Annotated in this window: 336 protein-coding genes, 3 tRNA genes, 1 other RNA gene and 2 pseudogenes (2 of these 342 running past the window's edge); 175 read left to right on the forward strand and 167 right to left on the reverse strand. The window is 32.2% G+C overall.

The window, feature by feature from the left end:
* From ACQ654_RS19835 to ACQ654_RS19875, 9 genes are all read right to left on the reverse strand, one after another.
* Positions 1–521: the 5' portion of a LytR/AlgR family response regulator transcription factor gene (locus ACQ654_RS19835; protein WP_430412081.1), read on the reverse strand. It extends 232 nt beyond the left edge of the window; 521 of the gene's 753 nt are visible here — the first part of the coding sequence; its start codon is at positions 519–521; its stop codon lies beyond the left edge, outside the window.
* A gap of 127 nt (positions 522–648) precedes the next feature.
* Positions 649–3,684: a ligand-binding sensor domain-containing protein gene (locus tag ACQ654_RS19840; protein WP_430412082.1), complete on the reverse strand. Its 3,036-nt coding sequence runs from the start codon at positions 3,682–3,684 to the stop codon at positions 649–651.
* A 1-nt stretch (position 3,685) separates the two neighbouring features.
* Positions 3,686–4,648, reverse strand: coding sequence for an SH3 domain-containing protein (locus tag ACQ654_RS19845; protein WP_430412083.1), 963 nt, complete (start codon positions 4,646–4,648; stop codon positions 3,686–3,688).
* A gap of 27 nt (positions 4,649–4,675) precedes the next feature.
* On the reverse strand, positions 4,676–5,725 hold the full coding sequence (locus ACQ654_RS19850) for a hypothetical protein (protein WP_430412084.1): 1,050 nt from the start codon (positions 5,723–5,725) through the stop codon (positions 4,676–4,678).
* Between the two features lie 234 nt (positions 5,726–5,959).
* The gene (locus ACQ654_RS19855) at positions 5,960–6,175 is read right to left on the reverse strand and encodes a hypothetical protein (protein ID WP_430412085.1); all 216 of its coding nucleotides are present in this window, start codon (positions 6,173–6,175) and stop codon (positions 5,960–5,962) included.
* Positions 6,176–6,390: 215 nt separating this feature from the next.
* On the reverse strand, positions 6,391–6,762 hold the full coding sequence (locus ACQ654_RS19860) for a cupin domain-containing protein (protein WP_430413039.1): 372 nt from the start codon (positions 6,760–6,762) through the stop codon (positions 6,391–6,393).
* Positions 6,752–7,348 (reverse strand): hypothetical protein, encoded by a 597-nt coding sequence (locus ACQ654_RS19865; protein ID WP_430412086.1) that lies wholly within the window; start codon positions 7,346–7,348, stop codon positions 6,752–6,754. The genes ACQ654_RS19860 and ACQ654_RS19865 overlap by 11 nt, the downstream gene beginning before the upstream one ends.
* Positions 7,349–7,367: 19 nt before the next feature.
* The gene (locus tag ACQ654_RS19870; protein ID WP_430412087.1) at positions 7,368–8,882 is read right to left on the reverse strand and encodes a helicase HerA-like domain-containing protein; all 1,515 of its coding nucleotides are present in this window, start codon (positions 8,880–8,882) and stop codon (positions 7,368–7,370) included.
* Positions 8,883–9,042: 160 nt separating this feature from the next.
* Complete coding sequence (locus tag ACQ654_RS19875) at positions 9,043–11,379, reverse strand: T9SS type A sorting domain-containing protein (RefSeq protein WP_430412088.1); 2,337 nt, start codon at positions 11,377–11,379, stop codon at positions 9,043–9,045.
* Positions 11,380–11,609: 230 nt separating this feature from the next.
* On the opposite strand from ACQ654_RS19875, the gene ACQ654_RS19880 reads away from it, so the two are divergent.
* Positions 11,610–12,143, forward strand: coding sequence for a DUF2059 domain-containing protein (locus ACQ654_RS19880; RefSeq protein ID WP_430412089.1), 534 nt, complete (start codon positions 11,610–11,612; stop codon positions 12,141–12,143).
* A gap of 21 nt (positions 12,144–12,164) precedes the next feature.
* Here the strand turns inward: ACQ654_RS19880 and ACQ654_RS19885 are convergent, their stop codons facing one another.
* Positions 12,165–12,869, reverse strand: coding sequence for a class I SAM-dependent methyltransferase (locus ACQ654_RS19885; protein WP_430412090.1), 705 nt, complete (start codon positions 12,867–12,869; stop codon positions 12,165–12,167).
* Between the two features lie 297 nt (positions 12,870–13,166).
* On the opposite strand from ACQ654_RS19885, the gene ACQ654_RS19890 reads away from it, so the two are divergent.
* From ACQ654_RS19890 to ACQ654_RS19910, 5 genes are all read left to right on the forward strand, one after another.
* On the forward strand, positions 13,167–13,682 hold the full coding sequence (locus ACQ654_RS19890) for a YkgJ family cysteine cluster protein (RefSeq protein ID WP_430412091.1): 516 nt from the start codon (positions 13,167–13,169) through the stop codon (positions 13,680–13,682).
* 56 nt (positions 13,683–13,738) lie between these two features.
* Positions 13,739–14,590, forward strand: a complete 852-nt coding sequence (locus ACQ654_RS19895; protein WP_430412092.1) for a sterol desaturase family protein — start codon at positions 13,739–13,741, stop codon at positions 14,588–14,590.
* Between the two features lie 15 nt (positions 14,591–14,605).
* A complete protein-coding gene (locus ACQ654_RS19900; protein ID WP_430412093.1) occupies positions 14,606–15,844 on the forward strand; it encodes a glycosyltransferase in 1,239 nt (412 codons plus the stop codon).
* A 258-nt stretch (positions 15,845–16,102) separates the two neighbouring features.
* Positions 16,103–17,344, forward strand: a complete 1,242-nt coding sequence (locus ACQ654_RS19905; RefSeq protein ID WP_430412094.1) for an ABC transporter permease — start codon at positions 16,103–16,105, stop codon at positions 17,342–17,344.
* A 101-nt stretch (positions 17,345–17,445) separates the two neighbouring features.
* On the forward strand, positions 17,446–18,807 hold the full coding sequence (locus ACQ654_RS19910; protein WP_430412095.1) for a pyridoxal-phosphate dependent enzyme: 1,362 nt from the start codon (positions 17,446–17,448) through the stop codon (positions 18,805–18,807).
* Positions 18,808–18,878: 71 nt separating this feature from the next.
* Here ACQ654_RS19910 and ACQ654_RS19915 read toward each other — a convergent pair whose 3' ends face one another.
* The 4 genes from ACQ654_RS19915 to ACQ654_RS19930 form a co-directional block, all read right to left on the reverse strand.
* A complete protein-coding gene (locus ACQ654_RS19915) occupies positions 18,879–19,229 on the reverse strand; it encodes a hypothetical protein (RefSeq protein WP_430412096.1) in 351 nt (116 codons plus the stop codon).
* 567 nt (positions 19,230–19,796) lie between these two features.
* On the reverse strand, positions 19,797–19,982 hold the full coding sequence (locus tag ACQ654_RS19920) for a hypothetical protein (RefSeq protein WP_430412097.1): 186 nt from the start codon (positions 19,980–19,982) through the stop codon (positions 19,797–19,799).
* 119 nt (positions 19,983–20,101) lie between these two features.
* Complete coding sequence (locus tag ACQ654_RS19925) at positions 20,102–20,293, reverse strand: hypothetical protein (RefSeq protein WP_430412098.1); 192 nt, start codon at positions 20,291–20,293, stop codon at positions 20,102–20,104.
* Between the two features lie 166 nt (positions 20,294–20,459).
* Positions 20,460–22,601, reverse strand: a complete 2,142-nt coding sequence (locus ACQ654_RS19930) for a thioredoxin domain-containing protein (RefSeq protein WP_430412099.1) — start codon at positions 22,599–22,601, stop codon at positions 20,460–20,462.
* Positions 22,602–22,815: 214 nt separating this feature from the next.
* On the opposite strand from ACQ654_RS19930, the gene ACQ654_RS19935 reads away from it, so the two are divergent.
* The 6 genes from ACQ654_RS19935 (at position 22,816) to ACQ654_RS19960 (ending at position 34,734) form a co-directional block, all read left to right on the forward strand.
* Positions 22,816–24,198 (forward strand): sugar porter family MFS transporter, encoded by a 1,383-nt coding sequence (locus tag ACQ654_RS19935; protein WP_430412100.1) that lies wholly within the window; start codon positions 22,816–22,818, stop codon positions 24,196–24,198.
* Positions 24,199–24,326: 128 nt separating this feature from the next.
* On the forward strand, positions 24,327–26,399 hold the full coding sequence (locus tag ACQ654_RS19940; RefSeq protein ID WP_430412101.1) for a beta-glucosidase: 2,073 nt from the start codon (positions 24,327–24,329) through the stop codon (positions 26,397–26,399).
* A 13-nt stretch (positions 26,400–26,412) separates the two neighbouring features.
* Positions 26,413–28,023 carry an MFS transporter gene (locus tag ACQ654_RS19945; protein ID WP_430412102.1) on the forward strand — a complete coding sequence of 537 codons (1,611 nt, stop codon included), beginning with the start codon at positions 26,413–26,415 and terminating at the stop codon, positions 28,021–28,023.
* A gap of 47 nt (positions 28,024–28,070) precedes the next feature.
* Entirely contained in the window at positions 28,071–28,961 is an 891-nt protein-coding gene (locus ACQ654_RS19950) for a carbohydrate kinase family protein (RefSeq protein WP_430412103.1), read from the forward strand.
* A gap of 38 nt (positions 28,962–28,999) precedes the next feature.
* Positions 29,000–30,484, forward strand: a complete 1,485-nt coding sequence (locus ACQ654_RS19955; RefSeq protein WP_430412104.1) for a mannitol dehydrogenase family protein — start codon at positions 29,000–29,002, stop codon at positions 30,482–30,484.
* Positions 30,485–30,564: 80 nt separating this feature from the next.
* Positions 30,565–34,734, forward strand: a complete 4,170-nt coding sequence (locus tag ACQ654_RS19960) for a two-component regulator propeller domain-containing protein (RefSeq protein ID WP_430412105.1) — start codon at positions 30,565–30,567, stop codon at positions 34,732–34,734.
* Positions 34,735–34,802: 68 nt separating this feature from the next.
* Here ACQ654_RS19960 and ACQ654_RS19965 read toward each other — a convergent pair whose 3' ends face one another.
* Positions 34,803–34,991: a hypothetical protein gene (locus ACQ654_RS19965; protein ID WP_430412106.1), complete on the reverse strand. Its 189-nt coding sequence runs from the start codon at positions 34,989–34,991 to the stop codon at positions 34,803–34,805.
* Positions 34,992–35,605: 614 nt separating this feature from the next.
* Between ACQ654_RS19965 and ACQ654_RS19970 the strand changes: the two genes are divergently transcribed.
* The 4 genes from ACQ654_RS19970 (at position 35,606) to ACQ654_RS19985 (ending at position 44,997) form a co-directional block, all read left to right on the forward strand.
* Positions 35,606–38,641, forward strand: coding sequence for a SusC/RagA family TonB-linked outer membrane protein (locus ACQ654_RS19970; protein WP_430412107.1), 3,036 nt, complete (start codon positions 35,606–35,608; stop codon positions 38,639–38,641).
* Positions 38,642–38,656: 15 nt separating this feature from the next.
* On the forward strand, positions 38,657–40,198 hold the full coding sequence (locus ACQ654_RS19975) for a RagB/SusD family nutrient uptake outer membrane protein (protein WP_430412108.1): 1,542 nt from the start codon (positions 38,657–38,659) through the stop codon (positions 40,196–40,198).
* Positions 40,199–40,479: 281 nt separating this feature from the next.
* Entirely contained in the window at positions 40,480–43,794 is a 3,315-nt protein-coding gene (locus ACQ654_RS19980) for a VCBS repeat-containing protein (protein WP_430412109.1), read from the forward strand.
* A 225-nt stretch (positions 43,795–44,019) separates the two neighbouring features.
* Positions 44,020–44,997, forward strand: coding sequence for a toll/interleukin-1 receptor domain-containing protein (locus ACQ654_RS19985; RefSeq protein ID WP_430412110.1), 978 nt, complete (start codon positions 44,020–44,022; stop codon positions 44,995–44,997).
* A 170-nt stretch (positions 44,998–45,167) separates the two neighbouring features.
* Here ACQ654_RS19985 and ACQ654_RS19990 read toward each other — a convergent pair whose 3' ends face one another.
* The 23 genes and pseudogenes from ACQ654_RS19990 to ACQ654_RS20100 all read right to left on the reverse strand — a co-directional run bounded on the left by ACQ654_RS19990 (position 45,168) and on the right by ACQ654_RS20100 (position 104,342).
* Positions 45,168–47,459, reverse strand: coding sequence for a glycoside hydrolase family 3 N-terminal domain-containing protein (locus ACQ654_RS19990; RefSeq protein ID WP_430412111.1), 2,292 nt, complete (start codon positions 47,457–47,459; stop codon positions 45,168–45,170).
* Positions 47,460–47,499: 40 nt separating this feature from the next.
* Positions 47,500–48,465: an SMP-30/gluconolactonase/LRE family protein gene (locus ACQ654_RS19995; RefSeq protein WP_430412112.1), complete on the reverse strand. Its 966-nt coding sequence runs from the start codon at positions 48,463–48,465 to the stop codon at positions 47,500–47,502.
* Between the two features lie 190 nt (positions 48,466–48,655).
* Positions 48,656–50,851 carry a beta-glucosidase gene (locus tag ACQ654_RS20000; protein ID WP_430412113.1) on the reverse strand — a complete coding sequence of 732 codons (2,196 nt, stop codon included), beginning with the start codon at positions 50,849–50,851 and terminating at the stop codon, positions 48,656–48,658.
* Positions 50,852–51,378: 527 nt separating this feature from the next.
* Positions 51,379–51,516: a hypothetical protein gene (locus ACQ654_RS20005; RefSeq protein ID WP_430412114.1), complete on the reverse strand. Its 138-nt coding sequence runs from the start codon at positions 51,514–51,516 to the stop codon at positions 51,379–51,381.
* A gap of 206 nt (positions 51,517–51,722) precedes the next feature.
* Positions 51,723–52,823 (reverse strand): glycosyltransferase family 2 protein, encoded by a 1,101-nt coding sequence (locus ACQ654_RS20010; RefSeq protein WP_430412115.1) that lies wholly within the window; start codon positions 52,821–52,823, stop codon positions 51,723–51,725.
* Positions 52,824–52,938: 115 nt separating this feature from the next.
* Entirely contained in the window at positions 52,939–53,877 is a 939-nt protein-coding gene (locus ACQ654_RS20015; RefSeq protein WP_430412116.1) for an aminoglycoside 6-adenylyltransferase, read from the reverse strand.
* A gap of 128 nt (positions 53,878–54,005) precedes the next feature.
* Entirely contained in the window at positions 54,006–55,916 is a 1,911-nt protein-coding gene (locus tag ACQ654_RS20020) for a cyclic peptide export ABC transporter (protein ID WP_430412117.1), read from the reverse strand.
* A gap of 38 nt (positions 55,917–55,954) precedes the next feature.
* Entirely contained in the window at positions 55,955–62,932 is a 6,978-nt protein-coding gene (locus ACQ654_RS20025; RefSeq protein WP_430412118.1) for an amino acid adenylation domain-containing protein, read from the reverse strand.
* A 17-nt stretch (positions 62,933–62,949) separates the two neighbouring features.
* Entirely contained in the window at positions 62,950–71,787 is an 8,838-nt protein-coding gene (locus tag ACQ654_RS20030; RefSeq protein ID WP_430412119.1) for an amino acid adenylation domain-containing protein, read from the reverse strand.
* Between the two features lie 34 nt (positions 71,788–71,821).
* The gene (locus ACQ654_RS20035) at positions 71,822–75,727 is read right to left on the reverse strand and encodes an amino acid adenylation domain-containing protein (protein ID WP_430412120.1); all 3,906 of its coding nucleotides are present in this window, start codon (positions 75,725–75,727) and stop codon (positions 71,822–71,824) included.
* Positions 75,728–75,739: 12 nt separating this feature from the next.
* Positions 75,740–83,773: an amino acid adenylation domain-containing protein gene (locus tag ACQ654_RS20040; RefSeq protein ID WP_430412121.1), complete on the reverse strand. Its 8,034-nt coding sequence runs from the start codon at positions 83,771–83,773 to the stop codon at positions 75,740–75,742.
* Positions 83,766–88,283: an SDR family NAD(P)-dependent oxidoreductase gene (locus ACQ654_RS20045; protein ID WP_430412122.1), complete on the reverse strand. Its 4,518-nt coding sequence runs from the start codon at positions 88,281–88,283 to the stop codon at positions 83,766–83,768. The genes ACQ654_RS20040 and ACQ654_RS20045 overlap by 8 nt, the downstream gene beginning before the upstream one ends.
* 38 nt (positions 88,284–88,321) lie before the next feature.
* A complete protein-coding gene (locus ACQ654_RS20050; protein ID WP_430412123.1) occupies positions 88,322–93,517 on the reverse strand; it encodes an amino acid adenylation domain-containing protein in 5,196 nt (1,731 codons plus the stop codon).
* Positions 93,518–93,549: 32 nt separating this feature from the next.
* Positions 93,550–95,430, reverse strand: a complete 1,881-nt coding sequence (locus tag ACQ654_RS20055; RefSeq protein WP_430412124.1) for a lanthionine synthetase LanC family protein — start codon at positions 95,428–95,430, stop codon at positions 93,550–93,552.
* A gap of 31 nt (positions 95,431–95,461) precedes the next feature.
* Positions 95,462–96,343 (reverse strand): DUF6734 family protein, encoded by an 882-nt coding sequence (locus ACQ654_RS20060; RefSeq protein ID WP_430412125.1) that lies wholly within the window; start codon positions 96,341–96,343, stop codon positions 95,462–95,464.
* The gene (locus ACQ654_RS20065) at positions 96,340–97,743 is read right to left on the reverse strand and encodes a nucleotide disphospho-sugar-binding domain-containing protein (RefSeq protein ID WP_430412126.1); all 1,404 of its coding nucleotides are present in this window, start codon (positions 97,741–97,743) and stop codon (positions 96,340–96,342) included. The genes ACQ654_RS20060 and ACQ654_RS20065 overlap by 4 nt, the downstream gene beginning before the upstream one ends.
* Positions 97,744–97,768: 25 nt before the next feature.
* Positions 97,769–98,425, reverse strand: a complete 657-nt coding sequence (locus tag ACQ654_RS20070; protein ID WP_430412127.1) for a hypothetical protein — start codon at positions 98,423–98,425, stop codon at positions 97,769–97,771.
* A 14-nt stretch (positions 98,426–98,439) separates the two neighbouring features.
* Positions 98,440–99,150 carry an aspartyl/asparaginyl beta-hydroxylase domain-containing protein gene (locus tag ACQ654_RS20075; protein WP_430412128.1) on the reverse strand — a complete coding sequence of 237 codons (711 nt, stop codon included), beginning with the start codon at positions 99,148–99,150 and terminating at the stop codon, positions 98,440–98,442.
* Positions 99,151–99,165: 15 nt separating this feature from the next.
* Positions 99,166–99,996: an aspartyl/asparaginyl beta-hydroxylase domain-containing protein gene (locus ACQ654_RS20080; RefSeq protein ID WP_430412129.1), complete on the reverse strand. Its 831-nt coding sequence runs from the start codon at positions 99,994–99,996 to the stop codon at positions 99,166–99,168.
* A gap of 14 nt (positions 99,997–100,010) precedes the next feature.
* Positions 100,011–100,712, reverse strand: coding sequence for a thioesterase II family protein (locus ACQ654_RS20085; RefSeq protein WP_430412130.1), 702 nt, complete (start codon positions 100,710–100,712; stop codon positions 100,011–100,013).
* Between the two features lie 14 nt (positions 100,713–100,726).
* Positions 100,727–102,322 carry an MBL fold metallo-hydrolase gene (locus ACQ654_RS20090; protein WP_430412131.1) on the reverse strand — a complete coding sequence of 532 codons (1,596 nt, stop codon included), beginning with the start codon at positions 102,320–102,322 and terminating at the stop codon, positions 100,727–100,729.
* Positions 102,323–102,381: 59 nt separating this feature from the next.
* On the reverse strand, positions 102,382–103,002 hold the full coding sequence (locus ACQ654_RS20095; protein ID WP_430412132.1) for a 4'-phosphopantetheinyl transferase family protein: 621 nt from the start codon (positions 103,000–103,002) through the stop codon (positions 102,382–102,384).
* Positions 103,003–103,548: 546 nt separating this feature from the next.
* Positions 103,549–104,342 (reverse strand): annotated as a pseudogene (locus ACQ654_RS20100) (transposase).
* Between the two features lie 414 nt (positions 104,343–104,756).
* Between ACQ654_RS20100 and ACQ654_RS20105 the strand changes: the two are divergent.
* The 31 genes from ACQ654_RS20105 to ACQ654_RS20255 all read left to right on the forward strand — a co-directional run bounded on the left by ACQ654_RS20105 (position 104,757) and on the right by ACQ654_RS20255 (position 149,576).
* Entirely contained in the window at positions 104,757–105,293 is a 537-nt protein-coding gene (locus ACQ654_RS20105; RefSeq protein ID WP_430412133.1) for a hypothetical protein, read from the forward strand.
* 10 nt (positions 105,294–105,303) lie between these two features.
* A complete protein-coding gene (locus ACQ654_RS20110; protein ID WP_430412134.1) occupies positions 105,304–107,094 on the forward strand; it encodes a tetratricopeptide repeat-containing sensor histidine kinase in 1,791 nt (596 codons plus the stop codon).
* Positions 107,091–107,723 (forward strand): response regulator, encoded by a 633-nt coding sequence (locus tag ACQ654_RS20115; protein WP_430412135.1) that lies wholly within the window; start codon positions 107,091–107,093, stop codon positions 107,721–107,723. The genes ACQ654_RS20110 and ACQ654_RS20115 overlap by 4 nt, the downstream gene beginning before the upstream one ends.
* A 290-nt stretch (positions 107,724–108,013) precedes the next feature.
* The gene (locus tag ACQ654_RS20120) at positions 108,014–108,895 is read left to right on the forward strand and encodes a trypsin-like serine peptidase (protein ID WP_430412136.1); all 882 of its coding nucleotides are present in this window, start codon (positions 108,014–108,016) and stop codon (positions 108,893–108,895) included.
* An 88-nt stretch (positions 108,896–108,983) separates the two neighbouring features.
* Positions 108,984–111,131 (forward strand): hypothetical protein, encoded by a 2,148-nt coding sequence (locus tag ACQ654_RS20125; protein WP_430412137.1) that lies wholly within the window; start codon positions 108,984–108,986, stop codon positions 111,129–111,131.
* Between the two features lie 6 nt (positions 111,132–111,137).
* Positions 111,138–112,412 carry a hypothetical protein gene (locus ACQ654_RS20130; RefSeq protein ID WP_430412138.1) on the forward strand — a complete coding sequence of 425 codons (1,275 nt, stop codon included), beginning with the start codon at positions 111,138–111,140 and terminating at the stop codon, positions 112,410–112,412.
* 12 nt (positions 112,413–112,424) lie between these two features.
* Positions 112,425–113,246, forward strand: coding sequence for a hypothetical protein (locus ACQ654_RS20135; protein ID WP_430412139.1), 822 nt, complete (start codon positions 112,425–112,427; stop codon positions 113,244–113,246).
* Between the two features lie 21 nt (positions 113,247–113,267).
* A complete protein-coding gene (locus tag ACQ654_RS20140; RefSeq protein WP_430412140.1) occupies positions 113,268–113,939 on the forward strand; it encodes a hypothetical protein in 672 nt (223 codons plus the stop codon).
* A gap of 4 nt (positions 113,940–113,943) precedes the next feature.
* Positions 113,944–116,886, forward strand: coding sequence for a tetratricopeptide repeat protein (locus ACQ654_RS20145; protein WP_430412141.1), 2,943 nt, complete (start codon positions 113,944–113,946; stop codon positions 116,884–116,886).
* A gap of 77 nt (positions 116,887–116,963) precedes the next feature.
* Complete coding sequence (locus ACQ654_RS20150) at positions 116,964–118,457, forward strand: hypothetical protein (protein WP_430412142.1); 1,494 nt, start codon at positions 116,964–116,966, stop codon at positions 118,455–118,457.
* Positions 118,454–121,651, forward strand: coding sequence for a tetratricopeptide repeat protein (locus ACQ654_RS20155; RefSeq protein ID WP_430412143.1), 3,198 nt, complete (start codon positions 118,454–118,456; stop codon positions 121,649–121,651). Before ACQ654_RS20150 ends, ACQ654_RS20155 begins: the two co-directional genes overlap by 4 nt.
* Positions 121,652–121,793: 142 nt before the next feature.
* Positions 121,794–124,985 carry a hypothetical protein gene (locus ACQ654_RS20160; RefSeq protein ID WP_430412144.1) on the forward strand — a complete coding sequence of 1,064 codons (3,192 nt, stop codon included), beginning with the start codon at positions 121,794–121,796 and terminating at the stop codon, positions 124,983–124,985.
* 11 nt (positions 124,986–124,996) lie between these two features.
* A complete protein-coding gene (locus ACQ654_RS20165) occupies positions 124,997–127,162 on the forward strand; it encodes a tetratricopeptide repeat protein (protein ID WP_430412145.1) in 2,166 nt (721 codons plus the stop codon).
* A gap of 277 nt (positions 127,163–127,439) precedes the next feature.
* On the forward strand, positions 127,440–128,765 hold the full coding sequence (locus tag ACQ654_RS20170) for a hypothetical protein (protein ID WP_430412146.1): 1,326 nt from the start codon (positions 127,440–127,442) through the stop codon (positions 128,763–128,765).
* The gene (locus ACQ654_RS20175) at positions 128,738–129,388 is read left to right on the forward strand and encodes a condensin complex protein MksE (RefSeq protein WP_430412147.1); all 651 of its coding nucleotides are present in this window, start codon (positions 128,738–128,740) and stop codon (positions 129,386–129,388) included. The genes ACQ654_RS20170 and ACQ654_RS20175 overlap by 28 nt, the downstream gene beginning before the upstream one ends.
* On the forward strand, positions 129,385–132,597 hold the full coding sequence (locus ACQ654_RS20180) for a hypothetical protein (RefSeq protein WP_430412148.1): 3,213 nt from the start codon (positions 129,385–129,387) through the stop codon (positions 132,595–132,597). The genes ACQ654_RS20175 and ACQ654_RS20180 overlap by 4 nt, the downstream gene beginning before the upstream one ends.
* Positions 132,598–132,600: 3 nt before the next feature.
* Positions 132,601–133,548 (forward strand): hypothetical protein, encoded by a 948-nt coding sequence (locus ACQ654_RS20185; RefSeq protein ID WP_430412149.1) that lies wholly within the window; start codon positions 132,601–132,603, stop codon positions 133,546–133,548.
* 14 nt (positions 133,549–133,562) lie between these two features.
* Entirely contained in the window at positions 133,563–135,875 is a 2,313-nt protein-coding gene (locus ACQ654_RS20190) for an AAA family ATPase (RefSeq protein WP_430412150.1), read from the forward strand.
* The gene (locus tag ACQ654_RS20195) at positions 135,872–136,861 is read left to right on the forward strand and encodes a hypothetical protein (RefSeq protein ID WP_430412151.1); all 990 of its coding nucleotides are present in this window, start codon (positions 135,872–135,874) and stop codon (positions 136,859–136,861) included. The genes ACQ654_RS20190 and ACQ654_RS20195 overlap by 4 nt, the downstream gene beginning before the upstream one ends.
* Positions 136,862–136,986: 125 nt before the next feature.
* Complete coding sequence (locus tag ACQ654_RS20200; RefSeq protein ID WP_430412152.1) at positions 136,987–141,804, forward strand: AAA domain-containing protein; 4,818 nt, start codon at positions 136,987–136,989, stop codon at positions 141,802–141,804.
* A gap of 4 nt (positions 141,805–141,808) precedes the next feature.
* Positions 141,809–142,714: a BRCT domain-containing protein gene (locus ACQ654_RS20205; RefSeq protein WP_430412153.1), complete on the forward strand. Its 906-nt coding sequence runs from the start codon at positions 141,809–141,811 to the stop codon at positions 142,712–142,714.
* Positions 142,715–142,727: 13 nt separating this feature from the next.
* Positions 142,728–144,209 (forward strand): hypothetical protein, encoded by a 1,482-nt coding sequence (locus tag ACQ654_RS20210; RefSeq protein ID WP_430412154.1) that lies wholly within the window; start codon positions 142,728–142,730, stop codon positions 144,207–144,209.
* A gap of 651 nt (positions 144,210–144,860) precedes the next feature.
* Positions 144,861–145,079, forward strand: coding sequence for a hypothetical protein (locus ACQ654_RS20215; RefSeq protein WP_430412155.1), 219 nt, complete (start codon positions 144,861–144,863; stop codon positions 145,077–145,079).
* An 18-nt stretch (positions 145,080–145,097) separates the two neighbouring features.
* Positions 145,098–145,334 (forward strand): hypothetical protein, encoded by a 237-nt coding sequence (locus ACQ654_RS20220; RefSeq protein WP_430412156.1) that lies wholly within the window; start codon positions 145,098–145,100, stop codon positions 145,332–145,334.
* Between the two features lie 96 nt (positions 145,335–145,430).
* Positions 145,431–145,994 carry a hypothetical protein gene (locus tag ACQ654_RS20225; RefSeq protein WP_430412157.1) on the forward strand — a complete coding sequence of 188 codons (564 nt, stop codon included), beginning with the start codon at positions 145,431–145,433 and terminating at the stop codon, positions 145,992–145,994.
* 17 nt (positions 145,995–146,011) lie between these two features.
* Positions 146,012–146,962: a hypothetical protein gene (locus tag ACQ654_RS20230; RefSeq protein WP_430412158.1), complete on the forward strand. Its 951-nt coding sequence runs from the start codon at positions 146,012–146,014 to the stop codon at positions 146,960–146,962.
* Positions 146,952–147,110: a hypothetical protein gene (locus ACQ654_RS20235; RefSeq protein WP_430412159.1), complete on the forward strand. Its 159-nt coding sequence runs from the start codon at positions 146,952–146,954 to the stop codon at positions 147,108–147,110. The genes ACQ654_RS20230 and ACQ654_RS20235 overlap by 11 nt, the downstream gene beginning before the upstream one ends.
* Before the next feature lie 6 nt (positions 147,111–147,116).
* Entirely contained in the window at positions 147,117–148,202 is a 1,086-nt protein-coding gene (gwsS, locus tag ACQ654_RS20240) for a grasp-with-spasm system SPASM domain peptide maturase (RefSeq protein ID WP_430412160.1), read from the forward strand.
* Between the two features lie 217 nt (positions 148,203–148,419).
* Positions 148,420–148,590, forward strand: a complete 171-nt coding sequence (locus tag ACQ654_RS20245; protein WP_430412161.1) for a hypothetical protein — start codon at positions 148,420–148,422, stop codon at positions 148,588–148,590.
* Complete coding sequence (locus ACQ654_RS20250) at positions 148,559–149,353, forward strand: hypothetical protein (RefSeq protein ID WP_430412162.1); 795 nt, start codon at positions 148,559–148,561, stop codon at positions 149,351–149,353. The genes ACQ654_RS20245 and ACQ654_RS20250 overlap by 32 nt, the downstream gene beginning before the upstream one ends.
* 1 nt (position 149,354) lies before the next feature.
* Positions 149,355–149,576, forward strand: coding sequence for a hypothetical protein (locus ACQ654_RS20255; protein ID WP_430412163.1), 222 nt, complete (start codon positions 149,355–149,357; stop codon positions 149,574–149,576).
* Positions 149,577–149,591: 15 nt separating this feature from the next.
* Here ACQ654_RS20255 and ACQ654_RS20260 read toward each other — a convergent pair whose 3' ends face one another.
* Positions 149,592–150,092 carry a hypothetical protein gene (locus ACQ654_RS20260; RefSeq protein WP_430412164.1) on the reverse strand — a complete coding sequence of 167 codons (501 nt, stop codon included), beginning with the start codon at positions 150,090–150,092 and terminating at the stop codon, positions 149,592–149,594.
* Between the two features lie 3,394 nt (positions 150,093–153,486).
* Between ACQ654_RS20260 and ACQ654_RS20265 the strand changes: the two genes are divergently transcribed.
* Positions 153,487–153,669, forward strand: coding sequence for a hypothetical protein (locus tag ACQ654_RS20265; protein ID WP_430412165.1), 183 nt, complete (start codon positions 153,487–153,489; stop codon positions 153,667–153,669).
* A gap of 1 nt (position 153,670) precedes the next feature.
* Positions 153,671–154,459: pseudogene (locus tag ACQ654_RS20270) on the forward strand (recombinase family protein); the annotation flags it as partial.
* A gap of 778 nt (positions 154,460–155,237) precedes the next feature.
* Here ACQ654_RS20270 and ssrA read toward each other — a convergent pair.
* Positions 155,238–155,635: a transfer-messenger RNA gene (gene ssrA, locus ACQ654_RS20275) on the reverse strand.
* A gap of 164 nt (positions 155,636–155,799) precedes the next feature.
* Between ssrA and ACQ654_RS20280 the strand changes: the two genes are divergently transcribed.
* A complete protein-coding gene (locus ACQ654_RS20280; protein WP_430412166.1) occupies positions 155,800–157,005 on the forward strand; it encodes an NAD(P)-dependent oxidoreductase in 1,206 nt (401 codons plus the stop codon).
* A 77-nt stretch (positions 157,006–157,082) separates the two neighbouring features.
* Complete coding sequence (locus ACQ654_RS20285; protein WP_430412167.1) at positions 157,083–159,995, forward strand: Calx-beta domain-containing protein; 2,913 nt, start codon at positions 157,083–157,085, stop codon at positions 159,993–159,995.
* A 33-nt stretch (positions 159,996–160,028) separates the two neighbouring features.
* Here the strand turns inward: ACQ654_RS20285 and ACQ654_RS20290 are convergent, their stop codons facing one another.
* The 7 genes from ACQ654_RS20290 to ACQ654_RS20320 form a co-directional block, all read right to left on the reverse strand.
* Entirely contained in the window at positions 160,029–160,691 is a 663-nt protein-coding gene (locus ACQ654_RS20290; RefSeq protein ID WP_430412168.1) for a DUF1361 domain-containing protein, read from the reverse strand.
* Between the two features lie 4 nt (positions 160,692–160,695).
* A complete protein-coding gene (locus ACQ654_RS20295) occupies positions 160,696–163,365 on the reverse strand; it encodes an MSEP-CTERM sorting domain-containing protein (RefSeq protein WP_430412169.1) in 2,670 nt (889 codons plus the stop codon).
* Positions 163,343–163,852: an exosortase K gene (xrtK, locus tag ACQ654_RS20300; protein ID WP_430412170.1), complete on the reverse strand. Its 510-nt coding sequence runs from the start codon at positions 163,850–163,852 to the stop codon at positions 163,343–163,345. Before xrtK ends, ACQ654_RS20295 begins: the two co-directional genes overlap by 23 nt.
* An 8-nt stretch (positions 163,853–163,860) precedes the next feature.
* On the reverse strand, positions 163,861–164,169 hold the full coding sequence (locus ACQ654_RS20305; RefSeq protein WP_430412171.1) for a hypothetical protein: 309 nt from the start codon (positions 164,167–164,169) through the stop codon (positions 163,861–163,863).
* 142 nt (positions 164,170–164,311) lie between these two features.
* Positions 164,312–165,754 carry a cell envelope integrity protein CreD gene (gene creD / locus ACQ654_RS20310; RefSeq protein WP_430412172.1) on the reverse strand — a complete coding sequence of 481 codons (1,443 nt, stop codon included), beginning with the start codon at positions 165,752–165,754 and terminating at the stop codon, positions 164,312–164,314.
* Between the two features lie 179 nt (positions 165,755–165,933).
* On the reverse strand, positions 165,934–166,230 hold the full coding sequence (locus ACQ654_RS20315) for a winged helix-turn-helix domain-containing protein (RefSeq protein WP_430412173.1): 297 nt from the start codon (positions 166,228–166,230) through the stop codon (positions 165,934–165,936).
* 5 nt (positions 166,231–166,235) lie between these two features.
* Positions 166,236–166,862 carry a hypothetical protein gene (locus tag ACQ654_RS20320; RefSeq protein WP_430412174.1) on the reverse strand — a complete coding sequence of 209 codons (627 nt, stop codon included), beginning with the start codon at positions 166,860–166,862 and terminating at the stop codon, positions 166,236–166,238.
* Positions 166,863–166,989: 127 nt separating this feature from the next.
* On the opposite strand from ACQ654_RS20320, the gene ACQ654_RS20325 reads away from it, so the two are divergent.
* From ACQ654_RS20325 to ACQ654_RS20365, 9 genes are all read left to right on the forward strand, one after another.
* Positions 166,990–168,273 carry a sensor histidine kinase gene (locus tag ACQ654_RS20325; protein ID WP_430412175.1) on the forward strand — a complete coding sequence of 428 codons (1,284 nt, stop codon included), beginning with the start codon at positions 166,990–166,992 and terminating at the stop codon, positions 168,271–168,273.
* A 51-nt stretch (positions 168,274–168,324) separates the two neighbouring features.
* Positions 168,325–169,605, forward strand: coding sequence for a sensor histidine kinase (locus ACQ654_RS20330; RefSeq protein WP_430412176.1), 1,281 nt, complete (start codon positions 168,325–168,327; stop codon positions 169,603–169,605).
* 86 nt (positions 169,606–169,691) lie between these two features.
* Entirely contained in the window at positions 169,692–171,497 is a 1,806-nt protein-coding gene (locus ACQ654_RS20335) for a helix-turn-helix domain-containing protein (RefSeq protein WP_430412177.1), read from the forward strand.
* A gap of 93 nt (positions 171,498–171,590) precedes the next feature.
* Entirely contained in the window at positions 171,591–171,839 is a 249-nt protein-coding gene (locus ACQ654_RS20340; RefSeq protein WP_430412178.1) for a hypothetical protein, read from the forward strand.
* 171 nt (positions 171,840–172,010) lie between these two features.
* A complete protein-coding gene (locus ACQ654_RS20345; RefSeq protein ID WP_430412179.1) occupies positions 172,011–172,229 on the forward strand; it encodes a hypothetical protein in 219 nt (72 codons plus the stop codon).
* A 201-nt stretch (positions 172,230–172,430) separates the two neighbouring features.
* On the forward strand, positions 172,431–172,676 hold the full coding sequence (locus ACQ654_RS20350; protein WP_430412180.1) for a hypothetical protein: 246 nt from the start codon (positions 172,431–172,433) through the stop codon (positions 172,674–172,676).
* Between the two features lie 416 nt (positions 172,677–173,092).
* The gene (locus tag ACQ654_RS20355) at positions 173,093–174,856 is read left to right on the forward strand and encodes a tetratricopeptide repeat protein (RefSeq protein WP_430412181.1); all 1,764 of its coding nucleotides are present in this window, start codon (positions 173,093–173,095) and stop codon (positions 174,854–174,856) included.
* Positions 174,857–174,956: 100 nt separating this feature from the next.
* A complete protein-coding gene (locus tag ACQ654_RS20360) occupies positions 174,957–175,259 on the forward strand; it encodes a hypothetical protein (RefSeq protein ID WP_430412182.1) in 303 nt (100 codons plus the stop codon).
* Between the two features lie 107 nt (positions 175,260–175,366).
* Positions 175,367–175,714, forward strand: coding sequence for a DUF1801 domain-containing protein (locus ACQ654_RS20365; RefSeq protein WP_430412183.1), 348 nt, complete (start codon positions 175,367–175,369; stop codon positions 175,712–175,714).
* 49 nt (positions 175,715–175,763) lie between these two features.
* Here ACQ654_RS20365 and kdsA read toward each other — a convergent pair whose 3' ends face one another.
* The gene (kdsA, locus tag ACQ654_RS20370; RefSeq protein WP_430412184.1) at positions 175,764–176,582 is read right to left on the reverse strand and encodes a 3-deoxy-8-phosphooctulonate synthase; all 819 of its coding nucleotides are present in this window, start codon (positions 176,580–176,582) and stop codon (positions 175,764–175,766) included.
* A 105-nt stretch (positions 176,583–176,687) separates the two neighbouring features.
* Positions 176,688–176,912: a hypothetical protein gene (locus ACQ654_RS20375; protein WP_430412185.1), complete on the reverse strand. Its 225-nt coding sequence runs from the start codon at positions 176,910–176,912 to the stop codon at positions 176,688–176,690.
* 259 nt (positions 176,913–177,171) lie between these two features.
* Here ACQ654_RS20375 and typA point away from each other — a divergent pair, with 259 nt between their 5' ends.
* The 9 genes from typA to ACQ654_RS20420 all read left to right on the forward strand — a co-directional run bounded on the left by typA (position 177,172) and on the right by ACQ654_RS20420 (position 186,908).
* Entirely contained in the window at positions 177,172–178,971 is a 1,800-nt protein-coding gene (gene typA, locus ACQ654_RS20380) for a translational GTPase TypA (RefSeq protein ID WP_430412186.1), read from the forward strand.
* Positions 178,972–179,196: 225 nt separating this feature from the next.
* Positions 179,197–179,436 (forward strand): uroporphyrinogen decarboxylase, encoded by a 240-nt coding sequence (locus ACQ654_RS20385; protein ID WP_430412187.1) that lies wholly within the window; start codon positions 179,197–179,199, stop codon positions 179,434–179,436.
* 274 nt (positions 179,437–179,710) lie between these two features.
* Positions 179,711–179,923 carry a hypothetical protein gene (locus ACQ654_RS20390; RefSeq protein WP_430412188.1) on the forward strand — a complete coding sequence of 71 codons (213 nt, stop codon included), beginning with the start codon at positions 179,711–179,713 and terminating at the stop codon, positions 179,921–179,923.
* Positions 179,913–181,301, forward strand: a complete 1,389-nt coding sequence (locus ACQ654_RS20395; RefSeq protein WP_430412189.1) for a class I SAM-dependent methyltransferase — start codon at positions 179,913–179,915, stop codon at positions 181,299–181,301. Before ACQ654_RS20390 ends, ACQ654_RS20395 begins: the two co-directional genes overlap by 11 nt.
* Positions 181,294–182,769, forward strand: a complete 1,476-nt coding sequence (locus ACQ654_RS20400) for a sulfatase-like hydrolase/transferase (RefSeq protein WP_430412190.1) — start codon at positions 181,294–181,296, stop codon at positions 182,767–182,769. The genes ACQ654_RS20395 and ACQ654_RS20400 overlap by 8 nt, the downstream gene beginning before the upstream one ends.
* 306 nt (positions 182,770–183,075) lie before the next feature.
* Positions 183,076–183,918, forward strand: a complete 843-nt coding sequence (locus tag ACQ654_RS20405; RefSeq protein WP_430412191.1) for a FemAB family protein — start codon at positions 183,076–183,078, stop codon at positions 183,916–183,918.
* Complete coding sequence (locus tag ACQ654_RS20410) at positions 183,915–185,018, forward strand: DegT/DnrJ/EryC1/StrS family aminotransferase (RefSeq protein WP_430412192.1); 1,104 nt, start codon at positions 183,915–183,917, stop codon at positions 185,016–185,018. Before ACQ654_RS20405 ends, ACQ654_RS20410 begins: the two co-directional genes overlap by 4 nt.
* Positions 185,015–186,316 (forward strand): O-antigen translocase, encoded by a 1,302-nt coding sequence (locus tag ACQ654_RS20415; RefSeq protein WP_430412193.1) that lies wholly within the window; start codon positions 185,015–185,017, stop codon positions 186,314–186,316. Before ACQ654_RS20410 ends, ACQ654_RS20415 begins: the two co-directional genes overlap by 4 nt.
* A 28-nt stretch (positions 186,317–186,344) precedes the next feature.
* Entirely contained in the window at positions 186,345–186,908 is a 564-nt protein-coding gene (locus tag ACQ654_RS20420) for an acyltransferase (protein WP_430412194.1), read from the forward strand.
* A 67-nt stretch (positions 186,909–186,975) separates the two neighbouring features.
* On the opposite strand, the gene ACQ654_RS20425 is transcribed toward ACQ654_RS20420, so the two are convergent.
* Both ACQ654_RS20425 and ACQ654_RS20430 read right to left on the reverse strand, forming a co-directional pair.
* On the reverse strand, positions 186,976–187,500 hold the full coding sequence (locus ACQ654_RS20425) for a hypothetical protein (RefSeq protein WP_430412195.1): 525 nt from the start codon (positions 187,498–187,500) through the stop codon (positions 186,976–186,978).
* 125 nt (positions 187,501–187,625) lie between these two features.
* Positions 187,626–188,129, reverse strand: a complete 504-nt coding sequence (locus ACQ654_RS20430; protein WP_430412196.1) for a Dps family protein — start codon at positions 188,127–188,129, stop codon at positions 187,626–187,628.
* 486 nt (positions 188,130–188,615) lie between these two features.
* Here ACQ654_RS20430 and ACQ654_RS20435 point away from each other — a divergent pair, with 486 nt between their 5' ends.
* Together ACQ654_RS20435 and ACQ654_RS20440 are read left to right on the forward strand one after the other, a co-directional pair.
* The gene (locus ACQ654_RS20435) at positions 188,616–189,164 is read left to right on the forward strand and encodes a CIA30 family protein (RefSeq protein WP_430412197.1); all 549 of its coding nucleotides are present in this window, start codon (positions 188,616–188,618) and stop codon (positions 189,162–189,164) included.
* Positions 189,164–189,619: a tRNA (cytidine(34)-2'-O)-methyltransferase gene (locus ACQ654_RS20440; protein WP_430412198.1), complete on the forward strand. Its 456-nt coding sequence runs from the start codon at positions 189,164–189,166 to the stop codon at positions 189,617–189,619. The genes ACQ654_RS20435 and ACQ654_RS20440 overlap by 1 nt, the downstream gene beginning before the upstream one ends.
* 42 nt (positions 189,620–189,661) lie before the next feature.
* On the opposite strand, the gene ACQ654_RS20445 is transcribed toward ACQ654_RS20440, so the two are convergent.
* A complete protein-coding gene (locus ACQ654_RS20445; protein ID WP_430412199.1) occupies positions 189,662–190,816 on the reverse strand; it encodes a glycosyltransferase in 1,155 nt (384 codons plus the stop codon).
* A gap of 40 nt (positions 190,817–190,856) precedes the next feature.
* Between ACQ654_RS20445 and ACQ654_RS20450 the strand changes: the two genes are divergently transcribed.
* Both ACQ654_RS20450 and ACQ654_RS20455 read left to right on the forward strand, forming a co-directional pair.
* Complete coding sequence (locus ACQ654_RS20450; protein ID WP_430412200.1) at positions 190,857–191,942, forward strand: glycosyltransferase; 1,086 nt, start codon at positions 190,857–190,859, stop codon at positions 191,940–191,942.
* A gap of 3 nt (positions 191,943–191,945) precedes the next feature.
* A complete protein-coding gene (locus tag ACQ654_RS20455; protein WP_430412201.1) occupies positions 191,946–192,371 on the forward strand; it encodes a sugar 3,4-ketoisomerase in 426 nt (141 codons plus the stop codon).
* A gap of 24 nt (positions 192,372–192,395) precedes the next feature.
* Here the strand turns inward: ACQ654_RS20455 and ACQ654_RS20460 are convergent, their stop codons facing one another.
* From ACQ654_RS20460 to ACQ654_RS20475, 4 genes are read right to left on the reverse strand one after another with little or no spacing between them, the layout of a single operon-like run.
* The gene (locus tag ACQ654_RS20460) at positions 192,396–193,337 is read right to left on the reverse strand and encodes a glycosyltransferase family 2 protein (RefSeq protein WP_430412202.1); all 942 of its coding nucleotides are present in this window, start codon (positions 193,335–193,337) and stop codon (positions 192,396–192,398) included.
* Positions 193,337–194,233, reverse strand: coding sequence for a glycosyltransferase family 2 protein (locus tag ACQ654_RS20465; RefSeq protein WP_430412203.1), 897 nt, complete (start codon positions 194,231–194,233; stop codon positions 193,337–193,339). The genes ACQ654_RS20460 and ACQ654_RS20465 overlap by 1 nt, the downstream gene beginning before the upstream one ends.
* Positions 194,233–194,970, reverse strand: a complete 738-nt coding sequence (locus ACQ654_RS20470) for a class I SAM-dependent methyltransferase (protein ID WP_430412204.1) — start codon at positions 194,968–194,970, stop codon at positions 194,233–194,235. The genes ACQ654_RS20465 and ACQ654_RS20470 overlap by 1 nt, the downstream gene beginning before the upstream one ends.
* Positions 194,963–195,643, reverse strand: coding sequence for a cell division ATP-binding protein FtsE (locus ACQ654_RS20475; RefSeq protein ID WP_430412205.1), 681 nt, complete (start codon positions 195,641–195,643; stop codon positions 194,963–194,965). The genes ACQ654_RS20470 and ACQ654_RS20475 overlap by 8 nt, the downstream gene beginning before the upstream one ends.
* Positions 195,644–196,054: 411 nt before the next feature.
* On the opposite strand from ACQ654_RS20475, the gene ACQ654_RS20480 reads away from it, so the two are divergent.
* The 3 genes from ACQ654_RS20480 to ACQ654_RS20490 all read left to right on the forward strand — a co-directional run bounded on the left by ACQ654_RS20480 (position 196,055) and on the right by ACQ654_RS20490 (position 202,673).
* Positions 196,055–199,090 (forward strand): tetratricopeptide repeat protein, encoded by a 3,036-nt coding sequence (locus tag ACQ654_RS20480; protein ID WP_430412206.1) that lies wholly within the window; start codon positions 196,055–196,057, stop codon positions 199,088–199,090.
* 52 nt (positions 199,091–199,142) lie between these two features.
* On the forward strand, positions 199,143–200,906 hold the full coding sequence (locus tag ACQ654_RS20485; protein WP_430412207.1) for a TonB-dependent receptor: 1,764 nt from the start codon (positions 199,143–199,145) through the stop codon (positions 200,904–200,906).
* Positions 200,907–201,047: 141 nt separating this feature from the next.
* On the forward strand, positions 201,048–202,673 hold the full coding sequence (locus ACQ654_RS20490) for an amidohydrolase (protein ID WP_430412208.1): 1,626 nt from the start codon (positions 201,048–201,050) through the stop codon (positions 202,671–202,673).
* Positions 202,674–202,946: 273 nt separating this feature from the next.
* Here ACQ654_RS20490 and ACQ654_RS20495 read toward each other — a convergent pair whose 3' ends face one another.
* The gene (locus ACQ654_RS20495; RefSeq protein WP_430412209.1) at positions 202,947–203,486 is read right to left on the reverse strand and encodes a DUF2911 domain-containing protein; all 540 of its coding nucleotides are present in this window, start codon (positions 203,484–203,486) and stop codon (positions 202,947–202,949) included.
* A 200-nt stretch (positions 203,487–203,686) separates the two neighbouring features.
* Between ACQ654_RS20495 and ACQ654_RS20500 the strand changes: the two genes are divergently transcribed.
* The 3 genes from ACQ654_RS20500 to ACQ654_RS20510 all read left to right on the forward strand — a co-directional run bounded on the left by ACQ654_RS20500 (position 203,687) and on the right by ACQ654_RS20510 (position 206,877).
* Positions 203,687–203,851 (forward strand): hypothetical protein, encoded by a 165-nt coding sequence (locus ACQ654_RS20500; protein ID WP_430412210.1) that lies wholly within the window; start codon positions 203,687–203,689, stop codon positions 203,849–203,851.
* Between the two features lie 219 nt (positions 203,852–204,070).
* Positions 204,071–205,735: an asparagine synthase B gene (gene asnB / locus ACQ654_RS20505; protein WP_430412211.1), complete on the forward strand. Its 1,665-nt coding sequence runs from the start codon at positions 204,071–204,073 to the stop codon at positions 205,733–205,735.
* Between the two features lie 122 nt (positions 205,736–205,857).
* On the forward strand, positions 205,858–206,877 hold the full coding sequence (locus ACQ654_RS20510) for a dipeptide epimerase (RefSeq protein ID WP_430412212.1): 1,020 nt from the start codon (positions 205,858–205,860) through the stop codon (positions 206,875–206,877).
* 68 nt (positions 206,878–206,945) lie between these two features.
* Here ACQ654_RS20510 and ACQ654_RS20515 read toward each other — a convergent pair whose 3' ends face one another.
* A complete protein-coding gene (locus ACQ654_RS20515) occupies positions 206,946–207,959 on the reverse strand; it encodes a T9SS type A sorting domain-containing protein (RefSeq protein WP_430412213.1) in 1,014 nt (337 codons plus the stop codon).
* 381 nt (positions 207,960–208,340) lie between these two features.
* Here ACQ654_RS20515 and gyrB point away from each other — a divergent pair, with 381 nt between their 5' ends.
* From gyrB to secDF, 7 genes are all read left to right on the forward strand, one after another.
* Positions 208,341–210,278, forward strand: coding sequence for a DNA topoisomerase (ATP-hydrolyzing) subunit B (gene gyrB, locus ACQ654_RS20520; RefSeq protein ID WP_430412214.1), 1,938 nt, complete (start codon positions 208,341–208,343; stop codon positions 210,276–210,278).
* A 647-nt stretch (positions 210,279–210,925) separates the two neighbouring features.
* A complete protein-coding gene (locus tag ACQ654_RS20525; protein ID WP_430412215.1) occupies positions 210,926–211,939 on the forward strand; it encodes a DUF6588 family protein in 1,014 nt (337 codons plus the stop codon).
* Positions 211,940–212,026: 87 nt separating this feature from the next.
* On the forward strand, positions 212,027–212,953 hold the full coding sequence (gene mdh / locus ACQ654_RS20530; RefSeq protein WP_430412216.1) for a malate dehydrogenase: 927 nt from the start codon (positions 212,027–212,029) through the stop codon (positions 212,951–212,953).
* Between the two features lie 126 nt (positions 212,954–213,079).
* Positions 213,080–213,733 carry a DUF4412 domain-containing protein gene (locus ACQ654_RS20535; RefSeq protein WP_430412217.1) on the forward strand — a complete coding sequence of 218 codons (654 nt, stop codon included), beginning with the start codon at positions 213,080–213,082 and terminating at the stop codon, positions 213,731–213,733.
* Between the two features lie 80 nt (positions 213,734–213,813).
* Positions 213,814–214,767: a SecDF P1 head subdomain-containing protein gene (locus ACQ654_RS20540; RefSeq protein ID WP_430412218.1), complete on the forward strand. Its 954-nt coding sequence runs from the start codon at positions 213,814–213,816 to the stop codon at positions 214,765–214,767.
* Positions 214,768–214,951: 184 nt separating this feature from the next.
* Positions 214,952–215,584 carry a hypothetical protein gene (locus ACQ654_RS20545; protein ID WP_430412219.1) on the forward strand — a complete coding sequence of 211 codons (633 nt, stop codon included), beginning with the start codon at positions 214,952–214,954 and terminating at the stop codon, positions 215,582–215,584.
* A 131-nt stretch (positions 215,585–215,715) separates the two neighbouring features.
* Positions 215,716–218,799, forward strand: a complete 3,084-nt coding sequence (gene secDF, locus ACQ654_RS20550) for a protein translocase subunit SecDF (RefSeq protein WP_430412220.1) — start codon at positions 215,716–215,718, stop codon at positions 218,797–218,799.
* A gap of 82 nt (positions 218,800–218,881) precedes the next feature.
* Here secDF and ACQ654_RS20555 read toward each other — a convergent pair whose 3' ends face one another.
* From ACQ654_RS20555 to folE, 10 genes are all read right to left on the reverse strand, one after another.
* Entirely contained in the window at positions 218,882–219,037 is a 156-nt protein-coding gene (locus ACQ654_RS20555) for a hypothetical protein (RefSeq protein ID WP_430412221.1), read from the reverse strand.
* Between the two features lie 134 nt (positions 219,038–219,171).
* The gene (locus ACQ654_RS20560; RefSeq protein ID WP_430412222.1) at positions 219,172–219,366 is read right to left on the reverse strand and encodes a hypothetical protein; all 195 of its coding nucleotides are present in this window, start codon (positions 219,364–219,366) and stop codon (positions 219,172–219,174) included.
* A gap of 116 nt (positions 219,367–219,482) precedes the next feature.
* Complete coding sequence (locus tag ACQ654_RS20565) at positions 219,483–220,361, reverse strand: glycosyltransferase family 2 protein (RefSeq protein ID WP_430412223.1); 879 nt, start codon at positions 220,359–220,361, stop codon at positions 219,483–219,485.
* Between the two features lie 3 nt (positions 220,362–220,364).
* The gene (locus tag ACQ654_RS20570; RefSeq protein ID WP_430412224.1) at positions 220,365–220,502 is read right to left on the reverse strand and encodes a hypothetical protein; all 138 of its coding nucleotides are present in this window, start codon (positions 220,500–220,502) and stop codon (positions 220,365–220,367) included.
* A 110-nt stretch (positions 220,503–220,612) separates the two neighbouring features.
* On the reverse strand, positions 220,613–221,089 hold the full coding sequence (locus tag ACQ654_RS20575) for a DUF192 domain-containing protein (RefSeq protein ID WP_430412225.1): 477 nt from the start codon (positions 221,087–221,089) through the stop codon (positions 220,613–220,615).
* A complete protein-coding gene (gene lgt, locus ACQ654_RS20580) occupies positions 221,086–221,949 on the reverse strand; it encodes a prolipoprotein diacylglyceryl transferase (RefSeq protein WP_430412226.1) in 864 nt (287 codons plus the stop codon). The genes ACQ654_RS20575 and lgt overlap by 4 nt, the downstream gene beginning before the upstream one ends.
* Positions 221,950–222,021: 72 nt before the next feature.
* Positions 222,022–222,261: a membrane protein insertion efficiency factor YidD gene (gene yidD / locus ACQ654_RS20585; protein ID WP_430413040.1), complete on the reverse strand. Its 240-nt coding sequence runs from the start codon at positions 222,259–222,261 to the stop codon at positions 222,022–222,024.
* 26 nt (positions 222,262–222,287) lie between these two features.
* On the reverse strand, positions 222,288–222,959 hold the full coding sequence (locus ACQ654_RS20590) for a hypothetical protein (RefSeq protein WP_430412227.1): 672 nt from the start codon (positions 222,957–222,959) through the stop codon (positions 222,288–222,290).
* A 38-nt stretch (positions 222,960–222,997) separates the two neighbouring features.
* Positions 222,998–224,482, reverse strand: a complete 1,485-nt coding sequence (gene cysS, locus ACQ654_RS20595) for a cysteine--tRNA ligase (RefSeq protein ID WP_430412228.1) — start codon at positions 224,480–224,482, stop codon at positions 222,998–223,000.
* A gap of 22 nt (positions 224,483–224,504) precedes the next feature.
* Complete coding sequence (folE, locus tag ACQ654_RS20600) at positions 224,505–225,185, reverse strand: GTP cyclohydrolase I FolE (protein WP_430412229.1); 681 nt, start codon at positions 225,183–225,185, stop codon at positions 224,505–224,507.
* A 410-nt stretch (positions 225,186–225,595) separates the two neighbouring features.
* On the opposite strand from folE, the gene ACQ654_RS20605 reads away from it, so the two are divergent.
* The 5 genes from ACQ654_RS20605 to ACQ654_RS20625 all read left to right on the forward strand — a co-directional run bounded on the left by ACQ654_RS20605 (position 225,596) and on the right by ACQ654_RS20625 (position 248,809).
* Entirely contained in the window at positions 225,596–226,042 is a 447-nt protein-coding gene (locus ACQ654_RS20605; protein ID WP_430412230.1) for a hypothetical protein, read from the forward strand.
* 12 nt (positions 226,043–226,054) lie between these two features.
* Positions 226,055–233,674, forward strand: coding sequence for a T9SS type B sorting domain-containing protein (locus ACQ654_RS20610; RefSeq protein WP_430412231.1), 7,620 nt, complete (start codon positions 226,055–226,057; stop codon positions 233,672–233,674).
* Between the two features lie 191 nt (positions 233,675–233,865).
* On the forward strand, positions 233,866–240,477 hold the full coding sequence (locus ACQ654_RS20615) for a choice-of-anchor L domain-containing protein (RefSeq protein WP_430412232.1): 6,612 nt from the start codon (positions 233,866–233,868) through the stop codon (positions 240,475–240,477).
* Positions 240,478–240,682: 205 nt separating this feature from the next.
* Positions 240,683–247,615, forward strand: a complete 6,933-nt coding sequence (locus ACQ654_RS20620; RefSeq protein WP_430412233.1) for a choice-of-anchor L domain-containing protein — start codon at positions 240,683–240,685, stop codon at positions 247,613–247,615.
* Between the two features lie 291 nt (positions 247,616–247,906).
* Complete coding sequence (locus ACQ654_RS20625) at positions 247,907–248,809, forward strand: IS982 family transposase (protein WP_430409500.1); 903 nt, start codon at positions 247,907–247,909, stop codon at positions 248,807–248,809.
* A 302-nt stretch (positions 248,810–249,111) separates the two neighbouring features.
* On the opposite strand, the gene ACQ654_RS20630 is transcribed toward ACQ654_RS20625, so the two are convergent.
* Both ACQ654_RS20630 and ACQ654_RS20635 read right to left on the reverse strand, forming a co-directional pair.
* Positions 249,112–250,632 carry an OmpP1/FadL family transporter gene (locus tag ACQ654_RS20630; RefSeq protein ID WP_430412234.1) on the reverse strand — a complete coding sequence of 507 codons (1,521 nt, stop codon included), beginning with the start codon at positions 250,630–250,632 and terminating at the stop codon, positions 249,112–249,114.
* Positions 250,633–250,686: 54 nt separating this feature from the next.
* Positions 250,687–251,688, reverse strand: coding sequence for a hypothetical protein (locus ACQ654_RS20635; RefSeq protein WP_430412235.1), 1,002 nt, complete (start codon positions 251,686–251,688; stop codon positions 250,687–250,689).
* A gap of 100 nt (positions 251,689–251,788) precedes the next feature.
* Here ACQ654_RS20635 and proS point away from each other — a divergent pair, with 100 nt between their 5' ends.
* The 4 genes from proS (at position 251,789) to rpsT (ending at position 253,851) form a co-directional block, all read left to right on the forward strand.
* Positions 251,789–253,267 (forward strand): proline--tRNA ligase, encoded by a 1,479-nt coding sequence (gene proS / locus ACQ654_RS20640; RefSeq protein ID WP_430412236.1) that lies wholly within the window; start codon positions 251,789–251,791, stop codon positions 253,265–253,267.
* A gap of 77 nt (positions 253,268–253,344) precedes the next feature.
* Positions 253,345–253,416, forward strand: a tRNA-Glu gene (locus tag ACQ654_RS20645).
* Positions 253,417–253,489: 73 nt separating this feature from the next.
* Positions 253,490–253,561, forward strand: a tRNA-Glu gene (locus tag ACQ654_RS20650).
* A gap of 38 nt (positions 253,562–253,599) precedes the next feature.
* Positions 253,600–253,851: a 30S ribosomal protein S20 gene (rpsT, locus tag ACQ654_RS20655; protein ID WP_430412237.1), complete on the forward strand. Its 252-nt coding sequence runs from the start codon at positions 253,600–253,602 to the stop codon at positions 253,849–253,851.
* A 505-nt stretch (positions 253,852–254,356) separates the two neighbouring features.
* Here rpsT and rho read toward each other — a convergent pair.
* Positions 254,357–256,075 (reverse strand): transcription termination factor Rho, encoded by a 1,719-nt coding sequence (gene rho, locus ACQ654_RS20660; RefSeq protein ID WP_430412238.1) that lies wholly within the window; start codon positions 256,073–256,075, stop codon positions 254,357–254,359.
* 180 nt (positions 256,076–256,255) lie between these two features.
* Here rho and ACQ654_RS20665 point away from each other — a divergent pair, with 180 nt between their 5' ends.
* A complete protein-coding gene (locus ACQ654_RS20665; protein ID WP_430412239.1) occupies positions 256,256–256,666 on the forward strand; it encodes a DUF4293 domain-containing protein in 411 nt (136 codons plus the stop codon).
* A 283-nt stretch (positions 256,667–256,949) separates the two neighbouring features.
* Here ACQ654_RS20665 and ACQ654_RS20670 read toward each other — a convergent pair whose 3' ends face one another.
* Positions 256,950–257,447, reverse strand: coding sequence for a metallophosphoesterase family protein (locus ACQ654_RS20670; protein WP_430412240.1), 498 nt, complete (start codon positions 257,445–257,447; stop codon positions 256,950–256,952).
* 103 nt (positions 257,448–257,550) lie between these two features.
* Here ACQ654_RS20670 and truA point away from each other — a divergent pair, with 103 nt between their 5' ends.
* On the forward strand, positions 257,551–258,303 hold the full coding sequence (gene truA, locus ACQ654_RS20675) for a tRNA pseudouridine(38-40) synthase TruA (protein ID WP_430412241.1): 753 nt from the start codon (positions 257,551–257,553) through the stop codon (positions 258,301–258,303).
* Positions 258,296–260,068: an ABC transporter ATP-binding protein gene (locus ACQ654_RS20680; protein WP_430412242.1), complete on the forward strand. Its 1,773-nt coding sequence runs from the start codon at positions 258,296–258,298 to the stop codon at positions 260,066–260,068. Before truA ends, ACQ654_RS20680 begins: the two co-directional genes overlap by 8 nt.
* A 128-nt stretch (positions 260,069–260,196) precedes the next feature.
* On the opposite strand, the gene ACQ654_RS20685 is transcribed toward ACQ654_RS20680, so the two are convergent.
* Together ACQ654_RS20685 and cdaA are read right to left on the reverse strand one after the other, a co-directional pair.
* Positions 260,197–261,021, reverse strand: a complete 825-nt coding sequence (locus ACQ654_RS20685) for a DUF3667 domain-containing protein (protein ID WP_430412243.1) — start codon at positions 261,019–261,021, stop codon at positions 260,197–260,199.
* A gap of 96 nt (positions 261,022–261,117) precedes the next feature.
* Positions 261,118–261,900 (reverse strand): diadenylate cyclase CdaA, encoded by a 783-nt coding sequence (gene cdaA / locus ACQ654_RS20690; protein ID WP_430412244.1) that lies wholly within the window; start codon positions 261,898–261,900, stop codon positions 261,118–261,120.
* A gap of 173 nt (positions 261,901–262,073) precedes the next feature.
* On the opposite strand from cdaA, the gene ACQ654_RS20695 reads away from it, so the two are divergent.
* On the forward strand, positions 262,074–262,235 hold the full coding sequence (locus ACQ654_RS20695) for a hypothetical protein (RefSeq protein ID WP_430412245.1): 162 nt from the start codon (positions 262,074–262,076) through the stop codon (positions 262,233–262,235).
* Positions 262,236–262,357: 122 nt separating this feature from the next.
* On the opposite strand, the gene folP is transcribed toward ACQ654_RS20695, so the two are convergent.
* A complete protein-coding gene (gene folP, locus ACQ654_RS20700) occupies positions 262,358–263,185 on the reverse strand; it encodes a dihydropteroate synthase (RefSeq protein ID WP_430412246.1) in 828 nt (275 codons plus the stop codon).
* A gap of 109 nt (positions 263,186–263,294) precedes the next feature.
* On the opposite strand from folP, the gene ACQ654_RS20705 reads away from it, so the two are divergent.
* From ACQ654_RS20705 to ACQ654_RS20745, 9 genes are all read left to right on the forward strand, one after another.
* Entirely contained in the window at positions 263,295–264,398 is a 1,104-nt protein-coding gene (locus ACQ654_RS20705) for a BT_3928 family protein (RefSeq protein WP_430412247.1), read from the forward strand.
* A 10-nt stretch (positions 264,399–264,408) separates the two neighbouring features.
* Positions 264,409–265,485, forward strand: coding sequence for an ABC transporter permease (locus ACQ654_RS20710; RefSeq protein WP_430412248.1), 1,077 nt, complete (start codon positions 264,409–264,411; stop codon positions 265,483–265,485).
* A 57-nt stretch (positions 265,486–265,542) separates the two neighbouring features.
* On the forward strand, positions 265,543–266,073 hold the full coding sequence (locus ACQ654_RS20715) for a L,D-transpeptidase family protein (RefSeq protein ID WP_430412249.1): 531 nt from the start codon (positions 265,543–265,545) through the stop codon (positions 266,071–266,073).
* Complete coding sequence (locus ACQ654_RS20720; protein WP_430412250.1) at positions 266,073–266,564, forward strand: TlpA family protein disulfide reductase; 492 nt, start codon at positions 266,073–266,075, stop codon at positions 266,562–266,564. The genes ACQ654_RS20715 and ACQ654_RS20720 overlap by 1 nt, the downstream gene beginning before the upstream one ends.
* 12 nt (positions 266,565–266,576) lie before the next feature.
* Positions 266,577–267,326 (forward strand): triose-phosphate isomerase, encoded by a 750-nt coding sequence (tpiA, locus tag ACQ654_RS20725; protein ID WP_430412251.1) that lies wholly within the window; start codon positions 266,577–266,579, stop codon positions 267,324–267,326.
* A 5-nt stretch (positions 267,327–267,331) separates the two neighbouring features.
* On the forward strand, positions 267,332–268,171 hold the full coding sequence (prmA, locus tag ACQ654_RS20730; protein WP_430412252.1) for a 50S ribosomal protein L11 methyltransferase: 840 nt from the start codon (positions 267,332–267,334) through the stop codon (positions 268,169–268,171).
* Between the two features lie 10 nt (positions 268,172–268,181).
* Complete coding sequence (locus ACQ654_RS20735) at positions 268,182–268,457, forward strand: ATP-dependent Clp protease adaptor ClpS (RefSeq protein ID WP_430412253.1); 276 nt, start codon at positions 268,182–268,184, stop codon at positions 268,455–268,457.
* Positions 268,458–268,680: 223 nt separating this feature from the next.
* On the forward strand, positions 268,681–269,520 hold the full coding sequence (locus ACQ654_RS20740; RefSeq protein WP_430412254.1) for a M57 family metalloprotease: 840 nt from the start codon (positions 268,681–268,683) through the stop codon (positions 269,518–269,520).
* A 162-nt stretch (positions 269,521–269,682) separates the two neighbouring features.
* Entirely contained in the window at positions 269,683–269,823 is a 141-nt protein-coding gene (locus ACQ654_RS20745; RefSeq protein WP_430412255.1) for a hypothetical protein, read from the forward strand.
* Positions 269,824–269,869: 46 nt separating this feature from the next.
* Here the strand turns inward: ACQ654_RS20745 and ACQ654_RS20750 are convergent, their stop codons facing one another.
* The 5 genes from ACQ654_RS20750 to ACQ654_RS20770 form a co-directional block, all read right to left on the reverse strand.
* A complete protein-coding gene (locus ACQ654_RS20750; RefSeq protein WP_430412256.1) occupies positions 269,870–270,748 on the reverse strand; it encodes a helix-turn-helix domain-containing protein in 879 nt (292 codons plus the stop codon).
* 53 nt (positions 270,749–270,801) lie between these two features.
* Positions 270,802–271,848 (reverse strand): flavin monoamine oxidase family protein, encoded by a 1,047-nt coding sequence (locus tag ACQ654_RS20755; protein ID WP_430412257.1) that lies wholly within the window; start codon positions 271,846–271,848, stop codon positions 270,802–270,804.
* Positions 271,848–272,117, reverse strand: coding sequence for a carboxymuconolactone decarboxylase family protein (locus tag ACQ654_RS20760; protein WP_430412258.1), 270 nt, complete (start codon positions 272,115–272,117; stop codon positions 271,848–271,850). The genes ACQ654_RS20755 and ACQ654_RS20760 overlap by 1 nt, the downstream gene beginning before the upstream one ends.
* A 106-nt stretch (positions 272,118–272,223) precedes the next feature.
* Positions 272,224–272,973 carry an SDR family NAD(P)-dependent oxidoreductase gene (locus tag ACQ654_RS20765; RefSeq protein WP_430412259.1) on the reverse strand — a complete coding sequence of 250 codons (750 nt, stop codon included), beginning with the start codon at positions 272,971–272,973 and terminating at the stop codon, positions 272,224–272,226.
* Between the two features lie 568 nt (positions 272,974–273,541).
* Positions 273,542–274,951 carry an MBL fold metallo-hydrolase gene (locus ACQ654_RS20770; RefSeq protein ID WP_430412260.1) on the reverse strand — a complete coding sequence of 470 codons (1,410 nt, stop codon included), beginning with the start codon at positions 274,949–274,951 and terminating at the stop codon, positions 273,542–273,544.
* A 239-nt stretch (positions 274,952–275,190) separates the two neighbouring features.
* On the opposite strand from ACQ654_RS20770, the gene ACQ654_RS20775 reads away from it, so the two are divergent.
* Complete coding sequence (locus tag ACQ654_RS20775; protein ID WP_430412261.1) at positions 275,191–275,856, forward strand: zinc-ribbon domain-containing protein; 666 nt, start codon at positions 275,191–275,193, stop codon at positions 275,854–275,856.
* A 1,038-nt stretch (positions 275,857–276,894) separates the two neighbouring features.
* On the opposite strand, the gene ACQ654_RS20780 is transcribed toward ACQ654_RS20775, so the two are convergent.
* From ACQ654_RS20780 to ACQ654_RS20790, 3 genes are all read right to left on the reverse strand, one after another.
* Complete coding sequence (locus tag ACQ654_RS20780) at positions 276,895–278,373, reverse strand: hypothetical protein (RefSeq protein ID WP_430412262.1); 1,479 nt, start codon at positions 278,371–278,373, stop codon at positions 276,895–276,897.
* A 219-nt stretch (positions 278,374–278,592) separates the two neighbouring features.
* Positions 278,593–279,099 (reverse strand): endonuclease V, encoded by a 507-nt coding sequence (locus tag ACQ654_RS20785; protein ID WP_430412263.1) that lies wholly within the window; start codon positions 279,097–279,099, stop codon positions 278,593–278,595.
* 94 nt (positions 279,100–279,193) lie between these two features.
* Positions 279,194–280,522 carry an alkaline phosphatase D family protein gene (locus tag ACQ654_RS20790; protein WP_430412264.1) on the reverse strand — a complete coding sequence of 443 codons (1,329 nt, stop codon included), beginning with the start codon at positions 280,520–280,522 and terminating at the stop codon, positions 279,194–279,196.
* A gap of 159 nt (positions 280,523–280,681) precedes the next feature.
* Here ACQ654_RS20790 and ACQ654_RS20795 point away from each other — a divergent pair, with 159 nt between their 5' ends.
* The 13 genes from ACQ654_RS20795 to ACQ654_RS20855 all read left to right on the forward strand — a co-directional run bounded on the left by ACQ654_RS20795 (position 280,682) and on the right by ACQ654_RS20855 (position 294,044).
* Entirely contained in the window at positions 280,682–281,059 is a 378-nt protein-coding gene (locus ACQ654_RS20795; protein WP_430412265.1) for an STM3941 family protein, read from the forward strand.
* Between the two features lie 204 nt (positions 281,060–281,263).
* Positions 281,264–281,449, forward strand: coding sequence for a hypothetical protein (locus ACQ654_RS20800; protein WP_430412266.1), 186 nt, complete (start codon positions 281,264–281,266; stop codon positions 281,447–281,449).
* Between the two features lie 364 nt (positions 281,450–281,813).
* Complete coding sequence (locus ACQ654_RS20805; protein ID WP_430412267.1) at positions 281,814–282,875, forward strand: hypothetical protein; 1,062 nt, start codon at positions 281,814–281,816, stop codon at positions 282,873–282,875.
* Between the two features lies 1 nt (position 282,876).
* Positions 282,877–283,419 carry a hypothetical protein gene (locus ACQ654_RS20810; RefSeq protein ID WP_430412268.1) on the forward strand — a complete coding sequence of 181 codons (543 nt, stop codon included), beginning with the start codon at positions 282,877–282,879 and terminating at the stop codon, positions 283,417–283,419.
* Between the two features lie 22 nt (positions 283,420–283,441).
* Positions 283,442–285,262 (forward strand): OmpA family protein, encoded by a 1,821-nt coding sequence (locus ACQ654_RS20815; RefSeq protein WP_430412269.1) that lies wholly within the window; start codon positions 283,442–283,444, stop codon positions 285,260–285,262.
* A gap of 6 nt (positions 285,263–285,268) precedes the next feature.
* Positions 285,269–285,811, forward strand: coding sequence for a hypothetical protein (locus ACQ654_RS20820; protein WP_430412270.1), 543 nt, complete (start codon positions 285,269–285,271; stop codon positions 285,809–285,811).
* A 29-nt stretch (positions 285,812–285,840) separates the two neighbouring features.
* The gene (locus ACQ654_RS20825; RefSeq protein WP_430412271.1) at positions 285,841–286,785 is read left to right on the forward strand and encodes a hypothetical protein; all 945 of its coding nucleotides are present in this window, start codon (positions 285,841–285,843) and stop codon (positions 286,783–286,785) included.
* A 5-nt stretch (positions 286,786–286,790) separates the two neighbouring features.
* Entirely contained in the window at positions 286,791–287,264 is a 474-nt protein-coding gene (locus ACQ654_RS20830; RefSeq protein WP_430412272.1) for a hypothetical protein, read from the forward strand.
* A 30-nt stretch (positions 287,265–287,294) separates the two neighbouring features.
* A complete protein-coding gene (locus tag ACQ654_RS20835; protein ID WP_430412273.1) occupies positions 287,295–288,827 on the forward strand; it encodes a hypothetical protein in 1,533 nt (510 codons plus the stop codon).
* 11 nt (positions 288,828–288,838) lie between these two features.
* Entirely contained in the window at positions 288,839–289,543 is a 705-nt protein-coding gene (locus tag ACQ654_RS20840) for a hypothetical protein (protein WP_430412274.1), read from the forward strand.
* Between the two features lie 3 nt (positions 289,544–289,546).
* A complete protein-coding gene (locus tag ACQ654_RS20845; RefSeq protein ID WP_430412275.1) occupies positions 289,547–291,049 on the forward strand; it encodes a PASTA domain-containing protein in 1,503 nt (500 codons plus the stop codon).
* Positions 291,050–291,056: 7 nt separating this feature from the next.
* Positions 291,057–291,728, forward strand: coding sequence for a hypothetical protein (locus ACQ654_RS20850; protein WP_430412276.1), 672 nt, complete (start codon positions 291,057–291,059; stop codon positions 291,726–291,728).
* A 186-nt stretch (positions 291,729–291,914) separates the two neighbouring features.
* A complete protein-coding gene (locus tag ACQ654_RS20855; RefSeq protein ID WP_430412277.1) occupies positions 291,915–294,044 on the forward strand; it encodes a phage tail tip lysozyme in 2,130 nt (709 codons plus the stop codon).
* Positions 294,045–294,096: 52 nt separating this feature from the next.
* On the opposite strand, the gene ACQ654_RS20860 is transcribed toward ACQ654_RS20855, so the two are convergent.
* The 27 genes from ACQ654_RS20860 to ACQ654_RS20990 all read right to left on the reverse strand — a co-directional run bounded on the left by ACQ654_RS20860 (position 294,097) and on the right by ACQ654_RS20990 (position 335,428).
* On the reverse strand, positions 294,097–294,903 hold the full coding sequence (locus ACQ654_RS20860) for a hypothetical protein (protein WP_430412278.1): 807 nt from the start codon (positions 294,901–294,903) through the stop codon (positions 294,097–294,099).
* A 219-nt stretch (positions 294,904–295,122) separates the two neighbouring features.
* Positions 295,123–295,326, reverse strand: coding sequence for a hypothetical protein (locus ACQ654_RS20865; RefSeq protein ID WP_430412279.1), 204 nt, complete (start codon positions 295,324–295,326; stop codon positions 295,123–295,125).
* 61 nt (positions 295,327–295,387) lie between these two features.
* Positions 295,388–295,627: a hypothetical protein gene (locus tag ACQ654_RS20870; protein WP_430412280.1), complete on the reverse strand. Its 240-nt coding sequence runs from the start codon at positions 295,625–295,627 to the stop codon at positions 295,388–295,390.
* Between the two features lie 60 nt (positions 295,628–295,687).
* Positions 295,688–296,254 (reverse strand): hypothetical protein, encoded by a 567-nt coding sequence (locus ACQ654_RS20875; RefSeq protein WP_430412281.1) that lies wholly within the window; start codon positions 296,252–296,254, stop codon positions 295,688–295,690.
* A 163-nt stretch (positions 296,255–296,417) separates the two neighbouring features.
* Positions 296,418–297,155 (reverse strand): LytR/AlgR family response regulator transcription factor, encoded by a 738-nt coding sequence (locus ACQ654_RS20880; RefSeq protein WP_430412282.1) that lies wholly within the window; start codon positions 297,153–297,155, stop codon positions 296,418–296,420.
* Entirely contained in the window at positions 297,152–299,344 is a 2,193-nt protein-coding gene (locus tag ACQ654_RS20885; protein WP_430412283.1) for a tetratricopeptide repeat-containing sensor histidine kinase, read from the reverse strand. The genes ACQ654_RS20880 and ACQ654_RS20885 overlap by 4 nt, the downstream gene beginning before the upstream one ends.
* Before the next feature lie 797 nt (positions 299,345–300,141).
* Entirely contained in the window at positions 300,142–300,447 is a 306-nt protein-coding gene (locus tag ACQ654_RS20890; protein WP_430412284.1) for a cupin domain-containing protein, read from the reverse strand.
* Complete coding sequence (locus tag ACQ654_RS20895) at positions 300,431–301,738, reverse strand: lysine N(6)-hydroxylase/L-ornithine N(5)-oxygenase family protein (protein ID WP_430412285.1); 1,308 nt, start codon at positions 301,736–301,738, stop codon at positions 300,431–300,433. The genes ACQ654_RS20890 and ACQ654_RS20895 overlap by 17 nt, the downstream gene beginning before the upstream one ends.
* A 55-nt stretch (positions 301,739–301,793) precedes the next feature.
* Complete coding sequence (locus tag ACQ654_RS20900) at positions 301,794–302,825, reverse strand: FAD-dependent oxidoreductase (protein ID WP_430412286.1); 1,032 nt, start codon at positions 302,823–302,825, stop codon at positions 301,794–301,796.
* A 12-nt stretch (positions 302,826–302,837) separates the two neighbouring features.
* A complete protein-coding gene (locus tag ACQ654_RS20905) occupies positions 302,838–304,364 on the reverse strand; it encodes a class I tRNA ligase family protein (RefSeq protein WP_430412287.1) in 1,527 nt (508 codons plus the stop codon).
* A gap of 82 nt (positions 304,365–304,446) precedes the next feature.
* A complete protein-coding gene (locus tag ACQ654_RS20910) occupies positions 304,447–305,496 on the reverse strand; it encodes a C45 family autoproteolytic acyltransferase/hydolase (protein WP_430412288.1) in 1,050 nt (349 codons plus the stop codon).
* The gene (locus tag ACQ654_RS20915) at positions 305,484–306,053 is read right to left on the reverse strand and encodes a GNAT family N-acetyltransferase (RefSeq protein WP_430412289.1); all 570 of its coding nucleotides are present in this window, start codon (positions 306,051–306,053) and stop codon (positions 305,484–305,486) included. Before ACQ654_RS20915 ends, ACQ654_RS20910 begins: the two co-directional genes overlap by 13 nt.
* Positions 306,040–306,300 carry an acyl carrier protein gene (locus ACQ654_RS20920; RefSeq protein WP_430412290.1) on the reverse strand — a complete coding sequence of 87 codons (261 nt, stop codon included), beginning with the start codon at positions 306,298–306,300 and terminating at the stop codon, positions 306,040–306,042. The genes ACQ654_RS20915 and ACQ654_RS20920 overlap by 14 nt, the downstream gene beginning before the upstream one ends.
* Before the next feature lie 3 nt (positions 306,301–306,303).
* Positions 306,304–307,833 (reverse strand): AMP-binding protein, encoded by a 1,530-nt coding sequence (locus ACQ654_RS20925; protein WP_430412291.1) that lies wholly within the window; start codon positions 307,831–307,833, stop codon positions 306,304–306,306.
* A 45-nt stretch (positions 307,834–307,878) separates the two neighbouring features.
* On the reverse strand, positions 307,879–308,820 hold the full coding sequence (locus ACQ654_RS20930; RefSeq protein ID WP_430412292.1) for a hypothetical protein: 942 nt from the start codon (positions 308,818–308,820) through the stop codon (positions 307,879–307,881).
* Between the two features lie 99 nt (positions 308,821–308,919).
* Positions 308,920–309,531, reverse strand: coding sequence for a GNAT family N-acetyltransferase (locus ACQ654_RS20935; protein ID WP_430412293.1), 612 nt, complete (start codon positions 309,529–309,531; stop codon positions 308,920–308,922).
* A gap of 2 nt (positions 309,532–309,533) precedes the next feature.
* Positions 309,534–310,136 (reverse strand): GNAT family N-acetyltransferase, encoded by a 603-nt coding sequence (locus tag ACQ654_RS20940; protein ID WP_430412294.1) that lies wholly within the window; start codon positions 310,134–310,136, stop codon positions 309,534–309,536.
* A complete protein-coding gene (locus tag ACQ654_RS20945; protein ID WP_430412295.1) occupies positions 310,108–313,962 on the reverse strand; it encodes a non-ribosomal peptide synthetase in 3,855 nt (1,284 codons plus the stop codon). The genes ACQ654_RS20940 and ACQ654_RS20945 overlap by 29 nt, the downstream gene beginning before the upstream one ends.
* Positions 313,955–314,179 (reverse strand): acyl carrier protein, encoded by a 225-nt coding sequence (locus ACQ654_RS20950; protein ID WP_430412296.1) that lies wholly within the window; start codon positions 314,177–314,179, stop codon positions 313,955–313,957. Before ACQ654_RS20950 ends, ACQ654_RS20945 begins: the two co-directional genes overlap by 8 nt.
* A 14-nt stretch (positions 314,180–314,193) precedes the next feature.
* On the reverse strand, positions 314,194–318,756 hold the full coding sequence (locus tag ACQ654_RS20955; RefSeq protein ID WP_430412297.1) for an amino acid adenylation domain-containing protein: 4,563 nt from the start codon (positions 318,754–318,756) through the stop codon (positions 314,194–314,196).
* Positions 318,757–318,823: 67 nt separating this feature from the next.
* A complete protein-coding gene (locus ACQ654_RS20960; protein ID WP_430412298.1) occupies positions 318,824–321,217 on the reverse strand; it encodes a TonB-dependent receptor domain-containing protein in 2,394 nt (797 codons plus the stop codon).
* Between the two features lie 35 nt (positions 321,218–321,252).
* Positions 321,253–329,979 carry an amino acid adenylation domain-containing protein gene (locus tag ACQ654_RS20965; protein WP_430412299.1) on the reverse strand — a complete coding sequence of 2,909 codons (8,727 nt, stop codon included), beginning with the start codon at positions 329,977–329,979 and terminating at the stop codon, positions 321,253–321,255.
* Positions 329,980–330,902: 923 nt separating this feature from the next.
* Positions 330,903–332,327 (reverse strand): hypothetical protein, encoded by a 1,425-nt coding sequence (locus ACQ654_RS20970; RefSeq protein WP_430412300.1) that lies wholly within the window; start codon positions 332,325–332,327, stop codon positions 330,903–330,905.
* Positions 332,328–332,610: 283 nt separating this feature from the next.
* Complete coding sequence (locus ACQ654_RS20975; protein ID WP_430412301.1) at positions 332,611–333,300, reverse strand: response regulator transcription factor; 690 nt, start codon at positions 333,298–333,300, stop codon at positions 332,611–332,613.
* Positions 333,301–333,303: 3 nt separating this feature from the next.
* A complete protein-coding gene (locus ACQ654_RS20980) occupies positions 333,304–334,056 on the reverse strand; it encodes a sensor histidine kinase (RefSeq protein WP_430412302.1) in 753 nt (250 codons plus the stop codon).
* Positions 334,035–334,667, reverse strand: a complete 633-nt coding sequence (locus tag ACQ654_RS20985) for a hypothetical protein (protein WP_430412303.1) — start codon at positions 334,665–334,667, stop codon at positions 334,035–334,037. Before ACQ654_RS20985 ends, ACQ654_RS20980 begins: the two co-directional genes overlap by 22 nt.
* Positions 334,667–335,428, reverse strand: a complete 762-nt coding sequence (locus ACQ654_RS20990) for a hypothetical protein (RefSeq protein ID WP_430412304.1) — start codon at positions 335,426–335,428, stop codon at positions 334,667–334,669. The genes ACQ654_RS20985 and ACQ654_RS20990 overlap by 1 nt, the downstream gene beginning before the upstream one ends.
* A gap of 308 nt (positions 335,429–335,736) precedes the next feature.
* Here ACQ654_RS20990 and ACQ654_RS20995 point away from each other — a divergent pair, with 308 nt between their 5' ends.
* The 5 genes from ACQ654_RS20995 to ACQ654_RS21015 all read left to right on the forward strand — a co-directional run bounded on the left by ACQ654_RS20995 (position 335,737) and on the right by ACQ654_RS21015 (position 339,685).
* Positions 335,737–336,057, forward strand: a complete 321-nt coding sequence (locus tag ACQ654_RS20995) for a hypothetical protein (RefSeq protein WP_430412305.1) — start codon at positions 335,737–335,739, stop codon at positions 336,055–336,057.
* A gap of 555 nt (positions 336,058–336,612) precedes the next feature.
* A complete protein-coding gene (locus ACQ654_RS21000; protein WP_430412306.1) occupies positions 336,613–336,768 on the forward strand; it encodes a hypothetical protein in 156 nt (51 codons plus the stop codon).
* A gap of 122 nt (positions 336,769–336,890) precedes the next feature.
* Entirely contained in the window at positions 336,891–337,544 is a 654-nt protein-coding gene (locus ACQ654_RS21005; RefSeq protein ID WP_430412307.1) for a TauD/TfdA family dioxygenase, read from the forward strand.
* Positions 337,545–337,547: 3 nt separating this feature from the next.
* Positions 337,548–338,075 carry a glycine-rich domain-containing protein gene (locus ACQ654_RS21010; protein WP_430412308.1) on the forward strand — a complete coding sequence of 176 codons (528 nt, stop codon included), beginning with the start codon at positions 337,548–337,550 and terminating at the stop codon, positions 338,073–338,075.
* 515 nt (positions 338,076–338,590) lie between these two features.
* Positions 338,591–339,685, forward strand: coding sequence for a hypothetical protein (locus tag ACQ654_RS21015; protein ID WP_430412309.1), 1,095 nt, complete (start codon positions 338,591–338,593; stop codon positions 339,683–339,685).
* Between the two features lie 227 nt (positions 339,686–339,912).
* Here ACQ654_RS21015 and ACQ654_RS21020 read toward each other — a convergent pair whose 3' ends face one another.
* The gene (locus ACQ654_RS21020) at positions 339,913–340,176 is read right to left on the reverse strand and encodes a hypothetical protein (RefSeq protein WP_430412310.1); all 264 of its coding nucleotides are present in this window, start codon (positions 340,174–340,176) and stop codon (positions 339,913–339,915) included.
* A 114-nt stretch (positions 340,177–340,290) separates the two neighbouring features.
* On the reverse strand, positions 340,291–341,073 hold the full coding sequence (locus tag ACQ654_RS21025; protein WP_430412311.1) for a hypothetical protein: 783 nt from the start codon (positions 341,071–341,073) through the stop codon (positions 340,291–340,293).
* Between the two features lie 147 nt (positions 341,074–341,220).
* On the opposite strand from ACQ654_RS21025, the gene ACQ654_RS21030 reads away from it, so the two are divergent.
* Positions 341,221–341,379, forward strand: a complete 159-nt coding sequence (locus tag ACQ654_RS21030) for a hypothetical protein (RefSeq protein WP_430412312.1) — start codon at positions 341,221–341,223, stop codon at positions 341,377–341,379.
* A gap of 268 nt (positions 341,380–341,647) precedes the next feature.
* On the opposite strand, the gene ACQ654_RS21035 is transcribed toward ACQ654_RS21030, so the two are convergent.
* The 7 genes from ACQ654_RS21035 to ACQ654_RS21065 are packed head-to-tail and all read right to left on the reverse strand — an operon-like array spanning position 341,648 to position 348,839.
* The gene (locus ACQ654_RS21035; RefSeq protein ID WP_430412313.1) at positions 341,648–342,424 is read right to left on the reverse strand and encodes an alpha/beta hydrolase; all 777 of its coding nucleotides are present in this window, start codon (positions 342,422–342,424) and stop codon (positions 341,648–341,650) included.
* A complete protein-coding gene (locus tag ACQ654_RS21040; protein WP_430412314.1) occupies positions 342,421–345,132 on the reverse strand; it encodes an SUMF1/EgtB/PvdO family nonheme iron enzyme in 2,712 nt (903 codons plus the stop codon). The genes ACQ654_RS21035 and ACQ654_RS21040 overlap by 4 nt, the downstream gene beginning before the upstream one ends.
* Positions 345,125–345,718, reverse strand: coding sequence for a hypothetical protein (locus ACQ654_RS21045; protein ID WP_430412315.1), 594 nt, complete (start codon positions 345,716–345,718; stop codon positions 345,125–345,127). Before ACQ654_RS21045 ends, ACQ654_RS21040 begins: the two co-directional genes overlap by 8 nt.
* Positions 345,718–346,809, reverse strand: coding sequence for a UDP-N-acetylglucosamine 2-epimerase (locus ACQ654_RS21050; protein WP_430412316.1), 1,092 nt, complete (start codon positions 346,807–346,809; stop codon positions 345,718–345,720). Before ACQ654_RS21050 ends, ACQ654_RS21045 begins: the two co-directional genes overlap by 1 nt.
* Positions 346,799–347,524 carry a hypothetical protein gene (locus tag ACQ654_RS21055; protein ID WP_430412317.1) on the reverse strand — a complete coding sequence of 242 codons (726 nt, stop codon included), beginning with the start codon at positions 347,522–347,524 and terminating at the stop codon, positions 346,799–346,801. Before ACQ654_RS21055 ends, ACQ654_RS21050 begins: the two co-directional genes overlap by 11 nt.
* On the reverse strand, positions 347,517–347,867 hold the full coding sequence (locus ACQ654_RS21060) for an FKBP-type peptidyl-prolyl cis-trans isomerase (RefSeq protein WP_430412318.1): 351 nt from the start codon (positions 347,865–347,867) through the stop codon (positions 347,517–347,519). The genes ACQ654_RS21055 and ACQ654_RS21060 overlap by 8 nt, the downstream gene beginning before the upstream one ends.
* A 6-nt stretch (positions 347,868–347,873) precedes the next feature.
* Positions 347,874–348,839, reverse strand: coding sequence for an aldo/keto reductase (locus ACQ654_RS21065; RefSeq protein WP_430412319.1), 966 nt, complete (start codon positions 348,837–348,839; stop codon positions 347,874–347,876).
* Positions 348,840–349,418: 579 nt separating this feature from the next.
* Here ACQ654_RS21065 and ACQ654_RS21070 point away from each other — a divergent pair.
* From ACQ654_RS21070 to ACQ654_RS21120, 11 genes are all read left to right on the forward strand, one after another.
* Complete coding sequence (locus ACQ654_RS21070) at positions 349,419–349,610, forward strand: hypothetical protein (protein ID WP_430412320.1); 192 nt, start codon at positions 349,419–349,421, stop codon at positions 349,608–349,610.
* 249 nt (positions 349,611–349,859) lie between these two features.
* The gene (locus tag ACQ654_RS21075; protein ID WP_430412321.1) at positions 349,860–351,284 is read left to right on the forward strand and encodes a hypothetical protein; all 1,425 of its coding nucleotides are present in this window, start codon (positions 349,860–349,862) and stop codon (positions 351,282–351,284) included.
* A gap of 2 nt (positions 351,285–351,286) precedes the next feature.
* Positions 351,287–351,469 carry a hypothetical protein gene (locus ACQ654_RS21080; protein WP_430412322.1) on the forward strand — a complete coding sequence of 61 codons (183 nt, stop codon included), beginning with the start codon at positions 351,287–351,289 and terminating at the stop codon, positions 351,467–351,469.
* Positions 351,466–352,302: a hypothetical protein gene (locus tag ACQ654_RS21085; protein WP_430412323.1), complete on the forward strand. Its 837-nt coding sequence runs from the start codon at positions 351,466–351,468 to the stop codon at positions 352,300–352,302. Before ACQ654_RS21080 ends, ACQ654_RS21085 begins: the two co-directional genes overlap by 4 nt.
* Before the next feature lie 169 nt (positions 352,303–352,471).
* Positions 352,472–355,348, forward strand: coding sequence for a CHAT domain-containing protein (locus ACQ654_RS21090; RefSeq protein ID WP_430412324.1), 2,877 nt, complete (start codon positions 352,472–352,474; stop codon positions 355,346–355,348).
* A gap of 181 nt (positions 355,349–355,529) precedes the next feature.
* Positions 355,530–356,282: a hypothetical protein gene (locus ACQ654_RS21095; RefSeq protein WP_430412325.1), complete on the forward strand. Its 753-nt coding sequence runs from the start codon at positions 355,530–355,532 to the stop codon at positions 356,280–356,282.
* Entirely contained in the window at positions 356,275–357,429 is a 1,155-nt protein-coding gene (locus ACQ654_RS21100) for a hypothetical protein (RefSeq protein ID WP_430412326.1), read from the forward strand. Before ACQ654_RS21095 ends, ACQ654_RS21100 begins: the two co-directional genes overlap by 8 nt.
* Positions 357,430–357,627: 198 nt before the next feature.
* Positions 357,628–359,733, forward strand: coding sequence for a caspase family protein (locus ACQ654_RS21105; RefSeq protein ID WP_430412327.1), 2,106 nt, complete (start codon positions 357,628–357,630; stop codon positions 359,731–359,733).
* Between the two features lie 13 nt (positions 359,734–359,746).
* Complete coding sequence (locus tag ACQ654_RS21110; RefSeq protein WP_430412328.1) at positions 359,747–363,541, forward strand: beta-propeller domain-containing protein; 3,795 nt, start codon at positions 359,747–359,749, stop codon at positions 363,539–363,541.
* A gap of 44 nt (positions 363,542–363,585) precedes the next feature.
* Positions 363,586–367,098 (forward strand): CHAT domain-containing protein, encoded by a 3,513-nt coding sequence (locus tag ACQ654_RS21115; protein WP_430412329.1) that lies wholly within the window; start codon positions 363,586–363,588, stop codon positions 367,096–367,098.
* Between the two features lie 153 nt (positions 367,099–367,251).
* Complete coding sequence (locus ACQ654_RS21120) at positions 367,252–368,019, forward strand: tetratricopeptide repeat protein (RefSeq protein WP_430412330.1); 768 nt, start codon at positions 367,252–367,254, stop codon at positions 368,017–368,019.
* Positions 368,020–368,160: 141 nt separating this feature from the next.
* Here the strand turns inward: ACQ654_RS21120 and ACQ654_RS21125 are convergent, their stop codons facing one another.
* Genes ACQ654_RS21125 through ACQ654_RS21170 form a run of 10 tightly spaced genes read right to left on the reverse strand, consistent with a single transcriptional unit; the run spans position 368,161 to position 380,947 of the window.
* A complete protein-coding gene (locus ACQ654_RS21125; RefSeq protein ID WP_430412331.1) occupies positions 368,161–368,328 on the reverse strand; it encodes a hypothetical protein in 168 nt (55 codons plus the stop codon).
* A 41-nt stretch (positions 368,329–368,369) separates the two neighbouring features.
* Positions 368,370–368,873, reverse strand: a complete 504-nt coding sequence (locus tag ACQ654_RS21130; RefSeq protein WP_430412332.1) for a condensin complex protein MksE — start codon at positions 368,871–368,873, stop codon at positions 368,370–368,372.
* Positions 368,854–370,077, reverse strand: coding sequence for a hypothetical protein (locus ACQ654_RS21135; RefSeq protein WP_430412333.1), 1,224 nt, complete (start codon positions 370,075–370,077; stop codon positions 368,854–368,856). The genes ACQ654_RS21130 and ACQ654_RS21135 overlap by 20 nt, the downstream gene beginning before the upstream one ends.
* Positions 370,074–370,859 carry a hypothetical protein gene (locus tag ACQ654_RS21140; RefSeq protein WP_430412334.1) on the reverse strand — a complete coding sequence of 262 codons (786 nt, stop codon included), beginning with the start codon at positions 370,857–370,859 and terminating at the stop codon, positions 370,074–370,076. The genes ACQ654_RS21135 and ACQ654_RS21140 overlap by 4 nt, the downstream gene beginning before the upstream one ends.
* A gap of 25 nt (positions 370,860–370,884) precedes the next feature.
* Positions 370,885–373,608: a hypothetical protein gene (locus tag ACQ654_RS21145; protein WP_430412335.1), complete on the reverse strand. Its 2,724-nt coding sequence runs from the start codon at positions 373,606–373,608 to the stop codon at positions 370,885–370,887.
* Positions 373,609–373,633: 25 nt separating this feature from the next.
* Complete coding sequence (locus ACQ654_RS21150) at positions 373,634–374,959, reverse strand: patatin-like phospholipase family protein (RefSeq protein WP_430412336.1); 1,326 nt, start codon at positions 374,957–374,959, stop codon at positions 373,634–373,636.
* Positions 374,960–374,970: 11 nt separating this feature from the next.
* Positions 374,971–378,111 (reverse strand): hypothetical protein, encoded by a 3,141-nt coding sequence (locus ACQ654_RS21155; protein ID WP_430412337.1) that lies wholly within the window; start codon positions 378,109–378,111, stop codon positions 374,971–374,973.
* Positions 378,101–378,634, reverse strand: a complete 534-nt coding sequence (locus tag ACQ654_RS21160) for an ABC-three component system middle component 1 (protein ID WP_430412338.1) — start codon at positions 378,632–378,634, stop codon at positions 378,101–378,103. The genes ACQ654_RS21155 and ACQ654_RS21160 overlap by 11 nt, the downstream gene beginning before the upstream one ends.
* Positions 378,618–379,886 carry an ABC-three component system protein gene (locus ACQ654_RS21165; protein WP_430412339.1) on the reverse strand — a complete coding sequence of 423 codons (1,269 nt, stop codon included), beginning with the start codon at positions 379,884–379,886 and terminating at the stop codon, positions 378,618–378,620. Before ACQ654_RS21165 ends, ACQ654_RS21160 begins: the two co-directional genes overlap by 17 nt.
* Entirely contained in the window at positions 379,886–380,947 is a 1,062-nt protein-coding gene (locus ACQ654_RS21170) for an MBL fold metallo-hydrolase (protein WP_430412340.1), read from the reverse strand. Before ACQ654_RS21170 ends, ACQ654_RS21165 begins: the two co-directional genes overlap by 1 nt.
* 377 nt (positions 380,948–381,324) lie before the next feature.
* Between ACQ654_RS21170 and ACQ654_RS21175 the strand changes: the two genes are divergently transcribed.
* Both ACQ654_RS21175 and ACQ654_RS21180 read left to right on the forward strand, forming a co-directional pair.
* A complete protein-coding gene (locus ACQ654_RS21175; RefSeq protein ID WP_430412341.1) occupies positions 381,325–381,543 on the forward strand; it encodes a hypothetical protein in 219 nt (72 codons plus the stop codon).
* A 304-nt stretch (positions 381,544–381,847) separates the two neighbouring features.
* Entirely contained in the window at positions 381,848–382,750 is a 903-nt protein-coding gene (locus ACQ654_RS21180; protein ID WP_430412342.1) for an IS982 family transposase, read from the forward strand.
* A 1,590-nt stretch (positions 382,751–384,340) separates the two neighbouring features.
* Here ACQ654_RS21180 and tnpC read toward each other — a convergent pair.
* From tnpC to tnpA, 3 genes are read right to left on the reverse strand one after another with little or no spacing between them, the layout of a single operon-like run.
* Positions 384,341–385,834: an IS66 family transposase gene (tnpC, locus tag ACQ654_RS21185; protein ID WP_430409272.1), complete on the reverse strand. Its 1,494-nt coding sequence runs from the start codon at positions 385,832–385,834 to the stop codon at positions 384,341–384,343.
* 49 nt (positions 385,835–385,883) lie between these two features.
* A complete protein-coding gene (tnpB, locus tag ACQ654_RS21190; protein WP_430409271.1) occupies positions 385,884–386,237 on the reverse strand; it encodes an IS66 family insertion sequence element accessory protein TnpB in 354 nt (117 codons plus the stop codon).
* The gene (gene tnpA, locus ACQ654_RS21195; RefSeq protein WP_430409270.1) at positions 386,225–386,575 is read right to left on the reverse strand and encodes an IS66 family insertion sequence element accessory protein TnpA; all 351 of its coding nucleotides are present in this window, start codon (positions 386,573–386,575) and stop codon (positions 386,225–386,227) included. Before tnpA ends, tnpB begins: the two co-directional genes overlap by 13 nt.
* 447 nt (positions 386,576–387,022) lie before the next feature.
* Here tnpA and ACQ654_RS21200 point away from each other — a divergent pair, with 447 nt between their 5' ends.
* Positions 387,023–388,612 carry a recombinase family protein gene (locus ACQ654_RS21200; RefSeq protein ID WP_430412343.1) on the forward strand — a complete coding sequence of 530 codons (1,590 nt, stop codon included), beginning with the start codon at positions 387,023–387,025 and terminating at the stop codon, positions 388,610–388,612.
* Here the strand turns inward: ACQ654_RS21200 and ACQ654_RS21205 are convergent.
* The 4 genes from ACQ654_RS21205 to ACQ654_RS21220 all read right to left on the reverse strand — a co-directional run bounded on the left by ACQ654_RS21205 (position 388,578) and on the right by ACQ654_RS21220 (position 391,117).
* Positions 388,578–388,651: transfer RNA gene (locus ACQ654_RS21205), tRNA-Arg, on the reverse strand. The genes ACQ654_RS21200 and ACQ654_RS21205 overlap by 35 nt on opposite strands.
* Before the next feature lie 104 nt (positions 388,652–388,755).
* The gene (locus tag ACQ654_RS21210) at positions 388,756–388,914 is read right to left on the reverse strand and encodes an SsrA-binding protein (protein WP_430412344.1); all 159 of its coding nucleotides are present in this window, start codon (positions 388,912–388,914) and stop codon (positions 388,756–388,758) included.
* Positions 388,915–389,030: 116 nt separating this feature from the next.
* On the reverse strand, positions 389,031–390,758 hold the full coding sequence (locus ACQ654_RS21215) for a M56 family metallopeptidase (RefSeq protein WP_430412345.1): 1,728 nt from the start codon (positions 390,756–390,758) through the stop codon (positions 389,031–389,033).
* Entirely contained in the window at positions 390,758–391,117 is a 360-nt protein-coding gene (locus tag ACQ654_RS21220) for a BlaI/MecI/CopY family transcriptional regulator (protein WP_430412346.1), read from the reverse strand. The genes ACQ654_RS21215 and ACQ654_RS21220 overlap by 1 nt, the downstream gene beginning before the upstream one ends.
* A 197-nt stretch (positions 391,118–391,314) precedes the next feature.
* Here ACQ654_RS21220 and ACQ654_RS21225 point away from each other — a divergent pair, with 197 nt between their 5' ends.
* A complete protein-coding gene (locus tag ACQ654_RS21225; protein ID WP_430412347.1) occupies positions 391,315–392,262 on the forward strand; it encodes a calcium/sodium antiporter in 948 nt (315 codons plus the stop codon).
* Positions 392,263–392,328: 66 nt separating this feature from the next.
* Here the strand turns inward: ACQ654_RS21225 and ACQ654_RS21230 are convergent, their stop codons facing one another.
* Positions 392,329–393,834 carry a hypothetical protein gene (locus tag ACQ654_RS21230; protein ID WP_430412348.1) on the reverse strand — a complete coding sequence of 502 codons (1,506 nt, stop codon included), beginning with the start codon at positions 393,832–393,834 and terminating at the stop codon, positions 392,329–392,331.
* 309 nt (positions 393,835–394,143) lie between these two features.
* Between ACQ654_RS21230 and ACQ654_RS21235 the strand changes: the two genes are divergently transcribed.
* Entirely contained in the window at positions 394,144–394,869 is a 726-nt protein-coding gene (locus tag ACQ654_RS21235; protein ID WP_430412349.1) for a glycosyltransferase family 2 protein, read from the forward strand.
* Between the two features lie 99 nt (positions 394,870–394,968).
* On the opposite strand, the gene ACQ654_RS21240 is transcribed toward ACQ654_RS21235, so the two are convergent.
* Positions 394,969–395,988 carry a glutamine synthetase beta-grasp domain-containing protein gene (locus tag ACQ654_RS21240; RefSeq protein ID WP_430412350.1) on the reverse strand — a complete coding sequence of 340 codons (1,020 nt, stop codon included), beginning with the start codon at positions 395,986–395,988 and terminating at the stop codon, positions 394,969–394,971.
* A gap of 187 nt (positions 395,989–396,175) precedes the next feature.
* Here ACQ654_RS21240 and ACQ654_RS21245 point away from each other — a divergent pair, with 187 nt between their 5' ends.
* Both ACQ654_RS21245 and ACQ654_RS21250 read left to right on the forward strand, forming a co-directional pair.
* Positions 396,176–398,359, forward strand: coding sequence for a glutamine synthetase III (locus tag ACQ654_RS21245; RefSeq protein ID WP_430413041.1), 2,184 nt, complete (start codon positions 396,176–396,178; stop codon positions 398,357–398,359).
* Positions 398,360–398,611: 252 nt separating this feature from the next.
* Entirely contained in the window at positions 398,612–399,073 is a 462-nt protein-coding gene (locus ACQ654_RS21250; protein ID WP_430412351.1) for a GNAT family N-acetyltransferase, read from the forward strand.
* A gap of 94 nt (positions 399,074–399,167) precedes the next feature.
* Here the strand turns inward: ACQ654_RS21250 and ACQ654_RS21255 are convergent, their stop codons facing one another.
* On the reverse strand, positions 399,168–401,687 hold the full coding sequence (locus tag ACQ654_RS21255) for a hypothetical protein (protein WP_430412352.1): 2,520 nt from the start codon (positions 401,685–401,687) through the stop codon (positions 399,168–399,170).
* Between the two features lie 138 nt (positions 401,688–401,825).
* Between ACQ654_RS21255 and ACQ654_RS21260 the strand changes: the two genes are divergently transcribed.
* Positions 401,826–403,007 carry an AIR synthase related protein gene (locus ACQ654_RS21260; RefSeq protein WP_430412353.1) on the forward strand — a complete coding sequence of 394 codons (1,182 nt, stop codon included), beginning with the start codon at positions 401,826–401,828 and terminating at the stop codon, positions 403,005–403,007.
* 179 nt (positions 403,008–403,186) lie between these two features.
* Here ACQ654_RS21260 and ACQ654_RS21265 read toward each other — a convergent pair whose 3' ends face one another.
* On the reverse strand, positions 403,187–403,726 hold the full coding sequence (locus ACQ654_RS21265; protein ID WP_430412354.1) for a peptide-methionine (S)-S-oxide reductase: 540 nt from the start codon (positions 403,724–403,726) through the stop codon (positions 403,187–403,189).
* A gap of 390 nt (positions 403,727–404,116) precedes the next feature.
* Here ACQ654_RS21265 and ACQ654_RS21270 point away from each other — a divergent pair, with 390 nt between their 5' ends.
* The 4 genes from ACQ654_RS21270 to ACQ654_RS21285 all read left to right on the forward strand — a co-directional run bounded on the left by ACQ654_RS21270 (position 404,117) and on the right by ACQ654_RS21285 (position 406,375).
* Complete coding sequence (locus ACQ654_RS21270; RefSeq protein WP_430412355.1) at positions 404,117–404,494, forward strand: c-type cytochrome; 378 nt, start codon at positions 404,117–404,119, stop codon at positions 404,492–404,494.
* 25 nt (positions 404,495–404,519) lie between these two features.
* Positions 404,520–405,065, forward strand: coding sequence for a YceI family protein (locus tag ACQ654_RS21275; RefSeq protein ID WP_430412356.1), 546 nt, complete (start codon positions 404,520–404,522; stop codon positions 405,063–405,065).
* The gene (locus tag ACQ654_RS21280) at positions 405,043–405,438 is read left to right on the forward strand and encodes a hypothetical protein (protein ID WP_430412357.1); all 396 of its coding nucleotides are present in this window, start codon (positions 405,043–405,045) and stop codon (positions 405,436–405,438) included. The genes ACQ654_RS21275 and ACQ654_RS21280 overlap by 23 nt, the downstream gene beginning before the upstream one ends.
* A gap of 82 nt (positions 405,439–405,520) precedes the next feature.
* Positions 405,521–406,375 carry a DUF5777 family beta-barrel protein gene (locus ACQ654_RS21285; RefSeq protein WP_430412358.1) on the forward strand — a complete coding sequence of 285 codons (855 nt, stop codon included), beginning with the start codon at positions 405,521–405,523 and terminating at the stop codon, positions 406,373–406,375.
* Between the two features lie 79 nt (positions 406,376–406,454).
* On the opposite strand, the gene ACQ654_RS21290 is transcribed toward ACQ654_RS21285, so the two are convergent.
* From ACQ654_RS21290 to ACQ654_RS21310, 5 genes are all read right to left on the reverse strand, one after another.
* The gene (locus tag ACQ654_RS21290; RefSeq protein WP_430412359.1) at positions 406,455–406,724 is read right to left on the reverse strand and encodes a hypothetical protein; all 270 of its coding nucleotides are present in this window, start codon (positions 406,722–406,724) and stop codon (positions 406,455–406,457) included.
* Between the two features lie 166 nt (positions 406,725–406,890).
* Positions 406,891–407,205 carry a hypothetical protein gene (locus ACQ654_RS21295; protein WP_430412360.1) on the reverse strand — a complete coding sequence of 105 codons (315 nt, stop codon included), beginning with the start codon at positions 407,203–407,205 and terminating at the stop codon, positions 406,891–406,893.
* 335 nt (positions 407,206–407,540) lie between these two features.
* Positions 407,541–407,828, reverse strand: coding sequence for a hypothetical protein (locus ACQ654_RS21300; RefSeq protein ID WP_430412361.1), 288 nt, complete (start codon positions 407,826–407,828; stop codon positions 407,541–407,543).
* Between the two features lie 134 nt (positions 407,829–407,962).
* A complete protein-coding gene (locus ACQ654_RS21305) occupies positions 407,963–408,253 on the reverse strand; it encodes a hypothetical protein (RefSeq protein ID WP_430412362.1) in 291 nt (96 codons plus the stop codon).
* A 157-nt stretch (positions 408,254–408,410) separates the two neighbouring features.
* Positions 408,411–408,581, reverse strand: a complete 171-nt coding sequence (locus tag ACQ654_RS21310) for a hypothetical protein (protein ID WP_430412363.1) — start codon at positions 408,579–408,581, stop codon at positions 408,411–408,413.
* Between the two features lie 178 nt (positions 408,582–408,759).
* Here ACQ654_RS21310 and prfA point away from each other — a divergent pair, with 178 nt between their 5' ends.
* The 4 genes from prfA to ACQ654_RS21330 all read left to right on the forward strand — a co-directional run bounded on the left by prfA (position 408,760) and on the right by ACQ654_RS21330 (position 412,444).
* Positions 408,760–409,836: a peptide chain release factor 1 gene (gene prfA / locus ACQ654_RS21315; RefSeq protein WP_430412364.1), complete on the forward strand. Its 1,077-nt coding sequence runs from the start codon at positions 408,760–408,762 to the stop codon at positions 409,834–409,836.
* 172 nt (positions 409,837–410,008) lie between these two features.
* Positions 410,009–410,824, forward strand: coding sequence for an orotidine-5'-phosphate decarboxylase (gene pyrF / locus ACQ654_RS21320; protein WP_430412365.1), 816 nt, complete (start codon positions 410,009–410,011; stop codon positions 410,822–410,824).
* 36 nt (positions 410,825–410,860) lie between these two features.
* On the forward strand, positions 410,861–411,652 hold the full coding sequence (locus ACQ654_RS21325) for an ABC transporter substrate-binding protein (RefSeq protein WP_430412366.1): 792 nt from the start codon (positions 410,861–410,863) through the stop codon (positions 411,650–411,652).
* A 285-nt stretch (positions 411,653–411,937) separates the two neighbouring features.
* On the forward strand, positions 411,938–412,444 hold the full coding sequence (locus ACQ654_RS21330; protein WP_430412367.1) for a hypothetical protein: 507 nt from the start codon (positions 411,938–411,940) through the stop codon (positions 412,442–412,444).
* Here ACQ654_RS21330 and ACQ654_RS21335 read toward each other — a convergent pair whose 3' ends face one another.
* The 3 genes from ACQ654_RS21335 to ACQ654_RS21345 all read right to left on the reverse strand — a co-directional run bounded on the left by ACQ654_RS21335 (position 412,445) and on the right by ACQ654_RS21345 (position 415,917).
* Positions 412,445–413,524 (reverse strand): M15 family metallopeptidase, encoded by a 1,080-nt coding sequence (locus ACQ654_RS21335; protein ID WP_430412368.1) that lies wholly within the window; start codon positions 413,522–413,524, stop codon positions 412,445–412,447.
* Between the two features lie 172 nt (positions 413,525–413,696).
* Positions 413,697–413,921 (reverse strand): hypothetical protein, encoded by a 225-nt coding sequence (locus tag ACQ654_RS21340; protein ID WP_430412369.1) that lies wholly within the window; start codon positions 413,919–413,921, stop codon positions 413,697–413,699.
* 295 nt (positions 413,922–414,216) lie between these two features.
* Positions 414,217–415,917 (reverse strand): helix-turn-helix domain-containing protein, encoded by a 1,701-nt coding sequence (locus tag ACQ654_RS21345; RefSeq protein ID WP_430412370.1) that lies wholly within the window; start codon positions 415,915–415,917, stop codon positions 414,217–414,219.
* Between the two features lie 194 nt (positions 415,918–416,111).
* Between ACQ654_RS21345 and ACQ654_RS21350 the strand changes: the two genes are divergently transcribed.
* Positions 416,112–416,384: a hypothetical protein gene (locus tag ACQ654_RS21350; protein WP_430412371.1), complete on the forward strand. Its 273-nt coding sequence runs from the start codon at positions 416,112–416,114 to the stop codon at positions 416,382–416,384.
* Positions 416,385–416,494: 110 nt separating this feature from the next.
* Here ACQ654_RS21350 and ACQ654_RS21355 read toward each other — a convergent pair whose 3' ends face one another.
* The 4 genes from ACQ654_RS21355 to ACQ654_RS21370 all read right to left on the reverse strand — a co-directional run bounded on the left by ACQ654_RS21355 (position 416,495) and on the right by ACQ654_RS21370 (position 419,753).
* Complete coding sequence (locus tag ACQ654_RS21355) at positions 416,495–416,698, reverse strand: putative signal transducing protein (protein ID WP_430412372.1); 204 nt, start codon at positions 416,696–416,698, stop codon at positions 416,495–416,497.
* Positions 416,699–416,820: 122 nt separating this feature from the next.
* Positions 416,821–417,303: a DUF5763 domain-containing protein gene (locus tag ACQ654_RS21360; RefSeq protein WP_430412373.1), complete on the reverse strand. Its 483-nt coding sequence runs from the start codon at positions 417,301–417,303 to the stop codon at positions 416,821–416,823.
* Between the two features lie 149 nt (positions 417,304–417,452).
* Positions 417,453–418,811 carry a dihydrolipoyl dehydrogenase family protein gene (locus ACQ654_RS21365; protein ID WP_430412374.1) on the reverse strand — a complete coding sequence of 453 codons (1,359 nt, stop codon included), beginning with the start codon at positions 418,809–418,811 and terminating at the stop codon, positions 417,453–417,455.
* Positions 418,812–419,045: 234 nt separating this feature from the next.
* Positions 419,046–419,753, reverse strand: coding sequence for a DUF4197 domain-containing protein (locus tag ACQ654_RS21370; protein ID WP_430412375.1), 708 nt, complete (start codon positions 419,751–419,753; stop codon positions 419,046–419,048).
* Between the two features lie 178 nt (positions 419,754–419,931).
* On the opposite strand from ACQ654_RS21370, the gene ACQ654_RS21375 reads away from it, so the two are divergent.
* The 3 genes from ACQ654_RS21375 (at position 419,932) to ACQ654_RS21385 (ending at position 424,880) form a co-directional block, all read left to right on the forward strand.
* On the forward strand, positions 419,932–420,384 hold the full coding sequence (locus ACQ654_RS21375) for a hypothetical protein (RefSeq protein ID WP_430412376.1): 453 nt from the start codon (positions 419,932–419,934) through the stop codon (positions 420,382–420,384).
* A gap of 12 nt (positions 420,385–420,396) precedes the next feature.
* Positions 420,397–421,338 carry an MBL fold metallo-hydrolase gene (locus ACQ654_RS21380; protein ID WP_430412377.1) on the forward strand — a complete coding sequence of 314 codons (942 nt, stop codon included), beginning with the start codon at positions 420,397–420,399 and terminating at the stop codon, positions 421,336–421,338.
* Between the two features lie 101 nt (positions 421,339–421,439).
* Complete coding sequence (locus tag ACQ654_RS21385) at positions 421,440–424,880, forward strand: methylmalonyl-CoA mutase family protein (RefSeq protein WP_430412378.1); 3,441 nt, start codon at positions 421,440–421,442, stop codon at positions 424,878–424,880.
* A gap of 367 nt (positions 424,881–425,247) precedes the next feature.
* Here the strand turns inward: ACQ654_RS21385 and ACQ654_RS21390 are convergent, their stop codons facing one another.
* A complete protein-coding gene (locus ACQ654_RS21390; RefSeq protein ID WP_430412379.1) occupies positions 425,248–426,588 on the reverse strand; it encodes a fibronectin type III domain-containing protein in 1,341 nt (446 codons plus the stop codon).
* 133 nt (positions 426,589–426,721) lie between these two features.
* On the opposite strand from ACQ654_RS21390, the gene ACQ654_RS21395 reads away from it, so the two are divergent.
* Positions 426,722–428,365, forward strand: a complete 1,644-nt coding sequence (locus tag ACQ654_RS21395; protein WP_430412380.1) for an amidase family protein — start codon at positions 426,722–426,724, stop codon at positions 428,363–428,365.
* Positions 428,366–428,559: 194 nt separating this feature from the next.
* On the opposite strand, the gene ACQ654_RS21400 is transcribed toward ACQ654_RS21395, so the two are convergent.
* The 8 genes from ACQ654_RS21400 to ACQ654_RS21435 form a co-directional block, all read right to left on the reverse strand.
* Positions 428,560–428,778, reverse strand: coding sequence for a hypothetical protein (locus ACQ654_RS21400; RefSeq protein WP_430412381.1), 219 nt, complete (start codon positions 428,776–428,778; stop codon positions 428,560–428,562).
* Between the two features lie 50 nt (positions 428,779–428,828).
* Positions 428,829–429,020: a hypothetical protein gene (locus ACQ654_RS21405; protein WP_430412382.1), complete on the reverse strand. Its 192-nt coding sequence runs from the start codon at positions 429,018–429,020 to the stop codon at positions 428,829–428,831.
* Between the two features lie 97 nt (positions 429,021–429,117).
* Complete coding sequence (locus ACQ654_RS21410) at positions 429,118–429,423, reverse strand: hypothetical protein (protein WP_430412383.1); 306 nt, start codon at positions 429,421–429,423, stop codon at positions 429,118–429,120.
* 79 nt (positions 429,424–429,502) lie between these two features.
* The gene (locus ACQ654_RS21415; protein ID WP_430412384.1) at positions 429,503–431,194 is read right to left on the reverse strand and encodes a helix-turn-helix domain-containing protein; all 1,692 of its coding nucleotides are present in this window, start codon (positions 431,192–431,194) and stop codon (positions 429,503–429,505) included.
* Positions 431,195–431,387: 193 nt separating this feature from the next.
* Positions 431,388–432,020 (reverse strand): hypothetical protein, encoded by a 633-nt coding sequence (locus ACQ654_RS21420; RefSeq protein WP_430412385.1) that lies wholly within the window; start codon positions 432,018–432,020, stop codon positions 431,388–431,390.
* A gap of 6 nt (positions 432,021–432,026) precedes the next feature.
* Entirely contained in the window at positions 432,027–434,726 is a 2,700-nt protein-coding gene (locus ACQ654_RS21425; RefSeq protein WP_430412386.1) for a hypothetical protein, read from the reverse strand.
* Between the two features lie 5 nt (positions 434,727–434,731).
* Entirely contained in the window at positions 434,732–436,459 is a 1,728-nt protein-coding gene (locus tag ACQ654_RS21430; protein ID WP_430412387.1) for a hypothetical protein, read from the reverse strand.
* Between the two features lie 158 nt (positions 436,460–436,617).
* Positions 436,618–437,715: a serine hydrolase domain-containing protein gene (locus ACQ654_RS21435; RefSeq protein ID WP_430412388.1), complete on the reverse strand. Its 1,098-nt coding sequence runs from the start codon at positions 437,713–437,715 to the stop codon at positions 436,618–436,620.
* Positions 437,716–437,796: 81 nt separating this feature from the next.
* On the opposite strand from ACQ654_RS21435, the gene rimO reads away from it, so the two are divergent.
* Positions 437,797–439,101: a 30S ribosomal protein S12 methylthiotransferase RimO gene (gene rimO, locus ACQ654_RS21440; protein WP_430412389.1), complete on the forward strand. Its 1,305-nt coding sequence runs from the start codon at positions 437,797–437,799 to the stop codon at positions 439,099–439,101.
* 156 nt (positions 439,102–439,257) lie between these two features.
* Here the strand turns inward: rimO and ACQ654_RS21445 are convergent, their stop codons facing one another.
* Positions 439,258–441,738, reverse strand: coding sequence for a M14 metallopeptidase family protein (locus tag ACQ654_RS21445; RefSeq protein ID WP_430412390.1), 2,481 nt, complete (start codon positions 441,736–441,738; stop codon positions 439,258–439,260).
* Between the two features lie 134 nt (positions 441,739–441,872).
* Between ACQ654_RS21445 and bshC the strand changes: the two genes are divergently transcribed.
* The gene (gene bshC / locus ACQ654_RS21450; RefSeq protein WP_430412391.1) at positions 441,873–443,480 is read left to right on the forward strand and encodes a bacillithiol biosynthesis cysteine-adding enzyme BshC; all 1,608 of its coding nucleotides are present in this window, start codon (positions 441,873–441,875) and stop codon (positions 443,478–443,480) included.
* Between the two features lie 205 nt (positions 443,481–443,685).
* Here bshC and ACQ654_RS21455 read toward each other — a convergent pair whose 3' ends face one another.
* The 3 genes from ACQ654_RS21455 to ACQ654_RS21465 all read right to left on the reverse strand — a co-directional run bounded on the left by ACQ654_RS21455 (position 443,686) and on the right by ACQ654_RS21465 (position 445,578).
* Complete coding sequence (locus ACQ654_RS21455) at positions 443,686–443,898, reverse strand: hypothetical protein (protein ID WP_430412392.1); 213 nt, start codon at positions 443,896–443,898, stop codon at positions 443,686–443,688.
* 120 nt (positions 443,899–444,018) lie between these two features.
* Positions 444,019–444,408 carry a hypothetical protein gene (locus ACQ654_RS21460; protein ID WP_430412393.1) on the reverse strand — a complete coding sequence of 130 codons (390 nt, stop codon included), beginning with the start codon at positions 444,406–444,408 and terminating at the stop codon, positions 444,019–444,021.
* A 213-nt stretch (positions 444,409–444,621) separates the two neighbouring features.
* Positions 444,622–445,578 carry a hypothetical protein gene (locus ACQ654_RS21465; RefSeq protein WP_430412394.1) on the reverse strand — a complete coding sequence of 319 codons (957 nt, stop codon included), beginning with the start codon at positions 445,576–445,578 and terminating at the stop codon, positions 444,622–444,624.
* A 195-nt stretch (positions 445,579–445,773) separates the two neighbouring features.
* On the opposite strand from ACQ654_RS21465, the gene guaA reads away from it, so the two are divergent.
* The 11 genes from guaA (at position 445,774) to yidC (ending at position 457,046) form a co-directional block, all read left to right on the forward strand.
* Positions 445,774–447,309: a glutamine-hydrolyzing GMP synthase gene (gene guaA, locus ACQ654_RS21470; RefSeq protein ID WP_430412395.1), complete on the forward strand. Its 1,536-nt coding sequence runs from the start codon at positions 445,774–445,776 to the stop codon at positions 447,307–447,309.
* A gap of 23 nt (positions 447,310–447,332) precedes the next feature.
* On the forward strand, positions 447,333–449,255 hold the full coding sequence (locus ACQ654_RS21475) for a LysM peptidoglycan-binding domain-containing protein (RefSeq protein WP_430412396.1): 1,923 nt from the start codon (positions 447,333–447,335) through the stop codon (positions 449,253–449,255).
* A gap of 18 nt (positions 449,256–449,273) precedes the next feature.
* Positions 449,274–449,675 (forward strand): OsmC family protein, encoded by a 402-nt coding sequence (locus ACQ654_RS21480; protein WP_430412397.1) that lies wholly within the window; start codon positions 449,274–449,276, stop codon positions 449,673–449,675.
* Positions 449,676–450,221, forward strand: coding sequence for a DUF922 domain-containing protein (locus tag ACQ654_RS21485; RefSeq protein ID WP_430412398.1), 546 nt, complete (start codon positions 449,676–449,678; stop codon positions 450,219–450,221). It begins immediately after the preceding gene.
* Between the two features lies 1 nt (position 450,222).
* On the forward strand, positions 450,223–450,462 hold the full coding sequence (locus ACQ654_RS21490) for a DUF3820 family protein (RefSeq protein ID WP_430412399.1): 240 nt from the start codon (positions 450,223–450,225) through the stop codon (positions 450,460–450,462).
* A 290-nt stretch (positions 450,463–450,752) separates the two neighbouring features.
* On the forward strand, positions 450,753–450,977 hold the full coding sequence (locus tag ACQ654_RS21495; RefSeq protein ID WP_430412400.1) for a class I lanthipeptide: 225 nt from the start codon (positions 450,753–450,755) through the stop codon (positions 450,975–450,977).
* Between the two features lie 585 nt (positions 450,978–451,562).
* On the forward strand, positions 451,563–452,159 hold the full coding sequence (locus tag ACQ654_RS21500) for an N-acetylmuramoyl-L-alanine amidase (protein WP_430412401.1): 597 nt from the start codon (positions 451,563–451,565) through the stop codon (positions 452,157–452,159).
* A 156-nt stretch (positions 452,160–452,315) separates the two neighbouring features.
* Positions 452,316–452,780, forward strand: a complete 465-nt coding sequence (locus ACQ654_RS21505) for a hypothetical protein (RefSeq protein ID WP_430412402.1) — start codon at positions 452,316–452,318, stop codon at positions 452,778–452,780.
* 17 nt (positions 452,781–452,797) lie between these two features.
* A complete protein-coding gene (locus tag ACQ654_RS21510) occupies positions 452,798–453,142 on the forward strand; it encodes a hypothetical protein (protein ID WP_430412403.1) in 345 nt (114 codons plus the stop codon).
* Positions 453,143–453,390: 248 nt separating this feature from the next.
* A complete protein-coding gene (locus ACQ654_RS21515; RefSeq protein ID WP_430412404.1) occupies positions 453,391–455,025 on the forward strand; it encodes a CTP synthase in 1,635 nt (544 codons plus the stop codon).
* A 101-nt stretch (positions 455,026–455,126) separates the two neighbouring features.
* On the forward strand, positions 455,127–457,046 hold the full coding sequence (gene yidC, locus ACQ654_RS21520) for a membrane protein insertase YidC (protein WP_430412405.1): 1,920 nt from the start codon (positions 455,127–455,129) through the stop codon (positions 457,044–457,046).
* 557 nt (positions 457,047–457,603) lie between these two features.
* Here yidC and ACQ654_RS21525 read toward each other — a convergent pair.
* Both ACQ654_RS21525 and ACQ654_RS21530 read right to left on the reverse strand, forming a co-directional pair.
* Positions 457,604–458,701 (reverse strand): glycoside hydrolase family 3 N-terminal domain-containing protein, encoded by a 1,098-nt coding sequence (locus ACQ654_RS21525; RefSeq protein WP_430412406.1) that lies wholly within the window; start codon positions 458,699–458,701, stop codon positions 457,604–457,606.
* A gap of 262 nt (positions 458,702–458,963) precedes the next feature.
* Complete coding sequence (locus ACQ654_RS21530; RefSeq protein ID WP_430412407.1) at positions 458,964–459,170, reverse strand: hypothetical protein; 207 nt, start codon at positions 459,168–459,170, stop codon at positions 458,964–458,966.
* A 287-nt stretch (positions 459,171–459,457) separates the two neighbouring features.
* On the opposite strand from ACQ654_RS21530, the gene ACQ654_RS21535 reads away from it, so the two are divergent.
* On the forward strand, positions 459,458–460,159 hold the full coding sequence (locus tag ACQ654_RS21535; RefSeq protein WP_430412408.1) for a hypothetical protein: 702 nt from the start codon (positions 459,458–459,460) through the stop codon (positions 460,157–460,159).
* Positions 460,160–460,770: 611 nt separating this feature from the next.
* Positions 460,771–461,373 carry the 5' portion of a tRNA 2-thiouridine(34) synthase MnmA gene (gene mnmA / locus ACQ654_RS21540; protein WP_430412409.1) on the forward strand. Its footprint extends 585 nt past the window's final position, so only the first 603 of its 1,188 coding nucleotides appear in the window; the start codon lies at positions 460,771–460,773; the stop codon falls past the right edge of the window.

Here is a 461,373-nt window from a genome sequence, read left to right on the forward strand (position 1 = left end):
TGTAAATAGAAGATGGTATTATTACTATCCGATTCGCAACGAATAATTTCATCTAAACTTACAATAATGATTTTGTCTAAGGTGTGAAGTGATATTTTTGTTGGCTTCTCATTTGGAGCGGCTAATGTATCTTTTAAAATGTCCAAACGTTCTTTGTTGGGATGAATTTGACTTTTTGCTTTGTTGATGGCTAACGAAAGTTCTTCCGCTGCATATGGTTTTAACACATAATCAATAGCTGCAAATTTGAATGCGCGAATGGCAAATTCGTCACTTGCTGTTACAAAGATAATTTTAGACGTTAAGTTTGGGAAAATTTCCAATACATCAAATCCAGAACCATCACCTAACATAATGTCTAAAAACAAAATATCTGGCTGCTGTTTGCGCAATAGTTTTGCCGTTTCTACCACACTTGAAGCAGTTCCAATAATATTCAATTCAGGATGTAGACGTTCAATATCGCTTTTTAGCATATTTAACGCTGCAGGAATATCGTCAACAATTACAGTAGTGAGCATGTTCTTTTAGTTATGAGGTTTTAGTATTGAGTATTGAAACGTATTTCATATGAAAATTGATGTTTAACAAATCTAACAGCGAAGCGATCTCACTTCTAACAGCGTCAGCGGCCTAACATCTATTTTATTAGTAATCCGTTTCCAGCGGAATTTTAAATGAAATTTTCGTTCCTGCTAAGGTAGTATCTTTTTCGGAGACTTCTTCAATTTTCAATGTGTTGCGTCCGGCTAAAGATTCTATACGTTCCTTCGTTACTTGTAATGCCATCGATTGGTGATCTGTGCTTTTTTTGTTTTTTTGCGATTGCTGAATTCCAATTCCGTTATCAGTAACAGTTGCATATAAAAAGTTGTTGTCCGTTGTAAAATGAACTTTCAATTCGCCAGGTCGTTGCAACGGCATTATTCCATGTCTGATAGCATTTTCAACAAATGGTTGAATTAGCATTGGTGGAATTAATACTTCTTCAGGATCTAAATCTGAATTTAATTCAATTTCATATGAAAAATCTTTGCTTGCCATCAAACGTTCTACTTCTACATAGTTTTTTAAGGTTTTCATTTCTTGCGCAAGCGTAATGCTATCTTTTCGAGAATTCGTCAAGGTTTCACGTAATAAAACGGCAAACGTGTTGATGGTTTTATCCATTTTTGTGATATCATTTCTACTCATTCCTTTGATTCCATTTAATACATTGAAAATAAAATGTGGATTCATTTGCAAACGCAATGCTTTTTGTTCCAACGATAATAAATGATTTTCCAATTGTAAACGTTCACGAATGGCACGGTTTTTTGCTTTGACACGTTTTATATAGGTGTAAATGATAAAAATGATAATTAAACCAAGAATTGTCCAACCAGTATTTTTAAACCATGTTTTTTTGTATAATGGCTGAATAACGTGAAATTTGAAACCAATTGAATCACTTGCTAGCCAATCTTTATTGCGTGACTGTGCCATAAAATTATGATCTCCGTAAGCTAAACTTCCAAAGGTAATTTTACTTTCTTTCGTCCACTTACTCCAATGATCATCATCAAATTTATAACGATATACAATTGCTTCGGGATTGTCTAAATCAACTGAACGAAACTGAAATTTTATATTGTTTTGATCTTCAGAAAGCTGTAACCTTTTGTCAGTATTTGTCCAATCGCGTACGTTAATTGAATCTAAACTTTTACCTGCAACTTCTATATCTTCAAAATGTATTTGTGGCTTTGAAAGTTGTTGTTCCGAAGTTGAAGGTTGATATTTTGTTAATCCATCAATAGTTCCAAACCATAGATTTCCTTCTGCATCTTTTGTAGTTGCGTTATGACAGGTTTCGATGCCTAAAAAGCCATCATTTTGACCATAATGAATAACATCGGTAATTTCATTTTTCTTGTTGAGCGTAATTTGATCTATGCCACCTTCGCTTCCTGCCCAAAGTGTTCCATTAGCATCAAAAATTAGTTGGTAGATATTGCCTGAATATAGTTTTTTTTCGCCTTGTAATCGCTTAAATTTTAAATCGGAAGACAACTCAGAATACCAAATTCCTTTTCCAAACGTTCCAATGTACATGTCATAATTATGAAAGCGAATAGTACCAATAGCAACTTCGTTTCCAGTCACATTTTTTGACTCTATATGTGTGACTTTATCGTTTTTGATATAACCCAAATGACCTTTATTGGTAGCGTACCAAATACGACCAGTTTCATCACGTGCTAAATCACGAATTGATAAATCTTTGATGCCTTCTTGTGCGCCAAATGTTTGCAAGTTATATAGTTTTTTCGTGTCGTAATCGTACTGAAAACGTGCAATTCCATCAGCATAAGTGGCAATCCAAATTTGCGAACCATATATTTTTATATTACTTACCCAATTAGACGGCAAGCCATCTTCAACAGTAATACTTGCGGTAAAAATGTCTTCAATTTTTTGAGTTTCATATGTGATTTCATCTACAAACGTACTGTCGTACACAATGGAATCGCGAATTTTCTTTTGATAGATATAAATTCCTTTTCCTTCAGTTCCTGCCCAAATTCGTCCTTCTTTGTCGTTGGTTATCGTTTTAACTTTTTTATCTAAATATTCACTAGTTACAGTTTCTCTATGAATTCCTGTAGAATCAATCGTCATTAAACCTGATTCTGACGTAGAAAACCATAAGGTTTTGTTGAAATTGTGAACGGCATAAATACGATTGGCAGTTAAACCATTATCTTTTGTGTAATGTCTGAAATTATTTTTTTCATACTTAAATAAGCCACCGCCAGAAGAACCAATCCAAATATTATTTTGTCTGTCTTTGAATACTTCGCGAATGTTATATACAGATAAACCGTTTCGTTTTGTAATTGATTTTTCGGGTAAGTTATCAAGTAGATTGATCCGTTTGATGCCTGCATTTGTTGTGTTAATCCACAATTCGGCATCATTTAGTATAGAAATACTGTTGATTCTTCTCGTGTCAGAAACAATTTGAAACCCTTTTTGATTTGGTGTAAATGCAAAGATTCCGTCCGTAAAACTTGCCGCAATTACTTTTTGTTTGTAGTTCGCTAGTGATTTGAAGTCGCCATCTAAAATTTTTGTAAACGTTGCGGAATTTTCCAAACGATCTGTTTTCCACAAACCTTTTTGAGAAGCAATCCAAAATGAAGTTCCGTCAAATAAAACATCATTTATTTGTGTAGCGTTTAAGATGGCATTGCAGTTTAGCGGTTTTGTGCCTTCATCAGCTTTGTAATAATACAATCCTTTTTTTGTCGCCAAATAAGTCTTTCCATTTGCGATTTCAATTTGATAAATTGTTGGTGTTGTATACGCTTTAAAATTATTTTTTACAAGAACAGAAAGTCCTTGATTTGTTCCAATAAGTAAGGTGTCTTTTGAAAAACGCAAAGCATAAATGTAGTTAGAATGCAAGCCATTTTTTTCATTCAAAAGTGTAAACGAAAGCCCGTCAAAACGTGCAATTCCGCCACCTTGTGTTCCAATCCATAAATACCCCAAATCGTCTTGAACTATAGCATTTACTTGTGATTGTGGCAAACCATCTTTTGATGTGTATGCGCGTAGTTGATTGTCTTGGGCTGTGACAGTCCAATTACTAAACACTAAAAAAGCGAGTAGGAGATATGTTTGAAAAATTAATTTCATGCTAATTTGATGTGTCTCTTTTTTTGAATTCTTTTGAAAATTCTGGAACCAACTTTTTACCATTCCATTCGTACTTACGTGTCATTTTTTTCGATTCGAACCAGTCTTTTTCGCCATCAACAAGTTCGCCTTCTTCTTTAATGAACTGAATAATTGGTTGTCCATTATCTTCATCTGTTGTATATAAAAATTTTTCAGATAAATAATAAATGCCGCCATCACCAATTAATGATAAATCAGCTACTTTGACCAATGTATAATCATCCTTCAAAAATAATACCGAATAACCACTTTCCGCTCCGCAAGAATCACCAAAGTAATTTACTTCTACAATTTGAATCACATTTTTTAAATCATGTGGCTTTTCAAAACTGATACCAATACTTTCATCCATTAGCTGTACTGTGGTTTCTGTATATGCTTTTGTAGATGTATTGAAGAGCGTTCTAATGTGTAATACGCCTTGTTCTTCATTTATAAATTTTCGAAAGTAGAAATGTTGATTTCCGTTTTGTTTGTGTGCATTTGCGATAAATTGCCCAGCAATAAATCCTTTTTTACCATTATAATTTACTTCATACCAAGCAGTTTTGGCAGTTGAAGTTTCAAGTAGTTGATCTGTTTTTTTTAGAATGGTTACTTCATCACCAATTCGTAGGATGGTAACAACTTCGGAAGTTGTATTGGGTTCAGATCTTAATTTCACAGTATCACCGTACAAAGCGAATGTTTTGTTGAGTGTGAAATTATGGTTGATATATAACGATTCTTTTTCTCTTTGTGCATAACTAAACGTGAAACACAGAAGAAAAAGTAATAATAGGAGGGTTTTGGGTTTTGACATGTACATAAAACAAATATAGGTTAAAATTGGTTGATACATAATGATGTCATTGCGAACAAAGTGAAGCAATCTGTACGTTTTATAGTTACAGATTGCTTCAAAATTTATAATTTTCTGCAATGACGTTTTTTAGGTAAACTGTTCATTTTACAACTGTGTGTAATAGCGTTGATTGTCAAATTCTGTACGGACATATGATAATGGATTGTTGCGTTGCATCATTGGTTGCATTACGCAAACGGCTGTCGTTTTTCCTTTAAAGATTACTTTTTGACCAACTTTGACAGCTTTCCATCTGAATTTTTCTAAAGGAATTCCTGTGTCTTTTACAAGTTTTGTGTATGTTTCGTTATCATCAATCCAGTCCATAATTTCGTTTGCATCTGTTAATGATGGAAGATCTTCGTCATCTGAAAATACTACTTCCCAACGAATTGGAATATTAAATTTGTACGCAAATGGTTTTCCCGGTTCTTCTTCTTCTTTCGTTCTGATTGCATCTAACCAATGAATGTCTTCATAAGGATATTTGTTGATGAATTGTTTTGATAAATCTACATTTCCAGGCGATTGCGCGGTAGGATAGTATCCGTAAAATGCTTTTGCTAAGAAATGTTTTTGAAACTGCCCGTTGAAAATTGTTGCGTGTGGCGTTGCAAATACTTTTGGCTGATGGTTTGCCGTAAATGTTTGCTTTAGTATTTGTAAAAGCGTTTTGTTTTTTCCTAATTCGGACGTGTGAAAAACGAGTTTGCTATCTTCTGTCAATACATTTTTTAGTTTTGGAAGTTTGCCTTCTTTTAAGCAGTTTAGTAATGATACTTGCGATAAACGTTCACCGTGAATGGTAGTTTCTAATGAAAGTCCTTTTTTAGAATTTCCTTTATTTACGATATGAATTTCGTTATAATCTTGATTGTTGTGATTTTTGTTTAACCAAGTAATAATTTCTTGAAGCGAAAACGCATCATCAATAATGGTATAGTTTTGTGCTTCAAAATGTTTTTTTGCGTCTTTGTAATAGGTTTGCGCACCTTTGTCATATCCTGCGATAAATACAACTGCTTGTTGTTTTGCTACTACTTCGCTAGTTTCTAATGATGCCATATCATTTGAATCTTCTTTTGGGGAGCATGCAAATACGAGTGCTAGTACAAGTCCCATGAATGTTGCCATTTTTATTGCTTTTGTTTTCATAGTGTTGTGATTTTTAAATTATATGTTGTGTTTATTTTGTGTGATTATATGTTTTGTTGGTTTAGTGTTAGTGTAAAAACCAGCTCAGATAATATCAATCTGCTTTCGGATTGAAACTACTATCAGTATTGCATTTTGAAAACCCACTCTTCAGTACGCTTGATAGTAACTTTTGACAGCCATCAAAAGCTATCCGAGCTGATTTTACCCAACTAACCAACCTTGATCCATTTATTATCTTTTAAGTGTAATACAAGCTTTTTGTTTCAGCGGAAATGCAATGTGTTGTAGTCGCATTCGTTTTGCTAGTGTTGGACTCGAAATCCATTTGCCTTCTTGAAATAGAGCGACTGTGTTTACTTTTCCTTCACCGTCAAATTGCATTTTGATTTGCGAATAGATATTCAAATATTTTTGAATCATTTTTGTTGCTGTTATATCGTACCACATTTGCTATTTCTTTGTATTGTTTGTAATTTTTTAGTGTGATTAAGATGACTTTGTTTCTTAATTACATTTCAAATGTAGTGGCAACTTCGCGGTTTTTTGGAGTGCTTTTAGAATTCGTTGGCGGTAAACTAGAATTCGTTTTAAAACATAAAAAAAGCAGTAATGATTTGTATCTCATTACTGCTTTTAACTAATTTTTAAATGTATGTTTTCTGCTATTCTTCTTCTCTGTTAACCAAATCCATAGAAAATGCAGGTAAGCAAATTGCCAAGTATTCGCAATCGTCATCAAACGGATTGGAATATTGAACGCGTGTATTTTTTTCAATTTTGATTGATTGTCCTGCTTCTAAAACAATGGTTTCATCTTCAATAATGAATTGTTTTTTTCCTTTGATGATGTATGTAAATTCATCAAAAGCTGGCGTTTGAAACGGTTCTTTCCACTTTGGAGGTGCAATCATATGTGCAATGCTTACATTTGGATTTCCGTCAGTAGCATTTCCGAAATGTTCTTCAATCAGTTTTCCGTCTGTTGTAGGAACCACAAAAGGTGCTTTTTGGATGTAATATTTTTTAGTGCTCATCGTTCTTTTCTTCATCAGTTTCGGTTGCTTCAGAATGCTCCCAATTGACCATAAAATATTTTATTTTGGCAGTATCAGGAATTTGAACAGCATCAATAGTTAAACTTGCATCGTATCGTAAATCTTCAGGAAGTTCTTTTTTATCAATTGTAAAATATTCATTACTATCTACAATTACCACAATTGTATTCATAGTGTTGTAAATATTTTTGATAGTATAATTTTCATGAATATCTTTAAAGGTACTTTTGGTCGTAATTCCTTTTGCCGTTTTAAAACGCTCATCATGAATTTGAATCGCTTTTATCTTTTCATTTTTATCGTGTTGTTGTCTCGGCGTTAGTGTTAGTAATTGTTTTCCGCCTTTTTCAAAAATTAAATATTTGTCGTCACCAGCTTGTACATAATCACCTTCGCCAATACGTTTTACCAACGAATCATTAGCGTAAATTGAATCTAATTGTTGTACCGTAATTTCTTTGTGTAATTTTCCAATTTGATCTTTTTGAATCAAAAATGGGTCTTCTTTTTTTGCACAACTTGCCAAACATGCAATGATAATTCCGAGGAATAAAGATTTTTTCATCTACTATTTTTAATTTTTATTATTTAATAACTTTTTTGAGAACTCCCAAAACGCTTCTAAGAAATGTAACACTTGTTAATAGTTTTACAATTGGGTTTTGTCGTGTGCTTTGTCTGCTAGAACTTCTAGAAGATTTTGTTTTTTCCTTTGCTGCTTTTTCTTTTTCATGAATTGCTTCTGCTTTTTTAATCTTTTCATGCAGCATTTCATACGCACTTTCACGATCAACTTCATCATTGTATTTTTTAACCAATTTAGAAGTATCAATCACTTCCTTTAACTCAGCAGGCGTTAAGACATCCATACGACTCATTGGCGCACGTAACATAGTTGCGGCTAATGGAGTTGGTCTTCCTTTTTCATTTAAAGCAGACACCAACGCTTCTCCAATTCCTAACGAAGTTAATACTTCGGCAGTATCATAATAATCAGAATCGGGATAGTTTTCAGCTGTTAACTTTATTGCTTTTCTATCTTTTGCCGTAAATGCGCGCAATGCGTGTTGTATTTTTAATCCTAATTGTCCTAACACAGCATCAGGAACATCTGTTGGGTTTTGAGTTACAAAGTACAATCCGATTCCTTTGGAACGAATTAATTTTACAATACTTTCAATTTGGTTTATTAATGCTTTGGATGCTTCTTTGAAGATTAAATGTGCTTCATCAATAAACAATACCAATTCTGGTCTGCCGCTATCACCTTGTTCTGGAAACGTTTCGTAAATTTCAGCTAGCAAACTTAACATAAACGTTGAAAATAGTTTTGGTTTATCTTGAATATCCGTTAAACGAATAATGTTGATGTAACCTCTTCCGTCTTTATCAACGCGCGTTAAATCTTCGACATCAAATGACGTTTCGCCAAAAAATAAATCGGCTCCTTGTTGTTCCAATTCTACAATTTTACGCAAAATGGCACCTGTGGAAGCACCAGAAATACGTCCGTATGCTTCTTTAAATTCTTCTTTTCCTTCGTCTGTAGCGTATTGCAATACCTTTTTAAAATCTTTTAAATCGAGTAAAGGCATTTTGTTGTCATCACAATATTTAAATATGACAGCGACTATTCCGGATTGTGTTTCGGATAAATCTAAAATTCGAGAGAGTAGGACAGGTCCAAATTCGGAAACAGTTGCACGCAAACGCACTCCATCTTGATCTGATAATGAAAGTATTTCTACAGGAAAATTATTTGCTTCAAATGGAAAACCAATTTTTGTATGACGTTCGTCAATTTTCGCATGTCCAGGACTTGGTTTTGCGATTCCACTTAAATCACCTTTCAAATCCATTAATAATACAGGAATTCCTTTGTCAGATAAGTTTTCAGCAAGTATTTGTAATGTTTTTGTTTTTCCAGTTCCAGTTGCTCCAGCAATTAAACCATGACGATTCAATGTTTTTAATGGAATTTTCACATATGCTTCCGTGATGGTTTCTCCTTCATGCATTGCGGCGCCCATTGTAATGTAGTCGCCTTTGGTTGTATATCCCTTATCAATGTGTTCTTTAAAATTTTCCATACTAGTCATTGCTTCCAAAATTTCGTTAAAAATAAGCGATTTTAATGAAGTCTAAAAAGATTGTTGCCAGATTTACAAGAAACTTCTTGGATTAAAAATTGGTATAAAAAAGAACATCCGTCTTTCTTGAGAAAAACGGATGTTTAAAATAGTAGTTTTAATACTTCTTTTAGTATTTAATAATCTTTTTAGTAATGCTTATGTTTGTTTCAATATCTAAGATTTTAATGAAATATAAACCTGCGGCTTCACGTTGCATTGATAACGTGTTTAAACCATTTGTAAAGGTTCCTGCATGTATTTTTTGTCCAGTAACACTACTGATTTCATATGCTAAGTTTGAAAAATTGCTTACAGAAACAGTAAAGTCAGTAGCAGACGGATTAGGATAAATATGTAAGTTACTCGCTAATGCTTCTTCGCTAATGCTTAATGGTGCAATTACTTTAAATACGTTACTAGTACTAGCTCCAAAACTTCCATTACCATTGATTAATACATTATCATCTTGATCTTCTAATCTGTATGTTCCAGCTCCATATAAACAGCAAATTCCATCACTGTATGAATCGAGTAATGTAAAAGTATAACATTCGTTAAAGTTAGTAATTACAATGTCTGAAATTTCATCTGGCTGTGTTCCGGTGACAGTTGTTGTTGTATATGGTCCACCGCTACCCACAAGAGTTCCGTTAGAATCTTCTAATGTCCAAGTGGTTTCTGCACCATAACGATCAGGTGTTATAATAACTGTAATAGTTGTTGCTTCAAATTCTTGTGAAGACGAAAAGTCTCTCACATCTGTATTATTAGTTGTAAACTGATCAGCATTTCCATTTGGATTTGAAACCATAGCAGTGAAAGAGTGTGCTCCAGCACCAGTTACAGGTATTTCTGGTAATGTAACGAACTCAAATTGATTATTGGCTAAACTTCCTGTCCAGTTGATTACTGTTTGTGTATTTGTATCTAATTGGTATGTAATAGTTGCACTTGTTAATTGTGTAGTTCCTTCATTAGTAATACGTATTCTAGGTGTAATACCATTTCCACATAAAGTAAGAGGAACATCAAAAATATCAACTGCAGCATCAAAATTTGTCGGTGCTGGGAATTGACCTAAGGTTAAAGGATTTGTTCCAGCTGGATCTAACCAGAATTTTAATTGTTGAGAATTTACAGAACTAAAATCCCAAGAAACTCCAAAACGTCCATACCAATCTTCTAGATTGTTATCATTAGTTCCTGAACATGCGGCAAAACCTCCTGATAATTTTCCAATAAGTAATCCGTCTTGATTAAATAATGGAGAACCTGAAGAGCCTGGCTCAGTAACACCTAAATCCCAATCGTCAATATGCCAAATTTCAGTAGATGGATTTCCATTAAAATTTATGGAATTACGGTAAGCTCCATCTAAATCGACACATACTTTTTGAATATCTCCATCTGGATGATGAATACCTATAGCTAACGTTGGTACGTCAGTAGTAGAACGATTCCATCCTGCCCAAACTACATCTGGATTGGCAGCAAAAAAAGCAGCATCTGTAATTTCTATCAAAGCCATATCGGATTCAGAGTTAGAAGCTCTTAAAATTCCTCCACTAGCTGTTTGAATAAAAGAATTATCTACACTCGGAGCAGTTGTAGCACAGTCAGCGTCAGCTTCGTCACTTGCCCAGTTAAAACGGAAAGCCCATCCTGCAACCGAACCACCTAAACAGTGATTTGCAGTTAAGAAATACGGAGTTCCATCATTGTTTGTATTATTTACTAAAGCTCCTGTACAGTTACCACTTCCACCAACAACGATCATTCCAACAGATTTTCTAACATCATTTTTTACTTCGTTTGCAGTAGCTGAAGTCCCTGTAATATCACAATTTACATCTACGTTACAAGCACCAGAAGTATTTAACGCTTCAGGATTTGTTGCATCTGTATCAGGTAATGTTAAGGTTCTGTATCCGTGAATTACATTTCCGATATTTAAACGTCCTTGACCAGTTACTTTCTTTGGTTCAAAATATTCAATCCAAATACTTTCACCATCAACCATCCAAGTTCCTAAAATTTCTTCAGGATTATTGTGTTGATGTGTAAATACATTTAGAATTTGAGATTTGTCACCGCTGTAGATATATACTTTTCCACCGAAAGGAATATTGTAGCGATCAAAAATTAAGTTCATTGTTAAAGCACCTGGCGAAACAAATTTGATTCTCCAAATACGATCTCCATTTGGTAGTGTATGCCATTTTCCAGCATTTGTTACACCATAATCCACAAAATGATCGTATCCAAATCGCCAAGGAATAGATTTATTTAAATCATTTACAGCATCTTCTGCTTGTAATGGCGCTAAATTAGGTCTAGGAAGCTCAATAGGAGCTACTTTTGCAATATCTGAAAGATTCCAACTTTCAGGTTGCGGTCGTTGAGAATTTTGTGCTGTTGCTTGAAAAATAAGGGCTAACAGTACAACAAGAGTAATTTTTTTCATAGTAAATAGTTGGTTATAGATTTGGTTTAATAAGTTTTTTGATGGGAAATTAACAAAAAAATAACATATTAAGCACTTTTTTATTAATTTACAGTAAAATTTGTTTGATTATTCTTAATAATTCTCGGAATTTAATAAGTTGATCAATAAAAAAATATATTTGTACTGTTTTTGGAATACTATTTGAAAAGTACCAGATATAAAACACCTACCCGTTTTATTTTATAACTATGAAAAAACTGTTTATTGCCGTTTTATTTTTATGCGGTTTGCAAAATTCTTTTGGACAAACTGACCTGTATGTAGAAAATGTAAAGCATTATTTAACCATAAATGGAACACAACAACAATACGAAGGTGCTATTGATGGAATGTTTACAATGTTACGAAAACAATTTAAAGATTATAAAATTCCAGAAGCTGTTTGGAAAGAATTGGAAGGTGTAAAAGGGAAACAGGTTGAAGATGTAAAAGCTATTTTGGTTTCTGCGTACAAAGCTTATTTTACGTTGAACGATATTAAAATAATGACTACGTTTTACGAATCTGCAGCGGCAAAACAAATGATAACCGATACATCAAAGCTAACAGACATACAACGACAACAAATAGGAAATTTTTACGATTCAGAAACTGGGCAAAAAATGATTGCAAGTAAAGACGGATTGGCAAAAATAGAAGGCGAAATATCGATGCAATGGAGTGGCGAATTGTACAAAAACGTGATTAATAAGTTAGCAGATAAAGGATATAGTCTCAATTAACGTTCACTTCACTTAGCAATCTTAAATATACAACTTGGCTAAATAATCGTAATGTTCTCCTTCAAGTAAGAGTTCACATTGCAAACCACACGCATGTGCGGCATTTTGTAATGTGTTGTAATCAATGTATAGCCAATGAAAAGGTGCTTCATGTTCGCCTTTGTAACTTACATAATAGAGCAATTCACCATAATAGTCATTTTCAGAAGGAATCCATTTTCCACCATCTTCATCTTCGTCAAACATATAAATGATATCTGAAGAATCAACTAAAATTTGTCCATCTTTATTCAATAACGTTTTAAGATGATTTAAAAAGTTAGCAATATTTTTAAGTTTTCCACACATGCCCGCGCCATTCATTAATAATAGAATGGTGTCAAAATTTCCAGAAAAATCTAAGACATTAGTTTCAATTGCGTTTGTAATTCCTCTGAGTTTACAGGCTTCAATAGCCGCTTTTGAAACATCAATGGCAGTTACATCTAGATTTTGTTCATTTTGCAAATACAAACTGTGACTTCCAGCACCACAACCAACATCTAACACTTTACCTTTGGAAAGTTGAAGCGCTGTTTGTTCTATTTCAGGCATTTCAGGATACGATCGAAATAAATAGGGAAGTGGCAACGAATCTTCTTCAGAAATAGAAGTTGCCGTTACTAAATCTTCCGTATAATTTCCTTGTTGATAATCTAAAATGGCTTTTCCAAATAAGTCTTTCATACAAATAATGCTAGCAGACAAAAGTACATCAAGTAATTGAAATTTGACTAAAAGACACAAAAAAAGCAACGATTTATACAAAGTATTCCTCGTTGCTTGTTGTTAACTATAACCTAAATAATTAACCTGTAACCCCTTAATTCTATTAAATTGTTTTCGCAAATCACACACTGATAAACTTACATCTTAAATGATTTGTTACTTTTGATATTCATCTTCAAGTTCCACAGGAAACTATTTGTTACCCAACAAAAACAAAAAATATCGTTTACCTTTGTTTTCAAATAGGAAAAGCACATGCAAGATTTTATAAATGAACTTCCCAAACTCGCAAAAGATGTTGAAGTGGAGAACAAAAAATTCTTTATCAAGCTAAAAAAGAAAGTTCCCAAAAACTTAGACTACATTATGCAGGAATTGCACGAAGAAGAATTTGAAAAAACAGATTGTTTGGAATGTGCCAATTGCTGCAAAACGACAAGCCCTATTTTTACAAATGCTGATATTGCTCGTATTTCAAAGCATTTTAAAATGAAAGAACATCAATTTATAAGTCAGTTTTTATTTTTTGATGAAGACAATCATTTTGTATTACAAAGCGCGCCGTGTCATTTTTTAGGAGCCGATAATGAATGTATGATTTATGATGTTCGTCCAAAAGCATGTCGAGAATATCCACATACCAATCGAAAAAAGTTTCACAAGATTTCTGAAATTACGATGCATAATATTCCTATTTGTCCAGCAACCTACAATATTGTCGAAAAACTAAAGACTGTTTTGGAAAGTAAAGGCAAAAGGAAATCTCGATAAATTTCAAGAAAAACTGTATCTTTATAATCGTTCAACACCTATAAAATCTTATCATTTTGGATACTATTTTAACTTATTTTGATTCCATTCCATCTTCACACAGAAGTGCAATTTTAATCGGCGGAATCGCTTTTTTTTGGCTTATAGAATACCTAATTCCGTTGATTCGATTTAATTATAAAAAAATCAATCATGCCGGAATCAATATCTTTTTTACACTCACCACAATTGTAATCAACTTTCTATTAGCTTTTTTGCTATTTGAAGCTTCAGAATGGGCAGTTGCCAATAAATTTGGCATTTTACAATGGATTGATCTTCAGTTTCCAACCTTATCTGCTTGGTGGTATGTATTAATTGGTGTTGCTTTATTAGACTTTTTTGGTGCTTGGTTGGCACATTATGTAGAACATAGAGTTCCTGTATTGTGGCGTTTTCATTTGGTTCATCATACGGACACACATGTAGACACGACGACGGCAAATCGTCATCATCCAGGTGAAAGTGTCATTCGTTTTATATTTACTTTATTGGGCGTTGTAATTGTCGGTACGCCAGTTGCAATAATTATGTTATACCAATCAATGTCGGTGGTTTTATCACAATTTAATCATGCAAATATTGCCATTCCAAAAGTGGTTGACAAATGGATTAGTTACGTAATTGTTTCGCCAAATATGCACAAAGTTCATCACCATCATACATTGCCATATACAGATACCAATTACGGAAATATCTTTTCAATTTGGGATCGAATATTTCAAACATTCGCTACAAAAGATCCAGAAACATTGGTGTACGGAGTTGATACCTATCCGGATGCGTCCGAAAATGCAAGCTTAAAAAGTTTATTAAAAATTCCATTCAACAAATATCGTCCGCCAACTACGTTAAATTCGGATGAGTAATCTCATGTACAGAATATGAATCATCACGTTTTAGTCATTGGATACGTGTGGCCAGAGCCAAATTCTTCTGCCGCAGGAACTCGGATGTTGCAATTATTACAACTGTTTAGAGCTGAAAATTGGGAAGTTACATTTGCTTGTCCAGCGGCAAAAAGTGAAATTTCTTTTGACTTACGTCAGATTGGAATTGCTGCAAAAACGATTCAAGTTAACGATTCGGGCTTTGATAGTTTTATACAAAATTTGAATCCGTCAATCGTTCTGTTTGACCGTTTTATGATGGAAGAACAATTTGGTTGGCGCGTTGCAGAACAATGTCCAAATGCGTTGCGAATGCTAGATACAGAAGATTTGCACAGTTTGCGAAAAGCGCGACATCAAGCATTGAAAGATGACAAAAAATTTCATATTGATCAACTAAAAAGTTACAACCTTGCACAACGCGAAATTGCAAGTATATTACGTTGTGATATTTCGTTGCTAATTTCAGAAGTAGAACGCGATATGTTGATCAATGAATTTAAAATTGACACTTCGTTGTTGTTATACATTCCATTTATGTTGGAGACAATTACGAACGAAAAAATTGAAACATTGCCAAGTTTTGAAGCACGAGAACATTTCGTTACAATAGGAAACTTTTTACATGCGCCAAATCGTGATATGGTGTTGTATTTAAAAAAAGAAGTTTGGCCAATTTTACGAAAAAAACTACCCAAAACGGAAATGCATGTGTACGGTTCGTATGCAAAACAAGACAGTTTGCAACTCAATCAACCGAAAGAAAAATTCTTCGTGCACGGTCGTGCAGAAAGTGCTTCGGAAGTCATTTTAAAAGCTAGAATTTTACTCGCACCATTGCGTTTTGGCGCAGGTTTAAAAGGGAAATTTATTGACGGAATGCAAAACGGAACACCTTGTGTAACCACAACAATTGGCGCAGAAGGAATGCATGGAAATGTACCTTGGAACGGAATTGTTTCCGATGAGATTGAAACCTTAATCAACGAAACTGTGGAATTATACACAGATAAAAATCGTTGGGTAAAAGCGCAACAAAATGGTTTTAAAATTCTTTCAACGCGCTATCGAAAAGAAGTGTTTCAACAACAATTACTTGAAAAAATTCATTCAACAATTAAAAACTTAGAAACACATCGTATGCAAAACTTTTTTGGAAGTATGTTACAATTACACACGACAAAAAGTACAAAATACATGTCACTTTGGATTGAAGAGAAGAATAAAATTTAAAACGCTAAATGTTGAATGTAAATGTAAAAGCTGTGAATGCAGTTCTCGATACTATTTTCTATCAAAAATCACTCAAACTGACATTTTGATATTGTAAGTATAACAAGTTACTTTTTTCGTTTCTGAAATTAAACTTATGACAGTTGCTTCAGCTTTCTTTATGTTTTGTGTTGTTTTGGCGTCATATCTTGTGAAAAATCCGATTGATAACAACAATAAAAATGTATTTTTGAAAAATCTATTAAACCATTCTTGAATTTGAATTACGAGTTTTTTATTGCCAAACGTATTATTAAGGCAAAACAATATAAAAGTAGTGTATCGGCTACCATCATAAAAATTGCTATTGCGGCTATTGCAATTGGTATTGTGATGATGATGGTTGCAATTGCAACAGGAATGGGATTGCAAAAAACGATTCAAGAAAAAGTTTCAGCATTTAATGGACACATTCAAATTTCTACTTTTGACAATAATGATTCGGAAGTTTCCTTATTTCCTGTAGATTCAAAACAAGAGTTTTATCCAAATTTCACGCAAGTTGAAGGTATAAAACACATTCAGGCAGTTGCTACAAAAGCTGGAATTATTCGCACCGAAAAAACATTTGAAGGCGTATTAGCTAAAGGTGTTGGAAAAGATTATAATTGGAAACCTTTTGAAGATTTTTTAAAAGAAGGACGTTTGCCAAATGTTTCCGAAAAGCGCGAAAATAGAGAAATATTAATTTCAAGATATTTGGCACGACGTTTAGAATTTAAACTTGGTGATACTTTCAAAACGTTATTCTTAAAAGAAAATACAAGCGAAATACCAAACGAACGTACATTTGAAATTGTTGGAATCTACGAATCTGGATTTCAAAAGTTTGATGAAAATGTAATGTTGGTTGATATTCGCCATATTCAACGAATGAATAAATGGGAGAAAGATCAAATTGGAAATTTTGAAGTTTTTCTGGATGATTTTGAAACTATTCAACAAAAAGATGATGAAATTTATAGTGTTGTTCCATCAAATTTAAATACACAAAGCGTTATAAGTAAGTTTCCGTTTATTTTTGAATGGATTTCATTATTTGATGTCAATATATTTTTAATCATCGGAATTATAATTATCGTTGGAGGAATTAATATGATTACAGCGTTATTAGTGTTGATTTTAGATAGAACACCAATGATTGGGATTTTAAAATCATTAGGGAGCAACGATTGGAGTATTCGAAAAATATTTTTGTACAATGCAACGTATTTAATTGCAATCGGATTACTATTCGGAAACGTTATTGGTATCGGACTTATTTGGGCGCAACGTGCTTTTGGGTTTTTAAAATTTCCAAATCCAGAACAGTATCACACAACCATCATTCCTACACATATTGAACTTTGGCATATTGTAGCACTCAACATAGGAACGCTCATTTTATGTGTATTAATGCTAATTATACCTTCGTACATCATCACAAAAATTACACCTGTAAAAGCGATTAAGTTTCAATAAATAATCAATTACTACATTTAAATTACAGTTCTACAAGACTTTTCAATTCGGTAACATAAATTTAAAGAGAGTTTGTATCTTTGCGGCATCAAAATACAAGAATGGAATACGCAGAAAATATATTAGGTACTATTGGAAATACGCCAATGGTGAAAATGAATGCTTTAGTGAAAGATGTTGATGCTTTGGTATTGGCAAAATACGAAACATTTAACCCAGGAAACTCTGTAAAAGATAGAATGGCGTTAAAGATGATTGAAGATGCAGAAGCAGACGGACGTTTGAAGCCAGGCGGAACTATTATTGAAGGAACTTCTGGAAATACCGGAATGGGATTAGCATTAGCGGCTGTTGTAAAAGGATACAAATTAATTTGTGTAATGGCTGATAAGCAATCAAAAGAAAAGATTGATATTTTACGTGCCGTTGGCGCTGAAGTGGTGGTTTGTCCGACAGCTGTTGAGCCAGACGATCCACGTTCATATTATTCAGTTTCAAAGCGTTTAGGAGAAGAAACTCCGAATTCTTGGTATGTAAACCAATATGATAATCCAAGTAACGCCAAAGCGCATTATGAAAGTACTGGTCCAGAAATTTGGAAACAAACAGACGGGAAAATAACACATTTTATTGTTGGAGTTGGAACAGGAGGAACTATTTCTGGTGTTGGAAAATACTTAAAAGAACAAAATCCGGATATAAAAATTTGGGGAGTTGATACGTATGGTTCTGTGTTTAAGAAATATCATGAAACTGGAATTTTTGATGAAAATGAAATCTATTCATACATCACAGAAGGTATTGGGGAAGATATTTTACCAAAAAATGTAAATTTTGATATTATTGATGGATTTACGAAAGTAACCGATAAAGATGCGGCAGTATACACGCAACGTTTGGCGAAAGAAGAAGGAATGTTTTTAGGAAACTCTGCAGGTTCGGCTATTAAAGGATTATTGCAGTTAAAAGAGCATTTTACAAAAGATGATGTTGTGGTTGTGTTATTTCATGATCATGGAAGTAGATATGTTGGAAAAATGTTTAATGATGATTGGATGCGTGAGCGTGGTTTCTTAGAAGAAGAAGTTTCTACGGCGGCGGATTTAATTAAAGATCATCATAGCAAACCATTGGTAACGGTGAAAACAGGAGAATTGGTTTCACATGCAATCGAGCGTATGCGAAAATTCAAAATATCTCAAATTCCTGTAGTTGATACTGAAGGTTTTGTAGGTTCGGTTGATGAAACTGCATTGTTTGCAAAATATATGGAAAACAAAGATATTAGTGATGTATACATTTCAGATATTATGGAAAAACCATTTCCTGTAGTACATAAAAATGCTTCTATTGATGATATTTCTAAACTTATCACAAAAGATAATCAGGCGGTTTTGGTTGATTTAGGAAATGACAAATATCATATCATTACGAAATACGATATTATTAAAGGAATCAATTAATTAATTCCTTAAACATACAATACAAAAAAAGTCGAATAGCAATATTCGACTTTTTTTGTGGATTGTATTTTTTATAAGAGTGGATCTTTATGTTTAAACTCAGAAACTAACTTCTTGTAGCGTTTTTCTAAGTTTCTGTTGTCAATTAATATAATGATTAAAACAGAGAAAAAGATAAATATAGAATAGCTTAAAATTGAATTTATGCTACTTTTTAAAGTCCCTGAACCACCATTTTCTGGATTTATAATAAAAGAACTCGATTGCTCTCCTTGATTAGGAGCTACATTTGAGGTAATATTATCCTGTAGCTGATCATTCGTTTTATTTGAAACATTAGCGTGTAGGTTAAAGGCAAAAATGAAAAATAATAATATGGTAATTTGTATTTTCACAGCATAAAAATATAAAAAAAAACTCACAAAAATAATTTTAACTATTGATTTTTAGGTTTTTATGAATTAAAAGCACAAATAAAACTAACAAGTGTTTGTTATTTTTACAACACATAAATGTGATAGCTGTGTCTTTTTTGTCAATTCATTTCTTTCCTTAAGAAAAATAAAAAATAAAATAGATTTGAAATTCGAATTTCACGAAATCCTTTTATTTACAACAGTTTACCAGGTGGTTTTTAATTTTTTAAAAATTGGTTAAATTCATTTTAAACACTAAAAAAGAGCTATATATACCTAAGAGAATTCACGATGTAGTTTACTTGATTTGGGGGTAATCAGTGTAGAAAAAACATGAATGTCATCGTCAGAATTAGATTCAAAAAATCTTATAATTCTTTCAAAGTGAACACAAAAATAACAACTTTTTTCCTAAAATATTGCATTTTTCCAATAGATTAACTGCAAAGAAAGGAAGATGAACTGCAATTTTGTGATTTTTTTGTACGAATATCTGAAAAGATTACTAAGCGTATAAAAAATCTCTCAATATTTTTTATACAAAGAGATTATAAATTATTTGCAAGTACAAGCTTATTCTGCAGTTTCCATTTTTGTTGGGCAAATTTCAACGGAATGACATGTATAATTACAAGTGCAGACACCTAACGGAAACGTTTCTCGTAGTGAGCTAAGTGCGCCACCTGTGACAACCAAGCTATCTAATTTACTAATTGATTTTTTGTTTAATGTTAAACTTTGTGATGATCTTTTTTTCATGATTTATAGTTTTAATTTTTATTAAGATATAAATAATAATTGTACAATTAGGAAACATTTGAGAATAAAAAAAAGCGAGCCGAAGCTCGCTGCCTAAGTAATCTTCAATTCACATTAATTTATTGCGCACCGCATCTATAAAGACCGGAAGTTCCCCAACAATACGTTTCTATTGTTAGTGGTTCTGGTGCTGGTGCTTGGCAATTGCAGTACGTTTGTGTATTTGGAGCGGCTCCAGTTACAACGGCTGCTTTCAAACTAGAAATTGATTTTTTGTTAAGCGTTAAACTTTTTAAATTCTGTTTTTTCATAATAAAAAATTAAGTTAATAATAGGAAAGTTCACAGCTTTAGAATTTGTTACCCAAATCGTAAATAGAATATATTAAATTTTATCATTTTGATAGTGAGAATAGCATGAATACACGTTTACGCTTGAAATATATTTTTAAGATTTTGCTACAGATGAATTCAAAAATTAATTAACTTTTAGCAGTTCAAAAGCTTTCTCAACTTCTTTTACAGGAAGTTTGCACGTTCCGTCTACACAAACATAAATGTAGGTTTCATCTTCAACAAAACGATTTTCCATGAGTGGAATTGTACTTTTAGATAATGCACCTGCAATCAGAATATTAGGTAGATAATGATTGTTTAATTGCTGTGCTTTTTCCAGTCCGTTTTTGCCTGCAATCGCGACTTCAAAATATGGATTTGCATAGTTTGACATCAATTGCAACCAGTTTGAATACGAAGAAGGCGAATTGCCAATAGTTGGCATCATATTCGTTAGCATTTGAGTTGCTTGTTGCGTATAGTTTTTGTTGCTGTAATAATGACTCAATTTGAATAAATTATTTGCCATAATTGAATTAGAAGCAGGAATTACATTGTCGTTTACTTCGGTCTTTCGGGCAATTAAATCAACATCTTTGTTAGATGTAAAGAAAAACATTTGCGTGGTTTCATCTTTAAAATGTGCAATACTATAATCTGTCAATTCTTTTGCTTTTTGTAACCAAGTTTCGTCAAATGTCACTTGATATAAGGCAATAAAACTTTCAATTACAGCCGCATAATCTTCTAAATAACCATTAATGCTACTTTTTCCATCTTTATAAGTATGATTTAATCCGCCATCAGATCTAAGTTGATTTTGGAGGATAAAATTTGCATTCTTTTTTGCCGCTTCTAAATATTCAGTTTTTCCAAGAACACGATACGCATCTACATATCCTTGTAGCATCAATGCATTCCAAGAAGTTAAAACTTTATCATCCAATCGTGGAGGTGTTCTTTTTTCTCGTTCTTCAAATAGTAATTTTTTCCAACGTTGTATGTTCGCGTTAAGCGTATCAATTTCAAGATTATTTTTTACCGCAAAATCCGCTTTTGCATCTTTTCGAATTAAAATATAAAATCCATCTTCCCATTTTCCATATGAATTGACATTGTAATATTCTTTAAAAAGCTTAAAATCATCACCAATAATTGCTTCCAATTCAGCTTTCGTCCAACGATAAAAAGCACCTTCTTCCAATTCGTTCGTTTCGGTCACGCTGTCTGCATCTAGCGAAGAGTAAAAAGCTCCGTTGGCAGTTGTTAATTCACGTTTTATGAACGTAAGCGTTTCTTCAACTACTTCTTTGTATACTTCATTTTTTGTTGCCAAATACGCCTCAGAATATAAACTCACCAATTGCGCATTGTCATACAGCATTTTTTCAAAATGTGGAACATGCCATTTCTTATCTGTCGAATATCTTGAAAAACCACCACCAATTTGATCGTATATACCACCATACGCCATCATTTTAAGTGTTGTATTTACATATGCTAGAACTTTTTTATCATTATTTTGAATTCCATATCGTAATTGAAATTTCAAGTTGGTAGGCATTGGAAACTTTAGTTGTGTTTTTTGTCCACCTTTATCAAAATCTAAATAGGAATTCCAAGTTTTTACATACGAATCAATCGTTTCAACTGTAAATGGTGTAGCTTCTTTATTAAGTGTAATTAACTCAGATTTTTGAATACCTTCCGTTAGTTTTTCAGCAAACTCCAATACTTTTTCAGGATTTTTCTCATATAAGGATGAAATATCGTTGAGTACTTTCATCCATTGTTTTTTGGTAAAATAAGTGCCGCCAAAAATTGGGCGTCCATCTGGCAAAGTAATACAATTTAATGGCCAGCCACCACTTCCTGTCATCAATTGCACTGCATTCATATATATTTGATCAATATCGGGTCGTTCTTCCTTATCAATTTTAATACTGATAAATTTATCATTCATCAACTTGGCAACTGAATCATTTTTAAAACTTTCATCTTCCATTACATGACACCAATGACAGGCAGAATACCCGACAGAAATAATAATTAATTTATTTTCTTCTTTAGCTTGGGCAAGCGTTTTTGGATTCCACGATTTCCAATTAACAGGATTGTGTGCATGTTGTAATAAATACGGACTTGTTTCATTAATCAATTCATTCGTATATTGATGTTCGCTTGTACGATTCGTATCAGTTTTGGAAACACAAGCAAAAACACACATACCTAAAACGGCAATTAAATAGTATCTAAATTTTATTAAATGTTGAAATGGAGTCATTTTGTAAAGTAGCTATCGTTTGATGAAATATAGTATTAAAATTTGAATTTCTTTTGAAGAAGCTTGAATTAAATATGTTGTAGCCATTATTTTTTCCAATAGAAATGCGGATGCATCATTTGTTTTATAATTTGCTCGATTTATCACATTTCTATTTTATTATCGCGCTACTTTTAGTAAAAATTAATACACTAGCAACCATAAATTAATAACTATGTCTAAAAAAACTTTTTTACTACTCATAACTGCCGTCTCAGCGTTGGGCGGATTGTTATTTGGTTATGATACAGGAGTCATCAACGGAGCACAATTTTACTTAAGTAAATTTTTTGTGTTAGACGATGTCATGAAAGGTTGGGTAGTTGGTAGTGCATTATTAGGTTGTTTTGTTGGAGCCATTGTTGCCGGACCGTTAAGTGTTAAGTTCGGAAGAAAGCAATCGTTGATTATTTCGGCTATTCTTTTTTCATTCTCAGCATATGGTTCAGGATTGCCAGAATTATTCCCGCAAACAGTTTCTGCATTGGTGTTTTTTAGAATTATTGGCGGTTTGGGTATTGGTATCGCTTCTATGAACGCGCCCATGTACATTGCCGAAATTACGCCAAGTGATATTCGTGGAAAAATGGTAACCTATTATCAATTAGCCATAGTAATTGGATTCTTCGTGGTGTTTTTAGCCACCTATTTCATTGGAAACAGTTTGTCAGAAACACAAAACATTGAACTTGGTTGGAGACGCATGTTTTGGTCAGAATTGATTCCGAGTGTCTTATTTTTAACACTTTTGTTTTTTGTACCACAAAGCCCACGTTGGTTGGCATTGAAAGGAAGAGATGAAGAAGCATTAGCGGTGTTACACAAAATTCATGAAGAAGAAGTTGCCACAAAAGAATTAGAAGACATTAAAGAGTCACTCTCAAAAAGTACGGATAAAGTAAAAGTAAATTACTTTTCAAAAGTAATTTTAGGAATCATCATTATCGGAACTGTATTGTCTGTTTTACAACAATTTACAGGAATTAACGCCGTATTGTATTACGGTGCAGATATTTTTGAAAAAGCATTGGGTTTTGGAAAAGAAGATGTATTGGCGCAACAAATATTATTGGCATTTGTCAACTTAATATTCACATTTGTAGCGATGTTTACAGTAGATAAATTTGGTAGAAAACCACTTATTTACATAGGTTCAGCAGGAATGATTCTCGGATTTTTATTACTAGGCGTTAGCTTGCAACAACAATCAGTTGGAATCATATCATTACTAGGAGTTTTAATATTCATAGGCTCGTTTGCCTTATCAATGGGACCTGTAGTTTGGGTAATATTATCAGAAATGTTTCCAAACAAAATTAGAAGTGTAGCTATGTCTGTTGCTGTTGCGGCACAATGGGCGGCAAACTATGTGGTTTCACAATCGTTTCCTGTAGTGATGGGAAGTGATGTAAATAATGGTCCAACGTGGAATGGTTCGTTACCTTATTTCATATTTATAGCGTTCATCCTTGTTATTGTGTTTGTTACGTACAAATACATTCCTGAAACGAAAGGAAAAACACTTGAAGAAATAGAAGGTTTTTGGGAAGAAGACTGATAAGATAACTGCGTTCTAAATAAAAAACACAATTAAACTTTACCCAAAAATCAAAGTTTGCTATACAGCAATTAATAGGTTTTTGTGATGCTCAAAATATAAAACCAACTATTCAAGAATACGAAACTATGTTTAAACCGTTTACACCTCCAATTGCTTACAACGATGCAAAAAAACAAGCCATAGAAATCCTTAATCAAATGACTATTGATGAGAAAATCTCAATAATAGGTGGTTATAACTGGTTTTACACAAAAGGGTTCGAAAAATTTAATATACCTGCGCTGTATTTATCCGATGCTACACAAGGAGTTAACATACGACCTGAGCTTCCCAATCAACTTGAAAAATCGGTAGCTTTTCCTAGCCCTATTGCCTTAACGAGTACGTGGAATACAGAATTGTCAAATATTTATGCAAAATCTATCGGCGAAGAATGTAGAGCTGGAGAAATAGCAATTTTGTTAGGTCCAGGAATGAACATTTACAGAATATCTCAAAACGGTAGAAACTTTGAATACTTTGGCGAAGATCCATATTTAGCGGCACGTATGGTAGAAAATTATGTAGTAGGCATGCAAGAAACAGGTACCATAGCTACGTTAAAGCATTTTATTGCCAATAATACAGACTATAAAAGAAGAACATCCAATTCTATAGTAGATGATAGAGCATTACGTGAAATCTACATGCCAGCTTTTGAAGCAGGTGTCAATGCAGGTGCAATGGCTGTGATGACTTCCTATAACTTAGTAAATGGTGAATATGCAGGTCAAAGCAAAGATGTAATCACAGGACTTTTACGCGAAGATTTAGGTTTTAAATGGTTAGTGATGAGTGATTGGTGGTCTGTATGGGACGCTGAGAAAGTCATAAAATCGGGGCTTGACTTGGACATGCCAGGTGAGCCTAGAGAAGACTATCCTGAGTATACGAAGAAAGATGAATTCTTTTTGCGTTCTAGCGCAAAATCGCTTATCGACGAAGGTAAAGTTGAAGAAGCAGACATTGATAGAATGGTCACTAATATACTAACCACACAAATAGCGATAGGACTTTTGGAACGTCCCGTAAAAGATACGAGCTATTTTGAAAATTTCGATGATCATATTCAGGTTGCACTTCAAACGGCGCGAGAAAGTATGGTACTGCTAAAAAACAACGGTGTGTTACCGATAAATAAATCAGCAGACATTTCAATTTTACTTACGGGCGAATATTCGGATAAAATTCCTTGTGGTGGAGGTGCCGCAGAAGTTAAAGGCTATAATAATGTAACCATGCTTGCAGCACTTAAAGAAGTGTATGGAGACAAAGTGGTTTACATCGAAAGTCCCGATAATCAGTCAATTAAAAATGCTGATTATGTAATTTATAGTGCTGGGACTTTTGATTCTGAAGGATGGGATAAATCGTTTGATTTTCCAGAAACGGTTAATAACGAAATCAAAAACATAGCTTCTCTAAATAAAAATACTATTGTAGCTGTCAGTTCTGGTAGTGGCATGAATATGACCAAATGGAACGATGAAATTGCAGGCTTAATTTACAGCTGGTATCCTGGACAAATTGGGTTTAAAGCTTTCGCTGAAATTGTCGCTGGTATGACTAATCCATCTGGTAAACTGCCGATTACCATTGAAAAAACATTTAAAGATTCACCAGGATATGGTTACATTCCTGAAGGTGCAGCACTGTACACAGGTTGGCAAGAAGATCATAAAATTATAGATCCAATAATTGATGTAAAATATGATGAAGGTGTATTTGTTGGGTACCGTTGGTACGAGCATAAAGCGATTGAACCACTATACAATTTTGGCTTTGGCTTGTCGTATACAACATATGAATACAGTAATTTGAAGCTAGAACAAGCATCAATCAAAGTAGGTGCATCGCTCAATTTTACAATTGATATTAAAAACACTGGAACGATGGCTGGACAGGAAATAGTCCAAATATATGTTCGTGATATAGCATCTTCTGTAGAACGTCCTTTAAAAGAATTGAAAGATTTTCAGAAAATACAATTAAATGCAGGAGCTAAAAAAACCTTACAGTTTACATTAACGGAAAGAGACTTTGCATTTTGGGATGTAAAAACAGAAAATTGGATAGTTGAGCCAGGACAATTTGAGATCCTAGTAGGAGCTGCATCTAATACTATTTTAGCAAAAGGTCTACTTGAAATAGTCCAATAACAATGATACGATTATGAGAAATAAAGTTTCTATTAAGGAGAAAATAGGTTATGGATTAGGAGATGCAGCCGCTAATATTGGTTGGCGAGGTGTAGGAACGTTTTTGTTCATATTCTATACCGACGTGTTTGGATTAGATCCAGTGACAGTAGGCGTGCTATTTTTAACAGCGCGTTTTAGCGATGGTATCAGTGATATTTTAATGGGTGTAATTGGTGATCGTACCAAATCAAAATATGGGAAATTTCGACCTTGGATTCTCTGGACAGCTATTCCTTTAGCGATAAGCTTAGTACTACTTTTTTCTAGCCCAGACTTTGGTGCTTCTGGAAAAATTATTTATGCATACATCACGTATCTCTTTTTTACGCTCATGTACACAGCCAATAACATACCTTATGGTGCGTTGATGGCAGTGATGACTGGTGATGACAAAGAACGAACTAGTATTGGATCATATAGAATGGTAGGTGCCTTTGGAGGAGGAATTCTTGTTCAGGGAGCACTGCTTTTTCTTATTGCCTATTTCGGAAATGTAGATCCTTCGATCGAAGTCTTACAACTGGAGAACAATACATATAAAGTTGACATTGCTGCCACAAGAGATGTAAATAATGTGAATGTTAAAACGGAAGACGGAATCGCCACTTTTAAATGGAATAATAATTCTGATTTGAAAGATGAACCTACCGCTAGTAAGAGTTTCAACATGGAATCTGGAAAAACGTATTCCTTTATAGTAGCAGGAGAATCTAATTTAACTTCTGAAAATCTAAGAATAATTGATCAAAAAAGAGGCTATAGTTATTCTATGCGTATAATGTCTGTTGTGCTGGCGCTTTTAATGATTGTTACCTTCTATACGACAAGAGAACGCGTACTACCACTAAAAAACCAGAAAACTAATTTAAAACAAGATTTTAAGGATTTACTTAGCAATAGACCGTGGTGGGCATTACTTATTACGGCGTTATTTTCAAGTTCTTATAACGCCATTAAACAAGGTATTGTCATTATCTATTTTACCCATTATTTGCACAACCAATTATTGGCAGCATCCTATCTTGTAGGCTTAATGTTGGTCTCTATTGTAGGTGCAATTTTAATGACTCCATTAAGTAATAAATACGGGAAACGTAAAATGTTTATTTATTCGTTGCTTGTTTCTGGAGTTGTGATATCCCTTTTAATTTTCTGCGATTCAACTGCTGTTGTCCTAATATTTGTAATTGGGTTACTTTCAGAACTCATAGGAGCTTTCTTTTCTAGTTTAACCTTTGTAATGTTAGGTGATGTTGCAGATTATTCAGAATGGAAAAATAACCGAAGAGCTACAGGACTTATTTACTCAGCTGGATCAACTGCAACTAAATTTGGAGGAGGTATTGCTGGTGCTATAACTGGAGTGATTTTAGGTTACTTCCACTATAATGGTCAGGACGCTGCTTCAATTGAAGGCGCAATTCCTGGTATAAAAATGCTAATGAGTTGGGTGCCTGGTATTGTTGCGGTAATTGGAGCTGGAATCATGCTGTTTTATCCGTTAACAAAGAAAAAAATGGCTAAGATAACATCTGATTTAGAACAACGACGACTTGATGAAGTAGCTATAACTACTGATTAATACTATACTAAACAGGAAGTTTTGTTTAAAAAGAAGGTTAAATACTAATGAAGAAAAATAAGATCATTTGTTTTGGTGAAGTCCTTTGGGATGTCTTTCCTACGCATAAGATAGCTGGTGGCGCACCTCTAAACGTTTGTTTTCATGCCAATAACCTAGGATTGAACGCACAAATAATAAGCGCAATAGGTAATGACGCTTTAGGAGAAGAACTGAAAGATTTTTTAATTCAAAATAATATAGCTACAGATTTTATTCACACGAGTAACACGTTGCCTACCAGCACAGTTGACATAAAATTATCCGCAAATGGAAATGCAAACTATACTATAGTAGAAAATGTTGCTTGGGATGCGCTGTTTATTGATGAAAAAAGTAAACGTGCTGTTACACAAGCTGACGTATTAATTTTTGGAAGTTTAGCGTGTAGAAGTGAGCACAATTTTGAAATCTTATTACAACTCATTGAAAAAGCAAAAAAAACAGTTTTTGATGTGAATTTACGTGCTCCATTTTATCAACCAGCTATCATAGAAAAACTGCTGCATAAAGCAACTATTGTAAAAATGAATGATGATGAATTAGACGAAATTACGGGTTGGTATAATCTAAAAGAAGATGTAAAAGACAAGATGTCTTTCATTATTAATAAATTTAACATTGAAACTCTAATCATAACCGCAGGGAAAAATGGTGCGTATTGTATGCACGATGGTTTACTGTTGCATCAAAAAGGATTTCAAGTAGAAGTTAAAGATACCGTGGGAAGTGGTGATTCCTTTTTAGCCGCTTTAGTGTATAAAATGTTGAATGATGTATCTTGGGAAGAATCCTTACAATTTGCATGTGCCACAGGCTCACTATTAGCTACTAAAAATGGCGGAACTCATAAAGTAGATGAAAATAGGATTCAAGAATTCATACAAAAAAATAACTAAGAGCATACTTAGTAAAATAGACGAAAAGAAAAGCACTAATGAAAAACACCTTAGCACTTAATCAAAAGAATTTAGTTGAAATTGAAGATCGAATTTCGGTACCGACATTTGATCGAAGTGTTTTAAAAGCAGGAATCATACACATAGGTGTTGGTGGTTTTCACAGAGCGCATCAAGCAGTATACACACACAAACTTTTAGAACAATCTAATTCCCAGAAATGGGGAATATGTGGTGTTGGCTTAAGAGAAGGAGATACTAAAATGGCTGAAGTTTTCAAACAACAGGACAATCTCTATACGCTTATGGTGAAACATCCCAATGGAAAAACAGCGTCTCAAATTATAGGTTCAATAATCGATTTTAAACTCGGTTTCAATAATCCTGAAGCTGTTATAGAACTTATGGCGCATTCTGACACAAAGATTGTTTCACTCACAATTACGGAAGGTGGATACAATTTTAATCCTGTTACGGGCAATTTTGATTTCGAGAATCCAGACATTCAACATGAACTAAAATTCCCTGATGAACCAAAAACAATATATGGGTTTTTAACAGCTGCCTTAAAAAAACGTCGCGATGCAAAATTGCCGCCATTTACAATTATGTCTTGTGATAATATTGAGCACAATGGTGATATGGCTCGCAACATGTTACTCTCATTTGTTAAAAAACAAGATGCACACCTTGCCAGTTGGATTGAAAGCGAAGTATGTTTTCCCAATAGTATGGTTGATCGGATAACACCAGTTACTACAAAAGCAGCTATAACGTATTTAGAAAAAACACACGAAATTAAAGATGAATGGCCAGTAACTTGCGAACCTTTCATGCAATGGATTGTAGAAGATAAATTTTCGAATGGACGACCAGAATTTGAAAAAGTAGGCGTACAATTTGTATCGGACGTAAAACCGTATGAGAAAATGAAACTTCGTCTACTAAACGCAGGGCATTCTGTGTTGGGTATCTTGGGTGCTGTTCAAGGTTTTCAGACGATTAATGAATGTATGGAAGATGATATATTTGTTACATGTTTAAGACGTTTTATGGACAAAGAAGCAACGCCTATTTTGGACGAAGTAAAAGGTATTGATCTAAAAAGTTACAAAGACAGTTTGGAGGAACGCTTTGCAAATCCAACTATTAAAGATAGTCTAAGTCGTATCTGTTCGGAAAGTGCCGCAAAATTGCCAAAATTTTTAATTCCGACCATTCATGAAAATTTAGCGATCCATGGAAATATAGAATTTGCAACCTTGGTGATTGCCGCATGGTGTTATTACAGTGACAAAGGCATTGACAAAAATGGTCAGTCAATTGAAATAGTTGATGCTATGCGTAGTGAGCTTCATCAAGCAGCAAAAAAAACCAAAACCGATCCTTTGGCATTTATAAAACAAGAATCTCTTTTTGGTAATCTTGTTAAAAATGAAAGATTTACAACGTTGTATACTGCTATGCTACGTCAAATTTATGAAGATCAAAACATTAAAAAGCACATGGTAAATCTGCTTTAATAAAAATAATTAAGCGTATGTATCCTTGTTCCAAAAAAAATAATTAATTAAATTAGATAACTGATTAAAGTGAATTTTATATGAAGAACATATTTTATTTTTTTTGCTTATATCTATTCACTTTTAACTCCTGGTCTCAAGAACCTATTCAAAAATACGATTTTGTAAGTATAAAAGAAGGCATCTCTAAAGTCGGAATCTACACAATAATTCAAGATGATTTAGGATTTATTTGGTTGGGAACTAATGGTGCAGGATTGTATCGTTATGATGGAATTAGTTATGAATCATACAAATATATCATCAATGATTCTACTTCTTTAAGTAGTAGTTTGGTACAAAGTTCATACCTCGATAGTAACAATAGATTGTGGTTCGGAACTGAAAATGGGCTCAATTTATACGATCGTGAAAATGATCGTTTCAAGCGAATTCCAAATGAAATTTTCAAGATTGAGGAAGATGAAAATATCACAATCAGTAGCCTAAAAGAAGATGCTCATGGAAATCTATTTGTCGGAACACTCGATTTCGGATTGTTTAAAATGAATTTAGACGATTTTACAATAGAACGCGTATTAAGCAATGAGTCGTTATCATCAATTTCGTTAAATGCAAGCGCTATTGAAATTGTTGCACCCGGAAAAGTGTATGTTGCAACTGACAGAGGAATTAAACTATATGACTACAAAACAAATACGTTACGGCCTGCAGTCTTTGAAAATGAAGAAAACACGCTTTCTATAAATAATTCGACAGAATCATTACTTGTCGATTCAGAAAATAATCTTTGGTTAGGAACTGAAACAGATGGATTGATAAAAGTGAGTTCTGTTACATCTTCCAACTCCGAAACAGTACACAACATTGATACGTTTTCATTCTCAAAAAATCAATATTTATCTCTAATTGAGCTTAAAAACGGAACTTTACTATGTGGGACTGAAAATGATGGCTTATATCATATAACCAAAAACGGAACTATTCTAAATCATTATGAAGTAAGTAAAAACAATACGAGTAGTATTTTGTCCAATTCTATATGGTCATTGTATATAGATAAAGATGAACGAATCTGGATTGGATATTACAATAAAGGTGTTTCAGTATACGATAAATTATATGATAAGTTTAATGAAATTAGGAGTTTACCTCAAAATCCGAATTCATTGCAACATGCTTCAGTTGCAGGCATAGCACAAGATGAAAATGATAAACTTTGGATTGCTATGGATGGTGGTGGGATTGATATTTTTGATAAGAAAAATCAAAACATAACGCATATCAATACCAAAAATGATCAAACATATAAGGGACTAACAAGCGATTATGTTGAAGCGTTACTCATAGATAGAAATCAAGATTTATGGGCTGGAAGTTGGGGAGGTGGATTGTTCTATTTGAAAAAGGGAACTAAAAAGTTTGTCAATTTCACACGAGAAAACACAAATGAAACTTTAAAATCGAACAGAATTCTATCGCTTGCAGAGGACGCTGAAGGACTCATTTGGATGGGATCATACAACAGAGGATTACACTCGTACAATCCAAAAACAAAGAAGTTTACACACTATAATTTTGGGGATTTTCTAACATATAGATTGGCAAATATTGAAATAAGAAAAGTAATTGTTGATCGGAATGATCACATTTGGTTGGGAACTGGAATAGGACTTTTTAAAGCGGAAAAACAAGGAGATGGTAAATTTTTAATTACTCCGATGCGAGATAAAATGCCAGAAAGGTTCAACAATAATAGTAGCTCAGACAATATCTTATCCATTTTTGAAAGTGCCGATCATTCTATTTGGGTAGGGACAAGAGGTAACGGTTTGTTTAAATACGATCAGAAATCAGAAGCTTTTATTTGGTATAACAACCTCAATGGTTTAGTTGAAGAAAATGTAAATGGAATTACGCAAAGTGAAGATGGAAACATTTGGTTAGCAGGAAACTCAGGAATAACAAAATTAAATGTAAAAGATAATTCTTTCACCAATTATACGAGTAATGATGGCTTATTATCCAACGATTACAACATCAATTCGGCATTTAGGGACACGGAAGGAATAATATATTTTGGAAACTTTCAAGGTATTGATTATTTCAATCCATTAGATATAAAAATCAATCAAAATGTACCTTCATTATACCTAACAGAATTTAAACTATTCAATGAAAGTGTAATTCCAAATGAAGAAAAATCACCTCTAGAAAAAGTAATATCCAACACAGATAGCTTAACGCTCAATAGCAAACAATCGGTTTTCACCATTGAATATTCAAGCATTAACTACACACGACCAGAAAAAAACGAATATGCATACTACTTGGAAGGGTATGAAACTTCTTGGAATTACGTGGGGAAAAAACGAAGTGCAACCTACACAAATTTAGATCCAGGCGATTACACATTCAAACTAAAAGCGGCGAATAATGATGGTGTTTGGAACGAAACTCCATTGCTACTAAGCATAAAAATATTACCACCTTGGTGGAAAACAATTTGGGCAATACTATCATATGTATTCCTATTTTTAGCAGGCGTATATCTGTTGAATAAAATAACGCGGACGAGAATTAGAGACAAGCAGTTGGTCGCTAACGAACGTAACAATCGCCTGTTAGAAAAAGAACTGAATGAAAAAAAGTTGCAATTTTTCACCAACATATCACACGAATTTAGAACGCCACTTTCGTTGATTATTGGTCCGTTGGAAGATATTATCAAAAACGATAGTACGGTTCTTCCTGAAAGAATAAAAGAAAAACACAGCACAATTCATAAAAATACCAACAGATTATATCGTTTAATCAATGAATTACTTGACTTTAGAAAACTTGAATTGGATAAGGTGCAAATCAAAGTACGTGAACTCAATCTAGTTTCTTTTACTAAAAATGTAACGAGTCATTTTAAAGAAGAAGCGTTTATCAAAAACATTCATCTTAGTATTGATACTGATATTCAGGATATTGCAATTTTTGCAGATGAAAGAATGTTGGAAAAAATAATCTTCAACATTCTATCAAATGCGTTTAAAGTGACACAAGAAGGTGGCGCTATCACTGTTGATTTGTCTGCAAAAGAAGATTTAGTCGATTTGCCATTAGCCAATGATAAAGAAAAAATAAAAGCGATTGAAATTTCAATATCTGACACAGGACCAGGGTTAAAACAAGATCAAATAGATAAAATATTCAAACGTTTCTATCAAGTTGATAACCTTAACAAAACCTATTATGGAGGCACAGGAATTGGCTTAGAAGTAGTTCAAAACTTTGTAAAACTTCACAAAGGAAAAATAAAAGTAACAAGCGAAGTAGGAACGGGAACTACTTTTACAATCGTATTGCCAGCAAGTGGTGAATACTTTAGCGAAGACGAACGATTAACAGAACGTGTTGAAGATCAGGTGAAAAAAGAAGAAAACTTTGTAATTCCTGCTGTACATGCTGAAAACATGGTAGAAGAAGATGAAAGAAAAGTAAATGTAACGGCGCACACGTTATTAATTGTTGAAGACAATACGGAACTGCGCAATTACTTAAAAAATGAACTAAAAACACACTACAAAATACTACTTGCAAAAAACGGAAAAGAAGGTTTGCAACTAGCAAAAGAATTCTTGCCAGACATTATCATGACAGACGTAATTATGCCAGAAATGGACGGTTTCATGTTCTGTAAACACATAAAAAGCGACATCAAAACGAGTCATATTCCATTGTTAATGCTAACTGCCAAAACACGTATAGAAAACCGAATGGAAGGTATTGAAAACGGCGCAGATGCATACATGGTAAAACCTTTTGATGTTGGTTTACTAAAACTGCGATTGTCACAATTAATTACGAGTAGACAACTAATCTTCAATAAATATTTTAGTGTGATAAGTGATGCAGACAATAAAACCACGACTTCTATTGACAAAGAATTTATTGAAAAAGTATTGGGGTATATCAACGAAAGTATTGGAGATCCAAACTTAAATGTAGAATCGTTAGCGTCACAACTAAATCTAAGTAGAAGTCAATTCTATCGAAAAATAAAAGCCTTAACAAATCAAACGGCAAATGAATTCATTCGTAACATTCGGTTATTACGCGCCAAGCAAATCATAGAAATGGGCAACAATAACATTAGTGAAGTGTGTTACAAAGTTGGTTTCTCATCACCATCCTATTTTACCAAATGCTTTAAAAGTCACTTTGGTGTATTACCAAAAGAAATTGAAAATACGAACTAAAAAATATAGTATTTATAAGATAATAAAAAAGGATTCTACGAGTAGAATCCTTTTTTGCACTATAAATTTTATGCTGGATGTGATCCCATGTCACAATGCCAATTCTGTGTACAGTTTGGTCCAGTACAATACTCTTGTAGCGTTCCCCAACAATAATCTGGCGCATAACTTGTACCACCACCTTTAACACTATCTGTATTCAAATTTGAAACAGATTTCTTGTTAATTTTCAACGACTTAAGATTTTTTTTCTTCATGGTTTAAAGTTTTAAAAATTAATTTTCTTAAAGTTAAATAATATGATTAAGAACTACTTACGGTAAAACCTTACTTAACTTTAGCTTGAATAGCAACTAATTTTTTGATTGAAAAATGTCATAAAAAAGAAGTACCAAATGCTATATTTTAACATTTTCTTCGTAAATCATCAAGCACTGAAAATCTAAATTTCAGTTGCAACGTCAAAAAAGAGCCTGCAACAAATGTTGCAGGCTCTTTTTTGATAAAAAAAGGTCTCATTTTTTGTGAAATATGAATTGTAACTACTTGATAATTAATAATTATTGAAGTAAAGGTGTGTATAATTCCGAACTATTAAATATGAAGCATAATTCCTAAGACATATGCAACTACAACGTTGTATTATATGTAAAACGCATCAAAAGTTGCATCATATGCTTTATAATTCATATTAATTAATTAATATTTTTTTAACATTTGTGAAATGCGAATTAAAAAATTTAAATGGAGTGTGCTAAATGAGTTCATTCTTATTGTTGCAATTATTGGACTAATAATTTTTCTCATAGTTTTTATTTTTTAAAAAACAATCAATAAACCAAACTAACTAACTAACCATTAAACCAATTTTATGAAGATTATACCGCTAAAAAAGTTTTTCTTTTTCATAATCTTTCTCTACGGGAGCTTTTTACAAGCACAAACAGTCAAGGGAAAAGTAACAACTGCTGACGGGCCATTACCTGGAGCAACAGTTTTAGTCAAAGGAACCGATAATGGAACCTCATCAGATTTTGATGGTAATTACACACTAAACAATGTAGCTTCTAACGCAACATTAGTTGTAAGTTACGTAGGATACCTTACGCAAGAAGTTGCCATTAATGGTCTATCTACAGTAAATATTACTTTGGTTGAAGATGCAGCAGCATTAGACGAAGTTGTTGTTGTTGGGTATGGAGCTAAAAAGAAAAGTTTAGTTACTGGAGCTATATCTAGTGTAAACAGTGACGACATTAAAAGTGTATCTAACCAAAGAGTTGAGCAAGCCTTACAAGGTCGAACTTCAGGTGTTACGGTTTCGTCTTCATCAGGTTCACCAGGTTCAGGCGCTCGAATTAGAATTAGAGGAACAGGATCAAGTGGAACTTCAGAACCATTATTTATTGTGGATGGAATGAAAGTATCTACAATTGACAACATTCCACCATCAGATATTGAAAACCTAGAAGTACTAAAAGATGCAGCTTCTGCAGCTATTTATGGTACTGAAGGTGCAAATGGTGTTATCATCATCACCACAAAAAGTGGAAAAGGAAAAGAAATCAAAGTAAACTTTAATTCACAAATTGGTGCACAATTTTTACAAAGTGATATACAATTAATGAACGCGTCCCAGTTTGTAACGTATATGAACGAAGCAGGAATTACTTCCGTAGTAGACAATGGAACTGATACCAATTGGATTGATGCATTATTTGGCACAGCTTTTATGCAACGTTATGACTTAAGTTTATCTGGAGAAGCTGCTAATATTGGATATTACTTCTCAGTAGCGCATACCGACCAAGATGGTATTGTGGCAAGAGAAAACTCTTCTTTCAAGCGAACATCATTTCGTTTAAACTTAAAAACTGAATTAACAGATTGGGTAGAAGTTGGTGCAAGTGCCACAGCTTCATTCATCAATAAACGAGGTGTTCAAGAAAATAATGACACACGTGGTGTAATTCAAAATGCATTAGTATTAGATCCATTAACACCCGTAAAATATGCGCAAGGACAAGTACCACAAGAAGTACTTACCAGAGCGGCAAGTAACGGTTTTCCAGATGTACCATTACTAACGAGTAGTTATGGAGCTATATACGGATATCCAGTATATTCTACAGGAGAAACTATAAACCCAGTAGCATTAGCAGATGTAAACAAAACATTAAATGAAAACAATCAATTCTTATCTACAGTATATGCGAAGTTTAACATCTTAGAAGGACTAAACTTTACAACAAGACTTGGATATGAATACAGAGATTTTTACAATCAAAATACAATCACACCATACTTTGTATCTTCAGAATCGCAAAATACTGCCTTTACCATGTCTGAGTCAAGAATACGTTCAACACGATGGTTATGGGAAAACTTTGCATCCTATACAAAATCATTTGACAATCATAACTTCTCAGTATTAGCAGGATATTCTGCAGAGGAAACTGAAATACCAACAATTATATCAAGAAGTGGTTCGATAGCGATTCCTGACTTTACAGGATTTGACTTAGACTTACCAGGATATACAATTGATGACAAAACAGCAAACATCAATACATTCAGAGACAACTTAGTGTCTATGTATGGTAGATTATCATATGACTATGCAGGAAAGTATTTATTTGAAGCTTCTATACGACGTGATCGTTCGGACAAATTTCCAACGGCTAACAAAGCAGGAACATTCTCTGCATTCTCTGGAGGTTGGTTGCTATCTAAAGAAGATTTCTGGAATAAAGACTCGTTTGTAAACTACTTCAAAATAAGAGGAAGTTGGGGACAAAATGGTAACAAATCTAACTTATCAGGAAACTCGGATCTTATCAGTATCACAAGAAACATCAACGGACAACCAATTGACTACTTAGGTGTTGGTGGAGCACAAATTACAGGATTTGCAAACACAAACTTAGTTTGGGAAACATCTTCGCAAACAAACTTTGGTATTGACGTAAGAGCACTAAAAAACAAATTACGTTTCTCAGTCGATTACTTTAAGAAAACAACAGAAGACTTAATTGTATCTGATGGTAGTTTAATAACACCAGGTTCAGCAGGATTTACTTCTAATGAATTCAATGCAGGTACAATTGAAAACACAGGGCTGGAATTTGAAATAGGATATGCAAACAATGACAATGAATTCAAATATCAAATCAACGCAAACTTATCTACCATAAAAAACGAAGTAACAGAAATACTATTCTTACCAGAAGGAACTTCGATCAGAGGAGCAGGAGCACCGCAAAATGATGATGGAATCACAAGATTTACACAAGGTTTACCAGCATGGTACTTCTTCGGATATCAAACAAGTGGTGTAGATCCAGCAACTGGAGAACTGCAAAGAGTTGATACAGATGGAGATGGTAACATTACAAATGCAGACAAAACATTTATCGGTTCGCCGCATCCAGATGTATTATTTGGAGGAAACATAGCGTTCCAATACAAAGCGTTTGACTTTAACTTACAATACCAAGGAAGTCTTGGAAACGAAATCTTTACTTCGTACAATCAGCCTTCCAGACCTATCACCAACAAGCCAGTACATTACTTTGATGAAAGATGGCAAAATCCAGGTGACAATGCAACTTTCCCATCAGCAGCAACGATTACAGATTCGTACGATACTGACCTAATGGTAGAAGATGGTTCATACATGAGAATAAAACAAATTCAATTTGGATACACAGTACCACAAAAAGTAGCTGAAAAGTTACATGTAAATAATTTAAGATTATACGTATCTTTAGATGACTACTTTACGTTCACTAAATACAGAGGTTTAGATCCTGAAATAGGAAACTTCGGATTTAATGATATCGGAGTCGATAGAGGATATTATCCAACTGCCGCAAGAATGATATTTGGACTTGCTTTAGACTTTTAACCAAAAAAAATGAAAATGAAAAAAAACATTCTATTAATTGCCGTAATTTTATTTTTGGGGATTGCAGCTTGTAGTGACGATTTCACTACAAACGAACCTGAAAATGTAGAAGACCTAGAAACATTCTTCCAAGAAGAAGAAAATGTCGAAGCCGCCGTAATTGGTATTTATGACCTATTTCACTTAAACTATAGTAGAGATTGGAGCAGTGCCTTTCTTGTAAAATTACTTCCTGGAGATGATGCTAACGCAGCCGGAGGAAATTCAAGTGATCAACCACAATTGCAAGACATTGACGATTATGCAAATATTTCAACAGCTAATGGATCAATTGAAAGTGTATGGAACAACTTTTACAGTACCATAGCACTTTCTAACTTAGTAATTGAAAGCTTAAAAGAAAGCACGCTAAGCAACAAAGATAGAGCAACAGCAGAAGCTAAATTTATTAGAGCTTGGTGCTACTTTGAACTAACAACCATGTTTGGTGATGTTCCTTTACGTTTAACCTTACCACAAGGAGCAGCAGACTTTGGATTGGCAAAATCAACAAGAGCGCAAATCTATGTACAGGTTGAAGCAGACTTAACAGATGCTATCGCAAGCTTACCTGCAAAATCAGCATTAGCAGACGAATTCAGATTCTCTAAAGGAGCTGCAGAAGCTGTAATGGCAAAAGTATTAGTATTTCAAGAAAGATATTCAGAGGCAATTCCATTCTTTCAATCAGTAATAGGAAATCCTTCTCACGACTTAGAAGCTACACCTGCTGCTGTATGGACAGCGGCAAGTGAATTTGGACAAGAATCTTTAGTAGAACTAGGTTTTGTATCAACATCTGGAAGAGACTGGGGAAACATTGCTTGGGGAGGACGTAACGAAAGTAACTTACACATTCAACTAATGGGACCTAGAGGAGATGGAATCTTCGATGTATCTTCAGCTGGTTTATTAAACGGATGGGGATTCAACTTACCAACTGCAAAACTAGCAAATGCATTTGATGCCGCGGGTGATACCAACAGAAAAGCAGCTACACTGCTTACAGAAGCTGAATTAATAGCCATGGGAGGAAGTGTTGATCCAACAAGTGCAACTGGTGGAGTTATCTGGGATTATGAAGGTTCAATTAGAGTGAAATATGCTTCAAGAGCAGAAGAAACAACTGCTGACGGAGTTCGTGAACTAAACTACAGTACAAACTTTAGAATATTCCGTTATGCAGAAGTATTACTACTAGCGGCAGAAGCGTATAACAAAGCTGGACAAGATGGTAATGCACGTACAGAATTAAATAAAGTTAGAAACAGAGCTGGATTAGCAGATGTGAGCCCGTCACTTGGTGGAAATGACTTATTTGATGCAATTGTAAATGAAAAATTCTTAGAACTAGCTCATGAAGGACAACGTTTCTGGGATTTAGTTCGTTGGGGAAGAGCCGCAACAGAATTAGCTGGAACAGGATATGCTTCTAGAAATGATTTATTTCCAATACCAATTACAGAAATTGACAAAAACTCGGAACTTACAGTAGCAGATCAAAACCCTGGATACTAAGAAGTACGTCAATGATCTAATCAAAATAAAATATTTGAATTGCTGTAACAAAGCAGTGTGTGATACCATACTGCTTTGTTATTTTTAGTAAAACTCCATTTTGAGAAGTTTACACAATCAAAAATATAAGTTGAACTAATACTGATGAAATTCAGTACCTTTAAATATCTATAAAGTAAAAGAGAATTACGTCAAATCGAGTGAAATTCTTGCACAAAGAATTTTATATTGAGATTAAGGAATTCTTTGCTGTCAAACTCTTAAAAAAATCCAATTCACCAATGAAAAGACTAAGCAACATTCTTATTGTTTTTCTTCTCATCTACAGTTGTTCTCCAAAAAACGACGAAGTTGTCGTAAAAGAAAAGCTTTTCACAAAATTAACCACTCAAAAAACAAATGTCACTTTCAACAATAAACTCGTTGAAACGGATTCACTAAACTATTTTGAATATACTTCAATCTATATGGGTGGCGGCATTTCAGTTGGTGACATCAACAATGACGGTTTGCCCGATTTATTCTTCACAGGAAACCAAGTTCAAAACAAACTATATCTAAACAAAGGAAACTTAGAATTTCAAGACATTACAGAAACTAGCAATATTTCTGGTGATAATCGCTGGTACACAGGAACAACAATGGTAGACATCAATAACGATGGCTATTTAGATATCTATTGCTCAGTTGCAGGAAAAAGCGGCAACAAAAAAAATCAACTATTCCTAAACAGTAAAGACAATACATTTACGGAAGTCGCTGAAAAATACGGAATTGCAGACGAAGGAAACTCCATTCAAGCAACATTTTTTGACTATGACAATGATGGCGATTTAGACATGTATTTGGCAAACTATCCAATAGGACATCCTTCTACGCCAAACATGATTTACAAAAATCGAATGGACAATCCCAAAACGATTGAATCTGATAAGCTCTACAGAAATGACGGTGAAGCGTTTACCGATGTATCGGAAGAAGCAGGCGTAAAAAATTACAGTTTCTCCATCGGAATTGCCGCCGCTGATATAAACAATGATGGTTGGTTGGACATGTACGTTTCAAACGATTACAGCATTCCAGATTTTATGTACATCAACAATCAAGATGGAACATTCAAAGAAGTCATCAAAGAAGCAACGAATCAAACGGCGTTTTACGGAATGGGCGTTGACATTGCAGACATTAACAATGATGGTTTTCTAGATATTTTCCAAGCTGACATGGACGCAGACAACAATCGACGCCAAAAAGCAAACATGGCAAGCATGAATCCGCGCTTGTTCTACGAAACAGTACTCTACGGATTTCACTATCAATACATGCACAATTGTATGCAACTCAATACTGGGTTCATGGAAAATGGTGTGCCAAAATTCTCGAACATTTCTCGTTTAACAGGAACATCATCAACCGATTGGAGTTGGGCGCCACTATTTGCCGATTTCGATAACGATTCGCACAAAGACTTATTTGTAAGTAACGGAACTCGTAAAGAAATCAATAACAAAGACTTTTTCAAAAACATAGGAAAAGAGGAATATGAAAAACGATCACTGCTAGAAAAAAGTAAACTGATTCCAAGTGAAAAAATAGACAATTTCATATTTAAAAATCTTGGCGGATTGGAATTCAAAAAAGTCAATCAAGATTGGGGAATTGAACACAAAGGATTCTCAAATGGCGCAGTCTACGCCGATTTAGACAATGATGGCGATTTAGAAATCATTATCAACAATATAGATGAAGAAGCCGTTATCTTTCAAAACAATGCTTCCAACACGAACAACTATCTAAAAATAAAACTCGAAGGAAATTCGAAAAACAAATACGGTTTAGGTTCACGAGTTATCATGTATGTAGATGGAAAACAACAAGTACAAGAATTAACCTTAACTAGGGGATTTCAATCTTCGGTAGCTCCAGAATTACATTTCGGATTGAAAAAAACAACACAAATAGACAGTTTAAAAGTGATTTGGAACGATGGAAAAATCTTTACGCAAAAAACGACAATTGTAAATCAAACATTGGTATTAAACTATGAAGATGCTGTTTCCAAGACCCAAAACCCAATAGCTGACACATCGAGCGGAATCGAGATGCAAAAACGATTCATAACAAACACAGAACTTTCAAAAATCATCAAACATATAGAAAACGATCATGACGATTTTGCAACGCAAGTATTATTGCCACACAAAATGTCAACTTTAGGTCCAGCGGTTGCGACTGCTGATGTCAATAACGATGGAATGGAAGACATCTTTTTAGGTGGATCATTTGGAAAATCGGCTAATTTGTATCTACAAACCAAAAACGGTTTTAAACCGCAAAAAACAACTGCTTTTGATGCGGATAAAATCTCGGAAGATGTTGGTGCATTATTTTTTGATCCTGATGAAGATGGCGATCAAGATTTATATGTTGTAAGTGGCGGATATGAATTTGCGCAAAATTCAAACTTTCTAAAAGATCGATTCTATATAAATGATGGAAAAGGTCAATTTCAAAAAAGTGAAACTGCAATTCCTGCCAACACAATTAGTGGTTCACGTGTTTATGAACTTGACTATAACAAAGATGGAAAACAAGATGTATTAGTATTAGGAAGACAAACGCCTGGGAAATATCCGTTTCCAACTTCAAGTTATATATTAGAAAACATATCTATGAATGGTGTGGTGAAATTTGAAGACAATACCGAAAACTTTGCGCCTTTTCTTCAGAACTTAGGAATGGCAACAAGCGCTGTTATCACAGATTTTAACAACGATTCATGGGAAGATATTATCATTGTTGGCGAATGGATGCCAATCACAATATTGCAAAACAATAAAGGCGTTTTTGAAAATGTCACAGAGAAATTCGGACTCAACGAAACAGTAGGTTGGTGGTGGAGCATTAATGAAGGTGATTTTGACAACGATGGCGATATCGATTATGTATTGGGAAATAACGGACTCAACTACAAATACAAAGCTACAGAAGACGAAACTTTTGACATCTATGTAGAGGATTTTGATAAAAATTCAAAAGAAGACATTGTACTCAGTTACTATGAAAATGGCGAACAATATCCGTTGCGTGGTCGTCAATGTTCTTCGCAACAAGTACCTGGCATACAGCAGAAATTCAAAAACTACGACGAATTTTCAACGGCAACACTTATTGATGTCTATGGAGAAAAAAACTTAGAAAACGCATTGCATTATCAGGTGAAATCGTTTGCAAGTATCTATCTAGAAAACACAAAAGATGGTTTCAAAATTCATCAATTACCGATGGAAGTACAACTTTCAAGCATCAATCAAATACTAGTAGATGATTATGACAACGATGGAAATTTAGATTTACTACTCGCAGGAAATTTATACAACTCCGAAATAGAAACGCCAAGAAATGATGCAAGTTATGGCGCATTCTTACAAGGAAATGGAAAAGGAGAATTCAAGGCAATTCCTGTCACACAAAGCGGATTTTACACTTCTGGAGACGTCAAAGATTTACAAACCATCACCGTTGGAAAAACGCGATACATTCTTTCCATAAAAAATAATGACTTTGTGCAATTCATTAAATATAATACACGCTAAACTGTCATACCTTTTCTTTATAAGTGATTTAATTCTTACAAATAAAATTTAAAACCGCTCAAATTATTTTGTTATCTGAGATGATTCTTCTAGTTTTAGGGATAACTAAAGTTTGACGATCAAACAAGGTTTAGATATACTACTAGAAATAGTAGGAGTTTTTGTTATGCATACGTTATGGGCAATTAGAAGAACCATAAAATCAAAATTTATTATTCGAAATATATGAAGAGTTTAACAGAATATTTGAAAGAAGAACTTGAAAAAGGAAATATGCGGTCATTGAGTGATAGTATTAAACAAAGCTTAATTGATAAGGAAAAAATTAATTGGGTAAGAGAATATAATAAACTTTTGGTGACTATTAATAAAAAGGAATCTTATTTTTCAGGAGGAACTTTTATTAGTATTATAAGGGAGTTTGATCCATATTTTCATGACTATTTGCAATACATTAATTTTAGAAAGAATGAAGGTTTGAGTACTAGTCGGAAAGATTATTTTTATGATATTTTAATGAGTTTTAAAGAAGATGTTCGTTTGGATATTATAAATAGAATGTCTGAACACGCAAATGAATTAGAAGAAAATTATAAAGAACCAACTCTTCCTGATTTCGGTTTTGAAACGCCTACTATAGTAGAACCTATATTGGCAGAAAAGAAAGAAAAAATTTTAGTTACAGAAGAAAGTGAAGAAACAATAAATACTGAGACAATTGAGAATCCTACAGTTTTTATTTCATATTCTTGGGATAATGAAGAACATCAAAATTGGATTTTAAACCTTTCTAAAAGACTGTTTGATAGTGGAGTACAGGTAATTTTAGATAGATATGAATTGAAACCTGGTGATAATATGATGACTTTTATGGAACAGTCTATTCCAAAAGCGGATAAGGTGCTAATTATTTTTACTCCTAATTACAAAACAAAAGCAGAAGGACGAAAAGGCGGAGTTGGATTTGAATATTCAATTCTTAACACAGAACTATATGGTCAAATCTCTGAAAATAGTAAATATATTCCTGTTTTAAAAAGCGGAACATTTCAAGAAAGCATTCCAAATTTTATTCAGCAATTCATTGCTGTAGACATGACGAATGATTCATTATTTGAATCAAAACTTAATGACTTATTGTTAACGATTTATAACAAGCCACTCGTTGAGAAGCCTAAGTTAGGTAAATCTCCATTTAAATAAAAAGCCCATAACAAAGAACTAAGGTAAAAAACAAGTAAAAGCCAATACTTGAATAAAAATAAACGAAAACAAACCACGATAAAACCAGCAAGATCGTCATCATGGTTCGGTTTCTAAAAATTTCTTCTTTGGTCTCAATACATACTTACCAACCAAAAACCACCCAACATTTATTCTTTCAAATAAAACGAACTTTCCAATCCTTGCGCGGCATTTGGACCAACCCAAACATTGAATTTTCCTTCTTCTGCGGCATCAATCAATTTGTGATTGACAAATTTTAAATCCTCTGACGAAATCTTGAATGTTACTTCTTTCGTTTCGCCACTTTTCAAGTGTATATGTTCAAACCTTTTCAGTTCTCTGATTGGTCTCGTAATGCTTCCAACAACATCTTGCACATACAATTGCACCAATTCTGTTCCGTCTCTTTTTCCAGTATTTGTAATGGAAGCCGTAATTGTTAGCTCTTTATTAAAATTGATAGTATCATTTGAAACAGCTACATTTTCGTACTTAAATTCCGTGTACGACAAGCCATATCCGAACGGAAAATGTGGCGTATAACCAATATCTAAATAATGCGAATCGTTTCCAAGTGAACTTTGCCAAACACCAATAGGAATGCTATCCATTTGCGTAAATTGATCTGCTTCTGCAGGTCTTCCTGTATTTTTATGATTGTAGAAATACGGCAACTGTCCCGCAGTTTTTGGCCAAGAAACTGGCAATCTTCCTTGAGGTTCACTAATTCCAAAAATAATTTCTCGCAACGCTTCTCCGCCCATAGTTCCTGGATGCCAAGCCATTAAAACAGCATCTACATCATCAATAATATTTGTAATCGTAATTGGGCGTCCTGCCATAATCACAAGGACAATTGGTTTTCCTGTTTTTGCCAATTCTTTAAGTAATTCAACTTGCGCGCCTGGCAAATCAATATTGGCTCTACTATGCGCTTCTCCTGATAAAATAGCTTCTTCACCACCAAAAAATAAAATCACATCTGCGTTTTTTGCGGCACGAATTGCTTCCCCAAATCCTTTCGTTGTTTTGTCTCTACTATAGGTTAATCCTTCTACAAATTGAAAGTTTACATTTGCTTTTTCAAACGCAATTGTTGGTGTATTGGTATGTGTTCTTTCGCCATCAAATGACCATGTTCCCAATTGTTCATGTGGTTTGTTCGCCATTGGACCAATGACGGCAACTTTTGTGGTTTCTTTTAACGGAAGAATGGACTCGTTTTTTAATAAAACCGTGCTTTTTATAGCTGCTTTTTTGGCTTCCGCCAGATGTGCCTCTGCATATAAATTTCCTGTATGATCTTTTGGAATATATGGATTTTCAAATAAATTCAATCTGAGTTTAATACGTACTATATTTTTTGCAAATTCATCCAATTGTGCTTCGGTAACTTTTCCTTCTTCGATTAATTTTTTAAGATGATTTTCATAGGCTTCACTTGACATTTCCATGTCCAAACCTGCAATAGCAGATAATTCACCGGCATGTTTTTCGTCTCTTGCAAATCCGTGTGCAATCATTTCTACCGTAGAATCCCAATCACTCACAACAAATCCGTCAAAATTTAATTCACCTCTCAATACATCTTTCAGTAGAAATTCATTTCCCGTTACCGGAATTCCATTTACTTCATTAAAAGAACTCATCACCGTAGCCGCGCCAGCATCAATTGCTGATTTAAAAGGTGGCAAGTATATATTTCGTAATAATGGCTCTGAAAGATTTACCGTATTATAATCTCTTCCGCCAATAGCGGCGCCATATCCAATAAAATGTTTTGCGCATGCCGCCATACTTGTTGGACTACTTAAATCATTACTTTGAAAACCTTCTACATATGCTTTTCCTAAAATAGAAGCCAAGTACGGATCTTCTCCTGGTGATTCTGCGATTCTTCCCCAACGACTGTCTCTAGCAATGTCTAACATCGGTGCAAATGTCCATCTGATTCCTGCCGAACTCGCTTCAAATGCTGCAATTTCTGAAGAAACTCTCGCCGTTTCTGCATCCCAAGAAGCTGCCAAACCTAACGGAATTGGGAAAAGGGTTTTGAATCCGTGAATGACATCACGTGCGAAAATTAAAGGAATTCCATTTGGACTTTCTTCAACGGCAATTTTTTGTAATTCTTTTACATAGTCAAGATTCATTACATTTAAAAAAGCGCCAATTTCACCGTTTCTAACAGCCGTTTTTAATTCTTCAGGCAATTGCCCTTCAACTCTGCTTGATGTTCCTCTCAAATTGGTTTGTCCAATTTTTTCTTCGAGCGTCATTTTAGCAAGTATTTCGTTGATTCTTGCTTCTATTTTATCATCTACAGCATTTGTTTTTGGAGTGGTTTTTTCTTCATTTGCACAGTTGATAAGTAGCAAACTTAGTAGAATAAAAAAGATTGATTTCGTGATGTGTTTGGTTCGTTGTTGGAGTTTCATATTGATTCGTAATACTATGGTTGGTTGTTATGTTTGGATTTTATTTAAAGAAGTTACTTTCAACTCCTTTTATGCCAGTATTTACTTTGAATACTGAACCTGCGAGTGGATATTTTTTCAGTTCTTCATCAGTCATATCAAGTTTGGCAGATGTGATAAATAGTGTTTCTAAATTGTCGCCACCAAACGCACATGATGTTATGTTGTGTGCGGGAACTTCTATTTTTTGAAGCATTTTTCCAGTTGTTGGATTGAATCGAATTACGGCATTTCCATTCCACATTCCAACCCAAAGCATGTCTTCTTCATCAATGGTCATTCCGTCAGGAAAACCTAAATCTGAAGCTACTTCTACAGCCACACGTTCGTTAGAAATGTTTCCAGTTGCATTGTCATAATCGTATGCTTTTATTTGCGAAGTTGGCGTGTCAATGTAATACATTGTTTTTTTATCTTTTGTCCAAACAATTCCATTTGAGATTGTTACACTATCAATTTTAGTTGTAACTGAACCATCATTTTGAACTGAAAATAGTGTTGCTTTTCCTTTTTCTTGTTGCCAATTCATGGAGCCAACCCAGAATCTTCCAGCAGGATCACATTTTCCGTCGTTGAGTCTACAACCTGTCAATGCTTCCTTCATATCTGCAAATACCTTTGTTTGTCCTGTGTTGAGATTCATGGTGTAGATACCATCAACAAGTGCAATTAGCGCTTCATCTTTGTTTTTAGGAACTACCGTGCCAATTTGTGAAGCCGTTGAGAACGAACGATTTTGTTTCGTTTTCGGATCTAACATGTTTAGTGATTTTCCTTCAATGTCGATCCAGTATAATTCATTCGTTTCATGATTCCAAATAGCGCCTTCACCTAATGCGGCGGCAGTTTGATAGGCTACAGTTACTTCATTTATTTTGATTGATTCCACAGATTTCTCACGTTGTTTTTCATTAGAATTACAGCTTATGAGTATAATAGTGATTAGGATGAGAATGTACTTTTTCATGTTAATGATTCGGTTTCTAGCTATTTTATTTTGGTTTGGGAAATAGCCAAGGAATTAATTTTTCTTCTTTGAATGCTTTTTTTAAATGTTTCTCCATGAGATACTCAGCGTGAAATGTATTGTATGTTTTCAATTTAAGCTGAATCAGCAAGGATTACAAAATAGTATGTACCATTTATTCTAAATCTACTTATTTTACAGTTATTTTCATCTTCTTTGAGATATTGTTAGAAGCATTTCCAACATATATTTCATAGTCGCCTTCTTCAATATTCCAATCTGAAATGGATTCATCATAAAAAGCTAGTTCGTCAACATTAATTGTGATAGAAACTGTTTGTATTTCACCACTTTTTAGAAATACTTTTGAAAAACCTTTGAGTTCTTTCACAGCTCTTTTTACGTTAGATTTTGATTTCCCAACATATACTTGAACAACTTCCGCACCATCAATAGTACCAGTGTTTGTTACATCACAAGAAACTGTAATTGTACCATTTTTAGCATATTTTTTATTATCAATAGCTACATTTTTGATGTTGAAGTCAGTATATGACATTCCATAACCAAATGCATATACAGGTTTAATTTTTTTTGTATCATGCCAACGATATCCAACTAGAATGTCTTCTTTGTATTCTTGTGTTAAATTTATACCAGGATACGAACTAGCGCCAAACGAATGCGCTCCATTGTCTTCTAATTTTTTAGGAAATGAAAATGGCAATTTCCCTGAAGGATTTACATCGCCACTTATTATATCTGCAATTGCATGTCCTGCCATAGAACCTAAGTACCACGTTTGTATAACGCCATCTACCTTGCTTAGCCAAGGCATATCGACGGCGTTTCCTGTAATTAACACAAATCCTATATTTTTGTTTGCTTTTTTGATTTCATCAATGAGTTCTTCTTGTCCAAAAGGTAAGCCATACTGTTTTCTATCATCACCTTCACAATCTTGTAAATGACTTTTACTTAACCCACCAACAAATAGTACAATGTCTGCTTTTTTTGCTACTTTGATAGCTTCTATTTTTAACGAATCGGCATCATATGGAGACGGCATTACTTGGTCATAAATTGATGCTCCAGAAGCATATCCAATTGAATGAATAATCGTTGCATTTTTATAGCGCTCTTTCAATCCTTGTAACGGAGAAATTTCAAATTTTGGTTTTAGTTCTGATGATCCACCACCAGTAGTCATTGATCTGGTTGCGTTTTCACCGATTACAGCAATCGTAATGTTTTTGTCGTCTTTAATTGGAAAAAAGTTATTGTCATTTTTTAAAAGTACTATTCCTTCTGTTGCTACTTTTCTGGCAACATCATGATGTTCTTTGTTGTTTGCTCTTCCAAGCGGACGATTGCTACTCATGTTTGTACGATACATTAATCGTAGTATTCTTCTAACTTTATCGTTTACGACAGATTCTGAAATTTCACCATTTTTTAATGCTTTTAAAAATGGAGACGCTAAGTAATATTGGTTGTAATGATTTGCCGTTGTCATTCCTAAACCGTCGGTTCCTGTTCCCATTTCAATATCTAAACCATTTAAAGCAGCTTTTTTTGTATCGTGCGCAGAACTCCAATCACTTATAACAACTCCATCAAATTTCCAATCTCCTTTTAATATTTTTTTGGTTAAGAGTTCATGATGTGTCGTGTATTCTCCACGAAATTTGTTGTATGCGCCCATAATGGACCACACATTTGCTTTTTGCACTGCGGCTTTGAATGCTGGTAAATAAATTTCATGCAATGCTCTGTCGCTTACTTCTACGTTTATGAGATCGCGTTTGTGTTCTTGATTGTTTAATGCATAGTGTTTTACACATGCCGCCACGCCATTTTTTTGAACACCTTTGATATACGGAACAACCATTGTAGACGCTAAAAAAGGATCTTCTCCCATGTATTCAAAGTTACGTCCATTCATAGGTGTTCTGTATATGTTTACACCTGGACCAAGTAGTACATCTTTTTTTCTGTAACGTGCTTCTTCTCCAAGACTGAATCCGAATTCACCTGCAAGTTTTGGATTGAATGTTGAAGCCAAACATGTTAATGCTGGAAATGCTGTGATGGAATCATTTGTCCAACCAGCATATGCCCAATCGTCCCAACTTATTTCTGCACGAACTCCGTGTGGTCCGTCAGACATCCAAATTTCTGGAATTCCTAAACGTTCGACACCTTTTGTGCTAAATTTTGATTGTGCATGGCACATGGCTACTTTTTCTTCTAAGGTTAGTATGGATAGTATGGAGTCAATTTTTGCTTCCAAGGGATGTTGTTTTGCTTCTTGTGCTTGAATAGTTGTAAAGATCGTTAAAGAAAAACAAATAATTACAGGATAGTATTTTGAAACGAAATTCATAAAAGAGGATTAGTGATTTTAGATTTTGAATAGAAGAAATACACATGCGTATTTCCCGTTAAGTATTAGTTGTAAAACTACCGTAATTCGCAAAAGGATACTACAACGAATGTGGCGAACATTGAAACATTTGTTGCATCAATCTTTTTAAAAACCTTTGTTTTAAAGGAGACGTTATATGATGCTTCATTTTTTATTTTGAGGTATTATTATTTTTTAACATAATAATACTCGATACTATTTGACGAAATAATCAATATATAGTGATCAATTTTTGATCTTTGGAAGGTGTTTTTAGCGTACTTAAACTAGGAATTTCGTTTTGATTAATGTTGAGTTGCGTAGAAAGAAGCACAATAGAATGTTCTGTTTTTTGTAGACAGTTTCCAACGTGGAATTTTTTGTATGAAGATTTGAAGACTAAAAAAATGTATGTAATGAATAGTAATTTACATCATTTCAATACATGAAAAATTTATAAAATATATAGCAAAAGATAAGCGAACCGAAGTTCGCTTGTAGTTCTTTTATAGTTCTCGTTGTGCACAACATTCTGATAAATCTGTCCAATCACTTTCGCGTAATCCTCCTCTGAGTACTTCAGGATTCATGTCAGATACATTCAACTTGTTGATTTTTAAACTTTTGATTTTCTGTTTTTTCATAATGTGTATATATATTAATTAATAATGAACAGAAAAATAGATAAACAATTCTTGAACTAATTACGGTAATACCATACTTAACATTTAATTTGCAATGTGTGTAAGCAAAAAATCCCAACATCGTGTCGGGATTTTTTATTGAAGGAGTTTTAATGTTTTATGGGAGGATTTAGAATTGAAAATTCTTATTACAAAATTAGGACTGATTACGACTGCTTAATGATTTTGTTATATTTAGTGAAAAACCTATAATAACTTTGCCATTTGAGCGTGTTAAATAGACGAAGTTTAAAATAAATTGGATGTTTTTTTATCAATGATAATGTATCAAACATATTTTGATAGGTAGTTTTAATGATAATTTCATCAGCCTGCATTGAATCAATTTTACTTTTTACTAATGCTAAATTTTCATTCGTTAAAAACTCAGTTTTCACATTTTTCATAAATGATCTTACTTCAGCATCTAGCAAACGACCAGGCATGTGCAGATAATCTAAAAAGCTCCAATGCACACACTCAATAATGAAGCGTAGCATATAATCTTTTTCATAGGTTTTATAAATTTTTTCTTTCTTCAAAAATTCTGATAACAAATGATTGGCGTGATAAAGATTTTTGATTTTCTTTTTTGAGAATGAAGAAGTAATAGAGCTCGGACGACGCAAATAATTATACAAAGCTTGGTCTTTATAAACATCTATTCTTTGAGCCTTAATAACAGCTTTGCTTACAAACTCAATGTCTTCAAAGAAGATATCTTCCGTAAATTTTACATTATTATTTATGATATGATCTCTTGAATAAATGTAACTCCATGCAGCAGAAGAAAATCCTTTTCTGTTACTTAAATAGTAAGGGATAAAATCTGTTGAGCCGTCTTCAAGTGTTGGAAGAACAGGGTAGGCGTTTAAATTTTCCCCTTTTTTATTAGATTTTACCTCAAAATACCCAAACATTAATACTTGACTTTGTTTTTTGAGCGCTGTATTATAAAGTATTTCCACAGCATCTGGTTGTAACCAATCATCAGAATCTAAAAACATTATGTAAGGAGCAGCAGCTTTTTGGATAGCACTGTTTCTACCAAAACCATTTCCTCTATTTTTTTCCAAAGCAATCACCGTAATACGATTGTCTTTTTCTTGAAATTTTTTAATAATTTTAAGCGACTTGTCTGTCGATTTATCGTCTACAATTACAATGTCTAATTCTTTTAATGTTTGATTGATGGCAGAAGTTAAACTCTTTTCCAAATACTTTTCAGTATTGTATACAGGAATAATAATGGAAACTTTGGGAATCATATTGCTAGTTTTAAGTTGATCTAATTTGTTTTTTTTGGGTATGCATATATGTTTATTTGGTAGTTTAAGTTTTGTAAATAAGGATAAAAAATAGAGTGTTTACTGTTATAGAACGCTATGGATTAAGCTCACTATAATTGAACTGTGATTTCTCTTTTATTGTTTCTAATATTTTTGTTTCTAACTCTAAATGTAAATTGTACCCTTGAACTGTGGCAACATTTTTACTTGCCTTTTGGAATAAATTTATATGAGTAATTAGTGTTTTAATATTTTCTTGTTCATTGAAGGAAAAAATAGTTTTCTTCAATTCTTCACGTGTTGATTCATTTGACCACTGGTTTATTTTTTTACCTAAATAAAACAAATCCTCTTTGCTCTTATAGAAGTATCTTGTTTCCCATTCTATCATTTGTACGAGCCTTCTTTTAAATATATTATCAAGTAATACTAAAGCATAATACATATCATTTCTCTTTATCTTTCCCAAAATTTTATAAGCCGAATGCCAAAAATCATGATAACATTCATTAAATAATTTCTCTGTTACCGAACTGTCATCATAACCTGAAAATTGTTTTTCAATTTTGCTTATAATTTTTTTCATGTTTTTCTTATCATAAAGAATAGCATAACCTCTTATTAAATATGAGTAAAAAGCTTTTAATTCAGTATGGACAATACTGTGATTAGGCACTATTTTCTCCATTCCTCTATTCTTTAAAAATAAATACTTCTTAACTAAACTAAATTTAGAATACTTCACAGGTATATAATCAATACTAAAAAGATTATCAAACATAATTCGAGTAATTCTTGTGTTTTGAAAAGGGTTTTCTATGATTAAAACAGACATTGGTTTTCCAAAGCACGACAACCATCCAATATCATTTATTGATAAAATTTTATTGGGTGCTGTTGTAAAGACGAACAAATCTAAGTCTGAAAATTCATCACTGTAGTTTTTTTCAGGATCTTTAGAATGAAATGAACCAAAAGAGATAATCCCTTTTACACTTTTCGGAATGATGTTTTTGTCAATTTTTTCGACCATAAGGCATGCGTTTTTTTAAAACAGATTGTTTTATTGTTCATATTTTTTTAGGGTTTTAAACAGCTTCTATTGAAAATATAAAATGCCTGTCCAATGCAAGTCAGTATTAAAATATTCTTTAATAATTATTAAGAGATTACAGTTCCATAATCGAGTTTTATAATTTTGTCGGCCACATCATAGTAATTGTCATCATGAGTAATTGCGATGATTATTTTTCCTTCAGCCTTCATTTTTTGAAGTAAAGTTCTGTAGAAGAATTTTCTAAATTCAGGATCTTGTTCGGCTGCCCATTCATCAAATAAATAGATAGGTGAATCTTCTATAAAACACTTCAACAAGGCTAGTCTTTTTTTCTGACCGCTAGACAGTTTTATGGTATCAAACTCCGAATTCTTCAAGCGGACTTTTTTGTCTAGCTTCAGTAAGCTTAAATACGAATCAATACGTTCTTTTTCCTTTTCAACATCAATACCATATAATTCTTTAAACAGGTAAGAATCATTAAAAACAATTGAAAAAAGTTCTCCCAAACTGGCGTTGTTTATTTCTTTACCGTTAATCTTAAGTATTCCTTTATCAGCTTTGTATAAACCAGTAATTACTTTTGCAAGTGTAGATTTACCACTACCGTTACCACCAATAATAAATAGAATTTCTCCTTTGTTTAAGTTTAGATTAACAGGGCCAATCTTAAATTTTTTCTCAGAACTTTTATTTTTATAATTGAACTCGATGTTTTCTAGCGAAAAAGAATCTACGGAAGCAATTTCTTGAACCGATTGCTGTTGTGTTTTTTCGAGTTGTAATTCTTTTATAAAATTATTGATACGATCCCAAGAAATTTTAATTTCATTCAGCGTGGGTACAATTGTAATTACATCCGATATTGGAGCAAATAGATATAAAATAACCATTAGAAAACTCAGTAATACTTTACTTTCTAATGATGGAAAATAAATAGGCACAATAAAACAGATCACACCTAAAACCATAATAATAGAAGTGTCACTAAGTATTCGAGCATTTAGATATTGTACTTGCGCTGTAGAGTTTGTATCACACAAATCCTTATTCAACGCAAATATTTCTTTTTCATAGATTCGTTTTTTTACATTATTAATGCTCAATTCAGGATACCCTTCTACTAAACCTTCTAAAACGCTGTAATATTTATCGTTGATACTTCTGGCTTTTTCAATGTAAATAGTTGCTTTTTTGGCAACAAAGTAATAAAGCAATACCAAGAAAAATACCACTACAATCATTGACATAGTAGCCCATTTTGCAATAACCCATAAGTAAATAAATGCTACAATAATGGTTATAGAACTTGTAATGAGTTTGAGCACAATAGCCACAGACGAAGATATTTTTACAGTATCACCGCTTAGTGTTGCAAAAATCCGTCCTTTTTCTAATTGTTCAAATCGTTCATACGTAGTTTCCAAAATATTTTTAATAAGATTTGTTCTAATTTCCTGAATCAGTTTATTCGCAGTTCTAATTAAATACGATTCTGTTATCTTTTTTGATACGACAAATACAAAAAGTGTGACTAAAAAGTAATAACCATATACATTATTTACGTCTGCATCTAATGCTCTAATCAATATAAAAATACAACCAGCATTGGCAATTCCTGTAAGTATAGTAAGCAAAGCGATGATGAGTAAATATCTATATTTTCGTTCTTCCGCAGTATATAATGTAGATAGAAAAAATAAAATACTAGTAACAGTTATAAATACTATAAGTAGCACTTTTGAAACTTGTATGTAAAGTGAATCACTAAATATAATTTCTTTTAATACGGTTTCGCCTTCTAATAATTGTGGTAAGGAAAAAATACCATATGTGAGTAACGCTATGAAAGTAATAAATACAGCATAATTTGTATATACCTTCTTGCTTGGCGAAACATATGATCGTTGTTTTTTTACTATTTGGACGATCGTTTTTCCTGTAAAGAAAATGACAGCTAACAATAAAATAGAAACAGATGTTAATAAAAGTAATTCTATGTTTGAATTGTTCATAAGGTAACACTTAGGTCTATAAATAGATTGGTATTCGTTTAATTATTAAAAATAGTGAGCAAAAGATTTTTCAACACGGCACTGTTATTTGCGAGTGCGGTTGTATTTGGTGAAAATAATTCTTGATGGCCTCCATGCAAATGATGTGTTTGTATCTCTTGCGAAGTAGCACTGTTCCATTCTTGAATGGCTTCTTCTTTTGTTTTTTCAGCCTTTAAAAATTGAAGCTTACTTTTTAGAGTTCCAGAATTTATATTTTCTAAAGAATACCTAAAATACACGTCACTTTTGCTAATAATTGTATCTTTAATAGCTGTCAGTTCAGGATATTTCTCTATATACCTTGGTATTTCTTTATGAAACTCATCTTTTTGTAAGATATCATCAATTCCATCAATTTTGGTAAGCATTCGCAACGCATCTATGATTAATATATTAGCAACACAAACGCCTTTCGCTTCGATAGCTTTGGCAACTTCAAAAGCTAAATTTCCTCCTAAAGACCAGCCTGCTAATACGATAGATTCTCCAGAAGTAACGGCTAGAATTTTTTCCACATATTGATCAATTCGGTTTTCGGCTTCAATAAAGTCAAATGCATATATAGCTACAGTATCAATGTGCGCCGCAAGCGGTTTGTATGCAAAACCATATCCAATTCTTGGTGGAAAGAAAAACACTTTGTTTTTTTGTTCGGTATTCAATAAATGAAGCACATTCGCTTCTGAGCTTTCTTTAAAGTAAGTAAGCAGATTTGAAATTGTCGGATCTTCAAAAAATGCCATCAACTCAATATTAATTCCATGATTTTCTTTCAGTTTAGCAATCATACTCAAAGCGGTCATTGAATTTCCTCCAATTTCAAAGAAATTATCATCTTCCTCAATTTCTTTGAGGTCAGTCATCAATAATTCAGACCACAACTTTTTGAGCAAATCATTAGAACTTAGTACCGTATTTTCATCATCTGAATCTGTTTTTCCGAAATTTTCTAACAACACTTTACGGTCTACTTTTCCGTTGGTATTCAATGGAATTTCATCCAAAGTTATCAGGTATGTCGGCACCATATACTCTGGAAGCTTCTTAGCAATATCCTTTCTGAGTTGTTTTTCAGTTCTCTCATCGTTTTGCACAACAAAAGCGACCAAATGATTAATTCCTTGTTCGTCAATTCGTTCTAAAACAGCAACTTCTGTAATATATGGCAAGGAAAGAAATTTGCTTTCCACTTCGCCAATTTCAACTCTGAAACCTCTAATTTTTACTTGAAAATCCTTTCGTCCGACAATCTCCAACATTCCATTCGGATGCCATTTTGCAATATCACCAGTATTATACATCGTTTGTCCTTTCTGAAAAGGATCGGGCATATATTTGGTGTCAGTTTGTGTTTTATCGTTTATATAACCACGTCCTACGCAAGCTCCAGAAATATACCAATCGCCCTCAACACCAATTGGCAATAATTCTTTTTTATCATTCAAAACATATAAATCGGTATCAGCAATTGGAAATCCTATCGGTGGAATATCTGGTACATGACCAATTGGCGACATATGATTATATGCTGCCGAATGTGTTTCAGACGGACCACAATGATTGTGCAACCAAACATTATTTTCGCGCATGTAGTTTCTAAAGTTATCTGTAACAATTACATGTTCTCCTGCTGTTAAAATATGATGAATACATTTTGGTAATCGTTCTAAATAAATTTTTGTATTCAATACGAATTTTAAGAAAGATGCAGGAAAAAAGATGCTTTCAATTTCTTCCTTTTCTATGATTTCAAAGAGTTCAAAAATGTTTTTGGTATGTTGTTCTTCAATTAAAATTAAACTTCCACCTTCCAGCAAAGCAGAGAAAATTTCTTGCGCAGAAACATCAAAACTAATTGCGTGAAATTGCAATACATTTTTAAACGTTAAATCAGTATGATAGGTTTGATGTAACAATAAGTTGAGCAAGTTTCGTTGTTCTAACATTACTCCTTTTGGAATGCCTGTAGAGCCAGAAGTATGAATGATATACAGTAAATCTTTTACTGAGTTTACAATTGGAAGATTTGAAGAGTTTTCATGTTGTAAATCTCCGTTTCGTAAATCTTCAATATCGTAATCACTTAAAGTTTCTAAACCGTGGTCTAAGTTGGTCAAAATTAATTTTGCCTTAGCATTGTCGAGCATTTGACGTTTACGCTCATTTGGCAAACTGATGTCAATTGGCATGTACACACCACCGGCTTTTAGGATGGCAATAACAGCAATGATAAGTTCAAAAGAACGATCGCATAAAAGTGCTACAGGAATATCAGAAGCAACACCTTTTCTGCGTAATACATGTGCTAATTGATTAGCTTTAGCGTTCAATTCGGCATACGTCATTTTTTCATTACCGAAAATCAATGCTGGATGATGAGGTGTTTTTTCCGTTTGCTTTTCAAACAATTCATTAATAGTGATGTTGTTTTCAAAATTAGCTTCAGGACCTCTAGAAATTGCCAATACTTTTTGCTTTTCTTGTGCATCAAGAATAGAAATATCCTTAATTTTTATTGTTGGTGATTGTGTAACTTCTCTAACAATTTGTTGGATGAAAGTAGCAAAACGCTTGATTGTATCTTTGGTAAATAATGCACTGCAATAATCAAAGTGAAAACTAATTTCTTTGTGTAATTTGATGACAGCTACATTCAAATCAAACTTTGCATGCGTTTCTGTTGACAAGTCAATACTTGATTGCATGTCTTCCTTTCCTAAATCTACGGAAATAGGATTAAATAACACATCAAAAATAGGAGATCTACTCAATTCTCTTTTAATATTTAGCGCATTCACCAATTCATCAAAAGGATAATCTTGATGATCAAAAGATGCTAAAATGGTATCTGAAGATTCTTGTAAAAATGTTTCGAAACTCTTTTCTGGAGTTGGAAAACTTCGGATAGCAAGTGTGTTTAGAAATAGACCAATTATTTTTTCGAGATCGGTATCTTTTCGTCCGTTAATAGGAAAACCAATAATGATGTCTTCCGCTTTTGTAATTTTATGTAAAAAGATGTTGAATATTGTCGTCAAAGTTGTGTTCAATGAAACCTTATAACGATTAGATAAAGCAACCAATGCATTGGAATCATCTTCATTAATATTGAACACATAACTGTCACCTTCAAAACTTTTAATAGCTGGTCGTGTATGATCTATTGGCAAATCTAATATAGGTAATTCGCCTTCAAGTTGTTTTAACCAATATGTTTTTTGTGCTTCTTTGCGTTTCTTTTCATCTTCACTTTCTGACCAAACTACATAATCTTTGTATTGTACGCGTAATGGTGTTAATGCAGTGCCTTGATAAATTGCCATGAAATCTTTTCGAAGAATTTCGGTGGATGAAGCATCAGAAATAATATGATGAATATCAACTAGTAATATTGATTTTGTTGGTGTTTCAAGGCATCCAATACGGAATAAAGGACCTTCGTTAAGGTTGAAAGGCTTTTTAAAATCGACTACTTTTTTGTTTACATCAGCACTATCAAATGTGTCTAGTTTGTGATATTCTACAGTAAAATCGATTGTGTCTACTACTTTTTGAAAGATGTTTCCATTTTTCATAAAGAAAACCGTTCGCAAACTTTCATGACGTTGTATCAATTTTGAAACCACCGTTTCAAGTTTGCCTTTTTCTAAGGTTTCCATCTCAATAACTTGCGTCATATTGTACGCAACATTGTTTTTTTCTAGTGCATAGAGTAGGTACATTCGCTTTTGTGCAGGCGATAATGGATATTCAGACTTTTTATCAATAACAGGAATTTGCTTTGCTTTTTCTATGGATAGATTTGTTATGTGCTTTGCAATTCCTCGAATACTTTGAAGTTTGAAAATTTCTGAAACTGCTATTTTGACATTTAATTGTTTTTGAATTCTAGAAGCTAACATCATTGCTTTTACTGAATGTCCGCCTAATTCAAAGAATGAATCGATTACATTAATATTTTCTGTAGGAATTTTTAATAACTGATTCCATATTTTAACCAAAACTTTTTCCGTTTCGTTGGAAGGTTTGTGAATAGCTTTTACCGTAACAGTTTCTATTGGATTCGGAAATTTCGAAGCATCAATTTTTCCGTTTACCGTCATTGGAAATTCTTCCATTTTTATAAAGAAAGAAGGAATCATGTACGATGGTAAAAATGTTGTCAATTCCGCTTTTAATTGTTGTAAATCAATATTTTCCTTTTCAGGAATGATATACGCACATAATTGATAGTTATCTGCTTGTTTCCACGGAAGCACATATGCTGATTGAATGCCAGCTATTTTTGCTATTTGTGTAGTTACTTCTTGAACTTCAACTCGGAAACCACGTATTTTGATTTGATCGTCATTTCGTCCAATAAATTGAATATTTCCATCGGGTAACCAACGTCCAAAATCACCTGAACAATAAAGTTGTTGATCAGTATTAAAAGGATGTTGTATAAATTGTTTGGAAACCGCAAGTTCTGTGTTAATATATCCTTTAGAAACTCCTTTTCCTGCAATACAAATTTCGCCTTGCGCGCCAATTGGAACCTGTTTTTTGTTTTCATCCAGAATATACACTTCTGCATGTTTCATAGGTGTTCCGATAGGAGCAAAGCTTAGTTTTTGAATGTTTTCTGTGTTAATTTCAAATGCAATACTATCAACAGTACATTCTGCCGGACCGTATAAATTGATCGTTCTTGGAGCATTTTCCCCATAACGTTCATATATTTTTTTCAACGCAGGGAAATCCATTTGTTCGCCACCAATAAGTAAGTGTTTCAAAGGTGGCATTTTTGGCAACGTATCCAATACTTCTGCCATGATTCTTAGGTGAGAAGGCGTTCCGTCTGTAATATCAATTTCATGGTTTGTGAAATATTCCATGAGTTCATAACCGTCTTTACGCGTTTCATCAGCAACGAGATATAATGAATGTCCTAAAACGAAACAGCCAAATAGTTGTTGCACAGACGGATCAAAAGAAAAAGAAGCCAATAAAGCAATTTTTAAAGCTTCGTTAGTTGGATAGTACGCATAAACACTTTCCACTAAATTATCTACTAAATACAATACATTTTCATGCGAAACTTCAATACCTTTTGGCCTTCCTGTCGAACCAGAAGTGTAGATTACATATGCCGAATTGTTTGGTTTAATTTTAGGAAACGTAATTTCTTCAAGCTGATTTGTAAATGCATCTTCATAGCAAATAAGCTCATTGTTGCTTAATTTTTCTTTTAACGGATTAGTCTTTGCAATTAGCGTAAATTTTGGTTTGCTATCATCCAACATGTATTGAATTCGTCCAATAGGATACGAACTATCTAAAATTACATACGTGCCGCCAGCTTTTAAAATTCCCCAAATGGAAACAATAGAAATGTCCGTTCTATCATCAATAATTCCAACGATATCACCTTGTTGAATTCCTTTGTGAAGTAAATAATTTGCAATAGTATTAGAAGCTTCGTCTAATTGCTGATATGTCATTGTGTTGCCTTCAAAATACAGCGCAATACGATTTGGTGTGTTTTGAACATTTTTAGCAAATGCAGTAACTAATGATTGTTTTGGGAGTGTTTGTTGTTGCTTTTTGTGCGATTGAAATGGTGCAAGTTGTTGTACTTCCGTTTCTGAAAGTTGAAACAATGTATCAACCGTTTGTTCTATGTTTTTGATTGATTGTAAGATGAGTCGTTTAAAATCGTTTGCGATCAATTCAATAAATTTGGAGTCGTGCACATTTCCATTAAAAAGAAAATCAATAATTAACTTTTTTGTAGGTTGAATGAGTAAGCTTAGATTGTAATTTGTTTGTTCGAAAACGTCAATATTTTCAATCGTACAATCGAGTTTTTCTTCTGCGTTATCGGCATTTGAAAATGCTTCTAGTTGATCTGCTATTGGGAAATTTTCAAGTACTAAAATATGATCAAACAGATTATTTTTTAAAGGAGTTGCCGCCTGAATGTCTGCTAACGGATCATATTGATGCATTTCTTGCTGTAAAGCATTGTGTTGCACTTCTTTTAAAAGTGTAGCAATTGTTTTTTCTTTATCAACTTTGATACGAACAGGAATCGTGTTGATAAAAAGCCCAACCATAGCTTCAATGTTTTTAATTTCTGGCGGTCTTCCGGAAGTCACCATTCCAAAAATAGCTTCTTCTTGTTTGGTATATTTTGATAGAATAATTCCCCAAATTGTCTGAACAAAATTATTCAGTGTAAGTTGTTGCTCTTTTACAAAATAGTTTAACTGATTAGTTTCTTCTTCCGAAAATTCTAAAATATTCCGTTCATTTTTATATGCTAAATCAGTAGCATATAGTTTTGTTGGCGGAATGTGTGATGGTGTTGTAACATTTGCTAAATAGCTTTTCCAAAAACTGTTAGAAACTTTAGCATCTTTATTCGTTAGCCATGATATATAGCGTTTGTATGGTTGCGGATCTTCCAAGCGAATTGGGCGTTTGTTGTGCAATCCATTGTAAATTTCGAAGAATTCTTCAATCAAAATTCCCATGCTCCAACCATCAATAATGATGTGATGATAACTCCAAATAAATTCAAACGTAGTGTCATCAATTTGAAGAATAGACAAGCGCATTAAACTTCCTCTTTTAAGATCGAATCCTTTATTTCTGTCTGCAATTTTAAATGCTGCAATTTCTGTATCAATAGCTTCTTTTTCTAAAGAAATAGCTAGTTTTTGATGGAAGAAATCGGGCATTCTATTTTTTAAAACAACTTGTACAGGTTTTTCTAAATGATCTAAAAAAGATGTCCGTAAAACATCATGTCTTTTAAATAATGTGGTTACAGCTTCTTTGACAGTAGCAATGCTTAAAGCTGCTTTTATTCGATACGAAATTTGCTCAAAGTAAGCATTAGCTTCCGTATCGTGTAAAGCGTGAAACAACATACCTTCTTGTAAAGGAGATAATGTGTACACATCTTCTATATTTCCGTTTTTTTTCATTACTATTTTAGTTGTTTTTATTCATCAAAAAATGATTCTAATGCATCTAATTCTTCTAATGATATATCTGTAAATGTAAGATCGCTAGGTGTTATTTCTGTTTCTTCACAGCCTAAGCAGAACTCAATTATGGTTTCTAAATTTTGTTGTAATTTTTCCAAGAAAGCATTCATAGTAGCTTCTTCAAATTTGTTGGAACTGTACGAAATACGAACAGCTAATTGTCCTTTTATAACCACACTTGTTACTTCCATGTCGTATGCACGCGTTCGTTGCGGATGTTCCATGTTTTCAAGTGAAATATCTGTAGTTTCAAGCTCACTGATATTGCTAATATCCGCATCAAAATGCCCTAAATAGTTAAAGAGTATTTGCGGATTGATATGATTTAGTTTTGTGTTTTGTCTTTCAGATAAATAACGTCCGACAGCATATCCTAACTTGTGTTCAGAAGCTTGATGCACTTTTTCTTTTACATATTTTATATGTTGCTTCAAATCGTAATCTGTTGGTGCGCCAACAACGACAGGATATAATGTTGTAAACCAGCCAATAGTTCGACTGACATCAACTGTAGCATTAAAAGGTTCTCTTCCGTGACTTTCTAATAGAATTGGAATTTCGTTTGTCACAGAAAATTCTTCACGAATACTTCGCGTTAAAGCTGCAATTAGAAGATCATCTACTTTAGTGTTGAAAACTGTATTTGCATCTTGAATGGCATTCGTAGTTTGTGTTTTAGTTAAAGAAAATTCTGCGAAAGCGACTTCTTTTACAAGTGTATTTTTATTGGTAAGAATAGGAATTTCCGAAAATTCTTGATTTTGGTATGATTGCCAAAAGCTCAACTCTTTTTCAAATTTTGAACTTTCAAGATATTGCGTATGCATTTCTGCCGACCATTCTTTTAAGGATGAAACTTTGAGTGGCAATTGAAATGCTTGCTGTTCTTTTGCTTGAAGTAGAAGCGTGTTTAAATCTTCAATTAGAATTCGCCAAGACATTCCATCAATGAGTAAATGATGACTTAGTATGTATAAGTAATCACCTTTTGCGCTATTAAATACAGCAAATTTGATTAATGGTCCAACTTCGATTGAAAAACTTGAAGACATTTCAAACATGATTGCTTTCATCGTTGTTTCAACATCTGAATCTGTACTTAAATCATGTGTTGTTAGTTCAATTGGATGATCAATATCTTGTATTTTTTGAATGAATTGTTCAGAAGAATTTTTATGAAAAACAGAGCGAAGTCCATCATGATGTTTGATGAGTTCTTTGATCGAATTTTCTAAAACAATCATGTCAAATTTTTCTTTTTTGAAAAGTAAAACTGCTTGATGAAAATGATCGGCATATTCCACATCACTTTCAAAGAATGCTTTTTTGATTGGTGTTAATGCAATTTCTCCAGTAATAACAGATTGATCACGAATGATTTCATTTTTCGTTAATACTTTGGCTAATTTTTCAATGGTAGGATTTTCAAAGACATCTTTCATCTTTATGGTATATCCTTTTGTATTCAACCTTGAAACAATTTGAATTGACTTGATGGAATCTCCACCAATATAGAAAAAGTCATCTGTCGTACTTATCTTATCGCGTCCAATTACTTTCTGCCAAACTTCTAAAACTAAGCTTTCTAAATCGTTAGTTGGTTCTGTATATGCAGTGTTGTTTACGGTTTCTTGCTGTAATGGATCTGGTAAAAGTTTTCTATTGATTTTACCATTGGCATGTGTTGGAATTTCATCCAAAATTACAATTGCACTTTGCGCAGGAATCATATAATCGGGCACTATATTTCCTAGCTTTGCAACGATATCTTTGATGAGTTCATGATCAGATTTCCAGTGTAATTGTATAGAAGTTGGCGTGTTTGAATCCATAGCAACATTCGTTCGAGTAGCATATAAGTTATAAATATGCGTATCTGTAAAGTTGGCATCTTGTTCAGTAATGATTGTAAATCCGTGCGATTCTATTTTTTCCTGAATCTCTTTCAATCGATTGTTTACATCGTGAACTTCAATGACAATTTGTTGAATAATTTTCCAATCTTTCTCTTGAATACCACTTAATACTTCCCACTCACTTTTTTCAACATCAATTTTTAATAAATCGATATTTTGAATGTTTTCTTCTTGAATAATTTGAGAGATTGATTTTAGTGTACAATCATATTCTTCCACATCTTTGAAACGTTCATGAAGTATAGAAGCACGTGCTTCTTCATTCATTGCCTCACCAGACAATTGGTTTTTCATGTACGTATCTACCAAACTTGCATCATCTTTTACATCACCATATTGTCCAGACATGATAGACGCGTTTGGATAGTATTTAAATGTAGCTTCACTTTCTGTATCCGAGATTCCTACGGCATGCGCTTTTATATTTTGGTTTCCGTATAGTTGCCCATTTAACTGCAGTTTTTCAAACAACGGCGTTATCGGTTCAAATGCATGAATGGTAACATTGTTCAATACTTGCGAAAGAAATACAGAAAACATACCAATATTGGCACCAACATCAAGTACACATGCGCCTTCTTCTAAATGAACTCCATTTCTTAAGTATGAGTTTTCTTCAAAAATTTCGCCATACATAAAATCTGCTTCCCGTTTATTTACATGAAATAACGGCATTCCATTGACTAGTTTGTGTAAATATTTGTTTTGCAATTGTGCTTTTTGCAACAATTTTGAAGCATTGTCGTAATATTTTATTCTTTGTGCACTTGTAATATATGCGGCTAAATAGGAGTCTTTTTTAGTTGTAGAAGTATCATTTTCAATTATAGAATTCTCTCTTGCCATTACAATTGCCATTCCGACATCTGGAATGTTTAGTAGTTGATTTTCAATTTCTTGCAATTCAATTCTGTAACCACGAATTTTTACTTGATGATCTATTCTGCCTAAGAATTCAATTTCGCCATTTGGCAACCATTTTCCAGAATCACCTGTAAGATATACTGTTTGATTGTCTAAAAATGGAGCAGAAACAAATTTCTCTTTTGTAAGTTCTTCTCTATTGATATAACCTCTAGCAACACCAACACCACCAATACATATTTGACCTTCCAAACCAATTGGTACTAATTTTAAATGTTCATCTACAATAAATAGTTGAATGTTGTCAATTGGCGCACCAATAGGAACTACTGTTTGGTCTTCTTCATCTTTACATTCATGATATGAAACATCGACAGTAGCTTCTGTAGGACCATATAAATTGATCAGTTTTGTATGTGTATGATCTTTAAAAAGTTTGTAAAATCTACTGATTTGATCGCGACCTAATGCTTCACCACTACAGAAAATATACTTTAATGTAGTTAGTTTTTCGATACAATGATTCCATTCAACATAATCAAGAAAAGCGGTAAACATCGATGGTACAAAATGCATTACCGTAACGTTATTTTCTTGAATATTGGCTATAATTTGATGCGGATCTTTTTCGGCATCTATTGGCAATAAGGAAACGGACGCACCAGTAAACGCACCCCAAAATAGTTCCCAAATGGAAACATCAAATGTGAGTGTTGTTTTTTGTAGAATAACATCTTCAGCGCTTAACGGATATTTTCGTTGCATCCAATGAATTCTGTTCAATAAAGACGCATGCTCAATCATTACACCTTTTGGAATTCCTGTGGAACCAGATGTGTAGATGATATATGCTAGATTGTTTGGTAACGTAGTATTTGCAACTATTTCTGTAGCATATTTTTCTAAAATTGTACGATCAAATTGTTGTTTTTTCTTTTGAGTTATTTGCTGTGTAGTATTGCTTTTGTCAATTTCAATGAGCAAATCATATCTATATCGTGTTAACTCGTTTTCAATGGTGCTAATTTTATCTGAAAATTGCAATGTTTTCATTGCAGTTAATTCAGAGCTTACATCCTTAAACCAATCTTTTGCCACAAATAATTCTTGTGACCAATCTACTTTTGTTCTGTAATTTGGATTTTCATTTTTAAATTGATCAAAATCATCAATCATACTATCTTTACGATCATGATCCATAATATCACCTACAAAAATGTATCCTTTGTCATGTATTTTATCAATAGCTTTTTGCAATACATCTTGAAAATAATTGTGTCCGTGAAATAAGTGAATTACACTGTTGATTATGATAACATCAAAGTTTTCTTCAACTATTGTATCAATTTGATCCGCAGGAAGCGACTTCAATTGTATATTTTCAATTCCTGCTGCGTTAACTTTTGCCTTATTTTTTTCAATAATTACTTCCGATAAATCTGTTCCATAATACATGGCAACTTTTGGCGCCAATGAATACATGGTAATTCCAGAAGCACAACCAATTTCTAAAACGCTACTGTTTTCATGTAAAACAGGAAGTACTTTTTTAGTCACGTTTTCAGCATATTCTTGCATTTCTTCTTTCGAAAAAGCAAGTCCTGTATAACTGCTTTGCCATCCACCACCTTCAATTTCGTTTTCACTTGTTTCTCCAACATGATCCCAAATTTGTTTGTCCATCAAGAGATTTTCTTGTGTTTCTTTTTCGTTGAAGATATCATCACTGTCTAAACAAACATAACTATGAAATTTTGGGCATTCCCATTGTAATCTATTGAGTGTCCTTAATTCACTTTTAAGACTGAGAATTGTTGCAATTTCCGCATCTTCAATGGTTTGTCTGAGCCTTTTTTCGGGCAATCCGACACCTAACGGAACATACACGCCGCCAGCTTTCAAAATTCCATAAATTACAGGGAAAAGGTCTATGCATCTTGGCATTAAAACTCCAACAGCTTGTTCTTGTGTTGTGTTTTCTTCGTGAATTAAATAGTTTGCAATTGCTTCTGAACGTATGTCTAATTCTTTGAATGTGAGTGTTTCGTCTTCAAAAGTTAGTGCAATGGTATTTGGAGTTTCTGCTACTTGTTTTTTAAATACGTCCATCACATTTTCATAGTGTGGATATTCAAAAGTTGTGGCATTAAATTCTTCTAATATCTGTGTTTTTTCAGTGTTTGATATTAGATTTATTTCTTGAATTTTTTGTTGTGGATTTGTGATGAACGTTTTTGTGATTTCCTCAAAGTAACCAGCAAATTTTTCAATTGTTCCAGCTTTAAATAATCCTGTTTTGTATTCAAAACTACATATAATTCCTTCAGGCGTTTCTACTATAAAGAGTGTTAAGTCAAACTTAGACGTATCTCCATGAAAATCGCGTTGGCGTAGTGTTAGGTTTGGAAATTCTATTTCAGGAATGTCCATATTTTGCATTACTAAACACACATCAAATAGTGGATTTCGACTCATGTCTCTATCTACAGAAAGTTTATCCACCAAATTTTCAAACGGATAATCTTGTGCAGCCAAGGCTTCTAAAACTTCTGCTTTTACAGCTTGCATAAACTCTTGCAACGTCAACGAATTATCTGACGCAATTCGAATGGCAAGTGTGTTGACAAACATTCCGATTAAGTCTTGCAAACCTGCGTGTGTTCTTCCAAATACAGGTGTTCCAATAATCATGTCGTGTTGTCCTGTAATTTTAGAAATAAAGACGCTAAATACACCAAATAACGTAGTAAAAAGCGTTGTTTTTTCGTCTTTGCAAAGTTGTTTTAAATCGTTTGTAGTATTTAAATCTAATAAGAATTCAAATTTACTTCCATCATATTCTTCTACATTTTTTCGAGGATAATCTAACGGAAGTTTTAAGACAGGAAGTTCATTGGATAATTTTTCCAACCAAAACTCTTCTTGTGGCTTTAAAAATTCAGTATATGTTTCACTTTGTTGCCAAGTTGCATAGTCTTTGTATTGCAACTCTAGGTTTATGAGCTCTTTTTCGTTGTATAATTTTAAAAGATCTTTGATGATAATTCCAAGCGAAGTTCCGTCGGAAATCATATGATGTGTATCAAATATTAAAATTCCTTTTTCTTGTGATTGTTTGATGAAAAACACACGAAGCAATGGAAGAGTAGCCAGTTGAAAAGGTGTAATCAATGCTCTAATTTGATCGTTTAGAGCTTTATTGTTTCTTTCGGTTACGTTAATTGTACAGTTTAGTTCCGAATGAATAATTTGTACAGGCACTTCATTTTTTAATTCAAAAGAAGTTCTTAGAATTTCATGTCTCGCAATTAATTTGTTAAGCGCTATTTCCATGCGATCTATGTCAACAATTCCTTCTGTTTCTACAATTAATGGAGTGTTGTATGTAATTCCAATTCCACCAAAGTGATTGACAAAGAATAATCTTTTTTGCGTAGATGATAATGGATAATATTCTTGGTTTTCCGCTAACGGAATTTTGGTTGCGACAACAGTTTCAGAATCTAACAATTCAATATGTTCCGCTTGTTGTGCGATTGTATTGTTTTTGAAAATGTAATTTAGTGTAAACGCGGTATGAAATTTTTCATTAATTTGGGTGATTAAAACGGTTGCTTTTAAGGAATGTCCACCAATTTCAAAAAAGTTGTCTTCTGCGCTAATGTTTTCAGCATCTAAATTTAAAGTTTCTGCCCAAAGCGTTGTTAATGCAATTTCCGTGTCACTTTTTGGAGCAACATAATTTTCATTTTTCGCTTTTTTTACTTGTTGGTTTTGTAATGCTTTTTTATCTATTTTTCCATTAACGGTTAGTGGTAATGCTTGTAAATGAATGATTTCAGTAGGAATCATATAATCAGGTAATTCCTTTGCGAGTTCTTGTTTAAGTAAACTTATCACACTCGGATCTGAAACAACACAAAAAGCAGTCAGATAGGTATGGTTTTCTGCATCTTTTTTAGGAATTACAACAGTTTCCGTAACTTTTGGATGTTTTAGTAAAACATGTTCTATTTCTTTAATTTCAACACGTTGCCCTCTTATTTTGACTTGATCATCGGCACGACCTATAAATTCCAATTCACCTTCATCATGCCATATACCAACATCTCCTGTTTTGTATAGATATTCACCTTCTTCATAAGGATTTTTGATAAATTTTTCAGCAGTAAGTTCTTCATTGTTAAGATATCCTTTAGCAACGCCAATACCGCCAATACATATTTCGCCTTTTGCTCCAATTGGTTGTATTTGATGTGCTTTATTTAATATATATACACTGTGATTTAAAACTGGTTTTCCGATAGAATAGTACGGACGCATGCTTTTAGGAGTCACTTTTTTCCATGTACTCCACACCGTATCTTCCGTAGGTCCGTATAGGTTGAATAATTCGAATGGAACTTCTGGAAGTGAATCTATTTGTAATTTTTCACCTGCCGAAATTAAAGCACGGAGCGTTCCTTTTTGCCAAGGAAGTTCCAATAATTGTTTTGCTAAAACAGTTGGTTGAAAGGAAACTGTTATTTCTTTTTCTTCAAGCCATTTTTTTAATTGTAGTTGATCTAATCGAATAAATTCATCAATTATGTGCAACGAACATCCATTGAGTAAACTTGGCCATATTTCAAATCCCATAGCATCAAAACCTGCACTAGCTACTTGCGTTAAGCGATCATTTTCGGTAATGTTAAATTGTTCTTTGTAAACTTTGACTAGGTTTACCAATGATTTGTGTCTGATTTCCACACCTTTTGGACGACCTGTAGAACCCGAAGTGTACACTACATAAACAGAATCTTCAAGTGATATTTCAATGTTTAGGTTTTCTTTAGATTCTTCTCTACCTTCTAATTGTAAGTCTAATGCAAAAAATACACCTTCATAGAAGTCTAATTCAAATAGAAAATTTGAAGAAGTAAATAAGACTTTACTTTTTGTGTCTTCTAGTATATATTGAATTCGATCTGTCGGATAATTTACATCAATTGGTACATATGCAGCGCCAGCTTTTAAAATTGCCAACATGGCAACAACCATTTTAGGAGAACGTTCGTATAAAACGGCAATGATATCTCCTTTTTTTATTTCGTATTCGGTGATTAAACTACGCGCGACTTGATTGGATAGTTCGTTTAATTCTTTATATGTAAGTGCTTCATTTTCGTCTTCAACTGCAATTTTATCTGGATAATTTTTTGCTTGCGTTTCAAAAATTTCTGGAATTACTGCATCAAGATTGTAGTTTTTATAACTATTAAAGTTGAACAACGTTTGTTTATCATTCTCATCTACAATGTCTAAGCTTCCAATAGTTTGGTCAGGATTTGACAATAGTAATGTTAGAGTTTTTTGATAATTTTTGATGATATTAGTTATACTTGCTTTTTTATAGGTAACAGTATTGTAAGTTATTTCACACTTTAGCGTATTGTTTTCTTCTGTGAATGAAAAGTATAGGAGATGTGTTTCTGTTGGTTGAATGTGCTGCAGGTTTGTTAATCGCAATCCTGTTTGTAGAAATGCATGTTTACTTCCTTCATTTTTAGCTTCTTTTTCTGAAATCCAAAGGTCTAGCGGATAGTTTTGATGTTCTATACTGTCCACAACTTCTTTTCGGACAGCCATTAAAATATTCTTGAAATTATTCTCGTCAGTACATAGTGTTCTTAAAATTAAACGATCATTTAATAAATCGGAGTCTTCTGAGTTGGAAAATATTTGCGTTTCAAGTAGTGTATCTTCGTTTCCAGTATATCTATTCAAAAGTGCTAAAAGTCCACTTGTAAGAATCATGTATAACTTGGAATGTGAACCTTCGCTTAAGGCATATATTTTTTCGTATAGTGAATGTTGTACTTGGAAAGAGATACTTTCTTGCGTACTAGAAACGTTTTCTTCCAATGGAAAATCCAAAGGAAATAAAGATGATTCAGGTACATCTGAAAGCTTTTGTTCCCAATATTTTTTTTCTGTTGTCTTTATGTTTAACGCTAGTTTTCTATCGTTCATCTTTAAGATTGTTAATGCTGATTAGCAGGATTTTTTAAAAATTAAAATCCTCTTTAAAACTGTCTATTTTTGTGGTTTGTACTTCTTTTACCTTCATTGGAAGGTTAATGTCTTTTATACTTGTTTGATCATTTGTTATGATTGTATTCAGTATATATTTATAATATTCAAAGAATTGTGTTATTGAACTTTCTTTGAATAGTTTTGTTTTGTAACCAATGGTAAATGCCAATTGATCGCCATCTAAAATTGCCGTAAATACAAGATCAACTTTAGCGGTATTTTCAGTAAATGCGAGTCGTTCTACTTTTATGATGGATAAACCATTTTCGTCAACGGTTTGTATTTGTTCATCTACAATATTTTGAAGCACAAAAGCAATATCAAAAACTGGATTTCTTGACGCTTCATTTTCAATTTCCAATAGTTCTACAATTTCCTCAAAAGGGAATGTTTGGTTGGCATAGATTTCCGCCATTTTAACTTTTAACCTTTTGATATAATCCGCTACGCTTTCATCATCCTCAACTTGACTGCGAATACAAACTGTATTGACGAAATTTCCAATGGTTTCTAAAAGTTGCATATGTTCGCGACCAGTGACCGCAGTTCCGATGATAATATCTTTCTGCGCCGTAACTTTTGATAGCAAAATTTTAAATGTAGTCAGGAGAAAGACAAATAAGGTAGTTTCGTTTGTCTTCGTGACTTGTTGTACATTTTCAAATTCAGCAACATTAAGTTTAAAATGCAGCGTATTTCCTTCATAAGACGCATGATCTGGTCGTTTGTAATCAGTAATTAAGTTTACTGTTGGTAGGGGTTTTTGAAGTTCTGTTAGCCAGAATTTTTCTTGTACTTTTTTTCGTTTTTGTTGCGCAGTTGCATGTTCCCATTCTGAAAAATCGCGGTATTGTATCTTTGGATTTGAAAGCGTTTCTCCACCATAAAGAGCGATCAATTCATTTAGTAGAATTAGGATAGAAACTCCATCACAAATCATATGATGTATGTCTACAAAAAGGAACGTTTGATTGTCATTGCTATTTACAATTGCTACCTTAAACAGTTTTCCAGTTTCCAGTTGAAAAGGTTGTACACAGTTTTCTAGTGTCGTTTTCAGTGAGGAAACGGTTGTGTAAATTTCATCAATTGAAAAGTCAATACTATCATGAATTATTTGAAAAGGTTCATTTATGTGAAACTCAAAAGAAGTTCGTAAAATTTCATATCGCGCAATTAATTGTTGGAATGCATTTTCCAGTTTTTTCAGATCATAATTTTTGAGTTCAAATACATTTGGAATATTATATATAGTACTCGAAGGATTCAACTGTTGGTGAAAAAAGATTCGTTTTTGTGCAGATGATACCGCATATTTTGTGTTGGAAATTGCTTTTGGAATCCTGTCAATAGTTACCGTATTTGCAGTTTCAATATAAGCCGCTTGACGTTTTATAGTTACGATTTCAAATAATTTCTTTACAGAAAAATCAACTTTAAATACATCTTGAATGTTAGCTTTTAAAAGTGTAATTCCTAACGAATTTCCACCCAATTCGAAGAAGCTATCCGTAGTACTTAGTTTAGCATTATTTATGGTTAAAATACGACTCCATATATGCATCAACTCTTTTTCAATTTTATTGACAGGAGCAATTATTTCTTGAGTTTCTCGTTTTGGAAGTTGTAATTTTTTAACGGCTATTTTGCCATTAGTTGTCAACGGAAGTTTTTCTAGCTGAACTATGTACAAAGGAATCATATATTCAGGCAAATGATTTTTTAAATCTTTTTTGAGTGTATCAATGTCAATTTTTTGAGCTGTTTCAATAAACGCACAAATAGCACTTTCCGTTTCGTTAATTTCTTTCTTGACAATTATACAATGTGTGGCGTTTATAAGATTTAATATGGCACTTTCTATTTCTCGTGGTTCTATGCGAAATCCTCTAATACTAATTTGCGTATCTATTCGTCCTATAAATTCAATATTTCCTTCTGCGTTCCATCGAACTAAATCACCAGTTCTATATACAATTTCTCCTTCATTAATTAAGTCTTTACAAAAACGCTGCTTTGTAAGTTCGTCATTTGACATGTATCCGCTAGCCAAACTTGCACCAGAAATGCACAATTCGCCACACATTCCTAAAGGCAATAATTCTAATGTTTTTGGCTGTATTACATATGCTTTTGTATTTGTGATCGGTTTCCCAATTGGAATGTTATCATAAATGTCTTTGGTAATTTTATAAGCAGTTGCAACAACGGCGTTTTCTGACGGACCGTAAGCATTTGTAATGGTGTAGGAACGTTTTTTGACGCGTGCTAGTTTTTCGCCACCTAGTAATAAATGTTTTAACGAAGAGCAATCATAACGTTGTACATACGCTTCTCCCAGTTTTGTTGGTAAAAAAGAATGTGTAATGCTATTTTCTTCAAGAAAAGTATGAAGTTTATGAATGTCGTATTTTATGGCGTCTGATGTTAAGAAAAGTGTTCCACCTTGAATTAGATAGGGAAATATTTCCCAAACAGACGCATCAAAACCAAAACCTGCAATTTTTGTAGCACGTGATTCTGTTGTTACTTCAAAGTAATCGTTATGCCAATTACAAAGGTTTGCTAATGCGCTATGCGAAACCTTTACACCATTTGGAGTTCCTGTAGATCCGGAAGTATAAATAACATAACAAGTTTCTGAAGAATTACCAATATGTGCTGTAAATGTTGCTTCAGTTTCTATAAGTTTTTCGCTGTCTATTTTAATAAAATCTACTTCAGAAGTTAAGTTTTCAGTTTTAACTTCATTGGTCATTACAAACCGAACTTTACTATCTTTTAAAATTGCACAAATTCTTTCATCAGGATTTGCAGGATCAATCGGAAGGAAACTGCCACCAGCTTTTAACACCGCAACTAATGCAATGATCATTTCTAATGAAGTAGAAGTCATAACAGCAATTACTTCACCTTTTCTAATTCCTTTCTGCTGTAAAACACTTGCTAATGTATTTGCTTTTTGATTGAGTTCTTTATAGCTTAATGCATTATTTTCAAAAACGATTGCATTCTTGTTAGGTGTTGTATCAGCTTGTATTTCAAATAGTTTGTGTATAGTTTGATTTAGAGAAATGGTACTTGTTGTTGCATTCCAACCGTTTGCCAATTGTTGCTCTTCTGCTGATGGTATTAACGAAATTTTTGAAACTGAACTATCTAATTGTTGTATGATTTGTTGCAAAACATATTTGAAATGTACAGTAATCGCAGTTGTTATTTCTTTAGAAAGTCTTCCTTCTTGGTACGAGAGTTTTCCTTTTAATTCTGTTTGATCGTTATTAAAAGTAAACAATAACAACGGATGTAATTCGCCAAGAAAACTTTTGTTATGTATGTTTTCTAATAACAATACTGCATCAAAAAGTACAGGATTTGACACTGTAGCTTCCGGATGTAGTTGTTGTTTTAAAATTTCAAATGGATAATTTTGATGTTCAATTGCAGTTGTTACTACAGTACGCGTATTCAGAAGTGTTTTTTTAATGGAATCTTCTGGAGAAATATGTTGTTTTAACGGCAACACCGTATTGATCATTTTTTCATGATCATTCTCTTGTTTGTAGACAGTTGTACCAACGGTTTGCGTTGTTGTTCCCGTATATTTATATAGTAATACAAGTAGCGCAGTATGTAAAAATAGATGCAACGAATGATCCGATTTTTTACAGATACGCATCAATTGTGCATAAGTTTCATCAGTAATAGAAAAAGAAATTTCTTCTACAGCAGCAGTTGCTTTTGCGGCACGCGCAACCAATACTTCAGAAAGTATGTCTTCTTCTAGCATATCTTCAAATTGAGAAAGCCAAAAAGCCTTTTCCTTTTTCTTTTGTGCTGCAATGATGTGTAATTGATCTTTCATTCTCGTTTCCATTGTCTTCTAATATTAAAAATCAAAGTCCATATTTGGTAATTCAGTACTCACTTCGTTTAGTTGGTTTTGAAGTTTAATATCTTGTATTTTAGTTGCTTTACTCTCCGTAATCGCATCAATAATTTCTTGATAATAAGTTGCTAATCGTATAATAGTTTCTTGTAAAAAGAGTTCTTTTCTGTAGGCAACTTTTAGTTGAATTTCAGCTACTTGATCATCAATCATAAAAATTAATTTAGATTTTACTTCATTAAAAATTGTTTCAATGGGTTGAGTTTCATCGTAAAACCCACTTTGCTGTAATGCATCCGTTAAACCTTCATTTTCTTGATATGAGAATAAAATATCGTATAAAAAGTCGTCATTAGGAATATTCAATGTGCCATCAATAGTTTGTTTTTGATGTTCAAGAATGTTCCATACTTTTGCTTGTATTTCTTTGAAAAAATCAAGAGTAGTTTGCTCGCTTTTAGGAAACATCCTAACAGGGAATGTTTTTATAAAGATTCCGACAATATGTTTTGTTTCTTCATTAAATCTTTCCGAGAAAGGCGTTGCTACTATAATGTCTTCTTGTCCACTAATTTTTGAGAGTAAGATTCCAAAAGCACCTAAAAGTACTGTAGCTTCTGTTAGTTTCGTACTATTGCAGAAAGCTCTTAGTTGTGCTGTTTTTGAAGTGTTTAATACAAAATTTTCTTCGTTGCCAATTAAAGATTCTGGAGCATTTTCAGAATTTGTATCATATGGTAAGTGTACTGGTATTGCATTGGCACAGTGTTGTTTCCAGAAATTAGTAGTTGGTTGCGTTTCAATTTGAGTCGTTTCCCATTCGGCATAATCTTTATAGGTAATAGCCGATTCTGAAATCGTTTTTCCGTGATATAAATCAAGGAGATTATGAATTAATAATTTAGCAGAAACGGCATCAGAGATAATATGATGAATGTCAAAATATAGTATGTTTTTATTTTCAGGTAACTGTACTAATAAAATACGAACCAATTCAGGGTTTTCTAACTGAAAAGGAATTAAAAAAGTAGTATCTATTTGTTGAATTGTATCAAGCGAATCAAAACTTTTCGTCTGAAATGGAATTGTATTTTCTTCATGAATTTTCTGTACAACTTCATTTTCTACGATATGAAAAGAAGTACGTAATGCTTCATGTTTTTGTACTAAAATATTGAATGCTGTCTCTAATTTTTTGGCATCTATATTTTTCAATGGAATTTTTAGCGCAGTATTATACATCGTGCTTTGTTGATGTAATTGTTGTTCTAAAAATATTCTTTTTTGTGCGTTTGAAGTTGTATAAAAATCTTTTGGTGTAGCTTTTAAAATTGGTTGTTTTTCAATGCTGTTTTCTGCACGATCAATATACGTAGCCAATGTGCGTACATTTGGTTGTTTAAAAATTTCGTGTAAACTAATATCTACTTTGAAAACTTCATAAATACGAGCACTAAGTGTTACAGCTTTTAATGATTGCCCGCCAAGATCAAAAAAGTCGCTTGTTACGCCAATTGTTTCAGGGTTTTGATCAAGTATATTTGCAAAAACTTTTGTCAATTCAATTTCAGTCGTAGAAATTGGTTGTTCATAGTTTGCCGCTTTTTGATTGGAAATATTTGGCAATTCGCTCAATTTTACCTTGCCATTTATCGTCATTGGAATTTCCGAAATTTGTATGCAATGATTCGGAATCATATACGATGGAAGTCGTGTTGCTAACTTTTCGCGTAGTTCCTTTTCCTTAATTTCTTCCTCTGAAATATAGTATGCATATAATACAAGATCGCCCGAAGTATCTTCTTTTACAACAACTAAAACATTTTGAAATTGCGGATACAGCGTACCAATCTCTTTCTCTATTTCTCCTGTTTCAATTCTAAAACCACGAATTTTTACTTGTTCGTCATTTCTTCCGTGATATACTAATTCGCCATCGGCAGTAAACTTAGCAACATCACCAGTTTTATACATTTTAGTATTTGGCTGAAAAGGATTTGTCAGGAATCGTTTCTGAGTTTCTTCAGAATTGTTAAGATATCCTAATCCAACACTGTTTCCAGAAACATATACTTCTCCAAAAACACCTAATGGAACTTGTATTAATGCTTCATTCAGAATATAAATCTTCGTGTTTGCAACAGGTTTTCCAATTGGAACAGCATGTCCTGTATGTGATTGAAAATCATATTTTTGTACAGAACAACCAATGGTCGTTTCTGTAGGTCCATATTCGTTGTATAAAGTAACATTACCATTAAATAATGTGTGTATTTTTGAAGCAATAGCTACTGAAAACGCTTCACCACCGACAATAATACTTTTTAAATTGGTATTTGAAATTCCACGTTCTTGAAAATAATTTAGGATGATTTTTAAGTGTGTAGGCGTCAACTTCATAAGATGCACGCGATCATCTTTAATAATATTAGTTATTAATTCCGTTGGTGTTTCTTTATCTGAATATACTTCAATTGTTTGTCCACTAATCAAGGGAACAAAAATGGAAGTCATGGTTAAATCAAAAGAAATTGAGGTGAATAATGGGAAACAACTATGATCGTCTTCAATATATGTTTCCGTTGCCCATAATGCATAATTGCATAGATTTTCATGCGAAATCATAGCGCCTTTGGGTATGCCAGTTGTTCCGGAAGTATGAATAATGTATGCTAATTGATTCGCTTTAATAGGTATTTCTGGAGACGTAATTGGTTGTTCCATACCGTCTAATTGAGCATCTAAAGCAAACAAATGTTCAGCATTTATTGCAATTTCAAAGAAATAGGTTGTTTCAGTAAGTACTGTATTTATAGCTGCGTTTTGAAGTATACGATTTATTCGTTCTTCAGGATATTTTGGATCTATCGGAACAAACGCCGCTCCAGATTTTAAAATTCCTAAAATACCAACCAATAAATTGATGCTTCTATCAGCTAATGTAGCGACTAAATCGCCTGGTTTTATATGCAATTCATCAATTAAATAATGAGCTAATTGATTCGATTTTTCATCTAATTCTTTATAACTCATTTTAGCATTTTCATGCACAATTGCTGTTTCGTTTGGTATGCGAAGTGCTTGCTTTTTGAATTCATCCAATACTGTTTTTCCTAAATATTCAGGTTTTTCGGTTGAATTATAAGTATGTAAAAATGCACTTTCAGCTGTATTGATTTTTAATGCACTTGTAATGCTTAAAGTTGGAGTTGCAAAGAACAGTGAAAGAATTTCATTAAAATAAACGGCATAACGTTCAATTGTTGCATCAAGAAAAAGATCGGTTGCATATTCAAGATTGAATCGAATGCCTTTATCACTTTCAAAACCTGTTAATGAAAGATCAAATTTAGATGTAGTCTGATGATCTTCAAAGTCAGTAATTCGTTCAATAATTAAATCATTAGTAGTACTTTTCAGAATGTTTGATTGTTTTTTAAAATCGAACATTACATCAAATAATGGATTTCGATCTGTAGCCCATGAAAGGGACAAATCTGCTACTAATTCTTCAAATGGAAGTTCTTGATTTTCAAAACAAGTTTCAGTTTCTTTCTTTACATTTTTGATGAAATCAATATATTTTGTTGTTGGATGTATAGTTGCTTTTAATGGAATTGTGTTTGCAAACAAACCAACCAATTTTTCCATATCAGGATGCGATCTTCCAACAACAGAAGTTCCAATAATGATTTCTTTTTGATTGGATAATTTAGAAAGCAATACATAAAAAGCACTTAGTAATACGTTGAAATTGGTGAACTCGTATTTTTTTGTGAATTCTTGTAATTGTAGTTCATTTTCTTTAGAAAGTTTAAACTGGAAAATTTTTCCATTCGTAGTTTTCTTTTTCCGTGCTTTATCAATTGGTAATTCTAACGCAGGAATAGTTTCTAATTCTTTTTCTTTCCAGAAATTTCGTTGTGTATCTAAACTTTCTAGATATGCTTTTTGCAATTGCCAAGCCGTAACATCTTTGTATTGTACGGGTAATGGTTGAAGCGTTTCATCTTCATAAAAAGCCATTAAATCACGAATCAAAATATTTAAAGAAACACCGTCCGAAATAATGTGATGCATGTCTACCAATAGGATGGTTTCTTGCTCGTTTTGAAGCATTCCAACACGAATTAATGACGGCGTGTTTAAATTAAATGGACGTACAAATTCTTGTATTGTTGTTGCTAAATTTTCAGGATCAAATTTATGATGTTCAATGTTAAGCGTTAAGGAATCTTGTATTTTCATTACAGGCGTTCCTTGGTCTAAGACAAAGTAGGAGCGAAGAATTTCATGTCGTTCTAGTAATTTCTGAAAAGCATTTTGCAAACGATCAATTTTCATATTGCTACAACGCAATACCTGCAACATGTTATACGAAACGTTTGTTCTATCTAATTCTTGAAGCACATAAATTCTTTTTTGAGCCGAAGAAACGGTGTATTGTGTACTTTTTCCGATAGAAGAAATTTCACTTGATCTAAACGAATTTTGAGATGTCATAATTCGTGTAATGATCGCTTCTACAGTTGAGTTTGCCATGAATACTTCTAACGAAAGCTCTGTTTTATATTGCTTCTGAATTATTGAAAGCAATCGAAGTGCATTTAGTGAATCGCCACCTAACTCAAAGAAATTTTCTTGAAGTTTTGGACGTTCGCCTAGTATTTTTTCAAAAATATCAGTAACTCCTTTTTCAACTTGTGTTGTATTTAAAACGGATGTTATTTCGTCATCGTTTGTGTCTCCTAAAAATGATTGTAAGCGTTCAGATTCATTACTGATTCGCGTTTCTAAATCTGTTACAGATACCGCAATAGTTGGAATGTTGAGCGAAAGAATTTCTTTAAAAGCGGCAACACCTTCAGTAGCTGTTAAACCGATTAAATCATTTTCAGATTCATCATCGTATAGTGCATTTGTTTTCTTTGCCATTCCAGTGTCCAACCAACGATCCCAATTTACAGAAACAACTCTCGTTGTTCCAGAATTGTATTTAGATTGCGCATAATGATCCATAAAAGCATTTGCAGCAACATACGCGGCTTGCCCAATTTCGCCTAATAAAGAGCTTAGAGAAGAACATAGAATTACAAAATCTAAGTTTTCATTTTCTATCAAATTATTAATGATGATTGTTCCATCAACTTTGGCTTCCAATACATTTCGTATTTGATCCGTTTCTTTGAATCGTAGCAGACTTCCGTCAGCAATTCCTGCGGCATGAATGACACCATTAATTTTTGAAAATTCAGATTTTACAGCGGCAAAAAGAGTGCTCATGCCAATTTCGTCAGCAACATTTACTTTGGCGATTAGAATTTCGGATCCAGTTGCTTCAATTGCTTTCAGCTTGATAATTGTTTCTTTTTGTGATGAAGAAATGGTCTCATCGTGTAGATTTTTTTCCCAATCACTTTTTTCTGGAAACAAACGACGTGTCGTCAATATAAGTCTACAGTTACTTTTCTCAGCCAAGTATGCCGCCAATGTTAATCCGACGCCACCTAATCCTCCAGTAATAATATAAGCTCCTTTTTCTTTTATTTGAATTGAAGTTTCTTTTATCTTTTCAAGATGTAGTTTGCTTATTTTTTGAATCCAACGGTGATTTCCACGATACGCAACGAGCGCATCTGTAGCTGTACTTTTGATTTCTGAGATTATTTTTTCTGCGTATACGTTATGATCATTTAATGTTTGAATATTTTCGAACAATGCAATGTCAATATGTTTGGCTTGGATAGTAGCAAACTCGTTGTTTATTACTTTTGCAAGTCCGCAATACGTACTTTTTATAGGTGCTATTTCAGTTTCTAATCCAATAACATCAAAAGCGTTAGTAGAAAGTGTGGTTACAACTGCGTTTTTAGCAAAAATATCATTGTTTATAATAGTTTTGATTAGTGCTATGTAATTTACAAAAGTGCTGGTTTCACTGTCAGCATCATTCCACAAGTATAAAACCGTATTAATTTTATGTTTGTTAGTTAGCAAGTCAGCAACTAAACGATCATTTTCAGGTTTTGTATTGGAAATTGTATAGTTATACGCATCAGATTTTGTGTATGCTATTCCTTTTTGAACAAGAATTACAGAAGCATTTTTTTCTTTTATTTTTTGAATTAAAACATCATTGAATATACTTTTCTCATAAAATAGCAACCATTTTTCTGCACTTTTTTCTACACTGTTTGTTTTTAAAGGAACAATGTCACGTGCCCATTCTGTTGTATAAAACCAGTCATGAGTTTCTTTAGATTTTGCGCTTTTTTCAGTTGTCTTTTCAATTTCAGAAGACGTTTCTAGTTTTAATGGAAATCTAGTTTTAGCAAACGAATACGACGGTAAATCACATAAGTGATAACTTTGATCAAGATCAATGGTTTTTCGATCTAAATCATTTCCTTGACACCATGATTGTGCATGTGCTGTTAGAATAGCATTTTTTTCATGCGAATCACTAGAAGTTATATGTTCTGTATCGTTATCAATCCAATTTTTGGCTTCCATTTGCGCAATAGCATCAGAAATACTGTTTGCTATGATGGCAGTTCTGTATTTAAATTGTGATCTTTTTGATAGTGTATATGCAACATTTCCAAGCTGTAATGTTGGATGTTTTTTAAAAAATTCTGTATATGTATGTAGTTGTGTTTGTAACGCTTCTTTTGTTTTTGCTGAAAAAGTAAGTAGTTGAGTTTTATCAGGTACACTGTTTTTTGCTTCTTGCGGACTTTCTTCCAGAATAATATGAACATTTGTTCCACCAATACCAAAACTACTAACACCAGCTCTTAATGGAAATTCTTCATTTTTCCAGTCCATCAAACGATCATTGATGAAAAACGGACTGTTTTTGAAGTTTATTTCAGGATTTAAATTTTTAAAATTTGGATGTGGCGGAATCGATTTGTGTTTAAGACATAATATCGTTTTAATCATTCCAGCAATTCCAGCGACAGCATCTAAATGTCCAATATTTGCTTTTACAAAACCTAATGCACACGATTTTTCTTTTTGATCTTTAAAGACGGTTGTTAGTGCTTTTGCTTCAATTGGATCGCCTAAAAATGTTCCAGTACCATGAGTTTCAATGAAACTAATCGTTTTTGGAGCAACTCTCGACATGTGAAGCGCTGATTTTATAACTTCTTTTTGACCTTGGTAACTAGGCGCAGTGTATCCTACTTTTTGATGTCCGTCGTTATTAGTGGCAGAACCTTTTATAACTGCATGAATTGTATCGTTAGCAGCAATTGCATCATTTAAACGTTTTAAAACTACAACACCGACACCATCACTAAACACCGTTCCGCTTGCAGTTTTATCAAATGGTCTGCATTGTCCATCTGGCGAAAGAATCATTCCTTCTTCATGAATGTATCCGCCTTCGTTTAATAAATTTACAGAAACACCACCAGCCAAAGCTGATTTACATTCGCCCATTAATAACGATCTACATGCAAGGTGAATGGCAACTAATGCTGTAGAACAAGCTGTTTGAACAGCAATTGCAGGACCTTTTAAGTTGAGTTTGTGTGCAACTCTTGAAATCATTAAATCTTTATCGCTAAGCAATGAGTTTGCATATTCGTCAAAGGCAGTAGTGCTTGCTTTTGCCAATTCTTTTCTCCATTCATAACTGGAAGAACTTCCACCAAATAATCCAACTTTTTCTTTTAAATTTTCAGGATCCATTCCTGCATTTTCCAAAGCAGACCAACAAGATTGATGAAACAATCGCGTTTGCGGATGCATCACTTTTGCTTCTGCGGCGGCATATCCAAAAAAACGTGCATCAAAGCAATCAACATCTTCCAATTCTCCTTTTGCTTTTACATGGTTTTCTAATGTAGTTATGCCTTTGTGAAACGTTTTTTGGTTGGCTTCTTCATCAGAAAAGAAGGTAATACTTTCTTTCCCTTCGGATAGATTTTTCCAAAAATCTCCTATGTTTTTTGCGCCAGGAAATCTGCCGTGCATGCCTATGACAGCGATTTCCATTCCTGTTCGTTCTGTTTTCTTATTCATTTTCTTGCTCATTATTCAGGTTAAAAAAAGATAATGATCGATTTAAGATGTCTAAACTGTCTTCTTGTTCAACTATTTCTTCTTCTGGAATAACTCCTTCTATATATGTTACCAATTCACGAATGGTTGGATGGTTGAAGAAATCAGTAATTGTAACCGTTTCTTTCGTGATTTCTTTTAATTTCCCATTCAATTCTGTGATGTCTAATGAAGTCAATCCTAATTCAAAAAAGTTGTCTTGTACACCAATTTCTGAAGTTCCAACTTGCGCTTCAACTAATTTTGCTAGTTGTAATTCAAGTTCTCCTTCAGGAGCGATATAAGTACCATCTAAACCTAATTCTGCTCTAGATAGTTTTACTGTTTTTACAGTGTTTTCACTTTTTTGAAGTCTATTTTGAAAGAAGTTTTCACTTTCTTCTTGTAGTTGTTTCAGTGTTCTATCGAGTACAATCATTTGTGATTCTTGTAATGATAGAATGGTTTGCAACGCTTTTACACCTTGTTCTTTTGTAATGCTGATTTCATCAATTGATGCATTCGTTCTTTTGGTAGGAGCGGCCATTCCCATGTGTTTCCACGTTGTCCAATTGACACTGGTAACCAACTTGCATTTTTGTAAATAGTTGGTGTTTTTCGCAAATGTATCTAAGAAATTATTTGCGGCAACGTATGCCGCTTGTCCATACGCTCCAAATACTGAAGCTAAAGAAGAAAATAGTACAAAAAAGTCTAATTCTTCATTTTTTAACGCTGTTGCTAAATGTAAAGTTCCTTCTATTTTAGGCGAAAGAACCTGTTGTATTGACGCTTCCGATCTGTGAATTAAAAAGCCTCCATAATCTGCAATTCCTGCCGCATGTAGTACACCATTGATCGTTTTATATTTTTCTTTAATGTTTGTTATTGCTTTTTGAACATCTTCTTTTTCGGTAATATCTGCAATTACTAATTCTGTATTTGAACCAAGTGTTTCTATTGCAATTAACTTTTGAAGCAACTGTTTTGTTTGTTCAGATGTAGCATTTTCAAGTTGTTGTTTCCAGCTTTTAGTTGGATCAATTTTTTTAGCACTTCTATTGATGAATATAATGTTGGAATTTGCCTGATTGGCAATGCTTAACGCAACTTCTAACCCAATAGCGCCTAATCCGCCAGTAATAATATATGTGTTGCCGTTTTTTACAGTAGCTATTTTAGTGCTTGTAACATCATATTCTTCATAACTTTGAATCCAACGATGCCCATTTCTATATGCACTAGCTATTTCTTTATGAGTTGATTTAAATTCTTTAATGAGTTCGTTAGTTGTAACTTCATCAATACTATTGTTTGTGAGTTGAATATCGATTGTGCTTGTTGTAATATGTTCAAATTCTTTATTGATAGCAATCAACATTGCTTGTAGTATTGCTTGTAAAGAGTTTTTACTTTCATCACCAAATATGTTGTGAAGCGAATCTGTTACGACATCTATATGAAGTTGTAAAGATGAGTTTACAGCATTGTATGCTTTTACCAATCGATGTAAATTGTAAAACGACGTATATATTTGATCATTTTTAGGAATATTGTTGTTTGTTTCAAGATTCCATAAATAGATGATTTCTATGTTTTTAGAAGTAAGTTGTTCAAAAACGAGTTGATAATGTGATGCTTCAGCAGGATTAATACATATTTCAGTATCACTAAGCTGTTTATAGGTTTCAGATCGACTAACAAATATTACTTCTTGATTTGCTAAAAATTCATTTTGTATGAGTATTTCGCTACATAAAGTTTTATCAGTAAAAAGTAGCCAAGTTTTCTTAGCATCATTCTCCGTAATATTGTTTACAGGTAATTTTCTGCGAATCCAATTTGGAGTATAATAATTAAGCTCTTTACTTGTTTTACCATACGATTGTTTTTTCTTTTCAAACTTCGTTTTAGTAAAAGGATACGCAGGTAATGATATAACTGATCTTGTTTCGTTTTTTGCTTGCCATGCAATTGTTGAAATGAAATCTTTTTCCCAAAGCATTCCAATTCGTTGGATGAGCAGTTCATTAGCATTGATCGTGTCATTTGCTTTTTTGCCTGTATTCCAAGCAATATTTTTGTAATCTTTTCCTAAGTGCGATTTTACAATACTAGTAAGTGTATTTCCAGGGCCAATTTCAAGAAATAGTGTCGTTCCTTCATCTTTTAAGGTATCAACTCCCTTGGCAAAGTTTACCGTGTTTCTCAAATGATTTATCCAATATGCATCATCGTTTACCATTTCTTGCGTAATGAATTCGCCTGTTAGATTAGAAATGTATGGAATTTGAATAGTTCCTTTTGTAATCGTTTTTAGTTTTAGTAAATATGCTTCCAACATTCCTTCCATCATGTGTGAATGGAAAGCGTGTGATGTTTTTAATGGAATGGAAATGACTCCTTTTTCTTTGAAAACAGTTTGTAATTTTTGAATTGCTTCATGAGTTCCAGAAAGCACACAGTTTTTATGTGTATTGATTACAGCTACTGAAACCAAATCGTTTGTATATTGTGCAGCTTCAGAGGCAGAAAGCATTACACTAATCATTGTACCAGCTTCCATTGACTGCATTAGTTTTGCTCTGTCAACGATGAGTTTTAATGTATCTTCAAGTTCAAAAACTCCTGAAATACAAGCGGCTACATATTCACCTAAACTATGTCCAATCATATAATCAGGTTGTAAACCTAACTGCATTAGATATTTTGTTAAGGCATATTCAAAAGCGAATAAAAGTGGTTGTGTATATACAGTTTCGTTTATTTGAGAAGCTACACTTTCAGAGTTTTTCGGATATATAATTTCCTTGTAATCAATTCCAGTATAGTTGTGCAATGTTTGCAAACAAGTATCCAATTCTTGTTTAAAAAAGACGTTTTGCTCATAAAGGGCTTTCCCCATATTTACAAATTGTGCGCCTTGTCCTGAGAACATAAACACCAATTTCTTTTTTTGTGGAGGTATGGTTACAGGAACTTCTTTTTGTAAGTTGTTCTGTAATTCTTCAATATTTTTACAACGATAGCTTTCTCGAATTGGAAGTGAAGCACGTTTATTTAGTGTAAAAGCAATATCTCCAAGTGAAATTTCAGGATTTGCCACTAAGTAATCTGATAATTCTTGCTTAATGGTTTGTAAAGATTGTGATGATTTCGCTGAAAGCTGAATTGTATAGGTTTCTTGTTTTTCTGTTGAAACTACTTTTTCAGGAGCTTCTTCTAGTATAATGTGTGCATTGGTTCCACCTATTCCAAAAGCACTAATTCCGGCACGTAATGGCGTTTGTTGTGTATTCCAATCTATTGCTTTTGTATTGATTTGAAACGGTGTTTTTTCGAATTGAATCTTTTTGTTTGGCGTTTGTAAGTGTAAAGTAGGAGGAATGCTTTTGTGATGTAACGCCATAACCGTTTTGATAAATCCTGCCATTCCTGCGGCAACATCCAAATGGCCTAAGTTGGTTTTTGAAGCGCCTAAATAACATTCCGTACGTTCGGGCATTCCGTACACTGTTTTTAAAGCTTCAATTTCTATGGGATCGCCAATATTTGTTCCTGTACCATGCGTTTCAATAAATGAAACACTTTCTGGTTCAATTTCCGAAACTTGAATTGCAGATTGAATTACTTGTATTTGTCCTTCAATACTTGGCGCAGTATATCCAACTTTTCTGTTTCCATCATTGTTAACAGCGCCACCTTTTATAACTGCATAAATACGATCACCGTCTTCTACAGCTTCTTCATAACGTTTTAATAATACCGTTCCTGCGCCATCACCTGGAACAGTTCCTGTAGCATTTTCATCAAAAGCTTTGCAATGTCCATCAACAGACATGATCATACCTTCTTGATATTCGTATCCTGGAGTGATTGATTTGTGAACAGAAACAGCTCCGGCAACAGCCAAATCACATTCACCAATTAATAAACTTTTACAAGCTTCCTGAATCGTAACTAACGAAGTTGAACAAGCAGTATTGATTAGCGAAACAGGTCCTTTTAGGTTCATTTTATACGCCAAACGTGATGCCATAAATTGTGGCGAATGAATATACGTTTGGTATTTTTCAGTATCACTTGTTGCATTTTGAAAAGCATCTAAATTCCACTCTAAACTCTGTGAACTTCCAGCGTACATGCCAATTAATCCTTTATAAGTAAACGGATCATAGCCAGCGTCTTCAAGTACGTGCCAAACACATTCGTGAAATATTCGCGTACTTGGATGCATTCTGAGTGCTTCTTTTGGTGTGTAATCGAAAAAATTAGCATCAAAACAATCTACATCACTTAATACACCTGAAGCTTTTACGAATTTTGAATCTTTTATGCGTGATTCATCAATTTCAAGATTGCGTAATTCTTCATCAGAGAAAAATGAAATGAGTTCATTTCCTTCCATGAGGTTTTTCCAATAGGCGTGAAGGTTTATAGATTTTGGAAATCTACAACTTACTCCAATTACTGCTATTTCTAATCCATTCATAAGTTATACTGCCGTTTTATTATTTTGTTTGATTGGATTTATGTTTTATACTTTTTTGCTTTTTTAAATCGTTGTTTTAATCTTTCTTTTCCTTTGGCAACAATTTTATCATCACGTTTTAAATTTTCGGAAGTTTGTTTTCCTTTTGTTAAATGTGATGCCAACATTTTTATGGTTGGATATTTAAATGCATCTACTACGGAAACTTCTCCAAGATTGGCTTCTGCAATTTGACTGACGACGTTGACAATTTTGATAGAACTTCCACCTAATTCAAAGAAGTTTTTATCTGTACTGATGTATTGTTTTTCAAGACCAAGTACTTTTGACCATATGTCTTCTAAAGTAGCTTCGACTTCATTTGTCGGTTTTACCGTTGTTGTTTCTTTCAGAAAGCTCTCAGGTCTTTCAAAACGGTTTTTATCAATTTTACCATTGCTTGTTAATGGCATTGAATCGAGTTTGTTGAAAAATGCAGGAATCATGTAGTTTGGCACTACCGTAGCCGCCCAACTTCTAAAATCATGTTCGTCAACTGTAGTTTCTGAAGTGTAGTAAGCACTTAATACGTGCTCATTACCAAGTTTATAAGCTATAACAGTTACATTGTTTACAGTAGCGTACTTGCGTAAGCATTCTTCAATTTCTTGTAGCTCTACACGATGACCACGAATTTGTACTTGTTCGTCCAATCGACCAAAGTATTCCAGTTCGTTATTAGAGTTTATGCGTGCCAAATCGCCTGTACGATATAGTTTTTGATTTTCATTAGATGGATCATTGATAAACTTTTCATTGGTAAGTTCAATATTGTTGAGATATCCTTTACTCAATCCTTTTCCACCGATGAAGAGTTCGCCTTTTACGCCTTTTGGTACTATATTTAAATTGGCATCTAAAATCACAGCTTTTAAAGTTGGAATCGGTTTTCCTATGCTTTTAGAATTGCTTTCAATTTCCGTTTCCCCAATTTCTTTATAAGTTACATGCACAGTTGTTTCAGTAATTCCATACATATTTATCAACCTTGTTTCAGGGTATTTCTGATGCCACGTTGCTAATTGCTTTGGCATAAGTTCTTCACCGCCAAAAATGACATATCGTACAGCAAGATTAGCAACAGTCTTTGTATTTGCTACTGTAGAAAGGTTATAGAATGCAGAAGGCGTTTGGTTAAGTACCGTCACTTTTTGCTCTGCCAGTAGCTCATAAAATTTGAATGCATCTTTTCGAATATCTTTTGGAACAATTACTAAGCTTCCACCAAAAAGTAATGCCCCAAATAGTTCCCAAACAGCGAAATCAAAGTTGTATGAATGGAATAATGACCAAACATCTGTATCGTTAAAATCAAATTTATTTTCAGCATTAAAGAATAATCGAACTATATTTTCATGAGAAATAGAAACTCCTTTTGGTGTTCCCGTAGTTCCTGAAGTGTATATGATATATGCTTCGTCGCTTGGATGTATTGAAGCTTTTTTGAAACCTGAAACCTCTTCTTTTTCAATAGATTCTATCGAAATTGTTTTTATAGAACTATCAATGTTTGTAAATGTCTCACTTGTTAGCAATGCTGATGATTTGCTATCTTTTAAGATGAATTTTTTTCTTTTTTCAGGAAGTGAAGGATCAATGGGCACATATGAACAACCGTATTTTAATATACCAATAATAGCAACAATCATTTTTATAGATGGTTCAAATTGTAATGCAATTGGTTGATTTTGAGGAATGTTTTCTTTTGTTAAATATGCTGCTACTTGATCGGATTTTTGGTGTAATTCTTTATACGATAGAGTTGTGTTTTTGTACACAATAGCAGTATTACCTGATTTATTTGTTGCTACAGTTTCAAAAATATCACAGATGGTTTTATTAGGATACGCTACGTTTGTATGATCTAAAAGTGTTATTAACGCTGTTTTTTCTTCTTTTTGAAGACATTCAACGTTTGACAGTGTTTGAGCTGGTTGTTGTACTATATTCTTTAATAATGTATTGAAATGCACTGTAAATTGTGTAATGTTTTCTTTTGAAAATAGATCAGTTGCATATTCAAAACTTCCTTGTAATGTTTCTTGTAGGTCAACAATTTCTAGCCAAAGATCAAACTTACTGTATCCTGTATGTAAAGGTTGTAAAGACGCATTCCAATTGAGCACATCGAAGTTTGGAAGTTTCATGTCTTGAAACGTAAATACAACATCAAAAACGGGTTGACGATTTATGATTCGTTGTTTTACAACAGAATCTACCAAATCTTCAAAAAGATATTCTTTGTTTTTGTAGGCACCAGCAATTTGCTCGCTAACTTCGTTTAAAAAGTCAGTGAATTTTTTGCCTGATTCTGGTTGTGCTCTCAGTGCTAAAATATTGATCATCATTCCAAAACCATTTAGAGATGATTGCGTATTTCGTATTGAAGCAGGTACGCCAACAACTATATCTTCTTGTTGGCTATATTTTGAAAGCAATATATAATAGACGCTCAATACTAAAGTGTGCACAGTTACATTGTGTTCTTTAGCTACCGTTCGTATTTGTTGCGTTAGTGTAGCATCAAGTTCAAATGGAATTCGATCGCCTTTTTCACTTTTTTCTGTTGGACGATTGTGATCTAAAGGTAAGTCTAGTATAGGAATGGAATCATTAAATTTTTCCTTCCAATACGTAGCTTGTGCTTCATATGCTTTCGTATTTCTAAATTGTTCTTCTTTTGCAATATATTCTTGAATGTTAAAATCAATAGTTGCTATTTCGCCGTTATTGTAACATTGGACAAATTCTCTATATAAAACACTCATGGACAATCCGTCAGCAATAATGTGGGGAAGATCAATAATCCAAGTATATTTTTTTGCTTCATGTTTAAATACTGCTGATCTGATTAATGGAGCAGTTTGCAAATCAAATGGTTGTACAAATGCTTTTGTTTTCTCAGCTACATCTTTTTCGTCTACTTCTTCATAAGAAAGTGAAAACGGTATATTTTCATGAATTTTTTGTGTTGAAATCATGCCATTTTCAACAAATGTTGTACGAAGCGAAGCATGTCTTTGAATGATAGTTTTCAGTGTATTCTCAATTTTCACTTTATCTAATTCTCCAGAAATGGAAAGTGCAATTGGTATATTATACGCTAACGAAGTAGGATTGCTTTTATATAAATAATACAATCGTTTTTGCGCAGAAGATAATGGGAAAAACTCTTCATGAGTTATGATTTCTTTTGAAGTGTTTTCAACTGGGTTTTCATTAATAAGTCGATTAATCTCTTCTGTTAATTCTGAAATTAAAGAATATTCAAATACTATTTCTACAGGCAACTGAATGTCAAATTCATCCGAAAGTTTTATGGCGAGTTCCGACGCTTTTAAAGAAGAACCACCAGATTCAAAGAAAGTTTTTGATGTATCAATTTCTTTTAAACCAATAATTTGTTTCCAGGCATTTTTTACTGTTGGAAGGAGCCGCCGACTTGGGTTTTCTGGATCATCACTTGTTTCTGTAACATTCGTTTTTGGCGTAACACCATCAAGTTGAATGATTTGATCTGTAAATTCATTGTTTAGAAATTGTTTTTCCAGTACAAAGCGTTGCACTTTTCCACTTGTTGTTTTTGGAATTTTCTTTACAGGAATTATTTTTGAAATATTGATTCCGAATATGGAAGAGACTGTTTCATTGGCAATGGTTGCTAATGCTACTAATGCATCTCCTTTTTTACGTGTTTGTATAAAAGCACCTAGTTTTTGTGTTTTTTCTATTTCATCATAAAATCCGAAAGCAATTACTTTTCCCAATTCTAGTTCATCATTTTTTCCAGCGAGTTTAAACTCAATATCATGACCGTAAAAGTTCATTCCGTTGATAAATATGACATCTTTAACTCTTCCTGTTAAGACAAGTTCTCCGTTGTCAATATATCCTAAATCACCTGTGTCAACCCAACCTTCGTCATTAATCAATTTAGCAGAAATTTCAGGATCGTTGTAATAGGATTTGGTGACATTTTTTCCTTTTATTTCAATTTTACCAACAGTTCTGTTTGGGACTATTTTTCCATCAATTCCAACAGCTCTCATTTCACAATCATTAACAACGGTTCCGAGTTTTACAAGTTTTATAGCATTTTCTTTATCTGTACTACTCGCTACTTTTTCTCCAATAATAAGTGAACTTCTGTCTATATATTCACATTCCATCGGCGTTGACAAGTTAGATATGGAAACACATAAACTCGCTTCGGCTAAACCGTATACTGGCGTAATTACGTTTGCTCTGAATCCGAAAGGCATGAAAACTTCAGTAAATTTTTTGCTTAAATCAAATGATATTGGTTCTGCTCCATTGAAAATGTAGCGCAAACAAGAAAGATCTAAATTGTTGGCATCTTCGGGCTTAAAATATTTTAACACATAACTGTATCCGAAATTTGGTGAAACGGCAGTTGATATGTTATTTTCTGATATTTTATCGAGCCATATATTTGGTCTTCTGGTAAATACTTCCGTTTGCATTAGGTATTGATTCCAACCTGCAATAAAGGGACCGAAGTGAAAACCAATAATTCCCATGTCATGTGTAAGCGGCAACCAACTTAAAAAACGTTCGCCTTCTGGTCTTGGTTCAATTCCATCTCGCATGGCATATACGTTCACTACTAAATTTTGGTGCGATAATACAACACCTTTTGCTTTCCCTGTAGAACCTGATGAGAATTGTATAAATGCAATATCTTGTTCGTCCGGATGGTGAATTTCTCCTTCTCCAGTAAGTTCGTATATCGAAGCTTCGTCAATAAATTGAGTAACTACTTCTCCGTATTTTTTATGTTCTTTTTCGCTGTGTAAATGGTCTAGCAGTTTATCTTTTATCTTTTCAGAAGATATGAGGTAGGGTTTGTTTAGTTTTTCCCAAACATTGATAAATTTTTGTTTCAGGTTTTCATTATTTGCATTTGCTAAAGGAACAGGAATAATTCCTCCAAGAATACATCCCCAAAAAACAGGGACAAACGTTTCGTTAGACGTTATTTGAAATAAGAGTTCGTCACCTTTTTTTATTCCTTGCGATTGCAAATTGAATAATACATTTTTTGCCTGCTTGAATAATTCAGGATAGGAAACATACGTTTCTTTTCCTCCAGCACCGATATAGGTAATTCCTAAGTTTACTTCAAGATTACTTCCTCTATCTATCAGTGCATCTACCAAATTTGTATATTTCATTGTTCCCCTTTTTACTTATTTATCATTGTTTATTATGCCCAAAGTTTTCCATCAACCGGCTTCAAAATTCCATTGTAAGCCATATCAATTGTGATTCGGGTTAACGCTTTTTTGAGTCCGACTTCAAAATTTATATGATCATCAATAAATAACGCTTTCCGTACTCCGTATATAACTTGAATACCTTGTCCGGCTAAAAATTGAGTTAACTGTGTAATGACATTTTGAATTGTATTTCCTGTGATGAAATTGACGTAGATAAGTTTTATCATCTGTAACGATGTTTGATGAATTGTTCCTTTGTCTGTCATTTGCAACATAAACGTGTCAATACCATAATTGATAAAACCTTCAAGTGAATGTTCATTAGGGTTTGTGAGATCAATTTCTTTCATGTTAGACACTTTAACCATCTTCATGTCTTCAGTAGTAAGTACTAAATTTTTGTTTAGCACAATTTCTTCTGCGTCTGCGTAAGCTTCAGAGAAACGTTGTTGCATCACTATTTTTTGAATCCATAGCAATACATTGTTCCTGTTTGGTGTAAACATTTCAAATTGTGCTTTTTCCAATAAGATTTCCATTTGTGAGGAAACATCTTCTAGCGTAGCGACTTTGTTATACACACTGTATAGAAGCGTTGTAAAGCTTGCACTGCTTTTTCCCTCATTAAGAAAGGTTTCAAGTTCTGTCGGAGCAACATTGGCTAAGTATGCTAAACTTTTTGGAAATGTTCGTTGAAGTAGCAAACTTTTTACATGCTGAGAATCTAAATTTAATACCGCTTTTTCCGAATTACTTTTTTCTAATATTGGGCAATACACGGACGATTTTATTTCATCACTACTCAATTCAAAACACAGCAGCGCTAAAGCAATTTGATCTTGACAATTTTTCATTTGATCGAGCAGAAGTGAGCGTGCTTTTTCTTTAAAATCGTTGTTCTTTAGCTTGTTTCCTGCATAAAATAAAGTTTGAATTTCCCCAAAAAATTGTGCATCAGTGGTATAGATTAAATCTTCACTTGCTAGTTTTTCAGCAATTGTAAAGATGTTATTCAATTGTTGTGAGTTGCTCGATTTTTGCGCACTAACTACGATGCCACTACTTCCCTGTTTCCAAGAATGGTTGGAGTAGTTTGAAGAAAAGGCTTGATGTTCATCATTTTTATATGTATTTATATAGTAAAGAAATTCTTCTTTTGATGTTATTTTCTTCTTATAATCTCCCCAATTTTGATGTACCGTATTCCATTGTGCATTTTCATATTCCGTTGCCCAATGTGCTACAATATTGAATGCCTCATTGTTGAAATATGAAGCCAATTCTCTAAAAACAAACGAAATTCCTGCAGTTCCTTCTGCAAAGTCACACAAACCTTTTACATGTTGCGCACTATGATCCCAATAAGCTCCATTGTCGGTAATAATGGCTTCTTGCATTATTTTTTCGGCATATGTTTTAATGTATGGTAAAATCCACTCTTGGGTAGAAGCTTCGTGTAAATGGAGTAGCGCCAACAATGTTCCTGCTCTTCCTTTAAAAAGTCCGTTTGTAATTTCTGGAGCATGTAGAAATTCAGTATTGCAATCTTTTGCTATTTTCAAAGCATTGTCAAGATACGCAGTTTCGTTCGTTACTTTTGAAACTTGTATGAGTGCAAATACCGTTTGCATACGACCTTGATACAAACTGTAATCTTTGGAAGTACTGGAATTATTTTGCTCCAATAGATTACCTGCCAGCGCGTGTAACATTGGAAGGTATTCTTTTTTATCAGCGAGTTCAATTGCTTTTATGACTAATTGAATGCGATTAACTGTTTCGGCAGTTTCAAATTGGACAGTTGTGATTTGCGTTTCTATTATGGAAACGGCTTTGTTGTGTAATGCTATTTGTTTGTTGTTATTCATTACGAATAAGTGCTTTTATTTTTAAAGTAAATTATACAGTTAAGTTTTTCAGTAATTCGTCAATGCGGAAATACGCCTCGGGATGTTCTGTTAAAAGTTTATGAGCAACGTTTTCATTAACTTCTAACGATTTTTTGAAAACACCTATGGGATGAATGTATTTTGTTTTACTTGGGATGCCGCTAAACTGGGTTAGATCAAAATTATTGGGTTCGTCAAAGTAAGATGAGATGTGTATTCCTTTTTGTTTCGCCATATAGAAATACAACAATTGTTCATAAATCATGTTGAAAGGACCTTTGGTAATTTTGTCCATATGATTCATGTTATCATTTACAAATTTGAATGCTGTTTTTGTGTATTCTTGAATAAAATCTAAATCATGTCCACCAAATAACCCTGCATTAATTGCTGTTAAAACATCTTCATTAGGTGTTAAATTTTTTAATACTTCAGGAATGTATTCAAACGCGTTTAATACTTCAGAAAGATGCGAATGGTATACTGGCATGTTTACTTCAAAGCTTTGCACGTATAATGCAGCGTCTTTGACTTTGTTTGTTATATCTTCCCAAATGAATACATCACCATCTGCATGTATAAAAGGTTCTTTTTGAATGCTGTATGCGTATATTTTTCCCAATGCCCAAAGATCTTGCGGATAAGGATTTAATTCGTCCAGTGCAACGGTTACCTTTGTGTATGGAAGTTTTAGGGTATCTATTAATATTTTTTTTCCATATGCATCAGTAACTAATTCTACATTGTCAAAATACTTTCTGAATTGCAAACAACTCAATGCCCAACTCATATATAAATATTTTTTGTCTAACCAACCGCCACTAAATCTTTCTTCAATACCGGAAGATTGTGTTTGCATAGGTTTGGACCAAAAACTTTGAACTATTTTCATATTGTCTTAATTAGTGTGTGTGTGTGTTCTAAAAATTGTTCAACGATGTGTGCATGTTTTGCGGCATCTTGCGCGTTTTTATACTTTTCTTGCATTTTTAGAATATTTTCTTTGAATGATGATTGATTTAGAATGTGTTTTATTTTTTTCGTTACTTCTGTGGTCGCTTCTTTTCTAATGTTTGCACGAAGTCCCATGCCGTGATATGCAACTCTTGCTGCATTTCCATTTTGATCATAAGGCAATCCTAACGTGTCTACAAGCATTGGAACACCATTAAAAATACATTCGTTTACAGAGTTGAGTCCACCATGCGTTACCATGAGGTTCGTTTTTTTGAGTATTTCCAATTGTGGCACTCTTTCATAGATGTATACATGTGATGGAATAGTTCCTAACGAGGTTTGATCAAAGTTTTTTCCAACAGAAAGCACCAACATACAGTTGTCTAAGTTTCTAACAGCATCGATTAATTTTTTGAAAAATGTGGTTCTATCATGAAACCATAACGAAGCAGAACTTCCGAGTGAACCATAGATTATATGTTGTGTATTCTCTAGTGAATTTAATACTTCTACTGTGTTTATTACTTCAATAGTCTTGTTTTTGGAAACCGTTGTAAAAGCACCTGTTCGTTGCTGGTCTATAATTGGGCAAAGATGGTATTGATCTGGAATGTTTCTTCCAGGGAAATCAAATGCTTTTTCACATAAAACCAATTCTTTTACACCTTTAATTCCGACATAAAATGCTCTAGACCGATCAATTTTATTTTTTGGAAAACCAGTTTGTTTAATTAATAGATTGATAAACGAACTCGGATCGTATCCTCTGAATAGTATTTTATACCATGTGTTAACCATCCATCTTTTTAAATAGTAGCGCTTCCAACTGAGTGAAATTTTAAGGTTTCCAAGCGTAGAGTCTTCTGGCATTAGTGTAGAAAAAACGCCTGGATATTTTGGAGTTCGGACACTACTTACCGTAGTTTCTAACATTACAATTGGAATGTCAAATTTTTGCAGACTGAAATAGTATTGAACGTATGAATAATCAATAATAAATAGATCAGGTTTTTCACGATCAATGAGTTGTTGTATTTCTATTCCTTCTAAAAAAATGTTTTTTAGTTGTTTGGTTTGAGCAATAACTTCTTTTAAAATTTTAAACGGTCTTGTATAATCATTTTCATCTGCAACTGTTTGTCCTTCATGTTTGTAGTAACAATCTTTGAAAACTCGTTTTAGTGGAAAACCTTGTTTTTCTACATAAGCTTTTTGCGATTCATTATGACTTAAATACGTAATGGAATGCCCTTTTTTTTCTAGTGCGCGTGCAATAGCAAAGGTCGCATTGTAGTGACTTGGTTGATTGAATATGATGAAACAGATGTTAGCCATATATGGAGTAGCAGTAGGTTATATTTTATTTTCTGAATAGTCTCTTTAAACGCAGGTTTACTATTTTGAGTCCTTTTTTGGATAGTTGCAGTAGTGATTTTGGTTTTCCGAGTTGTTTTCTTCCGTCATATTTGGCTTCTTCGGCAAAAGGTCCGTCTGCATCTGTATAAAACATGAATACCTGTATTTGAAATTCTCCCGTAAAAGGTTCACGCCAATGTGTCATTTCGTTTCCTCTGAACACTAAAAAATCTCCTTGTCCCATAACAGCTTCTTTGGTTACGCCCTTATCGTCAAGTAAAATATTCCATCCAGTTTTAGGATTGCATCCTAAAGTTAATGTGGCACTAATAGTAGAACTTTCAGAATCTTTATGTCTTCCTAATTCTGCACCTTCTCTATAGACGCAAGACAATGAAAACATAGGATGTAAGTTGTATCCTGTGATTTTTTCTACAATAGGTTTTAAGGATAGTAAAATACTGTCTCCTAGTTCGTTACCATATTTTATTTTTCGAGCATTCAAGTTGTAAAAACGACTGTCCAACGTTTGTCGGTTTTCACTCATTAGGAAATACTCAGAAAATGCTTTTATGGCTTCTTCGTCAAAAACTTTTTCAACGACAGCGTATCCATTTTCTCTAAAAAAGGCTGCTTTTTCTTTGTGATTTGTATCTAGCATATTGTTCAAGTTGACTATTTAAGTTCTTTTTCTTCCCAAGCTTCATATAGTTTTTTAGGAATTTTTACTTGACTAGATTCTCTAATTTCTTTGACAACAGCTTTGTTTAATTGGTCAATTTCTTCAGGAAGCGGTCTTAGAAATTCAACCAACAATACAACTCTTGTTTCATCAGTATTGTTATGTACTTCATGAATATAACTGTCATCAAATATTAGGGCTTCGTCCATTTTCCATTGGTGTTTATCGCCATCCACTTTTAACCAATAATCATCACCATTTTGAGGAAGAATGATTGGTAAGTGACATTTAATAACACCACCATATGGACCTCTATGTGGTTTAATGTGTTTTCCTGGTGAAAGGATAGAGAAGAAGCAGGTAATTACATCTGGAATTTTAGAAATAATCTCAAATGTTTTCGGCATTCTATCTATGGTTTTTTTGTTGGTTTCGCCATATGCCATTAACCCAATAATTCTCCAGTCGTCATGTCCTTCTGTTTTATCTTCCGATAAATCTCTTAGTGTAGGTAATTTTTCTACCGCTAATTCTTTAATGAAGTTTTTATATTCTTCGGTAATGACTGCGGTATTGTTTTCCAATTCTTTTGCCCATGCAAAGGCATCAGTATTAAATACAGGATGATCGCCTACTAAAGAGTTTGCTTTCACTATTTTTTCCGCCTTTAGGAGTTTATTGTATTCACTCTGAACGTTTTCCATAATTTCTAGTTGGTTTTAATTATTTATTGGTCCTTTTCTTATTAATAAATCGGTAACTTCTTGTGCTTTTTGTTGAATTTTGTAGTTATTGGAAGAGGTTGCTATTTCATCTAACCAGCCAAAGACAAGTTCACTTGAAACATTTCTGTAAAAATGTATTTTGGAGAGTATGGATAAAATATCGTCAAAGTTCATTTCATTAATGATTTTTGAGAGTCCTTTGATGTAGCCTAGCTCTTCGTCCTTTAACTGTTCTCGTTGGTTAATTTTTGGTGTTAAATTTGGTTGGTAATTTTCCGAATTCAGAAATAATTCTTCAAATGGAATATCTGGTGCAAAGTCAATAACTAAATTGATGCGCTTTGCTTTTGAAAAGTTTGCTGCACTGTGAATTTTTCTTCCTTCTATAAACCAAATTTCCCCTTTTTGCATATTGTACACGATGTCTTCTTCAGAAGTAAGTGCGTGTTCATTAATTTTTAATGGAATGTGAATTCGTGTGAATCCTTTTTTAAATTCTAAATAGTCTTTATGTGGAATAATCAATCCATTGATACACATAAAAAGGCGAACCGTTTTTATGTATTGTTTTTTAAATGTGCTTTCTAGAAGTTCATTGATATATGATAATTGCTTTCCGTATTGCGTAGGCTTTACATGTGCATTATGCTCTATTGACAGGTGATCATCTTTTAATCCTGAACGATTCCAAAGCATACACGTTTTCCAAATTCCGGATGCATATTCACTGTAAGAATCATTAAACTCAAAAGTATCTATCAATTTGAGCTCTTTGTCCAATAAGTGTTCTTCAAAATTTACTTTGCCTATTATTTTTGATTCCATTTTTTAAACCTGTGTTAAATTGTATGGGTTTCTAATGTTTGACTGATATAATTGAGTACTTCTTCTTTCTTTTCGTTGATGAAAAAATGACCGCCATCAAACTGTTTAATGACAAACTTTTTATTAGTTATAATTTCCCACTTTTGTAAATCATCATTAGTGAAAGCGTCATTAATACCATTTAGAATACTAACTTCTGTAGGGATACTTTGCGACATATTTTCCTTAGGAATGTAGCGTTCCACCAATTTATAATCGCTTCTGATGATAGGTAAAAAAAGTTTAGATAATTCTTCATTTTGAAAGATTTCTTTTGGAGTTCCTTCTAAATTCAGTAATGTATTTTTAAATTCTTCTTCTGGGAGTTCATGTACAAAATTATCTTCTTTAATTTTCGGGAAACCTCTTCCTGATAAAAAAAGATGCTCAGGAACGCGTTCATTTTCTTTGATTAATTTTGCGGCCAATTCGTATGCAATTAAGGCGCCCATACTGTGTCCGAAAAATGCAAAACGCTCTCCTAAATCACCTTTAATCTTATGGTAGAGATCGTCAATAATTTCATCAATTGATGGATACAATGGTTCTCCAATTCGCGTACCTCTTCCAGCGAGTTCCGTTAATTTTAGATTGATATTTTCGTTTAAGTGTTTTTTCCATGAAGCAAATACATAAGATGAGCCACCAGCGTAAGGAAAACAAAACAAGTTGATCATAATTAGGTCTTTTCTTAGTATAAAAGTTCTTTTTCACCAAAGAGTCTTTCAGCAATTATGCCTCTTTGTTTACAGGTTTCAAGTAGTTTATCAGATTCTACAATTGGAATCGATTCTTTTGTGTATTTAATACTACTTATAAATTCTAACCAAGGTTCTAATCCCATAGCATATACATAGACTTCCTTAGGATTAAAAATGTTTACTAATCCCATTCCTCTATTAAAATTAGATCCAGAAAGTCTTCTGGAATTGTCATGCGATCTTTCTATAGGAGTATCTAATAAAGGACCGTATAACCAGCTTAGTGGAGCACCTTGACATTCCATTCCCAAGAATAGTACATCAATATCTCCAACAACATCAGTAACTCGTTTATATACATTGGGTTCTATATTGCAAGAATCAGCCATGAATAAAACTGAGAATTCACCTAAGTTTACATGAAAGCATAACTTGGATTGAATGTCTAAATCGCAATGTTCTCCTAAAAAAGGCAATCCTGTAATATTGCATGCGTCAAATGGCAATGTTTCCATTTCACCCAATTCTATAACGTTATCAAATCCTATAGCATTTAGCATTAATTTCAGATTTGGATCTTGCATTTTTCCAATATTACTTTTGGGAACAATGATGTTTTTTACTTTGTGTCGAAGTGGCAATAATGTTTCGAAAAGAATATGATCTTGATGGTTATGTGTAATTAAAATATAATCGATTTCATCTGGAAGGTCAATGTCTGAAAATCTTGAAACATCACTTTCATAACCGTAATAACTAATTATAGGATCTACTAGAATATTGATGTCTTTTGTTTCTATATAAATACAGGCATGTCCAAAATAGCGCATTCGTATTTTGTCGCCTTCATATTTTTCATACTTTACAGGTACTTCTGCTGTGAAAAGATTCATAAAAAGAGCTTCTTCCTCTTCTGAAAGTTCTAATAGCTCTAAGATTTTTTGAGGATCATTTGGTGTGCGTTTCATTTTAGCCAATTGATCTATGAGAGGGCTTTTAAAAGGAATTTGTAGTTCTAAAACATCTTTCTGTTTTAATCTTGGTGTGCTTAATACAAAAGGACGTTCGTCATTTTCTGTTAACCAAATTGCAATGCTTTGCGAGTTTTCTTTGTAGTACTTGCTTTTATACAATAACGGCTCAAAAAAGCGATACGAAATGTTATGATTTAAATCGTATAAAAGCTCAACATACCCTTTTAATGCTTCGGGAATTTGTTCATAAACATCTTCTAAAGAATGCCCATTATTATGATTTTTTAATAAATCGCCTAACTCATTAATTGCTTGCTTAAAATTGAGTAAATCTTCCTGATTACGGCATGTAGTTTCCTTTAAAGTTTTAACATCAGTAACTCTATTTTCAGGGAAATCCATAAAAGGACCACCGAGCATTTTAGGGTTTTTCACGGCAGCAGCATGAATTTGAGGAGATTTTATATACGAATCCATGATTTTCAAATGTCTATTGGTGACATTCATAGCTGCAGTTGCAGGAGAAATTAAATGTGGCCAAGCATACCATTTTTCGAATAGAGGCTCAATGACAACATTTGGTTTTAGGTAGTATGTTTTTTCTAACGACATTAATTTCTTTATTAGTTTAAATTTGGGGTTAATTTTTGAATGCTTTTCGATAAAGCTGTTTATGTTTTAACTGAACTTTTTTTTAGCGTTTCATTATTGTAAAAATTGACTTCAAGTAGTTTTATGGAGCTTTCCTTATCAGGAGCAACACATAAGCTTGCATTTTCAAAAAGATGCAATAGTTTTAATTGCCATGTGTTATCATCAATACGTGCTTTATTTTCTAAGATTTCATTTGCATATATTCTTCTGTCATCAGCTTCACTAATACTTTCTTTTATAGTCCAGAAATCAAAGAATGTTTGTATTGGTTGCTCAGAATCGTGAATTATTTTCCAGTGGTCTGCATTCATGATTTTCTTAAAATCGTTAAAATCTATCGGAGTATAATTTTCTACATCAATTCCTACTTTAATATTTTTCGCTATTGCGGAAACAATGTGATTTTTTGAGTACGAAATATTAAAATCTAGTTCGCCATCTAACATTGGTCTTTTGTAATTATTGTATTGTATCGCGTTTAGGATATCATTATTACTGTCAAAAAGCCAATGCCCATCTTCCCAAAACTTATAGGTTTCGTTTTTTTTACATAGCTCAGGAGAAAGTAATTTCAAATATTCTTCCTCTGGTAATGGAGGTAATTTTTCTTGTAGTTTTGTGAAAAAGATGACTATCAATGGTTGTGTTTTAAGATTTGGCTATAAGGGTTTTGAGTCATGAAATCATAAATAATTCGTCAGTTAGCGTACATGTTTGTAAATATTTTTTGAAGGAAAATATCTTTAGTAACTAAAAGGTTAATTTTATTTATAAATTTCTTTCCAAATATTATAAAAGAGCAAGTATACTCTTTAGTTAATTTTAGTACAGAAAAGGAGATGTTTGTAGAAGATTCTAAAAATAAATTGAAGATATTTTTCTTCTTATCGAGATAAAGTATACAAAACATATCAGTAGCCTAAATTTTAATCAATGATTAAATTAAATTTTAAAACACAGCTTTGCCAACACCTTTAATTACGGGTTGTCTTCCTATGTGTTAAATAAAAACGGGGGATATATTTTTGAAAATTTCAGAATGCAAAAAGTCATTCTTTGACACAAAGATAAGTTTTTTTTTTAATATGAAAAAGATTACGGTACCCATTGTGCATTTTAAATAATGCTAATTTTAATGTTGTTAATGTTCCTTTTGAAAATAAATCTGTTGACCCGTTATGCAATTAGATAATAGTTGTTTTTAGGTTATTTATATTTCTACAGAATTCAAATTTGTTGATGTATTGAATGATTGTCATAGCTGTGATTTTAGATAAAATCCGATTTTTAAATCCATCAAAAGATTTGGCGTAATTTCTTTGAATCATTAGTTGAGAAAACAGTATTTCAATACGCTTTATGGATTTTCTAAAAACATAAGAGTACTCTTTGTAAGTACATTTCTATGCATAAGTGTTTAAAGTCTAATATTTTGATTTTCAATAAGTTTTATTAGTGCTGTACATCTTTTAAGTAATTGATGTCGTAAACACAAGCTGAACTAATATCTAGACTTTCTATAACTCCTTGAAAAGAGCAAGCTACATGAAGCTTATATCCATAATAATGACTTGATTGATTCGCACAATAGTCTTTTTCGGGTAAACTATACTGTTGTTCTCTGCGTATTTTACTCCTTGAACTTCTAGGTAATTTACAAATTTCTAGCGGCATGCTACCAATAATGAAGCCATTTTGAGAAGTATTTGGTCTAAAAACTAGCTTCTTACGGAGCGATTCTCTGAGGGGAAATAATTTTCGTCGTTTTCGTATTATAAAAATTTCGTTCTATTTTGTTAGATAAGGCTTTGGATACTATTCTAAAAAGCTGACATTCACTATTGATACTCATATATTCAGAAGTCAAATCAATAGCGACAAGTTCTAAATCATGGAGTTTGGGTTTACGTATTTGTCGTAAATAGTCCATTTTGGTATGTAAACTTTTTAAAATTTCTAGTGCTTTATCGTAATTTATTTGAAAGTGTGCATCTTAAATTGTTGTTTGGTAACTACAATTTACTGCCTTTTAGTAGTTGCAAAACTTTTTCTTAAATGTATAACGGGTGGTTCGTATTATTATAAAAATAGAAGATACTAAAAATGCAAAAATCAATTCAATTTTCGCTGCAATCGTAAGTATATCAAGGGATTTGAATGGAAACAAAAAAGAGAATTACCATAATTTATATGATAATTCTCTTGAAGTGGAGTCGGAGAGAAGAACTTCGAACTTTTTGGAGGAGGATTTGGAGTTGATTAATTCGGTTTTAGAAGATATTCAATTAAAAAAATGATATCTTAAAATTAGTAGATTTACCTTCTCAAAGGTATTTTTTCATGTATTTAAATACGATAGTTTTGATTTATAAACTTCAACTAAATCAAAATTATGGAAACAGAATTACCAAGAAACCCTGAACACGTACAAACTTTTCTATGTGCAGGTCATTATTCAATCGAAAAAAATGAAATAGAGTTATCTACTGAAATTCCAAGTATTGCATTATTAGATAATGAGGAAAATTCGTATATTTTAAAGCATGAAGAATGCTTTGATATTTCAACAGAAAGGATACCATGTATGCTCAGTGTATATGCTCATGGTCATCCTACGCATAGAAGAAAACTTAGGTTTGAAAATATGCGTTGGGATAAAAGTAAATTGGAATTTAATAAAACTTTTATTGACTTTCAGTTTTCAGCCCGTAAAATACTAGTCATTACAGTACATGATGAAGATTTCGAAGATTGGCATGCTAGTATTTATAAGTTTTTCGTTCAAAATTATGTTACTTATGATGACAAACAAGATAAGTATAACCTAGATATCAATATCCTTCAAGAGTTTATAAATGGTCCTTATGTAGATATAAAACCCAACGAAGAGCCAAGAACTGTTGGAGGAGGAGTTATTGACCCCATTTAATATGATTAAAATGAATAAGAAAATAAAGTATTTGCTAGTCTTTTTTTGTTTAATAATTTTTAAATCTTCAAAAGCACAAGAGAAAGAATTTGATCATTTATTAAAAAATAGAAATTATAAGTTATTCAGTAATTCTATTGAATCACTGATAAGTTCAGATTCTAGTAAATACTTTTTTTATAAAAGTAAGTTTTTTCTAAAAGAGCGAAATATTAAAGAAGCTTTGAAAGCATTAGAAAAAGTAGATACTTTGAAATTATCCGAAAATTATAAAGCTTGGTATTTATATGTTCTGGGAGATTGTTATCGATACAATAATCAAGAGGAGAAATCATTTTCTTGTAAGTTAAAAGCGCAAAAACTATTTAGAAATATAGGTAATGTAGTTATGGAAAATAAAATCAATCATGATTTACATTATACTTTAGTTTCCCAAGACTTTCTTGAATATGATGGAAACTCATATTTAAAGACTTTTTACGAAAATGCTAGAGAAAATAATTTAACTGAGCAACTATTAACAGCTCACTTAGGATTAAGTTTACTGAATTATTCTGAATTAAAAAATGAGCAAGCAAGTTTTCATCTAGATGAAGCAAAAAAGTTTGCTAAAAAAATTAATACAAATGAAGCATATTATCGACTATATAATTATAGTGCAGTAATTAATCAGAGCTATACAACTGATTATGAAAATGCAATTAAATTTTCTGATAGTATGATTCATTATGCAAAGCTTTTGAATTCTTCAAATAAAATAGAGTCATCATTGAAGACATTAGCTTATACTTATACATTACAGGGAGATTATGAGAAAGCTATTTTACAATTATTGAGAGCTGATTCATTATCTATAACAGAGAATGTTTTCAATAGGAAAAGAAAACTATATGAATATCTAGCGCTTAATTATGAAAGTGTTGGTCGGATTGATTCCGCTTACAGCTATCACAAAAAGATGGTAAAGTATAAAGATAGTATTAATATAGAATCTCAAAATAAAATCTTAGCATTTTTAGGGACATCTGAATTAGAACAACAAAATTTGATATTAGATAAGGAAAGATTACACAATCAAAATCTGGCGTATCTAGGTCTAATTGGCTTTCTTTCTCTACTGATCGTAGTTGCGATTGTATTAATGTACTATCGAAAGAAAAAATTAATTGCTGAAATTAATGCGCGTAACGAAGAAAAGGATAAACAGCGACAACGAATTGCTGGAGAATTACATGATAATCTCGGAAGTCTCATAGTAGCTATAAAGCAATGCTTTGAAAACCTTAAAATGAGTAAAGATCGTTTTCTTCAGGAAGAAAATAATTTAATGTCAAAGGCTCGTGAATTACTAGAAGAGGCATATCAAAAAATCAGAAACATGGCTCGAATAGAAAATGCAGCTTCAGATCCTTCTGAGTATTGGATTGATGCCGTACGAAATTTTGCTTTCAATGTAACTGAAAGTAATGATTTAAACATCGAAATAAATACTTATGGACTTGAAGATTTTATCAATACTACCCTAGAAGATGACCTAAGAAGGATGGTTATTGAGTTAATAACAAACATAATCAAGCATGCGAATGCTAAAGAAGTATCCATAGAAATTATGCATAGAAATAACTTATTAAATATTATCGTTGAGGATGACGGAGAAGGGTTTGAAATAACTATAACTAAAGAGAAAAAAGGAATGGGACTCTATGGTATAGAGAAAAAAGTAAATGAACTTAACGGAAAACTTACCATTGACTCAAAAATTAATAAAGGAACCACAATTATAATCGATATTCCAGTATGATAAATTTAGTAATAGCAGAAGACCACAACTGTATCATTGATGGTATTGAAATGTTTTTTGAATTTGAGGAAGATATTTCAATTATAGCTAAAGTTAATGATGGCATTGAACTTCTACAGGTTTTAGAAAAGAAACATGTGAATATGGTTATTACTGATATTCGAATGCCTAAAATGGATGGAATTGAAGCGACTAAGATAATTCAACAAAAATATCCACATATAAAAGTAATAGCTTTTACCATGGTAGGTCAAAAACATACTGTAAAAAAAGTTTTGGAAGCAGGTGCTAAAGGATATTTGTTAAAAAATGCAAAACTCAAAACTTTATTAGAAGCAGTTAGAAAAATACATAGTGGATTAGTGTATTACGATCCAAATATAAATCTAGAGAAAATAGATTCTTCATTAGATAAAGCAAAAACAGAAAAAGGAATTCTAACCAAGCGTCAATATGAAATTTTAGAACTCATAGGTCAAGAATACAGTAATAAAGACATTGCAGAAAAGTTGTCTATTGGTGTTTACACTGTAGGTTCTCATAGAAAAAACATGATTGAAAAGCTAGGATTAAAAGGTAGGAATGCATTGTTAACGTATGCATTAAACAGAAAATATGAATCAGAATGAAATATACCTTCTGTAAGGTATTGTAGTTGCCGAAAATCATAACGTAATTGTGTTGAAATAAATATAAATGATACGTTATGAATACTCTAGAAGAACTTTTGGAAAGTGAAAATTTAAGATATACCCCTTTTGAGGTTTTTTTAAGTTTACGAGACAATATCGATGATCTTGAAATATTACGCGAAATTTGCACTCATATTGACTTCAATAACAAGGAAGCATTTTTTGAAAGTGTTAAAAAATTTCTTATTGATTACGGTAGAAGAATTAGCTTAGGTGATGGTACTGAAATGGCAGAACAAATAGATAATACTGAAGCATCTAGTATAGATAAATATAAAAAAGCTGAAGAAAGCATCATCATGACAATCAATAGACCTGCTTTTTTGATTAGAAATGACCGAGTTGATGACTCAATTACTACTAAATGGAAGCAACGAATTGATGATAACAGTGATAAAATATCTAGTACTATACCTGGTGTTGGTCGTTTAGAAATAAAGGGACATCCTAATTATCCTTGGGCTGGAACAGGATGGTTAGTTGCAGGAACTGACATCATTGTAACCAATAAACACGTAGCAGATATTTTCACTTCTGAAGTAAGAGGGAAACTTAAAATCAATGATGACTATCGTGGGAATCCACTAAGAGTTAATATTGATTTCAAAGAAGAGTATGGGATTCATGAAGAGCATGAATTTAACATCAAAGAAGTTATCTACATAGCAAAAAATAATGAGCCAGATATTGCTTTGCTTCGTGTTCAAAGAGAAAATAGTAAAGGGAAATCTTTACCAAGAGGGCTTAAAATATCTTTTGAAAAAATGTCTCCTGATGATAATGTGTACGTTGTTGGATATCCTGCTTACAATTTGGGTGGAGAGATTAAATTATACGACTTCATTTTTAAAGGTATTTCAAATGTAAAGCGACTAGCTCCTGGTGACATCTATCCTTCAAGCGCGGCATCTTATCTCTACATGCACGATTGCAGTACTTGGTATGGCAATTCGGGTTCTCCTGTCATTGACTTATATTCAGGTAAAGTAGTAGGAATTCATTATGCTGGATCGGCTCATGAATACAAAGGTGTTCGTGCAAATTGGGCAGTTACTTCTACGTATCTTATTGAACTTCTAGAACAATTAAACATTCCGATTAGCTTCTAAATTACCTCGTAGAAGGTATGTTTTCAAATTAGTAAAAATGTCATATTTGAAATGAATATTTAGTATTCAAATCTAACACTAACCAATTATGGATGATAACAATAAGTCTTCACGATTCTCTCTACCTAATTTTAGAAATAATAAATCTAAAAAGAATAAGAATACAAAAGATACAGAATTACCAGAAGAGCATTTAAAACAATCAGGCTTTTTCTCAGTTTTTAATAATCCAGAAAAACCGAAAGAAGCATTCAAAGAATTATTTGAATCTCATAATACTAAACGTAAAGAACTATGGAAGTCAATTGAAGATATTTATGATGAAAAAATTACACGACTAGAAAATAGAATTGAGGAATTAGAAGCTATTTTAAATGAAGAAAAAACGAATCTAAAGAATCATGAAGCTATTAATACCGAAGCAAAAAAGAAACAACTTGAAGATTTAGTTGCGGAAATAAATGAATTGACTTTAGAAGTAAAAAAGTTACTTGAGGAATTGGCTTCGAAGAAAGAAAACGGAGTTAATGAGCGAATTCGTCAAATTCGTGAAGAACTAAAGGGTTTAACTGAAACGTTAGAAGAAATAACTTTACAACGTGATAAGATTAATGATGAAGCGTTTAATAAAGACAAAGACCTCTTAAAGACAAATGCAGATTTTTGGGATACTATTTCTAAAAAATATGAAAATACACTAGAAGCACTAAATGGTAAATCGTTGATTTTATTTAAAAATGGAATCACTCCTAAAATAGCTAATTTCTTTATATTGACAGGTGTCTCAGCTACGTTTGTGGCAGGTTGGCTATTTGCTGTTTTCTCTTCGTCAAAAGTAAAGAAAATTGATGATGAAGACTGGCTTTTCTACATTTTGGAATCTTTGTATTCATTCGGTAATAACATTCAAATAAGTAATAACTTAAAAGACTGGCAATGGATGCTATATTTTTTAACTTCTCTGTTAGTACTATTTACGTTTGTCACATTTTTAGGTTGGGTTTGTAAGAGACTTTTTGTGAAATGGTTTATTAGATCAAAAAAGAAAAGTATAAATGCACAAAGCACAGACTACAATCCTTTCACAGAACAAATAGAAACAGTTCCTCCCCGATTTTTGATAGTCTGGTTAAAATGGTTTCCGTATATATTTATTGGAGGTGTTATTTATTTAGTAATTCAATTAGGTACCGATTTGGAAAGTTTAAAGAAACTTGATGTCTATTTGTCAGGACAAGCTCTTGGAAGTGCATTAGCTTTGGTAATAGGTGGGTTGGCTTTTATTTATATAAACAATATAATAATGCCAAGATTTAAAGATGATGAAAAACCTGAAAGCCAACAAAAACCTCTTAGAAAAGGGTTAGTTTTTCTTGGAAAAAGTTTTGAATTACTACTACTATTGTTAGTATTCCTAATAACCTTTTTGGTTATGTATTTTAAGGAGGAAAATGGCGCAGGAGCTTTGATTGGGTTTGTAACAGCAAGCTTAATCGCGGGGTATCTTCTTGGGAATGGACTACGCTTTAAAGGTTTGTTAGACACGAAACGATATTTAGAAAATAGATTCATCACTCTCAAATTAAGATCCTATCAAATTTTAAGACCACTTCGCTCTCGATTGGATGAGTTGGAAAACAATTTATTTACTAAAGGTTTTCTAGCACTAGAAAGAGAACTATTAGAATTGCTGATACAAAAAACTTCGGAGTTAAATCCAGATAAGCAAATATCAAGTTCTCATGAATATAGTGTGTTATTAGAAAATATACCTAGTCAAAAAAAATCATCAAAAAAAGAAAAAGGCTCATTTTTTAAACCAATTAAGAAATTCTTCAATCGCTTTAAAAAAACGAAAGAAGAAGATGCTTTACATAAAATGGCTCATGTTACCAAACATGAAAAAGTTATGTTTCCTGTAGAAACTCAAAAAATAGGATTTTTAGAAAAGAAACTTAAAAAGAAAATCAAAGAATCAGAAGATATTAAAGAGTATTTGGAAAGTCTAAGCGAGCAAAATGATTCCTATCAAAAAGATGTAAAAAGAAAAGTATCTGAAGCGCTAGAGTTCATAGATGAATATCAATATCAAATTATCGAAGAAACTGAAAAACGTTCAGAGGCGTTGAAATTACATCAAAAGGAGAATTTACAGTATGAAATAGCTTTACAAGACGGATACGACTTAGGGCACTGGTATTTAAAATATGGAACTGACGAAGGATTTAAAAAATAAAGCGACATGAAAAAATATCTACAAAATATTGCTGAGAGACTTACGGATTGGTATAAAAAAATACGTGACAAATTATCTAGTAGTAAAACAGGAAAGAATACTACGAATCCATATAAAAATGTTCCTGATCCAAAATTGATTTTCAAGGATACGCTAGGAATGAAGGATATTCGTAGCGACAATGAAATTCCTGAAAATTTAAAAAATATTCTTGCTGAAATTGAAAATATGGGAGATCGTCTTTGGAATTTAGGAGAAAGTGATGGACCGTATCAAATTAGATATCAAACTGTGAAGGAAAAAGTAAAAAGCACTGCTTCCAGAGTCAGTAAGTATATTGAAACCATTTTTAAGGGAAGAATTGGAAATGTAACTAATCAAATCAAGGTAGTTAAACAGAAAGAACAACAAATCCAGAATGATATTGAGGCAACGGATACTTACCTAAAGGAATTAATCAAAGCAAAATATTGGGATCCCAAAAACTATCTACTTTGGGAGGCTATTATATTTTTAATTTTTGGATTGGGACTTTTAGCAGGAGATGTTGCTCTTTCATTAAACGGAACCCAAGAAGCATTTGATTTAAAAAATTGGGAAACGTGGCTTATGTCTATTGGTATAACGGCATGTACTATTTTTATAAAAATCTATTATGATAAATACTTACTTCCGAATATAGAGAGAAGCGTAACCATGTTTAAGCACGAAAATTTAAATGGTTTAAGCGATGATAAACATGAACGAAAGTTAAAAACAGTATGGAGTTCGAGATTCATTTTGAACTCTTTACTAATATTCTTTTTGTTATATACACTTTATTTATTAGGACAGATGCGATTTGAAATCATAAGTATAACTAGAGAAGAAGTTATCAATTTAGAATACGCAAAACCTACATTTGTGTTACTTTCCGTATTATTTCCTGTAATAAGTGGTATATGTATAGCTATAGCTTTTAAGAAATTAAGGGCTTTTACAGTTCTTTGGAAGACAAAAAGGCAACAAAGAAAACTAAGAAAAAGATTGTATAAAACTCAAGAGAAATTGAGTCAATTAGAGCAAGATTCCGAAAACTGTAAAACATATATTGACTGGACAACTTCTGATGAATTTATCAAAGAACTAACAAACTTTCTTTTTGCTTGTTATTTACATGGGCATGAGTACTCGTCTCGTAAGCACAGTACAAAACTTGGTATTATGGAAAGAGCAGAAGAAATACGCCGTTTATTCTCAGGAGATCTAGCGCAACTAAATAATGAACACCCATTTAATTAAAAAATAATCAATATGAAAACAATTATTAGATACTTATTAGTTTTTTTACTTCTTGTTATTTACTCCTGTGATGAAGATATTGAAACAACTCCAAAGAAAAATCTTCTCATATTTTGTGATTTAAGTTCAAGCTTAAGCTCAGAAAGCGTTGAAGCTGAGTCAAAAAAAATTCAAGCAATTATTAAAAACATTCCTTTCAATACGAAAATCTCAGTATATCCTATGGGACTAAGTATTTATCAGAATCCACTGTTAACAGATTCAATTAAATCAGAAACTAACTCAAAACTTAAAAATAAGGTTATTGATAAAAAAAGAAAAGAGATTGCTAGAGTTTTGGATTCAATTATTATAAATAACTACAAAACTAAAAACACAGAGCAAGAAACACAATTCAAAAGTTGTATTATAAATAGCTTTGAAATGGCTTTTAATTATTTGCCAGATAATGATGATAAACTTCTAAAAAACAGTCGTATTATATTTTTAACAGATATGATAGAACAGTGCCCTGAGAGTAGTGCAGGAAGCATTTATATGTGCAGTAAAACTAGACAACCCAACTTCGAAGAAATCAAAAAACAGATCCAAGAAGAATATAATCCTACAAGTAAACTAAGTGATAAAATAAAAACTAATCAATTGTTTATCGTAATGACTAGTAATTATGGAAATCAACAAAAATGCTTAACAGAAATTCAGCAAAATGAAATTTGGGATATCGTGCTTCAAAAGCAAGGTTTTGTGGAAGATTACGCAAAAATTATTCGTAAAAGCACAGAAGTTCCTAGTACTGAAATATTATGGAAGCAAGAAGAAAATTTCAATGACTGACTCCTGAAAAATATGACAAAAATGCTTAATAAGCTCAAATGGAAGTATGTAGTTGGCTTAGGTGTCATCATTAGTATTCTTGGTGGCATTGCTGAGTTTTCAGGTTATAGTTTGAGTGATTTATGGTTGAGTGATGAAAAGAAAGTAGATTATTTCAATGTAACAGTGTTTGTACACGGAAAAGAAGGGAAACACAGTCATATTTTAGAGAATAGAGGAAAAGTTGTCATGCAATCGCCTACAGATAGAAGAGATGAAAAGATTGGTGATAAAGGAGAAGTGAACTTTAAAGAATTACCCGCCAGTTTCAAGAATCAGAAAGTTACTTTTTATATTACTGATACTGATAATGAACCGTATCAAGTAATCAATCCTGATTCATTATACATTCTCACTCCAAATAAAGCGATCCATCTTCAAGTGATGCTTGCCAATATAGATCAAATAAAAGGAACGTTAAGAGATAAGCGGGATACTTCAAAACGTATCGCAGATGTGAAAGTATGTATTGAAAATATATGCGTAAATACAGATAAAGATGGTCGTTTTCTACTCAAACTTCCAGAAGAATATCAAAAGAAGTTTCAAACGATTTCTTTTCGTAAAGAGTGTTGTTATAAAGAATATGTAAAACACAATGTACCAATGCAACTTGAGGGTGACTTTGATGTAGTGTTGGAACCAAAAAGCTAGTATTATGAAAACAAAATTTCTTCTATTAACTCATTTACTCACTTCTTTAATAGCTACTTCTCAACAAATCTCCTTACCTGGAGTCGTAAGCATTCAAAATAGTGAATATAACACGGGAACTCGACAGTATGTTTCTGGAGCGAGTATTTCAGCAGATTTTACCGCTGATAAATTGACCGATAGTAATGGAACTTTTATACTTGAATTTGTCAGTGAAGGTAATGGAAAATCCACAAAATTAAAAGTCTTCAAAGCAGGATTCGAAATAGTAAATCAAAAAGCATTGGGAGACGTAATCATTGGTCGCACTTCTGCATTGAATATCTATATGTGTAAAGAAGGAGAATTAGCTGAAAATCAAATTAAGTATCATAATATCAGTTTAAAAAACCTATATGCAGAAAGAGATCGTAGAATTGCCATTCTTGAAAAAGGCGGAGAAGTGATGCAAGCAGAAATAGAACGTTTGCAAGAAGAATTGAATACTAAAATTTATACTAAAAATGATGCAATTATTCAACTCAATCAGCAAATTGAAGAATTGCAAAAAAAGTTACCTGAGTTTGCAAAGGAATTAGCTAGTGTAAACTTAGATGATGCTAGTGAATTGTATAAAAGAGCATTTGAATTATATATTAATGGAAATGTGAAAGAAGCGATTTCTATATTGGATATTGATAAGCTACTAGCCCAAGGAAAAGAAGCTACATATAGTCTTAAAAGTTTGCGAAAACAAAGAAAAATAATTGATGAAACTATTGCATTGTTAGAGCAACAAATTGAACAAACAGTAAAAAGCCTTGAATTAGGAGCTGAGCTTTTAGAACAAGAGTTTAAATACAATGAAGCCAGTGAGTATTATGAGGCGATAATTACGATTTTGAAAAGTGATCCTGATGGAAGAGAAAAAGATATGGCTAAGTTTTATAATAAATTAGGATTGTCATCAAGAGAGCAGGGAAATTATTCAAAAGCCCTAAATTATTTATTAAAAGCATTAAAAATATATAAAAGTATTCATATCAATAATCATTATATTTTTGCATCAATAAGTAATAATCTTGCTATGATATATAAACATTTAGGGAAATTAAATGAGGCATTAATATATCAGAAAAAATCTTTAAAGATAGACGAACAGGTTTATGATGAAATCCATCCTTCTATTGCTAGGAATTATAATAATTTGGCAATGATATATGAAGATTTAGGAAAATCAAATGAGGCTTTGATATATCAGAAAAAATCTTTAGAGATCGATAAACAGTTTTATAATGAAATTCATCCTATTATTGCTACACGTTATAATAATTTAGCAATGATATATAAAGGTTTAGGAAAATTAGATTTAGCGTTTGAATTTCAAAAAAAAGCCTTATTAATCGATAAAGAACTCTATGGTGAAATTCATCCCTCTATTGCTAAAAATTATAATAATTTGGCAATGATGTATATAGATGTTGGAGAATTTTATAAAGCATTGATAGTCATGAGGAAGGCTATATACATATATGAGACAGTTTATGATGAAATTCATCCGTATATTGCTAACTCTTACGGTAATTTAGGAGCAACATATTCAGAATTAGGAAAACTTAATAAGGCTCTAAAAGCCCAAGAAAAGTCTTTGGAGATAGATAAACAGATTTATGGTGAAATCCATCCATCTATTGCTAATGGTTATAATAATCTTTCAATTATATATAAAAATTTAGGGCAATCTCATAAAGGAATAACAATTGCTTGGAAAGCTATATATATATATGAGACAGTTTATGATGAAATCCATCCGTATATTGCTAACTCTTACAGTAATTTAGGAATAATGTATTCAGAATTGGGAAGATTTAATAGAGCTTTGAAAGCTCAAAAAAAAGCTCTTGAAATCTATGAACAGCTTTATAATGAAAATCACCCCACTTTTATCAATGTATATAATAATTTAGCATGTGTTTATAAAGATTTTGGAAAATTCCAAGATGCTATGATTATACAACAGAAAGCCTTATTGTTGAGTAAAAAAATATATAATGAACCCCATCCTTCTATCGCTTTAAATTATGGTAATTTAGCTGTTATTTATCAAGATTTAGGTAGATTAGAAGAGGCTTTGAAAGCTCAAAAGAAAGCCCTATCTATAAATGAAGAGATATATAAAAAAAAACATCCTTCAATAGCTACTAATTATAGTAATTTATCTTTGGTTTATCAAGATTTAGGAAGATTAGAAGAAGCCCTTTTAACTCAAAAAAAAGCTCTAACTATTGATGAACAGTTTTATGAAACAGTCCACCCTATTATTGCTACTCGGTATAATAATTTAGCTTTGATACTGAAAGATTTGGGTAGATTAGAAGAATCATTAATGGCTCAGAAAAAAGCATTAATGATAAATAAAAAAGTTTTACCAAAAACACACCCTAATCTTATCACGTCATTTAAAAATTTATCTAATATTCAATATGCTATGGGTGTTCGGGATTTTGATCTCAAAAAGTACAAAGAGGCACTAGTTTTCTTTAATAATATTTCAGTTGATTATTTTGATAATAGCGAACTTTATATTTTTACAGCACTCTGTTATTACCATTTAGGATATCATACGCTAGCTATTGATACTTATAAAGTGTTGGCTCAATTAAATCCAAAGGTTAAGAAAGACTTTTATTATAATAATATCGGAACTGCCTATGTCAAAAACAAACAATTCCCAGAGGCACTAAACGCCTTCCAAGAATATGAAGAATTAGGCATAGATAAAGGTAGATCTTATAGAAACTACGCAATGTATCATGCACTACAAAATCAACCCAAAAAAGCAATAGAAATGCTTCAAAAAGCCATTGAATTAGGCTATGATGATATTGACTGGTTAAAAACGGATGACAGTATGGATAGTTTACGATCACTACCTGAATTTCAAGAAATCTTAAAAAAGCTGGAATAATTTTACTGTAATTTACCTTGTAGAAGGTATGGTTTATAGCTTCTAAAATCATCATATTACGACAGTCTTTTGTTGTAATGAGAAATTTTAAAAAAATAGGAAATCAAATTGGGTCATTTGCCTTTATGGCAGGCGCAACATGTTTGACATTTTTAAAAGGAGGAGAACTTGTTCAAAATATTATCGGGGAAATTCTAGCAGGCTTATTATCCTCTAAGTTAGAGAAAGTAAAAATTCAAAAAATTCGTGAATTACTAAAAAATCCTAGTCCCTCAAAAATCAACCATGATTTAGAAAAAATAACTCTCAAAGCACTTCGTTGGACAATACAAAACATTTCTCATTCGTATGAAAGCTATACAACTACTAAAGAACAACGAAATGTACTCAAAACAGTTGCCAAACAACTCATTGATGAAATAGAAAACTTAGAAATTAATACCATAATTGATAGCAACAAGCTCATTCAACAAATAGATGAAGTTGATAAAAACGAATTAGTAATTGAAGACTTTTTTAATGAATTAAATACATTACCAACTATTAATGAAGATCTTCAGTTCGTTAATTTCTTTAGACAAAAATTTGTAGAAAACTTTCAATTATGTTTTGCTGAACTCTTAAAAAAGGAAGAAAACAAAGATGCGCTGATTTCTTATAATCGCAATGTTTTAAATCATATTCAAGAATCTATTCAGGAGAATCAGAAAATATTTATTCAGGAATTAAATACCACCAAAAAAGAACTGGATACTATTTTGAATTTGGTTTCTCATCGTAAGCTTACACTACATAAAACTAGAAATGTTGAAAAAAAGATATATCTACAACTAGAGCAATTCACTTTAGAACTAAACCAGAAAATAGAAATTCTCGTAGATGGGCAAGGAAATATTATTACAAAACTCAATGAGGTTGATGCTAAAGTTGATCACATTTCACAGATTTTAAACTATATCAAGCGAAAAGATTTCCTAACTAAAGTTGTGTATATAATTGCTACTTTGGTTACTATTACGTTAGGATATCTTACCTACTATTATTTTATATCAAAAACACCATATAACTTTACTGTTCAGCTAGAGAATATATCTACAAATTCATTATTGCCTTACCATAAATCTAAAGTACAACTTTTCTATGGCAATAAGATAGATACGGAAACAGCCAAGTATGAAGCTACATTCAAAAACCTTCCGCATACTGTTAAAGAAGATTCTTTAAGAATCAAAGTCACTAACGATAGCTTTAAAACTATTGATACTGTAATACAACCTTCAAAAAGTAATATTCTTTTAGAGTTACGTCGAAATGACAAGTATAAAGTGATGGAGGGAATTGTAAAAGATGATGATACAAATGAACCTATAAAACAAGCACTAGTTAAAATTGCAAGTAAGATCCATTACACAAATGTACATGGAGAATTTATCATAACTATTCCTGAAAGTTTACAAAAAACAGAACACCGCGTGTATGTATCAAAAGAAAATTATGAAGTTTGGGATTATACACAACCAGTAATAAAAGATACAGATATAATAGTACGATTAAAAAAGAGAAAATTATGAAAACACGATTATGTATATATCTATTCATCATTTCAAATTTTATAAATGCCCAAACCATCCAAAAAGGAGAAGTAAAAGAAATAAACTCTGGAGGAAAAGGAATTGCAGGAGTTCAAATTGTATATGAAAATGCACTCGCTACAGATTCTGACGGTAATGGTGTTTTTACCTTATCCTTTAGGGATAACTTAAAGTCAGGAGATGAAATTTTCATGCAAAAAATCACAAAAAAAGGATATGAATTAGTCAACAGAACTCAACTTCAAATTTTAAAACTCTCAAGTACAGATTCATTCCCTGAAAAAATAATCTTAGCTAAACATGGAATGATTGATAGTATACGTGCTGTTTGGAGTGGCGCATCCATAAACGCCTTGACGAAAAGTTACAGGCGAAAAAATAAAAGTCTTAAAAGAGATTTGGAGAATGCTGAAATTTCAAAAAAAGAATTAGATAAAGCTTTAGTAAAACTATCCGAAGAATACGAACAACAGCAAAAACAAATTGAGACGATGGCAGATCGTTTTGCACGAACCAACTTTGATGATGTTGATCCTATTTATAAAAAAGCACTACAAAAATTTAAAGAAGGAAAAATTGACAGTACTATTATTTTATTGGAAAGTATCAATATTATTGACCGTATAAGTGTTGGAGTATCAGAAAAGAAAAAAGCAGAAAAATATATTAAAGATAACCTTAGAATCGCTAGAGATTTGGGAGATGTATATAGTGTTAATTTCAATAAAAGCAAAGCAATAAAATTGTATGGAGATATTTATAAAATTGACTCAATGAACCTTAGTATTCTTGAGGCAGTAGCTATTTTTTATGAGAAGCAGAATTTATATGAAAGAGCAATATTTCAACGAAAAAATATAATAAATCATTTTAACGTACCTTTTCTTTTAATGGCAGAATCAAAGTGGAGTTTAGCTTTGTTGTATAGGAAAGTTGGTAAACTAGAATATGCTCACAAAACGTTAGACGAAGCGAAAATTCTTTTTGAAAATCTCATGAAAAAATTTTCAAACCTTAGAATGATTAAAAATATTATAGGATTAATTTATCAGTCTAAAGGAACTGTTTATGAAGAGCAAGGAGATTTAAATAAAGCATTTTCTCAATTTAAAATATATAGTGATTTTGTTTTATCTGAATGTGACAACTTTTTTGAGGAAGAAACGTGTCAAGATCAATTAGCAGCTTCATCTGAATTTTTGGGAAGGATTGAATATAAAAGAGGTAATTGGGAGAAGTCAAAATTATATTTTTCTCAGTTCCGAGATATAGAAAAACGACTTTACGAAAAATATCCCAAGAAAATATTATATAAAGGAGCTTATGTATCCTCATTGATTTTTTTAGGAGACTTAGCATACAGAGAGGGGGAATTTTTAGAAGCAAGAGAGTTGTTTTTAACTGCTCAAAGACTAACAGAAGAATTGATAAGAGATTTTCCTGAAAAAGTTTTCTTCAAAGATACCCTCGGAAATATTTTTATAAAATTGGGAAATATTGAACTTAAACTAGGGAATTTAAAAAAAGCAACAGATTTTTATTTAAAAGATAATGTAATCATAAAGAAACTCAGTATAGACTTCTCTAATAATAATAATTATAAACGAAATTTAGGAATTTCTTATTTTCACTTGGGTAAAGTCGAATATGAAAGAGGTCATTTCAGTCAGGCAAAAGAAAACTTTTTAAAATATAGAAATGTAGTTTTTGACTTAAAAAAAAGGTTCCCTGATATTGTAAAGCATAAAGAAGAATTTGCAAATTCTAATAAATACTTAGGAGATGTAGCAATAGAAGAGGGAAATCTTAGTGAAGCACATGAATTCTACAATACTTACAATATATTATCAAGCGAGCTTAATCAAAAATATCCTAATACACCTAGTTATAAAGATCATTTGGCTATCTCTTATCAACTTTTAGGAATTATCTACAATAAAAAAAATAATCTAGAAAAGGCTTTTAAAAATTATTTAAAATTTAACCAATTAGAAAGTGAATTACATGCTGATTTTCCTGAAAATCCTGATTTTAAATATAGTCTAGCTTGTTCATATCAGCTTCTTGGAGAAGTCAAAAAAAATGAAAATAAAATTAACGAAGCCAGTAATTACTTTAGATTCTCAAACACTTTATTAACAGAATTAAACTTAGAATTTTTTGGTCATGTAGATTTTAAATATGGCTTAGCCGTTTCATATCAATCTTTAGGGTTTTGTGCTCAAAAAGTTGGAGATCTAAATCAAGCATTTAATTATTTCTTGAAATTTAATACTTTATTAAAAGTACTACATGAAAATTTCTCCAAAAATCCAAAATATGAAAATGGCTTAGCAATTTCATATCAGTTTTTAGGAAAAATAGAAGTTTTAAAAACAGAATATAAACTTGCTTTGAATTATTATAATAAGTATAACTCTATTATGAAAGGTCTATGTGAAAATTTCCCTTTAAGCCTAGAGTACAAGAAAAATTTGGCTAGTTCATATTTGAAGTTAGGTATGACAGAAGTTTTAAATGATAATATGGAAAATGCAAATAAATGTTTTGAAGACTTAATTAAAGTTAATTTAGAAATTCTAAAAAATCATGAAAGTAATGATGAAGTTAGGAATTCGATTGCAAATGATTGTTCGACAATTATAAAACTACAAGTATTATTACAGAAAAAAGATGAAGCACTAAATTACTACTATAAATGTAAAGATATAATTGATATTTCATCATCTTCTATGATGCAACGAAATTTTTTGAAATCTTTTAAAAGTAGTAGAGATTTATACTTGCTATATAAAATTATAGCTGAAGTTATGCATAATGAAAATGCCTCTCCGAATGAGGTAGTTAAGATTCAAACTAAAGTAGCTTGGCATGGAATTTTATCTGGAAAATTTAAAGAAGCAGAACTTATATTAAAAGAATCTTTAAACATAGTAAATGATGGAAAATATGTATACTCAATACTTCCTTTAGCAATATTACTTCAAAATAATGACTTCGGAGAAGCAAAACAGTTATACCTCAAACTTAAAGATAAGCCATTTGGAGAATTAGGTCATAAAACATACAAAGATGCTTTTTTAAGTGATATCGAAATGTTTGAAAAAGCAGGAATCATACCTGATGAAGTAAAGCAAGATGTAGAAAAAATTAAAGAATTTTTAAAGGAATAATTTTGAAATGAAAAGGCCAACATTCATATTATTCTTCATAAGCTTTCATTTGGTTGCTCAGACTATTCAAAAAGGAGAAGTCAAAGAAATAAACTCAGGCGGAAAAGGCATTGCAGGAGTTCAAATAGTATATGAAAATGCATTGGCAACAGATTCTGATGGAAATGGCACTTTTATCTTGTCTTTTAAAGATGAATTAAAGGCAGGAGATGAAATTTTCATGCAAAAAATCACAAAAAAAGGATATGAATTAGTCAACAGAACTCAACTTCAAATTTTAAAACTCTCAAGTACAGATTCATTCCCTGAAAAAATAATCTTAGCTAAACATGGAATGATTGATAGTATACGTGCTGTTTGGAGTGGCGCATCCATAAATGCATTGACAAAAAGTTACAGGAGAGAAAATCAAAAACTTAAAGATGATTTAAAGAATTCGAAAATTTCAAAAAAAGAGTTAGATGACGCTTTAGTGCAACTATCAGAGCAATATGAACAAGAACAGAAGAAGGTTGAAACGATGGCTGATCGCTTTGCACGTACAAATTTTGATGATGTAGATCCTATTTATAAAAAAGCATTACAAAAATTTAAAGAAGGAAAAATTGATAGTACGATCATTTTGTTAGAAAGTATCAACGTTATTGATCGAATACGTGTTGGTATTTCAGAAAAGAAGAAAGCAGAAAAATATATTGAAGACAATCTTAAAATAGCGAGAACACAGGGAGATATGTATAGTGCTAATTTTGAAAGAGAGAAAGCTATAAAATTGTATGATGATTTATACAAGGTTGATTCAACTAACTTAGATATACTATCAGGAGCAAGTAATTTTTTTATTGATCAAAAATTACATTTAAGAGCGATTAAATTTCTGAAATATATACTATCCACAAATAACTTATCACAAACTTCTAGAGCAGTTATTTTAAGTTTACTAGGAGAGCAATATTATGAAATAGGTTTATTGAGTTTGGCAAAAGAAAAATTCAATGCATCACTATCCAATTTTATTTTTTTGAGCAAGCAATATAAAAACTCAGATATTTTTATCAAAACCATAGCTTCGATAAATCGTTTCTTGGGAAACATAGAATTAGATCAAGGGAATTTGAAGATATCTGAAGAGTTTTTTTTAAAGTCAATAGACATTGAAAATTATCGAATGATCTTTTTTCCTAATAACCATAATATAAAGAATGGTCTTGCACTTTCATATGAATCTATTGGAGATATATCTTCAATAAAAGGTGAAATTGGAAAAGCTGAAAAATATTATAGAATAGGAAATGAACTCATCTTAGAATTAAATAAACTCGTTCCTAACAACTTAGTGTACATGAATAATTCAGCAAACTTCTATGCTAAACTTGGTATTTTAGAATTCAAAACAGGAAACTTGAAAACAGCTAAAATGTATTTTATGTATCATCGTAAGTTGATGTCTGATTTACATGACTTGTATCCCAATAGTTTTTTATTCGAAAAAAATTTATCCTTATCCTATCAATACTTAGCTAAAGTAAATTTTCAGAAAGGTGAGATGGACATAGCTTTGGAAAATGCTTCCAATTACCTTGAAATAAAAAAAAAGTTAATAAAAAAATCCCCTGATAATACAGAGAGCAAACATAATTTAGCTCTTGCTAGTGTTTTGTTGGGAGATATTTATGAAAGTATGGGGATGATTAGTCCCGCTAAAAAACATTATTTATTATATAATAAGCTAGAAGGTGAATTACATAACAACTTCTCCGAAATAATTAACTATAAATATAATTTTGCAGATTCATATAGAAAGTTGGCTTTATTTGAAAATGAAGATATTAAAAAAAAAAGAAATTATCAAGAAAAGTATTTTCGCATGATAAAAGAATTATATGAAAATCATTCTGATGTAGTGGAATATGTTGATGGTTTTGCTAGAGCTAATGGAATTTTGGGAGATATGAAATTTCAACAGGATAATCTTGAAGAAGCTTATATATATACTAAGCAGTACAATGATTTATCAAAAGAATTAGTTGGAAAATTTCCATTAAACCCTGAGTACAAAAGAGCATGGGCTTTGTCAAATTATATCATGGGTAGTATAGAATTGGAACAAGAACATATCTTGAGTTCTTTTGAATATTACAAGCAATCTAATGAAATAATTAAAATACTTTCTCAAAATTTCCCTCAAAATAAAGACTACAAAGATTTATTGTCACTAACATATCATGGTTTGGGAGATATTGAATTTCAAAAAAAGAATTCAAGCAGGGCAGTATATTATTACGAGAAAGCAAAAAACATTAATGAAGAATTATTTTCTTTAAACTCAAACATTGTTTCATATACTAAATCGCTTTCTAATTCATACAGTAAGATGGCGAGAGCTTATCTAGATATAAATAAAATAGATAAAGCTCTCGAGTCAATACGAATAAGTCAAGGTTTAAAGGAAAGACTTTACACTGATTATCCAAATAACTATAATTATAAACTGAGTCTGGCTAAAGTTTATAATGTTCGAGGAAATTTAGAAGTTGAGAAAGGAAATTTAAATGAAGCACAATTTTTCTTTGAACAATATAATCTATTGACAAAAGAATTATATGAAGTTCATCCTCAAAAAGCATTAATCAGAAAAGATTTAATAACATCGTTTGAAAACTTAGGTTTTATTAAAGAATCAAAAGGTAACAAATTAGAGGCATTAAATTTCTACAAGAAAGGATATGAATATAGTAGAGAAGATGTTAAAGAGGTAATTAGTCAAAAGATAACTATAAAATACTATTACATAGCTATACAGTTGACAATTTCAAATAAAGATAGAGAAACACTGAATAAGCTTATTTCTGATTTAGAAAAAGAGTATTTCAATTACATAAAATCACCAATGTCTCTTTACATTGAAATTTCTAAGAAACTGAAATCTAATGAAGAATTATATCTGTTATTTTCTGTCATTTACAAAACGAAAGGTAAAAAGAACTATTCCTTACAAAATATAGAGAATATAAGATATAATACAATAGTATATGCCATATTATCAAGTCAATTCAAAGAAGCTGAACAAATTTTAAAGGAAGCGTTAGCCTTGAATATAAACTATCAATATCTACATAGAAATCTACCAGTTACTATTCTAATGCAAGGAAACCGTTTTGAAGAAGCAAAACAGTTATATCTCAAATGGAAGAATAAACCATATCAAGATGCTTTTTTCAAAACATACAAAGGTGCTTTTTTAAGTGATTTTGTCACTTTTGAAAAAACGGGAATCATACCTGATGCAGTTAAGCAAGATGTAGAAAAAATAAAAGCATTGTTAAACGAATAACTTTTCAAAATATGAAAGCAGTAGCAACATTACTTGTATTTTTAGTATGTAATCATACAATTGCCCAAACCATCCAAAAAGGGGAAGTAAAAGAAATAAATTCAGGTGGAAAAGGAATTTCAGGAGTCCAAATAGTATATGAAAACGCATTGGCAACGGACTCTGATGGAAATGGCACTTTTACACTGTCTTTTAAAGATGAATTAAAAGCAGGTGATGATATTTACTTACAAAGTATCTCAAAAAAGGGATATGAATTGGTTAATAGAACTCAACTTCAAATTTTAAAACTTTCAAGCACAGATTCTTTTCCTGAAAAAATACTCATGGCAAAACATGGAGTTATTGATAGTTTACGTGCAGTTTGGAGCGGTGCATCTATAAATGTTCTGACTCAAAGTTACAGGCGAAAAAATAGAAGACTTGAAGATGCATTGAAGAACGAGAAAATTTCTAAAAAAGAATTAGAACAAGCGAAAGCAAAAATGTTTGAAGAGTATCTACAACAACAAAAACAAATTAAAATAATGGCAGATCGTTTTGCCAGAATAAATTTTGATGATGTTAATCTTATTTATAAAAAAGCATTACTGTTATTTAAAAATGGGCAGATTGATGAATGTTTAAAATTGTTGGAAAAGATAGATGTTCTAGGTAAAATACGTTTTGGGTTTTCTGAATTGGAAAGGGTAGAAGAAAGTATTGATGATCTTTTTGATATGAAGCGATTTCATGCAGATTTATACCTCTTGGAATCTAAAAAAGAAAAAGCTTTTAAAGTAATTGACAGTGTCTATCAAATTGATTCAACAAATATAAAAATTCAAAGCTTTGTAGCAAATTTCTATTACGAACAACACTGTTATAATGATGTCATAAAACTTTACTTTAAGATTATTAAAAATGATTATGCTACTAAAATTCAACAAGTAGAAGGATATAAGCAATTAGGGGAAATATATACCAATTTAGGAAACCCAAGTAAAGCATTAGAGTATTTTAATGAATCTCATAATATGATAATTAACTCATATGAAGATAATAATAATCCTTTTAAAAAAGACTTATTGGCTACCTCCTATGAAAGTCTAGGAAGAATCTATGCTTCACTTGGAGATAGTAAAAAGGCTTTATCTTTTTATCAAAAATATAACACTATTGCAAAAGAACTTTATGAAGTTTATCCAAGAAATAAAGAATTTAAATATCATGTAGCTCATTCTTCTATGAGACTAGGGAGTACGTACTATTTACTTGGTAATTTTGATATAGCAACGAAGAACTATGAAAGCTACCAAATGCTTATGTTGGAACTTTCTAATGAATATCCTAATGATCATTTTTTAAGATACGTTCTTGCAATATCTTATTATGAGCAAGCTAATATTTATATTTCTTTGAATGACTATAATAAAGTCTTAGCATTGTACAAGAAATTTTATAATATAAATAAAAGCATTTCAGATAGTAACCCGAAAAATATATTGTACGAATGGGGAGTATCTACTTCCTTATCTTGTCTAGGTAGAAGTTACAGATACGTTAAAAATTATAATGAGTCTTTAAAATACTTAAAATTATCACTAGAAATATCAAAAAGGCTCTATGAATCCTATCCTAATTATAAGAAATCTAAAAGTGATTTAATATCCTCATATGTGGAATTAAGTCAAACGTATACATCACTTAAGGACTATTCAAAATCATTAGAATTAGCTAAAAAATCACATCTTTTAAGTAAAGAACTTTATTATAAAGATACAAATGGTGTGATTGAAAAATATAACTATGCTTTTTCATGTAGAAATATAGGAGAAGTGTATTCTTTTTTAAAAGTATATAATAAGTCTTTAGATTATTATCTAGAATATAATGAATTGACAAAAGAACTCTATGAAAATAACCCGAAAGATATTAGATTTAGATTTGTCTTTTCAACTTCTTATGGTAAATTAGGAGATATTTATATGCTATTGAAAGATTATAAATCAGCTTTAAAAAATTATAAGACATATAATAGATTAGCACTAGAACTTCACGAATCTCATCTTCATAATGCTCAGTTTAAATACAATGTTACTGTATCTTATCTTGAGCTATCACAAATCTATAAGTATATTGGAAACTTAAAAGAACACTTTAAGTATTATCAACTATTTTTGAAATCAAAAAAATGAAGCATAAATATTTAAAACAAATTTCATAACATACCTACTTGTAATATTAAATACGGATTCCCGTAAAACATATCCTTCTTTATTAGTTACTTTCCCAAATTATAAAATTAATAAAAATTCACGTTTTGTTTTAAACGTAAATTTCTGTATTTTGAAGTTTAATTTCTTACAATAATTCTTCTCCTTAATAGCTTGAGAGATTAAATTTTAAATGTATGTAAATCAATAATTCAGTTGTTGATTTTTGATACTATGATAAAAAAATAATTCATAATTTTTGGAAAATAAGCATTCACATATATTCAATTTTATAGATGAAATTTCAAAACCTGAAACCTATAAACAACTATATCCTGATGAAAGAGAAGGAATTGTAATTGCACATTTGTATCAACGTGTAAAATTAGGAAAGTATGAAAATGATGCTTTTGGCGCTGATGAGATTCATAATATTTTTGAATCTACCATGACAGAAGCAGATAAAAGACTTGTGTATGTAAAAGAACGAATAAATAAACTTCAAAAGTATTTTTTAAAATATGATGAAGAAATACAATTATACTCTTTCCAAGAATACGGACTTGAATTTTGTAGAATCGCAGAAGAAACGTTACGAGGATCTGTAAAACCTACAAAAATAAAAGTAATATGTTTCGAACTTAAAGAAAGACTTAGGGAATGTCAAGATGATGATGGAAAATTAGAAGAATGGTTTACGATACATTTTGAAAGTTTTCATCCCGAATTAAAACAACAAATAGACTTTTTAGACAGACAAATTGATGAAGCTGTTGAAAAATTACGTAATGATACACTTGCAAAAAAACAATCACCATTAAAGTTACTACAAATAATAAGTAATGATCTTGAGGATATACAGGAAAAGAATGACCAATTACGCGCAGCATTCTCAGAAACATACTCAATAAGTATATTATTGACAGAAATAGATACCGAAAAAGTTACGTTATTAAATCACATCAAAAATACTTCTAGATTTTTTGATACTATACAAAGTAGACTAAGAAATACAAACAGAAGACTTGACAGAATACAACCCAAAATAAAACAACTATTCTTTACGCTAAGTCAGCCTGAGTACAGTGCCAAAATAGATAGATTTATACGATTTCTATTAAAATATTCGGAATTAGAAGGAAAAGGGAATGACAAAGAAATTACATTTCCCAAAGAAATCGAAACGATATTTTCAGCGTATAAGCGCACTAAATATATAGTCATTGATAGAGATAAAGACGTATTTCCAACACAAGCCAAACCTAGAAAAAAATATCATAGAAATCCTAAAATTGAAGCTCAAAACAAAGCTGTATTAGAAAAAGCTTTTAAAAACACAGAAATAATTGACGATTGGATACAACAACTTTTCGCAGAATTACAGCGTAAAAAAGAACTAAATATTTCAGAAGGGTTTTTTAGGGTGCTTGAAGATACGAACAACTTTACTATTGCTACGAAAGTTACTTTTGGAGTTATAGAAAACGCCCATAAAAATAAAAAATACGAAGTTAAAATTGACAATACCAACTTTGTAAAAAATGAAAACATAGCATTATGGAAAACGATCATATACCAGAACTAAAATATCTTGACTTCTTAAAAAGTGAAGATGCTGTCACATACTTTGGGCAGTTAGATTACTTATTAAAAGATGGTGTCCATTTTCAAGATTATGGAAATCAAATACCGTATTATCGTTTTTTGAAGAAATATAAAGATTCTCTAAACTCATATTACGAACGTTTTTTTGGAATCAGTTTAAAAGAAGAAAATGAGCAATCAGATTCCTATTTCTTTCTAGATTTCAATACTTCAAGTAGAGGAAATATACCGCAAGCATTTAGAGAGAATCTCAAAAACGAATATATCATTATTGGATTGATAATGTATAAAATACTCTTTTTGGAAGGCAATGTGGAACTTGTTTCAATTCAAAAATTAAAAGAAACAATCAGAAATGATTACCAAGAATTTAAGCCAGGTTTACGGAAACTCATCGCACAATCTACTGTTGAAAAAGATAATTTTGATGATGATGAAGCTATCGACAATAGTGTTAACAGAGCTTTAAAACAATTCAGGAAGTTAGCTTGGTTAGATTACAAAGGAGACATATTTGAGCCTAGAGCTTCTTTTCATAGAATTATATCTATATACGAAGATGTTATACCGAGAATTGATAAAATAATTGAAAGCTATACATGAAGGAATATCCACGCATACAAAGTTTAGGAGCTATAAATATCATACATCATCAAGAATTTGATTATGAATTTCACCCATTTAGAACCGATTTTACAGGAGAAAGTGGTGTTGGTAAAAGTATTATAACAGATTTAATTCAATTAATTCTAATTGGTTCTACATACTACCAATCGTCAACGAAAGGAAGTGGTGATAGACCTTATAATACACTCATTATAGAAACTCCCGATAAAGGCGATTACGGATATGCGTATTTGAATGTTGAGGTAGCAAAAGAAAAATTTCTTCTTGTGGGAAGCTACATAGAACGAAGATCAAAAAAGACACAATCTTTTATAGTACAAAGAAATCTTGATTTTGAACAAGAAAACTTTTTACCATTTGATAAGCCACTAAAAGTAGAAGATTTTGAAAAGGATAACAAATGGATGACGTTGCAAGAGTTTGACAGACATACCAATACATCAAACAATTTGGGTTGTAAAATATATAATGTATTCAAAGACTTTCACGAAGCATTACATAAAAACAAAATACTTCCGATAGATGTTTTTACAAATAAAAGTGATTTAGTGGACTATGCTAAAATCTTACAGGCATTTGCTCGTAGAGATATCAATGTAAAAAGTGACGTAAATTTACAAGAGTTTCTTCATGGAAAAACAGCAGGAGCTATGTTTTACGATGAGTTTCAAGAAGCTGTAAAAAAAATGGAAGATTCAATTGTAGAGCATCGGAAAAATCATCAAGAAGTTTTAGATATAAAAAAGAAAAATAAGTTATTAAAAGAATTACGAAAGCTAAAAGTTACTAAGGACAATACATTCGTAAAATATAATAATTTAAAATATCATTTTGAGTATCATAAACTAAAACAAATCAATGACGATATAAAAAAACTCATACATAATTACTATGCAGCGGTAGCAACAATAAAAGCACTTTGTACTTTAAAAAGTAAGACATTACAAGAATGTGACACAAAACTCATAAAGCTTATTTTAGAAGAAGAGGAATTAAAAGAAGAGAAAGATACACTACAAACAACAGTAAATTTCTTCCGTCTTGTAGATTCTGTATTCGAAAAAGGCTTTTACAACAAAGTTGAAGAATTAAAAGTATTCTATAAACGATACAAAGAAAATGAAGTTCAAATAAATAGATATGCGCAACTCAAAAAGCAATTACAACAGCAAAATTTAGAAGATGATTTCAATGCTTTGGATTGTAATAAAACATTTAAGGAAATAGTTGATTTCTTAGATGAAAAAATTGTTGAGAACGAAGATGCTGTAACAAAATATAAAGAGCTGATAAGTTTTAATGATTATGAAAACCCAAAATCAATGGCATATTGGGTAATCAATCAAAAAAGAGATTTCAACCCACAAGAAGAAAGTACTCTTAGATATTTTTTTGATATTGAAACTGTAAAGCCTGAAAAAATCAGAAAAGACATTAAGTATTTGCCAAATCCTGATGAGCTTCTAAAAGTATTGAAAAAAGAATCTTATAACTTGGAAGAAAACGGTTTTTGGATTGAACTTTCAGGACTTCATATTTTTATAGAAAATATTGAAACACCTATTTTCAAAACATCAAACATAGAAGAGCTTAAAAATATATTTGAATCCAATAATAAAGATTTAAGCATAAAACTCAAAGAAAAAGAAGCTTCATTAAGAACTCATAAAAAGCTACGAGAATTTATTTTAGAAAAACTAACCGAACCTGAAACAGATTTAAAAATATGGTCAAACCGAAATAAATTACAAAAATATACGGAAGCAGAAAAAGAAATATTTCTAAGTTTTGAAAAATTTGATTTTGATAAGGAAGTTGAAAAATACACTCAAAAAGGTCAAATAGTAACAACTTATAAAAAAGCCAAAGAAAAGTATGATAATATAATTCTTGAATTAGGAAAAACGAGAACACTTCAAGAGGAGTTAAATAAATTTGAAATAGTTGAAACTCCTCAAAATGATTCAAAAATTTTAAAAGAAGCAGAAATACAGAATATAGAAGAAAATCAAAGTCCAATTGTATTGGTGAAAAAAGTCTCATCAATACAAGATTTTATAAATCCACATAATATTATAGTTGAAAACTTAAATGTAGAAGAAAATCTCGACGAGTTAGTGAAAAATAGAGATACAAGAACTATTGAATTGGAAACCTTAAAATTAAAATATTCGTATGTCTTACATATTGATCTAGAAAAACGGCAAAGCGAAGAAGAATATCGAACAGCTAAAGAAAATTTTAACACAGCCAATGATGCTTATTGGACTGAACTCAAAGCAATATTAATTTCATACAATTTAAGTGATAAAGAAGCGCAAACTAAAGGAGAACACTCTTTTATACAATTGGCAAAACTTTTATTTCCTTCGGAAGTTTTCAAGAATGTTTTATTCGAAGATGATCAAATCTTGAACGGAATTGAAAAATATTTAGAAAAAATAATAAATATTAATGCGACATTAAATAAAAACAAATTGCTTGCGATAAAAGATATTTTAGATAAGTTAAAAACAGAAGTAAGGAATCAACTTGAAACGAATAAAGCGATTAAGCGTTTTTTTAAAGAAGATTACGCCAAAATTACTGGAGATAGCAATGCATCTTTAGTCATAAAGCAAAGCAGTACAGTTTCGTTAAATTGGATAGCTGAATATCTGAAAAAGCTTGCCAAAGTTGATATAGGGCTATTTGATTATCAAGACAGTTTGAACGCTAAAAATAAAGAATTACCATCTTTAAAAGACAAACTTTTGTTTGCGTATCAAGAATTTAGCAAAACCCCAGAGCCAAATATTACGGTAAGAAGATTATTAAGTCCATTTTCATATTACGATTTGGAATATAGTATTGAAACCAAAAGTGGAAAGCGAAATTCGGGTAGCACTGGTCAAACATATACTTCTATAGCGTTATTATGTATAGCAAAACTTTCACTAAAAAATAATAATTACAATACTACCAAACAGATCCCTGGATTACGCTTTATGGCAATAGATGAAGCGGAAGGAATTGGTTCCAATTTTGATATGTTGAGCAAAATAGCGAAACGTTTTGATTATCAAATCATTTCACTTTCCATAAATCCAAACAAACTAAAAAAGGAAAATCAATATATCTACAGACTTACCAAAATTGAAGAAGAAGAAAGAGCAAATCATCACCCATCCGTAATATTTAGTTAAGCTATGAGAGAAGAACTAACGTGGCGAGAATTAGAAGGTTTACATCGCTTGTACAAAGGAAAAAGCATACGCTTGAAGCTGATGAATAATGTATATATAAAGAGAGTTTTATATGAAATAGAAAGAATCATTGATTTCAAAAACGGCAATGTTAATATCATAGAAAAACAAGAAGGTTTTGATAAATTCTTTGAAGAAAAATTACTATGTCACTATCAATATTATGCAGATTTTTTTGAAGCGGTTGGTATTGAAATCTCTGCCAAGCGAAAATATTCTGAATATGTATTGAAATCTCTAATGCTTATTCATAAAAACAAAGAAGAATTAAAAAATACGTTGTCAACACCGCACATGTTTTCAAGTAATTTCTTTGAAGAAAAAGATTCTAAATTTTTGGATGATAATAAACAGCTACGAAAAGATATCTTAACAATTCTAGGTGTTGAAGAATTTCCGATGCAATCTCCAAAAACACAACAATGGCGTTTGGTAGTAGATTGTAAAGATCCAAAATATATTTTACTCTGTGAAAACATTGACTTCTTAAAAGATCCATGGCTTTTCAGAGAAAATAATATTGAATTATGGTATTTAGGAGGGAACAATACTAAAAAGCTAGAAGAACTTCCATCAGAAAAAATAAAATATCCAATCTATTACGTATGCGATTGGGATTATCACGGATTAGAAATTTACACACGAATTAAAAAGATAGTAGCTGAAAAAGAAAAACAAATAAAATTGTTACTTCCGAGCAATCCAATGTTGAAACCAATAAACTCGGGTAAACATCACAGCAAATGGAGAAAAGAAGATTTTTCAAATTTAAACAATACATGTTTTTCTAAAGAAGCACAAGATTTAATAAAAATACTAATTGACAAAAATAAATGGATAGAAGAGCAGACTATCAAACCAATTGAGTTGATATTAAATCAAATTGATTAAAACAAAACAAAATTATGAGTGGATTTAGATTATTAGCAATCATACCATTAAAAGGTTGTAGCACTGACTATCGAAAGAATTTGGAAATAGGGGAAAAGTATAAATTTTATGATGCCTATGATATAGAATTAAATGAAGATAAATCTTCTATTATGAAAGTCATCCCAAATATAAACTATGATTTACCTAAAAATTTCATTCATCTCAACAATGGTATAGAAGTAAATATTTCTGCAATAGTTGGTAAAAATGGAAGTGGCAAAAGCACTTTTTTTGAATTGTTATATCTTTTTATTTACTTAATAAGCATTAACAAAAAAGTAAATAAAGAAGTTGTAATAGATAAAAGATCTAAGGATTTAATTTTCGAAAGATATAATATAGTTAAAGATATTTTTAAGTCACAAAATAAGTTTAGTGATCCTAATTCAAATAAAAAGAAGCGCTTTGAAATATTATCCTTAATTAATAAATATAACCTTAATATTAATTATTATTCAATAAAAAATCTTGAAGACTTAATTGGTACAATAAAAAAAGAATTAACTGATTTATTTTCTCAGCGAGCATACATAATTAATAAAGAAAAAAGCAAAGAAAATGAAATAAAAGAAAATTTAGCGTTGTCGATAATTTTTGAGGCTGATAATCAAGTTTTTGAAATATGTTATGTTAATCAAGAATTTGGATATGCTTGTTTTAAGAACGGTTCTAGAAATACATTAGAATTTGAAAAAGACTTCTCCTTAGAAAAATTCTTTTACAACATAAGTTTAAATTATTCGCATCACAGTCTAAATTCAAAAATATCAGGTACTTGGATAACCAAGCTCTTTCATAAAAACGATGGGTATATAACTCCTGTGGTTATCAATCCAATGCGAAAAGATGGCAACTTCGATATCAATCGTGAAATTGATTTGAATAAAGAACGCCTAATGATTAATGTTGTGTATTCAATGATTCGGAATAATGAGACTAAACTTTTAAACAAATACACGATTACTGGTTTTATTTTTACACCTAAAGGTAACAATGACATTTCTTCTATTGAAAAGTATACTGAAAACATTAGTATAGAATCAAAAAGCCTATTAAGAAAAAAACTCCAAACTGATAAAATTGAAAATTTCAATAATTATAGGGATTATGCATTGACTTATATTAATAATAAAATTCCTAAAATCAAACGTAATTACAAATCAATAATTTTCAAAGATGAACCTGAATCGGACGAAGTATTTCAAAAATTTCTTGGAGATGATACTTCTCATATCACAAAAAAACTTAGACAAACGCTTAAGTTTCTAGAAATGACTAATACTGATGAAGGTCGAAAGTACTGGGAAGTTCCTAATAAAACCGTTGAAAAAGACATATTAAAAGAAAACTTTATAGCTTGGCTAAAATTATATGAAAATGATATTGAAGGTTTAACACCTTTAAAATTAATCGAAATTGCGCACCCTGGTTTTTTTAATATAGATTTTCAATTAGAAACGGAATTAGGAGAAAAAGTTACGTTCGGAAAATTAAGCTCTGGAGAACAACAAATGATCTACAATGAAAATACGATTCTGTACCACTTATTTAATTTACAATCTGTCTTTAATGCAAAAGAAAGTAGAGTAAAATATCAAAATATAAACATAATTTTGGATGAAGTAGAGCTATACTATCATCCGGAAATGCAACAAAAACTTTTGAACAACTTAATCAATTCATTTGAAACTGTGAAGAGAAAGAATGAAGAAGGAATTAAAGCTGTTAATATTGTTTTATGTACCCATTCTCCTTTTATTCTATCAGACATTCCTGCAGACAATATTTTAAGGCTTCAAGAAGGAAAAATTTACATAGGAAAAGATAAAGTCAAATCATTTGGTGCAAATATTCATGATATTTTAAATAATGACTTTTTCCTCTCCAATGGCTCTATGGGAAATTTTGCCAAAGAAAAAATTGACGAAGTTATTGGTTGGTTATATTACAAAAGACTTGAAAATGAGATCAATGTTTTAAATGATGAAATAGAATTTTTGAAAGAGCAAGAGAAAGAAGTCAATAAATTGAAATATAAAATATTAGAAGATAAGGAGAAAGAATTAGAAAAGTTAAAAAATATTGTAGAACTAAAACAGAATTATTGCAAATCACTAATTCAAATAATTGACGAACCATTACTGAAGAATACATTAAATGAAATGTTTCATACAGTCTATACTGAAACTAAAGATGAAAAATTAGAAGAAGTGAAAGCTTTTGCTAGAAGAATAGGTAGAGGTGATATTGCTGATCAGTTAAATAATTTTGACGAAAAACCATGATATATTTAGGAGAACAAAAAGACGCTTTGGAGGCATACAGTAAAGAAGCAATCTGTTGGCTAGGAATAAAAATAAAAGGTCGAAAAACAAGATCTAAACCATCAGGATATAGATGTGAAGATTCGAAATGTGTTCTATGTAATAGTAAAGCAGTAATAAGAAGAAGTGTTAATCAAGATTACAGAGATTTATTTGATACTAATTTAATTAGAGAACTAATAGTATCAAAGCCAGAATGGCTGAATGAAATTAATAATCAATTAAAGCAACGATACAATGACTTAGGATATACAGAAGAAGAGTTTAATATCGAGGGTGAAAAAATATTTGTTGATTCAGGTTATACAGATTGGCTTTTACCTAATAAATTCAATTATAAATTAGCTAAACTATTAAACAAGCATACCTGCACATATTGTAATAGAGAATATATTTTTGTTTACAAAAAAGATAAAGGAAAAGGATTAGTTCCACAATTTGATCATTGGTTTCCCAAAACGCACTATCCATTGTTAGCATTATCTTTTTACAATTTAATTCCTTCTTGTGCTACATGTAATGCTATAAAATCTAGTGTTGAGTTTAATACGGATGATCATTTGCATCCGTATGTAGATAAGGATATTTCAAATTCCTATAAGTTTGATTATATCTTTAGAGAAGCTCATGTACCTGAAATATTTTTAAGAAATAACACCTTATCAGGAAATAAAGGGAAAGCTACTTTTGATGCATTAAATCTTCCATTTATCTACCAAGGACATTCAAGCAAAGAATTAAAAGATTTATACGATTTGCGATTCAAATATTCTGATAATTATTTGAAAAGCTTACTTGAAAATACATTTGATAATCATTTATCATTAAGCGATAATGAAAAATATCGATTGATTTTTGGAATTGAATTAGATGCCAAAGACTATCACAAACGCATCATGAGTAAATTTAAAAGTGATATCATAGAAAAATTATTAAGCATTGATTAAAGCGAATCCAATTCTAAATTATCAAAGATTAACTACATTATATAATTCATATAGAGAATTGAGGAAAACCGTAATTTATTCAAGTGCGAATCATGTATTTTAATCCATTAATTTGGTTTTAGCACATGGAGATAACAGAAAAATTACTGATTGAATTACAAAATAGACTCAAAGTAGGAAGCCGAAGAGGTGTTCATTTGAATGCCATTCCAGCAAGATCACGTTATAAGTTTGATATTACTAGACTTTCTCATATTGATGAAAATCTTCCTATAAACTTCATCAATGCTCTTCTTGAAGATCAACCTTTGAAATTCAAAATTAGTTGGAAAGATAATGTTCCCGATCTAAATTTACTTTTTGAAGAAGATCAGACACAACTTGTTAAAATCACAAAATCTTTCGAGAATCTAATCAATCAAACTGCTGCAATCGAGTCTGAAAAAGGAATCAATACATTTGGTTTCGGATATCCTATTTTAGCAAGACGCGATCAAGCAGATAACAAATTAACAGTTGCTCCGATACTTATTTGGTCTTTACGAATCAAACCTACAAAGGAGTTTAATACGTGGGAAATTGTAAGATCAGAAGATGATCCCATATACATCAATGAAGTACTCATAAATCACATTCAAAATGATTCTAAAATTGAAATAGATCAACTCTCATCCGATTTTTTAGATGATGGATTGATAGACAAAGAAGAACTATTAGACATCTGTACAAAACTAATCAAAACCTTGAATAGTACTACAGATGACAATCTTCGAGAAATATTTCAAAAGAAAATGGAAGTCGTAAAACCCATTCCTGATAAAAAACATTACGAAAAACTACCATTAACTTCCAACAATGCATTTATAGATTTTGGTGGTTTATTCTCAATCTTTGAAGTACAAAAACAAAACATCATTCAAGACTATGGTAATCTTCTTCAACTAGAAGGAATGACAATTAATCTTGATGAAATGGAATCACATAGCTTTCAACCGATTTCTTCCGTAGAAACTGATCCTTCTCAGCAAGGAATTTTGCACGCTTTGGAGAACACTAGAAATATTCTTATTCAAGGTCCACCAGGAACAGGGAAAAGTCAGTCACTTACGGCTATTTTAGTGAACGCGTTAGAAAACAAGAAGAAAACAATTGTAGTCTGCGAGAAAAAAACAGCATTAGAAGTATTACACAAACAACTATGTGAAAAAGGACTCACATATCAATGCACGTTGATTAAAGACATTGTGAGAGATCGTAAAGTTGTTGTAAACTCGGTTCGAGATCGTGTTGATAACTCAATGTATCGAAGTTATCGTTATAATCATTCAAAAGAAACTCTAGATACGATCATAAACAAATCAAAATCTTTAATTGAAAGTGTAAATAAAAAACATAGAAAACTAGATCAAAAGCTCGTAGGGAAAAGGAATTGGACAACTATAGTTGGAGAATTATTAACTGAATTAAGAGATAATAAGGAAGACCATTCAGTTGAACTTGAAAAAGGACTCTTTACGTATGACGCAGATGAATTATCAAATCTATTAGAGATAATTAGAAACGCTCAGAATCTTTATACAAATTATAAACCAAATAAGAATTTATCTTTTTTGAATCCTGAAAAACTCACAGGAGACAATCCATATAAAATTGAACAAGATATCAAAGATGCTTTTATAAAATATAAAGGCAGTTTTGACGCTATCAAACAGGATATAATTAAATATCAAGATGAATATGTAGAAATACGAAAAAAAGAAGTTTCCGATCAATTAGAATATATAAAAAATGAAATACAAACTTTTGAAAAGAAGTACGAAGAACTCCAGAAATACCTCAGTTATTTAAAATTAGAATATGTAAAAGCGAGAAAAGCTGATTTAGATAAAGAGCTTCTCGGCGTAGAAGATCATATAAAAATTGTCGAAACACTGTATCAACAATATTCAACAAATGTTTCTTTTTTAGATGGAAAGAACTTAAACTCCTTCTCTTTTAAGTTTTCTTCCATCTTTTCAAAAGAAAAAAAGCAACTAAAAAAGGATATTGGAATTGTAGAATCGAGATTATCTCAAGTAGAATCTTTTCTGTATCAGTGTGACACTATTTTTAATGTTGATTTTGGAACGTCTCTAGAAGAAAAGAAAAAGAGATTTTATACGTTTTTGAAAGATATTGAACAACTCAAACTAAATTGTAAAGAAAAAGTTGAAAAAGAATTTGACGAATTTAAAAACGATACTTTTTTAGTACAGGAAATAGGAAAACAGAACTTTTTAATTACCATAAAAGCACTTCAATCTAGTAGATCGGAACATCTAAAATCCTTCGGAGAACGATCAAGTGATGTATTGAATGAATTTAATAAGTCTCTCCGGAATAAAATTAACGAGATTTCAGCATTCCTAAAAAACGCTGACGATTTACAAGGAATAGCTTTTTCTGGAACATTGGGGGAATTAAATAATCAAATAAAGAACCTATCCAAATCGATAGAAGAACAAGAAAATAATCTTCAAGTAAAAATAGCAGACGAACTAGAGAAATTAGATGTATTCTCTACTGTAGAAACTATATACAAAACGAATAACTTTAAAAAGCTACTAGAAGATTTTGAAAAATTAAACGCAAGTATTGTTAATGAAAAATGGCTGAAAAGTAAATTTCAATATAAAACGCAGCACCAATACATCAATGCTTACGAAGAAATTTTAGAAAAATACAACACGTATTTTGAGAACAATACAGACTTGTTTTCTGCTGAATTCAAATGGTTTCAATACTTCAATTCATTATCAGAAAAAGAAAAAATAATACTGCAAAAATTAAAAGTTAAGCAAGATTGGCGGAAGACTTTTTTAATCTTTTATTTAAATGCGATTCTCTCCGATTCAGCTTCAATTGATCTACCTACGGACGATAATGATTTAATAGAATTAAACAACTCATTATCAGAATTAGAAAGTGAACAAATTAAATTCATTAACGAATATTGGTATTCAAAACAAATTGATGCTACTAGAGGTTTTAATAACACACATATTAATCTTGCTGTTGAAAATCTCTATAACAAACGTTCAGGAAAACGACACAAACGACTTTCGCTACGACAAATTGTAAAATCTGATTTAGATTTATTTACTACGTTTTTTCCTGTAATACTGACAACTCCAGATGTATGTAGTAATTTATTCAAAGGTAAAAATCAATATTTTGACATTGTAATGTTTGATGAAGCGAGTCAATTAAAATTGGAAGATAATTTACCTGCGATGTTAAAAGGAAAGCAAATCATAATAGCTGGTGATGAACACCAAATGCCACCATCGAACTATTTTAGCAAAACATTTGATAGTGAAATAGATGATGAAGATTTTGAAGATGAAAATGAAATAAGGGTTGATCGTGACAATATGTTACTTTCTTGCGAATCATTGCTCGATTTTGCTTCTGAGCTTAACTTTGATAAAAAACATCTTGACTTTCATTATCGTTCTCGACATCCATACTTAATAGATTTCTCAAATCACGCTTTTTACAATCAACGATTAAAACCATTACCAAACGAATTCGAGTATGTTCCGATTAGTTACGTTCCAGTAAATGGAACATATTTCGAGAGCGCAAATATTGCAGAAGTAGATACAATTCTATCTATTCTAGATAAAAATATTTCAAGATATCCTAATGGAGAATATCCATCTGTGGGAATCGCAACTTTCAATATTCATCAACGGAATCTAATCATAAGTAAGATCAACGAACGACGAAAACTAGATCATTTTTATGAGTTCAATCAGAAAATACTAGAATTAGAGGAAAATGGACTTTTTGTAAAAAACCTTGAAAATATTCAAGGAGACGAGCGCGATGTCATCATTCTTTCTACAACGTATGGTTTTACAGAAGAAGGTAAGTTTGCACACCGATTCGGAGCTATCAATCACCAAAAAGGATACAAACTTCTCAATGTAATCATTACGAGAGCTAAATATAAAATATATGTATGTTCTTCCATTCCTGAAAAAGATTTCTTGGGTTACAAGGAATATCTAACAGCAGAAGGTGCAAATAATAGAAGAGCCGTTTTCTTTGCATATTTAGCATATGCAAAAGCTGTAAGCGATCAAAATGATGAAGCTCGACTCGCTATTCTAAATGCACTTTCTGAGAATTCTAATAAAGGATCAAATTCGGCATATACAATACATGAAGGTTTAGAATCTCCATTTGAAGAAGAAGTATATAATGCCTTATTGGATCATTTTGATGAAAAAAACATCATTCCACAACTTCAATTTGCAGGATTTAGAATAGATATGGTGTACGATACAGGAAGTCCAGGGTTGCCAAAAATAGCAATAGAATGTGATGGCGCTTCATACCATTCGAGTCAAGAAGCATATTTACATGATAGGCATCGACAAAAGATACTAGAAAATCATGGTTTTGTGTTTCATAGAATTTGGAGTACAAATTGGTGGCGTAATTCTAAGAAAGAAACAGAACTACTTGTTCAGTTTATCAAAAATATTGAAAATAGTGATCCGACATTATTTGAAGATAAATCGGAGACAAAATATGCCTTTACAAATGATGTTGAAGTGATTGGTGCTGTAATTCAAAATGACTTATTGGAATCAGAAGCTGAAATATCAGATGTTATAGATGCAGTAAGTGAACCAAAAGAAAAACAAGTCAAACTATTTCAAGAAGTTATTAAAATAAACAGTAAAGTGAAGATTAAATATCTCAACAATGATAAAGATATTAAAGTACATATAGTCGATGAAGAAATAACAGCACCACAAAAATCAAAAAGAATTCAAAAAATAAATTGTAAATCAACACTGGGTGTTGCTTTAATTGGAGAGACTATCGGAAAACGAGTTAAAGTTGGTAAAATGGATAATTACGTTGAGGTATTGGAAATAAAAAATTAGTAAAATGAAAAATAAAAGTCAAAAAGAACTCGATGTTATAACATCAAAAGCGAGAGCAGATAAAGCTATAAATACGTTAAAAGGCATATTAATTGGTATAAACTCAGATGGCGAAGTGAATGAAAACGAAATCAATGAACTTCAAAATTGGGCAACTACGCATAAGGACTTAATTGACAGAAACCCTTTTAAAGAGTTTATGACAATAATCCAAGAAACTGTAACAAATAATATACCTGCTACAGAAACTATTGATGACTTATACTGGCTATGTCAAAAATATGAGAATGATAATTTTTATTACAATACAGTAACTTCAGATTTACAAATACTTCAAGGAATTTGTCACGGAATTCTGACTGATGGTATCATAAAAGAAAAGGAAGTTTATGAGTTAGAATCTTGGTTAGAAGAAAATACACATCTTAGTACCTACTATCCTTATGATGAAATTAGAAGCTTACTATTATCAATTCTATCTGATGGTATAATAGAAGAAGAAGAATTACTAATTTTGAAAGCGTATCTAAATCAATTTGTCAATATAGAAAATAAGAAGATTGAAAGAAAAATTGATAGTGAAACTCAAGATGTACATATAAATAGTTATTGTACGAGTGATCCTAACATTCAGATGGATGGAAAAACTTTTTGTATCACGGGAATATTAAAAAGTGGAAGCCGATCAACCTTAGAAAATGAAATTAGTGATTTAGGAGGTATTCCAACAAAAACACTCACGAAAAAAACTGACTATTTAATTGTTGGAGACAATGGGAATTCTGCTTGGGCATTTGCTTGTTATGGTAGAAAAGTAGAAAAAGCTTTAGACTTGCGCAAAAGCGGTCATACAATTTCACTAATACACGAATTTGATTTTATTGATGTGCTTGAAGAACTAAAATCGTAAACTATTAGACTTAATGAAAGTAGATGCTACTCAATTTCAAATACCTCAACTAGAATGGGAATGTATTGATTTTCCCTTAACTCTTACTAAGTTAGAATTTGAAAAAAGTAATTGGGGTTTTACTAAAGATGCGACTATCTCTATTTGGCGAGATGATAGATTAAAATTAAGGGCTAGAATTAGTGGAATTATAACAACTGTAAAAGAAATAGATCAAGATAATTTTATAGGGCAAGGAAATATTATTGAAGGACAAAAAATTACAGGACGTGACGCTAACAATAATTTAGTGACAATGAATGAATCTTTTATCGGACATACATTATTCGAAGATTTTTTTCAAGATGGAAAAATTGTGTCTAAAGTTAAAGCAGAAATTACATTAGATTTTATTAAAATAGTTTATGATGATAAAATAAATGAATCTGCTAATACAATTAAGCTTGAGTGGTTTGTATGTAAAAGTATTTTAGCAAGATTTTATAATAGTACAACACGATATTCAAAAAAGAGTAAGAAAAGAATTCGTGCAGGAGTTGATCCTGAAGACAATGACTATAATCATTTAAAAGGAAGTAATACTTCTAGAGATTTTTGTAAGGTGCAATTAGAAAAATTAGAATTTTTAGTAGCTAAAGTGCCTGAGAATTTTATTCCAAGTGATATATCTGGATTATGTTTTGAGTTTCGTGAAATTCCAAAAGAAGAAAATTATGAGGATATTAGTGGAGCTTTGAGTTTTATCAGTTTTTTATTAGGAAACAAAATAAAAAAGATAGGATATAGTATCGTTAATGATACCAAATTGGTTGAGAGTTTTGCATATTCTATAGATGAATATCCAGAAGATAATACAATGCCGTCGATAAAATTTAATTATCAATACGATTGGGGAAATTTTGCATATTTATTAAATACTTACTTACCAAAGTTCTTAGATATAAATAACGAACTCTTTTTAGATAAAGCAATTGCGAAATCCTTCATTGCTAACAATCTTCCAATTGGAACAAATTTACCAATTTTAGCAAGTGCTCTAGAAACTATAATATCTAAATACTTTCAATCAAAAAATATCAAAACCTTTGAGTATATATCAGAGAAAGAATATTTAGCCATTATAGCTAGTGATTTAGAATCAATTGCAGGTAAGCTTAAACACGTCAAAGGGCATGAAATAATGCTGCGAAAAATTAGTGGAGTTTTTAGAAAAAGTGCAAATGAAAAAACAACACAGTTCTTTAAATTAATTGATCTTAATGTAGGTGAGCAAGAACTAAAAGCAATTAATTTAAGGAATAAAATGGCACATGGTAGTTCGGATTATTCCAAAAAGTCAAAAGTTTATAAAGATTTAATAGCTTCAAGAGTCTATGAAGTATTGTTCAATCGAGTAGTTTTAAAACTCTTAAATTATCAAGGGTATTATATAGATTATAGTTTGAAAGGAACTCCATTAAAGCATCTTGATTTGCCTTCTGGTACTAACACTTAAAATAGTTCCACAAAATTTCTAATATTTTTTAATGAAAACTTTATCACTTTTATCAAACTATTATAAAAAAAATATAAAAGTTTACTTCAATATTTTGTGCTATTACAACATAAATTTTTGGGAAACTTGATGAGAATTTCATTCTTATTGAATAAGAATAATTTTTTTATTTTGATCGGGTAATGATCATAAAATATTCTTTATCGAGTTTATGCTTTAAACTAATTTAACAAATATTATGCTACTTTTAAAGTAAACAAAAATCTATAAACTTTATTTCTATGGATAATAAATATACGTTTTTAACGTAATAATATTATGGTTATATTGTAAATCTTACCTTTTTATAAAACATATTAATTGTTTTTAATAAACTTATTTTATATTCGTGTCAGAAAATATGTAAATGGTGTAGTTGAGTAGTATTTCCAACATTTAGTGAATTTTCAATATTTAAACTAATTAATATGAATGCTTATAATGTGGTATCAATCTATATCAAATTGAAAATTAGAGAAATAACATATTGTATCTCGATAATTACAAATACTAGTCAGTAATTAAAGTGATATAATTATTGATTGCAATCAATGAAGCGGAAACCGAAAAGCTATTAATAGAGTAGGTACAACAAAAATAATTTTTTAAATTATGAAAAGAATACGTGAATTTGAAAAGGAAAATCATCAACTAGATAATAATACGCTATCTAAAATTCTAGGTGGAGATACAAAATATTCAAGTCGTGATTACAAAGGTACTGACGGCTGTATGCATCATTATACCGATGAATTTCAAGACTGTAATGGTGATGGCGTTTGGAATCAAGGTACAGAACCAGGTAAAGATTGTGAAGAAATAGAATGTTAATTATCAAAAGAAATATTTATGAAAAGTATCAATAATTTTTTAAAAGAAAACAAAGAGATGAACCAAGGAAATTTAGCCAAAGTACTTGGAGGAGGCATTGAGCATTCCTATTGGACAGAAAATGAAACTGTTACATGTATCACACATGTTTATGACACATTTGACGATAAAAATGGGGATAAACATAGAAATCCAGGGGAAAATGGTACAATATGTAAAGATGTTGAATGTTTTGAGTCTTGTCCCGATGTATAAAGCCTCTTGACAAAAAATCATTTTGCACTAAAATTTAGTGCAAAATGATTTGAATTTATAGTAGTATTTAAAAATTAATATCAAATCAATTATTAAATGAATATCAAGCAACTTACTATATTATTTCTGATTGTCATTCTTACATTTTCATGCAAAAATAAGTACGATTTAAGTGTATCTGAAATTGAATTTCTGATAAAAGAGACTGACGAAATGCATGAAATTGATCAAGGAATACGTCACAAACTAATAGATTTGGACGTGTATTATGGTGTAGATCGAAAATCATATGGTTCTTTTTTATCTTTTAAAGACAAAAAAGAAATTCTAGGTAAAGAATATGCAGAATACAGGCGTAAAGGTGATAGTTTAAGAGAGGTCATGCATTCGATTGATGAAGTAAATACACAGAAACTGCTAGCGTTAACTAAACAATATGGCTTTCCTGGTAAAGAACGTTTAGGGACTTATCATGCAAGTGCTTATTTTATTTTTGTACACTCAGCAAGAAAATACTTTGACGAGATCCGTACATTAATAAATCAAGAATATGAAGCCAAACGAATTTCAGAATATGAAAGAGCGTATATTTTTTGGCATTTAGATGGAAGAAACGGTATGATGCCTTCCGTAAATGAAGATGGTTCGGTAAATTATTAATTCTTTATTTTACTTATATGGCAATCATCATTACGGAAAATAAGGACACTACCACAAATAAAGTGATGGATTGGTGTTTAGCAAATAAAACTGATGTTCAAAGAATAAATAGTAACATGCTTACGAAAGTATCTTTTGAACTCAGCAACGAAACTAATTCACTACAATTAGATCAAGATGATATTTCTGCCGACGAAAAGATCTGGAACAGACGTGGAAAAATAAATACATTACCAAAAAAAGAATTGTTAGAAACTCCATTTTATCAATATTTAAAGAAAGAAGAAGACAGTTTTGTTAAATCGCTAGAACTCCATTTAAAAAGTCACAATTCATATACAGGCTCATATCTTCAAGAAGTTGAAAATTATAAAATCACGCATCTTTTACATGCAAAAAAGGTTGGATTAAAAATTCCGAAAACGTTTATCACTAACAGTAAAAAGCAACTTATAGAGTTTTATCAAAAGTACAAGCCAATTATTTCTAAAGATTTACGCTATTCTGTAAATGTAAGCGATGGAAATTCACACTACAGTTCTATTGGAACTTTTGAAGTAACAAAAGTTATGTTAGATAATTTGGGAGATTATTTTGCACCGTGTTTTGCTCAAGAACGAATAGATAAAAAAGTTGAAATTAGAGTATTTATCTTTAAAAAGAAGTTATTCCCAATGGCTATCTTTTCTCAAAAAAATGCCAAAACTAGCGTAGATTATAGAAATTATGATAACGAAAAACCAAATAGAGTTTCACCTTTTCAATTACCTAAAAAAATAGAAAAACAGTTGCTTTATTTTATGAATTTATCAAACTTAGATACAGGCTCTATCGATCTAATTTTAAATCATAGGAATGAATTTGTCTTTTTAGAAGTGAATCCACAAGGGCAGATTGATTGGCTTTCTAAAAATTGCAACTACTACATCGAAAAATATATTGCTAAAGAATTAGCTGATGAAAAATGATACTAAAAAAGTACTTCCACTTACGATTCAAAATGCTTCTATAAGTGAAAAAGTAAACAAAAAAAGTACAGTGCTGATTTCAATTAAAAAATATCAAAGTACACAAAACACAAATGATATATTTTATAGACCAATTTCCAAATTATAAACTTTTATGAACACACTTCCTGTTTTAAAAATGCATAGTAATTGTGTTGTGGTAAAAGGTGCTAACAGAAGTACTATTTATGATTTACAACGTAATGAGGTGAAACTTATTCCTAGTGATTTACAAAATCTCATAGAACAGCATGAAGGAAAAACAATTGAAGAAATAAAGACGCAATACAACGAATCAGATCATGAGGTTGTGGAAGAATATCTTAATTTCTTATTGGAACATGAATATGCTTTTTTTACAGACACACCAGAATTTTATCCCAAACTAAATACTGCGTGGTTTGAATCTTATATAATAACCAACGCAATTATTGACATTAATTCAGATTCAGATTACGACTTTATAAAAGTACTTTCTCAATTAGATGATTTGAATTGTAAACATGTAGAAATTCGTTTTTTTGATACAATAAAACTCAATAAAGTTACTGAGCTATTAGAATTTTTAAACGAAACCGAATCTATAGTATCTTCCATAAATTTTGTAGTTTCTTTTACGGAAGAATTTAGAGTTGAGCAACTAACAGAATTATTCCAAAGACAACCAAGAATTTGCTCTTTCTTAATTTACAATCATGCAAAAGAAAATTTTATTAAGCCGCTACAAGGAAATTATATAAAATATATAAAGTATGTCACAAAAAATATCACATCAGCTTCACATTGTGGTGTGATTTCAACCGAATATTTCTCTCCTAATAGTAAAGCATATACTGAAAGCTTACAGCACAATTCTTGCTTAAACAGAAAAATATCAGTTGATGTAAGCGGCAATATAAAAAACTGCCCTTCAATGTCCGACCATTTTGGCAATATTCAAGAAACAACACTTTCAGAAGCATTGAATAAAAAGGAATTCAAAAAATATTGGAATGTTACCAAAGATCAAATTGATACTTGCAAAGACTGCGAGTTCAGACATATATGTACAGATTGTCGTGCATTCACAGAAAATCCCGAAGACAACTATTCAAAACCTTTGAAATGTGGATACAATCCATATACGAATGAATGGACGGAATGGTCTACGAATCCATTGAAGCAAAAAGCGATCAAATATTATCATCTAAATATGAGTTAGTATTTTCGCACAATACTATTTTCAATAAGAATCTTCAAACCGTAAAAATTGAAAGGTAAAACCATAAATTAATCAAATTGCTTTTTAAGTTAATTATATAGCACTAACTTTTTATTATATTGTAAAACATTTACTGCCGTAGCAGGAATGAACTTTCTGACAGTACCTTTTTTAAATACATTTGATTTATAAGTATGAATCTTTAAATCAAATAAACATGAAAAAAGTAGTATTAGTAGTTTTATTCTTGGTAGGGTTTAATTTAATGAGTTGTGAACCACAGAGTTTAGCAGACCAAGAGTATGAAGAAATCGAATCAACGGATAAAAACAACAACGGAACAGTCGGAAATAGTGGTGGACACGATCCAGACGAAGATTACAATTAGAAAATATTTCTTAATCATTGCCGTAGCTATCGGTGTTGTTGCGGCAATGTCACAACTATTTTTTGATGTAAATAGTGAGGCTGTAATCGAAGTACGAAAAGAACAACGATCTGCACGTAAAGACCGAGATGCCAAAAGAGTTATGGGAATGGATATGTTGAATGATATCTATACAATGAATGTTTTGCCCGATTCTCTTAATAAAAAAGTGGCTGAGTTATTTTCGGAACATCAGATAGCGGAGAAGAAATCAGAAATTTTGTACTCGGAACTCCTAAATTTAAAAAATGCGCAAAAAATTAGAAATTTTCCTAATTATAATTCTTTTGCAGATGCTATTGGAAATCCAATATTAATATTAATCACAGGAATACTGTTTATTCTACTCTATATTCTCAGAAATAGTATTGATTGGAAAAAGATTTCAAAAGCCTTTATTCATTTAGGTTTAATGTATTTATTTGTTGCTTCAGTATATCTAATTTGGGCGTTTTCAAATTCCTTAGAAATTCATAGAGTATACTACATCGTAGGCTTGATTTTTGCAAGTATCTTCGCAACTTTTGGATTAAACAAGCTTACACGATATCTCTTTAATGTAGATTTTCTTGAAAAAGAGAAATATAAAAAAATAATCCGATTATTATTTAGACAATTATTATTCACAATTCCCAAAAAAGGCTACGTGAAAGAAGATAAAATGATTGAATTTACAGATTCTAATAATGAAGTTATCAATAAAGTGGCAAAAGAAATAGATTGATATGAGTAATGAAATACATAAAAATTTAGATAAACTTCTTAATGACGAATTGATTGATAAAGACGTTAAAAAAGTGCATCAAGATATTTCTGCTAAAGTAGAAAAGCAAAAAAGAAAATTATCTAACGAAATCAATAAAAGGAAGAGTTCTAACAATGATGACTTCAATGAGTTACCAAAAGGATTAATTATACAGTTAGGAAATTTTGAAATACAAACATAGTTCAGTTCATATTAACTACTTTTTATTCGCCTTTACAATTATTCCCAATTCTTTTAATTCCTGTAAACGTTTCTCGATTTTCTTCTCGGCAAGGTCTTCCACAAATAATCTGAAATACTCGGAATTACTCAAATAAAAATCTTTATTTCTTACGATACTATCAATAATCATCAAACGAATCGTATCCGACTTTTCTAAATATACTTCTTGGTTTTCAACAAAATGAGTAATCAACTCATTCAATTCAAATCTCACACCTTGTTTTTCAATATAATAATCAGCTTCTTCTTTTAAATAAATATCGCCTGTTCCATCATGCAACCATTCTCTTGAAACATTATAATCAGCACAAAGAAAATCAACTAGAATATCCAGTGTAGCTCGTCTTGGCTTGGTAGTTTCTCCAATCAATATTTTTCTTGCGGCTACACTCGAAATATGATTATTAGTCCCTTTTTCAATTTTGTAAGACGTAATCTTTTGTTCATTTATTATTTGAAGGATACGATCAATCATATTTTATAGAACTTATTATATATTTATAATTAACTATTTAGTTATTTTAGTAAACTTTTGCTATATTAGCTAAGCCTTTAAACCAAATATATTAAAAGCTACGTAAACCCTGTTATTCATTGGTTTGGTAACTGAGATTATTTATCAGAATTCAATACAAATTGATACATATAGCCATTAATTTTATTTGAATTTTAAAGCAACATAATGAATGAACTTTTAATACTTATAACTGTATTAATCAATATTATTTTAACAGTAATAGTTTTGATTTTCACATACAAATTTTTCAAGGCTTTTAAAAAACTAAGCGTATTGATAGATGATGAATTTAATTTCAACAAAGAAAAAAAATGACTTTTTCATGGTAATTTTTTGGTTAAGTTTTGTTAGTCAAACACTAACAAATCATAAGAATAACACGTCAAGAAAGTATCATTTTTTCAATTAAGTTACTACTAGAAGCACTTTCCCTTTTTTAAGTACTTCAATTCAAGACGTGTTATTTGTGAAGTTTTTCATTGAACTTCGCTGTTTAGGGCAAGGCGATTGACATATTCTATGCATGAAAGTTATCGTCTTGCTACTTAAACAAAAGTATGATAAATAATGATGAGTAAACAAAATTTAGAACGCTTAAAATGGTTTATAGTTGGTTTTATATCAGCTATGATTGTTGAGATTCTCTTTTTTATCACTATATATTATTTCTATTTAAAATAAACAGAATAATTACCTAGAAACCCTAAATTATCGTAAAACTAGAATTATTCGCAACCCGAAAGCTTCAATTGTATTGGTTGGAGCTTTCTCTATTATATTATGCCAAGCCTATCTAAAAAATGAGCAAGCTAATCTTTAAAATATTACTTTAAATAAATCGAAAATTGGGACTCGTTTTTTTGCGATCAAAACCCAAAGAAAAATCAGTAAATCATAACAATATTTTTTTTCGTGGAACGAAAAATTAAATTCATTTGTTGTCACGAAGTTTTAAATTGCTTTTGAAATCAATTAAATAACTGATAATCAGAGTTGTAATATTTTAGAAGTCAAAGTGGTTTTACTTTTTGGCGAAAAAGTCAATTCGATTTTACTTTTATCGTCACGAAGTTTTAAATTGCTTTTAAAACCAATTAAATTGCTGATATTCAGAATTATAATATTTCAAAAATAAAACCACTTTTATTTTTATCACGAAAAATTAAGTTTACAGTGAATTTATTATCTTTTTTCCTTGAAAAATAAATTTAATTCATTTTTTCTTTCCGCTAATTGTTAAATGATAAGTTCGATTATCCTAGTAATCTCTAAGTGATGAGCAGATTTCCAATTGTAGATTTACCATATTCTCATGGAGCAATCAATTCGTTTTTCCTTTTTATTTCAACTTATCGCTAAACAATTAGTTCGATTATCCTAGTAATCTCTAAGTGATGAGCAGATTTCCAATTGTAGATTTCTTATATTCTCATGAAGCAATCAATTCGTTTTTCCTTTTTATTTCAACTTATCGCTAAACAATTAGTTCGATTATCCTAGTAATCTCTAAATGATGAGCAGATTTTCAATTGTAGATTTATCATATTTTCATGGAGTAATCAATTTGATTTTATTTCAGCTTATCAAAACCTTTAGATTAGTACTTATAAATAATACTTGATAAGAAAACAACCTTAAAACTACCTTAGAACTACATTAAAAGTGAATTAGAAGTACCTTGCAACTACCCTAGAATTATCTTAAAAGTGACTCAGAAGTACCTTGCAACTACCCTAGAATTATCTTAAAAGTGACTCAGAAGTACCTTGAAACTATCCTAGAAATACCATGAAAGTGACTCAGAAGTACCTTGAAACTATCCTAGAAATACCTTGAAAGTGATTCAGAAGTACCTTGAAACTATCCTAGAAATACCATGAAAGTGACTCAGAAGTGCCTTGAAACTATCCTAGAAATGCCTTGAAAGTGATTCAGAAGTACCTTAAAAAAACACTTAAAAAATTATATTACTGATTGTTAGCGTTTTACAAACCCATTAGTGCCTGTTCTTTTAAAATAGATTCTTTTTTAATTACTTGTAATATATACAACAAGCCAATACTAAAACCCGCTAAAGTTTGATCACTATTGTCATTATTTTTTTCTAGCTATTTTTTTAGAAAGCAAAATTTTTAAAACAGAGAATACTTCGATTCCAATCTTTAGAGCTAAAAAAAGATCAAAAGATTGCTTCATTTTCAAGCTGACTCCATAGATTTTACAGGCTTTTAAAAGCAATTGTGTAGTACACAAAATTTTACAAATGATATTCCAGTTTAGTTTTAAATCTTTGTATTAATAAATCTGAAATGCGATTTCTGCAAATTTGAAACGCTTTGATTAGTATTCATTAAAAAACAAAACAGGACTTATAAAACGAATGTCAAACCTTTAAAAATAAAAAAAACAGAAGCGATTCTACCTATAATTGAACCGTTTTATTAGTAATAGCCTGATTTTGCAGAGTATTTGTATGATACAAAACACGTACAAATGATATTTCAGTTATGTTTTAAATCTTTGTACTCATAAAAACATAAGTCTACATTTTAGAAGTCATCGTAGAGTCTTAACAATGATAAAATGATAAGTGGACGTATTGAAAACGAATGTTGAACCTTAAAAAAGAAGAAAAAAAATAAAATTCATACTGATTCAAAAAAATGATTGGTATCTAATTGAAAATCAGATGGTAGTTAATTAACAAAATAGCTGCGTGTAATTAATTAGTAAAAAAAAGGTAATTAAAATGTAAAATAAGAGTAAATAAAGAGTAATTAATAAGGCATTTTTAAGGCAACATTGGTGTTTTCACGATATTTTTAAACACTCGCACATATACTCTTACAGGCTTTAGGTTCAAGTTACAAAAGTGAACAAATGATACCTCGATACTTTTTTAAACCTTTGAATTATCAAAAAAATCAAATTCTATGTAAATAAAATCACAACTCACAATTACAGGATAGTACACATGCTTTTTTATAAGTGTTTTGACGAAACTTTTATAAGAAAGATCAGTAAGAAGTAAAACATCAGTGTAACCCTTAAAAATAGAAACAAACATTCCTTAGCAAATGATTGTAGGATTTTAACTATTAATTTACAGTTGAAGCCTTTGAATTCATTTCGATTCTTTGTACTATTGAACCATGATTTCTAACTGTAATAAAATAGCTTTAAAGGAGAGCTATTAAAAGAACAAGAGCGCAAGACTCTCAAAATAGTACTACTTAATAGTAGTCATCTTGTCGTGGCACGAAAAAGAGAATAAGGACAGTAAATATTACAAGCCCTTGTATTATATCATCTACGTGATAGCCTTTAAAGGAATCACGGCAATCGTGTCTATATGTCAAAGTTAAAAGTAAGTACTGTAAAAAAAGTACTTGATAGAAATCAAAAAATGACTGCTGAACGTTTACGGAATTTCAAAGGGTTTGAAAAATTCAGTAATCAAGAAGCTAAAGAAGTTATCAAAAAACTAGAACATCTAGCAACAATAGTTTGCAAGCATGTTCAAAATTCAAAATAGTATGAATGATTTATCCATTTTCAAGAGTTTTCAGAAAGTAAAAAATACGAATCTTTTACGATTGAATGGAAAGGCAGTTATATACACAAGAGTTTCTACAAAAGAGCAAGCTGAAAATAATGCTAGTTTGGAAACACAACTAAAGTATTGTAAGCTATTAGCAGAAAAGAAAGGTGTTGAAGTATTGGAATGTTTTGGAGGAACGTATGAATCTGCTAAAAGCGATGAGCGTAAAGAATTTAAAAAAATGCTCAGCTATGTTAATCGTAGAAAAGATGTTGGTTATATTATTGTCTACTCTTATGACCGATTTTCTCGTACAGGAGCTAATGGAGCATATATTAGTGATCAACTTAAAAAACGAGGAATTGTAACAATTTCTGCAACACAAGAAGTTGACACGACAACAAGTGCTGGATCGTTTCAGCAGAATTTATATTACATGTTTTCTCAGTTTGATAATGAATTGAGAAGAGATAAATGTGTCTCTGGAATGCGAGAGAAAATTAGAAAAGGATATTATATCGGACCGTTACCATTTGGTTATACAAATCTAAATCCAGGAAACGGAAAAACTCCTGAATATGTTATAAATGATCAAGGAAAACTTTTACGCAAAGCATTTCTGTTGAAAGCAGAAAAAAATATGGCGAATGTTGAAATAGCCGAAACACTTAGAAAAAAAGGGCTGAAAATAACAGAAAAGTATTTGAGTAAATATCTTCGTAATCCATTCTATTGTGGAATTATTGTTAGTCCATTACTTCCCGATGAGATTATAGAAGGAAAACAAGAACCACTTGTTTCTAGGGAAATATTCTTGAAAATCAATAACCTCTTACAATCTAGAAAAGATATAAGGAAATATAATTCTGAGGATGAAAATCTACCCTTAAAAACGTTTGTACGTTCTTTAGAATGCGATACTCCATATACAGGATACATTGTAAGATCAAAAGGTTTGTATTATTATAAAAACAGAAGAAAAGGAAGCAAAGAAAATAGAAGTGCAAAAAAGATGCATCAGGTATTTTTAGAGCTTTTAAAGAACTTTCAATTATCAGATAGTAAATATGTTGAACCACTAAAAGAAATCATAGAAAACAAGTTTATAGAGCTTAATGCAGAAAAAATAGAAGATACTAAAAATGCAAAAAATCAATTAAGTGCTTTGCAACGAAAAATAGATCGTATAGAGGAACGTTTTGTATTTGAAGAAATAAACAAAACTCAATATGATAAGTTTAATGAAAAATTACTTGTAGAAAAAAGAGAACTGGAGAAGCTTTCTTTAAAAAGTAAATTTAATAGTTCGAACCTTAAAAAAGCCATTGATAAAGGAGTAGAGTTTGCGCTCAATCTAGCGTCGTTATGGAGTTCAGGGAATGTAGAAGTAAAACGAGCAATTCAATATATGTTGTTTCCTGAAGGAATTGGGTATGATTTCAAAAACCATCGATTTCGAACTTTTCGAATCAATTCAATTTTCGATGCAATCGTAAGTATATCAAGTGATTTGAGTAGAAACAAAAAAGAGAATTACCATAATTTCTATGATAATTCTCTTCAAGTGGAGTCGGAGAGAATCGAACTCTCGTCCAAACAAGCAATTAAAATGCTTTCTACACGCTTAGTTCTTGTTTGTTTTTCGACTACTAGCTGACCAAAAACCGCCCACTAATAGCTTATCTTCTTAGTTGTAAAAACTACGGCGAAGTTACGCAGTTTCGATGTTGTCTTTTATGGTGTCCCAATTATGATCGCCGGCAACAAGGGCTATCACGAGACATTCAGCTTTTCCGTCTAACGGAAACTGAGGCCAATCTTACTATAATTCAGATTATGCAGCTAAAGCGTAGTTATTTTCGCCATTTAAAAAGTGTGAAATATGAGATTTACGAGCTATTTCTCAGCGCTCGACGTGCTTACACTCCAATTCGACTCGCTGTCAAAACCAGTCGACCCCAATATGTTTAAGAACTTTTTCCTTTAATTGAAAAAGGATAGCAAAAATAACACAATTTTTAATAATTTTGCATCTTTTGCCAAATACTATTAATTTAATGGCAAAAAATATACCAAACTTAACCACGTCAGTTCATATTATTCCTGACAATCTAAAATATGCCTATGAAATTCGCCATCATAAAAGAACGTAAAAACCCGCCAGACAGACGCGTAGTATTCTCTCCAGAAAAATTAGCAGAAGCCAATACACAATTTCCAGCAGCAATTTTTAAAGTAGAAGCTTCTGATATTCGTGTGTTTTCAGACAACACGTACGCTGAAAAAGGATTTGAAGTGACAGACGATGTTTCAGATTGTGATGTTATGATAGGTGTAAAAGAAGTGCCAATTGAGCATCTAATTCCAAATAAAAAATACTTTTTCTTCTCACATACAATCAAAAAACAACCTTACAATAGAGAATTGTTACAAGCAATGTTGTCCAAAAATATTGAAATGTACGATCATGAAGTAATTACCAAAGATAATGGCGGACGCCTAATTGGTTTCGGACGTTACGCAGGCTTAGTAGGCGCATACAATGGATTTCGTGCTTTAGGATTGCGAGACGGATTATTTACATTGCCAAAAGTAGAAACACTTGCCGATTTAGATGCAGTTAAAAAAGAATTGGACAAAATTCAACTCCCAAACATAAAAATAGTACTCTCAGGAACAGGAAAAGTTGCTTACGGAGCAAAAGAAATTTTAGATCACTTAGGAATCAAAGAAGTAACAGATACGGTATACCTAACTTCTAACTTTACAGAACCTGTTTATTGTATGATTGATGTGATGGAATATAATAAACGTACCGATGGAAAAGCTGGAGATAAATTTGAATTTTACAAAGATCCAAGTGGTTACGAAAGTAATTTTATGCCCTATGCAAAAACAACAGACTTCTTTATTGCAGGACATTTTTATGGAGATGGCGCACCGTATTTATTTACGCGTGAAGATGCCAAACATCCAGAATTCAAAATAAATTTAATAGCAGATATTTCATGTGATATTGACGGGCCAGTTGCGAGTACTATTCGTCCCTCAACAATTGCAGATCCTTTCTATGGATATGATCCAAAAACTGAAAAAGAAGTTAATTTTGATGCCAAAGGTGCTATTACGGTAATGGCGGTTGACAATCTTCCGTGCGAACTTCCAAAAGATGCTAGTGAAGGATTTGGAGAAATGTTTTTACAACATGTAATTCCTGCTTTTTACAATGGCGATAAAAATGGAGTATTAGCTAGAGCTAGAATGACAACTGCTGACGGAAAACTTACCGAACGTTACGCGTATTTACAAGACTATGTCGATGGAGAATAAAAGCTAAACAGAAATATTTTGTCGGAATTTTAATAGCTTGGTTGTTCTAATTACAAAGACAATCAAACCGATAACTTATGAAAAAATTAGTTTCAATACTATGTTGTGTACTTCTATTTAGTTTTTTCTCCTGTGAGAATGACGACAATTCTACAGTACCAGCAAATGAAGAACCACAAGTAAATATCAACTTCGAAGAAAACTTCGGAACAACAATTACCGCACGCTTTTTAGGTCGTGTTGTAAACGAACAAAATGAGCCAATACAAGGAGCAACTGTTCGTGTTGGAAACACTACCACTACTACCGATCTTTTCGGAATATTCTCTGTAGATGGTGCTTCGGCATATGAAAAATTTGCCTACATCACAGCAGAAAAAAATGGATACATTTTAGGTTCTAGAGCCTTAGCACCTTCAGCATCTGAAGTAAATCGTGTAGAAATTATGTTATTAAAAGAAGACGTAATAGCTACTATAAACACTGGTGAAGAAGCTACAGTAAACCTATCTAACGGAACAGAAGTTACCTTTGACGGAAGCTATACAAAAGCTGATGGCTCAGCGTATAACGGAGAAGTAAAAGTAATCTTAAAACATCTAAGTCCAGATGATGAAAACATGGAAGCAATGATGCCAGGAATGTTGTTTGCACAAGATGCTAATGGAGGTGCAGTTGCTTTAGAAACGTACGGAATGTTAGCTGTTGAACTTAAAAGTGGTTCAGGAGAAGAATTACAACTAGCCGAAGGAAGCATATCACAAATATCTATGCCATTAGCGGCAAATGCAACCAATCCGCCAGCAACAATTCCATTATGGCACTTTGATGAAGTAGCAGGATATTGGGTTGAAGAAGGAGAAGCTACACTACAAGGAAACAAATATGTAGGTGATGTAAGCCACTTTTCATTCTGGAATTACGATTATCCATATCCATCTGTATATCTATGTATTGAATTACTAGATGAAAACGGAAATCCTATGTCGTATGCACCTCTAGATTTATATTCTTCATTACTAAACTCAACTGGAACATACGGATATACAAATGCTAACGGATTGGAATGCGGATTGGTTCCTTCGGGAGAAGAACTTACTGTAATAGTTCCGGGAGTTTCTTGTACAGGAGAACCATTTACAACAACTATTGGACCTTTTACAAATGATACAACTACAACAATAACGGTAACCGCAACAGATCAAAATACAACAACTTTAACAGGAACCTTTGTTACCTGTGATGGAGATAATGTAACAGATGGTTACATGCAACTTTCCATAGGAGGAACAACAGCAATAATTCCTGTAACTGATGGTACATTTGAATATACTGTAACATATTGTGGTGCATTGGACTATTCAATCAAGGGAGTTGACGTTGCAAATAATCAAATTACTGATATTACTACAGGAACGTTAGATACAAATAACACAACAGACTTAGGGATATTAAGTTCTTGCACAGGATTTGTAGATACTGACGGTGATGGTATTTTTGATACGTTTGAAGATATAAACGGTGATAATGACCTTACAAATGATGATACTGATCAAGATGGAACACCAAATTATTTAGACGCAGATGATGACGGTGACGGAATCAACACAGCTGATGAAGACTATGATGGTGATAACGATCCGACAAATGATGATAGTGATGGAGATCAAATTCCTGACTATTTAGATCCGATAGATGTACAAGTATTTGTTGCAGAAGTATTAGGCATAGGCTGTGATCCAGTTGAATTTGATTTAACAGCAGCAGCTACCGAATTTGGAAACGATTTACACACATACGAATTCTATCTAACAAATGCAGACGCTACAGCTCAAACAAGTCCGCTAAGTTCTCCTTTTGGAGTTTCAATTGTAGATTTAGTAGGTGACATACAAATTATATATGTAGTAGCAACAAACAATGCTACTGGACAAACTGCTATTGGTGAAACATACTTATATTGGAATTATGAAGATAGTGATGGAGATGGCTTAACAGATTGTGAAGAAACAACAGGAGTTGATAACCCAAGTACTAATCAAGTGCCAAACGGAACAAGTGATCCAAATGATCCGAATGATCCAAATGTACAACCTGATACAGCTGTGAGTGTAAGCAGTATCACTGTAAATGAAGATGCTGGAACAGCGGAAGTATCTATAAATTTAGAAGTAGCCAGTAATTCAGATATTGTTATGGATTTAGAGATACTTGATGAATCGGCAACAAGTCCTGATGATTATACGCCAGTTAACCAGGTAGTTACAATTTCTGCAGGAAGTACAACTGCTTCAGTATCAATTCCAATAGTTGATGATGCCATAGTAGAATCAACAGAATATTTCCTAGTATTAGTTACCGTAACATCAGGAAATTCTTCGAATACAGTTGCGGAAGGATTGGTCACAATTGTAGATAATGACGGAACTTACCCAACAACTGGAGATTTGGCAATATGTGCAGACGAAAATGGAGTAGGTGTATTCGATCTTAATGCAATGGATTCGTATTTTAGTCAAGGTGGAGTAGCAGGCACAACAACTATAAGCTACCATGAAACACAAGCAGATGCAACTGCAGGAATGAATGCTTTAGCATCACCATATACTTCAGTAGACATATTTAATTTTACACTATTTGTTCGAATTATTTCGCCAACAGGCGATATTCAAATATCAACATTATCATGTGAAGTATATCCGACGCCATCAACTGTTTCTGGACTTAGTTTAACAGTTTGTGATGGAAATGGAGATGGAATTGGAGAATTTGATTTATCGCAGTTAGACGCACAAATTGTACAAAACCAAGGAGATTTTACAGTAACTTACTATCAATCACTACAAGATGCAAATAACGAAGTGAATGCGCTTCCAAGTAACTATACAAATGTTGTAGATCCACAAACTATATTTTACAGAGTAGAAGTCATCAACACTGAATGTTTTGCGACAGGAAGTGTAGATTTAATAGTTGATCCAAGTTGTTAGTTAAATATCAATTTGAATCTTTAAAAAAGCATCTCAACTACGAGATGCTTTTTTTATGCTGAAAAATGACATTGTTGTCAAAAATAAAATCCACAAGAAAATACCAAAACCAAACGTGATTCCTAACGTACGAGTTCTGTATATTGGATTGGAAATACTATCAAAACAATCTTTCAATAAAATAATAGGATCACTAAACAATTCCCACGAATTCCAACGTTGAAATCTACCCAAGTAAATTCCGAAACCACATAAAAATACAACAACAAATAACAAACGTTTGGCGACAGTACGATTCCATTTTTGTGCTAAAATTTGAAATACTTGATGCATCGATAACAATCCTAAAATCAAGCCATTCCAAGCAAAAGCAAACAACATAAAAGGATCTAACCATGACAATGACGATTTTGCATGTCGTAAATGCATCAAATCGGTGATGAGGTATGGCGCATTTGGTAAAAATAACAGCCAAATTCCCAAAATAACAAGCAATACAAGTGTTTGCTTTTTTAACCAAATGGTTTTAGCCAATGCTGAAGAAATAAAATATGGAATTGCCGCTAAGAATAAATTCCAAATTAAAAAACCATAAAATAAACTTCCGGTTACGTATACCCGAAATAGCAACATTAAAATGCAAAATAAGCCGTTCAACATTAAAAACTGATTCAATTTATAACTCTGTACATTCATAGTATTATTTTGTTTGATATTGTAAAAATTGTTGTCTTCCGATGTAGATAAAAAACAGTAGTAGTAATATCCAAAAATACGGTTCGCTCATGCGCTGTCTTTCTGTACCTGCTTTTTCTATATACGAAGCATTCATAATATCTTCTTGCTTTTCTAATAAACGGGCTTCTTGTGTTTTATTTTCAAGTGAAATATAAGTGGTACTATGTGTTAAAATATTTTGAGAAAAACTCTGACGTAAGCCATCTAACCAACGCGTTCGTTTTCGTTTCGGATTCAAATCATTTATCGTATGAAACAAACGTAATTGCAACGCATTCAAATATGAATTTGATGTTGGTTGAATCATAAAATCTTCTGTTTTGTCAAGAGAAACTAACGAAGACGAGTTGTCATTTGGAACATAACACGACTTTCCATTTCGAGAAAACTCTACAAATTCCAATGCTGGAAATACTTGTTGATTCCATGTAGAATATTCAACATAATTGTCATGCGGAAACATGTTTTTTAATTCCCAAGATGTGTACTTTCCGTAAAAACGATTTTTATCTGCAGCATATACAACCACAAACGGAATGCTCTTTTTATTTTGATGATCATATTGAATTTGTGAAACAGCTTTCAATAAATTAAATCCGGCTTTCTTTGGTGTTGTTTGTGTTTCCCAATTCACATCTGCATCAACATACAATACTTGTGCATTTTCCTTAATCGTATTGTCTAAATTTTTATAATCTTCTTCAAACTGTGCACGTTGCTTTTCACCATTAATCGTATTATCAACCAAAAAATAATACCGAATTGGCGCTTCCACTTTTGGCAAAGAAGCTTTCACTGTAGCTGGAATATAAAAAGCATTTTGAGCAATTTCGGTAACATGTTGTGACAACGGTTTTACATCAATATCAATTGGCGTTTCGTTTATAGAAAAATGAACAGGATTTCTGTGATGTAGCGTAAAACCTGTAGTGCGTTTTTCATGCTTCAAAAAAGGATATATCTTTAAAGAAAGGACATCATCATATATATATTGTAAAATTCCAGGATCGCGACGCTGATTTGTAATTTGCTTGTAAATCCAGTTGGCGGCTTGCTTTTCGGCTAAAATTCCATATACTCTTTCCTTGCCAATATCTAAATAATAATCGCTAATAAACACATCTTCAGGCAAAGTAAATTCTGAACGAAATTCGCGCATGCCAGCGTTATCCAAATTCGTAATTGCAAAATCGACTTGTGTTTTATAAAAATCTCCTTCAGCAATATATTCAGTTGTATACGTATATTTTACAGAAGCTGTTAAGGTTTCTGGCGGACGATAACTAGAAAACCGACCTGTTTTGTTTCCTAAAAATAACCGACCAATTTCACTACTTTTTTGGCGTGATAACTGCAAATTATCAAACACATACCAATCGTAATAAATAGATAATAAGGGCAATCGTTTTTCAGGCGTATCAAACGAAAGACGGCTACGATTTTTTTGCATTTGCTGAAAAATATAATCCAACTTTGCTACATCAAAATCTTTATATTCATGACTGCTGCTGTCAAATTGATTCGTTTCTGCAATAACAGTATCTAATAATACTTTATGGTTATGACAAAAAAGCACAAACGAAATAGGCAAAATCAGGAAACACAAAACACCTAACGAAAACACCTTTTCTTTTCCGTAAGCTTTCACAATTTGCTTGTAATTTTTAGACATTACTTGAAATTGTACAAGTAATAAAACGGTTGGTGTCAACATTAAAATTCCAGCGCCAAGTACAATCAGTGCAATAAACGAAAGTGGAATATAGGGTAAGAAAATTATAAAGAAATACAGCACATATGGCAAACCAAAACAAGCAAGGAGAAAACCAATGAATTTTGTGCGATTTGAGTCATCTAATAGCAAAAATAAACCAATGGCATTTCCTATTACAGCAACGTAAATTAGGATAAAATTGAAATCGCCAAAAAGTGTAAATTCTATATTTAAAAGCAATCCAATTATTGGACATAAAAGCCCAAATAACAATATCATGAATGTATGATTTCCTTTTAAATTTCTACCGACAATATTTCCTAAAATAATACGTAAAAAGAAAAATAGAAATGACGCAATGGAAATACAAATTGAAATTTGCACTAAAAAAGAATTCAGTCTAAAATTGATATAATGATCACCTCTAAAAAGTGGAATAATTATTACAATAAAAAGATAGCTGCCAATCGGAACTGAAATAGCAAACAAAAAATTACGAAGGTTTGATGAAAGCTTTCCATCTGGTTTGAAATATGTTAAAATAACATCTAACATGGCATGAAAAATCCCGGGAATTGTAAAGTATAGCGGAATCAATTCATAATTAACGCTAGTCGATTTTACACGCGGAATGTTTGAAAACAGATTAGAATTCAACAAGAAAATAATCAAAAGTAAATAGCCAACAATAATGGTAGATGGCAATATCCAATGCTTTATATTTTTGGTAAGAACTGCATACACAAGTCCAACAATAACAAATAGTAACACAAGCCAATACGTTGCAGTTGCAGACCATTCAAAGGAATTTCCTGTTGGCGAATCGAAAGCGCTATACAACAAAAAACCTAAGACAATTTGTGATAAAATTACGGTAACTAAATATCCTAACGATTTATGAAATTTGAACTTTGGCATATTTTAAAGTAATAAGATGATTGATAAAAAGAAGTATAAGTACATACAGAATACTGCCAAGTGCTAAATGCGCAGTTTTTGGGTCAATAAAGCTTGCAGTTTGTTCCCATTGGACAAGTTTTATAGCGCTTACAATGCGTGCTGTATTTGCTAAAATCATGATGAGGTAACTGCAAATTCCCAAGAATACAATTCGAAATGAAAACTGTAAAAAAGTTCGAAACTTCCACAATTTGAAACTCAAAAAAGCAAAGCAAATGATAAAGAAGTTTCCGCCAGCGCACGATTTTTCTATACAAATATTCAGCGAAGAACTATAACCAACTTCAGGAATCCAGTTGAAAGCTGTTTGTGAAAACAATTCAATAACAGGAATCATTGGATACATAAAATAACGCAAGTGTTCCAACGTAATTGCACTGTAAATTGCTTTTAATGAAAGTGTTAGTAGTAGTATGAAGCCGAATTTTATAATAGATGTATTCATGAGTAAATTTATATCGGATATGATGAAACTGCCAATATATAACAACAGCCAATCGGAATGTTGACAATCATCATCAACAATGATTTTAGAATTTTTTCACGTTTAATTTCACTATGCACGAACGTGATGAAAAGTGTGAAAAATAAAATACTATTTAGCATTAGTGCGAACAAGGCATAATAAATACCTAAACTCAAAATTGTTTTTGATCCTGAAAAATAGAAATACAGAAGTAGTAAAAATGTACCTCCTAAAAAGCTTAAAATTGCTGTGATTTTTGCCGTTTGTAATAATTTATATAAAAATTGAATATTCATGTTTTTGAAATTAAAATTGAATGTAAAAATGAACTTTTAAGAAAGCGAAACCCAAACTTCCCAATTCTCAACCAACTGAGAAGCTAGGAATCGCATTCACCAAACTAACTGACTAACTAAATTTGTTTATAAGTTGAATAGTTTATGAGTTTACGGGCGTATCTGTATCTAATTGTGACTGATTTTCGTTAAAGCCTTTAGGCTGATCTGCGTCGAAGCCCCAATCTATCTTTCTTGAAACAAACATCACCAATCCTAGAATCACGAATAAACCAACACTTCCTACCAATAAAGCATAGCTTTCTAGTTGAATAATTACAAAAATGAATCCGTATAAAGCTGTCAACGAAACACCAATAAAGAGTGGAAATTTCCAGTATCTTAAAATAGATTTTGAATAGAGAGTAATCATTACAATAACGGCGACTCCTGCAATAAAATAGGCTTTTAAGAAACTACTATGTTCCGAAATTGAAATCAATAAGGTGTAAAACATCACCAACGCAATTCCGATCATTAAATATTGAAAAGGATGAATATTTATGTTGCTTAATGTTTGAATGAGGAAGAAGACTAAAAAGGTTAATCCAATGACTAAAAAGCCATATTTTGCTGCGCGTTCACTCTTTTGATATTCGTCTAGTGGAATAATAAATTTCGTTCCAAAAGCAAACTCATTCAAATTTGGTAAGGTGTTAAATGATTGTTGCGAAAACGGACGATTTGTATTTAAAATTCGCCAATTTGCTTCAAATCCGCCATCTTCAGTAGCATTTTCATTTTGTGTAATAAAGTTTCCTATATGACTTGGATCGTTCCAATCAGAAACCATTTTTACATCCGTAACTTTCCCAATTGGAATAAACTTAATGCTTTCGCTACCATTGTATTGCAATGAAAAATTAAAAGCTTGTTCACTAGTTGTCGGTACATCTTTCAATGCTATAAACGAACTTTCCAATTCATCTAAACTGTTTTTATACGAATTGGTTACGCTAAAATTAGTTTCAAATCCGTACGTATTTCCGTTTATATTGAGTGCAACTTCACTTTTTAAACCTTTTAAGTTGGTCGTTTTGATCAACAATGTTGCTTTTTCCCAAACAATATTTTCTGGCGCGATCGATTTTGAAGAAAAATCAGGAATATCAAAACTTCCAGAAGTTGCAATAGTTGTTGTAAAAACAGCCGATTCAAAGTTGTTTCGTTTCTTGGGAGACGCTTTTACATTCGTATCAAAATTTAAACTCTTTGGAAAGAAAAACGCATACTTCACAATCGTACGTTTCTCCTTAAAAGTATTATTTGTTTCCGCATCGTACTTTACGGTTTCTTCATAGGTTTTATACGGAACTTTTAAAATTGGACCATATACTAAAATTGAATTTCCCCATCCGTCATTAATATCTTCTATAACACCTTGTTGTCTGTATTCACGTTCTTTAATCAGTTTTTGAATCAACGTAAGCGGAATCATTAATAATAAAATTAATAAACCCATCATTGCCATGCGTGCCGTAATTGAATTTTTGAGCCAGGTACTAAATTTGTTGTTGTCGTTTTTGTTTATTGTTTGGTGTTCCATGTTTTAGTTTTTAAAGTACTTTGAAATTCAAAGTATAAGTGTAAAAAAATAGTGAATTGTGTTTGCTAGGAGTGAAACCTAACTTTCTTGTTTGTACAAAGTACCGTGTTTTCTGTGTGATATAGTGTGTTCATTTAGTAAGCGTTTGTATTGAGTTAGTATGTGTTATGTATAAATAATTATTCGCTTTTTTTAATTAAATTTTCTAGCGCTTCAATATGTTTTTTAAATTCCATGCGACCTAACGGAGTTGCGCTGTAACGTGTGTTAGGTTTTCGTCCAATAAATTGTTTTTCAACTTTAATGTAGGCAACCTTTTCCAGCGCTTTTGCATGACTTGCCAAGTTTCCATCTGTAATAGATAGTAACTCTTTCAGCATCTTAAAATCGGCAAATTCGTTCACCATCAAAATGGACATAATGCCCAAACGGATTCGGTGATCAAAAGCTTTGTTTATGTTTGTAATTATGCTCACGTTTTCTATTTAGCGGTTCTTTCAACAAGTACATACATCAATCCTCCATAAATGATGTGAAACACTCCAAAACCAATTGCCCAAAAATACAATCCATATCCTAAATACTGGGTGGAAACTAAGCCTAATATGATATTTGCAAACCCTAAATACTTTACATGGCCAAGTGTAAATTTACTTGCATTTACACAAGCCAAGCCGTAAAATATAAGTGTTATTGGCGCAATGAGTCCGACCAATCCTTTTTGTAAAATGATCAATGCGAAAATTCCACCAGTGGCTAAAGGAATTAAAAAGTTGATTACTAATTTGATGGCAGATTTGTCAAAGATTTTTTCACCATTCTTTCGGGCTTTTCGCTGTGTCAAAATAATTCCAGTAACAATAGCCAAAATAATAACAATAGCAGCAATTGCTAATAATTTAATTGTAATTTGATTAGAACTTATATAACGTGTTCCCTGTACTGAATCATATACTTTTATAATTTCTTGACGTGCAAACCAGGCACCAATTAAAGCATACACACCTGCCATAATACCCGAAAGTCCACTAAGTGAAATAAAACGAGAAGACTTGTTCATGAGATTTTTAATCTCTTTAATATCGTTTAAGTAGTCTGATGAAGTCATATTTAAAGTACTTTGAAATGCAAAGTAAAATAAAAAAACTTAGATGTGCAAACAAAAATCATTTTTAATAAAACTTGGTTATTACAATCATTTCCATAACTTTAAAACTTAATTAAAAAAGTATTGCTTGAATAAAATTTTCAAATATCTCTTTGATATTGGAAGATTAGAACCTTTCGAAATAAAAAACAGCAGTTTTACATTCTGTTTAGCATCACCAAGTACGTATGTATATGTGATGATAATGCTGTATTACAACCCTGGTTTAATCATTCCGTATTATGGACAAGAAGTGTTTACACTATTGTTTATGCTTGTTGGATTGGTGCCGTATGTTAAAAGTAAATTTTTAAATGAAGTTTATGGTTGGATTGTGTTTTGGACATTAATCATATTTCAATTTTACCTTACGTATACAACCGCATTAAATAACTTTTCGCTCGACTATTTATTGGTTACCTACGTATTCATATTCGGATCAGTATTGTTATTAAGTAACCGATTGTTGGTCATATTATTTAGTGCTTCACAATTGATACATCTTGCGTATCGTGTTCATTATTCTGAATTAGACAACATTTCCGAAAGTGCCATTTTGGTGTCTATGAGTACGATATTTATATTTTCATTTTTGGTGATGAATGGTTTAATTCGATATAGAAAAAACCTTGAATCTGTCAATTCACAACTAGAAGATCGTATCAAACAACGTACTGCAGATCTTGAAAATAGAGCCAAAGAGTTATTGCGAAAAAACAAAGATTTAGAAGAATTTGCGTATGTAGTTTCACACGATTTAAAACGTCCGTTACGCAATATCTATACATTAACCGATTGGCTTACGGAAGATACTGCGCAGGAGTTTAATGATACCGCAAATAAAAGTTTACGCTTGATTAAAGAACAAGTGACACAAATGGATTTGTTAGTGGAAGGAATTTTGAACTATTCGCTTCAAATGGACACCGATCAAGTTAAAAAAACGGTTGATGCACAGGCACTTGTAGAACGAATTATTACAGTGAATTCTGGTGAACATGTTCGCATTATACTTGAAAAAAAGTTGCCAAAAGTATCGTTTAATGAATCGCAACTATTGCAAGTATTTCAAAATTTAATTCAAAATGCCATTAAGCATAACGACAAAAACAACGTTGAAATTCACATTGATTACACTGTGGTAAATGAAAAATATCAATTTTCAATTCGTGATAATGGACCCGGAATTGAAGAAAAATACTTTGACAAAATTTTTGAATTATTTCAAAAACTTCAAATGGAAACCGAAGTAGATTCAGTCGGAATTGGTTTGGCTTTGGTGAAAAAAATAATAGAACGCAATGGCGGAGAAATATTTGTTGAAAGTGAATTAAAAAAAGGAACTACTTTCTTTTTTACCATTCAACAATAACATTCATACGTAAATTCATTCAAACTCGAATAGCGCATTACTTTATTTAATATGATGAGACAATTCCTTAAAAAAATAGGAAAATTGGAGCCTTTTGAAATCAAGAATAGTAGCATAACGCTTATTCTTGGTGCGCCAAGTACATTTATCTATTTGGAAGTAATGAAATATTACAATCCAGATTTGATAATGCCTTTTTACGGAAATATCATCTTTGCGTGTTTCTTTTTATTAGTAGGAATTTTACCCTATTTGAATCATAAATCATTAGTTAATTACTATGGTTGGTTTGTGTTTATATCCACCATGTCATTTCAACATTACTTAACCTACGCAACAAGTTTAAATAACTTTTCACTAGATTTTTTATTGGTTACGTATGTATTTATTTTTGGATCAGTATTACTGCTGAGCAATCGAATTTTAGTCTTACTATACAGTGCTTCTGAGTTGTTGCATCTTTTGTATCATGTATACAATTCAAATCTTGATAGCATGTCCGAAAGCGCTATAGTACTATCATTGGCAACTATTTTTGTATTTTCTTTTTTGGTGATGAATGGTTTTTTAAGATATCGAAAAAAGCTTGAATTTATCAATGCAAATTTAGAAGATACAGTAAAACAGCGAACGCTCGATATTGAAAACAGAGCCAGAGAATTATTGCGAAAAAACAAGGACTTAGAAGAATTTGCCTATGTAGTTTCACACGATTTAAAACGCCCGTTGCGAAACATGTACACATTATCAGATTGGCTTACGGAAGATAAAGACAACGATTTTGATGAAGAAACTACCAAAAGTTTAGAATTGATAAAAGAGCAAATTATCCAAATGGATTTGTTGGTAGAAGGAATTCTGAATTATTCGTTGCAAATGGACACGGAGCAAGTTACAAAAACTGTTGATGTACAGCATTTAGTAGAACGTATCATTTCAGTAAACTCACATAAAAACGTTCAAATATACATTCAAAAACCATTACCGAAACTAGAATTTAACGAGTCGCAACTATTGCAACTATTTCAAAATCTCATACAAAACGCTATAAAGCATACTGATAAAAAAAACGTAGAAATTCATATTGATTACAACCAAACTGCTACGCATCATCAATTTTCGATACGAGATAATGGACCAGGAATTGAAGTGCAATATCATGAAAAAATATTTCAACTATTTCAAAAACTTGAAGCTGAAACCAAAGGAAATTCTATAGGAATTGGCTTGGCTTTAGTAAAGAAAATCTTAGAACGCACTGATGGAGAAATATTCGTGAAAAGCACCAAAGGTAGTGGGACAACATTCGTATTTACAATTCCTAAAAAATAGTAGATATAGCTTTGTAATATTTCAATATGTCATAAAATTAGTTATTTTTGGGTATTCCCAGGAAAAAAGAACCACAACAAAAATATATGTCTGTATCCCTCATTAAAAAGTATCATACACTTTTTCTGTGTATCATTATGACTTACGTTTCTAGCACTGTATGTTCACAAAATACTGCTACTACACCTACAAAAATAGATACGGTTGCGTTTAAAAAATCATTAGAAGGAAAATCACTTTATCCTCTAGTACTACAAATGTATGAGTTACAAGAATTAGATTCTTTAAGGACGGTTATTATAGCTAAGCACATTGAAAATGCATACGTAAAATTTGGAAACCTAAAAGAAATTGCTGGTGCATGTATATCATTAGCAGTTTGGGAAGAAACCTTAGGTAATTTTGATAGATCATTAGCCTTACTAGAAAGAGGAATTAAAATTTCCAGAGATATAAAAAATGACAGTATATTATACCTAGGCTTGCAGCGTAAAGGTGTTGCCGCTTATTACCAAGCTGATCACGAGTCAGCATTAGAATCTTATTATGAAGCATTGACAATTGCTAAAAACGAAAAAAATAAAAAAAGAGAAATCTTTGTTGAAAGTAATATTGCTTTGGTAAAAATGCAAGCAAAAGATAGAGCTGGTGCTATTGAATTACTGCTTAGAATTATTGAAGAAATAAAAAAGGAACCGAGTTTAGTAAATCCATATGAAAAATTAGATATATACATAAATCTTTGTGGAGCATATATATATCTTGAAGATTTTGATGCGGCAATTAGCTATTGTGAACAGGGCGCAGCAATAAAAGTTGATCCATACGATTCGCTTGATAAAGCACATTTTTTATCAGCTTTTGCTGAAATTGCTAGGGATAAAAAAGAATATGAAAAATGCCATCAACTTTTAGATGAAGCAGAAGAAATAATGGAAAATCGTGTGGGGCACGAAAACTTGGAGTTATTCTTAAAATTTTATAGAGCAAAGGCTTATTTTGATGAAGGAAAGTATCAATTAGTTATAGATGAACTTCTTAAAATTGAAGAAATCAAAAATGAATACGATATTGAAATTTTGAGTTTACAACAAATGTATTATCTCTTGGCAAAATCATATAAAGAGCTTGGAAATACAGATGAAGCTATAATCTATTATGATAAAGGAGAACAAATAAGTAATGAAAATGATAAGAAACGTGATGAAATAAACACAAATCTTATCGAAAAATATGACCTTCCAGAACTGAAAGAAGAAATAGAGGAATTAAAACAAAAATCACAACGCACAAAACTCTTTTATATTTCAGGTATAATTTTATTAATTATTGTCATTATTGGTTTACTAATATTCAATAAAAAACAACAACAAAAAAACAAACAACGTTTTGAAACGCTAATGAGTCAGTTAGAAGAAAAACGTCAAAAAGGGAACCTTCGTACTGAAGTAAAGCAGCCCGATAAAAAAGTAGAAGCAGTCACAGAAACTAAAGAAACTTCAAAAATAAAATCTACTGACATTGATCCGAAGATGGCAGAAATCTTAATAAAATTAGATGAATTTGAAGAAAAAGAATTATATCTAAGCAACGAAAGTACCTTAGTAGAAGTTGCTAAAAAAATTCAAACGAATACAACCTATCTTTCCAAAGTTATCAATACACACAAAGAAAAATCATTTACGTCGTACATTACAGATTTACGCGTAGATTATGCCATTGAACGTTTGTCACACGATCGTAAATTTAGATCATTTACGATAGGTGCTATTGCACAAGAAATTGGCTTCAAGCGTTCCGAATCTTTCTCAAAATCGTTCAAGGTGAAAACAGGATTGTATCCTTCATATTTCATAAAAGAACTTGAAAAAAAACTAAACAATAAAACCTAATAATCGTTATTTATAAATTACGACAAACACACACAATCATCAATTTTATTTTCTATTATATTTGATTCACATTAATTATTAAAATTGAATGATATGAAAAAAGAAAGAAAACAGAAACTGATTATAAGCAAAGTAAAAATATCACAACTAAATACACTTTATGGTGGTTCAGGTGAAAATATTCCTGTAGCATCAATTGTACTTTGCACTGTAGATGATCAAACAGGAGATTTAGTTTGTCAAGCAACAAATTATCTAACCTGTGACGATCCAAATTCAGGAACAGGAGCTACAAAAACGAATAGAAGTTTGGTAAATTGTATTGTTTCCGCTCAGTGTTAATTATATAAATTGTTACAACTATTCTAGAAAAATTTCTCTAATTACTTTTCATCTTAAACTAAAAATAAACCTTGGTTAGTCGTGATTTATAAATTACGACTAGCTACGTAAAATGTCAGTTTTATTTTCTATTATATTTGAAATAGCATTAACTATTTAAAAGATACGATTATGAAAAAAGAGAGAAAATTGAAACTGGAAGTTAAAAAAGTGAGTATATCTAAATTGAATAATATCTTTGGTGGTAATGATCCTATAAGTTCTGTTGATTTGCCGTGTGTTATTACTACTGTAGTAAAAACAATTGTTGGAGTCGATTGTAAGACTGGAGATACCAAAACAAATAGAAGCTTAGTAAATTGTATTGGTGTTGATTCAAGAGAATGTTAATTATCTAATATCTAAGTTTGACCAATCAGAAAATTGTTTAAGAAAAATTTACAGCTCATTTACTGCAATAAAGTGTATAATTTGGTGTAAAAAAATAAAAGTTTTTTGTTGATTGAAAAGAAAGCTCATAAAACTGCCAAATCCAAACTTTATATTCTGATTGTCTAAAAAACAATATTAACTATTTTTAAAAATTATAGCATGACAAAAGAAAGAAGATTGAAATTGATTGTGAACAAGGTTAAAATATCAAATTTAAATGGCGTTTTTGGTGGAACTGATAGCCGTACAGAAACCAATACGTGTGCATATACAGATGAATCTTGTGATACAGGATGTAATTACACGAAAACAGATTCAATAATAGAAACAAAATATTGTTGGACAGGAGATACTAAAACTAACAGAAGTCTGGTAAGTTGCCTAAATAATTCTGTAGAATGTTAATAACATAATAAATAAAAATCACGAAAACTCTCTAAATCATACTTAGGGAGTTTTTTTATCAAACTTTTGAACATAGAGGCGTTTCTAAGAAAAAATCCTCAAAATAATATACACAATAATCTGCATTCTTTCTTAATTTTAAAATTCAACTTTTAGGCAAAATCACCTATTTTGTACCATACAAAACTAAGTGTATGTTATAAAATAAAGAAAAATATAGATGATTACTTTTAAAAAGCCTGTCTCAATTTATAAAATACGAGTTTAGTTACGAAACGTTATTTGCTTGATTACTAACAAAATAATGACGTTTTCCTAAAAATGAAAGCGAAACTCTAGTAAAAATACGTGAAAACCGTTATTTTTGATAGACCACCTATGTAACAACACATCAAAACCCAAGAAAACAACTGTACATGCGCCTCCAAAAACACATGGTATTCCTACTGTTAATTATTTTTTTTAGCTACAATCAACAATCATATGCAATTAATACCTGGCAAAATACAATTCAAAGCTTTGATCAGTCAGCGTTTAAAGCCTCGTTAAAAGAATTGCCGCCAAAAGAATTTGCACGTTTATTTACACAACAATATAGAGAAGATTCTATAAAAGCGAATCTTAGCATTGAATACATAGAAAATGACATGCTTAACTCGGAAAATCTATATGCGCAATTTTGGGGACATTTTGCATTAGCATATTGGTATAATCAAGCATTAAATCAAGAAAAATCCATTGCAAATCTTGACAAAGCATTATCAATAGGTGCATCTTTAAAAGATGATAATTTAATTCTAAATTCCTTGCAATACAAAGGGAAATACTATTTTGATTTTGGTCGATATGAAGAAGCAATGGAACATTATCTTGAAGCTTTAAAAGTTGCCAAAAAGATTGAAGATAAAGTGAGGCAACAAGTAATTTCTCATGATATTGGTTTGATAAAAATGCAAACAAATGATTATGAAGGAGGAATTGAATTAATAAAAGGAATACTTGATGAAATTCAAAACGAAAAACCATATTCACTACATATAAATATATACATTTCATTAACAAAAGGCTATATCGGACTTGGAGAATATAAGCAAGCAAAACTATTTTGTGAAAAAGGTCTTGAGCTAAGTGAAGAATTAAATAGTGATGAATCAAAATTTTACTTCTATTCGTTTTTGGCAGAAATTGCCATGCACGATACCAATTTTGAAAAAGCACATGAACTTATTGAAAAGTCATTGCGTATAAGTGAAAATACAAATACTCTTGAATATGAAATTCCAATGTTATACATCGAAAAAGGAGAAGTATATTACAAAGAAAAAAAGTTTGATAATGCTATCCTATACTTATTAAAAGCGGAAAAACTATTAGTAAAATACAAACTCGATTTTATCAAGCAAGAAGAAATGTATGCGCTCTTAGCAAAATCTTACAAAGAAAAAAATGATATTGAAAACAGTCTAAAATATTACGAAAAAGCAAATGAAGTCTATAAAGAAAATGACAAAAGGCAAGGGAATATAAGTGCGGATATTATTAAAAAATATGATTTAAAGTCATTGAAAGATGAATTGTTAGCCGCAGAACAATCATCAAAAAGAACAAAAAACGTATTAATCGTAAGTATTTTTATAGCGCTTACAACCGTATTAAGTATCATCTTTTTCTATAAAAAGCGAGAAAAAAACAACCAGCGTAAATTTGAAGCACTACTCAAAAGTATAGAAAATGAAAAAGAAGAAGTTGAAATTGAAGTTGAAAAAACGGAGACAAAGAAAATTGTACAAGCAGAAGTAAAGGAAGTTGAAATCATAGATGAAACGAAAGCAAAACTCTTAAAAAAACTTGATAATTTCGAAGTAAAACAACTATACTTAAGTAAGCACTGTAGTCTAAATGAAGTTGCCAAAAAACTAAAAACAAATACGTCTTATCTATCAAAATTAGTAAATGCACATAAAGGAAAATCGTTTACAGCTTACATAACAGATTTACGTGTCAACTATGCAGTCAAAAGATTAAAGAACGATAAAAAATTTCGATCTTACACAATTGATTCTATTGCACAAGAAATAGGGTTTAACCGTTCAGAATCCTTTTCAAGAGCTTTTAAAAATAAAACAGGTTTATATCCATCGTATTTCATAAAAAACCTTGATAATCAGAATATTGGATAAGTTTTTTTGCACTCGTAATTTATGAATTTCTAGATATAAATTACTGTAAAATCATACTCAGGATATATATTTGAGAGTAACTTAGTAAAACCATATAAAAATGAAAAAAAAAGAATTCCTCTCAAAATTAAAATTCCAAAAAACAACAGTTGTATCTTTCAGTATAATTAGAACTTTAAAAGGTGGAACCTTACAAAATACTGATACGCAGATTGTGTCAGTAGATGGGTTTATGTGTTTGACAACGGTATGTATACCAAATCCAACATTAGATAACGCATGTTTATCTCAAGATCCTACTGAATGTTCGCGCCCTACAAATTCTAAAACTACAGGAACTGCTTTTTGTTACGGAGACCTACCAACGAAAGTTGATTGTGGCTTAACAATAAAGTTATGTTAGCTTAGAGAAAAATAAAAACTAAAAAAAGAGCTTTTTACATAAAAGCTCTTTTTTTATACATACTGATTTCAGAATAAAAAGTATCTTCGGATTTTATATATTGAAAAATGAATCCTGCAGAAAACTACATCCTACAACAACCAGAACCGTACAAAACAATCTTATTACAACTGCAAGTACTCATAGAATATACGTTTCCAGACATAGAACTAAAATACAAATACCGAATTCCTTTTTATTATTTAAAAGGGAAGCCATTTTGCTTCTTTAACGCAAGTCACAAAAAAAAATATGTTGATATCGGTATCATGAAAGGACAAGAAATTCAAATACATACAGAATATCTAATCACAGAAAGTCGAAAAAAAATTGCTTCACTTCGCTATGAAACAATTGAAGATATCAATGACAATGTATTGAAGGAAGTACTAAAAAAAGCCGCTAGTTTCTACTAACAGCTTTTGTATATATTTAATAATCTAATCAGTTAGAAACCTAAGTCGTCTAAAGAGAATTAATCGTTTTACGAATCTTTACCAAATTACTCAGCAAACCTTTCAAATGATCTAAATGTAACATATTAGCGCCATCACTCTTTGCATTTGCAGGATCAAAATGTGTTTCAATAAACAATCCGTCAACATTATTCACGACACCAGCACGCGCAATAGTTTCAATCATATCAGGTCTTCCGCCTGTAACACCACTAGATTGGTTTGGTTGTTGTAACGAATGTGTTACGTCTAAAACGGTTGGTGCAAACTGTTTCATAGTTGGAATTCCGCGAAAATCAACAATCATATCTTGATATCCAAACATAGTTCCACGATCGGTAATCCAAGCATTTTCGTTTCCAGAGTCATGTACCTTTCGAACGGCATGTTGCATACTTTCAGGACTCATAAATTGTCCTTTTTTCAAATTCACTACTTTACCTGTTTCCGCTGCCGCAACAACTAAATCAGTTTGGCGTACTAAAAAAGCAGGAATCTGTAACACATCTACATATGCTGCAGCTTTTGCTGCGTCCGAAACTTCATGAATGTCTGTTACCGTTGGAACATCAAATGTCTCAGAAACCTTTCTAAGTATCTTTAAAGCATTTTCATCTCCAATTCCAGTAAAACTATCAATTCTACTACGATTCGCCTTCTTAAAGCTTCCTTTAAATACATACGGAATCGCTAAATCATCTGTAATTTTAACAACTTTTTCAGCAATGCGTAAAGCCATATCTTCACTTTCAATAGCACATGGGCCAGCAAGTAAAAAAAAGTTATTTGAATCAGTATGTTTTATTTTTGGAATAGAACTCAGTTGCATAAATTATAAATTTTGCACAAAGATACTGTAAATTTCAAAAGCAAAAAGGAAATCTACTTCTTGTAGCATAAGTAATTGAAAAGCATGCAAAAGTTCGTTTGTTTTCTATAGTGGATCAAACTCTTCACAGCTTACATGTACCAAAGCACATGCTTGATATTCAATAGGTAAAGAATTATAATGAGCGCAACTTCCACAACCTTGGACTGGACCAAAGCAAACTGGACCATTATAGCCAGAACAATTCCCTATAAAACCTCCTAAAGTGTTTTGTTGTTGAGTCTTACTCAATTCTTTTATTCCGTTAATTTTTAAGATACTATTTAACATGGATGGTAGGTGTTTTTTATGATTAAAATAGAATACTTAAAAGTAAAAAATCTGAAAACTAACGCCTTACGGGAATACAATAGATATAGTATGATGAAAACATAGATACATGAAATATGGCGTAAATCTGCTAAAAAAAGAATAGTAAATAAATTTTATAAAAGATTAATTAACAGAAAGATAACTTAAAAAAACGAGGAAAGTTACATTCTCTAACAAATAAACAGTACATTTGCACGCTTAAAAATAAGAGGTAACAATGGCTTCAATAAAAAATATTGCAATTATTGCACACGTAGATCACGGGAAAACAACGTTAGTAGATAAGATAATGTATCACTGTCAACTATTTCGTGAAAATGAAAATACAGGAGATTTAATTCTTGATAACAACGATTTAGAACGTGAGCGTGGAATTACGATTACCTCTAAAAACGTTTCTGTAAATTACAAAGGAACAAAAATTAATATCATTGATACACCTGGTCACGCCGATTTCGGAGGAGAAGTAGAACGTGTATTAAATATGGCTGACGGAGTTTTACTTTTAGTTGATGCCTTTGAAGGACCAATGCCGCAAACGCGTTTTGTACTTCAAAAAGCAATTGATTTAGGATTAAAACCTTGTGTAGTTGTAAACAAAGTAGACAAAGAAAACTGTACGCCAGACGAAGTACACGAAAAAGTATTCGACTTAATGTTCGAATTAGGTGCTGAAGAATGGCAATTAGATTTCCCAACAGTATACGGTTCAGCTAAGAACAACTGGATGTCTGACGATTGGAAAAATGAAACAGAAAATATTGAGCCTTTACTTGACATGGTTATGGAGCACATTCCATCACCAGAATTTGAAGAAGGAACAACACAAATGTTAATCACATCTTTAGATTTTTCTTCATTTACAGGACGTATTGCTATCGGTCGCTTACAAAGAGGAACACTCGCAGAAGGAATGCAAGTTGCATTGGTAAAACGTGATAAAACAATCATCAAAACAAAAATCAAAGAATTATTCACATTTGAAGGACTTGGACGTAAGAAAACGACAGAAGTTCAAGTGGGAGATATTTGTGCAATAGTTGGTTTAGAAGGATTTGAAATTGGAGATACAATTGCAGATTTAGAAAATCCGGAAGGATTAAAAACAATTGCTATTGATGAGCCAACGATGAGTATGTTATTTACAATTAATGATTCGCCTTTCTTCGGAAAAGACGGAAAATTTGTAACATCACGTCATATCAAAGATCGTTTAATGAAAGAGCTAGAGAAAAACTTAGCTTTACGTGTAAACGAAACAGACAGCGCAGACAAATTCATCGTATTTGGTAGAGGTGTATTACACTTATCCGTACTAATTGAAACAATGCGTAGAGAAGGATACGAATTGCAAATTGGGCAACCACAGGTAATTATCAAAGAAATTGATGGTGTAAAATGTGAGCCAATAGAAGAATTAACAATCGATTTGCCAGAACACGTTTCTGGAAAAGCAATTGAAATGGTATCACTTCGTAAAGGTGAGATGCTAAGCATGGAAGCAAAAGGAGATCGTATGGTATGCGAATTCTTAATTCCATCAAGAGGAATCATCGGATTGCGTAACCAATTGTTAACAGCAACTGCTGGAGAAGCAATCATGGCACACAGATACAAAGAATACCAACCATTACGTGGTGGAATTCCAGAACGTCAAAATGGTTCATTAGTATCTATGGAAAAAGGAACTGCAATTCCGTATTCTATTGATAAATTACAAGACAGAGGAAAGTTCTTTGTTGATCCAGGAGAAGATATATACGAAGGACAAGTAATTGGAGAAAACTCTCGTAGAGACGACATGACAGTAAACGTTACCAAAACGAAAAAACTATCAAACGTACGTTCTTCAGGAGCAGATGACAAAGCAAAAATTGTTCCTGCAATCAAGTTCTCATTAGAAGAAGCATTAGAATACATTCAAAAAGATGAATATGTAGAAGTAACACCAAACTTCTTACGTTTACGAAAAGTACACTTAACAGAAGTAGAAAGAAAGCGTAACAAAATCATCTAAAATATAAAATTACACTATAAAAAAGGTTTCATTACGCAAGTAGTGAAGCCTTTTTTTATGTACGATTAAACACGATTTACGATTGTTGATTTTTTCTCTAGAACTAAGGTTAAAGAAATATAAAACTTAAAATACTAAGGAACAATTTTAAGAGCCAAGAGCCAAGAGCCAAGAGCCAAGAGCCAAGAGCCAAGAGCCAACACCAAATAATAAACACCAAAAAAAATGGAATTACTAGGAATTACAGGAACAGAATGGATAGGATACTTAGCATCATTCGCAGTATTAATTTCATTCACAATGAAAGATTTAAAAAACTTACGAATGATCAATTCAATAGGCTGTTTACTATTTGTTGTGTATGGTTTTCTAATGCCTACATTACGTGTTGGTTTGCCAATTATCATTACCAACTTTGCCATCTTAGGAATTAATATCTATCACCTGACAGCGCGTAAAAAATAATATGTTCCTATTAGTTTTTAAGTATGATCTTAAGAAATAATGAGCAAAAAGTGCAAGTGCTAAGCAAAACTTTAAGCATGAAGCGCATGAGTAAATGTTGCAAAGCAATTTCCTATAGATCATCTTGACTTTTTTTGATAGCCTGTGCTGAACTTGATTCAGAATTTTTGTGTCAAGACAAAAATGAACGTTACTAAATAGATACTAACAAAACTCTTTTTAGAACTTCAAATTATTAAACTTCAATTTTCTATCTTTACCGAAATATCAAATTATGCACTTTCTTTATTTTGATGCTGGATTAGGAGCTATGTTGATTCAGGCAATAGTTGCAGTCGTAGCTGGAGTTGTCTTGTTTTCTAAAAATGCCATGTATAAAATAAAAGCCATCTTCGGTTTGCATAAAAATACGTCTGATGAAGATGTATTTGATGATATTGATATAGATGATTCTCAGATAGAAAAACCATCGAAAGATGACAAATAATTCACGACATGCTTCTTCATATCGTGATCCTAGCGGACATGTGTTTGTTGAAAATAATGTAATCAAACGCGTTATATTTCCGAGTTATTTTCCACAATACAACAAGCTAAAAGAAGCTGGTTTTTTCAAAAAAGCATTTCAGCACAAGCTATTAATTCCGCATGAAGAAATAGAAAAATCTGAAACGAAAATCTGTATTCAACCTGAACAAATTCCGTTTATAACGTATCCGTACGAATGGAGTTTTCAGCAATACAAAGAAGCGGCTTTACTGACATTAAAACTTCAGAAATACGCGTTACAAAATGGTTTTTCACTCAAAGATGCTACAGCATATAACATTGCTTTTCACAACGGAAATGCCATCTTTATAGATACGCTTTCGCTAGATTTTTATCAAGAAAATACGCCTTGGCGAGCGTACAAGCAATTCATAACACACTTTTTAGGACCTTTATTGCTGGCAAAATATCATGGCGCAACATTCTTAAAAACGATGTCAAACTTCATTGATGGAATGCCGCTAAAAATGATTGCTTCTTTATTGCCAACAACAACAAAACTCAATCCGTTTTTATATACCAACATTCACTTATTGGCAAACTATGAAAACAAGCATCAAGAAGAAGATGTAAGGGCAAGCAAGCAAGCTTCATTGTCCAAAAAAGGACTATTTAACATTATAGACAGTTTATACAATTACATCAAAAAACTGCAACTCAAAGAACAATCGGAATGGGGAAATTACTACCAAAAAACAAACTATTCTGACAATGCATTTACGCAAAAATCAAGTATCATAAACGATTGGATTCAAAATCTAAATGCTAAAAAAGTAATTGATGTTGGTGGAAACGACGGAACATTTGTACGTCAAATTACTTCCGAAATAGAACTTGCTTTAGTAGGTGATATAGACAACAATGCTGTGGATCAAAATCACTATGCTGTCAAGAAAAATAAGGAATCCAACATGTTGCCATTTGTAATTGATTTGCTCAATCCGTCAGCCGCAATTGGATTTCAAAACACAGAACGTTTCTCGTTTATACAACGCGTACAAGAATTCAAACCCGATGCAGTTTTAGCATTAGCGTTAATTCATCATTTATCATTAACAGGAAATGTGCCTTTTGAAAATTCGGCAGCGTTTTTTGCATCTTTCTCACAACATTTAATCATTGAATTTCCAAAACGAAACGATTCGTATGCAACACGTTTACTAAACGCAAAAGCAGAATTCAAAGATCAATTTGGACATTACAATCTGGAAAACTTTGAAAAAACCTATGCAGCACATTTTGAGTTGATTGACAAAAAAATAATCTCAGATTCAGAACGTGTACTATACCTATTCAAGAAAAAAAAGAGTGTCTAAACTTCGAAAACACATAGAAGAATTTGTTGCGAACAACAAAGAATATCCAATCGTTTTTGCGATTGCCGCAGGATTATATTCGTTTATTTATGTATATCATTCCAACTTCATGTTGGTTAATTCAGCATTTCAATTTGTCGTTATTTTCTGTGCATACATTTTATTGCCAATAGTAGTTTTTACGATTTCTTGGCAAATTGCAAAACGATTAAAATTTCTAACGAAACTTCAACAATACGTTTTACCAATCTTAAATGCGGCATTTTTTGGTTTATACTTCATTGGAAGAATCTATGGTTTTCATCAACGAAAAATCATTTTAGCCTATATAATTGGTTTTTCGCTTCTCGCGATTCTACTCAGAAAACAATACAAAAAAATCATCATCATTCAGTTCATTATGGCATTTATAGCGCTTATATGCTTATTGCCAACCATCTATAGAGCAACTTTTGATTCGGACAAATGGCTCACACAACCTGATGCAATTGTAGAAACAAAATTCAATCAATTTCCAAACATATATGTCATTCAACCAGACGGTTATGTGAATTTTTCAGAATTGGCAAAAAATCCGTATAACTTCGAAAATGGCGAATTTGAATCGTATTTAGAAAATAAAAACTTCAAACTATATAAAAACTTTCGAAGCAATTACACATCTACGGTATTATCAAATAGTTCCATGTTTGGGATGAAACATCATTACAAAGGCGAACAATTATTTGGCGCTAGAAAAGTGATTGCTGGTGAAAATCCAGTCATAAAAACCTTGAAAAATAACGGATATCAAACGTTCTTATTGATGGAGAATCCGTACTTGTTATTAAACCGACCAGCAATAAAATATGATTCGTGTAATTTTTCTATGGATGAAGTTCCATGGTTTGGATTTGGCGCATTCTCACAAAACAAAAAACTAATTGATCCTTTAGAAAAAACCATTCAACGCGAAAAAGGAAAACGTAACTTTTACTTCATTGAAAAAATTGCACCAGGACACATTACAACCTTTAAAAATCAAGCGTTAGGAAAAGAGACTGAACGAGAAAACTATCTTGAAAAGCTAAAATCAGCGAACGAATGGTTAAAAGAAATCACAGCTATTATCATCAAAAATGATCCAAATTGCCTTATTGTTATTGCGGCAGATCATGGAGGTTATGTTGGGTTCAATTACACCAAAGAACTCTTTGAAAAGCAAACAAATAAGAAACTCATTTACTCAGGATTTTCAGCGGCATTAGCGATTAAATGGCCAAACAATGCAATTCCAGATTACGATGTAAAACTCAAAACTCCTGTCAATCTGTTCAGAACACTATTCACCTACTTAGGCGATAACAAAGCGTTGCTGGAAAACTTTCAAGATGATACAAGTCATGCAATCATCAAAAAGAACGCACCAAGCGGCGTATATGAATACATTGACAATGATGGAAATGTGGTTTTTAGGAAGATTGATTAATAAGTACTTTATTTATAAAAATGCTCAATTGTAGTTGTTCTTTTATGCAGTGTAGTAATATAAACACCTCACAAAAGTGCCTTATCTTTTGGTTCATTTTCTTTGAGCAGACAAAGAAAAGAACAAGAAGCAAAAAACATTTTTAAAATACATATTCCAAACTCACATTAAAATTAGTAAATTCACTCTTTCTAAACAAAACCTAAAATTTACACACTAACCAAATATACGAGTGAACAACAATTGCTTTGGGATAATTTTGTCACGGAAGCAAAAAACAGTTCGTTTCTCTTCTATCGAAACTTTATGGAATATCATAAAGACCGATTTGAAGACCATTCGCTTATACTTTTTAAGAAAGGCAAACCAATTGCTTTGTTTCCTGCAAATCAGCGTGAAAACGTATTGTATTCGCATCAAGGATTGACATTTGGTAGTTTAATCGTGTCAAAAAATAGTGGCGCGCATGAAGTGTATCAATTGTTAGAAGTACTCATTGATTACGCGAAAAATGAAGGGTTTAAGGAAATCATTGTAAAAGCAATTCCACCAATATATTTCACGAAACAAACGGGCGAATTGCTGTATTTTTTAACCATCAAAGGCGAATTGCAATCGCGAAATTTAGTCTTAGCAATTGATTACACAAAACCGTTACGCATTCATAAAACGAAACGTAAACATTACGAAAAGAATAAAAGTATTGGTTTTGAAATAGAAGAAACTTCAAACTTTACCACATTTTGGAATGACGTTTTACAACCAAAATTAGATTCAAAATATAACGCAAAACCTGTGCATTCGTTAGCCGAAATCACCAAATTGCAAAATGAATTCCCATCAAACATCATACAATACAATGTAAAATTAGAGGGAGAAATTTTGGCAGGAATCACGATATTCAAACATAAAAAAGTAGTCAAATCACAATATGGCGCCACAACTGTAAAAGGAGAATCGTTGCGCGCGCTAGAATATTTATTCATGTATTTGATTGAAAAATTCAAAGACGAAGAAATGCACTATTTTAGCATGGGCACGGTTGATGCAGACAATGAACTTGGGTACAATCCTGGCTTATTAAAGCAAAAAGAAGAACTCGGTTGTGTATGTTTTACACAAGACATTTATAAAATTCCGATTGCATGATAAAATTTCTCGATTTACAGACACTCAATGCACGATTTGAAACTGAATTTCAACAAGAATTCAAGAAGTTCTTAGATTCTGGTTATTACGTATTGGGAAACAATGTAAAAGCGTTTGAAAAATCATATGCAACTTATTGTGGAACAAAGCATTGCGTTGGTGTAAGTAATGGTTTAGATGCGTTAATTTTAATTTTAGAAGCTTATAAAATCTTAGGAAAACTGCAAGAAGGTGACGAAGTTATCGTTCCTGCAAATACATACATTGCCAGTATTTTAGGAATCACAAAAGCTGGTTTGAAACCAGTTCTAGTTGAACCCGATTTAGAAACTTTCAATATTGATCCAACAAAAATAGAAACCGCAATTACACCAAAAACCAAAGCAATATTGGTAGTTCACTTATATGGACAGTTGGTAGAGATGTCCGAAATTCACAAAACGGCAAAACAACACAATTTGTTGGTCATGGAAGACGCCGCGCAAGCACATGGTGCAAAAAATATAAACGGACAAAAAGCTGGAAATTTAAGTGATGCGGCAGGATTTAGTTTTTATCCAACAAAAAATTTAGGTGCATTGGGTGAAGCTGGAGCAGTTACTACGAACGATACTGAATTGGCTGAAGTAATAACGAAATTGCGCAATTATGGAAGTTCGTCAAAATATATAAATCAGTACAAAGGTGTAAACAATCGATTGGATGAAATTCAAGCAGCATTTTTACGTGTAAAATTACCACATTTGGATGCTGATAACGAAATTAGAAGACAGATTGCAAAGCGTTATGTAAGCGAAATTACAAATTCACTAATTACGTTGCCAAACTATCAAAATGATGAATCGCATGTGTTTCATCAATTTGTGATTCGGACAAAAAACAGAGCAAAATTACAAGCATATCTCACTGAAAACGAGATTGGAACGTTAATTCATTACGAAACGCCGCCACACAAGCAAGAAGCGTATCAAGAGTGGAATGAGTTGCGTTTTCCGATTACGGAGAAAATTCATTATGAATGTTTAAGTTTACCCATTAATCCAATCTTAAAAACTTCAGAAATTGACCGAATTATTGCTGTATTAAACCAATTCTCTTGAACAAGATAAAAAAGCATATTGCAAACAATTTACTATTGAAAGTTACGTCCTTCAATAGTATTGCAATACTACTAAATGTGCTTGTTGGTGTGCTGACTTCGAAAGCGTTGGCAGAGTTTGTAGGCACAAAGGGAATGGCTTCTGTTGGAAATTTACGCGATTTTCTAAAAACAATTTATGCACTTGCCACGTTTGGAATTAGTGCCGGAATTATAAAATATACTGCCGAACACAAAAAAGATGTATCCGAACTTCAAAAAGTATTATCAACGGCTTTGTGTATCATTTTTGCAGGAACTCTGGTGGTTTCAACACTCTTATTTTTTGGAGCAAACTATTGGAACGAGCTGATTTTTAAAGGAAAAGAATTCAGTTATATCTTTAAAATTCTAGCGTTAGTGTTGCCTTTATATGCGCTAAATGTTTTGTGTTTGGGAATCATTAACGGATTTGAAAAGTATAAAAAATTCATCATATTAAATATTATTGGTTACCTAATCAATTTGGTTTTTACCGTGTATTTAGTCTGGAAATATGCATTAGATGGTGCGTTGATTTCGTTAAGTATTGTGCCCTCAATCTTGTTAATTTTCAGCTTGATATTATTACACAGAGAACGAATTTTATTGCCAACAACATTTACGGTTAAAGCATTTTCAAAATCGTATGCAAAAAAGTATTTGTCATATACATTCATGGCGGCAGTTTCGGCATTTATCTTTCCAATGATCTATGTATTTGTTCGAAATCATATTATAGAAACCATTGGTGAAGATGAAGCTGGTTATTGGGAAGCAATGCAACGAATCTCGAATCAATATCTCATCTTTGTAACGTCTTTATTAACGTTGTATGTGTTGCCTAAATTATCTGAAAACAAAACAGTTACAGGTTTTCGAACCATCGTTTTTGATTTTTATAAAACAATTCTGCCAATATTCACAATTGGATTAATTATCATTTATGTTGCACGAATTTGGGTCATTCAATTCATATACAATGAAGACTTTTTACCAACCGAAAGTTTATTCTTTTGGCAACTATTAGGTGATTTTTTCAAGGTAATATCATTGGTAATTGCGTATCAATTATTTGCAAAAAAAATGTTGGGTTATTATCTTTTTGTTGAAATTACGTCGTTGGTATTATTCTATTCGTTAAGTATTTATTTTACCAATGAAGTTGGAATAGAAGGTGTTGTAATGGCACATTGCGTGCGAAGTTTTGTTGCATTAGTACTATTGACTTTCATCTTTAGAAAGTCATTATTTGGTAAAAATGATGCAGAAAAAGTATAGCTAAACGAAAAAGTGTATTTTTGAAACAATGAAGCAATTTCTGAAACATATTATTTTACGGTTGAAAACTTGGAAATATAAATTTTTGAGCACTATTGCGAATAAAAAAGGAAACCCAATTTGTGTACAACCATTATTACTAGAAGGTGATGGAACCATTCATTTTGGACAGAATACTAGTTTCGGAATTTACAAATCACCTTATTTGTTTAGTGGTTACGGTTATGTGGAAGCACGTGGAAAACATGCAGAAATTCGCTTTGGTGAACATGTTGCCATCAACAATTCATGTGTAATTACTTCAGAGAAAAAAATCACGATTTCTAAAAATACAGTAATTGGTTACAATTGTCATATTAGTGATAGTTCGTTTCACAATTTAGCAATTGAGAAGCGCCATGAAACAGATCCAGATCCACAAGAAGTTTTCATTGATGAAAATGTATTTATCGGAAACAATGTTACTATTTTGAAAGGTGTAAAACTCGGCAAAAATGTAGTTGTTGGTAGTGCGGCTGTTGTAACAAAAAGTTTTCCCGACAATGTTGTTATTGCTGGTGTTCCTGCCAAAATTATTAGTACAATTACATAAAAAAACCATTCCGATAGTATCGAAATGGTTTTGGGCGTAGCATAAATGTAATTCAGGCTGCGATATATTATTTCATGTCTTTAACTTCAATTTCGTATGTTTCGCCATTATTTAAAATAATGTTATACATTCCTTTTGTAGTTAACATGTTTACTTTCTTCTTCTTGTTGTTTTTATCGATCATATGGATCTCTTTTACCATCATTCCATCATCATCTAACCAAACTTTTAATCCTTCTTCGGTTAACATAAAATCATAGTTAAAGTTTTCTGGTCTTACGTAATTGATAGTGATCTCTCGTTCATAATCATAATCTCTATCGACATCTAATTTAAAAGTAGTTTCTAAACTTGGATCTACTAAAATTCGATCTTGGTTCACTTTATTTTCGTCACTTTCATCAAATACTACAGGATAAATTGCTTTTGTTTCCTGCATAATTCGTACATCGTCTTCTAACTCTAATTCTACGATTTGATATTTGGCTACATTCTCTCTTACAACTTCATCATCGATATTATTGCTTTGTGCAAAAGCGATTGGAGTTGATAGTAGCATAACGGGGACTAATAATTTGATATAATTTTTCATTTGTTTGTGTATTTAAAAATTAGCACTATACTTTGATATACTGCGATAGTGTTTTAAGCAGTTATTTGAAACTAATTCACATTAAAATTTAATGCTTCAAAGTTGAATTTTTTATAATTTAATAATTAGGCATTGACCATTGATTTGTTCAATTGTGCTGTCGTTTTCTTTGACCAAGCATTCAACATCCAACTCGATTTCTCAAGCTCTCGTACATAGGCTCCTAATAAGTCAATTGTTCCTTCATCTCCAGCTTGATTTGCATGTGAAATCACAACTTTCATCTGTGATAATAATAATGTATGATCACTTATGATGATATTTACCATTTCCTCATCAGTTAATAATGGACTTGATTCTTTAATTTTAGAAATTTCTAAATAATCAGTCATTTTACTAATAGGATGATATTTTAAAGTCAAAATACGCTCAGCAATTTCATCAATTTTTTTCTGTGCATTTCCGTATAATTCTTCAAATTTGTTGTGCAAATCAAAGAAATTTTTACCTAAAATATTCCAATGGAAACTTCTTAGTTTCTGGTAATAAACATGATAGTCTGCTAACAACGTATTTAACTCAACCACCACCGGTACTAATTTCTCATCACTCATGTTTAAATAGTTCATGTTTTATTCTCTGTATTTTAAATTAATATTTGTTTTTTTTTGAACACTCTTTTTAATTTAGCAAGGTTTGAATCTTCAAAAAATAAATTGTCGTGTTTCAATTGTAATTTGTTTTAATCACACTTCCAATATAGCGGCAGGATAAAAAATGTCAAGTGATTTAACAGTACTTAACATCAGAAAATAAAAATTAACATAAAAAGTGTTAATTTTTGCTATAGTATGTTAAAATTTTAACATGTGTAATTCTGTTGAAAAATCAGTTTTGTTGAAAAAAATTCAAAAAAAGGGTCTTTTTGGCGATTTTAGATGTGGAAATTGTATAAATATTAGAGAAAATCGTGTAAAACATCAAAAAATATTAAAATTTGAGAATTGATGTTTTTACACTTATTTGGACTTTTTTTAACATTTATACTGAAAAATGTCTCCAAGTAATAAACTTTCGATATTTTTCAAATCTTTGTATCTTTAACTAAAAAAGAAATGAAAAGATTTTTATTGATCTTCTTACTAATCTTTACACAAATTGCTTTTGCCCAAAAAAGAAAAGTTGATTTTGGAGAAAACAAAGATGGTGGACGTTGGGAAATTATTAATGATGGTGTTATGGGCGGACTTTCTAAAGGAAAAGCATTTATGTTAGATGATTGCGTGTCTTTTAACGGAACGGTTTCTTTGCGAAATAATGGAGGTTTTTCATCCTATAAAAGTCCTTTTTACGAAATGGATTTGTCTAGCTACACAAAAATCATTGTAAAATACCGTTCAAAAGATTACACAATGGCAATGACGTTAGAAATGGACAAACGTTGGTTTTTACCATATTACAAACGTAATTTGCCAGCTACCGATTGGAAATGGGTAAAAGCAGAAATTTTATTCTCAGAATTTGTAAAATATAGTGTGGGAAGAAAAAAATCGGGAACGCCAACAAAAAAGGAGCTTGAAAAAATACTTCGTTTAGGATTTGTAACAAACGAGAAAAAAGCAGGCGATTTTAAAATAGAAATTGATTATATAGCATTTAAATAATGGCATACAATATTGTACTTATAGAACCTGAAATTCCAACAAATACAGGTAATATAGGTAGACTCAGTTTGGCTTCAGGTGCCAACTTACATTTAGTAAAACCTTTCGGATTTGAAATTACAGATGCACGACTCAAACGTGCAGGTTTGGATTATTGGCAACACTTGTCTGTTTATATCTATGAAAATATAGAAGAATTTTACGAGAAAAATTTAGCAAAAAAAATGGTGTATTTATCCAGTCATGGAACAAAAACCTATGATAAAATTCCGTATGAAGACGATTTATTTTTAGTTTTCGGAAAAGAATCGGTTGGTTTGCCAAAAGAAATTACTATAAAATATCCAGATCAATTGTACACAATTCCAATGTTTAGCGAGCACATAAGAAGTCTCAACTTAGCAAATGCCGTAAGTATTGTTGTATTTGAAGGAATTAGACAGTTGAAATCTTAAATCTTAAATTTTAAAATGTAAAACTTGAAAATTAGTAGAAATCTAAGTATGCTCAGCGGAGTTGAAGCACCAACGTTCCAGATATTGTTTTGCAACACTTTCATACTCATGAAACCTTTCTACAAATGCACGTGCATTTTTTCCAATTTGAATCATTTCAGTAGGATTTTCAATCAAGAAACTTAGTTTTTCAACCAAATCGTCCACATTTGGAGTTGCATTTAATACAACAGTTGTATCAAGTTTGTAAAATTCTTGAAATGCAGTTTCAGCTCCAGAAAAGACTACTTTTCCCTTTGCCATCGCTTCCAAAGCATTATAACCTTGATCGTATCCATATACTTGATCCATAATAATATGCGCTTCATCATACGTTTGTATATATTCATCATATGGCAAACTATACGCAGTTTTTACAACGGCTTTTTCAGGATATTTTTCGGCAATAATTGTCAATGCTTTTTCAATAATATCGTTTCCTTTCTTTAAATAATTCACCTTATTTACACCATGAAAAATTATTACCTTTCCTTTGTGTGTAAGTTCTTTAAATGGCAAAATATCAACATTTATAGGAAAAGGAACAAACGGCAATGCTTTTGAATGTTTGCAATAAGCCATATCATAATCAAAATTTGCAGGAATTATACCTTTGCTATTTTTAATTACAAAATGATGTAATTTTTCATGTGGTTTTGACAAATATTGCAATGAATATTTAAAACTCTTTTTTGCTTTATTATCATTCACATATGGCGTTAAAATATGATATGGAAGATCGGCTTTTAAGATGTAATTCAAATAATGAAAATCATCACCACAAGAAGATAAAAAAACGTTTTTATTATGTTTAAAAATGTATTTCAACAACTTTCGTTCTATAAATGGAGTTGTAGCAAATGGAAACTCATTAATCAATTGTACAGCATCGTAATTTTGAAATGCTTTACGATGTTTATAAAAACGATACGCAACTTCTAAAAAAGCAATATCTATTTTGCATATGCGATACACAAATTGACGAAAAATATTGGGAAGTTTTTTATTGAAAAAAGTAACATCAAGTGAAATATCAATTGGGTAATTTTTAAAACTGTCAGCACGACCAACTAACGTAACGTCATGATGCAATTTTTGTAGACCTTCTTTAAGTGAGTTGTGAAATCTACTGTATTCTCCAACCAATAATATTCGCATAATAACAGTATATTTGCGGGAAAGATAGTAGGAAAACTTTATGCAGCAAAATTCTAAAAAGAAAATATGTATAATTGTCGATAGTTTAAGTATAGGTGGTTCGGAAAAGCAAGCAGCTGGTTTCTCCAATTCACTCTATAAAGCAGGATTCGACGTTGCTATTATTTGTTTAAAAGATGAAATTACCTATTCGTACAAAGGCAAATTGTACAATTTGGGACTTCGTGAATCTCCTATAAAAATCATCAAACAAGTTCGTAAGTTTTTCGCATTTAAAAAAGCATATACTGCGTGTAATGCAACTGTTTATATTGACTTTCGAATTCGTAGTAGAACGTTTATGGAACGTTTGTTACATCGTTTTGTATTTCAATCTGAAAAAATGATTATGATGATTCATAGTTTTGAAACTTCATGGCACATTCCAAAAGGTGATTTTTTTAAAAAAACCTATAACAATACAAAAGCAATTGTTGCCGTTTCGAAAGGAATTGAAGAAAAACTAATTGAAGAATACGGATTTACAAATACAGTTCACATTCCAAATTACAGTGTTGCAACTGAAAAAACGCAGGCAACAACTACAACATTTCCAGAAAATTACATTGTCGCGGTTGGACGATTGGAAAACGATATTAAACAGTTTGATCGTTTAATAGAAACCTACAAAGCTTCCAACTTGGCAGAAAAAAACATACAATTATTAATTTTGGGTGATGGAAATGATAAAGAATTGTTGCAACATTTAATTGAAAAATTGGCACTAACGAGCCATGTAAAACTCATGGGATTTGTTGAAAATGTGTCCGAATATGTTAAAAATGCAAAATATTTAGTGTTATCAAGTAGGGTAGAAGGGTTTCCAATGGTTTTAATAGAAGCATTGAAACAACAAACGCCTGTAATTTCATTTGATTGTAAATCTGGACCGAGTGAAATAATTGAAGATAAGATCAATGGTTTGCTTGTTGAAGATCAAAACTTTGTGAAGTTAAAAGATGCAATGATACTGTTGGTCGAAAATTTGGAATTGTATACAAAATGTAAACAAAATACAGTATCTTCCATGAAAAAATTCACTGAAAAACCAATAATCCAGCAATGGATTCACCTCATAAATACCTAAAATATGTCAACATCTGTAGCTGATATACAATTACTAGCGATTCCCAAAATAGAAGATTTCAGAGGAAATATCTCTGTAATTGAAGGAGGAACTATTCCTTTTAAATGCAAACGTGTTTACTATTTGTATGACATTCCAAGTGGTGCAAAAAGAGGCGGGCATGCGCATGTAGAACAACATGAAGTACTAATTGCATTGAGCGGAAGTTTTGAAGTTATTTTTAAAGACGGAACAAAAAAAAGACGCATGTTATTAAACAAACCCAATCAAGGCTGCTTGATTCCACATGGAATTTGGCGCGAATTGGAAAACTTTTCTTCTGGAGCTGTTTGTTTGGTATTGGCTTCTGATGAATTTGACGAATCTGATTACATTCGTGATTATCAAGATTTTGTGATCACAAAAGAAAACATCAAACTTTCTAAATAGGATTAAATAACTTAACAATCCAACTTAAAACGAAGTCACTTTAATATTAAACTTCATCAATATTCCTTTTATCTTCTTAATCAAAAGCAACACAAAACGTGGACTTTTCAATAACAAACGTTGTTTCCAGGTCAAATTGCTATAAATTACATACTTCAACATTTTATTTTTCTGCGGAATAGCATTTTCTAAATAATATAAAGACGCATATATATAACGATATAAATCTAAGAATTTTTTTAACGAAGAATTTTCAGTTGCCAACGTTTCATAACCATCTAAATTTGGGAGCGTTTTTTTGCTGATGTTACTTCTGCTCATTTGGTCAGGAACATCAAAACGCATTGCTACCAAAGCTTCATAATGATACGCTACTTTGTATTGTGAACCGTATTTTATGTAAAAATCTACATCTTCAGAAAATGTAATTGCAGGATCGAAAACGGGCGCACCATCACAAATAGATTTCTTAAAAGCCAAGCAACTCGGATTAAAAATAGGTTGATACATGTTTGCTTCAAAAAAATTGTCAACCATAAAGGAAGTTCCTTTTAATGAAGTTGAAATGTTTTTTTTAGATGCTATCGCTTTGTGTGTTGTGTAAATTTCGGCATAATCTGTTCCATAAATAGAAGCTTCCGGGAAGGAATCGTGCAAGTTTTTAATAGTTTCTAAAAAATTTGGAAGCCACATGTCATCTGCATCTAGCAATGCAATAATGCTTCCTTTTGCGTTGGAAATCCCAACATTTCGTGTAGCCGATAATCCAAGGTTTTTTTCATTTTCAATAAGTGAAATTCTTGCATCAGAAATAGTGGAGACAATGCGTGCGCTTTCGTCCGTACTAGCATCATTTACTACAATAATTTCATAATCTGTAAAGCGCTGTTGCAATACACTTTCAATGGTTTCTTGAATGTATATTGCTTTATTGTAAAGCGGAATGATAACAGAAAATAAAGGCATTATTGTCGTTTGTCTAAGTAACAAAGATACGTTAATCGATATAAGTCAAAAATAAACATTGAAGGATTGTTAGACAACAAGTTCTTTTCAAAAAACTTTCCAAACCAAGTATACATTAGTGACAACAGATGATTGAGTCCAAACTTTTTAACACGCGCAAATACTTTGGTTATCAAAATATCATTTGGCTCTATCAAGCCATTTTTCATAAACAAAATTAATACTTCTACTGATTCCATTGATTTGTGAATGAAACCTTTACTTGTGTCCAAACCTAAGTGATATACAGGATTGTGAATATGTGTTAGATGCACTTCCATATGTTTCAAATCGTTTGCAAACAACGTATCTTCATGTCGTGCATTTGGAATGTCTTCATTAAAATTCACTTTATCAAAAACATCTTTTCTTATCAAAAAACTCAACGTTAAAAAACGCAAATACGAAGCTTCCTGTCGTTGTGAAACGGTCAAAGCTTCGCGTTCTTTTCCGTAAATCCAACGCAATACATTCTCCTTTTTTGGTTTTTCTTGTTGGTATAAAATTCCTCCGTAAATTACTTCCTTTTCATCAGAAATTGTTTCTACATATTTAGTGATAAAATCATCTGCAACTGGCAACACATCCGCATCTAAAAATAACAACCATTTGTGTGTTGCTTTTTGTGCTAGTAAATTTCGAATTCGGCTGCGACCGATATTTTCAGGTAAAATAGTATATGTTGCATTTTCTAATGAATTGATAGCTTCATTTTGTGCTATTGTGTCTTGCTTTTCAGAATGATCATCTAAGCATAAAATTTCAAATACATAGGCTGTTTTGCTTAGCTGTGCATGTATCTTTTTTACCAAAGGATAAATGTTGTAATTATAGGTAGGGATTAGTATTGACAGCATTATTTGACAGCAATTAAAATGATTTCGGGGGAAATAAATCCGTTACGGATATCATGTTGTGTTGGTTCAAATGTAAGTGTTTTTACTTTAAAACCAATACTAGTCAATCGTTCTTTAAGTCCATTAGGAGAATAAACACGAACGTGATCTTCTTGTCCAAAATGTTTCAAACGATCTTCAGCGCTCGTTATGGCATCATTTTCATAAATTGCACCTTCTTTAAAAGGTGTCTGAATAAAAACAATTCCGTTGGGTTTGGTAACTCGATACAATTCTTGCATCGCTTTGGTATCTTCTGAAATATGTTCCAATACATGGAAACAGATAATACGATCAAAAGAAGCTTCTTTTTGGTCAATATTAGTTATATCAAATTGAAAATCAGCAATGAACTCATCTTCATAGTCAGAAGTAATATAGGAAATAGTTGTTCGTTTCTTTAGCTTTCGATATATGTTTCGCGAAGGAGAAAAATGCAATACGTTTCCTTGTAAGTTATAGTTTGAATGTAGCAAACTCCAAAGACGACGATTTCTGGCTAAACTTCCACAAAATGGACATAGCAAATCATTATTTTTTAGTTTGATAAATGATTTTAGTTTTTTCTCACAAACGGCACATTGATGTGAGTTTCCTAAGTAAAAAATACCATGAAAAAACCTAAAAAAAGGCTCGTTATTGAAGATAAAACGATTTGGTAGTATCTTTTTTAGTGTTTTTTTTAGAGAATTATACATTCTTTTGGACAACTTCGAAGACTTTGCCTCCGTCGCATTTGAGGGTTTTAGATGGATATTTTAAAATCATTGCATAATCGTGAGTCGCCATTAAAATAGTACGTCCATTTTTGTTAATTTCTTGTAATACTTGCATAACTTCCATACTGGTTTGCGGATCTAAATTTCCAGTAGGTTCATCTGCAATAATCAATTCAGGATCGTTTAAAAGTGCGCGGGCAATAGCAATACGTTGTTGTTCTCCACCTGAAAGTTGATGTGGATATTTGAAGTTTTTCGTTTTCATGCCAACTTTTCCCAACACTTCGTCAATTTTGGCTTCCATTTTATCTTTGTCTTTCCAGCCAGTAGCTTTTAATACAAACAACAAATTTGCTGAAACAGTTCTATCATTCAGTAATTGAAAATCTTGAAAAACAATCCCTAATTTTCTACGCAAAAAAGGAATTTCTTTTTCTTTCAAAGATTTCAAATCAAAATCAACAATACTTCCTTCACCTTCTGTCAAAGGCAGATCGCCATACAATGTTTTAATAAAACTACTTTTTCCCGAACCTGTTTTTCCAATCAAGTATACAAAATCACCTTTATTAATGGTAAGATCGATATCTGATAGAATTAGATTTTCTCTTTGAAAAATAGAAACGTTTCTAAGATTGAGAATTTGCTCCATGTATTGTGAATGATTTTAAATAGAATACACAAAGTAAACAAATAAAATTCATTTTCTTGTATATGTATTCAAAGATTCACACATTGGTTGGCTAGGTTGCCAAAATTCAAAATCTATTCTATGATCTCTTTTTAAATGTTTTAGTGTTTGTATGTGTATTTGTTTTGTTTAATTACAAAACGCACCATTTCAGTATTCAAAACTCTAACAATCTAGCCATCCATTAATCTAATAATCCACACCAAACATACTTATCCTAAAAAACACACGTTATCTCCATAAGACAATTGTGTTTTTCTTAACAAAAAGCAATTACGGAAAGTTGGCGTAACAGATATATTTACGTTAAGTTTGTAGGGAATAGAAAATACAATCGCATTTCATTGCAAAACTCATAAAACAACAAGATTCATGAGCAAAAAACATCTTCAATTTATGCTATGCTTCGTGTTCGTATGTTTTCAACTATCATACGCACAAAAAACCAAAGTGTACACACACGATTTAAAGGATTATAACCAAGCATTACATTTGTACAATAGTAAACAATACCAAGCTTCACAAGCACTTTTCGATCGTGTCAAAGGTGAAACAGATGATTATGAAACAGAAGCAAATTGTGCGTATTATATTGCCAATTGTGCCGTTCGTTTGAACCAATTGGGCGCAGATAATATGATGGAAGATTTTGTAAAAAAATATCCAACAAGTACCAAGCGAAATTCGGCATATATTGACGTGGCAGATTACTATTTTGAAAATGGAAAATATGCGCGCGCGTTGAAATGGTATGATAAATCTGGCGAAAAAGGACTTACAAATTCGCAACGTGAAGAGTATAACTTTAAAAAAGGATATGCGTATTTCACGTCTAAAAAATACGATCAGGCAAAAACGTATTTTCAGAAATTATTAGACTCTCAAAAATACGGTTCGCAAGCAAAATATTATACAGGATATATTGCTTACCAAGAAGATAGATACGAAGAAGCAAACGAATATTTTGAAGGCGTTTCGGAAGAAGATGAATTCAATGAAAAGCTATCCTATTTTAAAGCAGATATGAACTTTAAGCTTGGAAACTTTCAAAAAGCCATTGATTTATCTACGAAAGAATTGCCAAATGCAGACCGAAAAGAAATTTCTGAACTCAACAAAATTATTGGAGAAAGTTATTTTAATCTAAAAAAATATGAGGAAGCAATTCCATACTTAAAAGCATATAAAGGTAGAAGAGGAAGATGGAATAACACAGATTTCTATCAATTGGGATATGCATATTACAAGCAAAAAGATTATGAAAATGCTATAAAACAATTCAATAAAATTGTAAGCGGGAACAATTCTATAGCGCAAAATGCATACTATCACTTAGGTGAATGTTACTTAAATACAGACAAAAAACAACAAGCGTTAAACGCGTTTCGGAATGCGTCACAAATGGATTTTGATGTAAAAATTCAGGAAGATGCAGGATTAAATTATGCACGATTGAGTTATGAAATAGGAAATCCGTACGAAAGTGTTCCTTCTGTATTAACATCGTACTTAAAAAAATATCCAGAAACTGAACACCAAGCAGAATTGGAAGAACTATTGGTAAGTTCATATATCACTTCAAAAGATTACGAAGCCGCTTTAAATTTACTAGAAGCTAGTAAAAAGTATAGCGACAAAGCAACGTACCAAAAAGTAGCTTTTTACAGAGCAATTGAACTATTTAATGATGGAAAATACCAAGATGCATTAACGTATTTTGAAAAATCATTAAAAGAAAACGAATCTCCAGAATACACAGCAAGAGCAACTTTTTGGAATGCTGAAACAAACTATTTATTAGATAATTATGATGTGGCGTTAGCAGGTTTTAAATCATTTTCGAATGCAAATATCACCGATACGGAAGAAGCACAAACCATTGATTATAACTTAGCATATACGTATTTTAAACAAAAAGATTATGCAAATGCGATCGCAAACTTTGAAAAATTCATTGCAAATAATGCAGCTGATAAAGGTCGTGTAAATGACAGTTACTTGCGTTTAGGTGACAGTCATTTTGTAACGAGTAAGTATGCGGCGGCAATTAAAGCATATGACAAAGCAATTGCCATGAAAGGTGTTGATGAAGATTATGCATACTTTCAAAAAGCAATAAGTTATGGCTTTACAGGAAAAACAAAAACGAAAATTAGCGAATTAGATACGTTTACTAAAAAATATAAAAAATCGTCATTGCGTGATGATGCTTTATTCGAATTAGGAAATACATACATCAGTGAAGAAAACATTGAAGACGGACTAAATACGTATGAGCAAATGGTAAAAGACTATCCAAAAAGTTCATACGTGCCGAAAGCAATTCTAAAACAAGGATTGATCAATTACAACTCTGGGAAAAATCAAGTTGCATTAACGAAGTTTAGAGCGGTTGTTGCTAAATTTCCAAACACGGAAGAAGCGATTCAAGCTGTTGCAACAGCAAAATTAATTTATATTGAATTAGGCCAAGTGGAAGTATATGCAAATTGGGTAAAAAACCTAGACTTTGTTGATGTTACAGATGCTGAGTTGGACAATGCAACGTATGAAGCGGCTGAGAAACAATTTATCCAAAACAATACAGACAAAGCCATTAAAGGATTTGAAAAATACACACAACAATTTCCAAACGGATTACACGCTACCAAAGCAAATTTCTATTTAGCACAATCGTATTTTAGCAAAGGAGAAACACAAAAAACAATTCCGTATTACGAATTTGTATTACAAACAGAGCGTAACGAATATACAGAACAAGCATTGGCACGTTTGGCGCAAGTATTCTTAGAAACGGATAGTTATACAAAAGCAATTCCAATATTAAAACGATTGGAAGAAAGTGCAGATTTTCCGCAAAATATCACCTTTGCACAGTCAAACTTAATGAAGGCTAATTACGAACTCAACAGTTACGCACAAGCAGTAAGTTATGCTGAAAAAGTATTGGCAAACGAAAAAGTAGACGATCGTATTAAAAGTGATGCACATGTAATCATTGCGCGTTCTGCTATTGCAACCAATGATGAAGACAAAGCAAAATTAGCCTATATAGAAGTGCAAAAAATTGCAAAAGGAAAACTAGCGGCTGAAGCATTATACTATGAAGCTTATTTCAAAAACAAAGAAGGTGACAATGAAGGTTCTAATGTAGCTGTGCAAAAGCTCGTAAAAGACTATTCAAGTTACAAACAATTTGGCGCAAAAGGATTAATTCTAATGGCAAAAAACTTTTATGCTTTAGAAGATGCATTTCAAGCAACCTACATTTTAGAAAGTGTTATCAAAAACTTTACAGATTACACGGAAGAAGTTGCGGAAGCTGAAGCGGAATTAGCTAAAATCAAAACGGCGGAAGCAAAACGGAATTCATCGGTAACGCCAGCGGAAGAAAAAGATGGAAACTAATACCAACGACGACATTTTGAAATCAAACACAAACATACAAAGCAAGCACTCTATGCGAAACCAAATATTAAAATCCAGTTTTATTCTAGCGATATTCTTTATGGCTAATTTGGCGAATGCTCAGAAAAAAGAAGACGATAAAGAGAAGGATAAGGAAGAAACCATCGGAACAGAAGTTGTAAACGTAGTTCGATCGTATACACCAACAATTTCGGATGCTTTCAAAATAAAACAAACGCCTTCGCTCAACGATAAAGAAACGAACAAAAAGAAAGAAATAAAATATTCAATCTTCTCGTTTCCAGTAGCATCAACGTTTACGCCAGCAAAAGGAAAAGCAGAAGGATTAAAGAAAGCTAAAAGAGAAAAACTATACAATACGTATCTATCTTTAGGTTTAGGAAACTACAACACAGCCGCACTTGATTTTTACACAAGTAGAGCTATTAGTAGAGATGAAACGTTTGATGTTTCTTTAAATCATCATTCTTCGCAAGGCGGAATTGACAATGTGCAATTGGATGACAAATTTTTTGATACAAAGCTAGACTTAGCCTACATCAATCGTGGACGCGATTTATCTTGGAAAGGAAAACTAGGATATCAACATCAAATTTATAATTGGTATGGAGTGCCAGAATTCATCTTGCCTACTGATCAAATAGTAACAATTAGCGAACAACAAACCTATCATAATATATATGTTGGTGCTGATGTAAATATGGAAGATTCGTTTTTTAACGGCGGAAAAATATTATACAGAAGAATGTTTGATGCGTTTAGTTCAGGTGAAAACAGAGTAATCATTCAACCAGAATTTGAAGTAGAAATTGCTGGCGAATTAATCAAAACTACAGTAGATTTAGACTATGTCGGCGGAACGTTTGAAAACAACTTTCAAGAAACAGGAAGCATTGATTACAGTACGCTAAAAGCAGGAATCTCACCAAGTTTAGTGATTTTAAGAGATGATCTTACGGTAAACTTTGGTGCAGGAATCTATGTTGGTTTAGATATTGAAAATAGTGAAAACGACATTTTTATCTATCCAAGAATAACTGCGCAATACAAACTAAGCGGAGACAATGTAATTGCATATGCAGGAATTGAAGGCGATTTAAAACAAAACTCATATTACGATTTTGTACAAGAAAACAACTTTGTATCGCCAACGTTGGCAATTGCACCAACCGATCAACAATACAATGGGTATTTAGGAATCAAAGGAAAGCTGAATGCTAACGTAAGTTACAATGCACGTGCTTCGTATATTGGAGAAAACAACAAAGCGTTATTTCAAGCCAATCCATTCAATCCTTCTCCAACAGCTGACAACGGATACACGTATGGAAACTCGTTCAATGTAGTGTATGACGATGTAACAACAATTGCAGTATTTGGAGAAATAAATGTAGACATTACAAGCAATTTCAAATTTGGAGTAAAAGCTGAATATTTCAATTATAGCACAGATCAACAAGCGGAAGCATGGAACTTACCAGAATTAGAAGCTTCAATTTTTGCAGATTACCAAATCACAGAAAACTGGTTTGCAGGTGCAAATATCTTCTACATTGGTGAACGTAAAGACTTAGTAAACCTCGGTGGAGGAGCTTTATCTCCAACCACACCAACGGAAGTAACCTTAGATAGTTTTATAGATATAAATGCACACCTTGGCTATCGTTTCAACGACAGATTAACAGCGTTTGTAAAAGCAAACAACATTGCAAATCAAGACTATCAACGTTGGGTAAATTTCCCAGTACAACAATTTCAAATCATGGGTGGAGCAACGTATAAGTTTGACTTCTAGAAAATAACAAAGTATAAACATCGAAAGCGTTCAATTCACATTGAGCGCTTTTTTTGTGAATTATCTTTTCAAAAACAAAAAGCTGCACAACAAAACATCAAAAAGTTGTATTTTTAAACCTTCAAACCAAAAAATCACCAAATGCAAAAACTAACCGCATTACTATTACTAGCATTCCTATGCTTTTCATGTTCCCAAAGAGAAGAAGTAGATACAATTATTTTCAATGCAATTATTTATACAGTTGATACTGAATTTTCAAAGGCAGAAGCGTTTGCTGTAAAAGATGGAAAATTTGTAGCCGTTGGAAACACCAATGAAATTCTAGAAAAATACGAAGCAACAAAAACGATAGATGTAGCTGGAAAAGCCGTTTTTCCAGGACTTATTGATGCACATTGTCATTTCTATGGTTTAGGAATGAATATGCAAAGTGTCGATTTAGTCGGAACAAAAAGTTATGAAGATGTGCTAGCAAAAGTTGAAGCGTTTCAAAAAGAAAAAAATGCACCTTTCATTGTTGGAAGAGGTTGGGATCAAAATGATTGGGAAGTACAAGAGTTTCCAACAAAAGAACGTTTAGACGAACTATTTCCAAATACACCAGTAGCGTTAATGCGTGTTGACGGGCATGCGTATTTGGCAAATCAGAAAGCATTGGATATGGCAGGAATAACTGCTGAAACAAAAATTGCTGGTGGCGAAATTCAACTAAAAGATGGAAAACTCACAGGAATTTTAGTGGACAATCCAATGGATTTAATTGATAAAGTTATTCCAAAACCATCCAAAAAACAACAAATTCAAGCGTTGCAAGATGCGGAAAAAGCATGTTTTGCATTCGGTTTAACCACAATTAACGATGCCGGATTGGATAAAAACGTCATCAATCTCATTGATAGTTTGCAAAAAGCAGACGCGTTGAGCATGCGTATTTATGCAATGATTAGCAATACGCCAGCAAATGTGGAACATTACATCAACAAAAAACCATACAAAACAGATTACTTAAATGTGCGTTCATTTAAAGTTTACGGTGATGGTGCTTTGGGTTCGCGTGGTGCTGTATTAAAAGAATCGTACAGTGATAAAGAAAATCATTTTGGTGCAATGGTAATTAATCCAGAAGATTTATCAAAATTGGCGGCGCGAATTGCAAAAACGGAATACCAAATGAACACACATGCTATTGGCGATTCGGCAAACTATCAAGTCTTAAAAACCTATGCCAGTGTGCTAGAAGGGCAAACAGATCGCCGTTGGAAAATAGAACACGCACAAGTAATTGATGAAGCAGATTTTGAACAATTCAAAAACAAAAACATCATTCCGTCTGTACAACCTACGCATGCAACAAGTGACATGTATTGGGCAGGTGAACGTTTGGGCGATAAACGTTTAAAAGACGCATATGCGTATAAAAAATTATTAGAAATTTCAGGTCAAGTAGCTTTAGGGACCGACTTTCCGGTAGAAGATGTAAGTACGTTTAAAACATTTTATGCGGCTGTTGCCAGAAAAGACTCAGAACAATATCCAAAAGATGGTTTTCAAATGGAAAATGCGTTATCTCGTGAGGAAACACTCAAAGGAATGACCATTTGGGCGGCGTATAGTAACTTTGAAGAAGCAGAAAAAGGAAGTATTGAAGTTGGAAAATTTGCAGACTTTATCGTTTTAGACAAAAATATTATGGAAATTCCTGAAAAAGAAATCTTAAATACAAACGTTACAGAAACTTATTTGGCTGGAAAGAAAGTAAATTAGATCGTTGGACTTCTTGGATTATTAGATTTTTAGAAATCACTAATACATATATTTTTGAAGTCAATAGCTGTTGCATTACGCATAATTGAAATCAAAATGAAAATACTTAAAAGTTGTCAAGATGCAATAAACAGTTAGTATTCTGTCTCTATTCAATAATCCAAAGCGTGAGCGTAATAAAAAATCTAACAATTCTATAAAAGAAAAAAACTCAGAAATCTTACGACTTCTGAGTTCTTCAAATAACCAATAATAACAATAAATAAAGAATAATTAAAAACTAAACGGTACAGCAACGCTGATATTGTCCCATGCTAATATCATGTTGGTACCATCAGTTTCTTTTTTGAACGCAATTGAAAAATATTCAACGGTATCAATATTGTTTACAGGAACGTCTAATCGGGCAACATCTTTGTCCTTATCATAATAATAAGAGCCCCAAACGTCCGTGTCTGAATTTAAAATAATTGTCCAAGATCTTTTTCCAGGAATCGTAAATAAAGTATACGTTCCAGCCTTGATTTCTTTATCGCCAAATTTTACATCTTGGAAAAACGTAACTTCAGTAGCTTCGTTTGCGCCTGTTCTCCATATTTTATCATAAGGAACTAAGTTTCCGAAAATAGATCTTCCTTTCTTTTGTGGTCTTCCATATACAACCTTAATAACAGGAGGCGCATTTCTTTTTGACTTAAAATAACTAATATCATGAGGACTTTTGTCGATATCGCTAAATTTTTGCGCGGAAACATCAACACTACAAAATAATAGTGCGATTAAAAAAACGGTAGCTAAAAAGCTTTTTTTCATGATGAATTATTTATGACATAAAACTACTAAAACTTATTCTTAGAATAATGTTAAACTTTTGCTGCAGATGTTAAAATTCTACAGACTTGTATAAAGTACGCTTTCATCATGAGTAAATTATCAATAAGTAAGGTGAAGCCATACAAATTTCTCAAAAAAATACAATAATTTTAAATACTTAATAATCTAAAACCAATATCATGAAGAAAAAAAAACAAGTTCAGTTTTTACAATTTAAAACAAGTACCATCGTAAATTTTTCGAACATACAAAGTGTCAAAGGAGGATTTAGAAACTTTACAGGAGATTCCTGTTTTGAAGTTTGCAATACAGATTTGAAAAACTGTACATGGGGAGAAGAGTAATGCATTAACTATAGCATATAATAAAAGAAGGAATACAATACTGTGTTCCTTTTTTTAGAATCTGAAAGTTTGAGATACATTTTTAAGATATTTTTTTTCAAATGTTATTAAAATGATCTTTTTTAGTTTTAAATTGTAACTATAATTGAGTGATGTGTTTTTAAATTGAAAGTTTAAAATCATATTTGTACTGTAATTATAACAATAAAAGAAAAGATTATGTGTGGAATTGTATGTGCCTTTGATCTAAAAGAAAAAGCAGAAGTATTACGTCCTCAACTTTTAGAAATGTCGAAAAAAATTCGTCATCGTGGACCAGACTGGAGTGGAATATATAGTAACGATAAAGCAATCTTAGCGCATGAGCGTTTAGCAATTGTAGATCCAGCTTCAGGAAAACAACCCTTATTTAGTGAAGATAAACAATTAGTATTAGCCGCAAATGGCGAAATATACAATCATAGAGAATTACGCAAACAGTTTGAGGGCAAATATACATTTCAAACACAATCGGATTGTGAAGTTATTTTAGCATTATTCAAAGAAAAAGGAAGCACTTTTTTAGACGAACTAAACGGAATTTTTGGATTTGCAGTATATGATGTTCAAGAAGATCGGTATTTAGTTGCCAGAGATCATATGGGAATTATTCCATTATACATTGGTTGGGATAAAAACGGTACATTCTATGTTGGATCAGAATTAAAAGCATTAGAAGGTGTTTGCAGCAAAATTGAAGTATTTCCTCCAGGAAATTATTTAGATAGTAAAGAAGGTGAATTAAAAAGATGGTACCAACGTGATTGGATGGAATACGAAGCCGTAAAAGAAAATCAAACAAGTATTGACGAATTGCGCGAAGCGTTAGAAGCATCAATTCACAGACAGTTAATGTCCGATGTGCCGTATGGAGTATTACTTTCTGGCGGATTAGATTCTTCAATTACATCTGCTGTCGCGAAAAAATATGCGCAAAAACGAATTGAAACTGACGATCAAAGTGAAGCTTGGTGGCCACAATTACATTCCTTTTCTATAGGATTAGAAGGTTCTCCAGATTTAGCCGCTGCTCAAAAAGTTGCGGACCACATTGGAACCATTCATCACGAAGTAAAATTTACCATTCAAGAAGGTTTAGATGCTATAAAAGATGTAATCTATCACTTGGAAACCTATGATATTACTACAATTCGCGCTTCAACGCCTATGTATCTATTGGCAAGAGTTATCAAATCAATGGGAATTAAAATGGTACTATCTGGCGAAGGAGCAGACGAAATTTTTGGAGGCTATTTATACTTCCACAAAGCACCAAGCGCAGAAGAATTGCACAAAGAAACCGTTCGTAAACTAGACAAACTCTATCAATACGATTGTTTACGTGCCAACAAATCATTAGCCGCTTGGGGAATTGAAGGTCGTGTGCCTTTCCTAGACAAAGAATTTATGGATGTTGCCATGCGCATCAATCCAGAAGATAAAATGATCAACGGCGAACGTATGGAAAAGTGGGTATTGCGTAAAGCATTTGAATCGTACTTACCAGAAAGCGTAGCGTGGCGCCAAAAAGAACAATTTAGTGATGGTGTTGGATACAGCTGGATTGATACCTTAAAAGAATTGGTAGAAAGTGAAGTGTCTGACGAGCAGTTAGAAAATGCTAAATTCCGTTTTCCAATTCAAACACCTAGAGCAAAAGAAGAATATTACTATCGTAGTATTTTTGAAGAACATTTCCCATCGGAAACTGCTTCATTAACAGTTCCGTCGGTTCCGTCTGTAGCATGTAGCTCAGTAACGGCGTTGGAATGGGATGAATCATTCAAAAACATGAACGATCCTTCTGGAAGAGCAGTAGCAAATGTTCACGAAGAAGCGTATTAGCATACAGCAAAATTAATTTTTGTTGTGTATTTTGTAAAAACAGAAAAGCGTCATATGGTACATGGCGCTTTTTTATTTTTTAGGACGAGTTTGCATACAAACGAAATCTGTATCTTTAAAAAATGAAGCTACAATTGGCAATACACAACTTTGAATTACCATTACAAAACCCGTTTACAATTTCTCGATACACGGTTACAGTTCAAAAAACGGTAGTGATTTCACTTTCGGACGGAAACTATACAGGATATGGTGAAGCAACGGTAAACCCGTATTACAACAGTACGGTTGAAAGTTTAAAGGCTTCCGCCAGAAGTGTCTCAGCTATACTTGAAGCTGTAGAAGAAAACATGCATCCTACCGAACTCTGGAAAGTTTTAGAGCCGAAATTACAAGACAATTACTTTGCGTTGTGCGCAATAGATTGCGCGTATTGGGATTTGTATGCAAAACAACAGCAAAAACCATTGCGACGTTTTTGGAGTGAGCACGATTTGAATCTTCCAAAAACAAACTTCACTATTGGAATTGATTCAATTGACGTGATGAAATCTAAAATTCAAGAAACGCCTTGGCCGATTTATAAAATAAAATTGGGAACAAAAAACGATATCAAAATCATACAAGTACTTCGTACAATTACAAATGCAGCTTTTAGAGTAGATGCAAATTGTGCTTGGACAGTAGCAGAAACGTTGAAAAATGCTGAAGCGTTCAAAAAACTTAATGTAGAATTTATAGAACAACCATTAAAAGCAGAAAATTGGGAAGGCATGAAAATTCTCAAAGAAAAAAGTGTATTACCAATCATAGCCGATGAAAGTTGTCAAAAATTGGCAGATGTTGAAAGCTGTGCAGAGGTATTTCACGGAATCAATATCAAATTGATGAAATGTGGCGGCATTACTCCAGCGTTGCAAATGATTCAAATCGCGAAAGCAAAACAGCTCAAAATTATGGCAGGTTGTATGACAGAATCATCCATTGGTATCTCAAACCTTACACAATTAGCGTCATTACTAGATTATATTGATGCAGACGGCGCTATGTTATTACAAAACGATATTGCAACAGGAGTTGACTTCAATAATGGCGAAATTGTATATACTTCTGAAAATGGTTCGGGAAGTCAATTAAATTAACTTTTCAAAAAATATAAAACGCTCAAAGCTTACTAAACTTTGAGCGTTTTATATATTAAGTAACTATATTACTGTTTGATAAACTTCTTCGTGGTTACTGCACCAGTTGAGGTTTCAAGCGTTATAAAGTATATTCCTTGTTGTAAAGTTGTAACCGAAATTCTTGCTGTTTCAACAGTTGAAGTAAACACGTTTCTTCCTTGTACATCAACAATTGAAACACTTTTAATAACTTGATTATCTTTAGAATCAATTGTTATAAAATCTTTAGCAGGATTAGGGTACAACTGAAAACTAGAAGCATCGATTGTATTTCTTGAAAGTGTTACAGCCGAATTACGCTCATGTGTTTCAGTATTTTCGTTAATTCCTAAAAAACTAGAAAAAATAGTTGCATCAGTATATCTAAAAGCAATATTGTCAGCAGTATTATCATAGTAGTAATACGTAGTTTGTGTCAATGTTCCAATATTATTAAAAATAGGAGGAATACTAAAACTTAAGTTTTGGTCAACACGTAAACGCGTTACAGGTGCTGCATAATCTGGAAAAGTAGCATCAGGAATATTTAAAGTTCCGTAGGCATCCACCGTTGCAGTAAATGTCCCTGTAAATGTTCCGTTAGTGCCTTGATACGAAAATGTTCCAGATACTGCGCCAGAATTAGTATCATTAAAATTTAAAGGAAACAATCCTACAAAAGCATTTGTATTACTATAATTTAAAACAATATCTCCTTGAGAAACACCTGTAATATACGTTCCACTTCCGTCTTCTCTTTGAAAAAAATCACTTACAGTTGGCGTACCACCTTGTGTTGTAATTGATAAAACCTCTGTAGTTCCAGGGTATGTTGATAATTGACCAGCTGTTGGTGCGGCATACGTGTCAATATTTGTTCCAGAAGCAGTTAAATTGTTAAATGTCCAAACTGTATTCATCCCAGTTGGTGATTGATCAAGTGCCGCGGCAGGTGTTACAATCGTAAAGTCCGTATTTGGATCACTGTTAAATGATGATATGGTTTGTGAAAAAGCTACAACACTAAAAAGTGATGCAAGAATGAGTAATTTTGTTTTCATAAATTTTGATAATATGTTGTTAGTTTGGTAAAATTAATAAAATCATACAATGAGAGCGTTAAAATAAAGTGTTTTCTTGTATAAATCACTATTTGTAGGTAGTTTACACAAAAAATTAAGCGTTAAAATATCGCTTCTACGCCATACTTTTCATTTCGTTGTCAGTCGCCCATAAAAAAACAACTTCAAAATGCCATAAAAGCTATTTTAAGACACTCTAAGCAGTTTTCGTTAAAAGGGGTAAATGTTAATAACTATTTAAAAAGGTGCTTAAAAGTGTTTAAAAATCAATTCATGATGTCTTATATTTGTTGTTTAACGATAGAAAAAATCAGAACGATTTTAATCGTTCCAAACCTATAAAAATTAAGGAGAATATTTATGAGCGAAGAAGCAAAAAAACAATATTCAGCCGATAGTATTCAGGCATTAGAAGGAATGGAACACGTACGTATGCGTCCTTCCATGTATATTGGAGATGTTGGAGTACGTGGATTACACCACTTAGTATATGAAGTTGTCGATAACTCTATTGATGAAGCACTAGCAGGTCATTGTGATACAATTAGTGTAATTATCAATGAAGACAACTCAATCACAACTGAAGATAACGGTCGTGGTATTCCTGTAGGAATTCATCAAAAAGAAGGCGTTTCTGCATTAGAAGTTGTAATGACAAAAATTGGTGCTGGTGGAAAATTTGACAAAGATTCCTATAAAGTATCTGGTGGATTGCACGGAGTTGGTGTCAGTTGTGTAAATGCATTATCAGATCATTTACGAGCAACCGTCTTTAGAGAAGGAAAAGTTTGGGAGCAAGAATATGAGCGTGGAAAACCTTTATATCCTGTAAAAGCGATAGGCGATTCTGATAAAAATGGAACAGTTGTAACGTTCAGACCAGATGCTTCAATCTTTACACAAACCTTAGAATACAACTACGAAACGTTAGCAAATCGTATGCGCGAATTGTCATACCTAAACAAAGGAATTACAATTACGCTAACGGACAAACGTAACAAAGACGAAAAAGGAGAATATATTGGTGATGTTTTTCATTCTACAGAAGGATTAAAAGAATTTATCAAATACTTAGACGGAAACCGTGAACAAATCATTAGTGATGTTGTAGCCTTTGAAGGAGAGAAAAACGATATTCCAGTTGAGGTTGCTATGACATATAACACGTCGTATTCTGAAAACTTACATTCGTATGTAAACAATATCAACACACACGAAGGTGGAACACATTTATCAGGATTTAGAAGAGGTTTAACGCATACGCTGAAAAAATACGCAGAAGGAACTGGAATGTTAGACAAGCTAAAGTTTGATATTTCTGGAGATGATTTCCGTGAAGGATTAACTGCAATTATTTCGGTAAAAGTTCAAGAACCACAATTTGAAGGGCAAACCAAAACAAAACTTGGAAACCGTGAAGTATCTGCTTCTGTAAGTCAGGCAGTATCTGAAATGTTAACAGACTACTTAGAAGAACATCCAGATGATGCCAAAACAATAGTCCAAAAAGTTGTTTTAGCCGCTCAAGCACGTCATGCCGCTCAAAAAGCACGTGAAATGGTGCAGCGTAAAACGGTAATGAGTATCGGAGGTTTGCCAGGGAAACTGAGTGACTGTTCTGAGCAAGATCCTGCAAAATGTGAAGTATTCCTTGTCGAGGGAGATTCGGCAGGTGGAACTGCAAAACAAGGTCGTGATCGAATGTTTCAAGCCATCTTACCTTTACGTGGTAAAATCTTGAACGTTGAAAAAGCAATGCAACACAAAGTGTTTGAAAATGAAGAAATCAAAAATATCTTCACAGCATTAGGTGTAACAATAGGAACTGAAGAAGACAGCAAAGCATTAAACCTTTCAAAACTAAGATATCATAAAATTGTAATCATGTGTGATGCCGATGTCGATGGATCGCATATTGCAACCTTAATCTTAACATTCTTCTTTCGTTACATGAAAGAACTCATTGAAAACGGACACATTTACATTGCGGCACCACCATTATACTTAGTAAAAAAAGGTGCAAAACGTAAATATGCTTGGGATGATAAAGAACGTGATACTATTGTTGACGAATTTGGTGGTGGCGCCAACATTCAACGATACAAAGGTCTTGGAGAAATGAACGCTGAGCAATTGTGGGATACAACAATGAATCCAGATTTTAGAACTTTACGTAAAGTAGTAATTGACAATGGAGGAGAAGCAGACAGAGTATTCTCTATGTTAATGGGTGACGAAGTACCACCGCGAAGAGAATTTATTGAGAAAAATGCAGTATATGCAAACATTGATGCATAAAGAATCAAAATAATATAAAAATAAAAAATGCCTCTTTTACGAGGCATTTTTTATGTGTTGTAATTATATACTCTCAACAAAATAAATCACTTTTTAATCAATTTTTCTATTGAAAACCCTTTAAAAATCAAAAAACAATTTCTTCTGTACAAGATTAGAACACAGTACGATGCTTTTTTTATCAAACTTTTAGCGAAAGCGAATAATTACCATGTACAGCTCTATTTTCTTTCTGGCGTATCTATAATTAGTGTTTTATTGCCATTGCCTTCACCAATAATTTCATAAGTAAAAGTTCTTGGCGTGCTACCATTACCAATGATTATCGTACTTAAGTATTGAGTTTCAAGTGTGCAATAGCTAGAGTATGCTCCTAGGTGAAGCTGCAAATGCAGTTGGAGTAAAGGAAAGTGATGATACTGTACTAAAAGTAACATTAATAGTATTTTCATCAATTACCATATAATATAATATCCATATGTATTGGTACATAAATACAGTTCTTACAAAACCAAATCAACGATAATTGCGTATTTATACATATAATCACTCTTTTTTAATCTAAAATAAAATAAAAAGGGGGAATTTCCTGTGTAAATTATTACACGATTTTACTATTTTTGATTTAACAAAAACCGAAATCTACAATGAAAAAAATTAAAACCTCACTCATCGCATTACTAGCAATGTGCTATGTAAATGCTCAAGACAACATTAATGAATTACTTGCCGCAGGTATTGATGATGCCAAACGTTTCAGTACAAACTACATTGCACCAGCTTCGGAAGGACTTGCTTACGGAATCAATACTGGTTGGTTTAACAATGCAAAAGCACCAAAACGCTTCGGCTTTGAAATTTCAATAGTTGGAAACGTTTCTTTCTTTGATGATAGTAAAAAATCATTTCAACTAAATGTGGCAGACTATGAAAATATTCGTTTTCCAGATAACAGTCCGTCAAAAACGGTTGCTACTGCTTTAGGAAACAACGAACCAGATATTACAGTATTAGTAACCTATAGTGATCCAATTTTTGGAAACCAAGAAGTAGAAGTTACATTGCCAACAGGTATTGGAGCAGAAGACGTAAGTTTAATTCCAACAGCATACATTCAAGCAAGTTTTTCTCCATTTAAAGGAACACAAGTAAAAGGTAGATTCTTTCCAACGGTAGACACCGAAGATGTAAAACTAAGTTCATACGGTTTCGGAATTCAACAAGAATTCACATCGTGGTTGCCAGCAGAAAAAGTATTTCCTGTAGCAATTTCAGGATTAATTGCGTACACACATTTAAATGCCAACTATGACTTTACAAATTCAAGTGTTGTTGATGGCGACAATCAGCAAGTAGAAACAGATGTAAACACATTATTATTTCAATTAATCGTAGGAACAAAATTTAAAATAGTAAACTTTTACGGAGGTTTAGGGTACATAACAGGAGATTCTAAAACAAGTTTACTTGGAACATATACCGTAACAGACGGCGTATTCTTCTCAGAAACTATTACAAATCCATTTACAATAGATCAAGATATTTCAGGAATTAGAGGAACATTAGGAGCAAACTTAAAACTTGGTTTTTTTGGCTTAAATGCTGATTATTCTATTGGAGAATTTGATTCAGCAAGCTTAGGAATTAACTTTTCATTTTAAACATATTTTAAGGCTTACTTGTTTTCTAAACAGCAGATTAATTCGTACTTTTGCACCTTAGAAACAATACATTAAAAAATATAGAATATGAAAGTTACAGTTGTAGGAGCAGGAGCCGTTGGTGCTAGTTGTGCAGAGTATATTGCAATCAAAAACTTTGCTTCAGAAGTGGTTTTATTAGACATTAAAGAAGGATATGCTGAAGGAAAAGCAATGGATTTAATGCAAACAGCTTCTTTAAATGGTTTTGATACAAAAATCACAGGAAGTACAAATGACTACACAAAAACAGCTGGTAGTGATATCTGTGTAATTACTTCTGGAATTCCTCGTAAACCAGGAATGACGCGTGAAGAATTAATCGGAATCAATGCAGGAATTGTAAAAACAGTTTCTTCTAGCTTAATTGCACATTCACCAGAAACGATCATCATTGTTGTAAGTAACCCAATGGATACAATGACGTATTTAGTTCACAAAACAACAGGATTACCAAAAAATAGAATCGTCGGAATGGGTGGAGCTTTAGATAGTGCTCGTTTCAAATACAGATTGGCAGAAGCATTAGGAGCGCCAATTTCTGACGTTGACGGAATGGTAATTGGTGGTCATAGTGACAAAGGAATGGTGCCATTAACAGCACATGCAACACGTAACAGTGTAAAAGTTTCTGAATTCTTATCAGAAGAACGTTTAACACAAGTAAAAGAAGACACCAAAGTTGGTGGAGCAACCTTAACTAAATTATTAGGAACTTCAGCTTGGTACGCACCAGGAGCAGCAGTTTCAGGATTGGTTCAAGCAATTGCTTGTGATCAAAAGAAAATGTATCCTTGTTCAGTTTTATTAGAAGGAGAATACGGATTAAACGATTTATGTATTGGTGTTCCAGTAATCTTGGGGAAAAACGGAATCGAAAGTATCGTAGAAATTAAATTAAGTGATGCTGAAAAAGCACATTTATCAGAAAGTGCCGAAGGTGTAAAGAAAACAAACGGATTATTAGAATTGTAAAATTCGAATCTATATACATAAAAAACCCTCATGAGTGTATGCTTATGAGGATTTTTTATTTTCATCAATTATTGTAACAATTTAACGCAGTACACTACTTATGTTGTGATACGTAAAATATAAAACATGAAAAAAATAATAATAGCAATTACCTTAATATTTAGTGTAACAGTTTCTGCTCAGAAGAAAATTACTGAAGGAAAAATTATTTCAAAACAAACAATGTCAACGGACAATGAGCAAGCACAAGCACAGTTTGATGCAATAGGAGAAATGGGGACCGTAGCTTATTTTAAAAACAAAAACTCTCGTTCAGAAATCAAAAATCCTGCGACAGGAGATATAACAACGGTTATCAACGCTGATAAAAACGAGATGTTAATGTTGATGGACAGTCCAATGTTGGGGAAATTATACATGTTGAAAAAGAACTTTGTAAATCCTGAAGACGCAAAAAATATTACGGTAACAAAAGGAGAAGCGACAAAAACAATATTAGGATATAAATGCGATCAATATATAATTGCTATTGATAAAGATGGAGTTAACATGAAGATTGAAATGTTCACAACAGAAAAAATTCCAGTTATATCACAACAAACAATCGAATACGGTGATCAAATAAAAGGTTTTCCTTTATACGTTACTATTGAGATGAATCAAATGGGAATCGATATGAAAATTACCACAGAAGTTACCTCTGTACAGGAAGAAAAAGTTTCAGAAGAATTATTTGAAACAACACCGCCCGAAGGATACAAAAACATGGAAGAGCAATAAAAAAAGCAAAAAAATAAATTTCTAAAGGCTACAAAAGTATATTTGTAGCCTTTATTGATTAAAAAATATAGAATAGTAAAATGAAGAAAGCATATATTGTAGTTAGTACAACGTTATTGTTAATAGTAGTAACAGGCTGTAGCAAATTGTTTTTTAGTCCAACTCATATGATTCAACTTGAAGTTGAAACAGGCAATCTTACAGAAAGTCAAAAACAAGAAGCTACAATCAATATTCAAAATCGACTTGTATCACTTGGAGCAAGTAATGTAAGCGTAGTTTCTGAAAATGAACAAGTACTAACACTAAGTTATCGAGGAGATTTTACACCAGAAATATTAGAGGCATGTTTTTCAACTACAGGAAATTTAGAGTTTTTTGAAACATGTACATCTAGAAAACTCATCATGGACTACTTCTCAGAAAAATATCCTTCCGCTACTGACGATGAAAAATTAACCACTGACGAGACTAGCGTAAATAATGAAGCTCTTGAATTTATGGAAAACATCAATATTAAAAAAGAGTCTTATGGCGGTATTTTTGGACATGTTTCTGAGGAAAATAAAGAGCGTTTAAAAGCGACATCAATTTACAAAACGCCTATTTTTATAAGTTCTATCAAAAAAAGAGTGAAATTTCTATTGGGAAAAGATTATAATGGAATGTGCGAGCTATATATGGTTTTTTTAACATCAGAAAATGAGCCACATTTAGATGGTAAGTATATAACTAGTGCTTATTATAATCCAAGTACATACAATGATCGTTATGTGGTTGATTTGCAAATGAATGAAGAAGGTGCCGTTATTTGGGAAAAATTAACCGAAAAAGTATATAATAGTAGAGGGTACATTGCCATTGTAATTGATGATATTGTATATTCAGCTCCATCGGTTAGTGTAGGAGCTATTAAAGGTGGGAGATCTCAAATTTCAGGAAGTTTTACCAAAGAAGAAGCGGCTGTACTTGCAAGTGTTATTCATACAAGAGGAATTCCGAAAGTTAAAATTTTGAAAATTACAGAGTTGTAAAGGTTTAAAATATAAGGAGTTAATCGTATATTTTTTTCATCGTAATAAGTTTCCATGGATATGTATATAACAAATATAGTTTTTGGCCTAATTTGTTCACTTATAAAGACTTCTTATCAATATATTACTGAAAATTAATTGCAAAACACTACGTAAATGCGGTCATTATTTTTATATTTGGCGCATGATTGCAAAAAGGTATTTTAGTGCTTTTATCATTCTTATCGTACTTCTTGGTTTTTACAAGGAGCAAACTCCTGTGCCAAATCAGGAAATAGAGCTTCAATTTGTTGATCAGCAAGTTGTTATTGAAGATACGCAAAATATCATTGAAGCAATTACGAAGCAATTACAAGCATTAGGAATTACAGATATTCAAGTTCGAGAACAAGAAAATGGTATCTTAAAAATTTCCTACTACAGTGAAGCGGAAGTTGCTGCTGTTAAAAAAACACTTTCTTCCAACGGAATTGCTTCAAAAAGTGAATCTGGAAACACTCCAACAAATACAAACGTTTTCAAGTTTAAAGATTCTGGAAACGTTGATACATTTAAGTTAGACATATATGAAATTCAGACGGTTTCAAGTCCGTATGTTGGAATTCACGGAAAGTACATTCTAGCCTTACAAAAAGATTATGACAAAGCACCAACTCCAAATTCATTTGGACATGCGTATTCGTACGTTACGGGCGAGTTTCAAACCATAATCGCGTTAGCATACACAGAATCAACATATACTACGATTCTAAAAGAAAGCATATCATACGAAATTCCTGATGTACGCGCAGGACCTTTATCTTCTTTACATTCTTAAAATCGGCTACTACGCGCTATTGTGTATAAAGCTGTTTCATCACAATTAAATCACGAAAAAAATAATTGTCAAATCATACGGTAAATTATATATTTGCTCGTTTTAAAAAATTTGACCAAAAATATTGAATAATGCAGAACAAAGGATTAATAAAATTGTTTGCCATTTTATTCGGATTGGTAAGTATTTACCAATTATCGTTTACGTTTATCACGAATAAAATTGAAAATGAGGCAAAAACGTATGCAGTTTCACAAGTGCCAAAACCAACGGACGGTGAATCTGAAACAAAAGAAAACGCATCAAAAAGATCGCGTGTTGAAAAACAGTATTTAGATTCTATCGATAGAAACGAACCAATCAGTTACGGTTTCACGTCGTTTACATACGCTGAAGCGAAAGAAAAAGAACTAAATAAAGGGTTAGACCTTAAAGGTGGAATTAATGTAATTCTTCAAATATCTGTAAAAGATATCCTAAAAGGATTAGCAAATAACACAGAAAACGAAACGTTTAACAAAGCTTTGGAAAGAGCAGATGTGTTACAAGCAAGCGCACAAGAAGATTATGTAGAATCTTTCTTTAGAGCGTTTGACGAATTAAAGCCAGAAGGATTATTATTGGCAGATTCAGACATCTTTTACACACAAGCATTACAGGAAGATATTACCTCTTTTAAAATGCCTGATAGTGAGGTGAAAAATGTTATTAGAAAAAAAATTAACGAATCTGTTATTTCTGCAAAAGAAGTATTAAACAAGCGTATTGATGAGTTTGGAGTTACACAACCAAACATTCAGCGTTTAGGAACTTCTGGGCGTATCTTAATTGAATTGCCAGGAGCGAAAGATGTTATTCGTATTGAGAAATTAGTACAAACAACAGCTGAGCTTGAGTTCTGGAAAACATACAATGATAACTCAAAGTTAAGTACATACCTTGCCGCAGCAAATGAGAAGTTAAAAGAACTTCCTCAATATGCTTCTCAAAACGAAGTTAAAAAAGAAGATACTGACACAACAGAAGATGCTGATGCAACTGAAACTGAAGCTGAAGCTGGACAAGATGATCAAGAAGCGGCAGATTTATTAACGTCTACTGAAGAAGATAGTTTAAATGTAGTAAATCCATTATTTGACCGAATCAACTTTACATTTCAAGGTGGTGGAATTATCGGTAAAGTAAAAGAATCTGATAAGGATACAGTACTAAAATTACTTAACAACGATATTGTTAAGCAAGTAAGACCAGCAGAATTGCGTTCAGTACGTTTTGCTTTTGGTAAAGAAAAAGATGCACAAGGATTCCAAGATTTATATGTGTTAGATGGAGAAAGAAAAGGGGCAAAAGTAGAGCCTCAAATGAAAGGTGACGTAATTGATGGCGCAAGTCAAAGTTTTGCACAAGACGGGAAAGCAAATGTAAACATGCAAATGAACGGAATTGGAGCAAAGCAATGGGAGAAATTAACTGAAGAAGTACACAAAGAAAGAGGGTTTATTGCAATTGTTTTAGATAACATTGTATACTCTGCACCAAGTGTAACCAACGGAAAAATTTCTGGTGGAAACTCTCAAATTTCTGGAACATTCACAATTGAAGAAGCGCAAGATTTAGCAAACGTATTACGTGCAGGTAAGTTACCAGCAAGTGCAGATATCTTACAATCAGAAATTGTTGGTCCATCATTAGGACAAGAAGCAATTGATAGTGGTTTAATGTCGTTCCTTATTGCATTGGTATTAGTACTAGTTTGGATGATATTCTATTACGGTAGAGCTGGTGTTTTTGCAGATGTTGCCTTAGTATTCAACATCTTGTTAATATTTGGTGTACTAGCAAACTTAGGAGCTGTATTAACATTGCCTGGAATTGCGGGTATTGTATTAACTATAGGTATGTCGGTGGATGCCAACGTACTTCTGTTTGAACGTGTTCGAGAAGAACTAGCAAAAGGAAAAACTTTACGAGAAGCAATTGACCACGCATTTAGCTGGAAAGGAGCTATGTCTTCTATCTTTGATGCCAACATTACAACTGGTTTAACGGCTTTAATCTTATTCTTATTCGGAACAGGGCCAATTAAAGGTTTCGCTACTACGTTACTAATTGGTATTGCAACTTCATTATTTACAGCAATCTTTATCACTCGTTTACTAATCGATTGGTATTTAGAAAAAGGAAACACATTAGCATTCTCTACAGGAGCTACGAAAAACTTATTCAGAAACAACACTGTTGAGTTCTTAAAGAAGCGTAAAATAGCATACGTAATTTCTGGAGCTGTTATATTAGTAGGATTAGGATCGTATTTCTTTGGAAACGGATTAAATGAAGGAGTTGATTTTGTTGGAGGACGTTCATACCAAGTACGATTCAAAAATGATGTAAGTCCACAAAATGTAAAAGAAAAACTTGCAGTAGTTTTTGGAGCTGAAAACTCACCAGAAGTAAAAACTTTTGGAGATGCAAATCAGTTAAAAATAACAACAAAATATAAAGTAAACGAAACAGGAACTGCCGTTGATGACGAAATCAAACAGAAATTATTTGATGGCGTAAAATCATTCTTACCTGCGGATATGGATCTTGAAAAATTTGTTGATGGAGCAGAAGATAAGGATGCAGGAATTATGCAATCAATCAAAGTTGGACCAACAATTGCGGATGACATCAAGAAAAACTCCTTCTGGGCTGTATTAGGTTCGTTAGTGGTAGTATTCTTATACATCTTATTACGATTCAGAAGATGGCAATTCTCACTTGGAGCAGTAATAGCTGTATTCCATGATGTGTTAATTGTATTAGGTATTTTCTCTTTGGCTTGGAAATTCCTTCCATTCAACATGGAAATCAACCAAGCATTTATTGCGGCAATACTAACTGTAATTGGATACTCGCTAAATGATACCGTGGTTGTATTTGATAGAATCCGTGAATTCATGGACGAAAATGCAAACTGGAAATTTAGCAAAGTGGTAAACGCGGCACTAAACAGTACATTAAGTAGAACGTTAAATACGTCATTAACTACGTTAGTAGTATTATTGGCAATCTTTATCTTCGGTGGAGAATCTATCCGTGGATTTATGTTTGCTTTAATTGTAGGTGTAGTTGTAGGTACATATTCATCTATGTTTATTGCAACACCAGTTATGTTTGATACGATCAAAAAAGGTGATATCAACAAAGGACTAGAAGAAGTTGCTGAATAAGCAATCTTAACATAGAATTCATAAAAAACGCCACTCAAATCGAGTGGCGTTTTTACATATAAAAATTTTATACGAGAATCTGTTATCGTTCTTTACAAACAATCACCGAGTTTTCGCAAATGCCACCACAAGTAACATTAGTTACATTTGTTGTTGGTTGTGCTCTTCCTCCAGTAATTTCAAAAATTGCAACTGCTGACTTGTTTAAAGATAAATTTTTTAAATTTTTAGTTTTCATAATTTTGTGAATTTTAGTTATACCCTAAAAATAAAAATCTATTCTAAAAACATAGTAGGGTAAAACCATACATTTGTACGACAGTTGTATCTAATGTGAAAAGAATACGAGAATAACTCTGAAAAAATTGCTACTTATTTGGAAAGTTGTTCGTTATAGGTTTTTTCTAGAGAAATTAACTTTGTCCAATAAGGATCGTGTAAGCGCGCTTTTTTAATAAATGCTAGTGCTTGTTTAATGTTATCTTTCTTTCGGAATATATAAGCGTACAACAAAAGTGAATCTGCTTGCAACTTTTTCTTATGAAGGTCTAAATAAAGAATGCACAAAAAATATAATTTTAGTGCGTATAAAACACTTGCAATTTTATACACTTTATCTTTTTGTTCGCAATAACTAACAATATACATTGCTTCAGTATACTGAATAGAAGTGCTCGAAGTTTTTAATTTGAAGTATTGTTGTAAGGCTGCATACAACTTTTTTTTTTGAAATAAATATCACCTAATAACATGCGTACAATGGTACTATTTCTTGCTTTTGGAAGATTTTTTAAAACGTGAATGGCTTTATCCAAAGTACCGTTTTCAATATATATTTGACTTTTAATAACTTGAGTTGCGACCGAAATTTTATAATGCTTCGTTTTGAAAGCGTTTATAAGTTGTAACGCTTGCGAATGTTGTTTAAAATACTTTAAAGTTTTAATTTTTTGATAAATCAACCAATCATCTGTTGGATGTTTCTGTAAATACTCATCAATTTGTGCTAAGTATTTCTTTTGTTTCGATTGTACAAAAGTAACATTTGCACTAATATGATGATTCAAATAACAATTATGATTAATTGCAATAGGAATGTTATTTTCGATAAAAAAATCATCCAAACGTTCATGAATCGGATATCGAAATTTAGCCTGCGTTTCTCGTTTGAATAATCGAATAATATTTACAGGAAACTGTACCTGTTTTAAATCGTGATGTTGTTTGTAGATTTCTTTTCGAATGATAGAAAATGCATCAGTTTTTGCCGCTTTCAAATTTGATATAAAATCGACATCATACTGAAACGTTTCGTCAGCATCAATAATTAATATCCATTCGCCTGTTGCTTTCGAAATTGTGAAATTTCTTGAAAAAGAAAAATCATGAATCCATTCTTTAACATAGATCTTAGACGTATACTTTTTGGCAATTTCTAGGGTAGTATCTGTAGAAAAAGCGTCCAATATAATAATCTCGTCAGCAATATCTTTTACAGATTCTAAACAAGATTTTATATTAGACGCTTCATTCTTTGTTATAATGCACGCGGATAAGAACAAAAGTTACGAGTGGTAAAAAGAAGCTACTTCGTTTTGTTCTGCCTCGTCACTAGCGCCACCTACTATTTTTGAAGGATCGCTAACAATATTTTTTTTGACTTTTTTAAATACTATTGAAGATACATAGTGTAATAGACTCATAATGATTTTCGTTTTTGTTACATCTAAATATACTAAAAAGAAATCAACTGTACATATGTATTTAAGAGAATGGATTTTTTGATGAAATTCTAAAAGGTGTTTTTTACGATTTAATTCTTCTCGAAAGAGATAAAATCACCAATTTCTAACAGCCACTTTTCAGCCAAACCAGCATTTACTTCTAATACGTACATAGCTGGAATTTCGGACGGTAAACCTTCTATATTTAGTGGAACCGCATTTTCTTGAAAACTGACAATTTTTTTATGTTGATCTAAGTAAATAATATCTAAAGGAATGTACGTGTTTTTCATATAGAAATTACGTGGAAACTCAGCAGAAAATATAAATAACATTCCTTGGTTTTCCTCCATTGACGTTCGATACATTAAGCCAGTTTCGCGTTCATAGTCGGTTTCTGCAAATTCGATATCAAGTGTAACAACTTCATCACCGTTTACTTTAAAAAGCGTTAATTCGCCTTCTTTAGTAAACTTAATTTCAGCTGTTTTTACTTTTTTATTTTCATCATTTTTGCACGAAACAAAAGCAATTGTGAAACAAAGGATCAGTAAGATTTTTTTCATGTCGCTGTTGCTGTATTTTTAGTTTTTCTAAACATAAAGTAAAGTCCAACAATAATAAACGGAATACTTAGCCATTGTCCTGTAGAAAGTACATTTCCGAGCTTATCTTCAAATCCACCTTGACTTTCTTTTACAAATTCAACAAAGAAACGGACAGTCCATATAAGTACTAAATACAATCCAAAAAGGTATCCGTGTTTTTCTTTTTTAGATGTTTTAAGATAAACAAACAACAAAATGGCAAATACAATAACGTAACAAAATGCTTCGTATAATTGCGCCGGATGACGCGGAAGTGTATCGCCTCTTCCTTGAAAAACGACACCAAAATCAGAACCTGTATATTTTCCAACTATTTCCGAGTTAAAGAAGTTTCCTAAGCGTACAAATGCACCACCTATTGAAGAAGGAATGACAACTTTATCTAAAATCCAAAGCAAGGTTTTGTATTTGTATTTACGCCTGTGTAAATACATGGCTGTAATGACTCCAATAGCTCCTCCATGACTCGCTAATCCTGCAAATCCAGTAAATTTATATCCATTTATAAAGCCAAATAAACTTGCGTTTGGATCTTCTTTTATGGGGAGTAAAATTTCTATCAAATGATCTTGGTAATAATCCCAATCGTAAAAAATAACAGCACCTAAACGCGCACCAAGTAGCGTAGCGATTACAGAATACATAAATAACGAATCTAAATACTCTAAAGGTATTTTTTCTGCTTCATAAATTCGTTTCATGATATAATATCCTAAACTAAATGCAATGATAAACATTAGGCTATAATATCTGATTTGAATTGGACCTATGCTGAATAATATTTCGCTAGGATTCCATGGAATACTTAAAAAGTGCATATGGAGTTATTTATAAAATGTAAATATAGACAAACCAAACGAAAATCAAAGTACGCAATAGTGAAAGGAATGTTATTTTTTAGGCAATTCATCTGGTACAGGATCGTGCCCACTTCCGCCAAATGGATGACAACTAAAAATCCGCTTGATAGCTAATTTACCACCACGAAATAAACCGTGTTTTTGTAATGCTTCAACTGAATAATGCGAACATGTTGGCGTGTACCGACAGGTTGCTGGTGTAAATGGAGATATTGCACCTTGATAAAATCGAATGAGCAAAATAAACGGATATGTAAGTACTTTTTTAATAGTTGTTTTTGTTTAACAGATTAAAGTTATACTATTTTTTCAACAGAAAAGAAAATACAATCTCTGTGACCACTTTGAAATAATAATTTCTTTATTTCTTGATACTTTTCTTTGTGTTCGTCTGTATATATTAAATACATTGGATACTTTCTATCGTTCAAAGAAATCATTACAGGAACAGTTGCCGTAGCTTTGTTGCTAAGTTTTACTTTTTCCATGACTTTGAAATCAACTTTTTTATTGTTGGCTTCACAATATTCTGAAATCTTTGCCATAATCATAACCAAATCTACGCGTATATTTCCTGCAATAGGAACATCTACATCCTTTATACCAAGAAAGGTGATATTGGTTTCAAAAAAACCTTCTTTATCAATATGTGGATACGACTCTTCATAAGTAAACATTAAACCAGATTGCAATTGACTGTCAACATCATTTTTCAATACATACTTTCTATATAAAATAAAAGGTGCAATGATGAAGAAAATTACAATGGCAATCGCCAAACCAATTATGGATGAAATAAGCGCTCGTAAGCTAAAATTATTTTTAAAATAATATTTCCAATAATTCCCAAGTGAGTTGGTGGCAAAAGAGTATTGAATGATTTTAGATAAGTTTGAAAATTGAATGACAATATTATATAAAATAATAATACCACCAATTATGATAAAAATAATTCCAATACCATTCATATGATATATGTTGTTAAGTTAGTTATATATGCAATACGTTAACTAACAGAAAATGACGTACCATCTTTTCCGTCTTTCAACTGAATCCCTAAAGCTAATAATTCATCACGAATTTTGTCAGAAGTAGCAAAATCTTTGTTTGCACGTGCTTCATTTCTCAGACTAATTAACAACTCTACAACACCAGAAAGTGCGTCACCATCATCCGATGAACCAGTTTGTTGTTCCAATCCTAGAATTTCAAAAACAAACGCATGCATACTTTCTTTTAGTGCTTTTAAATCTTCTGCAAGAATGGTTGCTTTTCCGTCTTTTAACTGATTGATGTATTTGACAGCATCAAACAAATCGGCAATTAAAATTGGCGTATTAAAATCGTCATTTAAGGCATTGTAGCAATTGCGTTTCCATACAGAAAAATTGAAACTAGTTTTGTCGCCAACAGGTTGTAAGTCGTCAAGCGTTTTCATAGCTTCCATAAGTTTATTGAATCCTTTTTCGGAAGCTAATAAAGCGTCATTGCTAAAATCGAGAATGCTTCTGTAGTGTGCTTGCATCATGAAAAAGCGAGCTACACTTGCGGCAAATCCTTTACTTAGGTGTTCATTGTTTCCAGAGAAAATTTCAGCAGGAAGAATGTTATTTCCTGTTGACTTTGCCATTTTTTTACTGTTTAATGTCAGCATGTTGGCATGCATCCAGTAATTTACAGGAGTTGTTCCTTTGGAAGCTTCGTTTTGCGCAATTTCACATTCGTGATGTGGAAACTTTAAGTCCATTCCGCCACCGTGAATATCAAACTGTTCTCCTAAATATTTTGTGCTCATCGCAGTACATTCCAAGTGCCAGCCAGGGAAACCGTCACTCCAAGGAGAAGGCCAACGCATAATGTGTTTTTTTTCAGCTTTTTTCCAAAGTGCAAAATCTTGAGGATTCTTTTTATCACTCTGTCCATCTAAAACACGTGTATTATGAACCAAATCTTCTAGCTTACGTTTGCTTAGTTTTCCGTACTCATGTGTTTCATTAAATTTATGAACATCAAAATATACAGAACCATTTATTTCGTATCCATATCCTTTTTCAATAATATCTTTTACAATTTCTATTTGCTCAATTATATGTCCTGTAGCTGTAGGTTCAATACTTGGCGGTAAAAAATTGAATTTTTGAAGAATTGTATGAAAGTCAACCGTGTAACGTTGTACAATTTCCATTGGTTCTAACTCTTCCAAACGTGCTTTCTTAGCAATGCGATCTTCACCTTCATCGGCATCATTTTCCAAGTGTCCGGCATCCGTAATATTTCGCACATAGCGTACTTTGTATCCTAAATGTTGCAGATATCTAAAAATCATATCAAACGACATGAACGTTCGTACGTTTCCTAAGTGTACATTGCTGTATACCGTAGGGCCGCAGACATACATTCCAACATGACCTTCATTGATAGGTGTAAAAACTTCTTTTTGGTTTGTGAGGGAATTGTATATTTTCAGTTCTTGTTCTTGATATAATTTCATGGTACTATAAAAATATGATTGTTTAAAATTTTGTATCTAATTTAATATAATCTAGGAATTCTAGACGCGTTTTTTCGTTTTTAAATTTTCCGCCAAATTCAGCAGTTACTGTGCTGCTCTCTATATCTCTGATTCCGCGGGAATTAACACAAAGATGTTTGGCGTCAATAACACAAGCAACATCGTCGGTTCCAAGTACTTTTTGCAATTCTTTCACTACTTGAATCGTTAAGCGCTCTTGAACTTGTGGTCTTTTTGCGTAATAATCAACAATTCGGTTCATTTTAGAAAGTCCAACAACAGTTCCGTTTGAAATATATGCAATATGCGCTCTACCAACAATTGGAAGTAAATGATGTTCGCAAGTAGAATATACAGTAATATTTTTTTCTACCAACATTTCGCTATACTTGTACTTGTTGTCAAAAGTAGAAGCTTTTGGTTTTCGGTCGGGATGCAATCCGCCAAAAATTTCTTTTACAAACATCTTTGCAACTCTGTTTGGTGTTCCTTTTAGGCTGTCATCCGTCATATCCAAACCTAAAGTTTGCATAATACTAGCTACATCTTTTTTGATGCTTGCTATTTTTTCATCATCACTCAAATCAAAAGCATCTTTACGTACTGGAGTATCATATGAAGTCATCACATGATTATCACCTATAGCTTGTATTTCTTCTTCAAGTGCCTTATCTATTTTCATCTATTCAATATTTCTTTAATGTGGGAAAAATAATAGTGTAATTTACTGGATTCCAAGGAAGATTTTAAGCTTCTAAACAACATAGTATTCTTACGCTACTTTTTTTAAAAATTTACAAGACAGCAAAGATAATTAATTATTGAATATGATTTAACGGAACACGCCGTAAATAAATGTGTTAAAGAATTATGTATATCATAAAATTTTCTTAATTTTCCGCGTTTCAAAATATTTTTTTTAACACAATGTCGGATTTATATAGGTATTGTTGTTATATAAAGAAAGAGTAGAATTGAAGCTTTAATTGCGGATTTTTTTTGGCGAAGGGCATTGTCAAAAAAACACCATAATTAAATACTAGCCAAAACTCAAGTTCTTCACTATTAATATGTTACAAGAACTTATAATATTTGAATTTAAAGATTGTTTCTATGCGTACATGCAGCTTTTTAATTATTGCCTTGTGTTTTTGTATTACAAGCACTTTTGCACAAAACACTAAAAAGGCACCTAAAGTAAAACCTAATCAAGTAGATAACTTTATAAAAGAAGTTTATCAAAAACAAGCAAACACTATCGTATTCTCCGATCCTATTCGTTATGCAGGATTTAAAAATTTGCTACTCAACAGAATTTCATTCTACAAATTAAATTACAAAGCAGGCGAAGATTTCGTGAATCTTTCCACAGTTCCGCTTTTCAAAACATACAACAAAAACCTAATGAGAACAAACATGTTTAATGTTGATAATTTCAATCCGTTGAAATACGATATTAACTTTTTCTCAAATGAATTAATTAGATACAGGATTAACCAACAATACATTCTTGTAGTAACTCCTCAAAAAACTCGCTAAAAAACACAGGAAATGAAAAAAATATTAACCTTTCTTCTGATCTTATTACCGTGTATATTGTTAAGTCAGAATATATTAATGCAGAACGGAAACTTAAATGTTGATTGTTCCGCAAGTCCTGTTTTTTTAGACACTGGTGGAAGTGGAGCAGGACAATACTCAAATAATGAAAATTTCGTATTAACATTATGTGCTTCAGAAGCAGGAGAATCAGTACGAATGGACTTTGTATCATTTGGTCTTCAAAATGGAAGTGACTTTATGGACATCTTTGATGGTCCTGATACATCGGCTCCATTGATTGGTACATACACAGGAACTGCTTCTCCAGGATTGGTTGAAGCTTCTGGTTCAAATACTTCAGGGTGTTTAACAATTCGATTTGTATCTGATAATGCAGGTGTAAATATTGGATGGCAAGCAAACTTAAGTTGTTTTGTACCATGTCAAACAATAACAGCAAACTTAGACAGTGCTGTTCCTGCTGTTTCAGCAGATGGAATATTAAGAGTTTGTTTAGGAGACCCATTAACATTAAATGGTAGTGGAACGTTTGCTTCTGATGGAACTGGAGCTACGTATGAGTGGAATATGGGTGATACAAATATCTTAAATGGAGCAAGTGTAACACATACTTATGCAGAATCAGGAATTTATAGAATTAATTTAGTCATAAGAGATAACAATCCGGCAAATTCAGATGGAGATCCAGATAATGATTGTATGAGTGTAAATAATCTCGATCAATTAGTATATGTCTCTACACCAGTAGATTTTACAGGTACACAAGCCGCAAATCCAGAAATATGTTTTGGTGAATCTACAGATATTACAGGAGCTGCAGTAATTCCTCCTTTTGAAGATTGTGCGCCAGAAATATTTGATGAAACGTGGTTGCAAGATACTGCGTCAACAGGAACAGCAACATCGTATAACTCTACAATTGATGTTGATTGCTACGGAGACGGACAAGTAATAACAGACGTGGCTCAAATCAATCAAATCTGTATTGTAATGGAACATTCCTTTATGGGAGATTTAGATATGATCTTAACAGCGCCAAACGGAGCGCAAGTAGTATTTATTTCGTATGGTGATGGAACTGATCCAGGAGACAACCTAGGAGTTCCAGATCAAGCAGATAATGGAAACCCAGGAACAGGTTGGGAATATTGTTTCTCTCCTACAGCAACACAAACATTAGATCAAGCCGCGGCAGGCGTTACTACAATTCCAGCAGGAACGTATGCGCCGTTAGCATCTAGTTCTTTTGACAACTTATTAGGTGCGCCATTAAACGGAACTTGGACATTTGAAATTATTGATACTTGGGCAGCAGATGATGGAACACTTTTTTCTTGGAACTTAGATTTTGATTCAAGTTTACTTCCTCCACCTTCTTCAATTGTAACAGAAGAATGGTTGACAGACCCATCAATTACAAATACAGCAGGAAACGTAATTACAGTGCAACCTGCAACTGCTGGTCAGCATTGTTATACATATGAGGTAACAGACGATTTAGGATGTATATATTCAGAAACAGTTTGTATTGATGTAGCTCCAGAAGTCAACAATGGACCAGCTTCAAACTTATCAGAATGTTCTAACAATACAACAGAAGTATTCGACTTAACAGTAAATACAGCACAAGTGTTAGCACCTATTGCAGATACGACCAATATGGAAGTCACCTATCACTTATCACAAGCTGATGCAGATACAGGAGCAAACCCATTAACTACCGCACAAGCACAAGCATATACAGGAAGTGATGCAGAAGAAATTTTTGTAAGAATAACGTATACAGGAACAACAACAATTGATTGTTTTGCTACAGATTCATTTACTTTAAATATTGGAAACACAACAGCTAATACTGTGCCAGATATAGTATCATGTGATATTGGAAATGATGGCCAAGAAGAATTTGATTTATGTGCGCAAACAGCAACGGCTTTAGGAGCTTTAGATCCTGCAAGTTATACTGTAACATATCATGATACACAAAATGATGCTGATACAAATCAAAATCCATTGCCATGTTTATATACTAATGTAACAGCTCCAACAGATGATATATACATAAGAATAGAAGACAATGCTGATGCAGATTGTTTTGCAGTAACATCATTTAACTTACTATTAAATCCTGAGCCAACACTCACAGCACCAGCTGATATGATTGTTTGTGATGATGCTACAAATGATAGAACTGAAATATTTAATCTACCTTCACAAGAACCTTCCATATTAGGTACGCAAGATCCTTTAGACTTTACAATTACATATCACAATTCGGTAGCAGATGCAACAGCAAATACCAATCCGCTTCCAACGATGTATCCAAATGTAAATCCAACGGATTTAATTGTGGTGAGAGTAGAAAATATAGCAACAGGTTGTGTAGCCACTACTCAATTTAATGTAACAGTCAATGCATTGCCAATAGCTAATGTAGTTGCAAATGTTGTTGTTTGTGATGATGATAGCAATGATGGAGTTGAAAACTTTCCATTAGCAAGTTATGATATACAAGTATTAGGAACGCAAGATGCTTCTCAATTTACAATAACGTATCATACAAGTATGACTGATGCTACAGACAATTTAAATCCATTGCCAGCGTCGTATCCGAATGTTTCAAGTCCCGAAACAATCTATGTTCGAATTGAAAATAATAACAACACTACGTGTAATGATTTTACACAATTTGACATACAAGTAAATATGCAGCCGACAGCAGTACAACCTCCAAATATGGTTGTATGTGATGATGCTTCAAATGATGGAATTGATACATTCGATTTCACAACTCAAATTGGAACAATCATTGGTGGGCAAAATGCAGGAGATGTTGAAGTTTCTTTTCATGCAAATCAAGTAGATGCGGATAGTGATATGAATCCGCTGCCAACAACATACACAAATACAAATCCGCAAATGGAAGAAATATTTGTAAGAGTTGACAGTTCTGATCCTGCAAATATATGTTACACAACAACGAGTTTTGACATACTGATAAATCCATTGCCAGTTCCAGTTGTTCCAACAACATTAGAAGAATGTGATGATGATACGGATGGTTTTGTAGAATTTACATTAACAGATGCAAATGCTGAAATTACAGCAGGACAAACGTCTGCAGATCCAATGGCAATAAGTTATTACTTAACGCCAGGAGAAGCACAAGCAGGAGGTGGAACGCCACTTCCAACGTCGTATGTAAACGAAACAATGGACAACCAAACGGTGCATATTCGTATTGAAAATACAGTAACGGGATGTTTCAACACATCAACACTAGGTTTACAAGTAAATCCGGGTATAGTTGCAACAACACCAACAAATTACAGTGTGTGTGATGATACTGATGGAAATGACACCAACGGTTTAGGAACGTTTGATTTATCTACCAAAGATGCTGAAATACTTGGTGCTTTAGCAGGAACAGCAACAGTAACTTACTACACTACAGATGCGGCCGCACAAGCAGGAATGGCTGGAACAGAAATTGTAGGTCCGTATACTACGACAACACCTTCTTTAGAAACTATTTATGCAAGAGTAACGGACGATATTACAGGATGTTATGATGTAGTTGAATTAATAGTAATAGTAGATCCATTACCAAACCTAGATAACATTCCGCCAATGATTGCCTGTGATTTTAACAATACAGGAGATATGATGGAAATGTTCGATTTAACAATGCATACACCTGTTGTTGAAAATGGACAAGTAGGTCTAACAATAACATATCACCTAAATGAAGCTGATGCTGATGCAGATGTTGCGCCAGTTACGAATGTAAACGGTACAGACGGACAATTAATTTGGGTGCGTGCTGTAAATCCTCTTGGATGTATTCAAGTGGGTAATTTCGAATTGCAAGTGCCACCATTACCAGTATTTGTAGCACCAACTACGCTTGAAGCCTGCGACGATGAAACTGCAGACGGAATTGCGCCAACGGATTTAACGGTGAAAAATGACGAAATTACGGCTTCAAACCCAGATTTAAATGTTTCTTATCACTTAACACAAACAGCTGCTGATGCAGATATGGGCGCATTAGTGATGCCATATGAAAACACAGCAACACCAACAACATACACTGTATTTGTACGTGTAGAAGATATCAATACAGGATGTCACATTGTGACGCAACTAACGGTGAATATCAATGATACACCAGCTGTTTTCCCAGCAACACCATTAGAATACTGCGACACGGACAACGATGGATTCGGAATCTTCGACATTCGCAGCACGGAGAGTGAAATTACAGGTGGCGTAATTCCAGGACAGGTAACTGTCACCTACCACGAAACACCAGAAGATGCGGATAACAATGTTAATATGTTAGCGGATAGTTACACCAACATCAACGCCTATAACCAAACAATATATGTACGTGTTGAAAATGTCCTTACGGGATGTTTCAATGTTGTACCACTTGATCTGATTGTTCACGATTCACCAGAGGTTGCCGCTATGGATGCTACACTTCTTGCCGAGTGTGATGCTGATACCGATGGTATTGCTCAGTTTGATCTGACGCAAAGTGAACCAGACATTCTAAACGGAGAAGATCCGTTAACTCACAATGTTCGTTATTACAACACACAAGCAAATGCTATTGCAGGAACTAACGCAGGCGAGATCAACAACACAAACGCCTATAGCAACATTCCACCAAGTCCACAAATCATTTGGGTGCGTGTGGAAGATTTAGCCACTGGCTGTTTTACGGTAACCAACCTAACGTTAATTGTCAATGAATTACCAACATTGGTACAATTACCAGGCTTAGAACTCTGTGATGCCGTTTCGCTCAATGATGGTATTGAAGTATTTGATCTAACATCACTCTCAGAAGATTTACTCAACAGCGCACCTGGAATTAGTCTTGACTATTACGCCAATGCGGCTGATCTAGCTAGTGACACGCCAATTGCCAATCCAAGTATGTATAGCAATACAGAACTTGGAGTGCAAACCATCTTTGTAAAAGCCACCAATGATACCACAGGTTGTGAAAACACCATCACTTTTGACATCAGCGTCAATCCACTGCCAAGTCCAACACTAAATCCTAACGGAATGTTAGTGGCAGATATCTGTGATGAGGACAATGATGGATTCCAACTCTTTGATTTGGATGATTTAGTAAACGATATCATCAACAATGAACCCGATGTGGTGTATAGTTTCCATGAAACACTGGCTGATGCACAGCAGAACCTATTTCCACTGGCAAGTCCGTACACGAATATCATGATGGATAGCCAAGAAATTTATGTACTTGCTACCAATACTATTACAGGTTGTTTTACCGTGACGCCGTTACAACTTACCGTAACGCCAATTCCAGTATTGCCACTCGTGATTACAGATATAGAAGCGTGTGATGATGCTGATAGTTTGGATGGTTTTGATATGTTTGATCTGACCCAGACCCAAACAGAAATCTATGGAACTCAAACACCAAGTGATTTCACGCTGAGTTATCATGAGAGTCAGCAAGATGCAGCAGATGCTCTCAATCCAATTGTAAATCTAACGGATTATACCAACATTGTAGCCAATCAACAAACCATTTGGGTACGATTGGAAGACAATACTACGGAATGTTTTGCCATTGGTCGTTTTGATATCATTGTGGTAGGACCACCAGTACTGGTACAACCCATACCATTTGCATTGTGTGATGATGCAGAAAGTGGAGATGATAGTGATGAGCTAACAACATTTGATCTGACAGAGAAATATTTAGAAATCACAGGTGGCGATACCAGTTTAACACTTGCGTATTATGCCAATGCGACTGATCTAGCTAGTGATACACCAATTGTAGATCCAACGGCGTATCAGAATGTGGAGAACCCGCAGACACTCTACATCAGAGCCACCAACAGCGCAGGATGTACCACTGATATCACCATGACACTTCGTGTGCTTCCAATTCCAACACCTAATACCATGCCTGAGCCACTGACTCAATGTGACGATGATGCAGATGGTATTTTAGTATTCGATCTTACTTTGTCAGAAGCTGAGATTGTAAATAATGAAAACAATGTAACAGTTAGTTATCACACAAGCGAAACAGATGCTATGGATGATACAAACGCCATTGTTGATCCGACCATGCATAGTATTGATATGGCAACTGCCAATACTGATGGAGAGGTAATTATTTATGTACGTGTGGAGAGTGATTTGCAGATTGATAGCAATATGCTACCTTGTTACAAGGTAGTAGCACTTCCTGTGATTGTACATCCATTACCAGTACTAACTAGTACAACTTTTGAATATGTATTTTGTGAATATGACAATGATAACACAGGACAGTTTGAGTGGGATGTGGTAACAGCTTCACTGAATCTATTAGAAGCGCCACAAGATCTTGCAGCCTTTACAGTAACTTATCATCCAACGGTGGCAGATGCGCTGGCAGGAACAGCGGCACTTGTCAATGGATTTGAGAATGCCACCGATCCACAAACGGTATTTATCCGTGTGGAGAATACTGCAACTGAGTGTATCAACTCCAACAACATTGCGAGTCTAGAACTCAGTGTAGAGCCAATTCCAACGGCAACTGCTCCAAATACCTATGAACTCTGTGCAGATGATCAAACAGATCAAGATACAGCAACCTTTGATCTGACAAGTTTGGATGCAACCATTATTAATGGACAAGCTGATATGGAAGTGGTGTATTATGAAAGTGCTACCGATGCGGATATGGACAGCAATAGTATTGCAAACGCAAGTACATATGTAAACATGTCCAATCCACAAACGCTCTATGCACGTGTTAGACAAACCATCACGGGATGTTTATCAGATCCAATCTTAGTAAACTTACAAGTAAATCCATTGCCTGTATTTACCTTACCTGCAGCTGATATTCTGTGTGTAGATGCTACAGGACAAGCCTTGGATATCAGAACTATTGGAGTCGATTTTGGAGCAGGTTATACCTACCAATGGACAACACCAAGTGGAACAGAAACTACGCCAACGGTACAAGTAACCGAAGCAGGAACCTATAGTGTAACGGTAACCGATATGAATCATCCAACCAATTGTACTTTTGATGATAGTGTAACCTATACACCTTCTTCAGCGCCAACAACCTTGGATATTGCAGTAAACACACCAGCATTCTCAGATACGCATACTGTCACAGCAACCGCATCAGGTGGTTCAGGGAGTTATGAGTATCAATTAGATGATGGACAGTGGCAAACCGATGGAATCTTTACAGATTTACAACCAGGACAACATACCATCACGGTTAGAGACATCAACGGATGTGGAGAACTGGTAAGAACTTTTGGACTGATCGACTTTATGGAGTTCTTTACTCCAAATGGAGATGCTTACAATCCGACATGGAATATTATCGGATTACAGAACCAGCCAGCAGCGAAGATTTACATCTTTGACAGATATGGAAAGCTTCTAAAACAAATAAGTCCAGCAGGCGCTGGTTGGGATGGAACCTACAACGGAACTCCAATGCCATCGGCAGATTATTGGTTTAGAGTGGAATATGTAGATCCATTTGATGGAACACCAAAGGAGTTTATCAATCATTTTACATTGAAGAGATAATTTACACAGAAATAAAAAAAAACAAAAAAACCGAAGCAGAAAGTTGCTTCGGTTTTTTGTAAAAATATATATAGTATCAATTATCATCGTAAGAGGATTTATGTTAAAAAAACAGTAAATTATTTCTCTTATTAATATATTTGAATACAAGCATGAAAAAGAATTAACCAGAACCAACCTAAATTATAGTTATGAAGGCAAAAATACTATCTATTCTCCTTCTATTAATTGGGCAACAAGTTTACTCTCAGACAATTACTGTTGATGATACTTATACGCCAGAATCTTTAGTTGTAGATATATTATTTCAAAACGTTTGCGGAAACGAACCCGAAAATATTAGAGTAACAAACCATAGTGGAATGGACGACTTAGCTGGCGAACAAAACGGAGCTAACTTAAGTTTTGAAAGTTATGGATATTTTGATACAGGAACTGCTGATTTTCCTTTTGCAGAAGGTATTATTTTAAGTAGTTCAAGTGTAACCCAAATAGGAAATAGTGGTGGTGGAAACTTGAGTTTTGGTATAAGTAGTTGGACTGGAGATCCAGATTTACAAGTATTAACTGGAAACGGTAATGTGGAAAATGCAACGGCAATTGAATTTGAATTCGTGCCATTATCTACTCAAATTACTTTTAGATATATTTTGGCTTCAGAAGAATATACCACAAATGCATCGTATCCATGTTCTTTTGCAGATACGTTTGCTTTTATTTTAAGTGGACCAGGAATTGCCAATTCAAACTTATATGATCATGATGCAAATCCAGGAACAGCTGAATTAGATTTAGATCTTGGAGGAAGAAATATTGCATTACTTCCAAACTCTAATATTCCAGCAAGTATTACAAATATTCACACTTTTAATTGTGGACCAGGTTTAGGGGAATTTGCTTTTCCCGAATTCTATGACACAGCAGGAAGTAATAACGGTTCTACAGCATTTGATGGTCAAACAATTCCATTAAGAGCTCAAGCAGATGTAATTCCTGGAGAAACCTATACAATTAAATTAGTAATCTCTGATTTTTCAGACAGCTTGTTTGATTCTGCGGTATTTCTTGAAGGAGGAAGTTTTGATATTGGTTCTTTTGATTTAGGAAATGATAGATTAATCACAGCAGGAAACCCTGTGTGTGAAGGAGAAACAATAACATTAGATGCTGAATTTCCAGTAGCAGGAGCTACATATATTTGGTCTAAAGATGGAGATGAAATTCCAGGTGAAACAAATCCAACACTAGATGTAAGTACGTCAGGAGTGTATTCTGTAGTTGTAGCAGTTTCTGCAAACTGTAGTACGAATGATAGTATCACAATTGAATTTGCTCCAGTTCCAGTAGCAAATGAACCAAATGATTTGTTAGAATGTTCTCCTGCCGGAGTTACTAATGTGGAATTTAATCTTTCATTAGTAGATAATGATGTCTTATTAACGCAAAATGCTGCTGATTATAATATTACTTATCATCCTACATTAGAAGATGCAGAAATGGATACAAGTCCATTACCAACACTATATACAAATGGACCAAACCCTGAGACTATATTTGTGCGAATAGAAGATCTATCAGGAATGTGTTTTGATACAACTAGTTTTGAATTACAAGTATATGAACAACCCGTTGCAAATGTAGTTGCAAATGTTGTTGTTTGTGATGATGATAGCAATGATGGAGTTGAAAACTTTCCATTAGCAAGTTATGATATACAAGTATTAGGAACACAAGATGCTTCTCAATTTACAATAACGTATCATACAAGTATGGCTGATGCTATAGGTAGTGCAAATCCATTGCCAGCGTCGTATCCGAATGTTTCAAGTCCTGAAACAATTTTTGTTCGAATTGAAAATAATGACAACACTACATGTAATGATTTTACACAATTTGACATACGAGTAAATACACAGCCAATTGCAAATCAACCTGAAGACATGTTTGCTTGTGATCAAGATGGAAGTGGTACAGAAGAGTATGATCTAACAACACAAATCCCAATAGTACTTGGGACGCAAAATACAGCAGATTTCAATGTTACTTTTCACGGAAGTCAAGTAGATGCAGATACTGATATGAATCCTTTAGCAACAATGTATACTGGTGCAACAGGAGAAGAAGTATTTGTAAGAATCGAAAGCACTGATGTAAATAATGATTGTTATGCAACTACCATCTTTGAGCTATTATCAAGTCCATTGCCAGTTCCAGTTGTTCCAACAACATTAGAAGAATGTGATGATGATACGGATGGTTTTGTAGAATTTACACTAACTGAGGCAGATGCTGAAATTACAGCAGGACAAACATCTGCAGATCCAATAGTAATCAGTTACTACTTAACACCAGGAGAAGCACAAGCAGGAGGTGGAACGCCACTTCCAACGTCGTATGTAAACGAAACAATGGACAATCAAACGGTGTATATTCGTATTGAAAATACAGTGACAGAATGTTTCAATACATCAACACTAGGTTTGCAAGTAAATCCAAGTATAACAGCAACAGCACCAACAAATTATAGTGTGTGTGATGATACTGATGGAAATGACACCAACGGTTTAGGAACATTTGATTTATCTACCAAAGATGCTGAAATACTTGGCGCTTTAGCAGGAACATCCACAATAACTTACTATACTACAGATGCAGCCGCACAAGCAGGAATGGCTGGAACAGAAATTGTAGGTCCGTATACTACGACAACACCTTCTTTAGAAACTATTTATGCAAGAGTAACGGATGATATTACAGGATGTTATGATGTAGTTGAATTAAATTTAATCGTAAATCCATTACCAAACCTAGATAACATTCCGCCAATGATTGCCTGTGATTTTAACAACACAGGAGATATGATGGAAATGTTCGATTTAACAATGCATACACCTGTTGTTGAAAATGGACAAGTAGGTCTAACAATAACATATCACCTAAATGAAGCTGATGCTGATACAGATACTGCGGCAATTACAACAGTAGATGGTCTTGATGAACAATTAATTTGGGTGCGCGCTACAAATCTTTTAGGATGTATTCAAGTAGGGAGTTTTGAATTACAAGTAGATCCACTTCCGTTTTTCGTGGTACCTACAAATTTAGATGCCTGCGACGATGAAACTGCAGACGGAATTGCGCCAACGGATTTAACGGTGAAAAATGACGAAATTACGGCTTCAAACCCAGATTTAAATGTTTCTTATCACTTAACACAAACAGCTGCTGATGCAGATATGGGCGCATTAGTGATGCCATATGAAAACACAGCAACACCAACAACATACACTGTATTTGTACGTGTAGAAGATATCAATACAGGATGTCACATTGTGACGCAACTAACGGTGAATATCAATGATACACCAGCTGTTTTCCCAGCAACACCATTAGAATACTGCGACACGGACAACGATGGATTCGGAATCTTCGACATTCGCAGCACGGAGAGTGAAATTACAGGTGGCGTAATTCCAGGACAGGTAACTGTCACCTACCACGAAACACCAGAAGATGCGGATAACAATGTTAATATGTTAGCAGATAGTTACACCAACATCAACGCCTATAACCAAACAATATATGTACGTGTTGAAAATGTCCTTACGGGATGTTTCAATGTCGTACCACTTGATCTGATTGTTCACGATTCACCAGAGGTTGCCGCTATGGATGCCACGCTTCTTGCCGAGTGTGATGCTGATACCGATGGTATTGCTCAGTTTGATCTGACGCAAAGTGAACCAGACATTCTAAATGGAGAAGATCCGTTAACTCACAATGTTCGTTACTACAACACACAAGCAAATGCTATTGCAGGAACAGGAACGGGAGAAATCAACAACACAAACGCCTATAGCAACATTCCACCAAGTCCACAAATCATTTGGGTACGTGTGGAGGATTTAGCCACTGGCTGTTTTACGGTAACCAACTTAACGTTAATTGTCAATGAATTACCAACATTGGTACAATTACCAGGCTTAGAACTCTGTGATGCCGTTTCGCTGAATGATGGTGTTGAAGTATTTGATCTAACATCACTCTCAGAAGATTTACTCAACAGCGCACCTGGAATTAGTCTTGACTATTACGCCAATGCGGCTGATCTGGCTAGTGATACGCCAATTGCCAATCCAAGTATGTATAGCAATACAGAGCTTGGAGTGCAAACCATCTTTGTAAAAGCCACCAATGATACCACAGGTTGTGAAAACACCATCACTTTTGACATCAGCGTCAATCCACTGCCAAGTCCAACACTAAATCCTAACGGAATGTTAGTGGCAGATATCTGTGATGAGGACAATGATGGATTCCAACTCTTTGATTTGGATGATTTAGTAAACGATATCATCAACAATGAACCCGATGTGGTGTATAGTTTCCATGAAACACTGGCTGATGCACAGCAGAATCTATTTCCACTGGCAAGTCCATACACCAATATCATGATGGATAGCCAAGAAATTTATGTACTTGCTACCAATACTATTACAGGTTGTTTTACCGTGACGCCGTTACAACTTACGGTGACACCAATTCCAGTATTGCCACTCGTGATTACAGATATAGAAGCGTGTGATGATGCTGATAGTTTGGATGGTTTTGATATGTTTGATCTGACCCAGACCCAAACAGAAATCTATGGAACTCAAACACCAAGTGATTTCACGCTGAGTTATCATGAGAGTCAGCAAGATGCAGCAGATGCTCTCAATCCAATTGTGAATCTAACGGATTATACCAACATTGTAGCCAATCAACAAACCATTTGGGTACGATTGGAAGACAATACTACGGAATGTTTTGCCATTGGTCGTTTTGATATCATTGTGGTAGGACCACCAGTACTGGTACAACCCATACCATTTGCGCTGTGTGATGATGCAGAAAGTGGAGATGATAGTGACGAGCTTACAACATTTGATCTGACAGAGAAATATTTAGAAATCACAGGTGGCGATACCAGTTTAACACTTGCGTATTATGCCAATGCGACTGATCTAGCTAGTGATACACCAATTGTAGATCCAACGGCGTATCAAAATGTGGAGAACCCGCAAACACTCTACATCAGAGCCACCAATAGCGCAGGATGTACCACTGATATCACCATGACACTTCGTGTGCTTCCAATTCCAACACCTAATACCATGCCTGAGCCACTGACTCAATGTGACGATGATGCAGATGGTATTTTAGTATTCGATCTTACTTTGTCAGAAGCAGAGATTGTAAATAATGAAAACAATGTAACAGTTAGTTATCACACAAGCGAAACAGATGCTATGGATGATACAAACGCCATTGTTGATCCGACCATGCATAGTATTGATATGGCAACTGCCAATACTGATGGAGAGGTAATTATTTATGTACGTGTGGAGAGTGATTTGCAGATTGATAGCAATATGCTACCTTGTTACAAGGTAGTAGCACTTCCTGTGATTGTACATCCATTACCAGTACTAACTAGTACAACTTTTGAATATGTATTTTGTGAATATGACAATGATAACACAGGACAGTTTGAGTGGGATGTGGTAACAGCTTCACTGAATCTATTAGAAGCGCCACAAGATCTTGCAGCCTTTACAGTAACTTATCATCCAACGGCGGCAGATGCGCTGGCAGGAACAGCGGCACTTGTCAATGGATTTGAGAATGCCACCGATCCACAAACGGTATTTATCCGTGTGGAGAATACTGCAACTGAGTGTATCAACTCCAACAACATTGCGAGTCTAGAACTCAGTGTAGAGCCAATTCCAACGGCAACTGCTCCAAATACCTATGAGTTATGTGCAGATGATCAAACAGATCAAGACACAGCAACCTTTGATCTGACAAGTTTGGATGCAACCATTATTAATGGACAAGCCGATATGGAAGTGGTGTATTATGAAAGTGCTACCGATGCAGATATGGACAGCAATAGTATTGCAAACGCAAGTACATATGTAAACATGTCCAATCCACAAACGCTCTATGCACGTGTTAGACAAACCATCACGGGATGTTTGTCAGATCCAATCTTAGTGAACTTACAAGTAAATCCATTGCCTGTATTTACCTTACCTGCAGCTGATATTCTGTGTGTGGACGCTACAGGACAAGCCTTGGATATCAGAACTATTGGAGTCGATTTTGGAGCAGGTTATACCTACCAGTGGACAACACCAAGTGGAACAGAAACCACGCCAACGGTACAAGTAACCGAAGCAGGAACTTATAGTGTAACGGTAACCGATATGAATCATCCAACCAATTGTACTTTTGATGATAGTGTAACCTATACACCTTCTTCAGCGCCAACAACCTTGGATATTGCAGTAAACACACCAGCATTCTCAGATACGCATACTGTCACAGCAACCGCATCAGGTGGTTCAGGAAGTTATGAGTATCAATTAGATGATGGACAGTGGCAAATAGATGGAATCTTTACAGATTTACAACCAGGACAACATACCATCACGGTTAGAGACACCAACGGATGTGGAGAGCTGGTAAGAACTTTTGGACTGATCGACTTTATGGAGTTCTTTACTCCAAATGGAGATGCTTACAATCCGACATGGAATATTATCGGATTACAGAACCAGCCATCGGCGAAGATTTACATCTTTGACAGATATGGAAAGCTTCTAAAACAAATAAGTCCAGCAGGAGCTGGTTGGGATGGAACCTACAACGGAACTCCAATGCCATCAGCAGATTATTGGTTTAGAGTAGAATATCTAGATCCATTAGATGGAACACCAAAAGAGTTTATCAATCATTTTACATTGAAGAGATAATGTACACAGAAATAAAAAAACAAAGAAAAACCGAAGCAGAAAATCGCTTCGGTTTTCTTATTTACATATAATTGCAGAGTATTATCAATTTAATTTAGATGATCTTTCTCCTAAAAAGTAGGGTTTTAGAGGTTTAAATTGTTATGTATATGAAACCCCAACCAATAGTGCCTTCCCTATATACAAATACCAAACTCACCACAATATGAGAAAACTAACTGTATTACTAAGTATTTTATCCTTATTCACGTTACATATTACTTTTGCACAGATAACAGTAGATGCCACAACAAACACTTTAGATCAGTTAGTAAATGATATTTTAATAAATAGCCCATGCGCAAGTGCAAGTAACGTAACGAGTCCTTATAATAGTGAAATTGCAGGAAATGGGTTTCAAAGTTTTGGTTATTTTAATGGAGCAGGATCAGATTTTCCTTTTGAAGAAGGAATTGTACTAACAACAAGTAATATAAATGATATTCCAGGTCCAAATGATGAAATATTAAGCCGCGGAAATATAGGTTGGACAGGAGATACTGATATCGCGGCGTTACTACAAATAGATCCTACTGCTACATTTAATGCTACTGTAATAGAATTTCAATTTACTCCTCTAACCGATAGGTTGAGCTTTCGATATATTATGGCTTCAGAAGAATATACGAATGATTTCCCCTGTCAGTACGCTGATGCCTTCGCATTTATTCTAAGTGGTCCTGGCATTTCATCAACCCAAAGCTACAATCATGATGCTGATCCAACAACACCAGACATCCTTGCTACTTTAGGCGGTAAAAATCTGGCTGTGATTCCTGGTACAAATATTCCCGTAAGTGTTACAAATATTCATACATTAACGACTTGCGATCCGGGGCAACTTGGATCTATAGCCTTACCCGAATTTTATGACACTACATTAAGTGGTTCTGGTGATACAGATTTTAATGGACAAACCGTTATTCTTACCGCAGAATCAGATGTAATTCCAGGAGCAACTTATTCAATTAAATTAGTAATAGCAGAAAACGCTGATGAGAGTTTTGACTCAGCAATATTCATTGAAGGTAGTAGCTTTAATATTGGAGGCGATTTAGGTGTTGATAGAACATTAGCTTTACAAACAGCAGGATGTGTTGGCGATACAATTTTATTAGATCCTGAGGTTTCTACAGGTGGTGCAATATACAAATGGTTCAAAGACGGTATTGAACTTGCTTCTGAAACAAATGCTACCCTATCAGTAACTGAACCTGGTTTGTATGCGGTTGAAGTAGTTATTCCTGGTGGTTGTGATTTTAATGATGAAGTAATTGTTGAATTTGTTGAAAATCCTGTCATAGCTGCAATTCCCGATGATATAATACAATGTGATGATAATAATGATGGTTTTTGGGATTTTGATTTTACACCGTTATATGGAATCATTTCTGGAGTAACGAGTCCTCTTAGTCCTTTTATCGTAAGCTATTACTCTTCACAAGCAGATGCAGATGCAGGTATTAATGCGCTAACAAGTCCATATACAAATCAAGTTGCGTATACTGAAGAAACGATCTATGCTCGTTTAGAAAATGGAACAATTAATAGTTGCTATGTAACTACTAGTTTCTCCATAGATGTCGCTGATCAACCTATAGCAAATGTAGTTGCTAACTATGAATTGTGTGATGATAATACGGATGGAGATTCTCAAAATGGGATGACTACTTTCGATTTAAGCGCGCTAAACACGGAGGTATTAGGCACGCAAGATGCTACATTATACAATATTACATATCACGAAAATCAAAATGATGCAGATAATGCTACTGCTTCTATACCATTTTCATATGTAAATACTACACCAGGTGGAAATCAAATAGTAGTTCGTATAGAAAGTATAGGAAATCCTAGCTGTTATGATACAACTACATTCTTAACAATAGTTCACCCATTACCAATCGCCAACGTCATCGATGATCAACTCATTTGTGATGATGACAATGATGGATTTTCTACCTTAAATTTAGATGATTTCATTGCGATTGCTCTCGGAACACAAGATCCATTGCAGTTTACAACTACCTTCCATCCTACACAGATGGATGCGGATATGAATACCAATCCTATTGCAGGAATGTACACAAATCAAACGGCGTATACGCTGGAAACGATCTTTATTCGTATAGAAAACAATGACAACACCGATTGTTTTGCTAGTACATCTTTTGACTTTGATGTCTTCGATCAACCTGTTGCGAATGCTGTTGTAAATTATGAACGCTGTGATGATGATATTGATGGTGATGATACCAATGGATTCTCCACGTTTGATTTGTCTACTATTGATACACAGGTGCTCGACATGCAAGATGCCACTCAGTTTACCGTGAGCTATCATGCCAATCAAAATGATGCCAATGCTAATATTAACTTGCTTTCTAGTTCATACATCAACACAACTGCTGGTGGAAATCAAGTGATAGTTCGTATTGAAAATAATGACAATCCTGCTTGTTATGCCACAACTACTTTTGATGTGGTGGTCAATCCAATTCCTGTAATTATTCAACCGGTAGAACTATTTCAATGTGATGATGATACGGATGGGTTTACTAATTTCAATCTAACAGAAGCTAATGTATTATTATTAGCTAATATCACTAATGAAACACTTACATATTACAACAACGCGGCAGATGCACAAAGTGCTACAAATGCAATTTCTAATCCTACCGTATACAATAGTGACGATGGTGGAATCGTTTATGCACGCATAGAAACGGTAAGCGGTTGTTTCAGAACAGGAGAAGTAATGCTCGAAGTAGCTACAACTCAAATTCCAAGCACATTCCAACTCACTTATGAAGTCTGTGATGATGATTCAATCGATAATGACAATACCAACGGAATTACCGCTTTTGATTTCAGTGATGCTGAAGCCCAAATTACCGCTTTATTCCCTGCAGGACAAAATCTAACCATAACCTATTATGAAAATATAGCCGATGCTTTAGCGGAAACAAATGCTATTACTGATATCAGCAATCACCGAAATGATGCGTCTCCTAATGTGCAAACTATTGTTGTCCGTGTTGATAGTGACGACATCAATGCTTGTTTAGGTTTTGGAGAACATATTACTTTGACAGTAAACCCATTGCCAACGCAAAACAACATTACGGATTATGTGGTTTGTAGCGACACAATTAGTCAATCAATATTTAATCTCACTACAAAAGATTCAGAAGTAATCGACGGACAAGCCAATATTGATGTTTCATATCATGAATCGCTTGCGGATGCACAGTCCGATACCGATCCAATAGCAAGTCCATACACCTCTTTTCCAAGAACCATTTTTGTACGTGCGGTAAACACCGTAACAGGTTGTGTCAATACTACGATGAGTTTTGATTTAATCATCAATGAAAATCCAAATATTTTTACACCTTCCGCACTCGAAATATGTGATGATACTCCATTTAATGGTTTCTTTGCTATTGATTTAACTGTTAAAAATGATGAAATCATCGGAACTCAAACAGGTGTTTCGGTGCAATACTATCTAACACAAGCGGATGCGGATACCAACATGAATCCACTCGCTTCTCCCTATACAAATACCAGCAATCCACAAATGATTTTTGTACGTGTCGAAGATGGAACAACAGGCTGTTTTAGCACCACTAGTTTTGAAATTGTAGTCAGTGAATCGCCTGTGGCGAATATCCCGACCGATTTAGAATACTGCGACACGGACAACGATGGATTCGGAATCTTCGACATTCGTAGCACAGAGAGTGAAATTACAGGTGGCGTAATTCCAGGACAGGTAACAGTCACCTACCACGAAACACCAGAAGATGCGGATAACAATGTTAATATGTTAGCAGATAGTTACACCAACATCAACGCCTATAACCAAACAATATATGTACGTGTTGAAAATGTCCTTACGGGATGTTTCAATGTTGTACTACTTGATCTGATTGTTCACGATTCACCAGAGATTGCCGCTATGGATGCCACGTTTCTTGCCGAGTGTGATGCTGATACCGATGGTATTGCTCAGTTTGATCTAACGCAAAGTGAACCAGACATTCTAAACGGAGAAGATCCGTTAACTCACAATGTTCGTTATTACAACACACAAGCAAATGCTATTGCAGGAACTAACGCAGGCGAGATCAACAACACAAACGCCTATAGCAACATTCCACCAAGTCCACAAATCATTTGGGTACGTGTGGAGGATTTAGCCACTGGCTGTTTTACGGTAACCAACTTAACGTTAATTGTCAATGAATTACCAACATTGGTACAATTACCAGGCTTAGAACTCTGTGATGCCGTTTCGCTGAATGATGGTGTTGAAGTATTTGATCTAACATCACTCTCAGAAGATTTACTCAACAGCGCACCTGGAATTAGTCTTGACTATTACGCCAATGCGGCTGATCTGGCTAGTGATACGCCAATTGCCAATCCAAGTATGTATAGCAATACAGAGCTTGGAGTGCAAACCATCTTTGTAAAAGCCACCAATGATACCACAGGTTGTGAAAACACCATCACTTTTGACATCAGCGTCAATCCACTGCCAAGTCCAACACTAAATCCTAACGGAATGTTAGTGGCAGATATCTGTGATGAGGACAATGATGGATTCCAACTCTTTGATTTGGATGATTTAGTAAACGATATCATCAACAATGAACCCGATGTGGTGTATAGTTTCCATGAAACACTGGCTGATGCACAGCAGAATCTATTTCCACTGGCAAGTCCATACACCAATATCATGATGGATAGCCAAGAAATTTATGTACTTGCTACCAATACTATTACAGGTTGTTTTACCGTGACGCCGTTACAACTTACGGTGACACCAATTCCAGTATTGCCACTCGTGATTACAGATATAGAAGCGTGTGATGATGCTGATAGTTTGGATGGTTTTGATATGTTTGATCTGACCCAGACCCAAACAGAAATCTATGGAACTCAAACACCAAGTGATTTCACGCTGAGTTATCATGAGAGTCAGCAAGATGCAGCAGATGCTCTCAATCCAATTGTGAATCTAACGGATTATACCAACATTGTAGCCAATCAACAAACCATTTGGGTACGATTGGAAGACAATACTACGGAATGTTTTGCCATTGGTCGTTTTGATATCATTGTGGTAGGACCACCAGTACTGGTACAACCCATACCATTTGCGCTGTGTGATGATGCAGAAAGTGGAGATGATAGTGACGAGCTTACAACATTTGATCTGACAGAGAAATATTTAGAAATCACAGGTGGCGATACCAGTTTAACACTTGCGTATTATGCCAATGCGACTGATCTAGCTAGTGATACACCAATTGTAGATCCAACGGCGTATCAAAATGTGGAGAACCCGCAAACACTCTACATCAGAGCCACCAATAGCGCAGGATGTACCACTGATATCACCATGACACTTCGTGTGCTTCCAATTCCAACACCTAATACCATGCCTGAGCCACTGACTCAATGTGACGATGATGCAGATGGTATTTTAGTATTCGATCTTACTTTGTCAGAAGCAGAGATTGTAAATAATGAAAACAATGTAACAGTTAGTTATCACACAAGCGAAACAGATGCTATGGATGATACAAACGCCATTGTTGATCCGACCATGCATAGTATTGATATGGCAACTGCCAATACTGATGGAGAGGTAATTATTTATGTACGTGTGGAGAGTGATTTGCAGATTGATAGCAATATGCTACCTTGTTACAAGGTAGTAGCACTTCCTGTGATTGTACATCCATTACCAGTACTAACTAGTACAACTTTTGAATATGTATTTTGTGAATATGACAATGATAACACAGGACAGTTTGAGTGGGATGTGGTAACAGCTTCACTGAATCTATTAGAAGCGCCACAAGATCTTGCAGCCTTTACAGTAACTTATCATCCAACGGCGGCAGATGCGCTGGCAGGAACAGCGGCACTTGTCAATGGATTTGAGAATGCCACCGATCCACAAACGGTATTTATCCGTGTGGAGAATACTGCAACTGAGTGTATCAACTCCAACAACATTGCGAGTCTAGAACTCAGTGTAGAGCCAATTCCAACGGCAACTGCTCCAAATACCTATGAGTTATGTGCAGATGATCAAACAGATCAAGATACAGCAACCTTTGATCTGACAAGTTTGGATGCAACCATTATTAATGGACAAGCTGATATGGAAGTGGTGTATTATGAAAGTGCTACCGATGCGGATATGGACAGCAATAGTATTGCAAACGCAAGTACATATGTAAACATGTCCAATCCACAAACGCTCTATGCACGTGTTAGACAAACCATCACGGGATGTTTATCAGATCCAATCTTAGTAAACTTACAAGTAAATCCATTGCCTGTATTTACCTTACCTGCAGCTGATATTCTGTGTGTAGATGCTACAGGACAAGCCTTGGATATCAGAACTATTGGAGTCGATTTTGGAGCAGGTTATACCTACCAATGGACAACACCAAGTGGAACAGAAACTACGCCAACGGTACAAGTAACCGAAGCAGGAACCTATAGTGTAACGGTAACCGATATGAATCATCCAACCAATTGTACTTTTGATGATAGTGTAACCTATACACCTTCTTCAGCGCCAACAACCTTGGATATTGCAGTAAACACACCAGCATTCTCAGATACGCATACTGTCACAGCAACCGCATCAGGTGGTTCAGGCAGTTATGAGTATCAATTAGATGATGGACAGTGGCAAACCGATGGAATTTTTACAGATTTACAACCAGGACAACACACCATCACGGTTAGAGACTCCAACGGATGTGGAGAACTGGTAAGAACTTTTGGACTGATCGACTTTATGGAGTTCTTTACTCCAAATGGAGATGCTTACAATCCGACATGGAATATCATCGGATTACAGAACCAGCCATCGGCGAAGATTTACATCTTTGACAGATATGGAAAGCTTTTAAAACAAATAAGTCCAGCAGGAGCTGGTTGGGATGGAACCTACAACGGAACTCCAATGCCGTCAGCAGATTATTGGTTTAGAGTGGAATATGTAGATCCATTTGATGGAACACCAAAGGAGTTTATCAATCATTTTACATTGAAGAGATAATGTACTCAAGAATCGAGATTTAAAATTCTCAGAGAAGTATCGCTATATTTTATATGAATTCTTTACACATGACTCACACGCTTGACATGAGGTAATTGACATCAAAATTAAAAAACAAAGAAAAACCGAAGACAAAATGTTTTCGGTTTTTTGTGTGTGATAAATTTAAGTGTTGAAAAGACGGTAAGTAACGTGAGTTCGATATAAAAAGTCAATTAATTAACATAAAAAAAGCAGAATATTTAGTAAATTAAAGTGTTGAATTTCAATTCATTATCTAAACATCTGCTTATGATTTCTGATACTAAAATTACACAAATTTTCTGTTCATTTGATGATTTTTGCAAAGATTTTGTTCCTTTTTGGCAAAAAAGTTTATTGGATAATGGTAAAAAACGATTTAGAAAAAGTAAAATGTCTTTAGCAGAAGTAATGACAATTGAGGTGCTGTTCCATCTTTCTGGCTTTAGGAATTTCAAAAAATTCTATATAGGATATGTATGCAAGTATCTTAAAAAGGACTTTCCTGATTTGGTAAGTTATAACAGAATGGTTGAATTAAAACAACAAAGTTTTATGCCGTTAGCTATTTACTTAAAAACACTTGGTTTGGCTAAATGTAATGGAATTAGTTTTATAGATTCTACACCACTTAGAGTTTGTCATAACAGACGAATTAACGGCCACAAAACTTTTAAAAAATTAGCAGAAAGAGGTCATTGTTCTTTGGGTTGGTTTTATGGGTTTAAACTCCACATTGTAACTAATGATTGTGGAGGAATCATAGATTTTATGCTGACTAAGGGAAATGTTGATGATCGAAAACCATTAAAAACAGCTTCTTTTTTGAAAAAGTTATTTGGTAAATTATTTGGAGATAAAGGCTATCTATCTAAAGAGCTATTTACGAATTTATTTTCTAACGGAATTCATCTTGTAACAAAGCTCAAAAGAAATATGAAAACTAAATGTGTCACACCATTAATGGATGCATATCATTTAAGAAAAAGAGCGATTATTGAAACTATTTTTGATCAATTAAAGAATATTTTTCAAGTAGAACATTCAAGACATAGAAGTCCAGTTAATTATTTTACTAATATCTTTTCTGCACTAATAGCGTATAATTTTACAGAGAAAAAACCATCATTGAAAAAGGATCTGGTAGACACTAAACAACTCATTCTATTCTAAAAGTTATATCGAACTCACGTTAAGTATACTATCTAAATCTTCTTGTTTTAAGAATTACGTATCTTTATTTTGAGATAAAGAGCTAATATTTAAACAGTAAAACTTCTGAGAATCTAGTTGAGAATAGTTGACTATTTGTGAAATCTGAAAACAGGATTGTCAATGAAAATAGTTTTAGCTACATTATTAAAATCTAATTGAAATAGAACAATTCAGTTCATAATTGTATAAAAAAGAAAAAGTCCCATTACTATGAATGAGACTTTTAAATATTGTATGAAATCAATTAAGATGTATGTTTTTTATAACTTGAATGATAGCGATAAAGTAACATTTGTGTTAATGTTATTAATTGTATATGTGTCAATTAAGCCAGCTTGAAAAAGCTGTGGATTATTTGTTTGTTCACTTCTATCATACGCTAAATCTAGCGACATGCTTCCAAAATTGTATCCTAATCCTAAAGAGTAGCCGTCTAAATCACCGACAGTTGTACCATTTTTATAAGGACTTTCTTGAAATCTATAGCCTCCACGTAAACTGAACTTTTTTATTCTATATTCTCCACCAACTCTATATGTAGCAGCGGCTTGTAATTGGTTTCTAATGTTGTTATTTGCAGTAAAGAAATCATTGTCAGGACGTAGTTTAGCATTTGCAAAATCTTTTATAGAATAGTCAAAACTGATTAAACCTTTTTTACCAAATATATACGCCAAGCTACCTGTAACAACGGCTGGAGTAGTAATTTGATGTTCTCTATATGCATTAATTACATTTGGAAAAATATCTCTTCTTAAAATATCATCAGGGTTACCTGGATCTCTAAAATCTGTACTTAATCCTTGAATTAATTCATCATTTAAATTATACCAAGTAGGAGATTGGTAAGATGCTCCCACACGAAGGTTTTTTGCTTTGTAAATAGCTCCAACTTGGAAAGAAATACCAGAACCATATGTGTATAATTCGTTTGAAAATTCGGCATATTGCAATCCCGAATCAACATCTACAGGAGTTTCAATTAAAACCCTACGTTCTCTGTAATCAACATCATGTGAATTTACGTTTAATCCGAAATACCAATTTTCTTGAAATTGAGCACCAATATTAAATGTATATTTTCTATTAAAACCTGAAGTTTGTACTATGTAATCATGATCGGCTCCAGCTGCATAATTTGCATTCGGGCTGTAAGAAATATTGTCATTATTTGGATCGTCAGGATTAATCACAAATCCTTCATATCCTAAAAATGCTTGTTGTGCGGCAAAACCAAAATCTTCTCCTAAAATTAAATAAGTATCTGTATCCGTTTCTCCAGGCAATTGAGCAATATTTCCTAATTGTTGACCATCTGCATAAAAATTAAAATAATCACCAATTCCGCTCGATGTGTTTCGTCCAGTTACAAAGTAATTATTGTAGTAATTATCATTGTTTTGGACATTTACACCCAATGTAATTTTATTCCAGCTACTACTGCCTAAATTTTTAAAAACAAATACTATTCCAGCTTGACTTAAATCGAACTCTGATTCGTTTCTATTTGAAAAAGTTCCAAAATAAGAAGTATCATTATCGTTGCTGTAATTACTTAATGTAATAGCAGTTTCACTGTTTGAGAAAACGGCGGATCCTGCTGGATTAATAGTGAATGCGGAGAAATCTCCTCCAAGAGCTCCAAAAGCTCCACTCATGGCTCTAAAACGGGCTGTTCCGTTGATGTTTTCCGTTGAGAAGCGAACAACATCATTTATATTTTGGGCGTTACCTATTTGCATAGATAATATACCTATGAATAGCATACATACTTTTTTCATAACTTATTTTTTGATTCTTATTTCTTAAAAGATATTCTAGCGAGCATAGTTTGTTTAACCTCTTCCTCCACGACCTCGCCCTCCGCTTGATCTTCCTCCAGATCTTCCGCCTCCAGATGATCTAACTGAAGAACCTCTTGATGAACGAGTGCTTCTAACAGAATTATTACTTCTGGTAGATCGAGTATTAGATGATCTTACCTGTCTAGTGTTTCGAGTAGCCCTAGTATTGTTTCTTGTTCGTGTATTTTGAGTAGATCTAATAGTTCGTGTGTTTGAGCGAGTAGCACGAGTATTAGTGGCTCTTCTAGATGAGCGGGAAGCATTGTATCTTCTACTGTAGTTAGTGTTTCCTCTTCTTGAGTAAGCAGTATTACCATTTCTACCCACTAAATCAGGATTTCTGTAATAATTACCTCTTCTTCCTCTATTGAAAGCGACACCGCCGTAAGGACTTCCATATCTAAATCTATTGAAGTATGGATTTCCATATCCGTAAAATCCTCCATAACCAAAATATGGGTTGTAAAATCCTGGATTCCAAAATGCTCCTCCAAAACCAAATCCCCAATTATTGAATCCCCAGCCGTTATTGAATCCCCAACCCCAACGGTTATTGAATCCCCAATTGTTGAATCCCCAATTCCAATTATTGAATCCCCATCCGCCAAAGCCGACAGAGTTTGTATAAACATTTACGACTACATCGTCAGTTACATCACCCCAAGGAGAATAACTTTCTGAATAGCCGACTGCTTCTGTATTTGTTTCTTGATCGAGATTTTCTTGACTAGAATATGAGTCTACATCTGTAAAGACATCTCCATAGCGATCATCCGCTTCAAGAGATTTCTGTTCAAAATAATTTTGATATACGCCATTGCTATTTGTATTAGCAACTTCTGTCGTTTGTCTACGCTCTTGATTAGAACCGTAAATTCCATCATCATCATAGGAAGCTTGCTGATAAGTTCCGCATGATGTCAGTGTTAAAAATGTGATGGCTAAAATATGTATAGCCCGTATGTTGTTTTGTAAATAGTAAATAACTCGCATATCTCCTAAAATTAATTGTTGAACAGTACAAAAATAGTTAGTTTTGTCGAAACTATTTTTTATTTAACATATTCACAATATTTGTGCCAAACTACTAAGAATGAGCAAGAAATTAACGAAGCGAAGTGACGATTACTCAAAATGGTATAATGAATTGGTTGTAAAGGCTGATTTAGCTGAGAACTCAGCCGTACGAGGTTGCATGGTAATTAAGCCATATGGCTATGCAATTTGGGAAAAAATGCAGGCTCAATTAGATAAAATGTTCAAAGAAACTGGACATGAAAACGCTTATTTTCCATTATTTGTGCCAAAAAGTCTCTTTGAAGCTGAAGAAAAAAATGCAGAAGGCTTCGCAAAAGAGTGTGCTGTAGTAACTCATTATAGGCTAAAAACGGATCCAAATAATGAAGGAAAGCTAATAGTTGATCCAGAAGCAAAACTAGAAGAAGAACTAATTGTTCGTCCAACAAGTGAAGCAATTATTTGGAATACGTATAAAAACTGGATTCAATCCTACAGAGATTTACCAATCTTAATCAATCAATGGGCAAATGTTGTTCGTTGGGAAATGCGTACGCGTTTATTTTTAAGAACAGCAGAATTTTTATGGCAAGAAGGACATACTGCACATGCAACCAAAAATGAAGCAGTTGAGGAATCATTATTAATGCAAAAAGTATATGCTGAATTTGCCGAAGATTTTATGGCAATGCCAGTTGTAAAAGGTTCAAAAACAGAAAGTGAACGTTTTGCAGGAGCGCTTGAAACATATACAATAGAAGCATTAATGCAAGATGGAAAAGCATTGCAAGCAGGAACGTCACACTTTTTAGGTCAAAACTTTGCAGAAGCTTTTGATGTAAAATATGTAACAAAAGAAGGGAAACAAGAATTAGTTTGGGCAACTTCTTGGGGAGTTTCTACGCGATTGATGGGTGGATTAATTATGACACATAGTGATGATGCAGGATTGGTATTACCTCCAAAATTAGCGCCAATACAAGTCGTTTTTGTTCCTATATATAAAAATGAAGAACAATTTAAAGCCATTGCTAAAAAAGTAGATGAAATAGCCACTCAATTAAAAGCAAAAGGTGTTTCAATCAAATTTGATAAAAGAGATACGTTACGACCAGGAGCTAAATTTGCTGAATGGGAATTAAAAGGAGTCCCATTACGAATTGCTTTAGGCGCAAGAGATTTAGAAAACGGAACATTAGAAATTGCAAGAAGAGATACATTTGAAAAACAATCAGTAGCTCAAAATGATGCTGTAGAAACAGTTTTAAGACTTTTAGAGACAATTCAAGAAGAATTATTTAACAAGGCAAAAAGCTATAGATCGGAGTATACTACAAGTGTAAATACCTTCGAAGAATTTAAGCAAGTCATTGATACTAAGGGTGGTTTCGTGTTGGCACATTGGGATGGCACAGCTGCTACCGAAAACAAGATAAAAGAACTTACGAAAGCAACAATTAGATGTATTCCGTTAGATGCTTTGGAAGAAGAAGGAAAATGTGTATATTCGGGTCAGAATTCGACTAGAAGAGTCTTATTTGCAAAAGCATATTAAAAAAAAGAAAAAAACTTTTAAAAATAGTTGGAGCATATAAAAATAATTGTATTTTTGCATCCGCTAACAGAAATAATGGCCCGTTCGTCTAGGGGTTAGGACGCCAGGTTTTCATCCTGGTAACAGGGGTTCGAATCCCCTACGGGCTACTAATTTTTTCTGTAAGTTTTATTTGCAAATATTAATTATTAAATTAAATTTGCATCCTCATTGTAAAATGATGGCCCGTTCGTCTAGGGGTTAGGACGCCAGGTTTTCATCCTGGTAACAGGGGTTCGAATCCCCTACGGGCTACTAAACATAAAGTTTAAAAAAGATAATTAAAAAGAGAGATGGCAAATCACAAGTCAGCATTAAAAAGAATTAGAAGCAACGAGACTAAGCGTCTAAGAAATAGATATCAGCATAAAACTACTCGTAATGCAATTAGAAAATTAAGAGCAATTACAGATAAGAAAGAAGCTGAAACATTATTTTCTAATGTAGCTTCTATGATTGACAAGTTAGCTAAGCGTAATATCATTCATGATAACAAAGCTGCTAATTTAAAATCTAAACTTGCTAAGCACGTAAGCGCATTATAATTTTAATACGTTTATTCAGATATATAATGACTCCAACTCAGTTGGAGTTTTTTTTATGCTTACATTTTACCTAAAAACACCTAAGTTCAATATAACATCTACAAAATGAGAACTTAAGTATTTTTTGAGAATTTAGAAATAAGCACTTGATTTTTAGCTATTTATTTTCGTTTTCTTTGCTCGTGCTAAGAATACTGAATCAAGTTCAGCATAGGCTTCACAAAAGAAAGTGCGCTTTTAGTTCACGCACTTGTATTTTTAAATCAAGGTATTCATGAATGTAAACATTGCTAGGTATTTTTAGTTTTTCTTTTTTTGAAAAGCTAAAACCACAATTATTTTCCTGAATTTTTTCCAAGGCTTCAAAAATTCTTAACGAAAAATAGCTACAATACTGCGGAAAAGAGAAAAGCCACTATTGACCTTTACATCGAACTCACGTTAAACTAAAAAAGCTACTTACACAGTGTAAGTAGCTTTTTTAGTTTATATATTTTTCTCCTTTCTATGCGTTCATAGAGAGTAAGAACTCTTCGTTATTTCGAGTTTGTTTAATACGTTGGTTAATGAATTCCATTGCTTCTACAGGATTCATATCTGCAAGGTATTTACGCATAACCCACATACGCTGAATTGTTTTCTCATCAAGGAGTAAATCATCTCTACGTGTGCTTGAAGAAGTAAGATCGATAGCAGGGAAAATTCTTCTATTAGAAATTTTACGATCTAGTTGAAGTTCCATGTTACCAGTTCCTTTAAATTCTTCAAAAATTACTTCATCCATTTTAGAACCAGTCTCAGTTAAAGCAGTTGCAATAATGGATAAAGATCCACCGCCTTCAATATTTCTAGCGGCTCCAAAGAAACGTTTTGGTTTATGAAGTGCATTTGCATCAACACCACCACTTAATATTTTACCAGAAGCTGGTTGTACCGTATTGTATGCTCTAGCTAGTCTGGTAATTGAATCTAATAAGATAACCACATCATGACCGCATTCTACCAAACGTTTTGCTTTTTCTAATACAATGTTTGCCACTTTTACGTGATCTGTAGCTTCTTTATCAAATGTTGAAGCAATTACTTCTCCTTTTACATTGCGTTGCATATCTGTAACTTCTTCCGGACGTTCATCAATTAGTAAAACAATTTGATATACTTCTGGATGATTTGCCGCAATAGCATTCGCAACATCTTTCAATAACATGGTTTTACCCGTTTTTGGTTGCGATACAATCATTCCTCTTTGTCCTTTCCCGATAGGAGAGAACAAGTCCATAATACGTGTAGAAATTGTGCTTTGACGTTCAGCTAAGTTGAATTTCTCATCTGGAAATAATGGAGTCAAGTGCTCAAAAGCAACTCTATCTCTTACTACTTGCGGATCTAATCCGTTAATTTTACTCACTTTAATTAAAGGAAAATATTTTTCACCTTCTTTTGGTGGTCTTACAATTCCTAAAACCGTATCTCCAGTTTTTAGTCCGAACAAACGAATTTGTGATTGTGATACATAAATATCATCAGGAGACGATAAGTAATTGTAATCTGAAGATCTTAAGAAACCATAACCATCTTGCATGATATCTAAAACACCTTCACTTTCAATAATTCCATCAAATTCAAAATCAGGCTCACGGTAACGATTACGCTGATCTTTATTTCCGTTATTTTTATGAGAATGATCTTTCTTATTATTTTTTGAATGATCTTTCTTGTTGTTATGTTTGTGATTGTTGTTACTCTGTTGTTTATTATTGTTGTTGCTACTATTGTTGTTGTCTGATTTGTCATTTACAGCTTTTTTAGGATCATCCTTTTTAGAATGTGGTGCTGTATTTTTCTGATTCTTATCAGCTTGTTTACGAACAGGTTTATTTTGTTTAGGAGCTTGTTGTGGAGTGCTAGGTTTTTCAGGAGCTTTTGCCACTGGTTTCTCTTGCTTTGGTGCAGGTTGCTGAGGCGCGGCAACAGGTGGTTTCTTCTCAGTTCGTTGGGTTGGCTCTCTTTTAATTCGCTTTCGCTTTTGAGCTGGATCTTCTGTAGCTTTTGGTTCAGATTTTGTAATTGGTGCTACCGATTCAGGATTGCTTGCTTGCAGATCTAATATTTTATAAATTAAATCTAATTTTTTTAAAGTTCTATATTTTGGAACAGATAAAGTCTTTGCGATTTCCTGTAATTCGGGAAGCTTTTTGCTCTTTAATTCTGAAATTTCTAACATTTATGTGGCTGTAATGAATTATTGTTTGAAAAAATGAGTGATAAAATACTCGTATGAAGTGTGTAAATCTATTAGTAACAATAGATTATGAATTGTCTATGCAATAATACAAATTTATTTTAATAAACAAAATAGTATTTTATGAAAAGAACTATTATTTTTGTGATCCAATTATAAGATATGATTCAAAGAATGCAAAGTGTATACATGTTATTAGTTGCCGCAATTGGTGGTGGACTGACATTTGTGTTCAGTTTGTATACCATGGTAAATGAAACTATTGTGTTTGCAAAAGACGAACCTTTGTTCTTAGGTTTGTTTATGGCTTCGGCTGTTTTAGCGTTGATCACTATCTTTATGTTTAAGAATAGAAAATTACAATTTGTGTTGAATCGTTTCAACATCATATTTAACCTTATTTTATTAGGAGTATTTGTATATCGAATGCTAAATTTATCTGGAGAGATGGAAGTCTCAGAGAAAGGTATTGGGATCATTCTTCCTATTATTTCTATCGTTTTATTAGTGCTCGCTAACCGAGCAATTAAGAAGGACGAAGATCTCGTAAAATCTGTAGATCGATTACGATAAACCTAACATCTTAGTAATATTAGTGCGTAAGAAACTCCAAAGTGAAAGCTTTGGAGTTTTTTTAGTGAAACTCAACTTTGAAAAGTCTGAAAGACGAATTCAAAGTTGTAAGTTGAACTAATCCTGTGGAAACATAGGATCTTCTAATCGTATAACTTATGTGATTAAGCTCAATTTTGAAAAAACCGAAAGATACATTCAAAACTGTAAGTTGAACTAATCCTGTTTATAGCGGAATCATATTTTTTACTCATTGTAGTAAAATTAAATATCGATTAACTTCTTAATGTCTATTGGCAAGTTCAATTATCTCCAAGTCTTTTATTTTTTCACCATCAATTACAAAACGCAACATGGTTCGTACTTTATGAAATCCATGTTTTCCGCATGCGCCAGGATTCATATGTAATAAATCTAACTTCTTATCAAACATTACTTTCAAAATATGCGAATGTCCACAAATAAATAGTTTCGGTGGGTTTTTCTGAATTTCTTCGCGTACACGCACATTGTATTTATTCGGGTAACCGCCAATATGCGTTATCCAAACATCAACACCTTCACATACGAAACGATTGTGTTCTGGAAATTCCATACGCGCTTTGTCATTATCAATATTTCCATACACAGCGCGCAATGGCTTTAATGCTTGTATTGTGTCCGTTACAGACAAATCGCCAATATCACCTGCATGCCATACTTCGTCAGCATTTTTAACATGCTTTAAAATCTGATCATCAATATGACTGTGTGTATCTGATAATAATAAAATTTTCTTCATAAAAAGTCTTCCTTAAAACTTTGCTAAAAAAGTATGAATTCAAGTAAAATAATGAATTAAAACTTATCTTTGTGAGTCTGAAACAAAAGTAGCAAATATTACCTTGAGATACTTCATAGAACTTTCTTATAATGGCGAAAAATATCATGGTTGGCAAAATCAGCCAAACGCTATTTCGGTACAAGAAGTTATTGAAAAAGCATTGTCAACAGTACTACGAAAAGATGTTTCAATTTTAGGAGCAGGAAGAACTGATGCAGGTGTGCACGCAAAACAAATGTTTGCACATGTTGATGTAGAAGAGGAAATTAATAGGACAGAATTAGTATTCAAACTCAATTCATTTTTGCCACAAGATATTGCCATTCAAGACATTCATGCTGTAAAAGAAGATGCACATGCGCGATTTGACGCAATAGGACGCACGTACGAATATTGGATAGTAACTGAGAAAAATCCGTTTCACAATCAATCAGCACATTTAGTTTACAAAGATTTAGATGTTGATTTGATGAATGAAGCCGCAAAAGAATTATTTAATTACGAAGATTTCAAATGTTTTTCCAAAACGCATACAGATGTAAAAACGTATTTCTGTACCATTGAAACTGTATGTTGGGAACAACGAAATGAATTATTAGTATTTACAATTCGAGCGGATCGTTTCCTTCGAAACATGGTTCGCGCCATTGTAGGCACATTATTAGAAGTAGGATTGGGGAAATTATCAATAGCAGGATTTAAACAAATTATAGAATCGAGAAATCGAAATAATGCAGGAACATCTGTACCTGGAAAAGCATTATATTTAACCGCGGTAACATATCCGGCAGAAACATTTAAAACACATGGCTAAAGTAACAGGGAAAGTATTCGACGTAGGTCTTTTTAAAAGATTGTTGGTCTATACCAATCCTTACAAAATTACCTTATATTTTGTAGCAATTGCGGCAATATCATTAGCTGTTTTTGCAGTTACACGTCCCGTATTATTAAAAATTACCATAAATGATTACATCTTAACCAAAGATGCACACGGATTATTAATTTTTATTATGTTAATGCTTGGCGTATTGGTATTAGAAGTTGTTTTTCAGTTTCTATTTGTATTTTATGCAAACTGGTTGGGACAAAGTATTATAAAAGATATTCGTCAAAAACTATTCAATCATATGCTAAATTTTAAAATGGCATATTATGATAAATCTTCGGTTGGCCGTTTGGTAACAAGAGCTGTAAGTGATATTGAAACTATAGCAAGTATTTTTAGTCAAGGACTTTTTGTAATTATTGCCGATTTGTTAAAAATGCTAGTTGTAATGGGCGTTATGTTATACATGAGTTGGAAACTATCATTGATTGTTTTTGCCATACTTCCCTTAATTATCTATGCAACACGTGTATTTCAAAAAGCAATGAAATCTGCCTTTGAAGAAGTACGTTCACAAATTTCGAATCTAAACTCTTTTGTACAAGAACGTGTGACAGGAATGAAGATTGTACAATTATTTTCAAGAGAAGAAACAGAATATCAAAACTTCAAAGAAATCAATACGAAACATAAAAAAGGTTGGTTACGAACTGTTTGGTATAACTCTATATTTTTTCCAATTCCAGAATTGGCAAACGCCATTGCAGTTGGTTTAATTGTTTGGTATGGTGGATTAATGGTCGCTACTGAAGGAACAACCGATTCGTTGGGAGAAGTTATCGCATTTATTATGATGATAGGAATGTTGTTTAGACCTTTGCGACAAATTGCAGATAAATTTAACACGTTACAAATGGGAATGGTTGCGGCTGGTCGTGTATTTGCAATTTTGGATACTGAAAGTAATATTTCTGATGAAGGAAAAATTGAAACAATAGATATTAAAGGCGATATAAGTTTTAAAGATGTACGTTTCTCATACATTGAAGGCGAAGAAGTATTGCATGGAATTTCATTTGATGTGCAACAAGGACAAACGGTTGCTATTGTTGGTGCTACAGGAGCAGGGAAATCGACAATTATCAACTTATTGAATCGTTTTTATGAAATTGATGCTGGAACAATTTGTATTGATACTGTAGCTATTACTGATGTAAAACTTGCCGCATTGCGCACAAAAATTGCCGTAGTTTTACAAGATGTTTTTCTATTTGCAGATACCATTCTAAACAATATTACGCTAGAAAACCCAACGATTACACGTGAAACGGTAGAAAAAGCAGCTAAGCAAATTGGCGTTCACGATTTCATCATGAGTTTGCCTAATAATTACGATTACAATGTAAAAGAACGCGGAAGCATGCTTTCTTCAGGACAACGACAATTGATTTCGTTTTTACGTGCATATGTTACAAATCCTAGAATTTTAATCTTAGATGAAGCTACTTCTTCGGTAGATTCGCATTCGGAACAACTCATACAAAATGCTACAGATACTATTACAAAAGGAAGAACTTCTATCGTAATTGCACACCGATTGGCAACTATCAAAAAAGCAGATACAATTATTGTAATGGACGCTGGAAAAATTGTAGAACAAGGTTCGCACAACGAGTTGCTTCAAATTGAAAACGGATATTACAAAAACTTATACGAAGTACAATTCATTCAACAAGAAAATGATCACTAACATGAGTTGTTATAAAATAGTCTAAACTTTGGTAGGTTTGTTTTTTCCGAAGTATGACAATTAGGTATTTAGTTAAAATTCCCTTCAAAAAGTAGCTAGGATCATTTAGAAAATATATCGAGTTACTATTATTGTCCTTTTAACGCTCGTTGTTCTTGAATCATTTCCATAAGAGTTCCGTTTAAAAACATGGAAATAATCATAATAAAACCAATGATTAAAGAAATTACAATATAAAAGCCAAGTCCAACAACTATAAAAAATAGTGTTTTCAGTAAGATTTTCTTGAAGCTTAGATTGTACAATCGTTTCAGTACATATGCTACATACAAAATACTAATAGGAATCGATAAAATACTTAAATAATTTAAAAAAGGATGGTAGATAAGAATAACTGCCAAATACAATACATTTATAAATGCTAATGTATGCGAATATGCATATAAATAAATTACAGCGTGTTCAGTGTAGTTGTATTTTTTATAATTGTAAAATACAATTTTCGAAATCAATGCAAGTAATGGAATCATTGTAAAATACATCAATGACTGATAATCAAAAATCGTAGACATTATGTTAGAAAACATTTTTCTCTGGGTTTCTGATTGTTGACTCGCATTCAGTACATCCATTGCTCCAGCGTAAATTTCAGGAAAAAACTTAAAGAAAATAAATGTAAAAAAACCTGTAATTGTGATCGCAATTGCAAAGTAATTAAAAACATTCAAGTACTTTTTTCGAGTTCCATTAATATAACTATCAATCACAACTTCTGGTTTGGTAAACAGATGACGTACCGTTTTAAAAAATGTATTGTCATAGTTCAAAAAACGTTGGGAGAATTCACTCCATAAGCTTTTTATTGTCAGTCGATTATGAATTACTTTTGCACCACAATTTGGGCAAAATTTATCTTTATTTTTGAGTTGGATTGTACAGTTTTTACAATTCATAAGCTTTGGTTTTAGCTTAATTTAGTTAAGGGAAAATATACTTTTTGTATGTTTTTTTATTAGTTGTGATACTTGCGAAATGTTACCCAAACGGAACTAGCTTAAATCATTCTGAACCATTTCTTGTAGCATTGTAATATCTTCATATAATACAAATTCACCATTTTTAATATATGAAATCTGTCCAGTTTCTTCTGAAACAACCAACACCAAAGCATCTGTTTTTTCGGAAATTCCGACAGCGGCTCTATGACGCAAACCAAAGCGTTGTGGAATCGTGGTTTCTTTTGAAATTGGCAAAATAATACGTGTGGCACTTACACGATTACCTTCAATAATAATAGCGCCATCATGCAACGGACTGTTCTTGAAAAAGATACTCTCTAAGGTAGGAATGTTTACTTCCATGCTCATTTTATCACCAGAATCTTTTACAAAATCTAAGGAATTGTTGCGTTCAATAACAATAATAGCACCTGTTTTTGTGGTAGACATCTTAGCGCAAGCGGTTACAATAGCTTCTACATCAGTTTCTGTATTGGAATCTTGTTTCAGAAACTTAAAATGTTTAACAAAACTACGTCTAGTTGCAAAATTTGTAGAACCAATCATCAATAAAAACTTTCGTATTTCTTGCTGAAAAACAATAAACAAAGCAATAATTCCAACATTAATAAATCCACCAAAAATATTACTTAACACTTTCATTTCAAGCGCTTCAGTTACTTTCCAAATAATGAAAATAATTACAATTCCTATGAAAATGTTAATAGCCGCAGTTCCTTTCACAAGCTTGTATACATAATATAAAAGCACTGCAACTAAAATGATTTCAATGAAATCTAACCAGCCAAAATTTAAAAAGCTTAAAAATTCCAAAATGAGTTGGGTAAACGATTTGAGTAAAAATAACAAATATTATAGAATGAATAGCTAAAAGGAACTTTTTTTCAAAAGGAAATTCACAGCATTTCTATTTCTATGGTAAAACCGTATCAAATTAATTTATAAGTTGCTTATATTGAGGACTATTAATCAAAAAACAAAATAATATGTTACACAAAATTTTAACCCTAAAAGGTGTAGAAGAAATTGAAAAAGCGCAACAACAAAAAATCAACGGAGGACGTAAACAGTGTTCTGCAAATGGTGTTTGTATAGATTGCGGACATCATTGCGCAGAAATAGAATGTTGCTACTGCCTAGATTTCTAAGAAGCACAACCAACTTTGATGAGCCATCTAAAAAATATTTTTAGGTGGCTTTTTTTATGAATACTCCTAAAGAAAACACCTATTATTTTCACATCAAGCGTGGTAGATGTACTAACATATTGTCAATCACGCATCATTCCTACCAACTTCACACATTCTACAGCTTCCTTTACATCATGAACTCGTAAAATAGAAGCACCATTTTGCAACGCAATCGTATGTAAAACTGAAGTTCCGTTTAAGGCTTCTTGTGGAGAATTTTCTAAAACTTTATAAATCATCGATTTTCTGGAAACACCTGCTAATAGTGGGAAATCTAACAATTTAAATACTTGTAATTGATTTAAAATTTCATAATTATGAGCAATTGTTTTTCCAAAACCAAATCCAGGATCAATAATAAGATCGTTAATTTTATGTGATTTCGCTTCCGCGATTTTACGCGAAAAATACTGAAGCAACTCCTTTACTACAGAATCATAACTAGGATTTTCTTGCATGGTTTTCGGTGTTCCTTGCATGTGCATCATACAATATGGTACGCCAAGTTTACCAACAGTTTCCATCATTTGATCGTCTAAATTTCCTGCTGAAATATCGTTCACTATGGAAGCACCAATTTCAATGGCTTCTTTAGCAACTGAAGCTCTAAAGGTATCAACAGAAATAAGAGTTTCGGGAAACTGCTTCAAAATCAACTCAACAATAGGTAGCAAACGTTGTTTCTCTTCAAGTTCGGTAACATGTGGTGCATTTGGTCGTGAACTATACGCACCAATATCTATAAAAGTGGCGCCATCCGTAAGCATCTTTTCAACTTGCGATACAATAGAATATTCATCTTTATACATTCCACCATCAAAAAAAGAATCAGGTGTTACGTTTAAAATCCCCATTACTTTTGGAGAATCGAGAGCAACTAATTGACCTTTACAATTGATACTTTTCATACATATATACCTTTACAACAAACTTATGTCCGTTTCTTTTTATAAATTGGTAATTTTGGACGAAATTTACATAAAATCTCTCAGTTAACAGGCAAAAACGAAACAACACATGAAATACCTTGTAGCAATTGCGCGAATCATCGTCGGTGGACTATTTATATTTTCAGGATTCATCAAACTCAATGATCCTGTCGGATTCTCGTTTAAACTTACAGATTACTTTGCAGAAGATGTACTAAACATGGAATTCCTGTCACCATATGCGCTAGGAATTGCTGTATGTATCGTAATTCTGGAAGTAATACTTGGTGTCATGACACTTTTAGGATATTTCAAAAAACCAGTCTTAATAATGTTATTAGGCTTAATAGTGTTTTTCACATTTCTCACCTTTTATTCTGCGTACTTTAACAAAGTAACCGATTGTGGATGTTTTGGTGATTTTTGGAAACTCACACCATGGGAAAGCTTCCGAAAAGATGTATTTTTACTCGTGTTTATCATTATTTTAATCATTGGACGCAAACACATAAAACCATTATTCTCTAACAAAATTAACTTAGGAATTACAATTTTGAGTTTATTGGCATGTATATTATTTGGACGACATGTACTGAATCATTTACCAACATTTGATTTCCGACCGTATAAAATAAATGCAAACATTATGGATGGAATGTCAGTTCCGCCTGATGCGCCATTGCCTGTATTTCAGTACAAATGGATATTTGAAGTAAATGGAGAAGAAAAAGAAATTGTCACAAATTCTGCTAACTATCCAGTAGTGGAAGGTGGAACGTATGTTAGTGTTACCAGCGAAATTTTAGAAGAAGGATATGAACCACCAATTCACGATTTCTCCATAGAAAGTTTAGAAGATGGTGATGTCACAGAAGCAATGATGGCAGAAGAAAAACTATTGGTCATTGTAATGTACAGCTTGGACAAAACGGAAGAAGCAGGATTATTAAAAGTAAAAGCACTTACTGATAGAGCACTAAAAGCAGGTTACAAAGTAATTGGTTTATCTTCTTCTGATCCTCAAGATTTACAAGACTTAGCTACTTTGATGAAGTATAATTTTGAATTCTACCTAACAGATGAAACGGCGTTAAAAACGATCATTCGTTCAAATCCTGGGGCTTTAAAACTTGCAAAAGGTACGATAACAGACAAAGCGCATTACAACGATTTTGAAAGCATAAAATTTTAGAAAACACTTTTTGGGAAAATACATCATACATAAAATTGGATATGCATTTCTAACGCTTTTTGGAGTTGTTACGGTGATCTTTTTCTTGTTTAATATATTGCCTGGCGATCCTGCAAAAATGATGCTTGGGCAAAATCAAACTGCAGAACAAGTTGCCGTTGTAAAAAAGAAATATGGTTTTGACAAACCCTTACTGACGCAATATGCATACTATATAAATGATTTATTGCCACTATCTTTTCATTCCACAGAAGAAAATGATTATACGTATTTAGGCGATAACAAATACAGCGCGGCAACACTATTTACCATAGGAAAAACGACAACAGTTATCAAACTTCCGTACTTACGTGAATCGTTTCAAAAATCGGGAAAAAGTGTATCGCAAGTCATTAGTGAAACCTTACCAAATACCATTGTATTAGCAATTGCAGCAATAAGTATTGCCATGTTGTTAGGAATTATATTTGGCATAATTTCAGCCTTGTATAAAGATACATTTATCGACAAATTCATTCAAATCATAAGTACATTAGGAATGAGTGTGCCTTCGTTTTTTAGTGCAATACTATTTGCATGGATTTTTGGTTTTCTATTGCATGAATTCACAAACCTAAACATGACAGGAAGCTTATACGAAGTAGACGATTTTGGCGAATCTATCAGCATTCGCTGGAAAAATCTCATCTTACCAGCCATCGTATTAGGAATTCGTCCGCTAGCTGTTGTCATACAACTAATGCGCAACTCGTTACTAGAAGTTTTCAATCAAGACTACATCAGAACGGCAAGAGCAAAAGGATTAAGTGAATTTCAAATCATAAAAAAACACGCTATCAAAAACGCGTTAAATCCTGTAATAACAGCTATTTCAGGTTGGTTTGCTTCCATGTTAGCCGGAGCTGTTTTTGTAGAATATATATTTGGATGGAATGGACTCGGAAAAGAAATCGTTGATGCTTTAAACAGTCAAGATTTGCCAATAATTATGGGAGCCGTATTAATTATTGCGAGCATGTTTGTTATTATCAACATTCTCGTAGATATTATTTACGGTTGGCTCGATCCTAAAATACGGCTACAGTAATTCAAGTATATGAAAGCTACAACACTTTATTTCGTCTGTATTAGTATGTTTTTCATAATGCAATCGTGTAAAAATGATCGTTCCAATCAAAAAGTAACACAAAAAATAATGCAAGAAGATGCCAAAAAGCTAGTATTACCAGCAAATACCTCTGTAAATGTCCTCATAGATAAAAGCGACTATACACTCTCTATATTTTCGGCAGATACATTGGTAAAACAATACAATGTTGTTTTTGGAGGAAATCCAATAGATGACAAACAAAAAGAAGGTGATAAGTGTACGCCAGAAGGTACTTTTGGAATGCGTAATAAATATCCACATAAAAGTTGGTCAAAATTTATTTGGATAGATTACCCAAATGAAGATTCTTGGAAAAAATTCAACAAACGCAAAGCTGACGGAATTATCAAAGAAGGTGAAACTATTGGTGGCGAAGTTGGAATTCATGGTGTGCCAGATGGAATGGATTACATGATTGATGACAAGAAAAATTGGACATTAGGTTGTATTTCAATGAAAAACAGCGATGTAAATGAACTATTTCCATACATTACAGAACAAACGAAAATAACCATTCAAAAATAATGAGAAACCTCATATATATAGGTATCATCGGATTGCTACTTACAAGTTGTAAAAAAGAAATCCTTACTGAATTTCCAGAAGAAGCGTTGCAAGAAACCATGCGAACTACAGCTGGAGAAAACATCACTTTTGAAGAAATCTTAACCAAACACAAAGGACAAACCATATTTGTAGATATTTGGGCTTCTTGGTGTGGCGACTGTTTAAAAGGAATTCCAGGTGTAAAAGAAATTCAAAAAAATAATCCACAATTAACCTACCTATTTTTATCTTTGGATCGAAAAGAAACAAGCTGGAAAGCAGGAATTCAAAAACACGGTCTTGTTGGAGAACATTACTATGTAAAGAAAGGTTTTAAAGGAGCTTTTGGAAAAACCATTGGACTCAACTGGATTCCAAGATATATGATTATCAATCCAGATGGAAGCATCAAACTCTTTGAAGCCATAAAAACAAACGACGAAGCATTGCTAACAGCAATCAAACCATAAACAATAAAGAACATGAGACGAAAAATAGTTGCAGGAAACTGGAAAATGAACAATGATCTTTCGCAAACGGAAGCATTACTAAACGATTTAATTGCACAAATGCCAACTACAGATGCAAGTGTAATGATTGCACCAACGTTTGTAAATCTTTTTCAAGCATTTAGTGTGTTAAAAGGACACAACATAGAAGTCATTGCACAAAATATGCACCAAGCTGAAAAAGGAGCGTATACAGGCGAAATATCTGCGAAAATGTTAAAAAGTGTAGGTGTAAAAACGGTAATTCTTGGACACAGTGAACGTAGAGCATATTTTGGTGAAATAGATGAATTGTTAGCGGCAAAAGTTAATACGGCTTTGACAAATGATATGGAAATTATTTTCTGTTTTGGAGAAGAATTAGAAGATCGTAAATCGGGAAATCACTTTGCAATTGTAGAAGCACAATTAAAAAACGCGTTATTTCATTTACAACAAGAAGATTGGAAAAATATTGTATTAGCGTACGAACCAGTTTGGGCAATTGGAACAGGAGAAACAGCTTCTCCTGAGCAAGCACAAGAAATGCATGCATTCATTAGAAAAATAGTTTCGGAAGCTTTTGGAAAAGAAGTTGGAAACGGAGTTTCTATACTCTATGGAGGAAGTGTAAAACCTGCAAATGCCGCCGAAATCTTCTCAAAGGAAGATGTTGATGGAGGTTTAATTGGTGGAGCAGCTTTAAAAGCCGCTGATTTTATCGCGATTATAAACGCAATCTAACGTAAATGTCAACAACATACATAGGATACACATTTAAAGTACAACCATTACAACCTGGTGTAGAAATTCTAATTGCAGAACTTGGTTTTGCAGGATTTGAAAGCTTTGTGGAAAATGAAGAAGGTGTAAATGCGTACATTCAAAAAGATGATTGGAACGCGTCAATTTTGGAAGATATTCAAATATTGCAAAATGAAGAATTTCAAATTAGTTACACACATGAAGAAATAGCGCAAGTCAATTGGAATGAAGAATGGGAAAAGAATTTTGAAGCTATTGAAGTAGATGATAAATGTGTTGTTCGTGCACCATTTCATGAAAAACCAACTGTTGAATATGATATTATCATAGAACCAAAAATGAGTTTTGGAACAGGTCATCATGAAACTACACACATGATGTTACAACACATCTTAAAAACCGATGTTAAAGGTAAAAAAGTATTAGATATGGGTTGTGGAACTGGCGTTTTAGCAATACTTGCCGAAATGAAAGGTGCACAACCATTAGATGCTATTGATATTGACAATTGGTGTTACTTAAATACAGTAGAAAATGTAGAACGGAACAATTGCAATCATATTTCTGTGTACGAAGGCGACGTTTCTCTGTTAAAAGATAAAAAGTACGACATCATAATAGCCAACATCAATAGAAACATTCTATTAAATGATATTCATCAATATGCGGCATGTTTACATTCGGGCGGAATTTTATTCTTAAGTGGATTTTACACCGAAGACATTCCAATAATTACGAATGAATGTGCTAAAAACAAGTTAAAATTGGAGGATAGCCTTGAAAAAAATAATTGGGTAGCCTTAAAATTTGTAATTTTGCCTTAAAATATTGAATATGAGTACGCAAGAGAAAATTGAAGAAGAATTACTGACATTAGAAGAGATACAAGAAAACAACGAAATTGTATTATATAATGATGATGTAAATACATTTGATCATGTGATTCAAACGCTAATATATGCATGTGATCATACTGCCGAACAAGCAGAACAATGTTCAATAATTGTTCACTACAAAGGAAAATGCACGGTGAAAACCGGAGAATATAAAGATTTAAAACCAAGATGCAGTAAATTGTTAGAAGCAGGGCTTTCGGCAGAAATTGTCTAGTATAACATAAAGATTTTTAGTACATTAGGAGAAATAAGCACTTTTTAGAGGTGCTTATTTTTTTTGATAAATATTTAACAAAACTGATTTAATCTGTTAATTTTTTAAGAATTCTCAGTTTTTTTAACATTTCATTAGCAATTTATCAATCTTATTCTTACTTTTGAAATGTGTTAAAAATCGCTCCAAACTTTAATTAACATTAACCAGAAAAACTTTAAAAATGAAAAATTTTAAAAACTTAACCTTATTATTAGCCTTAGCTTTAGGAATGGTTGTTGTATCATGTAGTAAAGATACAGCTGTAGTAGACGAGGAGCAACAAGACACAGCAATTGGAATTTCACAAGACGTTCTTGAAAAAGCAAGATCACTTCACTTTAACACTTTCGACATGCAGGAAACTTCATTCGAAACGCCAAATGGTAAAATCCAAGAAGGATTCATGATGGAAGGAGATATCTTCATGACACGTGACCAATTAATGGGCATGGAACTTGGTGGAGACATTACAACAAAACAATATCGTACAAACAATTTAGTATCGCCTGGAGTAATTACCATCATTGGGTACACAGGAAATAATTCTAGCGGATTAACATCTGCAATGCAAACTGGACTTCGTTGGGCAGTAGATAACTATAACGCATTAAACTTAACTATTAGTTTCCAATTGACATTTGGTACTAACTATCAAAATAAAGATATGGTAGTTTACCAAGTTGCTGGTGGAGCAGGAGGTTCTGCAGGTTTCCCTTCAGCAGGAAATCCAAACAAATTTGTTCGTATTAACTCAGGATTAGCTGGTTACAGTAATAATGTACACGAGCATGTAATTGGACACGAAATAGGTCACTCTATAGGATTCCGTCATTCAGATTACTTTAGTAGACAAAGTTGTGGACAAAATTCTAACGAAGGAAGTGCAGGAGTTGGTGCAATTCATATTCCTGGAACACCAACAGGATGGGATCCAACATCTTTAATGAATGCTTGTTTCAGTTCTAACGAAGATGGAGAATTCAACAGTAATGACATTACTGCTTTAAATTACTTATACTAAGAAGTAGTTTAGTAAAATACATATAATAACATAGTAGAATCACGAGTGATTTTTAACATACATAAGGCGCCTAACCAGCGCCTTTTTGCTATTTATAAAATAAATATTTTGGGTAATATTTTCTAAGATTTATCCCTAATAGATATAATCAAAATATATTTTATGAAAACACAAATTTTAACAAGCTTTGCGATTTCTAAGAGAAAAGCATTGCAAATTACTGGAGGAGAAGAAGATAAGCCTGTATTAAAAGAAAAGTTTAAAAAGGCAGATTCTAAAGTACAATCTCCTGTAAATTTTTGAAAAACGAAAGCTTCACAGAAATGTGGAGCTTTTTTACATCTTCACGTTAAATAACTTCATTTCTATAACTATTGGGAGAATTTCCAACATGTCGTTTAAAATATTTTACAAAATAAGAAGGATCTTCAAAGCCAATTTGAAATGCAATTTCGCCAATTTGAAGCGAAGTAAACTTTAACAAACGTTTTGCTTGTAAAATAATACGATCTGTAAGTACTTGTGAAGCCGTTTTTCCAGCTGTCTTTTTTGTAATCGTATTCAAGGTTTTGGTTGAGATATTTAGTAAAGTTGCATATGCTTGTACAGACAATCCCTTTTTATAATTTTCCTCAATCAACTCTTTATAGTGTGCAAATTGCAATTCGTAATGATTGGTAAATGATAACAGCTTTTCTTGATTCTTTTGATGTACACGTTCCAAATTGATTAGCAACGATTTCAATGAAAAACGAATAGTATCTTCATATCCAAACTGATGTCTTCGCAACAATTCTTTTCGCATCAATCTCATATACAAACTAGCGGTTTCAGCCGTTCCTTCATCAATACTATAACAAGGATTTTCCTGTGTGTTGAAAATATTATACTTCAAAAACACATCTACATCTGTATGCATAAAAAAGCTTTCATTAAAATGAATAAGCCAACCATTTATATCTAAATTATCATCAAACGCATGTATACGATCTTTGGAAATGAAAAAAATCATATGCTTCTGAATTTCATACGATTCAAAATCAACATGATGCATTCCTCCATCATCAAAAAACCAAATAATTTGATAATAACTATGTGAATGTGCTACAGCCGCTTTTTCTGCACTTCGTTTGCGATATTCATGTAAATCATAAATCTCAAATTGAAGCTTTTCAGGATGTGCTTTGTGTAAATGATACGTGGCAATATTGCTTTTAAAATCTTTCAAATGATATGTTTCGAATTCATTTTAAAAATACAATAACTTTTCAATATCCAATCTTACGATATTAATTTCTTTGCCGCGTTCAATCCACTAAAAATAGCGCCATCCATATAACCACCATGAATTGGTGAAGTTTCAGCACCAGAAAAAAGTAACTTTCCGTTGCTATAAAATTCTTGAAATATAGGGTTTCCGTAACGTGGACTCATGTAAATAGATTTTACAATATTGCCAGAATTAGTATGCACATCTTGCGACCAATCTTTTTCTTCGTAGGTTACATAATCTAAAACTTCGATCCCTAAATATTTTTGTAAATGTTCTAAAATTCGCGATTTACGTTCTTCGGCAGCAACATCACGCAATGCTTCATTTACAAACCCCATTAACGCAAACACTTCTTCTTTAGCACCACAATGATCGTACAATTCTGTAACACAACCAATTTGACCAATTAAGGTTCCAGACAGTTGCTTAGCTCTCCAAAAAGGCGTTTTAAAAGTTAAACCAACTTTCATAGCATTGCTCATCCACGTATGTGTCTGTTGCATGGTTTCCATAAGTGAAGCTGGTAATTCAGGTGTAAATGTAAGCAGGGAAGCGGTTTTTGGAGGAATTGTTAAGATAACTTTTGATGCTTTAAATTTGCCAGTATTCGTAGTCAAAACAATTTCATCTTCTACTTCTTCAATATGTGAAACGCTGGTATTTGTGTAAATTTTCTCTTGATGAAATTTTGCCAATTCTTGAATTATTGCAGCCGTTCCACCAGCAATTCTGTAGGCAGCAGGATAACTCGGATCGTTTTCAAAATAGTGAGCAGGTGCCATCGAATTATATACTAGCACACTTTTTCCTTCACTATATTGATGAAACTTTTCAATGTTTAAGTGTTCTAACATAGAAGAAATATGTTCATGATGATCTTGAAACCAAGTCGCACCTAAGTCAATTCCGTCTTTCGTTAAAATTCGACCACCAATTCGATCTCTTGCTTCTAAAATAATAATATCAGTCTCACCTTGCTGGTGAAGTGCATATGCAGTGGTGAGACCAGATAAGCCAGCGCCAACTATGATATATGTTGCAGTCGTTTGTTTCATTAATGTTCCATTAAATGTGTGCCGTGTACTACAGCCGCGCCAGCACGTAAAGCTGCGGCAATAAAAGTAACTTCGGCAAGTTCTTCTTGTGTTGCGCCAGCTTCAATAGCATGTTTTTTATGAATTTCCAAACAATATGGACATTGTGTTGTTAACGCAACCGCGATTGCCATCAATTCTTTATATTTTTTTGGAATGACGCCATCACCAAGCGCTACTTCATCCAATTGTTGAAACGCCTTCATGGCAACCGTTGCATTTTTTTCCAAAACACCTAATTGCTTTAGATTTTCATATCATACATATGTACTTATTTTTTTAGAGTAAAAAAAGCAAAGTCGTATAAACTTTGCTTTTTGTAAAAGTTATATTCGTTTAGTTTCTTCCAGCCATTACGCCTCCGTCAGTATCCCAAATAGCGCCCGTAACCCAACCTGCTTTTTCGGATAGTAAATACGAAATTGTATCTGCTACATCTTGCGCTTTTCCGTTACGTCCGATTGGATGAAAATCATGAAAATTTTGCAAAGCGTCATGTGCTTCTTGCTTTCCTCCAAAAACACTTTCGTATACAGGCGTTTCTACAACTGCTGGCGAAACAGCATTTACACGAATTTTATGAGCAGCTAATTCCATTGCTAAATGTTGTGTTAACGAATGCAAACCTGCTTTTTGCATTGAATATGCAGAAGAAGGCGTTGCTTTTACTGCTTGTTTTGCCCACATTGAACCTACATTTACAATTGCTCCTCCATTGGTAGCACTCATTTTTTTAGCCGCGGCTTGCGTAATGAAAAAGAATCCTCTATTTAAATCTTGATACGAATTATAATCTGCAACGGTATGATCTAAAAATGCTTTTGGACCAAAAATACCTGAAGCATTTACCAAATAATCTAAATTGTCAAGTCCGTTAATTTTTTCATTTAATGCGTTTACTTGCGTCGCATTTGTAATATCTATTTGGTGTGTATGTAAGTTTCCAGATGCCTCATTTTTGAAAGCTTCTAGTTTTGTGGAGTTTGTTCCGACAACGTGTACTTCCACACCTTCGTTTAGTAAATTTTGTGCAGTTGCTCTTCCAATTCCACTGCTTCCTCCTATAATTAATGCTCTTTTGCTCATGTGTATATGTTTTTTGTTTGTGATACTTTTTTTGAATAGAACAAAAGTATAGCGTGCTTTAGAGGATAAATAGTGCAGAACAGAAAATGAATGGTACTTTTAGGAAAGTTACTTTTTATATTAAATAACGCTTTATATAACCTTAGTTAATTTTAGCTTTATAAGTTAACAGTCCGTTTCAAGTTTCCATCTTTCATTTTCTTTGTTTGCCCAAAAGATACTGAAACAGGTTCAGTATAGGCTTCACAAAAGAAAGGGTACTTTTAGTTCACGTACTTATATTTTTAAATTAAGGTATTCATGAATGCAAACATTTCCAGAGGTGTTTTTAGCTGAAAAAGCTAAAACCTAAAATCTTTCTCTAAATTTTTCCCAAAGCTTCAAAATTTTTAAAGAGAAAGATTTACTACACTACGGAAAAGAAGGCAATTTCGTTAATTTTGATCGAACGAAAGTTGTATTAATATTTTTACTGCGTTTCTCTAAACCAGCATTATTAAATTCAACATATAAAAAAATCCTTTCCGCATTGAAGAGAAAAGGATTTATATATGTTTAATTTATCTATTTAGGATAGGGTAGAAGGACAGACAAATTCTGTTAACGGTATATCTGTTTTTTTAATGGCTCCAAATCCGCCAGCAACATCCGTCACTTTATGAAAACCACGTGCTTTTAAAATTGAAGCCGCAATTACGGAACGATATCCGCCAGCACAATGAATATGATATGCTTTGTTAGCATCAATCTCGTTCATATTTTTATCTATATAATCTAGTGCAAAATGTTGTACACTTTCAATATGTTTTGCTTTGTATTCGCCATCTTTACGAACATCTAATACATTTAGCGTATTCTTTTTAAAACGATTTGCAAATTCTGCTGCTGAGATAGACGTAATGCTAGCTGTTTCTTTTCCAGAAGCTTTCCAAGCGTTAATTCCACCTTCTAAATACCCAAGCGTATTATCGTAACCAACTCGTGAAAGACGTGTCACAGCTTCCGCTGATTTTCCTTCAGGAACAATTAGTAATATAGGTTGTTGTAAATCGGTAATTAACGCACCAACCCAAGGAGCAAAACTTCCGTTTAATCCAATAAAAATACTATTAGGAATGTGTGCCGATAAGAAATCTTTTTGAGGGCGAACATCTAGTATTAATACATTTTCTTTATTCGCAATTGCTTCAAAAGCTTCTGGTGTTAATGGAACATTCCCTTTTTCCAGAATAGTTTCAAAAGATGCATATCCAGATTTATTCATCAGGGCATTTTTTGAAAAGTATTGTGGTGGTGGCGCAATTCCGTCTAATACTTCTTTTACAAATTCTTCCTTTGTCATATCTGCACGCAATGCATAGTTTGTTTGCTTTTGCTCACCTAAAATCCCAACAGTTTCTTTACTTAAGTTTTTTCCACAAGCAGAACCAGCTCCATGTGCAGGATATACGATAATATCATCTGATAAAGGCATTATTTTTGTACGTAATGAATCGAATAACATACCAGCCAAATCTTCTTTTGTTAGGTCAGATTTAATAGCTAAATCTGGTCGTCCAACATCACCTAAAAATAAAGTATCTCCAGAAAAAATAGCATGTTCTTTTCCGTTTTCATCAATTAATAAAAACGTAGTAGATTCCAGTGTGTGACCTGGCGTGTGTAATACTTTTATTTTTACATCTCCAATGCTAAAAACTTCATTATCCTTCGCACTATATATATCATAATTTGTTGTTGCGTTTGGTCCAAAAACAATAGTTGCACCAGTTGCTTTTGCTAAATCAATATGACCGGAAACAAAATCTGCATGAAAATGTGTTTCAAAAACATATTTAATGTTTGCTTTATTCGCTTTAGCTTTTTCAATATACACTTTGGTTTCTCGTAATGGATCAATAATAGCGACTTCGCCATTCGACTCTATATAATAAGCACCTTGTGCTAGGCAACCTGTATAAATTTGTTCAATCTTCATAATGCTGTATTTGCGGCACAAATATAACAAAGATTGCTAGTATACATACTGTGCTTGCATTGTATTTATTTGTTAAAAATTATAGTAATTTGTTGTAAATGTAGCAATTCGGTACATTATATAATGCAAATATATATTGTAAAGAAGTAAAAAGTTGATGCAAAAAAACACACGTAGATGTAAATTACAATTATGTTTTACCACATAAAATATGTTATATTTACAAAAAAGGAATTTATATGTTTATAGTTTTTGGAACAAGAGGAATCAAGCATACGGTAAGTGAGAGTCCTGTTTTGGAGAATAGTTGTCCTAATTGCGACAACGGAAGTTTAGTAAATAAGTTATACAGACGTTGGTTTACATTGTTTTTTATTCCTGTAATTCCGTTAGATGTTGTTGATCGTTTTTATGAATGCAGTAATTGTAAAAGTGCCTATAATGAGAAAATTAAAGATCTTTTAGGGCAATCACAATCTATACAAGATAATGCGCAACATCAAGCACGGTATGTTTATGCAAAGGCGTTAATTGCAACAATGACGCATATGTCTGTCATTGATAATGATTTTGCTGTTGAAGAAGAACGTGAAATTAAAGATGCAATTGAACAATTTGATGATATAAAAACTGAATTAATAGAAATTATGGAACGTGTGAAGCGTGATCAGAACAAGGATAACTTTGTGTTTAACTTGTTAAATGAAGCACGAACTGAGTTATCTGCCGAAGCAATTATGAATATTTTAGCACAAGCAGGAGTTGTATTGCTAGCCGACGGAGTTATTGATAAAGCTGAAGAAGCATTGATGAAAGAATACTTAATTGCGTGTGGACTTCCTAAAGACATGTACAAAACATTAATTGATAAATTGCAAGTAAAAGAAATTCAAGAAGTGAATTAAGAATAAAAAATATTGAGGACCAAGCGAGCGTTTGCTCGCTTTTTTTATGCGCTTTTTGTAAAAACAGACGAAATTTTGAGCTAAATAAAGTGAATAATAATTCGTATAATATTTTCTTGTAAATTACATGTTATATGTTGATTTTTAGTTATTTATGTTTTTATTTACTAGCACGTAATTTATAAATTACGTATTATGTTTCTTTTATATTCTATCTACATTAGCTAAGTTTACCACAGGTTTTTTAGGTTATTTATTCTTCATTAAAATTTTCGAATTGGGTATTTTATTCCATGAAAAGAAGAATATATTTCTTATGCAAAAGGAGTGTTGGGGGACACTCCTTTTTGTTTTTTATACATTTCTTAACGCTTATTAACTATTTGCTACGCTTATAGAAAATATAAGAGTTACATCAATAGGATTTATTACTTTTGAAATAAGTTTCAATGAGTATTTGTTGAGGTTTATTATTCTACAATTAAAAAGGAGTGTTGGGGAACACTCCTTTTGCTTTGGATATACTTTCCATAATTGCAAAAAAAGATTCATTAAGTTTATTTAAGTCATTGATTTTCTGAAAGAAAGAGTCTTGTTACAGTGTTAGTCGTCCTAATAACGTCATTCGTCTATAGAGTATGGCAAGTTGATCGACTTTTACCTATATTATGTATTGATACACTTATATTTGTATTGAATATTTAGTATTACGATAATATTACAATCTGGTAAATTGTATATAAATTGAGAACTTTTGTGCCCCCAAAAGTTCTTTTTTTGTTTTATAACGATATATCAATTTAAAAAAAAGAATAAATACTATGTAAGCTTATCGATATAAAACGACCAATTATCCATATGTAGATGTTATTTCATCGACTTTGTGACGATAAGAAGTTGTAACTACATTATTTTAGTGCTATTAATATTTAGTATTACTAGTGTTAACAATCTGATAAATTGTATTAAAAATAAAAAAGAGAATCCTTTGCCCTGAGGATTCTCTTTTTATTTGTACCAGTTTTTGTAGTACTACAATTATTTCTTAGGATTTATAAATTCCCGTTGAAATTCTTTTACTTTCATTAAATTAATTTCTTTCTTAGATCTTCCTTTTTGTGCTTCTATGTATCCGTTAAATACGTGACTTATGTATAATGGAGATATAGGCTGTCCAGCACTAAAACTTTGTGCACTATGGCATGATAAACAGTTTGCTAAGTTACTTGCTTCAATTTTATCTAAACTCGTCTGAAATGTTTGCGTATACGTTTCCATAGAAACATTTGCGGAGTTTAATGAACCTCTTGCAATCGATCCTGGTGTTGCATTTCCAAGTGTATCTCCAACTTTTACTAATAATTCAGCTTGTTGTGTAGGCGTCATGTTATCTGTGTTAATCCAAATAGAGCCATCATATGCATAGTTATTCCAAACATCGTCTAACTTTTCAGCAACACAACTATTGATGTTTTTGATATTGTTATAATTTTCAGGTTCAGACTGGCTCGTTTTCATAAAGTTTGTATCTGGCGCTCCTTGTACTCTCGGAACTCCATATTCAAAAAGTGTATATGCTTCGCTAGCCGCAGTTGGAGCAGTACCATTCCATTGAATTCCATCAATAGTAGAAACGCTTCCTTTTTTAAATAATAATGTTTCAGTATTTGCACTAGCAGTTCCTTTTGTCCAATCAAAAGCAGGCGCCATACTATTGTGCTCAAATGTTGCCCAAATAAATTCTGGATGATTTTCTACAACGCCAACAACATGCATACCCAACATGGCTACTTCTGTTGTTGTTCCGTCTACACTTGCATTTGTAGTGTAATAATTTCCACGATCTGATTCAGGAATTACAGATGTTGAAATCCAAGAAGTTTTTAATTCTAGTGATCCTACAGGGAATGTTTCCGTATTGTTGGCATCCAAACCTCCATTAGCTAGTTCTTTAGCATATTTTTTAGCGGCATCATTCATTGTAGAATTCATATAGATAGCATAATATACTGTTCCGGCTGTACCATTCGTATTGAAATTAGGATTTGATTTTAAAATCCCACTAGACCCAGCTTGTCCAGTTTCTGATGAAGATAATACAAGCGATACGCCACTCGGAATCGTTACAGGATTCATAAATGGGTCAACTTGTATTGTTTCTTTAAAAAATGCAGGCGTATCATCCGTAGCTGAATTTGGGACAGTTAACCATAGAAATTTTTGCCATGACCATTGGTGAAAAATACAGTTTGTAGTTTCACTTGCCGCAAAAGGACTATTTGCACCTTCTTCGGGAGCTGGCGTTTGCGAATGTGGAAACCAATCAGAATCACACTCGCAAGGAGTTGTTTCCGTATCACCTTCCGCTAATTCATAGGTAGTTTGTGCGTTTGCTTTAGAAGAAGTTTTTTCAGTATCTTCAGTTTGTTTTTCTTTCTTTTTTTCTTCACATGAGTGAAAAAATACGATAGCTACGCAAAGTAGCATGGCAGTTTTTAATAGTTTTACGGTTTTCATTTCTTTAGTTATTAATATGGTTAGATTTGTTATTTAGTGTAATTAGTAATTCAAAAATCAACAAAAAAGAAATACCATACTAGCGTATAAATACTTGATTTGTGCTAAAAACTTAAATTATTACGTAAAAAGATAATGAAATTCTACGCAAAAACGGTAAGAAATAATGATAGTTCGATTGTGTAAGTGGTTGATTTACAATATTAAATATTTTCGTTGTTATTTTTTTTCTGTTTTCGTAACAACATCTAAGAGTTTTAAAATTGTTGGCATTCGATGTTCGCCATGTAATAGATTTATTTTTTTGAGAACACTCTCTTTTTCAATTCCAATACAAGAAACAAATAAGGGTTTTTCACTTGTTCCACGCAAAATAGGTGTAGAAACCTGTTTTGTATTGATAAATGATTTTTTAGCAACACCTATGATTGGAATTTTTTTGTCTAACGCTTCCCACAAATAACCGCCTAAACCGTATTTTTTATCATCATGGATAAATACATGTCCATCTACAATAATAGCTTCAATATCTTTCAAATCAATTTGTTCTAGTACTTTTAGAATACACGGAAGTTCTCTTTTGTAGAATTCGCCAGGAACATACGGAGCTACTTCATCAATGGTTGCCGTGTATATTATCTCAGGAATGTCATCTTCCCAATTAAAAGCCACGCAAACAGCTTTTGCATACGTTTCTTTGTAGTGAATATCTGTAGCTAGTATCATTGTTGTGAATTATCGCGCTAAGCTAAAAAAATAAAAAAAGAAAACCGCCAATTTCTAAAATTGACGGTTTTGATATATAATTTGTGTGTAGAAATTACTTTCTTGGATAGCGTAAATCTTGTCCATTTATAGTATAATCAAATGCTTTGTTTCCGTCAGAATCATAGATAGTTAAAAGTAAAACACGTTCACTACGTTTTCCTGAAACTTCAATGATTCCAAAATTTCGGTTGTAAAATGTTTTGTCTTTTACTTGTAGCGTATTGCCTTCGTCTCTTGGAGAATGTGTTCCTGCGGTTAACGGAGAACAAGTAATATCAATTAACGGATACGCATCAGTACGTTCCAAACGAGAAATCTCTGTATGATGTCTGTCACCACTTAAAAAGAGAACACCTTCAATTTTAGCTTCGTGTAAACGATTAAATAATTCTGCACGTTCAGTCGGATACGTTGCATAGTTTTCAAATTTAGCAACATCACTTACCACTTGTCCGCCATTTATAACAATTTTGAACGTAGCTCTACTTGTCGTTAATGCATCAATCAACCAATTGAGTTGTTGTTTTCCTAAGTAGTCTTTGTCTTTATTTGGATCTCTATTGGAAGCACGATGATAGCGATCGTCTAACATAAAAAATTCAACGTCATTCCAAGCAAAATGTTGGGTAACGCCACCATTTCCAGCGGCATTTGTATTTAGATTTCCCCAGTATTCGTTAAATGTCTTCTCCGTTATTTTTTTATTTACATAACTACGATCGGCGTCATTTGGACCAAAATCATGATCGTCCCAAGTTGCGTAATGATGTACACTTCCTAGCAATGCTTGTAATTCTGGCGTAGTGCGTGTATGTCTGTACCGATGACGAATGCCTGTATTTGTCATAAAATCAGGTGTTCGTAAATACATATTATCACCAATCCATAACATTAAATCGGGATTTTTTGCCAATATAGAATTGAAAATCTGATATTTATCTCCGTATGGTTTTGGACGATCGTCTTTTGTTTCGTTGATGAAACTACACGAACCCAATGCAATTTTAAAATCTGGCGGATCCGTTCTAAATTGCCATAATGCTTGTGTTTGAAATTCTAGCTTGTAATCTCTAGACACATATACATCATTGATGTAGAGCTTGTATGTGTATGTTTTTCCATATTCAACTTCATTTGGTGTTAACTTCGCAATCAAATCACCATCAAGAGTTGTTTGTATTGTTTTTGTAAATTTTTCGGTTTCACCAGTAGTAAAATAACCAATTTTCACTGAAGCTGGCTTTGTAGTTTGCACCCAAATTAACGCTTCTCTAAAATCGGAATACCCAACCATTGGACCAGATTGTAACAAAGATTCTTGTGCAAAGCTTACAAAAGAACACAATACAAAAAGGCATGACAATACTATATTTTTTATCATATGAATTAAGTTAAAGTGCAAATTTCAACATAAAAAAGTACTTTCAGATGAAATCTAGGTTATTACTTATGAACAATCTATTCAAAATTATTTCTATTTTAGATCTCGGTATATGACGTTTCTTTACATACCAAAAAACAGTTTAAAAAAATTAAACAAATGGAACCTCTATTTTTTTCAGGAATTCTCTGTTATGTATTTTTTGGATTTTTATTCTTACTAGGTGCTTGCGGATTATTTCGGTTAGCATTGCGCAAGCCAACTGGTATTGTTACCGATGACGGAATAACAAGTAATGGTAATGAAGTGGGTTTTATTCCTTGGGAATTCATCACTGGTTTTAAAATTGAAGAAGGAATAAATTTTACTGCGATTGTCATTATGCTAACTAAGCAAGAAAGATTCTTGAAAGACAAAAGCAATATTTTCACGAAAATAATGCATGTTAACGTAAAACGATTTGGAAGTCCGATAGTACTTTCTGAGTCACTATTTCATGTTTCATTAGAAAAAGTAAAGATGAGTTTAGAAGATTAGTATGAATATAAAAATCCATGCTAATTTTTAATCGTATTCACTATAAAATACTGATTATTAGGTTATAGTAAATGTGAAATGTGTAATTTTTAACATAAAATAGTCGAAAATGTTAATGATTTTATAAATTTTGTCTTTACAGTCTCATATTCTTTATCCTACAATTCTTTATCATTATATTTATAAAAACAAAAAAAAATAATCATGAAAAAGAAAAATTTTAAATTAGCATTAGGAAAAAAAAGAATCTCAAGTTTAACATCTGATGAGTTAACAGGAGGAACACGAACATCTGACTTATGTTCAGTATTTTGTTCATTACAAGGTGGATGTGGAACAACAGGGCCAGCACCAACAGATGACGATGCTTCGGCATGTAAGTGCCTTTAAGTATAACGCACATAAAAAATTGCTAAAAGCGAACTTCGGTTCGCTTTTTTTATGTCTTAAAAGTATCAAACAATAATCTGAAAATATCTTCAAGTAAAAGTCTTACAACTTCCAAAAAGCAGTTGCTTTTTCAACTTTCATCATTTCAAATAGTTACGTTACGTTTTAAAAATCATGCTTAAATCATACTGCATTTTACACGTAAGTTCTATCATTCAATAAGTAGTATAAAATCAAGATTTTCTCCTAAAAGCACCTTTTTAAAAAGGGTAAAAACACCATATCATAAAAAGGAATTTCACACCTGTTTCTCCATTGCTGACGATATAATTTTACAAAATCATTTTAATAAAATTCATACCAAATGGAAAACACAGTAATTATCAATTCTATTGGAAATGCGACTCCAAGCGCATCCAAAGTACTATCGGACGCTTTAAAAGTTCCGCAAGATTACATCTTAAAACTATTGTACAACGCACCTTCTATCTTATTTCAAAAAGTAGACGAAGAAACCGCTCAAAAAGCAGAAAACACACTTACAAAATTAGGCTTAGATGTTTCTATTTATACAGAAGAAGATACGGTCGATTTAACAACGGAGTTAGTTGATATCAGCGTGAGTTTAGACGCTATATTGATGTTGCCAAAAGTAACAGCGCAACTTGCTACATTTTTAGGATGTAAGCAATCAGAAGTATTAACTTTAATGCTAAACGAACCAAGTATTGTACTTGGAAATGTATCTGTTGCTACGGCAAAAGCATTGCAAAAACGTACAGATGCAAATGTGCATTATTCAAATCCTCGAAAAGATGCATACACAATCTTAATTAGTAAAAAGGCTGAAAATACGCAGTTACGAAACATCGAAAAGGTTTTAAAAGTAAAAGCAAAAGAAACGGATGATGCATACGTAATTGAAAATGTATCCTATGATAATTCTCAATTATTATGGCGACAACACCAATCAAATAAAGCCGTAAAACTGATCAATCAAAGTCATCAACTTGTAACAGTAATGTTAGAAGATTTTGATGTTTCAAACGAAGCACATGCCACGTTTTTGGTTGAAAAAGTAGGAATGCCAAAAGAAATTTTAGAAGATGTGCATGCGGCACTTCCAATTGTATTGTTTGAAAATACAAATAGAAAAAATGCTACAGCAGTTGTTACTGATTGTTCTTCAATTGGATTAACAACAACTATTGAAAAAGATTTCAACTTTAAGAAAAGACTACAAGTTCAAGACATTGAAGATGTAGAAAAAGTAGCAACCATTCTCGGACAATTTATCGCCAAAGAAGAACTGCCAAAAGCTGGTGCAACAAGCTGGATAAGCAAAGAGGAAGTTCCTCCATTAATTGCTAGATATCTCTTAGCACAATTAGAACAACTAACGTGTAACCCTGAAATCATCAATTAATATGGAAACAAATATGTTACACTACAGAATTGCTGAACGTGGAAAAATACATGCTTTAGACAAAAATCATAAAGAAGCATTACGTCACTACAAAGAAGCAATGAAATTGGCTCAGCAAGGAGAAGATAGCGAATTGTTTTACCAACATTACAGTCAATGTGTAATGGAATCGTTGGAACTCTCAGGAGCGCATGATCAGGTAATATCGTTTTGCGAAAACTATCGTTCGTTCTTGCAAGAAAAAGAACAAGATGTTTTAGTAAGGAAACACAATGGATTTGTTAGTGAACGTCAAGCAATTCAGCATGTACTAAAAGAAGAACCTGAAGAAGCAAAAGAGCTATTACAAGAAGTTCAAAAAGACCTTGGAAAAGGCAAACAACCAATTACAGACGAACTTTTAGGTTGGTTACAAAGAGGATACAAAGTCAATAGAGATCAATTAACACGATTACAAAAAAAACATAATTATTTCATTGTGAGAAAAGAATCAGTCAATCCAAAAATTGCCATGGATTTGCCTGAAGGCGTTTCTCCTTTCTAACACTTAAAACTCGAAACAAAAAATGGCAGACATTAAAACATTTGATCAAGGATCAAAAATACTACAAAACGTAGACGTGAGTAGTATGGTAACAGCGCTCGCTCTGGGAATTGCAGAGGCTCAAGAGCGACTCGACACGAACTCGGTATCACAGCTCATAAGGCTTTCAGAAAGTAAAGTAGCTGGGAAATCATTACTAGAACTAGGATTTCAACCTGCATTTTACGCGTTTGATTATGCTGATATTTCGGCACAAATAAGCTTAAAAATGGCAGTCAAAGAAGAAGTTGAAGTTGACTTTAGTTTAGCTGTTGATTACAAAAACAACAAAACTTTTGACCAAAACTTTTTTGATGATTTAAAAGACAGCAAAAAAGAATCGTTAAGTCAGTATTCCAAAACACAAAAAGACATCTCGTTAGAAGCCAAAACTTCTAAAGATATTAGCATCAACGAAAAAACGTTTAAAGTTCACAAAGAAGAAGGTTCGTATTCTAAAATAGAAAAAACGAAAGAACAAATGCGTGATGAATCGAAAGAGCTTCGTGTAGAAAGTGTAATCAAAGACGAAAAAGTACTTGATAATATCACAGCGACAGAAGTGTATATTGCAAAAGAAGGTGGATATGTAGTTATTAGAGAACCTTATATTCATACAGATATTGAAGGGTTACTAAAATTAGATGCAACGTATGTACCGACTTCAAGTTCATCAATTCCACAAATCACAATCAAAACAGGAAGTCCAGCTAAGAAATTTAATAAAGAAGTTGATTTTACAACAACACTAGGGAATGCAAGAACTTTAAATGGTGGAACTGTAGTTGGAATCAATTCAACAGGAATTTATAGAGTTGCAGGTAAAAAAGTATTTGAATTCTATTTTGGGTGGGATAAATTTGATATTGATTATACCTATTCTACAGGAGTCAAAGCTGATGCAACTAATAAGGATGACATGACCGTATTAGCAATGTTGCTCAAAAGAGATACAACACTAAATGTAACAGTTAAAGGATTTACAGATGGAAGTGGAAGTACAAGTCAAGCAAATACAGATTATAACCAAAAACTTGGGCAAAAAAGAGCGGATGCTTTCAGAAGCGAATTAAGCAAAATAGCAGGTGTAACATTTACAAATACGCGTGTGAAAACTGAAACAGAAGGTGAGTCTTTAGCAAGTGGGAGTACAACAAAAGATGCAGCTATTCGTAAAATTACAGTTGAATTTCCAGCGAGTTCACCAGATTACATCTTATTTAATGGTGGGCAAATAGGTCTTTCGGCAAGTCCACAAACGAATAGTTCTCCAGATTACTTTGTATATGTAGCAGCTGATAACACGCCAACGCCAGCAAATACAAAAGTTGTTTTTACATACGGAGGTGATACGTATACGTTACGAGAAGGGAATACAAATCATTTATCTTTTTCGGGAAGTAGTAGCGCAAAGCACGGAAAGTTATTCATGGAAAAAGTAAATGAAACGTATTACGTATTACATGAAGAAACGAAGATCAATTACTTTATTCATTCCAAAGAAAACAAAGAAGTAGATGTAAAAGTGAATAATGAGTCTTCTACCACAATGGATAAAGAATCAACAGAAATTTATGTTGGTGAAACGGAAAATGAATTTTCTAAACTAAAGAAATCTTCTCAAGATTTTAAAGGAGATCGTTCGTTGGCAATTAGTGGTTCGTTAGATGTACGATATGCACGACAGTTTAACATGTCTGTAGAAGGAAATGCTTCGGTGTCAGCCAGAATGATTTCAGTACCGCCACCAACAGCGTTAGAAAACTACATTCAATCGTTAACAAATACCACAACTTCAAACTAATTATTGATGAGTACAACGCCTAAAGTAATCCAACAAATTACCAATGCTCCATTGCCGATGATGTTAGAAAAGCTCGGAATGTCAATTGCCAATGCGCAATCGGCGTTAGATGCAAACTCTATTCGGTTGGCAAATGAATTGGCAGCGGTAAAAATTAATATAGGTGATGAAGAATATAATTTATTAAGCCTTGGTTTTGCACCAACATTTTATGCTTTTACAGAAGCTTCTGTAGAAATGAAAATGGAATTTTCTATGGCTGAATCTGAAAGCTACGGAGGCGCATTAGGATTCAGCTTTGGAAAAGGCAGTAGCTCAAACAACAGTTCGAGCGGTAGCAATAGCAATACTTCAGGTACTACTACGAGTTCTAATAGTGCAAGCAACGATTCCACCTCTACACAAATGTTTGGAGTTTCTATATCAGCACATTATGCACGTAAATATTCTACATCGGCAGAAGGCTCATCATCAATTGCGGCAAAAATAGTTTCATTGCCAGCACCTGATATTTATTTTGAAATACTAAAATCAACAATAGATAAATAAAAATAACAATTTTAAAAAAAACAAAAATTATGTTTCATAAAAATCCAGAAATAGGGCAAGAGTTACTAAATGTACCTATGGGAGAAATGATTGAGAAAATGGCAACATCTATTGCCAATGCACAAATGGCGTTAGACTCTAACTCAATCGAAGTAGCAGAAATGATGGGCGGATTAAGTCCTGTCAAATCTACCATTAACGGAAAAGAATTTATCAACTTCAAAGACAGTCGTGTATTTTTCGGAAAGGAAAAATTACAATTATCAGATGCTGTCGAATTATACAATTCAAACACAGATCAAGCGTATAGAGCATCTATTGAATCTAAACTTCAAGCTGGAGAAACAGAACCAGCTTTCGATAGACCAATAGTGAAAGTTACTGGAGATCCAAAAACTAACACTACAAAATTTACACCTGATAATGAAAAAAATGCGGGTGTATATTATAGACATGTAACCTCAGGACAATCTCCAACTACTACGTTTTATAAATATGATTCAGAAAATAGTGTATATGTTGAGTTAAATGGTGATCCAGGAAAGGAAATACCAGTTGCAATTGCTGGGAAAAAAATGTTAGTGCCAGGTACACCAGAAAGAACAGTATTTCTTCCACAACGTTTATCCATGTTAGAACTTGGTTTTTCGCCAACATTCTATCAATTTGTTGATACAATTATCAAAGTTGCGATCACAATCAAGTTTACGAGAGAAGGTTCGTCTTCGTATGAATACAAAAGAAATTCAAAAAGTACGGACAGAAGTATTGGTTTTAGCTGGAGAAGAGGTTTAAAAGCCAATAATACAGTAACTACTACGCAAGTCAATGCAAATTTTTCTCAGAAATATAGCTATTCCGCAGAAGGCTCAAGTTTGTTACAAACGAAACTCGTTCCAATCCCGCCACCAGCGGCATTAGAAGAGCGTGTTCAACAGCAAATGGCAATTGCTAGAGAAGAAGGAGAAAACTAGTATTCATGGGAAGAATTACCAGAGAAATACAAAATGCACCCTTACCCGAGATGATCAAGTCTCTGGGTATAGGGATTGCAGAAGCGCAACGAGCTTTGGATAGAGTTTCTATGGATTTGGCAAAAGAACTTGTAAATACAAAAGTAGAAATGGGCGGAGAAGAATATAGCCTATTGTCTTTAGGCTTTACACCAACATTTTACCAATTTGTAGATACATTTTTTGAATGTAAAATGTCTGTTTCCATGATGGAATCAAGAGAATTTGGAGCTTCCGTATCTGTAAGTGGAGGATTTAGTGTCGGATTTGCGGCTGTAAGTGCTTCCGTTTCGGCTAGCTATTCACAAAAATATCAATACTCTGCAGAAGCAAGTTCATTAGTCAGAACCAAATTAGTAACCGTTCCAAATCCACCAGTATTTGAACAACGTTTACAAGCAATGATTCAAGCTGAATTGGATAGTAAAAAACCGATATAAATATCAAATTCTAATACCAAATATATACACATGGCTAAGCATTGGAAAAGTTTTGTTAAGAAAGAAGAAACTCCAAAGAAGGAAAACGAAGAACTTGTAGAAATTACTTCGCTACTTTCTCCAGAAGGAAAGAAAACAGACAAATCATTAGAAGATGTAGCCGAATTTAACTCAAACTTAAAGTCATTAATTGAAGAGCAAAAACAGCTTGAAGATCAAATGGCAACATTGACTGGTAAGAAGAAAGATTCGAATGTAGATAAAAGGTATCAGAATGACATAAAAACGATTGATCAAAAGAAGAAAGAAGAACAAACTGCAACAGCAAAGCGACAAAAACGAAAAGAAAGCCATCGAAAAAAGCATGATGATCGTTGGAATGTGGAACCATCTTTTACTCCGAAAAAGAAAGATATTGCACACGTTCCTTCAATTTCTGAGAAAAGCAAAAAAGCAAAAATTGATAGCGATTTTTTACGCAAAAAGAAAGCTTCTAAGCCAGTTTCAAGTATTCCAAAACCTCAAAAGAAGGTAGACAAACCGAGAACAATCGTATCAAAAAAGAAGAAGCCAACAACAATTATTCAGTATGGTGAAAAAGTTCAAAAAGAGAACACACTTGTTGACAATTTTACGAAGATACGAAAGAAGTCAACAACAGGAATTCCTGTAAAAACAGTAAAAAAGCCAACAACGCAAAAACCAAAAAGGCACGAAAAAACACTGTTAAAAAATATAGGAAAACGGAAAACAACAGCTGTAATTTCTAAAAAGAAAAAACCAGTTGCAACAATTTCGGATTCTATAAAAAAAGGCACGAAAAGCGTAACTTCTTTCATCAATAATTCAGTTCAGAAAAAGCAACTTGAAGCATTACAACCAATTGTGAAAGCCGCTTCTAAAAAGATTGAATTAGTTAATACGACCGCTAAAAAAGTAACGAAAGTTGCAAAAACGGTTCGGAAAGTTCAAAAAACTGGAAACGATGTACAGAAAGGAATTGAAAAAGTAACATCTGTTGCAAAATCACCTGCATTGCAAAAAGTGAGCAAAGGTGTATTAAAAGCAACAGGAATTGTTAATAAAGTTGGAAAGAATCTGAACAAAGTAACCAATACGATCAACACGGTTCAAAAAACTGGAAATGAGCTACAAACTGGAATCGAAAAAGTAACTTCTGTTGTAAAATCTTCAGAATTGAAAAAAGTAAGCAACGGTTTGTCTCAAGGAATTGGAATCGTAAATAAAGTTGGAAAGAAACTGAATAAAGTTGACAAGTTATTCAATACCGCAACTAAGCAGTTAGACAAAACTCAAAAGGTTGCGAAACTGTTTGATAGAAAGCTAAAAGCGGTTGATTTTATTAGTATTAATGATAAAAAAAACACGAATGGTTTCGATTTTGATTTTTTGCAAAACAAACAAACAAAAAAAGAAGAAACACACGGTTTTGATGTCGGGAATAAAAAGCTAGCTATTAATCTTGATACGATAAAAAGCATCAAGAAAGATGTAGACGGCTTGAAAAATGTCAAAAAGAAAAAAGACAGTTTCTCATTTTAAAAATATACACAATGAGCACAGTAAATAACGCATTAACGCTAAAGCAAATACTATTAGGAATTTCCGATAGTTTAAACGAGGCACAAAATCATCTCAGGAATGTAAAACCTTACGATGAATTTGGTAGACCGAATACTTTATATACATTACCATACTTAGACTTTAATTTGCAAGTAGAAGCAGAGTTTGAAAAAGAAACGAGTACGGAAACACAAACTTCTCAAAGTCCAGAATCGCTTCCATATTCGCGAGCATACAATAAAGGATATGAACGTGCATTGGCTTTTAAACCTGTTGCGAACACAACAACAGATACAAAAGCAACCAACAAAGTAACGAGTACAATTTCTGGACGATTTGTAGCAGTTGTTCCCAATGAAGGATTGCCGCAAATGATTATCAATGCAACGCCCAAGCAAACGTCAAATATTCATATATATGATATCGATGTTGAGGTTTTTAACGCTGCAGGCGAAAAGATATCAGACGCGTTGGTTGAGTTTAATTACCATCAAACAAAAACTGAGTTATTAAATCCTAATGCGACATTAGGTCATGGAACTTCGTTCTTAAACACAAGCGAAATTAGAACAGATGCCAATGGTAAAGCAAAAACACAAGTGACAGTTGATGCTGTTGATTTTGCAAACGGACATATTTTAATTATCGAAGTAAATGTAGGAAATGTGCTCACTAAAATCTCAATTCAAAAATAAGTCATGGCAGTCAATATAAATAGTATTCAGTTTAAACATCTGTTATATGATGTAGCTAATAAACCTGCAAAAACGGTTAAAGTACAAATACAGTTTTACAACGTACATACAAAATCATGGTTGTCATTAACAGATGATATTCCTTTATTAAACGGAAAATTAGTGCATGCAGTAACAATTCCTTCTAGGATTTCTACAAAGAATCAAACCATACGTGTTGTCCGTGAAGTATTAAAATCTGGCGGAACACCATCATTCAGAATTATAAAAGTAAATGATCAAAATAGACTTCCTGAAGTTGTTACAACAACATTTGAAGCAATAATTGAAGCAGATACGAATCTAACAATAGATTTTAGTAAAAGTTGGTTGTTGCATACAGACAAATTTATCTCAAAAGGTGATCATTTGGTTGTTGCTTCACAAGTTTCTATGTTTGAATTAACGGATGAAATTCGCGTTATCAAAGAAGAAAAAGAGAATGTAATGGCACAACTTACAGGGCTAAATGAAGCTGTTGCTAATTTGTCTAACGAACGTGAATTACTTCAAAATGATATTCAAAATAGCACACAAGAAGTTGCTAACTTAAATGTGAGTTTGGAAACCGTAAAAACCAATCTTGCAACCGAAAGAACACTTAGACAAACACTTGAAACAAACCAGGCTACGTTAGAAACACAACTGCAAGCACAACGCGATCAAATTGAAGCAATGGAAGTTGTGAGCGTAGGCAACAATAACTTTGAAGTATTATACAACGATTTGCAACAACAAGTTTCAGACATCAGCATAGATAAAAGTAACTTACAACAACAAGTTTCAAATATTACTACAGAAAGAGATAATTTAAATCAAGAAAAAGCATCGTTTTTAGCAAGTATTGATGTATTGAAAGAAGCGGTTAAAAAAGAAAAGTTAATTGTTGAAACCAAAGATGTGGAGTTACAAGCCAAGCAGACATTGATAAAATCGTTAGAACGTAAAACTGTAACCTTGGAAAGACAATTAGAAGAAGCTACAGATTTTAAAGTAACCGAACATCCAAACAAACTATCGGCAAGTAAAGTGTACGGTAGTATTGTAAATGATGTCATAAAAGCGGATGAAGAACTGATTAATTCACGTTATAAATTGGCAAATGTTTCTTTAAATCTTAAAACAACTGTAGAAAAAGGTCCAGAAGGAACGATATTCGGTTTGTTAGATTTTGAAACTGCAAAAGACATCAACAGTGCAGCTATAAGTGATATAAGTATTGATATTGTTCCAAATGCCACGACTGTGACTGATGAAGGTCAAAAAATGCCAAACATTTTAGGATTAACCGAAACGGCTGTTCGAAAAATATTGCTCAATAACGGGTTAAAACTAGATGCGGTTTATCATCCAACAAATGATGATCATTTAATTGTAGGACAATCATTCAAGCAATCGCCAGCGGCAGATACAAGTATAACAGAAGGACAAGAAGTAATAGTAATTTTCGCAAAACCAATAAACTAAAAAAATTATGTCAAGCAATTCATATGATTACGTAAAAGATGCCTTCGCGGCGCCATTAGGAGATTTTATTGCCGCTATTGGAGAAGGTGTTGGCGAAGCGCAAGCCGCACTTGATGAAGGTTCGCTACGGCAAACATTAGATATATACAATAGTGATCCGGATAAAGGTTCGGAAACCTTAAAAATGTTACGAGAAGTAGGGTATCAACCAACATTTTATACGATTCCAAAAACGACTGCAAAAGCAAAAATTTCATTGTCAATATCACAACAAAGTACAGGAAGTACCAGTCAAAATAGTCGCGCATTTCGACCAAAAATGTATGCAACACCTGTAAATGCTTCCAATACGAATAAATACAATTTAGGATTAAATGCTACAGCGGAAATTCAATTTGATATAGTTCCAGTGCCACCAACAGATGCACAAATCATTCGTTTTTTACCGAATGTTATTGAAAAAACAGGAACGGATTCAGACGGAAACGAAGCAACTGAAAAAAGAACTTTTGCAGAAATAAAAACACTATTAGCAGAATATGGTTTAGGATTCACATTTGCTGAATCTGTTGATGAAGAAACCATCACAGACGAATCAACCTTTACCAGCCAGCTTCCAGCATTTGATACAGACAAACCACGTCTGATCCGTGCGGATGATGTAATTATTTTGGAGTAATTACATATTTATTAAAATGATTAGTTATGTAAAAACCTTAACCGTTTGTGTTAGGGTTTTTATGTTTTAATTTCATGCAAAAAAGGTGTTTATCCCTGTAGATAAGAGGTGAAAAGCTTACTTAGTTGATAAGAATAAGAATTATTTTTAACTGTAACTATTGTAAATCTTCAAAATAAGCCACTGATGAAAGCTCCAATTGCAACTACCAAAGCAGCACCAAAAAAGAAACGTCAGCAATCGTTCATAAAACCAAGTGGAACAAATGATTTCATTGGAGAATCTAAAGAAGCGTCTTTTATTCAAGCAAAATTAGCCATTGGTCAGTCAAATGATAGATATGAAAAAGAAGCGGATGCTATGGGCGAAAAAATCGTTAATAAAAGCAAAAAAGATGCAATTCAGAATGTCATTTCAACAAATCAAATAAAACCAAATTTACAACGAAAAAAAGAAGAGGAAAAGGAAGAAATAAGTCAAGTTCAGTTAAAACCGTCAAGCAATGGCAATGCAACTCCATCAGCATCATTTGAATCTACCTTACAAACTACGAAAGGAAGTGGATCTTCGTTATCAAATCCTTTAAAAACAGAAATGGAAGCTGGATTTGGGAGAAATTTCAATACTGTAAAAATTCATACAGATGCGAAAGCTATACAAATGAGTCGCGATATTGGCGCAAAAGCTTTCACCAACGGAAACAATATTTATTTCAATAACAATACATACAATCCAACTTCAACTTCAGGGAAACGATTGTTAGCACACGAATTGACGCATGTTGTACAGCAAAAAAGTAGCGAAACTACCATTCAGAAAGACGGCGATCCAACGGCAACAACACATACGCCAAACACATTACAAACACAAGCAACAATAAATGCTGTGCCAGCGTTGGGCGGACAATTGATCAAAACAAACCCGATGTTGACAACACGAGTTGGTCCGCCAGGAAGTTTTCAAGATGTATTTTTAATCATTGGACCAACCACTAAAATTAATGCCATTGGTGCGGCATTATTACCATTTTGGAATACCGCAAAACCATTTACACCAGAAGGATCTACAACACCAAATATCACAACTCCATTAACTGCTACTGAATTGGCAAAAGGATTATTAGTATTTAACAGATATAAATTAGCAATTCCACCAGCGGCAGTTCCGCCAGCAATGACCAATTGGAAAATAGGAATGCGTTTTCCTTTGCCCATACGAATTGATACAACAACAAATGAAGGCGTATTACATCCGTTAATCATAAGAAATTTGGCAAGTTCGTTTGATGCTTCATGGAGCGACTTATTAGATGAATTACCAAAAATTTTAACCAATATAACACCTGCAAATTTACGACAACAAGCACAGGACTTTTTAGACACAACACCAAATTTACTTTCAAGAGGTATAGCTTTAATGGCAAAAGCGACTCAAAACGCAGTAGCAAACGAACAATTTATTTTGGAAGTCTTTAATTTGGTAGGAAGTGGAGCATTTGACCTAGCATTGGAGTTTATGAAACATACGGTAAATAGAGATATTACATTAGTAGCAAACCAAGAATCGGGAGCGCGAATTTTAGCTAAAATTACAGCTTCATTAGCAACTGTACCTAGTGGTTTAGACACAAGCAGACAAGCTAGTTTGCAAAGAGCCCAGCATATGTTAGGTTTGGTAAGTAGTGTACAAGCTGAACCATTAACAGAGTGGAGCGCCACTTCACGAGATGAACGTAAAGTATATGTGATGCGATTGCTGATTGATAATTATAATTTCCCCATAAACGGCGCCGCTGGTTTGGTAGGAAACCTTTATAGCGAATCGGGCGTGCTTCCAAGTAGGGTAGAAGGTAGTGCAATAACAACTCCGATGCGTGCGCGGAATTTTTCAGGAAGAACCACAGATTTCACGCCAGAACAAATTATGAATAGAAGTTATAGCGGAAGAACTGGCCCTAAAAAACCAGGTGTTGGTTTAGCACAATGGACAACAGCAAACAGGCGAGAAGGTTTATTTCAGCATAGTTTTAGAGGAAGACAAGATGGCGAGAATATAGTATTTAATATGGAAGCACAAGTTGATTATTTGGTAACCGAACTTATAGGGACGTATAATAGAGTATATACGGTTATTACTGCTACAGGTGTTTCGGTTAATGATGCCAGTGATGAGGTGATTTATAATTTTGAAATTCCAGGGGCTATTTTATCTGGAGGAGCGAAACTTCCAAGATCAAATCCAAATGTGCAAACTGTTTTTGGTCATAGAAGAAGCAATTCTAGTAGTGCATTAGATGCATATAATGATTCACTTTAGAGCATTAGAAGCTGAGTTATTTAGTGTTATTGTTAGCTTTTATCTACACTTTTTAAATATTAGAATCAATATAGATATACCAATTTCCATCGGTGTGTTTTTTCCAGATAAGAATGTATTTTCCGTTATAACTTCCGCTACATTGACCAATTTCAAATACAAAATTAGCATTTACAATTGCTAGTTTCAATGGTTGAAGGTTTAAAGAATAATTTTTATCATTCATATAATCATATTCTGCAATCAAATCTTCTGTTCCTCTTACCAGTGGTTTATGATTGAAATACATGGTATTGCTACTGTAAAGTTGTTTGACAAGATTTTCGGCGTTATTGGCATTACAGCGTTCAATCCATAAATTTCTTCTATCGTCTATATCCGTTATATCAACGTTAGCGGATGTTGTATTAGTTGTTTCGGTAAATTCAAATTCTCTGATTACTTTTTCGTTTTCCATACTCCAAATTACAAGTTGTATGTATTCTTTATGCGTAATCGTTTTGTACTTCACAAGTTCATAAGTAATTCCTTTTTCTTTACTTGCTTCTACACTAAATAACGATTCAATAGAAATGATTTTGTTTTTGTGGCTATTGTAAGAATTCGCTATTTGCGGTGCGCCACTGAGAATGCTATCTGCAGAAATAATTTTAATAGCATTTGCATGATAAGAATTTTGGAGTGCATCAATATTAGCACTATTTATCGCATGTAACCAATCAACGAGATTGTCAGGAATTTTTTCAACTTGAATGATTTCAGTATTTGAATTCGTTACATTTTCTTTTTTATGTTCCTGTTGCTTACATCCGAAAATGACCAACAAAGTAAACGAAAGTACTATAGTATTTAATTTCATTTTCATTTTTTTAATGAAAGCTAATATGTTTGTATATGGTTCGTTGCTTTGGCAAGAACTAAGTTAGCAAATAAAAAACGAATTGGAAATTCACGACTTATAGTGTTTGTTTTCATTACACTTTAAATTTAGTGTAATGCTTTTTTTGAGGAGACAAAATTAAATACAAAAGCATCACTTATTGCTAAATGATGCTTTACTAACTATACTTTTAAAAAATTATCCAGCACAATGTCTAACTGAGTCAGTACATGTTCTCTGATCTGTATATCTACAGTTCATATTATATGAATGTGGACAGCATGCAGAATTACCATGTGAACCACAAGCACCACCAGAAATTCCTCCACTGATTTCTGCTTGATCAAAGTTAGAAATTGTGTTTTTCTGTAATTTTAACGATTTTAAATTTTGTTTTTTCATACTGTAAAAATTTTGAATGTTATTAATAAATTGAAATAAAAAATTAAATACTTTTTTAATCTTACATATCCGCAGGACCCGATGGACCTGGCGCACATGAAATACATACTGATGGTCCAGCTTCAGATGGAGCACATTCAACAAAAGTGTCTGGACAGTCATAAACTACTGAAACAATACATCTTTCATCTTTTGTACGTTGTGGTACATGTGTGTAGTTTGGTCTTCCTCCAACAAGAGAGTTTAAGTTTGACACTAATTTTTTGTTTAATGTTAAACTGTTAATTTTCTTTTTTTTCATAATGTGTGATTTTAATTTTGAGTGTTAATATAAATGTGATATAGCTATACGCGTTTGCTGTTAATACTCCATTTTTCTTAATTCTCCATTAAGTGTGTAGTAAAACTGAAAGGTTGTTCCTCCATTTTCTGGTTTTAGACTTATTGAATATTCCGTTTTAGAAATGTCACCGTTTTTAGGAAAAATGATAGCGGCTATTGATAAGCTTGGGTTTTTCAAACTTTTTTCGTTCTGTAATTGCTTTTTAGCTTGTTCTATGTAGGTGCCAAGTTTGGTTAGATTAATTTGATCATTTAACTGATACATAAAATCTGCAGCTTTAGTACCTTTAGGAACTTCAAGAGATATTTCGGAGTTTTGCTTCCAAACACCTTGTGTTAGGTTCCACTGCCCCATTTTTAAAGAATTAGGGTCTTTTGTTACGGTAATGGTAACAATATTTCCAATAGTTTTATCATAAATAATACTGATGTCTGTGAAATAAGCATTGTCGCCAAATTCACTTTTTATTTCTTTTTCTATGATTGAAAAACCAGCGGCTGTTGCAGGTTGATTGCCAGAATTTCCTCCACAAGAAATCAAAGTGAAGATTGATAGGATAATTAGTATTTGTGTAATTTTGTTCATGTGTTTTTATCTCTTAATAATGCATTTGTAATGCTAATGTTGAGATAAAAGTATAGTAGAATAAGCTAGTGAAAAATAGAGAATCTATTTCTGCATGCGTAGAAGTTATAAGTGATAGATTTACGTTAATAAGCGTAAATGCGGAAACATTGAAGAATGTGTTTTAATCTTTATTCCAAGTGAAAAGACGCGTAATAAAATTATCTTTTTTACGAGATGAAACTGGAATTTTCTTCCCGTTTTTTAAATAAATTGTACCTGATTTATCATACTTCTCAATAAACTTCAAGTTTACAATATACGATTGATGAGGTCTTGTAAACGAGTTTTTTGTCAATTGTTCTTCAAACTCTTTTATTGATTTTGAAGCTAAATGTTTTTTGCCATTGCTTAGATAAAAAGTAGTATATCCTTTGTCGGATTCACAATACATTAAATCTTTTAAATCAATGACTTGAAACGAATCTTGTAGTGATAAAATTAGCGTGTCGCTATCATTATTTAATACTTTTTTTACGGTCTTTATTCGCTGTTTTTGCGTTGCTACAGATAATTTGCTTACTTTTTTTAAAGCTTCTGTAAGTTCCTCAACATCAACAGGTTTCAAAAGATAATCTACAGCACCAATTTTTAAGGCGCGTAACGCATATTCTTCATATGCTGTAATAAAGATAACTTTGAAGTTTAGTCCTTCTGTCTGATCTAAAAAATCAAAACCTGTTCCATCTGTAAGGTTGATATCCAAAAAAATTAAATCTGGCTTACAAACTTTTGTGACAATAACCGCTTCTTTAACCGATTCGCATTCGCCTATGACAATAATTTCAGTATCAATAGAAGCTAAAATATGCACCAACGCTTTACGAATATGTTCTTTATCTTCTACAATTAATGCTTTCATATTACGGAATCTGTTTTATAAGGAATTACTAAAGTAACCAATGTTCCTTGTTCTCCAAAAGTTGCTCTATTTTTTACGCTAATTTCACCAGGCGTTTTAAACTCTTTAGACAATACTTTTAAGCGTTCAGACGTAATTTTGGTAGCTAATGAATTTTTATTTCGTTGATTTTTTTCTTTTTCAAGATTGATGCCAATTCCGTTATCTACAATGGTACACACTAACTTTTCAGCTTCAGACGTAAGTGTAACCTCAATTTGCTTAGCTTCTTTTTGATTCGGAAAGGCATGTTCAATAGCATTCTCTATAAATGGTTGCATCAGCATAGGCGGAATTTTTAATGCAACGGTATCTATTTCAGAAGCTACAGTAAGATTGTATGCGTATGGAGGATTTACACCTAAATTTTGAAGCGCCATATATTCGTTAATTGCCGTAAGTTCATCAGCAAGTGAGACTATTTTATGTCGTGAATTTTCTAAAATGGTTCGCAAAAGTTTTGAGAATTTTGAGAGATACGAAACCGAGTTTTTTTCTTCTTTATTCAAAATCATTCCTTGCAATACTGAAAGCGAATTGAAAATAAAATGTGGTGTCATCTGCGAACGCAATAGTTTTTGTTCAACAATAACATTTTGTGTTTTCGCTTTTTCACTTTTCAATCTTAAAAAGAAAATGATAGTTCCCATAAGCAAAGCAACGACTAAAAATGCAATGATACCAAGTAATAAGTTTTGTTTTGATTTTTTTAAATCTTGGGTAGTAGTTTGTACTGTTTTCTTAAGTTGCTGTTCTGTAATTTTTGCAGAATCAAGTCTTAATCTATATTTGTATTCGTACTCTAAGGCTGTTATTTTTTGAATATTTTCTTTATTGAAGAGACTATCATTTTGTGCTTTATAAGTTTCAAAATTTTGAAGTGATTTTTTATATTCTCCTCTATTTTTATAAAGTTTAGATAGTAGCAAATTAGCATCTTTCTGAGTTTTTAATAACGATAATTCATCTGCGATTTCTTTACCTTTTATGACATTTTCAAAAGCTTTTTTATAATTTTTTATGTTATAATAATTAAACGCTAAATCGACATAAGATTCTCCAATAGCACCTTTTCTATCCAAAGAAATACTTAACGCTAGCGATTTTTTTAAATAATTTAAAGCCAGTTCATGTTTTTCTTGTTTTGTGTACAGACTTCCTAAGTTGGAGTAAGCTGAGTATATGCCTTGTTTGTCATTAATTTCTTCAGATAGTAACAAGGCATCATCATAATAATCAAGAGCTTCGTCCATTTTCCCTGTATTTTTTAAGATGCTACCTATGTTTATCATATTTTTTGAAATTCTTTTTTTATTCGCTAATGCTGTATCTATTTCAAGAGCTTCGAAGTAATATGGCAGTGCTTTTTCATATTCTTCCATCCTTATATAAACAACGCCAATATTTGATAAAGTGATTGCAATTCCTTTTTTATCTCCTTTTTCTCTAAAGCTTGCTAAGCTTTTTTGATAATTATTTAAGGCTTCCAAATATCTACCTTGAAGATTATAAATGATCGAAATATTATTTAGTATTCCATGGTTTTTTTTTATATTCAAACTGTCATAAATAGCTAATGTTTTTTGGTAGGCTTTCAGCGCTTTGTCATAGTCTCCTTTTCTATAATACGCACTGCCTAAACCATTAAAAAAATTAGCAACATTTTCCCGATTTTTTCCTTTTTCCGCAATTTTTATCGCTTTGTCATGATATACGATTGCTTTATCATAATCACCTCTATATTGATTTAATTTTCCAATGGCATCATAGCATTTTGCGATTCCAGAATTGTCTTTAATACTCTCGTAGAGGCGTAATGATTCTTGAATTGTAGTTTCAGCTTTTTCTATTTCACCCTTCGTGATGTGAGAGATGAAAATTAAATACAAACTTTTAGCATGACCTTGTGTATATGCTATTTCTTTTGCTAGTGCTTTCGCTTCAGATGAATATGCTATTAATTTAGTTCTATCAATTCCGATATGCTTAAAAGCAAGGTTATTTAGCATATCTACTTTTAGCGTATCTTTTTCTTTATGATTTTGCAAAACTGTTACTAAACTGTCAATTTCTTTATTTTGCGATTGTATGGATGTTGAAAAAAATAATAGACAAAATACAGCGAGAAAAAATTTGTTGAAGGAATTCATGAATTATAGTTTATTGACCAAATAGGTGAGATAAATTTATTGATTTTAAATTAGAAAGAAGTAAATCTTCAAAATTATGTACTTGTCGACTTTTAACACTATTCCTAATGCTTGAAAAAATAGAGAATATACGATTGTTAAAAAATAGACAATCCATATTTGAATAGGTTGAAGACACAAGTGAAGTATTTGCGTGTATAAACGCACTGTGCTAAAAGTTGAAATTAAAGAACTATTAAAGATGATTTGTAGGGTAAATTTTATGTAGAAACTAGAATATGAGTATGTGAAAAAGATTTGTGAAGAAATTAATGTTTTTTAGTAAAAAATGAACGATGTATCAACGGCTAAAATAGTTGATGCATTAGATCGTTTAAAAAAATAGAAAAGAACCGCCCAACAATATATTTTATCACTTGTAATGCGATACAGAAACATAAATCTTATGTTCTTAACGGTTGTAATAGAAGAAATAATGTTTAAAATCTATATTAAGAATAATGAACAGCTACGTGATTGGACAAAAACTAGTGAAAGAAGCGCTAGAAAAAGCTGATGAAATTCGTCAATTCGATTTCTATGACGTAACCAAACAGACGCTTGTTATACTTTTGAACTCAAAATGCACAACGGGTTCTAAAATGTGTTTTTTTAGTTAAAAAATCCCCTAGAAAATAGAGATACTTATCTTTTAGGGGAAATAACTTCAGAAAATATTGACGGATATTTCTAATATAATTTTGGTGTTTTATTTCAAAGTAAATCCAAAGCAATTACTTTCAAAATTATAGTAATAATTACCACCATATTGAAAAAACAATTAAGTCTTCCGTACCAGTATTTTCCACTTGGTGTGTTTTATTTGATTCCATAAATACGAAATCTCCTTTCTTGACTTCAATCATGTGTTCATCATTATAATTGATGTTCCCTTTTCCTTGAGAAATTAGCCAATACTCTTTCACTTTATGAACATCTACAGGTGATGTAAGCCCTTTTTTTAAAGCCCATTTTGACATTTTAAATGGAGAATGATTGGCAGTAATTGCTTCTTCAATTGAAATTGTGTCTTCTACAACTGTTTCGTTAAATAGTAATTTCATGCTTTTTATTTTTTAGTTTGCTTAAATTCCAGTTTATCAAAGATTCATCTACTAAGGTGTCATAAAAATTATTTTTCGCTATCGAATTAATAATTTTAGCACTTCGCCACGCTAATAAACTTAAGTTCGGGTCTGCAACACCTCTAACATGTCTTGAGCCATTGTGCAAATAAATTCCACCTTTTAATGATTCATTGGTTTTGATAGAATAATCTTCATTAGTATCAAATTTTCCATTGGTAGTAATGAGTTTGTCCATAATAGGATATAGAAATTTTGGCAATTTATATTCTAAACCTGTAGCAAGTACAACAATATCCGATTTTAAATGTATTGTTCTATTATTGTCATCTTTTTGGTTTAATTGTAAATCAAAATTCCCGTCACTATTTTTCTGCATTCCATTAAGTCGCGTGTTCATATACATATTAATATCTGCTTTTTGTAGCAGAAATTTATTATTGTATAGCAACTCATATATTTGATTTAGTGTTGTTTCACTAATTCCGTCACTAGTATATTTTTGAAGATTTAGAAGTTCGCCTTTTAATTCTTTTTGAAGATCAAAAAAGTACTCACTGTAATTTGGGCTGTACAACTCATTTGAAAAAGGAGTATTTTCCATCGGAAGCAAATTGTAGCTGCTGCTACACCAATGAATATTTTCTGGAGCCACATTTTTATCATTAAGTAAGTGTAGCACAACTTCAGCACCACTTTGTCCGCCTCCAACAACCGTTATTTGTTGACCAGAATAGTCAACAGAAGTAGTTAAAAATTGTGTATTGTGAAAAACCTTTTCCCCTAAATATGGTTTACAACATTTAGGTGTTTTTGCAGTTAGTCCGGCACCAATTAGTAAATTTTTACTTTGATATTTTTTATCATTTACTGTAATTTGAAAAAGATCGTCTTCATAGGTTACTTCTTCAACAGTTGATGAAAATAATAATTCTTCCATAGAATCTGCGCACCATTTAAAATACTGCTCAAATTCTTTTCTTTTTACATTGTCAAAGTTTCCTTTTGCCGCAAACATATACAATCTTCCTGTCTTTTTTAGAAAATTTAAAAATGAAAAAGGACTTGTAGGATCTACCATAGATACTAAATCTTTTAAGATAGATACCTGAATTGTAACATCTGGAAACATCATTCCTGGATGCCAACGAAATTCTTCTTTATTATCAAAAAAGAGGTAATTCAAATCTTTTTTATGTGGATATAACAAAGCTGCGGTACTTAAGTTGGAAGGTCCGATACCTATACCAATAATATCATGTGTTTTCATACTGTTTTTTTAACTAAATATTTTTATATCTCATTTTCAGGGGAGTTTTTTAAAATTATAATTGAATAAAAGAAATTGCCGTTTCAGCAATTGCAGGTGCTAATCTAAAACCAGAACCACTTCCAGCTCCAGCAACGATATATCCTGAGAAGATTTCTGCAGCAATAGGTACTGTAGCATATGCATCACAAAAACATCTACCTTCTAACAAACTGAAGTCCTCAAAACTAAGTTTGTTTGGAAAGTAAGTGTTAAACAATTTATATGCTTTTTCGTTATTTGTTTTGTGTATATTAATATTTCCAACCTGAGGTTTTACGTCATATTCGTTCGCTCTAAAACTGTAAATACTTTCATTTGGCGCGTCTAGTTTTGGTGTGATAAAAGCGTCATGATCAAAAAAGAAAATTCCTGTTTTAAAACGAAAAGGCAGATGATAGGAAATTATTTTTTTGGTTCTAACGTCTAGTTTTTCAATTTCACGTTTCCAAGAATCATCAGTCAACCACGGACCAGTAGCATTAATTACATTTTTGGTGTTTATAACAATTCCTCTTGAAGTTTTGAGCGCAAAACCGTCATTTTCTTTTTCAATACCGACTACTTTTAGTCCGAATAAAAATTTTACTTTCTTTTCTGCTGCAAGTATCTTTTTGAGCGCATCTAAATAGTCATACGGAATACTTTGCCAAGCTTCCAATTCTGAAAAAGTAAGCTCATCTTTAGAAATAGTTGCTTCAAAATTCGGTTCTTCTAAACTTTGTAGTTTTGTATTGAATTTGCTGGCTAAGGTTTTGAAATTGTCCTTTGCTGTAATTCCAATAAAAGGAATTTGTTGTCTTTCATAAGAGATAATTTCGTCTAACTGAGAGAAATACTTTCTACTGATTTTAGATAATTTTTGGATCTCTGTCGAATGTCCGTACGGGATATCCAATGCAATCGAATAAAATGTTGCTCCTGTTGATTTGAAGTTTTGATCGATCACTACTATACTAGCGTCCGGAAACTTTTTGGAAGCAAGATAGGCTGTAAATAAACCTATAATTCCGCCGCCAATAATTGTTATGTCGTAAGTTGTATTCACTATTTGATAGTATTAGTTGTTTTCTTTTTCTAATTGATTAAAGAAATAAGCCAATGAAACTTTTCCTTCATTTTTAAGTATTGTAGTCCATATGTTTTCTGAAAGCGTAGGCAATACAGGATATAATAAAATTGAAAATCCTGATAGCCAAAAACGAATATCACTAGATGAAATGTTTTCTTTCAAATCGTACCATTTTTCAATTGCTTTGATGGAATGTGCCACCTTAAATGTTGCTGGGCTTAATGCTTTTTGTTCTTCGTCTAGTGTGTTGAAAAAGGTGTTACTTATTGTTTCAGACACTTTATAGATTTGTTCTTGTTCAGACAGTTTTGATGCCGCCCAAGCAACAACATTTGTAAAACGTTGCTGCGTTTCTTTTGCAGTGGTTATTAGTTCTTTTTTCGTAATATTGATTTCTTCAAATTGAGGTGATTTTTGAGTTAGATAATAACGTACATAATCACTTTCAATAGCTTCGTTTTCTATAATTTCATCAACCCAAATGGCATTGTTTCTACTGGTTGAAAATTTAGATCCATCTAGATTTAGAAAATAGTTAGCAATGTGATAATCAAACGTTTTATACGCTGTTAACTCTAAACTCAAACCAATCATTCCTACAGTTGTTGGCACTAAATTGTCCATTCCGTGTGCATTTACAATGATTGCGTCTGAATCTTTGGAAAACCAATTTTCTGTATCAATTAATCCTGCACAATAGATGGAATAGAACAGCATGCTAACATATGGAAATGACATCATTGGAATGTTCCCTACTTTTTTATCTAGCACTGGAATTCCCCACGATTCTGGACTTGTAACACGCATGAAACCTTTATGCGTTTTAAAGAAACTGGCAATTTTGTCCATTTGAACATCACTCAAATTACTTTTTTTCAATAGCTTGAGTAATGCTTCCTGATCTACTTTCACGAAAAAATTCTTAGCAACTACCGTGTCCAATTCTAGATCGTCTTCTCTGCTAGAGTGTATATTTTTTACATCTTCCGGATTGTAAAAGCTGTAACAGTTTTCACATTGATAATTTCCTGTTGGTTGGTTACAGTTTGGACATTCGCCATGAATCCAACAACCAGAAATAACATCATTGTACTTTTTTGAAACCTTTAATATTTCTTCAAGAGCAACTAAAATTCCACTTTCTTGAAGGTTTTTAAATTCTTTTTGAATGAATTTTTTATACGGAATTCGATGTGCTGACTCTAATGGATTTATAAAAATATCATAGGATAAATTCATTAGTTTTAAATCTTCTTGTATGAATTCATGGTTTTTAAAACAAACCGTTTCTGCGTCTTCGTTATTTTGCTGTACTTTTAGTAATACATGAGATTCATAGACATCCGAACCTGAAACTAATTTAGCATTTCCTTCATCTCTATTCAATCTTCGCTTTAGCACATCCATTGGGAGAAAAGGACCTGAAATATGGCCTAAATGAAGTCTTCCGTTTGGAGTAGGCATTGCAGATACAATTAAATAGTTTTGGTTATTTAATAGATAGTTTTTTTTCATTTTAGTGTTGTATAATGATACTAGAAAAGAGTCGTTTTTTTTAGAAACCTATGTGTTCTATTGGTTGTTTAGAACAAAAGTTTTAATCGAATGAAAATTGTTTAAAAACACTTTCACATGCTTTTCCTTTGGCTGCATAAAAGTGTTTTTCTTTCGGATCCATTATAATAGAAGCTACAGTTTCATTAAGATGAATGTTCGATTTGTTGTGCGCGCAAATTCCAACAGGATATAAGCTATGATCGGCAAATACTTCAGCAATGTGTTGAAGAGAAAGATTGCCGTCTTCTAATTTTTCTTCAAGTAATTTTAATCGTTGTCTTGACGAATTCTGACTGAAGATATTCATCGTATCCAGTGCGATAAAGTCTTCGTGTAAGTAGTGATTTGTGTGCAATAAATGATCACCTTCTATAATTCTGTAATCGGAAACGGTGAGTTCTAAAATAACTTGCCTTTTTCCATCAGAAATGGTAAAACTTCGGGAACTCGCACGCGGAATTTTTTCAACAACTTCAATACATTCTTCTATCGTTTTACAGTTTAAGAATTTTCGAACTAATAAATACGGAGGAATTCCAAGTTGCCAATCACTCGAAACGACCATGTTAATACAAACGGATAGTCCATAACTGTTCATTCCCATGTAACCAAGTAAACCCGCAAATGAATAGAGAATTATGTTTGGAAGTTTTTGACTTTCTCCATTGATTTTAAAAACGTGTCCAATGGCTGTCATATCGCCATTTAAATCAATAGTTTGTCCAAGAATATGTGTATCATCTTTTTTGATTGCAAACGAACTACAATCGCCTGTGAGCGTAAAACTATTAGTTCCTATTAACTCGCGGCGTATTTGTAATAATACAGCATTTTCCATGGAAATTTCTGCGCCTTTGGATAATCCTTCCAATTCTAGCAGTATTTCAGGACAATGCAAACCAATCATTTTTGTATACGAATTGATTATTTCTGAAAGTTGTTCCTTTTCAATAGTCTTTCTTCTTAATATGTGTATCAGCGCATCATGATCTCCCAAAAAACTTTGAATATCATCTTTTAATTGTTTTCCATGACTGAATCCTATTTCATATGGATTTCCCGCTAGTTTTATACATTTTAACTTTTCCATTCATCTCGTAAAATAGCGTAGTAAATAGTATCTCTTCTTCTGTTATGGTGCATTAGAGTATGCGATCGGAGTACACCTTCTTCCGTTGCGCCAATTTTTTCTAAAGCTTTTCTTGCTTTCGCATTGAGCACATCCGTTTTAAATTCTACTCGAACAAATTCTAATTTTTCAAACGCAAAATTTATAAGCAAGTCTTTGTATGCTTTGTTAATACCGCTTCCTTGCGCAGTTGGCGTTATCCATGACCATCCAATTTCTATGCGTTGATCTTTTGCAGAAATGTTTCCGAAAGAAGACATTCCGACAATTTTTTGTTTCTTTTTATCGTATATAACAAAAGGAACATTTTTATGATCTTCAAATTGTGTGAGCAAACTTTTTACATATTTCTGTAAATCATCTAAAGAATTGATTTCATCCGTAAAATAAGTCCAGATACTTTTATCGATTGCTATTTTTTCAAGAGAAGAAATATCTTCCATTGATACAATTCGTAAAGATACATCGTCGTTTTCAATGACAAGATTAGGATTAAATAAGAGATCAGTTTTGTTCATTTTTTTGTAGTTTTTGTGTGAGTAATACAGTAACATCATTCACCGTTTCAATATTAATTAATTCGTAATCGGTGAAATCCATGATGCTAATATTCAATTTTTTAGTAACAGCCGTAAAAAACATAATCATTTTAATTGAAGGAAAACCTAAGTCTTCTTTCAGGCGACTGTCTGCCGTTATTTTGATGTCATCTTCTAGTTGATTAGAGAGATTTTCAATGACAATTTCATATACTGATTCTTTCATGAGTTATGATGTGTAAAGAGATTCAAATTGTTCTTTATATTTTTCTATTATTTTATTCCTTTTTATTTTATGCTGATTTGTCAATAAATTATTCGCTTCAGAAAACTTTTCATACGTTAAGAAAAACTTGAAAATCTTTTCTTCGGGAGCAACTTGTTGATTGTAATTAGCTATGATAACTTCCACATCTTCATGGGAAATTTTTGTTGAGTTTGGTAGAATTAAAGCTGTTAGATATGGTTTGTTATCACCAAAAAAAACACAGTTTTCAATTTTTTCAGATGCTGTAATTTTAGACTCTAATGCGCTTGGGAAAATCTTTTTTGAATTAGATAATGCAATCATTTCCTTTTGTCTGCCATTGATGAATAAATAGCCTTCATCATCCAAATAACCTGTGTCACCTGTTGCGATATAGTTGTCGTCTACAAAAAACTGTTGACGGTCTTCCAAAGCGGCTATCGTATAGTTTTCACAAACAGGATATTTATTTTTTATTAAAATTTGATTTTGATCATCAAACTTGATTTCAATGTTAGGAAAAAGCTTCCCTACACTACCAATTTTATTATTATTCTCATAATTTTTTGATATGATACAGGTTTCATTCATGCCATAACCTTGATACAACGGAATTCCCATTTTTGAATAAAATGATAATACGTCAGTAGCTATAGGAGCCGAACCAGTCCATAAGTAATTTATATTTCCTCCTAAATATTCCATGAATGGTTTAAAAGACTTCGAAATTGCGGTGTCTTTTACATAATTTTCATAATCAGTTTGTAAGCGTTCACTTTTTGCAATACTCTTTTTATAAGTTGTTGCTATAATTTCATAGATGTATGGAACTCCCATAATGACTGTTGGAGTTTCTTGCTGCAACACCATGAAAAAGTATTCTTTTGGCACGACAACAATTGTAAAACCAAACAATATTGCGGAATACAACCAATACCGTTGTTGTAATAAATTGAGCGGTAAAAAAACGAGTATTATATCTTTTTCCGAATGCTTAAATAGTTTTTGCACACAATGAATAGAGTTTTCTACACCTTGTACGGAAGCACCAATTATTTTAGGAAATCCGGTACTTCCAGATGTAGATTTGTATGAGAGTACATCTTTTCCTTGAAATTGATGTGGTTCTCTTTTTTCTTCTTCTGAAAGTGTTTCTTGTATGAGTAAATCTTCAAGTAGTATGTATGTAATCTGTTCATTTTCTGCGGATTCTTTTTCGTAGTCTTTTGAAACTAACATTGCAGAAATATGCATGTTTTTTTCTTGGTATTTGGCAAGATTGGAATCGCTGTCTAAAGCTAAAATTTTTATTCCTTTATAAATACAAGCCAAATCAGCCAGAATCCACGAAAGGTTGTTTTTGCATATAATACCTACAGTATCGCCGCTTTTTAAACCACATTTTTCCAAGTGTCTAACGGCATTTAATACCATTGGATACAAATTGGGAAAATTGATATCTATCCGTTTTCTTCCTTGATATGTGATCAGTTTTCCTTTACTAGATTTCATTCCAGTAAGTAAGTTGTTTATAGATGTATTCAAAGTGTAAGTCAATTATTTTAATTGTAAGTATAATGCAATGTTAGAGCCAGCCCAACCTGTTCCAAATGATATGAACGTTGAGTTTAACACTGGTTTTTCGTCTAATACAGATTTGAGATTTATGATAAAATCGATACAATCTAAATGTCCAAATCGCCCTATATTATCAAGGTATAGTTGCTCTTTTTTAAAGTTGAAATCATTCATACATTGATTAATGAGCATGTAATTAGCATTTTGTATGATTATTTTTGTTATGTCCGTTGGTTGTATTTCATACGATTTCATGACTTTTGAAATACATGTGATGTAATTTTTGCAGAGAAGAAAAAAGTTATTCTCATTCATATTTGCTTTATGAAGAATTCCATTGGTGTATGTACTTTTCCCCAGAATGCTAATTCCGTCTGTGTTATCTTTATTTACGTACACAAGTCCTGCGCCATCACCATGAATTCCATAATTTCCTATAACTCGGTCTGCATTATTCTGTAGTTTATTGACGCCTACGATTATGATATTTTCGTTTGCTCCAGCCTTTAGTAAGTTTTCGCTCAGAATTATGGCTTGCTCTATATTTGAACAATGATTTCCGGATACGACTAATACGTCCGAATTTTCTAGTTGACAATGATGTTGAATGTAATGTGCTAGATTTTTTTGTCTGTTTCCCGATTTTACATCGTCTCCAATTAAGATGAGCAAATCAATTTCATTTTTTGATACTATTCCCTGATCGAAAAAACGATTCATCAATGTAAGTAACATTTCTGTTTCACTGAATGAATTAGCTATTGCAACTTCTTTTAAGTTTAGCGTATCATCAAAAAATGCAATTCCTTCTTCGGGAGAAGAAAATACTTCTGGAAGCATTTCATTTTGTATTACTTCCTCAAAGATTTTTTGGGTCGAAAGCCTATCTTCGGGAACAATATAATCAAGATATTTAATCATTTATAATTGTTTTCTTATTGAAGTGATGTATACTTTTTTTACTTTTCGCTTAAATCCGAAAAGTTGAAATCACTTCGTGATGTAAAATGTAGTGTGTATTTATTCGTTTTTGGAAACTAATTTTTTTTGCAGCATCTTTTTTTCTGTAGTTAGCCATTCATCTCGTAAGATGCTTACTAAAACGGCGTCAGCTCTTCCGTTAGTAGCTACGGCAGGAAATATATTTCGAAAAATGCCTTCTTGCTTGCAACCAACACTTTTCATGGCGGCAATACTTCTTTTGTTTTCAGCATGCGCACCAAGTCCGATTCGTTCAAAACCTAGCTTTTCAAAAATAAATTCAAATAGTACGTATTTGCAATTTTTATTTAAGCCTGTTCCATGAAATTCTTTGCCATACCATGTGTAACCAATTCTTAGTGCTTTGATGGTTGTACTTATTTGAAAGAGTCTTGTTACGCCTGCATATTTTTGTGTTCGCTTGTCAAAAACGATGAATGGATATTCTCGTTTTTGTGCTCTGTTATCAAGAGTTGATTGTATGTAATTTTTTAAATCTTCTTCGTTTTTAATTTCGGGCGGCGTATACTTCCATAGTTCAGGTTCAAAGGCAATTTCCTTTAACTCTGTGTAGGATTCAATACGAAGTGGCGATAGTTTTACCACTTCATTTTCAATTATATATTCGTCTTCAAAATTAAATGTTATCATCCTTATGAATTATATGCAGTAATTAGTTTTTGTAGTTTTGCTTCTAAAGAAGATTTCCACTCTTTTTTTTGTATACAATAGTTTGCAACACCAACCGTTTGTTTTGTTTCTGCCACATATATTTCTGTGATTCCATTAAACGAGGCACCAATTTTTTCTAACGAACGCATTGAAATATTATTTTTTTCATTTACTCTAAATACTACTTTGTTGCAGTTGAGTTCATTGAATATATAATTTAGCATGAGTAGTTTTACAATTCTGTTCGTGCTTGTTTTTTGATAGGCTTCTTCAATCCATGTCCAGCCTAATTCTACTTCGTTTTTTTCGTTATTTATATTTCCGATGCAAGTCATTCCAATCGCTTTTTGTGAGCTATTGTCTTTTATGCATACTGGAATCATGCTTCTTTCTTTGTGATTTTTTAGAAAAGAGTACAAGTATTTTTCTAAAGCTTCTGATGTTGTGTACTGAGAACTCATGTAGCGCCAAAGTTTTGGATTGACACCTATTTTTTTTAACTGTGAAAAATCATGTTCAGAAAGCGTTTCTAGACTCACATGTTGTTGCTGTAAACTAATTTTGTTGTAAAACGGTAATTGCATTTTCAATAATTTTAATGACTTCTGTATCTTTAGTTAAGATATTGAAATGATTTGTGCCAGCTATCACATGTGTTTTAAATTTTCCAGTAGTAAATTCATTCCACTTTTTGATCTCTGTACTATTTTCCTCAGAAGCAATAGCTATTATGTTACAATTTACAATTCCTTTTACAGTGTATTTCGAAAGTATTTTTAAGTTTTCAAAAATCTTATGTGTAAATAGTGTTACTTCTTCTTCGGAAAGCGTTTCGAAGTTAAGAATATGTTTGTTAATACTCTTTTTTAGAGCAGTTTCTTTTGATAATTCCAACGTGCCTTTTGCAGGAATACTATCAATTAGAATGAGTTGTGTTTCATATTGCGGACTGATCCATTTGCTTAATTCATATGCAATTTGTGTTCCCATAGAATATCCAACAATGTATATTTTTTGAGTTGGAAGCATCTTTATTTCTTGGAATTCTTTTTTATAGATTTCACAAAATTCTTCAATAGCATCTATCGTAGGAGCATGTGAATTTGGATATTCCAATCCTATACAATTGATGTCTTTTGAATAGTACGTAATTAAAGAGCTCATTTGTGACAAATCGCCAGAAACTGGTGGAATAAACAGCATGATATCTTTTTCAATATCTATTGTTGATGTAAATATTTTCACAGAACTGTTTGCATGCATTCTAGCGGCATTTTGAGACGTGAATTCTATTAATTCTGAAATGGTAGGATATAGAAATATGTTAATTAGTGGAATATCAATATTTAATTCTTCCTTGATTTTAGAAGTTAACCTGATTGCTAATAATGAGTTTCCGCCTATTTCGAAAAAATTATCTGTGATTCCGAAGTCATCATTTTTTAAAATTTCTTTCCAATGGGCATGAAATTGTTTTTCTTGAGGTGTTTTTGGCGCTACAACTTCCTTTTCTGATGTAATTTTAATTTCTGGCAATTGTGATCGATCCGTTTTACCATTTGGCATTAACGGTATTTTATCTATCAAGTGAATGTACGGCACCATGTAGTTTGGAAGACTACTTTTTAGTTTTAGTTTAATTTCAGCTATGTTTAGTGCACTTTCAATATACGCTACTAATCGTTTGTTTTCTTCATCACCTTGTGCCACGACTACACAATTGTTTATTCCTGTATATGAAAGTAAAATGTTTTCTATTTCGCCTAATTCTACTCTAAAACCTCTTATTTTTATTTGACTGTCTTTTCGTCCTTTGAGCTCAATGTTTCCATCGCTATTGAATCGTCCAATATCTCCCGTTTTGTATAATTTTTTATCGGTGAATTTAATTTCAGGAACATGCAATACTTTTTTATCTGTAAGCTCTTTGTTATTGATGTAGCCATCAACTTCAAAACAACCTTCCACATGCAATTCTCCCCAACTTCCTTGCGGAACTGGTTGCTTGTCTTCATCAACAATGAATATTCCTATGTTTGTTATTGGATTTCCAATTGGTGGTCGTTCTGCATTTAAATTTTTATGATCTATTGTATATGCGGAAACTACATGCATTTCCGAAGAACCGTAGTGATTGTGAATTTTCAAATTTTTATGTTCTTCTATGTATTTCTTTAAACCAGAAGAAATTTTCAATTGTTCACCAGCCGTAATAATGTGTTCTAAACTTGTTCCAAATTCAGTGTCTTTTATTTCATTGAATAAAAAGTTTAGGTACGAAAATGGAAGATACAGCACATTAATTTTATTCGTATCTATGAAATTTATTAGGTAATTAATGTCTTGCCGTTTCATTTCGTCAATGAGATGAACCGTTCCGCCTGAACATAGCGTTATGAATATTTCCTGAAACGAAACACAGAAGTTGATCGATGTGAATTGAAGCACATTTTTGGACGCATCAATTGTTGTTTGATGCATTTGCCATTCAATCAAGTTTAACAACGTTCCGTGCGAAAGCATTGCGCCATTTGGCAAACCTAAAGTTCCAGAAGTATATATTACATATAGAATGTCGTGCAAAGCGTCTTCAGATATTTCAAAAGGTAAAGCATCAGTCGTTTTAGTCTTTAAATCCAAATTATCCATGTTAATGGTTTGATATGCAGTCGTAAACAGATCAATGTTAGCGCTATCAGTAATGATGGTTTTTACTTGACTGTCTTCAAGAATATGATGTACTCTATCTTTCGGATAGTATGGATCTAACGCCAAATATGCAGTACGGGTTTTTAGTATTGCCAACATTGCAACCAACATATTTGCAGATCTGTCTAAAGAGACGCCAATGACTTCTCCTTGTTTTACTTGTATGTCCTTTATTAAATGATTTGCCAATGCATTGGAAAGTGTATCCAATTCTTTATACGTAAGTGAATCTTCACCAAATACAACCGCCTTTTTTTCTGGATTTGCAGTTACATTCACTTCGATTGCTTCCAGAATGTTGTGATATGTAGGCGGAATTTTAGTCGCGCCATTTGCAGCTATTAAAGTTTGATCAGCTGGTGACAGACAAGAATAATTACTGATCGCATCAAACGGATTTTGTATAATTTCATCAAGCAATACTTCAAAATTAGCAATGAAATTGAGAATTGTTTTTTCTTCAAATAAATCTGTATTGTATTCTAATGTGATTAGTTTTTCGTCATCATCATCATTGATAAAAAAGGTCATATCAAACTTACTCATGTTATATTCCATAGCATGTTGATATTCACTAATTGTTAGTTCTCCAGGAGAAAATGTCATTGGTGTTGTATCAGTAAACGTATTGTTGTACGCAACCATTACATTAAATACAGGTGATGTACTAATGTCTCTATCCGAGAATAATTCTTCAACTATTAAATCAAAAGGATATTCTTGATGCGAAATGGAATACATGATTTCCGTAAATACTTTTTTATGATATTCGGCAAACGTTTCTGAGTTTTTCAACGCTGTTTTAAATACTACCGTATTTGCAAAAAAGCCAATTGTATTAAAGTATTTTGAATTGTTTCTTCCAAAAACGGGCGCACCAATTACGAGTTCTTTTTGTCCTGATATTTTGTATAGTAATATTTTAAAGACAGTCATGTAAAACGAATAACTCGTTCCAAATTTGAACTTCTTTATGAGTGCTGTTATTTTCGATTCTATATCAGCAGCAACTTTAAATTGAATACGTTTCCCGTTGAAGGTTTGAACACTTTTTCTTAGTTTATCAAACGGAAGTTCAATGAGTGAAGGTTTATCTTCTAACTTTTTAATCCAATAATTTCGCAATGTGTCTTTGGACGATTGAATAACTGCATTATTTTCATTGGTAAATTCTACATAACTTCCCACAACTTCTGCTAACGCAATTTCTTGTTGTGCAACTAAATTGGTATAGATTTGAAATAACTCTTCACAGAATATTTTTTGAGACCAACCATCGGTAATGATGTGATGAATGTTTATGATGAAAATCGCTACTTCTTCTTTCAATTTTATAAGTCCAAAATTGGCTAATGGTGGCGAAGCCAAATCAAAAGAATGGTTTGCAATGTTCATGAAGAAAGCTTTTGCTTTTGCATCCTTTTCTTCTTCACGTACTTCTGTAAAATCGGCTTCTTTAATAGGTACAAGTACATTTGGTTGCACTCTTTGTATTAATCCATCAGATGTTTCTAAGATCGCTGTTCTAAATATTTCATGTCTTTCAAACATAAATGACACAGATTTCTTCAAAAGCACTTCATCTAATGAACCGTTTATTGTAAAAGCATTGATCACATTGTATGCTGTAGATTCTTCTTCAAAGTGATGTAAAAGCCAAAGTCTTCTTTGTGCAAACGATACTGGATTTGCTTTATTCATTTTCTTTAATTTTTTGGAATAATTTTTCTAGGGTATCATTTTCCATAAGATCTACAATGGTTAAGCTTTGATTGTAATCTTGATTTATTTGATTGATATATTTGATTATTTGAATGGAATTTAATCCCATTTCCATAAAACTAACATCAGCTTCTATTGTATCTATTTCTAAAGTTTTTCTTGAAAACTCAATAAAATCATTTTTTAAATTCTTCATAAACTAGACTTCTTTTATATTTTTTGACTGGGTGATGTTATTATTTTTTTAATTAATTGAACATACTTGTTATGCCATTCTTCAATCCACGCTGGCGCATATATTTCTTCGTTGTAATCCCATGATAGTTTGTAATCAAATGCTGTTTTTGATACGTTTAAATGCATTGAATACGCAGCACTTGTGTATTTGGAAATGTCTGCATCTTCAAATTGAATAAGTCCTTCAAAAGGATTGTTATAGGTGATATTATTATATGACATGAAAACATCTATTAGCGGAAAACTATAAGGCGAAAACGCAGTGATTTCTAACTTTTTTAATAGAATATTAAAAGGCAACTCTTTGTTTTCGTGTGCTTCAATAATTTCATTTTGTGTTTCTGATAGTAATTCCAAATAGCTTTTCTCAGCTTGTATTTGAGATCGTATTGGCAGTACATTTAAAAATACACCGATGAGTTTGTCTAAGTCCGCAGTATTTCTCGTTTCAGTATAATGTCCGATAATTAAATCTTCTTGATTGCTAAGTTGATACATGGTTATTTTTAGAACTGTCTGAAAAAAAGCATGCTCCGTAAGTTTCATCTCTTTACAAAATTTCTGTATTGAAGCATATAGTTTCGGAGTTAAATTGTTTTTGTGACTTCTACTTAACGCTTGCTTTGCGTACGATTTTATTTCATCACGTTTTGCATGTTTAAAATAGGGGATTGGTAGTTTTAGTTTTTCTTGCCAAAATTGAATTTGTGACGCAAGCTTGTTTTGTTCAATACTATTGTATTCCCATGTTGAATAATGTTTGTATTGTATTGGAAGTTCTGGTAAATCGCTTTCATTTGTATAATAATGAAACAATTCTTCCATAAATATGTTGAACGATAAGCCATCAAAAATAATATGATGAACACAAAAACATACATATTCATTTTGGATAAAATACAGTTTGAAAAGTGGAAGAGCATCTAATTTTGAGATTTCCGAAGTATCTATTTGATCTTCATGTTCTATTTTTTCTATGAACTGATTTATAGCTAAATTATCGAATTCAGATACTTGTTGAATTGCTGTATATGTTGAGTCGTATTTGAATATTGAACGCAGTGTTTCATGTCGCGCAATTACTTTATGTATTGCGTTTGTAAATTTTTCGAGATGAAATGCTTCCGTTATTTTTCCTTTGATAAAAATAATGTCTTTGTTTTTGTCAACGCTCAATTGACCGTTTATCCATAATCGTAATTGTGTTTGTGATAACGGAAATGGACCTTGCGTTTTTTCTATGACAATTTGAGTTGATTGCGTAGGTTTATGACGTATAAATTCTTCAATAGTTTGATGTTGAAAAACATCTTTTATACCATATTCCAATCCAATTTCTTGTGCAATGGTTTTTACTAATTTTGAAGCAATTAAACTATGTCCACCAAGTTCAAAGAAATTATCAGTGATTCCTATACTTTCAATTCCTAAAACTTCTTCCCAAATAGCAACTAATTGCTTTTCTAGTTCAGTATTTGGTGCAACATACTTGTTTTGAACCAAATCATTTACGCTCGTTTTTGGAAGTGATTTTGTGTCTATTTTTCCATTTGCTGTTATTGGTATTTTATCAATAGCTACATAATACTTCGGAATCATGTATGAAGGCAATTTTTCTTGTAAAAAGGTATGCAATTCCGACTTTTCAAGTTCTTTTTTAGAAGTATAATACGCGACCAATTCTTTTTCAGTTTCTGTCTGTTTTATACTTACAACAACTTGCTGAATTGCTCCTGAAAATTGAAAAATTATGTTTTCTATTTCTTCCAATTCAATACGGTGACCACGTATTTTTATTTGCGTGTCTTTTCGTCCTAAAAACTCAATATTTCCATCAGGCAACCATTTTGCAACATCACCAGTGTCATACATACGTTTGCCTTTTGCAAAAGGATTTGCTATAAAACGCTCAGTTGTCAATTCAGGATTATGTAGATAACCTCGTGCAACTCCAGCGCCTGATACATATAATTTCCCTGGTATTCCTATTGGAACTATTGCTAAGTTTTCATCTACAATATAACAGCTTGTATTTGCAATCGGTTTGCCTATCGGAATTGAAGTTTTATATTCATCTTTAAGATTAAACGCAGTGGTAACGACCGTATTTTCAGTTGGTCCATAATTGTTATATAGTTTGAATTTTGGCGCTTTTTTTATTTTTAAAGTATCGCCACCTGTTAAAATTGTTATTCGATCTGACACAAAATTTTCATGTACCAATTTGTGACAAATGGTAGTTGGCAAATAACTATGTGTTATTTTCTGATCGTTTAGAAACGTTTTCAAATTATGAAGATCCAAACGAATTGTTTGATCCGAGATAGGATATAAAGTAGCTCCTGCTAACAAATAAGGGCTCATTTCCCATATGGAAGCGTCAAAGGCAATTCCTGAATACAATGTTCCTTTACTGTGTTCATTTACAGCGTATTTTTCAATATGCCAAAAACATAAATTGAGCAAATTTCTGTGTTCAAGTAATGTTCCTTTTGGAGTTCCTGTTGAACCTGAAGTATAAATTACATAGGCTAAATTAGTAGCTTGTATGTTTACTTGCGGTCTTGTTATTGGTTGATGATTTCCTTTATTTTTAAATTCAGAAATAACCGAATCATCAATAATTAGTTTACATTGACTATCAGTTTCAATAAAAGCAATTCGTTCCTTCGGATAGTCTATGTCTATTGGCAAATACGCGCTTCCTGTTTTTAGGATTGCTAAAAAAGAAACAATCAACCAATCGCTTCGCTCAAGTTTTACTCCAATAAAATCTTCTAGTTGCACTTGATGATTCTTAAGTAAATAATGCGCAAACTGATTTGATAGTTCGTCTAGTTCTTTATAGCTTACTTGTTTTTCTTTAAATACAACAGCAATATTTTCTGGAGTCTTTTTCGCTTGTGCTTCAAATAATTCTATGTACGAGTTGTTGTCATGTTTCGCAATTGTTGTTGTATCGTTAAAATCATGAAGTAGTGTTGCCTTTTCTGTAGCGGTTAGATACGGTATTGATTCGACAGTCAATTCTGAATTGGATACGATACTTTTTAATACAACTTCTAAATGATTTATAATTTGGCGAATAAAATCTTCCGTGTAAATAGCTGTATTGTATGTTATCTGTATGTCGCTACCGTATTTATTTTCTTTAAACGCAAATTCTAAGTCAAACTTACTTGTTGTATTGGTCAGCGCAATTTCTTCTACAATTAAGCCTTCAAGCAAATCAAATGTATCTGAAGTTTCTTCTTGAGAATCAACAGTAAGCATGACATCAAATAAAGGATTTCTGCTTCTATCTATTGTCAACTCTAAGTTTTTGATGAGTTCATCAAACGGATATTCTTGGTGTGCATTGGCTTCTAACGTAGTTTTTTTGATTTGGTTGAGCAGTGTTTTGAAGGTATCCGTTTTTTTGAATGACGTTCGCAAACCAATCGTATGTACATAAAAACCTATTTGATTTTGAAGTTCGGCATGTTCACGTCCTGCAAATGGACTTCCAACGACCATATCTGTTTGCTTCGTGTATTTATAGAGTATTATTTTAACCGCAGCAAGTAAGCCCATAAATAAAGTGGCACCTTCCGATTTACAGATGTTTTTAAAATTCTGTATTACATTCGTTTCAAAACGTTTTTCAATTGTTTTACCATTGTATGTTTTTACAGATGGTCTTAATTTATAGCTTGGAATTTCTAGTATTGGAACTTCTTCTTTGAATTGATTTAACCAATATTCTTTGTTTATTTTAGCAGTATCACTGTTTAATTTAGATTGTTGCCATTCTGCAAAATCTTTGTATTGAATGGACAAAGGTGCCAATTGCGAATCTTCTCCTTTTGTAATTGATTGGTAAAGTGAAAATAAATCTGCTATTAGTATTGAAGAAGACCAACCGTCACTTATAATATGATGCATCACAGAAGTTAAGATGTAATCATTGTCCGCTTTTTTCAGTACTGAAACTCTAAATAACGCATCTGATTTTAAATCAAAGTTATATTCAACTTCCTTTTTTATAGCATTTTGAAGTGTTTTTGAAACTTCTTTATCTTCCGATAGGTCAATATAATTTAGTTTGAAACGACTTGCATTAACTGGTGCAATATACTGTTTTGGCGTTCTTGTTTGCTTTTCAACAATGATGTTAGTTCTTAGTATTTCATGACGTTCCGTAAGTTGTATGAATGCTTTTTCTAACTGTTGAATGTTGATGGCGCCTTTTACTGAAAAGACACTTGGCATATTGTATGCGCCATTATTATTTTCTAATTCCTCTACTATCCATAATCGATATTGAGAAGATGATAGTGCATAGGACGGTTTATGAGCCGCTTTCGGTATTGTTACATTGCCAGCATTTTCTAGCTTGTATTCTGACATAAAAGCTATAAGTGCTTGTTTATGTTCTTTAATTTCAGACAACAGCTCTTTGGTCATTGTTCCTTTCGGAGCTTTTATATCTAATTGATTTTCAACTAGATTAATAGTAATGTTTTTGCTGTGTAGCTTTTTTAATAAATCGTTCATTATGTCAAAGAAGTGTACTGTTTACGCTTATTTATTTTTGAAAACGCTCGTGTATTATTTTAGATTCTTAATTTCCTGTTCGTCCTTTTTCGTCTCCGTTTCCAGTGCTGTGTTTTTTGGCTTTGATGTCTTTATTTCCAAATTTATAACTTACAGATACTGAAAATGATCTACTGTCATAGTAATAGCGTGCTGTTTGAAATACGCCATTAACCGTTGTTGTTGTTCTTTCTGCGGAAGTTTTAAAAAGATCGTTTCCTCTTACAGTAATGTTCAAATTTTTATTGAGTAACAAATATTGTAGTGATAGTGATAATGAACTTGCCGATTTGGTATCAAAAATACCGTTTACACCAGGGAAACTGTACCAATAATTAACACCCATAAGTATAGTTTTATCTGTATTTAGATTGAAATCATTATACGTTGAAATTGTTGCATTGAGTCCTTTTTGATCTTCTTGTGCTTCTTCTAAATTAAATTCTGATTTAGAATAATTTATATCTAAACTATTATTACTAGACCACCAAGATATTTTGTCAAAGGTGTAATTTTCAGAAATTCCAAAACGTTGTGTGTTTATAAAGTTTTCGTTTGTGAAGCGAATAATATTTGTAGTTGCATTGGGCAATGGTACTTGTGAAAACAGGTTATCTTCATAACTGTAATATAGCTTAGTAACAAAGTTTTTATAGGTATTTGTCAATTCAAAATTATCAACAAATGACGGTTGCAAAAATGCATTTCCTTCTATGGTTTGAAATGGATTGATGAAATAGATATTCGGATTCAATTCAAAAAAGCTAGGTCTTTCAATACGTTTGCTATAGTTAAATGAGAAGTTTACGTTTTCCGAAGCATTATAAGAAAGGTAGAGCGTAGGGAAAAGCTTTGTATAATCATTTTTGGTTGATAAATTTAAGTTATTCGATTTAGAATCTGTTTGCGTAGCTTCCAGCCTGAATCCAATTTGTGCACTCCATTTATCATTGAGTTTTTTATTCGCAGAAATATACAATGCCTGAATGTCTTCTATATATTCGAAATCATTTTCCGATAGCGGCAAACTTGTAACCGGACTGTTAACCAAACCACTATTAAAAAATAAAATATCGTTTACTGATTTTGAGTTTGTTATTTTTCCACCAAAACTTAAATCGATCCAACTTAAAGGATATTCAACATCTAATTTTGCAGATATATTTTGTACATCTTGCTTGTTTGTGTTTGTTCCTCGGTAAAATTGTTCTGAGAATGGATTTTGTATCGTTGAAACTCCGTTGTATGTTTTTATATCTGGATTATCATATGTAAAGTAATCCAAATTTAATGTGATCTTTCGTCCTAAAGTATCTAATGTTACTTCATTGTTATAGTTTATGGAATGAATTTCTGGAGCCAAATCTATAGTTCCAGCAGATTGAAGCGATCTTGTTATTTCGTTTGTATTAGTATCAAAAACGGCGGTAAACGGATTATCTCGTAGTGCTACAGGTGTTTTGTTGTATAAATATTGTCCGCCCATTGTCCAGTTTGACGTCAGTTGATAATTGATGTCTATTCTACCGTTTATTCGTTTAATGTTTGCTTTAAAAGGCGACGATGTGTACCAAACTCCATCAGGAAAAAAGGCATAATCATCTTGTTCTTGATAGTAAGGTCCGTCACTGTAGTTAAACGACGTTGCAATGCTAAATTTGTTTTTATTAAAGTTAAAACTTCCTCCAACGCCACCAGTTGCGTAACGACGTTGCGTGTATGATGATTTTAACTGCGCATTCCATGAGTCTTTTTTGGCTTGTTTTAAAGTTATGTTTACCAAACCACTATTTCCTGAAGCTTCATATTTTGCTGGCGGCGTTGTGATGACTTCTATGTTTTTGATATCTTCTGAAGCAATAGATTTTAGAAAATTGACTAAATCTTCATCTGATAGTTGTACAATTTTATCATTTATCATTACTTGAAGGTTGCTTTTTCCTATCATCGTAATGTTATCATTTTGCACACGGATTCCAGGTGTTACTCTTAAAACTTCCAAAGCATCACCTTCAGAGGCTTTTGACGAGTTTTCGACATTAAAAACTAACCGATCTATTTTGCGTTGAATTAATTTCTTTTTTGCCGTAATGAGCACTTCTTCTAATTCTTGAGAATTTACAATTTCTATAATTCCTAAATCAATTGGTTTTTCAGTTACTGTTATATTTTTGGTGTACAGTACTTGACCAACATACGTAACTTGCAATGTGTAGTTTCCTTGCTTTGAGCTTATTTTGAATACACCTTTTGCATCAGTTATAGCTCCTGTTATAGCGGATGATTGATTAGTTACTAGTATAACTTCTGCAAATTCTAACGGATTTTGAGTTTCTTTTTCTATTACAGTACCTGTAATTTCAGTTTGAGCACTTACTGTTAAACATGTAAGTACTATTAAAATGGTTATAATTTTATTCATTTAATGGTTTTCTTGAAGACTTATTTAATGAGTTTTTATATGATAAAATTTTCGAATTCTGTTTCCGAATCTTCTGATATATTATTTTGATTCACAACTTGTATATTTTCAATTAAGCGTGATTGCTCTTCTAAAATAGGATGTTCAAAGATTTTATTTACAGTTATTTTTATTGAAAATTCTTTTTGAATTTTATTTGTTAATTTAATAACACTTAAACTATGACCGCCCAAATCAAAGAAATTGTCTTTAATCCCAATTTGTGCTACACCTAATAGTTCGTGCCACACTAGAACTAGTTTTTTTTCTATTTCCGTAGTTGCTGGAATATAATCAACAGAAGATATTAAGTTTACATCCTCTAAATTGACCAATACTTTACGATCTATTTTTTTGTTTGGTGTTAACGGAAAAGCGTCTAGTTTTATAAATTGTGATGGAATCATGTAATACGGCAATACTTTTTTTAGTTGCACGCGCAAATCATTCACATTGATTTCGTTTTCACTTGTAAAATATGCCGTTAATATACTATCGTCAAAAGGATCTTTTTTAGCAACCACAATGGCTTTTGAAATGGTTTCAATCAAGTTCATTTTAGATTCAATATCGCCCAATTCAATTCGGTAACCTCTAATTTTAACTTGCGTATCATTTCTACCTAAAAATATAAGTTCATTATCAGTATTCCATTTTACAACATCACCTGTTTCATATATGAATCCATCCGAAAAAGGATTTTTTATAAACCGTTGTGCTGTTAATTCTTTTTGCTTAAAGTATCCTTTTGCCAAACCGTCGCCACCAATAAATAAATGCCCAATGGTTCCTTTTGGTTGTAATTGTAAAAATTCATCTACTACATAAATTGTAGTGTTTGCAATAGGTTTTCCAATATTAGTAGCCTGATCGGGTTTTTCAATCTTTTTTGTCGTGGACCAAATTGTAGTTTCTGTAGGTCCATACATATTCCATAGTTCTAAATTAGTGTCTAATAATTGAGCGGCTAACGATTCACTTAATACATCTCCGCCACATACTATTTTTAATTCCTTGTTACCTTTCCAATCCGCATTAAATAATTGTTGATAGAAACTTGGCGTTGCCTGAATTATAGTTGGTTTTACCGTTTCTAATTCGTGTATTATTTTTTCAGGTTCAACCAACGTTTCATTGCTAACAATATAAACGCTTGCGCCAGAAATTAAAGGAGCAAAAAATTCGAGAATAGAAATGTCAAAAGAATAGGTTGTGACAGCAAATAATGTATCTGTATTTTTTATTCCAGGTGTTTTACAAATGCTTATTAAAAAGTTTAACAATGATCGATGTCCAACCTCAACACCTTTCGGATTCCCTGTAGAACCTGATGTGTATATTATATACGCCGTATCATTTCCTGTCGGAACAGTATCAATAGTTTCGTCTAATTGACTGCTTTTTGCTAAAATTTCATCTACAGTTAGTGTCGATATCGTATCCGTAGTTATTTCTGATAGTTCTTCGGAACAGATTAAGACTTTTATTCCACTGTGATTGATTATATATTTTAACCGATCTACAGGAAATGTTGGATCTAAAGGAATGTATGATTTACCAGATTTTAGTATTCCTAATAAAAGTGCAATTGTTGTTACAGAACGATCTAACAGAACTCCTAACGCATCTTTTTTGTGATTAAATTTTAGAGTTAAGTATGTTGCAATTTGAGTTGAAAGTGTATCTAATTCTTGATATGAATATTGCTTTGTTTCATCAATAACGGCAACTGCATTTGGTTTGTTTGTTACCTGTTTTTTAAAATAGTCTACAAAGGTATTTTCTTTAGCATATTCTTGTTCGGTATCATTCAATTCATGAAGTAGTTGCGTTTCTTCTTTTAACGTTAAAAAAGGAAGTTTGTAGAGCAACTCATTGGGTTTATGACTACAACTTTCAATTCCTATACACAAATGCGTTTGTAAATCGTCAATAAAAGTAGCTTCAAAAATATCCGAGTTGTACAACAATTTAATTTCCAATTCGTCATTTTTTTCTTCAAAGATAAATTCTAAATCAAATTTACTCATTGCATCATCAGTACTCACATATTCATGCACTTGCAATCCTTCTATCGTGTTTGAAGTTGTTGTACTATTGTCTGTGTTTTGTAATGTAACCATCACATCAAATAGCGGATTTCGGCTTAAATCGCGTTGCAAAGGCAGGTCACTCACCAATTTATCAAAAGGATATAATTGATGTTCATAAGCCGCTAACGTCGTTTCTTTTACTTTTTCTAGTAAGGTTTCAAAACTGTCATCTGCTTTAAATTTTGTCCGTAAGGCAAGCGTATTTATGTATATTCCTATTTGATTTTGTAATAAAGCATGTTCTCTTCCTGCAATTGGTGTTCCGATTATAAGATCGTTTTGATTGCTGTATTTGTATATTAGAAATTTCACAATTGCCACCAATCCCATGAATAGCGTGCTATTGTTTGATTGACATACCGAGCTAAATTTCTTTAGCATGTTTTTAGGTAATTTTTGAGTAACAATTTTACCGTTATAGGTTTTGTACGCTTGTCTTTTTTTGTTGGAAGGCAATGCTACTACTGGAATTTCTCCTTGAAATTGAAGTTCCCAATATTTTTTTGATTCCTTCGCTTTTTCTAGTATCAATTGATTTTGTTCCCAAGCGGCGTATTCTTTATATTGAATTGGTAATGGTTGTAAAGGCGATTCTTTTTTGTGTAAGAATGCATTATAGAGCGAGAATAATTCATTTGTAATAATTCCTAAAGACCAGCCATCACTGATGATATGATGAATTACAAAAATTAAAACTGTTTCTTCAGCTCTTGTTTTTATGAGTTTCGCTCTTAACAGATTTTCGTTAGCTAAATCAAAATTGTAGTTACTTTCAACTTCAATAATTTTCTTTAGTTCACTTTCAGTTGCATTTAAAAACCTAGTGTCTTCATATATAAGTTTAAAATTATTTTCTTCCTCAGATTTTATTATTTGCCGTATTTCTCCAGTTATAGCATCTTGTTTAAATCGAGTTCGTAACGCTTCATGACGCTCTATCAGCGCTTGAAATGCTTTTTTCATTAGTTGAACATCTGTGTGTCCATCAAGTATAAAAACGCCAGGCATATTGTATGCAACATTTCCACCTTCAAACTGACTTAACATCCATATTCTACGCTGTGAAGATGATACTATATAACTATCTTGCTTTCCTAATTTTGGAATATCTTCGTATGCAGATTTGACACTTTTTTCTATTAGTTTTGATTGATTTTTGATGCTACTTTCAATAAACAGATCATTAAAACGAATTGTTGTATTGAATTTTTTATTTACAAGATTTCGAAGTTTTGTAATTTTTAAACTGTGACCACCTAATTCGAAAAAATTATCTGTAACTCCAATTTTTTCAATACCAAGAACTTCTTCCCATATTGCAACCAACGCTATTTCTATATCATTTTTCGGAGCTATATATACATTTCGTATGCTATCTTCTCCAGAAATATTTGGCAATGCTTTTCTGTTAATTTTACCATTAGGAGTTAGCTCGAAACTGTCTAATTGCATGTAAAAATCAGGAATCATGTAGTTCGGAAGTTTCTTTTGCAGAAAGTCCTTTACACTCGATTTATTGATGTGAATGCTAGAAATATAGTAAGCGATTAATACTTTTTCTTCATTGATTTCTTTTACAGCAACCACCACATTTTCTATTTCTTCGGCGTACTGTTTTAGTACAGTTTCTATTTCACCTAATTCAATTCTGTATCCGCGTAGTTTGACTTGCTGATCAATTCGTCCTAAAAATTCAATAGTTCCATCAGGCAACCATCTCGCTAAATCCCCAGATTTATACATTTTATTGTTTTCAATAAAAGGATGATTGATAAATTTCTCTTTTGTGATTTCTTCTTTATTTAAATATCCTGAAGCTAAACCCAAACCTGATATGCACAATTCACCTGCTACGCCAATTGGTTGCAACTTATTTTCATCATTTAAAATTATGATATTTCTGTTTGCAATCGGTTTTCCAATAGGAATTGTTTTTGTTTGAGATTCAACTTTGTAATACGTTGCACAAACGGTACTTTCTGTTGGTCCATACGTATTGTAAACTTCAAATTTGTGGTGTAAATTATTGATGTATTCAAAATTCAGCGTGTCGCCTCCGCTAATTAATGTTCGAAAATTGAGCGATTGATAATGAGCTACGTTTTGATTTAGAAACGCTAACGCATACGGATTTGTACTTAAAATTGATATTTTATGTTCTTCACACTTCTTAAATAATTGATCAAAATCGTTGTTTTCTTTTATAACAACCAATTTTCCTCCACTCAGTAATATTGGGAAAATTTCTTCAATTGATGTGTCAAAAGATATACTTGCTTGTTGCAGTAAACTATCAGCATTTGTAAGATTGAAATAGTTTTTGAAAGTCAAAGAATAATCTGAAAGATTACGATGTTTTATTAATACACCTTTAGGATTTCCAGTAGTTCCAGAAGTGTATATGATGTATGCTAACTGATTTTGATTGGTTATCCTTTGTAGGTTTTCAACATCATTTTTATGCTTAAATAGCTTGAAACTTTCCAACTCTTTTTCATCGATAACGAGTTTGCAATCACAATCATTTTCAATGTAATTGATGCGCTCTTGCGGATATGAAATATCTATAGGTACGTACGCGGCTCTTGATTTTAATATTCCAAAGATTGCGATTAATACTTGTTCGCTTCTCTCTAATTTTATTCCTATTAAATCATTGGATTGAATGTCATATTTTTGAATAAGATATTGCGCTAACAGAGTTGCTTCTTTGTTAAATTCTGTATAGGTTAGCTTCTTGTTTTTAAACACCAATGCTATATGATCAGGTGTTTTTGCTACCTGTTCTTCAAATAAATCAATGACCGTTTTATCTTTTGAATAAGCTACTTTTGTATCATTAAAATCTTCTAGTATTTGTTTCTTTTCTTCTTCAATAATATATGTTAATGACGCTATGGAATTTTCCGAATTATCAATGGCTTTGCTCAGTACGTTTTCAAAATGCGTGAACATTCGTTCGATCAAGAATTCGTCATAAATATCAGTATCGTATTCAATACTTAAGACTAAACCTTCTTTTTCTATAAACGTAAAACTTAGATCGAATTGAGACGTATTTCGATTCACTTCATAATCTTCAACCTGTATTCCTGAAAGATTGTGCTCTGTTTTTATGGTGTGAAGTTGTGCTTGATTTTGCAAAACAACCATTACATCAAATAATGGCGAACGCGACGTATCTCTTTGTAAATTTAGCTTGTTCACTAATTCATCAAAAGGATAGTTTTGATGTTCGTAAGCAGCTAATAAAGTTTGTTTTTGACGTTCTAATACATCTAAAAAGCGATAGGAACCTTCTACATTTGTTCGAATGGCTAAGGTGTTTAAATACAATCCTAGTTGTCCTTCTAAATCTGGATGTTCTCTTCCTGCTATTGGAGTTCCTATTATGATATCGTTTTGGTTTGTATAACGATATAATAGTGTATTGATTCCAGCCATAATGGTCATAAACAAAGTAACATCTTTTGATTTTGAAAAGGTTGTTAACTTCTTTAAAAAAGATGTTGAAAAATGATGAGTTAGTGTATGTCCGTTATATGTTTTTACTTTTGGTCTGCTTTTGAAACTTGGGATATCTATAATTGGAAGTTCTCCTTGAAATTGAGAGCGCCAATAGGTTGCAGCAACTTTGTATTGTTCTTTTGTTAATGCTGACTGTAACCAAACAGCATAATCTTTGTATTGAATTTCTAATTTTGGAACAATGTATTCTTTATTTTGAACTAAATTATTATAGGTTGAAATGACTTCAGATATTACTAATTCCATTGACCAACCATCACCAATAATGTGATGCATGGTTAGTGAGAATATATGTTCTTTTTTTTGAGTTTTAAAAAGTACAGCTCTTACTAATAATTCATTTGCTAAATCAAAAGCTTTGGCATGTTCTTCTTGTAAAACGTGCTCAATGTCTTTCTTTGTTTGATGAGTTATATCTTTTTCTAAAAGATTGAACTCAAAAAGATCTTCTTGTGTTATGTATTGATGAACTTCTCCTAATTCGTTGATTTTGAAATTCGTTCTTAGTATTTCATGACGCTTTATTAAGATTTTAAAAGCTTCTTCAAATTTTAGAATGTCTAAATCGCCTTTTAATGTAACTGCTCCAGGCATATTATAGGCTAAATTTCCACCTTCTAATTGGTTTAAAATCCAGATTCTATGCTGCGATGTTGTTAATGGATAACATGATTTGGTTGCTGTTTTCGGAATTGGATGGTAACTACTATTGGATAGTTTTTTACTTAATTCTTCTATTGTCGGACTTTCAAAGAACGACTTATATGTAATGCTCTTGTTTAGTTGTTTGTAAACGCTGTTAATTATTTGACCAACTAGCAAACTATGTCCGCCAAGTTCAAAGAAGTTATCAGTAATTCCTATTCTTTCGATACCTAATACTTTTTGCCATATGGCAACTAATTGTTTTTCTACTTCCGTACGAGGTGATGTGTATTCTTTTTGAACAAGAGCTTCTGAGTTAATTTTTGGAAGTCCTTTTCTGTCTACCTTACCATTAGTTGTTAGCGGAATAGTATTTAATGCCATATAGTAACTTGGAACCATATACGACGGTAGTTTGCTTTGCAGAAAATCTCTTAACGCTGATTTTTCTATGTCTGACTTAGAAACGTAATATGCAACCAGTTCTTTTTCTTGTTCCGTTTGACTTACATTTAATACAACTTGTTGAATTGCATCCGAAAACTGAATAATTGTGTTTTCTATTTCTTCTAATTCTATTCGAAAACCGCGTATTTTAACTTGTGTATCTTTTCGTCCTAAAAACGCTATGTTTCCATCTGGCAGCCATTTGGCCAAATCTCCTGTGTCATACATGCGTTCTCCTTTTATAAAAGGATTTTCTATGAAGCGTTCTGCCGTTAAGTCTGGATTGTTTAGATAACCTCTTGCAACACCAGCTCCTGATACATATAATTTACCCGGAACACCTATTGCCGTTGGCGCTAAATTAGCATCTAAGATATAGGTGTATGAATTTGAAATTGGCTTTCCTATAGGTATTGAAGTATATTTTTTGTTCTCAATAGCATAGGTTGTTGATAAGGTTGTATTTTCAGTTGGACCATATCCATTAAATAATTTAATTTTCGAACATTCTTTGTATAACCTTACAACATGAATTGGAGAAACAACATCTCCTCCAACTAATAATTGATGTATTGCATCAAAAACACGTAAATCTTGATCGACAACTTGACTAAACCAAGAAGATGTCATGAATAAACTATTAACAGCTAAGTTATTAATGAGTTCTTTGAGTTTGTCTGTATTTAATAAGTTCTCTTTAGAAGCAATTATCAATTTTGAGCCATTTAGTAGCGTTCCAAAATATTCAATAATTGTTGCATCAAAAGAAGTTGAACCTGTACTTAGTAACGTATTATCTGAATTTAAAGGAAAATACAAACACGGCTTTACTAATCGAATAACATTTCCATGTTCTACCATAACTCCTTTGGAATTTCCCGTTGTTCCAGAAGTGTACATTATATACGCTAAATGGTTAGACTTAGTAATCTTTTTTAGGTTTTGATTACTGTACGTATCTTTATTTGTAGCAAAGCTTTTTAGTTTTTCCTCATCTATAACTACTTTACAAGCACTATGTTTTTCAATATAGTTTATACGTTCTTTCGGATAATTTATATCTATCGGAACATATGCTGCACCAGATTTTAGAATTCCTAAAATAGCGACTATTAGTTGCTCGCTTCTCTCTAATTTTATCCCAATTAAATCATCTGGTTGAATGGTATAGGTTTCTCTTAAATTATGTGCTAACTGATTTACTTGCTCATTAAGTTCAGTATACGTTAGTTGTTTATCTTCAAATACTAAGGCAATAGAAGTTGGAGTTTTTTCTACTTGTTCTTCAAATAAATCAATTATGGTTTTATCCTTTGGATATTCAACCTTAGTGTCATTAAATGAGTATAAAACTTCTTCTTTTTCCTGTTCAGATATAATAGGAAGTTTGTCGACTGTTGCATTTATGTAATTTTCAAGATTGCACAGCCAATTCTTTACATTACCTAAAAAATGATTCGCAACATATTCTATTGTAAAATTATTGTCATAAGAAATAGAAATGGTAAGTCCGTCTTCTTTTTTATTAATCGTTAAGTAGAAAGGAAAATCACTTTTTTCATTCTGAGGCTTCTCATTGTAAGAAAAACCAAAAGAAGTATACCTGCTAAACGAATTGTCTTGTAGTACACTAGTGTCGAAGCTTGAATATTTAAAGACTTCTTGTACTTCTTGTTTAACTTTAGTAAGACTTTCTTTTAGTGTAGTAGCATTAAGAGATTGGAATTTGTATAGTAATACTTGTTTTTTCTCCGCGACTCCCGATGAAGCTATAAATTGTTGCGATTCGAAATAACGATTCAATAGCATGCTATACAATGTGAGAAGTACTGTAAACTCTGCCGCTTTATTGTTAGAAGTGAGTTTGTTAAAATAAGATAGTTCCTCTTTTTTTATGCTAAGTTCTTCGGTTTCAAACAGTGTTAATGAACTATCGTTAATGATAGGACATAACTTTAGCTTATTGATCCAGTAGTTGTCTATTAATTTATTTTCTAAACTTCTATTCAAAATATATTAAATTTTTTGAGCTGTATTTACTTCTTCAAAGTACCATGAAGGAATACTTGTCGTACAATTTCGTTGCAATGAGTTTGTGTTTGTAATACCTTAAGTGTTTTTTTCAAAAACGAATGTAAGCACAGGTTCTGTTAACAGAAGTTGCTTTTTAAATTCTAAAAAAAGAATTAATCGTAACAAAAAGATAAGAAGGAAATAAAGATTTTAAAACAGTTTTTTTGATCATTTACTGCTGTGTTTTTTCTACTTAAAGTAAAAAAGATTTCTATGGAAATTTAGTGTAAAGATTTATATTTTTTCTCTCAACGAGATTTTAAAAGCAATACATATAAATCAATGAAAGGACTCAAAATCAGTATTATAAATTTTAAGTTTAGACAAAAGCTACGCTGTCCTCACTTACATGAAGTTGTTGCTTGCTGTTATCTGAAATAGGGGGAATTGGTAATTTTTTACTTCTAATTTTTCAAGAGTTAAATATCTTAATATTGTTTTTTATAAACAAATTTTATAGTGATAAAATATTAGGGAGTTATACAATCATGCAGAAACCATAATTACAACCGCGCATGTGGTGCCTGTATAGATAAATCATGTTCTCTTGAGTACGAAACGAAAAATAAACTAAAACAATAAGGCAAACTATTTATTTCAGCTTGCTTTCTATTTATTTGTGATCATGGCAGGATTATTTCATGATCCTAAAAACGCTCCGCGTTGAGAATCAAAAAACAATATTTTACTTCGTTGCAAAAAAAGAAGCGAGCTTCATTTTTGAAACTCGCTTCATATTGAATCTTTTTTGATTCATTTGTGACCGCGAGCTTTCAAAGTTCGAACTTTTTGATTGAGGATTTAAAGGCTATTAACGTGTTTGTAAAAGAACACATCACTTTATTAATTGTCGTTTAAAATCATCTAAGTTTTTCTTTCAATGCTTCCACAACTACGGCTGTTAATGCAGGATCATAAAAGTCATTATATGCAGCAACCAATGCACCTTGATTATCTTTTTTGATATTATTATTCATTATCCAAGGATAAGTAAGCATATCAGTAGCAGGTTTTGTAGCAAATAAAGGCGAAGTAGCTTGGAAATTTCCTGTTCCGATTCTTGCCATTCCGCCTTTTGTTGCGGTTGCGGTTAATTGCAATGACATTTCTATTAGGTCCTTTCCGCTCCAAGAATCTTTGTTAAGATCTTTTATTGCATTTATTACGTTTTTAGAGTTTGATGATTGATACTGTTTATCACTATAAGAGCCTTTAACTTTAATTCCTTTTCCAGCACCTAAAATTTTATTATTTCCAATAACTATTAATCTTTCTTGAGTATTGATTAATTCTTCTACTGATTTTTTTAAAGAAGATTTATCTCCAACTTTTAAAGAAGAGTCGTGTTGTTTAATTACATCAGCCATGATTTTATCCAACTCCTTTTTTGTAGCAAGTTCTATTGCATCTGCTATGCCGTTAGACACAGCATTAATAACTACAATTTCTTTAGGATTTTTATCTAAAAAATTAACAATTTGAGATAATGTGGAATGATATGTTTCTCCAGGAACAATTCCATGTATATGCCTTACCTCATTTTTATACTTTTGAAATATTAATTCTAAAGCGGCAGCACCTCCAATACCAACCATTCCAAATAATAGTTTTAAATACCATGGAAGACCATCTGCATACAACCTAAGAGCCCAACCATCGGTTAACTTTCCTGGTCTAAAATCAAAGATTCTTGAACCTAAAGCTAATTGATTTCCTATGGAATCTTTTTGTGTATTGGCGAAAGCCGCAAAATAATGATTTGGCTGAGAGAGATACATTCCTGAGTCATGTGAACCAGGTAATATCATGTCTGATAGTTTTAAATTTTTATACTTATCAGTGCCAATATCATTAAATAATTTTTCCATCCATCTACTCTGATTTTCTGAAATCGTTCCATAAAATTGGTGAGCGTTGGTAAGCCCTGCCATTGTTCCTGAATCTGAATAATATAAACCAAAAGATGCGCAAAAATCACTGTGAATTATTGAAGGAATAGCTAAATTGTTGATATCTTCATCATTAATATTCCCTGTCATTCCCGACACTTGTATTGATCTTTCATAGACACGCTTACTTCCTTTGTAAAACTCTAAACTTAATCGATCATTCTCACCTACAACATACCCAGGCATTTCATAATGATCTTTATTGTATTTATAGTTCGTTCGATATGGATATTTGTGATGTTCATCAGATTTATAACTATGATATACTGTTTTTACTCCTTGGGTACTAAATCCTTTCGTGGAAAAAGTATACAAATCGACTCTTTTTGATGGCATAATAACTTACATTTAAAAATGGTTCCTACTCTATTTTAGGCTTTTCGAATTCCGCCTTTTGTCTGATACAAATATCAAGAGAAGCAACAAACCTATCTATAGGGCTTTTACCGTATTTAAAATACTAGGGAATTCCCGATGCCACTTTTTTGCTAAAGAATAACATGTCAATCAAAAAACATAAAAGCCTTTTTATCAAATCATTAAACACAAAAAAAAGGAAGTTATCTTATATGAAGACAACTTCCTTTTTGTAATTGTAAAAATTAATATGAAACCTTAATTAATCTAAAAGTATTAGAGTGTTTGGATCAACTAGATTGTTTTGAATGGCGTAAATGATAAGTCCAACTGAGTTTTTAACTCCAGTTTTTATAAGTAGATTGCTTTTGTGCATTTCTACTGTTTTTGGTGAGATAAATAATTTTTCAGCAATTTCTTTCGTCGTCAATTGTTGACACACTAATTGCAATACTTCTAATTCTCGTTCAGACAAACTATCTTTTGAATCAAGATAAATTTTAGGGCTTTTGGGAGATACTTGTTCGCGTAGACTTACTATTTGTTCTTCTGAAAAATAGTGTCCATGTTGTTGTACTTTGTAGATAACTTCAATTAATTCTTCAGGATCTATTTCTTTTGGTAAAAAGGCATCACAACCTAATTTCAACATTTGCCCCATATAATACGGATCATAATGACTGGACATGACGATAACTTTTGGTTTTTCTGATCTTTTAGAAAGTGCTTCCAAAACATCTAGTCCGCTGCCATTGTTCATGCGTAAATCAAGAAGAATGACTTCTGGCATTGTTACATGATTATTTAGTTTTTCTAAAAAACTATTTCCGCTATTGACAGTATACAGTGTTTTAATAGTACTGTTTCGTTCAAAAAAATCTACTAATAAATTTGCTACCATCGTGTCATCATCAATGATTGCAATATTGATTGTAAGTGTATTATCTTTCATCTACTAAGTTTTGTTTACTGGCATTTTTAATAAAAAACACGTTCTGATATTTGGAATACTTTTAAATTTATAACTTCCATTTAATAACTGCGTACGTGCTGTAATGTTTTTAAACCCTAATCCTTTCGAATTAGAATCTTCAAATCCAACACCATTATCTTCAATTTTTAACGCAATGTATTCTTTAGTAATTCGCAATAGAAATATAATCTGATTTGCCTCCGCATGTTTTAAAATGTTTGTGGTGACTTCTTGCACAATTCTCAATAATTGAAGCTTTGTATTAGCATCTATTTCATCTTTACTAAGAACTACTTTATGTGTTTTAATTGTACTATCTGATCCCAAGCCATTAATTACTTTATGAAGTAATTCTTGCAGTGAAGTTTCCTCTATAAATGGCGGCATTAGATCATGTGAAATAAGTCGCACCGTTTTTATACATTCTTTCAGTTTTGTGTTTATAGCTTTCTCATCATCTTTTTTTGAAAGCCTGATGACATTTAACTGTGAAACCAATCCGTCATGTATATCTTGAGCAATTCTATTTCTTTCTTTTTCTTGTGTAAGAATGGTTGTCTTTAATAATTCTTTTTGGTACTCTAATTTATTCTCATTAAGTCTTTGTTCTTTTTTGAGTATATTTTTATAGAACAATCGTATGAGTATAATAATAAAAAATACCAAGCCCATTACGAACAGTATCACAAACCACATCCAAAACTCGGTACCTTCTATTTCTTGCCTAACTTGCATCCAAAGTAAATTAATGAAATATAAAATAATTGAATCAAAAAGAATCTAAACAGCCCAATACGCACATCACTAAGTATATTGTTATCCAAGAGAAATTTTAGCATGACGAATAGAATGATTTCCAACGAAAAGAATAGGAAAATAATAGCATGTAAAATAAATTCTTTAAAATTATACGGTATCGTCTGTTTCATTAATCTAACAAAATAAAATATTGGATATAGAAGTACTAATAGTTCTATGATTGCTGTATAATGAAGTACAAAGTTTGGATTTTCATCATGAATATATACAATTCCTATAAGCATTGTTATTAATACAATACTCATCATAATCTTGTATGATTTTTTATTTAAAAATGATAAAGATAATCCATCATATATACTGTGAATTAAAAGTAAATACAGAGGTCCAGAGAAATAAAAAGTCCACAAATGATCACTATTACTTTTTTGTGTCAACACAAAGGAAAACACTTCTAAGGCTAATAACCCAATTACTCCGAATAGTATTCCTTTGTAATTTTTATTATATACCAACAACAGCGTTCCTATTGATAATATAACTAAGGGAGTAATTTTAATAATTTGAATTAACGTTTCGGTTGTCATTAATAGTCAGGTAACAGCGAATATTTTTCTTTATTATATGATTTATGATCTGTGCATAAACATGAACGATCTGCAAAATACTCTTTTGTATTGTCTGAGTCAGTTATGTTTGTGACAATTATATCAATCATATAATCAGACATTTTTGATACTGCATAGTGTAAACCATTTTCATCTTTTGCTTCTCGATCTTTAATACGTTTTAAGCCAAAAAAATGATGTGCATAGTCTGACTTTGTCGTTTTACCATTTTCTTCAGGTTCAAAAATCCCAACTAAATCTTCAAATGGGTTTGCAATCATTGGAAAATAGATTCTTTCATTGCTACGCAAACCTTTATACTTAATAGATAACCAATTGTGTGAGAACATTTTCCAACGGAAACTTCTGTTCAATGCTTCTACTAATGGAAGCAAATAATCTTGGTTAGCATTTGGTGCTACTTCTAAGTTTTGATAACATTTTAATACTTCTCTAGATTCTAATTCTCCTATATGATTAGAGAGTTCTTTTTCAAAGACAAAATCATGCGCGCTTTCTTTATCTGATACGTCATCAATAACTAAAATTTTAAATTTCCCGTCTTCAATTCCAAAATAATAATGTACATAATTTGGATTTTTTGCTTTCATTTTTTCATATTCTTTCCGATCAATATGAAATGAAAAACCTGAATTTAAATGGTTTGAAATTTCTAATACATTCCTTGTGTCTAATAGATTTTGCCAGTTTTGAGTGTAGTTAAGATACGTTTTATTCATTTTTATGTGTAAAATTAATAAGTATCTAAATTTACTTTTTTTAAATTAAAAAGCCCTGCTAAATAGCAGGGCTTTTCTATAGAAAGAAATTTCTGTAGTGACCGCGAACATTCAAAGTTCGAACTTTTTGGTAGAGGATTTACGGAAGATTAATTTGTTTTTTGAAAGATGTAATTTTTTATAATACAGAAAATATCATTAGATTGTAAGATAACTTTTAAATAATTTGAAAAAGCATGAAAAATAGATTTATAATTCTCTTATCATTGTTACTCATTTCTTTATTCTGTCATGCACAAAAGGTTAAATTGAAAAGAGGAACAATTTTTATCGAAGGAACAGAAACCTTAAGTTATGAGAAAAAATCTCACAAGACCGAGTATGTGATATATAAACTAAACACAAAAGAAGAAATAATCAATGTTGTAAGTAATATTAGAGAAGGATACAAGAAAATATATTTTGTTGAATCAAAGAAAAGTTTAGAAACAAGACTAACTTATTGGAATAGATCATTTATAAAATGGCTCATAGAACAAAATGTTTTAAATCTAAATGGTACAATAAATGATGAAAAGGTAGACTCATTTATTGCAAAATATGATGAAAGAATAACCCAGAGAAATTGACATTATTATTTAAACATAGACTTTTGATTATATCAATGTGTCATCCTAAAATACATTGATAATTTCTAAATAAAAAATCCTCAAGCGTTGCATTGCATTTTTGTTTTCTTTAAATTTTTGAAGTGTTCCTTCTATTTTTCCGAAAACAAAAAATCCACACTTTCGTGCGGATTTCCTGCTTGATGTGACCGCGAACATTCAAAGTTCGAACTTTTTGATGGAGGATTTGAAAAGGATTGGGTTGTTTATTAAAGAACATTCTATGTTATTGAATGTTTCTTAGAAATATAATTTCTCATTTACGGTTTTCCGTATAATTTATTTAAATCTCTCTTGTATTTTAGATTAAATCTTTTTTATAAGTATTAGGAACAGAAAAATTTCTGTTCCTAATACTTCTTGACTAATTTAAAAAACAAAAAAATAATGTCATTGAAAATATCCTCAGACCGAAAAATTGAAATTTATGTTGAGGCCAAAAGGAGAATGAAGTTATGGCTTACTCATTCGAATTTTGATGAGATGACTGTAAAGGGAAGTAAAATGAGGTTTGATATGGCTTTAGGCCTGTTTGGAGGTTATCCATTGGAAGAACCCGAATGGATGAAAGACAAATCATTTACAGACTTTATTACCGAAGCAGAGTTTGAATCATCAGAATACGAGGGAATTATAGATCAACTATTTAAAGAAGCAGAAAAAAATAACTAGATACAATATTGTTGCAAAGAACCTAACTTATAAATACTTAATAATCAAAGTTCTGCATAGAACTATCTTCTCAGGTATAAAAAATAATATGAATTCCTGTTAAGCATAATCTTTTATTAAAAATGAAAACACAGACAATGACTGATTGGAAAATAAAACTTAATGAAGTGGGCTTTGTTCACTTACCAAGTCAGACCGAATTTGAGTTAAGTCAAATTTTGAAACAATTAGGAAATGTAATTAACGAAACAGATGTTATTGCCAATTCCGAGAGTAAAAGTTTGGTAACGTCTGATAAGTTTTTAGATTTTCATACAGACAATCATTTAGCCAAATACATAATTTGGTATTGTCATAAGCCAGCCCAAGAAGGTGGATATTCAATTCTTTGTGATGGAGAACAAGTTTATAACTTGTTGAATGAAGATGAAAAAGCTCAACTCACAAAGATTCACGTTTACGAACATAAAATGTTCCCTGAAAACCGAAATTCTAATCCAATAGTTAGAAAGATTGACGGAAACAGAAGATTTTATTATTCATTTTGGTTGGCACGAGAAAAATATAGACAACTTCCTGTCTTTAAAAAATGGCGAGAACTAATTCAAAATTCTAATTACACAAAACTACGACTTGAAAAATCTGATATTCTGATAGTTGATAATCATAGAATTTTTCACGGAAGAACTGAAATAAAAGGCGAACGATTTCTTAAACGATATTGGCTAAATCCAGACTTTAAAGCAACAAGAACTTTTTACAATCAAAATTCATAAATTATGCAAAATCCAGTTATTCACACAGCTACTGAACTAATTCTCCCAGACCCAATTAGTCCCGAAAGAATTTCATTTCTAATTAATGCCAAAAGTATTACCCCTGAAGTGGCTGAAATAGATTTGGAACTTCTAAAACAAAAATTACAAGACCCAGAAGAAGGAATGGGATGGACTGCTGAACAAGTTGATAGTGCCGAAATTGAATATAAACGATACTTGAACCTTTGTATGAAATACGGTAAAGGAATTGTTCCTAATAAAATAATGGATCAAACTTGGCACTATCATATTTTAGATACAAGAGCTTATCATAAAGATTGTGATAAATTGTTTGGTGGATATATGCATCATTACCCTTATTTTGGAATGCGTGGAGAACAAGACGCAGAAGATTTGAAAAACTCTTTTGAGAATACTAAAGATTTATACTTGAAATTGTTTGATGAAGAAATGGCGAGAGACGAACACAATAAGTGTTGGCACGATTGTGAAAATAGATGTTGGAATGCTTGCCCGTCTGATAAATAGGAATGGCAAAAGAGCAATATTCTATCTCCATTAATCGATTTTATGTATTACTCAAAGAATTTAAAAAAAATAGAATACTACAAAACCTAACTATATACAATTTTTAGTATGTTATGGGAAAGTTAGCTTGCTGATAGAAGAAAATCATGACTTTGTAAAACCTGCACAGTTTAGTGGGTATTGCCATAAAAGTAATAAACAACTTTATTAGTAAATATCTAACTCTTAAATATTTTAAATATCATATCATTACACAAAAATATCCGCTCGGGTATAAAACAAAAAAACCTGTAATCTTTTAAATTACAGGTTTTTACAATTTTTGTGACCCCGAACTTTCAAAGTTCGAACTTTTTGGTTGGGGATTTGAGAGAAATAAGCCAATTTGTAGAAGAACATATTGCATTATTAAATGCTTCATGATTTTGATTTCAATCAGAATTAATTTAGCTTTAGAAGTCAAATTTTTGAAGTAAGAAATAAGGTTTAGTTACAATAAAAATAACAGCAATTTAATGGCAAAAAGAGACCCAAGACAGACAGCAATCAATAAGAGAAACAAGGAAATGTCTTTAAAATTAAAAACTCTTTTACCTGCTGTCTTAAACTCAACTGGAATAAAAACAGTTCAATCCTTACACGGACTCATAGGACATAAAAATGAATATTTCATCGATGTTAAAAATGAAATAATCAATTCGGAAGAAGAATATGTTACCAAGTGGTTGAGTGGATTAAAGAAATCTGTTAGCGAAATTCCTAAACATTTTAGAACAACCGAAAACTCTAAATATTACATATTCAAATCAATTCAATTCAACAAGGATTTTAGAGATTATTTATACTTGTTCCTACAAAGAACTTTCTTGAGGAATATCAATGCCTATACAAAAGCTAGACCTAAAATCGAAGAATCTGAAATTTGGATTGGTCAAAATAATGCTAATTATGGAATTTTAATAACTCCACGATTTAACGGAGACAATTGGGAGAATGATAAAAGTGAAATCAGGCATTTTAATAAAAAATATTGGAGTATTGGTCATATTTTAGAGACTGGATTGTTAGTTCCTTTTAGTGAAAGTAAATTTGAATTTAAAACAATAGAAGAATATCTTAATTTCTTTAAAAATGTGATTGTTAGAAATTCTGGCTCTAATTATGAAATTAAAATTGCAGAGAAATATTCCGAATTTGTATTAAATCATTCTTCTCCAAATGAAATTCCTTTATTGATTCCTGAATATCGTTATGAAGGATTAACAAAAAAACACGTACATAGGTTAGACTTCACTATTATCCAAAGTACAGATCTAAATAAAATTGGCTTTGAATTATCACCTTGGTCAACACACGGAAATTTAACGGGAGTTAAGAAGAAAACTCAAAAAGCAGTCAACAAAGAAGCAAGTGGAAATTTTGAAAAAGAAATCTCTAAATTGAGAAAATATTTTAAAAAGTATAATATCTATTCTTTGATATACTCGGATGAAAGTCTTAAAGATTTAGATTCCATTTTTGAGGATATGAAATCCTACTTAGAACCAAATACATCAGACAGACAATTAAAGCTTCATATTTATGATGAAATAATGAGTAGTAACTTATAAAAATACAGTACTAGAACGAAAACTGTGTAAGTTTTAAATTTATACAAATATGAAGAAAGAAGATTTATCTAATGACGAGTTTTTAAAGCAGTTTAAGACTGGCGAAGAACTAACTGACTGTTTGAAATAAAATATGATAACTCGGCTCTATGTTAATACGAAAAGTTAGTATCTTTTTACACGTTACTTTTCATGCACAAGACGCTTAATCACAAATTTTATAGATTCTATTTTCCTTTTTGATTGCTTTCAAATATGTTAGTTAAGTCAAAACTCTTTGAGAGATTCAATGTAATGATTGGGTCTTGTCTAAAACCCCAATAACGTCTTATATCTCCACTTAGTTTTATTCCGAACTTTTTCTCCATTAGGGAAAACTGAATAGAACTAAAAGTTTTACTACCATCATTTCCTCTTATAGGAAATCCTGAATGACCTAGACCAAAAGTAGGATTGAGCAATACTTGAATATGCTTATTATTATACAGCATCGGAAATCCAATACCAATATAACTACTAAAGTATTTTCTGGTTTTGGTTCCTGTTCTATTACTTGCTATTTCTCTTTGTAGCGTTAGATTATTAGCTAAAGAATCTAGCGATACTTAGGCAGTTTCTAGTGGAAATATAAGTTTATCTTCATACGTATATTTTTCTTTACGCTGTATTAGTTCAAAATTTAACGATGCAAATATCTCAAAGCTTGAATCTTTTTCTTTGTGCTTTTTTATAGTAAAAAGAATACCCGCATAGAATCCTAAGTTTTCATAAGAAACTGTTGGAGTGCTAGAAACTTGAAGTGTAACAATTGTCAAAGAATCATTCGTTATTGAATTTTCTTGTATTTCTACAAGAAGTAAATCTCTTTCTTGTTCTTCTAGTGTTGAAACACTATTATTTTTATAGATTCTGCCTCTTAATCCCCATTTTTTCCAAACTAAATTAGGAAGAAACACATCTATTTCGGAATAAAAACTATTCGCTTCAAACCTGTCTTTTAAATCAAAGTTTGTTCCTATATGCAAATTGTATTTTCTTTCTTTTATTTTTTGATAAGCGTTTTCATCTTTAGTATCAGTAACAAAAACATCATGTGTCATTTGAGTTAAACTAATACTTTTGTCTGCTTTAGCTAAAGCAAATTTGAAATTCAACACATCATTATTTTTAATTGAATCTTTGTTTATAGGAAATCGAACTTCTATATTTCTTTCATTGGAATTAATGACGAGTTCCTTAGATACTCTTTTGATCATTATTTTCTTTGAATCTTTATTATCACCGCTTATTGTAAGATCAATATTTATAAAAAAAGTTTCATTAGGATTCTTCACTTGTTTTGAAGTTACTTGAAGAGCTAAGTCTATATAGTTTTCTTTTAAAACCAAAACTATAAAAAGTGAAAATGGATATTACTAGGGTTATCAATATAGCAAAAAAGGATTTTTCTTTTTATTAACTAGGAAAAACCCTAAATTGAAGAACGTTTATAATTGATAGTTTTACATTATTATTAATCTTAAACACAATATATTATGGAAGTTACGTACCAAGAATTATTAGCTGAATTATATTCGGGGAATCGAAATCCGAAATATAATGACTACAATATTAAAGAAGCGCTTTTGGGAAGTCATGAGATTTGTCTAGAAAAATTTAAGAACAAATATTGGGGAAATGATCAATCAATTTAATAGAATTTCCTGCAATTTGCTCTAATTCAGTTTTATTAAAAGATAAGTTTCTCCAAACTGCTTTTACAGTATTGTTTCTTATTTCTATTTTAAAACCTCTTTTTGTTTAAAATTTCTAGATATACCGTTTCATTAATCTGCAAAAAATTTGGAATCCTCTCTTAAGAAGTAATTTTGAACAATATAAATTAAAACTATTATCGAAATGCCCAACACCAATAATTCTAAATAGGTAAATAATTCAAAAGGAATATTATAATGCTAAGGGTCATGAATACAAAAAGCTAGACTGCCATTTTTGAATTAAATTAATTAAATGACACATAACTTGATCATTTCCTGAAAAGAAATGATTTGCATTTTTTATTATAACTCTTTTATTCTTTGGGTTAATACTTGACTCAATTCCCTTTCTTGAAACGTCCAAATCTCCAATATTATCTTTACCAGAGTTTACAAAAAGAATAGGAGATTTAATAAACTTTATTAATTCTAGAGTATTAAATTCAAATATATCAAAAAACATTTCTGGATTAACTTTATATCCTTTTGGAAATAAAAAAGTTTCTTTATCTAATATTTTCATTCCAAATACTTTGGGATATCTCTTTTCATTATTCCCTGAAAGATTTAAAAGTACAATATTATCTACTAATTCATTAATCTTCTCTATCGCTTTGATTGTTATTAGTGTCCCCAGGCTCTGCGAAATAATTGACACCTTGCCATTATTAGTAGAATTATTAATACCCCATTTAGAAACTTTTACTAAATCAATAACAGCTTTTGATGCTCTGAAATCATTAAAGTCACCATCACTATAACCGCAATTTCGATAATCAAATAACAATGTACTATATCCCAAAGAATTTAATGATTTAGCAATTTTCATAAAAAGGCGATGATTCTCAAGACCATTAATCATAAACCCATGAGAAAATATTATTAAAGGTTTGTTTTTACCTTTAGCACTATCTCTTACTTGTAAGTGCAAAGCCTCATTGAAACTAACCTGTAATCTTTTGTGAATGATTTTTATATTCATATCGATTTAACTACTCTAAAACCTTGTCTTTCTACTTGAATACTTGGAATATCCCTCCCTCTATAAGAAGATCTTGAACGTAAAAGTGATGCATTATAATAACCACCTCTGGTAGATCTCATATATTTATTCCCCAATTCCAAATTTTCACGTATTGCTATTTTGTCTAAAGGATATTTAAACAAATCTCCATCAATTATTTCAACTACACTACTACACCATTCCCATAAATTCCCCACCATATCAAATGGATATTTTTGTTTAGGTTTTAATTCTAAAGAAAAAGCTCCTACTGGAAGTAATTCATGAAAACCTCTTTCCAAAGTATTCACATTATCAAAGTTAAAGTCATTACCCCAAGGAAAAATAGTTTTCTTTCCTGATCGTGCTGCAACTTCCCATTCTATTTCAGTCGGAAGTCTTATTGTTTCTTCTGATATGTCGCTAAACCAATTGCAGAATGCAATTGCTTCATACCAGCTTATTTTATTTTGAGGGTAACTATCTTTATCATAAGTGAAGAATCTAGTTGATCCAAAATTATCTCTCCAATTAATTCCTTCCTTCGTCCAATATTTATCAATAGTATAACCCTTATTTAAGAAAACGTTAAACTGTTTACAGGTAACAGGGTAATAAGACATTTGGAAAGGAAATAAATCAACTTCATATCCAGGGATTTCTCTGTCAAAATTCCACTCTTCACTCTTAGATTTTTTAATAATTTCCACTAACTCCTCATCTAAACCGACAAAGCCATTCTTGTAATTTATATTACACCAAGCAAATTCAGGAATCCCATTTTCATCTAAACCAACACCAAATCTATTATCTCCAATATTCATTAGTGCTTTTGATATATCTAATACTTGGCTTGACTTTTTCTCTCTATTGTGGTTGTAGAACGAGTTTTTAACTTCTTTTACAATTGTCTTTAAAGATGGTTTATCACTTATTTCATTTACCTTTAAACCTTGATCAATTATAATTTTTGAAATTACCAAATTTTTATCATTAGTTTCCATATCGGATAAACATAAATCTTCAATAATTGACCAAATCTCTCTTTTTTTACCATTCTTATTTAAAATGTCACACAATAATATTATCACTTCTTTCCAAGTCTGAAATGAAGTTTTCAGCAATGAAGTAATTTGATTTTCATAGTTATCTCTTGTAAGAAGATAAGAAGCAGCAAGAAACTCAGCAAAAAGCCTATGTGCAAATCTATATTTTCTTTGAGCCGGTGATGATAATATTCCTGTTCTTTCACTTATAAATGATAAAATTTTATGAGAGACAATATTAGGAGCTATTTCGTATAACTCATCAAGAATGATGTTCCTATTTATAAGAATATTCTCTGACTCCTGTTCATCCCCTTCTTCATGATATAAAGACTTGTAAGCAATAATCTGCAATAATAGAAGTACTTTATCCTTTCCACAATTCAATATATCTTCTATAGTTTTGTTATTTTCATTTTTCAAAGACCAATTTTGCATCAATAAATTTATTGAATGTTCTAATAAAGCAGCTCTACCAGTTGGTAATTTAGACCTTTGATCTTTTATAAATAATAACGATAACAAAACAACAAATAAAGGTTGTTGTCTTAAACTAGTGGGTATTCTATCTAAATGGTCTAAAAGTAAATTGGATTTAGAATCCAATTCTTTATTATTTTCAACATTTAGCATTAATATTGATTTAATGATATTTAATGATTCCGAACTATTTAAAGGTAAAATTCTTAAAACAGCAAACCCTTCTAGAGACCATCCAGAATATCCAGCTGGTCTTGACGTAACAATTATTCTACAATCTGGGAAAGTTCTATTTAAAGAATTTATTAATGATATTATCTGATCCCTTCGTTTTTCAAGGGCATCTTCTATTTTATCTGAAACCATAATTTCATCCAAGCCATCAAAGATTAAAATACTTTTACCCTCCTGGATTTTTTCCTTAATATAATTCCAAACATCAGAGTCAGATTCCATTGTAATCTTACGTTCCAGATGTTTTAAAAAGTGATTATAAGATGCCCGTTCATCCAATTGAGGGAATAAATCACTAGATACCAACTCTTTTACTTCAGTATAAATAGGAACAACATCTCTTTCTGTCCAAGTGTTTATATTTTCATATTTTATTGATAAGGTAGCATCAATTACGTTTGATATTTTTGAACAGGCTAAAATTTTAGCTATTGTAGATTTCCCACTCCCTGGACTACCTAATAAAACAACTCTTTTAAATAAATGTAATGCCGCAATAACTTCTAAATTAGCTACTCTCTTTTTAATCCCTTCACTCCACAAGGTTGATGCTATTATTGGCCTTTTAATTAACCTTAAACCATAAGGCAATTCACAATTTTTAAATAAAAAGTCTTCAAATTTACTCTTGATATCATAAATGAAATCATTATACAAAATATTATATTCTGAACAGATACCTTCCTCCTTTAATTCAAAAATCATTGAAGAAGTATCATTCACGATGAAATTAATTATTTTGTCATCCTCTATTTCCACATCTATTTGCAAATTTGACCTCAAAGAGACGAATAAATTTATCAGCTCCATGGATGAAGCATTTAAATTTGGGTACAAATTATTTCTCTTAATGACTCCTAAATTATCATAGAGCTTAACATAATATTGCTTTACTTTATTTCTTAATTTTGATTCTTTTTCATTCATCAACCACACGCTTTACATTTCCATAATGATCTCTAATTACTTTTGTACCTTCTTCAGTTTCAAATAACACTTTTGTCAATACTACCTCTTCTAATATACTTACATCTAATAATGAACTTAACTTTAAAGATATTTTATCTTTTGGCATTACTAATCCATACGAATCACCTGAAATATTAACATGCTCATGTTTTATGATGAAAACTTTCCAACTATATAAAGGAGTTTTAAGATCATTAAACATTGTTAACTCATAATCAATAATGTTTTTATGTACAGGATCTTTAATCGTTTTAACCCAAGAATATACTTTGCTTTTGTTTTCAAGTTCTTTCAGATCATCTTTTTCATACTTTAAATTCAAATCCTTTTTTGTTGTTTTTAAACTTTCTATAGCAATGATTATTGCTACCCCAGTAAACATACCGCTAATCCAACCACCTATAGAACCTATATTCTCAATATCCACTCTTCCTCTTGGAAATAAGGATAAATTATAATAATCAATTAAAATTAAAACACAAACTAATACTACTAGAAACCACCTAAGGTAAACACTAATCCAAATTTTTTTTAAGTAAAACATTAACATATTCTCTTAGATTTTTTTATGTTTAAAATCGCTTTAATACCTTCTTTCCTTCCTAGTTCATCATTAAAAATATTCTTATTACTTTCATATTCAACTGCCATACCCCATTGAATTTTTAATAATACTTCTTCATCTGAATCTTTTGAGGTTATATAGTCCAAGCAACCAATCGTTTTTAATTCTGGCCAACCTGAATTGTCTCTTCTCATTAATATAGGTTTTCTAAAATAATAAGCTTCTCTAGCCAACCCACCTGAATCTGTGATAACCATATCCGTTTTCGATAGTTCTTCTAAAAGTTTTATATGAGACAAAGGCTTTATAAATTTTATTGTTTTTCCTTTTTGTCCATTTTTAATTACTTGCTTGATTAATCTTTTATTTCTTGGGTGAATAATCCACATAACATCATAACTAATCTTTCCCATTAGTTCAAAAAACCTTTTATAAATTTTGTAATTCGAATTATATGGTCTGTGCAAAGAAATTAATATTCTTTTTTTCACATTACTCGTCTTTCTTTGTATTTTATTCTTTACAATTAAATTTTGATAATACTCATAAAAAATATCTCCCGATTTAATTACATTTAAAGAATTTTTCTCATCTATGAGACACTTATATGCACGGGTAGTTAAACATAATTTTAAATCAGCTAACACATCAGTAATCAGAGAGTTATAATGTTCAAATTCAACCAATTTCCGTCTAGCGCCAGCCTCAATATGAATTAATGGCATCCCTGTTAAATATGCTGCAAGACTCCCTATTAATGTTGGATTAGCATCTCCAAAAACAATAACTTTAAATGGCCCATTTTTTTCAATAAACCCAACTAAAGTTGATAATGATCTTGTGAAAATTATAGTTGAATCATCCTTTTTATTATACGTCTTCGGTTTTATCACTTTCAAGTCTAACTCTTTTAATATTTTTTTTGACATTGAAGATGAAAAATGTTGTCCCGTATCGTATATAACGATTTGATTCTCTTGGATTTTTTCTTTTTTTAAAATATATACTAATCCAGCTGCTTTTATATATTGTGGCCTAACACCTGTAACTAATAAGTATTTAAAGTTCATTTCTAATAACTCTCAAATTAAGTTTCTTATTTTTATATTTTTGACAATCAACTTCAAAATCTTGTACAACTTTTTTAAACGAATCAATTAGTTTAAAATTCAATAAAACATGATTTTCAATCGATTTAATTAGGTCTTCAGAAAATCCATTTCTTTTTAACCCTATATAATTAATTTTTAAAAAACTGGCTGGAACTCCAACAACTACAGAAAAGGGATATACATAACCTTTACAAGCACAATTCATTCCTACCATTGAATATGCTCCGACAACTGATCTTTGATGAAAACTTACTCCTAAACCAATATTTGCATACTCACTGATAATTGTATACCCAGCCAAAGAAACATTAGATGAAAGAATAGCATCTCTTTTGATATGACAATCATGTCCAATGTGTGAAGAAGATCCTATTGAAACATTATCTTCTATTAACGTAACCGCACTTAAGGATGGGTGTATAGATAAATATTCAAAAAAAGAACAATTTGAACCTATAACTACTTTATTATTTGGGTTAAGTACTTTGTTCTTTTCCCACTTTCGAGGTTTTACAATTTGTCTACTTGGAAACCCTATTGTTACGCCTGGAGCAAAATAGTTGTTATCTCCAATTACAGTATTCCCAATAATACTAACATTTGGAGAGATAACATTGTTTTTTCCAATAACAACACCTTCACCTATAAAGGCTTTATCAGATATTTTATTCATCAATATTCCTAGATTTTATTCTTGCTAAACATACTTCAACAAATAGAGTTGTGTTCTCTTGAATGGTATTCCAACCTCGTTTACCAAAACCTTTCTCTGGTAAAATCTCAAAACACCTTTGAGATCCTGCTGATCTCATCCCTTTTATACCATCATATATACCTGGTAATAAATTTTGTTTCGAAAAAACTATTGTTATAGGGATATCAGGGTTATAAGTTTCTTCTATATACTTCCCCTTTGCAAAATCCTCCTTAGAAAGTGCTATCCTATAATAAATTTCTATTTCATCACCATCCATTACTATAGGACCATCTGAAATTTTTATATCTTCACATTTCATGATATACTAGACTAAACCTCTAAATTCTTCAATTGTTAAATTATATTTTGATTTAATTTTTAAGCAAATATTATTATAAGACTCATTAACCTTCTCTAAAATATCTTTATTATCATCTAAATCAACTCTTTCATTCATGAGAGCAAGAATTTGCTCCTTTTTTGTCGCTCCTATAACAGATAATTTAACTGCAGGTTGTTTCCCAACCCAATAAACCACTAACTTTTCTAGACTTACACCTGTTTCCTCTGCTAAAGGAATCAATTCTTTTTCCGCCCAATTTCTTATTACCAAATACTGTTCATTATTATATTCAAACTTTTTACTTCGCAAATCGTTTTCGTTCCAATTTCCATTATTTGAAGGTCTAGTAGTTAGTAACCCTCTCTCTATTACTTGAAAAGGATTAAGTCCAATACCATTATTCAAACAAAATGTCTCTAGTTGCCTTTGGGAGCTTTGGTGTAATAAAGAAAAACGATTCTGAACCAAAGTCAAATCACAACATTGATTAAGAATTCTCAACGAATACAAGTCAACATTAGAAACCCCTATAGACTTTGTAAAACCTTCATCTTTCAACTTTTGTAAGTTTTCACCTAATTCTTCAAGTCTAATATCAGATGGAATGATGTGAGATTGTAATAGGTCTAACTTATCAATATTTAGTCTTTTCAATTCATTCTCTGCTTGAAATAATAAGTGACTCCATTTTCCTGAACGCATTTTTTCCCCATTACTTCCAACACCAGTAACACATTTACTCGCTATATATAGTTTGTCTCTATTATAATTTTTAAATATTTGACCTAAATCAACATTTTTTTGTGGGTATACAGGTGCAGTTTCAATGTACTCACCTCCATTCAAAATAAAGGCATCTACAATTTCTTCTGCTATATTCTGATTTACTTCCGAAAAAACATTCGAAAAAGGAAATGTCCCCAGACCTACTTTTTTTTTAAAATTCATGATATCCATTACTTAATTTAACAATTTTTAACTCCAATTAACGAAAGTTATTTCTTAAATATAAGATTATTTCTAGAATAAAACAATTATCAAATCTGAGGTGTACCAAAAAAAAATTAATTATTGACTATCGATTTATCGTAGATATATATTTTATGATAAAAAAAGAATAAAGAGTATTATGAAAAAGGACAGTCCGCTAGAATAATAAATAACTTTGTTTATTTATCAGAAAAATTGAACTCTACCATCCGATATTTAAAACGTTTTGATCATACAAACTTTATATTCTAATATTCCTAACATGACATTTGAGAAGGATTATAAAGATCCTCATTATGAAAGAGAATCTTACGTTTCTAAGTTAGGTAGATATAATAACATGCATTCCCCGTCCTTTCTATATATACTACAAAGCTAAAGTCTTATTTTAAAATCTGAAATATGCAGTTTACAAAATGCTTACATATAAATCAATATATTTTTTAAAAAACTAACAGCCAAACAACAAATTTAGTCCCTCAAAATTACATGCAGAGATCACTAAACCATAAGTTTTTTGATTTTCAATATATTAGAATGAAAAATATTTTAGGAATTAGATTAAGGGAGTACCTTTATTTAAGCTTTCATAAGAAAAAAAATAACTCACTAAATATCAGTGAGTTAATTTCAACTCCCAACCTTCAAAGTTCGAACTTTTTGGTGGAGGATTTGAAGGCTATCAGCCAGTTTGCAGAAGAACACGCTGCATTATTAATCGCTTCCTAAAATTTTGATTCCGTCTATTTATTTGACCTCAAGCGCTTTAATACATGTTGCTTACGGCTTTCCGTAAGGTTTATTTGAATATTGTATATATATTGGAAAAAATCTTTATAAAAAAAGGTTTTCAATAATGAAAAAAACAAGGATTAATTTATATGTACAGAAAGGTTTTGAAAACTTAAAAAACTATTAATAGATATTTTCATCTAATTTTATAATTAGTGATACTATATCTAATAAATACTAAATCAGATGAAAATAAAACTAATAGCTGGGATTGCTTTTTCACTATTGCTTACTTCTATGTCTGCTCAGGAAAAACAAAATAAAATTGATGCCTTCGTACATAATGATTCGATTACCCATAAAGAATTCAGGCAAATTCTCAATTTACAATTTTCAAAATTAGTTACAGGCAACACTTTTTCTAATATAGGCAACTATGCATCGATTAAAACAACTGATAAGTCTTTAAGCCTCTCTGCTAGTATTTTAAATAAAAAAGGGAACATAATATCAATTGAAGCTTCTGGAGGAGCAACAGAAGGTGTTACAAGTTTTTTTAATAATGGTGATTTGAATACCAATATCTCTGGAAAGTTAACGTATCATATCCTTATTAATCCTTTTTCAAATAATACGATCAAGCGAAATTCATTTGAACGAGATAAACTAAAAGATGAGCTTCAAAAAGCTGAAGACAAATATAGAACTGATACAATAGCTATATATCATAAAAAAGAATTATTAGATTTAAGAATTAAAATTGATAAGGCTGTAACTAAAAAAGCAGTAATTAATGACTCACTTAGTACAGTTTTAGCAAGACATAAAACAAATCCAATACAAAAATTGAAATTTAAAATAGATAGTCTCCTTTATGAAGTAGATAAAATTGAACTTGACTTAATATTATTCGATAGAGAAAAAAAGAAAATAGAAAATGATGAGTATTTTGAAGCAAAGCTAGAAAAAACAGAACAAAAATATGATAAAGCCATAATAGAGAATGATAAAAAAGTGATTAATCAAGCAGTTGAAGGAATTAGTCTATTTTGGTTTTCTATTGGTTATGGTATTAGAAATGATGGATTTAAGCTATTTGACTCATCATTAGATTTTACTAATCAAGTCAAGAAAAAAGAAGCTTTAACTCATCAATTTAATATCGCTATTTCGCATTATAATTGGGAGAGTTTCTCTAACAAGGACACATATTGGTCAGCTGGAGCTAGCTATAAATTAGGAAATAATTTGACTTCGCTCGATAATATTAAGGTTAAAGATTTTGAAGAAGTATCTACCAATCCAAATCGAGAATCATTTTCAGAGCAGAGTGTATTTGCTGGTGATTTTGAAAATGATCTGAGCGAGTTAAAAGTATTTTTCGATTACTATAGGTTTTTTAAAATTTCTAATACTAATAGTTTTGCATTTCATTTAAACCCTATAGTATTAATAAGAGAAAACAACAAGCCAACTAGTTCCATATGGACAGGGATTGTTTTACCTTTTAGAAAATTTGATGACACATCATCGTTCTTAAATCTTGAGATTTTCTATAGTTTTAATGATCTTTTCAACACCGCTGATAGTAATGATAGTTTAATAGGAAGAAATACTATTGGCTTATCAGCAACCTTTCCTATTAATTTTTTTAAACCTAAAACTGACTAATTATGATGTATTACCAAGCCGTTTGTTATAAGCATAATTTCGCAAGTAGTCTATATGTAAGAAGAGCTGATGCAGTACGAAGTGCAAAAGCACACAGGAGTAGAGTTACAAGACCTCATAGTATTAAAATTCTTGATGTTTGGGTAGACAATGTTCAAATTCATTCTACCGAAATTCTAGAATGAAAAGCTTTATCTTTATACTCTTATTCTCACTTTTTTCTGTAAATGCTCAGGATTTTGGATTCAGCAAATTAACTTTAAAAAAGTTAGAATATTATTCTGTTTCAAAAGGAATTACATATGAAGGTAAAGATTCCGTGCTTAATTATTTAATGGCTTTTCATGTTAAAAAATGCTATGATGATAGCAAAATTTTACAAAAATTTATTAAAGAAATAGATTCTAGTTACAGAAAAAAAAAGATTTCGAAAATTAAACTGAATCCTTATTACAAAACTAATTCAATACCATTAGTTGAAGGGACTGGAATTTTAGGGCAAATAAATATAAACATCTTGGATTTAAGACTGTTTCCTGATCTGCCTATTTTACTTTCTAATAATTTTAACGCCAATAAAAGAGATAAAGTAAGTTTAATGTACAAAGAAGAAAAAACTCCAGTTTGGGGAACTACAATATGTGCTTTTATTGGTCATGAATTAAAGGAACAATATCTGAATCTTCTTAAAAAGGGTGAAAATAGAAGTGTTCACCATTGCATTGAAGCCAATAAATTTGAAGATTTGATCATGTATAAAACTAACGGTGTAAAACGCTCTAGAGGTTTTGAATGTTCTGCACAGCACAAAGGGCATACAGATCTAATTATCGAAATAAAAAAACATGGATATATAATAATGCATTTATCAACTAAGCAGGCTAATTTTAATTATAGAGGAAAGGTTGATACATTTGATGAATCATTGAGAATAACATATATTGAATATTTAGGTGAGAAAGAATACCTATTTAGAAAGTATCATCTTGATGGTTGCGATTGTATAAAAAATAATTAGATTATAAATTTATGAAGACTGTATTTTAGTTATTAGCTTTTTTTTCGAAATCTTATATATCTCTTACGTTTTTCTCCTACTCTGCTTATAATAAGCGAGTAATCCTTCAACATAACTGTTGTTACAAGTTATACAAAACTATAATTTTCATTTATAAAATATAAAAGTAATGAAGAGAAAATATATGTTTATTTTAATACTTTATTTTGTTTCAAATACATCTTTTTCACAAAGTAATGATCAGGAAATCTTTGAGATCATTAAGCAAGTCATGACTTTGGAGAATAAAAAAGAATATTCAAAAGTTATGAATCTTCTAAATAAAGTAAGAGAAGAAGCTAGCAAAAATATCGTAAAATCATCATATTGTTACGAATATGCCTGTGAAAAAATAGTTGACATTTACAGAAAACAAAATGATTTCGAAGGAGCTATAAACTTTGTAAAAGGGCTTATTAGCGAATTCAAAAAAAACGAAAATTTCTGTAAAATTTCTGGTTTCAAAAAATCTCTTTTTTTTAAAATAAAAAAACGATTAGAAAAGTTTGAAAGATATTCTAGTTCAACTTTTAAGCAAAGTCTTTTAAATGAAATCTCTGAACTCTGTAAAGGAGAAAACCACCCAATTAAAAAAATGATTCAAAGACAATTGGAAATGACAAAACTAATATCGAACTCTAGTGATAGAAGCACTTCAAATTATAAAGGAGATAAAAATCATTACAGAGATAATGAAATTTCATACGATATTCCAAATATAGAAGAATTAATGAAAAGTAAATTAGATAGTACATTTAATAAACTTAACAAAATATTAGGTTTGCCTCCTAATACTAAATACTCAGAATGGAATTATCCAGATTTTAAACCGAACCAAAAATTAATAGATAATATTCTATCGATTGGAAAAGGTGGAAAGAATTTAGAAATGTTAAAAAAGATGGCAAAAATAGGAACCTCAGTAAAAATAGTAGATGATATGATGTTCGGAGACAAGCCTTTAGAAGATTTAGCACCTCTAACAGATGATATATCTGAAAATTTTAATTCATTGGTATCCAAGTATTCAATGAAACTAATGACTAGAAAATATGAAGGAATAATAGAAGTTGCTATAAAAATTAAAGAATTAGCAAAAAGTGATCAAGAAAATAATTTAGCTGATCATTATTTAGTATTAGCATATTTCTTATCAAAAGATATGAGAAACACAGAGAGAGTAAGTAGAAGAATCTTAGCTGAAAACTCTAATATTTATGACATTTCAATTTCAATTATGTACTTAGAATCTTTAGTTGCAAATGAAAAATATGACGAGGCTATTTACACTTATAATAATCTGCCAAAATTCTTAAGTAAAAAATCACAAAAAAATATTTCAAAACTAAATTCTTTTTATGATATACCTATTGTTTTTGCCTATTTGAAGAATAGGCAAAATAAAACAGCAAATGATCTACTTAAGAAAAATACTGAGATTTTTAAAAAGGGACTCGTAGATTTTTCTTTGTATGGTGAAAAAACTTTTCTAGATTATAACTCTCATACATTGCCAAATATTCTACCTTTCTATCTTTCAAAACGTAATACTAAATCTGACAGTATAGTAGCTCAGTGTTACGGCGTTATAACTTTTTCAAAAGAATTATTATTAAATACATCTAAGACAATTAAAAAACATTTTGTAGAAAGCTTAGATTCAGACTTAAAACTAAAGTATCAAGAAACTTTAAAATCTGACAGAGACTCTAAATTATATAATAAGAAAAAAAAATATTTCTTAATTCAAGATGAAAAAGAAAATATCATACAAAACATTTTAGATAATGAAATTAGCTGGGCTACAATAAAAAAATCTATTGATGATGATACTGCTGTTATTGAATTTGTTTCATATTCAAACCCTTTCGACTACGCGGATAATAAACCAATATTTTATGGAGCCTTTATTTTAGCTAATGATTTTGAATTTCCTGTTTTTGTTGAGCTCTTCAAAGAAGAAGAAATAAATAAATTATTATCCTCACATCAAAGTAATGTTTCTTTAAGTCAACAAGAAAAAATTAATGATTTATTTGGGAAAAATTCTGATGAATTATATGCTTTGATTTGGAAAAATATTTTGTTGAAGATAAAAAATAAAAAAACAATTTATTTTTCCCCAATTGGAGTGCTTAACACTATAGCGCACAATGCAATTAAATTTGAGAATACTGAAAAAACTTTAATTGATAATTTTGAATTAATACAATTAAGTAACAGCAAAAAAGTTGTTAACTATGATCCGAATATTAATTTTAATAAAGCATTATTATTTGGTCATATTGATTACAATTTATCTTCTATAATAAAATCTGATAGTACAAAATTTAATAATAATTTTTGGTTTGGAGAATTGCTAGGAACTAAAAAAGAAATCAATAATATCTCATCAATTCTAGATGAAAATAATATAAAATATTCAAAATTTCTAGGCACTAAAGCTACTGAAGAGGTTTTTAAAAAAGAAGCAACACTTACTACAAATATTATTCATATTGCTTCACATGGCTTCTTTTTAGAGCAAACAAATGACGAATTTTCAATTGGAAATGATATTGGTATAAGTTTATTAGAATCTGAGGAAGACCCAATGCTAAAGTCTGGGTTAGCTTTTGCTGGAGCAAATCAATTCCTTTCGTCTGGTAAACCAATAGATAAAAAATATGGAGATGGAATCTTAACTGCAAGTGAAATTTCCAATCTTGACTTAAAAAATCTTGATCTAATAGTTCTATCTGCTTGTGATACAGGATTGGGGAAATCAATGGGTAATGAAGGTGTATTCGGGTTACAGCGAGGTATTAAGGCTTCAGGCGTTAAATTTATGTTAGTTTCTCTATGGCGAGTTAGTGATATGAAGACCAGACAATTTATGAATTTATTTTATAATAATTTAATAGAAAAAAAAATGAATATTCAAAGTGCTTACGCCAAGGCTTTGAAAAAATTCAAAGAGAAAAACCCAGAACCATATTTTTGGGCTCCATTTATTTTAATTAATTAAAAGTTTATACAAGAATTTCTATTGAAAACTTATTTTGAAAAATATATAAATTTCAAAAACACACTTGAAATCAAGTAATACCTTTCTTTTTTAAAAGCTAATACCTTACAATTAAGAAAATTATTTAGTATCTTTATAAAAGTGAATTTTAGTTAAATCAGACACTTAAAATTAGAATTTCATGAGGTTTTTTTATTTTCTTATCTTTTTATTTAATGCAAATTTACTGATTTCTCAAGTGTCAGAGAATAAAACTCATTTGGTATTGGACGTTGTCGGTAAGGTAGAATTATTAAGTAAAAAAGATAGTATGTATTTAAAACAGGGAGATAAGATTTTCTTGGACGAATCGTATAAAATAATTGTGCATGACAAAGTTGGCTATGTTAGATTATGGAATTTTTCTAAAAAAGAATACGATTCAAGCATAGATGGTTTATCTAATTTGAAAATATATAAAAGAGATAAAACCTTGAAAGGTGAAGATTTAATTTCTAGAGGCTTTTCTAATTCAAATATCTTGTTTGTCAACCAAAAGAAAGTTCTCAACCCCAAACTTATAAAACCTCGTTTAAGAGATGCCAATCATTTTATTACTTTTTTTCAAAAAGAGGAATTGATTGGAGAGAATGAATTAAAAATTAATGATGATGGTTATTTAGTAATCGATGAAAAAAGTATCGGTAATAGTAATAATTTGAATGATAATACTCTATTACGAATTGGATATTACACAAAACAAAAAAGCAGAAAGTACTATAATATTTATTATCTATGTAAAGATTTCAAAAGAATTCTTCATGAGATTGACCTCCTTAGAAACACAATATCTAATATCAAAAGCTATGAAGATATAATAAGAGTCTATATAGAAACATTTTATTGCCCTTATTCTGATTTCCAAATTGTTGTTAATAATTTTAATAATGAATAAGAGTAAAAATAAAAGATTATTTTTTTTATTAGTTAATCCTGTAATTTTATTATGGCTGGTTTTTTTTATTCAAAAACACGGATCATTTTCATTTCTACAAGGATACTATACTAGCTTTGAAAAAATTAATCAGGTAGTAAATAATCAAGAAAACAAAACTCCACAAGAAAAGTCAAACAAATATCTTTGGATTGATACTTCAGACGCTTCTAGAGTCTCAACACCTTCTGGTTCATCTATTGCCAATAGACAAATGATAACAGATTTTATATCTGAAATTGACAAGGAGGATTCACATAAGTTAATCGTATCTACATTAATTTTTGATACACCAACACCCGACGATAGTAAATTAGGTAAAAGATTGGAGCGATTTGATAAAACTATTTTTCGGTCGGCAAATAAAACTGCTTTGAATAATCCTGAATTTAGAAACTTAAACTATGGAACTCTTTCTGGCAGAAGGTTTACAAAGAAATCTAAATTGTCTGGTATTAACTTATATAAACTCGATAATTCAGAAGTAGTATCTAAATCTATTCCTTTACTAATGTATGAAACAATAAATAATAAGGAATTAAGTTTAACATGTGATTATTTTCACTTTGACAACAATAAGTTATTCTTAAAAGATTTTATTCCTACAAGAAGAATAACTGAAAATGAAATATTAAAAATTAATTTAGCTGATACATTTTCATTTCTTTCTAATAAAGAAAACAGGACTATTTTCTTTCAAGAGTATGTAAAAAATAGAATTGTGATAATTGGAAATAGTGATGATGTAATAAAACCTATATTTTATGAAAACCCTATTCCAATTGCCATTTACACACTAAATGTTTACGAATCTTTAGAGAACAAAGACAATCATTTATCATTAGGATTAATAATAATTATTTATTTAATACTTCTAACATTTTCAAGATGTTTATTGCCTTTCAAAAAAAATAGATTTTTAAATTGGATATCAAAAATGAAAATTGACAACATGATAGTCGACATGATTTTTGGGTCTGTTAGGTTAGTTTTAGCTCTAGTCGTTGTATCTCTCCTACTATTCTTATTTACAAATGTAATGTTAGATTTTTCTATTGTTGCGTTAGTACTTTTGCTTGAAAGAATAATAATTAAAGAATTTACATGATTTAATAAATACTTAAAGAGATAGTTAATATTTTTTATTGCAGATCATGAGAAAATCTTCTAGCATAATCATTTTAAAAAAAAGAGTATTACATTTTATTTTTTTGTATATTTACTTACGTATTTTGTAATATTTTAATTTATATTGTTTTTGTTTAGTTTATGACTAGAAATATGAATAAAAACTAAATTTTCTTTTATGAAGAAGGCTTCTATTTTACTTATTTTTTTTCTCTTATTATGTTCTTTTCATAATATAAATAGAAAAAACATCCAACTAAATAAAGTTCTATATTCACAAAAAAGTAATTTATTTGAATTAGCAAGTAGGCTTGAAATTGTTAACACTAAAAACAGCAACTTATTCATTGTTGAAGATACATCTAAAACTAAACAAGCTCTTATTATCGCAAATGGTATTTATCAACAAGGAACTAAATGGCGTAACATAAATTCTCACAACGATATTAATATAATTAAAAGTGCTCTTAAAAGTCAGGGATTTTCAGAAAAAAATATTCAAATTGAAAAAGATTTAACATTCAAATCTTTCATAAAAACGTTTAAAAATTTTGAAAAAAAACTTAAAAAAGATGATATAGTTTTTATTCATATTTCTAGTCATGGACAACAAATATATGACAACAATAATGACGAAAAAGATAGCTATGATGAGGCTATTATTCCTGTTGATGCCCCCAAAAACTATAATGAAACTGAATATACTGGAGATAAACATATAAGGGATGAAAAATTAGGAGAATTATGCGATAACATTAGAAAGAAAATTGGCGTCAACGGTAATTTTTTCGTTACTATTGACGCTTGTCATTCTGGTACTGGAACAAGAGGGTATGGAAAATATAGAGGAGCTAAAGAGCCCTTTGAACCTAAAGATTACAAACCTACTAATGTTTCCTCCTTAAATAATTTTGGGTTACTTAATAATGACAAAAAATTAGCTCCAGCAGTATATTTTTATAGTTCTAGCGCTAACCAACTCAATTACGAGTATAAAGTGGGAAAAGATAATTATGTAGGCTCTTTGTCATATGCGCTGAGCAAAGCTCTAACAAATTCGAATAAGAATACTACTTATCAGGGGCTTTTTGATAATATTAGAAGAATCATGGCAAACATTGCCTCAGAACAGACACCAGAAGCAGAAGGCATATTAAACCAAAAAATTTTAGGAGGGCAAATTGTTGGGAAAAAAGAATATTTCCTAGTAACCGAATACAAATATAAAAATGATGGCAGAACCTTTGTTCGATTAAACGGAGGTAAATTACAAGGATTGCATGAAGGTTCTAAAGTTGCACTTTATGATATTGATGGACTTGATAAAGAAATGAAAATAGTCGGTACAGTTATTAAAACTGATGTAATTTCATCCCAAGTTCAACTTAATGGCACCATAAATGAAGAGGAAGCTATAAACTCTTGGGTAGTCATTACAGAACGTAATTATGGTAATATGAAGGCAAGTATATCACTAAACTTAAAACAAAAAGACTTACAAAATGAAATAAAATCTATCATTGACACAATTGGCTTTATAAGTATCCAGAACGAATACCCTGATTTAATTATAGAGTCAGTTAATGAGTTTTCACAAGATAATCTTATCCAAATCTACACAAAAGATGATTATTTATTCTGGAAACAAGATAGTAACAATATTCAAACTAATGCCTTTGATATTATTGAGCATATAAAACGCTATGTGAGAGTAAATTTTATAAAGCGTTTAGAAATGCAGAACAAGGATTTGGATATGACCTTTGATTTTATTCCAGTAACAATAAAAGATAATGGTATGGATAGCGTTGTTGACAAAGAATTATCAATAGAGAGTAAAAAAAATGCTTCTGGTATTATAGTTTTTAAAGAAGGAGATAATACCTATATCGACATAAAAAACAATAGTAAAATGGCGTTATATTATACACTATTGGACATTCAGCCCAATAATATAATCAATATATTAATACCTGAAGATGGCTACACCGCAAATGATTTTCACCTAAAAGCAGGAGAATCCTATAAACATCAAATTGAGTTTTACCCTCCTTATGGCACAGAAATTTTCAAGTTGGTAGCCTCTGAACAACCACTAGACTTAAGACCAATTTTACGAACAAAAGGGAAAGAAGCAGGCAAAAAGAATCCAAATCCTTTTGAATTGTTATTTAAAGATAGTTATAAGAATAATGAAAGGCTTACCCGTGGAGATTTTAGGACTTTAAACATACCTACAGGTGCTGTAAACATTTACACAATTGTATTTGAAATACAAGAATAATTAATACCACGCAATGAATAAAACTTTAAGATTTCTACTTTTTTGTTTTATAGTATTTAATACTAGATATATATCTGCTCAAGACTTAAAAATAGGCTTGCCTTTAGGGCATACTTCAAGAGTGTGGTCTGCTAAGTTCAGTCCTGATGGGAAAACATTAATAACTGCATCACATGATAAAACAGCTAAGCTATGGGAAGTAAACAGTGGTAAATTACTTATAGATTTTAAAGGGCATAAAGATGTTGTGCATTATGCAGAATTTAGTCCTGATGGAAAAAAAGTATTAACTATTTCATCTGATGAAATTGTTAATTTGTGGGACACAAATTCTGGTAAATTATTATTCTCTTCAGATCATTATAAAATAAAAGTAAATTCTGTAAAATTCAGTACTGATGGGAGAAAATTATTAACTGTCTCAGATAATGAATCTGCAAATGTATGGGATGTAAATTCTGGCAAATTACTATTCTCTTCAAACATTAGTGATAAGCGAATAAATTTTGTAGGGTTCAGCCCTAATGGAAGAAAATTATTTATAGTCAACCATTATTACTCCCCAGAATTAAGGGACACAAATACTGGCAAATTGTTATTTACTTTGAATGATCAAAAGTCAAGAGTAAAATCTTTTCAGTTTACTCGAAATGGAGGGAAATTGTTGATTGTTTTTGAAAATCATACTGCAAAATTTTGGGATGTAAATTCAGGAAAATTAATAAATACTTTCTTAGATAATTTAACAGGTATTATTGATGTTCAGCTCAGCCCTAATGAACAAACTTTAATTACTACTTCAAATAATTATGAGGCAAAGCTATGGGACATAAATTCAGGAAAGCTTTTATTATCGCTGGGAATCAATCATGGACTTTGGAATACAAGCTCATTACAATTTAGTCCTAATGGTAAAAATATAATCATGGTATCTAATAATAAGAGTTTAAAATTATGGAATGTAAATTCACGAAAATTATTACATACTTTAAAAGGACATGATGATATTATCAATTCTATTCGATTCAGTCCAGATGGAAAAACTATTGTTACTGCATCTGATGATCAGACTGTAAAGTTGTGGAAAATAGATTCTGGAGAATTGCTACATACTTATCAAGGTTTTTATTCAATTTCAGGAGCTTATTATGCGGAATTTAGTCCAGATGGAACAACTATTGTCGCTATAGATACTAAAGCCAAACTATTGGATACTAATAATGGGGAATTATTGTACTCCTTCGAAGGAAACACAAATAATATAAATTCGGCACAGTTTAGCTCTTCAGGTGAATCAATAGTAATTACATCTGATAACAATGCGCCAAAACTTATAGAAACAGAAACAGGAAAGTTATTACAAACTTTAAATGGGCATAAAAGAGATGTTAATTCTGCAAGATTTAGTCCAGATGGAAAAACTATTGTTACAGCATCTGATGACAAAACAGCTAAAATTTGGGAAATAGATTCCGGTGAGTTATTGTATTCTTTGAATGGACATACTTATCCGCTTACTGAAGTAAATTCAGCAGAATTTAGCCCAAATGGAAAAACCATTGTTACGGCATCAAGTGATGGAACAGCTAAATTATGGAATAGAGATACAGGTAAACTAATACTAACTTTTAGTTCTTACGAGAAACCTATATTAAATACATTATTTTCTGCACAATTTAGTTCAGATGGAAAAACTATTGTTACAGCATCTATAAATAATAAAGCTAAATTATGGAGTGTACAAACAGGTAGTCTATTAAAAACTCTTCATAGTAAAGATAATGGAGTATGGGGAATAAACTCCGCTCAATTTAGTTCAGATGACAAAACCATTGTTACAGCGTCTAGTGATGGAACAGCTAAGCTTTGGAATGTGGATTCAGGAAAATTATTACGTTCATTTAAAGGGCATCAAGATGACTTAACTTCTGCTGAGTTTAGCCCTGACGGCAAAACCCTACTTACTGCATCTGATGATAATACAGCCAAGCTTTGGGATGTAGATACTGGATTTATATTAAAAACTTTTGTAGGGCATCTCGCTGGTGTCACTTCTGCAAAATTTGATTCTACAGGCAAACGAGTAATCACTTCGTCTGACGATGGCTCTGTAATTCTATGGGATACCTCAACAGGAGAAGAAATTATACGTTATTTTAATTTTGCTAGTGATACAAATAAATGGGTACATCTGCATCCCAGTGGTCTATTTGATGCATCTCCTGAGGCTATGGAACTTATGTATTGGACTTATGGCGAGGAAGTAATTCAATTTTCACAATTAAAGGGGGAATATTATGAACCTGGTCTATGGGAAAAAGCAATAAAAGGGAAATATATAGGAAATACTGACATTACAAAAGATAACTTTTTACTCTATCCTGATACAGAACTAGGAAAAATCAAAAATAATATTTTACCTATTACCCTTACCAAACGTGATGGTGGTTATGGAGAGGTTTCAATATTTTTAAACGGTAAAGAGATTATTAAAGATGCACGCCCTAAAGACTTTAACCACAAACTTTCTAAACAAACCCTAAATGTAGATATTTCTGAATACCAAAAATTCATGCAAGCAGGAAACAACACCTTTATGGTTAAAGTTACTAATCAAACTGGAGGTATGGTAAGCAGAGGAGCAAAAGTCATTACTAACAAAAAGAAAGAAAGTCGACCGCCAAATTTTTATGCAGTAATCATAGGTGTAAGTGATTATGTAGGAGATGCTATCGACTTAAAGTATCCAGACAAAGATGCTGATGCTATGGAAAAAGCGTTACAAATGGGAACTAAAAACTTATTTAACGAAAGTTATATAATGAAAATGGCTACCAATCATAGTCTGAAACCAAGAAAAGAAAAAATAAAAGCTGTATTTGAGGATATTGCTCAAAAAGCAAAACCAGAAGATGTATTATTGGTTTACATGAGTGGTCATGGTATTAACTGGACGGATAATAATAACAAAACGGACTTCTATTTTTTGACTGAAGATGCACGATTTGCCGATAAAGAGATTTACAATAATAAAAAAATAAGAGAAACTACAAGTATTTCTACAGACGAATGGGTAGAGTATATTAAAAAAATTACAGCTAATAAAACTGTGATGATTATAGATGCTTGCGGTTCTGGTAAAGCAGTTGACAATTTAATTGCTCAAAGGGATATAGATTCTGAGAAAATAAAAGCCATTGACCGTATGCAAGATCGCACAGGTATGTTTGTTATATCAGGTTCAGCAGCAGATAAGGTAAGTTATGAAGCTAGTGTTTATGGTCAAGGTTTGCTCACTTACACTTTATTAAAAGGAATGTCTGGAGTTGCATTAAAAGAATACACAAAAATAGATGTGAGTACATTATTTAATTATGCAAAAGATCAAGTAAATATTCTAGCAAAAGATGTTGGAGCTATTCAAGAACCTCAGGTGCTTATGGCAAAATCTGGTTCTTTTGATATTGGTATTTTACAACTAACAGATCAAAAAAAAATAGTTGTCAATGAGCCTAAAAGAGTGTATTTGAGAAGTACATTTTTAAACACAAAAGAATTAGAAGACAATCTAGGGCTATCTACTTATTTAGATAGAAAACTTAACTCATTGTTGATTGAAGAGAAGAATCTTATTTGGGTAGATGCAAGTCAATATGTGAATGGTTGTAAAATAAGCGGTTCTTATCTTCAAAAAAACGGTAAAATAGAATTGATTTATAAAGTCAAATGTCGTGATCATGAAAAAAAGTATACCATAATGGCTTCAACTAAAGAAAGTTTAGTTCAAAAAGTAATAGAGAATTTATAATACTTTGTAAGTTAAAACGTAACTAGAAATAATAATATTAGATTATGAATAAATCATTAACTGCTCTTATTTTTTTATTGTTTTTCAATATTGTCTTTTGTCAACCTACAACAGTTGATGAAAATTCCCCAAAATTTAAAGAAATCCTAGACTTAGTATATAAAGCTGAGGAATATAAAGTTGCAGAAAACTTTAATGAATCAATTATATATTATCAAAAGGCAATACAAAAATTCAAAACTACTTACAGTGGAGAGGCTAAAAACTATTACGGATATGGTATTTTTTTAAATAATTTAGCCATTTTGTACAGAGATACAGAACAATATGAAAAGGCTCTTCCTTTACAGTTAGAGGCTCTTGAAAATGGCAAACAGACTCTTGGGATAAATCACTCTGCTTATGGAATGCATTTAAGTAATCTTGCAATTTTGTATGGCACTATGGAACAATATGAAAAAGCTATTCCACTACAATTAGAGGCTATTACTAATACAGAAAAAACTCTAGGAAAAGATCATCCAGAATATGGAATTCGCCTGAGTAATCTAGCTTTTTTTTACTTGGAAGTAGAAGAGTATGATAAGGCATTATCGATATTCCTTAAAGCTATAAAAATAATAAACAAAACGCATGGTATATTACATTCCCAGTATGGAATTACGATAGATGGTTTGGCTAATTTATACCGTGTTAAAGGAAAATATCAAAAGGCTCTTCCTCTGCAAATACAAGCTTTTGAAAATATAAAAATGAATTTTGATAAAACTCATCCTAGTTATGGAATTTGCTTGCAGAACCTTGCCAACTTGTATATAATTTTAGAAAAATATAATAAAGCTTTACCATTACAATTGGAAGCTCTTCAGTTAGCAGAAATAATGCATGGAAAAGAAAATATTCTTTATGGAGACCGTTTAAATAATTTAGCCATTTTATATAAAGATATGGGGAGATATGATAAAGCATTAAAGTTACAGCTAGAGTCACTTGAAAATACCAAAATAAACCTTGGTGTATATAATGAACGTTATGCTACTGATTTAAATAATTTAGCCGTAATATATGAGACCTTAGGGTTGTATAAAAAAGCTCTACCACTATTAATAGAAGCCCTTAATATCACAGAAAAATCTAAAGGGAAAAATCATGAAAATTATGCTCTAGTATTGAACAACATAGCAAAATTATATTATACAAAGGGGCAATATAAAAATGCTATTTTATATTATAAAAATGCAATTAACATAATTGAAAAAGTACATGGTAAAAATCATAGTAATTATAGTATTTATTTAAACAATTTGACAACTTTATATGGTGAGTTGGGTCAATTCGATAGAGCAGTACCTTTACAAAAGGAAGTACTTAAAAACATTGAATTAAATATAGGCAAGGCTAGTACGTCTTATCTAATTTATTCAAATAATTTAGCGTTTTTGTATAAAAATAAGGGGCAATATCGCAAGGCACTATCTTTATATCTAGAAGTTCTTAATAACATAGAAAAACACCTTGGCAAGGATCATATTAGTTATGCAATTTGTTCAAATAACTTAGCTAATTTATATATCGACTTAGGTGAGTTTAAAAAAGCTCTTCCTTTAATTGAAGAAGCTCTTGACAATACTGAGAAAAACTTGGGGAGAAATACTCTAGATTACGGAAATAAACAAAATAGTTTAGGCTATTTGTATGTTAATTTAGAGTCTTTTGAAGAAGCAACAACGCTTTTTAATGAAGTTTTAGAAAGTACTAAGCGAGATTTTGGTAAACGACATCAAAGGTATGGAGTAATTGTAAATAACTTGGTAACCTTATATGAAATCTCAGGACAATATGAAAATGCACTACCTCTGATTTTAGAAGTTAATAAAAATAATCTAAATCAAATTCAAGATAATTTTTCATATATGACCTTGGGTGAAAAAGAGAATTTTATTAAAAACTCTGTTAAAGGAGATTTAAATATATATAACAAGTTTAATTATCTAACTAAAAATAGTTATCCTGAAATGATAATATCTGCTTCCAATAATATCTTAATTTCTAAAGGTCTTTTACTGAATTCCTCAAAAAATATTTTAAATGATTTACAAGTTTTAAGACAAGAAGATTTAAGCAAAAAAATAGCAGATTTTAGAAGTAAAAAAGCATCAATCAATAAACAATTACAGCTTCCTGTAAACCAAAGAAGTGAAGACTTCGCGAAAGTTGAAGAAGAATTGACTGAACTAGAACGAGAGTTAGTCACCACTTACTCTAAAAATTTTGGTGAGGATATTAGTTATATTAAAGATTACAAGGAAACTCTTCTTAAAGACAATGAGCTTGCTATTGAATTCACCAATTTTAGATTACTTAATAAAAGAGCAACAGATAGTATCATGTATGTGGCTTATCTCTACAAGAAAGAATGGAAAACTCCCAAAGTTGTTAACTTATTTGAGGAAAAACAACTCAAAAAACACCTTGCTTTTAGTACATCTCCAAATAAGTTATATAGATCAAGAGGTGGCAAATTAGTAGATAAAAAAGGAATCATAGCCGATAGTATTTATAATTTAGTATGGAAACCATTAGAACCCTATATTCAAAATGCCTCAACCATTTACTACTCACCTGACGGGTTATTACACAAAATTCCATTTGCAGTTTTACCTAACGAAGACAATAAACTTCTAGGTGAACGTTATAATCTGAATCAAATGGGAAATACAGCAGATATTAGAAAAAATAATAAACTTCCTGATTTGAATGATGTGCTTTTAATTGGTGGAGTTGATTATACTTACACTATCCCTGATTCGAAAAAAGATAGTATCAATCCAAAAAATAACTTTAGCATATTACAATCCGAACAACTCTTAGGAAATACTAAAAATAAGAAAAGAAGTAACGGAGATGGAATTTGGGATTATTTGGAAGGTACAGATAAAGAAGTTAAGGCTATTAAAGCTTTATTACCAAAAAGTAAAGTACTTACTCAAAAGAAAGCAACAGAGAAAGCATTTAAAAACCTCAGTGGCAACAGTCCATCTGTATTACATATTGCTACTCATGGATATTTCTTTCCTAATCTTGAAAGAAAAAAAGAAGACTTTAGGCTCGGAAATGAAAAGACATACATTCACTCTGAGAATCCTTTATTACGTTCTGGACTTATCCTAGCAAATGCAAACTATGCATGGAAACATGGAAGTAATCCATATGAGGAAGAAGATGGCATTCTAACGGCATTAGAAATATCCAATCTTAACTTAAGAAATACAGATATAGTTATTTTATCAGCTTGTGAAACAGGATTAGGGGATATTCCAAGTTCAGAAGGTGTGTATGGTTTGCAAAGAGCTTTTAAAATGGCTGGTGTAGAAACAATTATTATGACACTATGGGAAGTACCAGACACAGAGACAGCAGAGTTTATGAATCTATTTTACACCAAATGGAAAGCAACAAATAATCCAAAAAAAGCTTTCAAAGAAACCCAAAGAATAATGATGAATCGTTATAGAAATGATCCAGAGAAGTGGGCTGCATTTGTTTATTTTGAGTAACCAATAACAACTATCAAATTTTTATGAAAAGCTACTTACTAATATTTTTAATCCTATTATTCTTACTCATTGGATGTTCTAAAAATAAAAAGGCAAAAGAAAATTTAAATGAGTTACATCTTACTGAAAAGCCTTATGAAGACTTAAGTTTAAATGAACATAAGTACATTAAGTTACATTAAGTTACATTTAGAAGCATTAACTTATACTGAAAAGGAATTTGGAAAAAGCCACATAAATTACAGAAAACTATTATTCCAATTAGGGAATTTATATAGGCATATTAGTCAATATGAAAAAGCATTACAAACACTTTTAAATTTGAAAGAAAATATTCAAAAATCTATTGGCATAAGTAATAATGAGTATAGAATGTGTTTAAATAGCTTAGCGATTTCATATAGAGCAAATGGAGATTATGAAAAAGCTTTACGAATATTATTAGATTTGAAGGAAAGTATTGAAGATAAAATCGGTAATCAGAATTCAGACTATGGAATTTGTTTAGGCAATCTAGCTAACCTATACCTTACAATTGGACAATATCAAAAGTCAGTTGATTTAAACATTCAAGCTCTTGAAATTACTAAGAATATCAATGGTAAAGATGATTCTTACTATGGGTTTTGTTTAAACAATCTAGCTCTTTCTTATCAGGCAATGGGGCAATATGAAAAGGCAATGCCATTAATGATAGAATCCTTTAAAATTGCTAAAAAGAATAAAGGTAAAGAACATTCATTATATGCAATGCGTTTAGGGAATTTAGCATTAATGGGTAGTTTGCTTAATGCATCTAAAGAGGCATTGCCAATGTTTCTTGAATCAATAGAAGTTGCTAAAAAAGTTTTGGGTAAAGAACATCCTTTTTATGCTACACTTTTGTCCAATTTATCATTGTTGTATATAAATATAGGTTAATACGATAAAGCAGAGAATTCAATTGTAGAAGCATTAAAAATCATAGAAAAAAACCTTGGCAAGGATCATTTGTATTATTGTCTTTATTCAACTTTGTTTGTCTTTTTCCCATGATATTTACATTCAATTATTACATTTGCTTTAATTTTTTTTAGACGATTTAGCAATTACATCACATTGACCTCCAATTATCTTGGTGTTATGAGTAACTTGATCATATCCAAATAATTTAAACAATAAAGCTACATCTTGTTCAAATTTTTGCCAAATAGGAATGTCATTTTTAGAGTTTGAATAATCTTCTAACATAATTTAATTATTTCCTTAGTGTATTTTTTAGATAAAAAATACTATTTCAACTTCTCATTAGCTATATCAATCGCAAAAGAAAAAAACAATTTGACTGCTTTTGTGAACTTAAATCGATTACCATTAATTTCAATCAAATTCTTGCTTCTCCAAGTTTTAATGAATCTCTCAAAATCAGAAACAGTCGTTTTTTCTAGTATCTCCCATTTACTCGATTGCTTTAAGAGTTCTTCGGTCTCATTTATGTCAAATGAACCTAATTCTATTTTGTCTCTGAAATTTTTACCTGAATAATCTAATTCTCTTGATAAAATAGCTAAAAACAGAGTAAAATCTCTAGTTCTTTTTTCATTTACTTCGTCTGAAGATAAGTAGCAAAATTCGGCTTCGACATTCAATTTATAACTAAATGACTTTATGAAAAATTCTGTATAGTCATCCTCCAACTCCTGAATTTTAAAAAACAATGAACTTGGCGAAATAATGAATTTACCATCTAGCAATTCGCTAACTATTTTGTTATGTTCATTTGGATACTCTCTCATAAACTTTTACTTTAGGTATTTTTATAGAAGCGTCTTTTAAATCTATTGTAATTCTTTCATCTGTTTTGTATTCTGCGACCAAATCTTCTTCTAGCAAAAGATTTGTTAATGAAAAGTATTTTGACAACGTAATTTCATTAGTGTGTTTTTTCAAAGTATTAAAACACCATATATAAAAATTTTCTACTTTGTCTTCTTTTAATAACTGTTCTTTAAAATATGTAGAATCAGGAAGCCATTCTAATTCTTCCACTTGTTCTTCATAATACACATCAGAAGTCTTATAATTAAATTGGTCAACAAAAAACTCTGCTTCACTATGAAATTCTTTGAAGATTGCACTTCCTTTAGTTTTCCTTATAGGACTTGGAATAGGAACAATATAATTTTCAGGATAATCTACGTTTTCTACAAAATGATAAAAACCACTCAAAATTATAGAATCACTTTTAATTCTATCTAATAATGGTCTTAATTCTCTTGTCAGTTTTTGTAAATTTTGGTCTAGCTCTATACGAGCATAGACTACTGAGCCATATAGTTTTTCATATTCTCTCCTCAGCTTAAAACTTTCTGCTATATACCGTTTTTCGCTCGTATATTTTTGAATTTCAATCAAGGCAGCGTAAAAGGATTCTGGATGTCCTTTTTCTAGTATCTTATTAAGTGGTTCAATATATTTATCAATCCAAAAAACTGCTTTCTCTAGTCTTTTTGATAAGTCTGCATATTCATCTGCATTTACTTTTAAGGATTCTGTATCACTTAATAATCTTTGTGTTTGTCTATGAATATCGTTTAGAAATACATCTATTACATTGATTATATTTTGAATCAAAATAATGGATTTGTTTATTTTAGATTCTGTTTTTAAAGCTGTAAATAATTCAAAAATTGTTTTATAACGCTCTTTTAGTGTTTGAGGTAAATCAAGTGTAAAATCATCAAATAGAAATTGTAAAAAGTCGGCATAGCTTTTATTTATCTTAAAATCTTTTGTTGGTAATTGTCTACAAAATTTTACGTCAATAAGTTTATTTACAGACATTTTGGGTTCATTACTAATGTTGTATTCTTCAATTAATTTTTCAAGAATATCAATCTCTATAATAAAGTCTGGTTTACTATAGTCAAATACATCTTTCACAAATTCATAATGATTTTGCAAGAACTTCAATATATATTTCCCTGATAATCTAATCATTTTTTAAACTTTACAAATAATGCTTGTTGTTCTAAAAAGCGTTTGTTTTTAAATATATCTGTTCTGATTTTTATCACATTTTCATCAGTTGACTCTTTCACTTCTTTACTTGGATTCTGCTCTCTTCCTTTCTTGGTTTTAATAGTTCTTGAATACATTTTAAAAAGTTCTTCATAATTTGATGGCATGAATAACTTCGCACTATGAAATACTTTTTTTACCATTAAATAGTTTTGTAATCCTTTATAATCATAATCGGGGAAGATTAAAACCTCTTTGACTTTAAATTTTTTCAAAACAGATTTACCTAAACCACCATAGGGATGGATAAACACAAAATCTTTGTCTATTACTTTTTCAGCTAACAGAAATGAATCAAGGTTCTCAACAATACAAATTTTATCTGTCTCAAACTTGTTTACTTGCGCTGTAAATATTCCGAATTGATTTGTAAATTTTTCTAATTCTACAATCTTAGAATTTATGATCACATTTTGAAAGCCTCTAGCCAAAATAACATTTTGGCTTATTCTTTTTCCTGCTTTAGTGTTTCTAAATGTTCCAATATTCCCAACAGCAGAATAACTATCTTGAAGTTCTTCAGGAAACTTACTTTTAAAATAAAGTTCAAAGCTTTCTCTGTCGCTCAAAAGATAACTACCACCACCAGTAACTGCCTGTGAATATTTTATAAACTTTCCATTAAGCAACGTTTTAAAATCCCCACTTTTTTTAACAGATGCACTTATGGAAGATGAATTCATTTTTCCATCTTCTAGCATTTTTAGTATGAAGTTAAAAAACGTTTTATTCTGCATTTCTATAAATTACTGGGAATGATTGAAGTTCGCCAAATGAAATTTTTCTTTTTTGATTTTTAGAATCTTTTTGAGATTCTTTTATCAGATAATACTTTTCAATTCCTTCAACTTTTCTTGGTGCTGCAAAAATTGGCACAAAATGATTTACTTTACAGAATTGAATTAAGTGTTTTACATTTTTTTGTCCTATAGCATCTAGTTCATCCACATATATTATTACTCGATTTTCGGAGTTATTATGCACTAATTCTTTCAATATATTTAGAAATAGATATAGTTTTAAAACAATATTAGTTCCTCTCGATTGGACTTGCTTTGAAAGGTCTATAGTTTCGGTTTTACCTGTGACTTTTGTTATTTCTACGTTAATTCTGAATAAATCAATAATATCAATAGCTTTACCATTATTGTTTAGTAATTGCCTTTCTAAAGCTTCTCTTGATTCTGCATAGGAATTATCAAAGTCTAAACCGTCTGAAAATTTCAGTTTAGATATTTTGTCTAAATCTGTAATTAAACCTGTATTATCATCAATCTTTACTTTGACACTCTGGATATTTGAAATAGGATATTCTGCTAATTTCTGATTGTAACTTCGTGAAACAAAAGTTTTAAAATCATTAAACTGTGTTAAAAATGAGTGTGTAGGACTACCAATTTCGTGAGAGAGCGTATCTAGTAGACTATTTATTACTTTTTGAGTACTAGGAATATTTAAAATCTCTTCGTTAATCTCACGGATGAACATTTTAATATCTTGAATGTCTATTTTCAAAATGTTGTTTAATTCATTCTTAAGAGTGCTTCTGTTATCCTTTATTCTAAGGAACTTTTTATATCCCAATTGAAATTCGTTATAAATTTGATCAAAATCTGTATCTAAAATTTCTTCAATTTCATAAACATCATAAGTTTCGATTATTTCTTGATATTGCTTCTTGAAGTTCTTTAAGTCGTCTTTATACTTATTAATTTCTTCATTTTTTTGAGATAAAGCGGTTTTCGTTTTTTCAATTTCCGAATCCTTGTTTTTGATTTTATTAATTATATCTTCTAGTTCATTAATAAGTAATTTTATTTCAACAATATTGTTCTTGACTTTAGTTCTTAACTCTGGTTTTTCTTCAATTCTTTTAATGAACTCAGCATTAGTTTTTATACTTGTTTTTAATGTTTCAATTTCTTTCTCAACACCTTTTCTATTTTGTATAATTTTTAATTGAGAGTTCTTTTCGTTTAGTTCCTTGTCTTTCGATAAAAGCTCACCTTGAAGACTTTTAATAGTTGGAAGCTCTGTTTCAATGTTAATATCTGAAACATCAATTAAACCATCAAAAAAATGTAATGGGAAATCAGATTTAGTTATCTCTTTTTTAATTTTTGATTTGTCAAGTTCTGCAACATCTCTATTTAAAAAAGAATAAACTTTTTTAATTGTTATTTCATCTTTTGAAATATTTTGATAAAGTAAACTGTCGAAGCGTGTAATTGCATTTTCCTTTTTTTTAATATCAATTTTGAGAGTTTTGATAGCGTCTAAAATTTCCTTTTCGGTAAACTGACTACGTTCTAATTGGTTCAGTTGAGAAACTAAATCTGTATGCTTCTTTTCTTCATCAGATAATTTATTTTTTATACCTTGATAAAGAATATTGTCAGCACTTGGTTCATAATCTTGAAGTTGATTTAATTCCGTTGATATAGAAGTATTTTCTTTTTTTAATACAGTTAATTTATTCCCTTGTGTAGTTTGCCTACTAATTAAAACATCTCTTTCATCTTTTAAAGTTGTATCTATTTTACTTTGTATGGTTCTTATAGATATCGATAGCTCGCTATTATCATTTGTTTTTTCAGATAGTTCTCGCTCAACTTTATTAAACTTTCTAATAAAAGTGTTTTTTAGTTTTCCTAAAATTGATTCATAACTTATAAAGTCATCATTAAGTAGTTTTAATTTTTCAAAATCAGGTTTGATTGAGATTAAACGTTGAAGATGTATTTTCTTTTTTTCAAATTCATCAATTTTCTCAAAGCTTGTACTCGAAAGCACATTTAGAGGAAAGTGTTGCTGTCCATCAGCAACTAAAAGAGCATTTTTAAACGATTTTTCATTGATATCACTTGTTCTAATTAAATACCTGTAAATATCTGTAAAACTGTTAGAAAAAGATTTTCTACCGTTTCTTTTTATAGATTTTTTTAGCCAAACAACAGGATTTTTATTTTTATCAGAATTATAGACTAAATTATATAATTCCTCATTTGTTAATCTAACTGGAACATCAGTAGGATTCTTTAATGTAAGTTTTTGTAGGACATTGTTCCATTTTCTTGCTTTAAACTTTCCATTGTTTGTTTCTATAAAACAAGTTTCATCATATTCTCCATTTATTTTATAATATTCTAAAGTTTTTTCAGGAGTTGCTTTAACAAGAATTGAATAATAGCCGTTTTTAAAAATTTCAAAAATGATAAAACTATACAAACTTGATCCATCAAAATAATGCTTCATAGAATCAGATAATTTTCTATTATCTTCAAAACGCATTTGATCTTTATCTGTAATATATAAAAAGTTAAGTGCATTAATAAAAGAACTTTTACCCACATTATTTTCTGCTGTAATTTGAATACTAGAGCTTTCGCCTATATGAATACTTGCTTTTGCATATAACTCTGAATTTATAATTACGATCTTATTTAGCATCTAAATCTCTTCTTTTTATTGTCAATTATAACCAATTTAAATCTTTAATGGCTTCATTAAAAATTTGATGTCCTTTTGCAAAAACATACTCACCATCTATGGTTTTTGTCCATTGAACAGGTTCATTCCTTATATTCCCTTTTTTCCATTCATCATAGCAGGATTTCAACAACTCTATTTCAGTTTGTTCAGTAACGTCCATGTCCAAGTCGTATAGTTTATTTATCAGTTCATTTGAATTGTCATCTTTTACTATCTGAGGTGATAATCTTAGAAACCTTTTATTATTTTCAGAACTACCTTTTCCTGAGAATAAACTTGTGTAGGCACCAAATGACGCCCATGTTTGTGGTTCAAATAAAATTGACTGTGATAGATTTGAAATTGTTGATGAATAAAAACTTGCTCCTTTAAATAAACGAAAAAACAGCCCTATCTTTTTTTTTGTTTTATTCCAATTGATTGTTCCATTTTCTTTTCTAACAACTTTTTTACCAAGAAGAGTAGAGTAGTATTGATCTCTGAAATTATCTGAATCTTCATCAGAGACTATTTTGCCACCTGTCCCTATTGATAGTACATAAATATTTTCTCTATCGACATCATTAGCTAAAGCCTCGGTAATTCCTGCCATCACAGGATTATTAAATCCGCTCAAAGCGCCATCCCATAAATAGCGTCTTCTATTATTTTTGACTCCTTTTATTTTGGGAACTAAAACAGCAGGGAAATCAAAATAATTTACTGGTGCATTTGATGATCCATGAATTGCTCCAACTAAACTAACTTGTTCAAAATAATCTAACTTTGCAATTACTTCAGCTCTCGCCTTACTACTTTTATTAGATCGAAATAATTTTGCTCTTTTATTTATAATATCAAATGTCGTCACTACAATTTCAAGTGATTCCTTTCCTATTATTTTTGGAAGTTCTGAAAGGGGTACACCGTTAAGTTCCTTATCATTATCTATTCTTAGAATATTTTTCAAAGCTTCCTTCTTAGCTGTAGTAGAGTAACGAGTTCCAACTGATTTTACTCCAAAAAGCCTCATTAAATTAGCAGGAAAGTACCTCTGTCTAAAATTTAGCTTTTTGAAAATTTTATCTCTTAATGTCTTGTCATCAAAAAGTCTGATTATTTCATCAAAAGTCCAGTTACAAGCCAATGCTGCTAAAACCATACTACCTCCTGAGTTTGCAATAACTAAATCAAAATGTCGCAAGACTTCGTGACCTTTTATTTCTTTGTTTGGATATTTTCTAAGAAAAATATCTTTCAGGGTCAAAACCTGAAGTATTGCCCAACTTCCTCCACCATCTAATGATAAAATTTTATATTTCTCATCCATAAAACTAATTTTTAAGCCATTAATATTTCGTCATTTTTATCTTTTTTTAATTTACCGAATGATTCTAATTCTAAAAACTTAGATTTAAAAATACCTGTAGGAATCTTTTTCTTTAAAAGATTAAAGAAGTTCTCATCATGGGTTGAAAGAACTATTTGTTTATTATCGTTCACTATTATACTTCGGAATAAATCAATAGTAGATAGAACGTTTATACTATCCATTGACTGAATAGGGTCGTCAATAAATATACAATCATACTCATTTGAATTTAGTGCAGATGCTAAAAAGATACTCAGACTTAGAATGTTAATTTGAGCAGTACTAAAATATAAATTAGGGATTAAAATCTCTTCATTACTTAAATTTTCGACAAAAATCTCTAATCTAGGATTATTGGATTCAAAATCTGCAACAAACTTAACGGATTTAAAATCTGGGTGAGGATCTATTTTTCTATAAATTTCATTTATCAAATTTTGATAGAAAAAATCTTTAATTTGTTCACCAATTTTCACTTTGGTTTTCTCTTTTTCACTCTCTAATAATGGAGTTACTTCTTCTTCAATAAAATTTAGTTCCTCTTCTTTATTTTTTAGATTTTCTTTTGCTTTTTCAGACTGTAAAAAAGGATATAAGTTTTCGGCATATTTTTCCAATCTAGCAAATCTGTCTTTTAGAAAGGTACATTTTTTAAACTCTATTTTTAATTCCTCTTCTTTTTTATCTAAAAATCTAGTTAAAGATGTCTTATCAAAATCATAAACATCTTTACCTAGTTTATCACTTACAAAATGAGCGTATTCTTCAATCTTTTGTTCAATTACTATTCTATTTTTTTGTGAATCAATCTCATTTTTCATTAAGTTCTCTTTAGTCAACTGACTTAGTTCTTTTCCTTGTTTTTGGATTAATTCTTCTACTTTAATTACTTTTGTTTTTATTTCTTTTAGTTCATTGGATATTTGCTCTATTTTTTTCTCAAGTTCTATTTTAGATTTATCATTTGAAAGTAAGTTATTGACAAGCCAATCTGAAATAGATACATATTTTTCATCTTTTTCAAGAAGTTGGATTTCTTTTCTAATAATCTCTAATTGGGATTTTGTATTTTTATATTTCTGATCTACATTGTGTAATTCTTCATTTATTTTAGATAATCTACTATTTATCTCAGTTGAATCATTAGAGTTTTTTAATTTTAGACTATCTAGCTGTTTCTTATATTCATCATAAGCTAAACCGTTTAACTTTACACTGATTTCTTTTACTTCAGCATCTAATCTGTTTAGTGATTTAATTTTTTCTTTTTGCTCCTTATCTAAGTTGTTTTTTTGATCTTCTAAGTTCTTTCTCTCTCTAACTAAACTAGAAATTTTTTCATTATAAAATGTTATTAATTTCTTATTACCTTGATTGATTTCTATAGTACTTTTTTCAATATCTTCATTCAACTTGTTTTTTAATATCAGAAGTTCTTTAAGTCCAGAATTTAAAGCATTGTTATTTGAAATACTATCTGCTAATTCTGTATATGAATTGTATTGATGTTCGCATAGTGGACAAGTTGAGTTCTGTAAATCGTTAGCTATTGTAAGTCCTGATTTGATAAATTCTTCAATAGTTGAGTTTAATGATTTTTGCTGTTTTATCGTATCATTTAATTCTCTAATTTCAATGCTTAGCTGACGTTTTCTTTCATTTAACTTTTCAAGAGTTTCCGTTAATTCCACTAACTCTGAATTTTCTCTAATATGTATCAAAGAATATTCACTATTATTTGTTTCAATTTTAACTTCTTCTAATTCTTTAATTGCTTTATTTATGGAATTTATCTTAGTTATTTTTTTATCATAAACTAGTTTCTTTTCTTTTATTGATTGATTGATTTTCTCAATTTCTTTTCCCAAAAATTCACTTCTGCTTTTTATATTAGGGAGTTCTTTGTGTTGTTTCTCTAGATCCAGTATTTGCCTAATTATACTTTCATTTTGATTAGTAATAGTTAATTTCTGCCTTGTTAATAGTTCAACTTGTTTATTAGTCTTCTCTTGTTCTTTTTCTAAAGAATTAATAGTTTTTATCTTTTCTTGAAGAGCTTCTTTTTTAGCTTTGTAGTAATCATATTCTTTTAGAATATTTTTATGTTCAGACTCTTGTTTATTTAATTCTAAAAGATTCTTTTTAAGGTTCGCAACTTCTGTTTGATTTTTTTCTAATTCTTTAAACTTTTTGATATTTGCATTGATCTCATCAAGTTTTGTATTTATTCCTTTTAAATCTTTAATTAAGGCATAGAATCTATCTATTCCTATAGTAAAATCATCTCCAATTTTAGCTGTTTTAACTTGAGATAGTTTTTCTTTAATAGATGATTCTTTACTGTATGTAACTATTTTGTCTCCAACAATATCTTTAAATTCTTTTAATTGCTCCTTAGTCATCATTGGAGTAATTAATTGAAATAATGTCTTTTCTAATTCATTATTTACCTCACTAATCTGACTGTTTATTGTTTCCAAAGGATTAAAGTCACTATCAGGCAGTATTTCTTGCGTAATTGATTGAATTTCATTTTTGATAGACTCAATCATTTTCTGATTTTCTCCGTACAATACTTTAACTCCTTTATAATAATTATCAATTTCTGCTAAATCTGGATTCTGCATAAAAATTTGATATCTTCTTTCTCCATTATCCTCCTTTAAAAAAGCGGAGATCCACTCTTGTGATAAGATTACTTGTCGAAAACTTGGATTTTCAATAATATCCCTACCATTAATATCCGTATTTCTGTTTCCGTGTACTCTAAGAACCCTAGGTTCTAAAGCTTCAAAATCTGTTGTTATTTTCACATAGGTTTCAGAATCAACATCTAATTTGTTATTTCTGAGTAGCTTTACTTGTTCATTTGTAGATGCTCTCAGCGCATCAATTGATTCTTGAGTATTCCTATTTTGCCAAAACCTCTGCACATTATTCGTAATACCCCATTCAATAGCATCATAAAAAGAAGTCTTGCCAAAACCGTTTGGAGCGTAAAGTGAAACAAAATTTGCTACACTACCGTCTTCTGTTACGAAATTGAAGGTTGCATCTTTTGGTTCACTATATATTCTAAAGGCTGAAATCTCTATCTGTTTAAACTTCATCTTTATTCTTTTTTATTATTGTTAGAAGCTCTTTATATGTTTCACTTGCTGCTTTAGTGGTATTCACTCTTTTCAAAATTTTATCTTTTAATAGAGACTCTATTACTGTATTTGGTTCAATCTCATTACTTTTAATTTCATCTTCATCAGAAATTACAGTAATATTATTTATAATATGTTCAGTTATCATTGAATCTTCATCTATAGTATTATCGACAATAATCTTTCTGCTAGAAAATGTGTCATTTTCAATTTTATATTTTAATTCCTTTCTTATAGGAATATCTATTACATAAAATAAATAAATATTCCAGGCACTAAATTCATCTAATAGTCTTGCTTGAAAATCTACGGCTATTGTATCAGCTATTTTAATCCAATTTTCTTCTAGAAGTTTGTCATTTTCTGGGTAGATGAAAAAAGTGGGGATTGAGCCACCAAATTCTATTTCTTTAAAATTGAATCTAAAATTTCTAAATTTATCTTTTAAAATTTCAATTGTATCATTAACTGAATAACTCATCATACTGCTGTTTTAATATTTGTAATAATTCGTCTTCATCATGAATATTCTCATAACTTTCAAGACGTTTAATGATGCATTCCTTTTTAAAAAACTCTAGGTGAACAAAATTGAAATCTTCATAAGGATTTCTAACTCCATTATCTATTTGCAAACCTCTTTTAGACACAACACGTAAATCCCTTGGTATTCTATCTTTTGGTAAAATAAAATTACCTAGAGGAGGCTTTTTTGTAGAAACAATTACTGTAGAATCTGGTTTTAGTCCTCTGTAGTCAGAGTTTAATAAATCTGTTCTTAACAAATTAGTCCAGTCATCTTCATCAGAATATTTTAAACGAATCGTGTCAAAAATTTCTGAAAGTAAATCGTTATTGATAACATATCCTTTTATGATGTTCATTATAGTTAAGAACTCAAGCCAAGCAATCCAAACATTTTTTATATATATGTGCTCAGAATATTCATGGTTGAGAAGTATTCTCTCTTTAAACAACTCTTTAATTCCTTGAGGTGTCACATCAGACTCAATAATATTTAACGCTTTATTTTTTAGCGTTGTTCTAGTTGCTATTATTCTTTCTTCGTCAAGTGCATCTACTTCTAACTTGAATGCATCATCCTCTAAAAATGAAAAATTACTCATATAAATTGGATAGATTCTCTTCAGTTGATCAATATTATTTTCTATGATATCTTCAATAAAACCGATAGGGTAGATATTTATTCGACCTTCATCATCATTATATGAATCCATTCTAAACTCAATTCCAGATAGATAGATTATTTCATTTACTTCTTGATAAACTCCACACCCAGAAAATCCAACAACATCATCTTGCCCATCAAAGCTATTAGAAGATAAAACAAAAAAAGGATCGTTCTTCTCAATTAGTTTTCCTATTACTTTTTTTGTTTTAACTTCATCTTGAATTTTATTATCAGGAAAGCCAAAGAGATAAAGAATTGAATAATTTTTTATATTTCGTTTTATATGTAGATTAATATCCTTTTGGTATTCAACTTTAATAATTGCTAAATCATATGTAGGATGAGTAAAAATCTTAATTACCTCGATTTTGTTATCATCAGAAGTAAAAATCTTGGGTAATTCATTATTCTCTATATTAGACTTAACATTATGCTTTACAGTAATAACATACGAATATTCATTAGTGCTAGGTTGAACTAAGCAACCACTACCGCTATTGACCTTAACTGAATACTTCTTATATTGATCATCTATACTCATTAATCCAAAATAATTGCTTCTTTATTTAAATAAATTGCTTCATGTTCTCCTAAATCTAAATCTTGTTGAGAAAATACTTTACTAACAATATTATAGTTAAAAATCAGAGTAGAATTAGGATTGTTTTTTATTATTCTTGCATAAGTCAACTTATCTGGAAGTCCATGTTTCAAACTATTTGTTAACGTTACATAAGTATCGCAGTCAATCATTTCTAGTAATTCATTGTCCGTATTCTTTCTACTTGCATGATGAGAAACTTTGAAAAGATCAAGCTCTAGTTTTCTGTCAGAAGAGTATCCTAAATCCTGTAGAGATTTTTTAATAACACTTGGATATGAATCTCCTAGGAATAATATTTTTTTGTCATCTTTTTCAAATAAAAAAGCTATTGAACTACCATTAGGTATGGATTCATCTTCCTCAAAAGTATCATGTGTTTCAATTAATTCATTTATTGATAAGTGATAATCTGTTTTACCAGCGGATGTTTCTAAAGAATCAGGACTCTCTCTTTCCCATTTATCATGTAAGTTTTTTAAACCTTCATTGTCAGGAGAAAGAACTGTAATTTTACAACTTTCAATTTCTTCAACTAATCCTTTTTTTATTATCCTGTAATCCCAACAACCTAAACTAGAAAGAAAAGAATCCAACCTTACTCCTTGTTTAACACTTGTATTTAAACCCTTAAATATATCAAGCTTGATATCTCTTTCATGATAATCACCTTCATCTCCAAAATGTTCAGCAATTAGTTTCCCTGAATTAAACCATACTTTTTTTACTAACGATTTATCAAATTTCTTATCCTCAAACATTTTTAAAATACCGCCTATATGGTCATCATCAATGTGAGTGATAATGAGAAGGTCAATAACTTGATTTTGATCTTTAAGTTTTAAAATTTCCTTTTTTAGGTCACCTGCTTTACGTCTTCTAGAATAGGTACTTCCAGTTCCACCGTCTATTAATATATTCTTAATAGAGTTTTCACTATTGCGGTAAGAAATTAGGGTGCAATCCCCGTTGTATCCTTGAAGAAATTTTATTTTTACCATTGTTTATTTCAGATTAATATTTAGATGTACTAATTATGAATTAAATAAAGTATTAAATGTAAGCAACTACTGATGTAAAAAATTACGGTTTTCCGTAAAGCAATAATTTAGAAAAGAATATGCTACTTTTTTTTGGCAAATCGAAATGGAAAAACTAGGCTAGTTAATGAAGAATAATCCATTTTTCAAGGTATGGAATTTTTAATTTTATAGCTTCTTTGATGTTTTTAAAGGAATACTTTAAGAAACCTATTGATATTTCAAGATCAATCAACTACCAAAGTTTAGCCTAAATATTAATGCTTAACTTCTTTAAAATATAAATCTGTAAAATATTTCTTTAAAATGCTATATTTGTATAATCAAAACTGATAATAATGCAAGACAATATAGATTCGATCATACGCGCAATAAAAATCATTCAAAAGGAAATTCCAAACAGCGAAGCAATTCCACTACTTGAAGACGCGCTAAAAAAATCTATGAAGTTTTATGTATTAAACATGGCTTCCATGGGTTCTGTAGTAGATATGGAAGAAATAAAAGAAAATTTCAAAAATGGCTTAGATTTATTAGAAATATTCAATAAGAACTAGTTTACTTTTTCTTATTACTTGGCTTTTTTATTTTCTTGTTTCCTCAAGGAATCTTCAATTCATTTCCTAAAAATTCATATAGAAATGTATAGGTTTTTCATAATTAGATTTTTTACTCATTTTCGATATTCTTTTTCATTTCTGTAAACGAAAATTAGAACGTTTCAAGTGACCTATAGTTAGTTTATTATCAGGTATAATTAACGTGAGTTCGATATAAAAAGTCAATTAATTAACATAAAAAAAGCAGAATATTTAGTAAATTAAAGTGTTGAATTTCAATTCATTATCTAAACATCTGCTTATGATTTCTGATACTAAAATTACACAAATTTTCTGTTCATTTGATGATTTTTGCAAAGATTTTGTTCCTTTTTGGCAAAAAAGTTTATTGGATAATGGTAAAAAACGATTTAGAAAAAGTAAAATGTCTTTAGCAGAAGTAATGACAATTGAGGTGCTGTTCCATCTTTCTGGCTTTAGGAATTTCAAAAAATTCTATATAGGATATGTATGCAAGTATCTTAAAAAGGACTTTCCTGATTTGGTAAGTTATAACAGAATGGTTGAATTAAAACAACAAAGTTTTATGCCGTTAGCTATTTACTTAAAAACACTTGGTTTGGCTAAATGTAATGGAATTAGTTTTATAGATTCTACACCACTTAGAGTTTGTCATAACAGACGAATTAACGGCCACAAAACTTTTAAAAAATTAGCAGAAAGAGGTCATTGTTCTTTGGGTTGGTTTTATGGGTTTAAACTCCACATTGTAACTAATGATTGTGGAGGAATCATAGATTTTATGCTGACTAAGGGAAATGTTGATGATCGAAAACCATTAAAAACAGCTTCTTTTTTGAAAAAGTTATTTGGTAAATTATTTGGAGATAAAGGCTATCTATCTAAAGAGCTATTTACGAATTTATTTTCTAACGGAATTCATCTTGTAACAAAGCTCAAAAGAAATATGAAAACTAAATGTGTCACACCATTAATAGATGCATATCATTTAAGAAAAAGAGCGATTATTGAAACTATTTTTGATCAATTAAAGAATATTTTTCAAGTAGAACATTCAAGACATAGAAGTCCAGTTAATTATTTTACTAATATCTTTTCTGCACTAATAGCGTATAATTTTACAGAGAAAAAACCATCATTGAAAAAGGATCTGGTAGACACTAAACAACTCATTCTATTCTAAAAGTTATATCGAACTCACGTTAATTATTAAAATCCTCTTTTTTTGACGGTATATTACTCGTTTATAAAATAAACAGAATAATTACCAAGAAACCCTAAATTATCGTAAAACTAGAATTATCTGTATTCTAAAAGCTTCAATTGTAATCGTTGGAGCTTTTTAATTAAAAAAATATAATGCATTGAAAATAAGTTACTTAAAATTAAGCAATGTACTTTGAGGGAAAACTTTAGTCACTTTCAAGGCACTTACAGGTAACTCTTAAATCACTTATTGGTAACTTTTCAGTAAATAATTAGGCACTTTTAGGTTACTTTTTGGTAAAATATTGATCATTTTTAAGGTAATCTCAGGGGACTTTGAGGGTAATCTTTAATCACTTATTAGTAACTTCTAAGCAATTAATAAGACTCTTTTTGGGTATTTTTAGATAACTTACGAGTAACTTTTTGGTCAATTTAAAGGTATTTTTAGATCATTAAAAACCCATAAAGTAATACTTTAAGTGAATCCAAATTCAAGAAGGTTTTTTCTCTAGATCTTAAACTAAAAAGTGAACAAATAATTCTTTAATGCTAATAATAATTTTCAAATTGAACTTCATTAGCTAATTACTAAGTGATGGTTACTATTCTCTTCTTTATCTCACTCATTATTGAGTGAGAACTTTTAAAAAAACAATCAACTTAAAAACAGTTAGTTATAAATTAATGTTCGATAAAAAATTTTGAAAGATTTGGCAAAAGTTCACCTAATGTTTGATAAATGTTAGGTGAACTTTTATCAAACTTTCGTAGAACATTTTATGAATATTCGGTTAATATTGATCTGTTTTTTGATAAACTTTCATTGAATATCTGATAAGTATTATGTGAACATTCAGCGAAATTTTATCAATTTTTCTACAAAATTTCAATTAATGTTTAATGAATATTCGACGAAGTTTTATCAAATATTCTTCTAAGTTTTGGTAAATCATCATCAAACATTTCACAACTATTTAAAACTTATTTGATTATATATTGATATAAGCTTCTTAAAAAATCACATCAAAGCTTTTAGGTTCAAGTTACAAAACTGAACAAATGATTCTTCAATTATCTTTTAAATCTTTGTTTTCAAATAAGTTAATAGTAAGTCTGAATTAGTATAAATCAAAAACGATTGTCGCACGCGACAAAAGTGTGCAAATGATGATCCAGTTATACAATTCATCTTTGTAGCAACTAACATACATAAGTCTTTTAAAATACTGTATATGAGATCGTCATTCGTAACTCAAGTCATCAAAATTCATGAAAGTAAATTTTAAAGATGTAAAGAGAAAAGGAGTAGTAACAATTAAAAAAGTAAAAGCAAGTTCAATCTAAAATTAAAGTATCGAGTAAAAATCAAAAAAAAGTAGTAATCACATGTAAGCATTCGGTCTTCTACGTCTAGGATTAGATGTTTTATTTTACATAAAGTTAGATATGTTTATTTGTAAATTATTGAGAGGTAGCGGAGTAAGTTTTTCTAGCTATGGGATTAGTGTCTGATTTTACTGGATTCTCAGCTTCCGTAAGATTTTGTTGCTAAAACGCCATTTTCTTAACAGTTTTCGATACTGTTGTTTTTCCAGTTTTGTGGCAGTAATTCGTGTAATTTATTTGCTTTATGTTCAGGGATTTTTTTAAAGATATCGTGTAGCCAAGCAAATGGTTCTACATTGTTTATTTTACAAGTTGCAAAGAAAGAATACATCATGGCTGCTTTTTGAGCTGCCTTGTGCGATCCTGCAAAGAGATAGTTTTTTCGTCCTAAAGCAAGTGGTCTGATGGTATTTTCTATCTTGTTATTGTCAATTAAATACTTTCCATCTTCTAAGTACCCAATCAGATATTTCCATAAGCGAAGTGTATAGCCAACTGCTTTTGCAATGGAACTTTTTGGTAATAGTTGCGATCGTTGTTGCACTAACCAATCATAGAAGGTATCGAGTATCGGTTTGGCATAGCGATTTCGATAGCGTTTGATTACTTTAGAAGTGGCATTATGTTCTCTAATATTAGCTTCTAAGCCATACAATTTTTGGAACTGTTCCATTGCATAACTGGCTCTTGAATGATCATTATCAAGTGCTTTTTCAAAATATCGTCTGGCATGTGCCATACATGAGAGTAGCTTTAATTGTTGTGCAGTGGCTAGGTTTTGATAGACCTTGTATCCATCGGACTGTAAAGTTCCTTTATAGTTTTTCAGTATGGTTTGTGGAGCTTTTATAGACCGAGTGGCATCATACTTGAACAATACCAAGCCTTCCACAGGTGCATGATATACCCAATGATATCCTGTATGTAAACTTCCTGTTTTATAACTGTCTTGAACACCAATTGGACTTTCATCTACTTGCAAGTAATTACTTTGTAATAACTCTTTAGTCAACACATCATACAAAGGTTCTAGTAGTGAAGTCGCGGCATTAAACCATCCCGATAAGGTAGCGTCACTTACCTGATATTGCTGACGTTTAAATATCTGTCGTTGTCTGTAAAAAGGAAGATGATCTACAAATTTACTCACTAAAATATGCGCTAAGAGTCCCGCGCCTGCATTCGATTTTGGTAGTGGCAGACTTGGAAGTTCCCCTATAATAACTCCAGCATAATCTTTTAACGCGTATTTTGGACGTATAATTCTGCGAACAAAAAGCTTGGCAGGATTGTATTCCAAGATTTCTGTAATTTCTTCTCCTATTTTAACACTGTCTTGTGCAAGATGTTCTGGTTCGATGATTTCTTCGACTCTTGGAAGATGCGCAGGTAATAAGGCACGCTTGGCAACTTTCTTTGGTGTAGCCTTTACTTTTGTTTGTAGTAAGACCTGTTTTTCAGTATCAGAAGATGATTCTATCGGTACTTCACCAAATAATCCTAACTGACTAGGTAAGGCTGTGGAGACAAAACGCTCACTTTTACTGCCAAAAATCAGGCGTTTTAATTCTGTTAATTGTCGTTCTAATTCTCTGTACTTTTCCAACAAATCATCATACTCTTTTTTGGAGATATAGGCGGTTTCTTCGGTAGTATCACTAGCGTTTTTCACAATGGAAAAATACTAATAATAGAGTAAAACCACAACGTTTTTCTGCGTTTTATGCAGGTAATTTGTAACGTTTTTTCCCTCGAACATGTGCAATAGAAATCCCATCAATCAGTAGCACCAATTGAGAATAACTCAGCTTGATACTGGTGACCACTTCATCATAGATTGGTAATTCAAAACGACCCGATTCCAACCGCTTGTAATACAAAACAAAACCACCTGCTTGCCATTGTAATATTTTGACCTTATCACGGGATTTATTAATAAAAATGTAAGCAGTACCATCTTGAGCAGAAGCCTGCAATTCTTTTTCAATGATGCCTGCTAGACTATCAAAACTCTTGCGCATGTCAGTAGGATGACGATACAAATGATACCGATGGGAAACGCCTAATCCAAACATGAGATCAACTTTTGCAAGCAAACTGCCGTTTGTTTGGTTAATGAAAAAGAATCTAAATGTAGGCGAACTCCATTGGGATATGCAATGGTAATTGTTGAGTCAATACTGTCAGCAGAAGTTTCAATATCTATGGGAATGAACTCATTTTGGAATGTATCGTTTGTAGAAGTCGTTTCGCCTTTAAGTAGTCCATGAAAACTACGATAGCGTCTTATCCAATACGAAAATGTGTGATAATTCAGAGCTTCACGCTTGCAAAAGTCTTTCTTGCTGATATCCTCCGAATAAAGCTTGGCTACCAAAGCAAACATACGCTGCTGTGTCTTTGTGTTTTTCATGAAGCCAAAATACAATTGAAATCATTTCTTTACAATACGTGGTTTACCGAAGGCTTACTAATCACATTAAAACTAAAAAGCATCAAGAAGTAATTAAGTAAAACATAATAACATTCCTTAAAACAAAATTGTAAGATTTTAACTATTAAATTACAATTGAAGCCTTTGAATTGGTTTCTAATATTTGTAACATTGAAATATGATTTCAAGTCCTCTTACAATTTCAGAAAAAGGAATACAGGCGTACTGTGAAGTATTTACAGTAGGCAATTTTATGATAGTTCCTTTCAATGAAAAACGCAAAAGACATATCAGAATTCAAGACACTAACCATTGAAGAATTAAGAAGCTTCGATGGGCTTGCTGATATATCTGTACAGGAAGCTGAACATATTATACATACATTAAAAGAACTATCATTATTAACTCATAACATCGTTACCAAACATGAGCAATCTGAATCAATTTCAAAGTTTCGCAAAGCGAAGTAAGCATCAAACCATTCGCAACAACAAAGCTGTTATCTATACGCGAGTTTCAGACATCAAACAACGAGATAATACAAGTTTAGAAAGTCAACTGAAATACTGTAGTGAATATGCCAATAAAAACGGTATGGAAATTAGCGGTTATTTTGGCGGAACAAACGAAAGTGCCAAAACAGATGATCGTAAAGAGTTTCAACGAATGTTATCATTTGTAAAATCAAAAAAGGTTGCTAATATCATTGTATATAGTACAGATCGTTTTTCACGTGCAGGAGAAAGTGCAATTCATACATTAGCCAAAATAAGAAGAATAGGAATCAACCTCATAGCTGTTACACAACCCGCAGATACACAAACTTCCACAGGACGATTTTATCAAAATCTAAATTTACTTTTCAGTAAGTATGATAATGACCAACGTAGAGACAAAACCATCACAGGAATGCGCCATCGTTTATTAAATGGCTATTGGATGGGAACTGCACCGATTGGTTATAAAAATATGCGAGACGAAAAAAATATACCAATTATAGTTCCAAGTGAAAAAGCACACTTAGTAAGAAAAGCTTTTGAATGGAAAGCCAATGAAAGTTTATCCAATGTTGAGATTGTAAAAAGACTTGAACAATACGGATTGAAAATATACAAACAACGATTAACAAATATGTTTCGAAATGTGGTGTATTGTGGATTAATTTCACATAGTCTACTAGACGATCAACTTATTGAAGGAAACCATAAAGCTATTGTTCCAAGAGATTTGTTTTTAAAAGTGCATGGCATTCAAGCAATGAATAATCATAAATCAAAACATAATATAGCGAACGAAAATTTACCATTAAAGGTATTTACAAAATGTGCCGCTTGTAAAAGTCCATTAACGGGTTATTTGGTAAAGAAGAAAAACATTTATTATTATAAATGTAAAACAGTTGGTTGTCCTTGCAATAAAAATGCAAATGACTTACATGACAAATTCAATGACATATTGAGCAATTATCAACTAGATAAAAAGTACATTGCTCCACTAAAGATACAATTGAAGCACACCTTTGAATACTTCAATACAGCTAATGAAGATAATACAGCGCATTTAAAGTACAGTTTAAAGGCTGTTGATGATAACATCAACAATATTGAGGAACGCTTTGTAATCGGCAAAATAGATGGTGAGTTATATCAAAAATATTCAAAGAAATACAATGAAGAAAAAGAAGGAATTCAAAAAGAAATCCAAAAAAACAGTTTAGATAGTTCGAACCTCGAAAACTACATTGATAATTCGATAGATTTACTATGTAACTTACACAATATATGGAGATTAGGAAATTATAATGAAAAACAGAAATTCCAAAAACTCATGTTCCCCGAGGGAATCGTCTATGATCGCAAAAATGATAGAGTTCGAACCAATAAGGTAAATTCGATACTTGAATTAACTCGCTCACTTTCAATAAGTTTAGATCATAAAAAAAGCGGACAAAAAAACAAAAATGTTAATTTGTCCGCTCCTGTGACCTCGGCAGGATTCAAACCTGCAACCTCTTGAGCCGTAATCAAGTGCACTATTCAGTTATGCTACGAGGCCTATTGCTTATTGCGGGTGCAAATATATTTCTTTTTGTTACAAATACAAAGATTCAAAAGAAAAATAAATAAGTTTTTTATCTTTTTTTAAAATCTGAAAATGAACTATCTCGAATTTAATGCATTTGTCGTTACAAAATAACGCCAGCCAATTATTGCTAATTGCAACTTTGAAGCTTTTGCTAAATCGAGCCTTCGTTTTGAAAATGAAGGAAGTAGCACTTTATTTAGCTTTGCTAATACTTTAAATAGTTGTGTTTTCATGATGAAATCATCTAAATTGTAATGGAAGATACTAAAAAATAATATAGCTGTAAAAAGCAAAAGGCAAGTCGATGAAAACTTGCCTTTGCTATATTGAATCCTGTAAGTATTAAGAATTACTTTTTTGTTGTAATAATAATAACTCCATTTTTCCCTTTTTCTCCATATAATGAGGTTGCAGAATTTCCTTTTAGTACAGAAACGCTTTTAATTTTATTAGAATCTAAATTTTTCAAAGAACCATCTTTTTTCACTTCTCCATCAACTACAATCAATGGTTTTTTATTATCAGAGTTTGTAAAAACAATTTTATTGCCTTTTTCTTCGATGACTTCCATTTCGGTTTCTTCATTTTTATCGCTTCCAACAAAAATAAAGCTATTATTCTTTCCATTTTTAATTTCAATTTCCTCTTCAATAATCTCGTCTGGAGACACTTCTTTTCCATTGACAATAATAACTTCTTTTCCATCTACTTGCTTAATGTTGATCGTCTTAACATCATCTTTCTGAGTCCAAGTTTTTGATGTTCCATCTTTACTATTTTTATAGCGAGATTTTATAACATATTTCTTTTTACCTTTCGTTCCTTTACCTTCTTCATCAGAATGAAACTCATACGCCGTACTCGCATGATATTTTCCTTTAGATGAACTAATAATCAGTTGATCGCTTTGCTTTCCAACTCTAATCGTTGGAATTGTCTTATCTTCTTTCGATGCAAACGTTGCGCTTGCAGTATTATCTTTTCCTTCTTTTAATTCTATAGTAATGCTTGTGATTTCTTTATTCTTGTTAAAATCTACATTGCTGTATTTCATCTTAAGTCCAGTAGCCGCAAACATTTTTTTAATAGCTTTCAACTCTTCAATAGTTGTATTCTTTGTAATTTCAACTATTAAATCGCCAACAACTTTTTTCCCAAGAACATTTTCAGTTGTTTCTATAATAGGAACTACTGTCGGATTCACTTCTTTTGCAATTACTTCTGTGTTAAACAACATCACAAAAGCGACTAATAATGGTAAGATGAATACATGTTTCCATTTATTTAAATGTGTGGATTGATTTTTTTGTAACATAACGATTCGTTTTTTGATTAATGAATTATAAAAATTGTTGGTCAATGCAGGACAATATGCATTTCCTGATACCTTTAATAAGGTAAGTTGATATTCCTTCTTAGAAGGTGTTTGTTTAATAGCTGCACTATCCGCTAAAAACTCTAAATTTTGTGAAATATATTTCTGATGAAGCCATGCAAGCGGATTGAACCACATGAAAATACAGTACAATTTTGAAATAAAAACATCTATAGAATGTAGTTGTCTACTATGCGCTTTTTCATGCGTTAAAATAGCTTCTAACTCTGACTCTGAATACAATTCTGGATTGTAAACGATGTAATTAAAAAATGAAAATGGTGTGAAAGAAGTGGTCGTTTCAATATAAATAAACTGTCCATCACGCTTGGTAATACTAGAAGTCCATAATAATTTACATAAAGAAGTGAGTTCAATTAAAAATTTGGATAGAAAAAATAAAACACCAGCTACATATGTATAGAATATAACATCTGTCCAAGAAAATAAAGGAGTAGTTACATAATTTCCAGTTTCGGTAACTACAAATGCACCAGAAGTTGTAGCGCTTTCAACAAAAGGAATTTCTACATACTTTGTAATTACTAAAAATGGTAAAATCAAGGAAATAATCATTCCTGCCAACAGGAAAAAACGATTTCCATGAAAAAAAGTATCTTTTCGTAGCCATAAAAAATACAAACTCAAAAAGAGTAGGAGCACACCTGAACTCTTCACAAAATATAAAATTGCTTCGTCCATTACTTTTCTTTTTCAATAAGGTTAATAATCTCTTTCAAATCGTCTACACTAATTTTTTCTTCTTTTGCAAAAAAGGAAACTACATTCTTATACGAATCATTAAAATAATTCTGAATTGCAGATGCCATAAATTTTTCTCGGTACGCTTCTTTTGTCACAACAGGATAATATTGATGCGTATTTCCGTATGCGTTGTGCGATACATATCCTTTTTCTTCCAAATTTCTAACAATAGTAGATAAGGTATTATAATGTGGTTTCTTTGTCGTAATCTCGCTCATAATATCTTTGACAAAAGCTTTTTCAAGTTGCCAGATAATATGCATTACTTCTTCTTCTTTATTGGTTAATTTTTGCATGATTCAATATAAATTAAATAGACTATGAATTAATTTCAATACAAATATAAACTAAAAAAACAGTTATGCAACTATAAAAATAGTTAATCAACGAAAATTATAGTTTATTTAACATAAATTAAGGAATACATTGTAAGATGTATGATTCGTGTTTGACATAAAAAAGGAAATAGTATCTTCGCAAAAAAAATACATTCATGGAAAATATTGGATTTGTAATTTTGGGATTAATACTACTTGTTGCTGGAGGAGAATTTCTAGTACGCGCTTCGGTAGGATTATCCTTTAAGTTGAACATTTCTAAAATGATTATCGGATTAACGGTCGTTTCATTTGCAACATCAGCGCCTGAATTGCTCGTAAGTATCAATGCAGCTTTAAACGATTCGCCAGCAATAGCGATCAACAATGTAATTGGTTCTAACATCGCTAACATAGGCTTGGTGTTAGGAATTACGGCAATTATTGGACCTATTGCTGTGAATAATACATTTTACAAACTCACTTGGCCAGTATTGATGATATTCTCTATAAGTATCTATTATTTCTTGTGGAATGATAATCTATTAAGCATGTTGGAAGGTATAATCCTATTTATAGGTTTAATAGTCTTCTTAGTCATTTTAATTCGCTCAGCGCAAAAAAACAAAGATGAAATCGACATTGAAGAAGTTGATGATGCTGTAGCAACGGTTTCCTATATGAAAATTTTTATATGGTTAACTATTGGAGGTTTAGCTTTGTATTTTGGATCAGAATTTTTAGTAAAAGGGGCAAAGGCATTTGCACTAGACATGGGCGTAGAAGAAGGTGTAATTGCTATTACAATGATTGCCATTGGTACAAGTGTGCCCGAATTAGCGGCTTCTGTAATTGCGGCCATCAAAAAAGAAAAAGCAATCTCTTTAGGAAACTTAATAGGATCCAACATATTCAACATTGCTTCCGTATTAGGAATTACGGCAATGATTACGGAAATTCCAGTTGTAGAAGCGCAAATACTTTCCAGAGATATTTTTTGGATGTTAGGTTTTGCCTTTGTATTATTTCCGTTAGCTTTTATACCAAAGAAATTCGGAATAGAACGCTATGAAGGTGTTTTACTATTTTTAGCATACATTACATTTATATACTTAGTTTTTTAGTTTTCACTAAATAATACATTGTTGTAAAACATAAAATATGATTGAATAAAAAATTAAGAAAAAGGATCACTCTTGTAGTGATTTCATTGCTCGCTGATTAATTATAGATTCAATCTTTTTAAACAATTGTTTGTCCATTCTTGGCGTTACATCATCACTAAATGAAAATTTGATTCCTTGATAGATACTAATACGCTCATCTGAAGAATAGTTGAAAAATGTATCGACCAAATGTGCAATTTTCAAAGCAATTTGATCGTCGTTCAAGCTGTCTGCATCTTGCATCAATGTTGTACTCATTCCCCAACCAATGCCAAACAAAAGCAATTCTTTATCTTCCGAATTTTTATCTAAAATAGCGTATAAAACCTCTTGGTCGTGTCCAAATTTAGTTCCTAAAATCATTCCGGTTGCTTTGACAAAAATCTCGTTATGCGGTGTTTTTTCCGTAGCAAAAAATTGAAAAGATCGCACCATTCCCAAAAGTAAAAATACAATTACGATTTGATGATATCTAACAGCTGTCAATCCAACAATCATTAGTAAAGAAACAAACGGCATAATATACGTTAAATGTCTATGTGTAACATAATTGCCAGTCACCGAATCCGTAAAAAAAGGACTTACTATGTAGGCAATAAAAAAAGTTAGGATGATTGAAGAAATAATTAATATTTCTTTTCGAAATTCATGCTTTCGATACCTAAAAAATAATCCAATCAAAGCAATGAAACCGAAAATATAATACAAGATTTTCATTCCACTGTAAAAAGCCGTTTCATTTGGCAATACAAGTGCGCCATTGGCAATAACGGATGGAAGCTGGTACAATCGATTCAAAATGGGAACATCACCAAGGGAAAAGTTAACATCTCTAATTGCAGTAATGCCAAATTCATTAAGATGAAAACCAGCATCTGCAAACATTCTAACCAATACATGAAAAATCATCACAATTGCAAAGCCAAAAACAGCAAAACGCCATTGTTTATTTTTAGGATAGCGAAACACAACATAGCTTATAAAAACAGGAATCAACACAATATTTGAATATGAAAACCAAAGTATCAAACCAAGTGAAATTCCAACTGACCAATACGCTCGTGAGGACGTATGTTTTTTTGTCAATATCCAAAGTAAAAGAAATGGAAAAACACTAGAAATAGCGTGCAATCCATAATTTACAGTTGCCCAAGGAAGTAAAATTGGCACAGCAAAAACACTCCAAACACCAAAAATGATGGCTGTTTTTAGATTAAAAACATGTTGCACTATTTTGAGTTGAATGAATCTAAAACAAAAATCTACACAGAAAGCAACAACAGTAAGCGAACTAAAATCTGTGAAAAGTTCTACAATATGACTCAACAAAGACAACACAATAGTGCCACCTTCATGTGGATAATGTATAAGATGATCGTATTGAAACTTTCCCTGTTCAATAATTAATTCCCACGCCATTTGATCTGGTGCTTCCTGCCAAGGTTCATAAAAATAACCATACAACAAACGTACAATTGATCCTAAAATGCATACAATCCAAATTATATTTTTTTTAATAAATTCAATCATAATGTACAAGCTGTAAAGTGCGTGTCTTTTGGTTTTTAAGAATAGAAATAATTAATTTTATACTGCGTAAATATACATTTTAGATATGTAATTATTTCTGTCGAATTTCATATTCTTTAAAAAAGCATTTAAAAAAATGAGCACATATACATTCCTTATGATCGCTTTAATGAATATTTAAAATAAAATAGTTACTTTCGATGCAACCAATCCTAATAAATTATATTTGATGTAATTTGCTTTGTGAAAAACGATAAGCGAGCTCGCATTAGCAATTCAATATAAGACAGAGAAATAGTAATAACTTCCATGATCGTCAATAAAATTTCAATTGTAATTCCTGCCTACAACGAAGGAGCAACCATACATAAAATTCTAGATAAAATTCAAGAAGTTGTCCTCATAGAAAATATTCAAAAAGAAATAATTATTGTAGATGACTGCTCTACAGATACTACAAAAGAGCAAATTGAGATGTACATTGCTAAGCATCCTGAAATGACAATTCAATACCTGCAACATGAAAAAAATAAAGGAAAGGGCGCGGCACTACATACTGGAATTCATAAAGCTTCCGGAGAAGTATTAGTGATTCAGGATGCTGATTTAGAATACGATCCGAATGAGTATAATGATTTGCTAAAACCCATTATAGCAGGATTTGCAGATGTGGTGTATGGTTCTCGATTTATGGGAAGTAATCCACATCGGATTCTATTCTTCTGGCATACGATCGGAAACAAATTTCTAACATTTTTATCCAATATGTTAACCAATCTGAATTTGACAGATATGGAAACTTGCTATAAAATGTTTAAAACAGAAATTATTCAAAACATCAAACTACACGAAAACAGATTTGGTTTTGAACCAGAAGTCACAGCAAAAATTTCACGTGTTCCCAAAATAAGAATTTATGAAGTAGGAATATCATATTATGGACGTACGTATGAAGAAGGAAAAAAAATCAATTGGAAAGATGGCGTTTGGGCTATTTTTTGCATTCTGAAATACAATATCTTCAAAAGAAGATAACAGTGTTAAAACAGTACAATTCATCTTTGAGTGCACAAACAAAAAAAGAGCTTACAATTCATACTTGTAAGCTCTTTTATATATAATTTAAAATCGAAACTAGCTAATATTAGCCGATTTTACTGTTTTAATAATTCGTCCAGCAATCTTATAAGGATCACCATTTGAAGCTGGTCTTCTATCTTCTAGCCAACCTTTCCAGCCTTTTTCAACTGTAATAATTGGAATACGAATAGATGCACCTCTATCAGAAACACCATAACTAAAGTCATTAATAGATGCAGTTTCATGATCACCTGTTAAACGTTGATCGTTAAACTCACCATACACAGCAATGTGTTCAGCAGTAACTGGTCTAAATGCTTCACAAATTTTCTCATATGTTTCTTTAGAACCACACGTTCTTAAAACTGTGTTAGAGAAGTTAGCGTGCATTCCAGAACCATTCCAATCACCTTTTACTGGTTTTGGGTGATACTCAATGTAGTAACCGTACTTTTCTGTTAAACGATCTAATAAATAACGAGCTATCCAAATTTCGTCTCCTGCTTTCTTTGCACCTTTTGCAAACAATTGAAATTCCCATTGTCCAGAAGCAACTTCTTGGTTAATTCCTTCAAAATTCAATCCTGCATCAATACATAAATCTGCATGCTCTTCAACGAAATCTCTACCATGTGTATTTCTTCCACCAACTGAGCAATAATACATTCCTTGAGGTCCTGGATATCCACCAATTGGGAAACCAAGTGGCAATTGAGTTTCTCTATCCATAATAAAGTACTCTTGTTCAAAACCAAACCAAAAGTCGTTATCTTCATCTTCAATAGCAGCTCTTCCGTTAGATGCATGTGGCGTACCATCAGCATTTAAAACTTCCGTCATAACTAAATAACCGTCTCTTCGTGCTGGATCAGGATAAATTGCAACAGGTTTTAACAAACAATCAGATGCTCCTCCAGAAGCTTGCTGAGTAGATGAACCATCAAAAGACCAATTTTCAAGTTCTTCAATAGTACCTTGAAAATTTTCATGTTCTTCAACCTTCGTTTTACTTCTTAGGTTTTGAGTTGGTTTGTAACCATCTAGCCAAATGTATTCAAGTTTAATTTTACTCATAATAATAGTAATTCACATTAATAAATTCGAAGGCAAATATAAATTAATTTCAAATCAACCTGTAGAAAACGAAGGTTAATTTTATGTAAATTATTAAATATTTATTAACAACCCCTATTTTTTAGGGGTATGATTGTTTTTATTTAAAAAAATACGCTAAAATTGATATATTTGTAAAAAATAACTAATAGCTATGCTTAGATTTCATGCGTTAAAAGAAACACTCAACAGAAAACCTGTAGAAATTAAAGAAAATGGTCGTCGTTCAGAAATTTTTGGAGACAACGTATTTAATGAACATGCAATGTTGCAACATCTTACTAAAGATGCGTACAAAAGTGTAATGAATGCCATTGAATTTGGAGCAAAAATAGATAGGAAAATAGCAGACCACATTTCCACAGGAATGAAAGAATGGGCAATAAGCAAAGGAGCAACCCACTATACACACTGGTTTCAACCACTCACGGGCGCAACTGCCGAAAAACATGATGCGTTTTTTGAAACCATTGGTAGCGGACGCGCCATGGAAAAATTTGATGGCGGACAATTGGTACAACAAGAGCCAGACGCGTCGAGTTTTCCAAATGGCGGCATTAGAAATACGTTTGAAGCAAGAGGTTATACCGCATGGGATCCAACATCACCAGCATTTGTATATGGAACAACTTTATGTATTCCAACAATATTTGTGGCATACACAGGTGAGGCATTGGACAACAAAGCACCATTATTAAGAGCATTGCAATCAGTAGATCAAGCGGCAACAGCAGTTTGTAAATATTTTGATAAAAATGTAACCAAAGTTAACGCATCTTTAGGATGGGAACAAGAATATTTCTTAATCGATTCTGCATTGGCGGCGGCGAGACCAGATATTATTCTTACGGGAAGAACACTGTTAGGACATTCATCTGCCAAAGGACAACAACTAGACGATCATTATTTTGGATCAATTCCCAACAGAGTTATGAGTTTCATGCGCGATTTGGAAAACGAGTGCATGTTACTTGGAATTCCTGTAAAAACACGTCATAATGAAGTTGCGCCCAATCAATTTGAGTTGGCGCCAATATTTGAAGAAGCAAACTTGGCAGTTGATCACAATTCGTTATTAATGGATGTGATGGAGAAAGTATCACAACGGCATCAATTTAAAGTATTATTTCACGAAAAACCATTTGCAGGAATCAACGGTTCTGGAAAACATAACAATTGGTCATTGGCAACCAATACAGGTGTCAATTTATTAAGTCCTGGGAAAACGCCGATGAAGAATTTACAATTCTTAACCTTTTTTGTAAATACGATCAAAGCGGTTCACGACAATGAAGAACTAATTCGAGCGGCTATTGCAAGTGCCAGCAACGATCATCGTTTAGGAGCTAACGAAGCGCCACCTGCTATTATTTCGGTATTCATTGGATCGCAATTGTCGGCAGTTTTAGACGAATTGGAAAATGTAACCAAAGGAAAACTATCTCCACAAGAAAAAACAGATTTAAAACTGAATATTGTTGGAAAAATTCCTGAAATCTTATTAGACAATACAGACAGAAATCGAACGTCACCATTTGCCTTTACAGGAAACAAGTTCGAATTGCGCGCTGTTGGTTCTTGGTCTAACTGTGCCGGACCAATGACGGTTTTAAATACAATCATTGCAAAACAATTAAAAGACTTTAAGGTTGAAGTTGATGCGTTAATTGCTAAAAAGGATTTAAAGAAAGATGAAGCCGTTTTCAATATATTAAGAGAATATATAAAAGCTTCTAAAAAGATTCGTTTTGAAGGAAATGGTTATGGAGAAGCTTGGGAAAAAGAAGCCGCCGAAAGAGGTCTGAGCAATAACAAAACAACTCCAGAAGCATTAAAAGCGCAAATTTCTAAAAAAACAATCTCATTATATGAAGAAATGAATGTGATGAGTAAAATAGAAGTAGAAGCACGTCACGAAATTGAATTGGAAGAATACATTTTGCGTATTCAAATTGAAGGTCGTGTATTAGGTGATATTGCACGAAATCATGTCATTCCAACAGCAATTCGTTATCAAAATACCTTAATTGAAAATGTAAGTGGATTGAAAGAAATTTTTGGAAAAGATTTCAAAAAACTAGCAACTGAGCAAATTGATTTAATCGAACGTATATCTGAACACATTGCAGGCATCAACTCAAAAGTAAATGCAATGACCGAAGAACGTAAAAAAGCAAACAAACTAGAAGGCCAACAATCGGCAGAAGTTTATTGTAATAAAGTAAAACCATACTTTGACGAAATTCGGTATCACTGTGACAAACTTGAATTATTGGTTGATGACAACATTTGGCCATTGGTAAAATACAGAGAATTATTGTTTACAAGATAGTTCGTTAGGTGCGCCTCACTTTTGTTAGGTTAACAATTAATTACATGCTAATCTAAAGGAGTGGTTTTTTGTAATGAAATGGAGAAAAATTGTATCGAGAAGTACTTTGATATGATATTTAATTCTAGTAAATCTCGATAGAAATTTTTTATCAAAAATTCACTTGAGCAGAAGAAATATTTACAGTTACTATAGCTGTCATTCCTGCACAGATAGGAATCCAAAATCAACAAATCAATAAAAATCAACACATTGAGCGCAGTCGAAATACAGATCAAAAGAACCAATTCTAAAGACAAAGGCTTCATCAGTTTGGTCAAAGAATTAGATGCTTTTTTGACGATAAAAAATGGTGAAAGTGACGATTTTTTTAGTCAATTTAATGGTTTGGAAAATTTAGACAATGTTATTGTAATGTATACCAACGAGATTCCAATTGGTTGTGGCGCAATCAAACAATACAATACAACAACTGTTGAGATAAAGCGCATGTATATTCAAGAAAACTACCAAGGAAAAAATTTAGGAATCATCATCCTAGATGCTTTGGAAACTTGGGCAACCGAACTCGGAAACACACGTTGCATTTTGGAAACAGGAACCATGTTGCCAGAAGCGATTCGTTTCTATGAAAAAAATAACTATCAACGCATTCCAAATTACGATCAATATATTGGCGTTGCAGAAAGTGTGTGTTTTGAGAAGTTGTTGTAAACGTATTAAATCGTAGTATATATTTTTAAGATTTACACTTTATACCAACTTTTGGTACACTTGAGTGAATAGTATCATAATGAGCAAAAAAACGTTAATTTCCCTGCTTTCGTTGGTGTTTTTGATACGCATCTGAAAGTTTTTGCGCTCTCGCTTTTAAATCTGATTGCACAGTTGTTGGCAACATTTTAAGATCAATTAAACTAATATCCATTGCAAAAAGTGTATCATACGCCAACTTCGGATTCATAATGTACAAACTATGATAATAATCGGTAGTTTTCTTAATTAATGCATCTCCAGATAACGTTTTTCGTTCTTCTACATATAACGAAGTAATATATCTTGAAATACATTCTGTATCATTATTACAAGCTAAAATTTTATTCTTTTGTGCTTCAGAAAAACTGGTCTTTGTAGTTGTGTTTGTTGTAGCACTTGAAGTAGAAGCTGAGGTTGAACTTGAATTTGAAGTTGAAACTGTGGTTACGGTTGAAGTTGTTCCTTCCAACTGACCATGTACCCAATTTCCAGCTTTGTACTTATCTTTTGCATAATACTGAACGCCTTGTCCATGCGGTTTTCCGTTTTGGTAATAGCCCATATAATATTCGTACTCACCAGTTGTATATGTTCCTAATCCGTGATACTTTCCATTAGAAAACTCTCCAATATAATCGTTACCAGTATGATTGCCACCAGATTTAAAAAACAAAACTCCAAAACCATCTCTTTTGCCATTTTTAAACGTTCCCATGTAGGTAGAATTGCTATATTCATAAATTCCAATACCATTAGTACAATTTCCAACCACACACGTTTTTGAGTTGTTATATTGTAGTTCTTGTTTAGAAATTACTTTTCCATTGCTATAATTCAATTGATATGTTTTCTTAGTTTCATAATCGTTGTAAAAACCTATGTTTTTAGACTTGTCTGTAAAAATCATCAAATTAGTACCATTATACTCATACGCAAATCCTGCTTGATCTAAAAAAGAACCTTTATACACCGATAATGCACTCTTTTTATTATTTGCACTTGAAGTATGCATTGGTCCGTACACTTTTCCATCTTTAAAAAAACCATGTGCTTTCTTCCCATCTTTAAAATCTTTCTCTCCATAACCGTTTTCACAATCTCCGTTGACACATTCACCCGTAAAATAGGCAGCATATTCATCTAAACTTTCGGCTAATTGCTGCGCATTATCCGTCGTGTTATCTAGGAAGTCTTTTTTGTAATTACTATGCAGTGTAACAGGATATGGCGTATAAGTTTTTACATTTTTATAATTTTCTAAAATCACTTTTTCAGGTTCGTTTTCTCCTTGAAAAACAGCATCTATATTATTTGATGCAAATTCATACACACCAACTTTATCAATATACGTTCCGTCTTTTCGAAACACATGTACGCCGCCTTTTTGTGTTTTATACCAAAAACCATTTTTTAAATCGATTGAAACTTTCTCTACAGGAAAATCTTTTCCAACAGGTTTATTTTCAAAATCTTCAAGAAGATACAACTCTCTCGATGGTTTGTGAAATACCAACAAGCTTTTCCCCATAAAAACAGAAGATGTATTTTTTGCTTCTTGTTGACTGTTAATTTTAAATAAATAACTTTCGTTTGCGGTTTTTCTAAACGTCACATTTGGCACTACCAAACGATCATACAATTCAGTTCGCAACTTTACGACATACGTTTTTGTTACATTATTATCCGGATTAATACTTCCCGTAACTTCACCATTGCTATATTTTATTTCTCGGATATAATACGAAAATTGTGAGCCGTATAATTTTTTATTATTGGTAGATAAAGGATACGCAATCACCCAATTCCCATATTTATCATACACGTATTTAAAAGTTTGCGTATAGGTTTTGTTGACTTCTTTTTGAATCAGATTATTATCATTTAACGTATATGTAGCTTGATACGCACCTCGATCTTGCGAAACTAAAAAACCGTTGGAATTGTATGTATAGTTGTAAATATAATTTTTGTTGGCACTTTTGTTGAATGTTTTTTCTATGGAAATCAAGTTATTTTTGAGTTCAAAACCTTTCGTTCCATTCTCAAAATCATACGAAATGGAAGTTCCTTTATAAACAAAATTTCGTGTTTTATCATACTTTTTTCCATCTCCTAATGTTCCAGTTTCTCTCACTTTTCGGATGCGATTATTTGTGTAGGTATAAAAAGTTTCATCCGTATAATTGCTTGATGTAGAAGTGCTTATTCTTTTTGAAAGATTTCCGTTTGCATCATATGCATAGTTAAACACAAATCCTTGTGGCTTCATAAAATTCCCGTAATTATAAGTCGTTTTGGTCTGAAGCAACTTCTTATTTTTAAATGTGTGAACCTCCAAACTAAAATCATTTTTCATGTATTGAAATTTATGTCCCACAAAGGAAAAGCCAATATCTTTGTACGTCGCTTTAGAAACAGTAACTGGAACAATAGTTCCGTTGTCAACTTTCAAATTAAAATCGTTTACAACATCTGTCTTAGGAATGTCTAAAATTTCTTTCTGAGTTCGTACTTCTTGGGCAGAAGAAAATAGTGTGAACAATCCGAAGAAAACAATAAAAAGACGTTTCATGAGTATTACTTTTAAATTACAGAACAAATGTGCTTAATAATCAAAAGTGATAACATTAGGCAAATGACGTATTTTTAATTAGATATAAATTCTTGTGTTTATTTGAAAAAATTATCTTTGCATCACAACAACACAACTATGAGTCAAGAAGTATCAAAACGGTATGCTATGAGAGGCGTTTCGGCATCAAAAGAAGATGTGCACAATGCTATCAAAAACATTGATAAAGGTTTATTTCCACAAGCTTTCTGTAAAATTGTACCCGATTATTTAACAAATGATGAAAATTATTGTTTAATCATGCATGCAGATGGCGCAGGAACAAAATCGTCGCTAGCGTACATGTATTGGAAAGAAACGGGCGATTTGTCCGTGTGGAAAGGAATTGCCCAAGATGCATTAATCATGAATATTGACGATTTATTATGTGTTGGTGCAACGGATAACATCATGTTGTCATCTACGATCGGAAGAAATAAGAATGCGATTCCAGGTGAAGTCATTTCGGCAATCATCAACGGAAGTGAAGAACTCATCAAAGAACTTAAAGAATTTGGCGTAACCATTCATTCCACAGGTGGCGAAACGGCTGATGTGGGCGATTTGGTACGAACAATTATTGTAGACTCTACGGTTACAGCGCGCATGAAACGCAAAGATGTCATAGATAACGCAAATATAAAAGCTGGTGACGTCATTGTCGGACTAGAATCTTTTGGACAAGCAACCTACGAGAAATCATACAATGGTGGCATGGGAAGTAATGGATTAACATCTGCACGTCATGATGTTTTTCATAAATATCTTGCCGAAAAATATCCAGAAAGTTTTGACAATGCCGTACCAAGTGAGTTGGTATATTCTGGAAATACAAAATTGACGGACACTGTTGCGGATGCACCAATTGACGCTGGAAAACTAGTGTTATCGCCAACACGAACTTACGCACCAATTATAAAAAGTATCTTGGATAAATACACTCCTGAAGACATTCACGGAATGGTGCATTGTAGTGGTGGCGCACAAACCAAAATATTACACTTCGTGGAAAATCTACATATCATCAAAGACAATATGTTTGAAATTCCGCCATTATTCAAACTCATTCAAGAGCAATCAAATACGGATTGGAAAGAAATGTATCAAGTATTCAACTGCGGACATCGTATGGAAATATACGTTTCGCCAGCAATTGCAGAAGACATCATTGCTATTTCAAAAAGTTACAATGTTGATGCTAAAATTGTTGGAAAAGTAGAAGCTTCCGATACTAAAAAGTTAACGATTTCTAGTACATACGGAACGTTTGAATATAATTAATTTTCTGCTTGTCAATTCGAGCGTAGTCGAGAATACTTTTAGTTGTTAACGTTTTATATTACTTACGTAGAAACTTTATGTCATGCTGAACTAGATTCAACGTCACATAAACTAGCGTATCAATGATGAGAAACTGAACTTGATTCAGTTTGTTGTAGTATAAAATTCCTGAATGTGATTTACGATTTTTTAAATCCTTCAATTTCAATATGTTTCAACTTCTCCGTTTCCGTAAATGCTGAAAACTCACGCAACAACAATTTCAACTTCGGATTGATATACTGTTCGCAAAATGGTTTCTTCGGATTGGAATAATAATAATTGGTAATCTCTTCGCGTGAAGCTTTAAATGCTACAAAAGGTAACACTTGCGTGATAATTGTATCTTCAAATTTAGTTTGCAAATCAGTAAGTAACTCATTCAAAGTTTCCTGTTGTGCTTGCTCGTAATAATAAATCGCAGAACGATATTTTTTCCGCATGCTATGTTGTACGGTAGATTTATGCGTACGCAGATGAATCTCCACAAGTACCTTTAAAGGAATCTTTTTAGGATTAAAAAGTACAATTACGGCTTCTGAAAATGTGTTGTTCACTTCCGTAGATTGTACCCAACCTTGTTTCACATCGTGTACACCAATCAACGACTGAAATACTGCTTCTGTACACCAATGGCAACCGCCGCCAAAAGCAATAGTTGTACTAGTTAGTTTTTTCAAAATAATATATACCTCTTAACTTGTTGTGAATAAATTTCTGGCTATGTTTTTATAACTACATTCAGTAAACATAACTGTTCATCAATATAATGCAAATATAAAATAGTACGCTACATCTACTAAAATAAAGGAATATTCCTTCCTTTTCAACGCTAATATTTCCGTTTCACGATAATTATTTTGTGTCAACAGGAAATATCGTAGTTATTTACACTAAATCATTTTAATTAAATTATTTTAATTTTAAGGTAAGCCACGGGAAACAAAACCTTCAATAGAAATTGAAGTTTTACTATTTTCAAGTTTTTTCAAATTTCTAAGAAGAAGCTTGGATATTGAAATTTTTAACATAAAATGATGATACCTAAAGATAAATAAACAATAAAAACAATGACCACACACCACACGTATCGAAAGCTCATCTTTCTCATTTTTACAGGAACGGTATTACTCTTGTATAATTGTACTACAAACACAATTGATGAAGGCGATATCACAGATTTGCCACCAATTGAAGAAACGGTAACCTATGACGATGATGTATTACCAATCATCACAAACAATTGTATTTTTTGCCACAGTGGACCAAATGCAAATGCAGGTTTAGACTTGTCAACTTACGCAAATGTCAGAGGTGCAGCCGAACAAGGAAATTTGGTAAATCGTATAAACAATGGTTCTAATCCGATGCCACCAACAGGAATATTACCACCTGAAACACGTCAGATCATTGACCAATGGATTGTAGACGGATATCTTGAAAATTAAACCTAACAATTAATAAACAATACTTATGAAAAAAATACTCATCCTATGTTTTCTTTTTGTTGTCGGAAGTGTTTCTGCACAAAAATATTACACCAAAACAGGCGAAACAGACTTTAAAGCTTCTGTTGAAGCATTTGAACCTGTTGAAGCAAAAAGCAATAGTACAACGGTAATTTTAAAAACCGATTCAGGCGATATAGCGGCGTTACTATTTATGAAATCATTTCACTTCAAAGTAGCGTTGATGGAAGAACATTTCAATGAAAACTACATGGATTCTGATAAATATCCAAAGGCAACTTTTAAAGGAAAACTAAAAGATTTCAACATGTCAGATTTATCAAGTACGGCAAAAGAAATGAAACTATCAGGAACGTTAACGGTACGCGGAAAAGCCAAAGACATTCAAACAACGGCAATGGTTTCCAAAGATGGTGACAAAATTATCATCAAATCAATGTTTTCAGTAAAACCACAAGATTTTGGAATTGACATTCCAAGTATTGTAAGAAATAAAATTGCAAAAGAAATTAACGTAACCTTGAATTATGAGCTTATCGAAAAAAAGTAAAATTCTACTCGGATTGGTTTTAGTGATCGCAATTGGTGGATATGTAGCCTACAGTTATGCGTACAAACCACACACGGCAATTGCAGATATGGAAGTTGCTTTTACAGGAAGCGCGACAGATTTCTTAGAAAAAATCAAGGACAATCCAGAAAGTTGGACACAAGGCGAAAAAGTAGTAGAACTCACAGGAATCATCACTGCCAAAGATGAAAAAGGCGTTTCGATTAATGAAAGCATCTATTTTCAATTAGAAGAAGGTACTTCAACCGAAACACTATCAGAAGGACAAAAAACAAAAATAAAAGGTAGAATTATCGGGTATGACGATTTGTTAGAAGAACTAAAACTAGACAAATCGATCATTCTAAAATAAGGTGACTTTGTAGTTAAATAATTAATTATTTAACACAAATATCTAATTCACACTAAATAATAAACAACTAACTAAACAACAAATGAAACACTATTATATACTAGCGCTACTATGTTTATGTAGTCTAGGTAGTTTGCATGCGCAAGATGATTTACTTGACGAATTGGAAGGCGAAGCAACACCAGAAACATTTGAATCGCCAGCATTCAAAGCCATGAAAATTGGAAACTTACAATCGACAAAAGTAGCGGCAAAAGGAGATTTATACTTATATGTTTCTCACCGATTTGGAACATTAGACGACGGATTATCAACGTTTTTTGGATTTGACAATGCAAATACGAAAATTCAACTTGTGTACGGACTTTTTGATGGTTGGCAATTTGGTGTCAGTAGAGAATCATTACGTCAAATGTATGCGTTATCTACGAAAGTGAAACTAAAAAGCCAATCAACGAGTTTTCCCGTAAATCTAGTTGGTTACAGTACGGTAAACATTAACACGCAAGTTCGGAAAGATCGTTTTCCATTCTTAAAATTCGAAGATCGATTGAGTTATACAACACAATTACTAATCTCAAGAAGATTCAATAACAATTTTTCGTTAGAATTAGCGCCATCATACGTACGTCAAAACTTAACTTTAGAAGCTTCACAAAAACACGATCAATTTGCCATGGGCGCAGGTGGACGTTTAAAAGTAAGTAAACGTATGTCGATCAACTTAGATTATGCATACAACTTTAGCAGAGCAGACAATACAGCATTCAGAAATCCATTAACAATTGGTGTAGACATTGAAACTGGCGGACACGTATTTCAATTACTATTTTCGAATGCACAATCAACGAACGAACCTGGTTTTCTTAGTTATGCAGAAGGCGATTGGGGAGACGGAGACATCTTCTTCGGGTTCAATATTGTGCGTGTATTTTAAAAAATAAGCAGAACGTAACCTACTAAAAAGGCTTTCTAATACATATAGAAAGCCTTTTTTATATCAATTATATTGTTTATTAACACACAACTGATGCACAAACTATTGATTCGCATACTACCGATTGACAAGCAAAGGAATTACAATTTACCGTTTGGCATGTATGTGTTGCAGGCGGACAGTTATGCGAAATAGGGCAAATATTTGGCCATACAGACATTTCAGGTCCGCAACCATTATCTGTTAAACATAAAAATGAGCCACCACCAAGGATGTTGTTTTCAGTAAAAGATGCAACTTTAGTTTTTGAAAGATTTAGTTTCTTCAGCGATACTTTTTGTTTTTTCATACTATGAGTTTTGTTTAATAAAACTCAAATCTAGGAAAAGGAAATTGTGAAAAAAAAGATCGTAAATAATACTGTGTAGATGGTATGAAAATGAAAATAAATGGTATAAAAAAAGCTTTTAGTATACAAACTAAAAGCCTCCTTTTCTTGATAATACGTGTTTATTTTAGTAACACTGAACTCCTTGCGGACAAACTGAATCTGAATTACATACAAATACAGTAATTCCACAACCATTCGTAGGTGTTGGACATCCGTTAGTAGGACAGTTTTGCGTTTGTGGCGGGCAACCTGCTGATGGGCAGTTTTGCGTTTGTGGTCCACAACCAAAGTCAGAAAAACATGGTTCTGCTGTTCCTGTCCATGACTGGAATCCGCCAGTAAATCCACTAGTACCACCTGTTAAATTCCCTGATTCTAACGATGCTACATTAGATTTGTTCAATGCTAACTGTCTTAAATTTACCTTCTTTTTTTTCATGATTATATAGGTTTTAGTTAAGTAACAAAAATAACAAAGTAATAAGCTATTGATATAAGTTTAAACCATACAAACAGTAAGTTTTCTTGAACTTAAATGTTAAAATAAATATTTCAAGTGGTTGATAGTCTTTATTTTAGAATAGAAAACTTCCAAATTGCAAACTGAAAGTATTGCTGTAGCTAGGTTGATGGTTATGTACTAAAAATAGTAAAATAGTAGAGTATTGATATGCGTTTAAACTATACAGACACTACGCTATTTTAAAATGTAAATGTAAAAAGGCTTTCAAATAGTTGAAAGCCTTTTTGTTTTAATCTATAAACTGGTTATTCTTAGTAACAGTAAACTCCTGGAGGACAAACTGAATGCGAACCACATAAAAGTGTAGCTGGCGGACAACCATTTGTTGGGCAGTTTCCTGTTTGTGGAGGGCAACCATTAGTTACACATCCATTAGTAGGACAGTTTTGCGTAGCTGGTCCACAGAAGAAATCTGTAAAGCAAGGCTCAGCAGTTCCTGTCCAAGACTGGAATCCACCAGTAATGCTTTCTGACTCCAACGAAGCCACTTTAGACTTCTTCAAATTTAGCTTTCCTAGGTTTAACTTTTGTTTTTTCATGATAATAAGTTTATGGTTAAAGACTAAAACTAATAAAATGATCAATTACTCACGTAAGCGAAAACCATATAAACAGTAAGTTTTTGTGTTTTCAAATGTTAAAAAAGGAAAAATCATAAGACAAAACTTACTTTTTAATAGCAATATACACCTGGTGGACAAACCGAATGCGAATTACAAACTAAAGTTGGTGGTGGACAACCATTGGTTGGGCAATTAAAACGTGTATAAGTACAATCACATGTAAGACACGTTACTTGTGTGCCACAGTCGTTTGTTTGATTACATCCAAACTCGGTTAGAAAACAGGGTTCTGCCGTTCCTGTCCACGACTGAAATCCTCCTGTAACACTCTGAGATTCTAAGGTTGCTACTTTAGATTTTTTTAAGCTTAACTTTCCTAAAACGATTTTCTTTCTTTTCATGATAAATATTGTATTATGGTTAAAAACTAAAGTTACAAGAAAGTAATTTCAAAAATATATGGATTTCCCATAAGATTGGTAGTGTTTATAACCGAAAACCGCATCATCTTCAATTGAAAATGATGCGGTTTTTTAGATTTACTCTAATGTGATAAAATTAGATTTCTTGTGTTTCACAATTACAATATGTTTCGTCACATTGTCCGTTACCGTATGAAGAGCAATCGCTTTCGTCTAAAGGTCTGTGTAGTCCTCCTTTTACGGTTTCTTTTAATGATGAAATGCTTCTTTTGTTTAATTTTAATGAGTTAATTCCTCTTTTTTTCATGTGTGAAAGTTTATTTTTGTTAATTAATTATACTAAAAATACAATTTAAAAGTAAGATAAGTCAAGTAATTACTAAAGAAAATGATTTTATTGCAAGAACTGTTTTAGATGTAACGCATAAAATCTGAAACAATCAATAAAAATTGTAAATTTGCGAACCTGAAAAGAAGAAAGTTACATGTTAGACAAATTACAAATAGTAAAACAACGTTTTGATGAAGTAAATGATTTAATCATTCAACCAGATATTATTGCTGATCGAAAACGCTATGTTGAACTCAACAAAGAATATAAAGATTTAAAAACGCTGGTTGAAAAACGAGATATTTATAAAGAATTGATTGATAACATTTCTGAAGCAGAAGAAATCATTACTGATGGAAGTGACGCAGAAATGGTAGAAATGGCAAAAATGCAATTGGAAGAAGCTAAAGAAGCACTTCCACAGCTAGAAGAAGAAATTAAGTTTTTGCTAATTCCGAAAGATCCAGAAGATAGTAAAAACGTCGTAGTTGAAGTACGTGCAGGAACTGGTGGTGACGAAGCTAGTATTTTTGCAGGTGACTTGCATCGTATGTATACAAAATACTGTGAAGGAAAAGGTTGGAACGTAAGTGTTGTTGATTATAGCGAAGGAACTTCTGGCGGATTCAAAGAAATTATATTTGAAGTTTCAGGTGAAGATGTATACGGAACAATGAAGTTTGAAGCTGGTGTACATCGTGTACAACGTGTGCCACAAACAGAAACTCAAGGGCGTGTGCATACAAGTGCGGCAACCGTAATGGTATTACCTGAAGCGGAAGAATTTGATGTAGAATTAGATATGAACGACGTTCGTATTGAACGAACTACATCTACAGGTCCTGGAGGACAATCCGTAAACACAACGTATTCGGCAATTCGTTTGCATCACGGACCATCAGGATTGGTGGTAAGTTGTCAAGATCAAAAATCATCACACAAAAACTTAGAAAAAGCATTGAAAGTTTTGCGTTCTCGTTTATACGAAAAAGAACTAGAAAAGAAACTTGCGGCCGATTCTGAACGTCGTAAAAGCATGGTTTCTTCAGGAGATAGAAGTGCAAAAATTAGAACCTATAATTATCCACAAGGTCGTGTAACGGATCATAGAATTGGATTAACATTATATGATTTATCAAATATTATCAATGGAGATATTCAAAAGATATTAGATGAATTAATGCTCGTTGAAAACACACAAAAGCTAAAAGACGCTAGCGAAATTATGTAATTTTGGTCTTAGTCTTCAAAAATAATTCTATAATTCATCATTCTGAACTTGACTCAGAATCACACAAAAAACAAGACTCATCGTTATGAGAAACTGAATCAAGTTCAGCTCGACGATGGATAGAGCTTTAACGGAAATAACAAGCCTAATCAATAGCAACTAACAACCACTAATGACAACACAACAACTGATTGCACAAATACACAAAAAGAAATCCTTTCTCTGTATTGGACTCGATGTTGATTTGCAAAAAATTCCAGTTCACTTATTAGAAACGGAAGATCCTATATTTGAATTTAACAAAGCAATTATTGACGCTACACATCATTTGGCAGTTGCTTATAAACCCAATACTGCGTTTTATGAAGCATACGGAATCAAAGGTTGGCAGGCGTTAGAAAAAACGATTCAGTATTTAAATACGAATCATCCTGAAATATTTACCATTGCGGATGCAAAGCGTGGTGATATTGGAAACACATCAAGCATGTATGCAAAAGCATTTTTTGAAGATTTGGCATTCGATTCAGTTACAGTTGCTCCATACATGGGAAAAGACTCTGTAGAACCTTTTTTAGCGTTTGAAGGAAAACATACCATCTTATTAGCGTTAACCTCAAATCAGGGCGCGTTCGATTTTCAAACGAAAACTATTGATACCAAGGAAGTTTACAAACATGTATTGGAAACATCTAAAAGTTGGGAAAACAGCCAGAATTTAATGTATGTAGTTGGCGCAACAAAAGCTTCGTTTTTAGGAGAAATTAGAGAAATTATTCCAGAAAGTTTCTTATTAGTACCAGGTGTTGGCGCGCAAGGCGGAAACTTGCAAGATGTTTGCAACTACGGAATGACAAAAGATGTTGGATTGTTAATCAATTCCTCTCGCGGAATTATTTACGCTTCACAACAAGAAGATTTTGCTTCGGCTGCAGCCAAAAAAGCCAAAGACTTACAAACACAAATGGCGGAAATTTTATTAGCATAATTGTTTAATTCTACTAAATACTGAGCTTGCCGAAGTATGAAAATCCAAGATCAATTACACAGAGAACTCTTTTTTGAAACGACTCCAAAACGAATTATTTCATTGGTGCCGTCTCAAACAGAATTACTGTACGATTTAGGTTTAGAAGACAGTATTGTTGGAATTACAAAATTCTGCGTACATCCGTATCACTTAAAAAGTACAAAAGCGATTGTTGGCGGAACGAAAAGCATCAAGCTAGAAAAAATAAAGGAATTGCAACCAGATATTATTCTGTGTAATAAAGAAGAAAACACGAAAGAAATTGTAGAAACTCTAGAAAAGTTATTTCCTGTACATGTTTCTGATGTGAAAAATATTGACGAATCGTTGGAGATGATTTCTCAATATGGAAAAATATTTCGATGTAATACAGAAGCATCAAAAATAAACGATAAGATTCAGTTTTACTTGCGAGATTTTCAAGCATTTGTAAAAGATATTCCTGTTCAAAAAGTAGCGTATTTTATCTGGCGAAAGCCTTGGATGGTGGCTGGAAAAGACACATTTATCAATTACTTATTAACGTTATGTAAGTTTGAAAACATCTACGAATCACACGGAAGATATCCAGAAGTAGAAATTAAAAAAATACGTTTACAAGGCGATCCAGCTATTGTAATGCTGTCTTCTGAACCCTATCCGTTTAAGTCAGCACACGCGTTTGAATTGGGACGATGTACACACCATGCAAAAGTGGTTTTTGTAGATGGCGAATATTTTAGTTGGTACGGTTCACGATTGGCAAAAGCATTTGCTTATTTCAAGAAACTTCACGAAAGTCTATAAACAAGAAAAATCGGGCAATGAGACCCGATTTAATTTCTTTAACTAACCCAATTTGTTGTATTAGATTTTTACAACAGTACAAATATATGATGAAAACCACATTCAGTATGTTAAGAGAATATTAGAAATAGATTAAAAAATGTTAAGAATTGTAAAAGTTGACTTCTTGATATTCAGGCTAAAAGCATTCGTGTGATAGTTTTAAAATGCTGTTTAACAATTGATTAACGATGTTGAATGTGGTTTTGTAGTATCTTGTTTATTCTTAAGAAAACCCTAAAAAGTATGAAACAAGTTGTATTGCTAGTATGTATGCTAATTGCTTTTACTGTAAATGCTCAACAAAAACCGTGTGCATGTTGTACTGAAAATCATCAAGCATTTGATTTTTGGATAGGAATGTGGAATGTTACTAATACCGACGGAACTCCAGCTGGAAAGAATAGTATTACCAAAATTGAAGATGAATGTGTATTGCGAGAAAACTGGACGAGTGCCAAAGGAAATTACACAGGAACGAGTTACAATTTTTACGATGCACAAAAGAAACAATGGGAACAAATTTGGGTAGACAATCAAGGAGGGAATTTACACCTAAAAGGAAATAGAGTAGGCAACCAAATGATTCTACAAAGTGACGAAGTAATTTCTCCAAAAGGACAAAAATACGTCAATAGAGTTACATGGACACTAAATAAAAATGGTTCTGTCCGTCAACATTGGGAAATGTCTCCAGATCAAAAAATATGGACAACCGTATTTGATGGTTTGTATATAAAAGAAAAAAAATAGTTATACTTTTCCTAGCTGCACAGCTTCTTGCATGGCTTGATATCTTTTTTTCCATACAGCACGATTTTTATTTAAATGATCGTCAATGTGTACAGGATCTTTTGTGTTGAAATTCCCGCCCCAACGTAATTCTGGGTCGTCAATAATTAGACTTAAAAAATATTTTACAGGTTGCGGAACATTTGGATATTTTGTCAAAACTTTTGAATTTGCCCACAAATTATTTCCATACACAATATTCATATCAATTCCATGACCTGCCAAATGATTAGAAAACGTGGCTGGTGGCACAATGGCACCTCGTACATTAGTTGTCGTTCTAAATGAACTCGTGACATAAATATATACATTAGCTTGAACCGCATACCCATTAATTTTTTCTAGCGCAGGCACAAATTGAACATCAGCTCTACAGGGTTTTCCTTGAAAGTTTGACCCTTCAAATAATACCAACGGAGATTTTTTATTGGGTAAATTTTTCGGAGCATGATCCATCCATTTGCTACCATAAAACACATTGATATCTTTTAAGAAAAGATCAACAACGGGACGTGAGAGCCAATCGCCATCCGAATCAATTTGATTGTCTTTGGTATACGTTAGTACTGCTGTACGCGTACCATTTCCGTACAATCCGTCAGCACCATACTTTGCAAAATTGAGTTGTGTTCCGTACCCAATAGTGTATAAGAATGTTTGAATGGCAGAAATACTAGTACGTGTTCCTTTGGAAATATATTTTCTGGTTCGTAAATCAGACGTATGAATTGCCCATAATAAGTACATTTCTGGAAGAAAATCATGTCGTTGTAAAATTAATTTACATAATTCATTTGAAACAGTTTTTCCATCACTAGGATGATTGTTTTTAGTGGCAAATGCTGCAACTGCTGTTACAGTTGCGGGACCGTAATCTCCGTCGGCTTCATAATTAGATAGTTTGAGTTCTTTTTGAAAGCCTAATTCAAAAAGCGTACGTTGTAAATCGACAATTAATTCTTTATCAGAAGAACCTTGAAATAGTGACGTACTAACATCACCTTTATGTAAAGCCGCTTCAAGCAAATTTGAACATTCCATGGAGTATACATTTTATAGCTAACAAATTATGAAAAAAACGCAATGTACAAAAGGGTGAAAACACGTAGTTTTGAGAAGATTTCAAAATTGGTATAAAAAGTAAGGAACCGCCTAGAAAAATTCCAGACGATTCCATCAAATGATATATAATTATTGAATTATATATACACTATCAATACGTTGCAGTATCGCCGCTTGGATCAGGGCAAGCTACGCATGAAGTTGTATAATAACTTGGACATGCTACTGAACATGTTTCTGACTCTACACAATTGTTCTGCGAAGTTTTACCTTTTCCACCTCTGTCTTCTCCTCCGAAAATGTTTCCAGCTTGTAAATCAGCAATGCTGCCTTTATTTAATTTTAATGTTCTGTGTTGTAATTTGGCTTTTTTCATAATGTGAATGTTTTGATTAAACTTGACGTAAAACTATATAAACAAACTACCTCAAAAAAGTGCTTGGTTGGTCAGTTTATATAATGACATTTGATATTTACTATGAAAATGAATTCTAGATAACCATGTTTAAATTTTATTTATATAATTGATATTCAGTACTTTAATTTTGTTAATCTTGAATTTGTAGAATACTTTATAAAAGCTTTGAATACAATTAGAATGGTATAAATGATTTTATAGGACAATTCATCTATTGTCTTTTTTTAAGGTGAAAAAGAGTAAAAAAGAACAACTAGTTTGTATGTGAAGCATTTAAATTTTTGATGAAATACGAAGGGTTTAAATTGGTTTTTCGTTGAAAAGCTCTTGAAAATGTTCGGGTATTACTAAAACCTGATTCTTCTGCAATGGCATCAATAGTATATTTTCTGAAAACTGCATCGTTCTGTAACCGATTTACGGTGTATTCAATGCGTAAATCGTTCACAAATGTGTTGAAACTTTTCCCTTCATATACATTTACAATTTTAGACAAATAACTATGATTTGTTTTTAAGCGTTTTGCTAATTTTTGCAAAGTAATATTGGTTGATAAGAATTCGTTTTTCTCTTTAAAAACAGTCAAACTATTCAATACAGTTGTAACAATGTTTTCTGGAATATTTAACTCATTTTTTTTACGATCAGAGACATCAATAATTGTATGTTGTTTATTATTTTCTTGATCTTTTAGTAATTGTTCAAAGCGTTTTCTATATACATTTCGTTGTATATAATTATAAATTAAAAACCCGCCAATTAGTAGAATTAAAGCAATTGCTCCAATAATACTTAAAAGATAGGTTTGTTCTTTTCTTTGAAGTGATGTAATGACTTGTTGTTTGTCAGCCAACAATTTAGGTGTGTTGTAATCTTCTGAAATATGTTTGGTTAAGTACAATTCTTTATCGTGTAAGATACTATCCAAACGTAGCAATCGCTCAATATAAGTAAGTTGTTTTTTTAAATCTTTTTTCTTCTTATAATGGTCAATTAAAAGCTCATACGTTTCTCTTGTTTCTGGAAATAAGTAATTTACTTTTAAAAATATGGAATCTACTTTTTTTAAATAATCAATTCCTTCTTCTGTACGTTGAGTTGCTAAGTGTGTTTTTCCAAGATAAAAATAAGCATATGTTAAGTTTGAATCATCTTCTTTCTTTTCAAAAAAAGGAATTGTTTTTTGTATGCTGTCAATGGCACTTGAAATATTCTTCTTAAAATATAAATTCATACCCTCTTTAAGTACAAGTAGATTATATAAATACTTGTAATTAGGTCGTTTTTTCGTTTGTTTAATCGCTTGTGTAGTGTAGTGTGTCACTGAGTCATAATAACCAAGTCGTCTGTAAGAAGTTGCCAAACTAGATATTATTTTTAAGCGTCTAGACTGATCTTGAAAGCCTAATTTTTCAGAATTTACTAATGATTTTTTAAGTGTTTTTAGCGCATTTTCATAATCTCCTATTATATTATAGGTAATCCCAATATTATAATTAATATTAAATAACATACGATCGTTGTTACTTTTTTTAGCGTATTGTTCAGCTTTTACATATAAGTTCAATGCTTTTTTGTAGGATTGAGCTTGAAAAAAATCTCCAGCTCTAATAATCAAAGCATTTTCCATTAAATAGTGATCTTTACGTTTAACTGATAATTGGGTTAAACTATCAATATATTTCATTTTTAACGAATCAGAATCCATTAGACCTTTGTAATAATAGCCTTCAATAATTCTTTTTGAATCTTCAAGATGTTTTGCTTTTTTTAAATACGCATCTGCGTATAAGCTAGCTTTTACATCGGAATTAGTTTCATAAAACTGTGTGCGTAATTCTTTAAAATCTTTTTGCAATAAAGAATCAGAATCTTTCAAAATTTGTTTTTGACTGTATATAGGGAAGCTAATTAAAAGAAAACTGGCAATAATGTAATAGTGTTTTACTGTCATACGAATGATCTATAAATACGAAAATACATTTTTTTTTAAGTAAATGAACTCCTTTTTATTGATGATAAATTGAAAACAGATTTTGATAGTGACAATAGATCAATTGTCTGTATATAATGCAGTAAGACAGTATTATATAGTAATTAATAATCGTAGTTTTGAGATGCACTAGCTTAAAAATAAAACTCAAAATTATGAAAAAAAAAAGTTTATTCCTCAGCCTAAAAAAGTATACTATTGCATCTGTTCGTGGTCACTATAAAATTATAGGAGCAGGACTAACAACTGGAGTGGAGTGTGGTACTTCAGTTGATCCAGCTATTTGTAGATCAGCAGATCCAGCCACTTGTGTATCGAATAATGAAGCTACATGTACAACAAAAGACCCATCATGCGGAAGTTCTACAGATGATCCATTAAGTAACGCAAGAAAAGGATGCGCTTCTCATATTGGTGGTGGCGATTAATAATCAGTTCAATACAAATACATAATAGAAACGAAAAGCTGGGCAATTTTGCCTAGCTTTTTTAAAACTCCAATTTTGAATTTCGGACATTAAATAGTAATTCGAGTATGTTATTTTAGTGAAACCAATGCTTCTAAGGCTTTTTCTGCATCAGCTTCTGCTACGTGAAATTCAATATCTCCACCAAGAATTCCAGCGTAAGCTGTATCCATTTTATTGATTTCGTGATAGTTAATTTCGGCTTTCGCTAAAATTTCTCGTGCACTCATTACATTAATTTGCGAATTACTTGCATATACTTTTACTTTACTCATATAGTATTTTTTTGTTGAACTATTAAGATACGATATTTTAAGCATTTATCATATAAAATAGACGTGTTATATTCATCAATCAATACATAGTATTCTTCAAAATCTTTTTAAATTATTCAACCTTAATCATGTTGATAACAGTAACGACCATTTTTTACATTTCGCTTGCAACGTTTGCCTGATTTTGTTTTTCCAAGACATCTTGTGCTTGACGAATTTGTAGGAGTTTCACGAATTGGTGTAGTACTACTATTTTGTTTGGTATGTTGAAAACAATAACCATTTCCTAGTTTTGTGTTTCGTTTGCAACGTTTTCCCTTTTGAGTAACTCCTTTACAACGAACTAGAGTAGATGTGCCAACAGCTTTATTTTCAGCTGTAAATCGTTTTTTTAATTGATGTTTTGGCGGTGGTTTGCAAATTTTGCAAGGTGTTAGTTTAGAAGTACGAATAGTTTCAAGTCCAACCAATTTGCTCGACACATTTTTCACCATTCTACATGAGCTCAGGTGATATCGCTTTCCCGAAGGTGTTTTGTAAACGTCTTGGGCATCACATTGAAATGAAATAGCAAGTAGAAAAAATATGGAGAGAAGATGTTTCATAACAATCAAAAATAGTGTATAAAATTATAAAAACATTTCTACCTAAGTGTACGGTTTACCGTAAAACAACTCTACAAAAAACATCAGTATGAAATTTTAAAATCTCATCACGGTATTTTATATACTTTAGTAAATAGTATAGATTAGTATTAGGCATCTTTCAGCATATTTTTTAAATCACTTGCATACGAAGGATAGGTGAAAATCATCTTTTTAAATTCGTCAATGGTCATTTTGGTATTGATGGCTGTTGCAAAAATATTAATCGTTTCATTTGCCGCAGCGCTTATTAAATGTGCGCCAACAATCTCGTTGGTTCTTTTATTTGCTATAATTTTAAAAGCATAAACAGCTGCATTTCCCTTTTTTGCATTGTACCAATTTGAAGCATCACCTTTAAAAATGATAACATCTTTATAGCGCTTTTTAGCTTCCGCTTCCGAATACCCAACCGTAGCTAAATTTGGATGCGTAAAAACCACTGAAGGCACTAATGGATTTTCAAATTCCTTTGAATTCTTTTTGAGAATGTTGTTTCCAACAATATATCCTTGCAAACCAGAAAGTGGCGTTAATGGTAAAGATTTACTCGAAACATCTCCACAAGCATACACGTTTTTATTTGTTTTATTTACTAAAAAATCATCCACAATAACACCTGTTTCATCATGTTGAATGTTTGCTTTTTCCAAATTTAATAATGCCGTAGCAGGTACTCTCCCTGAAGTATTAAACACTATTTTTGATGTTACAGTCTTACTTTTACCTTTCTGTTTGTAATGAATTTTATAGCTTTTCTTCTTTTTTTCTACGGATTCAATTTCGGCATTAAACACAAATTTCACACCTTTCTTTTTCATTGATGAAACCAATTTATCAACTAAAAAATCATCAAATTGTGATAAAGCTTGTGCGCCGCTATCAATCAAAGTTACCTTGCATCCTAACGTTGATAAAAGAAAACAAAACTCCATACCTACATAACCAGCACCAATAAAAGTTGCAGACTTAGGAACTTTAGGAAGATGGAAAATTTCAGCACTTGTTTTCAGAAATTTTGCGCCTTCAAAGTTTAATTTTCGAGGCGTTAAGCCAGATGCAATTACAAATGTATCTGCAGTCACTTTTTTTCCTTCGACTTCAATTTCATTTTCAGAAATGAATGTTGGAGATTGATGATACATATCGATCTTTAATTCTGCTAAATTTTCCTCTGTACTTTTTGGAATTTTTTCTGTGAACGATTTTTGAAAATTTTGAATATCACTCCAACTAATTTTAGGTAATTTTTTTATACCCAAACCTTCTAATTGTTCAGATTTCTGAATCAAATCTGCAAATTGCAATAGTATTTTTTTAGGATCGCAACCTCTTATAGCGCACGTGCCACCAAAAGCTTGTTTGTCTGCAATTGCGACTGAAAGCCCATTTTTTGCACAAATTTTTGCGGCAGTTTGTCCTGCAACTCCGCTACCAATTACAAATACATTATAATGTTTAGTTGTCATAAAATTTTAGAATTTCATCAAAAATAAGGTAGAAAATAAGCTTTTATTAATTGTAATGATTCAATTATGAACTGATTCGCTAAAAGTCAATAAAAGAATTTATGAGATCACTAATTTAAAAATCACTTGTAGAAATTACGATTGATCTCAGAATACTGCTCAAAAAGAAACGCCTCTATGAAATTTTAAAATCTCACAAAGGCGTTTTATATGGTATCTGAAAATTAGAAATTATTATTTATCTTGTAGTGCAAACACTTTTTGTAACAATGCCGTTGTTCGTGAACCTACTTTTGTGCGAATCTCAGCTTCTTCAACGGCAATCATTGTATACACACCTTTTAAAGCTTCCGTAGTTACATAATCTGTTAAATCTGGATTTACCTGATTTACAAAAGGAATCTTATTATAGCGATTAATCAAATCTGTCCAAATTTTATCCGCGCCAACTTTTGCAAACGAATTTTGAATTACAGGTTGAAACTTTCCGTACAAAGCCGTATTCGTTTTTCCTTGTAAATACTGAGTAGCAGCATCATTATTTCCTAACAAAATGTTCTTAGCATCCGCAAACGTAATATCTTTTACAGCATTCACAAAAATTGGAGTAGCTTCCTTCACGGCATCTTCTGCGGCTCTATTTAACAACTTAATTCCATCATCAGCCAAACTTGACAATCCGATATCGCGCAAAGCTTTATCCACTTTTCGTAACTCTTCTGGCATTAAAATCTTAACAAGACTATTACCATAAAAACCATCTTTCAATGTTAGTTTTTGTACTTGCTTATCAATTCCAAAATCTAAAGCTTGTCGCAATCCTGCTGCAATATCAGCATTTCCAAGTGTTCCGCCTTGTGGCAATTGATTTACAACTTGTTGCAACTCCGCGCAAGAATTCAACATAAACAATCCGACAAAAGCAATAATGATTTTTTTCATGAGTATATATTTAAGGTATTTTAGACAGTATAAAGTACAAAAGGTTTAATCAAATCCAAAATGTACATCACAAAAATACATGAATAATTATAACATCTCTTTGGTTTTCAATGAAATTTAATTGCATTCAAACTCAAGAAAAAATAATGTAGTATCTTATAAATTTAAATAATACCTCATGAAAAAACGCATATACATATTTTTTAGCATCCTATTTTTTTCACTTGTAAGTTTTGGACAAGAAACCATTACAGATACTACCGAAATGTGTAAAACGCTTAGAAAAATGGTTGAAAATGACCAAATGTATCGAAATGGAAAAATTTTAAAAGATGGAAAGTTTGGAAGTAAAAGTACCTATTCGAAAAAAGTAAAAGATTCTGTTTGGGTATTGCAACGAAAACTTGATGATGAAAACACAGAAAAACTCATCAAATTGACCAAGAAATACGGCTGGATACCTGATGAACGCATCAACTGTGACAAACTTAATATTTGGCTAATATTTAGGCATTCCGATAAAAAATATTACAACGAAATTGCAGAAGTAATCGAAAAAGAACACAATGCAAAACGTTTAAATGACTTTTATTACAAGCTAATGAGTGATCATGTAACTGGGAAATATTAAAAGCTACACACAATGAAAAAAGTATGGTTACTTCTTATTCCGTTACTCTTTATGAGCTGTCCGCAAGAAAAAAAACCAAAGCCAATACCTGAAGTTCACGGACAATATATTATGGTATTAGGAACTGCGCAAGATGCGGGTTATCCGCAAATAAACTGTAACAAATTGTGTTGCCAACCCTATCATGATGGAAAAGTTGAAAAAAAGTTGATTTCTTGTTTGGGTTTAATTGATCTCGAAGCAAAGAAAAAATGGTTGTTTGATGCCACACCTGATATCACACAACAAATTCAACATCTATCAAATGAGCTTGAAACAACAACCGTAATTGACGGTATTTTTCTCACACATGCACACATTGGACATTATACAGGACTCATGTTTTTCGGTCGTGAAGCTATGGGCGCAACGCAAGTTCCTGTGTACGCAATGCCAAAAATGAAAAGCTATTTAGAAACGAATGGCCCTTGGAGTCAATTGGTTGCTTTGGAAAATATCAAATTAAAAAAAATGCAGCATCACACTTCCGTAGATTTGACAAACGGACTCAAAATAACGCCTTTTCTAGTGCCGCATCGTGACGAATTCTCAGAAACAGTTGGTTACAAAATTCAAGGAAAACACAAATCAGCATTATTTATTCCAGACATTAACAAATGGCAACTGTGGGAAAAAGACATTGTAGAAGAAGTCAAAAAAGTAGATTATGCGTTTTTAGATGCAACCTTTTTAAAAGAAGGCGAAATTCCAAGACCTATGAGTGAAGTGCCGCATCCATTCATTGTAGAAACGGTGAAACTCTTTGAAAACGAAGATTGGGAAATTAAAAACAAGGTCATATTTATTCACTTCAATCATTCCAATCCTGCATTGCAAAATTCAAATTCATTAAAAAACGATTTAAAAAGAGAAGGTTACCAATTTGCAGTAGAAGGAATGCGTGTTGAACTCTAAAATTTTCAACGTTTTCATTTCTTATATATTTCTTAAAAAATGTTCGATTTTTTTGAATATTCCGTAAATTGCACCCTCAAAATAGATACTTCATTACAGATATGGAACAAGCGCAACCTTACAAACCAACCTACAAAGTACGAATTGTTACAGCCGCATCATTATTTGATGGACACGATGCCGCAATCAATATTATGCGACGCATCATTCAGTCAACTGGTGTTGAGGTAATTCATTTAGGACACGATAGAAGTGTGGAAGAAGTAGTAAATACTGCAATTCAAGAAGATGCAAACGCTATTGCAATGACTTCATATCAAGGTGGACACAATGAGTACTTTAAATATATGTACGATTTGTTACAGGAAAAAGGTGCAGGACACATCAAAATATTTGGTGGCGGTGGCGGTGTAATTCTTCCAGAAGAAATTAAAGATTTAATGGACTATGGAATTACACGTATCTACTCACCAGATGACGGACGTGAAATGGGATTGCAAGGAATGATTAACGATTTAGTGCAAAAATCAGACTTTGCCATTGGCGATACGTTAAATGGAGAAGTAAATGTGCTACACGAAAAAAATCCAAAAGCGATTGCACGTGTCATATCTTCAGCAGAAAACTTTCCAGAAGTTGCAAAAGATGCATTAGATACAATTCACGAAAAAAATAAAACATCAAAAACACCAGTTTTAGGAATTACAGGAACTGGTGGTGCAGGAAAATCAAGTTTAGTAGACGAATTAGTGCGTCGATTTTTAATTGACTTTCCAGAGAAAACTATCGGATTAATTTCGGTTGATCCATCAAAACGAAAAACAGGTGGCGCATTGCTCGGCGATCGTATTCGTATGAACGCCATCAACTCACCAAGAGTGTACATGCGTAGTTTGGCAACACGTCAATCGAACTTAGCACTTTCAAAATATGTAAACGAAGCAGTACAAGTATTAAAAGCAGCGGAATACGATATTATCATTCTTGAAACGTCTGGAATTGGACAATCGGATACGGAAATCATGGAACACAGTGATGTGGCTTTGTACGTAATGACTCCAGAATTTGGAGCGGCTACACAATTAGAAAAAATTGATATGCTCGATTTTGCTGATTTAGTAGCCATCAACAAATTTGACAAAAGAGGTTCGTTAGATGCGTTGCGTGATGTAAAAAAACAATACATGCGTAACAATAATTTATGGCACGTACATCAAGACGATTTGCCAGTATTTGGAACCATTGCTTCTCAGTTTAACGATCCAGGAATGAACACGTTGTACAAAGGCGTGATGGACAAATTGGTAGAAAAAACGGAAGCAGATTTACAATCGACTTCTAAGATTTCGAGTGAAATGAGCGAGAAAATATTCGTCATTCCACCATCAAGAACACGGTATTTATCTGAAATTGCTGAAAATAACAGAGCATACGACAAAAAAGCAGATACGCAAGTAGAAGTAGCACAACGTTTATACGGAATCTACAAAACAATTGCTTCAGTAACCAATGTAACATCGAGCGAAGTAGAACTGTCATTCATGTCTAAAATTGGTTTGGATGAAACGATTATTTTAGATCGAATCGAGAAAGAAGAAGACATTGATCTTGTAAAATTATTACTCAAAGAGTTTGATCGCGTAAAGCTAAATCTTGATCCGTACAACTGGGAAATCATCAACGGTTGGAATGATAAAGTAAACAAATACAAAAACCCGATTTACACATTTAAAGTTCGTGACAAAGAGATCAAAATAGAAACACATACAGAATCTTTATCACATCAACAAATACCAAAAGTTGCGTTGCCAAAGTATCAAGCTTGGGGCGATATTTTAAAATGGTGTTTGCAAGAAAATGTGCCAGGAGAGTTTCCATACACATCAGGATTATATCCTTTCAAACGCACCGGAGAAGATCCGGCACGTATGTTTGCAGGTGAAGGTGGACCAGAACGTACCAACAAGCGTTTTCATTACGTAAGTGCAGGAATGCCAGCAAAACGTTTATCAACGGCTTTTGACAGTGTAACTTTGTACGGAAACGATCCAGATGTACGACCAGATATTTATGGTAAAATTGGAAATGCAGGAGTTTCAATTTGTTGTTTAGACGATGCGAAAAAACTCTATTCTGGTTTCAACTTAGCAGATGTAATGACGTCAGTGAGTATGACGATAAATGGTCCGGCTCCAATGTTGTTAGGTTTCTTTATGAATGCGGCAATTGATCAGCAATGTGAAATTTACATCAAAGAGAACGAACTTGAAGCTGAGGTTGAAGCAAAAATTGCAACAATTTACCAAGGAAAAGAACGTCCAAGATATAATGGCGATTTACCCGAAAGTAACAACGGTTTAGGTTTAATGCTTTTGGGTGTTACTGGAGATCAAGTATTGCCAGCGGATGTTTATAATGATATCAAAGTAAAAACGATTGCGCAGGTTCGTGGAACGGTTCAGGCGGATATTTTAAAAGAAGATCAAGCACAAAACACGTGTATTTTCTCTACCGAATTTGCATTGCGATTAATGGGAGATGTACAAGAATATTTTATAGAGAATAATGTGCGTAACTTCTATTCGGTTTCTATTTCTGGATATCATATCGCGGAAGCAGGCGCAAATCCAATTACACAGTTAGCGTTAACATTGTCTAACGGTTTCACATATGTAGAGTATTATTTAAGTAGAGGAATGGACATCAACAAATTTGGTCCAAACTTATCATTCTTCTTCTCAAACGGAATCGATCCTGAATATGCTGTAATCGGACGCGTAGCACGTAAAATCTGGGCAAAAGCCTTAAAACATAAATACGGTGCAAACTCAAGAGCACAAATGTTGAAATATCACATTCAAACTTCTGGACGTAGTTTGCACGCACAAGAAATTGATTTTAACGACATTCGTACCACGTTGCAAGCATTATACGCAATTTACGACAACTGTAATTCGTTGCACACAAACGCATACGATGAAGCGATTACGACACCAACGGAAGAATCGGTTCGTCGCGCAATGGCAATTCAATTAATCATCAACAAAGAATTAGGATTAGCGAAAAACGAAAATCCAATTCAAGGTTCGTTCATCATTGAAGAATTAACCGATTTAGTAGAAGAAGCTGTATTAACAGAATTTGACAGAATTACAGAACGTGGTGGCGTTTTAGGTGCCATGGAAACCATGTATCAACGTTCTAAAATTCAGGAAGAAAGCTTGTACTACGAAACCTTGAAACACAACGGACAATTTCCAATCATTGGTGTAAACACATTTTTAAGTAGTAAAGGTTCGCCAACGGTAGTGCCAAAAGAAGTTATTCGTGCAACGGAAGAAGAAAAGCAATATCAAATCAATATCTTAAAAAATCTTCATAACGCACATGACACAGACGAGTTATTACTTGAGTTACAGAAGAAAGCTGTCAACAACGAAAATATATTTGAAGCCTTAATGGACGTTTGTAAAGTATGTTCGTTAGGTCAAATCACCGCTTCGTTATTTGAGGTTGGTGGACAATATCGAAGAAATATGTAATATTATAACATAGTATCTTACCAAATAAAACTTCCTGTTATTCTTCTTTTTTAGAGTAGTAACAGGAATTTTTCGTTAAGAATTTTTTGAAGCCTTGGAAAAAATTTAGATAGACAATTATGGTTTTAGTTCTCGAGAGAAAAACTAAAAATGCCTCTAGAAAAATTCCTTTTCTTTTGTGAAGCCTGTGGTGAACTTGGTTCAGTATTTTTTGGGAAAGCAAAGAATAAGAAATGTTGAAAAACAAACCCTAAATAAATCTTATAGTTTACTTGAACTGTGGACAGATTCAAATTAAAATATTATCCAAACAAAAAAGCTACATATTTATCATATGTAGCTTTTTTTATATTGAATAGTCTATTGACTAAATCTTCGTCAATCGAATAACAACTTCCGTCATTGGAGCATTGGTACACATTGCGCTACCAGTATCTTCAATAAATCTGATATCAATTGTGTTATCATCTATCATATCATATGTAGTTGGTGTCGCGGCACCTAATCCTAACAATACATTATCGCCTCCACAGTTAAAGTTTGTATCTTGATCATTATTTACACTTACTGTTCCATCACAATTTAGTGTAAAATTAAATGTCATTGTTGGCTGAGTTCCAGCAACATCTAAGTTTGCTAAGTATTTCACAGTTATACTTCTTTCCGTATCTGAAACACTTACAATTTCTACTGTAGCAGGATCTCCAAAAACTGGTTCGTCAGTATTTCCAATTTCTTCATATGTATACATTCCTGTATAACCTAAAGGTGGTGTTCCGACAACTCCAGAATTTACCCAAGCACTTGTTACTGTTGTTCCACAAGAGCTTCTTACAACAAACGTATACAATGTTTCTGGGCATAAACCTGTAACAGTGTATGTTGAGTTATTTGTAGTTACTGCGGTTGCTGTATCAGGCGTAAATCCAGCTGCTTCTCCGTAACGAACTTCCCAACTTGTTTCTCCATTCGAATCCCAATCTAAAACGACAGAATTCTGTGTTGGTGTACTTGTTAAGTTTAATGGAGGTAAGCATGTAATAAATCTGAAAGGTCCTGTAAAAGAACTAGAACTTCCAGCTTGGCTTCCGTCTGTAGTGTCATTACAGTTTGCACGAACATAAAATTCATACTCCGTATTTGGTTGTAAATTCATGACAGTATGTTCTGTACTGTTTCCTGTTGCAACTGTAGGTACTTCATCTAAATTGAATCCTACTTCACCATATTTAATTTCCCAAGCAATTTCAGTTCCGCCTGGAATCCAATTAAATGTAGCTGAAGTTTTAGTTAAGTTTGTGATAGCTAAATCTGAAGGAGCTGGACAAGAAGTGCGAAACAATAAAGGTCCAAACCACTCGTTATTATCTAAGTTACAATCTGATTTTACATAAAACTCATAAGATGTCTGTGGCGTAAGTCCACCAATATTGGTACTTGTTGTTGGTGCATTTACAATAGTTCCCGTATCTGGATCAAATCCAGGAGCTCCATAAGATACTACCCAAGTAACTCCAGTAACAGGTAAACATTCTCCAGCGTCATTAACGCTTCCACACCAATTTAATCTTGCTGAAATATCCGTTATATTTGAAGTAAAAGATGATACAACAGGCTGACAAGGTTGTATAATTTCTGGGATTAGTACATCATCCGAACAAGATGAGGTAAGTCCAATAATCAGTAGAAGTAAAACTACTTTTTTCATAAATTTTTTTTTTCGTTCATCACAAATATATAAAAACAATAAAGAGTTTATCATTTAGAAGGTAAAAAAACAACAATCTATTAGTTAAACTTTTAGATTGTATATTTATACACTCATATAATAACGAATCAAAATGAAGAAAATTATATTCCTAGCCATTGTATTTCTATTCATTGCTTGCGGAACAAAAGAGCAAGCTAAAGAAGTTGAAAAAGAAGAAAGTGACATCTCTGCTATCAGTGCAAAAGAGTTAACTGACTTTAAGGTGTTAGATTCGAAAGTGATTGATAATCAATTGTTTTTGTCTTCTTTAGCTGCCGAAATGGAAAGTTTTACAGAAAGCGATTATCAAAAATTAAAGCCTTATATTTTAGAGAAAAATATTCTAGAGTTGCATAAAAGTAGAGTCGCACAAATCTTCACCTATGAAACATTGGTGAAATTTTATCTATATCGAATCAAAAAATATGATCGAAATAATGAATTATCATTAAATTCAATAATCAGTATAAACCCAAATGTTATTGCAGAAGCAAAGCAAAAAGATCAAGAATTTCTCAATAAAAGATTGAAATCACTGATTTTTGGAATGCCAATTCTTCTAAAAGATAATGTAAACGCTTCCGGGATGCCAACTACGGCAGGTGCAGTTGCCTTAAAAAACAACAATACAAACGATGCTTTCATAACTGTTCGACTGAAACAAGAAGGTGCTTTAATTCTTGGAAAAGCTAATTTAAGTGAATGGGCATACTTTTTCTGTGGCGATTGCCCAAGTGGTTACAGCGCCGTTGGTGGACAAACATTAAATCCGTACGGAAGAAAAATAATTGATACTGGCGGCTCAAGTTCAGGAAGTGGCGTAGCTATTGCCGCAAATTTTGCAGTTGCCGCCGTTGGAACAGAAACTGCAGGATCGATACTTTCGCCTTCAAGTCAAAACTCTGTAGTTGGACTCAAACCAACTATCGGATTATTGAGTCGCTCAGGAATTGTACCAATTTCAAGTACTTTAGACACACCTGGACCGATGACAAAAAGTGTTATTGACAATGCAATTTTGCTAGCGGCTTTGTATGGATACGATCCATCTGATAGTAAAAGTAAGACGTTTAAATATCCGGGAAGTTATTACTATTCAAGTATTAGAAACGGCAACCCTTCCGTAAAAGGAAAACGATTTGGCGCCATAAAGCGTTTAATGTCAGATACATTATATGTAAAAGCTGTTGATGTATTAAAAGCGCAAGGAGCAACTATTGTTGAAATTGAAGAAGAAGAAATAGACTTGCCAAAATTTATCAGTCTATTAAATTTAGACATGAAGAAAGATTTACCAATGTATTTTAAACATCATACGGGAAAAGAAATTTCATTCAATTCGGTTCAAGATGTAATTGAATTCAATAAAAAAGATTCGGCAACAGCAATGCCGTACGGACAAAAATTATTCTACGGAATTGTAAACGATTCGGCAACAGAAGAAGAATTCTCAAACATGAAAAAAATATTACATGCCAACGGAAAATCATTCTTCGATATTCCTATGAAAGCACACAATTTAGACGGCGTTTTATCCATAAATAACTATCATGCGGCGTTTGCGGCAGTTGCAGCATATCCTGCATTAACAGTTCCGATGGGCTATACCGAAGAAGGAGCACCAAAAGGCTTAACATTTATTGGAAAGGCGTTTACAGAAAAAAGTTTATTAGAATGGGCATACGTGTACGAGCAAGCTTCCAAGATGCGAAAAGCTCCTAAAAATTATAAGTAATCTATTCATTTGGGCGTTCCCAAAACAAAAAAATGCACACTCTTTAGTTGTGCATTTTTTTATTTCGGTCAGGCTATCCGCACTCGCTTTTTCCTTTGTATTTCCTGCTTAGGCAGGAATCCAAATCAAAAGAGCTCAAACAATTGCTGCTATCCTTAACGCAATGGTAAGTGTACTTTTTTTACAATACACCATTAGCAATAATAAGAATCACAACCTCCAAATCGTGAATCGCACCAATTGCGTACAGTATCTCTACATCCATCTGCGGGTATCGTGATTGGACTAGGCGGAGCTTGGGTATACGTTTTACAAATTATACCGCCTGAAGCTTGTTCGCCACCTTTTACAATTTCTTGTAAATCACTTATTGTCTTTTTCTTTAAGACTAAAGTTTTTATTTTTTTCTTCATGATTATAATTTTTAAGTTTTTGTTTTATTACATCACTAACAGAGCTCAGATTAGTAACACGATAATTTAAAGGTTAATGCATACGTTGATGTTGTGTTTGGATGCTCACTTTCTTCTTCTTCCAATGGCAGTGAACATGTAGAATATTCAGTATCTCTTGGTGGCGGAGCACCTCCATAAATAGAGAAATTGGTAATCACTTTTTTGTTGAGTTTCAATAATTTTGAATGTTGTTTTTTCATCATAATTGTGTTTAAAATTGATGAAGTAAAGCAACTTTTTTTTTCTTAAAACATAAAACAAAGGTGTTGATGCATCATGATGTGTCAATCTTATTAATTAATGTGAAAAATGATTGCTTACTGCACAAGTTTGATGTTCTGATGGAGGTTGTGCCTTCGAAGTTCCTGTGTTGGTATTGCATTCACAGTCGCCTGCCTTCGTTGTCATACAATCAGAAATATTTGATCCGTTTATAGCTGTACATTCAGTATACATAGATGGTGTTGAATTGGTTGGACCTGTAGTTGCTAATCCTGTTTCAGTATCAGTATTGATATTTCCTCCTCTTTTTTTGTGAAGTAAGCTTAGGTTTGAAACGCAATACTTTTTTAATGCTAGACCGTTAAGATTCTTTTTTTTCATAAATATTTTATTTGGTATGATTAATATGTAATGAAGCAAAAAAAAATTGACCTAAAATAAAAATTATGTTATTGACAATTCATGATTTATCAATAGATATGTTGTTTTTTGAGAGGTTTTTTAAATATTGGGAAGGATATATTCCGGTTTGCGCCTTAAAAGCTCTTGAAAATGTCTCTTGTCTTTTGAATCCGAATTCCTCAGCGATTGCTTTAATTGTGTATGACTGAAGCTTTTTTTCATTCTTTAACCTCACCAATGCTGTATTGATTCGTAATTCTGTAATATATGCTGTGTACGATTTTCCTTTGTATCTATTAATTACTTTCGATAAATAGGTAGCATTTGTTTCTAGTTTTTCAGCTATAAAACTTAAGCTACATTCTGTAGACAAATAGTGTGCTCCTTTTTCAAAGTTTTCAATCTTATCTAAAATTACATTCACATTTTTATCAGAAATTTCATCTTTTCGGGAAACTACTTTTTTCTCTTGAATATTTTCTAATTCAGTAACTTTTTTGAGTAGTTCGTTAAATTTTTTCTTTCTAGATTTTTCTCTGAGTTTATAATAGAAAATACTGCTGAGAAAGAGAAGCAGTAAAACGACAGATAAAATAATGAATCCTTTTTTGTTTTTATTTTGCTTTGATAATTCGTCTCCCAGTGATGCTATCTCAGTTTTTAAAGGAGAAATATCGATAAGTTTATGAGTTTCATTGTTGATTTTTAAATCTTCAATATGCTGCTTTTTTTCAAGTGCGGTATATTTTTGAAAATGAAATTCTGCTTTTTCAGGATTTTTCACTTTAAAATATGCAAGTGCTAGGAACTGATGAAACTCTTTTTCGTTTATATCTACATCTGCAGAAGCATTTATTTTAGTGTACGCATTTTCTAAGTAGAATATGGCTTCTTTGTATTCTTTTAATTGATAAGAACTTTTTCCGAGATAAAATAAAGAGGTAAGATATAAATTTTCGTTGTTCACTTTGGATGAATCTCTAACTTGTGTTGTTAATACAATAGCTTCTTCATAATGTTCTCTTTGGTAAGAAATGATTGCTTTATTCATTAATAAAATATAATATGCCCAGGAGTTATCTTTCTCAGAGCATTTCTGCAATCCCGCATTATTATATATTTCTGCATCATTTGGTTTATCCATCCAAAGGTAAGCATCTGCAATATGCATATATGAAAGAAGTCTGTAATACAATCTATCTCCAGAACTTTCCAAAATATTCAGGTTTTTCAAAACACTTTTATATACATCAATGGCTTCTTGAAAATCTTTATGCTTTTTTTTGATCGAAGCAATACTAATCAGAAAATGAATTTCATACGGATAGTTTTCTATTTTAGCGGCGTACTCTTTCACCTTTAAATAAGCAATCAATGCTTTAGAATCTTCTCCTAATTCAGAAAGAATAATTCCTTTTAAAGTGAAGCATTTAGGTAAAAAAAGAGTGTCTTTTGCAGTTGCACCTTGTGCTATGGCGGCTTCAATGTTTTTTAAAGCGATGGTGTTTCTATCCAATCGATTTTGACATTTGGAAATATAATAAAAGAACTGAACCAATTGTTCATCGTTTCCTTTGACCAAAGCCAACTCTTTTCCTTTAATAGCGTAAGTCAATGCTTTGGAAGCATCTTTATAAACAAACTTAGCATATAATGATTTCAATTCATCAAATGATTCTTGAGTAGCTAAATCATTTTGTGCATTCACATGACTGATAAAAACATACAATACCAATACTAAAGTTCTCATAACTCAATTCTTTTAAAACAACAACATATTCAGAAAAGGATCAATTATTACATTATCCAAAATGTAGCAATCTAATGTGTTATTTCTATAAATCTAAGATAATATTAACTTTATGTGTTATGTAAAATAAAAAAAGAAAAAGCACATTACACATTGAGTAGACTCAAAATCTAATATGCTTTTCTATATTTAACTAAGCTTCTAATTTCGGTTTTTCTTCCGTAGCAACATCAATAATATCACCAGCCAAGGCAGTAATCAATCCGCCAGTACGGACAAAAACGACCAATACATAAAAAGGTTGTTTATTAATTGGCGCGTATCCTAAAGCCGCAGGTAAATAATGAATTGCCATTCCGATGAAAGACATCTTCAATAGTTTTTTTGGCATTACAGCCATTCCCACAATTAAGCCAACAGCTCCTAATGTACAGATAACAGGTTTTATAAATTTTAAAACAAAACTTCCAACGGTTCCAACGCTTGTTGTGTTGAGCGCTCTCATTCCTATCAATAATAAAATTAAAAACACATCCAATACAAGCAATGGAATTAAAACCCATTTTAATGCAGGCGGCATATCTTCTGTTTCTTCCGTGTATAATAAACCCATTGACCAAAGTGTGCCAATCAAACCGAGTCCCGAAATTACTTTAGAAACGGTGCCTACAAATCCTAATTCGGTTTCTGTGCTATCTGCAATTTCTTCTACGGGATAAAATAAAAGTGCCAAACCAGACAACGCAATGCCACTAATAGCAAATACCTTATCAACATCACTAACCGTAGTGTCATTTTCTTGTGTAGTATCTTCTTTTTTTGTCATGATTGTTTAGTTTAAATTCAATTGAAAAATAGTTTGTCCTCTGTTTACAAATTCCTCTTTGGTTTTTCCTTCGCCAAAAGGCGCTTTTCCTTCGCCAATTTTGTATAGAATTGTGGCTGGAATTGCTACAAAAAGACACATTACATCTAAGAATGTAAATTCGTCACTTTTTGTAATTGATTTGTAAAGTTCCGTAATCAAAGGAATTTCCCATTCTTTGTTCAATCCTACCAAAGCCACATCGATCAACGTTGTTAGTGAGGTGAAAATTAAATTCATCAATTTTTCTACTAAAAAGAGTCCCAATCCTGCAAAATCTTCCAACAACAATTTTAAGAAGTCTAGAAAACTCACTTTACCTGAAATCATATCTTTAAAATTGGCAATAATGTTTTTCACCTTGATGTCAATACCTTTTCCAGCTTCTGCTAAAATACCTTTTGCTTCTTCAAAGAATTTTTCTAAAACATCAGTAAAATCGGAAGGTATTCGTTCTTTTAATGGTTTTTGCTCACTGTCGTTTAAATAGCCTTTTTTAGAATTTAACCAATTTGATCGCGGATCGGCAGTACTTTCTTTAGAAGGTTCAGACGGATCAATTTTTCCGAGCGAATCAGGAATATCAACCAAATCGGGAGAAAATTTTTCAATTTCTTTTTTCAAAGTATCACTTACAAATTTCTTGATGTTTTCAATTTCTCCTTTTAAACTCAAAATTGCTTCGTTGGTAAAATCTTTAAAAGCTTCTTTGGTAGCTACAATGGCGTCCCAATCAAATAAGAATGCTAAAAATTTAAATAAATCTTCAAAGAAAACTTTAATCGCATCAAATATTTTCTGAATGAAACTTCCAATTTCTTGAATGGTAGTTACAATCCAATTAAACACTTGTTCGCCAATTTTAATTACAAATTTCACACCTTCTTTTACTTTATCTACAATAAACTCAACCGCTTGTTGTGCGCCATCCAAAATTGAATGTAAAAAATCGCCCAACGTGAGTCCTTCAGGTATGACAGTTTGTGGTGAAGCAATTGCGCTTCGCATTTGTATTTTTTGATTGGTGTTGTCAATAGTAAACGTAGTTCGTTTTAAAGTTGCATTGGAATCATTTTCCATTGTTTTTGCAACCGATAACATTTGCTGAATTCCGTCTGCGGCACTTTTTAAAGTAGCAGTGTCAGTTCCTTTAGCAACTAAAAGTTCTCCGTTTTGTTTTGTAGCTTTTGCTAAATCGGTTCCTGTTTTTACTTTTTCACCCAAACGTTCTAGCACTTTCCCCGCAAGATTAATTGCTTGTGTTTCTTTTAGGAAATCTGCATTGATAAAAATTCTGGAAGAAGCAATATCTTTTACGGGACAAATAATTGTAAACTCAGGCAATGCACCTAATGAAATACTTATTTCATGATTTGGACCAATGTGATAACTTTTATTATCAACATAAATAAAAAGATTACTTTCCGCACTTAGTTTAACTTCTAAACCTTGAAATGTTTTAACGGCTTTGCTATTAAATCGGACATGTGCAGAATACGATTCTACTTCTTTTAAACTGTCAAGTCCTTTGATGGTAAGTGTGTTTGAGTTCCAAAGTGTTGTGACACTATCTTGCCAAAGTCGCGTTAATTTGCTTCCATATTTAGTACTGATAGAGAATAATTGGTTTCGAATTCCTTTTCCTTTTACACAACTAAATTGTGCTGCATTTGCTTCCATTAAAATAGGTTGTGTCCATTTTCCTGTGCTGAAACTCTGAGATTTTTGATCGAAAAAATGATTCGTTTGATAGTGTAATCCGTTCGCATCTAACGACCAAACACTGTGTTCATCTTCATGTTTTGCAGCGGCAATTTTTTTGATATCGCCAAGTTTTCCTGCAAGTGTAGTTACTTCAAAATCTTGATTGTCTTTTGCTGTAATGTATTGATGTATTTGTGTTCCTGCGGCATACACAACATCGTTAGCATCATCAGATTCAACCAATGTAAAACAGTTGATAAATTCGTTGTTTTCAAAACGAACTTTGATGGTTTTATCATAGTATTCATCAGGAAACGATTGAAATATAAACGAACGTTCTTTGCCAATATCATATAATAAAAACACACCATTGTTGTATTGAAAATTCCCCAATTCGAACTGTGTAATTTTCATTCCGTTCTCAGGAAGTGTATATGGTTTTGGTTCTAGTTCATCTAATTGAGAAATGTAATATTGGGCATCTTTATTTGTAGTTGTTGTTGCAAAAATTACATGTTCTACACCAATAGAAACTTTATTTATTGTTTCCGAAGCGTCATTTGCTTGCATAGAAGACCAAGAAATACTTTTGTCAAGTGTTTCAAATTGAGTTGAATCGAGCGGAATTTCATCAGAAATCCACACTTTATTATCTTCCACTTTTGCCAATTGAAAATGGTCTTCATCTACATTGTATTCCAATTCAAACGAAGTAACTTTTCCTTCGGATAGTAGTAGTTTTATCCAACCTGAAGCAGAACCTTCTGATCGTAAAATACCTTGTAAAAGTCCTTCTTTAGTCAAACAAAAAATAAGTGGTTGTTCGGGCGCAACCATCATAGAGCGAATCGTGTCTCCAGCATCAATAGCTGATTCTGGAAAGTAATTATTCATCAATTCGCTATAAAAATCGACAGTTACATTGTCGTCTTTCGTAATTTGAAATTGTGGATCTACGTTCATAATTTTTAATTTTGGTTTTCAATTACAGGCGCATATGAAATGTCATATGCAACGATATCTTGCTTATCTTCAATGCGTAAGTTTTTAAACGTGTATACTTTTCCAAGCGGAAGAATGATTTTATTGGTCTGATTCAGTACATCAATATCATTAAGTTTGGAAATTAAGGAGCTAGAACTTGAAGCACTACCTTTTCCTAAATCAACCGTGATTTGTGTAACAATTGCATTTGCAACAATAATTACCCATGAAACGACAATGCTTAAAATATTAAGTAAATCTTTCCAAAAGCCGTTTCCAAATAAGTTTGGATTTTCATCAAAAGCTATTGATGGTTTTACTAGATTGTGATCTAAATCGAAACGACCAGTTTTACCAGCAGTGATCGTAAAATCTAAATAACCAGGAGCACCTTTTTTCTTGATTTCATCTTTTGTATACTTTCCATTTGTAGAGAGCGTCTTTTCACCAACTTTTACAAACCAAGCTTTTACAATTACCGTAGTACTTATTTCAATTTTGTACCGTACAGAAATCCCAGAATTGTTACTGGTATTTTTTACAGATTCTTTTGTAATCGTAAATACAGTATCAATAGTGTCGTCTTTGTGGTTTTCATGTTTGTCTAAAACCATAACACCATTTTTAAACCCATGTCTGAGTTTCGTTCCATCCAAACCTTTAAATACACTTTGCACATAAGTATCTAAAGATGTTAAGTAGGTATTGAAATGATTGTTTTGTAACGCAAAAACACCGTCAGTTGTGCTGCTTGTATCTTTTCCGAGTTCAATTAAACTTTTTGGAAGAATTCCAGCAGTTGTGTTTGTTGGCGGTTTTGTATCATTTAACATCATTAAAAAGTTAAATGCACTAAACTGTCCTGGTTTCTTTTGATGATTGCTGTAAGAAGTAGAAAATGCTAGCGAAGTTGGCTGAAACATTGCTTTTTCGGAAGCTTTTATTTTTTTTCGTTGTACAGAATATCCTAATATATACGAATGCTCTTCTTCTTGTAAAATAACATTGAAATAGTTTTCAATAGCAACCTCAAAAGCCAAACTTGCCACTTTAGGAAATGTACTGTTACTTTTATCAAACGTAGAAATATTGGCATCTTGGAAATTTAAAAACAAGCTTTCTATAGTAAAATCTTGGTCTGTTAAACCACTTTCTCTAATGATTTTTTTGGCTTCATCTCCAGCATCTAAAATCATATTTTCTTTGTTTACTTTCAATTGCCCAATAGGCACTGTAAACGCATAAACCAAATCTTTTAAGTTGTGAGTTTCGACGGCGTTAGTTTTATCGGCTCTGTAATACAGTTTCCCACTTTTAAATCGGACGTGTAGGATTAGGTTTTTTGGATCATTTTGGATGATACTAATTTTTGGGGCTTTCAAATTTGCATCCCAACCAAAATTAAAATTCACATTTTCCGTTTCCAAAGTGTTTATTAGTGGACCAATATCTTCCCATTTTCCGTTTTCACGAGCTGTTGCAATTTTTTCCTGTAACGCAATCCAGCGTTTTAACTTTTGTTTAAAATTTGCATCTTGATCTGTAATATGAAAATCTTTTTCTGTATCACCAACTTTTGTTTTTCCAGATAAAATTCCCCATTTTTTGTGGATGATATTTCGTTTGTGTAATTCTTGGAATTGGTAATTAATGGTGTTTTCGGACAAGGCGAGTGTCATGTCGTAACCGGCAAGTGTTTCGTTTCCTTTCATATGGCTATTAAAAATGATTAATACTATACTGTTTAAAACAGTTTTGCTTTTGGTAGGACTAAAGTTTGTTCTAAATTGATCGTATGCAATTTATAATAGTAAATTTGAAATAGTAAACGTATAAATACGTGATTTTGAAATTAGGGATAAGTAGGAATTTAATTTATAAGAAGATTAATTTTCTCCCAAAGTTCATTGTCAAAGTTTGAAAGTGCAAAATTTGAATCGTCAGCAGATTCTCCCATTCGAATGATGACTAAATCTCTGCTTGGAACAATGTATATTTTTTGATCATTTTTCCCCAAAGCGCAATACATATCTTGCGGTGCATTTGGAACCAATGCTCCAGAAAACTCTACTTGTATTTGTGGCAAACGATATGACGCTTTTCCATTAAGCCACCACAAATAACCATACGCTTTGTTGAGGTTTTGAGAAGTAGCAGTAGCTTCATTTAGAAAATTTTCAGGAATAATTTGAGTATCTTCCCATGTGCCATTTTCTGCCATTAACAAGCCAAAACGCGCCATGCTTCGAGTTGTACTCCAATACACATTCGTATTTCCATTTTGAATCCACGCGCCAGTCATGCCAATTCTAGTTTTCAATTTTATAGTAAAATAATCATCCCACGATTGATTACTCGCGGAAGCAATAACATCCTGCATTTTTAGAAAAACACCATGATACGCCCAACGCGCTCCAGCATCTGAAAGATAGTGTAAATCGTTTGGTGCAATTCCGTCACCCAAACTATCATCCAAACCAGAGGTCATAGACAATAGATTTTTACACGTAATTAAGTTTTCTTTTTCCAGCGTGGCACTTGTCCAATTTATGCCAATATAATCAGAAACTTTATCGGTAAGATTGATGAGGTTTTCTTCTTGCGCAATTCCAGCAACAGCTGTAGTTAACGTTTTTCCAGCGCTTGCCCAATACCAAGGAGACGTTTCAGTATGATTATTCATGTAACTTTCGACAATAATTTTTCCTTTGTGTAAAATGATAAAACTCTTTGTGTTTTTTGTTTCGAGATATTCTAAAAGTGGCTGCAATTGTGTTTCGTTCCAACCCAAATCTGACATTGAATTAGTTTCCCAAGTAGCTGAATTTAATGGGGGAAAGTATGTTGAAGGCAATACAGGCGTTTCCAAAGGTGTTTCTTCTTGCGGAATTTCATCAATAGCTTCTGAGGCACAATTTGTGAAAAACAATAAAAAAACAAGCAACAATAAAGAAAACAGTCGGTTCATTTTTGGGATTTGAATATTAAGACCGTTAAATATGCCAAAGGTTTAAATTAGATTGTATCTTTGCCAACTGAATTTTTTGATATGAGAACAAAGACTTTAAAGAAAAACAAAATCAATGTAGTAACACTTGGATGCTCTAAGAATGTGTATGATTCTGAAGTTTTGATGGGACAATTGAAAGCCAACGGAAAAGAAGTGGCGCATGAAGAAGAAGGAAATATTGTCGTAATTAATACCTGCGGATTCATCAATAATGCAAAAGAAGAAAGTGTAAATACTATTTTAGATTACGTTCAGAAGAAGGAAGAAGGCGTTGTTGATAAAGTTTTTGTAACAGGTTGTTTGAGTGAGCGTTATAAGCCAGATTTAGAAGCTGAGATTCCAGATGTTGATCAATATTTTGGAACGTCAGATTTGCCACGTTTGTTAAAAGCGCTTGGCGCAGATTATAAACATGAATTGATTGGTGAACGAATTACAACAACACCAAAAAACTACGCATATCTAAAAATTGCAGAAGGTTGCGATCGTCCGTGTTCTTTTTGTGCAATTCCGTTAATGCGCGGGAAACACAAATCGAAACCAATTGAACATCTGGTGACAGAAACCGAAAAGTTAGCGGCAAAAGGTGTAAAAGAGTTGATCCTAATAGCACAAGATTTAACCTATTACGGATTAGATTTATACAAAAAACGTAACCTAGCCGAATTGCTAAAAGAATTGGTAAAAGTAGAAGGAATCGAGTGGATTCGTTTACACTACGCGTTTCCAGCAGGTTTTCCTTTGGACGTGTTAGATGTGATGAACGAAGAACCGAAAATTTGTAACTACTTAGACATTCCATTACAACACATTGCAGATGATATTTTAAAGTCAATGCGACGTGGAACAAATCAAGCAAAAACGACTAAATTATTAAAACAATTTAGAACGGCAGTTCCAGAAATGACCATTCGTACGACGTTAATTGTTGGTTATCCAGGAGAAACAGAAGAGCATTTTCAAACACTAAAAAAATGGGTGGAAGAAATGCGTTTTGAGCGTTTAGGATGTTTTACCTATTCTCATGAAGAAAATACACATGCCTATAATTTAGAAGACGATGTGCCAGAAGATGTAAAACAAGATCGTGCAAACCAAATTATGGAAATTCAGTCACAAATTTCTTGGGAATTAAATCAACAAAAAATTGGGCAAACATTCAAATGTATCATTGATCGTAAAGAAGGAAATTATTTTGTCGGTCGTACCGAATTTGACTCTCCAGATGTTGATAATGAAGTCTTAATTGATGCTGCAAAGTTTTACGTAAAACAAGGCGAATTTGTAAATGTGAAAGTTACAGAAGCGGCTGATTTTGATTTATACGCGGAACCAGCTGTTTAAGTTAGTTATGAGGTTTTAGTATTGAGATTTTTTGAATGGAAACGATTCGTCATATCGAGTGAATTTCTGCAATGTAAAAGGCCACTTTTTAATAGACACTGTGTAAAGGAAAAGCGGTCTAACAACGAAGTGATCTAAAAGCGCTAGCGATCTAAATCACAGTTCGAAGCTATTGTTATTTACCAAGAAAATTGCATTGGCAAAAAACAACTTTCCGTTTTCCCAAAAAGCTCTAAACATAGGATTGTCTACCATATATATCATGCTTCCGCTACCAATTCTATGTTCTCCAAAAACTAAGGTGTTTTTGATGTTTTTAGTAGCTTTATATCCTGCAAATCCAGAAACAGCTTTGTTATCTTCTATATAAGAAACAGTATATCCTTTATCTAAATAATCATAGGCATTGCTTCCTAATTTTAATGTAAAATATGATTCATTGTATCCAAAAGCCAACGGATGCGTGTTGTCTACTTTCGTTTTAAAAATTGCACCTGTAATATAGTTTGAAACATTTTCACGTTCGCTTTTTGCATAGGAAATAATAGTAGTTTCATCTTTTTCGTCTTCCATTTCTTTTTTAGTCAAGCCAAAACCATCTTTTCCTTCAAATGTTTGTAATGAGCTTCCAATAGCAATAACTTTTCCACCACGAGAAACCCAGTTTTTCAATAATTTCAATTCATCTTTATCAAATATAGAAGTGTATCTTCCGTTAGGTAAAATTAAAATATGGAATGAATTTAAGGTGTTTGCTGAAAAATTATCCGAAGTAAGATTTGTTACAGGGAACTTTAATTCCTGCTCAAAGAAATACCAAAGTTCTCCAAAACCAAGCGAATTTGTAGCTTTTCCAGATAATACAGCAACTTTTGGCATTTTTATTTCTTTCACATCTGGCGAACCAAAATCAACGCCATTATCTGAAAACCCAGAAGATACAGGCGATAATGCAATGTGCGATTTCATAGCAATCTCAGACATCATATCATCAAATTTTTCAACTTTTTTATTATCACTTCGCGTAATAATTAAAGAACCGCTATTATATGTTTTTCCATTTGAAGTAAATGCTTTTTCTGTAAAACGTACGCGAATTCCAGCTTGCAATAATGTACTCAAAAAAGTAGCATCATTCATCGAATTCCATTTGGAAATATAAGCTGCTGCTGTTGGCGTTGGCGGACATACAGAAACTCCAATTGCAGGATTGTTTTTTGGAGCAACAATTGTTTTTGAAGCAATCGCATTTAAACCATGTGCGTACGGAATACTCCAAGCCGTAATATCATACGTAAGTGAATCGCTCAACTTTGCTTTTGGTTCAAATAATACTTTGACCATTTTTGCTTTTGGTTGATTTGTGCTTACAACAAGCGAGTTATTATCAATATTTTTCGATTTTTGCGAACCACTTTCATAATCAAATCCTTTTACGGTTACATTTGAAGTGTAGCCATATTTAATTTCATGTCGATCTAAAAGATTTCTTAGTTTCTTAAGTCGATCAAAATCGCCTTCTAATACATAACTTTTATAGGTGAATTCTTTATTACTAAAGAATTTTTTAAACTCTGTATTCAACTTGTCAGCATTCTTTGAAGAAATCTCAACCGTAGACATTCCTGTGGTATGATGATGCGCAATTCTGTCTTTCAACGTTAGCAAATCGCCTTCATCATTCACAATTCCTAAACCAGCCATTCCGTGTCCGGCTTGCTCGTAGGTCATTCCAATTGCGCCATTAAATGTTGGATACGTATCTCCATAACTTGGATAAAACAAATCAAATCGTTCACGTGTAAAATACAACCAACCTTCTTTGTCAAAATAACCTGCATGATTTTTTCCAATTTGCGTCTGAAAATCACGTTGCCAATCTGTAATTACTTCGTGAAAAGGCTCTGCGGCAGGCGCAAAATAATACGGTTCATTTATTCCTTGTTCGTGAAAATCGACGTGAATATGTGGCAACCATTTGTTGTAAACTTTCAAACGTTGACGCGTTTCTATTTGTGTTGCCCACGCCCAATCTCTATTCAAATCAAACAAATAATGATTTGGTCTTCCGCCCGGCCAAGGTTCGTCGTGTTCTTTTGCTTTCTGATTCGAGTTAAACGGAATACTTGCTACTTGATTGTACCAATTTACATATCGATCGCGTCCATCTGGATTGATACATGGATCTATAATTACCACCGTATTTTGAAGCCAAGCTTTCTTTTTCGTAATCAGTTCATATATAGTTTGCATAGAAGCTTCCGTACTGGACGATTCGTTTCCGTGCACATTATAACTCAGCCAAACAACTGCTTTTTTTGTGGAATTTGTAGTAGTTCCAATGCCAGCATTTGCCAAATGACTTTTTCTGATATTCTCTAAATTACCTAAATTTTCAGAAGTAGAAACGTACGCAATTTGCAACAAACGCTGTTCATTCGTTTTTCCGTATTCTTCTAACTGAATCATGTTGGAAGCTTTTGCTAAATACTGATAATAATCAACCACTTGGTAATGATTGGTGAATCGTGTTCCCAATTCGTAGCCTAAAAACTCAGAAGGCGATTGAATCGTTTGCGAAAAAGCTGAAATAGAAAATAAAAAAAATGAAAGTAATGCGAAAAAGTGACGTCTCATTATAAATGATGAATTATGATATTCATCAAAGCTAGGTAATATAATTTTTGAAAAAGAATATCTTAACGAAATTTTGAGAAAATTCCATTTCAAATAACTATATCTTTGCAACTTTAAAATTCTGACGACCAACTATGCCAACTGAATGTATTGCTTATAACGAAACTGGATATTTTTCTACGTTAATGTGTGATTACTTAGCAGAAAAATCAACACTACAACCATTTTACAATCGCTTTCCGAAATTAGAAAATTTTGAAGCGCAAATCAAAGAAAAACAGCAATCTACATTAACGGATGCATCACAAAGAAGTATATTGGTAAAGGCTTTGCAAGGTCAATATGCAAATGTAAACACTTCTGAATCAACACTTAAAAATATTCAAAAAGTAGCTTCCGAAAACACATTTACCATCACAACAGGACATCAATTGAACTTGTTTACAGGTCCATTATATTTTCTATATAAAATTATTTCAACTATAAATTTGACCAAAGAATTAAAAGCAAACTATCCAAAGTACGAGTTTGTGCCAATTTATTGGATGGCTTCGGAAGATCATGATTTTGATGAAATATGTTACTTTAATTATAAGGGAAGAAAAGTACGTTGGAATCGGGAAGCAAGTGGTGCAGTTGGTGAATTATCTACAGAAGGATTAAAAGAAATTTTTGAAGTATTTGCCAAAGAATTAGGAAATAGCAACAACGCAAAAGAATTACAATCGCTTTTTGAAAACGGGTATGTAAAACATGATAATCTTACAGATGCAACACGATATATTGCCAACGAATTATTCAAAGAATACGGTTTGGTCATTGTGGACGGAAACGACAAAGCGTTGAAACAATTGTTTGTTCCTTTTGTGGAAAATGAACTATTTGAGCAAACTGCTTTCAAAGAAGTTACAGCAACCGCTAACAAACTAACGGAAGTTGACGATTCGTATAAAATTCAGGTAAATCCGCGCGAAATCAATTTATTCTATATTACAAAAGGAATCCGCGAACGTATTATTGAAACGGACGGTGTTTTTACGGTGAATAACACTTCCGTGAGATGGACTAAAGATCAAATTCAGCTGGAAGTGAAACAATTTCCTGAGCGTTTCTCACCAAATGCACTATTGCGTCCGTTGTATCAAGAAATCATTCTGCCAAATCTTTGTTACATTGGCGGCGGTGGAGAATTGGCGTATTGGTTTGAATTGAAATCATATTTTGAAGCGGTAAACGTGACTTTTCCAATGGTATTATTGCGAAATTCGGCAGTTGTAAAAACAGCAAAGCAATCGGAAAAGATGGAAAAGCTCAACATCACCAATCGTGATTTATTCCTAAAACGAGAAGCATTCATCACTAAAAAAGTAAAAGAATTAAGTGCTATTGAAATTGATTTTACATCACAAAAAGAACATTTACAACAGCAATTCAAAGATTTATATAAACTTGCCGAACAAACGGACAAATCGTTTATTGGCGCAGTTGCGGCACAAGAAAAAAAACAACTCAAAGGAATTAGGCATCTTGAAAAACGTTTGTTAACAGCGCAAAAAAGAGTCTTAAAAGATAAAGTTTCCAGAAGTACGGAATTACAAGGAGCCTTATTTCCAAACAATTCATTACAAGAAAGACAACTTAATTTCTCTGAACTTTATTTGGAATACGGAAGTGAATTAATTCCGACGTTGGTGGAACATTTGCAACCGTTATCAGGCGAGTTTTTGGTGTTGGAGTTGTAAAAACATAAAAAGGTTTTCTGAAAAGTATTAATTGTTGTATTTCGAGCGCAGTCGAGAAATAGTCAGTATTAATTATCATAGCATTTCGATAGCTTCGCTTGGTATTTTCAATCAAAATATATTTTGATTTCAATAATGCTCAATGTGACAACGGTAAATGTTTTTACTTTTCAGAAAACCTCTTTAAATGTGTAATATGCAATAACTAAGTTGGTTGGCATTTGCATGAATACTCATCAGTAGCATAAATTGGAATAGTTGTATCTTGACATTCTGCTGTACAGTTTAACGTAAAGCAATAATATGCAGGACAGCTTTGCCAAACAACTGTATTAGTACCACCAGTAATAATTAAACTGTTCATATTTGAAATTGAATTCTTGTTTAATCTCAATGATTTTAAATTCTTTTTTTTCATAACACTAATTTTAATTGGTTAATAGTATTTAATAAATTTAAGTAAAATATTACAAAATTTAAAGAAAATAGCTTAATTTAATGAATTGAAAGAATGAAAGAATTGAATTGTAATCATGTATTAAGTACTTTTATATAGTTTATTCATTCTCAAATAACCCAACGATTGTATAATTCGTATCAATCGAATATGCGCAGAAAATAAACCAACGAGTTTTCCTAAAATTGCCAAGCCAACAATTGTTATAAGAATCATTTTTATAGAAATTGAAGATTTAACAGTAAGTGTATATACTAAGTATATAATTGCGATTAAAATTCCAAGACCGACAAAATAACTTCCGGTAGTACAACCACAACTAAAATATTCTTTTTGGATGCGTTTTTCCCAAGCTTTATTCTGTAAATCGTTCAAGTAAGGTAACTTCAATTCAATCTTCTTGAAGTTTTTTACAATAGATTTCAATTCATGCAATTGTTCAGCGGAATTGATATAAATTTCTTTTTTCATCATTCAAAATTTAAAAATTATTATTAATGTCTGATTAAAATCATTCAAAATGCTTCAACGTCTATTTACAATTGAATTTTTAGTGTTTTATTTTAATACCATCTGTTTTTTTAAAATAGTACATCTAATTATCAAAATAGTTAGCATCAAGTCTTAATTCTTGACTCTAAAAGCGTAGCGATCTTAAATCTTTTATCGGACAATACTGAAAAATTATATATACACACAATGTCTGCTAGAACGAACTACAGAAACTTGCCAATTGGTCAATGTTTGCGGAACTGACAATACAATTGGTGCCATCATATTATTTACATCATCATCACGATGTTGTAAAAAACAAGCATGTCCCATTTCATGCACAATCATGTTATCTTGTGTTTGTGCTTCTGTTAATATATAGTTTGTAGTTGGTCCCATGCTACATCCGCCGGTACGACCAGGAGTAACATCGTCAGCTACGAAAGCAATAATTTCTGCTCCATAACCCGAAACACGTCTCCAGCCATCTTCAAACTTGCACAATGAAGTTGCAAATTCAAAAAACGAACCTTGTAATAACCAATCTCTAAAAAAACCTTCTGCATTACAGGCATATGTAAACGGATTGCTTGGAGCATTTACTCCAGAATCACAGGCGCCTGTATATATTAGGTTGATATTACACAAGCGATCCATATGTTCAATAGCCGCGTCAATTTGTGGTTGTAAATCGGCTTCAGTAGCAATAGGAACGCCATCGTGTGTTGGAATAATGATTCCGAAATACATTTTTTTACGTGGTTGTAATCCTGCCAAACTTGCTACAAAATCAATCAATCCGACAATTCGCCATATAATTTCGGTTACCCAATTTAAGATGGTTCGTATAATTCCTCCAATAATTGGAATACTCATAATTAGTGTCACAATAAAGGCTACAATATCTAAAACAAAAGAAACGATTTCGCAGACAATCCGTGTAATCCATTTTCCAATGATGACGACCACGACTCGTACAACTTTTACGAGTACAAGTGCGATCCAGCAAAATAATTTATTCAAACAAAGTGTCCACCAATTGCATGGTTCTTCACGGCATCTTTCTTCCTGTCGTTCTTCCCATTCTTCAATGCGTTCTTCTACTTCTTCTTCAATCCATTCTTGTACTTCTCTACAAACTCTTCCCATGATTTCTGATTTTAAAACAAAATTAACTTCATAAAACAAAATGAGTAAGAGTGTAACTCCTTGATTTAAAGTAGGGAAAACACTGTTTCTTGCTAAAATCATATTAAAAAGGTATTAACAATTGACTGTGGAAATTTTTAGAAAAAATGTTAAATCTGTATTGGAAAAAACAAAATCTAAATACTACTTTTGCATATGCAACACGACAAGGTATTAATATTAGATTTCGGATCGCAATACACACAACTAATTGCGCGAAGAGTTCGAGAATTGAACATCTATTCCGAGATATTTCCATTTAACAAAATTCCAACAAACATAAACGATTACAAAGCGGTTATTCTTTCGGGAAGCCCAATGTCTGTTCGTTCAGATAAAGCTTTTCATCCAGATTTAGAAGGCATTCGTGGTGAAAAACCCATGCTTGCAGTTTGTTACGGTGCTCAATATTTGGCACATTTTTCTGGCGGAGAAGTAGCCGAATCTAACACACGTGAATACGGACGTGCTAATTTGAGTTTCGTTGAGGAAAATGAACCGTTTTTAGCAAATATTTCGGAAGGAAGCCAAGTATGGATGAGTCATAGTGACACTATTAAAAGTTTACCAACGAACGGAAAGTTATTGGCTAGCACGCATGATGTAGAAAATGCAGCGTACAAAATTGAAGGTGAAACTACGTATGCAATCCAGTTTCATCCAGAAGTATATCATTCCACAGATGGAAAACAATTGCTTGAAAATTTCTTGGTTCATATTGCAAATGTAAATCCAGATTGGACACCAAACGCATTTGTGAGTGAAACGGTTGAAGGCTTAAAAGCGCAACTTGGAAATGACAAAGTTGTTTTAGGATTATCTGGCGGCGTAGATTCAAGTGTAGCAGCTATGTTATTGCACAAAGCTATCGGCGAAAATTTATATTGCATCTTCGTGAATAACGGATTGTTACGTAAAAACGAATTTACAAGTGTGCTTCAACAATATGAAGGTATGGGACTCAATGTAAAAGGAGTTGATGCTTCGGCACGCTTTTTGGATGCGCTAGCAGGATTGAGTGATCCAGAGAAAAAAAGGAAAGCTATCGGACGCGTTTTTATTGAAGTGTTTGATGATGAAGCAACACAAATACAAGACGTAACTTGGTTGGCACAAGGAACTATTTATCCAGATGTGATCGAAAGTGTAAGTGCTACAGGCGGCCCAAGCGCAACAATAAAAAGTCACCATAATGTTGGTGGTTTGCCAGATTTCATGAAATTGAAAATTGTTGAACCATTAAAAGCATTATTTAAAGATGAGGTTCGTAGAGTTGGTGCTTCTATGGGAATGGACAAAAACTTATTAGGTCGTCATCCGTTTCCAGGACCAGGATTGGCAATTAGAATTTTAGGAGATATTACTCCTGAAAAAGTTCGTATCTTACAAGAAGTTGATGCCGTTTTTATTGATGGATTACGCAGTTGGGACTTGTATGATAAAGTGTGGCAAGCAGGCGCAATATTGTTACCAGTAAACTCAGTAGGAGTTATGGGAGATGAGCGTACATATGAAAAAGTTGTTGCGTTACGTGCTGTAGAAAGTACCGATGGAATGACGGCAGATTGGGTAGATTTACCATATAAATTTCTACAAAAAGTATCTAATGATATAATAAACAAAGTAAAAGGCGTTAATAGAGTAGTGTATGACATTAGTTCAAAACCGCCAGCGACCATTGAATGGGAATAATAAAAAGTAAAATAAAACAGAGAATGAATAAGTTGTTAGGATTTTTATTAGTGATCTTATTGTCAAGTTGTGCGGCAAAAGCACAGCAATACAAAAGTCACACTGTAGAAAGAGGTGAAACTATAGAAAGTATTGCCAAGCAATATAAAATTACACCAGAAGATATCATCAAATTAAATCCTGATGCCAGACGCGGCGTTCGTAGAAACAATGTGTTGGTTATTCCTTCAAAATCTATAAAAGTTGCCAAAGAAGTTGATGTAACTTTTACAAATCATAAAGTAAGAAGAAAAGAAACCTTATACAGTATTTCCAAAAAATATGGTGTAACGATTGCTGACATCAAAAAATACAATGAAAAAGTAGCCAAAGAAGGACTTAAGAAAGGCGATCGTATTGCAATTCCGAAATTTACTAATAAAACAACGGAAGTTGTTACTAATGAAGAATCTACGGAAGAACCTAAAGATAAAAAAAATGAAGAGGAAACGGCTGACATCTATGTTGTAAAAGCAAAAGAAACAAAATGGGGAATTGCACACAGTTACGGTTTAACTATTGAAGAATTGGAAGAATTAAATCCTGAAATAAAAGACGGATTAAAAATTGGACAAGAAATAAAATTACCAAAACGTACCGTAAAACCAGTTGTTGCAAGTAGTGAAAACTATGCTTTTTATACGGTAAAGCCAAAACAAACATTATATACGTTAACGCGCAAATTGGGTGTTTCAGAAGATGAATTAATTCTCTTAAATCCTGCATTAAAAGATGGTTTAAAAGCTGGAATGATCTTAAAACTTCCAGTTGCAAAAACCGAATCTTTAGAAGTAGTTGATGCTGAAATTGTAGATAAATTCAGTTTCTTGGAAAATGCTACTACTGAAAATGTATCAAATATAGTGTTGATGTTGCCTTTCAAGCTGAATGAAATTGATATTGATTCTGTATACAAAACAAAAGAAAAATTACGCAATGACAGAGTGTTAGGATATGCTACCGAATTTTATACAGGTTCGTTAATGGCATTAGATTCTATCAAAAAACTTGGTTTTTCTGTCAATGTACAAGTATTAGATACAGAAGGAAAAACAGCCACCACAAAAAGATTATTAGCAAATAAAGACTTCTCAGACGTACATGCAGTTATTGGTCCATTATTACCAAATAATATTGAAGTTGCGGCTAGCGAATTGAAATCTGACGGAATTCCTGTAATTTCCCCATTATCAAGCATAGAAGTGAAGTATAAAAATGTATATCAAACTATTCCTTCGAAAGCGACTTTAGAGAGAAAAATGCTTGATTTTTTAGAAGAAAAAGGCGCTGATAAAAATATAATCATCATTGCAGATAAAGACAAAGCCGGAATAAAAGCAAAGCTGAAATCAATATTGCCAACAGCTTCTGAAATTAATCCAGAAAAAGGAAATTACATCAAACCAAATATCATTAAACCATTATTAAAAGAAGGAGTAGATAATTGGGTAATTTTGGAAACTGAAGATTTGTCGTTACTAGCCAATGTAACTTCTGTACTAAATTCGTACACAACTGAAAAACAAAAAATCACTCTGTTAACAACAGATAGAAACGATCAATACGATAAATCATCAAATATCTATAACAGTCACTTGGCAAATCTTAACTTTCATTATCCGTCTATAGACAAACCTTCATCATATGACAATGTGTTTAATAAACGATATGAAAAAAAGTATAAAATTTCTCCAAGTAGAATTGCAACACGTGGTTTTGATATAACATTCGATATCTTATTGCGTTTGGCATACGATCAAAATTTGGCAAAAAGTGTACGTTCAGGCGCACAAACGAGCTATGTTGAAAATAAATTTGATTACTCGAAAAAAATGTTTGGTGGATTTTTCAATAACGGAATTTACATCGTAAAATATGACGGATTAGAAATTAAAGAAGCTAAATAACTCACAATACCTACACACATGACTTCAAAAGTAACCTACAAAGGAAATCTTAGAACGGTTTCACAACACTTAAAATCTGGAAATGAATTCATTACAGATGCACCAACGGACAATAATGGGAAAGGAGAAGCGTTCTCTCCTACAGATACTGTTGCAACAGGACTTGCAAGTTGTATGTTAACGGTTATGGGAATTAAAGCGGAACAACTAGACGTTAATATGGAAGGCGCTTCCGCAGAAGTTACAAAGACGATGGCTTCCAATCCGAGACGAATTTCTAAAATTGAAGTACAAATATCAATGCCTTTTGAAGCAACTGATAAAACTAAAAAAATATTAGAAAACACCGCAAATACTTGTCCTGTACATTACAGTCTTCATCCAGATATTGAAAAGATTGTTAAATTTGATTGGAAATAAATGTATAAACTCTTAAGCGTACTTTGCCTATTTCTATTCGTGCAGAACGAAGAAACCATTACTTGGAACGGAAACACAAAACTACATTGGGGAAACTTTCAGGGACAACCTGAATACGATTCGGATGCTGTTGCAATTACAGCTTCAGGAATTACCTATGGTTTTCGATCAAAAAGCTATTCAAACAGTTCAAAAATACTAGAATATACAACATCTGTTTCGGCAGCATTCTATCCTGAAAAATCTTGGTATATCAAAGAACGTGTCAATGATACTGTTTTAGGTCATGAACAATTACACTTTGACATTACAGAATTACACGCACGAAAATTTAGAAAACGTATCAAAGAAATTAAGTTCTCAAAAAATATAAAGGAAGAACTCAACAAAATATATGCTGAAATCAACCTGAGTCTACAGCAAATGCAAAACGCATATGACAATGGTTCTGACTATTCTAGAGATTACAAAGGGCAAATAGCGTGGCAAAAACGCGTTGCAAAAGAGCTTAAGAAATACAAAAAATACGAATTGCCTGTAAAGTAATATGACCGATCTTCCTAACAAAGAAAAACAACAAAAACTACTGATAGAACTTGCGCATGCAAAAATGCCGTTTGGAAAACACAAAGGAAAATATCTTATCAACATTCCAGAAGCTTATCTACTTTGGTATCGTCAAAAAGGATTTCCAAAAGGAAAACTTGGACAACAACTCGAACAAATTCTCGATATCAAAATCAACGGGTTAGAACCACTTATCTACAACATACAACGGCAATTTTAAAAATCTGAGTTGCAAGCTATATCTAATCATAGAAAAAAAGCTGATTTAATACCAAATCCTCTTGAGTATAATTGGATATAGTTTCTGAAAAATGATCCTAAAAACTTCTTGTGTTGTCACTTTTATTTTTAATTCATCACTATTTAATAATGATCTATCACTAAGTCTTGCAAATAGTGCGTTTGAATGTTATATGAATATATATTTGAATTACTCGTTGTGTATAAAGATTTTCATCATTCTTTTAAAATACCAACGGGTTTCATTAAAATATTAAAACGATAACTATTATGAAGAAAAAAAGAAGTATTCAAAAACTGAGTTTTCACAAAGAAAAGATTAGCACGTTAAACACTGTTACAGGAGGCGCAAAGATTACTACAACTATTACTATTGGTGTAACCATAGCTACAGAAATAGTAACTAATGTGGCTAATTGTAATTCTTATGTTTCAGAGTGTAGAGAAACTTGTAATTGGATGATATGCGTGGTTAATGAAACTGATGGTTGTTAGATACTAAAAAGGATTTTCTGATTTTTTATTAAACAGTTTCCATTATATGTATATAACTATAAATAGTTTACTAAGATACATATTAGTGCTTCATTTATAAATCGGCACATAAAGTCAAAGAAACAACACCTTTTTAGTTATATTTTACGATACTTTTATATTCTAATCAAAACTTTATATTATGAAAAAAAAGAGTATTAGTAACTTAAGATTAAACAAAAAATCAATCTCAAACTTTGAACAAGACAAACAAGTAATAGGTGGCGGAAGAACCGTTCATAATTGTTCTCACCTCTTAACATGCCCATTAGGAATATGTTATCCAACAGATGATTAATACAAGTATTCTTCAATTAATTATTAAAAGTGAACTTCGGTTCACTTTTTTTATAAAAATATCTTACCTAGGAGTTTAGTAACTACTGCAACTACACAAAAAGGGGAAAAGACCCTTTTTTTACTATACAAATAATTTATATCTTTAAATTCCCCTTTTAACATGCAATGAATCAGTAGGATACCTACTTTTTTTAAACATATTTAAAAGGATTTTTTATTTAAAAACTAACAACCATACCATAAACTATGATAGTACTACTAGACAACGGTCACGGAGGATTAATTAATGGTGTATATCAAACACCTGGAAAACGTTCTCCAATTTGGGACGATGACTCACAACTATTTGAAGGTGAATACAACAGAGCAATTGTAAACGGAATTATTGAAGAATTAACAAGACTTCGTATTTCATACGTTAACATTGCACCAGAATACAGAGATGTAACCTTGGCAACACGTATGATTAGAGCCAATAAAATAGATCGAAGAAGATCATTTTATCTAAGTGTTCATTCAAATGCAGGTGGCGGACACGGAAGTGAAATATTTACGTCAGTAGGAAATACAAAAAGTGACAGAATTGCAACTGTTTTTGGGGAAGAATTTAAAAGAGAATTTCCAGAACGTAGATTGCGTGCCGATTTTTCTGATGGCGATTTAGATAAAGAAAAACAATATTATGTGTTACGAAATACACGAATGCCAGCAATCTTAACAGAAAACTTCTTTATGGATAATGAAGAAGAATGTAAAACACTACTAATGACACGAGAAGGACGCGCACGCGTAATTCACTATCATGTGGAAGCAATCAAAAGAGTAAAACAGCAACTATTTTAAAAAAACAGTACCTTATGCAATGAGCCACGACTATTTGTTGATACCAACCGATAGGATTAATTGGCGAAATCATAGATTTACGAATACATTTATATAAAAATACCAGTTTGAAGAGTAATTCCATCAGACAAAATTATAACACTAAAAAACAAACAGATGAAAACACGTTTTTATACAACGTATCTTACCGCACTTGCGTTTCTATTAGTAACTTCTTGTGCGTCGCTCCAAAAAGCAGTTTTTGATCAATATTCGTATCAAAAAGGAACAGAAATAAAAGTTGATGCGTTACGATTAATGGACAAAGCAACAACGCAATACAGTTCGCAAACTGCGGCTATAGATCATTTAGAAACTGAAATGGCTAAAATAATAGAATACGAAAAAAACAAACCAGAAAATCAAATTGGGTTTGCAATGTGGAAAATGATTGCAAATCCTGATAAAAAATTCGTCGCTGGATTTTTAAAAATGTGGAAAGAAAAAGGAACGGTAAGCCCTGTTTTTATTGAACAAGCAAAAGAGCAAGTAACAGAAGCGTTAGACTTAATTCTACAATACGAAGGAAAAAAAGATCCAGTTGCTGAAAACAAACTCAAACAAATACTTGGTTTACAATAACGCTAAAACAGAACAACATGGATGTTAAAGATATACTCAAAGAAATAAAAGGAAACCTACTAAGCTTGGTAGGTGAAAAATTTGAAGACCTAAAGTCAGAATCAAAAAAAGATGTGCAAGACTTCTTGGACGCTTCCAAAGAAAAACTAGAACGTTGGACATTATTCTTAGCAAGTGGTGCTATCACAGCTGATGAATACAAATGGCTGATAGAAAGTCAAAAAGATTTAGTCGTCTTAAAAGGATTATACACAGCAGGTGTTTCAAAAATAAAACTTGGACATTTAAAAAATAGTATTCTAAATACTGTCGTTAATACGGCGCTTGGTATTGTACTAAATGACAATAGTGCTGATGCATAGAAAATGAAATACTAATGAAACAGTTGACTGTAAGATCAAGAGTTTCTCAATTATTCCAAAGAATAAAAATGTATTAATATTAAATTTACTTATGTAAATAAAATCTACATAACTGATAATCAGTTTTATCAATAAAATAAACAAAGGTTGAATACACTTGAAAAATAGTTATTCAACCTTTATTGTTTATTAATTCTTCTTTGTACTTTTGCCGCCGAATACAACAACAACACAACACATAATTACGAATGGCGAACACCAAATATATATTTGTTACTGGCGGTGTGACTTCTTCTTTGGGAAAAGGAATAATTGCGGCATCTTTGGCGAAATTATTACAAGCAAGAGGTTACAGAACTACGATACAAAAACTAGATCCTTACATCAATGTTGATCCTGGAACACTAAATCCTTACGAGCATGGCGAATGTTATGTTACTGATGATGGCGCAGAAACGGATTTAGATTTAGGACATTACGAACGTTTTCTAAATGTGCCAACTTCTCAAGCAAACAATGTAACTACAGGACGTATCTATCAAAGTGTCATAGAAAAAGAACGTAGAGGTGAATTCTTAGGAAAAACGGTTCAAGTAGTTCCGCATATTACCAACGAAATTAAAGAGCGAATTCAAATTCTTGGAAACTCAGGAAACTACGATATCGTAATTACGGAAATTGGTGGAACTGTCGGAGATATTGAATCCTTACCATACATTGAAGCTGTTCGTCAATTATTATGGGAATTAGGTGAAAACAACGGAATGGTAATTCACTTAACATTAGTTCCATACTTATCTGCCGCAGGCGAATTAAAAACAAAGCCAACCCAACATTCTGTAAAAACCTTAATGGAAAGCGGAATAAAAGCAGATGTTCTAGTCTGTAGAACAGAGCATGAACTATCGGAAGAATTACGTCACAAACTAGCACTATTCTGTAATGTAAAACGTGAAGCGGTAATTCAATCCATTGATGCAAAAACCATTTATGATGTACCAAACCTAATGTTACAAGAAGGTTTGGATGCGGTTGTATTAAAAAAATTAGCATTAATTGAAGAAGATAGACCAGACTTAACAACTTGGAATAAATTCTTAACAAAACTAAAAAATCCAAAACATACAGTTACCATTGGTCTTGTTGGTAAATATGTAGAATTGCAAGATTCATACAAATCGATCTTAGAATCGTTTATTCATGCAGGTGCAGAAAACGAAATCAAAGTAAATGTTGAGTCAATTCATTCAGAATACATCACTGAAAAAACAATTGCTGAAAAGTTTAAAAGCTTGGACGGAATCTTAGTCGCGCCAGGTTTCGGAGATCGTGGAATAGAAGGAAAAATAAGAGCTGTTCAATACGCAAGAGAACACAATGTTCCTTTCTTAGGAATCTGTTTAGGAATGCAAATGGCAGTGATTGAGTTTGCTAGAAATGTCTTAGGACTTCAAAGTGCAAATTCTACTGAAATGAATCCGAAGACAGCAAGTCCAGTAATAAACTTAATGGATGAGCAAAAAAATATAGAAGACAAAGGCGGAACCATGCGTTTAGGTGCTTGGGAATGTGAATTGAAAGCAGGAAGTAAAGTATATGACATCTATAAAAAATCAATGATTTTAGAACGTCATCGTCATAGATATGAATTTAATAACGATTACAAAGAAAAAATAGAAACAGCAGGATTAGTTGCTACAGGTTTAAATCCAAAAACTGGATTAGTGGAAATAGTTGAATTGCCTTCTCATCCTTGGTTTGTAGGTGTTCAATATCATCCAGAATACAAAAGTACTGTAGCAAATCCGCACCCATTATTTGTCGCTTTTGTAGAAGCCGCATTAACACATTCAGAAAAAAAACAAAATGCCACTTTGGCATAAAAATGTAAATTGGGTACTTTTTTGAGTAACAAAAAAAGAAAAAAGGTGTCTATCATATAGATAGATGCCTTTTACATGAGATTAGCATAAATAACGATTAAATGGAAGAAAAAAAGTTTGATTACAAACAATTTATAGGATTTGGATTATTAGCCCTAATTGGAGTTTTTTGGATAAACTCTATGCAACCTAGTGAAGAAGAAATTGCCGCTCAAGAAGAAGCTGAAAAAGCAAAAACGGAGCAAGTTACTACACAAACTAGCGATCCTAAAACAACTGCAGTTCAAGAAACAACAGTAGATCTTACAGACTCTGTGCAAGCCGCACAATATAAAAACAATGTAGGTGCATTTAGTTACAATGTCGGAAAAGTAAATTTGGACGATGTAACTACAATTGAAAATGATATACTATCCTTGAAAATAAGTAACAAAGGTGGACAAATAGTTGAAGCACACATCAAAGGGCAAAGAGTAAAAGGTGAATTTTCACCATTAAAAACGTACGATTCACTTCCGGTATATCTAGTTAAAGATGGAAACGCTTCTTTCGGAATTAACTTAACAACTGCCGACAATCGTGTACTAAGTACAAACAATTTACCTTTTGAACCTACCTACACAGAAAATGGTGACAGCAAAGTGCTTTCGATGAAATTGAAAGTTGCCGCTGACAAATATCTAGAATATAGGTATGAAATGAAGGACGATTATATGGTAGACTTTACCATACGATCGCAAGGATTAAATGGTATTGTAAATGCAAGTCAGCCAGTAAATATGGAGTGGAAACTAAAAAGTTTCAGACATGCGAAAAGTGTTACTTACGAAAACCGTTACACAGACTTACACTACGAATATGAAGATGGAAAAGACAGTTACTTAGGTCAGGCTACGGAAGAAGAAAAAATAAGTGACGTAACTTGGTTAGGATACAAGCAACACTTCTTTTCATCAATATTACTAACAGATACAGCATTTAAAACAGCAACATTATCTACAGAAAACATAGTAGATAGTGAAATGGCTGAAAAAGATGTTAGGTTCTTAAAGAAATTTGGAGCAACTATTCCGTTAGAATTAAAAGGTGGTGAGCTAAACTATAACATGGACATATATAATGGTCCAACAGATTACGATACATTAACTAAATATGACAGAAACCTAGATGAAATAGTTCCATTAGGTTGGGGAATTTTTGGTTGGATCAATCGTTTTTTCCTAATTCCATTATTCGGATTGCTAAGTGCGTTCTTGCCTGCGGGAATTGCCGTTGTTGTCATGACGATATTAGTTCGATTGCTACTATCTCCAGTAACCTACAAATCATACTTGTCACAAGCGAAGATGAAAGTAATTCGTCCAGAAATTGCTGAAATCAACGAAAAGTACAAAGATGATGCAATGAAGAAGCAACAAGAAACCATGAAACTATACGGAAAAGCAGGCGTAAGTCCAATGGCAGGTTGTATTCCAGCATTAATGCAGATTCCTGTATTCTATGCACTATTCATGTTTTTTCCATCGGCATTTGAATTACGTCAAAAAAGTTTCCTTTGGGCAGAAGATTTATCATCGTATGATACTATTTATCAATTCCCTGAAGGATTCAGTATTCCATTATATGGAGATCACATCAGTTTATTTCCAATATTGGCGTCAATTGCAATCTTCTTCTATATGCGTATGACAACAGGTCAGCAAATGATGTCGCAACAACCAGCACAAGAAGGAATGCCTGACATGAGTAAAATGATGAAATACATGATGTATTTCTCACCATTAATGATGTTATTCTTCTTCAACAACTACGCGAGTGGATTGAGTTTATACTATTTCGTATCGAATTTAATTACGATCGGAATCATGTTAGTGATCAAAAACTATATCATTGATGATAAAAAGATTCACGCAAAAATAGAAGAGAACAAAAAGAAGCCTAAAAAGCAAAACCGTTTCCAGAAAAAAATGGCAGAAATGATGGAGCAAGCGGAAGCACAGAAAAAGGCAAACAAAAAGTAACTTTCAACTTTTATATACACAAAAAGCATCTCAATTGAGATGCTTTTTTTATGCGTATTAATTTCGTATCAATATAAAAATCTAAAAACTCCTTGATAAGTTGCAAAAAACATCAAGACAAAAAAATATTTTATCAAGACAAAATTTAAAAATGTCTAGACAAAATTATTTTTTATCTAGATAAAATTGAGAAGTAATCAAGATTGTGTTAGTGTGCATGCTAAAAAAATGTCATTCCTGTGAAAACAGGAATCCAAACGCTACACCGAAACTAAATTATGTTACCGTAACGTCATTCTGAATTTAATTCAGAATCTCATCACATATTTCATGGGAAAATGATTTTTAGTAGAAGAATTCTTGAAGCTTAATAACGTGCTGTGAAAACCGGAATCCATCTTTATAACAAATAGATTCCTGCCTTCGCAGGAATGACAATAAAGTATGGTATTTGATGTTTATTAAAACTAAAATTACATTGAGAAAATTCCAAAATAAATCTAACAGCGCAAAAGCGCGATCTCATGTCTAACAGCGAAGCGGTCTAAAACCTATTTTCATAATCCTTCCTTAAACTTCAAAATTCTTCTATACGAAGCATCAATTCGTTCTTTAGAAATTTTCCCATCTTTCACCAACTGTTTTACAATTGCGATAATATCTTTTGGTAAAATCATATCGCGTCCTTTCATCGGAATATGGTTGGAAAACATCAGCACATCAACTCCAGCCAAAATTGCCATTTCAATAGATTTTTCAAAACCAAACTGATTGGCAATTGCTTTCATCTGCATATCATCTGAAAAAATAACACCTTCAAAACCAATATCATCCCGTAAATAATCGGTCATAATCTTCTTGGAAAGTGTAGCAGGCAACTTGGAATCATCTAATTTCTCATTGACAATATGCGCTGTCATAATCGCGTCTACATTGCCTTCGTACAATAACTTTACATATGGAAAAACCTCTTTTTGTTTCCAATACTTACTCACATCTGTCACATTGTAATGTGAATCTTCTTTCGAATTTCCATGTCCTGGAAAATGTTTCAAAACGGTCTTTACATTAAAATAACGATGACTCGAAATTACTTGTCGCGCATGCTTTATCACATCTTTTGGGTTTGTAGAAAACGCACGCTCATTCTTTCCAATTGGTGGGTTTTCACTATTATGAACATCTACAACTGGTGCATAATTCACATTAATACCCAACAATAACAGGTTGTGTGCAATAATATCACTAAAATATTTAGTAGAAGCTACATCATCCAAATCGCCTAAATACTTTGCAGAAACCGTCTCAGGAAAACCATATTTCTCTTTCAAACGATTCACTTTTCCACCTTCTTCATCAATACTAACTAGCAATGGCAATGAAGCTTCTTTGCGTAACATTGTAATCAGTTTTTTCAATTTTTGTACAGAATGCTGTTTGGCAATATTCTTTTCATACAACAAAACACCGCCAAGTTGTTGTTCGGTAATAGCTTTTACAATCTGATTATCAGGTGCAATAACAGTATCTTTTCCAATACCTAACATAATCATTTGCCCAATCTTAATATCTAAACTGTCTATTTTAACATTTTGCGAAAATCCTCTTCCAAACACAAAAAGACAACTAATAATAATCAAAACTTTAAACTTCATAGTACATATTTAATGAGTCAACATTGCCGAATATACGGTAAAAAACAAAATATAATTGTTATGAGGTAAACTTTTCTAAAGCATCAAATGAAGAATCAGTAAGCGAAGTTACAGAGGAATGATATGAATTGAACCAAAATTAATAATAGAAGTTTTATGAATTAGAAAATTGATTAAATCAGAAATACAGTACTACAAAAAGTAGCGAAGAAAGCAAAGCGAACCGAAGTTCGCTTATGATCAAATTAATCGGTATCTAAAACTAACATAATCTTGAGCCACCACACAATACATTTGTATACAGGCAATCCAAACCGTTTAGAGTTGCTAAAGTATTACAATTAGGACCTTCCGTATACGGAGGTATATCGCAATAAGCAAGAGTTTTAGGAAGTGCACCTCCAGTAACTTGAAAATTAGAAATAGACTTTTTGTTTAGCTTTAATGACTTAAGATTTCTCTTTTTCATAATAAATGTTTTTAAAATTAATAATGATAAATATAGAATGAAAGAGATAAAATTTTTTATAGGAATATATAAGCGTGTAGAAGTAGTCTATAATTATAAGGAACCAATCCATAAGCGTATCCATAAACGGTACATCTTTTAAAACATAAATAGGGGAATTTTTAATTTTAACTTGTTCTATTATTGAAAGCGTTTATTTAATAGCTTGAAAACAAGTCTATAAAGCATCAATTTCTAAGCATTACAAATAACATCTAAATACATACAATCAAAACTGATAGAACATTATGAAAATCCAAAAACTACTACTCTTTGCACTTGCGGTAACTATTTTTACCGCATGTAACAAAGACAATGAAACTGCTCCGTTAGCAGAAAGTAGTATTTCTGGAAAGTTTTTAGTACCAAACAATACAGATCCAATTGTGAACGGATTCATCACCGCAAGTAAAAATGATAACATCGTTGCAGCCACCAGAAGTGCAACCGATGGAAGTTTTACACATACAAACTTAATGGTTGGCGAATACGAAATATCATTAAAAAAAGGACTATTTAGTTCGGCAAAAACTATTGAAGTTGCTAAAGGTAATGACATACAAACTCCAAACATTCCTATAGACTTCTTAGACACTGAAAAAAGTGGGCAATCACTTTCAACGGAAGCAACTATTTTTGATCAAGATTTAATCGATTGGTTACAAATAAACTTTGGAATTACTTTAAGCAATGACGATACGATATTATTAGACGAATTCTTGCCAAGATGGCAAGTAGTTGATATTTCTAACGATGCAACTGTAATCAGTTGGTTTAACGAACCTGTTGAATTCAGAGATAACGACAACAATTCAGTACAACAAAATAAAGACTTAGCGTTTACAGTTCAAATAGGAGAAGGCGGCGTATTTTATTCTTCATTTCATACGGAAAATTACGATGATGAATTTAGTACGGTGGATCGACTTCTCGAATATTTAGTATTTTAACTGTCTTCGCTTTAATACCATTTCTGTAATATATGGTATAAATTATCTTGATATGATAGCGGAAGCCTGAATGTAACACATTCAGGCTTTCTGTTTTTAGTGAAACTCACTATTGAAAAGTCCGTAGGACGCATTCAATAGTGTAAGTTGAACTAATCCCGCTGCAGAGCGGGATCTTTAACTTGAATTTTTACTTGTTGATGAAACTCACTATTGAAAAGTCCGCAGGGCGCATTCAATAGTGTAAGTTGAACTAATCCCGCTGCAGAGCGGGATCTTTAACTTGAATTTTTACTTGTTGATGAAACTCACTATTGAAAAGTCCGCAGGGCGCATTCAATAGTGAGTTTCACTAAAAGTCGTCATTGCGAATGAAATGAAGAAATCTGTGAAATATAAGTTATCTAGTATATTGATATCATTGATTGCTTTTCAGAGAATTTCAATTAATTCGAATTCATCTACATTTAAAAAAATGATACAAAATTTACAAGCTTTCATGAAAAAAACGCTTCCCGCGAAACAACTCGTAAAAAAGCGAAAAAGGTAGTATCTTTGTCAGCAATATGCATAAGGAACGTCTTATCATATAAATTAGCGAAAGGAAAAAAATGAAACGAGTAATAGTAGGACTTTCTGGCGGAGTAGATTCAAGTGTAACAGCATACCTTTTAAAAGAACAAGGATATGAAGTAATTGGACTATTCATGAAAAACTGGCACGATGATTCTGTGACCATTTCAGACGAATGTCCATGGTTAGAAGATAGTAATGACGCCTTAATTGTGGCAGACAAATTAGGAATTCCATTTCAAACAGTAGATTTAAGCGAACAATACAAAGAACGTATTGTAGACTATATGTTTAACGAATATGAAAAAGGACGTACGCCAAATCCGGATGTATTATGCAATCGTGAAATAAAATTTGATGTCTTTCTGAAAATTGCCTTAGACTTAGGTGCAGATTATGTTGCAACAGGTCATTATTGTAGAAAAGAAACCATTGAAAAAGACGGAAAAACAATTCACAAGCTCTTAGCCGGAAAAGATGGAAATAAAGATCAATCGTATTTCCTATGTCAACTATCACAAGAACAATTAGAAAAATCACTATTTCCAATTGGCGAATTGACCAAACCAGAAGTTCGTGAAATTGCCGCAAAAGCAGATCTAATCACAGCAGAAAAGAAAGATTCACAAGGTTTATGTTTC

The organism is Kordia sp., assembly GCF_965283645.1.
In the GTDB taxonomy this organism is placed as follows: domain Bacteria; phylum Bacteroidota; class Bacteroidia; order Flavobacteriales; family Flavobacteriaceae; genus Kordia.

What these genes read in the sequence shown, in the direction of transcription:
- ACQ654_RS19840 (WP_430412082.1), bottom strand. Translation starts at nt 3,684, where the DNA reads ATGAAATTAATTTTTCAAACATATCTCCTACTCGCTTTTTTAGTGTTT.
- ACQ654_RS19850 (WP_430412084.1), bottom strand. Translation starts at nt 5,725, where the DNA reads ATGAAAACAAAAGCAATAAAAATGGCAACATTCATGGGACTTGTACTA.
- ACQ654_RS19855 (WP_430412085.1), bottom strand. Translation starts at nt 6,175, where the DNA reads ATGTGGTACGATATAACAGCAACAAAAATGATTCAAAAATATTTGAAT.
- ACQ654_RS19860 (WP_430413039.1), bottom strand. Translation starts at nt 6,762, where the DNA reads ATGAGCACTAAAAAATATTACATCCAAAAAGCACCTTTTGTGGTTCCT.
- ACQ654_RS19865 (WP_430412086.1), bottom strand. Translation starts at nt 7,348, where the DNA reads ATGAAAAAATCTTTATTCCTCGGAATTATCATTGCATGTTTGGCAAGT.
- ACQ654_RS19870 (WP_430412087.1), bottom strand. Translation starts at nt 8,882, where the DNA reads ATGACTAGTATGGAAAATTTTAAAGAACACATTGATAAGGGATATACA.
- ACQ654_RS19875 (WP_430412088.1), bottom strand. Translation starts at nt 11,379, where the DNA reads ATGAAAAAAATTACTCTTGTTGTACTGTTAGCCCTTATTTTTCAAGCA.
- ACQ654_RS19880 (WP_430412089.1), top strand. Translation starts at nt 11,610, where the DNA reads ATGAAAAAACTGTTTATTGCCGTTTTATTTTTATGCGGTTTGCAAAAT.
- ACQ654_RS19885 (WP_430412090.1), bottom strand. Translation starts at nt 12,869, where the DNA reads ATGAAAGACTTATTTGGAAAAGCCATTTTAGATTATCAACAAGGAAAT.
- ACQ654_RS19890 (WP_430412091.1), top strand. Translation starts at nt 13,167, where the DNA reads ATGCAAGATTTTATAAATGAACTTCCCAAACTCGCAAAAGATGTTGAA.
- ACQ654_RS19900 (WP_430412093.1), top strand. Translation starts at nt 14,606, where the DNA reads ATGAATCATCACGTTTTAGTCATTGGATACGTGTGGCCAGAGCCAAAT.
- ACQ654_RS19910 (WP_430412095.1), top strand. Translation starts at nt 17,446, where the DNA reads ATGGAATACGCAGAAAATATATTAGGTACTATTGGAAATACGCCAATG.
- ACQ654_RS19920 (WP_430412097.1), bottom strand. Translation starts at nt 19,982, where the DNA reads ATGAAAAAAAGATCATCACAAAGTTTAACATTAAACAAAAAATCAATT.
- ACQ654_RS19925 (WP_430412098.1), bottom strand. Translation starts at nt 20,293, where the DNA reads ATGAAAAAACAGAATTTAAAAAGTTTAACGCTTAACAAAAAATCAATT.
- ACQ654_RS19930 (WP_430412099.1), bottom strand. Translation starts at nt 22,601, where the DNA reads ATGACTCCATTTCAACATTTAATAAAATTTAGATACTATTTAATTGCC.
- ACQ654_RS19935 (WP_430412100.1), top strand. Translation starts at nt 22,816, where the DNA reads ATGTCTAAAAAAACTTTTTTACTACTCATAACTGCCGTCTCAGCGTTG.
- ACQ654_RS19940 (WP_430412101.1), top strand. Translation starts at nt 24,327, where the DNA reads ATGTTTAAACCGTTTACACCTCCAATTGCTTACAACGATGCAAAAAAA.
- ACQ654_RS19945 (WP_430412102.1), top strand. Translation starts at nt 26,413, where the DNA reads ATGAGAAATAAAGTTTCTATTAAGGAGAAAATAGGTTATGGATTAGGA.
- ACQ654_RS19950 (WP_430412103.1), top strand. Translation starts at nt 28,071, where the DNA reads ATGAAGAAAAATAAGATCATTTGTTTTGGTGAAGTCCTTTGGGATGTC.
- ACQ654_RS19955 (WP_430412104.1), top strand. Translation starts at nt 29,000, where the DNA reads ATGAAAAACACCTTAGCACTTAATCAAAAGAATTTAGTTGAAATTGAA.
- ACQ654_RS19960 (WP_430412105.1), top strand. Translation starts at nt 30,565, where the DNA reads ATGAAGAACATATTTTATTTTTTTTGCTTATATCTATTCACTTTTAAC.
- ACQ654_RS19965 (WP_430412106.1), bottom strand. Translation starts at nt 34,991, where the DNA reads ATGAAGAAAAAAAATCTTAAGTCGTTGAAAATTAACAAGAAATCTGTT.
- ACQ654_RS19970 (WP_430412107.1), top strand. Translation starts at nt 35,606, where the DNA reads ATGAAGATTATACCGCTAAAAAAGTTTTTCTTTTTCATAATCTTTCTC.
- ACQ654_RS19975 (WP_430412108.1), top strand. Translation starts at nt 38,657, where the DNA reads ATGAAAAAAAACATTCTATTAATTGCCGTAATTTTATTTTTGGGGATT.
- ACQ654_RS19980 (WP_430412109.1), top strand. Translation starts at nt 40,480, where the DNA reads ATGAAAAGACTAAGCAACATTCTTATTGTTTTTCTTCTCATCTACAGT.
- ACQ654_RS19985 (WP_430412110.1), top strand. Translation starts at nt 44,020, where the DNA reads ATGAAGAGTTTAACAGAATATTTGAAAGAAGAACTTGAAAAAGGAAAT.
- ACQ654_RS19990 (WP_430412111.1), bottom strand. Translation starts at nt 47,459, where the DNA reads ATGAAACTCCAACAACGAACCAAACACATCACGAAATCAATCTTTTTT.
- ACQ654_RS19995 (WP_430412112.1), bottom strand. Translation starts at nt 48,465, where the DNA reads ATGAAAAAGTACATTCTCATCCTAATCACTATTATACTCATAAGCTGT.
- ACQ654_RS20000 (WP_430412113.1), bottom strand. Translation starts at nt 50,851, where the DNA reads ATGAATTTCGTTTCAAAATACTATCCTGTAATTATTTGTTTTTCTTTA.
- ACQ654_RS20005 (WP_430412114.1), bottom strand. Translation starts at nt 51,516, where the DNA reads ATGAAAAAACAGAAAATCAAAAGTTTAAAAATCAACAAGTTGAATGTA.
- ACQ654_RS20010 (WP_430412115.1), bottom strand. Translation starts at nt 52,823, where the DNA reads ATGATTCCCAAAGTTTCCATTATTATTCCTGTATACAATACTGAAAAG.
- ACQ654_RS20015 (WP_430412116.1), bottom strand. Translation starts at nt 53,877, where the DNA reads ATGGTCGAAAAAATTGACAAAAACATCATTCCGAAAAGTGTAAAAGGG.
- ACQ654_RS20020 (WP_430412117.1), bottom strand. Translation starts at nt 55,916, where the DNA reads ATGAACAATTCAAACATAGAATTACTTTTATTAACATCTGTTTCTATT.
- ACQ654_RS20025 (WP_430412118.1), bottom strand. Translation starts at nt 62,932, where the DNA reads ATGAAAAAAAACGGAAATATAGAAGATGTGTACACATTATCTCCTTTA.
- ACQ654_RS20030 (WP_430412119.1), bottom strand. Translation starts at nt 71,787, where the DNA reads ATGAACGATAGAAAACTAGCGTTAAACATAAAGACAACAGAAAAAAAA.
- ACQ654_RS20035 (WP_430412120.1), bottom strand. Translation starts at nt 75,727, where the DNA reads ATGGAAACGAGAATGAAAGATCAATTACACATCATTGCAGCACAAAAG.
- ACQ654_RS20040 (WP_430412121.1), bottom strand. Translation starts at nt 83,773, where the DNA reads ATGAATAAGAAAACAGAACGAACAGGAATGGAAATCGCTGTCATAGGC.
- ACQ654_RS20045 (WP_430412122.1), bottom strand. Translation starts at nt 88,283, where the DNA reads ATGAATGGATTAGAAATAGCAGTAATTGGAGTAAGTTGTAGATTTCCA.
- ACQ654_RS20050 (WP_430412123.1), bottom strand. Translation starts at nt 93,517, where the DNA reads ATGAAATATACAAATTTGGTAGATGCACTGATAGATAGAGGAAGTAAT.
- ACQ654_RS20055 (WP_430412124.1), bottom strand. Translation starts at nt 95,430, where the DNA reads ATGAATAACAACAAACAAATAGCATTACACAACAAAGCCGTTTCCATA.
- ACQ654_RS20060 (WP_430412125.1), bottom strand. Translation starts at nt 96,343, where the DNA reads ATGAAAATAGTTCAAAGTTTTTGGTCCAAACCTATGCAAACACAATCT.
- ACQ654_RS20065 (WP_430412126.1), bottom strand. Translation starts at nt 97,743, where the DNA reads ATGGCTAACATCTGTTTCATCATATTCAATCAACCAAGTCACTACAAT.
- ACQ654_RS20070 (WP_430412127.1), bottom strand. Translation starts at nt 98,425, where the DNA reads ATGCTAGATACAAATCACAAAGAAAAAGCAGCCTTTTTTAGAGAAAAT.
- ACQ654_RS20075 (WP_430412128.1), bottom strand. Translation starts at nt 99,150, where the DNA reads ATGGAAAACGTTCAGAGTGAATACAATAAACTCCTAAAGGCGGAAAAA.
- ACQ654_RS20080 (WP_430412129.1), bottom strand. Translation starts at nt 99,996, where the DNA reads ATGGAATCAAAAATAATAGGCAAAGTAAATTTTGAAGAACACTTATTG.
- ACQ654_RS20085 (WP_430412130.1), bottom strand. Translation starts at nt 100,712, where the DNA reads ATGATCAACTTGTTTTGTTTTCCTTACGCTGGTGGCTCATCTTATGTA.
- ACQ654_RS20090 (WP_430412131.1), bottom strand. Translation starts at nt 102,322, where the DNA reads ATGTCGTTAGAAAAAACATACTACCTAAAACCAAATGTTGTCATTGAG.
- ACQ654_RS20105 (WP_430412133.1), top strand. Translation starts at nt 104,757, where the DNA reads ATGGAAACAGAATTACCAAGAAACCCTGAACACGTACAAACTTTTCTA.
- ACQ654_RS20110 (WP_430412134.1), top strand. Translation starts at nt 105,304, where the DNA reads ATGAATAAGAAAATAAAGTATTTGCTAGTCTTTTTTTGTTTAATAATT.
- ACQ654_RS20115 (WP_430412135.1), top strand. Translation starts at nt 107,091, where the DNA reads ATGATAAATTTAGTAATAGCAGAAGACCACAACTGTATCATTGATGGT.
- ACQ654_RS20120 (WP_430412136.1), top strand. Translation starts at nt 108,014, where the DNA reads ATGGCAGAACAAATAGATAATACTGAAGCATCTAGTATAGATAAATAT.
- ACQ654_RS20125 (WP_430412137.1), top strand. Translation starts at nt 108,984, where the DNA reads ATGGATGATAACAATAAGTCTTCACGATTCTCTCTACCTAATTTTAGA.
- ACQ654_RS20130 (WP_430412138.1), top strand. Translation starts at nt 111,138, where the DNA reads ATGAAAAAATATCTACAAAATATTGCTGAGAGACTTACGGATTGGTAT.
- ACQ654_RS20135 (WP_430412139.1), top strand. Translation starts at nt 112,425, where the DNA reads ATGAAAACAATTATTAGATACTTATTAGTTTTTTTACTTCTTGTTATT.
- ACQ654_RS20140 (WP_430412140.1), top strand. Translation starts at nt 113,268, where the DNA reads ATGCTTAATAAGCTCAAATGGAAGTATGTAGTTGGCTTAGGTGTCATC.
- ACQ654_RS20145 (WP_430412141.1), top strand. Translation starts at nt 113,944, where the DNA reads ATGAAAACAAAATTTCTTCTATTAACTCATTTACTCACTTCTTTAATA.
- ACQ654_RS20150 (WP_430412142.1), top strand. Translation starts at nt 116,964, where the DNA reads ATGAGAAATTTTAAAAAAATAGGAAATCAAATTGGGTCATTTGCCTTT.
- ACQ654_RS20155 (WP_430412143.1), top strand. Translation starts at nt 118,454, where the DNA reads ATGAAAACACGATTATGTATATATCTATTCATCATTTCAAATTTTATA.
- ACQ654_RS20165 (WP_430412145.1), top strand. Translation starts at nt 124,997, where the DNA reads ATGAAAGCAGTAGCAACATTACTTGTATTTTTAGTATGTAATCATACA.
- ACQ654_RS20175 (WP_430412147.1), top strand. Translation starts at nt 128,738, where the DNA reads ATGGAAAACGATCATATACCAGAACTAAAATATCTTGACTTCTTAAAA.
- ACQ654_RS20180 (WP_430412148.1), top strand. Translation starts at nt 129,385, where the DNA reads ATGAAGGAATATCCACGCATACAAAGTTTAGGAGCTATAAATATCATA.
- ACQ654_RS20185 (WP_430412149.1), top strand. Translation starts at nt 132,601, where the DNA reads ATGAGAGAAGAACTAACGTGGCGAGAATTAGAAGGTTTACATCGCTTG.
- ACQ654_RS20190 (WP_430412150.1), top strand. Translation starts at nt 133,563, where the DNA reads ATGAGTGGATTTAGATTATTAGCAATCATACCATTAAAAGGTTGTAGC.
- ACQ654_RS20195 (WP_430412151.1), top strand. Translation starts at nt 135,872, where the DNA reads ATGATATATTTAGGAGAACAAAAAGACGCTTTGGAGGCATACAGTAAA.
- ACQ654_RS20200 (WP_430412152.1), top strand. Translation starts at nt 136,987, where the DNA reads ATGGAGATAACAGAAAAATTACTGATTGAATTACAAAATAGACTCAAA.
- ACQ654_RS20205 (WP_430412153.1), top strand. Translation starts at nt 141,809, where the DNA reads ATGAAAAATAAAAGTCAAAAAGAACTCGATGTTATAACATCAAAAGCG.
- ACQ654_RS20210 (WP_430412154.1), top strand. Translation starts at nt 142,728, where the DNA reads ATGAAAGTAGATGCTACTCAATTTCAAATACCTCAACTAGAATGGGAA.
- ACQ654_RS20215 (WP_430412155.1), top strand. Translation starts at nt 144,861, where the DNA reads ATGAAAAGAATACGTGAATTTGAAAAGGAAAATCATCAACTAGATAAT.
- ACQ654_RS20220 (WP_430412156.1), top strand. Translation starts at nt 145,098, where the DNA reads ATGAAAAGTATCAATAATTTTTTAAAAGAAAACAAAGAGATGAACCAA.
- ACQ654_RS20225 (WP_430412157.1), top strand. Translation starts at nt 145,431, where the DNA reads ATGAATATCAAGCAACTTACTATATTATTTCTGATTGTCATTCTTACA.
- ACQ654_RS20230 (WP_430412158.1), top strand. Translation starts at nt 146,012, where the DNA reads ATGGCAATCATCATTACGGAAAATAAGGACACTACCACAAATAAAGTG.
- ACQ654_RS20235 (WP_430412159.1), top strand. Translation starts at nt 146,952, where the DNA reads ATGAAAAATGATACTAAAAAAGTACTTCCACTTACGATTCAAAATGCT.
- gwsS (WP_430412160.1), top strand. Translation starts at nt 147,117, where the DNA reads ATGAACACACTTCCTGTTTTAAAAATGCATAGTAATTGTGTTGTGGTA.
- ACQ654_RS20245 (WP_430412161.1), top strand. Translation starts at nt 148,420, where the DNA reads ATGAAAAAAGTAGTATTAGTAGTTTTATTCTTGGTAGGGTTTAATTTA.
- ACQ654_RS20255 (WP_430412163.1), top strand. Translation starts at nt 149,355, where the DNA reads ATGAGTAATGAAATACATAAAAATTTAGATAAACTTCTTAATGACGAA.
- ACQ654_RS20260 (WP_430412164.1), bottom strand. Translation starts at nt 150,092, where the DNA reads ATGATTGATCGTATCCTTCAAATAATAAATGAACAAAAGATTACGTCT.
- ACQ654_RS20265 (WP_430412165.1), top strand. Translation starts at nt 153,487, where the DNA reads ATGTCAAAGTTAAAAGTAAGTACTGTAAAAAAAGTACTTGATAGAAAT.
- ACQ654_RS20280 (WP_430412166.1), top strand. Translation starts at nt 155,800, where the DNA reads ATGAAATTCGCCATCATAAAAGAACGTAAAAACCCGCCAGACAGACGC.
- ACQ654_RS20285 (WP_430412167.1), top strand. Translation starts at nt 157,083, where the DNA reads ATGAAAAAATTAGTTTCAATACTATGTTGTGTACTTCTATTTAGTTTT.
- ACQ654_RS20290 (WP_430412168.1), bottom strand. Translation starts at nt 160,691, where the DNA reads ATGAATGTACAGAGTTATAAATTGAATCAGTTTTTAATGTTGAACGGC.
- ACQ654_RS20295 (WP_430412169.1), bottom strand. Translation starts at nt 163,365, where the DNA reads ATGCCAAAGTTCAAATTTCATAAATCGTTAGGATATTTAGTTACCGTA.
- xrtK (WP_430412170.1), bottom strand. Translation starts at nt 163,852, where the DNA reads ATGAATACATCTATTATAAAATTCGGCTTCATACTACTACTAACACTT.
- ACQ654_RS20305 (WP_430412171.1), bottom strand. Translation starts at nt 164,169, where the DNA reads ATGAATATTCAATTTTTATATAAATTATTACAAACGGCAAAAATCACA.
- creD (WP_430412172.1), bottom strand. Translation starts at nt 165,754, where the DNA reads ATGGAACACCAAACAATAAACAAAAACGACAACAACAAATTTAGTACC.
- ACQ654_RS20320 (WP_430412174.1), bottom strand. Translation starts at nt 166,862, where the DNA reads ATGACTTCATCAGACTACTTAAACGATATTAAAGAGATTAAAAATCTC.
- ACQ654_RS20330 (WP_430412176.1), top strand. Translation starts at nt 168,325, where the DNA reads ATGATGAGACAATTCCTTAAAAAAATAGGAAAATTGGAGCCTTTTGAA.
- ACQ654_RS20335 (WP_430412177.1), top strand. Translation starts at nt 169,692, where the DNA reads ATGTCTGTATCCCTCATTAAAAAGTATCATACACTTTTTCTGTGTATC.
- ACQ654_RS20340 (WP_430412178.1), top strand. Translation starts at nt 171,591, where the DNA reads ATGAAAAAAGAAAGAAAACAGAAACTGATTATAAGCAAAGTAAAAATA.
- ACQ654_RS20345 (WP_430412179.1), top strand. Translation starts at nt 172,011, where the DNA reads ATGAAAAAAGAGAGAAAATTGAAACTGGAAGTTAAAAAAGTGAGTATA.
- ACQ654_RS20350 (WP_430412180.1), top strand. Translation starts at nt 172,431, where the DNA reads ATGACAAAAGAAAGAAGATTGAAATTGATTGTGAACAAGGTTAAAATA.
- ACQ654_RS20355 (WP_430412181.1), top strand. Translation starts at nt 173,093, where the DNA reads ATGCGCCTCCAAAAACACATGGTATTCCTACTGTTAATTATTTTTTTT.
- ACQ654_RS20360 (WP_430412182.1), top strand. Translation starts at nt 174,957, where the DNA reads ATGAAAAAAAAAGAATTCCTCTCAAAATTAAAATTCCAAAAAACAACA.
- ACQ654_RS20365 (WP_430412183.1), top strand. Translation starts at nt 175,367, where the DNA reads ATGAATCCTGCAGAAAACTACATCCTACAACAACCAGAACCGTACAAA.
- kdsA (WP_430412184.1), bottom strand. Translation starts at nt 176,582, where the DNA reads ATGCAACTGAGTTCTATTCCAAAAATAAAACATACTGATTCAAATAAC.
- ACQ654_RS20375 (WP_430412185.1), bottom strand. Translation starts at nt 176,912, where the DNA reads ATGTTAAATAGTATCTTAAAAATTAACGGAATAAAAGAATTGAGTAAG.
- typA (WP_430412186.1), top strand. Translation starts at nt 177,172, where the DNA reads ATGGCTTCAATAAAAAATATTGCAATTATTGCACACGTAGATCACGGG.
- ACQ654_RS20385 (WP_430412187.1), top strand. Translation starts at nt 179,197, where the DNA reads ATGGAATTACTAGGAATTACAGGAACAGAATGGATAGGATACTTAGCA.
- ACQ654_RS20390 (WP_430412188.1), top strand. Translation starts at nt 179,711, where the DNA reads ATGCACTTTCTTTATTTTGATGCTGGATTAGGAGCTATGTTGATTCAG.
- ACQ654_RS20395 (WP_430412189.1), top strand. Translation starts at nt 179,913, where the DNA reads ATGACAAATAATTCACGACATGCTTCTTCATATCGTGATCCTAGCGGA.
- ACQ654_RS20405 (WP_430412191.1), top strand. Translation starts at nt 183,076, where the DNA reads ATGGAATATCATAAAGACCGATTTGAAGACCATTCGCTTATACTTTTT.
- ACQ654_RS20410 (WP_430412192.1), top strand. Translation starts at nt 183,915, where the DNA reads ATGATAAAATTTCTCGATTTACAGACACTCAATGCACGATTTGAAACT.
- ACQ654_RS20420 (WP_430412194.1), top strand. Translation starts at nt 186,345, where the DNA reads ATGAAGCAATTTCTGAAACATATTATTTTACGGTTGAAAACTTGGAAA.
- ACQ654_RS20425 (WP_430412195.1), bottom strand. Translation starts at nt 187,500, where the DNA reads ATGAAAAATTATATCAAATTATTAGTCCCCGTTATGCTACTATCAACT.
- ACQ654_RS20430 (WP_430412196.1), bottom strand. Translation starts at nt 188,129, where the DNA reads ATGAACTATTTAAACATGAGTGATGAGAAATTAGTACCGGTGGTGGTT.
- ACQ654_RS20435 (WP_430412197.1), top strand. Translation starts at nt 188,616, where the DNA reads ATGAAAAGATTTTTATTGATCTTCTTACTAATCTTTACACAAATTGCT.
- ACQ654_RS20440 (WP_430412198.1), top strand. Translation starts at nt 189,164, where the DNA reads ATGGCATACAATATTGTACTTATAGAACCTGAAATTCCAACAAATACA.
- ACQ654_RS20445 (WP_430412199.1), bottom strand. Translation starts at nt 190,816, where the DNA reads ATGCGAATATTATTGGTTGGAGAATACAGTAGATTTCACAACTCACTT.
- ACQ654_RS20450 (WP_430412200.1), top strand. Translation starts at nt 190,857, where the DNA reads ATGCAGCAAAATTCTAAAAAGAAAATATGTATAATTGTCGATAGTTTA.
- ACQ654_RS20455 (WP_430412201.1), top strand. Translation starts at nt 191,946, where the DNA reads ATGTCAACATCTGTAGCTGATATACAATTACTAGCGATTCCCAAAATA.
- ACQ654_RS20460 (WP_430412202.1), bottom strand. Translation starts at nt 193,337, where the DNA reads ATGCCTTTATTTTCTGTTATCATTCCGCTTTACAATAAAGCAATATAC.
- ACQ654_RS20465 (WP_430412203.1), bottom strand. Translation starts at nt 194,233, where the DNA reads ATGCTGTCAATACTAATCCCTACCTATAATTACAACATTTATCCTTTG.
- ACQ654_RS20470 (WP_430412204.1), bottom strand. Translation starts at nt 194,970, where the DNA reads ATGTATAATTCTCTAAAAAAAACACTAAAAAAGATACTACCAAATCGT.
- ACQ654_RS20475 (WP_430412205.1), bottom strand. Translation starts at nt 195,643, where the DNA reads ATGGAGCAAATTCTCAATCTTAGAAACGTTTCTATTTTTCAAAGAGAA.
- ACQ654_RS20480 (WP_430412206.1), top strand. Translation starts at nt 196,055, where the DNA reads ATGAGCAAAAAACATCTTCAATTTATGCTATGCTTCGTGTTCGTATGT.
- ACQ654_RS20485 (WP_430412207.1), top strand. Translation starts at nt 199,143, where the DNA reads ATGCGAAACCAAATATTAAAATCCAGTTTTATTCTAGCGATATTCTTT.
- ACQ654_RS20490 (WP_430412208.1), top strand. Translation starts at nt 201,048, where the DNA reads ATGCAAAAACTAACCGCATTACTATTACTAGCATTCCTATGCTTTTCA.
- ACQ654_RS20495 (WP_430412209.1), bottom strand. Translation starts at nt 203,486, where the DNA reads ATGAAAAAAAGCTTTTTAGCTACCGTTTTTTTAATCGCACTATTATTT.
- ACQ654_RS20500 (WP_430412210.1), top strand. Translation starts at nt 203,687, where the DNA reads ATGAAGAAAAAAAAACAAGTTCAGTTTTTACAATTTAAAACAAGTACC.
- asnB (WP_430412211.1), top strand. Translation starts at nt 204,071, where the DNA reads ATGTGTGGAATTGTATGTGCCTTTGATCTAAAAGAAAAAGCAGAAGTA.
- ACQ654_RS20510 (WP_430412212.1), top strand. Translation starts at nt 205,858, where the DNA reads ATGAAGCTACAATTGGCAATACACAACTTTGAATTACCATTACAAAAC.
- ACQ654_RS20515 (WP_430412213.1), bottom strand. Translation starts at nt 207,959, where the DNA reads ATGAAAACAAAATTACTCATTCTTGCATCACTTTTTAGTGTTGTAGCT.
- gyrB (WP_430412214.1), top strand. Translation starts at nt 208,341, where the DNA reads ATGAGCGAAGAAGCAAAAAAACAATATTCAGCCGATAGTATTCAGGCA.
- ACQ654_RS20525 (WP_430412215.1), top strand. Translation starts at nt 210,926, where the DNA reads ATGAAAAAAATTAAAACCTCACTCATCGCATTACTAGCAATGTGCTAT.
- mdh (WP_430412216.1), top strand. Translation starts at nt 212,027, where the DNA reads ATGAAAGTTACAGTTGTAGGAGCAGGAGCCGTTGGTGCTAGTTGTGCA.
- ACQ654_RS20535 (WP_430412217.1), top strand. Translation starts at nt 213,080, where the DNA reads ATGAAAAAAATAATAATAGCAATTACCTTAATATTTAGTGTAACAGTT.
- ACQ654_RS20540 (WP_430412218.1), top strand. Translation starts at nt 213,814, where the DNA reads ATGAAGAAAGCATATATTGTAGTTAGTACAACGTTATTGTTAATAGTA.
- ACQ654_RS20545 (WP_430412219.1), top strand. Translation starts at nt 214,952, where the DNA reads ATGATTGCAAAAAGGTATTTTAGTGCTTTTATCATTCTTATCGTACTT.
- secDF (WP_430412220.1), top strand. Translation starts at nt 215,716, where the DNA reads ATGCAGAACAAAGGATTAATAAAATTGTTTGCCATTTTATTCGGATTG.
- ACQ654_RS20555 (WP_430412221.1), bottom strand. Translation starts at nt 219,037, where the DNA reads ATGAAAACTAAAAATTTAAAAAATTTATCTTTAAACAAGTCAGCAGTT.
- ACQ654_RS20570 (WP_430412224.1), bottom strand. Translation starts at nt 220,502, where the DNA reads ATGAGTCTATTACACTATGTATCTTCAATAGTATTTAAAAAAGTCAAA.
- ACQ654_RS20575 (WP_430412225.1), bottom strand. Translation starts at nt 221,089, where the DNA reads ATGAAAAAAATCTTACTGATCCTTTGTTTCACAATTGCTTTTGTTTCG.
- lgt (WP_430412226.1), bottom strand. Translation starts at nt 221,949, where the DNA reads ATGCACTTTTTAAGTATTCCATGGAATCCTAGCGAAATATTATTCAGC.
- ACQ654_RS20590 (WP_430412227.1), bottom strand. Translation starts at nt 222,959, where the DNA reads ATGAATGGTATTGGAATTATTTTTATCATAATTGGTGGTATTATTATT.
- cysS (WP_430412228.1), bottom strand. Translation starts at nt 224,482, where the DNA reads ATGAAATTATATCAAGAACAAGAACTGAAAATATACAATTCCCTCACA.
- folE (WP_430412229.1), bottom strand. Translation starts at nt 225,185, where the DNA reads ATGAAAATAGATAAGGCACTTGAAGAAGAAATACAAGCTATAGGTGAT.
- ACQ654_RS20610 (WP_430412231.1), top strand. Translation starts at nt 226,055, where the DNA reads ATGAAAAAAATATTAACCTTTCTTCTGATCTTATTACCGTGTATATTG.
- ACQ654_RS20615 (WP_430412232.1), top strand. Translation starts at nt 233,866, where the DNA reads ATGAAGGCAAAAATACTATCTATTCTCCTTCTATTAATTGGGCAACAA.
- ACQ654_RS20620 (WP_430412233.1), top strand. Translation starts at nt 240,683, where the DNA reads ATGAGAAAACTAACTGTATTACTAAGTATTTTATCCTTATTCACGTTA.
- ACQ654_RS20625 (WP_430409500.1), top strand. Translation starts at nt 247,907, where the DNA reads ATGATTTCTGATACTAAAATTACACAAATTTTCTGTTCATTTGATGAT.
- ACQ654_RS20630 (WP_430412234.1), bottom strand. Translation starts at nt 250,632, where the DNA reads ATGAAAAAAGTATGTATGCTATTCATAGGTATATTATCTATGCAAATA.
- ACQ654_RS20635 (WP_430412235.1), bottom strand. Translation starts at nt 251,688, where the DNA reads ATGCGAGTTATTTACTATTTACAAAACAACATACGGGCTATACATATT.
- proS (WP_430412236.1), top strand. Translation starts at nt 251,789, where the DNA reads ATGAGCAAGAAATTAACGAAGCGAAGTGACGATTACTCAAAATGGTAT.
- rpsT (WP_430412237.1), top strand. Translation starts at nt 253,600, where the DNA reads ATGGCAAATCACAAGTCAGCATTAAAAAGAATTAGAAGCAACGAGACT.
- rho (WP_430412238.1), bottom strand. Translation starts at nt 256,075, where the DNA reads ATGTTAGAAATTTCAGAATTAAAGAGCAAAAAGCTTCCCGAATTACAG.
- ACQ654_RS20665 (WP_430412239.1), top strand. Translation starts at nt 256,256, where the DNA reads ATGATTCAAAGAATGCAAAGTGTATACATGTTATTAGTTGCCGCAATT.
- ACQ654_RS20670 (WP_430412240.1), bottom strand. Translation starts at nt 257,447, where the DNA reads ATGAAGAAAATTTTATTATTATCAGATACACACAGTCATATTGATGAT.
- ACQ654_RS20680 (WP_430412242.1), top strand. Translation starts at nt 258,296, where the DNA reads ATGGCTAAAGTAACAGGGAAAGTATTCGACGTAGGTCTTTTTAAAAGA.
- ACQ654_RS20685 (WP_430412243.1), bottom strand. Translation starts at nt 261,021, where the DNA reads ATGAATTGTAAAAACTGTACAATCCAACTCAAAAATAAAGATAAATTT.
- ACQ654_RS20695 (WP_430412245.1), top strand. Translation starts at nt 262,074, where the DNA reads ATGTTACACAAAATTTTAACCCTAAAAGGTGTAGAAGAAATTGAAAAA.
- folP (WP_430412246.1), bottom strand. Translation starts at nt 263,185, where the DNA reads ATGAAAAGTATCAATTGTAAAGGTCAATTAGTTGCTCTCGATTCTCCA.
- ACQ654_RS20705 (WP_430412247.1), top strand. Translation starts at nt 263,295, where the DNA reads ATGAAATACCTTGTAGCAATTGCGCGAATCATCGTCGGTGGACTATTT.
- ACQ654_RS20715 (WP_430412249.1), top strand. Translation starts at nt 265,543, where the DNA reads ATGCAATCGTGTAAAAATGATCGTTCCAATCAAAAAGTAACACAAAAA.
- ACQ654_RS20720 (WP_430412250.1), top strand. Translation starts at nt 266,073, where the DNA reads ATGAGAAACCTCATATATATAGGTATCATCGGATTGCTACTTACAAGT.
- tpiA (WP_430412251.1), top strand. Translation starts at nt 266,577, where the DNA reads ATGAGACGAAAAATAGTTGCAGGAAACTGGAAAATGAACAATGATCTT.
- prmA (WP_430412252.1), top strand. Translation starts at nt 267,332, where the DNA reads ATGTCAACAACATACATAGGATACACATTTAAAGTACAACCATTACAA.
- ACQ654_RS20735 (WP_430412253.1), top strand. Translation starts at nt 268,182, where the DNA reads ATGAGTACGCAAGAGAAAATTGAAGAAGAATTACTGACATTAGAAGAG.
- ACQ654_RS20740 (WP_430412254.1), top strand. Translation starts at nt 268,681, where the DNA reads ATGAAAAATTTTAAAAACTTAACCTTATTATTAGCCTTAGCTTTAGGA.
- ACQ654_RS20745 (WP_430412255.1), top strand. Translation starts at nt 269,683, where the DNA reads ATGAAAACACAAATTTTAACAAGCTTTGCGATTTCTAAGAGAAAAGCA.
- ACQ654_RS20755 (WP_430412257.1), bottom strand. Translation starts at nt 271,848, where the DNA reads ATGAAACAAACGACTGCAACATATATCATAGTTGGCGCTGGCTTATCT.
- ACQ654_RS20765 (WP_430412259.1), bottom strand. Translation starts at nt 272,973, where the DNA reads ATGAGCAAAAGAGCATTAATTATAGGAGGAAGCAGTGGAATTGGAAGA.
- ACQ654_RS20770 (WP_430412260.1), bottom strand. Translation starts at nt 274,951, where the DNA reads ATGAAGATTGAACAAATTTATACAGGTTGCCTAGCACAAGGTGCTTAT.
- ACQ654_RS20775 (WP_430412261.1), top strand. Translation starts at nt 275,191, where the DNA reads ATGTTTATAGTTTTTGGAACAAGAGGAATCAAGCATACGGTAAGTGAG.
- ACQ654_RS20780 (WP_430412262.1), bottom strand. Translation starts at nt 278,373, where the DNA reads ATGAAAACCGTAAAACTATTAAAAACTGCCATGCTACTTTGCGTAGCT.
- ACQ654_RS20785 (WP_430412263.1), bottom strand. Translation starts at nt 279,099, where the DNA reads ATGATACTAGCTACAGATATTCACTACAAAGAAACGTATGCAAAAGCT.
- ACQ654_RS20790 (WP_430412264.1), bottom strand. Translation starts at nt 280,522, where the DNA reads ATGATAAAAAATATAGTATTGTCATGCCTTTTTGTATTGTGTTCTTTT.
- ACQ654_RS20795 (WP_430412265.1), top strand. Translation starts at nt 280,682, where the DNA reads ATGGAACCTCTATTTTTTTCAGGAATTCTCTGTTATGTATTTTTTGGA.
- ACQ654_RS20800 (WP_430412266.1), top strand. Translation starts at nt 281,264, where the DNA reads ATGAAAAAGAAAAATTTTAAATTAGCATTAGGAAAAAAAAGAATCTCA.
- ACQ654_RS20805 (WP_430412267.1), top strand. Translation starts at nt 281,814, where the DNA reads ATGGAAAACACAGTAATTATCAATTCTATTGGAAATGCGACTCCAAGC.
- ACQ654_RS20810 (WP_430412268.1), top strand. Translation starts at nt 282,877, where the DNA reads ATGGAAACAAATATGTTACACTACAGAATTGCTGAACGTGGAAAAATA.
- ACQ654_RS20815 (WP_430412269.1), top strand. Translation starts at nt 283,442, where the DNA reads ATGGCAGACATTAAAACATTTGATCAAGGATCAAAAATACTACAAAAC.
- ACQ654_RS20820 (WP_430412270.1), top strand. Translation starts at nt 285,269, where the DNA reads ATGAGTACAACGCCTAAAGTAATCCAACAAATTACCAATGCTCCATTG.
- ACQ654_RS20825 (WP_430412271.1), top strand. Translation starts at nt 285,841, where the DNA reads ATGTTTCATAAAAATCCAGAAATAGGGCAAGAGTTACTAAATGTACCT.
- ACQ654_RS20830 (WP_430412272.1), top strand. Translation starts at nt 286,791, where the DNA reads ATGGGAAGAATTACCAGAGAAATACAAAATGCACCCTTACCCGAGATG.
- ACQ654_RS20835 (WP_430412273.1), top strand. Translation starts at nt 287,295, where the DNA reads ATGGCTAAGCATTGGAAAAGTTTTGTTAAGAAAGAAGAAACTCCAAAG.
- ACQ654_RS20840 (WP_430412274.1), top strand. Translation starts at nt 288,839, where the DNA reads ATGAGCACAGTAAATAACGCATTAACGCTAAAGCAAATACTATTAGGA.
- ACQ654_RS20845 (WP_430412275.1), top strand. Translation starts at nt 289,547, where the DNA reads ATGGCAGTCAATATAAATAGTATTCAGTTTAAACATCTGTTATATGAT.
- ACQ654_RS20850 (WP_430412276.1), top strand. Translation starts at nt 291,057, where the DNA reads ATGTCAAGCAATTCATATGATTACGTAAAAGATGCCTTCGCGGCGCCA.
- ACQ654_RS20855 (WP_430412277.1), top strand. Translation starts at nt 291,915, where the DNA reads ATGAAAGCTCCAATTGCAACTACCAAAGCAGCACCAAAAAAGAAACGT.
- ACQ654_RS20860 (WP_430412278.1), bottom strand. Translation starts at nt 294,903, where the DNA reads ATGAAATTAAATACTATAGTACTTTCGTTTACTTTGTTGGTCATTTTC.
- ACQ654_RS20865 (WP_430412279.1), bottom strand. Translation starts at nt 295,326, where the DNA reads ATGAAAAAACAAAATTTAAAATCGTTAAAATTACAGAAAAACACAATT.
- ACQ654_RS20870 (WP_430412280.1), bottom strand. Translation starts at nt 295,627, where the DNA reads ATGAAAAAAAAGAAAATTAACAGTTTAACATTAAACAAAAAATTAGTG.
- ACQ654_RS20875 (WP_430412281.1), bottom strand. Translation starts at nt 296,254, where the DNA reads ATGAACAAAATTACACAAATACTAATTATCCTATCAATCTTCACTTTG.
- ACQ654_RS20880 (WP_430412282.1), bottom strand. Translation starts at nt 297,155, where the DNA reads ATGAAAGCATTAATTGTAGAAGATAAAGAACATATTCGTAAAGCGTTG.
- ACQ654_RS20885 (WP_430412283.1), bottom strand. Translation starts at nt 299,344, where the DNA reads ATGAATTCCTTCAACAAATTTTTTCTCGCTGTATTTTGTCTATTATTT.
- ACQ654_RS20890 (WP_430412284.1), bottom strand. Translation starts at nt 300,447, where the DNA reads ATGAAATTACTATTTAACGAAACAGTTGTAGAAGACACAATTTCAATT.
- ACQ654_RS20895 (WP_430412285.1), bottom strand. Translation starts at nt 301,738, where the DNA reads ATGAAAACACATGATATTATTGGTATAGGTATCGGACCTTCCAACTTA.
- ACQ654_RS20905 (WP_430412287.1), bottom strand. Translation starts at nt 304,364, where the DNA reads ATGAAAAAAAACTATCTATTAAATAACCAAAACTATTTAATTGTATCT.
- ACQ654_RS20910 (WP_430412288.1), bottom strand. Translation starts at nt 305,496, where the DNA reads ATGGAAAAGTTAAAATGTATAAAACTAGCGGGAAATCCATATGAAATA.
- ACQ654_RS20915 (WP_430412289.1), bottom strand. Translation starts at nt 306,053, where the DNA reads ATGAACAAAACTGATCTCTTATTTAATCCTAATCTTGTCATTGAAAAC.
- ACQ654_RS20920 (WP_430412290.1), bottom strand. Translation starts at nt 306,300, where the DNA reads ATGAAAGAATCAGTATATGAAATTGTCATTGAAAATCTCTCTAATCAA.
- ACQ654_RS20925 (WP_430412291.1), bottom strand. Translation starts at nt 307,833, where the DNA reads ATGAAATCTAGTAAAGGAAAACTGATCACATATCAAGGAAGAAAACGG.
- ACQ654_RS20930 (WP_430412292.1), bottom strand. Translation starts at nt 308,820, where the DNA reads ATGATTAAATATCTTGATTATATTGTTCCCGAAGATAGGCTTTCGACC.
- ACQ654_RS20935 (WP_430412293.1), bottom strand. Translation starts at nt 309,531, where the DNA reads ATGATAACATTTAATTTTGAAGACGAATATATAATTGAAAATGAAGTG.
- ACQ654_RS20940 (WP_430412294.1), bottom strand. Translation starts at nt 310,136, where the DNA reads ATGCAATTACCGTTTTACAACAAAATTAGTTTACAGCAACAACATGTG.
- ACQ654_RS20945 (WP_430412295.1), bottom strand. Translation starts at nt 313,962, where the DNA reads ATGAATAAAGCAAATCCAGTATCGTTTGCACAAAGAAGACTTTGGCTT.
- ACQ654_RS20950 (WP_430412296.1), bottom strand. Translation starts at nt 314,179, where the DNA reads ATGAAGAATTTAAAAAATGATTTTATTGAGTTTTCAAGAAAAACTTTA.
- ACQ654_RS20955 (WP_430412297.1), bottom strand. Translation starts at nt 318,756, where the DNA reads ATGAACGATTTATTAAAAAAGCTACACAGCAAAAACATTACTATTAAT.
- ACQ654_RS20960 (WP_430412298.1), bottom strand. Translation starts at nt 321,217, where the DNA reads ATGAATAAAATTATAACCATTTTAATAGTACTTACATGTTTAACAGTA.
- ACQ654_RS20970 (WP_430412300.1), bottom strand. Translation starts at nt 332,327, where the DNA reads ATGCCATCAAAAAGAGTCGATTTGTATACTTTTTCCACGAAAGGATTT.
- ACQ654_RS20975 (WP_430412301.1), bottom strand. Translation starts at nt 333,300, where the DNA reads ATGAAAGATAATACACTTACAATCAATATTGCAATCATTGATGATGAC.
- ACQ654_RS20980 (WP_430412302.1), bottom strand. Translation starts at nt 334,056, where the DNA reads ATGCAAGTTAGGCAAGAAATAGAAGGTACCGAGTTTTGGATGTGGTTT.
- ACQ654_RS20985 (WP_430412303.1), bottom strand. Translation starts at nt 334,667, where the DNA reads ATGACAACCGAAACGTTAATTCAAATTATTAAAATTACTCCCTTAGTT.
- ACQ654_RS20990 (WP_430412304.1), bottom strand. Translation starts at nt 335,428, where the DNA reads ATGAATAAAACGTATCTTAACTACACTCAAAACTGGCAAAATCTATTA.
- ACQ654_RS21000 (WP_430412306.1), top strand. Translation starts at nt 336,613, where the DNA reads ATGGCTTTAGGCCTGTTTGGAGGTTATCCATTGGAAGAACCCGAATGG.
- ACQ654_RS21005 (WP_430412307.1), top strand. Translation starts at nt 336,891, where the DNA reads ATGAAAACACAGACAATGACTGATTGGAAAATAAAACTTAATGAAGTG.
- ACQ654_RS21010 (WP_430412308.1), top strand. Translation starts at nt 337,548, where the DNA reads ATGCAAAATCCAGTTATTCACACAGCTACTGAACTAATTCTCCCAGAC.
- ACQ654_RS21015 (WP_430412309.1), top strand. Translation starts at nt 338,591, where the DNA reads ATGGCAAAAAGAGACCCAAGACAGACAGCAATCAATAAGAGAAACAAG.
- ACQ654_RS21020 (WP_430412310.1), bottom strand. Translation starts at nt 340,176, where the DNA reads ATGCTGTATAATAATAAGCATATTCAAGTATTGCTCAATCCTACTTTT.
- ACQ654_RS21030 (WP_430412312.1), top strand. Translation starts at nt 341,221, where the DNA reads ATGGAAGTTACGTACCAAGAATTATTAGCTGAATTATATTCGGGGAAT.
- ACQ654_RS21035 (WP_430412313.1), bottom strand. Translation starts at nt 342,424, where the DNA reads ATGAATATAAAAATCATTCACAAAAGATTACAGGTTAGTTTCAATGAG.
- ACQ654_RS21040 (WP_430412314.1), bottom strand. Translation starts at nt 345,132, where the DNA reads ATGAATGAAAAAGAATCAAAATTAAGAAATAAAGTAAAGCAATATTAT.
- ACQ654_RS21045 (WP_430412315.1), bottom strand. Translation starts at nt 345,718, where the DNA reads ATGTTTTACTTAAAAAAAATTTGGATTAGTGTTTACCTTAGGTGGTTT.
- ACQ654_RS21050 (WP_430412316.1), bottom strand. Translation starts at nt 346,809, where the DNA reads ATGAACTTTAAATACTTATTAGTTACAGGTGTTAGGCCACAATATATA.
- ACQ654_RS21055 (WP_430412317.1), bottom strand. Translation starts at nt 347,524, where the DNA reads ATGAATAAAATATCTGATAAAGCCTTTATAGGTGAAGGTGTTGTTATT.
- ACQ654_RS21060 (WP_430412318.1), bottom strand. Translation starts at nt 347,867, where the DNA reads ATGAAATGTGAAGATATAAAAATTTCAGATGGTCCTATAGTAATGGAT.
- ACQ654_RS21065 (WP_430412319.1), bottom strand. Translation starts at nt 348,839, where the DNA reads ATGAATTTTAAAAAAAAAGTAGGTCTGGGGACATTTCCTTTTTCGAAT.
- ACQ654_RS21070 (WP_430412320.1), top strand. Translation starts at nt 349,419, where the DNA reads ATGAAAAATATTTTAGGAATTAGATTAAGGGAGTACCTTTATTTAAGC.
- ACQ654_RS21075 (WP_430412321.1), top strand. Translation starts at nt 349,860, where the DNA reads ATGAAAATAAAACTAATAGCTGGGATTGCTTTTTCACTATTGCTTACT.
- ACQ654_RS21080 (WP_430412322.1), top strand. Translation starts at nt 351,287, where the DNA reads ATGATGTATTACCAAGCCGTTTGTTATAAGCATAATTTCGCAAGTAGT.
- ACQ654_RS21085 (WP_430412323.1), top strand. Translation starts at nt 351,466, where the DNA reads ATGAAAAGCTTTATCTTTATACTCTTATTCTCACTTTTTTCTGTAAAT.
- ACQ654_RS21090 (WP_430412324.1), top strand. Translation starts at nt 352,472, where the DNA reads ATGAAGAGAAAATATATGTTTATTTTAATACTTTATTTTGTTTCAAAT.
- ACQ654_RS21095 (WP_430412325.1), top strand. Translation starts at nt 355,530, where the DNA reads ATGAGGTTTTTTTATTTTCTTATCTTTTTATTTAATGCAAATTTACTG.
- ACQ654_RS21100 (WP_430412326.1), top strand. Translation starts at nt 356,275, where the DNA reads ATGAATAAGAGTAAAAATAAAAGATTATTTTTTTTATTAGTTAATCCT.
- ACQ654_RS21105 (WP_430412327.1), top strand. Translation starts at nt 357,628, where the DNA reads ATGAAGAAGGCTTCTATTTTACTTATTTTTTTTCTCTTATTATGTTCT.
- ACQ654_RS21110 (WP_430412328.1), top strand. Translation starts at nt 359,747, where the DNA reads ATGAATAAAACTTTAAGATTTCTACTTTTTTGTTTTATAGTATTTAAT.
- ACQ654_RS21115 (WP_430412329.1), top strand. Translation starts at nt 363,586, where the DNA reads ATGAATAAATCATTAACTGCTCTTATTTTTTTATTGTTTTTCAATATT.
- ACQ654_RS21120 (WP_430412330.1), top strand. Translation starts at nt 367,252, where the DNA reads ATGAACATAAGTACATTAAGTTACATTAAGTTACATTTAGAAGCATTA.
- ACQ654_RS21125 (WP_430412331.1), bottom strand. Translation starts at nt 368,328, where the DNA reads ATGTTAGAAGATTATTCAAACTCTAAAAATGACATTCCTATTTGGCAA.
- ACQ654_RS21130 (WP_430412332.1), bottom strand. Translation starts at nt 368,873, where the DNA reads ATGAGAGAGTATCCAAATGAACATAACAAAATAGTTAGCGAATTGCTA.
- ACQ654_RS21135 (WP_430412333.1), bottom strand. Translation starts at nt 370,077, where the DNA reads ATGATTAGATTATCAGGGAAATATATATTGAAGTTCTTGCAAAATCAT.
- ACQ654_RS21140 (WP_430412334.1), bottom strand. Translation starts at nt 370,859, where the DNA reads ATGCTAGAAGATGGAAAAATGAATTCATCTTCCATAAGTGCATCTGTT.
- ACQ654_RS21145 (WP_430412335.1), bottom strand. Translation starts at nt 373,608, where the DNA reads ATGCTAAATAAGATCGTAATTATAAATTCAGAGTTATATGCAAAAGCA.
- ACQ654_RS21150 (WP_430412336.1), bottom strand. Translation starts at nt 374,959, where the DNA reads ATGGATGAGAAATATAAAATTTTATCATTAGATGGTGGAGGAAGTTGG.
- ACQ654_RS21155 (WP_430412337.1), bottom strand. Translation starts at nt 378,111, where the DNA reads ATGAAGTTTAAACAGATAGAGATTTCAGCCTTTAGAATATATAGTGAA.
- ACQ654_RS21160 (WP_430412338.1), bottom strand. Translation starts at nt 378,634, where the DNA reads ATGAGTTATTCAGTTAATGATACAATTGAAATTTTAAAAGATAAATTT.
- ACQ654_RS21165 (WP_430412339.1), bottom strand. Translation starts at nt 379,886, where the DNA reads ATGAGTATAGATGATCAATATAAGAAGTATTCAGTTAAGGTCAATAGC.
- ACQ654_RS21170 (WP_430412340.1), bottom strand. Translation starts at nt 380,947, where the DNA reads ATGGTAAAAATAAAATTTCTTCAAGGATACAACGGGGATTGCACCCTA.
- ACQ654_RS21175 (WP_430412341.1), top strand. Translation starts at nt 381,325, where the DNA reads ATGCAAGACAATATAGATTCGATCATACGCGCAATAAAAATCATTCAA.
- ACQ654_RS21180 (WP_430412342.1), top strand. Translation starts at nt 381,848, where the DNA reads ATGATTTCTGATACTAAAATTACACAAATTTTCTGTTCATTTGATGAT.
- tnpB (WP_430409271.1), bottom strand. Translation starts at nt 386,237, where the DNA reads ATGTTTGGATTAGGCGTTTCCCATCGGTATCATTTGTATCGTCATCCT.
- tnpA (WP_430409270.1), bottom strand. Translation starts at nt 386,575, where the DNA reads ATGAAAAACACAAAGACACAGCAGCGTATGTTTGCTTTGGTAGCCAAG.
- ACQ654_RS21200 (WP_430412343.1), top strand. Translation starts at nt 387,023, where the DNA reads ATGAGCAATCTGAATCAATTTCAAAGTTTCGCAAAGCGAAGTAAGCAT.
- ACQ654_RS21210 (WP_430412344.1), bottom strand. Translation starts at nt 388,914, where the DNA reads ATGAAAACACAACTATTTAAAGTATTAGCAAAGCTAAATAAAGTGCTA.
- ACQ654_RS21215 (WP_430412345.1), bottom strand. Translation starts at nt 390,758, where the DNA reads ATGGACGAAGCAATTTTATATTTTGTGAAGAGTTCAGGTGTGCTCCTA.
- ACQ654_RS21220 (WP_430412346.1), bottom strand. Translation starts at nt 391,117, where the DNA reads ATGCAAAAATTAACCAATAAAGAAGAAGAAGTAATGCATATTATCTGG.
- ACQ654_RS21225 (WP_430412347.1), top strand. Translation starts at nt 391,315, where the DNA reads ATGGAAAATATTGGATTTGTAATTTTGGGATTAATACTACTTGTTGCT.
- ACQ654_RS21230 (WP_430412348.1), bottom strand. Translation starts at nt 393,834, where the DNA reads ATGATTGAATTTATTAAAAAAAATATAATTTGGATTGTATGCATTTTA.
- ACQ654_RS21235 (WP_430412349.1), top strand. Translation starts at nt 394,144, where the DNA reads ATGATCGTCAATAAAATTTCAATTGTAATTCCTGCCTACAACGAAGGA.
- ACQ654_RS21240 (WP_430412350.1), bottom strand. Translation starts at nt 395,988, where the DNA reads ATGAGTAAAATTAAACTTGAATACATTTGGCTAGATGGTTACAAACCA.
- ACQ654_RS21255 (WP_430412352.1), bottom strand. Translation starts at nt 401,687, where the DNA reads ATGAAACGTCTTTTTATTGTTTTCTTCGGATTGTTCACACTATTTTCT.
- ACQ654_RS21260 (WP_430412353.1), top strand. Translation starts at nt 401,826, where the DNA reads ATGAGTCAAGAAGTATCAAAACGGTATGCTATGAGAGGCGTTTCGGCA.
- ACQ654_RS21270 (WP_430412355.1), top strand. Translation starts at nt 404,117, where the DNA reads ATGACCACACACCACACGTATCGAAAGCTCATCTTTCTCATTTTTACA.
- ACQ654_RS21275 (WP_430412356.1), top strand. Translation starts at nt 404,520, where the DNA reads ATGAAAAAAATACTCATCCTATGTTTTCTTTTTGTTGTCGGAAGTGTT.
- ACQ654_RS21280 (WP_430412357.1), top strand. Translation starts at nt 405,043, where the DNA reads ATGAGCTTATCGAAAAAAAGTAAAATTCTACTCGGATTGGTTTTAGTG.
- ACQ654_RS21285 (WP_430412358.1), top strand. Translation starts at nt 405,521, where the DNA reads ATGAAACACTATTATATACTAGCGCTACTATGTTTATGTAGTCTAGGT.
- ACQ654_RS21290 (WP_430412359.1), bottom strand. Translation starts at nt 406,724, where the DNA reads ATGAAAAAACAAAAAGTATCGCTGAAGAAACTAAATCTTTCAAAAACT.
- ACQ654_RS21295 (WP_430412360.1), bottom strand. Translation starts at nt 407,205, where the DNA reads ATGAAAAAAAAGAAGGTAAATTTAAGACAGTTAGCATTGAACAAATCT.
- ACQ654_RS21300 (WP_430412361.1), bottom strand. Translation starts at nt 407,828, where the DNA reads ATGAAAAAACAAAAGTTAAACCTAGGAAAGCTAAATTTGAAGAAGTCT.
- ACQ654_RS21305 (WP_430412362.1), bottom strand. Translation starts at nt 408,253, where the DNA reads ATGAAAAGAAAGAAAATCGTTTTAGGAAAGTTAAGCTTAAAAAAATCT.
- ACQ654_RS21310 (WP_430412363.1), bottom strand. Translation starts at nt 408,581, where the DNA reads ATGAAAAAAAGAGGAATTAACTCATTAAAATTAAACAAAAGAAGCATT.
- prfA (WP_430412364.1), top strand. Translation starts at nt 408,760, where the DNA reads ATGTTAGACAAATTACAAATAGTAAAACAACGTTTTGATGAAGTAAAT.
- pyrF (WP_430412365.1), top strand. Translation starts at nt 410,009, where the DNA reads ATGACAACACAACAACTGATTGCACAAATACACAAAAAGAAATCCTTT.
- ACQ654_RS21325 (WP_430412366.1), top strand. Translation starts at nt 410,861, where the DNA reads ATGAAAATCCAAGATCAATTACACAGAGAACTCTTTTTTGAAACGACT.
- ACQ654_RS21330 (WP_430412367.1), top strand. Translation starts at nt 411,938, where the DNA reads ATGAAACAAGTTGTATTGCTAGTATGTATGCTAATTGCTTTTACTGTA.
- ACQ654_RS21335 (WP_430412368.1), bottom strand. Translation starts at nt 413,524, where the DNA reads ATGGAATGTTCAAATTTGCTTGAAGCGGCTTTACATAAAGGTGATGTT.
- ACQ654_RS21340 (WP_430412369.1), bottom strand. Translation starts at nt 413,921, where the DNA reads ATGAAAAAAGCCAAATTACAACACAGAACATTAAAATTAAATAAAGGC.
- ACQ654_RS21345 (WP_430412370.1), bottom strand. Translation starts at nt 415,917, where the DNA reads ATGACAGTAAAACACTATTACATTATTGCCAGTTTTCTTTTAATTAGC.
- ACQ654_RS21350 (WP_430412371.1), top strand. Translation starts at nt 416,112, where the DNA reads ATGAAAAAAAAAAGTTTATTCCTCAGCCTAAAAAAGTATACTATTGCA.
- ACQ654_RS21355 (WP_430412372.1), bottom strand. Translation starts at nt 416,698, where the DNA reads ATGAGTAAAGTAAAAGTATATGCAAGTAATTCGCAAATTAATGTAATG.
- ACQ654_RS21360 (WP_430412373.1), bottom strand. Translation starts at nt 417,303, where the DNA reads ATGAAACATCTTCTCTCCATATTTTTTCTACTTGCTATTTCATTTCAA.
- ACQ654_RS21365 (WP_430412374.1), bottom strand. Translation starts at nt 418,811, where the DNA reads ATGACAACTAAACATTATAATGTATTTGTAATTGGTAGCGGAGTTGCA.
- ACQ654_RS21370 (WP_430412375.1), bottom strand. Translation starts at nt 419,753, where the DNA reads ATGAAAAAAATCATTATTGCTTTTGTCGGATTGTTTATGTTGAATTCT.
- ACQ654_RS21375 (WP_430412376.1), top strand. Translation starts at nt 419,932, where the DNA reads ATGAAAAAACGCATATACATATTTTTTAGCATCCTATTTTTTTCACTT.
- ACQ654_RS21380 (WP_430412377.1), top strand. Translation starts at nt 420,397, where the DNA reads ATGAAAAAAGTATGGTTACTTCTTATTCCGTTACTCTTTATGAGCTGT.
- ACQ654_RS21385 (WP_430412378.1), top strand. Translation starts at nt 421,440, where the DNA reads ATGGAACAAGCGCAACCTTACAAACCAACCTACAAAGTACGAATTGTT.
- ACQ654_RS21390 (WP_430412379.1), bottom strand. Translation starts at nt 426,588, where the DNA reads ATGAAAAAAGTAGTTTTACTTCTACTGATTATTGGACTTACCTCATCT.
- ACQ654_RS21395 (WP_430412380.1), top strand. Translation starts at nt 426,722, where the DNA reads ATGAAGAAAATTATATTCCTAGCCATTGTATTTCTATTCATTGCTTGC.
- ACQ654_RS21400 (WP_430412381.1), bottom strand. Translation starts at nt 428,778, where the DNA reads ATGAAGAAAAAAATAAAAACTTTAGTCTTAAAGAAAAAGACAATAAGT.
- ACQ654_RS21405 (WP_430412382.1), bottom strand. Translation starts at nt 429,020, where the DNA reads ATGAAAAAACAACATTCAAAATTATTGAAACTCAACAAAAAAGTGATT.
- ACQ654_RS21410 (WP_430412383.1), bottom strand. Translation starts at nt 429,423, where the DNA reads ATGAAAAAAAAGAATCTTAACGGTCTAGCATTAAAAAAGTATTGCGTT.
- ACQ654_RS21415 (WP_430412384.1), bottom strand. Translation starts at nt 431,194, where the DNA reads ATGAGAACTTTAGTATTGGTATTGTATGTTTTTATCAGTCATGTGAAT.
- ACQ654_RS21420 (WP_430412385.1), bottom strand. Translation starts at nt 432,020, where the DNA reads ATGACAAAAAAAGAAGATACTACACAAGAAAATGACACTACGGTTAGT.
- ACQ654_RS21425 (WP_430412386.1), bottom strand. Translation starts at nt 434,726, where the DNA reads ATGAACGTAGATCCACAATTTCAAATTACGAAAGACGACAATGTAACT.
- ACQ654_RS21430 (WP_430412387.1), bottom strand. Translation starts at nt 436,459, where the DNA reads ATGAAAGGAAACGAAACACTTGCCGGTTACGACATGACACTCGCCTTG.
- ACQ654_RS21435 (WP_430412388.1), bottom strand. Translation starts at nt 437,715, where the DNA reads ATGAACCGACTGTTTTCTTTATTGTTGCTTGTTTTTTTATTGTTTTTC.
- rimO (WP_430412389.1), top strand. Translation starts at nt 437,797, where the DNA reads ATGAGAACAAAGACTTTAAAGAAAAACAAAATCAATGTAGTAACACTT.
- ACQ654_RS21445 (WP_430412390.1), bottom strand. Translation starts at nt 441,738, where the DNA reads ATGAGACGTCACTTTTTCGCATTACTTTCATTTTTTTTATTTTCTATT.
- bshC (WP_430412391.1), top strand. Translation starts at nt 441,873, where the DNA reads ATGCCAACTGAATGTATTGCTTATAACGAAACTGGATATTTTTCTACG.
- ACQ654_RS21455 (WP_430412392.1), bottom strand. Translation starts at nt 443,898, where the DNA reads ATGAAAAAAAAGAATTTAAAATCATTGAGATTAAACAAGAATTCAATT.
- ACQ654_RS21460 (WP_430412393.1), bottom strand. Translation starts at nt 444,408, where the DNA reads ATGAAAAAAGAAATTTATATCAATTCCGCTGAACAATTGCATGAATTG.
- ACQ654_RS21465 (WP_430412394.1), bottom strand. Translation starts at nt 445,578, where the DNA reads ATGGGAAGAGTTTGTAGAGAAGTACAAGAATGGATTGAAGAAGAAGTA.
- guaA (WP_430412395.1), top strand. Translation starts at nt 445,774, where the DNA reads ATGCAACACGACAAGGTATTAATATTAGATTTCGGATCGCAATACACA.
- ACQ654_RS21475 (WP_430412396.1), top strand. Translation starts at nt 447,333, where the DNA reads ATGAATAAGTTGTTAGGATTTTTATTAGTGATCTTATTGTCAAGTTGT.
- ACQ654_RS21480 (WP_430412397.1), top strand. Translation starts at nt 449,274, where the DNA reads ATGACTTCAAAAGTAACCTACAAAGGAAATCTTAGAACGGTTTCACAA.
- ACQ654_RS21485 (WP_430412398.1), top strand. Translation starts at nt 449,676, where the DNA reads ATGTATAAACTCTTAAGCGTACTTTGCCTATTTCTATTCGTGCAGAAC.
- ACQ654_RS21490 (WP_430412399.1), top strand. Translation starts at nt 450,223, where the DNA reads ATGACCGATCTTCCTAACAAAGAAAAACAACAAAAACTACTGATAGAA.
- ACQ654_RS21495 (WP_430412400.1), top strand. Translation starts at nt 450,753, where the DNA reads ATGAAGAAAAAAAGAAGTATTCAAAAACTGAGTTTTCACAAAGAAAAG.
- ACQ654_RS21500 (WP_430412401.1), top strand. Translation starts at nt 451,563, where the DNA reads ATGATAGTACTACTAGACAACGGTCACGGAGGATTAATTAATGGTGTA.
- ACQ654_RS21505 (WP_430412402.1), top strand. Translation starts at nt 452,316, where the DNA reads ATGAAAACACGTTTTTATACAACGTATCTTACCGCACTTGCGTTTCTA.
- ACQ654_RS21510 (WP_430412403.1), top strand. Translation starts at nt 452,798, where the DNA reads ATGGATGTTAAAGATATACTCAAAGAAATAAAAGGAAACCTACTAAGC.
- ACQ654_RS21515 (WP_430412404.1), top strand. Translation starts at nt 453,391, where the DNA reads ATGGCGAACACCAAATATATATTTGTTACTGGCGGTGTGACTTCTTCT.
- yidC (WP_430412405.1), top strand. Translation starts at nt 455,127, where the DNA reads ATGGAAGAAAAAAAGTTTGATTACAAACAATTTATAGGATTTGGATTA.
- ACQ654_RS21525 (WP_430412406.1), bottom strand. Translation starts at nt 458,701, where the DNA reads ATGAAGTTTAAAGTTTTGATTATTATTAGTTGTCTTTTTGTGTTTGGA.
- ACQ654_RS21530 (WP_430412407.1), bottom strand. Translation starts at nt 459,170, where the DNA reads ATGAAAAAGAGAAATCTTAAGTCATTAAAGCTAAACAAAAAGTCTATT.
- ACQ654_RS21535 (WP_430412408.1), top strand. Translation starts at nt 459,458, where the DNA reads ATGAAAATCCAAAAACTACTACTCTTTGCACTTGCGGTAACTATTTTT.